General features: G+C 71.1%; 386 protein-coding genes, 3 rRNA genes, 9 pseudogenes and 3 riboswitches (2 of these 401 running past the window's edge). Of the genes and pseudogenes, 171 read left to right on the top strand and 227 right to left on the bottom strand.

The window, feature by feature from the left end; translation table 11 throughout:
* From OG622_RS42205 to OG622_RS42185, 5 genes are all read right to left on the bottom strand, one after another.
* On the bottom strand, nucleotides 1-14131 hold the 5' portion of the coding sequence (locus OG622_RS42205) for an amino acid adenylation domain-containing protein (RefSeq protein WP_371582083.1). 1892 nt of this gene lie to the left of the window's left edge; the window shows 14131 of its 16023 coding nt (coding positions 1-14131); it begins with the start codon at nucleotides 14129-14131; its stop codon lies beyond the left edge, outside the window.
* Nucleotides 14132-14133: 2 nt separating this feature from the next.
* Nucleotides 14134-14418 (bottom strand): acyl carrier protein, encoded by a 285-nt coding sequence (locus OG622_RS42200; protein WP_371582081.1) that lies wholly within the window; start codon nucleotides 14416-14418, stop codon nucleotides 14134-14136.
* 180 nt (nucleotides 14419-14598) lie between these two features.
* Complete coding sequence (locus OG622_RS42195; protein WP_371582080.1) at nucleotides 14599-16308, bottom strand: acyl-CoA dehydrogenase; 1710 nt, start codon at nucleotides 16306-16308, stop codon at nucleotides 14599-14601.
* Nucleotides 16305-18026 carry an acyl-CoA dehydrogenase gene (locus OG622_RS42190; RefSeq protein WP_371582079.1) on the bottom strand — a complete coding sequence of 574 codons (1722 nt, stop codon included), beginning with the start codon at nucleotides 18024-18026 and terminating at the stop codon, nucleotides 16305-16307. The genes OG622_RS42195 and OG622_RS42190 overlap by 4 nt, the downstream gene beginning before the upstream one ends.
* Nucleotides 18023-19777 carry a fatty acyl-AMP ligase gene (locus OG622_RS42185; RefSeq protein WP_371582077.1) on the bottom strand — a complete coding sequence of 585 codons (1755 nt, stop codon included), beginning with the start codon at nucleotides 19775-19777 and terminating at the stop codon, nucleotides 18023-18025. The genes OG622_RS42190 and OG622_RS42185 overlap by 4 nt, the downstream gene beginning before the upstream one ends.
* Nucleotides 19778-19917: 140 nt before the next feature.
* Here OG622_RS42185 and OG622_RS42180 point away from each other — a divergent pair, with 140 nt between their 5' ends.
* The 11 genes from OG622_RS42180 (at nucleotide 19918) to OG622_RS42130 (ending at nucleotide 32811) form a co-directional block, all read left to right on the top strand.
* Nucleotides 19918-20877: an ATP-binding cassette domain-containing protein gene (locus OG622_RS42180; protein WP_371582076.1), complete on the top strand. Its 960-nt coding sequence runs from the start codon at nucleotides 19918-19920 to the stop codon at nucleotides 20875-20877.
* Nucleotides 20877-21773, top strand: a complete 897-nt coding sequence (locus OG622_RS42175) for an ABC transporter permease (protein ID WP_371582075.1) — start codon at nucleotides 20877-20879, stop codon at nucleotides 21771-21773. The genes OG622_RS42180 and OG622_RS42175 overlap by 1 nt, the downstream gene beginning before the upstream one ends.
* A 140-nt stretch (nucleotides 21774-21913) precedes the next feature.
* Nucleotides 21914-23002: an LLM class F420-dependent oxidoreductase gene (locus OG622_RS42170; RefSeq protein WP_371582074.1), complete on the top strand. Its 1089-nt coding sequence runs from the start codon at nucleotides 21914-21916 to the stop codon at nucleotides 23000-23002.
* Nucleotides 23003-23099: 97 nt separating this feature from the next.
* Nucleotides 23100-23813 carry a thioesterase II family protein gene (locus OG622_RS42165; RefSeq protein ID WP_371582073.1) on the top strand — a complete coding sequence of 238 codons (714 nt, stop codon included), beginning with the start codon at nucleotides 23100-23102 and terminating at the stop codon, nucleotides 23811-23813.
* A 63-nt stretch (nucleotides 23814-23876) separates the two neighbouring features.
* Nucleotides 23877-24701, top strand: coding sequence for an SDR family oxidoreductase (locus OG622_RS42160; protein ID WP_371582072.1), 825 nt, complete (start codon nucleotides 23877-23879; stop codon nucleotides 24699-24701).
* A 69-nt stretch (nucleotides 24702-24770) separates the two neighbouring features.
* Nucleotides 24771-27413 (top strand): non-ribosomal peptide synthetase, encoded by a 2643-nt coding sequence (locus OG622_RS42155; protein WP_371582070.1) that lies wholly within the window; start codon nucleotides 24771-24773, stop codon nucleotides 27411-27413.
* Between the two features lie 384 nt (nucleotides 27414-27797).
* Complete coding sequence (locus OG622_RS42150) at nucleotides 27798-28223, top strand: MarR family winged helix-turn-helix transcriptional regulator (RefSeq protein ID WP_371582069.1); 426 nt, start codon at nucleotides 27798-27800, stop codon at nucleotides 28221-28223.
* A gap of 109 nt (nucleotides 28224-28332) precedes the next feature.
* Nucleotides 28333-28803, top strand: coding sequence for a MaoC/PaaZ C-terminal domain-containing protein (locus OG622_RS42145; RefSeq protein WP_371582068.1), 471 nt, complete (start codon nucleotides 28333-28335; stop codon nucleotides 28801-28803).
* Nucleotides 28804-29081: 278 nt separating this feature from the next.
* Entirely contained in the window at nucleotides 29082-29456 is a 375-nt protein-coding gene (locus tag OG622_RS42140; protein WP_371582066.1) for a hypothetical protein, read from the top strand.
* Between the two features lie 171 nt (nucleotides 29457-29627).
* Nucleotides 29628-31214 carry a zinc ribbon domain-containing protein gene (locus tag OG622_RS42135; protein ID WP_371582065.1) on the top strand — a complete coding sequence of 529 codons (1587 nt, stop codon included), beginning with the start codon at nucleotides 29628-29630 and terminating at the stop codon, nucleotides 31212-31214.
* A 256-nt stretch (nucleotides 31215-31470) separates the two neighbouring features.
* Nucleotides 31471-32811: a jacalin-like lectin gene (locus OG622_RS42130; RefSeq protein WP_371582064.1), complete on the top strand. Its 1341-nt coding sequence runs from the start codon at nucleotides 31471-31473 to the stop codon at nucleotides 32809-32811.
* Nucleotides 32812-33004: 193 nt separating this feature from the next.
* On the opposite strand, the gene OG622_RS42125 is transcribed toward OG622_RS42130, so the two are convergent.
* The 8 genes from OG622_RS42125 to OG622_RS42090 form a co-directional block, all read right to left on the bottom strand.
* A complete protein-coding gene (locus OG622_RS42125; protein WP_371582063.1) occupies nucleotides 33005-34756 on the bottom strand; it encodes a VanW family protein in 1752 nt (583 codons plus the stop codon).
* A 209-nt stretch (nucleotides 34757-34965) separates the two neighbouring features.
* Complete coding sequence (locus tag OG622_RS42120; protein WP_371582062.1) at nucleotides 34966-35379, bottom strand: cytidine deaminase; 414 nt, start codon at nucleotides 35377-35379, stop codon at nucleotides 34966-34968.
* Nucleotides 35380-35609: 230 nt separating this feature from the next.
* The gene (locus OG622_RS42115) at nucleotides 35610-38195 is read right to left on the bottom strand and encodes a tryptophanase (protein WP_371582060.1); all 2586 of its coding nucleotides are present in this window, start codon (nucleotides 38193-38195) and stop codon (nucleotides 35610-35612) included.
* Nucleotides 38196-38544: 349 nt separating this feature from the next.
* Nucleotides 38545-39885 (bottom strand): cytochrome P450, encoded by a 1341-nt coding sequence (locus OG622_RS42110; RefSeq protein WP_371582058.1) that lies wholly within the window; start codon nucleotides 39883-39885, stop codon nucleotides 38545-38547.
* Nucleotides 39886-39898: 13 nt separating this feature from the next.
* Nucleotides 39899-40492 (bottom strand): ATP/GTP-binding protein, encoded by a 594-nt coding sequence (locus OG622_RS42105; protein WP_013005331.1) that lies wholly within the window; start codon nucleotides 40490-40492, stop codon nucleotides 39899-39901.
* Nucleotides 40467-40844 carry a DUF742 domain-containing protein gene (locus tag OG622_RS42100; RefSeq protein WP_046707128.1) on the bottom strand — a complete coding sequence of 126 codons (378 nt, stop codon included), beginning with the start codon at nucleotides 40842-40844 and terminating at the stop codon, nucleotides 40467-40469. Before OG622_RS42100 ends, OG622_RS42105 begins: the two co-directional genes overlap by 26 nt.
* Entirely contained in the window at nucleotides 40841-41242 is a 402-nt protein-coding gene (locus tag OG622_RS42095) for a roadblock/LC7 domain-containing protein (protein WP_371582056.1), read from the bottom strand. The genes OG622_RS42100 and OG622_RS42095 overlap by 4 nt, the downstream gene beginning before the upstream one ends.
* Nucleotides 41239-42444, bottom strand: a complete 1206-nt coding sequence (locus OG622_RS42090; RefSeq protein ID WP_371582054.1) for a sensor histidine kinase — start codon at nucleotides 42442-42444, stop codon at nucleotides 41239-41241. Before OG622_RS42090 ends, OG622_RS42095 begins: the two co-directional genes overlap by 4 nt.
* A gap of 574 nt (nucleotides 42445-43018) precedes the next feature.
* Here OG622_RS42090 and OG622_RS42085 point away from each other — a divergent pair.
* Both OG622_RS42085 and OG622_RS42080 read left to right on the top strand, forming a co-directional pair.
* On the top strand, nucleotides 43019-44515 hold the full coding sequence (locus OG622_RS42085) for an FAD-binding protein (protein ID WP_371582053.1): 1497 nt from the start codon (nucleotides 43019-43021) through the stop codon (nucleotides 44513-44515).
* 339 nt (nucleotides 44516-44854) lie between these two features.
* On the top strand, nucleotides 44855-46084 hold the full coding sequence (locus OG622_RS42080) for a PP2C family protein-serine/threonine phosphatase (RefSeq protein ID WP_371582051.1): 1230 nt from the start codon (nucleotides 44855-44857) through the stop codon (nucleotides 46082-46084).
* 102 nt (nucleotides 46085-46186) lie between these two features.
* On the opposite strand, the gene OG622_RS42075 is transcribed toward OG622_RS42080, so the two are convergent.
* The 5 genes from OG622_RS42075 to OG622_RS42055 form a co-directional block, all read right to left on the bottom strand.
* Nucleotides 46187-47293 carry a substrate-binding domain-containing protein gene (locus tag OG622_RS42075; protein WP_371584392.1) on the bottom strand — a complete coding sequence of 369 codons (1107 nt, stop codon included), beginning with the start codon at nucleotides 47291-47293 and terminating at the stop codon, nucleotides 46187-46189.
* Between the two features lie 140 nt (nucleotides 47294-47433).
* Nucleotides 47434-48537, bottom strand: coding sequence for an ABC transporter permease (locus OG622_RS42070; protein WP_371582050.1), 1104 nt, complete (start codon nucleotides 48535-48537; stop codon nucleotides 47434-47436).
* Nucleotides 48534-50102, bottom strand: a complete 1569-nt coding sequence (locus tag OG622_RS42065) for a sugar ABC transporter ATP-binding protein (protein ID WP_371582048.1) — start codon at nucleotides 50100-50102, stop codon at nucleotides 48534-48536. The genes OG622_RS42070 and OG622_RS42065 overlap by 4 nt, the downstream gene beginning before the upstream one ends.
* A 115-nt stretch (nucleotides 50103-50217) precedes the next feature.
* On the bottom strand, nucleotides 50218-53142 hold the full coding sequence (locus OG622_RS42060; RefSeq protein WP_371582046.1) for a SpoIIE family protein phosphatase: 2925 nt from the start codon (nucleotides 53140-53142) through the stop codon (nucleotides 50218-50220).
* Nucleotides 53143-53445: 303 nt separating this feature from the next.
* A complete protein-coding gene (locus OG622_RS42055; protein WP_371582044.1) occupies nucleotides 53446-54417 on the bottom strand; it encodes a cyclase family protein in 972 nt (323 codons plus the stop codon).
* Between the two features lie 251 nt (nucleotides 54418-54668).
* On the opposite strand from OG622_RS42055, the gene OG622_RS42050 reads away from it, so the two are divergent.
* Nucleotides 54669-55424 (top strand): DUF4142 domain-containing protein, encoded by a 756-nt coding sequence (locus tag OG622_RS42050; RefSeq protein WP_371584391.1) that lies wholly within the window; start codon nucleotides 54669-54671, stop codon nucleotides 55422-55424.
* Nucleotides 55425-55469: 45 nt separating this feature from the next.
* On the opposite strand, the gene OG622_RS42045 is transcribed toward OG622_RS42050, so the two are convergent.
* The gene (locus OG622_RS42045) at nucleotides 55470-56003 is read right to left on the bottom strand and encodes a MarR family winged helix-turn-helix transcriptional regulator (RefSeq protein WP_371582042.1); all 534 of its coding nucleotides are present in this window, start codon (nucleotides 56001-56003) and stop codon (nucleotides 55470-55472) included.
* Between the two features lie 418 nt (nucleotides 56004-56421).
* Here OG622_RS42045 and OG622_RS42040 point away from each other — a divergent pair, with 418 nt between their 5' ends.
* Nucleotides 56422-59280 carry a Tat pathway signal protein gene (locus OG622_RS42040; protein ID WP_371582041.1) on the top strand — a complete coding sequence of 953 codons (2859 nt, stop codon included), beginning with the start codon at nucleotides 56422-56424 and terminating at the stop codon, nucleotides 59278-59280.
* Nucleotides 59281-59359: 79 nt separating this feature from the next.
* Here the strand turns inward: OG622_RS42040 and OG622_RS42035 are convergent, their stop codons facing one another.
* Nucleotides 59360-60331: a DUF6629 family protein gene (locus OG622_RS42035; protein WP_371584390.1), complete on the bottom strand. Its 972-nt coding sequence runs from the start codon at nucleotides 60329-60331 to the stop codon at nucleotides 59360-59362.
* 164 nt (nucleotides 60332-60495) lie between these two features.
* On the opposite strand from OG622_RS42035, the gene OG622_RS42030 reads away from it, so the two are divergent.
* Together OG622_RS42030 and OG622_RS42025 are read left to right on the top strand one after the other, a co-directional pair.
* Nucleotides 60496-61674, top strand: coding sequence for a phytanoyl-CoA dioxygenase family protein (locus OG622_RS42030; RefSeq protein ID WP_371582039.1), 1179 nt, complete (start codon nucleotides 60496-60498; stop codon nucleotides 61672-61674).
* A gap of 522 nt (nucleotides 61675-62196) precedes the next feature.
* Nucleotides 62197-63315 carry an SGNH/GDSL hydrolase family protein gene (locus OG622_RS42025; RefSeq protein WP_371582037.1) on the top strand — a complete coding sequence of 373 codons (1119 nt, stop codon included), beginning with the start codon at nucleotides 62197-62199 and terminating at the stop codon, nucleotides 63313-63315.
* Nucleotides 63316-63342: 27 nt separating this feature from the next.
* On the opposite strand, the gene OG622_RS42020 is transcribed toward OG622_RS42025, so the two are convergent.
* A complete protein-coding gene (locus tag OG622_RS42020) occupies nucleotides 63343-63864 on the bottom strand; it encodes a hypothetical protein (RefSeq protein ID WP_371582036.1) in 522 nt (173 codons plus the stop codon).
* Between the two features lie 229 nt (nucleotides 63865-64093).
* Between OG622_RS42020 and OG622_RS42015 the strand changes: the two genes are divergently transcribed.
* Complete coding sequence (locus tag OG622_RS42015; RefSeq protein ID WP_371582033.1) at nucleotides 64094-64657, top strand: hemerythrin domain-containing protein; 564 nt, start codon at nucleotides 64094-64096, stop codon at nucleotides 64655-64657.
* 120 nt (nucleotides 64658-64777) lie between these two features.
* Nucleotides 64778-65617: an NAD(P)-dependent oxidoreductase gene (locus OG622_RS42010; RefSeq protein WP_371582032.1), complete on the top strand. Its 840-nt coding sequence runs from the start codon at nucleotides 64778-64780 to the stop codon at nucleotides 65615-65617.
* A 20-nt stretch (nucleotides 65618-65637) separates the two neighbouring features.
* Here OG622_RS42010 and OG622_RS42005 read toward each other — a convergent pair whose 3' ends face one another.
* Nucleotides 65638-65940: a hypothetical protein gene (locus OG622_RS42005; RefSeq protein WP_371582031.1), complete on the bottom strand. Its 303-nt coding sequence runs from the start codon at nucleotides 65938-65940 to the stop codon at nucleotides 65638-65640.
* A 170-nt stretch (nucleotides 65941-66110) separates the two neighbouring features.
* Between OG622_RS42005 and OG622_RS42000 the strand changes: the two genes are divergently transcribed.
* The 6 genes from OG622_RS42000 (at nucleotide 66111) to OG622_RS41975 (ending at nucleotide 77388) form a co-directional block, all read left to right on the top strand.
* Nucleotides 66111-67661, top strand: a complete 1551-nt coding sequence (locus tag OG622_RS42000) for an acyl-CoA carboxylase subunit beta (RefSeq protein WP_371584389.1) — start codon at nucleotides 66111-66113, stop codon at nucleotides 67659-67661.
* 192 nt (nucleotides 67662-67853) lie between these two features.
* The gene (locus tag OG622_RS41995; RefSeq protein ID WP_371582029.1) at nucleotides 67854-69608 is read left to right on the top strand and encodes a fatty acyl-AMP ligase; all 1755 of its coding nucleotides are present in this window, start codon (nucleotides 67854-67856) and stop codon (nucleotides 69606-69608) included.
* Nucleotides 69605-74173 (top strand): acyltransferase domain-containing protein, encoded by a 4569-nt coding sequence (locus OG622_RS41990; protein ID WP_371582028.1) that lies wholly within the window; start codon nucleotides 69605-69607, stop codon nucleotides 74171-74173. The genes OG622_RS41995 and OG622_RS41990 overlap by 4 nt, the downstream gene beginning before the upstream one ends.
* A gap of 22 nt (nucleotides 74174-74195) precedes the next feature.
* A complete protein-coding gene (locus OG622_RS41985) occupies nucleotides 74196-75254 on the top strand; it encodes an alpha/beta hydrolase (RefSeq protein ID WP_371582026.1) in 1059 nt (352 codons plus the stop codon).
* Between the two features lie 122 nt (nucleotides 75255-75376).
* Entirely contained in the window at nucleotides 75377-76609 is a 1233-nt protein-coding gene (locus OG622_RS41980; protein WP_371582024.1) for a PucR family transcriptional regulator, read from the top strand.
* A 137-nt stretch (nucleotides 76610-76746) separates the two neighbouring features.
* A complete protein-coding gene (locus OG622_RS41975) occupies nucleotides 76747-77388 on the top strand; it encodes a cutinase family protein (RefSeq protein WP_371582022.1) in 642 nt (213 codons plus the stop codon).
* 71 nt (nucleotides 77389-77459) lie between these two features.
* Here OG622_RS41975 and OG622_RS41970 read toward each other — a convergent pair whose 3' ends face one another.
* The 3 genes from OG622_RS41970 to OG622_RS41960 form a co-directional block, all read right to left on the bottom strand.
* Nucleotides 77460-79190 (bottom strand): hypothetical protein, encoded by a 1731-nt coding sequence (locus OG622_RS41970; protein ID WP_371582021.1) that lies wholly within the window; start codon nucleotides 79188-79190, stop codon nucleotides 77460-77462.
* Nucleotides 79191-79300: 110 nt separating this feature from the next.
* Nucleotides 79301-79903 carry a hypothetical protein gene (locus OG622_RS41965; protein ID WP_371582019.1) on the bottom strand — a complete coding sequence of 201 codons (603 nt, stop codon included), beginning with the start codon at nucleotides 79901-79903 and terminating at the stop codon, nucleotides 79301-79303.
* A gap of 82 nt (nucleotides 79904-79985) precedes the next feature.
* Nucleotides 79986-80981, bottom strand: coding sequence for a polysaccharide lyase family 1 protein (locus tag OG622_RS41960; RefSeq protein ID WP_371582018.1), 996 nt, complete (start codon nucleotides 80979-80981; stop codon nucleotides 79986-79988).
* Nucleotides 80982-81213: 232 nt separating this feature from the next.
* Here OG622_RS41960 and OG622_RS41955 point away from each other — a divergent pair, with 232 nt between their 5' ends.
* Complete coding sequence (locus tag OG622_RS41955; protein ID WP_371584388.1) at nucleotides 81214-84384, top strand: glycoside hydrolase; 3171 nt, start codon at nucleotides 81214-81216, stop codon at nucleotides 84382-84384.
* 51 nt (nucleotides 84385-84435) lie between these two features.
* Here the strand turns inward: OG622_RS41955 and OG622_RS41950 are convergent, their stop codons facing one another.
* The 7 genes from OG622_RS41950 to OG622_RS41920 form a co-directional block, all read right to left on the bottom strand.
* Nucleotides 84436-86106: a cellulase family glycosylhydrolase gene (locus tag OG622_RS41950; RefSeq protein WP_371582017.1), complete on the bottom strand. Its 1671-nt coding sequence runs from the start codon at nucleotides 86104-86106 to the stop codon at nucleotides 84436-84438.
* Nucleotides 86107-86219: 113 nt separating this feature from the next.
* The gene (locus OG622_RS41945; RefSeq protein WP_371582016.1) at nucleotides 86220-88376 is read right to left on the bottom strand and encodes a glycoside hydrolase family 127 protein; all 2157 of its coding nucleotides are present in this window, start codon (nucleotides 88374-88376) and stop codon (nucleotides 86220-86222) included.
* Nucleotides 88377-88493: 117 nt separating this feature from the next.
* The gene (locus OG622_RS41940; RefSeq protein ID WP_371582015.1) at nucleotides 88494-92633 is read right to left on the bottom strand and encodes an Ig-like domain-containing protein; all 4140 of its coding nucleotides are present in this window, start codon (nucleotides 92631-92633) and stop codon (nucleotides 88494-88496) included.
* A 2-nt stretch (nucleotides 92634-92635) separates the two neighbouring features.
* Nucleotides 92636-94639 (bottom strand): glycoside hydrolase family 127 protein, encoded by a 2004-nt coding sequence (locus OG622_RS41935; protein ID WP_371582014.1) that lies wholly within the window; start codon nucleotides 94637-94639, stop codon nucleotides 92636-92638.
* Between the two features lie 108 nt (nucleotides 94640-94747).
* Entirely contained in the window at nucleotides 94748-95569 is an 822-nt protein-coding gene (locus OG622_RS41930) for a carbohydrate ABC transporter permease (protein WP_371582012.1), read from the bottom strand.
* Nucleotides 95570-95583: 14 nt separating this feature from the next.
* Nucleotides 95584-96534: a carbohydrate ABC transporter permease gene (locus tag OG622_RS41925; RefSeq protein WP_371582010.1), complete on the bottom strand. Its 951-nt coding sequence runs from the start codon at nucleotides 96532-96534 to the stop codon at nucleotides 95584-95586.
* 473 nt (nucleotides 96535-97007) lie between these two features.
* The gene (locus OG622_RS41920) at nucleotides 97008-98324 is read right to left on the bottom strand and encodes a sugar ABC transporter substrate-binding protein (protein ID WP_371582008.1); all 1317 of its coding nucleotides are present in this window, start codon (nucleotides 98322-98324) and stop codon (nucleotides 97008-97010) included.
* Nucleotides 98325-98684: 360 nt separating this feature from the next.
* On the opposite strand from OG622_RS41920, the gene OG622_RS41915 reads away from it, so the two are divergent.
* A complete protein-coding gene (locus OG622_RS41915) occupies nucleotides 98685-99713 on the top strand; it encodes a LacI family DNA-binding transcriptional regulator (RefSeq protein WP_371582006.1) in 1029 nt (342 codons plus the stop codon).
* 119 nt (nucleotides 99714-99832) lie between these two features.
* Here the strand turns inward: OG622_RS41915 and OG622_RS41910 are convergent, their stop codons facing one another.
* The gene (locus OG622_RS41910; RefSeq protein WP_371582005.1) at nucleotides 99833-100294 is read right to left on the bottom strand and encodes a MarR family winged helix-turn-helix transcriptional regulator; all 462 of its coding nucleotides are present in this window, start codon (nucleotides 100292-100294) and stop codon (nucleotides 99833-99835) included.
* 116 nt (nucleotides 100295-100410) lie between these two features.
* On the opposite strand from OG622_RS41910, the gene OG622_RS41905 reads away from it, so the two are divergent.
* From OG622_RS41905 to OG622_RS41885, 5 genes are all read left to right on the top strand, one after another.
* Nucleotides 100411-100803 carry an HGxxPAAW family protein gene (locus OG622_RS41905; protein ID WP_371582003.1) on the top strand — a complete coding sequence of 131 codons (393 nt, stop codon included), beginning with the start codon at nucleotides 100411-100413 and terminating at the stop codon, nucleotides 100801-100803.
* A 161-nt stretch (nucleotides 100804-100964) separates the two neighbouring features.
* A complete protein-coding gene (locus tag OG622_RS41900) occupies nucleotides 100965-102080 on the top strand; it encodes a LacI family DNA-binding transcriptional regulator (RefSeq protein ID WP_371582001.1) in 1116 nt (371 codons plus the stop codon).
* A 305-nt stretch (nucleotides 102081-102385) separates the two neighbouring features.
* Entirely contained in the window at nucleotides 102386-104404 is a 2019-nt protein-coding gene (locus OG622_RS41895) for a discoidin domain-containing protein (protein WP_371584387.1), read from the top strand.
* Nucleotides 104405-104431: 27 nt separating this feature from the next.
* Complete coding sequence (locus tag OG622_RS41890) at nucleotides 104432-105037, top strand: TetR/AcrR family transcriptional regulator (protein WP_371582000.1); 606 nt, start codon at nucleotides 104432-104434, stop codon at nucleotides 105035-105037.
* Between the two features lie 288 nt (nucleotides 105038-105325).
* Nucleotides 105326-106192 carry an alpha/beta fold hydrolase gene (locus OG622_RS41885; RefSeq protein WP_371581999.1) on the top strand — a complete coding sequence of 289 codons (867 nt, stop codon included), beginning with the start codon at nucleotides 105326-105328 and terminating at the stop codon, nucleotides 106190-106192.
* Nucleotides 106193-106308: 116 nt separating this feature from the next.
* Here OG622_RS41885 and OG622_RS41880 read toward each other — a convergent pair.
* Nucleotides 106309-106656, bottom strand: a pseudogene (locus tag OG622_RS41880) (zinc ribbon domain-containing protein); the annotation flags it as partial.
* A 539-nt stretch (nucleotides 106657-107195) separates the two neighbouring features.
* On the opposite strand from OG622_RS41880, the gene OG622_RS41875 reads away from it, so the two are divergent.
* Both OG622_RS41875 and OG622_RS41870 read left to right on the top strand, forming a co-directional pair.
* The gene (locus OG622_RS41875) at nucleotides 107196-108635 is read left to right on the top strand and encodes a DHA2 family efflux MFS transporter permease subunit (protein ID WP_371581997.1); all 1440 of its coding nucleotides are present in this window, start codon (nucleotides 107196-107198) and stop codon (nucleotides 108633-108635) included.
* A gap of 208 nt (nucleotides 108636-108843) precedes the next feature.
* Nucleotides 108844-109047: pseudogene (locus tag OG622_RS41870) on the top strand (helix-turn-helix domain-containing protein); the annotation flags it as partial.
* A 108-nt stretch (nucleotides 109048-109155) separates the two neighbouring features.
* Here OG622_RS41870 and OG622_RS41865 read toward each other — a convergent pair.
* The 5 genes from OG622_RS41865 to OG622_RS41845 form a co-directional block, all read right to left on the bottom strand.
* The gene (locus tag OG622_RS41865; RefSeq protein ID WP_371581996.1) at nucleotides 109156-109737 is read right to left on the bottom strand and encodes an ATP/GTP-binding protein; all 582 of its coding nucleotides are present in this window, start codon (nucleotides 109735-109737) and stop codon (nucleotides 109156-109158) included.
* The gene (locus OG622_RS41860) at nucleotides 109724-110080 is read right to left on the bottom strand and encodes a DUF742 domain-containing protein (RefSeq protein ID WP_371581995.1); all 357 of its coding nucleotides are present in this window, start codon (nucleotides 110078-110080) and stop codon (nucleotides 109724-109726) included. The genes OG622_RS41865 and OG622_RS41860 overlap by 14 nt, the downstream gene beginning before the upstream one ends.
* Nucleotide 110081: 1 nt before the next feature.
* Complete coding sequence (locus tag OG622_RS41855; RefSeq protein WP_020114533.1) at nucleotides 110082-110510, bottom strand: roadblock/LC7 domain-containing protein; 429 nt, start codon at nucleotides 110508-110510, stop codon at nucleotides 110082-110084.
* Nucleotides 110511-110556: 46 nt separating this feature from the next.
* The gene (locus tag OG622_RS41850; protein WP_371581993.1) at nucleotides 110557-112974 is read right to left on the bottom strand and encodes a nitrate- and nitrite sensing domain-containing protein; all 2418 of its coding nucleotides are present in this window, start codon (nucleotides 112972-112974) and stop codon (nucleotides 110557-110559) included.
* Nucleotides 112975-113275: 301 nt separating this feature from the next.
* The gene (locus OG622_RS41845) at nucleotides 113276-114286 is read right to left on the bottom strand and encodes a substrate-binding domain-containing protein (protein ID WP_371581991.1); all 1011 of its coding nucleotides are present in this window, start codon (nucleotides 114284-114286) and stop codon (nucleotides 113276-113278) included.
* A 410-nt stretch (nucleotides 114287-114696) separates the two neighbouring features.
* On the opposite strand from OG622_RS41845, the gene OG622_RS41840 reads away from it, so the two are divergent.
* The 4 genes from OG622_RS41840 (at nucleotide 114697) to OG622_RS41825 (ending at nucleotide 120111) form a co-directional block, all read left to right on the top strand.
* The gene (locus tag OG622_RS41840; RefSeq protein ID WP_371581990.1) at nucleotides 114697-116754 is read left to right on the top strand and encodes a pectinesterase family protein; all 2058 of its coding nucleotides are present in this window, start codon (nucleotides 114697-114699) and stop codon (nucleotides 116752-116754) included.
* 152 nt (nucleotides 116755-116906) lie between these two features.
* Nucleotides 116907-118394: an alginate lyase family protein gene (locus OG622_RS41835; protein WP_371581988.1), complete on the top strand. Its 1488-nt coding sequence runs from the start codon at nucleotides 116907-116909 to the stop codon at nucleotides 118392-118394.
* Nucleotides 118395-118452: 58 nt separating this feature from the next.
* Entirely contained in the window at nucleotides 118453-118827 is a 375-nt protein-coding gene (locus OG622_RS41830; protein WP_371581987.1) for a DUF779 domain-containing protein, read from the top strand.
* A gap of 114 nt (nucleotides 118828-118941) precedes the next feature.
* Entirely contained in the window at nucleotides 118942-120111 is a 1170-nt protein-coding gene (locus OG622_RS41825) for a phosphodiester glycosidase family protein (protein WP_371584386.1), read from the top strand.
* 98 nt (nucleotides 120112-120209) lie between these two features.
* On the opposite strand, the gene OG622_RS41820 is transcribed toward OG622_RS41825, so the two are convergent.
* The 4 genes from OG622_RS41820 to OG622_RS41805 all read right to left on the bottom strand — a co-directional run bounded on the left by OG622_RS41820 (nucleotide 120210) and on the right by OG622_RS41805 (nucleotide 124176).
* Nucleotides 120210-121310 carry an acyl-CoA dehydrogenase family protein gene (locus OG622_RS41820; RefSeq protein WP_371581986.1) on the bottom strand — a complete coding sequence of 367 codons (1101 nt, stop codon included), beginning with the start codon at nucleotides 121308-121310 and terminating at the stop codon, nucleotides 120210-120212.
* Nucleotides 121307-122491: an acyl-CoA dehydrogenase family protein gene (locus tag OG622_RS41815; protein WP_371581985.1), complete on the bottom strand. Its 1185-nt coding sequence runs from the start codon at nucleotides 122489-122491 to the stop codon at nucleotides 121307-121309. The genes OG622_RS41820 and OG622_RS41815 overlap by 4 nt, the downstream gene beginning before the upstream one ends.
* Nucleotides 122488-123465: an NADPH:quinone oxidoreductase family protein gene (locus OG622_RS41810; RefSeq protein WP_371581984.1), complete on the bottom strand. Its 978-nt coding sequence runs from the start codon at nucleotides 123463-123465 to the stop codon at nucleotides 122488-122490. The genes OG622_RS41815 and OG622_RS41810 overlap by 4 nt, the downstream gene beginning before the upstream one ends.
* Nucleotides 123466-123579: 114 nt before the next feature.
* Nucleotides 123580-124176, bottom strand: a complete 597-nt coding sequence (locus OG622_RS41805; RefSeq protein WP_371581983.1) for a helix-turn-helix domain-containing protein — start codon at nucleotides 124174-124176, stop codon at nucleotides 123580-123582.
* 77 nt (nucleotides 124177-124253) lie between these two features.
* Here OG622_RS41805 and OG622_RS41800 point away from each other — a divergent pair, with 77 nt between their 5' ends.
* From OG622_RS41800 to OG622_RS41780, 5 genes are all read left to right on the top strand, one after another.
* Nucleotides 124254-125192 carry an NAD(P)/FAD-dependent oxidoreductase gene (locus OG622_RS41800; RefSeq protein ID WP_371581981.1) on the top strand — a complete coding sequence of 313 codons (939 nt, stop codon included), beginning with the start codon at nucleotides 124254-124256 and terminating at the stop codon, nucleotides 125190-125192.
* Nucleotides 125193-125288: 96 nt separating this feature from the next.
* A complete protein-coding gene (locus OG622_RS41795) occupies nucleotides 125289-126827 on the top strand; it encodes an ATP-dependent DNA ligase (RefSeq protein WP_371581979.1) in 1539 nt (512 codons plus the stop codon).
* Complete coding sequence (locus OG622_RS41790) at nucleotides 126824-127291, top strand: NUDIX domain-containing protein (RefSeq protein ID WP_371581977.1); 468 nt, start codon at nucleotides 126824-126826, stop codon at nucleotides 127289-127291. The genes OG622_RS41795 and OG622_RS41790 overlap by 4 nt, the downstream gene beginning before the upstream one ends.
* Nucleotides 127292-127356: 65 nt before the next feature.
* On the top strand, nucleotides 127357-128742 hold the full coding sequence (locus tag OG622_RS41785) for an NADP-dependent succinic semialdehyde dehydrogenase (protein WP_371581975.1): 1386 nt from the start codon (nucleotides 127357-127359) through the stop codon (nucleotides 128740-128742).
* Nucleotides 128743-128767: 25 nt separating this feature from the next.
* Nucleotides 128768-129004, top strand: a complete 237-nt coding sequence (locus OG622_RS41780) for a DUF6213 family protein (protein ID WP_037704958.1) — start codon at nucleotides 128768-128770, stop codon at nucleotides 129002-129004.
* Nucleotides 129005-129082: 78 nt separating this feature from the next.
* Here the strand turns inward: OG622_RS41780 and OG622_RS41775 are convergent, their stop codons facing one another.
* Nucleotides 129083-129775, bottom strand: a complete 693-nt coding sequence (locus OG622_RS41775) for a transcriptional regulator (RefSeq protein WP_371581974.1) — start codon at nucleotides 129773-129775, stop codon at nucleotides 129083-129085.
* Between the two features lie 118 nt (nucleotides 129776-129893).
* On the bottom strand, nucleotides 129894-131120 hold the full coding sequence (locus tag OG622_RS41770) for an acyl-CoA dehydrogenase family protein (protein ID WP_371581972.1): 1227 nt from the start codon (nucleotides 131118-131120) through the stop codon (nucleotides 129894-129896).
* Nucleotides 131121-131292: 172 nt separating this feature from the next.
* Between OG622_RS41770 and OG622_RS41765 the strand changes: the two genes are divergently transcribed.
* The gene (locus tag OG622_RS41765; protein ID WP_371581971.1) at nucleotides 131293-131949 is read left to right on the top strand and encodes a TetR family transcriptional regulator; all 657 of its coding nucleotides are present in this window, start codon (nucleotides 131293-131295) and stop codon (nucleotides 131947-131949) included.
* Between the two features lie 25 nt (nucleotides 131950-131974).
* Here OG622_RS41765 and def read toward each other — a convergent pair whose 3' ends face one another.
* Nucleotides 131975-132514, bottom strand: coding sequence for a peptide deformylase (gene def, locus OG622_RS41760; protein WP_371581969.1), 540 nt, complete (start codon nucleotides 132512-132514; stop codon nucleotides 131975-131977).
* Nucleotides 132515-132678: 164 nt separating this feature from the next.
* On the opposite strand from def, the gene OG622_RS41755 reads away from it, so the two are divergent.
* The 7 genes from OG622_RS41755 to OG622_RS41725 all read left to right on the top strand — a co-directional run bounded on the left by OG622_RS41755 (nucleotide 132679) and on the right by OG622_RS41725 (nucleotide 140859).
* A complete protein-coding gene (locus OG622_RS41755; protein WP_371581967.1) occupies nucleotides 132679-133917 on the top strand; it encodes a MurT ligase domain-containing protein in 1239 nt (412 codons plus the stop codon).
* 46 nt (nucleotides 133918-133963) lie between these two features.
* Nucleotides 133964-134692, top strand: a complete 729-nt coding sequence (locus tag OG622_RS41750) for a type 1 glutamine amidotransferase (RefSeq protein WP_371581966.1) — start codon at nucleotides 133964-133966, stop codon at nucleotides 134690-134692.
* Nucleotides 134693-134936: 244 nt separating this feature from the next.
* A complete protein-coding gene (locus OG622_RS41745; RefSeq protein WP_371581965.1) occupies nucleotides 134937-135962 on the top strand; it encodes a 6-phosphofructokinase in 1026 nt (341 codons plus the stop codon).
* A gap of 156 nt (nucleotides 135963-136118) precedes the next feature.
* The gene (locus OG622_RS41740) at nucleotides 136119-137063 is read left to right on the top strand and encodes a cytochrome c oxidase assembly protein (RefSeq protein WP_371581964.1); all 945 of its coding nucleotides are present in this window, start codon (nucleotides 136119-136121) and stop codon (nucleotides 137061-137063) included.
* Between the two features lie 237 nt (nucleotides 137064-137300).
* Nucleotides 137301-138704 carry a DUF6777 domain-containing protein gene (locus OG622_RS41735; protein ID WP_371584385.1) on the top strand — a complete coding sequence of 468 codons (1404 nt, stop codon included), beginning with the start codon at nucleotides 137301-137303 and terminating at the stop codon, nucleotides 138702-138704.
* 17 nt (nucleotides 138705-138721) lie between these two features.
* Nucleotides 138722-140689, top strand: coding sequence for a protein kinase (locus OG622_RS41730; RefSeq protein WP_371581963.1), 1968 nt, complete (start codon nucleotides 138722-138724; stop codon nucleotides 140687-140689).
* 14 nt (nucleotides 140690-140703) lie between these two features.
* Nucleotides 140704-140859: a hypothetical protein gene (locus tag OG622_RS41725; RefSeq protein ID WP_351403796.1), complete on the top strand. Its 156-nt coding sequence runs from the start codon at nucleotides 140704-140706 to the stop codon at nucleotides 140857-140859.
* A 19-nt stretch (nucleotides 140860-140878) separates the two neighbouring features.
* Here OG622_RS41725 and OG622_RS41720 read toward each other — a convergent pair whose 3' ends face one another.
* From OG622_RS41720 to OG622_RS41705, 4 genes are all read right to left on the bottom strand, one after another.
* Nucleotides 140879-142087, bottom strand: coding sequence for a sensor histidine kinase (locus tag OG622_RS41720; protein WP_371584384.1), 1209 nt, complete (start codon nucleotides 142085-142087; stop codon nucleotides 140879-140881).
* Between the two features lie 103 nt (nucleotides 142088-142190).
* Nucleotides 142191-143936 (bottom strand): cation acetate symporter, encoded by a 1746-nt coding sequence (locus OG622_RS41715; RefSeq protein ID WP_371581961.1) that lies wholly within the window; start codon nucleotides 143934-143936, stop codon nucleotides 142191-142193.
* 47 nt (nucleotides 143937-143983) lie between these two features.
* Nucleotides 143984-144343 carry a hypothetical protein gene (locus OG622_RS41710; RefSeq protein WP_371581959.1) on the bottom strand — a complete coding sequence of 120 codons (360 nt, stop codon included), beginning with the start codon at nucleotides 144341-144343 and terminating at the stop codon, nucleotides 143984-143986.
* 9 nt (nucleotides 144344-144352) lie between these two features.
* Nucleotides 144353-145120 (bottom strand): LytR/AlgR family response regulator transcription factor, encoded by a 768-nt coding sequence (locus tag OG622_RS41705; RefSeq protein WP_371581957.1) that lies wholly within the window; start codon nucleotides 145118-145120, stop codon nucleotides 144353-144355.
* Nucleotides 145121-145211: 91 nt separating this feature from the next.
* Here OG622_RS41705 and OG622_RS41700 point away from each other — a divergent pair, with 91 nt between their 5' ends.
* The 7 genes from OG622_RS41700 (at nucleotide 145212) to OG622_RS41670 (ending at nucleotide 150003) form a co-directional block, all read left to right on the top strand.
* Nucleotides 145212-145703: an Lrp/AsnC family transcriptional regulator gene (locus OG622_RS41700; RefSeq protein WP_371581956.1), complete on the top strand. Its 492-nt coding sequence runs from the start codon at nucleotides 145212-145214 to the stop codon at nucleotides 145701-145703.
* 121 nt (nucleotides 145704-145824) lie between these two features.
* Entirely contained in the window at nucleotides 145825-146655 is an 831-nt protein-coding gene (gene ddaH, locus OG622_RS41695; RefSeq protein WP_371581955.1) for a dimethylargininase, read from the top strand.
* Between the two features lie 58 nt (nucleotides 146656-146713).
* On the top strand, nucleotides 146714-147940 hold the full coding sequence (rocD, locus tag OG622_RS41690) for an ornithine--oxo-acid transaminase (protein WP_371581954.1): 1227 nt from the start codon (nucleotides 146714-146716) through the stop codon (nucleotides 147938-147940).
* A 119-nt stretch (nucleotides 147941-148059) separates the two neighbouring features.
* Nucleotides 148060-148206, top strand: coding sequence for a hypothetical protein (locus tag OG622_RS41685; protein ID WP_371581953.1), 147 nt, complete (start codon nucleotides 148060-148062; stop codon nucleotides 148204-148206).
* Nucleotides 148207-148416: 210 nt separating this feature from the next.
* Nucleotides 148417-148785 carry a hypothetical protein gene (locus OG622_RS41680; protein ID WP_371581952.1) on the top strand — a complete coding sequence of 123 codons (369 nt, stop codon included), beginning with the start codon at nucleotides 148417-148419 and terminating at the stop codon, nucleotides 148783-148785.
* Nucleotides 148786-149035: 250 nt separating this feature from the next.
* Nucleotides 149036-149755 (top strand): lysophospholipid acyltransferase family protein, encoded by a 720-nt coding sequence (locus tag OG622_RS41675; RefSeq protein WP_371581951.1) that lies wholly within the window; start codon nucleotides 149036-149038, stop codon nucleotides 149753-149755.
* A gap of 56 nt (nucleotides 149756-149811) precedes the next feature.
* Nucleotides 149812-150003, top strand: a complete 192-nt coding sequence (locus OG622_RS41670) for a hypothetical protein (RefSeq protein ID WP_371581949.1) — start codon at nucleotides 149812-149814, stop codon at nucleotides 150001-150003.
* A 66-nt stretch (nucleotides 150004-150069) separates the two neighbouring features.
* Here OG622_RS41670 and OG622_RS41665 read toward each other — a convergent pair whose 3' ends face one another.
* From OG622_RS41665 to OG622_RS41625, 9 genes and pseudogenes are all read right to left on the bottom strand, one after another.
* Nucleotides 150070-151659, bottom strand: a complete 1590-nt coding sequence (locus tag OG622_RS41665; RefSeq protein WP_371584383.1) for an alpha/beta hydrolase — start codon at nucleotides 151657-151659, stop codon at nucleotides 150070-150072.
* A 184-nt stretch (nucleotides 151660-151843) separates the two neighbouring features.
* Nucleotides 151844-152644, bottom strand: coding sequence for an urease accessory protein UreD (locus OG622_RS41660; protein ID WP_371584382.1), 801 nt, complete (start codon nucleotides 152642-152644; stop codon nucleotides 151844-151846).
* The gene (gene ureG / locus OG622_RS41655; protein WP_371581948.1) at nucleotides 152641-153324 is read right to left on the bottom strand and encodes an urease accessory protein UreG; all 684 of its coding nucleotides are present in this window, start codon (nucleotides 153322-153324) and stop codon (nucleotides 152641-152643) included. The genes OG622_RS41660 and ureG overlap by 4 nt, the downstream gene beginning before the upstream one ends.
* A gap of 184 nt (nucleotides 153325-153508) precedes the next feature.
* Nucleotides 153509-154183, bottom strand: coding sequence for an urease accessory protein UreF (locus OG622_RS41650; protein ID WP_371581946.1), 675 nt, complete (start codon nucleotides 154181-154183; stop codon nucleotides 153509-153511).
* 78 nt (nucleotides 154184-154261) lie between these two features.
* Nucleotides 154262-155983: an urease subunit alpha gene (locus tag OG622_RS41645; protein ID WP_371581945.1), complete on the bottom strand. Its 1722-nt coding sequence runs from the start codon at nucleotides 155981-155983 to the stop codon at nucleotides 154262-154264.
* Nucleotides 155976-156287, bottom strand: coding sequence for an urease subunit beta (locus OG622_RS41640; protein WP_371581944.1), 312 nt, complete (start codon nucleotides 156285-156287; stop codon nucleotides 155976-155978). The genes OG622_RS41645 and OG622_RS41640 overlap by 8 nt, the downstream gene beginning before the upstream one ends.
* Nucleotides 156288-156296: 9 nt before the next feature.
* Nucleotides 156297-156599, bottom strand: a complete 303-nt coding sequence (locus OG622_RS41635; RefSeq protein ID WP_371584381.1) for an urease subunit gamma — start codon at nucleotides 156597-156599, stop codon at nucleotides 156297-156299.
* Nucleotides 156600-156827: 228 nt separating this feature from the next.
* Nucleotides 156828-157290 (bottom strand): annotated as a pseudogene (locus OG622_RS41630) (hypothetical protein); the annotation flags it as partial.
* Between the two features lie 205 nt (nucleotides 157291-157495).
* Entirely contained in the window at nucleotides 157496-157774 is a 279-nt protein-coding gene (locus OG622_RS41625; RefSeq protein WP_371581943.1) for a type II toxin-antitoxin system Phd/YefM family antitoxin, read from the bottom strand.
* Between the two features lie 308 nt (nucleotides 157775-158082).
* Here OG622_RS41625 and OG622_RS41620 point away from each other — a divergent pair, with 308 nt between their 5' ends.
* The 4 genes and pseudogenes from OG622_RS41620 to OG622_RS41605 form a co-directional block, all read left to right on the top strand.
* Nucleotides 158083-158739, top strand: a complete 657-nt coding sequence (locus OG622_RS41620) for an ATP-dependent Clp protease proteolytic subunit (RefSeq protein ID WP_371581942.1) — start codon at nucleotides 158083-158085, stop codon at nucleotides 158737-158739.
* Nucleotides 158740-158746: 7 nt separating this feature from the next.
* Nucleotides 158747-159064, top strand: a complete 318-nt coding sequence (locus OG622_RS41615; RefSeq protein ID WP_371581941.1) for a hypothetical protein — start codon at nucleotides 158747-158749, stop codon at nucleotides 159062-159064.
* 331 nt (nucleotides 159065-159395) lie between these two features.
* Nucleotides 159396-159606: riboswitch (cyclic di-AMP (ydaO/yuaA leader) on the top strand.
* Nucleotides 159607-159609: 3 nt separating this feature from the next.
* The gene (locus OG622_RS41610) at nucleotides 159610-160083 is read left to right on the top strand and encodes a C40 family peptidase (RefSeq protein WP_371581940.1); all 474 of its coding nucleotides are present in this window, start codon (nucleotides 159610-159612) and stop codon (nucleotides 160081-160083) included.
* A 77-nt stretch (nucleotides 160084-160160) separates the two neighbouring features.
* A pseudogene (locus OG622_RS41605) lies at nucleotides 160161-160641 on the top strand (DUF6328 family protein); the annotation flags it as partial.
* A 47-nt stretch (nucleotides 160642-160688) separates the two neighbouring features.
* Here the strand turns inward: OG622_RS41605 and OG622_RS41600 are convergent.
* Complete coding sequence (locus OG622_RS41600) at nucleotides 160689-161147, bottom strand: ATP-binding protein (RefSeq protein WP_371581939.1); 459 nt, start codon at nucleotides 161145-161147, stop codon at nucleotides 160689-160691.
* Nucleotides 161148-161395: 248 nt separating this feature from the next.
* Here OG622_RS41600 and OG622_RS41595 point away from each other — a divergent pair, with 248 nt between their 5' ends.
* On the top strand, nucleotides 161396-162256 hold the full coding sequence (locus tag OG622_RS41595) for a helix-turn-helix domain-containing protein (protein ID WP_371581937.1): 861 nt from the start codon (nucleotides 161396-161398) through the stop codon (nucleotides 162254-162256).
* 9 nt (nucleotides 162257-162265) lie between these two features.
* Complete coding sequence (locus OG622_RS41590) at nucleotides 162266-162490, top strand: DUF397 domain-containing protein (protein ID WP_371581936.1); 225 nt, start codon at nucleotides 162266-162268, stop codon at nucleotides 162488-162490.
* Between the two features lie 57 nt (nucleotides 162491-162547).
* Here the strand turns inward: OG622_RS41590 and OG622_RS41585 are convergent, their stop codons facing one another.
* Nucleotides 162548-163678, bottom strand: a complete 1131-nt coding sequence (locus tag OG622_RS41585; RefSeq protein ID WP_371581935.1) for an 8-amino-7-oxononanoate synthase — start codon at nucleotides 163676-163678, stop codon at nucleotides 162548-162550.
* Between the two features lie 199 nt (nucleotides 163679-163877).
* Between OG622_RS41585 and bioB the strand changes: the two genes are divergently transcribed.
* Genes bioB through bioD form a run of 3 tightly spaced genes read left to right on the top strand, consistent with a single transcriptional unit; the run spans nucleotide 163878 to nucleotide 167182 of the window.
* On the top strand, nucleotides 163878-165122 hold the full coding sequence (bioB, locus tag OG622_RS41580) for a biotin synthase BioB (protein WP_371581934.1): 1245 nt from the start codon (nucleotides 163878-163880) through the stop codon (nucleotides 165120-165122).
* Nucleotides 165115-166422 (top strand): adenosylmethionine--8-amino-7-oxononanoate transaminase, encoded by a 1308-nt coding sequence (locus tag OG622_RS41575; protein WP_371581932.1) that lies wholly within the window; start codon nucleotides 165115-165117, stop codon nucleotides 166420-166422. Before bioB ends, OG622_RS41575 begins: the two co-directional genes overlap by 8 nt.
* Before the next feature lie 40 nt (nucleotides 166423-166462).
* Complete coding sequence (gene bioD, locus OG622_RS41570) at nucleotides 166463-167182, top strand: dethiobiotin synthase (RefSeq protein WP_371581931.1); 720 nt, start codon at nucleotides 166463-166465, stop codon at nucleotides 167180-167182.
* 81 nt (nucleotides 167183-167263) lie between these two features.
* Here the strand turns inward: bioD and OG622_RS41565 are convergent, their stop codons facing one another.
* Complete coding sequence (locus OG622_RS41565; RefSeq protein WP_371581929.1) at nucleotides 167264-169417, bottom strand: LuxR C-terminal-related transcriptional regulator; 2154 nt, start codon at nucleotides 169415-169417, stop codon at nucleotides 167264-167266.
* Between the two features lie 169 nt (nucleotides 169418-169586).
* On the opposite strand from OG622_RS41565, the gene OG622_RS41560 reads away from it, so the two are divergent.
* Together OG622_RS41560 and OG622_RS41555 are read left to right on the top strand one after the other, a co-directional pair.
* Nucleotides 169587-170273, top strand: coding sequence for an esterase/lipase family protein (locus OG622_RS41560; protein WP_371581928.1), 687 nt, complete (start codon nucleotides 169587-169589; stop codon nucleotides 170271-170273).
* A 192-nt stretch (nucleotides 170274-170465) separates the two neighbouring features.
* Complete coding sequence (locus OG622_RS41555; protein ID WP_371581927.1) at nucleotides 170466-171152, top strand: class I SAM-dependent methyltransferase; 687 nt, start codon at nucleotides 170466-170468, stop codon at nucleotides 171150-171152.
* Here the strand turns inward: OG622_RS41555 and OG622_RS41550 are convergent.
* Both OG622_RS41550 and OG622_RS41545 read right to left on the bottom strand, forming a co-directional pair.
* Complete coding sequence (locus OG622_RS41550) at nucleotides 171121-171495, bottom strand: fic family toxin-antitoxin system, toxin component (protein WP_371581926.1); 375 nt, start codon at nucleotides 171493-171495, stop codon at nucleotides 171121-171123. The genes OG622_RS41555 and OG622_RS41550 overlap by 32 nt on opposite strands.
* 4 nt (nucleotides 171496-171499) lie before the next feature.
* Nucleotides 171500-171739, bottom strand: a complete 240-nt coding sequence (locus OG622_RS41545) for a toxin-antitoxin system HicB family antitoxin (RefSeq protein WP_326584321.1) — start codon at nucleotides 171737-171739, stop codon at nucleotides 171500-171502.
* Between the two features lie 250 nt (nucleotides 171740-171989).
* On the opposite strand from OG622_RS41545, the gene OG622_RS41540 reads away from it, so the two are divergent.
* The 22 genes from OG622_RS41540 (at nucleotide 171990) to mug (ending at nucleotide 196569) form a co-directional block, all read left to right on the top strand.
* Nucleotides 171990-172877: an ABC transporter ATP-binding protein gene (locus OG622_RS41540; protein WP_371581925.1), complete on the top strand. Its 888-nt coding sequence runs from the start codon at nucleotides 171990-171992 to the stop codon at nucleotides 172875-172877.
* A 3-nt stretch (nucleotides 172878-172880) separates the two neighbouring features.
* Complete coding sequence (locus tag OG622_RS41535; RefSeq protein WP_371581924.1) at nucleotides 172881-175451, top strand: FtsX-like permease family protein; 2571 nt, start codon at nucleotides 172881-172883, stop codon at nucleotides 175449-175451.
* Nucleotides 175452-175564: 113 nt separating this feature from the next.
* Nucleotides 175565-176446: an LLM class F420-dependent oxidoreductase gene (locus OG622_RS41530; RefSeq protein ID WP_371581923.1), complete on the top strand. Its 882-nt coding sequence runs from the start codon at nucleotides 175565-175567 to the stop codon at nucleotides 176444-176446.
* 110 nt (nucleotides 176447-176556) lie between these two features.
* The gene (locus OG622_RS41525) at nucleotides 176557-176982 is read left to right on the top strand and encodes a GNAT family N-acetyltransferase (protein WP_371581922.1); all 426 of its coding nucleotides are present in this window, start codon (nucleotides 176557-176559) and stop codon (nucleotides 176980-176982) included.
* A gap of 204 nt (nucleotides 176983-177186) precedes the next feature.
* Nucleotides 177187-178530: a hemolysin family protein gene (locus tag OG622_RS41520; RefSeq protein ID WP_371581920.1), complete on the top strand. Its 1344-nt coding sequence runs from the start codon at nucleotides 177187-177189 to the stop codon at nucleotides 178528-178530.
* Nucleotides 178527-179543 (top strand): hemolysin family protein, encoded by a 1017-nt coding sequence (locus OG622_RS41515; protein WP_371581919.1) that lies wholly within the window; start codon nucleotides 178527-178529, stop codon nucleotides 179541-179543. Before OG622_RS41520 ends, OG622_RS41515 begins: the two co-directional genes overlap by 4 nt.
* Nucleotides 179544-179638: 95 nt before the next feature.
* Nucleotides 179639-180478, top strand: coding sequence for an SGNH/GDSL hydrolase family protein (locus OG622_RS41510; RefSeq protein WP_371581918.1), 840 nt, complete (start codon nucleotides 179639-179641; stop codon nucleotides 180476-180478).
* A 1026-nt stretch (nucleotides 180479-181504) separates the two neighbouring features.
* Nucleotides 181505-182542 (top strand): LacI family DNA-binding transcriptional regulator, encoded by a 1038-nt coding sequence (locus OG622_RS41505; RefSeq protein WP_371581916.1) that lies wholly within the window; start codon nucleotides 181505-181507, stop codon nucleotides 182540-182542.
* 275 nt (nucleotides 182543-182817) lie between these two features.
* Nucleotides 182818-184167 (top strand): radical SAM protein, encoded by a 1350-nt coding sequence (locus OG622_RS41500; protein ID WP_371581914.1) that lies wholly within the window; start codon nucleotides 182818-182820, stop codon nucleotides 184165-184167.
* Nucleotides 184164-185180 (top strand): aminotransferase class I/II-fold pyridoxal phosphate-dependent enzyme, encoded by a 1017-nt coding sequence (locus OG622_RS41495; RefSeq protein ID WP_371581912.1) that lies wholly within the window; start codon nucleotides 184164-184166, stop codon nucleotides 185178-185180. Before OG622_RS41500 ends, OG622_RS41495 begins: the two co-directional genes overlap by 4 nt.
* Complete coding sequence (locus OG622_RS41490; protein WP_371581910.1) at nucleotides 185177-185986, top strand: class I SAM-dependent methyltransferase; 810 nt, start codon at nucleotides 185177-185179, stop codon at nucleotides 185984-185986. Before OG622_RS41495 ends, OG622_RS41490 begins: the two co-directional genes overlap by 4 nt.
* A 192-nt stretch (nucleotides 185987-186178) precedes the next feature.
* The gene (locus tag OG622_RS41485) at nucleotides 186179-186514 is read left to right on the top strand and encodes a DUF4326 domain-containing protein (RefSeq protein ID WP_371581909.1); all 336 of its coding nucleotides are present in this window, start codon (nucleotides 186179-186181) and stop codon (nucleotides 186512-186514) included.
* A 214-nt stretch (nucleotides 186515-186728) separates the two neighbouring features.
* Nucleotides 186729-187118: a response regulator transcription factor gene (locus tag OG622_RS41480; RefSeq protein WP_371581907.1), complete on the top strand. Its 390-nt coding sequence runs from the start codon at nucleotides 186729-186731 to the stop codon at nucleotides 187116-187118.
* Nucleotides 187115-187978 carry a RimK family alpha-L-glutamate ligase gene (locus tag OG622_RS41475; RefSeq protein ID WP_371581906.1) on the top strand — a complete coding sequence of 288 codons (864 nt, stop codon included), beginning with the start codon at nucleotides 187115-187117 and terminating at the stop codon, nucleotides 187976-187978. The genes OG622_RS41480 and OG622_RS41475 overlap by 4 nt, the downstream gene beginning before the upstream one ends.
* Complete coding sequence (locus OG622_RS41470) at nucleotides 187975-188766, top strand: RimK family alpha-L-glutamate ligase (RefSeq protein WP_371581905.1); 792 nt, start codon at nucleotides 187975-187977, stop codon at nucleotides 188764-188766. Before OG622_RS41475 ends, OG622_RS41470 begins: the two co-directional genes overlap by 4 nt.
* Before the next feature lie 12 nt (nucleotides 188767-188778).
* A complete protein-coding gene (locus OG622_RS41465) occupies nucleotides 188779-190047 on the top strand; it encodes a hypothetical protein (protein WP_371581904.1) in 1269 nt (422 codons plus the stop codon).
* A complete protein-coding gene (locus OG622_RS41460; RefSeq protein ID WP_371581902.1) occupies nucleotides 190044-190871 on the top strand; it encodes a RimK family alpha-L-glutamate ligase in 828 nt (275 codons plus the stop codon). Before OG622_RS41465 ends, OG622_RS41460 begins: the two co-directional genes overlap by 4 nt.
* Nucleotides 190859-192163, top strand: a complete 1305-nt coding sequence (locus tag OG622_RS41455; RefSeq protein WP_371581901.1) for an MFS transporter — start codon at nucleotides 190859-190861, stop codon at nucleotides 192161-192163. The genes OG622_RS41460 and OG622_RS41455 overlap by 13 nt, the downstream gene beginning before the upstream one ends.
* Before the next feature lie 50 nt (nucleotides 192164-192213).
* Nucleotides 192214-193692 carry a sensor histidine kinase gene (locus OG622_RS41450; RefSeq protein ID WP_371581900.1) on the top strand — a complete coding sequence of 493 codons (1479 nt, stop codon included), beginning with the start codon at nucleotides 192214-192216 and terminating at the stop codon, nucleotides 193690-193692.
* Complete coding sequence (locus tag OG622_RS41445) at nucleotides 193689-194450, top strand: response regulator transcription factor (RefSeq protein ID WP_371581898.1); 762 nt, start codon at nucleotides 193689-193691, stop codon at nucleotides 194448-194450. The genes OG622_RS41450 and OG622_RS41445 overlap by 4 nt, the downstream gene beginning before the upstream one ends.
* Before the next feature lie 134 nt (nucleotides 194451-194584).
* Nucleotides 194585-196027 carry an adenylosuccinate lyase gene (gene purB, locus OG622_RS41440; protein ID WP_371581896.1) on the top strand — a complete coding sequence of 481 codons (1443 nt, stop codon included), beginning with the start codon at nucleotides 194585-194587 and terminating at the stop codon, nucleotides 196025-196027.
* A 44-nt stretch (nucleotides 196028-196071) separates the two neighbouring features.
* Complete coding sequence (gene mug / locus OG622_RS41435) at nucleotides 196072-196569, top strand: G/U mismatch-specific DNA glycosylase (RefSeq protein ID WP_371581895.1); 498 nt, start codon at nucleotides 196072-196074, stop codon at nucleotides 196567-196569.
* A gap of 27 nt (nucleotides 196570-196596) precedes the next feature.
* On the opposite strand, the gene OG622_RS41430 is transcribed toward mug, so the two are convergent.
* From OG622_RS41430 to OG622_RS41420, 3 genes are read right to left on the bottom strand one after another with little or no spacing between them, the layout of a single operon-like run.
* Nucleotides 196597-197034, bottom strand: a complete 438-nt coding sequence (locus tag OG622_RS41430) for a hypothetical protein (RefSeq protein WP_371581893.1) — start codon at nucleotides 197032-197034, stop codon at nucleotides 196597-196599.
* 41 nt (nucleotides 197035-197075) lie between these two features.
* Entirely contained in the window at nucleotides 197076-197798 is a 723-nt protein-coding gene (locus OG622_RS41425; protein ID WP_371581891.1) for an ABC transporter permease, read from the bottom strand.
* Nucleotides 197799-197802: 4 nt separating this feature from the next.
* Nucleotides 197803-198750 (bottom strand): ABC transporter ATP-binding protein, encoded by a 948-nt coding sequence (locus OG622_RS41420; RefSeq protein ID WP_371581890.1) that lies wholly within the window; start codon nucleotides 198748-198750, stop codon nucleotides 197803-197805.
* A gap of 109 nt (nucleotides 198751-198859) precedes the next feature.
* Here OG622_RS41420 and OG622_RS41415 point away from each other — a divergent pair, with 109 nt between their 5' ends.
* The 3 genes from OG622_RS41415 to OG622_RS41405 all read left to right on the top strand — a co-directional run bounded on the left by OG622_RS41415 (nucleotide 198860) and on the right by OG622_RS41405 (nucleotide 202003).
* On the top strand, nucleotides 198860-200017 hold the full coding sequence (locus OG622_RS41415) for a sensor histidine kinase (RefSeq protein ID WP_371581888.1): 1158 nt from the start codon (nucleotides 198860-198862) through the stop codon (nucleotides 200015-200017).
* A 40-nt stretch (nucleotides 200018-200057) separates the two neighbouring features.
* Nucleotides 200058-200723, top strand: coding sequence for a response regulator (locus tag OG622_RS41410; protein WP_371581887.1), 666 nt, complete (start codon nucleotides 200058-200060; stop codon nucleotides 200721-200723).
* Nucleotides 200724-200845: 122 nt separating this feature from the next.
* Nucleotides 200846-202003 (top strand): ROK family transcriptional regulator, encoded by a 1158-nt coding sequence (locus OG622_RS41405; RefSeq protein ID WP_371581886.1) that lies wholly within the window; start codon nucleotides 200846-200848, stop codon nucleotides 202001-202003.
* Between the two features lie 220 nt (nucleotides 202004-202223).
* On the opposite strand, the gene OG622_RS41400 is transcribed toward OG622_RS41405, so the two are convergent.
* A complete protein-coding gene (locus OG622_RS41400; protein WP_371581885.1) occupies nucleotides 202224-202985 on the bottom strand; it encodes a GntR family transcriptional regulator in 762 nt (253 codons plus the stop codon).
* Nucleotides 202986-203210: 225 nt separating this feature from the next.
* Nucleotides 203211-204098 carry an RNA polymerase sigma-70 factor gene (locus tag OG622_RS41395; protein WP_371581883.1) on the bottom strand — a complete coding sequence of 296 codons (888 nt, stop codon included), beginning with the start codon at nucleotides 204096-204098 and terminating at the stop codon, nucleotides 203211-203213.
* A 159-nt stretch (nucleotides 204099-204257) separates the two neighbouring features.
* On the opposite strand from OG622_RS41395, the gene OG622_RS41390 reads away from it, so the two are divergent.
* Entirely contained in the window at nucleotides 204258-205091 is an 834-nt protein-coding gene (locus OG622_RS41390; protein ID WP_371581882.1) for an alpha/beta fold hydrolase, read from the top strand.
* 87 nt (nucleotides 205092-205178) lie between these two features.
* On the opposite strand, the pseudogene OG622_RS41385 reads toward OG622_RS41390, so the two are convergent.
* A pseudogene (locus OG622_RS41385) lies at nucleotides 205179-205967 on the bottom strand (EamA family transporter); the annotation flags it as partial.
* 47 nt (nucleotides 205968-206014) lie between these two features.
* Here OG622_RS41385 and OG622_RS41380 point away from each other — a divergent pair.
* The 3 genes from OG622_RS41380 (at nucleotide 206015) to OG622_RS41370 (ending at nucleotide 210873) form a co-directional block, all read left to right on the top strand.
* Entirely contained in the window at nucleotides 206015-207475 is a 1461-nt protein-coding gene (locus OG622_RS41380) for a PLP-dependent aminotransferase family protein (protein WP_371581880.1), read from the top strand.
* Between the two features lie 365 nt (nucleotides 207476-207840).
* Nucleotides 207841-209436: an alkaline phosphatase gene (locus OG622_RS41375; protein WP_371581879.1), complete on the top strand. Its 1596-nt coding sequence runs from the start codon at nucleotides 207841-207843 to the stop codon at nucleotides 209434-209436.
* Nucleotides 209437-209580: 144 nt separating this feature from the next.
* On the top strand, nucleotides 209581-210873 hold the full coding sequence (locus tag OG622_RS41370) for a GNAT family N-acetyltransferase (RefSeq protein WP_371581878.1): 1293 nt from the start codon (nucleotides 209581-209583) through the stop codon (nucleotides 210871-210873).
* A 219-nt stretch (nucleotides 210874-211092) separates the two neighbouring features.
* Here the strand turns inward: OG622_RS41370 and OG622_RS41365 are convergent, their stop codons facing one another.
* Entirely contained in the window at nucleotides 211093-212319 is a 1227-nt protein-coding gene (locus OG622_RS41365) for a PLP-dependent aspartate aminotransferase family protein (protein WP_371581876.1), read from the bottom strand.
* Between the two features lie 60 nt (nucleotides 212320-212379).
* Between OG622_RS41365 and OG622_RS41360 the strand changes: the two genes are divergently transcribed.
* On the top strand, nucleotides 212380-212871 hold the full coding sequence (locus OG622_RS41360) for an Lrp/AsnC family transcriptional regulator (RefSeq protein WP_371581874.1): 492 nt from the start codon (nucleotides 212380-212382) through the stop codon (nucleotides 212869-212871).
* 126 nt (nucleotides 212872-212997) lie between these two features.
* Complete coding sequence (locus OG622_RS41355; protein ID WP_371581872.1) at nucleotides 212998-214689, top strand: DUF885 domain-containing protein; 1692 nt, start codon at nucleotides 212998-213000, stop codon at nucleotides 214687-214689.
* A 126-nt stretch (nucleotides 214690-214815) separates the two neighbouring features.
* Here OG622_RS41355 and OG622_RS41350 read toward each other — a convergent pair whose 3' ends face one another.
* Both OG622_RS41350 and OG622_RS41345 read right to left on the bottom strand, forming a co-directional pair.
* Entirely contained in the window at nucleotides 214816-215343 is a 528-nt protein-coding gene (locus OG622_RS41350) for an immunity 21 family protein (protein ID WP_371581870.1), read from the bottom strand.
* Between the two features lie 65 nt (nucleotides 215344-215408).
* Nucleotides 215409-215612, bottom strand: a pseudogene (locus OG622_RS41345) (rhodanese-like domain-containing protein); the annotation flags it as partial.
* Here OG622_RS41345 and OG622_RS41340 point away from each other — a divergent pair.
* Nucleotides 215611-216060 carry an Lrp/AsnC family transcriptional regulator gene (locus OG622_RS41340; RefSeq protein WP_371581869.1) on the top strand — a complete coding sequence of 150 codons (450 nt, stop codon included), beginning with the start codon at nucleotides 215611-215613 and terminating at the stop codon, nucleotides 216058-216060. The pseudogene OG622_RS41345 and the gene OG622_RS41340 overlap by 2 nt on opposite strands.
* On the opposite strand, the gene OG622_RS41335 is transcribed toward OG622_RS41340, so the two are convergent.
* The 5 genes from OG622_RS41335 to OG622_RS41315 all read right to left on the bottom strand — a co-directional run bounded on the left by OG622_RS41335 (nucleotide 216054) and on the right by OG622_RS41315 (nucleotide 222522).
* A complete protein-coding gene (locus OG622_RS41335) occupies nucleotides 216054-219059 on the bottom strand; it encodes an AAA family ATPase (RefSeq protein ID WP_371581867.1) in 3006 nt (1001 codons plus the stop codon). The genes OG622_RS41340 and OG622_RS41335 overlap by 7 nt on opposite strands.
* 118 nt (nucleotides 219060-219177) lie before the next feature.
* Nucleotides 219178-220341, bottom strand: coding sequence for an exonuclease SbcCD subunit D (locus OG622_RS41330; RefSeq protein ID WP_371581866.1), 1164 nt, complete (start codon nucleotides 220339-220341; stop codon nucleotides 219178-219180).
* 179 nt (nucleotides 220342-220520) lie between these two features.
* On the bottom strand, nucleotides 220521-221147 hold the full coding sequence (locus tag OG622_RS41325; protein WP_371581865.1) for a YigZ family protein: 627 nt from the start codon (nucleotides 221145-221147) through the stop codon (nucleotides 220521-220523).
* 101 nt (nucleotides 221148-221248) lie between these two features.
* Nucleotides 221249-221794, bottom strand: a complete 546-nt coding sequence (locus tag OG622_RS41320) for a histidine phosphatase family protein (RefSeq protein ID WP_371581864.1) — start codon at nucleotides 221792-221794, stop codon at nucleotides 221249-221251.
* On the bottom strand, nucleotides 221791-222522 hold the full coding sequence (locus OG622_RS41315; protein ID WP_371581863.1) for a hypothetical protein: 732 nt from the start codon (nucleotides 222520-222522) through the stop codon (nucleotides 221791-221793). The genes OG622_RS41320 and OG622_RS41315 overlap by 4 nt, the downstream gene beginning before the upstream one ends.
* Nucleotides 222523-222813: 291 nt before the next feature.
* Here OG622_RS41315 and OG622_RS41310 point away from each other — a divergent pair, with 291 nt between their 5' ends.
* Nucleotides 222814-223230, top strand: a complete 417-nt coding sequence (locus tag OG622_RS41310; protein ID WP_371581861.1) for a CoA-binding protein — start codon at nucleotides 222814-222816, stop codon at nucleotides 223228-223230.
* Between the two features lie 37 nt (nucleotides 223231-223267).
* Here OG622_RS41310 and OG622_RS41305 read toward each other — a convergent pair whose 3' ends face one another.
* A complete protein-coding gene (locus OG622_RS41305) occupies nucleotides 223268-224230 on the bottom strand; it encodes a universal stress protein (protein ID WP_371581860.1) in 963 nt (320 codons plus the stop codon).
* 78 nt (nucleotides 224231-224308) lie between these two features.
* Between OG622_RS41305 and OG622_RS41300 the strand changes: the two genes are divergently transcribed.
* Nucleotides 224309-224677 carry a VOC family protein gene (locus OG622_RS41300; RefSeq protein WP_371581859.1) on the top strand — a complete coding sequence of 123 codons (369 nt, stop codon included), beginning with the start codon at nucleotides 224309-224311 and terminating at the stop codon, nucleotides 224675-224677.
* A gap of 28 nt (nucleotides 224678-224705) precedes the next feature.
* Here OG622_RS41300 and OG622_RS41295 read toward each other — a convergent pair whose 3' ends face one another.
* The 3 genes from OG622_RS41295 to OG622_RS41285 all read right to left on the bottom strand — a co-directional run bounded on the left by OG622_RS41295 (nucleotide 224706) and on the right by OG622_RS41285 (nucleotide 227920).
* Nucleotides 224706-226268: a VWA domain-containing protein gene (locus tag OG622_RS41295; RefSeq protein WP_371581857.1), complete on the bottom strand. Its 1563-nt coding sequence runs from the start codon at nucleotides 226266-226268 to the stop codon at nucleotides 224706-224708.
* The gene (locus tag OG622_RS41290) at nucleotides 226265-227164 is read right to left on the bottom strand and encodes an AAA family ATPase (protein ID WP_371581856.1); all 900 of its coding nucleotides are present in this window, start codon (nucleotides 227162-227164) and stop codon (nucleotides 226265-226267) included. Before OG622_RS41290 ends, OG622_RS41295 begins: the two co-directional genes overlap by 4 nt.
* 102 nt (nucleotides 227165-227266) lie before the next feature.
* Nucleotides 227267-227920: a TetR/AcrR family transcriptional regulator gene (locus tag OG622_RS41285; protein ID WP_371581854.1), complete on the bottom strand. Its 654-nt coding sequence runs from the start codon at nucleotides 227918-227920 to the stop codon at nucleotides 227267-227269.
* A gap of 122 nt (nucleotides 227921-228042) precedes the next feature.
* On the opposite strand from OG622_RS41285, the gene OG622_RS41280 reads away from it, so the two are divergent.
* Complete coding sequence (locus OG622_RS41280) at nucleotides 228043-228603, top strand: NAD(P)H-dependent oxidoreductase (protein ID WP_371581853.1); 561 nt, start codon at nucleotides 228043-228045, stop codon at nucleotides 228601-228603.
* 93 nt (nucleotides 228604-228696) lie between these two features.
* Here the strand turns inward: OG622_RS41280 and OG622_RS41275 are convergent, their stop codons facing one another.
* From OG622_RS41275 to OG622_RS41265, 3 genes are all read right to left on the bottom strand, one after another.
* Nucleotides 228697-229254: a YbaK/EbsC family protein gene (locus OG622_RS41275; RefSeq protein ID WP_371581852.1), complete on the bottom strand. Its 558-nt coding sequence runs from the start codon at nucleotides 229252-229254 to the stop codon at nucleotides 228697-228699.
* Nucleotides 229255-229298: 44 nt separating this feature from the next.
* Nucleotides 229299-229871, bottom strand: coding sequence for a helix-turn-helix domain-containing protein (locus OG622_RS41270; protein WP_371581851.1), 573 nt, complete (start codon nucleotides 229869-229871; stop codon nucleotides 229299-229301).
* Between the two features lie 190 nt (nucleotides 229872-230061).
* Nucleotides 230062-230811, bottom strand: coding sequence for an acyltransferase (locus OG622_RS41265; RefSeq protein ID WP_371581850.1), 750 nt, complete (start codon nucleotides 230809-230811; stop codon nucleotides 230062-230064).
* A 150-nt stretch (nucleotides 230812-230961) separates the two neighbouring features.
* Between OG622_RS41265 and OG622_RS41260 the strand changes: the two genes are divergently transcribed.
* Nucleotides 230962-231504: a gamma carbonic anhydrase family protein gene (locus OG622_RS41260; RefSeq protein ID WP_371584380.1), complete on the top strand. Its 543-nt coding sequence runs from the start codon at nucleotides 230962-230964 to the stop codon at nucleotides 231502-231504.
* An 84-nt stretch (nucleotides 231505-231588) separates the two neighbouring features.
* Here the strand turns inward: OG622_RS41260 and OG622_RS41255 are convergent, their stop codons facing one another.
* Nucleotides 231589-232239 (bottom strand): DedA family protein, encoded by a 651-nt coding sequence (locus tag OG622_RS41255; RefSeq protein WP_371581848.1) that lies wholly within the window; start codon nucleotides 232237-232239, stop codon nucleotides 231589-231591.
* Between the two features lie 298 nt (nucleotides 232240-232537).
* Nucleotides 232538-232975, bottom strand: coding sequence for a DUF4442 domain-containing protein (locus OG622_RS41250; RefSeq protein WP_371584379.1), 438 nt, complete (start codon nucleotides 232973-232975; stop codon nucleotides 232538-232540).
* A 368-nt stretch (nucleotides 232976-233343) separates the two neighbouring features.
* On the opposite strand from OG622_RS41250, the gene OG622_RS41245 reads away from it, so the two are divergent.
* The gene (locus OG622_RS41245) at nucleotides 233344-234402 is read left to right on the top strand and encodes a hypothetical protein (RefSeq protein ID WP_371581846.1); all 1059 of its coding nucleotides are present in this window, start codon (nucleotides 233344-233346) and stop codon (nucleotides 234400-234402) included.
* 208 nt (nucleotides 234403-234610) lie between these two features.
* A complete protein-coding gene (locus OG622_RS41240) occupies nucleotides 234611-236020 on the top strand; it encodes an MFS transporter (protein ID WP_371581844.1) in 1410 nt (469 codons plus the stop codon).
* On the opposite strand, the gene OG622_RS41235 is transcribed toward OG622_RS41240, so the two are convergent.
* On the bottom strand, nucleotides 235982-236827 hold the full coding sequence (locus OG622_RS41235; protein ID WP_371581842.1) for a spermidine synthase: 846 nt from the start codon (nucleotides 236825-236827) through the stop codon (nucleotides 235982-235984). The genes OG622_RS41240 and OG622_RS41235 overlap by 39 nt on opposite strands.
* A 122-nt stretch (nucleotides 236828-236949) precedes the next feature.
* Nucleotides 236950-238131 (bottom strand): elongation factor Tu, encoded by a 1182-nt coding sequence (gene tuf / locus OG622_RS41230; protein ID WP_371581840.1) that lies wholly within the window; start codon nucleotides 238129-238131, stop codon nucleotides 236950-236952.
* A gap of 512 nt (nucleotides 238132-238643) precedes the next feature.
* On the opposite strand from tuf, the gene OG622_RS41225 reads away from it, so the two are divergent.
* Nucleotides 238644-239429 carry a TVP38/TMEM64 family protein gene (locus OG622_RS41225; RefSeq protein WP_371581839.1) on the top strand — a complete coding sequence of 262 codons (786 nt, stop codon included), beginning with the start codon at nucleotides 238644-238646 and terminating at the stop codon, nucleotides 239427-239429.
* A 127-nt stretch (nucleotides 239430-239556) separates the two neighbouring features.
* Complete coding sequence (locus OG622_RS41220; protein ID WP_371581838.1) at nucleotides 239557-240027, top strand: winged helix-turn-helix transcriptional regulator; 471 nt, start codon at nucleotides 239557-239559, stop codon at nucleotides 240025-240027.
* 112 nt (nucleotides 240028-240139) lie between these two features.
* Here OG622_RS41220 and OG622_RS41215 read toward each other — a convergent pair whose 3' ends face one another.
* From OG622_RS41215 to OG622_RS41205, 3 genes are read right to left on the bottom strand one after another with little or no spacing between them, the layout of a single operon-like run.
* Nucleotides 240140-240853: a cupin domain-containing protein gene (locus OG622_RS41215; RefSeq protein ID WP_371581836.1), complete on the bottom strand. Its 714-nt coding sequence runs from the start codon at nucleotides 240851-240853 to the stop codon at nucleotides 240140-240142.
* A complete protein-coding gene (locus OG622_RS41210) occupies nucleotides 240847-241782 on the bottom strand; it encodes a PmoA family protein (protein WP_371581835.1) in 936 nt (311 codons plus the stop codon). Before OG622_RS41210 ends, OG622_RS41215 begins: the two co-directional genes overlap by 7 nt.
* Entirely contained in the window at nucleotides 241779-243011 is a 1233-nt protein-coding gene (locus tag OG622_RS41205; protein ID WP_371581834.1) for a Gfo/Idh/MocA family protein, read from the bottom strand. The genes OG622_RS41210 and OG622_RS41205 overlap by 4 nt, the downstream gene beginning before the upstream one ends.
* A gap of 356 nt (nucleotides 243012-243367) precedes the next feature.
* Between OG622_RS41205 and OG622_RS41200 the strand changes: the two genes are divergently transcribed.
* From OG622_RS41200 to OG622_RS41190, 3 genes are all read left to right on the top strand, one after another.
* Complete coding sequence (locus OG622_RS41200; RefSeq protein WP_371581833.1) at nucleotides 243368-244243, top strand: undecaprenyl-diphosphate phosphatase; 876 nt, start codon at nucleotides 243368-243370, stop codon at nucleotides 244241-244243.
* Between the two features lie 116 nt (nucleotides 244244-244359).
* Nucleotides 244360-244539, top strand: coding sequence for a hypothetical protein (locus tag OG622_RS41195; RefSeq protein WP_371581832.1), 180 nt, complete (start codon nucleotides 244360-244362; stop codon nucleotides 244537-244539).
* Nucleotides 244536-245141: a chloramphenicol phosphotransferase CPT family protein gene (locus OG622_RS41190; protein WP_371581830.1), complete on the top strand. Its 606-nt coding sequence runs from the start codon at nucleotides 244536-244538 to the stop codon at nucleotides 245139-245141. The genes OG622_RS41195 and OG622_RS41190 overlap by 4 nt, the downstream gene beginning before the upstream one ends.
* Nucleotides 245142-245225: 84 nt before the next feature.
* On the opposite strand, the gene OG622_RS41185 is transcribed toward OG622_RS41190, so the two are convergent.
* Nucleotides 245226-245966: an SDR family NAD(P)-dependent oxidoreductase gene (locus OG622_RS41185; RefSeq protein WP_371581828.1), complete on the bottom strand. Its 741-nt coding sequence runs from the start codon at nucleotides 245964-245966 to the stop codon at nucleotides 245226-245228.
* Between the two features lie 329 nt (nucleotides 245967-246295).
* Between OG622_RS41185 and OG622_RS41180 the strand changes: the two genes are divergently transcribed.
* Both OG622_RS41180 and OG622_RS41175 read left to right on the top strand, forming a co-directional pair.
* Nucleotides 246296-247264 carry an expansin EXLX1 family cellulose-binding protein gene (locus OG622_RS41180; RefSeq protein WP_371581827.1) on the top strand — a complete coding sequence of 323 codons (969 nt, stop codon included), beginning with the start codon at nucleotides 246296-246298 and terminating at the stop codon, nucleotides 247262-247264.
* A 132-nt stretch (nucleotides 247265-247396) separates the two neighbouring features.
* Nucleotides 247397-248662, top strand: a complete 1266-nt coding sequence (locus tag OG622_RS41175; RefSeq protein WP_371581825.1) for a serine hydrolase domain-containing protein — start codon at nucleotides 247397-247399, stop codon at nucleotides 248660-248662.
* A gap of 133 nt (nucleotides 248663-248795) precedes the next feature.
* Here the strand turns inward: OG622_RS41175 and OG622_RS41170 are convergent, their stop codons facing one another.
* Nucleotides 248796-249413, bottom strand: coding sequence for a DUF4291 domain-containing protein (locus OG622_RS41170; protein WP_371581824.1), 618 nt, complete (start codon nucleotides 249411-249413; stop codon nucleotides 248796-248798).
* Between the two features lie 170 nt (nucleotides 249414-249583).
* Between OG622_RS41170 and OG622_RS41165 the strand changes: the two genes are divergently transcribed.
* The gene (locus OG622_RS41165) at nucleotides 249584-250078 is read left to right on the top strand and encodes a nuclear transport factor 2 family protein (RefSeq protein ID WP_371581822.1); all 495 of its coding nucleotides are present in this window, start codon (nucleotides 249584-249586) and stop codon (nucleotides 250076-250078) included.
* 239 nt (nucleotides 250079-250317) lie between these two features.
* On the top strand, nucleotides 250318-251892 hold the full coding sequence (gene lnt / locus OG622_RS41160; RefSeq protein WP_371584480.1) for an apolipoprotein N-acyltransferase: 1575 nt from the start codon (nucleotides 250318-250320) through the stop codon (nucleotides 251890-251892).
* Here lnt and OG622_RS41155 read toward each other — a convergent pair.
* Nucleotides 251838-252746, bottom strand: coding sequence for a Gfo/Idh/MocA family protein (locus tag OG622_RS41155; RefSeq protein WP_371584378.1), 909 nt, complete (start codon nucleotides 252744-252746; stop codon nucleotides 251838-251840). The two genes, lnt and OG622_RS41155, sit on opposite strands and share 55 nt — an antisense overlap.
* A gap of 73 nt (nucleotides 252747-252819) precedes the next feature.
* Between OG622_RS41155 and OG622_RS41150 the strand changes: the two genes are divergently transcribed.
* Together OG622_RS41150 and OG622_RS41145 are read left to right on the top strand one after the other, a co-directional pair.
* Nucleotides 252820-253332: a DinB family protein gene (locus tag OG622_RS41150; RefSeq protein ID WP_371581821.1), complete on the top strand. Its 513-nt coding sequence runs from the start codon at nucleotides 252820-252822 to the stop codon at nucleotides 253330-253332.
* 404 nt (nucleotides 253333-253736) lie between these two features.
* Nucleotides 253737-254243: a hypothetical protein gene (locus OG622_RS41145; RefSeq protein WP_371581820.1), complete on the top strand. Its 507-nt coding sequence runs from the start codon at nucleotides 253737-253739 to the stop codon at nucleotides 254241-254243.
* Between the two features lie 74 nt (nucleotides 254244-254317).
* Here the strand turns inward: OG622_RS41145 and OG622_RS41140 are convergent, their stop codons facing one another.
* The 7 genes from OG622_RS41140 to OG622_RS41110 all read right to left on the bottom strand — a co-directional run bounded on the left by OG622_RS41140 (nucleotide 254318) and on the right by OG622_RS41110 (nucleotide 260570).
* Complete coding sequence (locus OG622_RS41140; protein ID WP_371581819.1) at nucleotides 254318-254851, bottom strand: hypothetical protein; 534 nt, start codon at nucleotides 254849-254851, stop codon at nucleotides 254318-254320.
* A 158-nt stretch (nucleotides 254852-255009) separates the two neighbouring features.
* The gene (locus OG622_RS41135) at nucleotides 255010-255693 is read right to left on the bottom strand and encodes a uracil-DNA glycosylase (RefSeq protein WP_371581817.1); all 684 of its coding nucleotides are present in this window, start codon (nucleotides 255691-255693) and stop codon (nucleotides 255010-255012) included.
* A 214-nt stretch (nucleotides 255694-255907) separates the two neighbouring features.
* Nucleotides 255908-257488, bottom strand: a complete 1581-nt coding sequence (locus tag OG622_RS41130; protein ID WP_371581816.1) for an ABC transporter substrate-binding protein — start codon at nucleotides 257486-257488, stop codon at nucleotides 255908-255910.
* Nucleotides 257489-257675: 187 nt separating this feature from the next.
* Nucleotides 257676-258443 carry an SDR family oxidoreductase gene (locus OG622_RS41125; protein WP_371581815.1) on the bottom strand — a complete coding sequence of 256 codons (768 nt, stop codon included), beginning with the start codon at nucleotides 258441-258443 and terminating at the stop codon, nucleotides 257676-257678.
* Between the two features lie 12 nt (nucleotides 258444-258455).
* Nucleotides 258456-259217, bottom strand: a complete 762-nt coding sequence (gene fabG, locus OG622_RS41120) for a 3-oxoacyl-ACP reductase FabG (protein ID WP_371581813.1) — start codon at nucleotides 259215-259217, stop codon at nucleotides 258456-258458.
* A gap of 190 nt (nucleotides 259218-259407) precedes the next feature.
* Nucleotides 259408-259818 carry a DUF3037 domain-containing protein gene (locus tag OG622_RS41115; protein ID WP_371581811.1) on the bottom strand — a complete coding sequence of 137 codons (411 nt, stop codon included), beginning with the start codon at nucleotides 259816-259818 and terminating at the stop codon, nucleotides 259408-259410.
* A complete protein-coding gene (locus OG622_RS41110; RefSeq protein WP_371581809.1) occupies nucleotides 259815-260570 on the bottom strand; it encodes a HipA family kinase in 756 nt (251 codons plus the stop codon). The genes OG622_RS41115 and OG622_RS41110 overlap by 4 nt, the downstream gene beginning before the upstream one ends.
* 200 nt (nucleotides 260571-260770) lie before the next feature.
* On the opposite strand from OG622_RS41110, the gene OG622_RS41105 reads away from it, so the two are divergent.
* Complete coding sequence (locus tag OG622_RS41105) at nucleotides 260771-261283, top strand: Rieske (2Fe-2S) protein (protein ID WP_371581808.1); 513 nt, start codon at nucleotides 260771-260773, stop codon at nucleotides 261281-261283.
* Here the strand turns inward: OG622_RS41105 and OG622_RS41100 are convergent.
* On the bottom strand, nucleotides 261270-261932 hold the full coding sequence (locus OG622_RS41100) for a cysteine hydrolase (RefSeq protein ID WP_371581807.1): 663 nt from the start codon (nucleotides 261930-261932) through the stop codon (nucleotides 261270-261272). The genes OG622_RS41105 and OG622_RS41100 overlap by 14 nt on opposite strands.
* A 108-nt stretch (nucleotides 261933-262040) precedes the next feature.
* Between OG622_RS41100 and OG622_RS41095 the strand changes: the two genes are divergently transcribed.
* Nucleotides 262041-262502, top strand: coding sequence for a pyridoxamine 5'-phosphate oxidase family protein (locus OG622_RS41095; RefSeq protein ID WP_371581806.1), 462 nt, complete (start codon nucleotides 262041-262043; stop codon nucleotides 262500-262502).
* Between the two features lie 75 nt (nucleotides 262503-262577).
* Here the strand turns inward: OG622_RS41095 and OG622_RS41090 are convergent, their stop codons facing one another.
* Nucleotides 262578-263483 carry a LysR family transcriptional regulator gene (locus OG622_RS41090; RefSeq protein WP_371581805.1) on the bottom strand — a complete coding sequence of 302 codons (906 nt, stop codon included), beginning with the start codon at nucleotides 263481-263483 and terminating at the stop codon, nucleotides 262578-262580.
* A 91-nt stretch (nucleotides 263484-263574) separates the two neighbouring features.
* Here OG622_RS41090 and OG622_RS41085 point away from each other — a divergent pair, with 91 nt between their 5' ends.
* A complete protein-coding gene (locus tag OG622_RS41085) occupies nucleotides 263575-264504 on the top strand; it encodes a DMT family transporter (protein WP_371581803.1) in 930 nt (309 codons plus the stop codon).
* 16 nt (nucleotides 264505-264520) lie between these two features.
* Here the strand turns inward: OG622_RS41085 and OG622_RS41080 are convergent, their stop codons facing one another.
* Nucleotides 264521-265852: an aminotransferase class I/II-fold pyridoxal phosphate-dependent enzyme gene (locus OG622_RS41080; protein WP_371581802.1), complete on the bottom strand. Its 1332-nt coding sequence runs from the start codon at nucleotides 265850-265852 to the stop codon at nucleotides 264521-264523.
* Nucleotides 265853-265887: 35 nt separating this feature from the next.
* Between OG622_RS41080 and OG622_RS41075 the strand changes: the two genes are divergently transcribed.
* Nucleotides 265888-266586 carry a pyridoxamine 5'-phosphate oxidase family protein gene (locus tag OG622_RS41075; RefSeq protein WP_371581801.1) on the top strand — a complete coding sequence of 233 codons (699 nt, stop codon included), beginning with the start codon at nucleotides 265888-265890 and terminating at the stop codon, nucleotides 266584-266586.
* Nucleotides 266587-266715: 129 nt separating this feature from the next.
* On the opposite strand, the gene OG622_RS41070 is transcribed toward OG622_RS41075, so the two are convergent.
* Nucleotides 266716-267723: a DMT family transporter gene (locus OG622_RS41070; protein ID WP_371581800.1), complete on the bottom strand. Its 1008-nt coding sequence runs from the start codon at nucleotides 267721-267723 to the stop codon at nucleotides 266716-266718.
* A gap of 94 nt (nucleotides 267724-267817) precedes the next feature.
* Nucleotides 267818-268357 (bottom strand): Clp protease N-terminal domain-containing protein, encoded by a 540-nt coding sequence (locus OG622_RS41065; RefSeq protein WP_371581799.1) that lies wholly within the window; start codon nucleotides 268355-268357, stop codon nucleotides 267818-267820.
* 314 nt (nucleotides 268358-268671) lie between these two features.
* Here OG622_RS41065 and OG622_RS41060 point away from each other — a divergent pair, with 314 nt between their 5' ends.
* Nucleotides 268672-269100 carry an SRPBCC family protein gene (locus OG622_RS41060; RefSeq protein ID WP_371581797.1) on the top strand — a complete coding sequence of 143 codons (429 nt, stop codon included), beginning with the start codon at nucleotides 268672-268674 and terminating at the stop codon, nucleotides 269098-269100.
* Nucleotides 269101-269229: 129 nt separating this feature from the next.
* Here OG622_RS41060 and OG622_RS41055 read toward each other — a convergent pair whose 3' ends face one another.
* The gene (locus OG622_RS41055) at nucleotides 269230-269868 is read right to left on the bottom strand and encodes a PadR family transcriptional regulator (RefSeq protein ID WP_371581795.1); all 639 of its coding nucleotides are present in this window, start codon (nucleotides 269866-269868) and stop codon (nucleotides 269230-269232) included.
* Nucleotides 269869-269977: 109 nt separating this feature from the next.
* On the opposite strand from OG622_RS41055, the gene OG622_RS41050 reads away from it, so the two are divergent.
* The 3 genes from OG622_RS41050 to OG622_RS41040 all read left to right on the top strand — a co-directional run bounded on the left by OG622_RS41050 (nucleotide 269978) and on the right by OG622_RS41040 (nucleotide 272471).
* A complete protein-coding gene (locus OG622_RS41050; RefSeq protein WP_371581794.1) occupies nucleotides 269978-270670 on the top strand; it encodes an HAD family hydrolase in 693 nt (230 codons plus the stop codon).
* A 44-nt stretch (nucleotides 270671-270714) separates the two neighbouring features.
* On the top strand, nucleotides 270715-271494 hold the full coding sequence (locus OG622_RS41045) for an SDR family NAD(P)-dependent oxidoreductase (protein WP_371581792.1): 780 nt from the start codon (nucleotides 270715-270717) through the stop codon (nucleotides 271492-271494).
* A 140-nt stretch (nucleotides 271495-271634) separates the two neighbouring features.
* Entirely contained in the window at nucleotides 271635-272471 is an 837-nt protein-coding gene (locus tag OG622_RS41040; RefSeq protein WP_371581790.1) for a PhzF family phenazine biosynthesis protein, read from the top strand.
* A gap of 29 nt (nucleotides 272472-272500) precedes the next feature.
* On the opposite strand, the gene OG622_RS41035 is transcribed toward OG622_RS41040, so the two are convergent.
* Nucleotides 272501-273301 (bottom strand): CPBP family intramembrane glutamic endopeptidase, encoded by an 801-nt coding sequence (locus tag OG622_RS41035; protein WP_371581788.1) that lies wholly within the window; start codon nucleotides 273299-273301, stop codon nucleotides 272501-272503.
* Nucleotides 273302-273391: 90 nt separating this feature from the next.
* On the bottom strand, nucleotides 273392-274906 hold the full coding sequence (locus OG622_RS41030; RefSeq protein ID WP_371581786.1) for a glutamate--cysteine ligase: 1515 nt from the start codon (nucleotides 274904-274906) through the stop codon (nucleotides 273392-273394).
* 571 nt (nucleotides 274907-275477) lie between these two features.
* Between OG622_RS41030 and OG622_RS41025 the strand changes: the two genes are divergently transcribed.
* A complete protein-coding gene (locus tag OG622_RS41025) occupies nucleotides 275478-276062 on the top strand; it encodes a hypothetical protein (protein ID WP_371581785.1) in 585 nt (194 codons plus the stop codon).
* A 401-nt stretch (nucleotides 276063-276463) separates the two neighbouring features.
* On the top strand, nucleotides 276464-276664 hold the full coding sequence (locus OG622_RS41020) for a DUF5999 family protein (protein ID WP_028796697.1): 201 nt from the start codon (nucleotides 276464-276466) through the stop codon (nucleotides 276662-276664).
* Between the two features lie 115 nt (nucleotides 276665-276779).
* Here the strand turns inward: OG622_RS41020 and gcvP are convergent, their stop codons facing one another.
* Entirely contained in the window at nucleotides 276780-279665 is a 2886-nt protein-coding gene (gene gcvP / locus OG622_RS41015) for an aminomethyl-transferring glycine dehydrogenase (protein ID WP_371581784.1), read from the bottom strand.
* A gap of 172 nt (nucleotides 279666-279837) precedes the next feature.
* A riboswitch (glycine riboswitch) is annotated at nucleotides 279838-279935 on the bottom strand.
* Between the two features lie 124 nt (nucleotides 279936-280059).
* Between gcvP and OG622_RS41010 the strand changes: the two genes are divergently transcribed.
* Nucleotides 280060-280428 carry a PRC-barrel domain-containing protein gene (locus OG622_RS41010; RefSeq protein WP_371581782.1) on the top strand — a complete coding sequence of 123 codons (369 nt, stop codon included), beginning with the start codon at nucleotides 280060-280062 and terminating at the stop codon, nucleotides 280426-280428.
* Between the two features lie 468 nt (nucleotides 280429-280896).
* Here OG622_RS41010 and OG622_RS41005 read toward each other — a convergent pair.
* The 14 genes and pseudogenes from OG622_RS41005 to OG622_RS40940 form a co-directional block, all read right to left on the bottom strand.
* Nucleotides 280897-281082, bottom strand: a pseudogene (locus OG622_RS41005) (DNA polymerase IV); the annotation flags it as partial.
* 153 nt (nucleotides 281083-281235) lie between these two features.
* A pseudogene (locus OG622_RS41000) lies at nucleotides 281236-282194 on the bottom strand (DNA polymerase IV); the annotation flags it as partial.
* 141 nt (nucleotides 282195-282335) lie between these two features.
* Nucleotides 282336-282863: a MerR family transcriptional regulator gene (locus tag OG622_RS40995; RefSeq protein ID WP_371584377.1), complete on the bottom strand. Its 528-nt coding sequence runs from the start codon at nucleotides 282861-282863 to the stop codon at nucleotides 282336-282338.
* Between the two features lie 485 nt (nucleotides 282864-283348).
* Nucleotides 283349-283822, bottom strand: coding sequence for a bifunctional nuclease family protein (locus tag OG622_RS40990; RefSeq protein WP_005475662.1), 474 nt, complete (start codon nucleotides 283820-283822; stop codon nucleotides 283349-283351).
* Nucleotides 283823-283906: 84 nt separating this feature from the next.
* Nucleotides 283907-284662, bottom strand: coding sequence for a MerR family transcriptional regulator (locus OG622_RS40985; protein WP_371581780.1), 756 nt, complete (start codon nucleotides 284660-284662; stop codon nucleotides 283907-283909).
* Nucleotides 284663-284701: 39 nt separating this feature from the next.
* The gene (locus OG622_RS40980; RefSeq protein WP_371581778.1) at nucleotides 284702-285673 is read right to left on the bottom strand and encodes an FHA domain-containing protein; all 972 of its coding nucleotides are present in this window, start codon (nucleotides 285671-285673) and stop codon (nucleotides 284702-284704) included.
* 61 nt (nucleotides 285674-285734) lie between these two features.
* Complete coding sequence (locus OG622_RS40975) at nucleotides 285735-286613, bottom strand: DUF881 domain-containing protein (RefSeq protein ID WP_371581777.1); 879 nt, start codon at nucleotides 286611-286613, stop codon at nucleotides 285735-285737.
* A 5-nt stretch (nucleotides 286614-286618) separates the two neighbouring features.
* Nucleotides 286619-286951 (bottom strand): small basic family protein, encoded by a 333-nt coding sequence (locus OG622_RS40970; protein ID WP_326584205.1) that lies wholly within the window; start codon nucleotides 286949-286951, stop codon nucleotides 286619-286621.
* On the bottom strand, nucleotides 286948-287853 hold the full coding sequence (locus OG622_RS40965) for a DUF881 domain-containing protein (protein WP_371581776.1): 906 nt from the start codon (nucleotides 287851-287853) through the stop codon (nucleotides 286948-286950). Before OG622_RS40965 ends, OG622_RS40970 begins: the two co-directional genes overlap by 4 nt.
* 98 nt (nucleotides 287854-287951) lie before the next feature.
* Nucleotides 287952-290447, bottom strand: a complete 2496-nt coding sequence (locus tag OG622_RS40960; protein WP_371581774.1) for a sugar phosphate nucleotidyltransferase — start codon at nucleotides 290445-290447, stop codon at nucleotides 287952-287954.
* A gap of 126 nt (nucleotides 290448-290573) precedes the next feature.
* The gene (locus OG622_RS40955) at nucleotides 290574-291182 is read right to left on the bottom strand and encodes a CDP-alcohol phosphatidyltransferase family protein (RefSeq protein WP_371581773.1); all 609 of its coding nucleotides are present in this window, start codon (nucleotides 291180-291182) and stop codon (nucleotides 290574-290576) included.
* A gap of 110 nt (nucleotides 291183-291292) precedes the next feature.
* Nucleotides 291293-291409, bottom strand: a 5S ribosomal RNA gene (rrf, locus tag OG622_RS40950).
* Between the two features lie 95 nt (nucleotides 291410-291504).
* Nucleotides 291505-294626, bottom strand: a 23S ribosomal RNA gene (locus OG622_RS40945).
* 313 nt (nucleotides 294627-294939) lie between these two features.
* Nucleotides 294940-296465, bottom strand: a 16S ribosomal RNA gene (locus tag OG622_RS40940).
* Together the 16S, 23S and 5S rRNA genes form the textbook arrangement of a ribosomal RNA operon.
* A gap of 564 nt (nucleotides 296466-297029) precedes the next feature.
* Between OG622_RS40940 and OG622_RS40935 the strand changes: the two genes are divergently transcribed.
* Complete coding sequence (locus tag OG622_RS40935; RefSeq protein ID WP_371581771.1) at nucleotides 297030-297479, top strand: PTS glucose transporter subunit IIA; 450 nt, start codon at nucleotides 297030-297032, stop codon at nucleotides 297477-297479.
* A gap of 80 nt (nucleotides 297480-297559) precedes the next feature.
* Nucleotides 297560-299230: a phosphoenolpyruvate--protein phosphotransferase gene (gene ptsP, locus OG622_RS40930; protein ID WP_371581769.1), complete on the top strand. Its 1671-nt coding sequence runs from the start codon at nucleotides 297560-297562 to the stop codon at nucleotides 299228-299230.
* A 62-nt stretch (nucleotides 299231-299292) separates the two neighbouring features.
* On the opposite strand, the gene OG622_RS40925 is transcribed toward ptsP, so the two are convergent.
* A complete protein-coding gene (locus tag OG622_RS40925; protein WP_371581768.1) occupies nucleotides 299293-300201 on the bottom strand; it encodes a hypothetical protein in 909 nt (302 codons plus the stop codon).
* Nucleotides 300202-300281: 80 nt separating this feature from the next.
* Nucleotides 300282-302249 carry an acetoacetate--CoA ligase gene (locus tag OG622_RS40920; protein WP_371581766.1) on the bottom strand — a complete coding sequence of 656 codons (1968 nt, stop codon included), beginning with the start codon at nucleotides 302247-302249 and terminating at the stop codon, nucleotides 300282-300284.
* A gap of 214 nt (nucleotides 302250-302463) precedes the next feature.
* On the opposite strand from OG622_RS40920, the gene OG622_RS40915 reads away from it, so the two are divergent.
* On the top strand, nucleotides 302464-304830 hold the full coding sequence (locus OG622_RS40915) for a glycoside hydrolase family 31 protein (RefSeq protein WP_371581765.1): 2367 nt from the start codon (nucleotides 302464-302466) through the stop codon (nucleotides 304828-304830).
* 28 nt (nucleotides 304831-304858) lie between these two features.
* On the opposite strand, the gene OG622_RS40910 is transcribed toward OG622_RS40915, so the two are convergent.
* Entirely contained in the window at nucleotides 304859-305395 is a 537-nt protein-coding gene (locus tag OG622_RS40910; protein ID WP_371581764.1) for an NUDIX domain-containing protein, read from the bottom strand.
* Between the two features lie 275 nt (nucleotides 305396-305670).
* On the opposite strand from OG622_RS40910, the gene OG622_RS40905 reads away from it, so the two are divergent.
* From OG622_RS40905 to glpK, 6 genes are all read left to right on the top strand, one after another.
* Nucleotides 305671-306096 carry a Zn-ribbon domain-containing OB-fold protein gene (locus OG622_RS40905; RefSeq protein ID WP_371584376.1) on the top strand — a complete coding sequence of 142 codons (426 nt, stop codon included), beginning with the start codon at nucleotides 305671-305673 and terminating at the stop codon, nucleotides 306094-306096.
* Nucleotides 306093-307283, top strand: coding sequence for a lipid-transfer protein (locus tag OG622_RS40900; protein WP_371581763.1), 1191 nt, complete (start codon nucleotides 306093-306095; stop codon nucleotides 307281-307283). Before OG622_RS40905 ends, OG622_RS40900 begins: the two co-directional genes overlap by 4 nt.
* Nucleotides 307284-307342: 59 nt before the next feature.
* Nucleotides 307343-307534, top strand: coding sequence for a hypothetical protein (locus OG622_RS40895; RefSeq protein ID WP_371581762.1), 192 nt, complete (start codon nucleotides 307343-307345; stop codon nucleotides 307532-307534).
* Nucleotides 307515-307844, top strand: coding sequence for a hypothetical protein (locus OG622_RS40890; RefSeq protein WP_371581760.1), 330 nt, complete (start codon nucleotides 307515-307517; stop codon nucleotides 307842-307844). The genes OG622_RS40895 and OG622_RS40890 overlap by 20 nt, the downstream gene beginning before the upstream one ends.
* Before the next feature lie 789 nt (nucleotides 307845-308633).
* Nucleotides 308634-309419 carry an MIP/aquaporin family protein gene (locus OG622_RS40885; RefSeq protein ID WP_371581758.1) on the top strand — a complete coding sequence of 262 codons (786 nt, stop codon included), beginning with the start codon at nucleotides 308634-308636 and terminating at the stop codon, nucleotides 309417-309419.
* A gap of 54 nt (nucleotides 309420-309473) precedes the next feature.
* Nucleotides 309474-310994 (top strand): glycerol kinase GlpK, encoded by a 1521-nt coding sequence (glpK, locus tag OG622_RS40880; protein WP_371581757.1) that lies wholly within the window; start codon nucleotides 309474-309476, stop codon nucleotides 310992-310994.
* 131 nt (nucleotides 310995-311125) lie between these two features.
* Here the strand turns inward: glpK and OG622_RS40875 are convergent, their stop codons facing one another.
* The 4 genes from OG622_RS40875 to OG622_RS40860 are packed head-to-tail and all read right to left on the bottom strand — an operon-like array spanning nucleotide 311126 to nucleotide 315501.
* A complete protein-coding gene (locus OG622_RS40875) occupies nucleotides 311126-311731 on the bottom strand; it encodes an ATP/GTP-binding protein (RefSeq protein WP_371581755.1) in 606 nt (201 codons plus the stop codon).
* Between the two features lie 57 nt (nucleotides 311732-311788).
* Nucleotides 311789-312184, bottom strand: coding sequence for a DUF742 domain-containing protein (locus tag OG622_RS40870; protein ID WP_371581754.1), 396 nt, complete (start codon nucleotides 312182-312184; stop codon nucleotides 311789-311791).
* 9 nt (nucleotides 312185-312193) lie between these two features.
* On the bottom strand, nucleotides 312194-312631 hold the full coding sequence (locus tag OG622_RS40865) for a roadblock/LC7 domain-containing protein (RefSeq protein ID WP_371581752.1): 438 nt from the start codon (nucleotides 312629-312631) through the stop codon (nucleotides 312194-312196).
* The gene (locus OG622_RS40860; RefSeq protein WP_371581751.1) at nucleotides 312628-315501 is read right to left on the bottom strand and encodes a nitrate- and nitrite sensing domain-containing protein; all 2874 of its coding nucleotides are present in this window, start codon (nucleotides 315499-315501) and stop codon (nucleotides 312628-312630) included. The genes OG622_RS40865 and OG622_RS40860 overlap by 4 nt, the downstream gene beginning before the upstream one ends.
* 418 nt (nucleotides 315502-315919) lie before the next feature.
* Between OG622_RS40860 and OG622_RS40855 the strand changes: the two genes are divergently transcribed.
* The 4 genes from OG622_RS40855 to OG622_RS40840 all read left to right on the top strand — a co-directional run bounded on the left by OG622_RS40855 (nucleotide 315920) and on the right by OG622_RS40840 (nucleotide 321746).
* The gene (locus OG622_RS40855; RefSeq protein ID WP_371581750.1) at nucleotides 315920-316471 is read left to right on the top strand and encodes a hypothetical protein; all 552 of its coding nucleotides are present in this window, start codon (nucleotides 315920-315922) and stop codon (nucleotides 316469-316471) included.
* A 468-nt stretch (nucleotides 316472-316939) separates the two neighbouring features.
* Nucleotides 316940-318406, top strand: coding sequence for an aldehyde dehydrogenase family protein (locus tag OG622_RS40850; RefSeq protein ID WP_371581748.1), 1467 nt, complete (start codon nucleotides 316940-316942; stop codon nucleotides 318404-318406).
* A 122-nt stretch (nucleotides 318407-318528) separates the two neighbouring features.
* The gene (locus tag OG622_RS40845; RefSeq protein ID WP_371581747.1) at nucleotides 318529-320121 is read left to right on the top strand and encodes an APC family permease; all 1593 of its coding nucleotides are present in this window, start codon (nucleotides 318529-318531) and stop codon (nucleotides 320119-320121) included.
* Nucleotides 320122-320195: 74 nt separating this feature from the next.
* Nucleotides 320196-321746 (top strand): GMC family oxidoreductase, encoded by a 1551-nt coding sequence (locus OG622_RS40840; RefSeq protein ID WP_371581746.1) that lies wholly within the window; start codon nucleotides 320196-320198, stop codon nucleotides 321744-321746.
* 71 nt (nucleotides 321747-321817) lie between these two features.
* Here the strand turns inward: OG622_RS40840 and OG622_RS40835 are convergent, their stop codons facing one another.
* The 4 genes from OG622_RS40835 to OG622_RS40820 form a co-directional block, all read right to left on the bottom strand.
* The gene (locus tag OG622_RS40835; RefSeq protein WP_371581744.1) at nucleotides 321818-326515 is read right to left on the bottom strand and encodes a hypothetical protein; all 4698 of its coding nucleotides are present in this window, start codon (nucleotides 326513-326515) and stop codon (nucleotides 321818-321820) included.
* Nucleotides 326516-326614: 99 nt separating this feature from the next.
* Nucleotides 326615-327493 carry a hypothetical protein gene (locus tag OG622_RS40830; RefSeq protein WP_371581743.1) on the bottom strand — a complete coding sequence of 293 codons (879 nt, stop codon included), beginning with the start codon at nucleotides 327491-327493 and terminating at the stop codon, nucleotides 326615-326617.
* 160 nt (nucleotides 327494-327653) lie between these two features.
* The gene (locus tag OG622_RS40825) at nucleotides 327654-329177 is read right to left on the bottom strand and encodes a hypothetical protein (RefSeq protein WP_371581741.1); all 1524 of its coding nucleotides are present in this window, start codon (nucleotides 329175-329177) and stop codon (nucleotides 327654-327656) included.
* A gap of 71 nt (nucleotides 329178-329248) precedes the next feature.
* On the bottom strand, nucleotides 329249-329944 hold the full coding sequence (locus OG622_RS40820; protein WP_371581740.1) for a GntR family transcriptional regulator: 696 nt from the start codon (nucleotides 329942-329944) through the stop codon (nucleotides 329249-329251).
* A 171-nt stretch (nucleotides 329945-330115) separates the two neighbouring features.
* Between OG622_RS40820 and OG622_RS40815 the strand changes: the two genes are divergently transcribed.
* The 5 genes from OG622_RS40815 (at nucleotide 330116) to OG622_RS40795 (ending at nucleotide 334576) form a co-directional block, all read left to right on the top strand.
* Complete coding sequence (locus OG622_RS40815) at nucleotides 330116-331435, top strand: MFS transporter (RefSeq protein WP_371581739.1); 1320 nt, start codon at nucleotides 330116-330118, stop codon at nucleotides 331433-331435.
* A gap of 83 nt (nucleotides 331436-331518) precedes the next feature.
* Nucleotides 331519-332316 (top strand): putative hydro-lyase, encoded by a 798-nt coding sequence (locus OG622_RS40810; RefSeq protein ID WP_371584375.1) that lies wholly within the window; start codon nucleotides 331519-331521, stop codon nucleotides 332314-332316.
* Between the two features lie 24 nt (nucleotides 332317-332340).
* Nucleotides 332341-333099 (top strand): LamB/YcsF family protein, encoded by a 759-nt coding sequence (locus OG622_RS40805; RefSeq protein ID WP_371581737.1) that lies wholly within the window; start codon nucleotides 332341-332343, stop codon nucleotides 333097-333099.
* Nucleotides 333096-333707: an allophanate hydrolase subunit 1 gene (locus OG622_RS40800; protein WP_371581736.1), complete on the top strand. Its 612-nt coding sequence runs from the start codon at nucleotides 333096-333098 to the stop codon at nucleotides 333705-333707. Before OG622_RS40805 ends, OG622_RS40800 begins: the two co-directional genes overlap by 4 nt.
* Nucleotides 333704-334576 (top strand): biotin-dependent carboxyltransferase family protein, encoded by an 873-nt coding sequence (locus OG622_RS40795; RefSeq protein WP_371581734.1) that lies wholly within the window; start codon nucleotides 333704-333706, stop codon nucleotides 334574-334576. Before OG622_RS40800 ends, OG622_RS40795 begins: the two co-directional genes overlap by 4 nt.
* Nucleotides 334577-334806: 230 nt before the next feature.
* Here the strand turns inward: OG622_RS40795 and OG622_RS40790 are convergent, their stop codons facing one another.
* From OG622_RS40790 to OG622_RS40775, 4 genes and pseudogenes are all read right to left on the bottom strand, one after another.
* Nucleotides 334807-335013: a hypothetical protein gene (locus tag OG622_RS40790; protein WP_371581733.1), complete on the bottom strand. Its 207-nt coding sequence runs from the start codon at nucleotides 335011-335013 to the stop codon at nucleotides 334807-334809.
* A 23-nt stretch (nucleotides 335014-335036) separates the two neighbouring features.
* Nucleotides 335037-335532: pseudogene (locus OG622_RS40785) on the bottom strand (glycosyltransferase); the annotation flags it as partial.
* A gap of 138 nt (nucleotides 335533-335670) precedes the next feature.
* Nucleotides 335671-337089, bottom strand: coding sequence for a HEAT repeat domain-containing protein (locus OG622_RS40780; protein WP_371581731.1), 1419 nt, complete (start codon nucleotides 337087-337089; stop codon nucleotides 335671-335673).
* 303 nt (nucleotides 337090-337392) lie between these two features.
* A complete protein-coding gene (locus OG622_RS40775; protein WP_371581730.1) occupies nucleotides 337393-337785 on the bottom strand; it encodes an ankyrin repeat domain-containing protein in 393 nt (130 codons plus the stop codon).
* A gap of 271 nt (nucleotides 337786-338056) precedes the next feature.
* On the opposite strand from OG622_RS40775, the gene OG622_RS40770 reads away from it, so the two are divergent.
* Both OG622_RS40770 and OG622_RS40765 read left to right on the top strand, forming a co-directional pair.
* The gene (locus OG622_RS40770) at nucleotides 338057-338251 is read left to right on the top strand and encodes a hypothetical protein (RefSeq protein ID WP_326584173.1); all 195 of its coding nucleotides are present in this window, start codon (nucleotides 338057-338059) and stop codon (nucleotides 338249-338251) included.
* 37 nt (nucleotides 338252-338288) lie between these two features.
* Nucleotides 338289-339839: a hypothetical protein gene (locus OG622_RS40765; protein WP_371581729.1), complete on the top strand. Its 1551-nt coding sequence runs from the start codon at nucleotides 338289-338291 to the stop codon at nucleotides 339837-339839.
* A 204-nt stretch (nucleotides 339840-340043) separates the two neighbouring features.
* Here OG622_RS40765 and OG622_RS40760 read toward each other — a convergent pair whose 3' ends face one another.
* A complete protein-coding gene (locus OG622_RS40760) occupies nucleotides 340044-341540 on the bottom strand; it encodes a PLP-dependent aminotransferase family protein (RefSeq protein ID WP_371581728.1) in 1497 nt (498 codons plus the stop codon).
* Nucleotides 341541-341705: 165 nt separating this feature from the next.
* Here OG622_RS40760 and OG622_RS40755 point away from each other — a divergent pair, with 165 nt between their 5' ends.
* From OG622_RS40755 to OG622_RS40740, 4 genes are all read left to right on the top strand, one after another.
* On the top strand, nucleotides 341706-342326 hold the full coding sequence (locus tag OG622_RS40755; RefSeq protein ID WP_371584374.1) for a YitT family protein: 621 nt from the start codon (nucleotides 341706-341708) through the stop codon (nucleotides 342324-342326).
* Nucleotides 342323-343090: a glycerophosphodiester phosphodiesterase gene (locus tag OG622_RS40750; protein ID WP_371581727.1), complete on the top strand. Its 768-nt coding sequence runs from the start codon at nucleotides 342323-342325 to the stop codon at nucleotides 343088-343090. The genes OG622_RS40755 and OG622_RS40750 overlap by 4 nt, the downstream gene beginning before the upstream one ends.
* Before the next feature lie 41 nt (nucleotides 343091-343131).
* On the top strand, nucleotides 343132-344496 hold the full coding sequence (locus OG622_RS40745) for an MFS transporter (RefSeq protein ID WP_371581726.1): 1365 nt from the start codon (nucleotides 343132-343134) through the stop codon (nucleotides 344494-344496).
* A gap of 266 nt (nucleotides 344497-344762) precedes the next feature.
* Nucleotides 344763-345137 carry an RNA polymerase-binding protein RbpA gene (locus OG622_RS40740; protein ID WP_003977404.1) on the top strand — a complete coding sequence of 125 codons (375 nt, stop codon included), beginning with the start codon at nucleotides 344763-344765 and terminating at the stop codon, nucleotides 345135-345137.
* A 231-nt stretch (nucleotides 345138-345368) separates the two neighbouring features.
* On the opposite strand, the gene fxsA is transcribed toward OG622_RS40740, so the two are convergent.
* From fxsA to OG622_RS40720, 4 genes are all read right to left on the bottom strand, one after another.
* Nucleotides 345369-345974 (bottom strand): FxsA family membrane protein, encoded by a 606-nt coding sequence (gene fxsA, locus OG622_RS40735; protein ID WP_371581724.1) that lies wholly within the window; start codon nucleotides 345972-345974, stop codon nucleotides 345369-345371.
* 114 nt (nucleotides 345975-346088) lie between these two features.
* Nucleotides 346089-346904 (bottom strand): polyprenol monophosphomannose synthase, encoded by an 816-nt coding sequence (locus tag OG622_RS40730; protein WP_371581722.1) that lies wholly within the window; start codon nucleotides 346902-346904, stop codon nucleotides 346089-346091.
* A gap of 612 nt (nucleotides 346905-347516) precedes the next feature.
* Nucleotides 347517-349121: an amidohydrolase gene (locus OG622_RS40725; protein ID WP_371581721.1), complete on the bottom strand. Its 1605-nt coding sequence runs from the start codon at nucleotides 349119-349121 to the stop codon at nucleotides 347517-347519.
* Between the two features lie 226 nt (nucleotides 349122-349347).
* Nucleotides 349348-349788, bottom strand: a complete 441-nt coding sequence (locus OG622_RS40720) for an Lrp/AsnC family transcriptional regulator (RefSeq protein ID WP_086753677.1) — start codon at nucleotides 349786-349788, stop codon at nucleotides 349348-349350.
* Nucleotides 349789-350057: 269 nt separating this feature from the next.
* Between OG622_RS40720 and OG622_RS40715 the strand changes: the two genes are divergently transcribed.
* Nucleotides 350058-350483 carry a hypothetical protein gene (locus OG622_RS40715; protein ID WP_371581720.1) on the top strand — a complete coding sequence of 142 codons (426 nt, stop codon included), beginning with the start codon at nucleotides 350058-350060 and terminating at the stop codon, nucleotides 350481-350483.
* Nucleotides 350484-350622: 139 nt separating this feature from the next.
* Nucleotides 350623-350922, top strand: coding sequence for a hypothetical protein (locus OG622_RS40710; protein ID WP_371581718.1), 300 nt, complete (start codon nucleotides 350623-350625; stop codon nucleotides 350920-350922).
* Here OG622_RS40710 and OG622_RS40705 read toward each other — a convergent pair.
* Nucleotides 350885-352093, bottom strand: coding sequence for an acyl-CoA dehydrogenase family protein (locus OG622_RS40705; protein ID WP_371581717.1), 1209 nt, complete (start codon nucleotides 352091-352093; stop codon nucleotides 350885-350887). The genes OG622_RS40710 and OG622_RS40705 overlap by 38 nt on opposite strands.
* Before the next feature lie 359 nt (nucleotides 352094-352452).
* On the opposite strand from OG622_RS40705, the gene OG622_RS40700 reads away from it, so the two are divergent.
* On the top strand, nucleotides 352453-353700 hold the full coding sequence (locus tag OG622_RS40700) for a glycoside hydrolase family 18 protein (protein WP_371584373.1): 1248 nt from the start codon (nucleotides 352453-352455) through the stop codon (nucleotides 353698-353700).
* Between the two features lie 87 nt (nucleotides 353701-353787).
* On the opposite strand, the gene OG622_RS40695 is transcribed toward OG622_RS40700, so the two are convergent.
* From OG622_RS40695 to OG622_RS40685, 3 genes are all read right to left on the bottom strand, one after another.
* Nucleotides 353788-354447 (bottom strand): TetR/AcrR family transcriptional regulator, encoded by a 660-nt coding sequence (locus tag OG622_RS40695; RefSeq protein ID WP_371581716.1) that lies wholly within the window; start codon nucleotides 354445-354447, stop codon nucleotides 353788-353790.
* A 103-nt stretch (nucleotides 354448-354550) separates the two neighbouring features.
* Nucleotides 354551-354697, bottom strand: a complete 147-nt coding sequence (locus tag OG622_RS40690) for an SCO1431 family membrane protein (RefSeq protein WP_371581714.1) — start codon at nucleotides 354695-354697, stop codon at nucleotides 354551-354553.
* A 149-nt stretch (nucleotides 354698-354846) separates the two neighbouring features.
* Nucleotides 354847-356229: a peptidase C39 family protein gene (locus OG622_RS40685; RefSeq protein ID WP_371581712.1), complete on the bottom strand. Its 1383-nt coding sequence runs from the start codon at nucleotides 356227-356229 to the stop codon at nucleotides 354847-354849.
* A gap of 173 nt (nucleotides 356230-356402) precedes the next feature.
* Between OG622_RS40685 and OG622_RS40680 the strand changes: the two genes are divergently transcribed.
* Both OG622_RS40680 and OG622_RS40675 read left to right on the top strand, forming a co-directional pair.
* On the top strand, nucleotides 356403-357011 hold the full coding sequence (locus OG622_RS40680) for a uridine kinase (protein WP_371581711.1): 609 nt from the start codon (nucleotides 356403-356405) through the stop codon (nucleotides 357009-357011).
* 470 nt (nucleotides 357012-357481) lie between these two features.
* Nucleotides 357482-359356: an AAA family ATPase gene (locus OG622_RS40675; RefSeq protein WP_371581709.1), complete on the top strand. Its 1875-nt coding sequence runs from the start codon at nucleotides 357482-357484 to the stop codon at nucleotides 359354-359356.
* A 182-nt stretch (nucleotides 359357-359538) separates the two neighbouring features.
* Here OG622_RS40675 and OG622_RS40670 read toward each other — a convergent pair whose 3' ends face one another.
* From OG622_RS40670 to OG622_RS40630, 9 genes are all read right to left on the bottom strand, one after another.
* Nucleotides 359539-360627 carry a hemolysin family protein gene (locus OG622_RS40670; protein WP_371581707.1) on the bottom strand — a complete coding sequence of 363 codons (1089 nt, stop codon included), beginning with the start codon at nucleotides 360625-360627 and terminating at the stop codon, nucleotides 359539-359541.
* Nucleotides 360624-361967, bottom strand: coding sequence for a hemolysin family protein (locus tag OG622_RS40665; RefSeq protein ID WP_371581706.1), 1344 nt, complete (start codon nucleotides 361965-361967; stop codon nucleotides 360624-360626). The genes OG622_RS40670 and OG622_RS40665 overlap by 4 nt, the downstream gene beginning before the upstream one ends.
* A 269-nt stretch (nucleotides 361968-362236) precedes the next feature.
* Nucleotides 362237-362701, bottom strand: a complete 465-nt coding sequence (locus OG622_RS40660) for a PH domain-containing protein (RefSeq protein WP_371581704.1) — start codon at nucleotides 362699-362701, stop codon at nucleotides 362237-362239.
* Between the two features lie 20 nt (nucleotides 362702-362721).
* The gene (gene hisG, locus OG622_RS40655; RefSeq protein WP_371581703.1) at nucleotides 362722-363579 is read right to left on the bottom strand and encodes an ATP phosphoribosyltransferase; all 858 of its coding nucleotides are present in this window, start codon (nucleotides 363577-363579) and stop codon (nucleotides 362722-362724) included.
* A gap of 76 nt (nucleotides 363580-363655) precedes the next feature.
* Nucleotides 363656-363928 carry a phosphoribosyl-ATP diphosphatase gene (locus tag OG622_RS40650; RefSeq protein WP_371581701.1) on the bottom strand — a complete coding sequence of 91 codons (273 nt, stop codon included), beginning with the start codon at nucleotides 363926-363928 and terminating at the stop codon, nucleotides 363656-363658.
* Between the two features lie 34 nt (nucleotides 363929-363962).
* Nucleotides 363963-364448, bottom strand: a complete 486-nt coding sequence (gene ribH / locus OG622_RS40645; RefSeq protein ID WP_371581700.1) for a 6,7-dimethyl-8-ribityllumazine synthase — start codon at nucleotides 364446-364448, stop codon at nucleotides 363963-363965.
* Between the two features lie 49 nt (nucleotides 364449-364497).
* Entirely contained in the window at nucleotides 364498-365787 is a 1290-nt protein-coding gene (locus OG622_RS40640; RefSeq protein ID WP_371581698.1) for a bifunctional 3,4-dihydroxy-2-butanone-4-phosphate synthase/GTP cyclohydrolase II, read from the bottom strand.
* Nucleotides 365784-366416 (bottom strand): nicotinamide riboside transporter PnuC, encoded by a 633-nt coding sequence (locus OG622_RS40635; RefSeq protein ID WP_371581696.1) that lies wholly within the window; start codon nucleotides 366414-366416, stop codon nucleotides 365784-365786. Before OG622_RS40635 ends, OG622_RS40640 begins: the two co-directional genes overlap by 4 nt.
* A complete protein-coding gene (locus OG622_RS40630) occupies nucleotides 366413-367045 on the bottom strand; it encodes a riboflavin synthase (RefSeq protein WP_371581695.1) in 633 nt (210 codons plus the stop codon). Before OG622_RS40630 ends, OG622_RS40635 begins: the two co-directional genes overlap by 4 nt.
* Nucleotides 367046-367202: 157 nt before the next feature.
* A riboswitch (FMN riboswitch) is annotated at nucleotides 367203-367333 on the bottom strand.
* A gap of 670 nt (nucleotides 367334-368003) precedes the next feature.
* Between OG622_RS40630 and OG622_RS40625 the strand changes: the two genes are divergently transcribed.
* Nucleotides 368004-368762, top strand: a complete 759-nt coding sequence (locus OG622_RS40625; protein WP_371581694.1) for an SDR family oxidoreductase — start codon at nucleotides 368004-368006, stop codon at nucleotides 368760-368762.
* A 206-nt stretch (nucleotides 368763-368968) separates the two neighbouring features.
* On the opposite strand, the gene OG622_RS40620 is transcribed toward OG622_RS40625, so the two are convergent.
* Nucleotides 368969-370612: an ROK family protein gene (locus tag OG622_RS40620; RefSeq protein WP_371581693.1), complete on the bottom strand. Its 1644-nt coding sequence runs from the start codon at nucleotides 370610-370612 to the stop codon at nucleotides 368969-368971.
* A gap of 413 nt (nucleotides 370613-371025) precedes the next feature.
* On the opposite strand from OG622_RS40620, the gene OG622_RS40615 reads away from it, so the two are divergent.
* Nucleotides 371026-372237, top strand: a complete 1212-nt coding sequence (locus tag OG622_RS40615; RefSeq protein ID WP_371581691.1) for an MFS transporter — start codon at nucleotides 371026-371028, stop codon at nucleotides 372235-372237.
* 67 nt (nucleotides 372238-372304) lie between these two features.
* On the opposite strand, the gene OG622_RS40610 is transcribed toward OG622_RS40615, so the two are convergent.
* Nucleotides 372305-373474 carry a glycoside hydrolase family 6 protein gene (locus OG622_RS40610; protein ID WP_371584372.1) on the bottom strand — a complete coding sequence of 390 codons (1170 nt, stop codon included), beginning with the start codon at nucleotides 373472-373474 and terminating at the stop codon, nucleotides 372305-372307.
* 228 nt (nucleotides 373475-373702) lie between these two features.
* Between OG622_RS40610 and OG622_RS40605 the strand changes: the two genes are divergently transcribed.
* Entirely contained in the window at nucleotides 373703-374386 is a 684-nt protein-coding gene (locus OG622_RS40605) for a DUF5995 family protein (protein ID WP_371581689.1), read from the top strand.
* Nucleotides 374387-374445: 59 nt separating this feature from the next.
* Here OG622_RS40605 and OG622_RS40600 read toward each other — a convergent pair whose 3' ends face one another.
* The 8 genes from OG622_RS40600 to OG622_RS40565 all read right to left on the bottom strand — a co-directional run bounded on the left by OG622_RS40600 (nucleotide 374446) and on the right by OG622_RS40565 (nucleotide 384142).
* Nucleotides 374446-376158 carry a flavin monoamine oxidase family protein gene (locus tag OG622_RS40600; RefSeq protein ID WP_371581688.1) on the bottom strand — a complete coding sequence of 571 codons (1713 nt, stop codon included), beginning with the start codon at nucleotides 376156-376158 and terminating at the stop codon, nucleotides 374446-374448.
* Nucleotides 376159-376231: 73 nt separating this feature from the next.
* Nucleotides 376232-377020: a carbon-nitrogen hydrolase family protein gene (locus OG622_RS40595; protein WP_371581686.1), complete on the bottom strand. Its 789-nt coding sequence runs from the start codon at nucleotides 377018-377020 to the stop codon at nucleotides 376232-376234.
* A gap of 281 nt (nucleotides 377021-377301) precedes the next feature.
* Entirely contained in the window at nucleotides 377302-378498 is a 1197-nt protein-coding gene (locus OG622_RS40590; RefSeq protein WP_371581685.1) for an MFS transporter, read from the bottom strand.
* 145 nt (nucleotides 378499-378643) lie between these two features.
* Nucleotides 378644-380113 (bottom strand): HAD-IA family hydrolase, encoded by a 1470-nt coding sequence (locus tag OG622_RS40585; RefSeq protein ID WP_371581684.1) that lies wholly within the window; start codon nucleotides 380111-380113, stop codon nucleotides 378644-378646.
* A gap of 65 nt (nucleotides 380114-380178) precedes the next feature.
* The gene (locus OG622_RS40580) at nucleotides 380179-381252 is read right to left on the bottom strand and encodes an ABC transporter ATP-binding protein (RefSeq protein WP_371581683.1); all 1074 of its coding nucleotides are present in this window, start codon (nucleotides 381250-381252) and stop codon (nucleotides 380179-380181) included.
* Between the two features lie 3 nt (nucleotides 381253-381255).
* Nucleotides 381256-382104 carry an ABC transporter permease gene (locus OG622_RS40575; RefSeq protein WP_371581682.1) on the bottom strand — a complete coding sequence of 283 codons (849 nt, stop codon included), beginning with the start codon at nucleotides 382102-382104 and terminating at the stop codon, nucleotides 381256-381258.
* Nucleotides 382092-382994, bottom strand: a complete 903-nt coding sequence (locus OG622_RS40570) for an ABC transporter permease (protein WP_371581681.1) — start codon at nucleotides 382992-382994, stop codon at nucleotides 382092-382094. The genes OG622_RS40575 and OG622_RS40570 overlap by 13 nt, the downstream gene beginning before the upstream one ends.
* The gene (locus OG622_RS40565) at nucleotides 382991-384142 is read right to left on the bottom strand and encodes an ABC transporter substrate-binding protein (protein ID WP_371581680.1); all 1152 of its coding nucleotides are present in this window, start codon (nucleotides 384140-384142) and stop codon (nucleotides 382991-382993) included. Before OG622_RS40565 ends, OG622_RS40570 begins: the two co-directional genes overlap by 4 nt.
* 227 nt (nucleotides 384143-384369) lie before the next feature.
* On the opposite strand from OG622_RS40565, the gene OG622_RS40560 reads away from it, so the two are divergent.
* Complete coding sequence (locus tag OG622_RS40560; RefSeq protein ID WP_371581678.1) at nucleotides 384370-385113, top strand: GntR family transcriptional regulator; 744 nt, start codon at nucleotides 384370-384372, stop codon at nucleotides 385111-385113.
* A 13-nt stretch (nucleotides 385114-385126) separates the two neighbouring features.
* On the opposite strand, the gene OG622_RS40555 is transcribed toward OG622_RS40560, so the two are convergent.
* The 4 genes from OG622_RS40555 to rpe form a co-directional block, all read right to left on the bottom strand.
* Entirely contained in the window at nucleotides 385127-385579 is a 453-nt protein-coding gene (locus OG622_RS40555) for an Lrp/AsnC family transcriptional regulator (protein ID WP_371581676.1), read from the bottom strand.
* Between the two features lie 358 nt (nucleotides 385580-385937).
* Nucleotides 385938-387380 carry a GuaB1 family IMP dehydrogenase-related protein gene (locus tag OG622_RS40550; RefSeq protein ID WP_371581674.1) on the bottom strand — a complete coding sequence of 481 codons (1443 nt, stop codon included), beginning with the start codon at nucleotides 387378-387380 and terminating at the stop codon, nucleotides 385938-385940.
* 390 nt (nucleotides 387381-387770) lie between these two features.
* The gene (locus tag OG622_RS40545) at nucleotides 387771-388814 is read right to left on the bottom strand and encodes a sugar-binding transcriptional regulator (protein ID WP_037701381.1); all 1044 of its coding nucleotides are present in this window, start codon (nucleotides 388812-388814) and stop codon (nucleotides 387771-387773) included.
* Between the two features lie 137 nt (nucleotides 388815-388951).
* Nucleotides 388952-389638, bottom strand: coding sequence for a ribulose-phosphate 3-epimerase (rpe, locus tag OG622_RS40540; RefSeq protein WP_371581672.1), 687 nt, complete (start codon nucleotides 389636-389638; stop codon nucleotides 388952-388954).
* A 161-nt stretch (nucleotides 389639-389799) separates the two neighbouring features.
* Between rpe and OG622_RS40535 the strand changes: the two genes are divergently transcribed.
* The gene (locus OG622_RS40535) at nucleotides 389800-391968 is read left to right on the top strand and encodes an MMPL family transporter (RefSeq protein ID WP_371581670.1); all 2169 of its coding nucleotides are present in this window, start codon (nucleotides 389800-389802) and stop codon (nucleotides 391966-391968) included.
* Between the two features lie 13 nt (nucleotides 391969-391981).
* Here OG622_RS40535 and OG622_RS40530 read toward each other — a convergent pair whose 3' ends face one another.
* Together OG622_RS40530 and fmt are read right to left on the bottom strand one after the other, a co-directional pair.
* The gene (locus tag OG622_RS40530; protein ID WP_371581669.1) at nucleotides 391982-393403 is read right to left on the bottom strand and encodes an RsmB/NOP family class I SAM-dependent RNA methyltransferase; all 1422 of its coding nucleotides are present in this window, start codon (nucleotides 393401-393403) and stop codon (nucleotides 391982-391984) included.
* 172 nt (nucleotides 393404-393575) lie between these two features.
* On the bottom strand, nucleotides 393576-394508 hold the full coding sequence (gene fmt / locus OG622_RS40525; RefSeq protein ID WP_371581667.1) for a methionyl-tRNA formyltransferase: 933 nt from the start codon (nucleotides 394506-394508) through the stop codon (nucleotides 393576-393578).
* 353 nt (nucleotides 394509-394861) lie between these two features.
* Between fmt and OG622_RS40520 the strand changes: the two genes are divergently transcribed.
* On the top strand, nucleotides 394862-395428 hold the full coding sequence (locus OG622_RS40520; protein WP_371581665.1) for a hypothetical protein: 567 nt from the start codon (nucleotides 394862-394864) through the stop codon (nucleotides 395426-395428).
* 89 nt (nucleotides 395429-395517) lie between these two features.
* Here OG622_RS40520 and OG622_RS40515 read toward each other — a convergent pair whose 3' ends face one another.
* The 14 genes from OG622_RS40515 to pyrR form a co-directional block, all read right to left on the bottom strand.
* The gene (locus OG622_RS40515; RefSeq protein WP_371581663.1) at nucleotides 395518-397719 is read right to left on the bottom strand and encodes a primosomal protein N'; all 2202 of its coding nucleotides are present in this window, start codon (nucleotides 397717-397719) and stop codon (nucleotides 395518-395520) included.
* Between the two features lie 131 nt (nucleotides 397720-397850).
* Nucleotides 397851-399074 carry a methionine adenosyltransferase gene (gene metK, locus OG622_RS40510; protein ID WP_371581661.1) on the bottom strand — a complete coding sequence of 408 codons (1224 nt, stop codon included), beginning with the start codon at nucleotides 399072-399074 and terminating at the stop codon, nucleotides 397851-397853.
* A 239-nt stretch (nucleotides 399075-399313) separates the two neighbouring features.
* A complete protein-coding gene (gene coaBC, locus OG622_RS40505) occupies nucleotides 399314-400516 on the bottom strand; it encodes a bifunctional phosphopantothenoylcysteine decarboxylase/phosphopantothenate--cysteine ligase CoaBC (RefSeq protein ID WP_371581660.1) in 1203 nt (400 codons plus the stop codon).
* Nucleotides 400517-400660: 144 nt separating this feature from the next.
* Nucleotides 400661-400930: a DNA-directed RNA polymerase subunit omega gene (gene rpoZ / locus OG622_RS40500; protein ID WP_005485492.1), complete on the bottom strand. Its 270-nt coding sequence runs from the start codon at nucleotides 400928-400930 to the stop codon at nucleotides 400661-400663.
* 64 nt (nucleotides 400931-400994) lie between these two features.
* The gene (gene gmk / locus OG622_RS40495) at nucleotides 400995-401552 is read right to left on the bottom strand and encodes a guanylate kinase (RefSeq protein ID WP_371581658.1); all 558 of its coding nucleotides are present in this window, start codon (nucleotides 401550-401552) and stop codon (nucleotides 400995-400997) included.
* 60 nt (nucleotides 401553-401612) lie between these two features.
* Nucleotides 401613-401936 carry an integration host factor gene (locus OG622_RS40490; RefSeq protein ID WP_147977088.1) on the bottom strand — a complete coding sequence of 108 codons (324 nt, stop codon included), beginning with the start codon at nucleotides 401934-401936 and terminating at the stop codon, nucleotides 401613-401615.
* A 266-nt stretch (nucleotides 401937-402202) separates the two neighbouring features.
* A complete protein-coding gene (gene pyrF, locus OG622_RS40485) occupies nucleotides 402203-403042 on the bottom strand; it encodes an orotidine-5'-phosphate decarboxylase (protein WP_371581656.1) in 840 nt (279 codons plus the stop codon).
* Entirely contained in the window at nucleotides 403039-404145 is a 1107-nt protein-coding gene (locus OG622_RS40480; RefSeq protein WP_371581654.1) for a quinone-dependent dihydroorotate dehydrogenase, read from the bottom strand. Before OG622_RS40480 ends, pyrF begins: the two co-directional genes overlap by 4 nt.
* 76 nt (nucleotides 404146-404221) lie before the next feature.
* Nucleotides 404222-407530, bottom strand: a complete 3309-nt coding sequence (carB, locus tag OG622_RS40475; RefSeq protein WP_371581652.1) for a carbamoyl-phosphate synthase large subunit — start codon at nucleotides 407528-407530, stop codon at nucleotides 404222-404224.
* Nucleotides 407523-408665 (bottom strand): glutamine-hydrolyzing carbamoyl-phosphate synthase small subunit, encoded by a 1143-nt coding sequence (gene carA, locus OG622_RS40470; RefSeq protein WP_371581650.1) that lies wholly within the window; start codon nucleotides 408663-408665, stop codon nucleotides 407523-407525. The genes carB and carA overlap by 8 nt, the downstream gene beginning before the upstream one ends.
* Entirely contained in the window at nucleotides 408662-409228 is a 567-nt protein-coding gene (locus OG622_RS40465) for a hypothetical protein (RefSeq protein ID WP_371581649.1), read from the bottom strand. The genes carA and OG622_RS40465 overlap by 4 nt, the downstream gene beginning before the upstream one ends.
* The gene (locus OG622_RS40460; protein WP_371581647.1) at nucleotides 409225-410511 is read right to left on the bottom strand and encodes a dihydroorotase; all 1287 of its coding nucleotides are present in this window, start codon (nucleotides 410509-410511) and stop codon (nucleotides 409225-409227) included. Before OG622_RS40460 ends, OG622_RS40465 begins: the two co-directional genes overlap by 4 nt.
* Nucleotides 410512-410515: 4 nt before the next feature.
* A complete protein-coding gene (locus tag OG622_RS40455) occupies nucleotides 410516-411496 on the bottom strand; it encodes an aspartate carbamoyltransferase catalytic subunit (protein ID WP_371581645.1) in 981 nt (326 codons plus the stop codon).
* A gap of 89 nt (nucleotides 411497-411585) precedes the next feature.
* Nucleotides 411586-412185, bottom strand: a complete 600-nt coding sequence (pyrR, locus tag OG622_RS40450; protein ID WP_371581643.1) for a bifunctional pyr operon transcriptional regulator/uracil phosphoribosyltransferase PyrR — start codon at nucleotides 412183-412185, stop codon at nucleotides 411586-411588.
* Between the two features lie 219 nt (nucleotides 412186-412404).
* On the opposite strand from pyrR, the gene bldD reads away from it, so the two are divergent.
* Nucleotides 412405-412905, top strand: a complete 501-nt coding sequence (gene bldD, locus OG622_RS40445; protein ID WP_069761463.1) for a transcriptional regulator BldD — start codon at nucleotides 412405-412407, stop codon at nucleotides 412903-412905.
* Between the two features lie 193 nt (nucleotides 412906-413098).
* Here the strand turns inward: bldD and nusB are convergent, their stop codons facing one another.
* The 19 genes from nusB to OG622_RS40350 all read right to left on the bottom strand — a co-directional run bounded on the left by nusB (nucleotide 413099) and on the right by OG622_RS40350 (nucleotide 431908).
* Entirely contained in the window at nucleotides 413099-413533 is a 435-nt protein-coding gene (gene nusB / locus OG622_RS40440) for a transcription antitermination factor NusB (protein WP_371581641.1), read from the bottom strand.
* 2 nt (nucleotides 413534-413535) lie between these two features.
* Nucleotides 413536-414102 carry an elongation factor P gene (gene efp / locus OG622_RS40435; protein WP_005485474.1) on the bottom strand — a complete coding sequence of 189 codons (567 nt, stop codon included), beginning with the start codon at nucleotides 414100-414102 and terminating at the stop codon, nucleotides 413536-413538.
* Between the two features lie 59 nt (nucleotides 414103-414161).
* On the bottom strand, nucleotides 414162-415268 hold the full coding sequence (locus OG622_RS40430) for an aminopeptidase P family protein (RefSeq protein WP_371581639.1): 1107 nt from the start codon (nucleotides 415266-415268) through the stop codon (nucleotides 414162-414164).
* Between the two features lie 200 nt (nucleotides 415269-415468).
* On the bottom strand, nucleotides 415469-416410 hold the full coding sequence (locus tag OG622_RS40425; protein ID WP_371581637.1) for an AAA family ATPase: 942 nt from the start codon (nucleotides 416408-416410) through the stop codon (nucleotides 415469-415471).
* Between the two features lie 177 nt (nucleotides 416411-416587).
* Nucleotides 416588-417679, bottom strand: a complete 1092-nt coding sequence (aroB, locus tag OG622_RS40420) for a 3-dehydroquinate synthase (RefSeq protein ID WP_046705318.1) — start codon at nucleotides 417677-417679, stop codon at nucleotides 416588-416590.
* Nucleotides 417676-418158 carry a shikimate kinase gene (locus tag OG622_RS40415; RefSeq protein WP_371584371.1) on the bottom strand — a complete coding sequence of 161 codons (483 nt, stop codon included), beginning with the start codon at nucleotides 418156-418158 and terminating at the stop codon, nucleotides 417676-417678. Before OG622_RS40415 ends, aroB begins: the two co-directional genes overlap by 4 nt.
* 32 nt (nucleotides 418159-418190) lie before the next feature.
* Nucleotides 418191-419375 (bottom strand): chorismate synthase, encoded by a 1185-nt coding sequence (aroC, locus tag OG622_RS40410; RefSeq protein ID WP_371581635.1) that lies wholly within the window; start codon nucleotides 419373-419375, stop codon nucleotides 418191-418193.
* Nucleotides 419376-419599: 224 nt separating this feature from the next.
* A complete protein-coding gene (locus OG622_RS40405) occupies nucleotides 419600-419821 on the bottom strand; it encodes a 2Fe-2S iron-sulfur cluster-binding protein (RefSeq protein ID WP_371581634.1) in 222 nt (73 codons plus the stop codon).
* A gap of 22 nt (nucleotides 419822-419843) precedes the next feature.
* Nucleotides 419844-420683 (bottom strand): shikimate dehydrogenase, encoded by an 840-nt coding sequence (locus tag OG622_RS40400; protein WP_371581632.1) that lies wholly within the window; start codon nucleotides 420681-420683, stop codon nucleotides 419844-419846.
* On the bottom strand, nucleotides 420684-422477 hold the full coding sequence (gene mltG, locus OG622_RS40395) for an endolytic transglycosylase MltG (RefSeq protein WP_371581631.1): 1794 nt from the start codon (nucleotides 422475-422477) through the stop codon (nucleotides 420684-420686).
* Nucleotides 422478-422601: 124 nt separating this feature from the next.
* Nucleotides 422602-423108: a Holliday junction resolvase RuvX gene (gene ruvX, locus OG622_RS40390; RefSeq protein ID WP_371581630.1), complete on the bottom strand. Its 507-nt coding sequence runs from the start codon at nucleotides 423106-423108 to the stop codon at nucleotides 422602-422604.
* The gene (gene alaS / locus OG622_RS40385; protein WP_371581629.1) at nucleotides 423105-425777 is read right to left on the bottom strand and encodes an alanine--tRNA ligase; all 2673 of its coding nucleotides are present in this window, start codon (nucleotides 425775-425777) and stop codon (nucleotides 423105-423107) included. Before alaS ends, ruvX begins: the two co-directional genes overlap by 4 nt.
* On the bottom strand, nucleotides 425777-426151 hold the full coding sequence (locus OG622_RS40380; protein ID WP_371581628.1) for a hypothetical protein: 375 nt from the start codon (nucleotides 426149-426151) through the stop codon (nucleotides 425777-425779). Before OG622_RS40380 ends, alaS begins: the two co-directional genes overlap by 1 nt.
* A 7-nt stretch (nucleotides 426152-426158) precedes the next feature.
* Entirely contained in the window at nucleotides 426159-426602 is a 444-nt protein-coding gene (locus OG622_RS40375) for a DUF948 domain-containing protein (protein ID WP_371584370.1), read from the bottom strand.
* 209 nt (nucleotides 426603-426811) lie between these two features.
* Nucleotides 426812-427426, bottom strand: coding sequence for a 30S ribosomal protein S4 (gene rpsD, locus OG622_RS40370; protein WP_046705307.1), 615 nt, complete (start codon nucleotides 427424-427426; stop codon nucleotides 426812-426814).
* Between the two features lie 301 nt (nucleotides 427427-427727).
* Nucleotides 427728-429083, bottom strand: a complete 1356-nt coding sequence (locus OG622_RS40365; RefSeq protein ID WP_371581626.1) for a replication-associated recombination protein A — start codon at nucleotides 429081-429083, stop codon at nucleotides 427728-427730.
* A 62-nt stretch (nucleotides 429084-429145) separates the two neighbouring features.
* On the bottom strand, nucleotides 429146-429784 hold the full coding sequence (locus tag OG622_RS40360; protein ID WP_371581624.1) for a vitamin K epoxide reductase family protein: 639 nt from the start codon (nucleotides 429782-429784) through the stop codon (nucleotides 429146-429148).
* 137 nt (nucleotides 429785-429921) lie between these two features.
* Nucleotides 429922-431184 (bottom strand): histidine--tRNA ligase, encoded by a 1263-nt coding sequence (gene hisS / locus OG622_RS40355; protein ID WP_371581622.1) that lies wholly within the window; start codon nucleotides 431182-431184, stop codon nucleotides 429922-429924.
* A gap of 13 nt (nucleotides 431185-431197) precedes the next feature.
* Nucleotides 431198-431908: an MBL fold metallo-hydrolase gene (locus OG622_RS40350; RefSeq protein WP_371581621.1), complete on the bottom strand. Its 711-nt coding sequence runs from the start codon at nucleotides 431906-431908 to the stop codon at nucleotides 431198-431200.
* Between the two features lie 169 nt (nucleotides 431909-432077).
* Here OG622_RS40350 and OG622_RS40345 point away from each other — a divergent pair, with 169 nt between their 5' ends.
* Nucleotides 432078-432920 (top strand): peptidylprolyl isomerase, encoded by an 843-nt coding sequence (locus OG622_RS40345; protein WP_371581620.1) that lies wholly within the window; start codon nucleotides 432078-432080, stop codon nucleotides 432918-432920.
* A 135-nt stretch (nucleotides 432921-433055) separates the two neighbouring features.
* Complete coding sequence (locus OG622_RS40340; protein WP_371581618.1) at nucleotides 433056-434285, top strand: DUF349 domain-containing protein; 1230 nt, start codon at nucleotides 433056-433058, stop codon at nucleotides 434283-434285.
* 97 nt (nucleotides 434286-434382) lie between these two features.
* Here OG622_RS40340 and OG622_RS40335 read toward each other — a convergent pair whose 3' ends face one another.
* The 16 genes from OG622_RS40335 to pgsA all read right to left on the bottom strand — a co-directional run bounded on the left by OG622_RS40335 (nucleotide 434383) and on the right by pgsA (nucleotide 450845).
* Nucleotides 434383-436926 carry a bifunctional (p)ppGpp synthetase/guanosine-3',5'-bis(diphosphate) 3'-pyrophosphohydrolase gene (locus OG622_RS40335; protein WP_371581616.1) on the bottom strand — a complete coding sequence of 848 codons (2544 nt, stop codon included), beginning with the start codon at nucleotides 436924-436926 and terminating at the stop codon, nucleotides 434383-434385.
* 236 nt (nucleotides 436927-437162) lie between these two features.
* The gene (locus tag OG622_RS40330; protein ID WP_371581615.1) at nucleotides 437163-437585 is read right to left on the bottom strand and encodes a hypothetical protein; all 423 of its coding nucleotides are present in this window, start codon (nucleotides 437583-437585) and stop codon (nucleotides 437163-437165) included.
* Between the two features lie 306 nt (nucleotides 437586-437891).
* Nucleotides 437892-438431 carry an adenine phosphoribosyltransferase gene (locus OG622_RS40325; RefSeq protein ID WP_371581614.1) on the bottom strand — a complete coding sequence of 180 codons (540 nt, stop codon included), beginning with the start codon at nucleotides 438429-438431 and terminating at the stop codon, nucleotides 437892-437894.
* Nucleotides 438428-439522, bottom strand: coding sequence for a protein translocase subunit SecF (gene secF / locus OG622_RS40320; protein WP_371581612.1), 1095 nt, complete (start codon nucleotides 439520-439522; stop codon nucleotides 438428-438430). Before secF ends, OG622_RS40325 begins: the two co-directional genes overlap by 4 nt.
* A 1-nt stretch (nucleotide 439523) precedes the next feature.
* A complete protein-coding gene (gene secD / locus OG622_RS40315) occupies nucleotides 439524-441299 on the bottom strand; it encodes a protein translocase subunit SecD (RefSeq protein ID WP_371581610.1) in 1776 nt (591 codons plus the stop codon).
* A gap of 133 nt (nucleotides 441300-441432) precedes the next feature.
* Nucleotides 441433-441963 (bottom strand): preprotein translocase subunit YajC, encoded by a 531-nt coding sequence (yajC, locus tag OG622_RS40310; protein WP_371581608.1) that lies wholly within the window; start codon nucleotides 441961-441963, stop codon nucleotides 441433-441435.
* A 174-nt stretch (nucleotides 441964-442137) separates the two neighbouring features.
* Nucleotides 442138-443208: a Holliday junction branch migration DNA helicase RuvB gene (gene ruvB, locus OG622_RS40305; protein WP_371581606.1), complete on the bottom strand. Its 1071-nt coding sequence runs from the start codon at nucleotides 443206-443208 to the stop codon at nucleotides 442138-442140.
* 47 nt (nucleotides 443209-443255) lie between these two features.
* A complete protein-coding gene (gene ruvA, locus OG622_RS40300) occupies nucleotides 443256-443861 on the bottom strand; it encodes a Holliday junction branch migration protein RuvA (RefSeq protein ID WP_371581605.1) in 606 nt (201 codons plus the stop codon).
* Complete coding sequence (gene ruvC / locus OG622_RS40295; RefSeq protein ID WP_371581604.1) at nucleotides 443858-444460, bottom strand: crossover junction endodeoxyribonuclease RuvC; 603 nt, start codon at nucleotides 444458-444460, stop codon at nucleotides 443858-443860. Before ruvC ends, ruvA begins: the two co-directional genes overlap by 4 nt.
* Before the next feature lie 155 nt (nucleotides 444461-444615).
* Entirely contained in the window at nucleotides 444616-445368 is a 753-nt protein-coding gene (locus OG622_RS40290) for a YebC/PmpR family DNA-binding transcriptional regulator (protein ID WP_371581602.1), read from the bottom strand.
* Nucleotides 445369-445416: 48 nt separating this feature from the next.
* A complete protein-coding gene (gene pdxT, locus OG622_RS40285) occupies nucleotides 445417-446025 on the bottom strand; it encodes a pyridoxal 5'-phosphate synthase glutaminase subunit PdxT (protein WP_371581601.1) in 609 nt (202 codons plus the stop codon).
* A gap of 6 nt (nucleotides 446026-446031) precedes the next feature.
* Nucleotides 446032-446949, bottom strand: a complete 918-nt coding sequence (gene pdxS / locus OG622_RS40280; protein WP_371581599.1) for a pyridoxal 5'-phosphate synthase lyase subunit PdxS — start codon at nucleotides 446947-446949, stop codon at nucleotides 446032-446034.
* 226 nt (nucleotides 446950-447175) lie between these two features.
* Entirely contained in the window at nucleotides 447176-447721 is a 546-nt protein-coding gene (locus tag OG622_RS40275; protein WP_086754586.1) for a hypothetical protein, read from the bottom strand.
* Nucleotides 447722-447913: 192 nt separating this feature from the next.
* Nucleotides 447914-449074, bottom strand: coding sequence for a glycosyltransferase family 4 protein (locus tag OG622_RS40270; protein ID WP_371581597.1), 1161 nt, complete (start codon nucleotides 449072-449074; stop codon nucleotides 447914-447916).
* Complete coding sequence (locus OG622_RS40265; RefSeq protein WP_371581596.1) at nucleotides 449071-450108, bottom strand: phosphatidylinositol mannoside acyltransferase; 1038 nt, start codon at nucleotides 450106-450108, stop codon at nucleotides 449071-449073. The genes OG622_RS40270 and OG622_RS40265 overlap by 4 nt, the downstream gene beginning before the upstream one ends.
* The gene (pgsA, locus tag OG622_RS40260) at nucleotides 450105-450845 is read right to left on the bottom strand and encodes a phosphatidylinositol phosphate synthase (protein ID WP_371581594.1); all 741 of its coding nucleotides are present in this window, start codon (nucleotides 450843-450845) and stop codon (nucleotides 450105-450107) included. Before pgsA ends, OG622_RS40265 begins: the two co-directional genes overlap by 4 nt.
* Before the next feature lie 276 nt (nucleotides 450846-451121).
* Between pgsA and OG622_RS40255 the strand changes: the two genes are divergently transcribed.
* Together OG622_RS40255 and OG622_RS40250 are read left to right on the top strand one after the other, a co-directional pair.
* Nucleotides 451122-453320, top strand: coding sequence for an elongation factor G-like protein EF-G2 (locus tag OG622_RS40255; RefSeq protein ID WP_371581593.1), 2199 nt, complete (start codon nucleotides 451122-451124; stop codon nucleotides 453318-453320).
* A 442-nt stretch (nucleotides 453321-453762) separates the two neighbouring features.
* Entirely contained in the window at nucleotides 453763-455433 is a 1671-nt protein-coding gene (locus OG622_RS40250; RefSeq protein WP_371581591.1) for a hypothetical protein, read from the top strand.
* A 183-nt stretch (nucleotides 455434-455616) separates the two neighbouring features.
* On the opposite strand, the gene OG622_RS40245 is transcribed toward OG622_RS40250, so the two are convergent.
* Nucleotides 455617-456177, bottom strand: coding sequence for an HIT domain-containing protein (locus OG622_RS40245; RefSeq protein ID WP_371581589.1), 561 nt, complete (start codon nucleotides 456175-456177; stop codon nucleotides 455617-455619).
* A 67-nt stretch (nucleotides 456178-456244) separates the two neighbouring features.
* Here OG622_RS40245 and OG622_RS40240 point away from each other — a divergent pair, with 67 nt between their 5' ends.
* Nucleotides 456245-456901 (top strand): potassium channel family protein, encoded by a 657-nt coding sequence (locus tag OG622_RS40240; RefSeq protein ID WP_371581588.1) that lies wholly within the window; start codon nucleotides 456245-456247, stop codon nucleotides 456899-456901.
* A gap of 91 nt (nucleotides 456902-456992) precedes the next feature.
* Here OG622_RS40240 and thrS read toward each other — a convergent pair whose 3' ends face one another.
* From thrS to OG622_RS40225, 3 genes are all read right to left on the bottom strand, one after another.
* The gene (gene thrS, locus OG622_RS40235; RefSeq protein WP_371581587.1) at nucleotides 456993-458969 is read right to left on the bottom strand and encodes a threonine--tRNA ligase; all 1977 of its coding nucleotides are present in this window, start codon (nucleotides 458967-458969) and stop codon (nucleotides 456993-456995) included.
* A 98-nt stretch (nucleotides 458970-459067) separates the two neighbouring features.
* A complete protein-coding gene (locus tag OG622_RS40230) occupies nucleotides 459068-460498 on the bottom strand; it encodes a hypothetical protein (RefSeq protein ID WP_371581585.1) in 1431 nt (476 codons plus the stop codon).
* Nucleotides 460495-461061 carry a DUF4365 domain-containing protein gene (locus tag OG622_RS40225; RefSeq protein ID WP_371581584.1) on the bottom strand — a complete coding sequence of 189 codons (567 nt, stop codon included), beginning with the start codon at nucleotides 461059-461061 and terminating at the stop codon, nucleotides 460495-460497. Before OG622_RS40225 ends, OG622_RS40230 begins: the two co-directional genes overlap by 4 nt.
* 168 nt (nucleotides 461062-461229) lie before the next feature.
* Here OG622_RS40225 and OG622_RS40220 point away from each other — a divergent pair, with 168 nt between their 5' ends.
* Nucleotides 461230-461373 carry the 5' end (the start) of a 3'-5' exonuclease gene (locus OG622_RS40220; RefSeq protein WP_371581582.1) on the top strand. Its footprint extends 582 nt past the window's final position, so the window shows 144 of its 726 coding nt (coding positions 1-144); its start codon is at nucleotides 461230-461232; the stop codon falls past the right edge of the window.

The following is a 461373-nucleotide window of genomic DNA, read 5'->3' as shown; positions in this document are numbered from 1 at the left end:
GGGAGGTGTGCACCAGGGACTCGCCGGACGCGGCCGGGTACATCGCCGCGGCCTCGTTGAGATAGGCGGCGAGCGACCCGTGGTCGACGACCACTCCCTTCGGGCGGCCGGTCGAGCCGGAGGTGTAGATCAGGTAGGCGGCCTGCCGCGGGTGGACCCTGACGCCCGGGGCGCCGTCCGCGCGGGTGTCCGGGGCCGCGGCGAGCGCGTCCTCGGTGAGCACGAGCGCGTCCTCGTCGAGGACGATCCCGGCGCCCGCGTCGGCGACCAGCGCGTCGATCCGCGCCTGCGGGTTGGCCGGGTCGACCGGCAGATAGGCCGCCCCGGTCTTCAGGACCGCGAGCAGCGCCACGACCACCTCCGGGCGGCGCGGCAGCACCACGGCGACGACGGTCTCCGCTCCGGCCCCGAGTGCGATCAGGTGCCGGGCGAGCCGGTCGGCGCGGCGGTTCAGCTCGTCGTACGTCAACTCCGTGCCGTCCGTGCCGTCCGTGCCGTCCTTACCGTCCGAGACGACGGCCACGGCGTGCGGAGTGCGCGCCACCTGTGCCTCGAACATCTCCGGCAGCGAGGCCTGCGGCAGCGGCCGGGCGGTGTCGTTGCGCCGGACGAGCACGTCCTCGCGTTCGGCGGGGGTGAGCACGGGCAGGGTGTGCAGGGGACGCGCGGGGTCGGCGGTCACCTCCTGAAGCAGGCACAGATAGCGGGCGGCGACGCTCTCGGCGGTGGCGCGGTCGAACAGGTCCGAGGCGTACTCGACCGATCCGGACCAGCCGCCCTCGCGGCCCTCGGTGAGCGTCAGCGACAGGTCGAACTTGGCGTGGTCGCCGTGCACGTCCCCGACGGTCACCTCGAGTCCGGGCAGCGTGGGTGCGACGGTCTCCTGGTTGACCGTCAACATGACCTGGAACAGGGGGTGCCGGGAACGTGAGCGCACCGGGTTGAGGACCTCGACCAGCTGCTCGAACGGCACGTCGGTGTGGTCGTACGCCGCCACGTCCGCCGCTCGCACCCGGTCGAGCAGTTCCTCGAACGTGGGGTCACCGGAGGTGTCGGCACGCAGCACCAGGGTGTTGGCGAACAGCCCCACGAGGCCTTCGAGCGCGGTGTCCGGGCGGCCTTCCACGGGCGTTCCGATCACGATGTCGTCACCGGCGCCCAGCCGGGTCAGCAGGGTGACGAGCGTGGCGTGCAGCACCATGAAGGCGCTGGCGCCCCGGCCACGGCCGAGCGCGTCGACACGGCCGCGCAGTCCGGCCGGCACGGTGAAGGGCACCGTGCCACCGCGCTGGGACGCGACGGCGGGCCGGGGCCGGTCCGCGGGTAGCTCGATCTGGTCGGGGATCCCGGCCAGCTCCCTGGTCCAGAAGTCGAGCCGGTCGGCTGGCAGTTCCCGCTCCCACAGCGCGTAGTCGGCGTACTGGAGGGGCAGGGGAGCCCAGTCGGGGGCGCGGCCGGCGAGGTGGGCGGCGTAGGCCGTGGAGAGGTCCTGGGCGAGGGGCCGCATGGACGCGCCGTCGCCCGCGATGTGGTGCAGAAGGAGCAGCAGGACGTGTTCACGCTCCCCGTCGGTGAGCAGCACTGCGCGGACGGGCAGTTGGTGGTCCAGGGAGAACGGCATCCGGGCGGCCTCCGCCACCCCCGCGTCGAAGTCGGCCGGGTCGAACGACCGGACCGCGAAGCGCGGCTCCGTGTCGACGACAACCTGGTGCGGCCCCTGAGGCCCCTCGGCGATCACCGTGCGCAGCACTTCGTGCCGCCGCACCAGGTCGCCGAAGGCCTCCCGCAGGGCGTCCCTGTCGAGGGTGCCGGTCATCCGCAGGACGACGGGGATGGTGTACGTCTGCGCCGGGCCGTCGAGCCGGTCGAGGAACCACATCCGCCGCTGCGCCGCCGACAGGGGCACCCGCTCGGGCCGTTCGCGCCGGACGAGCGGAGGCCGGGAGGCGTGCGTCGGCCGACCCGACAGCAGTTCCGCGAGGCCGGCGACGGTCGCGTGCTCGAAGACCTCTCGGATGGACAGCTCCGCTCCGAGGCCGGCGCGGATCCGGTTGACCAGGCGGGCGACGAGCAGGGAGTGGCCGCCGAGGCGGAAGAAGTCGTCGTCGGCGCCGACCTCGGGCACGCCGAGGACGGCGGCGAAGAGGTCCGCCACCCGCCGTTCCGTGCCCTCGGCGGGCGGCCTGCCCGTGCCCTCGGCGGTGAGGTCGGGAGCGGGCAGCGCCTTGCGGGCGATCTTGCCGTTGGCGGTGAGGGGCAGGGTCTCCAGGACGACGAACGCGGCCGGGACCATGTAGTCGGGCAGGGCCCGCGCCGCGGCGGCGCGCAGGGCGGCCAGGTCCGCCGGGTGACCCTGCTCCTGCACGACGTAGGCGACGAGGCGCTTGTCGCCGGGGGTGTCCTCGCGGACGACCACGGCGGCGGCGTCGATGCCCGGCCGGGCGGTGAGGACGGCCTCCACCTCGCCGAGTTCGATGCGGAAGCCGCGGATCTTGACCTGGTCGTCCACGCGGCTGACGAACTCCAGCCGCCCGGCGGTCGTCCAGCGGGCCAGGTCGCCCGTGCGGTACATACGGGACCCGGGCGGTCCGAACGGGCTGGCGACGAAACGCCCGGCGGTCAGGCCGGGGCGGCCGTGGTAGCCGCGGGTGACGAGGTCGCCCGCGACGTACAGTTCGCCGGCGGTGCCGACGGGTGCCGGGCGCAGCAGCGCGTCCAGCACGTACATCTGTGTGTTCCAGGCGGGGGTCCCGATGGTGATGACGCCGGGCGGGACGGGGTCCCCGGGTTCGATGCGGAACAGGCTGCAGCCGACGGTGGTCTCGGTCGGGCCGTACTCGTTGAGGACGGTCACCCCGGGGTGCCGGGCGCGCCACGCGTCCAGCACGTCGCCGAGGAGGGACTCGCCGCCGAGGACGAGCTGCCCGCCCGGCGAGTACTCCTCGGGCACCACGCCCAGCAGGTGCAGATGGCTGGGGGTGGCCTTGACGAAGTCGGGCCGGGTGACGTGGGCGTCCGGGTCGGGGCCGCTCGCGGTCCAGCGGACCAGTTCCACGGTGCCGCCGGAGATCAGTGGGCCGAACATGCCGGTCGCGGTGAGGTCGAAGGAGACCGGCGAGTGCACCAGGACGCGTCGGCGCAGGCTCTCGTACTCGTGTGTCGCCCAGGCCAGATAGGCGACCAGCGAGCGGTGTTCGACGACGACCGCCTTGGGCCGCCCGGTGGAGCCCGAGGTGAAGATGACGAACGCGGCGTGTTCGGGCCGCCGGACGACACCCGTGAGGGGGCTCTGCGGCTGGGCCGTGATGGCCGGATCGTCCGTCGGTACGACCGGCGCCTCCGTCAACGACCTTACGGTGTCGGCCAGTTCAGCCGTGGTGACGACCGCGACCGGCGCGATGTCCTCCAGCATGAAGGCGAGCCGGTCGGCCGGGTGGGCCGGGTCGAGCGGCAGGTAGCCGGCGCCGGTCTTCAGGGCCGCCAGCAGCGTCACCGGGATGTGCTCGGACACCGGCATCAGCACGGCGACGTAGCGCTCCGGACCGGCCCCCAGGTCGATCAGATGCCGGGCCAAACGGTTGGCATGAGCGTCGAGTTCGGCGTACGACAGCTCCGTGGTGCCGAAGAGGACGGCGGGGGCGTCCGGGGTGCGGGCGGTCTGGGCCTCGATCAGGTCGGTAAGGGTCCCTGACGGCACCTCGTGGCCGGTGGTGTTCCACTCGGTGAGCAGCAGCCGCCGCTCGTCGGCGGCCACGATGTCGAACTCCCCCACCGGGCGGCCGGGTTCGGCGGTGACGGCGGTGAGCAGTCGGGTGAAGCGCTCGGCGATGCGGGCGGCCGAGTCGCGGTCGAACAGGTCGGTGGCGAACTCCAGGAGCCCGCTCACCCCGCCCTCGGGCCGCTCGGTGAGGAAGAACGACAGGTCGAACTTGGCGGCGGGCGAGGCGACCGGCCGCACGCGCGCGGTGAGACCGGGCAGGTCGACGGCGAGGTCGAGGGCCGCCTGCTGGTCGGCGTTGTTGAAGTTCAGGCCGGTCTGGAACAGCGGGTGCCGGGCGGTGGAGCGTGCCGGGTTGACCACCTCCACGACCCGCTCGAACGGCACGTCCTGGTGGGCGTAGGCGGCCAGGTCGGCGGCCCGCACCCGCTGCAGCACCTCGGTGAAGCCGGGGTCGCCGGTCAGGTCGGTGCGCAGCACGAGGTTGTTGGCGAAGAAGCCGACCAGGGGTGTCAGGGCGTCGTCCGTGCGGTTCGCGACCGGTGAGCCGATCACGATGTCGTCGCCCGCGCCGAGCCGGTGCAGGAGCGTGGCCAAGGCGGCGTGCACCACCATGAAGACGGTCGTGTGGTGCTCGCGGGCGAGCCGGACCAGGGCCTCGTGGACCGTCGGCTCGACCGCGAAGGGCACCGTGTCGCCGCGGTGGGTGGGCACGGCGGGCCGGGGACGGTCGAAGGGCAGCTCCATCTGCTCGGGCAGCCCGGCGAGCGTCGTCCGCCAGTGGTCGAGCTGGCGGGTGAGGGCGCTGTCCGGGTCGTCGGCCTCGCCCAGCGCGCGCCGCTGCCACACCGCGAAGTCGGCGTACTGGACGGGGAGTCGATCCCAGTCGGGTTCCGCTCTCCGGGTCCGGGCCGCGTAGGCGGTGGCGAGGTCGCGGGCGAGCGGGGCCATGGAGGCGCCGTCGCCGGCGATGTGGTGCAGGACGAGGAGCAGCACGTGCTCGTCCGCACCGAGGTCGAACAGCGTGGCGCGCAACGGGGGTTGGGCGGTGAGGTCGAACGGGGTGCGGACGGCGTCGGCGATGCTCTCGTCGAGCGCCTCTTCGTCGGCGTGGACGACGGTCAGTGGCGGTACGGACGGCAGCACCACCTGGTGGGGGCCGTGCCCGTCCTCGGCGAAGACCGTACGCAGTGCCTCGTGCCGCCGCGCCAGGTCGTCCAGGGCGGCGGTGAGCGCGGCCACGTCGAGGTCACCGGTCAGCCGCAGCGCGACGGGCAGGTTGTACGTCGGGGACGGACCCTCGAAGCGGTGCAGGAACCACAGCCGTTCCTGGGCGTACGACAGCGGCAGGCGCCCGTCGCGCGGTTGTGCGGTGACGCCGCCCCGGCGCGGTCCGCTGCCGGCGAGCCGGGACGCGAGCTTCGCCACGGTCGTCGCCTCGAACAGCACCGACAGTTCGATGTCGACGTCCAGCGCGGCCCGGATGCGGCCGGCCAGCCGGGTCACCAGCAGGGAGTGGCCGCCGAGCGCGAAGAAGTCGTCGTCGATCGAGACCTCGGCCACCTGGAGCACCTCGGCGAACAGCCCGCACAGGATCTCCTCCTGCGGGGTGCGCGGCCCGCGCCCGGAGGCGTGGGTCTGCTCCGGCACGGGCAGTGCCTTGCGGTCGAGCTTGCCGTTCGGGGTGAGCGGCATGACGTCCAGCTCGACGATCTGGGCCGGGACCATGTACTCCGGCAGCCGTGCCGTGAGCCGGTCGCGCAGGTCATCCACATCGACAGGCGCTGCGGGAACCACATACCCGACGAGCCACTGCCCGTGCACGGCCGCGGCGGCCTGGGCGACGGCCGGGTGGTCGGCCAGCGCGTCCTCGATCTCGCCGAGTTCGACGCGGAAGCCGCGCAGCTTGACCTGGTTGTCGGCGCGCCCGAGGTACTCCAGCTCGCCGTCCGCCGTCCAGCGCGCCACGTCCCCGGTGCGGTACATACGGGCGCCGGGCGGCCCGTACGGGCTCGCGACGAACCGCTCGGCGGTCAGGGCGGGCCGGTCCAGGTAACCGCGGGCCAGTTGGACGCCCTCGACGTACAGCTCCCCGGGTGCCCCGGGGGCGACCGGCGCCAGCGTCGCGTCGAGCACGTAGGCGCGGGTGTTGGCGAGGGGCCCGCCGATCAGCACGGTCTCGGTGCCGGGCGGCGCGGCCCAGGCGGTGACGTCGACAGCCGCCTCGGTGGGGCCGTAGGCGTTGAGGAGCACGGCGCTGGAGTCGTCGTGGAAGCGGCGGACCAGTTCGGCGGGCAGGGCCTCGTCGCCGGAGACGACCAGGCGGACGGAGTCCGGCAGCCGGGTCTCGGCCAGATAGGCGCCGAGCATGGACGCGCTGAGGTGCACGACCGCGACGGACTCCTCGCGCATCACCTGCTCCAGGTGGAGCGGGTCGCGGTGGCCGTCGGGCCGGACCACGACAAGGGTGCCGCCGTACATGAGGGTCCAGAAGACCTCCCACACCGACACGTCGAAACTCACCGGAGTGGACTGCAGCACCCGTTCCCCGGGGGCGAGCCGGTGGTCGCGCTGCATCCACCACAGCCGGTTCGCCATGCCCGCGTACGTGTTGACCGTGCCCTTGGGGAGGCCGGTGGAGCCCGAGGTGTAGATGACGTACGCGGCGTTGTCGCCGTGGGCCGTCACCCCCGGGTTCTCCGTGGGCCCGGCGGCGCCGGGTGCGATCCGCTCGAAGCCGTCCACGTCCCGGTCGGAGATCAGCAGCCGGGCGCCGGAGTCGGCGAGGATGTACGCGATCCGGTCGACCGGATAGCCGGTGTCGATCGGCACATACGCGGCACCGGCCTTGAGCACCGCCCACAGGGCCACCATCAGGTCGACCGAGCGCGGCAGCATCACGGCGACCCGTGACTCGGGCCCGACACCCCGCTCGCGCAGGGTGTGGGCGAGCCGGTTCACCCGGGCGTTGAACTCGCCGTACGTGACCCGCTCGCCCTCGAAGCGGACCGCCTCGGCGTCGGGGTCGCGGGCGGCGTACGCCTCCAGGAGCTCGACCGCGGAGCCCTCGCCGTCGAACGCCACGGCGGTGTCGTTCCAGCCCGCGAGCACCAGGGCGCGTTCGTCGGCGCCGAGCACGTCGACCTCGGAGAGCCGCAGCGCCGGGTCGGCGGTGACGGTCTCCAGGACGCGGACGAAGCGGGCCGCGAAGCTCTCGGCCGTGCGCCGGTCGTACAGGTCGGTCGTGTACTCCAGGCGGCACAGCAGCCCGTCGCCCTCGACATGGCAGTCGAAGTGCACGTCGAACTTGGACGTACCGCTGGTCACCGGGCCGGGTTCGGCGTGCACGCCGGGCAGGTCGACGCGGGCCTCGGTGAGGTCCAGCCAGGCCAGCATCACCTGGAAGAAGGCGGCCCGGGACCGGGACCGCTCCGGGTTCAGCTCCTCCACCAGGCGTTCGAACGGCACCCCTTGGTGCGCGTAGGCGGCCAGGCCGGTCTCGCGGACGCGGTCCAGGAGATCCTCGAAGCGGGGGTCGCCGGAGGTGTCGACGCGGTAGACGAGGGTGTTGATGAACACGCCGACCACGTCGTCGAGCACCGAGTCGGGCCGGTCGGCGATGATGCCGCCGAGCGGGATGTCCTCGCCCGCGCCGAGCCGGGTCAGCAGCGTCGACACGGCCGCCTGGAGGATCATGTACGGGGTGGAGCGGGTGCGGCCCGCCAGGTCGAGGACCCGCTGATAGAGCTCCGGTGCGACGGAGAACTCCACGTGGTCGCCACGGTGTGTGGCCACCGCCGGGCGCGGCCGGTCTCCGGGGAAGGTGACCTCGGGCGGCAGGCCGTCCAGGTTCTGCTTCCAGTAGTCGATCTGCCGGGGCAGGTCCCCGGCCAGGGTGTCGCGCTGCCACACCGCGAAGTCCGCGTACTGGACGGACAGTTCGGGGAAGTCGGGCGCGCTGCCGCCGAGCCGGGCGCGGTAGGCGGCGGACAGGTCCTCGGTCAACGGGCGCAGCGAGGCGCCGTCGGTGGCGATGTGGTGCACCACGAAGAGCAGCACGTGGGTGTCCGGGCCGGTCGGGTAGAGCGTCGCCCGCATCGGCAGGTCACGGGCCAGGTCGAAGGGCCGGCCGGCGGAGACGACCAGGTCGGGGGTGGGGCCGGCGTCCCGTACGACCTCCATGGCGAAGGGCGTGTCCGGGGGCAGCACGACCTGGTGCGGGCCCTCGTCGTCCTCCCGGTAGAGCGTGCGCAGCGCCTCGTGACGGGCGACGAGGTCGGCGAGCGCGCCGCCGAGCGCGTCCGCGTCCAGGGGGCCGGTCAGCCGGATCTGGATGGGTACGTTGTAGGAGCCGGAGCCGCTCTGGAGCCGCTGCAGGAACCACATGCGCTCCTGCGCGAACGACAGCGGGACGCGGGCCGGCCGCTCGTCCGCCGTGATGCGCTTGGCCTGCGGGCCGATGTCCGACAGCCGTTCGGCGACCCCGGTGACAGTGGGGGCGGCGAACACGTCCCGCAGGGACAGGTCGACGCCGAACTCGTCGCGCACGCGGTGGACCAGCCGGATCATCAGGATCGACGTGCCTCCGAGCGCGAAGAACTCGTCGTCGACACCGACCTCCTCGACGCCGAGGACCTCGGCGACGATGCCGCACAGGATCTCCTCCTGCGGCGTGCGGGGAACCCCGGCCCGGTCCGGCCCGGTGGTCTCCCGGCCGTCGGGCTGGTCGGTGGCGCGGTCGCCCATGATCAGCAGCCGGTCCTCCTCGGACACGGCGGTCAACTCACCCACCGGTACGTCGAGTCCGGCCACCGCCTCGCCGAGCAGTTCGGTCAGGCGGTCCGCGAGCCGGGTCATGGCCTCCGGGCCGAGGACGCTGGTGCGGTAGCCCCACAGCAGCCGCAGCCGCTCGCCGGGGAAGACGTACAGGCTGACGGTGTAGTGGGTGCGCTCGGCGAGGTCGGCGTGGGCCAGGCGCAGTCCGCCGGCCTCGATGCCGTCGGTCGTCGGGTAGTTCTCGAAGAAGATGATGGTGTCGAACAGCGACTCGAAGCCGGTCGAGCGGGTGACCTTCGCCAGGGAGGCGTGCTGGTGCGGCCGCAGGGCCTGCTGCTCCCGCTGCACCCGGGCCAGCAGCGCCGCCAGCGGCTCGTCCGGGTCGATCCGGACCCGGGCCGGGAGGGTGTTGATGAACGGCCCGATCGTCGACTCCGCGCCGGGCAGCTCGGGCGGGCGGCCGGAGAGGGTCGCGCCGAACACGACGTCGTCCCGTCCGGTCAGCCCGCCCAGCAGCAGCGCCCACAGGCCCTGGAAGACGGTGTTGAGGGTGAGCCCGTGCGCGCGGCCCACGGAGGTCAGCGCGTCGGTCAAGGCGTCGGGCAGGACGACCTCGTGGGAGCCGTATCCCTCGGGGGTGTGCCCGGCGGGGGCGATCAGGGTGGGCGCGGCCAGGTCGGCGAGCCGCTCCCGCACCGCCTCGGCCGAGGCGTCCAGGTCCTGCTCGGCGAGCCAGGCCAGGTAGTCGCGGTAGGCGGGGGCCGGGGGCAGCTCGCCGCCGCCGTACAGCGTGAACAGCTCGCGTATCAGCAGCGGCAGCGACCAGCCGTCCACCAGCAGATGGTGGTGGGTGACGACGAGGCGGTCGCCGAGCGCGGTGAACCGGATCAGCGGCGGCCGCACGACGCTGAAGCCGCGCGCCCGGTCCCGGGCGAGGAACTCCTCCAGGCCGGTCCCCTCGCGCTCCTCCTTCCACGCCACCTTCACGTCGGCGGGAACGACCTGGACGGCGGCGCCCGTCGGGCGGGTGCGGAAGCCGGCGCGCAGGTTCGGGTGCCGGTGCAGCAGCGCCGCCGCGGCGGCCTTCATCCGGTCGCGGTCGAAACCGCCGTCGATGTCGAGGACGAGCTGGCCGACGTACGGGTCGTCCGGCTCGTACAGCGCGAGGAAGAGCAGGCCCTCCTGGAGCGGGGAGAGCGGCAGGACGTCCGTGGCGCCGCGGAACCTGTCCAGTTCCTCCTGGGTGATCCGGACGAGGGGTACGTCGGAGACGGTGAGGCCGCCGCGCGTGTGCGCGGCCAGTTCGGCCAGGGCTCCCGTCCACGCCTCGGCGAGGGCGCGTACGTCGGTCTCCGTGAGGACACCGGCGGGGTAGGTCCACTCGGCGGTCAGCTCGCCGTCACGGACGTGGGCGTCGATCTGGAGGGTGTGGGTGAGCGCCAGGCCGTCGTCGGCGAGGAGTTCCACGGCCGTCGCGCCGTCGGCGAGGTGCCAGCCGCCGAGGTCGTGGGCGTCCAGGCGGCCCAGGTAGTTGAAGGAGATCTGGGGCGCGGGCACTCCGGTGAGCCGGTCGCGCAGCAGGTCGTGGCCGCGGCCGCCGTACGGGATCGCGCGCAGCTCCTCCTTGGTGCGCTTGATCAGGTGGGCGCCGGTCTCGGTGCCGGGGCCCAGGCGCACCGGGTGGATACGGGTGAACCAGCCGACGGTGGTGGACAAGTCCATGCCGTCGGGCAGGTGGTCGCGGCCGTGGCCCTCCAGGTCGACCAGGACCGGTCCCTCACCCCGGTGGCGCTGGACGGCCGCCGACAGCGCGGCGAGCAAAATGTCGTCCGGGGTCGCCCGGTAGGCGGCCGGCAGGGTGGCCAGCAGGGTGGCGGTGAGGTCGGCCGGGACGGTGACGGTGACCGAGCGGGCCGTACCGTGGCAGTCCCTCGCCGGGTCGAGCGGGCGGGTGCCGAGGACGGGTTCCGGGGTGGACAACAGGTCGGTCCACAGCGGGAGTTCGTCGTCGGGGGCACTGAGGTGTCCGGCCCAGCGGCGGAGCGAGGTCCCGGGCGGGGACAGTTCGGCGCCAGTGAGCGCCTCGGTGAGGTCGCTCAGCAGGATGCGCCAGGACACGCCGTCGACGACCAGATGGTGGAGCACGAGCAGCAGCCGGCCCGACTCGAACCACACCGCCCGCACCATCACACCGTCGTCCGGCGACAGCGCGCGGCGCGCGGCCTCCTTCTGCCCGGCCACGTCCTCGTCCCGGGCCCGGGTCAGGCAGTCCTCGGCCCGTACGGCGCCCACGGGCCGGATGTGCCGGCCGCGCATCCGCAGGGCGTCGTGACGGTCGAGCACCTTCTGCAGGGCGGCGGACAGCCGGTCGTACGACAGTCCGGGCTCGGCGGCGAGGAGGAGGGACTGGGCGTACCCGGCGGTGGGGCCGCCGCGTTCGGCGAGGCGCCGGGCCATGGGCGTCTCGGCGAGGGCGCCGACCGGCTCGTCCTCGACGGGCGGGGGCGTCGGTGCCGTCGTGGCCACGGTGGCGAGCCGCGCGACCGTCGGGTGGTCGAAGACGTCCTGGGGGGTGAGGTGCAGGCCCTGGCGGCGGGCGCGGCTGACGAGCTGGATGGCGTGGATGCTGTCCGCGCCGAGGGCGAACAGGTCGTCGTCGACGCCCAGTTCGGGGCGGTCGAGGAGTGCGGCGGCGATGGTGTGCAGGATGTGCTCGGTGGCGGTCGCGGGGGCCCGTCCGCTCATCGGACGGGCCGGAGCGGGCAGGGCGCGGCGGTCGGTCTTGCCGTTGGGGGTCACCGGGATCGACGGCAGGACGAACACGCTCACCGGCACCATGTGGGCGGGCAGCCGTTGCGCGAGGTGGACCCGAGGGTCGGTGTCCGGGGTGCCGGTCACATAGCCGACGAGCTGCCGGGCGCCCGCGGCGGAGTCGTGGACGAGGACCACGGCCTGTTCGACGCCGGGCACCGACGCCAGGACGGCCTCGACCTCGGCGGGTTCGACCCGCTGCCCGTTGATCTTGACCTGGTCGTCGGCGCGTCCGGCGAACTGCAGGTCACCGTCGGCCCGGCGGCGTACCAGGTCGCCGGTGCGGTACATACGGGCGCCCGCCGGGCCGTGGGGGTCGGCGACGAACCGCTCGGCGGTCGGGCCGGGGCGGTCGAAGTAGCCACGGGCGAGCTGGACGCCCGCCAGGTACAGCTCGCCGGTCACACCGTCCGGCACCGGTCGCAGGGCCGGATCGAGCACGTAGGCGCGCGAGTTGTGGGTGGGCGTGCCGATCGTGACGGGCTCGCCGGGCACGCAGGCGTGGGAGGTGGCGGTCACCGAGAACTCGGTGGGCCCGTAGGAGTTGTGCAGCCGCGCGCCGCACTCGCGGTGGAAGCGGTCGGCGAGCCCTGCGGACAGTGCCTCGCCGCCGCAGCTGACCATGCGCAGCGCGTCCGTGGGCAGATACGCGTACTCGTCGAGGAACGGGCCGAGCATCGCGGGCACGAAGTGGATGACGGTGACGCGCTCGTCGCGGACCAGTCGGGCGAGGTAGGCCGGGTCGCGATGGCCGTCGGGGCGGGCGACCACGAGGGTCGCGCCGCGGGTGAGGGTCCAGAACACCTCCCACACCGCCACGTCGAACCCGGCGGGCGTCTTGTGCACGACCCGGTCCGCCGGGGTGAGCCGGTACTCGTCCTGCATCCAGGCGAGCATGTTGGTGACGCCGACGTGGGTGACGACGGTGCCCTTGGGGCGGCCGGTGGTGCCCGAGGTGTGGATGACGTACGCGGCGTTGTCCCCCCGCGGGGCGACGCCGGGGTTCGTGTCGGGCTCGCCGTCGCCGAGGGACCGCACGTTGTCCTCGTCGATCACCAACGCCACACGGGAGTCGGCGAGGACGTAGGCGATCCGGTCGGCCGGGTAGCCGGTCTCGACGGGCACGTACGCCGCACCGGTCTTCAGCACCGCCCACAGCGCGACGATCTGGTCGAGCGAGCGGGGCAACACCACCGCCACCCGCGACTCGGGTCCCACACCCTGCCCGCGCAGCGCGTGCGCGAGGCGGTTGGCTCGGGCGTTGAGTTCGCCGTACGTCAGCCGCTCGCCCTCGAGGACGACGGCCTCGGCCGCCGGGTCCTGGGTCTCGAACAGCTCCACCAGGGAGCGCGGGTCCGTCGCGTGGCCGGTGTCGTTGCGGGCGTGGAAGCGCTCCCGTTCCGCGTCGTCGAGCAGGTCGACGGCGCCGATGGGCAGGTCGGGCCGCTCGGTGACGGCGGTGAGCAGGCGCAGAAAGCGGTCGCGGTGGGCGGCGGCCGTCTCGGGGGTGAAGCGTCCCGGGTGGGCGTTGACGGTCAGTTCGATGCCGTCACCCGCCTCGGGGTCGCCGTAGGCGTGCAGGGCGAGGTCGCGTACCGGGCCGGAGGCGAGCTGGTGCGCCTCGGCCTCGGTGGGGCCGAACGGCAGGCGGGCGGCGGCGAAGGAGAGGACGTTCACGGACGGACCGCTCAGGGTGCCCGGGTGGGCCGCGGCGGAGAGGTCACGGCGCAGCTCGTCGTGGGGGTACCGCTGGTGGCGGGTCGCCCGGGCCAGGCGGGCGGCGACGCGGTCCAGCAGTTCGGCGAAGGTGGTGGAGCCGTCGACGGGGATCCGCAGCGGGACGTCGTTGACGAGCATGGCGGGCGTCGCCAGGGCGTGCGGGCTGAGCCGGGCGGCCATGAACACGCGGACGAGGACGTCGTGGGCGCCGGTGACGCGGTGGGTGTGGGCGGCCATGGCGGCGATCACCGGCAGGGACCAGCGGGACCCGGCGAGGCCGCGCACCCTGAGCGCGCCGTCCTCGGACAGGCGGCCGGTCGCGCCGGGCAGGCTGGGCGCGAGTCCGGTGGCGCCGGAGCCGAGTTCGGGCATGGCGGAGCGAGGGCCGGTGGGTTCGGAACCGAGTTCGGGCATGGCGGAGCGAAGGCCAGTGGGTTCGGAGCCGAGGCCAGTGAGGGCGGAGCCGAGTTCGGTGGACTCCGGCAGGTCGGCGAACTCGCTCCGCCAGTAGGCGCCGTCACGCTCCCGGCGGGTGGAGCCGAGGTAGGCGGTCTCCTCGGCCAGGACCTCGCGCAGGGTGCCGAAACCGCTCACGGGCGGCTGCTCGCCCGCGGCGAGTGCCGTGTGGACCTCCAGCAGGCGGCGGCAGTGCAGGACCTGTCCGTAGCCGTCGAGGAGGATGTGGTGGTAGCGGAAGTGGAACCAGTGCCGGTCGGGTCCGAGCCGCAGCAGGGTGTGCCGGAACAGCCGGTCGCCCGTGAGCGGGACGGGTCGGGCCTGGTCGGCGTCGATCCAGGCCCGGGCGGCCCCGGCCGGATCGGCCTCGCCGCTGAGGTCGAGGTACTCCAGCTCGCCGGTGACGGACGGGTCGACCGTCTGCCGGACCGTCTCCCCGTCGTCGTGGAAGCGGACCCGCAGCGCCTCGGTCTCGGCCACGGCCCGCTCCACGGCACGGGCGAGCAGGACGCGGTCCACCTGTGCGGGGGCGTCGTAGTAGATGCCGCAGGTGTACTGGGGGCTGTCGGGGGCGAGGCGCTGGGCGACCCACACGCCGTGCTGGGCCGCCGTGAGCGGCAGGCCCGGGTTCGTCGAGGCGTCGTCGTTCATGGTCAGGCCTGCTTCTCGCTCGTCCGTGCCGCCTCCGGCTGCCCGCCGACCAGCTCGGACAGGACCGCGCCCAGCGCGTCGACCGTGGGGTGGTCCCAGGTCAGCGCGTCGTCGACGGTCACCTCGAACTCGTCCTCGATGTCGGCGGTGATGGCCAGCGCCGTCAGCGAGTCCAGGCCGTAGTCGGCCAGCGGTACGGACGTGTCGATGTCCTCGGGCGAACGGCGCAGGTAGGTCGCCACGCGCTCCGTCAGCCAGGTGTGCACGTCTCGGTTGCCAGCGGTCATGAGGGGGGTTCTCTTTCTTGAGCGGGGGAAGAAAAGGAGGCCGGAGCGCGGGGCCGCGGGGTCGGGGGCGCGGCGGACGTACGTCGGACGGGCTCCGCTCGTCACGGGCGAGCGGTGGTCCGACGCCATACGGCTTTCGGATGGTGGGCGGCGGCCCTCAGGCGGCCGACGGCCCGGTTCTCACACGGCGAGCGGTCTCCCGGTCAGGCCGAAGGAGCGACCGGTGTCCCGGCGGTCCAGGAGTTCGGCGAAGAGCGTGTCCTCGACCTGGGCGGGCAGCGGGCCCGGCCGGTGCCGGCCCGGCGCCGAGCGGCACAGGGCCGCCCGCAGCCAGGCGGGGTCGGCCAGGAAGCTCTCCGGCCGGGCGTGCCGCCATACCCGCACACAGGCGGTGCGGGACAGGAGGCGCACGTACCGGGTGACCAGGTCGTAGTGTTCGGGGCGGGCGTCGATGCCGAGTTCCACCGGCGACAACCGCCCGCACACGGCCGCCAGTTCGGCCAGTTCGGCGTGGTCGTCGCGGAGCACCGCCCGTACGTCGTCGTGCTCGGGTGCCCAGGACGCGTCGACGAGGGCGTGGAGGGACCCCATGACAGGGTCGCGGCCCGCGGCGTGCAGGGCCAGCCGGTCGTACCGCAGGGGCGGCAGCGATTCCGCGAGCGCGAACACGTCGGCCGGCGCCTCGGTGCCGGGGCGGGCCCAGGTGCGGCGGGCCAGCAGGGGCAACTGGGGCAGCAGGCTCGTCTGGCAGGCGGCGCGCGCGATGTGCCCGAAACCGACGGGGGCGAGGTCGCGCAGCAGCTTCTGGAACAGCGCGGTCGGCCCTTCGCGCAGGTAGAAGTGGGCGCCGAGGAGCTCCGCGAGCCGGTCCATGGCCTCCAGCAGCAGCCGGGACACCTCGAACTTGACCGCGGAGGCGTACACGCTCGCCGCGCCGGGCACCAGGTGCAGCGCACGGGCGCCGACCGCGCCCAGCGCCTCGGCACGCAGCAGGTCGGCGAAGACGCCGGCCAGCACCGAGCGGACGTGCGGGAGGGCGGTGGCGGGGCCGCCGTACAGCCGACGCCGTGTCAGGTGGTCCACGGTGACGCGCAGTCCGGTGTCGAGGATCCCGGTGGCCATCGCGGGCAGGACCGTGCGGGTGATCTGGAGTGCCTTCAGCGCGGTCTCCAGGCCGGAGCCGACCGGCCCGAGGACCGCTGAGGCGGGCACGGGCAGTTCGTCGAAGCGCAGGCCGCCGAGCTGTACTCCCCGCATGCCGACGGTACGGAAGCGCGGCAGGTCGGTCAGGCGTGCGGGGTCGGTGCTCGCGCGGTCGACGAGGACCAGGGAGTGGCTGCGCGGACCGGGCCGGGGATCGGTGCGGGCGAGGACGACCATGGCGTCGGCGCGCCCGATGTTGGTGACGACCTCCTTGCGGCCGCTCAGGCGCAGGCCGTCGGGTGCGGCGGTGGCGGCGAACTCCGTGCCCGCCATGTCGTTGCCGTGGGCCAGTTCGTGGAAGGCGATGGCGATGCGCCGGCCGTCCAGGAGCAGACGGGCGGCGTGCTCGGTCTGCCGTGCGTCGCCGGCGGTCCACAGCGTGACTCCGGCGATGAGCGAGCCGGCGCCGTAGCCGAGGCCGAGCGCGGGGTCGCGGCGGTAGAGCGCGCGCATGACCTCGGCGAGGTGGTCGGCCCGCTCCAGACGGCCGCCCAGCCCGGGTGGTACGAACTCGGCGTTCAGCCCGTAGGAGTGCAGCAGCGACTCTCCGGCGACGAGCATCTCCGCGCGCTCGTCCGCGGCGAGAACGGCGGCGGTGCCGGTGGGGTTGGCCGGGTCGGAGAGGCTGCCGAGCAGCTGCTCCAGTTCGTCGGCGCGCTTGGGTGCGAGGCCGGTCACGGTGCTCATACCGCGCCTCCCCACAAGGTGAATTCCTGTGCGGGCGTGCCGAGTACGACGTCGGCCAGGGCGCCGAACACGTCGCTGTCGTCCTCGCCGAGGAGGGAGGTGCCGAGCAGGGAGGTCAGGCAGGCCCGCAGCCACAGGCCGTCCGTGCCGAGCCGTCCCGTGCGCAGCGGAGGGTTCTCCAGCCACAGCAGCAGGCAGGCGGCAGCGGCGTAGGCGCGTTCGTAGCGCTCGGCGAGGTCGAAGGCGGTGCTGGGCAGTCCACCCGCCGACGGCACGAAGTCCGCCGACTCCGCTTCCAGCCGGGCGAGTTCGGCGAGCAGCCGGGCGATGAGCGGGCCCGCCTCCGGTGGCCCCTGCTCCTCCATGCGCGCCGCCGTGTCCGGCAGCGTCTGCACGGCGCTGCATCCCGTGACGGACAGCAGCGTCAGCCGGTCGCGGTCGAACGGGGGCAGGGGAGCGGTGAGGTCGGCGGCGGCCCGCAGGCCTTCGACGTCGGCCCGGCGGCGGCCCAGCTGACGGGCCAGACGCGGCATCTGGTGGAGAACTGCGGCGCGGTTGACGACCGTGCTGCCGTCGAAGATCGCGCAGATGCGGTGGTCGCGTTCCAGTTTGGCGAAGCCGCCGCCGGGCGGCGAGGTGAGAAAGCCGCGTACGCCCAGGAGTTCGCCGAGCGAGCCGAGCGTCTCCTGGGTCAGCGTCGGGACGTACGCCTTGGTGATCGCCGAGATCGCGCTCAGTTCCCCGGGCAGGGTGTGCACCGAGCGGGCGGAGAGCGCGCTCACCGCCTCCGCGGTCAGTGCGGCGGCGGCCGCCCGGCCGAGGATGCGCCGTACGTGCGGGACGTCGGCGAGGCGGCGGCCGTACAGCTCGCGTCCGGTGACGAAGTCGCGGGCCAGCCGCAGGGCGTGGTCGGCGGCGCCGAGGGAGAGCGCCGTGCAGGCGATGCGGGTGAGCTGGAGCGTCTTGAGGACCACGGCGATTCCGTCGCCCTCTTCGCCGACGAGGGCGTCGGCGGGCACCGGGGCGCCGTCGAGGGCGAAGCCGCTGATGTCGGCGCCGCGGATGCCGTGCGTACGGATTTTCGGCAGGTTCCGCCAGGCGCCCTCGGGCAGCCGGTGCTTGTCCACGAGGAAGAGGCTGAAGCCGCGTCCGCCGCCCGCCGGGTCGGTGCGGGCCAGGACGCAGGCGAGGGTGGAGCGGGTGGCGTTGTTGATGAGCCACTTCTCGCCGGTCAGCCGCCAGCCGCCGGCTTCTGTGCCTGCCTCTGCCTCTGCCTCTGGGCCCGCGCCCGCCGCTGTTTCTGCGCCCGCGCCCGGCTCGGCCACCGCCGCGAACTCGCTCGCGAGCAGGTCGGCGCCGTGGTCACGCTCGGTCAGCCCCCAGCAGACGGCCTCGCCCCCGCGTACCCGCTCGGCGAGCCGGGCGGCCTGATCCGGGGTGCCGGCCACCCACACCGGGGCCGACCCCAGGAATGTCTTGCCGTGCGCGATGGCCACGGTCAGATCACGGCGGGCGACCGCGCGCAGCAGCCGTACCGTCTCGCTGAAGTCGCCGTCCGGGGACAGGACGTAGTGGGCGGGCATCCCCGCGTCGTCGAGAAGGCGGACCGCGCCGTCGGGGAACTCCTCACGGTCGTCGAGCTCGGCGAGCACGTCGGGCGAGAAGGCGTCGCTCTCGTGGGCGGCGAGCAGGGTCTCCAGACCGGCCGTGGTGGTCATCGTGCGGTCACCCGCCGGTGTTCGGCCAGGGCCGCGGTGAGCAACCGGTCCTCGCCGAGGTGCAGGGTGTCCAGTTCTCCGGCGAGGTAGAGGGCGCGCATCGCCGAGCGCTGCACCTTGCCGCTCGTGGTCCGCCGGACGCCGCCGGGCCGTACCAGGGCGACCGCCGCGACCGGCACACCGAACTCCCGCGCGATGGTCTGCTTCATGTCGACGCCGATCAGGCTCAGCCGTTCGGCGCCCCAGTGGGCACGGATCTCGTGCACGGCGACGATCGCGGGAGCGGTGTCCACGCCGTCGTCGTCCCCGACCATGAAGACGGCCCCGTGCAGACCCTCCAACTCCTCGTGCTGGGAACGCAGTTCGTACTCGATGTCGGCGGGGTGCAGATTGCGTCCGTGCAGGACGAGGACGTCCTTGCGGCGGCCGGTGATGTAGACGTCACCATCGAGCAGGCCGCCGAGATCGCCCGTGCGCAGGAACGGACCGTGTCCGTCGCCGGTGTACGCCCGGAACGTGGTGTCGGTGGCGCCCTCGTTCTCCCAGTAACCCGCGGTGACGCAGGGGCCGCTGAGCCAGATCTCGCCGACGCGGCCGTCGGGCAGTGCGTCCCCGGTGTCGGGATCGACGATCAGCACGTCGGAACCGGTCGGTGCCCCGCATCCGACGAGCACGCGGGACGGTTCCGTGCCGCCGACCGGCCGCAGCACACGGTTCTCCAGCGCCGAGGCGTCGACGGTGGTGCGCAGGGGCGGCCGCCCGATCGTGCCGGACGCCATCAGGGTCGCCTCCGCCAGGCCGTACACGGGGATGAGCGCGTCGGCCCGCAGTCCTGCGGCGGCAAACCTCTCGGTGAAAGCGGCGACCACGTCGGCTCGGACCGGTTCCGAGCCGTCGGCGGCCTTGACGCGGGACAGATCGAGCGTGGCGAGCTGCTCGTCGGTGACCCGCCGGACGCACAACTCGTAGCCGAAGTCGGGCGCGGCGGTGAATCCGACGTCGCAGGCGTCCAGCATCCGCAGCCAGTGGTACGGGCGGCGCAGGAAGGACATGGGGTCCATCTGGACGTATCCGCCGCCGGACAGGAGGCCGGGCAGCATCAGGCCGATCAGCCCCATGTCGTGGTACAGGGGGATCCAGCCGCCGTACGTGGTGTCGCTGTCGTTCCCGAACGCGGCCACCATCCGCTCAACGTTGGCGGCCAGGTTTCCGTGGGTGACGATGACGCCTTTGGGATCGCCGGTCGATCCCGACGTGTACTGGAGCAGCGCCGGCGTTTCGGGCGCCACCCGGGGAGCGGCCCAGGCATCCGGGTCGCCTTCACCGGTGTCGGTCGGGTGGCAGACCACCCCGACGACACCCTCCTCGGCCACCCACTTCTCCACGTCCGGCAGATCGCTCCGCTGGGTCAGGATGACGCTCACCCCCGCGTCGCGAGCGATGGCGGCGAGCCTGCGGCGCTCGTGCCGGTAGCGGCCCGGCAGCGGGGCGGGCACGGCGATGACGCCGGCGTAGACACAGGCCGAGAAGGCGGTGGTGAATTCGATTCCCGGGGAGTGGAGGAGCAGCGCTCGGTCCCCTGCGGAGAATCGCTCCTGGAGCCAGGAGGCAATGCGCCTGGAATGCAGATCCAGTTCCGCGCGGTCGCGCACCGTACATCTGATTTCACCGAATTCCGAGACGAAAGTCACGGCAGGCTGCTGCGGTTTACGCGCTGCCTGTTTCCTCAGCGTCGTGAATAATTCTCGCACGACAGGAACCGTACGTGATCATGGTTCTCGGTCCGGTAGTAAAAGGCTCAAGCAAGCTTCAAGTAACACCATCGAACGCACAAAGAACCTTTAGGATTCCGTGATCGACCGAGGGCGCCGCCCTGGCGTACAACGGATCTGTGCATACCCCCACGACGTCGGCCATCGTCCTACATGGCCTGCACAAGAACTTTCAGGAGAACCCCGCGTTAAGCGGCGTCGACCTGGAGGTGAACGCAGGTGAGGTCATGGGCCTCCTGGGCCCGAATGGAGCCGGTAAAACCACTCTGGTAAAGATTCTGACGACGCTCCTCAAGCCGGACTCCGGCCGCGCTTTCGTGAACGGCTGGGACGTGGCGGCTGAACCGGAAAAGGTACGCTCCACAATCGGAATGGCCGGTCAGTACTCGACGGTCGACAGCCTGCTGACCGGCTTCGAGAATCTTTATCTGATCGCTAAACTGCGTGGCCTGGGCCGCTCTGCGGCCCGCCGCGTCGCCGACGACCTGTTGTCCCGGTTCCGGCTCACCGACGTCGCGGGGCGCCCTGCCGGCACCTACTCGGGCGGTATGCGCCGACGGCTGGATCTGGCCGCCGCCCTCGTCAGCTCCCCTCCCCTGGTCCTCCTGGACGAGCCCACCACCGGCCTCGACCCCGAGAGCAGGTTCGACACCTGGGAGGCGGTCGGTGAACTGGTCGCCGGCGGCACCACGATCCTGCTGACGACCCAGTACCTGGAGGAGGCGGACCGTCTCGCCGACCGGATCACCGTGATCGACCGGGGCAGGGTGGTGGCGGAGGGCACCAGCGACGAACTGAAGGCAGCCGCGGGAAACCGGCTCGTCGTGTGTGTCGCCGAGGACCACCAGCTCGACGCGGCGGCGCGTGCCGCCGCGCGGGCCACCGGCGTGACACCGACGGTGGACCGCACCGCCCGGCGCGTGGAGGCCGCCGCCGCCGACGGCCGCGCCGCGCTGGGCCGCGCTCTCACCGCGCTGGAGGACGAGGAGGTCGACGTACTGGAGATCGGGCTCAGCCGCTGCACGCTCGACGACGTGTTCCTCGGCCTGACCGGCCGCGCCCGGCGAGAGGCCGCGTGATGACCGCGCCCACCGACGTCCGGAGGACCGGTTCCCCGCACCGGGGCGCGCCTGCCACCGGCCTCCCCTCGCCCGCGGTCCCGACCCGCGCCCGGCGCAATCCCGTACTCCGTGTCGTCGCGGAGAGCACGGACCTCGCCCTGCGCAACCTGCTGCACCTGCGGCGCACTCCGGGACTGCTCATCTCGTGCCTGGTCGAGCCGGTCGTGTACGCCATGCTCATCGGGTACATCTTCGGCAACAGCCTGGGCGGCACGGCCTACCGCTCGTACATGTTCGCCGGGCTGATCGCCCAGACCGTGGCCTTCACCACCACCTTCACCACGGTCGGGCTCTCCCGGGACCTGGATCAGGGCATGGTCGACCGCTTCCGTACGCTGCCGATCTCCCGCGTGGCGCTGCTGCTCGGCCGGACGACCTCCGACCTCACGACCTGCGTGGCCAGCCTCGCCGTCACCACCACCTGCGGTCTGCTGATGGGCTGGCGCACACACACCGGCCCCGTCCAGGTGGCCGCCGGCATCCTGCTGGTGCTGCTGTTCTCCTTCGCGATGTCGTGGATCGGCGTCTTCGTCGCCCTCGTCTCGCCGAACTCCCAGGTGGCCGGGAGCCTCGGGGTGATCTGGCTGTTCCCGGCGACGTTCATCTCCTCCGGATTCGTCTCCGGGGCGACCCTCCCGGGCCCGCTGTCCACCGTGGCCGCCTGGAACCCCATCACCTCGCTCGCGAACGCCCTGCGGCGGCTCTTCGGCAACCCGCCGCCACCGGGCTTTCCCGTACAGCACGGCTGGCCGGCCCACCACCCCGAGCTGTACACCGTGGGCTGCTCGGTCCTGCTCATCGCCGTCTTCACCACCCTCTCGACATGGCGTTACCGCACCCGCACGAGCCGCTGACCGCGGCCACGACCGGGCCCGGTGCCACGACCGGGCCGGGCTCAGACCGTCCCGCGCCGGCCCGGCCCGGCCCGGCCCTCGCGCCCTCGCGCCCTCGCGCCCTCGCGCCCTCGCGCCCTCGCGCCCTCACAGGAGTACCCATGACCGTCCCCACCCTGCGTCTCGGCCTCAACCTCGGCTACTGGGTCGGCGGCAACGACGCGTCCAACCTCTCGCTCGCCTCCCTGGCCGAGGATCTCTGCTACTCGGCGGTGTGGGTCTCGGAGGCCTACGGATCCGACGCCGTCACCGTGCTGTCCTGGATCGCCGCCCGCACCTCCCGCATCGACGTCGGCAGCGCGGTCCTGCAGATCCCCGCCCGCTCGCCCGCGATGACGGCGATGACCGCCGCCACCCTCGACACCCTGTCCGGCGGACGGCTCAGGCTCGGCCTCGGCGTGTCCGGTCCCCAGGTCTCGGAGGGCTGGCACGGTGTCAGATTCGGCTCGCCGCTGGGCCGTACCCGCGAATACGTCGACCTGGTACGCCGCGCCCTTCGCCGGGAACCCCTGGAGTACGAGGGCAGCCACTTCACGCTTCCGCTGCCGGGCGGCCCCGGCAAGGCGCTCACCCTGACCATCCGGCCGCCACGCGAACGGATCCCCGTCTACCTCGCCGCCCTGGGACCGAGGAACCTGGAACTGGCCGGAGAGATCGCCGACGGCTGGCTTCCGGTGTTCTTCTCCCCCGCCCACGCCCCCAAGCAGCTCGAACCCCTGCGGGCCGGCCTCACCAAGTCCGGGCGCACCCTCGACGGGTTCGACATCGCCCCCTGCGTGCCCCTGGTGACCGGCGCCGACTGGCGGGCCTGTGCCCGGCGGGTACGGGGGTACGCCGCGCTGTACCTCGGTGGCATGGGCGGCCGGGAGGACAACCACTACACCCGGCTGGCCGAGCGCATGGGCTTCGGCCCCCAGGCCCGCACCGTCCAGGACAGGTTCCTGGCCGGTGACTACCCGGGCGCCATGGCCGCCGTACCGCTCGACTTCCTCGACGCCACCTCGCTGCTCGGGCCGCGGGAGCGGATCGCCGAGCGGATGACGGCGTTCGCCGAGGCCGGCGCCACCACGCTCAACCTCATGCCGGTCGGCCCCGGGCTGCCCGGCCCGGACCGCGCCGCCGACGCGCTGCGCACCGCCGCCGAGGCCGCGGAACTCGCGGGCGTGCTCGCCTCCGGTCCCACCCCGTAAACCCCGCCCACGAGGCGCACACGGCCGGCAAGGCGTGCCCGCCCGCGAAACCCCCGCCCCCAGGGCGCACACGAGTCACAAGGAGACACCCGCACTCATGACCACCTCTGACACGACCAAGCTGATCTGCCTCCCGTACGCCGGAGCCGGCGCCTCGTTCTACCGCCCCTGGACGGCCCTCGCCGGGGACGCGCTGGAGGTCGTGGCTCTGCAACTGCCCGGCCGGGAACGGCTGATCGACGAGGAGCCGTACCGTGACGTGCACACGGCGGCGGACGGACTCCTGGTCCAGCTGCGGGAACGGCTCGGCGACGGCGACGACCACCGAGTCGTCCTGTTCGGGCACAGCCTCGGCGCCGTGCTCGCCTACGAACTCGCCCACCGGCTGGTCGGCGAACCCGACATCGAGCTCGTCCACCTGTTCGTCAGCGGATCTCCGGAACCCTCCCTCGGACGCGAACAGCACGCCACCGGCCTCTCCGACGAGGACTTCCTCTCCCGCGTCGGCGAGTTCGCGGGCTATCACCATCCCGCGCTCGACGACCCGGAGATGCGCGCCATGGTCCTTCCCACCCTGCGCGCGGACGTCGAGATGCACGAGGCCTACACGCCCAGCACCGACCTTCCGCTGGAGGCGCCGCTCACCGTCATCCGGGGCGAGGACGACGACTTGGTCGACTACGACGACGCCGAGGCCTGGAGCAAGGTGGCCGGCGAGGACTTCGAGCATGTCAAGGTCCCCGGCGGCCACATGTACCTGGCCGACTCCTCCCCCTCGCTGGTCCGCCTGATCGTCTCGTCGGTGCTGTAGCCCCGGGCCTCCCCTCCTCAGAACGACTCTCACGACTCTCACGACTGTCCCAAGGAGCATCCGATGCGTTTGCACGGCAAGTCGGTCCTCATCACCGGCGCCGCCCGCGGACTCGGCCGTGCCACCGCGGTCGCCTGCGCCGCCGAGGGCGCCGACCTCACGCTGCTGGACATCTGCGCCGACCTGCCCGGGGTGCCCTACCCGCTGGGCACCCCGGGCCAGTTGGAGCACACCGCCGCACTGTGCCGGGAGGCGGGCGCCGCCGTCCTCACCGCCGAGACCGACATCCGCGACCTGCTCGCCGTACGGGAGGCGGTGACCCGGGCCGAGGACCGGTTCGGCCGGATCGACGTCGCCGTCAACAGCGCGGGCATCGCGGCGCCCTCCGGCAAGCCGGTGCACGAGATCGACGAGGACGAGTGGTCCCTGATGATCGACGTGGATCTCTCCGGGGCCTGGCGGGTGATGCGCGAGGTCGGCAAGGCGATGAGCGCCCGGCGCGCCGGCAGCATCGTCAACGTCGCCTCCACCGCCGGGCTCGTCGGCTACCGGCACTTCGCCGGATACGTCGCCGCCAAGCACGCCGTCGTCGGCCTCACCAAGGCCGCCGCCCTCGACTACGCGCCGACCAAGGTCCGTGTGAACGCCGTCTGCCCGGGATCGGTGCGCGACGACGCGGGGGCCGAGGGCCGGATGCTCGCCGAGATCGCCCGCGCGCTGGAGGTACCCGTCGACGAGCACGAGAAGACCTTCGCCGAGGCCCAGCCCATGAACGCCCTGATCGAACCCGAGGACGTCGCCGCCGCGATCGTCTTCCTCGCCTCCGACGAATCCCGGCAGATCACCGGCACGGTCCTCACCGTGGACGGCGGCTTCAGCATCCGCTGAGCGGTGCGCACACCGTACCGGCCCCCTCCGGACAACCTGAACAACCCTGAACAACAAGGAGTACCCCTCGTGTCAGGCCCTCACCTCCCCGCGGCACGCTGCCATGCGGTACGCGTGCGCTTGGACCGTTCCCCGGACTCCGCGGCCCCTGCGGGGCTGTGGACGGAGGACGTACCCGTACCGGCGGCGGACGCGCTCGCCGAGCGGCGCCGCGCCGTCGAACTCGCCCGCCCCACCTCCGGACCGCGCAGGGTCCTGCTGCGCTACGCCGACGGCCTGTGCGACCTGATCGTGGTGGCCCCGCGCGACCAGTGGGACCGTACGGCCCTCGCACGTCTGACGACCGGCGAGTCCACCCGATCCGTCGAATCCGGCGCGGCGAACACCCGACGACCCGTCCCCGAGGGGCCCGCGCTCGCTGCCGCCCCCGCATGGGGACTCGGCCACGACGGCCCTACCGTCCCGCACCTCCTCTCCCTGCACGAAGGGGGCGACGAGGCGAGCTGGCTCGCGGCCCTCGCCGTCACCCTGCGCCGCTACGACCCCGAGGCCGAGCCGGTCATCGGCACGGACCACGGCTCCTTCACCGTGCGGGAGGCCCCCACGCTCGGTGAGCTGAAGCCCACCGGCGCGGACGGACCCGCGCTCGTCGGCCTGCTCTTCGACGAGGCGGAGCTGCCCGGCGCGTACGTGCCCTGCCTGGCACCGCCGTTCCCCCTCACCCTCTCGGTCTTCCGGGACTCCGGTGGTCCACGGCTGCGCTGCGACCATCTGGGCAGCCACTTCTCCCCGGAGATCGCCGCGCAGTTCGTACGACACCTCGCCCACGTGCACGGGCAGGTCCTGCGCTCCCCGCAGACGCCGGTCGACGACGTCGAGCTCCTCGACGAGGCCGAACGCGCCCGCACCGCGGCGCTCGGCCGGCCGACCCGCACCCTGGTGACCACTGAGGTGAGCATCCCCGAGGCGGTCGCCCGCGCGGCGGCGGCGACACCCGACGCCATCGCCGTGACCGACGGGGCGGCGGGCCTGACCTATCGCGAACTCGAGGAGCGGGCCGACCTGTTGGCCCGTGGCATGCGGGCCCATGGAGTCGTCGGCGGCGACCGTGTGGGCGTGTGCCTGGAGCGCTCCGCCGAACTCGTCGTCGCACTGCTCGCCGTGCTGAAGGCCGGCGCGACCTACGTCCCCGTCGACCCCACCTACCCGAAGGACCGGATCGCCCACACGGCGCAGGACGCCGAGCTGGGCGTGGTGGTCACCCGGCTGCCGGAGTTCCCGGCGGTGCCGGGCTGTATGGCACTGACCCCGGACGAGCTGCTGGACGCCGCGACGACGACCGGGACGGACGACACGCTCCTCCCGTTCCCCTCCCCCGACACCCCCGCCTACGTCATCTACACATCCGGTTCCACCGGCCGCCCCAAGGGTGTCGTCGTACCGCACAGCAACGTGATCGCCCTGATCGACGCGACCCGCGACGAGTACGGATTCTGCGCCTCGGACGTGTGGACCTGGTTCCACTCCAGCGCCTTCGACCTGTCGGTGTGGGAGATCTGGGGCTGCCTCGTGACGGGCGGGCGGCTGGTCCTGGTGCCGTACTTCGTCTCCCGCGAACCCGACCACTTCCGCGACCTGCTCGTCGCCGAGAAGGTCACCGTGCTCAGCCAGACCCCGTCGGCCTTCGCCCAGCTCCTGGGCGTCGACCACGGCGACGTGTCCGTCCGGCTCGTCGTCTTCGGCGGTGAGCCGCTCGACGCGCGCATGCTGCTGCCCTGGTTCGACCGGCACCCCGAGTCGGCCTGCCGCATGGTGAACATGTTCGGCATCACGGAAACCACCGTCCACGTCACCGAGCAGACCCTCACCCGGAAACTGGCCCTGGCCGCCACCCGCTCCGTCGGGCCCGCCCTGCCCGGCTGGCACCTGTACGTGACGGATCCGGCCGGACGCCTGCTGCCGCCCGGAGTGACCGGCGAGATCTGCGTCGGCGGCGCCGGAGTCGCGCTCGGCTACCTGGGCCGTCCGGACCTGACCGCGCGGCGGTTCGTACCGGACCCGTTCACCGGCGGCACCATGTACCGCAGCGGCGATCTGGGACGCCTGCGCCCGGACGGCTGTCTCGAACACCTCGGGCGCATGGACAACCAGGTGAAGATCCGTGGCTTCCGCATCGAGCTGGACGAGATCCGCTCGGTCCTGCTGGAGGACCCGGACGTGCTGACGGCGGCCGTCGTCGTGCGCCGCGTCGATCCGGCCGACGCCGCCACGGCCAGGATCGACGCGTACGTGGTCCTGTCGGCCGGGGGCGGCCCGGGCGCCGTCCGCAAGCGGGCCGCGGGCATCCTGCCCGATCACATGCTCCCCACCACGGTCACCTCCTTGGACGCGCTCCCGCTGACGGCCAACGGCAAGCTCGACGCGGCGCGGCTCCCCGCACCCGCGGCGCCTCGCTCGCCGGTCCGGGACACCGTGCCCGTCACGGGCGACGCCGACCTCACCGAGCGGCTGCGGGAGATCTGGAGCGAGGTGCTGGGTGTGCCGGTCAGCCTGGACGACGACTTCTTCGAACTGGGCGGCAACTCCCTGTTCGCCCTCCGCATAGGCGCCGCCCTGCGAGCGCAGGGCCTGCCGTTGCTGCGACTGAGGGAGCTGTACCGCCGCCCGACCATCCGGGAAACCGTCAGCGGCCTCGCGACCCCGGGCAGCTGACGCCCGCGCCGCCCGACACGGAGGCGGTGGTGCGCCCACCGCCTCCGACCGGGCCGAGCGGATGATCGCTCACGGTCGACGTCACCGGCCCACCGAGACGGCGACCGTGCGAGTGGGTCTGCGCCGGTCACCTCGGCAAAGGCGAACCATCGGCGCAGGTCATGACCGGCTCCGGCGTGACCGGTGACCGACACCGTCCGTGGAGGACGAGCAGCGCCAGGGCGCCGGTCGCTGCGGACCAGGTGAGGGAGAGCAGGCGCTCGGACTTGGCATCCCGCTTCCGCAACACCGGCCAGGCCGACCTCACCGTCAACGGTAGGACCCGGCGCCCGAGTTGTGCGATACAACCTTGACAGTTGTATCGCACAACTCCAGGATGGCGTCATGGCAGCCAGGGACGACCCCCTCGATGTGATCCATGAGTCGATCATCCTGTTCTCCCGCAATTCCAGGGTGCGGGCGAACAACATGTACGACGACCTCTCCTTCGTCGCCTACACGATGCTGTCCTACGTAGGCACCTTCCCCCAGCCGACCGCGTCCGATCTGGCGGAGCGGTACGGCCTGGAGAAGTCCACCGTCAGCCGTCAGCTGTCCCAGCTGGAGGAAGACGGCATGCTGCGCCGGGTGTCACATCCGTCGCGGCCCAGGACCAAGTTGCTGGAACTCACCGACACCGGTCGCGACCGCCTGGCCCGCGTCAGGCAGCACCAGCGCGAAGGGCTGGAGGAACGCCTCGACCGGTGGCCGGACGAAGACGTCGAGATGTTCGGCCGCCTGCTGAGGCGGTTCGTCACGGAACTCGACTGACCGCCATGACAGGACGAACGGAGACCCGAATGCGCCGCCCCGGCACGCATTTCCACCGGCTCACCCCCTTCCAGGGCCTGGCAGGGCCCGTGCGGACCACGGGCCGGCGGTGCGGACCGTGATCTACGCCGAGAACCTTCGGCCCGGGACCGTGTTCGAGCTGGGCAGCGCCAAGATCTCCAAGGAGGAGATCCTCGATTTCGGCCGCCGCTTCGACCCGCTGCCGATGCACACCGACGAGGACGCGGCGGCCGGCAGCCGCTTCGGGGGCCTCATCGCCAGCGGCTTCCACACCGCGGCGATCCTGCAACGTCTCGTGGTGGACGCGGTGTTCGCGCACGCCGCCGTCATCGCCGGCCGGGAGATCAGTTCCCTGCGCATGCGGGCGCCGGTCCGGCCCGGGGACGTACTGCACGGGGCGATGGAGATCGTGGAGATCCGCCCCCGCGACGACGGCACCGCCGTCGTCCTCAGCCGGGGCACCCTCACCAACGGCTCCGGCACCGTCGTCCTGGAGGTGCGGGGGGAGACGCTCTGGGAACACCGGCCGGCGGGCGGGAGTGCGGTCGGGGCGGCATGATGGACCGGTGTGCCGCGGTGAGCGGGAGGAGCCTGCCCCTCCCCCATGTCCTGTGCCCGTCGGCCCGCCGCCGCTGAGGCGGGCCGGCGTCGGCGGGGCCCCAGGCACCATGCCCGGGGAGGGTCTTCAACTGTTGGTGGTTTTGCTGCGGTTTCCTGCATGAATCGGGCGGTGTCGTAGGGGTGCGTGTCTTTGTGTGATGGTCGGTCGTTAGGCCGATCGGATACGGGGTGTGCCTGGTCGGAGCGGTGTAGGGGGTGGTGGGTGTGGGCCGGTTGATGGCGACGGCGCCGTGCACCGCCTTCCGAGGCGTGGTCGAGGGCAGTGGTGAGCGGGTCGGCGGGCGGCTGCTGTATCAGCGGGTGTCCTACCTGAGCGAGTTGTGCGCGGACCTCACCCGGCAACTGGTGGCCGCCCGGTGGGACGAGGACTCGCTGGATGTGCTGGCCGCCGGTGTGGACGGGCAGGGCGAGGCGTTGCCGTCGAAGGGGTGGATGGCGCTGCGGCGTCTGGGCTGGGCGCGGGCCGCCGCTCCGGCCGCGGGGGTGTATGTGTCGGACCGGGTGCGGCGGGCGGCGCAGGAGTACGCGGTGCGGATGCTGCGGCTGGCCGTGTACCGGCGCGCCTTGGTCGCGGCGGTCCTGGCGACGTGACCCGCCCAACCCCCTCGGCGCACCGGGGAAGAGTGGACGGCGCTGCGGGCCGCTCTGCCCGTGGGGGTGAGCGCCGCGGAGATCCGTAACCGCACCCGGCAGGTGAGTGGCTTTCTGCGTGAGCACGGGCGGCTGCCGGCGGGGTTGTGTGAGCTGGAGGATGCGCCGCGGGTGGCTGGGCTGGTGGTGCTGGCGGCGATGGACCGCCAACAGGTCACCCTGGTACGGGTGGACGAGGTCACGGCCCGGCTGCGGGTGAAACTCCCGCTGCGTGCGGCACCGGTATCGGGGCGGGACTGGGCCTGGCATGTGATCGACATCCGCCTGCCGGGCACCGTGCGGGCCGATGCGGTCCTGCACACCCCCACCCTGCGCCCGGCTGGTGGCGGGCGCATCGCGGTGGACCTGCCGCACTCCCGTCCCGCCCCGCCCACCACAGCCTCCGGGCACCGGGTAGCCATCGGGTTCGACTGGGGCGTCAACACCCTGCTCACCGGCACGGTGGGCCGCCTGTCCGGCCAGGGCGAGACGGCGCGGGTGGTCACCGACGACCGCCCCCTGATCTTCGACGCCACCGCGGTCAGTGCGAAACTGCACCGGCTGCGCGGCCACCGCGAACACCTCGCCGCCAAACGCGACCACTACCAGCACCTCGCCGACGGATACGGTTCCCCGCACCTGGCCCGGGCCGAACTCCTGGACAAGGCTGCGGTGCTTCAGGTGGAGCATCAGCGGGTGTGTGCCCGCATCCGCCACCTCAACCAGGCACTGGCCTGGTCGGCGGCCCGCTGGGCCATCGACCAGAGCACCGCACTCGGCGCCACCGTCATCTACCTGGAAGACCTCACTACCCTGGAAGCCCGCGGGCGCAGGCGCGGTAACGCCCGGTTGTCCGGGCAGGTCCGCGGCACCGTCGCCGACGCGATCCGGCACCTGGCCACCAAGGCGGGGATCGCGGTGGTCACCGTCCCGGCCCGCGGCACCTCCGCCCAATGCCCCGGATGCCTGCACCCACTCGGCCACCACCCCGCCCCCGACCGGCTCGAGGAGCGGGGCCGGAGCTGGGCCCACTGCGCCCGCTGTGGGCTGTCCATGGACCGTGACCATGCCGCAGCCCGGCGGATCGTCGCACGCGGCCTGCTCGCCCAGTCCCACACCGTCACCGAGCGCGCCACCGGCACCCGCACCATCCGCACCACCGTGGAAGGCACCGTCCGCCCGGTACGCCGACCGAAGAAGACCACCCGCCACCTGCGCCGCGCCCGCCGCAAACAGGCCGCACCACCCCGCCCGCGCGGGCCCAGAACCACCCCCGGCAAAGGCCACCCCACCCCCAGCAGACCCACCGGCCCACACCAGCGGCACATCCCACGCCCGGCCGGACAGCCAGCCACAGCCCCCGCCCCAGCAGTGGCTGTGGCTGTGGCTGTGGCTGTGAAGACTTCCCGCCGTATGCCCGATGTGCGTACGGTCCCCGCCACCACCCCTGCCGGGGTGGTTCAGCGTCCGGCGGGGCATGACACCAAGACACCAGCCCCTCCCGGACCGGTGCCAGGTCATGGAGTACCCGTCCCACCCCACCCGGAGGCTTCTCCGGCGTGGCGGGGGCGGCTCTCACGCGAAACCTGTCGACGGCGCACCCGCGCCGCCGAGCGGACCGGCTTCCACCACGTGCACGCCACCGAAGTCCACCACCTCACCCCGAGGTTCGGACCCCACCGTGACGCCACACGGCCACGCCGCGCCCGAAAAGCCTGAAACCCTCAGGCACACACAGAGTTTCCGAGACGCTGTATCACCGCCCCGGACAAGAGCCGTCGGCAGGGATCGGGGCCGGGACCGGCACTACGTGAGTGGTTTCCTGCCGTGAATCCTCGACGGCGCACGTCCGGATCATTTGTGTACGGTCGGCGGTTCCTTTGAATAGCGTCCAGCCTCTCGACAAGCCTGGGGTAACCAGCGGTAACTTCTGCGACGGCCCCCACAACCGCTTTCCCCCCAGGAGACGCTCCCCATGCGCAGACCCCTCGCCTGTCTGGTGGCGGCAGCCGCCGCCCTCGGCGGGCTCATCGCGGCCGCCCCCTCCGCGGCGGCCGCCGAGTCGGGCACCTTCAACGTCCTCAGCTACAACGTCGCCGGCCTGCCCGAAGCGATCTCCAGCGCAGCGACGCCCCGCGAGTCCAGCACCACGACGATCGGGCAGCGGACGGCGCCGTACGACATCGTCCACGTCCAGGAGGACTTCAACTACCACGCCTACCTCTACGCCGCCGACACCACGCACGCCCACCGCACCCCCACCAGCGGCGGCGCCGGCATCGGCAGCGGGCTCAACACCCTGTCGAAGATCTCCTACGACGAGGACGACTTCGAACGGGTGGGCTGGAACACCTGCACCTACGGCTCGGGCGACTGCCTGACCCCCAAAGGCTTCACCTTCATGCGGGAACGCCTCGCCGAGGGCGTCTACGTCGACTTCTACAACCTGCACACCAACGCCGGTGTCAACGACGACGACCTCGCCGCCCGAGCCGACAACCTCAGCCAGCTCACCGAGTTCATCAGCACCCACTCCGCGGGCAACGCCGTAGTCGTCATGGGCGACACCAACACCCGCTACACCCGCACCGGCGACACCATCGCCGAGTTCGCCGCCGCCAACGGTCTCACCGACCCCTGGGTCCAACTGATCCGCGGCGGCGTGGCTCCCGCCAAGGGGAGCGACGCCCTGGTCTGCGACCAGACGGGGACCACCGTCCCCAACGACTGCGAGGTCGTCGACAAGATCCTCTACCGCGGCAGCAAGCTCGTCTCGCTCAACGCCACGTCCTACAACAACGAGCACTCCGAGTTCCTCACCGACGACGGGCTCATGCTCTCCGACCACGATCCGCTCACCGTGGACTTCTCCTGGTCGCGGAATGCCGCCTTCCAGCTCAGCGACCAGTTCGGCGGCCCGCACGGCGACTACTACAACGACATCGGTGGCGTGCCCGCCGGCGCCCGCGCCACCACCGTCGCGCTGCGGGCCGGTTCCCGCATCGACCAGCTGAGCCTGACCCTGTCGAACGGCACCACGCTCACCCACGGAGGCTCCGGCGGCACCGCGTCCTCGCTGACACTCGGCAGCGGGGAGTACGTCTCGACGGCGCACCTGTGCCAAGGGCAGAAGGACGGTCACACGCGGATCTTCTATGCCCGGTTCACCACCAGCCTCGGCCGAACCCTGGCCGGCGGCACCACGACCTCCGACTGCGTGACACGCACCGCGCCGTCCGGCCGGCAGATCGCCGGGTTCCACGGCCGCTCCGACGACGAGGTCGACAAGGTCGGTTTCATCTACACCCAGCGCTGACCACCACCCGGCCGACAGCACATCCCTCGGCCCGGGCCGCGTGACGTCACACTGCCCGGGCCCATCCCGTTCCCCCAGGGGTACGCCCGTTCGACACGCAGGGAGGGCTCCGCACACTGCCTTCGCGTATCTGTGGGCCCCCTACCCCCTTGCGCGCCGTGGAGCCGTACCCGTGGGCGGCGCACAGCATGGCCTACCTGGCGTCGGGCCGACCGCTGTCGGGTTGCTGAGGGGCTTCGCAGGTGATCTCGTCACGCGGGGTGTAGTGGGTGCGGAACGGCTCCCGTCCTACTTCCTTGCCGTCGTTGTAGAAGACCCGCTCCACGGTGACGTCGAAGCCTTCGAGCGGGGTCTGCGGCACGCATTTCTTGTCGGCGCTCACCCTCTGTTCCGGCGGCTTCACGTTGCTCCGGGGTCCCTTCACCGACTTGATCTCGTCGTAGGGCCTGGTGCCGACGAAGGTGACGGTCACCGAGGTGTCGGTGGACTCGGCCTGGATGTATATGGCGTTGCCCGAGTCGTTGGTGAACCTGAGATCGAGGCTGCCCCAGGCGACCGTCGCCTCACGGCCCTCCGGGTAGCGCTCGATGTAGAAGGAGTGGGCGCCGTGCTCCACGGGCTTGACCCCGGCGAAGAACATCGCGTTGAACATGGTCGTGGCCACCGCGGAGACACCGCCGCCGGACGCCTTGGTGAACTGGTCGTCGAGGATCATGATGCCCTCGACGAAGCCGTTGGCCTCGGTGCGCTGCCCCACGGTCCGGTTGAAGCTCCAGGTCTCGTCGGGCATGACGACGGAGCCGTTGATGAGTTGCGCGGCGCGCCCGATGTTCTTCGTGCGGTACGCCGCCGGTTCGAAGTTGACGGTGAAGGAGGACATCTTCTCCGTCAGCCCCAGCCGCGCCGCGTTCTCGCGGGTCACCCGCGGCTGGATCCGTCGCGCGGCCACTTCCCCGGTACGGTCGGCGCCCGCTTTGGTGAGCAGCGGCAGCACGGCCTCGCTCAGTGCCTTGTCGGTGACCTGTACGCCGGTCCGGGCATCGCCGGCCACCACGACCTGGTCGCCGTCCAGCCGCAGTCGGGCGTTCTCGGCCGTGGCAGTGACGCCGGCCAGCGGGCGGGCCACCGCGGGGACGGAACGCAGGCCCTTGCCGTCCAGTTTCGGTATCAGTCTGCCGGAGTCGTCCGGCCGCATCCTCAGGTACTCGCCCACCACGGCCTGACTGATCGTGAACCGCCTGCCGCCCGTGGTGAGCGTGACGGGCGCCGACATCGCCGGCTGCGCGAAGTCGCGCACCGCCCGCCGTACCTCCTCCGCCGCCACCTGCGGCTGGGTCTCGCGGGTGGGCAGGGCCGTGACCGTGTCCGCCGCGCCGTGCAGGAAGGTGGTTCGCAGGGTGCGGACCGCCGCGTCCACGTCCAGCGCGTAACCACGGTGCGGAGCGACCTGCTCGACCCGGCCGTTCTCGAAGGTGACGGCCCCGTCGCGGACCTTCTGGTCGAGCGTCCGCGCCAGCTTCCCGAGAACGGTGCGGGCCTTGCCCTTGTCGAGGTGTACGACCGGCTCGATGTCGCCCCCCGAGCGGAAGAACCCGCCGATCACGCTGAACGGATCGGCGGCTGTGCGTGCAGCCCGGTCGACGGTCTGCTCGGCGTCGAAGATGAGTCCGGCCTGCCGCGGGTCGATGGATGCGCTGCGATCACCGATCTTCACGGCCAGCTCCCGCGAGCCGGCCACCGCCAGGTGATCGTCCAGCTCGCGGATGGCCTCCGCACGGCTGAGGCCCCCGATGTCCACTCCGACGTCCACTCCGCGCACCGTCGTACCCGCCTCGACCTCACCACCCGTGACGAGCAGCCCGGCCAGATACAGACCGCCGACTCCGACCATCAGCGCACCGCCCGTCAGGGCGAGGGGCGACACGGAGGTTATTCGAGGGCGCATGGGTCTCCCGGACAGGGGATCGGTAGGCGGTGCACTCGGCGACGCATCACCGCGGACGGGGCAATCACCCCAAGCTACCCATGACAGACAATAAGGGCGTATGGCCCATATCACGTCTGCTCCAGTCCGCTCCAGATCACCTGGGGAAATTCGCCGCGGACGGTGTGCGCAGGCTGCCGATCGCACCTCATGCGGCGTTGCGGGCCGGTCTACTCGGCGTCGAGCTGATGGTCGGCCCAGACGTAGCTTTCGGGCAGCAGGTCGGCGATGGGGACGGTTCGGGTGTGGGCGTCCTCACCGACGATGACCTTGAGGGCGGGAAAGTAGTCGAGAAGGACCTGTCGACATCGTCCGCAGGGCGGAACGACTCCCCGGTCGCGGTCGCCCACGGCGACGATGGTGTCCAGCTCGTAGGCGCCCTGGGCGGCGGCAGCGCCGATGAGGACCAGTTCGGCGCAGGGGCCTCCGGTGAAGTGGTAGGCGTTCACGGCCGTGAGGATCCGGCCGTCCCGGGCGCGGGCCGCGGCCGCCATGGTGTGGTTGTCGCCCCGGCATCGAGTGCGTGCGACGTCAGCCGCGGCCCGGATGAGTTCGTGATCGACGGGGTGGGGCTCGGTGGTCATCTTCTCCGCCTTCGTCAGGTGTCGGACGACGCTGACCCGAGTGCCGGAGGGCGTGCAAGCGAATATCGGCGGTGCGTGTTCCCCGGACGTCCCGTCGCCCCGCGTCGCGGACGGGAAGGCGACGCCCCGGCGGAGAGTGGGTCACTCCGGCGGGGCGTCGACGTCACGCGTCAGGGATGTCCAGGACATTCAGGAAGTTCGGGATGCCCCGGACACCCTGTGGAGCTGTTTCAGCTGGTCACCGGCTGCAGTTTGGCGCGGAAGTGCCGCAGGATCGGGGACTGTTCCACGATTCGGTAGCCGTGGACGGATTCCGCGTTCTTGGCGATCTGTTCCAGGGTCCGGCCGACGTGATCGTAGTGACTGCGGGTGTAGACACGGCGCGGGAGCGCCAGTCTGACCAGTTCGTACGGCGCGCTCTTGATGGGATTGCCGTCCTCGTCCTCCTCGCCGAGGTAGAGGGAGCCGAGTTCGGCCGAGCGGATGCCGCCTTCGAGGTAGAGGCGGCAGGCGAGGGCGTGGCCCGGGTAGTTGTGGGGCGGGATGTGCGGGAACAGGCGGCCCGCGTTGAGGTAGAGGGCGTGCAGGCCCGGGGGTTCGAGGATGTCGACGCCCGCCGAGCGGACGCGGTCGGCGAGGTGGGAGGCGACGTCGGCCCGTTCCGCGAGGTAGGCGGGTTCGGTCACCTCCAGGAGGCCGGTGGCCATCATGTCGAGGTCGCGGCCCGCGAGACCGCCGTAGGTGGCGAAGCCCTCGGTGGCGATGAGGAGCCGCTCGCACTTCTCGGCGAGTTCGGGGTCGTTGAGCCCGATGAAGCCGCCGATGTGGACGATGCCGTCCTTCTTGGCGCTCATGACACAGCCGTCGGCGAGGCGGAACGCTTCTTCGGCGACCTGGCGCGGGGTGTGGCCGCGGTATGCCTCCTCGTGGCGGATGACCAGCCAGGCGTTCTCGGCGAAGCGGGCGGCGTCGAGGATCATGGGGACGCCGTGGTGGCGGCAGATCTCGGCGGTCTGCTTCAGGTTCTCCATGGAGACGGGCTGGCCGCCGCCGCCGTTGTTGGTGATCGTCATGATCACCACGCGGACGCGGGAGCCGTCCGGTCCCTCCAGTGTGGTCCGGAGTCTGTCGAGGTCGATGTTGCCCTTGAAGGGCCGCTCGCTGTCGAGGTCGCGGGCCTCGACGCACGGGATGTCATGCGCCTGACATCCAGAGAGTTCCACGTTCGCCCGTGTGGTGTCGAAGTGGGTGTTGGCCAGGACGATGCCGCCGGGTTCGAGGAGCGTGTTGAACAGGATGCGTTCGGCGGCACGCCCCTGGTGGGCCGGCAGGATGTGCCGGTAGCCGGTCAGCTCGGTCACGGTCTCGTGGAAGCGGTAGAAGGAGCGCGAGCCCGCGTAGGACTCGTCGCCCTCCATGCCCGCGGCGAGCTGCGCGGCCGAGATGGCGCCGGTGCCCGAGTCGCTGAGCAGGTCGATGGTCACCTCCTCGGCGCGCAGGTCGAAGAGGTTGTAGTGCACCCGCTCCAGCGCCGCCTCGCGCTGTGGTCGAGTGGTGAGCGCGATGGGCTCGACGACTTTGATGCGGTAGGGCTCCATGCTGATCCTTGCTCCTGAGGTACTGCGGAATGCCTCGTCGTCGCTGTGTCGGAGGCCGTACTCATGCCGTCCGGACGACGGCGTGCCGTGGTCCGTCGACGGGGTGTTCGGTGGCCGGACCTCGTAGGCCTCCGACGAGATGTACGTGGTCACCCGGGGCGGCTGATCCAGCTCGTGGGCCAGCGCCACGTACGCGATGAGCCCGACACCGTCCCGCAGTGGCCGTGGGGTGACGGCGGCCAGTGGCCGGTCGAGCGCGTCGGTGGCCAGCCCGTGGCGGCCGAGGACCGTTCCGGCCCACCGGAGTGCCTCCCCGTCGTCCCTGGCGTAGTCCCTGACCGGGACGTGGAGGGTGAAGCCGGTGGGGCCGCCGGTCGTCCGGGTGAACGAGTGGCAGGTGAGGACGGGGCGGCGGTCGAACCGGGCCTCCGAGGCCAGTGGGTGTCCCGTTCCGTCGCCGAATCCGCCGCCCGTGCGGAGGAACTCCTCCAGCGTGTCGCTGTCGGGGCCGGATTCCATCCGGCACAGACCGCCGGTGCCGGTCACCGGCAGCCCGTGGTGAGTGGCGTAGATCTTCACTCGGGGCGCCGCCCAGTCGCCCAGGTCGAGTGCGAAGAACGGGTAGCCGTCGGCCGACGGCAGCGCGTCGAAGGCGTGCCGGTGGCCCAGCCGTTCCAGTGCTTCCCGAACCGTCTCGGCGGCCCTCGTCGCGCCGGCCGCCGCCGGGTTCAGGTACACCTTCATCTTGGGGACGCCGCCGGGGCACAGTTCCAGCGCGATCCACAGCGCCAGGGGGCCCTGGGGGTCGGGGGGCAGGAACAGGTCCTCCAGGGCGTCGAGTTGCTCGGTGGCGAAGCCCCAGCGCCGCGCCATCGACCGGACGACGCGCAGTCCGGTGCGGCCGTTCTCCCGGAGGCTGTCGGCGCCGCATCCCGGTTCCAGCAGCACCCGCACCCTCGTTGGCGCGTCCGGTGTGAAGGAGAGCGAGAACTCCACCGGCGTGGAGTCGTCCGACAGGAAGCTCCGGGAGGGGGGCGGCAGGTCCAGGGACCGTTCGGCCGTCGCTCCGAGGGAGTCGGTCAGTACGTGCGCGTATGTCTCGGCGTCGGATCGTCCGAGCCCCGACTCCTGACACAGCCGCAGCAGTTGGCCTGTCACGAGTTCGCCGAGCGTCCGGTCTCTCCGGGTCCTCCCGGCGCCGGACCCGCCGGCGCTCACCGGTGCTCCCGCCGTTGCTCGGAGTGCGGGGACGGGGCCTGGGGCGAGGGTTTTGCCCCGTGGGGGCCGAGAGGGCGGGAGGACACAGAAAGATACCCGCCGACCTCGGCGGGTATCTCGTGTCGCGGCGACAGGTGGCGGGTCTCGCCCCTCGTGGCCTCCGCGTGGGATAAGGCGGTGTGCCGTCGGGAGCGGCGGGAAATGTCCGGATGTCGAGCAGAAGCGGCGCCGGTGGATATGTGGTCCACGACACCTCCCTTTGTTCGTTGGTCACCACGAATTTCGCCGCGTTACTACCCCTTTGGTTGAATACTCATGCAGTGCCTTCTGACACAGGCTGTGGCGTGCGTCACCCCTTCAACCAGGAGAGGAAGGAGCCCCACACACCTCGCTCCGCCTTCCGGCCCGCCGGGGCGTTCTCGCCACGTGCGGATGTCTCCGTCGCGCGGGGCGGGTTCGGCCGCTGCATCACCTGCGGGGTGAAGCGGCAGGGCAGCGCGGCGAGCGCACGGTGGAAGGGGCCCGGACGCCAGGTCAGGCTGTCCTCGGGCACCGCGAGTTCGATGTCGTGCAGCCGGTTGAGCAGGTTCTCGATGGCCACCATGGTGACGAGCCGGGCGAGTTCCTTGGAGGGGCAGGCGTGCGGGCCGGCGCTCCAGGACAGGTGGGCCCGCCTGCCGCCCGTCCGACGGGCCGTCGCGAGCGCCGGGTCGGTGTTGGCGGCCGTCATGCTGACGAGGACCAGATCTCCGGCCCGCATCTTCGTCCCGCCGAACTCCAGGTCGGCCGCGGGGTAGTGCGGCGCGTAGTTCGCCATGGGCGGGTTCTCCCACAGCGTGTCGTCGATGGCCTCCTCGATGAGGCCGCCGTCGGCGTACCGGTCGTGGATGAGCAGCCGGTGCAGGGTGTTGCCGATGAGGTTGCGCAGCGGCTCGGCGCCCGCGCCCAGCAGCAGGATCAGCTGGTGGACCAGTTCCTCGTCAGTCAGCCGCGCCTCGTGCCGCATCAGGTACGAGGTGACGTCGTCGCCCGGCCGGGCCCGCTTGAGCGCGACCAGTTCGAACACGGCCTGACCCAGCACCTCGTTCGCCTTCTCGGCGTTGACGCCTTCGAAGACTCCGGAGATGCCGAAGACGACCCGGTCGCCGATGTCCGCCGGGCAGCCGAACAGCTCGTTGAACACGAGCAGCGGCAGCTGCTTGACGTAGTCGTTCATCAGGTCGATGGAACCGCGGGCGGAGACCTGGGCCAGGAGGTAGTCGGAGGCCCGCTTGGTCATGTCGCTGATGCGGCGGGAGTCGACCTTGGCCAGGCTGTCGGTGATGGCCTGGCGGAGCCGCGCGTGCTCGGCGCCGTCGGTGAACATGGCGTTGGGGCGGTACCCCAGCATCGGTACGACCGGGTTCTCCGGGCCGATCCTGCCTTCGGCGACGTCCCGCCAACGGCGCGCGTCCTTACGGAAGTTGCCGGAGTCCTGGAGCAGTCTCAGCGCGGTCGCGTGGTCGGTGACGAGGGTCGCCTCCACACCGGGCGCGATCTCGACGGGCGCGGTCGGCCCGTAGTGCCGCATGTGCGCGTAGTACGCCTGGGGGTCGGCCGCGTACTCCGGCCCGTACAGCGGAACCCGCAGTCCGCTGCCGTGGGCCGGACAGCCCGGCGGGGGTGCGGGAAAGGTGGAATCGGAGGTCATGTCTGCTCTGCTCCTAACGGGCACGGTCCATCAAGTAGCGGACGAGCGTGATCAGTGCTTCGGCCGACGACCGCTCGTCCCGTGCGTCGCACGTGACGATGGGGGTGTCGTCGAGCAGATCCAGCGCTTCACGCAGTGCCCTTGCGTCACGTATGGACGTGCCGTCGAAATGGTTGACCGCGATCGCGTAGTCGAGTCCGTACTGCTCGATCAGGTCGATCACGGCGAACGAGTCGGCCAGCCGCTCGGGGTCGACCAGCACCAGCGCCCCGAGGGCGCCGCGTGCCATGTCCTCCCACATCTGCACGAAGCGCTGCTGGCCGGGTGTGCCGAAGAGATACAGCACGACGCGGTCGCTGACGGTGAGCCGGCCGAAGTCCATGGCGACCGTGGTGGTGGTCTTGCCCTGGACGCCCTTGAGATCGTCGATCGCCTCGCCCGCCTGGGTCATCGTCTCCTCGGTGGAGAGCGGCGAGATCTCGGAGATCGACCCGATGAACGTGGTCTTCCCCACCGCGAAGTGCCCGACGACGAGGATCTTCACGGCGGTCTGCGTCTCTCCGCCCGGGACGTACGCCCGCTCATCCAAACTTGGACTGGAGACCATTGAGCACCTCCTCGAGAATCTTCAGGTTGGCGACGGGAGCACGCGTCACCGGCGGGCGGGTGACGAGGTAGCCGGCCTCGGAGAGGGCGGCCAGCAGAATCTTCACCACCCCCACCGGCAGGTGGAGGTGTCCTGAGATCTCGGCGACGGAGAGATAGCCGCCGACACACATCCGCAGCAGGTTCTGCTCCTCGGGCGAGAGGCGGGCAGGCCGCTGCTGCTGGTCGGTCACCGCTGTGACCAGTGTGATCAGCGAGAACTGGCTCTCGCCGGGAAGGCTGCGGCCGCCGGTGATGACGTACGACCGCACTAATTCGGTGGCCTCGAGCTCCTGCTTGTCGAAATCGTTCACGGCCCCACCACGCTGCTCTCCCGGGGCGGAGCGGTCATGACCTTGCCCAACTGGCCGACGAGCTGCTGCATCCGGAAGGTGATGTCCGCCATGTCGACGTCGGAGGAGGCCGACACGGCGAGGTAGGCGCCGTCACCGGCCGAGATCAGGAAGATCCAGCCGCCGTCGAACTCGACCAGGGTCTGCTGCCAGCGCAGATCCGACCGGGAGCAGAAGAACGCCAGCGATCGGCTGAGCGACTGCATGCCGCTCATCGCGGCGGCGGCCTTGTCCGCGTCGTCCTTGTCCACTCCCTTCGAACGGGCCCTCAGCAGCCCGTCGGAGGAGACCAGAACCGCGTGGATAGCTCCGGGGATCTCCAAGGCGCTGTCAAGCATCCAAGAAAGATCGTTGTTCATTGGACCTCGTGCCCTTCGCTGCTTGCGTCACGGGTACCGCCCGGCCGCTCCCCCGCCTCCGGATGTGTGGCGCGGCCGGCGTCCGTGCCCTGCTTGAAGGCGGCCATGATCGCTGCCGTCTCCTCGCTGCGGCGCTTCGGGGCGGCCGGGGCGGACGGGCTGGTCGAGACCAGGGCCATCGGCCGCTTGCGCCGCCGCTTGGGCAGACCGTCCTCGGTCGTGGCGACGGGCAGCGAGGGCTCGGGGGTGGGCTCGTACACCGAGGGACGTGTCTCGACGACCGACGGCTCCTCCCTCGGCGCCACCGAGTCCATCGACACCGTCGGCTGCTTCGGCTCCGGCATGCTGGTGAGCAGGTCGTCGGGCAGCAGCACGACCGCCCGCACCCCTCCGTAGGGGGAGGTGGAGTCCACCGACACCGTGAAGCCGAACCGCTCGCAGAGCACACCGATCACCGCGAAGCCGAACTGCGGCGGGTTGCCCAGGCCGGAGACGCCCGTGACCCGCTCGCTCGTCAGGAGCTTCTCGGCCCTGGCCTTCTCCTCCTCGTTCATGCCGACACCGGCGTCGTCGACGATGATGCAGACGCCCTTGGGCACGGACCGGACGTTGATCTCGACCACGGTGTCCGGGCTGGAGTAGCTGGTCGCGTTGTCGAGCAGCTCCGCGAGGGCCAGCGCCACCGGTTCGACGGCCCGGCTGGTGACGCCGAAGTCGACCTTCGACAGGATGTGCGCCCGCTGGAAATGGCGGATCCTGCCCTGGGCGCTGCGGACGACGTCGTAGACCGAGGCCACATCACGGTGCCGGCCGAGCCAGCCCTCGCACAGCACGGCGATGGACTGGGCCCGCCGGCCGAACTGTGCGTTCATGTGGTCGATCTCCAGGAGGTCCTGGAGCATGACGGAGTCGCCGTACTTGCGCTGCAGCCCGGAGATGATGCGCTGCTGCTCGGCGGCGAGACCCTGCAGTGTCCGCATGGCGGACTTCAGGGCTGTCCTCGTCTCCCCCTCGGCTTCCTGCTGGGCCGAGCGGACGGAATCCGAGTATTGGCTCTCCAACTCACCGTAGTGGTTTCTGAGCCCTGCGATCTCCTGCCGTAATTTCCGCGCCGCCCGTCGCTGACGAACGATGAGGGCGGCGGCGAAAAGGGTTACGACAAGGAGTGCCCAGAGCGCCGGATTTTGTATGTATTGCGTCATGAGACCCTCTTCAGGCGGCTGATAGCCAGCTACTGAATTCCTGTCAATTCACACGTACCGAAGGTCAGCCATTCCAGGGTTGCCACGAGGAATTCACCAAAGACGATGGATGCTCCTTTTGCACCCATCCGTCCGTTCGGTAAGTGCGGTGATCGTATCATCACTCCCGCTGATGACGAGGCGTCAACCTGGGCGGATGTCGCGACAGTTGAGTCCAACCGGAACGTCGTGAACACGGGCACAAGCCGCATTGCCGAAGTCGACTGCCCTGCCCGTGGGCGGCGTTGACTCGTGCGTTCGCTCACCGACCTTGCATCTCACCGCAGTTGATGATTCGGATCACCGCGCGGCGAGCCTCCTGGAAGCCATGATGGACGGTAAGCGGAACTTCAGGGGGAGATCGCTGTCGAAGGGAACCGCCTGCCCGGCCCCCGGGCTCGGGTCGGGGGCGCTCGTCGCGGAGCGCGGCCGTCGGGCCCGCACGTCTCGCCCAGCTGATTCCGCTCCAAGAAACAGAACGACACACACGAGCGGCGTGCCGACGATCCGCCGCGTCGACACCACGGAGGCTGTCATGTCACACAAAGAGCACGGTGCCGTCAACAGGCGTCAGTTCCTGTCCCGGTTCGGAGCCGGGACCATAGCGCTCGTGGCCGGATTCGACCTGGTCTCCCGGCAATGGGTCACGGAGGCCGCGGCTGCGGAGAACTCCGCTTTCGCCACCGCGCCCTCTCTCGACGGCACTCTCACGTTCGACGCGGAGTCCCTCGCGGCGAACGCGCACGACCAGGGCAACATCGTGTTCAGAAGACCGTGCGCGGTACTCCGGCCGGGTTCCGTCCAGGACATCCGGAAAATGGTCGGTTTCTGCGCCGACCACGGCATCGAGGTCGCACCGGCCGGCGCACACCACGCGATGTTCGGCCAACCGCTCGTCAGCGGTGGCCTGGTCATCGAGATGCGGTCGCTGAACACGATCCACTCGATCGGCACGGACGGCGCCGACGTCGACGCCGGAGTGCTGTGGCAGGACGTGATCGAGGCCGCGTACGAGCAGGGCCTCACACCGGCGTCGATCACCAGCTACATCAGGACGACGGTCGGCGGGACCCTGTCCATGGGCGGCATCGGAATGATGTCGGCCTACCGGGCCGGCGCACAGGTCGACCACGCCCGTCGGCTCCAGGTGGTCACGGGCGACGGTCGGCTGAAGTGGTGCTCCGGCACGCAGAACAGCGACCTGTTCGAGGCGGCCCTCGCCGGACTCGGGCAGTGCGGTGTGATCACGCGCGCGACCATCGACCTGGTTCCGGCCAAGCAGCTGGCCCGCACGTACCGGATCGGGTACACGGACATACCGACGTTCTTCCAGGACACCCGCACCCTGGCGAACCGGGGCGAGTTCGACTCGCTCGGCAGCATTCCCCAGCCGGGCACGGCACAGCCCCTGACGCTGTGGGCCACCGTCTTCCACAACCCGGGTGACGCGCCCGACGCGTCCCACCTGCTCCGCGGGCTCAGCCCCGCAGCGGCCACGGCGGCCTTCGAGGACTCCCCCTATCTCGACTACATCTCCCTCGTCACCAACATGTACGACTCCTTCGCGGCGAACCTGGACTGGGACGCGAAGGTCAAGCCCTGGTCGGATTTGTTCCTGCCGGACGGCGCCGTCGAGGAGTACGTCGAGTCGGTGTTCTCGTCGTTGACCGCCGAGGACCTGGGCCCGACAGGTTTCGGGCTGGTCTTCCCGATGCTGCGTTCCAGCTACGGCCGGCCGCTGCTGCGGCTTCCCAGCGGGGCGAGCGGGCCCTGGGTCTGGCTGGTCAGCGTGCTCACCGACGCGGCCGGGTCCGGCCCCGATCCCGAGTTCGCGGCACGGATGATGGACCGCAACTACCGCTTCTACCAGGAGGCGGCCGCCGTCGGCGGCGTGCGCTACCCACACGGCGCCTGCGCGTTCACCGAAGCCGACTGGCAGGCGCACTACGGCCCGATGTGGGCGCAGTTCACCTCGTGGAAGAACCAGTACGACCCGCGCGGCATCCTGACCCCGGGTCCGGGCATCTTCTGACCCCCGTCCGACCCAGGGCGCCCGGGGAACCCGCCCCGGTCCTGTGAACCGCGTTCCTCCTCGGCCGCGCCCACGGCGCGGCCGAGGAGGAACGATCGCGGGCACGTTCCGGGTCTCGCTGTTTCACTCTTTCGGTCCTCACCCCCGGCCCGGTGCGCACGGCCGGTCAGGGGCCGGACGGCGGCCTGTGCGCGGTGGGGACGGTGGGGGGCGCGGGACGTCCGAAGTGGCGGGCGGGGAGAAGCTCCGCACCGATGCTGCGGATCTGCCGGTTGTCGCGGCCCGTTCACCCCTATCGTGGAACGGCACACCGACGCTCGGCGCCAAGGCAGGCTGGACATGAGGGAACCGCATATCGACTATGCGGAGGTCTTCCGGGCACTGCCCGGCATGGTGGCGCTGCTCACGCCCGACCTCGTGTACGCCGACGCCAACGAGGACTTCCTGCGGCTTGCCGGGCGCTCCCGCGAGCAGCTCCTCGGCCGCTACATCTTCGACGTCTTCCCCGAGAACCCGAACGAACCGGCCGCGGCCGGCATGCGGGAGACCCGGGAGTCGATGCTGCGCACGGTGGCCACCGGCGAGCGCGACACGATGGCGCTGCTCCGCTACGACATCGAGGACCCGCGGCGCCCCGGCCTCTGGCAGGAGCACTACTGGAGCCCGGTCAACGCACCCGTCCTCGGCCCCGACGGGAAGGTGACGCTGATCGTCCACCGGGTCGAGGAGGTCACCGAACTCATCCGCGCCCGGGGCGGCCCGGGCGGCGACAGCCGGGCCCAGGTGCTGGAGGCCGAGCTGTACACCCGCGCCCGCGAGCTGCAGGAGGTCAACGAACGGCTGCGCACGGCGCATGCCCACGAACGCGAGGTCGCCCTGGCCCTGCAGGCGGCGATGCTGCCCCCGCCCGGCCCGACCGGGCAGCACGACGCGGCCGTACGGTACCGGCCGGCCATCGGCGCGCTGAACGTGTGCGGCGACTGGTACGACCTGGTCGGCCTGCCCGGCGAGGGCCTCGCGGTGGCCGTGGGCGACGTGGTCGGCCACGGCCTGGCGGCGGCCTGCGTCATGGGGCAGCTGCGCAGCGCCCTGAGCGGGGCCACCCGCGTCTGTGACGGTCCCGCCCAGGCCCTGGAGGCCCTCGACCTCTACGCCCGCTCCGTCGAGGGCGCCGAGTCGACCACCGTCGTGACGACCTTCATCGACTGGGACAGCCACACCATCACCTACAGCTGCGCGGGCCACCCGCCGCCCGCCCTGGTGCACCCCGACGGCACCGTCACGTTCCTCGACGGCGCCACCGACCCTCCGCTCGCCGCCCGGCCCACCCACGCCGCCCGCCCCCAGGCCCGCACACCGTTCGTCGAGGACTCCACCCTGGTCCTGTACACGGACGGACTGATCGAACGCCGTGCCGAGGGCATCGACACGGGTCTGCGGCGCCTCGCCGACTCCCTGGCCCATCACCGGAAGCACGACCCCGAGACCCTGGCCGACGCCCTCCTGGCCGATCTGCTTCCGCCCTCCGGCAACACCGACGACACCGCGCTGATCGTCCTGCGTCTGTGACCGGCGAGGCGTCCTGATCCGACGCGGGCCGTCCGACACGGGCCGTCCGCGTCGGGCCGCCGACCGGTGGCCGCGCGCGGTTCCCCGGGCCCGGCGGCGCGGTCACCTGCCCCAGATCTTCCGGTACCCCTCCCGGTAGCCCGACGGGTCCCAGCTCGTGGCGCCTTCGCTGTTGTCGGCCGTACTGATGTGGACGGGAGCCACATAGCCGCTGGCCGGGCGGCCGGAGAAGGCGCGGTTGAACTCGTCGATGATCTGCCAGCCCTGCTGGGTGAGCGGCTCGGGGACGGTGGCCGCCTGGTACTGGTCGCTGTTGACGCGCTGGAAGGCGGAAGGGTCGCCGTCTCCGGCACCGATGTTGAAGGGCGGGCCCGCGCCGTCCTTGCCGGCCGCGCGGAAGGCGGGCGCGGCGTCGGCGAAGTACAGGTCGTTGATGGCGGCGGAGTGGGTCCAGGTGTTCTGGAAGCGGGAGAGGAGCGAGGAGACCTCGCGGGGCGTGCGGCTGCTCGCGTCGGAGATCGGGATGTTCTGGTACGCCAGGAGTTTCACGCCCGCGCAGGTGGCGAGTTCCTTTCTGATCAGGTCGGACTTGTTCTTGGCGAAGGGGATCGAGGCGTCGGTGAAGATCACGACTCCGGCGTCGCCGCCGGAGGTCGAGATGATCCATTGCGCGCTGATCCTGGCCACGTCCTCGACCTGGGTGGTGACGTTGGTGAAGAGGGCGGGGCGCCGGCTGGGGCCGGGTGCGGCGACCGCGTGCCAGCCGATGAGGGGGATGCCCGCCTGCTCGGCGCGTGCGTTCTGCTGCGAGGTCGTGCCGGGGTCGAAGCCGCCGATGACGATGCCCGAGGGGCGGAGGGTCACTGCCTCGCTCATCGCCGCCTGGATGCCGGCGGGGGTGCCGCCGCCGTCGATCACCCGGACGTTCCAGCCGATGACCCGTGAGGCTTCGCGGACGCCCTCGGCGGCGCCCGCGACTCCGGGGTTGGTCATGGTCTGGGCGACGTACACGATGGTTCTGCCGGTCACGGCACTGGGGCCGGTGGTCGGGCCGTTCCAGGGGACGTCGGTCCGTTCCGCCCGGTCGACGGCGCTCCGGGCCTCCGCGTGGGCCTTCGGGCAGCCGCTCGGGCCCGAGGCGGACTCGTCCGGGTCACCGGACGAGCCGCGTTCGCATCCGGCGAGCAGGGCGGTCGTCACGGTCAGCAGGGCGGCCGTCGCGTACCGGGCTCTCGACGCGCCGGAGTCGGACTTGCGTTTGTGGTGCACGGAGGCTCCTCGCGGAGGGACGAGCGGGAGGGCGCGGCCGGGTCCCGACGGTGGTACGGCGGCGGTGCGCGCGGCCGAGGTCATGGGGCACCGCCCGGCGGCCGCGCTGTCACGGCGGGCGCGTCGCGGGCCGCGACGACGCCGGTGCGCGTCCGGCGACGGGCGGCGTATCCGGCGAGGCCGACGGCGAGGAGCAGGGTGCCGCCGTGGAACAGCGGCACGATCCAGAAGTCGGCGCCCATCTGGGCGATGCCGGTGAGGCCGACGGCCAGGACGGCGACGGCGACGAGGGTGCCCAGGGCGTTGGGGCGGCCTGGTTTGATCGCGGTGGAGCCGAGGAGGGCCCCGACGAAGGCGGGCAGCAGATAGTCCAGGCCGACGCTCGGGTTGCCGATCTGTTGCTGGGCCGCGAGCAGCACCCCGGCGAAGCCGACGATCAGGCCGGACGCGGCGAAGGCACAGACGGTGTACTTGCGGACGGGGATGCCGACCAGGTCGGCGGCGCGCGGGTTCGATCCGACGACGTACAGGTAGCGGCCGATGGGCAGCCGCTCCAGCACCAGCCAGAGGGCGACCGTGAGCGCGAGCACGTAGAAGGCGGGGACCGGGAGACCGAGGAACGTGGAGGTGTAGAGGTCGGTGAAGGCGGGCGGGAGGCCCTGGGGGCCGGGGACGATCCGGCCGCCGTCGGTGATCCAGCCGGTGACGGCGAACATCATGCTGCCGGTCCCGAGGGTGGCGATGAAGGAGTCGATCCGGCCGAACTCGACGACGACCCCGTTGAGGACGCCCACGACCGTCCCTCCGGCGATCACGGCGAGGCAGGCGAGCGGCCAGGGCCAGCCGGCGTCGACGACGAGGTACAGCACCATGACGTGCGCCAGGCCGAGTCCGTAGCCGATGGAGAGGTCGAACGCGCCGGTCACGATGGGGACCATGGCGGCGAGCGCGAGGACGGCCGGGATCGACTGGGTGGAGAGGATCGAGTCGACGGTGTCCAGGGTGGGGAAGGTCCGCGGCAGGGCCAGGGAGAAGACCAGGACGAGCAGGACGGTGAGGATGAGGAGGCCGTAGGCGCCGATGAAGTGTTCGCCGAGGCCTCCACGGGGGCCGAGCCGTTTCGGCGGGCGCGGTCGACGCGGGCGCGGCGCGGACGGCGAGGGTGGGGAGGGTGGGCTGGTCACGGGTTCGTCGCGGTTCCGGCGGAGGGCATGGCCGAGGCCGCCCGGGTCAGTCCCGCGACCGTGAGGGCCGGTCCGGTCAGCTCGGCCGTCACGGCTCCGCGGACGAAGACCAGGGCGCGCCCGCACACCCCCGCGACCTCCTCGAAGTCGGTGGAGATGAGGAGGACCGCGAGACCTCCGGCGAGCGCCTCGTCGAGCAGGCGGTGGATGGCCGCCTTGGCGCCGATGTCCACGCTCGCCGTCGGCTCCTCCAGGATCAGCAGGCGCAGCCCGGTCCGGAGCCAGCGGCCGATCATGACCTTCTGCTGGTTGCCGCCCGACAGGGTGGCGATGGGGGCCTCGCTGTCGCGGGGCCGCACCGAGAACCGTTCGATCAGGGCGGCGGCCTCGGCGCGTTCACGGCGGGGGCCGATCCAGCGCGGCGTCGGCCCGTCTCCGGCGCGGGGGTTGGCCAACAGGTTCTCCCGTACGGTCAGCTCGGCGAGGCAGCCCTCCCGCTGTCGGTCGCCGGGTACGAAGGCGACACCGTGTCCGACGGCGTCGGCGACCGTACGGGGGCGGTACGGGACGCCGTCGAGGAGGACCCGTCCCCCGAGGAGGGGGAGGGCACCGGCGAGGGCCCGGCCGAGGTCCATGTGCCCGGCGCCCGAGAGACCGACCAGGCCGAGGGCCTCCCCGGATCTCAGCTCCAGGTCGACCGCTCCCGCGCCGGAGGTCCGTACGCCGTGGAGGGCCAGCACGGCGGGGCCGCCCGCCGGGACCAGGGGGCCGCCGGCCGGTGCGGTGACGGGGCGGTGGCCGGCCGCTTCCTCGCCGGTGATGTCACGCACCAGGCGGACGGGGCTGTGGCCCGCGGTCGAGCCGTGGCTGACGAGGCGGCCGTCGCGCAGGACGGCGAAGGTGTCGGCGACCTCGTACACCTCGTCGAGGCGGTGGCTGACGTAGAGGATGCCGTGGCCGCGGTCGCGCAGGGTGTGCAGGACGCGGAAGAGGCGGGCGCAGTCCGCGGCGGGGAGGCGGGCGGTCGGTTCGTCGAGGACGATGACCTTCGCGTGGGTGGCCAGGGCGCGGGCGATGGCGACCAGGGACCGCTCGGCGGGGGCGAGGCGGGCGATGGGCGCGTCGGGGTCGAGGTGTCCGCCGACGAGCGTCAGGGCCTCGGTGCAGCGGTCCCGGGTGCGCCGCCAGGAGATGAGTCCGGCGCGGCGGGCGTACCCGGTGCTCAGGGCGATGTTCTCCGCGACCGTCATCCACTCCACGAGGCCGAGGTCCTGGTGGATGAAGGACATGTGGTGGGAGGCGGCGTGGCTGCCGAGTGGCTGCCCGTCCACGGTGATCCGCCCGGCGTCGGCGTGGTGGACGCCGGCGAGGATCTTGATGAGAGTGGACTTTCCGGCTCCGTTGGGGCCGAGGAGCGCGAGAACGCTGCCCGCGTGGACGTCGAGGTCGACCCCGGCCAGTGCGAGGGTGCCACCGAACCGTTTGATGAGGCCGCGGACACGGATCAGCGGTTCCGGCCCGCTGGGCGGGGCCGGCTGCGCAGAGGTGTCGTGAGCGTCGTGCACGGACAGCTCCGGGGGTCGGCCTGGCGAGTTCTTCCGACTTCGGCTTGCGCCAGCGATACTAATCTCCGATATCGCATTATTTACGGCATTTGGCCATCGTCTGGTGTCGGTCGCGTCAAGCGCCGTCGAGTCCGCATTCGGCCCAGATGACCTTGCCCTCCGGGGTGTAGCGCGTGCCCCAGCTCTGGGACAGCTGGGCGACGAGGAACAGGCCGCGGCCGCCCTCGTCGGTGGTGGCCGCCCGGCGCAGGTGCGGGGCGGTGCTGCTGGTGTCGGACACCTCGCAGATCAGGGAGCGGTCGCGGAGCAGCCGCACCCGGATGGGCCCGGCGGCGTGGCGGACGGCGTTGGTGACCAGCTCGCTGAGCATCAGTTCGGCGGCGAACGCGGCCTCGTCGAGCCCCCAGTCGGCCAGCTGCCGGAGGGCGGCGGCGCGGACCTCGCTGACGCGGGCCGGGTCGGCGGGCAGCTCCCAGGTGGCGATCCGCCGCGGATCGAAGGCGTGGGTGCGGGCGACGAGCAGGGCGATGTCGTCGCCCGGGTGGGCGGGCGCCACCGTGTCCAGGACGACCCGGCAGGTCTCCTCCGGGGCGCGCTCGGGGTCGGCCAGAGCCTCACGCAACTGGTCGAGGACCACGTCGACGTCACGGTTACGGTCCTCGATGAGCCCGTCGGTGTAGAGGACCAGCTGACTGCCCTCGGGCAGGTGGATGTCGACGGCTTCGAAGGGCAGCCCTCCGAGGCCGAGTGGAGGTCCGGCGGGCAGTTCGGGGAACGTCACGGTGCCGTCGGGGCCGACCAGTGCGGGCGGCGGGTGGCCGGCGCGGGCCAGGGTGCACTGCTGCGAGGTCGGGTCGTAGACGGCGTACAGGCAGGTCGCACCGATGATGCCGCCGCCGTCGGAGACGGGGTCCTCCCGGTCCAGTCGACCCACGAGGTTGTCGAGGTGGGTGAGGACCTCGTCGGGTGGGAAGTCGAGTTCGGCGAAGCTGCGGGCGGCCGTGCGGACGCGGCCCATGGTGGCGGCGGAGAGCATGCCGTGGCCGACGACGTCACCGACGAAGAGGCCGATACGGGTGCCGGAGAGGGGTATGACGTCGTACCAGTCGCCGCCGACGTCGGATTCGGCGGGCAGGTAGCGATGGGCGACCTCGACGGAGTCCTGGTCGGGGAGTCCCTGCGGGAGCAGGCTGCGCTGCAGGGCCAGGACCATGGTGCGTTCGCGGGTGTAGCGCCGGGCGTTGTCGATGGACAGGGCAGCGCGGGTGGCGAGTTCCTGGGCCAGCGAGCGGTCGTCGTCCCCGAAGGGGGCGGGGTCCTGTGCGCGGTAGAAGGCGGCGACTCCCAGCACGACGCCGCGGGCGACCAGGGGGACCGCGATGAGGGAGTGGACGTGGCTCAGCAGGCGGTCGGTGTGCTCGGGGTCCTGCGCGAGCCAGCCCACGGCCGTCTTCAGATCCGGCTCCAGCACCGCTTTCCCGCTGGTCAGAGAGCGCAGCTGCGCGATGGTCGGGCCGTAGTCGACCTGCTTGCCGACCGGGCTGAAGGGGAGGTCGTCGCGGATGCCGTGGACCACCGTGCGGCGCAGGTCGCCGCGCGGGTCAGCGGCCTCCTCGCCGCGCAGGACGGGCTCGGCGAGGTCGATGGTGACGTAGTCGGCGAGGCGCGGGACCGCCGTCTCGGCGAGTTCCTGGGCGGTGCGGCGCACGTCCAGGGTGGTTCCGATCCGGGCACTGGCCTCGGACAGCAGCTCCAGACGGCGGCGCGCGGCCAGCGCGTAGGTGCCGACATGAGGCTCCCCCACCATCAGGAGACCTCTCTCCGGGGCCGGGGAGCCGTCGGCGGTGACGCCGTCGGTCAGGACGCCGTCGGTGACTCCGTCGACGGCCGCGGTGATGCCGACGGATGGTGCGGCGTCGCGCAGATGACCGGGGGCCGGGACGGCGGCGAGCGGACCGGGCGCCACGGTGAGGGGGGTCCTCGGCAAGCGCCGGACGGCCGGGGTGTCGGCGGACACGACGGGCCGCACGGGTTCGGCGGGGAGGCTCAGCACCTGCCCGGCCAGGCGAGGGGCGAAGGGCTCGTGCCCTGCCGCACCGGGAAGCACGGCCTCGACGGCGATGCCCTCCACTCCGGAGGCACTGGTCATCGGGCGGCTCACGAGCGTCACCCGTCGGCCGTCCGTCAGGGGTACGTCGACGGCGGCCCGCTGTGCGCGGGAGATCAGCTCGGCGGCCTTCTCCAGGAGGGCCGCCCGGTCGGCGGGGCGCAGCCCGAGGACCAGTTCGTCGACGCCGACGCCGTGGCGCGGGCCCGCGCCGGCCTCGACCCCGGCGTCCAGGTACGCCCGCAGCAGGGAACGCGCACGCACGGAACTCTGCCTCAGCAGCCGCCGCTCGATGGCCGCCGCCGCCTTGCGGATCACGGCGTCCAGTGCCGGGTGCTCGAAGCCTCGCGGATATCCGAAGCACAGGACGCCCTCGATGAGGCCGCTGAGCGGGTCGCGCACGGGAAGCGCGCGGCAGGCGCTGGCCTGGGAGCGTTCGGCGAAGTGCTCGGCGCCGTAGACCCGGATCGGCCGCCGTTCCGCCAGGGCGAGACCGATGCCGTTGGTACCGGCGAACCGTTCGGCGAACACGAACCCGGGGACGGTCTGGATGTCCGGAAGCCCTCTGGCCAGCGACGCCTTGCCGAAGCGGCGCAGGAGAACGGTGCCGTTGGCGTCGGCGACGGAGATGTTCATGGCACTGCCGGCGAACCTGGACTCCAGCCGGTCGAGCACCGGTGCGGCCGCACGGGCGATCCGGTCGTCCCGGTCGAAGTCGTCCCGGAAGGGAAGGTCGGACCGGTCCGGCGACAGCCCCAGGGACCGGCACCGCTGCCAGGAGCTGAGGATCGACGTGCGTACGCCGGTCTCCAGCGACTCGCCCTGCAGAAAGCGCTCACGGAACAGGGTGGGGCCCGTGTCACGGAAAGGCGTGGGGCCCGTGCCGTCTGTCGCACGTCCCGTGAATATCGACTGGCCGTCGGACCGCACCACGCTGGCCTCACTCGCGCCCTGGACAATCCGCTTATCGGAAATATCCGGCATTGACGAGGATACGGGCATCAGCAATATGAGTCACCATTCGCCGGTTTCCTCACGCGCGGTGACCACGCGGGGCAGCCGCCGAGCGGTCGGCCGGGCGCGCGAGGGCCGAGCAGGCCTTGAAGGGTCGGGCAGGCGCCGGAAACAGCGGGCGGGTGCGGTGATGACGGGCGGGTGCCGGTGATGACGGGCGGGTGTCGAGCGGTCGGGGGGCGCCGGTGATGACGGGCGGGTGCCGAGCGGTCGGGGTCGGTGTCACAGGACCGCGACCGGGTTGACGGGCGAGCCCGTCCCGCCCGGGACGTTCAGCGGGGCCACGACGAGCAGGAACGCGTACCGCCCCGCCTCGGCGGTGGCGCCGGCGAGTGCTTCCAGGTCGAGGTTGTCCAGCAGCGGCACCCCCATCGCGGTCACCGCCAGGGCATGCACCGGCGAGTGCACGCCTTCCACGGGCGAGGGCCGCACATCGCTGTCGCCGTCCCCACCGATCAACGCGATCCCCCGTTCGGCCAGCAGGCGTACGGCGTCCACATGGAACCCCGCGCTCGCGGTGTCGGGGTCCCAGGCGCCGAGCTCCTCGCGACGGCGGACGTGTCCGGAGCGCAGCAGGACCGCGTCGCCCTCGCCGATCGTCACGCCGAGCGCCCGCTCCGCGGCGACGACGTCCCCGGCGCGCACCGCCCGCCCCGGCTCCAGCCAGGGGACACCGAGGACGGCGGGAAGGTCCAGGAGCACCCCCCTCGTGACGAGGGGACCGAGCGCGGAGACCGCACCGAACCGGGCACCCGCGGCACCCACGGCCTCACGGGCCGGGCGGCCGTCGTAGAGCAACCCCCGGTAGGCGATGTGGCTCAGGGCGTCGAGATGCGTGACGCCCTTGCCGTGGTAGTCGGCGGCGATGAAGTCCTTGTGGGTCGTGGGCTCCGGGCTCTCCACGTCCCCGAGATCGGTCATGTGATGCAGGGCGGGCTTCCGGTTGTCCGGGCCCGGCCGGGTGTTCCACGGCAGCGCCATCGGGACGACCACCCCGGTCCGCACGCCGCCCACGGCCCGTCGCACGTGATCCGCGGTCACACGGTTCCACGAGCCACGATCGGCCGGATCCCAGCGTCCCCACGTACGAACGGCCTCGAAGAGGGCGTCGAACTCCCGACGGGAGACAGGGGGGCCGTTCTCCGTACCGGCGGCCGGGACGGGTGGCGGGGCACCGGCGGGAGTCGAGTTCATCCGTACGCACCGTTCAGGGTCGACGCCACATCGAGAGGGCGGAGAGGAATGACGCCCAAAAGGCACTTTATGGAGTTTTGTGGCGTCCCTCGCGTCGACCGATTCGAGCACACTGCAAATTTTACTCAGCGCAATGATTCATTCGCCGACTCGGTCCGTACCTCTTGGCGACCAACTCCCCTGCCAGGAGGTGCCATCCCGTGCGTCGCACATGGAGCATCGGAACGATCTTCTTCAGCGGCGGTCTGCTGATGACCGTCGCCGCGCTCGCCTACCCCGCCATGGTGGGGGTCGAGAACACGGCCACCGCCCCGGACCGGATCATCGCCAACACCCGATACGGCCCCCTCACGGAGGCGGACCGGGACTTCGTCGTCAAGGTGCGTGCCGCCGGACTGTGGGAGTACCCGCTCGGCGAGATGGCCATGGAGCGCGGTACGACGCCGGAGATGAAGGAGGCCGGCAAGCATCTGGTCGTCGGACATGCGGGCCTCGACGAGTTGTGCCGCAAGATAGCGCCCGAACTGGGCATCACCCTCAACAACCAGGCCAGCCCGCAACAGCAGCAGTTCGTGGCGACCGCCGACGCGGCCACCGGCAAGGAGTTCGACTCCACCGCGGTCACCATCATGCGCGTCACGCACGGCCAGATCTTCCCGACCATCGCCAAGATCCGCGCCAGCACGAGGAACACCATGGTGCGGCAGCTGGCCGACCTGGCCAACGACACCGTGCTCGACCACATCACCGTGCTGGAGAAGACCGGCCTGGTCAACCACGACCAGGTCAACTACCAGCAGACCAACCCGCCGAAGCTCCCCGCGGATCAGGCCACCCCGCCCGTGCCCCAGCCGGGGGCCCCGATGGTCGTCCTGACCCCCCGCCCCGACCTGAACGTCAGGACGACCGCCCCGACGGCCACCCCGACGAACGGATCGGCGGACGGATCGGCGGCGGACTCCACGGGTGGATCGGCCGCGAACACCGGCGGATCCACGCCGGAGTGACCGCGCTGCCGTGGGGGGTGCGGCAAGGCCGCCCGGTCGGAGGCGTCAGGCGCCTCGGCCCACCCAGGTGTCGACCCAGCCGAGCGGGTACGTCTCCGTGTCGTCCGCCGCCGGGGCCGCGGGTTCGCCGCCCGCCGCGTTGAACGCGGTCAAGGCGTCGATGAGCGCCGCCCTCTGGTCCGAAGCGAGACGCTCGACGACCGTGGCGAGTTCGGTGCGCCGACGGGCCATGACGTCCTCGACGGCGCGCCGGCCCTCGTCGGTGAGCTGGAGCAGGGTCTCGCGGCGGTTGTCGGGGTTGGTCTGCCGGTCGGCGAGCCCGGCCGCGATCAGCCGGTCGACCATGCGCATCGCGGTGGACGGGGCGACCTGGAGCTGGTCGGCGAGTACGACGAGCTTCGTGGCGCCACGCATGGACAGCACCACCAGCATCCGGAACTGCGGCAGTGTCACCCGCTCCTCGACGGCGGCGAGCGACCGTGCGGAGATCGCGACCAACAGCCGCGACGCGGTGAGCACCGCTCGCGTCACCTCATCGACGTCGTCCACGCCACTTGCCAGACCATCGCGTTCAGTCATGGTCCCTTTCTATCCCGCCGCGTCATCCCGGCAGTCATCGGATCCGTACAGATTTTCCCTCCCCATGACCGAACGGGACCTCCGTCGTCGTCGCCGCGCTCGAACACTCCTTCGCCCGCAGGCAGCCACACCCGCCTGGCACCCGGACCTCGGTTGGCCCGCGCGCAGTACGTCACCCCTGCCGGCTCGACGGGACGGGCGGCCGGCGGGGTTCGCGGGACTTTCGATCCGAGCCGGCTCGCACCGGAATGGGTAAACGATTACTCAATCTGTTCCATGATCTACCCAGAACAGTCGCGCGGCAAGGCGTCCCGACTCCCTGAACGGCGAAGTTGAGCCGCTCACGACCATTGACCACCCACGAGCGCCCTCATTAGCGTGGAATACGTTTACTCCACTCGGAGAGGAACGTCCTGCCGTGGCCGAAGCCCTTCAGCGCAGATCCCTTCTCAAGATGGCCGCCGGCACCGCGGCGGCGGGTTGGCTGTGGCAGGGCGGCACCGCCCTGGCCGCCGACGCCACGACGACCGCGCCCGCCACCGCGGCGTCCGCCTCCCGCGCCCTCGACACGCTCGTCCTCGGGAACACCGCGTCGGAGAGCGCGCACGGTCTGACCGCCTCCCTCTCCGATGTCGTGGCAGGGGGTCTCGACCAGACAGCCCGGGTGCTCGCCGCCCCCGAGACCCCGGGCTTCTGGGGCGGCGCGCTCTCCGCGCGGATGGCCTGTCGGCCCAGGGGGGCCACCTATGTCACGGTCAAGCTGTGGGGCTCGGAGAGCGGCGCCGAACTCGGCCGGCTCCAGCTCTTCGTCGAGGGCAGGCAGGTCGGCCACTACCACCTGGGCGCCGTCGACCCGTTGGACATCGCGAGCGAGGACCCGCGCTCCCCGGAGCGGTTCTTCTTCCACACGCTGCCCCTGCCCCTCGACCTCACCGAGGGCAAGAGGTCGATCTCGTTGGAGATCCGGTCCATGGGCCGGATCGCGGGGTACGCGGCGACAGCAGACGCCTACTACAAGGCGATGGAAGGCCCGAGCCGCACCATCTACCGCCTCTACACCCACGACGCGCCCTGCTTCGACCCCACCGACGACGACCTCACCGGCACCGCGCCGGCCGCGGCCACCCGTACCTCCCCCGGCACCGCGATCATCGACACGATCAACGACCGCATCCTTGCCCGAGCCGCATCCGAGGCGTCCCGTACCGGCGCCCAACTCGACCTGTGGTACCTGGAGTTCCTGGCCCGAGCCCACGGCATGCCGGCGACGGCCGCGTACCGGAACATCGCCGTGCCACCACAGATCGCCCGGAGCCTGGACGGCGTCCACTGGAAACATCTCGCCGACCCCACCGTGCTGACCGGCTCCAGCCAGCAGTGGATGGGCCTGGGCCGGTCCGGCCTGGTCATGCTTGCGCTCGCGGACGTCCTGGAACCGCTGCTCGACGAGCCGGTCCTCGGTTCGCCGTACGGACTCACCAACCCGGGCTTCGAGTTCGGTATGACCGGCTGGAAGTCGTCCACCTGGTCCGGCAGCGGCACCGCCTCCCGCGACACCACCGTGTACCGCACCGGCCACGCCGCCGCGAAGGTGACGATCCCCGGCGCGGGCACCGTCGGCTACAGCACCTCGGCGAAGATCCCCGTCGACCGGGGGACCTACACGTACGGCGCCTGGATCAGGACCGACGGTGTCGGCACCGACAGCGCCTACCTGGACATCCTGTTCCACGACGCGAACGGCGCCCTGGTCGGGGCGGACAACAAGGTCCACGCCTCGGCCGGCACCCACGACTGGGAACAGGTGACGCTCTCCCTCGCCACACCCGCCACGGCCACCCAGGTCACGATCGGCGTCCGGTTGTCGGGCGCGGGCACCGCCTGGTTCGACGACCTGACCATGGTCGAGCCGGACGGCTCGTCGTACAGGCCCGTCGTACGCCGGGACGCCTGGGCGAAGATGCTCCTCGACAGCCGCGAGTACTGGCGGCAGCACATCCCGCAGTACACCAACCAGGCCATCATCTGCGCCATCGGCCTCTACCTCGCCGACCGGGGCCTGAGCCTGCTCGGCTCCGGCGAGGCCTGGGGCGAGGAGAGGGCCCGCGACCACATCTACCAGGCGGTCGGTCTGGTCCCCTGGCTCGGCCCGGAGGACGAGGACGGCACCCCGACCAGACCGCTCGGCGGCTCGTACCACCAGGTCACCAGGAAGGGCATCTCCAAGGAGCTGGGCTACGCGGGCAGTTACGGTGAGCTGCAGGAGTGGCTGTCGCTGGTGTACGACGCGGTGACGGGCATCGGCGGTGTCGAGGACGGCACGCTCCGCGACCACCTGGTCAAGATGGCCAAGGCGCGCATGGTCTTCCGCCACCCGTCCCTGGACCGCGACGGCTGCCGGGCGATGCGGCTGGAGACCATGGTCGGCTGGCGTGACACCGAGTACCCGGGCAAGGTCGCCTACGACGAGGACACCAAGTGGGACGGCCACGCCCTGAAGATGGCCGCGCTGATCAAGGACCCGGACCTCACGGCGTACGCGCGGCAGTCCATCGACGACGGCCAGGCGTTCCAGTCCCTGGCGGACTCCCACGCGATGACGGTCTCCGCCCGCACCAACCTCAACCTGGTGACCGCGGCCGACGACTACGCGTACATCAGCGCGGCGACGGGCAGCGGCGCGCGGCTCCCCATGACGCCCGGAGCGCCGGACTTCGTCTTCTCCGACGAGGAGAACGGTCTGCTCGCGGTCAAGCACGGCGACGAGATCCTCTACGCGTCCCTGTACTGGCGGGCCCGCTGGGGCGTCAACCGGCTCGCCCGCGTCCACCACATCGGAGCGGCGGGCGTGGAGCGTTCGGCCACGGTGTGGCAGGACGTGAAGTACGTCGCGGACGGGCGTGCCTTCACCGAACCCGACTGGGTCAACTGGGAGTTCGCGGTCGGTGACCTCGACATCCCGGACGGCGGTTTCGACCCGCCCGGTGACACCCTGCGCCAGGCGTTCGCGGGACAGGTGCTGCCTCTGGCCAAGGCCCCCGACGACATGCCGGAGCGCGCGGTGGGCGTCGAGACCCCGTACGCCGGACGCGCCTCGTTCTACCGGTGCGAGTACGGCCCGTACCTGATCGCCATGAACACCACCGACGACCGCCACTACACCCTCAGCACGAGTGGGTTCGGCGCGTCGATGAACCTGGTGACCGGCGCGAAGGTGGGCGGGAACGCGAAGCTGCGGGTGAAGCCCGGCACGACCGTGGTGCTGCGCAGGCGTTGAACGACCCGGCCGACGGCCTCGCCAGGGTGTAGCGGTTCACAGCCAGGCCCGAGATCTCCCGTTACACGCGCGTGCCTGGTCAATCACCTTTCGAGGGTCCCCGACGCTGCTGCGCGGCCGGGTGACGGGACGGCTGTGAGGAAGCCCTCGGTCGTGCGCGCACCCAGCCGAGCAGCACCACCGAGCAGACGGCGGCGAAGGCGCACCAGGTCGAGACGAACTCCAGCCGCCACAGGGTCCAGCAGATCGAGGCGCCGACGGCGGCCAGGATGCCGAGCACGGCGAGGTGCCGGTCGCCGGAGAGGAGGAGGGAGCCGACGGTGGCGAGGAGGTAGCCCGCGACGAGAGGTACCGGGTGGGCGAGATCGATCGTGTAGCCGACGGTGTGGCCGCGGATCTGGGCCGTCACCGGGCTGGTGGCGAGGCCGTGGGTGAGCAGCGCGGCGGTCGCGGCTCCGATGGCGAGGAGCACAGTGAGCCGGCTTCGGGCGGACGGCGGGGCGGCGCACCGCACGCCCGCCGGCACCCACACGGCCAGGAGCGGCAGTGCGATGAGGGCCCAGGCGACGGTGGCCGTTCCGCTTCCTCCGCCCGAGGACCAGACCACCGACTCCACGATCTGGTGGGCCCCGAGCAGCAGTGGCAGTGCGGCGAGCGGCAGATCCCGCCGGCTGCCCGCCGACGCCACACAGGCCACCCCGACGGCCGCGACACCGGAGCCCGCCACGAGATCGGCCGTCGCACTCCAGCACATCACGCCACCATGGGGTCGACCGGCATCAGCGCGGGCCACGCTACGTCGCTCCCGGCGGCCGTTCGCGAGGCGACACGGGCGACGGCGTTCCGGGACCTGCATCACGATGTCGATCATGAAGGTGCGGCCCCCGGTCCGGACCTGGCTCCGCCGGCGGTCCAGATCCCTGACGGCCTGCCGTGCCTCGCGGATCGTGCTCTCCCGCACATTGCCCCGGCTGTCGAGGACGCGGTCGACCGTGGCCGTGCTCAGCCCCGACTGACGGGCGATCTCCCTGATCGTGTACGGGGGCCGCATCGTGTACGGGGGCCGCATCGCTCTGCTCCCACCTGGCTTCCCAGGTTCCGTGATGTCTTCCGCGATGTCTTCCGTGATGTCTTTTTGATGGGCTTCCGCGCATTGAATGACGGGTTCGAGGTCCTCAGACTGGCAGAGACACAAGGGCTGCGAAAGGAGCCGCGATGTCTTCCATCGCTGCGATGTCACGGACCTGGCTGACCGAGGCGGACTGCGATCTCGACACGTTCCGCGCGCTCGTCGAGCAGAGCACCGACCCCGCCGCCCATCCCTCGGCCGAGCGGGTCGAGCTGAACGTGCCGCTCTACGACAGCGACCGGCTCCGATCCCTGACGGCCACCGAGGAGGGCCGCCGGACCGTACAGACGGAGCTGGTCCGCACCCTGATGGACGGCCCCGGGATCGTCGTGCTCAAGGGCGCGTTCACCGATCCTGCCGTCGTGGACCGGGCATCCGCCGCGTTCCGGGAGCTGATCGAGGAGGAGCGCACCGCCGGCACGGCACGGGGCGACCACTTCGCGAAGCCGGGCGCCAACGACCGCGTCTGGAACGCCCTGGACAAGATGGCCGTACGTGCGCCGGACGTCTTCGCCGACTACTACGCCAACGACATGCTGGCCCTGATCGCCGACGCCTGGCTCGGCCCCGCCTACCAGGTCACGTCACAGGTCAACGTGGTCAACCCGGGCGGTGCCGCTCAGAGCCCGCACCGCGACTACCACCTCGGGTTCCTCTCCCAGCGGCAGGCCGCCTCCTTCCCCGCGCACGTCCACCGCCTCTCCCCCGTCCTGACCCTCCAGGGCGCGGTCGCCCACTGCGACATGCCCGTCGAGTCCGGCCCCACGCTCTACCTGCCCCACTCGCAGAAGTACGAGCCCGGCTATCTCGCCTGGCGGCTCCCGGAGTTCGTCGGGTACTTCGACGCCCACCACGTCCAACTCCCCCTCGACAAGGGCGACGCGGCCTTCTTCAACCCCGCCCTCTTCCACGCCGCCGGGCACAACCGCTCGTCGCACATCCGGCGCATGGCCAATCTCCTGCAGATCTCCTCCGCCTTCGGCCGCGCCATGGAGACCGTGGACCGCGAGGCGATGGCCAACGCGCTCTTCCCGGTCCTGTCGCACCGCAAGTCCGAGGGGGCACCCGAGGACTGGCTGCGCCGCGTCGTCGCCGCCACCGCCGAGGGCTACGCCTTCCCCACCCATCTCGACCTCGACCCGCCCGTCGACGGCCTGGCCCCGCCCTCCCAGGCCGACCTGCTCTGGCAGGCCGTCAGCGAGGGCTGGGACACGGATCGGCTGCGCCGCGAACTGGAGGCGGGCGGCAGGCGCCGAGGGCGCTGAACCGGTCGGTGACGGCCCGCCTGCCGACCCCTGCCCTCGCGGCGCTGCGCGCCGGAGACGACGGACCTCGCCCGCCGGCTGGGAGTTGACCCTGCGGGCGGCGCACCGTTTCGTCGTCGGCGACGAAGACAGGGGCATCAGCCGGAAGTTCGTGGGGAACCCGTCGCTGGTCGAGTGTTCCCTGGTGACGCCGGCGACCCATCGCGGGCTGACGCTCGTCGTGGAGCAGTGCGCGACGCCACAGCCGGCCCCAGCCACCGGCTTCGGCCGGCTCGGCCGGTCGGCCGACCCCGACACCGCGCAGGACCGGAGAGCCCCAGGAGAAACGCCCCCACTGCCTCGGTGGACCACGTGAAACAGCGTGAAGCAGCCCTCATGACCGGCTGCCCGGGTCTCCATGCGTCGCGGGCGCGCGGTGCGGATGTCTTCGCGAGGGGTTGACGGCGCCGTGTGTGACGGCCACCTTCGATAGCGCGTGCACCTTGGGAGCGCTCCCACACCCCGTGTGTCGAAGGGACGGACATGCAGACGCCTCGCCAGTTATCCCGACGGACGGTGGTCGCGGCCACCGCCGCCGGCCTCGCCGCCGCCGTCGTGGCCCCCGCACGGGCCGTAGAAGCACGGGCGGCCCGGTTCCACACGGTCGGCCGGGTCAGGAAGGCCGCCGACGGGACCGTGCGGTACAGCTGGCCCGGGGTCTCCTTCGAGGGGAGGTTCCACGGGACCGGGGTCGGGGTGGTCCTCGACGACTCCGACAACGACTACGACGTCCAGGTCGACGGGACGACCCTCGCCACTCTCGTCACCCCGGGCCGGGCCGTCTCCTGGATCGACGGCCTCGCCGACGGCGGACACCGCGTGCGGGTCGTGAAGCGGACGGAGAGCCCGTGGGCGGCCGGCCGGTTCGGCGGTTTCGTCGCGGCTCCCGGTGGCGCGATTCTCGCGCGGCCCAGGGCGCGGAGCAGGCAGATCGAGTTCATCGGCGACTCGTACACGGCCGGTTACGGCAATGTCTCCGACACCCGGGACTGTTCCGGCAACGGCGGGGTCAACCGGAACAGCAACGCGGATCTCGCTTTCGGCGCGCTCACCGCCCGGAAGCTGGACGCCGACTTCCAGATCAACGCCTTTTCCGGCCGTGGAATGGTCCGCAATTACAACGGCGGCGATCCCGGAACCGACTTTCGCACGTACTACGACCGGGCCCTGCTGAACGTCGAGGGCGATGTCTGGCGGAAGCCGGACAGCTGGCGTCCGCGGGTCGTCGTCATCGGGCTCGGTATCAACGACTTCTCCACGCCCCTCAACCCCGGGGAGCGCTGGAGCACGACGGCCGAGCTGGTCGCCGCCTACGAGAGCGCCTATCACGGGTTCCTCGACAAGCTGCGCGCCCGGTACGGGCGCGGGACGTTCCTCGTGGTCGCCGCGGCCCGCCTCTGGAACACCACCGCGTTCGCGGAGGCCACCCTGCGGATCGTCGAGGAGCGGGGGCGACGGGGCGACGGCCGGGTCAGCCACTGGTACTACGACGACCCCGGCCTCGACTACCTGGGCTGTGACTGGCATCCCTCGCTCCACGACCACCGCATCGTCTCCGGGCTGCTCGACAGCCATCTCGCGGGGCTGCCGCTGCGCTGGTAGCGAGCTTCGACGGTGCACCGGGCCGGTTCAGGCCGTCAGGGCCTGCCCCGGCGTCAGCGTGTGGAGAAGGCCGGGGTGGTGCAGCGTCGCGACGGGGGCGAGGAGGTCGGGGTGGCGGAGGAGTGCGGCGGCCCGTCGGTCGAGTTCGTCCGGGGTGAGGAGGCGGCGGAACGCGGCGGGTGAACCGGCCGTGTGGGGAGAGTCGGTGAGGGCGGCCACGGCGGTGTGGGCCAGCTCCGGGTCGGCGAGCAGGCAGGCCGCCCAGCTGGCCACGACCTCGTCCACCCAGGTCCGCCAGGCGTACTCGTCGGGTGTCAGGTCGTCGTCGAAGCCGGTGATCCAGTCGAGCCCGGCGGTGCCGCCCGGTCCCGCCACGCCGACGAGCGCGGCGTCCATCGGCGTCGGATAGCGGAGCCAGGCGGCCACGGTGACGGCCTGCCGGGCCTGCGCCTCGGCGAGGGCGCCGTCCAGGGCGCCGCCGCCCGCCGGAAAGGCGCGCGTCAGCCATTGGGTGGTCGCCGCTATGAGCGGGGAGAGATCTGCGAGCACTGGGCCATCCGTGGGTATTGGGGAATGCTTTGCACAACGTAGTCGTGTGCTGTCCTGCCGGAAATGGCGCAGGCCACGGAATGGACGTGTCCTGAGCCACATGCCCCTGCCCGCACTGACTCACCGGGACGTCAATACGACGAATTCCGGACCGTGAGGGTTTCACTGACCTCCACAGAGGTCCGGACCGGTACGGGCGCCCGGGGCGCGCAGGTGAGGAGCGACGGAAATGGCACCTGACGGAGACGTCATCGAGGAACTGAAGACCGACCACCGGGAAGTGGAAGAACTCTTCGGCAAAATCGAGGAACTGCCTTCCGGTGACCCGCAGCGCAAGCAATACGCCGACCTCGTCACCATCGAGCTGGTACGGCATTCCGTCGCGGAGGAGGCCTGTCTCTACCCGGCGGTCCGCGAGCACCTGCGCAACGGTGACGCGGTCGCCGACCGGGAGCCGGCGGATCACACCACGGCCGAGCGCACCATGAAGGACCTGGAGCGGTGTGGCGCCGACGACCCGGAGTTCGACCGGCTGATCGACCGGTTGATGGCCGAGGTCCGGCACCACGTCCGGGACGAGGAGAGCGATCTCTTCCCTCAGATGGCGAAGTCGTGTTCCGCCGAGATGCTGAACGGCCTCGGTGACAAGGTCCGCCGGGCCAAGAAGCTGGCGCCGACCCGCCCCCACCCGGCTGCCCCCACCAAGCCCCCGGCCAACAGGATCCTCGCGCCTGGCCTCGGCCTCGTCGACCGGATGCGTGACGTGTTGAACGGCCGGGGCAAGGAATCCTGAGGAAGCCGAGAGCCACACCTCCCAGGCCGATACGGCGCGGGACCCTTCCAGCCAAACCCTTCCCGCCGGACCCTTCCCGCCGGACCGTTCGCCGCCCAGGAAGCCTCTACCGTTCCGACCATGAAGCTCCTGATCATCGGTGGCAGCGGGTTCCTGGGCGGCGAGTTGCTGCGCCGGGCCCCGGCGGCGGGATTCGCGGCGGCCGCGACCTACTCCACCCGGCCGCCGGAGGCCGCGGGGGACGTCGCCTGGCACCGGCTCGACGTCCGGGATCCCGCGCGGGTGACCGGGGTGCTGGACGAGGTGGCTCCTTCGGTGATCGTCAACACGTCCAGCGGCGGCGCCGATTGGGCGGTCACCGCCGAGGGCGCGGTCCGGGTGGCGATGGCCGCGTCCGCGCGGGGCTGCCGCCTGGTCCATGTGTCCAGCGACGCCGTGTTCTCGGGTGATCGGGGCCGCTACGACGAGACCTGCCTGCCCGATCCCGTCACGCCGTACGGTGCGGCCAAGGCAGCGGCGGAGACCGGGGTCCGGTTGTCGGCGCCGCACGCGGTCGTGGCACGGACCTCGCTGATCATCGGGGACGGGCACGCCCTGTCCGCGCATGAAAGGCATGTGCACGACCTCGTGGCCGGCACCCGCGACGGCGTGCTGTACACCGACGTCGTGCGCTGCCCGGTGCAGGTGGCCGATCTGGCCGCCGCGCTGCTGGAACTGGCCGCCTCCGACGAAGGAGGCGTCCGGCACATCGCCGGGCCGGACGCCCTCACCCGGCACGAACTGGGTGTCCTCGTCGCCCGCCGCGATGGCCTGGACGCGTCGCGGCTGCCGGCCGGAGGCCTGGGCGGCACCTCCCTCCGGGGAGCGCTCGACGTCCGGCTGGACAGCGGGATGACCCGGCGACGCCTGCGCACCCGGCTGCGCGGCGCCCGGGAGTTCCTCGCGGAGCGGCGGGGCTGAGGACGCGCCGGGCGGTGTGCTCAGGGCGCGTGGCTCGTGAGGGCGGCCATGGCCTCTACCGCGCGGTCGAGTTCGGCCTCGGTGTTGTAGTAGTGCGGGGAGAGCCGGACCAGGGGGTGGACGCCTCGATGCTCGGTGTCGAACTGGGTGTGTTCGGGGACGGTGGTGGTGACGGGGTCGCGGTGGTCGCGCACCTGGATGCCGCACCGCCGCTGCGTGGCCCCTCCCCGGAGGCCCTTGACGTGGATGTGGGCGCCGCGCTTTTGGGCGTTCCTGGTCGGTGTGGTCCCGAATGCCCCGGTCGCGCCCCCGGCCCTTGTCACCCACGGACGAACCCCGGGCCCTCGGGACTCATCTCCCGCACACAGAACGGTGATTGACCCGGCCCACCCCTCCACCGCTGCCATATTCGAAAGCCACTTCGGAGGTGGCTGTGACACTAGAGGTGACGACATCCCGGGCGAGGCAGTTGGCGGATCGGGCGGCCGGCCGTGTGCCCGACCCGCTCACTGAACGAACCGCCGACCGGACCGCCGACCGCATCGCCGACCTGGAGGCCCGCCGGGTCCGGGCGGTCGCGCCGGTCGGGCCCAGGAGACGCGGGGAGTACGGCGCCCGGGAGCGGATCGATCTGCTGCTGGACGCGGGCTCGTTCACGGAGACGGGCCTGTTCGTACGGGCCCGCCCCACCGGGGAAGCCGCCGGACGTCCGTACGGCGACGGGGTGGTCACCGGGCACGGCACGATCGACGGCCGGCCCGTCTGTGTCTTCGCCCAGGACGCCACGGTGTTCGGCGGCAGCATGGGCGAGGCCTTCGGCGAGAAGACCATCGCGTTGATGGACCTCGCCCTGAAGACGGGCTGTCCGGTCATCGGCCTCAACGACGGTGGCGGCGCCCGCATCCAGGAAGGTGTCACCTCGCTCGCCCTCTACGCCGAACTGGTACGCCGCAACGTGCAGGCGTCCGGTGTGATCCCGCAGATCTCGGTCGTCCTGGGCCCGTGCGCCGGCGGGGCCGCGTACTCGCCCGCCATCACCGACTTCACCGTGATGGTGGACGGCGCCTCGCACATGTTCGTCACCGGGCCCGACGTCATCGAGACGGTCACCGGCGAGCGCACCAGCGCCGAGGAACTGGGCGGCGCCCGTACCAGCAACACCGTCAACGGCAACGCCCACTTCCTCGCCGCCGACGAGGTGGACGCCCTCGACACCGTGCGCGACCTGCTGTCGTATCTGCCCGCCAACAACCTGGAGCGGCCCCCGCAGTACGCGCCGGGGGCCCCGCCCGCCGGGCCGGGTCTCGACACGGTCGTGCCGGACCGGCTCGGGGAGGCCTACGACATGCGGGACATCCTGCGCGCGGTCGTCGACGACGGCGAACTCCTGGAAGTGCACGAGTTGTTCGCGCCGAACATCATCTGCGCGTTCGCTCTGGTCGAGGGTGGCGCGGTCGGCGTCGTCGCCAACCAGCCGCTCCACGCGGCCGGGGTCCTCGACATCGACGCCTCCGAGAAGGCCGCGCGGTTCGTACGGTTCTGCGACGCGTTCAGCATCCCGCTGCTGACCTTCGCCGACGTCCCCGGCTATCTCTCCGGCGTCCGCCAGGAGCAGGCCGGCATCATCCGGCGCGGCGCGAAACTCCTGTACGCGTATGCCGAGGCGACCGTCCCCAAGGTCACGGTGGTGGTGCGCAAGGCGTACGGCGGCGGATACGCGGTGATGGGCTCCAAGCACCTGGGCGCCGACATCAATCTGGCCTGGCCCACCGCCCGGATCGCCGTCATGGGCGCCGAGGGCGCGGTGGGGGTCCTGCACCGGCGCGAACTCGCCGCCGCGGCCGACCCCGAGGCCCTGCGCGCCGGCCTCGTCACCGCGTACGAGAGCACGTACGGCACCCCGTACCTCGCCGCCGAGCGCGGCTATGTCGACGCCGTCATCGCCCCGAGCGACACCCGAGCCCACATCTGCCGCGCCCTGCGCGCCCTGCGCGGCAAGCGCGCCCCGATGCCGGCACGCCGCCACGGCAACATCCCGCTCTGACCGGCCACCGCGCCGCCGGGCCGCCGGGCCGCCACGACCGACACAACTGAACTGCCCGGCCGTGTGCGGCCGCTGCGGATCACCCCAAGCACCCGGAACCGCCCATAACAGCCCAGAACTTCCCCGAACCGCTCTGACCGCTCTGACCGCTCTGACCGCAAGCCGTTCCCCGCGCTGTGAGGAGCCTGCCCGATGGACAACCGCCGCCCCCCGCTCGCGCCCATGTTCCGCAGTCTGCCGGAGTATGTGCGGCACTGGGCCGAGACCACCCCCGACCGCCGGGCCTTCACCTTCGTCGACCATCCCTCGCCGCACTCACGGGGCGTCCACCGCACCCTGACCTGGCGCAGGCTCGACCTGCGGATGCGGGCCGTGGCCGCCCGGCTCGCGGCGAAGGCCGAGCCCGGGGCGCGGGTCGCGGTGCTGTGCCCGCAGGGGACGGAGTACGTCACCGCCTTCCTCGGGGCGCTCGCCGCCGGCCTGATCGCCGTACCGCTGTACCCGCCCGGTCTGCCGGGACAGGGCGACCGGCTGTCGGCGGTCCTGACGGACGCGTGCCCGGAGGTCGTCGTCACGACGGGCCACGCCCTCGCCGGGGTGCGGGAGTTGTGCGAGGGCCGGGCGGTCAAGGTCGTCGCCGTCGACCACGTGCCGGACGCCGCCGCCGACAACGACGACCCGTGGCCGTCCGCGCCCGACGACACCGCCGTCGCCTACCTCCAGTACACCTCCGGCTCGACCCGCACCCCGGCGGGCGTCGAGATCACCCACGCCAATGTCGTCGCCAACGCCCGCCAGGCGCTGTCGGCCTATGGCGCCGACGCGCATCCGGTGACCTTCGTGGGCTGGCTGCCGCTGTACCACGACATGGGGCTCGTGCTGAGTGTCGCGGCGCCGGTCGTGCGGGGGCTGCTGTCGGTGCTCATGGATCCGGTGGCCTTCCTGCACGAGCCCGTGCGCTGGCTGCGGCTGCTGGCCGCGCACCCGCGCGCGCTGAGCGCGGCGCCCAACTTCGCCTACGACTACTGCGCCTCGACGGTCACCGAGGCGCAGAAGGCCGGGCTGCGGCTGGACGACGTCGCCGCGCTGATCAACGGCAGTGAGCCGGTCCGCCCCGGCACGGCCGACCGTTTCCACGCCGCGTTCGCCGCGCAGGGTCTCGTCCCGCGGACACACTGTCCGTCGTACGGACTGGCCGAGGCGACCGTCTTCGTCAGTGCCGCCCGGCCCGGGGAGCCGTTGCGCGCGTTCGCGCTCGACCGTGACGCCCTGGCCACCGGGAAGGCCCTGCCCGCTCGGCCCGACGATCCGAGGGCGGTGCTGCTGGCCGGCTGCGGGGCGCCGGCCGGCCAGCGGGTGCGGATCGCCGACCCGGTGTCGCGGGCCGCCCTGTCCGAGGGCGAGGTCGGCGAGATCTGGGTGCAGGGCCCCAACGTGGGGCGGGGCTACCGGAACCAGGACCGGCCGACGCGGCGGGTCTTCGGCGCCGTACTCGCCGATGCGACGGCGGGGCCGGGCGAGTGGCTGCGGACCGGCGACCTGGGGACGGTCCTGGACGGGCAGTTGATCGTCACCGGGCGGCTGAAGGACCTCATCGTCGTCGACGGGCGCAACCACTACCCGCAGGACGTGGAGGCCACGGTCCAGGACGCGCATCCGGTCGTACGGCGGGACCGGCTGGCCGCGTTCGGTGTGCCGGGCGGCTCCGGGGAGCGGGTGGTCGTCGTCGCGGAGCACACGCGCACCGTGCCGCTCGCCGACATCGACGTACCCGCCTTCGTGCGGACCGTACGCGCGGCCGTCTCCGCCCGGCACGGGCTGCGGCTCTCCGACGTCGTCGTCGTCCCGCCGGGCACGGTGCCCCGTACGTCCAGCGGGAAGGTCTCACGGGCGCTGACCCGTGACCGCTATCTGGCGGGTGCGTATGCGGTGGGGGTCGTGGGATGAGGGTCGTGGCGGACGACGAGGGCGGGCCACGGCGGCCGGTCGGCGGCGGCGGCGGCGGCGGCGAGGAACGCCTGGTGCGGCGGCTGATCGCCGAGCAGGTGGCCGCCTGGAGCGGTGGGGCCGCCGGGGACGTACCGATGGACCGGCCGCTGGCGGATCTCGGGATGTCCTCACGGGACGCGGTCGTCCTCGCCGGGGAACTGTCCCGGGCGACGGGTCGTGAGCTGCCGGCGACGCTGTTGTGGGAGGCGTCCACGGGGGACGCGCTGGTGGCGCGGCTGTGCGGTGCGGAGACGGCCGTCGCCCCGGTGGCGGCCCCGCCCCGGGAGTCACCCACGCTCGGTGAGCCGGTCGCGGTCGTCGGGGTCGGCTGTCGGCTGCCCGGGGGTGTGCACGGCCCGGCGGAGTACTGGCGGTTGCTCCGCGAGGGTGCCGACGCGATCCGGCGGGTGCCGGAGGACCGGTGGCGGGACTTCACGGCCTACCCGCCCGCCGACGCGCTCCCGTACGGCGGCTACCTGGACGACATCGCCGGGTTCGACGCGGACTTCTTCCGCGTCACCCCGCGCGAGGCCGCCGTGATGGACCCGCAGCAGCGGATCCTCCTGGAGGTCGTCCAGGAGGCCCTCGACCACGCCGCCGTCCCGGCCGCGTCCCTCGCGGGCAGCGCCACCGGTGTCTTCGTCGGGGTCTCCGCGCCCGAGTACGGACAACTGACCGGCGCCGACCCGGCCGCCGTCGACCCCTGGGCGCCGGCCGGCGGCGCGCTGAGCGTGGCGGCGGGCCGGCTGGCGTACGTCCTGGACACTCGGGGGCCGAGCATGGCCGTCGACACCGCGTGTTCGTCGTCGCTGGTGGCCGTGCACCAGGCGTGCGTCAGCCTGCGCACGGGCGAGAGTGATCTCGCGATCGCCGCCGGGGTCAATCTGCTGCTCTCCCCGACGGTCACGGTCGCGTTCCGGCGGGCGGGCGCCCTCGCGCCGGACGGGCGGTGCAAGCCGTTCTCGGCGGCGGCCGACGGAATCGGCCGGGGTGAGGGCTGCGCGGCCGTGCTGCTGAAGCGGCTGTCCGACGCCGAGCGGGACGGCGACCGTGTCCTCGCCGTCGTCCGCGCCACCGCCGTCAACTCCGACGGCCGCTCCAACGGCCTGCTGGCCCCCAACCCGGCTGCCCAGCAGGCCCTGCTGAGCACCGCCTACGCGCGCGCCGGGCTCGACCCGACACACATCGACCACGTCGAGGCGCACGGCACCGGCACCCCGCTGGGCGACCCGATCGAGGCGGGCGCGCTCGGCGCGGTGCTCGGTACGGGCCGCGACCCCGACCAGCCGCTGCTCCTCGGCTCCGTCAAGGGCAACCTGGGCCACCTGGAGTCCGCAGCGGGCATCGCCGGCCTGGTGAAGACGGTGCTCGCACTCCACCACGATCTGATTCCGCCCTCGCTGCACTGCGCCGAGGGCAGCGCCTTGGAGGACGACGTACGGCTGCGGGTCGTGACGGAGGCCGAGCCGTGGCCCCGGTACGGCGGTACGGCCACCGCCGGGGTCTCCGGGTTCGGGTTCGGCGGCACCAACGCCCACGCGGTCCTGGAGGAGTGGCGGCCCGGCGCCCCGCTCCCACCCCAGGCCGGGGAACCCCCGGCCCGCCTCCACCTCCTCTCCGACATCGACACCGCCCGCGTCCGTGACACCGCCGCCCGGCTGGCGGACTGGCTCGGCACGGCCGAGGGGGACGCCGTGCGCCCCGCCGACGTGGCGCGCACACTCGCCGGGCGTGCGGGGCGGGGGCCGGTGCGCGCCGCGATCGTGGCCGGCGACCGTGCCGAACTGGTGGACGGGCTGGGCGCGTTGTCTCGGAAGAGCCCCCACGCGCGGGTCGTGGTGGGCGACCGGGATCTCGTCGGACGCGGCCCGGTGTGGGTCTTCTCCGGGTACGGCAGCCAGTGGTCCGGCATGGGTCGTCGGCTGCTCGCCGAGGAACCCGCCTTCGCCGCGGCCGTGGAGAAGCTGGACGCGCAACTGGCCCCCGAGTGCGGGCTCTCCCTCTACGACCACCTGGCCACGGGCGGTCGCCTCGACCGTCTGGAGGTCGCCCAACCCGTCCTCTTCGGCTTTCAGATGGCGCTGGCCGAGCTGTGGCGGGCGCACGGGGTCGAGCCCGTCGCCGTCATCGGCCACTCCCTGGGGGAGGTGGCGGCCGCGGTGTGCGCGGGCGCGCTGGAGGTGTCGGACGCGGCCCGCGTCGTCGCCGTACGGTCCCGGCTGCTCAGCGGGCTGCGGGGCGGGGCGATGGCCGTGGTGGACCTTGAGGACGGCGAACTCGACGCCCTGGAGCGGGACTTCCCGGGCGTGTATGTCGCCGTGCACTCCTCGCCCGGCCAGAAGGTGGTCACCGGGGAGGAGGAGGCGGTGGCCCGACTGGTGAACCGGCTGGAGGGGGAGGGTCGGGCCGCGCGGGCGATGCGGGTGGCCGGGGCGGGTCACTCCCCCCAGGTGGATCCGCTGCTCGACGAGTTGGCGGCAGAGCTGGCGGACATCCGGGGCGGGCTCCCCCGCGTCCCCGTCTACTCCACCGTGCTGGACGACCCGCGCGGTGACTGTGTGTTCGACGCCGCGCACTGGGCCGCGAACCTGCGGCGGCCCGTGCGTCTCGACCGGGCGGTCGCCGCTGCCGTCGCCGACGGCCACACCGCGTTCGTCGAACTCTCCCCCCACCCGGTCCTGACCCGCGCGATCACGGACACCGCCCCCGGAACCCTCGCCCTCGGCACCCTCCACCGCGACGCCGACACCTCCGCCGACTTCCTCACCCAGGTGGGCACCCTGCACACCGCCGGGTACCGGCTTCCCCTGCCGCCGGGCCGCGTCATCGACCTGCCCGGGCCGCGCTGGCGGCATGTGCGGCACTGGTGGACCGATGGGAGAGCGGGGGTCACGGCGCCGGAATCGTCAACCGCGTGGACAGAGGGGCGCCGCGAGCCCGGCAGGGACCCCGTGACGGCAGGGGACCGCATGGTGTCCGGACGGCACATGCCGGAAGCGGACCGCACGGCGGCAGGGAGCCACGCCGACGCAGAGGGCCACGCCGGAGAAGGAGGCCACGCCAGGGAAGCGAGCCCCGGGCCGGCGGACAGCCGTGGGCCGGAAGGGTGGAGCGCGGCGGACGACACCTCCGTCTCCGCCCGCCTCTGCCACCACATCGCCGCCGTCACCGGGCACCCGCCGACCCGCATCACCCCGGCCACCGCCTTCGCCGAGCTGGGCCTGGACTCCCTGATGGCCGTGCGCATCCGCACCGCTCTTGAACGCGAGTTCGACATCGAGCTCCCCCTGCGTGACCTGCTGGGCGCCGCCACGGTCGAGGACACGACGGCCCGCATCCAGCGGGCGCTGCCCGGCGAGACGGCGTCGGCGGGGAACGGTCGGCGGGCGGTGCCGACGAAGGCCACATCGGCCGAAGGCCTCCAGGCGCAGCCGACGCATCCGGCTCCGGCCGGAGCCACCCGAGTCCCACCGCCGGCGAGGTCCCAGGACGAGGCCTCGCCCTCGCCGGCTCAGCGGGCCGTGGACATGGATGCCCTGCCGCAGGCCCCCCTCGCGATCGGCGAGGACACACGGGCGCGGGCCGAGGAGACATCACGTGAGGACTCCCTGCCCCAGCCCCACCGGACCCCCGGCCCTCACTCCCCGCTCCGCCCCCTCCGCACCTCCGGCCCCCACCCCTGGCTCCGGCTCCTCGACACCCCCGGCCCTCGACCCTCGGACCAGCACTCGGACATGCCCGGCCCTCACCCCCCTCTCTTCCTCGTCCACGCCGCCGGCGGCACCACCGCCGTCTACCGGTCCCTTGTGGAACGGCTCGGCGGGGAGCAGCTCGTGTACGGGCTGGAGCGGGTCGAGGAGGCCCGGACGGTCGTCGAGAAGGCGCGTCGTTACGCGGAGGCCGTGGCCACTGTGCACCCCGACGGGCCCTGCCTGCTGGGTGGTTGGTCGTTCGGCGGCTTCGTCGCCCAGGAGGCGGCGCGGCAGCTGACGGCCGCCGGGCGGGACGTGCGGCTGGTGGTGCTCCTCGATTCCGTACGGCCGCTCCCCTGCCCCGAAGGCACGGCGGCCGAGCGGATCCGCGCCCACTTCACCGGTTTCGCCCGCCATGTCGCCCACACGTACGGAGTTGAACTCGCCCTGCCGTACGACGAGTTGGCTGCGACGGAAGACGACGGCGAGCGCGTCGACACCGTGCTGCGGGCCCTGCGGGAGGCGGCCGACGTGCCGCAGGCGGTCCTCGATCACCAGCGGGCCTCCTATCTGGACCTGCGGATCGGCGAGACACACCGGCCGGGCCGTCACGACGGGCGAGTGGTGCTGTACCGAGCCACCGAGCCCGCCCCGCACACCGTGCGCGACCCCGCGTACGAGCGGGACGACGAGGCGCTCGGCTGGGACGAGGTGTGCCCGCGCCTGGCCGTCGTCCCGGTCACGGGCCACCATCTGTCGCTGCTCGACCCGCCGTACGTGGACGAGATCGCCGCCCATCTGCGGCGAGAGCTCGCCGGGGAGACCCGCTGAACCTGATCCGAGGAGAGCCGCCATGCCCGACCACACCGACCGTACCGACCGCACCGACCGCAGCTCCGGATTGTCCCGACGCTCCGTCACCGGATTGGCGGCCACCACCGCCCTGACCGCCCTCTTCGGCGCCGCGACCACCGGCACGGCCGGGGCAGCCACCACCCGGCGGACCACCACCAGCCGCACCGACCACCGCCGGGCAGCCACCGCAGCCGCCTCGCCGGCCGCCTCCGGCGCTCCCTCCGTCATCCGCCTCGGCCCCCGCACCCTCGACGTCTCCCTCCCCTCCGCCGCCCTGGGACGGAACGCCCCGGTCCGGCTGATCCTCCCCTCCTCGTTCGACGCGCGGCCCGCCCGGACGTACCCCGTGCTGTATCTGCTCCACGGCGCCCACGACGACCACACGTCATGGACCCGGGAGACGGACATCGAGGCGTTCACGGCGGGCCGCGAGCTGATCGTGGCGATGCCGGACGCGGGGCCGACCGGCATTCCCACCGCCTGGCGGGGCGGCCCGGACTACGAGACGTTCCAGGTCGGCGAGGTCCCGGCGCTGCTCGCCCGCGACTACCGGGCGTCCGGGGTCCGGGTGGTCGCCGGGGTCTCCACCGGCGGCTACGGGGCGATGGCGCACGCGGCACGGCACCCGGGGACGTTCGCGGCGGCGGCCTCGTACAGCGGCATCCTCGACACGACGGCACCCGGGGTGCCGACCCTGATGGACGCCATCGTGGCCCGCGAGAACCTGGCGGCCCTGTCGCTGTGGGGCCACCCGATCCTGGACCTGCTCACCTGGCGAAACTTCAATCCGCGTTCCCGCGCGGCGGGGCTGCGCGGCACCGCCCTGTACGTGTCGAGCGGCAGCGGAGTGGCCGGCGGCATGGGCGACTGGCTCCCCGAGGCGCTGGAGAGCCTGCTGTGGCCGTCCGCCCACGCGTTCACGGACACGCTCGCGCTGCTGCGGGTCCCGGTGACCACCCACTTCTACGCGGGGGGTGGGCACAGTTGGGCCTACTGGAAGCGGGAGTTCACCGCGTCGTGGCCGATGCTCGCCGGTGCGCTGGGGGTGCCGGCGTGAGGCCGGTGCCGTCGGGGCACGGAACGGAGCGTAGGGGACTTACGTCCAACCCAGGACTTGTTCCCCGCCCCACGGGCACCGGCCCGCGGGTGAGCCGCTTCCGGGTGAAAGGAGGGTCCGCCTTGGCTGCTCCCACCCCGCCGCACGGCGTACCGGACGGTCCCGGCGCCGCCCCTGTGCCACCCGAACTGGCCAAACTGCTGCGCGACCAGTTGGAGGATGTTGCCGACCAGGTGGAGGAGGAGGTGTGCAGACAGGTCCCGGAATACGCCTCCCGGTCGGTTGACGGAGCGAGCCGCGCACTGCTCAGATCGGGGGTCGTGCAGGCGCTCACCCTGTTCGTCGACCACATCGCCGACCCGCGCGGCCGGGGAGACTCGATCACCGCGATCTACCACGAGCTGGGGCGTGGCGAGGCGCTGGAGGGCCACAGCCTCGAAACGCTGCAGTCCGCGCTGCGGGTCGGGGGGCTGCACGCCTGGCGGCTGCTGGGCCGCACGACGGAGGAACTCGGGTTGGACTCCTCGGTCATGGCCGGGCTGGGTGAACTGGCGTTCCGGACGGTGCACGAGGTGGCCGAGGCCGCGGCGGCGGGGTACGCGCAGGGGCAGCTGCGCAGCACGGACGAGCTGGAACGGCGCCGGGGGCGGCTGCTCGCCCTGTTGCTGGGCGGGAGGCCGGTGTTGCCGGAGGCGGTGCGTGACCTGGCGAACGGCGCCCAGTGGTCCGTGCCGACGCACGTCGCGGTCGTCGTCCTCGCGGCCTCGCCCGACCAGCGGGAGGAGCGGCCGTTGGCCGCCGCCGGGGCGCTGGTGGACATGGAGTCCCGGCCACCACGGATGCTCGTGCCCGACCCGGACGGCTCGGGCGGCTTCGGCGGCCGGGCGTTCACGCTCGCGCTGCGGGGGCGGCCGGCGGCGATCGGGCCTTCGGTTCCGCTCACGGAGGCCGCCAGTTCGCTGCGCTGGGCCACCCGTGCGCTCGGGTTGATGGGGCGTGGCATCCTGCCGCGGCAGGGCGTGGTGCGCTGCGCCGACCATCTGTCGACGCTGCTGCTGCACAGCGACGAACCGATGCTCGCCCAACTGCGGTCCCGGGTGCTGGCCCCGCTGGACTCGGTCGCGGAGGGGCCGCGCGGCCGGCTCGCCGAGACGCTCCTGGCGTGGCTGCTCGGCGGCAGCAACGTGCCCGATGTCGCCGCCCGTCTCCACATCCACCCGCAGACGGTCCGCTACCGCCTGCGCCAGCTGGAGAAGCTCTTCGGCGAGGCCCTGCACGACCCCGGCGCCCGCCTGGACCTCATCCTCGCGCTGCGCTCGGAGGCACCGCGGGACGACGACACGTTCACCGCATAAAAATATCGACTCACCTCGGCGCAAAAACAAAAGCGATTTCTGAATTCTCGTCCATAACACTCGGCCTGACACAGCGAATATCTTCGGGACGTCCTTTCCCACAGGCGCTCCACGCGCCCCACCCTCAAAGGATCCCCATGCGTATCCGCTTATGTCTCGCCGCGCTCTCGCTGGCCGGCGGGGCCGGACTGGCCACCGTCTCGGTACCCGCGGCCACGGCCGCGGCCTGCACGGACATCGACGTCGTCGCGGCTCGCGGCACGTTCGAGCCGGGCACGCTCGGCTTCATCGTCGGCGACCCCGTGTTTTCCGCACTGCAGAAGAAAATCACGGGCAAATCCCTCTCCAGCTACAAGGTGAACTACCCTGCGGACCTTTCTCTCACCTCGGCCGCGCAGGGCAACGCGGACCTGGTGAACCACGTCAGGAGTCAGGCATCCGCCTGTCCGAACCAGCGTTTCATTCTCGTCGGCTATTCGCAGGGCGCGAATGTCGTCGACAACTCCATCGGCATCAGCAGCGCCGGCGCGGTGGTCGGCAGCCCCATCGTGGCCACCATTCCCGCCGCGCTCGAACCCCGGGTCTCCGCGGTGCTGCTGTTCGGCAACCCGATCCGGGCCATCGGCAAGAGCGTCACCGGCACCTACCAGAGCCGCACCATCGACTTCTGTGCGGCCGGTGACCCGGTCTGCGAGAACGGTGGGGGCGACACGGGCGCGCACCTGAGCTACCGGGCGAACGCGGACGCGGCGGCGGCCTTCGCCGCGACCAAGGTCTGACCGACCCCACGCACAGAGGCGAAGGGCCCGGGAGGGGAACCTCCCGGGCCCTTCTTCCATGGGGGCGATGGCTACTCGGTGTCCCGCGCGAACTCCGTGAGGCTCGTGGAGACCGGTTCGGGACGGCCGTTGTTCTGGGTGGGCGCGGCGGTCAGCACGTCCAGGTGCTGGTAACCGTCGGCGACCACGGGGTCCAGGTCGGCCGGGACGCGGCCCGCCAACAGTCCGTCGCCGGCGAGCACGGTGAGGGTCGGGTTGGCGGTCAGCCCGCCCGGGTGGACGACGAGCCGCTTCACCTGGGGTGAGCCGGCCAGTTGGAGATCGGTGACCAGCTTCGTCGGGAAGTACTGCTCGGTGAAGTCCAGCGGCTGCTGGGCCATGCTGCGGGCCAGCTCCTGGATGTCGGTGACCTCCTTGCCCGCGTCGGTGAACGGGGTCCCGTCGGCCGACCGGTAACCGGGGTCGTCGGCGTCGCCCACCCGGTCGTAGTTCCGCCAGGTGTAGAGCGGGCCGCCCGGCCGGTCGGGGATGGCCTTGTACTCGCCGCCGAACAGCGCGGGTTGCTCCTCGCCGCCGTTGGCGACGGGGAAGTTCTTGTCGACGACCGGCCCGCCGTCGAAGAAGCCCACGCTGCTCTGCAGGAACGCCAGCGGTACGGAGTGGTCGTCCATCAGCGAGCCGAGGATCGCCTCGTTGGTGAGCCGGAAGTCCCTCACCGCCGGTGAGCCGGTGAGGAAGGTGGCGGTGTCCTCGGAGAACAGGAAGCGGTTGCTGACCTCGATGTTGGTGTTGCGGGGCAGGTAGCCCGGCAGGGTGGCCTCGCCGTCCGGGTCCTGCAGCGCGCCCACGCCCGCGATGGCCAGCAGCGTCATCATCTCCGGGTTGAGGAGCACCGGCGCGGACAGCGAGCGCGGCAGCAGTCCGCTGTCGAGCCCGGCCTGCACCGCGCCGTATCCGAGGCCCACGTCGGGCAGGTTGGTGTCGTCCGGGATGCTGCCGCTCAGGTCGGCGAGCGAGGTGGAGACGGTGGTGTCGAGGGCGAAGTACCCGGCGCACTGGTTGTGCCCCGCGTCCGCCGTGGTGGACCGGTCTCCGTCGAAGTCGGCGGTCGCGAAGTACCCGGTGATGACCCCGCCCAGGGAGTGCCCGCCGCACAGCACCTTCTCCTTGCGCACCCGCTGGTCGGGCAACTCGGCGGTGAGCAGGTCGTACTGGTCCCGGACGGTCCGCTCGACGCCGAGCTTCGCCATCCAGCCCAGCTCGCCGTCGCCGACGAACCCGTCGAAGGTGCGGCCCGCGACCTGCTTGTCCCGGTAGTAGTAGTCGACGGCCGTGCGCTGGTCGCCGGAGGCCACACCGGTGCGGTCCTCCAGGCAGTTGGAGCGCCGGTCCAGGGCCCAGAACTCGATGTGCCGGCCCTGTTCGGCGGCGCGTGCCACGGTGTTGCGGGCGACGCTGTCGAAGGCTCCGGCGCCTTCCAGGATGCCCGGCTGGGCGACGAGGATCCGGTCGGCTTCGGCCGAGGCCGCAGGCCCGTCGGCGGACCGGTAGCGCAGGTACGACAGCCAGTCGCACGCCGCCGGCCGCGCCCCGAAGGACGCCGGCAGCGGCGCCCGCACCCGGACCACCGTCTCGGTCACCCCGCCGACGGGACTCGTGGACGTCACGGCCGTCTCGGTCCGCGCCTCGTCGCCCCGGGCGTCCGGGGCGGCCCCGGTGAGCGCCCCGACGGTCAGCAGCACCGCCGGAGCGGCACCTCTCAGCGCCCTGAGGGTCTTTCCTCTGCTGCGACTCGTGTTCATGCTGGGACGGTAGGACCGCGACGACGGCCCCGCCGCCCCATGCTCACAACAACGCAGCCGGTGTCGGCACCTTTGTCACCAGGCACCAACTCCCTTGCTGACAGCTAGAGTTACAGCCCGTCACTCACCATCGCGGCGACGATCCGGACGTGCCGGTCGGCCGCCGTGCCCGAGTACTCGTTGTCGTAGTTCAGCCCGTACGGCCAGAAGTGGCCGCCGCCGGTGGAGATCTTCGCGCTCGACCCGTCGTACTGCCGGACGAGCGCCGTGGCCTGCGCCCCGGTCCATGTGCCGCTGCCGCCCAGCCGCGACCAGCCCGAGCTGGTGCCCACGCCTATGGTGTGCGCGATCTCGTGCAACGCGGTCCGCTCGTTCATATAGCTTCGGTTGCTGCCGAAGCGAATGGTCCCGTTGATGTTCCCGTCGGCGGTGGGCACACCTGGCTCGTAGCGGACGGTGATGTTCTTCCCCAGGTCGCTGAGGTTGTTGTACCGGGCGACCGCGGCGTTCATGGCCGACGTGATCAGGTTGTACGCCGACTGCTGGTCCTGCGTCGGGTTGCCCGCCCGTACGAGGGTCCACGTGAGGGTGGCCGCCGCGGCCTGCTCCCGGGGCACGGGCGCGGCCTGCGGTGCGGCCTGTGCGACACCTGGGCCGGCGAGCAACGCGGCCGCCAGCGCGGCCACGACCACCTTCTTGCGCGGTGAGTTCATCGGGGTCTCTCCTGTGCTTCGTGGGGGGATGCGTGGGGGGTGGGGGTGTGGGGATGTGAGGGGTGGGGATGTGGGGGGATGTTCAGGCACCGATCTTTCCGACGCCTGCCCCTGCCCGTACGAGCGCCGGGACGTCCGCGGCGGGGTCCAGCGTGTAGGCGTAGTAGGTGCGCGGCTCGGTGACCGTGCCGTTGGTCTCGCAGGTGCCGGACCCGGGGAAGAGGTTGTTCCGCTGGACCAGCCGGCCCGGCCCGGAGGCGTCGTAACCACTGGCGGAGTAGCAGGGCTTGGGGACGCCCTCGAAGTGGTTGCCCTCGACCACGACGCCCGCGTTCATGGTCGAGGCGACGCCGTAAATGGCGTTCCCCTTGTAGTAGTTGTTGTAGACGTGCACCGGCTCGCCGAACCGGACCCGTGGGTGCCGTTGCCGTGAGCCGTCGAAGAAGTTGTGGTGGATCGAGACCTTCAGCTTCCCCGCGTCCTGGCTGCCGTTGCCGTCGGAGTGCCCGAGCAGCATGCTCTTGTCGGTCTTGTTGAACCAGTTCCAGGACACGGTGACGTACTCGGCGCCGCGCACGACGTCGACGGCCCCGTCGAGGGGCGCCACGAACTCGTTGTGGTCGATCCAGATGTGGTGGGACTCCTGGCCGACGTTGACGGCGTCGTCCTCGGCGTTGGTGAACCTGATGTTCCGCACGATGACGTTGTACGAGCGGTAGAAGTCCAGGCCGCCGCCGTTGATGACGGCGGACGAACCGGCCCCGATGATGGTCTTGTTCGGGCGGACGCCCTGCTTGCTGGTGATGTCGACGGTGCCCTGCACCCGGATGACCAGCGGGCCCACCGTGTCGATGTACTCCAGGAACTGCTCGGTGGTGGTGGCGGTCACGGTGGCGCCACCCGCTCCGCCCGTGGTGCCGTTCTGGCCGAGCGCGTTGACGGCGGCGAAGCCGGTGGGGGACGTCTCCGCCAGGGGTGCCGCCTGCGCCTCCGTCCCGCCGGGTGCGATCGCGGCGAGCAGCAGGCCGAGCGTGAGAGCGGGAACGCCGCGTGCGACGCGTGACAATGACGACCTCATGTGGTTTCTCCCGGGACGAGTGGGGGACGTTCCTGGGCCGTGCTGATCGATCAGGCGGATCGGTCGTGCGAATCGGTCGTGTGAATTCATGCACACAAAGACTAGAAAGCGCTTTCAGTTTCCTGAATGCTAAGCACGTGTTTAGGGCATGTCAACGAATCGCGTTCGCCTCTGTGTTGTGGAAGGGAGTGTCGTGACCCCACGACCTCGCATCGTCCGGGCTTTGGCACCCATCGCCCCCTTGGTACTCGGCGCGGGCCTCATGGCCGCGCCGACGGCGAGCGCGGACGCGTCGGCCTCGGCGGCGCAGAACTCCGTCACCGTAAGGATCGACCCGTCGTACCAGCAGCAGGAGTTCGAGGGGTGGGGTACGAGCCTCGTCTGGTTCGCCAACGCCACGGGCAACTACCCGGAGCCCATCCGAAGACAGCTCGTCGACATGCTGTTCGGTGAGGACGGGCTCGGCCTCAACATCGCGCGCTACAACATCGGCGGCGGCAACGCCCCGGACGTCCGCAAGGACTACATGAAGGCCGGCGCGACCATGGACGGCTTCTGGAAGGCCCCCGAGGGCACCACCCGGCAGGACATGGAGTGGTGGGACCCCGACAACCCGGACCACTGGAACTGGGACGCCGACTCGGGCCAGCGCTGGTGGGTGGACCAGGTCAAGGACAAGGTCACCAAGTGGGAGGCGTTCAGCAACTCGCCGCCCTGGTTCCAGACCGTCAACGGCTATGTCTCCGGCGGCTTCGACGCGAACACCGACCAGATCCGCGCGGACCGCGTGGACGAGTTCGCCGCCTATCTGGTGCGGGTCACCGAGGAGATGGAGAAGCGGCACGGCATCGACTTCGACACCATCGCCCCGCTGAACGAGCCCAACACCAACTACTGGGGCACCCAGATCGGCGCGAACGGCCAGCCCACCGGCGGCCGTCAGGAGGGCGCGCACGCGGGCCCGGCCCTCCAGCAGAAGGTGGTCCTCGCGCTCGACAAGGCGCTCGACGGAGCGGCGACCGACGCCGAGATCTCGGCGATGGACGAGACCAACCCCACGATCTTCACCCAGAACTGGAACGCGTACGACGCCTCCGCGCGGGCGGCCCTCCCCCAGCTGAACGTGCACACCTACGGCACCGGCATGCGCACCAGCGCGCGTGACATCGCCAAGGGCGCGGACAAGAAGCTCTGGATGAGCGAGGTCGAGGGCACCTGGGGCACCGGCAGCGACTTCACGAGCATGGAACCGGGGCTCGGCATCGCCACCCGCATGGTCGACGACATGCGTGAACTGGAGCCCTCCGCCTGGGTGTTCTGGCAGCCCGTCGAGGACTCCGCTCCGCAGGCCGCGGCCGGCAAGAACTGGGGCAGCATCCACGTCCCGTTCAACTGCAAGGCCACGGACACCCTGGAGACCTGCCCGATCCGGGCCAACTCCAAGTTCCACACCATCCGGAACTTCACCCACCACATCCGCCCCGGCGACCACTTCGTGAAGGTCGACGACCCCTCCAGCGTCGCCGCCGTCAGGAAGTCCGGCCGTTCGGCCACCGTGGTCCATGTGAACAGCGGTACGACCACCCGTTCCGTCACCCTCGACCTCTCCCGCTTCCGCAAGATCTCCTCCGACGCCACCGTCACCCCCGTCGTGACGAGCTCCGGCGGCGCCCTCGTCAAGGGCACCCCGGTTCCGGTGACCGACGACTCGGCCACCCTCGACGTCCCCGCCAAGTCCGTCACCACGTTCCTGGTCGAGGGCGTCCGCGGTGTGGCGAAGGACGCCGCCCTCGTCCAGCCCGACCACGTCTACCGCCTCCAGGGCACGCAGAGCGGCAAGTCCCTCACCCCGTCGGAGGACGGCACCGGTGTCGTCCTCCGCACGAACGACGCCGCGAGCACCCGGCAGCTGTGGTCGGTGGAGCAGCTGACCCCCGGCACCGACAACCGCGAGCGCTACACCCTGACCAACGCCGGCACCGGCAAGCGGCTCGCCGTGCGCGACAACCAGGCCGTCGTCGAGGACCCGGCCGACGGCGAGGTCCCTGCGGCCGCGCAATGGGTCATGTCGACGACCGGCGACGGCAGTTGGACGTTCGTGAACGCCGCCACCGGCCGCCTCCTGGACGTCACCGGGCAGTCGTCGGCGGACGGCGCCAAGGTGTCGACGTACACCCCGACCTCGGCGAACAACCAGCTCTGGGCCGTGCGGGACGAGACCGTGCGGAGCACCAAGCCGGTCGAGGCGTTCACCGTCCCGGATCTGCGGCCGAAGCTGCCGGAGACGGTGACCCCGGTGTTCCCGGACGGCGCCCGGGGCTCCCTGCCCGTGGAATGGAACCTGCCGGTGGACCGCAAGTGGCGCAAGCCCGGCACCGTACGCGTCAAGGGTGAGGCGACCGACGTCCTCGGCCGGAAGATCCCCGCGGAGGCCCTCGTCACCGTCGACACGATCGCCTCGACCGTCCCCGGCCGCGCCAAGACCTATGTGGGCGGCGAACCGGAACTCCCGACGACGGTCGTCGGCGTCGGCCGGCACGGTGGCCGGATCACCCTCCCGGTGACCTGGGACACGGCACCCGCCGGGGCGTTCGACAGAACCGGCGTCGTGACCCTGTCCGGTGCGGCGGAGGTCGTCGACGGCTCCACGGTCGACGCGGCCGTACGCGTACAGGTCACCAAGGCCTCGGAGACCAACATCGCGCCCGACGCGGGCGTCTCCGTCGCCGCCACCTTCACCGAGAGCGGTTACTCCGCCGAGCGGCTGCGCAACGGCAACACCGCCGAGAAGGCCTGGTCCAACTGGAGGTCGGGCACCAAGAATCCGTCCGACACCGTCACCTTCGGCCTCCCGAAGGCCCGCGACCTCACCCGGATCGTCGCCCACTTCCACCGTGACGGGAGCAACGTCTCCTTCCCGCAGAGCCTGAAGGTCCAGGTCAGGGCGGCGACGGACGGCCCGTGGACCGATGCGGGCGGATCCGTCTCGGTCGGCACGGAGGGCACACCGGTGATCGACGTCCCGCTCGACGCGGGCCCCGTGACCGGAGTGCGCGTGGTCATGACCGCGCGTCAGGGCGGCTACATCACCATGGGCGAGATCGAGGTGTACGCCAAGACCCCCGGCGTCTCCTCGGACGCCGTGGCCTCCTCCATCGAGGTGGCCGGGAAGCCGATCGACTCCTTCGACCCGGACACCACCACCTACCGGGTCGTCACCGACGACCCGGGCCGGGCGGAGGTCACGGCGACGGCGCGCGACCCGTACGCGACCGTCACCGTGGACAGGACGGACGAGGCCGACGGGACCGACGGATCCGGCCCGGCCCCGGTCGTCGTCGCCGTGCGCGGCGAGGACGGTTCACAGACCCGGACGTACCGGATCGAGCTGGTACGACGCTGAACCGCAACCGGCGGGGGCCGGTGACGGCCCCCGCCGGTCGGGCGTGTCGGGTCAGGTGCTCGCGCAGGTCGCCCCGTTGAGCGTGAAGCTCGTCGGTGCGGTGTTCGTGGCACCCTTGGCGCCGATGAACCCGACCGTCACCGAGCCTGCGGCCGGGATGGCGGAGGTGTAGGAAACGGGCTTCACGCTCACCGAGCCACCGCTCTGCGTGGGAGTCCCGCCCCACATGTTGCTGATCGTCTGGCCGTTGGCGAAGGTGAAGGCCAGGGTCCAGCCGCTGACCGCGGTGGTGCCGGTGTTGCGGATGACGATCTCGCCCTGGAAGCCGCCCTGCCACTCGTTGGTGGCCCGGTACGCCACGGAGCAGTTCCCGGCGGGTGTACCGCCGCCCTCGTCCGTCGTGACGTTCACCGTGCCCGACCTGTTCGACCGGTTCCCGGCGGCGTCCCGGGCGTAGACGGCGAAGGTGTACGCCGTGTCGGCGGTGAGGCCGGTCAGGGTGACGGAGTGGGTGGTGGAGACGGCGAGCTTGGTCTCGGTGGAACCGCTCACCCGGACGATGTCGTAGCCGGTGACGCCGACGTTGTCGGTGGCGGCGGTCCAGGAGAGCGTGGCGGAGGTCGCCGTCACCGCGGAGGCGGCCGGGGTGCCGGGGGTGGTCGGTGCCTGGGTGTCGCCCGGGGTACCGCCGAAGATCGTGGCTTCCTTCGCCGTCTGCGCGATGCCGTTGGCGCCGTTGAAGATGCGCTGGCCCCAGGCGCTGAGCCGCGTGGGGTCGAAGTCGATCGACAGGTCCAGGATCGGGTCGGTGTTGCCGCTCCAGGACCAGGCCAGATAGCCGAGGTCCAGCTGCTCGGCGGTGGCCATCATGGTGTCCTCGTCCGGATCGCCCCACTGGTCGGCGGGTCCGCCGAACTCGCCGATGACAAGGGGCAGTCCGGCGTTCACGAAGGCGCCCAGGTAGTCGGTGATCTCCGCGGCGGTGTCGAAGACGCTGTACATGTGGATCGAGAAGATCAGGTTGCCGGTGGTGTCGGCGTCGTACACGGACTGGGCGTTGGCGCGCATGACGCCCTGCCAGTCCTGGCCCCAGTTGGGCGCGTCCACCATGATCGTGTGCTCGAAGCCGGCGGCCCGCAGCTTCTTCACGGCGGCGATGGTGGGGGCGGTCCAGCCCGCCGGGTCGGTGTTGCCCCAGGGCTCGTTGCCGATGTTGACGATGACGTAGTTCTCCTCGCCGGCGAGGACGTCCTTGAGGCTGATCCAGTAGTCGGCCGCGTGGTCGAGCGTGCCGGCCGCGGCCTCCTCGCCGTATCCGGTGGTGTCGTGCACCTCCAAGACGCAGATGAGCCGGTTGGCCTTGCACTGGGCGACGACGTTCGCCACGTCGGCGGGGCTGTTCTTGGCCCACCGGTGCCCGTCGGCGAGGACGACGCGGACGGTGTTGGCGCCCAGCGTCTTGATGTCGGCCAGCGACTGCGTCTCGCCCGGATACCAGGTGTGGGCGTGATTGACGCCGCGCATCACGAAATCGTTGCCGTTGCCCTCCAGCAGCCGGCCGTCACTGATGTGCAGGCCGGTGGCCCGCGCGTCCGGCGCCGACTGGGCCAGGGCCACGGCCGGGGCCAGGACGCCGAGGAGCGTGAGCCCGATCAGGCCCGCGAGGGCGGCCAGAAGGGTGCTCAGGGGATTTCCGCGCTGTGTGCTTCTTCCAGTTCTCATCGCGACTCCAGGTGGGGGTGGGCGCCGAGAAACTCAGGCATCAAGGGGTGGGGGTTATGGGAGCGCTCCCATGAACCCATCAAGCCGCGTACACGTCAACCCTTCAAACACGCTCAGCGCCGAAGACCCGCCCGGACAGCCGCTGCGACGACCGCGTCCCGCTCCGCACCGGTGAACCGTCCTTCGGACACCCAGTCACCGGCGAGGGCACGCACCGCCCGCACGAAGGCCTCGGACGTCGCGAAGGGCGCCTGTCCCCAGAACACGTCGAGGAAGGTCCGGCCGTCGCCACGCGTACGGTTCGGGACGCCCGAGTTCGCCGTGCCGAACACGACGACGGGCTCGGAGCGTCGGAAGTAGGCGTGGTAGCGGACGTCGTCGCCGGCGAAGAACGGCGCGAGGGTCAGCCCGTGCGTGGTGAAGTGCAGCGGCCTGCCCTCGGGACGGACCGCGTCCGCGAGATCGCCGCGCAGGGTGAAGTCCTTGTAGAAGGAGAAGGTCCGGAACCCGGCCTCCGGGCTCCGCGCGACCAGCAGCAGCGGACCGAAGAACACCGACTGGACGGTGGGGTCGTCCAGGGCCCGCTCCACCCGCAGCCGGTACGGCGCGGAGATCCCGACCCGGTCGCCGCGCCGCCAGTTCCGGCTCAGCGTGAGGTACGACCCGGGCACGGCGTCGACCTGTTGCCGGACCCCGTTGACCGTGACGGTGAACCCGCCCGTCGCCCAGGACGGTACCCGCAGCTTCAGATCGAGCGCACCCGCGCCCTCCCGGAACGTCAGGGTGCGGACCCCCTCGGCCGGGTAGGCGCTCGTCTGCTCGACGACGAGACCCCGCTCCGGCCACCGCAGGGTCGAGGCGAGATACAGGTTCACGTACAGCGCGTTGCCGTCGGCGGAGCGGAAGTACACCGAGTCCTGGTACTTGGTGTGGTTCTCCATGCCGGTGCCGCCGCAGCAGGTGCCGGTGTTGCCGTACTCGCGCACGACCCCCGGGCCCATCCCGACGAAGTAGGTGACCTCCGGGCTGCCCGTGCTCGCCACGTCCCGGCGGGAGGCGAGGATGTGGTTGGTCAGACCCCGCTCGTAGTAGTCCATACGGGCCGCGTCCGGCTCCCGGAAGAACAGCTGCCGGCTGAGCTTCAGCATGTTGTACGTCGCGCAGGTCTCGGCGTTCTTATCGTCCAGCGTGGCCGCGATGGCACCCCGCGCCTTGAACATCTCGCCCTGCCCCGTGCCGCCCAGGCTGTACGTCCGGGGTCCGGCGACCATGCCCCAGAAGTTCCGCGCGGCCTCGGCGTACCGCGCTTCCCCCGTCTCGTCGAACAGCCGCAGATAGCCGGTGAACTGCGGGATGTGCTGGTTGGCGTGCCGCCCGTCGAGGATGTCCCGGTCCTGGGCGCAGGCGTCGAGCAACGTGGTGTTGTCGAAGCAGCGGGCGGCGGCGAGGTGTTCCGCCCTGCCGGTGAGGGCGTGGAGGTCGGCCATCACCTCGTTCATGCCGCCGTACTCGCCGGCGATGTAGATGGACCACATGCGCTCCAACTGGGCCTTGGGCAGCCCGCCGAGCCTGCTGTGCACCCAGTCCCCCATCTTCGAGGCGATGGTCAGGGCCTGTGCGTTCCCGGCCAGGGTGTGCGCGTCGAGGAGGCCCCGCATGATCTTGTGGCAGGTGTAGTACGGCGCCCAGATGGTCGGGTACGTCGTGTAGCTCTCCAGCAGGACGAACTGCGTCTCCGGGTAGGCCGCCAGAAAGCCGGGATGACTCGGCCGGGGCGTTCCGCGCTCCGCCAGCGCCGCCTGGCACTCCCCCAGCGCGCCCACGAGATAGTCCAGCTTGGTCTTGAGGGCGGCCTCCCGGGTGTCCGCGTACGCCTGGGCGATGAGCGTGAGGAAGTGGCCGCCGTAGTGGCCGCGCAGATTGCCGTCGGAGGTCTCCCAGCCGCCGGGCGGGCGGGCACCACGGGTGTCGAGACCGGCGTTGGCGCGGAAGACGGCCAGGACGCGGTCGGCCGGGTAGGACCGGGCGTAGCCCAGCATCAGGTCGCGCTTGGCCCTGAACACCCCTTCGCCGAGGGTGACCTGGTCCAAGGAGAAGGGGCGCACCGACCAGGTGGAGGGGACGGGGAGCGGGGCCGCGGGGGCCTGGGCGGCGGCCGTGTGCGCGGCCGGGGCGGCGTGCGCGAGCGAGGTCGCCTGTACGAGCGGGGTGGCGGCCGCCGCTCCGGCCGCCAGGGTCAGCAGCCTTCGGCGGGTGGGGGGTTGGGACATGCTCTCGACTCCGATCGTCGGACGTTCGGCGGGTGTGGGGGCTGGACGGGTGACCGCCGCCTCGACGAGGCAGGCGGTCACCCAGCGGTCATGAAGGGGCCCGTCACGTGGGGCCCGTCATGGAGAACCCGTCACGGTGACGGTGGCCGTGGCTCGGTAGGGGGTGCCCGCCACGGTTCCCTTCACCTCGAAGGTGCCGGGCTCGGCGTACCGCCCCGGCTCGACCGGGTCCCAGGTGACGCCGGCCCGGCTGTCCCTGGAGCCGTCGTTGTAGGTGGCGACGACGGTCGCCGGCAGGGTAGGCGCCCGGCCCGCGCGGGTGGTGACGTGCTCCTCGCCGACGCTGGTGATCTCGACGGCGTCGGTCTGCCGTACCCACACGGTCGCGGTGACGGGCCGCGCGGCCCGGTCGGCGATGCCGGTGATCCGTACGCTCGTGCCGCCCTCGGCGACCTGCTCCTCGGTGAGGGCGGGCCAGGCGACGGGCGAGCGGGCCGTGCTGCCGTCCCCGTACACCAAGGTCACCTCACCGGGCAGTTCCGGGATCGTGCCGCGCGGGGTGGGGACATGGACCTCGCGTACGGACTCCGGCGTCTCGGCGTACACCTTCCACTCCTGGACGCCGAGGGCCAGGTTCGGGTGCCCGGTGAGCCGGGCGCGCAGGGCCGTCGTCGTGACGGGGGTGAAGGTGGTTCTGTTGTAGCCGTCCTCGGCGGTGCCGTAGCCGCTGGGCAAGGCGACCTCGCGCCAGGTGTCGCCGTCCCGGTACTCGACGACCCAGGACTCCGGGACGCCGACCCCGTCGCCCGCGCCGGGCTGCGCGTCACGGAAGAAGTACAGGTCGGAGCCGTCCACACGGACCGGGTCCTCCCAGGTGTACTGGACCCACTGGGTGCCCTTCTCCGGCCAGCTGCCCCAGCGCGGGGCGTCGGAGGACGAGGCGGGTTCGCGGCCGTCGTTGATCGCGGTCACGGACTCCCAGCCGGAGGTGTGGGAGGCGGTCGGTGTCGCGAGGGGCGCCACGTTCACCTGCCCGTCGGACAGCCCCTCCGCCTTGACCACGACCTTCTTCGACGTCGCCAGGGACCCGTCGGTGGCGGTGAGTTCGAGGGTGTAGGTGCCGGCCTCGGTGAAGCGGGCGACGGTCGTCGAGGCACCCGCGTCGTCGAAGATGACCGTTCCCCCGTCCGGGCCGTCCGTCGCCTTCCACCCGGCGGAGAGCTTGCGCTCCGGGAGGCCGTCGTCCTCGACGATGCCCGTGAGCCGGACCTGCCCGGGACGGCTGTACGTGGTGTCCCGCCATGCCTCGACGTAGGGGGCCCGATTGCGGGCGGCCGGGGGCCGGACGCCGGTGTGGAAGGCCTGGACCTCCTTCAGGCCGCTGGTGTGCCCGTCCCGGTGACGCATCAGCACCCGCAGCTTCCGGGTCGTCACCTGCTTGAAGCGCACCTGGTTGAGGTTGGCCCGCGGATTGACGGGCGTCTTGGCGGGGCGGGCCACATCCCGCCACCGGCCGTCACCGTCCTGGTACCGCACGGTGTAGAGGGCCGGTTCGGCGTATCCGCCCGGCCGTTTGTCGCTGTAGAAGTACAGCCGCACATCATCGACATCCCGTGCGCGCCCGAAGTCGATCTCGTACCAGTCCTCGGCGTTGCCCGAGCCGCGCGCGCCCCAGTGGGGCTCGTTGACGGTGAAGCCGTCGACGGCCCCGTCCACGCCCCGCCCCTGGGCCTCGTGGGAGGCGCGGGCCGTGGCGCCGGCGGCGAGGTTGTCCGTCGCCGTGCCGGTCAGGTCCCGCCCGGCCTTGGCGAACAGGTCGGTGACCCGGTCCTCGCGGCCGTACTCGACGTCCTTCGGTGCCGCGACGACCGTACGCAGCCCGGTGGTCCTGGCCTTGGCGCCACCGCCGTCCGGGAAGGTCACCTTACGGGTGACGGGGTCGTAGACGAGGCGAGTGAGGCGGTCGGCCGTGAGGGCGAGCCTGCCGTCGAGGTAGAGGGAGTAGCCCTCGGGAACCTGCCGTCCGTACGGCCGCTTGCCGTCACCCGGCTCGTCCCACACCACCGCCACGTCGGTGCCCCGGTAGTTGATGTCCGTGACGGCGAAGTGCGGCCAGTCGACGTCGATCGGCGACAGCTCGATCTTCCGGTCGTCGCGCGGCCGGAAGCCCATCGCGTCCTCGATCACGGTCCAGTTGGTGGTGCCGAGGATGGTGTGGTGGATCCACGAGCGGTAGCCGATCTTCTGCGGATCGGCGCCGCCGTCGGCCCAGAACTCGTTCTGGTCGGGCCACCGGTTGTCGCCGTCGACGTACTGGGCCCAGGCGTTCCAGGAGAGCAGCTTCTTGTACCAGGTGCGGTCGATGTACTGGTTGGGGTACTTCCGCAGCACGGAGGAGAGGAAGCGGAAGGTGACCGTGGAGTTGATGACGGAGAAGTTGTTGCTCCCCGGGTGCCCCTGCTCGGCCGCCTCCGCCTTGTCGGCCTGGTTGGCCGTGAAGAACGGGAAGACCGGGTACTGCTCCGCGTCCGCCCACAGCCGCAGGGCTTCGAGGTACTGGGGGTCCTCGTCCGGTGTGGGCATCAGGCCCACGCTGTACGGGTAGTAGTTGTTGATCTCCTTCCAGGGCACCAGGCTGTCGCTGGCCACGTGCCGGTGCTTCAGCAGCTTGTCGCCGGGGTCCCAGAGGTGTGCGAGGACCGCGTCCTTCACCCGCTTCGCGATGCCGCGCATCTCCTCGGCCTTGGTGTCCTCGCCCAGCAGGTCGTACGCGCGGGCGGAGGCCGTGGCGTTGCTGTACGCGTACGCCGACTCGGCCCGGTCCAGGTTCCCCGGCTTCCAGTCGAACGACACCGCGTCGGCGTCGTTGCCGGTCATCGCGCCCCAGTCGTACTCGATCAGCCCGTTGCCGTCGTGGTCGTAGGCCGCGAGCTGGCCCTTGACGTCCTTCTCCGCGTACCGGGCGAGGTTGCGCGGGATGCCGTCGGGCCCGCCGTGCACCTGGTAGGAGCGCCAGGCGGCCTCGGAGATGTACTGGGTGTAGCTGTTGGACCAGTTCTCCGGGTCGCCGGGGTTGTCGGTGTACTTGCCGTTCTTCGACACTTCCCCGGCCGACACCCAAGGGCCGTACGAGTAGCTCGGGTCCCGTAGGTACTTGAGGTCGTCCACGAACATGCCGACGGTCAGCGCGATGGCGTTGTTGTAGCCGAGGACGCCCTCCATGGAGGTGGGGAACTGGTAGTCGTTGCCCGGGATGTCGGCGTCGAGGTAGTTGTAACGCAGTAGCCACCAGCGGTAGTAGAGCGTCTTCTCGATGTTGTCGTCCGGGAGGTCCATGAACGGCAGGTTCTCGGCCCACCAGCGGTTGTACGCCTGCGCATGCGCACGGAAGGCGGCGGCCGGAGCGGCCCGGCGCACAGAGTCGTAGGCCGGCCGGGACGCGGCGATCTCCTCGGTGACGAAACCGAGTTGGACCTTGGTGGTGAGGGTGCGGCCCGCCGGGACGGTGAGGGTGCGCGTCAGGGCCTCGCCCTCGGGCGCGAAGCCGTCACCGCTCAGCCGGGGGAACACCGTGGTGAGGTTGTTCTTCGCGGCCACCGTGCCGGTGAGTTCACGGCCTTGCGGAGTGCCGGTGTACGGGGACGAGGCGCGCAGGGTGATCGCGCGGCTCCCGGAACCCGTGTTGGTGAGGGCCAGGTTCGTCACGGCGACATTGGCGTCGGTGATGAACTTGGTCTGTGCGACCGTCAGCCCGGTCGCCTCGTGCGTGAACTCGCTGCGCCAGTGACTGGGCGTCTGGACACGGGAGTCGACGTTCTCGCGGAGGGTGAGCTTCTCGCCGTCCACGGCCAGGTCGACCGTGTACGCGGACCGGTTGTCGATGCTCTCCCAGTACGCGACCTTGCCACCGAAGCCGAGCCGCGCGGGATCGTGCTCCTTCATGAACACCGCCCGGCCCCGGGTGAACAGCCAGTCCCCCGCCGGGTCGTCGCCCTTGCGGGCCAGCATCCGGTCCATCCAGAAATCGGTGCCGTTCCCGGCTCGCCGGTCGGCGTCGTACTGCGCGCGCATCGTGCCGCGGACCGTGAAGCCGGCGGGTAACTCCGGTACGGGCTCCGCCGATCCGGAGTACACGGGGTAGCCGATCGCCGAGTTGTCCGCCTCGGCCGGAGCGGCGGCGGCGAACGGGGCGAGCAGCCCGACCGCCAGTGCCGCGGCCAGGGTTCTGCGCCGGTGCCGTCTTCGTGTTCCTCGCACGATTACCGCCCCCGCTCGGGGCCGCTGCCGCTGTCCGGACTCTCGGACCGGCCCTCTTCGGTCGTCGCCGGCAGCCACACCCGCATCGTCGAGGGGCCCCTGTTGGCCCAGGAGTGGTAGGGCACGAGGACGATGCCGGTGGGGCCGGCGGTTTCGGTGGGGCGCCCCAGCGGCTCGTACGGCCACGCCGCCTCGCTCCGCCCCGCGCGGACGACGACCTCCCCGGCGACCACGACCGTGCCGCCCATGCCCTCCGTGCCCTCCGTCCCGCCATCGCCCGGTCCGTCCTCGGGGTCGGCGGACGTGTCCACCAGGATCGCGTCGACCTCGTGGCCGTCCGGGAGGTCGACGGACTCGGCGCAGTACACCAGCGGGCCGCGCTGGACGGCCACGGTGCCGCGTACGGCGTCGATGCGGGGGTCGGCGTGGATCCAGCGCGGGGCGACGGGGAGTTCGAGCCGTAGCTCGTCGCCGGGCCGGAAGACACGGGTGACGGTCGCCGTGCCCGGGGCGACCGGGCGGCGTACGCCGTCCGGGTCGGCCAGCCACACGGGGCCGCCCACCGCCCACTCGGGCACCCGCAGCGACAGGGTCCAGGAGTCGGCCGGTGAGCGGTCGATCCGCACGGTCACGGTCCCGCCGGACGGGTAGTCGGTGCGGACCCGCAGGGCGACGCCCCGGCCTCCGGTGAGGGAGGTGGCGATGTCGGCGTCGGCGTACTGGTGCAGCTGCACCCCCTCGTCGTCCGCCGTCGCCAGGTAGGCCGGCAGCTGTGCCAGGGTCCGCGCCACGTTGGTCGGGCAGCACGACACCGCGAACCAGGGGGCGCGCAGCCCCGAGTCGGCGCGGGGGCTGTCGACGTCCGCCGGCGACGCGACGCCCCGGTGCCGCCGGTGCAGGGTGTTGGCGTAGAAGAAGGACCGGCCGTCCTCGGACGGGGAGGTGGCGACGACGTTGAACAGGGTCCGTTCGACGAGGTCGGCGAAGCGGGGTTCGCCGGTGGCGAGCAGCAGCCGCCAGGCGAGCATCACGGAGGCGACGCCCGCGCAGGTCTCCGAGTAGGCGCGGTCCGGGGGCAGGACGAAGTCGGTGCCGAAGGACTCGTCGCGGTGGTGCGAGCCCATGCCGCCGGTGACGTAGGTGCGGCGGGCGACCGTGGCCTCCCACTGGCGTACGACGGCGGCCAGCAGTTCCTCGTCGCCGGTCTCCACGGCCACGTCGACGGCTCCGGCGGCGAGGTAGAGGGCACGGACGGCGTGACCGCGCAGCACGGTGGCCCGGCGGACCGGGACGTCGTCCTGGAAGTAGGCGGGGCCGAACTCGCCCTCGGTGAGGGTGCCGTGGCCGCGTCGTGCGACGAACAGGGCGGCCTGGTCGAGGTAGCGCTGCCGGCCCGTGAGCCGGGCCAGTTCGACGAGGGCCGACTCGATCTGCGGATGACCGCAGACGGCCTCGGTGCCGCCCGGCCCGAAGGTGGCGCAGACGTGGTCGGCGGCCCGCTGGGCGATCTTCGCGAGTTCGCCCTCGCCCCGGGCGCGGGCCTGGGCCACACCGGCCTGCACCAAGTGCCCCTGGCAGTACAGTTCGTGGCCCTCTTCGAGGTCGCTGTACCGGGCGGGCTGTCCCGGGCGGCCGAAGGCCGTGCTCAGATAGCCGTCCGGGTCCTGGGCGGGGGCGACGAGGTCGGTGAGGGCGGTGATCTCGGCGTCCAGCTTGCCGCCGTCGCCGTTCGCGGCCTCCCAGGCCATGGCTTCGAGCAGCTTGTAGACCTCGGAGTCGGCGAACTCCCGGCCGCGCCGGTCCCGCCCGATCCTGCCCTCGACGGCTGCCCGGAAGTTGCCGGTCCAGCCGACGCGGTCCATCCAGTCGCGGCAGTGGTCGAGCGTGGCGGTCGTGTTGGTGTGCCGTCGCCGGGCCCAGAACCCCCCGGTGATCCTGACCTCGTCGAGGCCGAGCGGCCGCAGCCGGCCACGGGTCGGCGCCACGGGCAGGACGGTCGACGTCACCGCGTTCTCCCTCACCTGTTCATGCCTTCGGTTCGTCCCTTCGGTCGTCGGTGGGCGGTCCACGTCGGCGTGTCGCGCGGATGGGCCGGCGGCGTGCGCGTGAACGCGTCAGCCCTTGAGCGCGCCGGACATGAAGCCCCGGATGTAGTGCCGTTGCAGCAGCAGGAAGAGGAGCAGGCAGGGCACGGCGAGGACCACCACGCCCGCCTCGGTCGCGCCGTAGTCGACGGCGCCCATGCTCTGCTGCCGCAGATTGGCGACGGCCAGCGGCAGGGGCGCCTTCTCGCTGTCGGAGATGAGGATCAGGGGCGCGATGAAGTCGTTCCACGCGGCGAGGAACGCGAACAGTCCCACGGTGATCAGCCCCGGCCGAACCGCCGGGAGGAGCACCCGGCGCAGCGCGCCCGCCGTGCCGCAGCCGTCGACGAGCGCCGACTCCTCCAGTTCGCGCGGCACCGCCTCGAAGGAGATCCGCATCATGAAGGTGGCGAACGGCAGCTGGAACATGGCCAGGACGAGACTCAGCCCGACCAGCGAGTTCTGCAGGTGCAGCCTGCCGAGCAGCACGTAGAGCGGGATGAGGAGGGTGGCGTACGGGACCATGAGGATGGCCAGGGTCAGCAGGAACAGCAGGTTCTTGCCGGGGAAGTCGAAGCGGGCGAAGGCGTAGCCGCCGAGCAGGGAGACGCCGAGGGTCAGGGCCACGGTCAACGCCGAGACGACCGTGCTGTTCCACAGGTACCGCCACAGACCGGCGTCGTACTCCAGCAGCGTCCGGTAGTTGCCGAGGCCGTGGCCCGAGTCCTGGGCGGTGCCGGGCTGAGGGCTGACCGACGCCCAGGTGTTCCACAGCAGCGGGAAGAGGAAGATGACGGCCAGACCTCCGGCGACGACGTAGTACGGCGTACGGCCGAGGGTGCGGGCAAGCACGTTCGGCTCCCCTCTCATGACTCGTCGGCGCGGCGCAGGCCGCGGAACTGAAGGGCGTTGAGCAGGAGCAGCACGGCCAGCACGATGATCGACAGGGCCGCCGCGGTGCCGAGGTCCAGCCGTTGGAAGGCCTCTCGGTAGATCAACTGGACGACGGTGACCGTGCTGTTGTCGGGGCCGCCCTTGGTGAGGATGAAGAACTGGTCGAAGGCGAGCAGCGATCCGGTGACGCACAGCAGCAGGGTCAGGGCGAGGGACGGGCGCAGCAGGGGCAGCGTGATGGAGCGGAAGATCTGGGCGCGGCTCGCGCCGTCCATCCGTGCCGCCTCGTAGACCTCGTGCGGGATACGTTGCAGGCCCACGAGCAGGATCAGCATGTAGAAACCGGCGAACTTCCAGACGATGAGGAAGACCGTCGACAGCAGGGCGGCCGTCGGTGTGCCGAGGAAGGACACCTCCTCGTCGACGAGGCCGAGCCCTTGCAGGATGTCGCTGAGCGGGCCGGTGTTCGGGCTGTAGAGCCCCCAGAAGAGCAGGGACGCGGAGGCCAGGCCGAGGGCGCCGGGCAGGAAGTAGACCGTGCGGAAGAAGCCGGCTCCCGGGCGGGACTCCTGGACGAGCAGGGCGAGGAGAAGCGCGAGGCCCAGCAGTACGACGGTGACGACCCCGGTGTAGAGGAGGGTGAAGCGGACGGCGGGCCAGAACAGCGGCGCGTCGGTGATGTCGGTGTAGTTCTCCGGGGCGTTGACGCCCCGGTCCCCGAGGAGCAGTGGCCAGTCGCTGAGGGACATCTGGCCGACGAGCAGGAGGGGCAGCAGGAAGAACACGGCGACGAACACGGCCGTGGGGGCCGCGTAGGCGAGCCCCTGGGCCTTGCGGGACCGCCGGCGGGGCGTCGACGCGCGCGGCGGACGGCCCCGGAGGTCCGGCCGGGGCCGGTGCGCGGTCGGCACGGACTCGGCCACCTTCACCGGCTTCCTCCGGCGATGGCCGCCGCCGAGGCCGCGTTCCCGGCCTGGCGCGACACGACGCCGGCCGAGCGCCGGAGGGCCCTGCTGATGTCCCGGCCCTCAGTCAGGATCGGACTTATGCGGAGCAGGGCCGGGAACGGGGTTTCGCCCTCGGGGCGAACGACCGTCCACCGGATCGGGCGGGCTGCAGTCCGTGCGTTGCGAGAACCGAGCGCGCACACCGTGCTGAGCGGGAGCCGAGCCGGCACCTGCACCTCCAAGCTGTGCCGTGCCGAACCGGGCTGGTTCCAGCCCGGCCGGTGTTGATCGTGCGAGACCTGTCGGGCCACTGGTGCGTGGGCGACGTGAGCCAGGAATCCCCCTGCCTCGACCGGGGGAGGGTTCAACCGCATGCCTCTCCTCTGCTGACAGGCCACGGGGACCGGGCGGGGTGGCGCCGGATACGTCGCCCGGTCATGGCGCCTGTGTCAGTCGGACAGTGACGCGCTGACCGCCTCGTTGTCCTTGTCCACGGCCGCCCCGTCGCCGAAGACGGCGTCGCGCATCAGGGTCAGCCAGGGGCCGTTGGGGTCGTTGAAGGTCTGGCCGAAGTTCAGCGCGTACGGGGTCTGCCCGTCGGAGACGAGTTCGTTGATGGCGACGAGTCGGGGATCGGCGTCGGAGTGCTTGTTGGAGGCCAGATCGGTGCGGGCCACGACGTCCTTGTGCGCGGCCACGACGTCGACCTGTGCCTCGTCGCCGAGGCTCCAGGCGAGGAAGTTCCAGGCCTGGTCGGTCTTCTCGCTGGTCGCGGCGATACCGATGGCGTCACCGCCGATAAACGTGGACCTGCCGCCGTCGGGCCCGGGGATGGGGGCCACCCCGAGGTCCAGGTTCTTGGGCATCAGCCCGAGCGTGGTCGACGGCATAGGCATGACCCCGACCTTGCCCTTCGGGAAGATCCCGGTCCAGGTCGTGCCCGTCTCGTCCTTCGCGCCGGGCGCCACGATGTCGTCGTCCACCCAGCCCCGGTAGGTGTCGTAGACCTTCTTGGCGGTGTCGGAGGCGAGCAACGCCTCGGTGCCGTCCTCGTTCAGCACATCCTCGCCTCCGGCCCAGATGGACGGCCACCACGTGAAGACGCCGCACCCACCGCAGTTGCCGCCGAAGAAGGTCCCGTTGACGTCTCCGCCGAGGGCGTCCACCGCGCGCGCCTGCTCGTCCCACTCCTTCAGGGTCGTGGGCGGCTTCTCGGGGTCGAGCTTCGCCTCCCGGTAGAGGTCCTTGTTGTAGAAGAGCACCGAGAGATCGAGGGTGTGCGGCACCACGTACTTCTTGTCCTCGTACGTGCCTGCCTTGATGTGCGACTGTGCCAGTTTCTCGGCGAAGGGCAGGGCGTCGACGCGTTCGGTGAGGTCGGCGAAGAGACCGCTGGAGGTGTAGTTCGGGACGAAGACCACGTCGGAGGCGAACAGGTCGGGCAGATCCCGGGACCCGGCTGCGGCACCGACCTTGGCCTGGTAGTCGTCGGTGGGGACGACGGTCAGCTCGACCTTGTTCTTGTGGCTCGCGTTGTACGCCTTGACCAGGGCCTCGCTCTGCGGCTTGGTCGCCGCCCGCGTCCACATCGTCAGCGTGGCGCCGTCGTCGACGCCCCCGGCCTTCGCCGGCCCGCCCCCTCCGTCGCCGTCCGAGCCGCCGCCCCCCGCCCCGCAGGCCGTGACCAAGGTCGCGGCGGCGAGCAGTGCGACGGCGTTGGTGACGAGGCGGCTCGCGCGACCACGTGGTCCGACCGTGCTCCCCATGTTCGATCCCCCTTGTTTCGCGACGGGCCGTGCGGGACCCGCCGGTCGGGACGATGGCTGTGGTGGCACTGAACCGAGTGGTGGATGACGGACGAACGGATGCCGGACGAATGGCGGGCACGTGGCGAACGGATGCCGGACGAGTGGCGGAACGAGAGGCGGAAACGAAATGAACCGAAAAGGCTTTCTGAGACGCTAGGCCGCGCCCGAATACTCGTCAATCCCCTTGCAGCGAGCGGTTGTCGATGGCTCACAGAAACCCATGGCAGCATCCTGACCGAAACGTTTCCCGTACGCTTCCGTGTGCGGCGTGTCATCCTCGGCGAGGTCGGCACGCGTGGCGAGAACAGGAGATCACCCATGGCACAGGCCACCGGCCCCTCTCGTTCGCAGCCCGCCACGCTCGGCGACGTCGCACGGTTGGCGGGCGTGTCGATCGCCACGGCCTCCAAGGCCCTCAACGGCCGCAGCCAGGTCCGGGCGGAGACCAGGCAGCGGGTCGTCGAGGCCGCCGAGCGGCTGTCGTTCCGCCCCAACCAGGTGGCCCGCGGCCTGCTCGCCGGGCGCACCGGCACCGTCGGCCTGCTCACCAGCGACCTGGAGGGCAGATTCGGCATACCGATCCTGATGGGCGCCGAGGACGCCTTCGGCGCGGGCGAGGTCGCGGTCTTCCTGTGCGACGCGCGCGGCGACGCGATCCGCGAACAACACCATCTGCGCGCCCTGCTGGGCCGGCGCGTCGACGGCCTCATCGTGGTCGGCAGCCGCACCGACCCCCGGCCCTCCCTGGGCCGCGAACTGCCCGTCCCGGTCGTCTACGCCTACGCCCCCTCCGACGACCCGGAGGACTTCTCCGTCGTCCCGGACAGCGTCGGCGCCGGCCGGATCGCCGTGGACCATCTCCTCGCCTGCGGCCGCACCCGGATCGCCCACATCACCGGCGACCCCGGCTACCACGCCGCGCAGGACCGGGCCGCGGGGGCGCGGGCCGCGCTCGCCGACGCCGGCCTCGCCCTGATCGGCGAACCACGGTTCGGGGCCTGGTCGGAGGGCTGGGGGCGGGCCGCCACCGTGATGCTCCTCGACCGCCACCCCGACATCGACGCCGTCCTCTGTGGCAGCGACCAGATCGCCCGGGGCGTCATGGACGTCCTCCGCGAGCGCGGCCACCGCGTCCCCGAGGACATCGCCGTCATGGGCTTCGACAACTGGCAGATCATGACCGCCGGTTCCCGACCACCCCTGACCAGCGTCGACATGAACCTCGAACAGGTCGGCCGAGTGGCCGCCCACGCCCTCTTCGCAGCGATCGCCGGCACCCCGTCCACCGGGATCGACACCCTCCCCTGCAAGGTGGTGATCAGGGGCTCGACGGCACCACTGTCCTGAGGGGGCCGCGGTCGGGGCCCGAGGGGGCGACCGCGAGGTCGTACCGCCGGGGGTGCGCCCGCCGGCGTACCGCCGTCTCCGGAGGGCCCGCCCCCGTGGGAGTCGTCCTGGCAGCCGCGCTAACGGGACTCGTCCAGATATCCGCGCGCCAGCTCCCCCGCGCGCGTGAACCAGTCCGTGAGCAGGGCCAGTTCGTCGGCCGAGTACTGGGCGAAGAGTTCGGCGAGGCGGGCGTAGAACGGGCCGTAGACGGCCACCACCCGCTCGACGACGTCCGGGACCGCGACCACGCGGACGCGGCGACGATCGGCGGGGTCCGGCTGCCGGGTCACGAACCCGCCGCGCTCCAGACGGTTGAGGATGCCGGTCACCGCCCCCGTGGTGACATGCGCGCGCACGGCCAGATCACCGGCGGTGACCGGCGAGTCCCCGGCCTCCATGACGTACGCGAAGCAGACGAGATCCGTGACGCTCAGCCCGAGGTTCCGGGCGAACTCCTGCTGGCCGACGATCATCGTCGCGATCAGGCCGTCCATGGCACTGATCGCGTCCGGGACAGTGGGGCGCCGTTCGGCCTCCATTGAAGTCGCCTCCGAGGCAGGCTAGATTCCTTACTTACTAAGACATCATAGTCCGGCGCCGTGGGCGTGGCCGCGGCGTGCCGTGGTGCGGCACGGCACGCGAGGGGAGCAGACACGTGAGTCTTCACGACGACGGCCACACCGTCGCCGGCTGGACCGGCACCGCCATCGGCACCCTGGGGTCGGCCGCGCTCGGTCTGGCCGTCTGCGGCTGGACCCCGGGGTTCGCCCTGGGCATCACCATCTCGGTGCTGGCCCTCCTGGTCACCTGGGCCCTGCACCTCGCCGGCTGGGGCAAGCCGCCGGGCCCGCGCCCCAGGGACCAGTGGAGCCCCCGGGTACGCGACCGTTCCGCCCGCGGCGGCCATGTCGACTGCCTCGGCTGCCGCCTGGCCGGCCGCCGCCGCGCCCCGTCCCCACTCCCGGCCGTACCCGGGCCCGCCGTCGGCCCCGAGGGCACCGGCACCGCCGCGACCGCCACGGTCCCGGCGGGCGACTCGTTCTCCTGATCCGTCGCGGCGGCCGAGCAGCGGCGAAGGAGCAGCGATGCGGCGAAGCGCGGCGGGGAGCGCGGCAGTGGGCCAACGACAGTAAACGCTTACCGTCATCCAGGGTCTCGGTTCGCGGCACCGCAGCCCGCGACCCCCCTCCCATGCAGTAACGTCGAACCGTGACGGTCAATGAAAACGCTCGCCGGAGCAGCCCCGAACCCAGCGGGGCCAGGCGTCGGCGGAGCAGCGCCTCGGGCGGCGAGCGGCCCAGCACGATTCGGGACGTCGCCGCACAGGCCGGGGTGTCCGTAGCAACCGTTTCCCGCACGCTCGCCGGCAACTACCCGGTGTCCACGGAGACCAGGGCCCGGGTCATGGCGGCGGTCGAGTCGCTGCACTACGTGGTGAACGTGCACGCCAAGGCGCTCTCCGGCCGGGTCGCGGGCCCCGTCGCCCTGGTCATCAAGGACATCACCGGCCCCTCTCTCGCCCATGTCGCGGCGGGGGTGGAGCAGGCGGCCGCCGACCGGGGCCGGCTGAGCCTGGTGTGCGCCACGCACGACGACGCGGCCCGCGAGGACGACCTGGTCCAGCTGATGCGCGAGCAGCACGCGGCCGCGGTCCTCCTCGTCGGCGGGGCCCAGCAGGACGAGGCGTACCGGCGCCGGATGGCCGAGTACGCGACGGCGCTGGACGCCGCCGGCTCCCGGCTGGTGCTGGTGGGCCGCCCACCGCTGCCCGGTGATCTGCCGGTGACGGTGGTGCAGTACGACAACCGGGGCGGCGCCTTCCAGGCCGCCGACCATCTACTGAGCGCCGGGCACCGGCGTGTTCTCTTCCTGGGCGGGGTTCCGGGGCTCAGCACCGCCGACCAGCGCCGGGACGGCTTCCTGCACGCGCTGCGCGCGCACGGGGTGGCGCACGTCGAGGCGCTGGAGCTGCCCGGCCCGTACACCCGCGTCTCGGGCTATCAACGCACCCGCGAGGCGCTGGCGGCCGGCCTGGGGTTCACGGCGGTCTTCGCGGGCACCGACGTGGTCGCCACGGGGGCGCTGGCCGCGCTGCGCGAGGCCGGTCTCGACGTCCCGGGCGACATCTCCCTGGTCGGCTTCGACGACGTCCCGTTCGCCGCCGACCTCTCCCCCGCGCTGACCACGGTGCGGGTGCCGTACGAGGATCTGGGGCGCACGGCGGTCCGGTTGGCGCTGGACCGCGAGGAAGGCCTCGGCGGCGACGACCACGTGGTGCTGAGCACGCAGCTGGTCATCCGCCAGTCGGTACGCACGCTGTCGTGAACGTACGCCCCGGTCGGTGAAGGAGACGGCCGGGGCAACATTCGTACGTTCACGAGAATGTGACGAAGCGTTTTCCCGCCCTACGTCCATGAGTGGCATCAGGTCAACCGTCCCGGACTATTGACTCGGATCACCACAGTAGCGATTCTCGTCACATCGCTTGTGCCAGCCATGACAATCGGACTATGGCGTCGTGGGTGTTCAACGCGTCCCGGAACGGTCTGGCCGATCGACCGTGCATCCCCCGACCGAGGACGTGAGTGATGACCAGGACTGCCCGCGCCCAACTCAGGCGCAGACCCCTCATGGTGCTGGCGCTGTTTCTCACCACGATGGGCATGCTGCTGAGCCCGTCGTCCAGTGCGGCCGCCGCGGGCGACTGGTGGCTGCCCACCTCGCGGCCGTCGCCCGACTCCCAGATCAACGTGACGGGCGAGCCGTTCAAGGGCACCACCTCGGGCGGCGACGTGCGCGGGTTCGTCGACGCGCACAACCACCTGTTCTCCAACGAGGCGTTCGGCGGCCGGCTCATCTGCGGCAAGGTGTTCTCGACGTCGGGCATCGCCGACGCGCTGAAGGACTGTCCGGAGCACTACCCGGACGGCAGCCTCGCACTGTTCGACTACATCACCCACGGCGGTGACGGCAAGCACGACCCGGTCGGCTACCCGACGTTCAAGGACTGGCCGGCGTACGACTCGATGACGCACCAGGCCAACTACTACGCCTGGATCGAGCGCGCCTGGCGCGGCGGTCAGCGGGTGCTGGTCAACGACCTGGTCACCAACGGGATGATCTGCTCGATCTACCCGTTCAAGGACCGCAGCTGCGACGAGATGACCTCGATCCGGCTGCAGGCGAAGCTGTCGTACGCCCTTCAGGACTACATCGACGCGCAGTACGGCGGCACCGGCAAGGGCTGGTTCCGGATCGTCACCGACAGCGCGCAGGCCCGTACCGTCATCGCGCAGGGCAAGCTCGCCGTGGTGCTGGGCGTGGAGACGTCCGAGCCGTTCGGCTGCAAGCAGATCCTCGACATCGCGCAGTGCAGCAAGGCGGACATCGACAAGGGGCTCGACGAGCTGTACGGCCTGGGCGTGCGCAGCATGTTCCTGTGCCACAAGTTCGACAACGCGCTGTGCGGCGTCCGCTTCGACGAGCACGGCCTCGGTACGGCCATCAACGTCGGCCAGTTCCTGTCGACCGGCACCTTCTGGCAGACGGAGAAGTGCAAGGGCCCGCAGAAGGACAACCCGATCGGTGAGGCGTCCACGGAGGCCGAAGCGGACCTGCCGGCGGGCACCGAGGTGCCGGATTACGACGAGAACGCGCAGTGCAACGTCCGGGGGCTCACCGATCTCGGTGAGTACGCCGTGCAGGGCATGATGAAGCGCAAGATGATGCTCGAGATCGACCACATGAGTGTCAAGGCCACCGGCCAGGCCCTGGACATGTTCGAGGCCGCGTCCTACCCGGGCGTCCTGTCCTCGCACAGCTGGATGGACCTGAACTGGACCGAGCGGGTCTACTCCCTCGGCGGTTTCGTCGCCCAGTACATGCACGGCTCCGAGGAGTTCAGCACGGAGGCCAAGCGCACCGACGCGCTGCGGACCAAGTACAACGTGGGCTACGGCTACGGCACCGACTTCAACGGCATCGGCGACCACCCCGCCCCGCGCGGCGCCGCCACCTCCAACCCGGTGACGTACCCCTTCAAGAGCGTCGACGGCGGCTCCACCATCGACAAGCAGACCACCGGTACGCGCACCTTCAACTACAACACCGACGGTGCCGCCCATGTCGGCATGATCCCGGACTGGATCGAGGACATCCGGCTCGTCGGCGGCCAGGGCGTCGTGGACGACCTCTTCAAGGGCGCCGAGTCCTACCTCGACACCTGGGGCTCCTCCGAAAGCCACCAGGCGGGCGTGAACCTCGCCAAGGGTGTGACGGCGACGGCCAGTTCGTCCGAGTCGAACCCCGTCACCAGCTACCAGCCCGGCCGGGCGGTGGACGGCGACAGCGGCACCCGCTGGGCGAGCGACTGGAGCGACAGCCAGTGGCTGAAGCTGGACCTCGGCTCCTCACGCGTGATCAAGAAGGTCACGCTGGACTGGGAGCGGGCCTACGGCAAGGCCTACCAGATCGACGTCTCCACCGACGGCTCGACCTGGAAGACCGTGTGGTCCACGACCTCGGGTGACGGCGGTCTGGACACGGCCACGTTCTCCGGTGTGACGGCCAGATATGTTCGGATGCTGGGGACCGACCGCGGTACGGACTGGGGCTACTCCCTCTACGAGGTCGGCGTCTTCAGCGGCTGACCGCACACGACGGGGGAAGGTATCCACATGGCACGCTTGCCGTCGGCCGAGCGACGCAGACAGCTCACCGAGGCCGCGATCCGCGCGATGACCCGGGACGGCGTCCCCAGGACGACGACCCGGTCCATCGCCACCGAGGCGGGCGTGTCACTGAGCGTCTTCCACTACTGCTTCGAGTCGAAGCAGGAGCTGATCGAGTCCGTCATCACCACCATCACCGGGCACTACGTGACGCTGGTGCGGGACGCGATCCGGCCCCGGGAGACGCTCAGGGAGACCGTCCGGGCCGGTTTCCAGGCGTACTGGGACCATGTGTCCGCCCACCCGGGCGAGCACATGCTCACCTACGAGCTGACCCAGTACGCCCTGCGGGAGCCCGGGTTCGAGCATCTGGCGCGGCGGCAGTACGAGATGTACTGCGACACCTACGCCGACCTGATCGCGCAGCTGCGGCTGTCCATGGGGTTCGAACTGACGGTGCCCGTCCCCGTGCTGGCCCGCTACCTGGCCGCCATGACGGACGGCCTCACCCTGAACTTCCTGGTACTCGGCGACGACACGACCTGGACGGACATCCTCGACACCATCACCGACCACGTGGCCGGCCTGGTGCGCGAGGAGGTCCGTCCCTAGCCTCGGCGTTTCGGTCGGGACGAGGCCGGACGCGGGGCGAAAAACCTGAAAGTGCCTTCTGAGCTTGGACGATGAACCTTGTCGAGAGGTTCTGTCGGTCCAGACGGAAGGCACTTTCTGCGTGCGGGGTATCGGTTCTCGTCCTTCGGTCGGGATCTGCATCTCGTTCGGTCGGCGGGCTTGCGGGTTCATAGAATTACGGCCATACTTTAATAGTCGAGGGGACGCCGCACTCCAAGAGGAGGGGACGGCGCCCTCGCAGAAACCCTCACCCCGAAGGGCACGACCGTGAACGACTCACAGGAAGTACGAGGCGACGCCGTGACGTCGTACGAGAACGCGCCGACCCGCACCATCACCGCCGGCGGAGTGACCTTCGCCTACCGCGAGCTCGGCCCCCGGTCCGGCGTCCCGGTGGTCTTCCTCAACCATCTCTACGGAGTCCTCGACAACTGGGACCCCCGGGTCGTCGACGGCATCGCCGCAAAGCACCACGTCATCACCTTCGACAACAGAGGTGTCGGCGCCTCCACCGGTTCGACGCCGCGCACCATCCAGGAGATGGCGAAGGACGCCGTCACCTTCATCCGGGCGCTCGGACTGGAGCACGTCGACATCCACGGCTTCTCGATGGGCGGCATGATCGCCCAGGTGATCGTGCAGACCGACCCGCAGCTCGTCCGCAAGCTGATCCTCAGCGGCACCGGCCCCGCGGGCGGCGAGGGCATCAAGAACGTGACGGTGCTGTCCCATCTCGACACCGTCCGATCCCTGCTCACCTTCCAGGACGTGAAGCAGTTCCTCTTCTTCACCCGCACCGCGGGCGGGCGTCGGGCCGGCAAGGAGTTCGTGGCCCGTTTGAAGGAGCGCACCGCCGACCGGGACAAGGCGATGTCCCTCATCGCGTACAGCAACCAGCTCAAGGCCATTCACCGCTGGGGCCTGGAGAAGCCCCACGATCTCTCGGTCATCCAGCAGCCCGTACTCGTCGCCAATGGCGAGCACGACAGGATGGTGCCGACGAAGAACTCGTACGACCTGGCCCAGCGACTGCCGAACAGCGAGCTGGTGGTCTATCCCGACGCCGGCCATGGCGGCATCTTCCAGTTCCACCGGCAGTTCGTGGAGACGGCTCTCGAGTTCCTCGCACGTTGACGTCCTCTCCCCCTGAAGGGGGAGATTCCCTCCCTGGCGTCCGCTGACAGCGGCTCGCCTTGAGTCGGGTTCCTGTTTCATCGGGCGATGCCCTCCACTTGCGCGGAGGGTCTTGCTCACCCTCGGCAGGCGTTTTGCGTCTCCGCACGTCCTCCGGCGACGTTCTTGCGTCCTTCGGTCCTGATGTTGAGTGCGGCGTTGATGTCGCGGTCGTGGACGTTTTTGCAGTTGGCGCACGTCCACTCGCGGACGGCGAGGGGCATCGGGCCGTCCTTCACACCGCACGCCGAGCAGAGTTGCGAGGAAGGGAAGAACCGCGGCACGCGGGCGAAGGTGCGCCCGTACCGGGCCGCCTCGTACTCCAGCATCGTCACGAACGCGGACCATCCGGCGTCGGGCACCGACTTGGCCGGCCGGGTCATGCCGAGACCGTTCACCGCGAGGTCTTCCACGTACACCGCTTGGACCTTGTAGCCGGGCCACCAAAGGCCCTGCTGTGGACCGCAGGGTGCGTCCGTGTTCGTGCGGAAGACCCGGCCGGAGTCTGCTCGTCGGGAGGGTCCTCGCTCTCCAGCCGTGTCACCTCCCGCCCGGCCTCGGCCACAGTGCGGTGATGGTTTTGCAGCCACACCGTGCGGGACCCGCAGCGCCGGGAACTCGCGCAGCCAGGCCGGCGCGTCATGGGCGTGCACGGCCCCGGCGCGCGACGGGTAAGAACTGCCAACAAGCCGCTCATGGGGCACCGTGAGCTCAGCGCGGCAAACGCAGCTCGTTCTCGAAGTCGATGCGCGCGGCGTCGGCGCGCGATGACCGGTGTCCGCGACCGCCGTGCCATACCCGGCATTCAGCAACCCATGACAGATGCGGTGACGGATCCGCTTCCGGCCCTCCGCCCGTAGCGTCGGGCGTGATCACTGCGCGCGCCCCACCGCAGGAGGGACGACATGGCGACGGCCATGCCCTCTGTTGGCCTGTCACTCGTTCCGTCTGACATAGGAATGTCATGTCACAGCAGCAACACCAGCAGCCCGCCCGGAGCGGCTCCGCCTTCTGGGCCGTGGTCATCACCAGCGCGGCGGGATTCATCACCGCGCTCGACAACCTGATCGTCACCACCGCCCTGCCCTCGATCCGTGAGGACCTCGGCGGCGCACTTGAGGACCTCGAATGGACGGTGAGCGCCTACACCCTCACCTTCGCGGTCCTGCTGATGTTCGGCGCCTCGCTGGGTGACCGGTTCGGGCGGCGACGGCTGTTCGTCCTCGGGCTCGGCATCTTCACCGCCGCCTCCGCCGCGGCCGCGCTCGCACCGGGGATGAACGAACTCATCGCCGCCCGCGCCGCGCAGGGTGTCGGAGCCGCGATCGTGACGCCCCTGACACTCACCCTGCTCTCGGCCGCCGTTCCGCCCGAGCGACGCGGCGCGGCCTTCGGTGTCTGGGGCGCGGCCAGCGGCGTCGCCGTCGCCACCGGACCTCTGATCGGCGGCACGCTCACCGAGCACATCTCCTGGCAGTGGATCTTCTGGGTGAACGTCCCGCTCGGGCTGATCCTGATGCCGCTCGCCCTGCTGCGGCTCAAGGAGAGCCACGGCCCCGCCCCGAGCCTCGACCTCGTCGGCACGGTCCTGGCCAGCGGCGGTCTGTTCGGCATCGTCTACGCCCTGATCCGCGGCAACGTCGACGGCTGGACCAGCGCCCCGGTGCTGGGCGGTTTCATCGCGGGCACTGCCCTGCTCGTCGGCTTCGTCCTGTGGGAACAGCGCGTCGAGCACCCGATGCTGCCGATGCGCCTCTTCCGCCACCGCTCCTTCAGCGCCATCAACGCGGCCAGCCTGCTGATGCTCCTCGGCATGTTCGGGTCGATCTTCCTCCTCAGCCAGTACCTGCAGACCGTCGGCGGCTACTCGCCGATGGAAGCAGGCGTGCGCATGCTGCCCTGGACCGCCATGCCCATGATCGCCGGGCCGATCGCAGGCGCGATCTCCGACCGCATCGGCGGCCAACCGGTCGTCGCGGTGGGGATGGCCCTCAACGCCGTGGGCCTGGGGCTCTGGGCACTGGCTGTCGAACCTGACGTGTCGTACACCTCCCTGCTGCCGGCCCTGATCGTCTGCGGAGTCGGCATGGGAATGTTCTTCGCCCCGTCCGCGAACCTCGTCATGAGCACCGTCCGCCCCGAGGAAGAAGGCATCGCCTCCGGTGCCAACAACGCCATCCGTGAGGTCGGCGGCGCCATCGGCGTCGCCACCCTGGCCGCCGTATTCTCCGCCCAGGGCGGCTACGAGTCCGCTACGCGATTCGTCGACGGTCTGATCCCTGCTCTGTGGGTCGGAGCCGGTGCGGTCGCCCTGGCCGCGGCACTCGCGTTCCTGATGCCCCGCCAGTCCAAGGCCGACGGCCCGGCTGCCGACCTCTCGACCGCCGCCCCGGCCGCCTTCTGAACCCGTACACCCCTGATTTGAGGGTGACATAGCCGAAAAGCTGTACGAGCTGATGGACCGGGTCGATGGCGACCCCGATGTCCGGGCCATCGTCTCAACGCGGGCGCATCCCGATCGGTTCGTCAGCTACGCCGACGTCCAGTGGCTGCATGAAGGAGGCGCCGCCGGCCCTACGGTCGGCAGGCGCGGCGCCTCCGTCGTGATCAGCGTGGCCGGGACGGCGGACAACGCAGCGGTCGGCGTCACCGCCGAGAGATCGGATGCCGCCCGCAACCGTGCCCGGTTGCTGGAGGCGGCGGCGCTGCCGGCCGTCGAGCGGGGACCCGAGCAGGTGACCATGCGGGAGGTCGCCGAAGCGGCCGGCGTGGGAAAGGGCACGCTCTTTCGGCGGTTCGGCGACCGCGACGGCCTCTTCGGCCGACAGCCACGGCCATGACGACCAGTCCGGCTCAGCCGGCCCAACCGGAACGCCGAGGCCAGGCAATCCGGCGCCGGCCCCGACGGCTCCGCCGCCCGGCCCTCAGCGGGCCGAGGCGGCGATCAGCCGGTCCAGGAGGGCTATCAGGACGTCGCGGCACGAGGTGCGTTCGCGGGCGTCGAAGAGGAGCACCGGGGTGTTCTCGGGCAGGGCCAGGGACTCGCGGATGTCGTCGGGCTCGTAGGGGTGCTCGCCGTGGAAGCCGTTGACACCGATGACGAAGGGGATCTTGCGGCGTTCGAAGAAGTCGATGGCGGCGAAGCTGGACTCGGGGCGGCGCACGTCGACGAGGACGACGGCGCCGAGGGCGCCGATCGCGAGGTCGTTCCACATGAACCAGAACCGCTGCTGTCCGGGCGTGCCGAACAGATAGAGCACGAGGTCCTGGCCGATGCTGATCCGGCCGAAGTCGAGGGCCACCGTGGTGGCGTGCTTCTCGGGGATGCCGTGGAGATCGTCGACGCCGAGACCGGCCGTGGTGAGGGGTTCCTCGGTGCGCAGCGGGACGATCTCGCTGACCGACCCGACCATGGTCGTCTTTCCGACGCCGAATCCGCCGGCGACGAGGATCTTCACCGTGTCGGGAGCCGAAATCCCCTGGAGGGTGGGGTCAGAGCCGGCCAAGGCCGTCCCTCACTTTCTTCAGCAGGTCCAGGTCGGGGGCGCGGGAGATCAGCCGTGGCTGGCGCACGCTGATCCGGCCCGCTTCCAGCAGGTCGCAGAGCATGATGGCGACCACGCTCACCGGGAGGTCGAGCTTGCTGGCCAGCTCCGCCACGACGATCGGCTTCGCGCACAGTCTGAGGATCCGGGCCTGCTCCGGCTGCGGCCGGGTGCCCCCGGCCGGCTGCGGGTCCACGGCCGTCACCATGGTGATGAGGGTGAAGTCGCCACGGGCGGGCCGGGTCCGGCCGCCCGTCAGGGTGAACGGGCGAACCAGCCGGCCCGCCGCGTCGCCTCCGTTCACCTCACTCGCCGCTGTCGGCCGCGACGACACCGGCGCGTGGGGCCGCGCTGAGGTGCTCGCCGATCTTCTTCACCAGCATGTTCATCTGGTACGCCACCACGCCGACGTCCGCGCCCTGCCGGGTCAGCACGGCGAGGTTGGCGCCGGGTCCGGCGTTGGTGAGGATCAGGAAGGCGTTGCCCATCTCGATGAGCAACTGGCGTACGGGGCCGCCGCGGAAGTCCATGCTGACGCCCTTGCTGAGGCTCATCAGCCCGGACGCGGTCGCCGCCAGCCGCTCGGCGTCGTCGCGCAGGAACGCGGTGGATTTACTGACGACCAGTCCGTCCTCGGAGAGCACGACGGCGTGGTCGACCTCGGCGACCCGGTCCACCAGTCCGGTGAGCAGCTGGTCGAGCTGGCTGTGCGTGGCGGGGATGGGGCGTGTCATCTCTGTGTCCTTCAATGAGCGGTCTGCTTGGGGAGTCGATGGGACGTCAGGTGCCGGAGGCGGATATCCGGTCTCCTGGGTCGTCGGATGCGGATGCCTCCCCTGATGCGTACTCGGGTTCCTCGTCGTCGTCACGTGCCTGGAGGGTTCCGCGCTGGAAGCAGGCGAGTGAGGAGGCCGCGCGCTCGGCCGTGAATTCGTCGGCGTCGCCCTCGGGGCAGGGGCCCGACTCCTCCATCAGCTCGGCGGCGAGGCTGGTCTGCGGGATCCGGCGGGGCAACGGCGTCAGGCCGCCGTTCTTCCCGGCCGGGGACTTCCGCGCGGCGGCCGGCCGTGTCCCGTTCGCGTCCTTGACGGGGTCGGCGGCCTTCCCGTTCATGACGGGCTGTTCCTCGGGCGCGCGGTCCGCTTCCTGCCGTACGGGTTCGGGCTCCGGGTCCGGCTCCGCGGCGGCCGGGGCGACCCGGGCGGCCAAGAGCGAGGCGCGTACGGGCTGTTCGGCAGCGTCGGTGCCGTCCTCGTCGGGGGCGGGGGCCTCGCGGACCACGGTCTCGTCCGGGATCAGCACGATCGCGGTGGTGCCGCCGTACGGCGAGGCGCGCAGGGTGACGGTGATGCCGTGCCGGGTGGCGAGCCGGGCGATGACGAACATGCCGAGCCTGAGGTCGTCGGCGAGCGCGACCACGTCGAACTGCGGGGGCACCGCCAGTTGGGCGTTGAACGCGGCGTAGTCCTCCCCGGACATGCCGAGTCCCCGGTCCTCCACTTCGAGGGCGAGCCCCTTGGCGACGATCGCGGCGCGGACGCTGACCGGGCTGGGGGCGGGCGAGTACGTGGTCGCGTTGTCGATGAGCTCGGCGAGGAGGTGGATCACGTCGGCCACGGCGGGCGGGGCGATCCACACCTCGTCGTCGGCGTGCACCTCCACCCGCTGGTACTCGGCGACCTCGCCGACGGCGCTGCGCAGGATGTCGATCAGCGCGACCGGGTCGGTCCAGCTGCGGCCGGGCCGCTCGCCGCTGATGATGACCAGGTTCTCCTCGTAGCGGCGCAGCTGGCTCGCGGTGGAGTCCAGCTCGTACAGGCCCTTCAGGATCTCCGGGTCCTGGTGCTGGCGCTCCAGCTTGTCGAGCTTGGTGAGCTGGAGGTTGACGAGGTTCTGGCTCTGCCGGGCGATGCCGAGGATGACGCGCTGGAAGCCGCGCCGGGTGTCGGCCAGTTCCACGGCGGTGTGCACGGCGGTGCGCTGGGCGGCGTTGAACGCCTTGGCGACCTGGCCGAGTTCGTCGGTGCCGTAGTCCAACGGGGCCGCGGCGGCGTCCACGTCGACCTTCTCGCCCCGGTCGAGGCGGGCGACGACGTCGGGCAGCCGCTCCTCGGCGAGGCTGAGGGTGGCCGTCCTGAGGCCGGCGAGCCGACGGGACAGGGAACGGGTGATGCGCCAGGACATCACGACGCACACCAGCAGCGCGGCGAGTCCGCCGGCGCTCAGCGAGCCGGCCGTGATCAGCAGACCGCGCGCCTCCTCTCCACTGCGGTCCAACAGGCCCTGGGTCTGCGCCCGGATCAGCTGCTCGTACTGGACGGACAGCTTCGTCATCGCGGCGTCCCAGCGTGCCTGGGAGTGCGGCAGCCTGGTCCTGCGGGACTCCCCGGTGCCCGTCGTGTGGGCCGAGAGGACCTGGTCCTCCACGGCCTGCAGCGCCTGCCAGTCCTTGCCCTGGATGATCCGTTCGATCTCGGTCTTCACCTCGCCCTCCACCGTGTGGATGAGCTGGTCGTCGACGAGCCAGCGCCGGGCGTTGACCACCTGGGCGAAGTGGTTCCGGCTCGCCTCGTCGAGCTCTCCCGAGGGCCAGTTGAGGGTGAGGATCGCGTCGGCCTGGGAGACCAGCTCCGCGGCTTGTTCGAGGGTGATGAGCGGGCCGGCCTGCGAGGTGAGGTCACCGTCGTCGACCTGGGAGAGCGCCTGGAAGGCGTGGATCTGGCCGTCGATGATCTCGGTGTACTGGCCGAGGATCTGCTCGGGGGTGATGTCGGTGGGGCTGTCCACCTGGCCCCGGTAGTACTCCAGGCTGCCGGAGCCGGCCATCACCGAGTACAGCCGGTCACCTATGCGCTCGGGGACCTCCTCCATGGCGCCCGAATGTGCGACGAGCTTCGCGACCGCCTTGTCGGTCTGCCGGCGCTGCTGCTCCAGGGCAGCCATGGAGCTGCCGGGGGTGGCCATGTAGGCGGCCGACAGGGCGCGTTCGCGCTGCAGGGCGAGGGTCGCCTCGGTTCCCATGGCGCCGGTGGACTTGCTCAGTCCGGTCTGCGTCCGCAGCCGCAGTCCCTCCGAGAACATCTGGGTCGTCGTCACACCCCAACTCACGGCCAGCGTGACGCTGGGGATCAGAGCCAGGAGGATCAGCGAGAGACGTATGGAGCCGAGACGGCGACGGGCGCCGGTCCGTGAGGGCATCGTCGTCCTTGGGGCGGTTGGCGAAGAGCGGAAGGGATCGGGGGGTGGGGCGACAGGGGTCCGGAATCGGCGGGTGGACACCTGTCAGTAGGGCGCACAGGGGATGCGCAGGATGTTATCCGCACAAGTGAGCGCACGTCGCAGGGGTGGTCGGAAGTTTGGCGTCGCCGTTACACGACCGTTCCGGATGCTTGGGTTCCGTGGTGCGGTTATGCCCGAACGGAAGGTTCCGTTTGCCCGGGCGCGGCGGCCCCGGGACCGCCGACGGCCGGAGGTCTCGCCGAGCTCCGGGCGCCGCACGTCAACGGGTCCCGTTCGCCGCGAACCCGGCGATTCCGGCGATGTTCTTCCTGGTCACGAACGCGGGGCCGGTGAGCACGGGCTCGACGCCCCCACCACTGGTGTTGCCGTTGGTCTTGTAGAGCCACAGCCCGTCGACGGCGAGGTAGCCCTGCAGGTACGGCTGTTGATCCACCGCGAACTGGATGTCGCCGCTCTTCACGGCCTTGACCAGGTCCTTGTTGAGGTCGAACGTGGCGACCTGGGCCTCGCTGTTCGCGTCGTCCACGGAGTCCACGGCGGCGAGCGCGAACTGCGCCCCGAGCGTGACGACCTCGTCGATGGTCGGGTCCTGGCGCAGCTTCGCGGCGATCGAGTCGGTCACCGCGTCCATGTCGGTGCCGTCCACGTAGAGGTTGTCCGTCTGGCCGCCGAAGGACTTCCGCACGCCGGCGCAGCGGGCCTCGATGGCGACGTTGCCCCGCTCGTGGATGACGCACAGGGCGTGCTTGGCGGCGCGGGCGTCGAGTTCGTTGCCGAGCGCCCGTCCGGCGACGCTCTCGTCCTGCCCGAAGAAGCCCAGCAGACCCTGTGCCTGCCAGGCGTCGATGCCGGAGTTGAGACCCACCACGGGTATGCCCGCCGCGCGGGCCTCTGCGACCGCGCCCCGCATCGCCTGCGGCTTGGCGAGGGTCACCGCGATGCCGTCGACCTTGTCGGCGATCGCGTCCCGTACCAGTTTCGCCTGCCCCGCGGGGTCGGGGTCGCTGACGAAGGTCAGCTCGATGCCGTCCTTCGCGGCCGCGGCCTCCGCTCCCTTGCGGACCAGGTCCCAGAAGGCGTCGCCCTCGGCGCTGTGCGTGATCAGCGCGACCTTCATCCCGCCACCCGGGGCACCCGACCCGTCCGCGTCCGAATCGGCCTCCGAGCCGCCGAACACCGAGCAGCCGGCGACGGTGAGACAGACGGCGGCGGCGAGCGCCGCGGCACGGAAGGCTGTGAAGATCCTGTGGGACGCGGGCGGTGGGTTCATGGGAGCGCGGCACCTCGCTGTGCGACCGGGGTGGGAGGTCTGGGAGAGCGAAATACCCGTCATCACCGCGATGACGTGCGGCTACTGGCTGACTTTCGCTGGGCGGAGCCAATCGCGTGTGACGCCCGGTAGTCAAGTGAACAACGGAATCGATGTGTTGCTGTAACGGCCCGGTTCTGACCTGCGTGCACGTGTCAACGGCCGCCGCGGACCCGGCCCCAGGGACATGGACCGTTCCACCCCGTGATCGGGGGTCGATTCTCGGCCATCTCCGGCCCCGACCCGAACTTCCGTTCCCCTGTCTGGAATTCGCACCGGAAGTGCTCGTACCGGAAGTCACGGCAACCTCTTCGCATCCGGCGGCGACTGCTCGGCTGACGACCCTCCCCCGCACGGATCGGAAGCGACGCGTGAGCGAGAACAACGGCAAGGCCCGCCACCGCAGAAGGAAGACCGCCCTCGTGGCCGGTGTCCCCCTGGCCCTGGCCGCCGCCGGGACCATGGCCTACGGCACGGTCTTCGGCGTGTTCGGCGAGGACGCCCAGCCCCGGGCGGCGGCGGCCACCACCGGCTGGGCCACCGAGACGGCCGACGGCTTCGCCTCGGTGAACGCGCTGGGCCAGAACGGGACCTACGGCGGCCGGGACGGAAAGACGGTCACCGTGAAGACCCTGGCCGACCTGGAGAAGTACGCGACCGCCGCCGAGCCGTACGTCATCGTGGTGGCCGCGACGATCGACATGAACCCGGTGGGCAAGGAGATCAAGGTCGCCTCCGACAAGACGATCGTCGGCTCCGGCACCTCTGGCCAGATCGTGGGCGGCGGCTTCTTCCTCGGCTCCGGCGTCCACAACGTCATCATCCGCAACCTGACGATCCGTGACTCCTACCAGGGCACCTGGAACGACAAGGACCACGACTTCGACGCGATCCAGATGGACGGCGCCCACCACGTCTGGATCGACCACAACGATCTGCGGCACATGGCGGACGGCCTCATCGACAGCCGCAAGGACACCACGTACGTCACGGTGTCCTGGAACAGACTGAGCCAGAACAACAAGACCTTCGGCATCGGCTGGACCACGAACACCACCGCCGACCTGACGATCCATCACAACTGGTTCCGCGAGACCGAGCAGCGCAACCCCTCCACCGACAACGTGGCCCACGCGCACCTGTACAACAACTTCCTGGAGGACGTGTCCGGCACGGACATCACCTCGTCGTACGGCAACTACGCGCGCGGCAACACGAGGATGGTCCTGGAGAACAGCTACTTCCAGGGCATGCGGAACCCGGTCACCAAGGACGCGACGGCCGCCCTGGTCCAGCGCGGCAACGTCTTCTCCGGCACCTCCGGCCGCAATGAGAGCGGCGGTACGGCCTTCGACCCGAAGACGTACTACGCCTACACCCTCGACAAGGCGGCCGACGTGCCCGCCCTCCTCAAGTCCGGTGCGGGACCGCGTGCTTCGATCGGTACGACGGCGACGGCCAAGGCCGCCGCGGCCACCACGCTCACCGTCGCCAAGGACGGCAGCGGCCAGTACACCAGCGTGCAGAAGGCCGTCGACGCGGTGCCCGCGAACAACGCCTCGCGTGTGGTGATCTCGGTCGCGCCGGGCACGTACCGGGAGGTCGTCAAGGTCCCCTCCAACAAGCCGCACGTCACCATCCAGGGCTCGGGCGGCAGCCGCAAGGACACGACGATCGTGTACGGCAACGCGGCTGGGACGCCGAAGCCGGACGGCTCGGGCGGCTACGGCACACCGGGCAGCGCCACCATGTCCATCCAGTCCGACGACTCCCAGGTGCGCAACCTGACCGTCACCAACGACTTCGACGAGGCCGCGAACCAGTCCGTCATCGGCCACCAGGCGGTGGCACTGCTGACGCAGGCCGACCGGATCGTCCTCGACGGGGTCATCGTCAACGGCGACCAGGACACACTGGAACTGGAGACGGCCGCCAGTGACAAGCTCGGCCGGGTCTACATCGCCAACTCCTACGTCACGGGCAACGTCGACTTCATCTTCGGCCGGGCCACGGTGGTCGTCGACAGGTCGGTCATCACCCTGAAGAAGCGCTGGGACGGCACCTCCGGCGGATACATCACCGCGCCGAGCACGCCCGCGAACCGCAAGGGCATCCTGATCAACCGCTCCACCGTCAACGGCGACGTGTCCGCCGCCAGCTTCTCCCTCGGCCGCAACTGGCACCCCGGCGGCTCCACGACCGTTGACCCGCAGGCCACGGTCCGCAACAGCACGCTCAGCGCCGCGATCAGGCCCAAGCCCTGGTCCGACATGGGCGGTTTCTCCTGGAAGGACGACCGCTTCGCCGAGTACAAGAACACCGGCGCGGGCTCGGGCAGCGCGAGCGCCGACCGCCCGCAGCTGACGGACGCCCAGGCCGCCGACCAGGAGGTGGCGGACTGGCTGGGCGGCTGGACGCCGGGCGCCTGACACCACCGCGCACCACGGGAACACCACGACGGACGCACCGCCCCGGATTTCTGTTATCCGCCCGGGGCCGGTGCGTCTCCTGTTCGTAGTCACCCGCGCGGGCCGACGCGGGCACGAGCCACGACCCGTACCCGAGACCCGAGGACCCCCACGTGACAGCAGAGATCAGCCGCCGGAGCACGCTGAAGATCGCCGGTATCGCCGCGGGCACGGCGGGTCTGGGAATCGGCACGGGCCTGGCGGCGGCGCCCGCCTCCGCGGCGGGCGGCGCCTTCGCGCACCCCGGTCTGCTCCACACCGGGGCGGACCTGGCCCGGATGGCGGCCAAGGTGAAGGCGGGCGCCCAGCCCCACACGGCGGGGTTCGCCAGGCTGACCGCCAACCGGCACGCGCGGAGCGGCTGGAAGGCCAACCCGCAGGCGACCGTGGTCCGGGGCGGCACCGGCCAGAACTACGTGATCCTTTACAACGACATCCACGCCGCCTACCAGAACGGCCTGCGCCACCACATCACCGGCGAGTCCGCGTACGCCGACACCGCCGTGGCGATCCTCAACGACTGGTCGGCGAAGCTCACTTCCCTGGCGGGCAACGCCGACCGCTTCCTGGCCGCCGGGCTGTACGGCTACCAGATCGCCAACGCCGCCGAACTCGTCCGCGACCACCCCGACTTCGCACTCGACCGCTTCCAGGAGATGCTGAGCGGTGTCTTCGCCCCGCTCAGCGACGACTTCCTGGTCAGGCACAACGGCGCCGTCGTCACGAACTACTGGCCCAACTGGGACCTCGCCAACATGGCGTGCGTCCTGGCCACCGGCGTCTTCTGCGACGACAGGGCCCAGGTCGCCCGCGCCGTCGACTACTTCAAGAACGGTGAGGGTCTCGGCGCGGTCAAGAAGGCCATCCCCGTCGTCCACGACGACGGCCTCGCCGAATGGCTGGAGGCCGGCCGCGACCAGGGCCACGCGCTGCTGGGCGTCGGCCTGATGGGCACCTTCTGCGAGATGGCCTGGAACCAGGGCATCGACCTGTACGGCTACGACGACAACCGCTTCCTCAAGGGCGCCCAGTACGTCGCCAGGTGGAGCCTGGGCGGCGAGGTGGCCTACACCGCCAACACCCGTGCGAAGGGCGCGATCAACGGCTGGTCCGGCAGGGAGACCGCGTCCGACACGGCCGGCGTCGACCCGAACATGACGCGCCCCATCTGGGCCATGATCGCCAACCACTACACCGGGCGCCGGGGCCTCGACGCCTCCTACCTCACCCGCATCGCGGCCAAGGCCGCCCCCGAGGGCGGGGGCGGCGACTACGGCCCCAACAGTGGCGGCTACGACCAGCTGGGCTTCGGCACCCTGGCGTTCACCCGGGACAGGGCCACGGCCGCCGAGGCGAGCGCGCCACCGTCGGCTTCCACGGCCGCGTCCGGCTCGGGGTCCGGCGCCACCTCGAAGAAGGGCGCGCCGTCCGTCTCCCCGTCCCCCACCGCGAGCGCCCAGGGCGGCCGGGGCGAGGACCTGGCCGCGACCGGCACCACCGACTTCCCCGCCTGGACCGCCGCGGGCGGAGTCGCGGCCCTGGCGGGCGGCCTGCTCCTGCTGCGCCGCCGCAACCGTGCCGGCGGCCGGCCGGAGAGCTGACCGCTCGTCCCGGGGCACGCAACGTCCTCGCAACCTGGCGTGCCGTTCACTGCCGTCCATGGATGCTGTCCCGCGTGTAGAGCTGACACCCGCGGCCGCCGATCTCCTACGGCGGCTGCGGGCGGCCCACGGCCCGTTGATGTTCCACCAGTCGGGCGGCTGCTGCGACGGCAGCGCCCCCATGTGCTACCCGGACGGCGAGTTCCGTACGGGAAACTCGGACGTCCTCCTCGCGGAGCTGACCGTCGACGGGATCGACGAGGCGATCGGGTTCTGGATGTCCCGCGGCCAGTACGAGGCATGGAGCCACACCCGGCTGATCGTCGACGTCGTACCGGGGCGGGGCAGCGGTTTCTCCCTGGAAGCACCCGAAGGGGTGCGTTTCCTCATCCGTTCGCGCGTCGTCGGGGCCGAGCCGCCGCCCGGCCGGTAGTCGTCTGGTGCACTCCCCCTGGGTCCTGGAACAGTTGACGAGACATCAGGGGGCGCCGTGACGCGTCGTGCTCGACGGTCAAGAGCGGTACTGACGGTTCTGTCGGCGTGGAGTGTGCTGGCCGGCGCGGCCCTCATGGGCGCCGCACCGGCCAGTGGCGCGCCCAGGGCCGTCGCCGTCGCGCCGGGCATCGAGTACACCCACTTCGACATCCGGGCCGCCAAGGGCGTGACGCACGCCCATGTGCTCAGCGTCGACCTGCGCAACCGCCAGGTGGGCGTCGGGCTGCTGTACCCGGGGAAGGTGGCCGCACGGGCGACCGTGTCCCGGCTGGCCACCTCGGCGGGTGCCGTGGCCGGGATCAACGGCGACTTCTTCAACAACACCGAGACCCAGCACCCCGGTGTCGCTGCCACCGGGGCTCCGGTCGGGCCGGCGATCGCCGGCGGGCACGCGCTCAAGGCCGCCGTGCCGAAGGGCCAGCGCTTCGGCCCGGCCCTGCCGCCCGGCACGAGCACCCTGGACGTGCTGGGCGTCACCACCGACGGCACGGCCCGCCTCGACAGGGTCGCCCTCGACGGTTCCGTCACCACCGCCGGGGGCGTTCTCCCGCTCCGGGGCCTCAACCAGTACGCCCTGCCCGTCGGTTCCGTAGGGGCGTTCACCACGGACTGGGGCAGCGTCTCCCGGCTGCGCGCCGTCTGCGGCACGGACACCGACCGGGCGGCGCCGTGCAGCACCGACACCCACGAGGTGCTGGTCGAAAACGGCCGCGTGGTCGGCTCGGCCGGCACCCCCGGCAGCGGCGCCATCGCGGCCGGCGCCACCGTCCTCGTCGGGCGCGAGGCGGGCGCCCAGCAGCTGCGCAAGCTCTCCCCCGGCGACGCGGTGGAGGTACGGCACCTCCTCGTCGCCTCCACCGGGATCCCGTACGCCTTCGCGCTCGGCGGCTACCCGGTCCTACGGGGCGGCCTGCCGCTCCCGGGCCTCGACAACACGACCTCGGCGGTACGCACCGCCGCGGGCATCGCCGACGACGGGCACCGCCTCCTGCTCCTCGCCCTGGACGGCGCCGCCGCCTACCGCACCGGGCTCACCATCGCCGAGGTCGCCGCCGCCATGCGGGACTCGGGTGCCACCGACGCGTTCAGCCTGGACGGCGGCGGCTCCTCCACGCTGGTCGCCCGCGCCCCCGGCACCAGCACCGTCACCGTACGAAACCACCCGAGCGACGGCACGGAACGAGCCGTACCGAACGGCATCGGCCTGTTCACAAAACCGTGAGCGGCGCCTTCGGCCGCACGGGGCGCAGCCCCTGCACATGGGAAAGCCCGCCCCGGGGGCGGGCTTTCCGGCGCTTCTCCGGGTGTACGTGAGGTACGTCAGGGGGCCTGGAGGTCGACCAGTTCGGCCAGTGCCGCGCGGTGGGCGCCCGCCGTGCCGTACGCGATGGAGTCGGCCTTCGCCCGCTTCAGGTACAGGTGGACGGGGTGCTCCCAGGTCATGCCGATCCCGCCGTGGAGTTGCAGCGCCTCCTCGGCCGTGTGGACGGCCACGGGCGCGGCGAACGCCTGGGCGACGGCCACCGCGAGGTCGGCGTCGTCGCTGCCGGTGGCGAGCCGGTCGGCCGCGTTCCGGGCGGCCGCCCGCAGATTGACGACCTCCAGCCACAGCTGCGCGAGGCGGTGCTTGAGTGCCTGGAAGCCGCCGACGGGCCGGTTGAACTGCTTGCGCTCCTTGAGGTAGCGGACCGTCTCGGTCAACGTCCACTCCGCGAGGCCGAGTTGCTCGGACGCCAGCAGCCCGGCCCCGGAACGCAGGGCCCGGCGTACGGCGGGTTCGGCGTCGCCGAGGAGCCGGCCCGGCGCCCCGTCGAGGACCACCTTCGCCAGCGGCCGGGTCAGGTCCAGGGACACCTGCGGGGTGACGGTCACGGCGGAGGCGTCGACCGCGTACAGGCCCCCGTCGTCGGCGGGCACCAGCAGCACATCGGCGACGGCCGCGTCCGCGATACCGGTCAACTCCCCGTGCAGGGCGCCGCCTTCGTACCGTACGACCTTGTAGGCGCTGCCTGCGGTAACGCTCAGCGAGACCGCCAGGGCGCCGATCGTCGTCGCGGACGCGAGCTGGGAGAGGAGGTCGTCGGCCCCGCACTCCAGCAGAGCCTCGGTGGCGACGACCGCGCTGGTCAGATAGGGGACCGGTGCGACCGCACGCCCCAACTCCTCCAGCACTACGGCCACTTCGCGATGGGTGGCACCCTGACCGTCCAGCTCCTCAGGAACGAGCAGGCCCGCGAGGCCCATTCCTCCCGCGAGGGCCTTCCACGTCACGATGTCGTGCGGGGCGTCCGACTCGACGCGTGCGATCACGCTCACGCCCGCCGCGTCACAGTGGTCGGCCAGCAGGTCGCGGACGGCCGCGCGGAGGGCTTCTTCCTCCTCCGAGTACAACAGGTCGGGCTGCGTGCGCTGTGTCGTCATCGGGACAGGTCCTTCCACGCGACGTCCTTGTCGGTGCGCGGTTCGCTGGGCAGGCCCAGGACGCGCTCGGCGACGATGTTCAGCAGAACCTCGGTGGTCCCGCCCTCGATGCTGTTGCCCTTGGAGCGGAGGTAGCGGTAGCCGGCGTCACGGCCGACGAAGTCGACCAGCTCGGGGCGCCGCATCGTCCAGTCGTCGTACAGCAGCCCTTCCTCACCCCGGAGTTCGACCTCCAGGCCGCTGATCTCCTGGTTGAGGCGGGCGAAGGCGAGCTTCATGCCGGCGCCCTCGGGGCCGGGCTGCCCGGCGACGAGCTGCTGGCGCAGCCGCTCGGCGGTGAGCCGGGCGGCCTCGGCCTCGACCCACAGCTTCAGCAGTCGCTGGTGCAGGTCGTGGGTGCGCAGTTCGGGACGCTCGCGCCAGGTCCTGGAGACCGGGCCGATCATGCCGCCCTCGCGGGGCAGCCGCATACCGCCGATGGCGACGCGTTCGTTGTTGAGCGTGGTCTGCGCGACCTTCCAGCCGTCGCCGATCCCGCCGAGGCGGCGGGAGTCCGGGAGGCGGACGTCGGTGATGAACACCTCGTTGAACTCGGCCTCGCCGGTGACCTGGCGCAGCGGCCGGACGTCGACGCCCGGGTCGGTCATGTCGCAGATGAAGTACGTGATGCCCCGGTGCTTGGGCACGTCCGGGTCGGTGCGGGCGATGAGGATGGCCCAGCGGGCGACGTGCGCGCTGGACGTCCACACCTTCTGCCCGTTGACCACCCAGTCTCCCCCACTCTCCCGGACGGCCCGGGTGCCGAGCGCGGCGAGGTCGGAGCCGGCGCCGGGCTCGCTGAAGAGCTGGCACCAGACCTCCTCACCCGTCCACAGCGGCCGCAGGTACCGGCGCTTCTGCTCCTCCGTGCCGTAGGCGAGGATCGTCGGCGCGGCCATGCCCAGACCGATGCCGATGCGGCGCGGATCGTTGTCGGGGGCGCCCTCCGCCTCCAGGTCCGCGTCCACCACGACCTGCAGGGAGCGCGGGGCGCCGAGTCCGCCGAGGCCCTCGGGGTAGTGCACCCAGGCGAGCCCGGCGTCGAAGCGGGCGCGCAGGAAGTCCAGTCGGTCGGTGGTGGCGGGCGGGTAGGCGGCCAGCAACTCGGCCGTGCGGCGCCTGAGGTCGGCTGCGTCGGTCATGCGGCGGCTCCGTTCTCCAGCGAGGGCACGACGACGACCCGGCCGGTGGTGAGGCCGTCCGCGACGCGCTGCACGGCGGCCGCGGCCCCGCCGAGCGGTGCGCGCTCGCTCACCAGCGGCTTGACGACGCCCCGGGCCGCCAGCTCGGTGAGCTGCTCGTGGCAGTGCTGGACCAGCTTCGGGTTCTTGGTGTTGTACAGGCCCCAGTGCAGGCCGAGGATCGAGTAGTTCTTGACGAGGGCGTGGTTGAGGCCGGGGCTGGGGATCGTCCCGCTGGCGAAGCCGACGACCACGATGCGTCCCTCGAAGGCGACGACCTTGGTCGACTGCGTGTAGGCCTCGCCGCCCACGGGGTCGTAGATCACGTCCGCGCCCCGGCCTCCGGTGGCCGCCTTCACGGCGGAGACGACGTCCTCGCTCCGCCGGTCGACCACCACGTCACAGCCCAGCTCCCGGGCCACGGCCGCCTTGTCGGCGCCGCCGACGACGCCGATGACCGTCGCCCCGGCCGCCTTGCCGAGCTGTACGGCCGCACTGCCGACCCCTCCGGCGGCAGCGTGGACGAGCAGGGTCTCCCCGGCTTCGAGGCGGGCCCGGCGGTGGAGACCGAACCAGCCCGTCTGATAACCGATGTGCAGGGCCGCCGCCTCGGCGTCGTCCAGCGCCTCGGGCGCGGGCAGCAGCGCGGCGGCGTCCGCGACCGCGTACTCGGCGAGGCCGCCGTAGGGCAGCGCCGGATTGGCGATGACCCGGCGCCCGTCCTCGGTCTCACCGCAGATCTCCACGCCCGGGGTGAACGGGAGTGGCGGCCTGACCTGGTAGTGCCCCCGGCACATCAGGGCATCGGGGAAGTTGATGTTCGCGGCGCGCACCTTCAGCAGGACCTGGCCGTCACCGGGCGTGGGCCGCTCCACGTCCTGGAGCCGCATCACCTCGCCCGGCTCGCCGTTCTCGTGCACTTGCCATGCCTGCATGCGGTGCCTCCACGGGACTTCTTCGTCGGACCGGGGTCGACTGTTCGCATGCATACTAAGCGGTCGCTTGCCCTTGGGGGAACATCCCGGAACCACCGGGCCCAGTAGCGTGCGTCACGACCGCGCGGGCCTGGCCCGTACGTGCATCCGCTCCCCCTGCGGCCCGAACAGGCTGAGGAACTCCACCGGCCCCTCCCCCGTCGAGCCGAACCAGTGCGGGACGCGGGTGTCGAACTCGGCGGCCTCCCCGGCGACCATCACCACATCATGCTCGCCGAGCACGACCCGCAGTTTCCCGGACATCACGTACAGCCACTCGTAGCCCTCGTGGGCGCGCGGCTCCGGTTCCTGCCGCGACCGGGGCACCAGGACCTTGAAGGCCTGCAGGCCGCCCGGCTGCCGGGTGAGCGGCCAGTACGTCCGGCCGTGCCGCTGGATCGGCTTCGAGCGCACCCGCGGGTCGCCGACCGGCGGCTCCCCGATCAGCTCGTCCAACGGCACCTGGTGGGCCCGCGCGATCGGCAGCAGCAGCTCCAGGCTGGGCTTGCGCAGCCCCGACTCCAGCCGCGACAGCGTGCTCACCGAGATACCGGTCGCCTCCGACAGCCCGGCGAGCGTCGCCTCCCGCTCCTTCCGGATCCGCCGCAACCGCGGCCCGACTCCGGCGAGGACCTCGTCCGTACCGCCCGCACCCTCACCCGTGTCACTCATCCCGCTATTGCAGTTTCGGCAAAGACATTTGTCAATGCGGCAGTGCTCGGGCGACTGTCGTCGTGGAGGTGGTCACCATGACCGAGCACTACGAAGTGATCGTCATCGGCGGTGGCGCGGCGGGACTCTCCGCCGCCCTGGTCCTCGGCCGGGCCCGGCGGCGCACGCTGGTCGTCGACGCGGGCGAACCCCGCAACGCGCCCGCCGCGCACATGCAGGGCTTTCTGTCACGGGACGGGATGGCGCCGGCGGAGTTCCTGGCCGTGGGCCGGGAGGAGATCGCCCGTTACGGTGTCGAGCTGGTCCGGGGCCGGGCGGTGGACCTGACCCGGGATGACGACGGGCGCGGCTTCACCGTGACGCTCGCCGGCGGCCGGGCCGTGCGCGCCCGACGTCTGGTCGTCGCCACCGGCCTGGAGGACGAACTCCCTGCCGTCCCCGGCGTCGCCGAGCGCTTCGGCCGGGATGTCCTCCACTGCCCCTACTGCCACGGCTGGGAGGTCCGCGACCAGCCCTTCGGTGTCCTCGCCACGACCCCGATGAGCGTCCACCAGGCCCTGATGGTCTCCCAGTGGTCCAAGGACGTGACCCTCTTCCTCCACGAAGTCCCCGAGACCGCCCTCTGCGACGACGACCTGCGCCGCCTGGCGGCCGCCGGGGTCCAGGTGGTCCCCGGCGAGGTCGAGAGCCTGGTCCTCACCGACGACCGCCTCACCGGCATCCGGCTCACCGACGGCACGACACACGCCCGCTCGGTGCTCTTCACGGCCCCCCGCCCGATCCCGCGGACCGGCCTGCTGGAGCAGTTGGGCGCCGACCTGGACGAGACCCCGTTCGGCGCGTACCCCAGGGTCGACCCGACCGGCCTGACCAGCGTCCCCGGCGTCTGGGCCGTCGGCAACGCGATGGGTTTCTCCGAACAGGTCATCAACGCGGCCTCCTCCGGCTACCGAGCGGGAGCGACGATCAACGGAGACCTCCTGATGACCGACCTGGACGCGGCGACGCCGGCGTAGAGAACCGCACGACGAGCCACGACGCCCCCGCACTCGCCGAAGCACGGTTCCCCGCTCCCATAGGCGCCCGGTGATCCCTCGTAGGACCATGGCCCCATGCTCTTCGCCCGGCTCGCCCGCGTGTCGCAAGAGATCGCCGCCACCTCGGCCCGGTCCCGAAAGACCACCCTGCTCGCCGAACTGTTCCGCGACGCCGACGCGGACGACGTACCGATCGTCATCCCGTATCTCGCGGGCCGACTGCCACAAGGCCGTCTGGGAGTCGGCTGGAAGGTCCTGAACCAGCGGATCCCACCGGCCGCCGCCCCCACTCTCACCGTCCGCGAGGTGGACGCCCGGCTGACCGCGATCGGTGGGGTCACCGGAGCCGGTTCGCAGGCCGAACGCAGGAGCCTGGTCGGCGAGTTGCTGGCGGCGGCCACCGACGACGAGCAGCGGTACCTGTTCGGGCTCCTCACCGGTGAGGTCCGGCAGGGCGCGCTGGACGCGGTGGCCGTGGAGGGGCTGGCCGGGGCCACCGGGGCGCCCGCCGCCGACGTACGCCGGGCGGTGATGCTCGCCGGCTCGCTCCAGGCGGTGGCGCAGGCGCTGCTGGCGGAGGGGCCGTCCGCTCTCGAAGGGTTCCGCCTCACCGTCGGGCGGCCCGTCCTGCCGATGCTGGCGCACAGCGCGTCCTCCGTCGCGGAGGCCGTGGCGAAGCTGGGCGTGTGCGCGGTCGAGGAGAAGCTGGACGGCATCCGCGTCCAGGTCCACCGCGACGGCGGCGACGTACGGCTGTACACCCGCACCCTGGACGACATCACCGACCGGCTGCCCGAACTCACCTCCGCCGCGCTGGAGTTGTGGGGTGAGCGGTTCATCCTGGACGGGGAGGTGATCGCGTTCGACGAGGACGGCCGGCCGCGTTCCTTCCAGGAGACGGCGGGGCGGGTCGGGTCGCGGCTGGACGTGGCGACGGCGACCCGGCAGGTGCCCGTCTCGCCGGTCTTCTTCGACGCGCTGTCCGTGGACGGCCAGGACCTCCTCGACCTGCCCTTCACCGACCGCCACGCCGTCCTGGCCCGGCTCGTCCCGGAGCCCATGCGGGTCCGGCGCACCCTCGTGGCCGGTCCCGACGACCTGCCCGAGGCGGAGCTCTTCCTCGCCGACACCCTGGAACGCGGCCACGAAGGTGTCGTGCTGAAGGCCCTCGACGCCCCCTACAGCGCGGGCCGACGAGGGGCGTCCTGGCTGAAGGTCAAGCCGGTGCACACCCTCGATCTGGTGGTCCTGGCCGCCGAGTGGGGCCACGGCCGCCGCACGGGCAGGCTCTCCAACCTCCACCTCGGCGCCCGCACGGCCAACGGCTCCTTCGCCATGCTCGGCAAGACCTTCAAGGGCATGACCGACGCCCTGCTGGCCTGGCAGACCGCACGGCTGACGGGGCTGGCCGTGGAGGAGCACGGCTGGGGCGTGACCGTACGCCCCGAACTCGTCGTGGAGATCGCCTACGACGGTCTCCAGCGCTCCACCCGCTACCCGGCCGGCGTCACCCTCCGTTTCGCCCGTGTGATCCGCTATCGCGAGGACAAGACCCCGGCAGAAGCCGATACGGTCGAGACCCTGCTCGCCGCACACCCCGAGGTGACCCGTTGACCACACCCAAGCGCAGTGCCGGCCTGTTGCTGCACCGCCGCACCGAGCACGGCGTCGAGGTCCTGCTCGGCCACATGGGCGGCCCGCTCTTCGCGCACAAGGACGCGGGGGCCTGGAGCGTGCCCAAGGGTGAGTACGAGCCGGACGAGCCCGCCTGGGACGCGGCCCGCCGGGAGTTCCAGGAGGAGCTGGGGCTGGCGCCGCCCGACGGGGAGGCCGTACCGCTGGGCGAGGTGCGGCAGCGGAACGGCAAGATCGTCACGGCCTGGGCGATCGAGGCGGACCTCGACCCGGCCACCGTCGTGCCGGGCACCTTCCGCATGGAGTGGCCGCCGAGGTCGGGGCGTATCCAGGAGTTCCCGGAGCTGGACCGCGTGGAGTGGCTCACCGTCGAACGGGCCCGGGCCGTGCTCGTCCCGGCACAGGCGGAGTTTCTCGACCGTCTCCTGGAGCACTCGGGCTGAGTCCGCGTTGCGGCGTGCGCCGTGGCGCGGGAAGGTCGAAGGACAGCCCACGCAGGAGGCCACCCATGCCCATCGCCACGGTCAACCCGGCGAACGGCGAGACACTCAAGACCTACGACGCCCTGGGCGAGGAGGAGATCGAGCGCCGCCTCGCCACCGCCGACACCACGTTCCGCACCTACCGGACCACGTCCTTCGCGGAACGCGCCCGGCTGATGCACCGGGCCGCCGAGCTCCTCGACGAGGACACCGAGGACGTCGCCCGGGTGATGACCACGGAGATGGGCAAGCCGGTCAAGCAGGCCCGCGCCGAGGCCGGAAAGTGCGCGAAGGCGATGCGCTGGTACGCCGACCACGCCGAGGTGCTGCTCACCGACGTGGAGCCGTCCGACGCGGACGTGAAGGACTCGGGCGCGTCCCACGTCCTGGTCCGTTACCGCCCGCTCGGCCCGGTGCTCGCCGTGATGCCGTGGAACTTCCCGCTCTGGCAGGTGATCCGCTTCGCCGCGCCCGCCCTGATGGCCGGCAACGTGGGCCTGCTCAAGCACGCCTCCAACGTCCCGCAGACCGCGCTCTACCTGGAGGACCTCTTCCGCCGGGCGGGCTTCCCCGAGGGCTGCTTCCAGACCCTGCTCGTCGGCTCAGGCGCCGTCGAGGACATCCTGCGCGACCCGCGTGTGAAGGCCGCCACCCTCACCGGCAGCGAGCCCGCCGGCCGGGCCGTCGCAACGGTCGCCGGGGACGAGGTCAAGAAGACGGTCCTGGAGCTGGGCGGCAGCGACCCGTACGTCGTACTGCCGTCCGCCGACGTCGACCGGGCCGCCGGGATCGCCGTCACCGCCCGGGTGCAGAACACCGGGCAGTCGTGCATCGCCGCCAAGCGGTTCATCGTGCACGCCGACGTGTACGACGCCTTCACCGAGCGGTTCGTCGAGGCCATGAAGGCGCTGAAGGTCGGCGACCCGCTCGACGAGGACACCGACGTCGGCCCGCTCGCCGGCGAGCGGGGCCGCGAGGACCTGGAGAAGCTGGTCGACGAGGCCGTGGAGAGCGGCGCCACCGTCCTGTGCGGCGCCGAACGCCCCGACGGGCCGGGCTGGTTCTACCCGCCGACCGTCCTCGCCGACATCACCCCCCAGATGCGCGTCCACCAGGAGGAGACCTTCGGCCCGGTCGCCACCCTGTACCGGGTCGCCGACCTGGACGAAGCGATCGCGATCGCCAACGACACGCCCTTCGGGCTCAGCTCCAACGTGTGGACACGGGACGCCGCCGAGGTCGAACGCCTCGTGCGGGACCTCGACGCCGGCGCTGTCTACGTCAACGGGATGACCGCCTCCCATCCGGCGTTCCCCTTCGGCGGGGTCAAGCGGTCCGGATACGGGCGTGAGCTGTCCGGACACGGAATCCGGGAGTTCTGCAACATCACCACCGTGTGGCACGGGGCGTGAGCGTTCCGCGGCTAACATCCCCATTGTGAACCGCGAAGTGACTCTGCCTCTGATCGTCGACGACCGCGGGACCTTGCAGGTGTCCGCGGCCGATGTGAGCAAGCTGCTGCGGACGGTGGGCGGGCGATGGCTGCACCTGGTGGAGGCGGGTGAGGAACTCGACGAGGACACGGTGGCGGCACTGACGATCGAGCTGGCGAAACTGGCGGACCGGATCGACGTGGCGTGCATCGCGCACAGCAGCGGGGCCGCGTCGGGTTGAGAGTCGCGGGTTTGTTGTGGGGTGCTTGTTCGTCGGCGAGTGCGGCTGCGTCGTGCTCGTCGCGCGGTTCCCCCCGCCCTAAAGGGACGCGCTGCCGACCGCCCCCGTATCCAGGGCGCCCAGTGTGGTCCAGAACATCGACTCGTACCTCTGCAGCAGTCGGCCATGGCCGTATGCCAGGTTCTCGTTGATCCGCTCGGCGTCCAGTCCCGCCTGTACCGCCGTCCTCGCCGTCTCCTCCAGCTCGGGTGACGGCTCGGCGAAGAAGTCGAAGAAGGCACGGGCTTCGTCGGTGAAGGCGTAGTGATGGCGCAGGGCTTTCGCGATCGTCGCGCAATAGCCGCCCCATGAGGCGAAGTTGGCGCTCAGGGCGAGTACCGCATCGGCCGGGGACGCGGTCAGGGCGAGACGGGCGACGTAGGACGGGTAAGCCTGGCAGCCGGGTAGGGGCTCGTACGTACGGGCCCGATCCGCGTCCGCACCGCATGCCTCGGCGTACGCCTCCAGCCGCTCCGCCGCCACCGCCTCCCCTTCCGCGAGCATCTCGAAGAAGGGGGCGCTCGCCGGTTCTTCGGCCGCCGACCGTTCGGCCAGATGGCGGAAGGAGCGGAGATCGGCGGCGATGACCAGACGCTGTTCCATGGCGAGCGTGGCGAGGGTGTGGAGGCCGGCCGTACCGGAGGCGATCAAGGGCAGCAGGGGGTTGGCGTCGGGGGCGGGGGCGAGTTTCGCGGTGGTGCTCTCCAGCAGTCGTACGGCCGTGCGCGTCATCGAGGGCTCCCGTCGGTTCACTGGTGTCGCCGCCGGCCGGCGCCCCGTCAGGGGCGCGGGGAACTGCGCGAGCAACCATGACGCTCCCGCAGCCCGAATCGCACGACACCCCACGGCGCTACCGAATGGGCATCCCCGACAGGGTCCGGGCGATCACCAGCCGCTGCACCTCACTCGTACCCTCAAAAATGGTGTAAATGGCAGCGTCACGGTGCATCCGCTCGACCGGGTACTCCCGGGTGTACCCGTTGCCGCCCAGGATCTGGATGGCCTGCGCGGTCACCTTCTTCGCCGTCTCGCTCGCGAACAGCTTCGACTGGGACCCCTCGGCCGCCGTGAACGGCCTGCCGTTGATCGCCATCCAGGACGCCCGCCACACCAACAGCCGCGCCGCGTCGACGGACGTCCGCATGTCCGCGATCTGGAAGGCGACGCCCTGGTTGTCGATGATGGGCCGGCCGAACTGCTCCCGGGTCTTGGCGTAGTCGAGGGCGACCTCGTACGCGGCACGGGCGGTGCCCACCGCCATGGCGCCCACGGCCGGGCGGGACGCCTCGAACGTGGCCATCGCCGCGTTCTTCACCCGCTCACCGCCGGTCTTCGCGCGCTCGCGGGCCCGCGCCAGTCGCTCGTCGAGCTTCTCCTTGCCGCCGAGGAGGCAGGAGCCCGGGATGCGCACGTCCTCCAGGACGACCTCGGCGGTGTGGGAGGCGCGGATGCCGTGCTTCTTGAACTTCTGGCCCTGGGACAGGCCGGGCGTCTTCGGCGGGACGATGAAGGACGCGTGGCCCTTGGAGCCCAGTTCGGGGTCGACCACGGCGACGACGACGTGGACGTTGGCGATGCCGCCGTTGGTCGCCCAGGTCTTGGTGCCGTTGAGGACCCACTCGTCCTTGGCCTCGTCGTACACGGCACGGGTGCGCATGGACGCCACGTCGGAACCGGCGTCGGGCTCGGAGGAGCAGAACGCGGCGACCTTCACGTCGTTGGCGTCGCCGTACATCTGGGGGATCCAGGTGCCGATCTGCTCCTCGGTGCCGTTGGCGAGGACGCCCACGGCGGCGAGGCCGGTGCCGACGATGGAGAGGGCGATGCCCGCGTCGCCCCAGAACAGCTCCTCCATGGCCATGGGGATGCCGAGGCCGGTGGGGTCGAAGTACTGCTGGGCGTAGAAGTCGAGGGAGTAGATGCCGACCTTGGCGGCCTCCTGGATCACCGGCCAGGGGGTCTCCTCGCGCTCGTCCCACTCGGCGGCCGCGGGGCGGATCACATCGGCGGCGAATCCGTGGAGCCAGTCGCGAACCTCTCGCTGTTCCTCGTTGAGTTCCATGGTGAACTCGGCCATGACGCGCCTCCAGCACTGCACTAAGATGTTACCTGCGGTAACTGGAGTCTGTTACCGGTCGGTAGGAAAAGTCAACTCCCGCGGCGGGCTCGGTAGCCCGTTCGATCGGGCCGTACCAATCAGTGTTAGTTTGCGCAGGCGTCACCGTCATCAGCATTTGGGGGAGAGACTCATGGACACCACGCAGCGGAGCGACCAGGAGCGGTCCGCCGACCGCCGTCGGCGCGAGCTGCTGGAGGCCGCGGACAAGGTGGTGCTCCGCGACGGCCCCGGAGCGTCGATGAACGCCATCGCCGCCGAAGCCGGCATCACGAAGCCGATTCTCTACCGCCACTTCGGCGACAAGAGCGGACTCTACGCCGCTCTCGCCCAGCGCCACACCGACGCCCTCCTCGACGCCCTGCGGGCCGCGCTGGACGCCCCGGCGGCACGCCGCGAACGCGTCGAGGCGACCCTCGACACCTATCTGGCGGCCATCGAGGCCCGCCCCCAGGTGTACCGCTTCCTCATGCACCCCGCCGAGGTCGGCCAGCCCGGCGAACAGCCCCGCGACCAGAGCTTCGATGTCGGCAAGCACTCCGCCCCCCTGCTGCGTCGCATGGGCGAGGAACTCGGCAAGGTCATAGAGGACCGCCTCGACCTCGGCCCCGACAGCCACCGGCTCGCCCGCGTCTGGGGCCACGGCATCGTAGGCATGATGCACGCGGCGGGAGACTGGTGGCTCGGCGAACGCCCCTGCACCAGGCAGGAGTTGGTCCGCTGCCTCGCAGACCTGCTCTGGGGCCGCCTGGCAGCGGCGGGCGACAAGGTCGGCGGCCCGGGTTTCTGAGGGTTTCTTTCCGGCCGAGCCGGGGTCACCGCCCCCACGACGCCTTCGCGGCCTTCCGCATCACCCGAGAACGACGCCACCCCGAAAGCCGGTCCACGTACACCTGGCCCTCAAGGTGGTCACACTCGTGCTGAAGGCACCGGGCGAAGAACCCGCTCCCCCACACCCGCACCCGGTCCCCGTCGACGGTGAACCCCTCCACCACGGCCTCGTCGTACCGCTCCACCCCCGCCTCCAGCCCGGGCAGCGAGAGACATCCCTCGGGCCCGCGCAGTATGATCCCCTCCGCCGAGACGAGCCGGGGATTCACCACGTGGCCGAGATGCCGCACGTCCTCGTCGTCCGGGCAGTCGTACACGAACACCCGAAGCGCCCGGCCCACCTGGTTCGCGGCGAGCCCCACCCCCCGTGCCTCGTACATCGTCGCGAACATGTCCTCCACAAGCCGCGCCAGTTCGGGCCCGAACTCCGTCACCTCTTCACAGGGTGCCCGCAATACGGGGTCCCCGAGCAGTGTCATGGGGAGAACGCGCCCTCGGGCGCCGGGAATCGAGCCGCTTCGCATGGCCGCAAGAGTACGTTCAGACCCGATATCGCCGGTCCCGCCAGGACGATGTCTCGCACATCGGCCCGGCCGAGATTCGGGCGCGTGAGTGGATCTCGATAGGCTTTGGTCCACACGTTGCCGAGACAGGGCGCGGCGCTGTACGCAAGGAGGATCGAGAACTGATGGCAGGCAACTCGGACCCGCTCACGCCGCGGGCCAAGCTGGCCGTGACGGCGGGCAAGGCGGTCGCGGCGGCATCGCGTGCCGCGGGGCGCGGTAGCGGATCTGTGATCGGCGGCCGGGTGGCACTCAAACTCGACCCCGACCTCCTCGCCCGGCTCGCGCAGAGCCTGGACGTCATCCTGGTCTCCGCCACCAACGGCAAGACCACCACGACGCGGCTGATCGCCGAGGCACTGCGGGCCGCGGGCCCCGTCGTCTCGAACGCGCTCGGCGCCAACATGCCCGCGGGCATCACCTCGGCGCTCGCCGGGAACTCGGACTCCAAGTTCGCGGTCATCGAGGTCGACGAGAAGTACCTCGCCGGTGTCGCGCGGGACACCGACCCCAAGTGCATCGCGCTGCTCAACCTCTCCCGCGACCAGCTCGACCGCGCCGCCGAGACCCGCATGATGGCGGAGGCGTGGCGGGAGGGCCTGGCCGGCACCAAGGCCGTCGTCGTGGCCAACTGCGACGACCCGCTGATCGTGTGGGCGGCCTCGTCCTCCCCGAATGTGATCTGGGTCGCGGTCGGCCAGATGTGGAAGGACGACGCCTGGTCCTGCCCGTCCTGCGGCGGTGTGATGCAGCGGCCCGGCGACGACTGGTTCTGCGGTGAGTGCGGTTTCCGCCGCCCCACGCCGAGCTGGGCGCTCTCCGGCGACCACGTCCTCGACCCGCACGGCTCGGCCTGGCCGATCCACCTGCAGCTGCCGGGCCGTGCCAACAAGGCCAACGCCGCCTCGTCGGCCGCCACCGCCGCCGTCTTCGGTGTGCCCCCGCAGGTCGCCCTGGAACGCATGTACCAGGTGCAGGCGGTGGCCGGACGGTACGACGTGGTGCAGTTCATGCAGCGCGATCTGCGGCTGCTGCTCGCCAAGAACCCGGCGGGCTGGCTGGAGACGTTCTCGCTGATCGACCCGCCGCCGGCACCGGTGATCCTCTCGGTGAACGCGCGGGGCGCCGACGGCACCGACACCTCCTGGCTGTGGGACGTCGACTACACACGGCTGACCGGCCACCCGATCTTCGTGCTCGGCGACCGCAAGCTCGACCTCGCGGTGCGGCTGGAGGTCGCGGGCCAGCACTTCCAGGTCTGTGACACCCTCGACCAGGCGGTGCAGATGTGCCCGCCGGGCCGGATCGAGGTCATCGCGAACTACACCGCGTTCCAGGACCTGCGCCGCCGCGTGGGCAACTGAGCACGCTACAACGAACGACTCCAACGACTCTGAGGGGCACTGACTCATGAGCGACAACAGCCTGCGGATCGTCTGGGTCTACCCGGACCTGCTCAGCACCTACGGCGACCAGGGCAACGTGCTCGTCGTGGAGCGCCGGGCGCGGCAGCGCCGCCTGGACGTGGCCCGGCTGGACGTGCGCAGCGACCAGCCGATCCCGACCTCCGGCGACATCTACCTGATCGGTGGCGGCGAGGACCGGCCGCAGCGGCTCGCCGCCGAGCGGCTGCGCCGCGACCGGCACCTGTACCAGGCTGTGAACAACGGCGCGATCGTCTTCGCGGTCTGCGCCGGGTACCAGATCCTCGGCCACGAGTTCGTCAACGACCTCGGGCAGCGCGAGCCGGGCCTCGGCCTGCTCGATGTGACCACGACCCGGGGCGAGGGCGAGCGGTGCGTCGGCGACGTCCTCGCGGACATCGACCCGCGTCTCGGGCTGCCCCAGCTGACCGGGTTCGAGAACCACCAGGGCATCACCCACCTCGGCCCCACCGCCCGCCCGCTGGCGCAGGTGCGGCTCGGCAAGGGCAACGGCACGGGAGACGGCACGGAGGGCGCGTACAACGACACCGTGTTCGGCACGTACATGCACGGGCCGGTGCTGGCGCGGAACCCGCAGATCGCGGACCTGCTGCTGAAGCTGGCACTGGACGTGAACGCGCTGCCGCCGACCGACGACCGCTGGTTCGAGGCGCTGCGCGACGAGCGCATCTCCTCGGCCCAGCAGCCCGCGTAGGACGTCCGGCGGGAACCCGGGGCGCCTCAGAAACGGTTCCTCAGTGCGCGGACGAAAGCCCGTCCGATACCGCCCCCGCTCATGTGTGAAAGCCCGTCTGACCAGGGCCCCGCTCACCTGTGCGGGGGCGTCCAGCAGGCGGACGCCCGCTACGGTCCCGCCCCCTCCCGCCGGTAGGGTGGCGGGGATTCCAGCCGGACAGCGTGGTCCGGTCCCCGGCCCACGTCGAGAAGGTATTCGGGCTATGCGCATTGGTGTCCTCACGTCCGGCGGCGACTGCCCCGGACTGAACGCCGTCATCCGGTCCGTCGTGCACCGCGCCGTCGTCGACCACGGCGACGAGGTCATCGGCTTCCGGGACGGCTGGAAAGGTCTCCTGGACTGCGACTACCTCAAGCTCGACCTGGACGCGGTGGCCGGCATCCTGGCCCGCGGCGGCACGATCCTCGGCTCCTCCCGGGTCCAGCCCTCGCATCTGCGGGACGGTGTGGCGCGGGCGAAGGGCCATCTCGAGGATCTCGGTCTCGACGCGATCATCCCCATCGGCGGTGAGGGCACGCTCAAGGCGGCCCGGCTGATGTCGGACAACGGTCTGCCGGTCGTGGGTGTCCCGAAGACCATCGACAACGACATCGCGGTCACGGACGTCACCTTCGGCTTCGACACGGCCGTGGGGGTCGCCACCGAGGCCCTGGACCGGCTGAAGACCACCGCCGAGTCCCACCAGCGTGTCCTGGTCGTGGAGGTCATGGGCCGCCACACCGGCTGGATCGCGCTCCACTCCGGCATGGCGGCCGGCGCGCACGCCATCGTCGTACCGGAACGGCCCTTCGACATCGAGGAGTTGGCCACGAAGGTCGCCGCTCGGTTCTCGGCGGGCAAGCGGTTCGCGATCGTCGTCGCGGCGGAGGGGGCCAAGCCGAAGGCCGGGTCCATGGAGTTCGACGAGGGCGGCAAGGACATCTACGGGCACGAGCGGTTCGCCGGGATCGCCCGGCAGCTGTCCGTCGAGCTGGAGCAGCGTCTCGGCAAGGAGGCGCGGCCGGTGATCCTCGGGCATGTGCAGCGGGGTGGTACGCCGACCGCGTACGACCGGGTGCTGGCCACGCGGTTCGGGTGGCACGCGGTGGAGGCGGTGCACCGGGGGGAGTTCGGGAACATGACGGCGCTTCGGGGGACGGACATCGTGATGGTGCCGCTGGCCGAGGCGGTGGAGACGTTGAAGACGGTTCCTGAGGAGCGGTACGCCGAAGCGGAGTGCGTGCTTTAGCGATTCGGTCGAGTACGGGTGGTTCGTGGCTGGTCGCACGGTTCCCCGCGTCCCTCGGGTCGGCCGCTCCGCCCCCGGTCATGATCGTGACCGGGGGCGGTTCTACTCTGGGGGCGGACGTACAGCGCTCAACCCCCACGAATCAGGAGCCGGCGGATGGATCACAGCGGGCACGGCACGGGTCTTCCGCCCTTCACCCTGGGGCGGGGACTCGTGTGGTCGGCGGACCCGTTCTTCCTGATCGCCTGCCTGGTGGCCCTCGCCCTGTACGGCTGGGGCGTCGTGCGGCTCGTGCGGCGCGGGGACAAGTGGCCGGTGGGGCGGACGGTCACGTTCGTCGTGGGTGTGCTGCTCGTGATGCTGGTGACGTGCACCGGGCTGAACGACTACGGCATGGTCATGTTCAGCGTGCACATGGTCCAGCACATGGTGATGAGCATGCTGGCGCCGATCGTGCTGCTGCTGGGGGCGCCGGTCACCCTGGCGTTGCGGGCGTTGCCGGTGGCGGGGAGGGGACGGAAGGGGCCGCGTGAGCTGCTGCTGATGTTCCTGCACAGCTGGTACATGAAGATCGTCACGCATCCGGCGTTCACGATCCCGATGTTCATCGCGAGCCTGTACGCGCTGTACTTCACGCCGATGTTCGACTTCCTGATGGGGTCGACGCCGGGGCACATCGTGATGATGACGCACTTCCTGATGGTCGGGCTGTTCTTCTTCTGGCCGATCATGGGCGTGGACCCGGGCCCGCACCGGCCGGGTTATCTGCTGCGGATGCTGGAGTTGTTCGCGGGCATGCCGTTCCACGCGTTCTTCGGCATCGCGTTGATGATGGCGTCCGCACCGATGGTGAAGACGTACGAGAACCCGCCCGCTTCCCTCGGCATCGACGCGCTCGCCGACCAGAACGCGGCCGGCGGCATCGCCTGGGCGTTCAGCGAGATCCCCTCGGTGCTCGTGCTGCTGGCGCTGCTCTTCCAGTGGTACGGCTCCGAGCAGCGGCAGGCCCGGCGCACGGACCGCGCGGCCGACCGGGACGGCGACAAGGAACTCGAGGCGTACAACGCCTATCTGGCCTCACTCGACGCACGTAGTCGCTGAGCCACATTTCTTCGCCGTGCCCCAATTCCGCCGTCCGGCCACGCGACCGCACTTCTCTCTTTTTCTCCGACCCGAAGGGCTTTGCCCTTCAGTAGCATGATGCGTGAGCCCCGCATCCGCTCTGCGGGGTGACGGGGGAAACCGTTGGGGGGAGCGGTCATGACAATTCACGCATGCTTGCGAACGTGTTTACGAAAGGCAGGGAAAGCGGCTGCCCGGAGGATCGCCGTCCTGTTGGTGGGCGCGGTGGTCCTCAGCGGTTGCGGTGACTCGGCCCCGTCGTTGCTCGCGGTGAAGGCGGTGGCCGCGGGGGTGGCGTCCCTCGCACCCTTCTTCGACGAGGGCGAACAGCTGGGCCGGGACGAGCCCGGCCTCACGCCCCTGGAGCCGCACAGCGGTCTGCAGCAGGGCAACACCCCCGGCCTGTACGGGGGCACGCAGAAGCCGAAGGTCTGCGACGTGCGCAAGCTGGAGAAATTCCTCACCGCTCCCGAGAACAAGAAAAAGGCTCAGGAATGGGCCCGGATCACCGGTGTCGAAGTCGATGGCATCGGACGTTATCTCGACGAACTCACACCTGTTCTCCTGCGCCACGACACCCTCGTGAAGAACCACGACTACAAGAAGGGCAAAGCCGTCCCCTTCGACGCGCTGCTGGAAGCCGGTATCGCGGTATTGGTCGACGATCAGGGTTTGCCCGCGGTGAAGTGCAGTTGTGGAAATCCGCTGCGCGCGTTCGAGGAGGACCCCGAACGCATCGAGGTGAAGTTCCCGGGCGCCAAGGCGTGGAAGGGCTACGACCGGTCCGCCGTGGTCGTCGTCAAACCCGCCCCCGAGCGGCTGAAGGAGTTCAAGCTCGTCGACGTCGAGGACGCGGACCGGGGCATCAGCCGGGACGTCGGCACCACGGGCGAGTCCGACACGACGTTCGACACGCGGGCGCGGCAGGCCGTGCCGAGGGTGCGGGGGATGACCTTCGGCGAGGCGAGCGCGGTCATGGCGGACAAGGGTCTGGCGGTGACGGTCGCCGGGGACGGGATGCCTCCGGGTGACGCGCCGGTGACCGGGTCGAGCCCCGGGCCGGGCACCGAGCTGGAGTTCGGCGCCGCGGTGGCGCTGCGGGTGGACCGGCCGGGCAGGACCTCCGAAGAGAGCGCCGACGACTCGGAGCCCGGGTCGCCGCCGGGGAGCGACTCGACGCCGACGGACCGGAACACGACACCTTCGGGCGGGGGTTCGGGTTCCTCCCCGACGGATGGCGGGTCGTCGCCCACGGAGTCGACCGCTCCCCCGTCGGCGGGCGGCACGTCACTGACGCCGTCGCCGTCCGGGTCCTCCGAGAAGCCGTCACCGGAACCCGAGCCCACGCCCACCCCGTCCGTTCCCCCGACGGCGCCCGGCCCGTCCCGGTCCAGCAGGGCGCCGACGACTCCCGAGCCCGATCCCACCGCGCCGCAGGACAGCGGCCCGCCCACCGACAGGCAGACGACGAGCGCTCCGGAACCGACCGGTGGCCCGCCGTCCGACATCCCGGGAGATCCGGGAGATCCGGAAACCTCAGGGGATCCGAGCGATTCGGGGGGTCCCGGAGAACCGGGCGGCACCCCCGTCGAGGACCCGGCCCAGCCCGTATGGATCTGAACCCTGGGGAGCGACCGATGCAGTCAGGAGCACCGCAGTCGGGGGTCGGCCGGGTCATCGCCGACCGTTATCACCTGCTGAACCGACTGGGCAGCGGCGGCATGGGGCATGTCTGGCTGGCGCACGACCGTCAGCTGGACTGCGAGGTAGCGCTCAAGGAGATCGTGTTCCGCGATCCGGGCGAGGCCGAGCGCGAGCGCACGGCCCGGGTGGCCCGCGCCCGTGCCGAGGCCCGGCACGCCGCCGGGCTGCGCGCCCACCCGAACGTGGTCACCGTGCACGACGTCCTGGAACACGACGAACTGCCGTGGATCGTCATGGAGTACGTGCCGGGTGCCCTCGACCTGAAGGCCCTCGTCGCCGCGCGCGGCGGCCTCGCCCCCGCCGAGTGCGCCCGGATCGGGCTCGCGGTACTGGACGCCCTGACCGCCGGGCACGAGCGCGGCATCATGCACCGGGACGTCAAGCCGGCCAACATCCTGCTCGCCCCGGACCGCACCGGATCGCCGTACGCGCGTGTCCTGCTCACCGACTACGGCATCTCCGTCCAGCCGGACACCCAGGAGACCCGGTACACCCGGACGCACGTCCTGGTGGGGACCGCCGGATATCTCGCCCCCGAGCGGGCCCAGGGCGGGCCGCCGACCGCCGCGTCCGACCTGTTCTCGCTGGGCTGCACGCTGTATCACGCCGTCGAGGGGTACGGGCCCTTCGACCGTGACGCGGAGATCGCGGCGCTGACCGCGGTCGTCCTGGAGGAGCCGCGTCCGATGCTGCGGGCCGGCGCGCTGGAGCCGGTGCTGGGCGCCATGCTCGTCAAGGACCCCGTGCGCCGGATCACCGCCGCCGAGACCGAGGCGGCGCTGTCCGCGATCGTCACGCCCCAGGCCCACCCCCGTACCGAGCCCGACCTGGGTTCGCAGCCGCAGTGGGCGAGCGCGCCCACTCACACGGCGGAGCCGGAGGTCGCCGTCGTCGTCCCCCGGGTCGCGCGGCGGACGCCGTGGTACGCGCCGTCGGGCGGACAGGACGTCCGGCCCCCGGCCGAACACCGGTCGTCGGGCGGCCAGGGCTTCGGCCCCTCGCCACGGACCACCGGCACCGGCCCCGGCCTGGGCGCCGGAGCCGGCGGGCGTCCCCGTCGGCGCCGCGGCACGGCCCTCCTCGCGGGCATGGCCACCACCCTCGGTCTTACCCTGCTGGCCGGCGGGACCTGGTACGCCCTGCAGGACCTGCCTGGCGGGCTGGGCGGCAGTGGTGACACCCGGAGCGCGGAGCTGCCGTACGGGAGGGCCGTGGGGCTGCTGAAGCCTCTGAAGGACGGCGACTGCGTGGACGTCACGTGGACCGACGCTCCGTTCACCGACTCCGCCCGGCTGCGGATCGTGCCCGGGTGCACGGGGCGCGCGATGGACGGCCAGGTGATGGCCTCCTACGAGGCGTCGTCCGCCGAGGACGCCAGGGCGGACGGGACCGCCCGGTGCGAGCAGCTCACGGTGGATGCACGCGAGAAGCTCGCGGACGTCCGGACCTACGCCGTCCTCCCGACCGGCGACGGCTTCGACGCCGCCGGGCATCGGGTCGCCTGTCTGCTGCTGGGCGAGCGCAGGCCGGTGTACGGGCCGATCGGCGAGTACCGGGCGGTGGGCGACACGGTGCTCGTCGACGTGGCCACCCTGCAGAAGCAGGACTGCCTCGATCCGATCTCCGACAACAGGATCCGGCTGGTCTCCTGCCGGGACCGCCACCGGCAGAAGGTGCTCGGCTTCTACGAGATGAGCCGAGGGACCACGTACGAGGACGCGCAGGACCAGGCGCTCGATGCCTGCCGGACGAACCTGCCGCCGAAGCAGTACGGCCATGAGCCCGGCGTCACCGGTTCCGGTTTCTGGATCAGCGAGGACGGCTGGAAAAAGGGCGCACATTACGTCGTCTGCACTGTCATTTCCGGTAGTGGGGGCACCATGGGGGGAGAAGAAGCCTGAGAAAGGGTGTTGCGATGCCCGGTTCGACGAAGACCATGGGGGTGCTCACCGTCGGTGGGCTGGTCGCGGTGACGGCCTACTCGGTGGCGCTCGGCAGCAATGGCTGGCTGTGGTTCGGATGGGTCGTCCTGGGTTTGCTGACGCTGGGGATGGTGGCGTCGCGCACCTGAGGCTCACGCCCTGTGATCCTCAGTCCCGGGGGATTCCCCCGTCCGGGTGTACGCCCGGCTGGTATTTGGGCAGCCGGGCGGTGATCTTCATGCCCGCGCCGACCGCGGTCTCGATGACGAGGCCGTGGTCGTCGCCGTACACCTGGCGCAGCCGCTCGTCGACATTGCTGAGGCCGATGCCGCCCGAGGGGCTGCTCTCGCCCGCGAGGATGCGGCGGAGCACGTCGGGGTCCATGCCGACGCCGTCGTCCTCGATGACGACGAGTGCCTCGGCGCCCGCGTCCTGGGCGGTGATGCTGATGTGACTCTTGTCGGTCCTGCCTTCGAGGCCGTGCTTCACCGCGTTCTCGACGAGGGGCTGGAGGCAGAGGAAGGGCAGGGTGACCGGCAGGACCTCGGGGGCGATCTGGAGCGTGACCGAGAGCCGGTCGCCGAAGCGGGCCCGGACCAGCGCCAGGTAGTGGTCGATGGCGTGGAGTTCGTCGGCGAGGGTGGTGAAGTCGCCGTGTCTGCGGAACGAGTAGCGGGTGAAGTCGGCGAACTCCAGGAGGAGTTCACGGGCACGCTCGGGGTCGGTGCGGACGAACGAGGCGATCACCGCGAGCGAGTTGAAGATGAAGTGCGGGGAGATCTGGGCGCGCAGGGCCTTGATCTCGGCCTCTATCAGGCGGGTGCGGGACTGGTCGAGATCGGCCAGTTCGAGTTGGACGGAGACCCAGCGGGCGACCTCGCCGGCCGCTCGTACGAGGACGGCGGACTCGCGGGGCGCGCAGGCGACGAGCGCGCCGTGGACGCGGTCGTCGACCGTGAGGGGGGCCACGACCGCCCAGCGCACCGGGCAGTCGATGATGTCGCAGGTCAGCCGGAAGGCCTCCCCTCGGCCCGTTTCCAGGGGGCCCGCCAGCCGTCCCATGATCTCGGCGCGGTGGTGCTCCGCCACGCCCTCCCAGGCGAGGACCGACTCGTGGTCGGTGAGGCACAGCGCGTCCGTGCCGAGCAGGGTGCGCAGCCGCTTGGCGGATCTTCGGGCGGTCTCCTCGGTGAGGCCGGCGCGCAGCGGGGGCGCGGCGAGGGTGGCGGTGTGCAGGGTCTGGAAGGTGGCGTGCTCGACGGGTGTGCCGAGTCCGCCGAGGCTGTTGCGCGGCCGGGCCGTACGGCGGCCGAGCCAGAACCCGACCGCGAGCAGCGGGAGCACGGCCACGCAGAACCCCGCCAGGAACCCTGTCACTTCACCGCTCATCGCTCACCTCCTGCAATGGGTACACCGCTCACCGCTCGTGGGTTCCCTTCCGCCGTGCCGCACGCGGCCCTGGTCCGAATCGGCCCCGTCCTCAGCGCCGCCACAGTTCGATCTCCTTGGTCGCCGCGCGGGTCCGGCCGCCGACCAGTTCCTCCGGGAGGTGGAAGCGGGCCAGGATCGCCGGGGTCTCTGCCGGGATCCTGCCGGGGGTGGCCAGGGACACCAGGACCATCGTGAGGAAGCCGAGCGGTACGGACCAGAGGGCGGGCCAGGCCAGCAGGGCGTGGAGGGTGCCGGTGCCGGGGTATCCGGCCATGGTCGCGGCGACCGCGAGGAGGGCCGCGCCGCCGCCGACGAGCATGCCCGCGGCGGCGCCCGGCGGGGTCAGGCGCCGCCACCAGATGCCGAGGACGAGCAGCGGGCAGAAGGAGGAGGCGGACACGGCGAAGGCGAGGCCGACCGCGTCGGCGACGGGCAGCCCGCCGACCAGGCCGCTCGCCGCGAGCGGCACGGCCATGGCGAGGACCGTGCCGAGCCGGAAGTGCTGTACGCCGCGTGCGGGCAGGACGTCCTGGGTGAGCACCCCGGCCACCGCCATGGTCAGGCCCGAGGCGGTGGACAGGAACGCGGCGAAGGCGCCGCCCGCGACCAGCGCGCCGAGCAGGTCGCCGCCGAGGCCGCCGATCATGCGGTCCGGGAGGAGGAGGACGGCCGCGTCGGCGTCGCCGGTGAGGGTGAGGTCGGGGGCGTAGAGCCTGCCGAGCGCCCCGTAGAGCGGCGGCAGGAGGTAGAAGAAGCCGATCATGCCGAGAACGACGACCGTGGTGCGGCGGGCGGCGACGCCGTGCGGGCTGGTGTAGAAGCGGACGACGACGTGGGGCAGGCCCATGGTGCCGAGGAAGGTGGCGAGGATCAGCCCGTAGGTGGCGTACAGGGGGCGTTCCTCGCGGCCTGCGGCGAGGGAGGTGGACATGCCGCCGTTGGTGCCGCGGTCGGCGACGGGGACGGTGTCGCCCTTGGTGAAGGTCAGGCGGGTGCCCCGGTCGATGCGGTGGGTGCCGGCGGGCAGGTCGACGCGCCGGTCGTCGTGGCGGCGGCCGTCGATCGTGCCGGAGGCGGTGACCGTCAGCGGGTCGGTGAGCTTCAGGTCGAGGGTCTCCTCGACGCGGACGACGCGTTGTTCGCGGAACTCGGCGGGCTCGTCGAAGGCGTGGCTCGGGGCGCCGTCGCCCTGCCAGGCGAGGACGAGGAAGAGCGCGGGGACGAGGAGGGCGGTGAGTTTGAGCCAGTACTGGAAGGCCTGGACGAAGGTGATGCTGCGCATGCCGCCGGCGGCGACCGTGGCGGAGACGACGACGGCGACGATGACGCCGCCGAGCCACTCGGGCGCGTCGGTGAGCACGTTCAACGTCAGTCCGGCGCCCTGGAGTTGGGGCAGCAGATAGAGCCAGCCGACGCCGACGACGAAGGCCCCCGCGAGCCGTCGTACGGTCTTGGAGGCGAGCCGGGCCTCGGCGAAGTCCGGCAGCGTGTACGCGCCGGAGCGGCGTAGCGGGGCGGCGACGAACAGCAGGAGGACGAGGTATCCGGCGGTGTAGCCGACCGGGTACCAGAGCATGTCGGGGCCCTGGACGAGGACGAGGCCGGCGATGCCGAGGAAGGAGGCGGCGGAGAGGTATTCGCCGCTGATCGCGGCCGCGTTGAGGCGGGGGCCGACGGTACGGGAGGCGACGTAGAAGTCGGAGGTCGTCCGGGAGATACGCAGGCCGAAGGCGCCGACGAAGACGGTCGCCACGACGACGAGGGCGACCGCGGGGACGGCGTAGTTCTCGTTCATGCCTTGTTTCCGGTCTCCTCGTTCACGGGTTCGCGGCTGCCGTCGCCTCAGCGGTCCTCGACGAGCCGGACGAGGTCCTGCTCGTTGCGTTCGGCGCGGCGTACGTGCCAGTGGGCGAGCAGGACCAGGGGTGGATAGATGGCGAAGCCGAGGACGGCCCACTCCAGGCCGGCACCGTCCGGCATCGCGGCGAAGACCAGGGGCAGTGGGGCGACCAGCAGCACAAGGACCGCGAACACGGCCAGGGCGGCACGGAGTTGGCTGCGCATGAGGGAGCTGACATAGGTGTGGCCGAGGGTGGTCTGTTCGTCGATCTCGGTGCGGGGGCGGTGGTGGCCGGGGCCGCGGCGGGTGCGGCGGGGCACTCCGGTGACGACGACGCGGCGTTCGGTGGGGTCGTTCGGCATGGCGGCTCCTCAGCCCGTGGTCCGGCGCATCAGCAGATCGCGCAGCTCGCGTGCGTGGCGGCGGCTGACCTGGAGTTCCACCGGGCCGACGAGGACGCTGACGGTGCCCGCGTCCAGGCGGAGTTCGCCGACGTGCCGCAGGGCGACGAGGTGGCGGCGGTGGATGCGGACGAACCCGCGTGCGCGCCAGCGCTCTTCGAGGGTGGAGAGGGGGATGCGGACGAGGTGGCTGCCCTGGGGGGTGTGGAGTCGGGCGTAGTCGCCCTGGGCCTCGACGTGGGTGATGTCGTCGACGGCGACGAAGCGGGTGACACCGCCGAGTTCGACGGGTATCTGGTCGGGGTCGGGTTCGTGGACCGGGATCGGCGGGGCCGTGGCCGTCGCCGTGTCACGGAGCTGGGCGGCCCGGCGTATCGCCTCGGCGAGGCGTTCGCGGCGCACGGGCTTGAGGACGTAGTCGACGGCCTTGAGGTCGAAGGCCTGGACGGCGAAGCCCTCGTGCGCGGTGACGAAGACGACGAGCGGGGGCCGGGCGAAGCCGGTGAGGAGGCGGGCGAGGTCGAGACCGTCGAGTCCGGCCATGTGGATGTCGAGGAAGACGACGTCGATCGCCTCGGGCCCGTCGGGTCCGGACTCCAGGGCTCGGTTGATCCTCCGCAGCGCCTCGGTGGCGTCGCCCGCGCCCTCGGCGCTGCCGACCCGTGGATCCGCTTTCAGCAGGTACAGCAGTTCCTCCAGGGAGGGTTTCTCGTCATCGACGGCGAGCGCGCGCAGCATGAACGTGGAGTGTAGGAGTAATTCGTACGACTGCACACGGCCGCGCGCCGCACGGCGGTCGCGCGGGGGCGCCGCTGGATACAGTGCCCGCATGAACAGCAAGTCCGCGGCGTTCGACGACCTCGACCGCAAGATCATCACGGCGCTGATGGCGAACGCGAGGACCAGCTTCGCCGAGATCGGCTCGGCCGTCGGTCTTTCGGCCACCGCGGTGAAGCGGCGCGTGGACCGACTGCGCGAGACCGAGGTGATCACCGGGTTCACGGCGACGGTGCAGCCGGCGGCGCTCGGCTGGCGCACGGAGGCGTACGTGGAGGTCTACTGCGAGGGCGCGGCGCCGCCCCGGCGGCTGGCGGAGGTCGTGCGCAACCATCCGGAGATCACCGCGGCGATGACGGTGACCGGTGGCGCGGACGCGCTGCTGCATGTACGGGCCGTCGACGTGGAGCACTTCGAGGAGGTGCTGGAGCGGATCCGCGCGGAGCCGTTCATCCGGAAGACGATCAGCTACATGGTGCTGTCCCATCTGCTGCCGGAGGCTCCGGAGGCCGGCGCCACCCAGGACGCAGCGAACCTGCGCTGAAGCCGCTGAACACGCAGCATTACTGCGTGGACACGCAACGCTTCTTCCTTGTCGTGCGCCCGTCCCGCTTTCTACCGTTGTGTCATCCCAGCCGACACCGCAGGAAGCGGAGAAACCCTCTGTGCCCGACAGCCGTGTGCCGCGCCTTCGGCGCTTTCTCGTCTGTGAACCCAGACACTTCGCCGTGCAGTACTCGATCAATCCCTGGATGCATCCGGACACCCCCGTGGACGTCGACCTCGCCCAGGATCAGTGGCGGGAGCTGATCGCCGCCTACCGGACCCTCGGCCACACCGTGGACACCGTGGAGCCGGTGGCGGCGCTGCCCGACATGGTGTTCGCGGCCAACTGCGCGCTCGTCCTCGGCGGCCGTGTCCTCGGCTCGCTGTTCCACGCGCCCGAGCGGCGTCCCGAGTCCACCGCGTACGACGCCTGGTTCAAGAGCGCCGGGTACGACGTGCTGCGCTCCGAGGCGGTGTGCGAGGGCGAGGGCGACCTGGTGCCGGCCGGCCGCCATCTGCTCGCCGGGACCGGCTTCCGCACCACTCCTGAGGCCCATCGCCAGGCGCAGGAGTTCTTCGGCGTCCCCGTGATCAGCCTCCAGCTCGTGGACCCGCGCTTCTACCATCTGGACACCGCGCTGTTCGTCCTCGACGACGGGAGCGACGGCTCCGCGGGCAACATCGCGTACTACCCGGAGGCGTTCTCCCCCGGCAGCCGCGCGGTTCTCGCCCGGCTCTACCCGGACGCGGTGGTCGCGACCCGCGAGGACGCCATGGCCTTCGGCCTGAACTCGGTGTCCGACGGCCGCCATGTGTTCATCTCGCCCCGCGCCAAGGAGCTCGCCGACCAGCTCACCCGGCAGGGCTACGTCCCCGTCCCCGTCGACCTGTCGGAGTTCCAGAAGGCCGGCGGCGGCATCAAGTGCGTCACTCAGGAGATCCGCCCGTGACTCAGGAGACCCGCCGCCCGTTTCCAGCGATCCGCCCCGTGACTCCGGAGGTCCGCTCATGACCGCCCCCGCCCACACGCGTTCGTCGGCCGACCTCATCCGCGCCGAGGAGCCCGTCCTCGCGCACAACTACCACCCGCTGCCCGTGGTCGTCGCCCGGGCCGAGGGCACCTGGGTCGAGGACGTCGAGGGCCGCCGATATCTCGACATGCTGGCCGGCTACTCCGCCCTCAACTTCGGTCACCGCCACCCGGCGCTGATCGAGGCCGCGCACCGCCAGCTCGACACGCTCACCCTCACCTCAAGGGCCTTCCACAACGACCGGCTCGCCGAGTTCGCCGAGTCCCTGGCCGAGCTGACCGGCCTGGACATGGTGCTGCCGATGAACACGGGCGCCGAGGCGGTGGAGAGCGCGATCAAGGTGGCCCGCAAATGGGCGTACGAGGTGAAGGGCGTCCCCGCCGACCGGGCCACGATCATGGTCGCCGCCGACAACTTCCACGGCCGTACGACGACGATCGTCAGCTTCTCCACGGACCCGGTGGCCCGCGACGGATTCGGCCCCTTCACGCCCGGCTTCCGCGTGGTCCCGTACAACGACCTCGCCGCGCTGGAGGCGGCGATCGACGAGACGACGGCCGCGGTGCTCATCGAGCCCATCCAGGGCGAGGCGGGCGTGCTCATCCCGGACGACGGCTATCTGCGCGGGGTCCGCGAGCTGACCCGCCGCACCGGCTGTCTCTTCATCGCGGACGAGATCCAGTCGGGCCTCGGCCGCACCGGCCGCACGCTCGCCGTGGAGCACGAGGACGTCCTGCCCGACGCCGTACTGCTCGGCAAGGCGCTCGGCGGCGGCATCGTGCCGGTGTCGGCGGTGGTGGCCCGACGTGAGGTGCTGTCGGTCCTGCGTCCCGGCGAGCACGGCTCGACCTTCGGCGGCAACCCCCTCGCGGCGGCGGTCGGCTCGGCGGTGGTCGAGCTGCTGCGCACCGGGGAGTTCCAGCTCAGGGCCACCGAACTGGGCGGACTCCTGCGGGACGGGCTCACGGAACTGGTCGGCCGGGGCGTGGTCGGTTTCCGGGCGCGCGGGCTGTGGGCGGGCGTCGACATCGAGCCCGCGATCGGCACGGGCCGCGAGATCAGCCACCGCCTCATGGCGGCGGGAATCCTGGTCAAGGACACCCACGGCTCGACCATCCGCCTGGCACCACCCCTGACGATCACGGCAACGGAACTCCGCTCCGCGCTGGGAACGTTGGGGGAGATCCTGAAGGAGGGCTCCTAGAAAGCCGGAGACCCACGCCCGCACCCACGCCCCGAAAGGGCCGCGGGCCCTCCGCGACGGGTCGTACACGGGTGAACCGCCCGCGACGGGTTTCGTCGGGCTCGTTCACACCAGCAGCGGTGGCGCCCGACTTCCCGTACTGCCTCGCGGCCCTCGGGATCTCCGCGACCAGCTCCGACGACCGGTACGAGCCCTTCCTCAACCCGAGGAACACCCACTCGCTCGGCTGGGGCCCGGGCGTGGACCTGTGCTTCGCCTCTGCCTGATCGCCGCCCTCCGACTGCCGCGCGGGCCGATCACCGCACCGCTGCTCCCCGCCGGTCTCGGCCTGCCGCGACCCGAACCCACGCCCGGTGTGCGGGCAGGGGTCCGGGTCGCGCTCCGGCTGCCGCTGTCGGCCCTCATCGGGATCGTCTCCCACCTGGCCGGGACGGCGTCACCCACGACGACGGGTTCCTGGTCGGGCAGGTGGCGCTGTGGCGCGACCCGGTCCCGGAGGCCTGACGGTGGCCGGGCTGTCGCAGCATGCGAGCCCCGGCGGCGGCCCGGCACTCGTCGGCGGGCGACGCTGTCGCCGCCGCGACCGGTTGCGCGGCCAGGGTGACCTCGGCGCCCGGCTGCGCCCCGCACCGAGGTGGAGCGTGGTCGCCACCCTGATCGCCGCCCGCGTGCCGGGCGGAGCCGCGCAGGCCCCGTGGGGCGCCTTCGTCGAGGACGTGCTGACCGGGGCCGCCAGGAGCGCGGGCATCTCGTTCGCCGTCGCCCTCCCGCTGTTCGACACCGCCAGGCCGCACCCGAGGCCTCCTGCTGCCCGCGCGGTTCGGCCGGAAGACCGCTCAAGGTGAGGCCGACGGGTCGGGGTGCTCCCGGTGACATGGCGCGGCGGGCTACGATCAATATTCGACACGCGGGACGAGGCTCACCAGCGCTCATGCGCCTGACGCAACGTCAGCAAAGTCATCAAGGAGTCAGCGTGAGTCCGATCAGACCCGGCCGCAGACGGCCACACCCGCAAACGGATGGCGAGCGCACATGTCTGCTGTGACCTGGCGGAACACGTCCATAGAGCCGAACCGGTAGCACGAGGGAGACGCCGTGTTCTATTACCTGCTCAAATACGTGCTTCTGGGTCCGCTGCTGAGACTGGTCTTCCGGCCTCGCATCGAAGGCCTCGAACACGTGCCGCCGTCGGGCGCGGCCATCGTCGCGGGCAATCACCTGTCCTTCGCGGACCATTTCCTGATGCCCGCGATCCTCAAGCGCCGCATCACGTTCCTGGCGAAGGCGGAGTACTTCACCGGCCCGGGTCTCAAGGGACGGCTGACGGCGTTCTTCTTCCACAGCGCCGGTCAGATCCCGGTCGACCGTTCCGGCAAGGAAGCGGGGCAGGCCGCCATCCGCGAGGGGCTCGGCGTGCTGAGCAAGGACGAACTCCTCGGCATCTACCCGGAGGGCACCCGCTCGCACGACGGCCGCCTCTACAAGGGCAAGGTCGGCGTGGCGGTCATGGCGCTCAGGGCCCGCGTGCCCGTCGTCCCCTGCGCCATGATCGGCACCTTCGAGGCGCAGCCTCCGGGGAAGGTCATCCCCAACATCCACCCCGTCGTCATCCGCTTCGGCAAGCCCCTCGACTTCTCCCGCTACGAGGGCATGGAGGGCGAGAAGGCCGTCCTGCGCGCGATCACCGACGAGATCATGTACGCGATCCTCTCGCTCTCGGAGCAGGAGTACGTCGACCAGTACGCGGCTGTGGCGAAGGCGGAGGAGGCCGCGGCGGCGAAGGAGCGCAAGTTCCCGCGCATGCCGCTGAGCTGAGCGAGTCAGTCCCGGCTCCGGCCGGTCGCACCGGGGCGCGTACGTTCCCCGCTGCCGTGGGCGCGCCGGAACGGGACGACCGGGCGGTGACCGGCCCGCGGGACGGCTGGGCGGTGAGCGCCGTCTCGCGGGGCGGCGGCGGCAGGGACACCGGCCGGCCCGAGGACGTACGGGCCGTACCGGCCGAGCATGGTGCCGACGTGGCGCCGGCGGTCGCGTGGACCTGGCCGGCAAGGCGCCCGGTGTGACCGCGTGCGCACATGGGGAAGGGGGCGACCGGGTTTCCCGGCCGCCCCCTTCCGCCTCTCATGGACCTACGGCGTCGGCGTGGCGTGCGGGGCGCACGTCACGTCGGCCCCACCCACCTCACCGGTGAGCAGGTAGGTGTCCACTCGCTCGTTCACGCACGGGTTGACGAGGCCGGTGACTCCGTGGGAGCCGGCGTTCTTCTCCGTGATCAGACGGGAGCCCTTGAACCGCTTGTGCAGTTCGACGGCACCCTCGTACGGCGTGGCCGCGTCACGCTCGGCCTGGACGATCAGGACGGGCGGCAGGCCCTCCTTCGTCTTCACGGTCAACGGGGTGTACTGCTTGGACTGCCAGGTGGCGCACGGCAGGTTCATCCAGGCGTTGGCCCAGGTCATGAACGGGTAGTTCTTGTGCAGCTTCGTGTTGTCGCGGTCCCACTTCTTCCAGCTGCTGGGCCACTTGGCGTCGGTGCACTCGACCGCCGTGTAGACGGCGTTGCCGTTCTCCGAGGCGGCGTTGCCCGCGGTGTCGGTGAGGTCCGGGGCGGCCGCGTCGACCAGCGCCTGGGTGTCACCGGCGGCGTACTTGCTCCACACCCGGGCGGTGGGCGCCCACGCGGAGTCGTAGTACGGGGCGCTCTGGAAGAAGGAGATCAGCTCGGCCGGGCCGACGAGCCCGCCGAGGGGGTTCTTCTTCGCGGTGGCGCGCAGCTCCAGCCACTTCGCCTGCACGGCGGCCTGGGTGTCACCGAGGTGGTACGTCGCGTCGTTCTGCGCGACCCACTTCGTCCAGTCCTTCCAGCGGCCCTCGAAAGCGATGTCCTGGTCCAGGTTGGCCTGGTACCAGATCTTCTCGCGGGAGGGGTTCACCACGCTGTCGACGACCATGCGGCGCACGTGGTTCGGGAAGAGGGTGCCGTAGACGGCGCCGATGTACGTGCCGTACGAGACACCGAGGAAGTTGAGCTTCTTCTCCCCCAGCGCGGCCCGGATGACGTCCAGGTCACGCGCGGTGTTCGGCGTCGTCATGTGCGGCAGCATCTCGCCGCTGCGCTTCTCGCAGCCGTCCGCGTACGCGGCCGCGAGCTCGCGCTGCTTCCGCTTGTCGGCCTCGGAGTCCGGCACCGGGTCCATCTTGGGCGCCTTCACGAACTCCTGCGGGTCGACGCAGGAGATGGGCGCCGACTTGCCGACGCCTCGCGGGTCGAAGCCCACGAAGTCGTACGCCTTGGACGTCTTGGCCCACAGCGGGGCCTTGGTCGTGACCCGGCGCGGGAAGCGCAGGCCCGAGCCGCCCGGTCCGCCCGGGTTGTAGACGAGCGCGCCCTGGCGCTCCTCCTTCGTACCGGTGCTGCCGATACGGTCCACGGCGAGCTCGATCTGCTTGCCGTTCGGCTTGGCGTAGTCCAGCGGCACGGAGACCCAGCCGCATGTGATCGGCTTCTCCAGGCCCCAGCTCTCGGGGCAGTCCTGCCAGTTGACGCCCTTCTTCGCCGCCTTCGCCGCGGCGACGGCGACGCCCTTGGCCTCGCGGTTCTGCGCACTCGCGCTCTCCGCGGCACTGGCCACGGGGGCGGCGACGGCACCGGCTATCAGGGTCGCCGTGACGAGCAGTCCGGCGGAGCCGAACGCTGCCGCCCTGCTGGTCGGCCTCATACCTCTCAAGAGGAAACTCCCCGTACATCGTTCGAAGAATCAAATGGTCACGGGGATCCTCGTACCTGTGAGGCATCCAGGAACAGGGGGTGAACCGTTCTTTACCAATCCGATAACCGGTACGGAAAGTCCCGTTCAGCGGATGCCCGGTTCAGGCACTCTTCAACTGGTCTTCAACTGCTCCTCAACCATCCAGCTCGGCAAGGGCTTCGTCGAGCACGCGCCGTAGCCGCAGCGCGTCGGGTGCGAGGGCGCTGACCAGTACGGCGGGTCCGGCGAGCGGTGTGAGCGCGGCACTCTCCCCCAACACCCTCGGCTCGGGCACCCGATCGGCGAACTCGGGCCGTACGACGACGAGTTGCCCCAGGGCCCGGAACCCGCCCAGCACGGCGGGCCCGTCCCAGCCGCCGGGAGCCCCCGGCCCGCACCCCACCTGCTGATCGAGCAACGGCCGCCCGCCCGACCACACACTGAGCCGGCTGGTGAGCCGCCCGGACTCCTCCCCCGCACGTCCGAGCACCTGCTCCTCCCGGAACACCAGCCGCGCCCCGACAGCGAGTTCCACCCGCGTCGACACCCGCAGATCACTGCCCTTGACGGAGATCAACTGCTCGGGCAGCCAGCGCAGTTCGCCTCCGGCGGCGACATCGATCCGCACACCGTACTGTGCCTCGCCCTTGGCCTGCCCCGGCAACGCGATCGTCGCGGCGGCCGACCCGACGCGCAGCCGGGCCCCCTCGCCGACCTCCACCTCGACGGCGAACCGATCCCCGCCGAGCGGCCCGCTCATGGCCCCGACCAGCATGACCCGCGCCTCGTCGCCGCTGCCCCGGGTGCGGCGCAGCGCCAGGGGCCCGTCGCTCTCCAGCACGGGCAGCGCCGTACCACCGCGCCCATCGACGCGGGCCGCGATCCGTGCGGTGGCCCTGACACCGGTGGTCCCCCCACCCCCGTTCACCGTCACCTCTCCGGCCGCCGCCGTCATGCCGTCCACTCCGCGAACCTCTCCCGCACCCACGCGGCGACGTCGCCGACCCCGGCCTCACTCCGCAACGACTGGAACACCACCGGCAGCTCCGCCCGCTGCGCCTTCGCGTCCGCGGCCATCCGGGCCAGGTCGGACCCGACGTACGGCGCGAGGTCGGTCTTGTTGACGACGAGCAGGTCGGCGGTGGTGACGCCGGGCCCGCCCTTCCGCGGAATGTCGTCCCCGCCGGCCACGTCGATGACGAAGATCTGCGCGTCGACGAGCCCCTTGGAGAAGGTGGCGGTGAGGTTGTCACCCCCGGACTCGACGAGAACGAGATCGAGCGGCCCGACCTCGTCCTCCAGATCCTCCACCGCTTCGAGGTTCGCGGAGATGTCGTCCCTGATCGCGGTGTGCGGGCACGCCCCCGTCTCCACCGCCGTGATCCGCTCCGGCGGCAACACGGCCTCCCGGAGCAGGAACTCGGCGTCCTCGCGCGTGTAGATGTCGTTCGTCACGACCGCCAGCGTCAACTCGTCCCGCAGCGCCCGGCAGAGCGCGGCGACGGTGGCGGTCTTACCGGACCCGACGGGCCCACCGAGCCCGATACGCAGAGCCCGGCGAGTGCCGTCGGGACGCCGCGCGTCAGCACCGACAGCTGCGGGGCCGTCGTGGGAGTGGGTGTGGTCGAGATGCATGAGTGGGCTCCTGGATGGGCTGTGATGAGTGGGTTCTGGTCGCGCGGTTCCCCGCGCCCCTGAGGGGCCGCAGGCCCTCAGGGGCGCGGGGAACGCGCGAGTAACCACGACGGACGCGCAGGTGGGGGTCCAAGGGGCGCAGCCCCTTGAGGATGGGACGGGTAGGGGCGGCGGGGGCGAGAACTCAGGACGCGAACAACCGCACAGGCCAAGCCGCATGCACCTCCGCATGGATCTCCAACAAGGGCGCGGAAGCGGCAGGCAGACTCCCCACCCCGGCAACAGCCACCTCCCGCGCCGCATCGACCGCCGCCCCCACCACCACATCCATCTCGGGAGCCAACCGCGCCAACACCCCGGTCGCATCGAACGGATCAAGACTCAGCAACCGCACCGTCGCACTCGCCGCCCCGCTCACACTCTCGTACACGGAGCAGTACGCCGCGTCGTCCGGCCCCAACCCGGCCGCCCGGGCCACCACCCCCAGCACGACCGGCTGATGCGCCCCCTTGGGGAACTCCCGTGCCAGCGCGTCCAGTTCCCGCGACGGCCAGGTCGCCCGCCCCGCCCGCATCAACTGCCGCCCGAGCCTGCGCGAAGCGACCCGCAGGGCGACCGACGGTGTCCGCGCATCGGCGGCGGCGTCCAGGGCCGACGGATCCACCCCGGACGCGGCAGCGGCGGCCAGCGCCGCCGACACCAGCCCGGCCGTGTGCAACCTCCCCCGGCAGAACGCCTCCAGCCCCTCCGCCCCGGTGATCAGCCCGGCCTTGACGGCCGCCTCGGCCCCGCCGGAGTGCGCATGCCCTCCGGCGGGAAACCGGCCGTCGGCCAGGACGAGAAGCGCCGCCCTAGACAACTGGGACCCCGGGCATCAGGCGTCGCGTCCCGGACATCACGCGTCCCACCTCGGACATCACCCATCCCACCTCGGCCATCAGAAGAGGAAGTACCGCTGCGCCATGGGCAGTTCGGCGGCCGGTGTCGCCTCCACCAACTCCCCGTCGATGTGCACGGCGAAGCTGTCGGGGTCGACGCGCACCTCGGGCCGCGCGTCGTTCTCGCGCATGTCGGCCTTGGTGACCCCACGGGTCGACTCGATGGCGACGAACCGTTTGCCCAGCGAGAGTCGCTCCGCCAGCCCGTCCTCGATGGCGAGCGGCGCCACGAAGTTGAACGAGTTCGAGGCGGGCGCCCGCCCGATGGCCCCGAACATGGGACGCGGGAGGATCGGCTGCGGGGTGGGGATGGAGGCGTTCGCGTCACCCATCTGCGCGTACGCGATCTGCCCGCCCTTGATCACGAGTTGCGGCTTGACGCCGAAGAACGCGGGCTCCCAGACGACGAGGTCCGCCAGCTTGCCCGTCTCGACGGAGCCGATCTCACGGGCGAGCCCCTGCGCGAGGGCGGGGTTGATCGTGTACTTGGCGACATATCGACGTACTCGGCGATTGTCCGCCCGGCCGTCACCCGGCAACGCACCCCGCCGTCGCTTCATCACGTGCGCGGTCTGCCAGGTGCGCAGGATGACCTCGCCGACCCGCCCCATGGCCTGCGCGTCCGAGGAGATGATCGAGATGGCGCCCAGGTCGTGGAGTATGTCCTCGGCGCCGATGGTGGACGGCCGGATGCGGGACTCGGCGAACGCGAGGTCCTCCGGCACGGCCGCGTTCAGGTGGTGGCAGACCATCAGCATGTCGAGGTGTTCCTCGGCGGTGTTGACGGTGTAGGGCCGGGTCGGGTTGGTGGAGCTGGGCAGGACGTGCGGCTCGGACACCACGGTCATGATGTCGGGCGCGTGCCCGCCGCCGGCACCTTCGGTGTGGTACGCGTGGATGCCGCGTCCGGCGATCGCGGCGAGTGTGTCACCGACGAACCCGGCCTCGTTCAGCGTGTCCGTGTGGATGGCGACCTGGATGCCCGTCCGCTCGGCGACGGTCAGGGACGCGTCGATGACGGCCGGGGTCGACCCCCAGTCCTCGTGCAGCTTCAGACCGAGCGCCCCGCCCCGGATCTGGGACAGCATCGCCTCGTGCGAGACCGTGTTGCCCTTGCCGAGGAAGCCGATGTTCAGCGGGTACTGCTCCATCGCCTCCAGCATCCGGGCGAGGTGCCAGGGGCCGGGGGTGACGGTCGTGGCCTTCGAGCCCTCAGCCGGTCCCGTACCGCCGCCGACCAGGGTCGTGACACCGGACGACAGCGCCTCGTCGGCGATCTGCGGGCAGATGAAGTGGACGTGGGCGTCGATGGCGCCGGCGGTGACGATCCGCCCGTTGCCCGCGATGATCTCCGTCTCGGGGCCGATGACCAGGTCGGGATGGATCCCGTCCATGGTGTCGGGGTTGCCTGCCTTGCCGATGCCGGTGATCCGGCCGTCGCGGATGCCGATGTCGGCCTTGACGATGCCCCAGTGGTCGATGATCACCGCACCGGTGATGACCGTGTCCGGGGTGCCCTCTGCGCGCGTAGCGCGCGCCTGGCCCATGGATTCGCGGATGACCTTGCCACCGCCGAACACGGCCTCGTCACCGGCGAGTCCGGGCCCACCGGAACGGTCCTCCTCGATCTCGACGAGCAGATCGGTGTCGGCGAGCCGGATGCGGTCACCGGTGGTGGGGCCGAACAGGTCCGCGTACGCGGCACGTGAGATCTCAGGCATCGAGGGCACCTCCGGTCTCCCCGCGCAGTCCGGGCACGACTCGGGCGCCGGCGAGCGGGACGAGTTCCACGTCGACGGGGATCCCGGGCTCGAAGCGCACGGCGGTGCCGGCGGCGACGTTCAGCCGCTTGCCACGCGCGGCGGCACGGTCGAACTCCAGGCCGGGGTTGGCCTCGGCGAAGTGGTAGTGGGAGCCGACCTGGACGGGCCGGTCGGCGGCGTTGAGGACGGTGAGCCGGGTGATCTCACGGCCCTCGTTGTACACGATCGGGTCCTCGGCGAAGAGGATCTCTCCGGGAATCATCGAGGCCCCTCAGACGATCGGGTCGTGGACGGTGACGAGCTTGGTGCCGTCCGGGAAGGTCGCCTCGACCTGGACGTCGTGGATCATCTCGGGGATGCCCTCCATGACATCGTCCCGGGTGAGCAACTGCCGCCCGGACACCATGAGTTCGGCGACCGTACGGCCGTCCCGCGCGCCTTCGAGGAGGTGCGCGGTGATGAGCGCGACGGCCTCGGGGTGGTTCAGCTTCAGCCCGCGGGCCCGGCGCTTCTCCGCCACGTCGGCCGCCACATGGATCAGCAGCCTCTCCTGCTCGTGCGGGGTCAGTTGCACGGCGTCCACCTCACATCCTCGCTCCGGACCGTGCGGGGTCCGGTTGCCTCGCCACCGGGCAAATTCGCTGGTGGCGTGGCCGCAGGCTAATTGGGTGGCGTTTCGGCGACGTTAACCGGACCGTGATCGGCCGCGTGTCGATCCCCGTCCACACGGGACGCTCCACGTACCGATTCGGGTCGTTCCGCTCACTTCCGGGCGCCCGGTCCCCCATGCTCATCAGCGCCTTCACGCCCGGTTCGACCACCTGGATCCGCACGTCGCCGAAGAGCGTGTACCGGGCCGCGAAGCCCTGAGTGAGTCCAGTTGCCAGGACCCGTGCTCAGCCGCGCGCCCCGAACGGTGCTGGGCACGCCGGTCACCCGCTTTCGCTCCACAGTCCGGCGGCGCGCAATCCGGTGCGCGGTCCGGCGGCGCGCATCCGGTGCGCGGTCCGGGCAGGTGGGGCGGGTTTCCTCACGACGCCGGGCCTCTGGTCCGGCCTGGACGGTCCGATGGCCACCACGATCACTCCGGTCGGGATGGGACGGTGCCGTCCGCCGCCGGGTCGGGAGCCGAGAGCGCGTCGCCCGACTGCCATGCTCGCCGCATCGTGCCGGGAAATGTTGCGGGTGGAGATGATCAGTGCTTTCTGCCAGTGCTGGGCACCCCACCGGCTGGTGCGGGCCGGGTCCACCGCAACGATGGCGATGTATGTTCGGCGGCAACGATGGCGACGCCTGTTCGGCGGCCATGAGCGGCTTCCGCCGGAGGCGAGTGCGTCGCCGCTCCGCTCGGTGCCGTTCTTCGGTAGCGCCGCCGCCCTCACCCTGACCTGATGGGCCGCGCTCGGCCCTGAGAGTGATTCCCCTGGACAACATGTCAAGCAGGGTGCGGGCTCTTACGGGCCTGCCACCCTACGAGGCGCCCGTCCCCCGATGCTCCGCCGTGATCCCGAACCGCTGCTGTTCCCGCGGTGCCGACGCGACCTCGCGGACGGCGGCGACCGCGTGGATCACCGGCTCCTCGGCGGGTTCCTGGAGCGCTTCGAGCTGCTCCAGGTCGGCGGCGGAGACCAGGGCGACGAGGGGCTTTCCGTGCCGCGTGACGACGACGCGCTCACCGCCGTAGACCACGCGGTTGATCAGTTCGGCGAGCTCAGCCCTGGCTTGCGTCACCGGAATCTCGTAGGCCATGGAGTCCAGCTTAGACCGGGTGCCGCGCACCGCCCTGAGTGGAAGATCCGATTCCGGCCCACGGCTATCACTCGGTTCGCACGATCGGGGTCGACCTCCCGCAGGAGGTGCCCATGACAACCGAACGGAGGGGGAGAACCATTTGAAGATCGGCTTCACGATGGAGATCTCCGGAGTGACCGGCGACGGAAACTCCACGGCGCCTCGGACCATCTCGGTCCGGGGCGCCGTCTTTCTTCCGATCCCCTCCCCGCCACCTCGTACGCCCTGTACATTCTGTACAGAAGTCAATCAGAGGAGGCGCGCCCATGCCCGCGAACCGACCGGCGGCCCGTCAACCGGCGGCCCGTCATGTGCTGCCCCAGTTCACCGAGCGCACCAGCGCGGGTCACCGAACGACGGACCCGTACTCGAAGCTGCTGGAAGAACGGATCGTGTTCCTCGGGACGCAGATCGACGACACGTCGGCGAACGATGTGATGGCGCAGTTCATGTACCTCGAATACCAGTCGCCGGACCGCGACATCGCGCTGTACATCAACTCGCCCGGCGGCTCGTTCAGCGCGATGACGGCGCTCTACGACACGATCCGGTACGTCACCTGTGATGTGGAGACCATCTGCCTGGGGCAGGCGGGGTCGGCCGCCGCGGTGCTGCTGGCGGCGGGCACGCCGGGCAAGCGGTTCATGCTGCCGGGGGCGCGCGTGCTGATCCACCAGCCGGCGCTGGCAGAGCGGATCGAAGGGCAGGCGAGCGATCTGGCGATCCAGGCCGAGGAGCTGACGCGCGACCGCCGGAAGCTGGAGGAGATGCTCGTCCGGCACACGGGACAGAGCCCAAAGCGGATCAGTGCCGACATCGAGCGGGACAAGTTCCTCGACGCCGAGGCGGCGGTGGAGTACGGCCTCGCCGACCGGGTGGTCCGGAGCCGCAAGACCTCGCACACCCTCCCTGGCGCGGAGTGAGGCGCGGATGCTCCCACCCGAACTGCCACCGCTGCCGGCACTCACGCGGGCCGAGGCGGAGCTGATCGACTGTTATCTCGACGTGGTCGATCTGCTCGGCCGGATCAATCCGGCCCGCCCGGGCGACACGTACCGCGGGTTGCGGGCGGCGCAGGCACTCGTCGCCAAGGCGACCGCTCTGCGCGACGCGCTCGAACAGATGCACAGACGCGGAGAGAACGAGGTGCACGCCCCGACGCTCGCGCGCGCCCTGCGGGTCCTCGACGGCGAGCGAAGGGCCGGCCGGGTGGCGCTGCCGCCGGAGCCGGAGGACTCGCCCGCCTGAACCGATCCCGGGTCGCTCGCCGTACTACTGACGGAGCGTCCGGTCCGGCCTTCGCAACCTCCGGACGGTCTACCACGATCGACCCATCGGCCCATACGTCGTGAGGACCTGTGAAGTTGCGCAACACGCCTGGTACATGGCCGGAACACCTCATTCCCGTGCTGGTGCGGACCTCCTCGACCACTGGGACACAACAGCCGAAAACATCCTGTCCACCCGAACGGGTGAGTGGTGAGTAAGACCACAAATCCCCGGTTCCGTTGGGATTTTCGGACTTCAGTGCGCCAAGATCCCTTCCTGACGACAAGCCCCCGCCGCAGCGGCGGGGCGATCCGGGTGGACGCCGAGTCCTGCCGCCGCCCGGATGACCGGTCGACAGAAGTGCATCGGCAGGAGTGGAGGACCCAGCACGACGGGTCGCCGGAACGGTCGGACCATGACCGCGCCGAGCAGCCCTTGGGGTGAAGCCGCGTCAGCGGCCGGGCAACTTTGTCAGCCCGAATCCGACAGGTCATCCTTCACAGGCGGCTGACGAAGGGTTGCGCATGTCTGCGCTGAATCGTGTCCCGTCGCTGTTGACCCGGGCCGGTACGGCCTCGGCTCTCACCATCGCCGCAGTGAGCGGCAGCATCGTGGTACCGGGCGTCGCATCCGACGCCGAGGCCGCCACCTTGGCGTCGAAGGCACTCAAGGTCGCGGCTTCCAAGAAGGGCTCCCCTTACAAGTACGGCGCCACGGGCCCGGGCAGGTTCGACTGCTCAGGGCTGACGCTCTACTCGTTCAAGAAGGCGGGCAAGAAGCTGCCCCGTACTGCTCAGCAGCAGTACAACAAGACGAAGCACATCTCCGCGAGCAGCCGCAAACTCGGAGACCTCGTCTTCTTCCACTCCGGATCGAGCGTCTACCACGTCGGTATCTACGCGGGGAAGGGAAAGATCTGGCACTCGCCGAAGACGGGTGACGTCGTCCGGCTGCAGAAGCTCTGGACGAACAGCGTCTGGTACGGCCGGGTCCGCTGACTCACCGTCGGGGGCGGCGGAGCTCTCCGCCGCCCCCGACGGGCGTGTCACGGCCGGATGTGGTCACTCGTTCGACCATGACCGACGGACGCACCTACCCGGCACGCAACGAGACACCCCTCGAACGCGCCGACCGTAATTTCTCCGAGCTGCTCCAGGAGTTGCGGGTCACCCGGACGGGGGTGCAGATCCTCTTCGCGTTCCTGCTGACGCCGGCCTTCACACCGCGCTTCCCGGACCTGGACTCCGTGCGGCGCGCCACCTACGTGGTGACCCTTCTGCCGGCGGTCCTCGCTGCGACGCTCTTCACCGCCCCGGCCGCCCTGCACCGCTCGCTCTTCCAGCAGAACGCCAAGCCCGCCATCGTGCGGGTCTCCTCCAGGCTGGCCACCGCGGGCCTGATCGTGCTGATGCCGGCCTTCACCGGCTCCGTCCTGCTCGTCGTGGACGTGACGCTCGGCCGGAAGGCCGGGATCGCCGCCGGGGCCGGCACGCTCCTCGCGTGCCTGATCCTGTGGGCCGTGCTCCCGAAGCTGGTGGGACGCGCCTCCGACCGCGCCGGCACGCCGGCGTCGACGCTCTCCTCGGCCGCGGAGGAGGCCCCCTCAGGACTCCTGCGGACCGCCTGCCGTGACCGGCTGTACGGGTGCGGTCCACGGAAGTTCGATCGCCACCGTCTTGCCGCCCTCCCCTGTGGGTCTGACGCTCAGCCGGCCGCCGCACTCCGCGGTCAGCCAGCGGATGATGACCATGCCCCGGCCGTTGTCCTGCTGGACGGCGGCGGGCAGACGTTTCGGAAAGCGTGGATGGCTGTCGGTGACGCCGATGCGCAGTTGCTCGTCCCGGTCGAGCGCGATGTCCACGGTGAAGGTCGGCGACTGACCCAACGTGTGCTGGACGGCGTTGGTGGCGAGTTCGGACACGATCAGGCGCACGGTGTCCGCGATGTCCGTGTCACCCGGCAGGCCCCATTCGGCGAGCACGTCGGCGACGTAGTTCCGGGCTGCGGACACCGAGGCGGGATCGCTCGGCAGAGTGACGGATGCTTCCAGGTGATCTGCCATGGCGAGGCGTCCCTTTCCCACGGGACCGGTGTCCGACAGGGAGCGGATGGTTCGAGTACGGTCCCGGACTGGTGCTTCGCGCCAGACTGCCACTACCTGGGGTGTCACGGGTGTCGATCCACCAAGATATGCATATATCTGTCGCTCGAAGCGGTGAACTATCCGACGGCCGAACGTATTCGGGTGGGGTCTTCGTCCATCCTCTGTCGTCACCCCCGACTTCGCGCGCCGGGCGGAAGGAGAGACCCATGCAATACGGTCCGGCGGTGCGCCGCCGCAAGCTCGGTGCGGAGTTGCGCGTCCTGCGCACCCGTTCCGCGCTCACCAGCATCGAGGCGGCCCTTCGCGTGGGCTGGCACCAGTCCAAGGTGAGCCGGATCGAGACGGGCGCCAGCGGCGTGCGGCCCGCGGACGTACGCAAGCTGCTGGACGCCTACGGGGTCGACGACACCGAGTTACGGGAGCTGCTCCTGGCGTTGGCGGGTTCCGAGGACGGCGGCGGGCGGCACAACTGGTGGCATGCGTACCGGGGCGTACTGCCCCCGACGTATCGCGACTTCATCAGCCTGGAGTCGCAGGCCGGGGGGATGCGGACGCTGGAGACCTCGGTGGTGCCGGGTCTGCTGCAGATCCCGGAGTACGCGCGGGCGGTGACGCGGGCCGCGGTGGAGGGGCTGGAAGACGACAAAATCGACGCGCTCGTGGAAGTGCGGCTCGCGCGGCAGGAGGTGCTGCGCGGGAATCCGCCGATGAAGCTGAGCGCCGTGCTCGACGAGGGCGTTCTCCGGCGTCAGGTGGGCGGTCCCGAGATCATGACCCGGCAGCTGGTCCGTCTGGTGGAGGCGGCGCGGCTTCCTCAAGTGCGACTGCAGGTGCTCCCGTTCACTGCCGGGGCGCATATCGGCGTCACGGGCCCTTTCGTAATTTTCTCATTTCGGAGCACATCTGATCTGGATGTGGTTGTTCTCGACCACTTGACGAGTAGCCTCTACCTCGAACGGAAAGAAGACCTCAAGGCTTATGTCGAGGCCTTCAACTCCCTTCAGATCCACGCCCTTTCGCCCGAGGACTCGTTGGATTACCTCGCCGGGCTAGCCGCCGGCGCGTAAGGAGGCACCATGTCCGCACTGCCTCGGAACATACCCACCAGTACCGAACTGCGCGGAGTGCGATGGCTGCGGAGCAGCCGCAGTACAGGGATGAACAACTGTGTGGAGACGGCCCGTCCAGGGTCCGGCCGCTGGGCCGGTCTGGTGGCCGTACGCGACTCGAAGAACACGGCGGGGCCCGCCCTGCTGTTCGACCTCGATGCCTGGGAGGGATTCGTCACCACGCTGCGGTGACCACCACCGACAGCGTTCGTACTTCCGCTTGCGGCGACGCTCGGCCTTGACGCCGACTCACGGTCGCGTATCGCCGATGATCCCCACGGCTCGGTCGATCTGCCCCTGCGTGAGATCCGCGCGGGCGGTCAGCCGCAGCCGCGAGACGCCGTCGGGCACGGACGGTGGGCGGAAACAGCCGACGGCGAGACCCGCCGCCCGGCAGTCCGCCGCCCATCGCAGCGCCTGATCCGGCGACGGCGCGCGTACGGACACCACGGCGGCGTCGGGCCGCACCGCTTCATGGCCCGACGCCGTCAGCCGTGTGTGCAGCTCCCTCGCCACCTCGCGGGCCCGCGCGGCGCGCTCCGGCTCGCGGCGCAGCAGCCGGAGCGCGGCGAGGGCGGCGCCGGTCGCGGCCGGGGCGAGTCCCGTGTCGAAGATGAACGTACGGGCCGCGTTGACCAGGTGGTCGATGACGTGCGCCGGGCCGAGGACGGCACCGCCCTGGCTGCCCAGCGACTTCGACAGGGTGACCGTCACGACGACGTCGGGGGCGCCCGCGAGCCCAGCGGCGTGCGGCGCGCCCCGGCCCCTGTCGCCCAGGACACCGAGCCCGTGGGCGTCGTCGACGACGAGCCCGGCGCCGTACTCCCGGCAGGCCGCGGCGAGTCCGGCCAGCGGGGCGGCGTCGCCGTCCACGGAGAAGACCGTGTCGGAGACGGCTACGGCTGTCCCCCGACCGGCCGTGCCGAGCGCCTTGCGGACGGCGTCGGGGTCGGCGTGGGCGACGACCTGGGTGGTGGCGCGGGCCAGCCGGCAGCCGTCGATGAGCGAGGCGTGGTTGCCCGCGTCCGAGACGATCAGGGAGCCGTGCGGAGCGAGCGCGGTCACGGCGGCGAGGTTGGCGGCGTAGCCGGAGGAGAAGACGAGGGCCGCCTCGAAGCCGCAGAAGTCGGCCAGTTCCCGTTCCAGTTCGGTGTGCAGCTCGGTGGTGCCGGTGACGAGCCGGGAGCCGGTGGCCCCGCCGCCCCAGCGACGCGCGGCCTCGGCGGCACCCTCGGTGATCTCGGGGTGCCGGGCGAGACCGAGGTAATCGTTGCTCGCGAGGTCGAGGAGCGGCGAGTCGGCCGGACGGGGGCGCAGGGTGCGTACGAGCCCGGCCCGGCGGCGTGCCGACGCCTGCTCGTCGATCCAGCCGAACGCCATGGGTCCTCCGGGGGTGGTGTGGCAGCCCGCGCGCGCCGGGGCCGGCGTGGACGGCGCGGCGGAAGCTTTTGTAGGCAGTGCACAGACACTAATGGCACGGCCGGGCGCCCACGATGTGGCAATACCCACACGTCGAACCCACTCTGTTGTCCGAACTCTCCTTGGCCGGGAGCGGTCCCGTACGACAGGATCGGCTCTCATGGACCTGCTGAACACGCTGGTGGACAAGGGGCTCCGGCGCGAGCCGCTGAGCCGTGCCGAGGCGCTCGCCGTTCTCGGCACCTCCGACGACGAGCTGTTGGACGTGGTGGCCGCGGCCGGGAAGGTACGCCGGCACTGGTACGGGCGCCGGGTGAAACTGAACTATCTGGTCAACCTCAAGTCCGGCCTCTGCCCCGAGGACTGCTCCTACTGCTCCCAGCGGCTCGGCTCCACCGCCGGCATCCTCAAGTACAGCTGGCTCAAGCCCGACGAGGCCTCCAAGGCCGCCGCGGCCGGGCTCGCCGGTGGCGCCAAGCGGGTCTGTCTGGTGGCGTCCGGGCGCGGTCCGAGCGACCGGGACGTGGACCGGGTCTCCGACACCATCAAGACGATCAAGGACCAGAACGAGGGCGTCGAGGTGTGTGCCTGTCTCGGTCTGCTCTCCGACGGCCAGGCCGAACGCCTGCGCGAGGCGGGCGCGGACGCCTACAACCACAACCTGAACACGTCCGAGGCGACGTACGGCGGGATCACGACGACGCACACGTACGCCGACCGCGTCGACACCGTCCAGAAGGCGCACGCGGCGGGCCTGTCGGCCTGCTCCGGCCTGATCGCGGGCATGGGCGAGAGCGACGAGGACCTGGTCGACGTGGTCTTCGCCCTGCGCGAACTGGACCCCGACTCGGTGCCGGTGAACTTCCTGATCCCGTTCGAGGGCACCCCGCTCGCCAAGGAGTGGAACCTCACCCCGCAGCGCTGTCTGCGGATCCTGGCGATGGTGCGGTTCGTCTGCCCGGACAGCGAGGTGCGGATCGCCGGTGGCCGCGAGGTCCATCTCCGTACGATGCAGCCGCTCGCCCTGCACCTGGCCAACTCGATCTTCCTCGGCGACTACCTCACCAGTGAGGGTCAGGCGGGCAGGGCCGACCTGGAGATGATCGCGGACGCCGGCTTCGAGGTGGAGGGCGCCGATCAGGTGACTCTGCCGGAGCACCGGGCGACCGTCGCCGCCGACGGGGGCTGCGGGTCCCGTGAGAACGCCGGGTGCGGGTCGCACGAGGGGGGCGGCTGCGGGTCGCACGAGAGCTCGGGCGCGGGCTGTGGGTCGCACGCGGGGGGCGGTGTGTGCGGTTCCGCCGCCGGGACCCCGGCCGTCGAGAGCTCGGCGGGAGAGGTTCGTACGGACCTCGTGGCCGTACGCCGTCGGGGCGCCGGGACCGACCTCGCGCCCAATGCCTGACCTGCCCCGTCCGCCCGGCCCGGGGGTGTCCGAGCTGCTGGAGCTGGACCGGCGGCATGTGTGGCATCCGTACGGGCCCATGCCGGGCCGGCAGGAACCGCTCGTCGTGGAGTCGGCGAGCGGGGTCCGGCTGAAGCTCGCGGACGGGTCGGGCGAGCTGGTGGACGGCATGTCGTCGTGGTGGTCGGCCATCCACGGCTACAGCCACCCGGCGCTCGACGAGGCGGCGCGCGAGCAACTCGGCCGGATGAGCCACGTCATGTTCGGCGGGCTCACCCATGAGCCCGCCGTGCGGCTGGCGAAGCACCTTGTCGACATGTCGCCCGAGGGCCTGGAGCATGTCTTCCTCGCCGACTCGGGGTCGGTCTCCGTCGAGGTCGCGGTCAAGATGTGCCTGCAGTACTGGCGCTCGCTCGGCCGCCCCGGCAAGCAGCGCCTGCTGACCTGGCGCGGCGGCTACCACGGCGACACCTGGCAGCCGATGTCCGTGTGCGACCCCGAGGGCGGGATGCACGAGCTGTGGCAGGGCGTCCTGCCCCGCCAGGTGTTCGTGGACGCGCCGCCGGTCGAGTACGAGGAGTCGTACGCGGAGCTGCTGCGCTCGGCGATCGAGCGGCACGCCGGTGAACTGGCCGCCGTGATCGTGGAGCCCGTGGTGCAGGGGGCGGGTGGGATGCGGTTCCACTCCCCCGCGTATCTGCGGGTGCTGCGCGAGGCGTGCGACGCGCATGACGTGCTGCTGGTGTTCGACGAGATCGCGACCGGGTTCGGCCGTACGGGCGCGCTGTTCGCGGCGGACCACGCGGCGGTGACGCCGGACGTGATGTGCGTCGGCAAGGCGCTGACCGGAGGTTATCTGACCATGGCGGCGGCGCTGTGCACCGCCCGGGTGGCCGACGGGATCTCGCGGGGCGAGGTGCCGGTGCTGGCCCACGGCCCCACCTTCATGGGCAACCCGCTGGCGGCGGCCGTCGCCTGTGCCTCGATCGAGCTGCTGCTCGGTCAGGACTGGCTCGCCGAGGTCAAGCGGATCGAGACCGGGCTGCGGGAAGGGCTGGCGCCGGTGCGCGAGGTGCCGGGGGTGAAGGACGTACGCGTCCTCGGCGCGATCGGGGTCGTGCAGCTCGACCACGCGGTGGACATGCGGGCCGCCACGGCGGCCGCGGTGGGCGAGGGCGTATGGCTGCGACCGTTCCGTGATCTCGTCTACACGATGCCGCCGTACGTCACGGGCGACGAGGACGTGGCGCGGATCGCGCGCGCGGTGTGCGCGGCGACGGCGACGGCGACGGCGGGATGACGGAAGAGGACGACGGGAGAGGACGACGGGAGAGGATGACATGACGGTCCTGGTGATCACGGGGACGGGCACGGAGGTCGGCAAGACGGTCACCACGGCGGCCGTCGCGGCGGTGGCCGTGGCGTCCGGCCGGTCCGTGGCCGTCCTCAAGCCCGCACAGACCGGTGTACGGCCGGACGAGCACGGCGACGCGGCCGAGGTGGCCCGGCTCGCCGGCACCGTGACCGTCCGCGAACTCGCCCGTTACCCCGAGCCGTTGGCTCCCGCGACCGCCGCCCGGCGCTCCGGCCTCCCTCCGGTGCACCCCGAGGACGTCGCCGAGGCCGCGGCCAAACTGGCCGTCGACCACGACCTGGTGCTGGTCGAGGGCGCCGGTGGCCTCCTCGTCCGCTTCGACGAGGCGGGCGGCACACTGGCGGACACGGCCCGACTGCTCTGCGCGCCCGTGCTGCTGGTCGCCTCGGCCGGCCTCGGCACCCTCAACACGACCGAACTGACGTCCCGCGAACTCGCCGTGCGCGAGGTGGAGTTGGCGGGCGTCGTCATCGGCAGCTGGCCCAAGTCCCCCGACCTGGCGTCCCGCTGCAACCTGGCGGACCTGCCGGTGGTGGCGAACGCTCCGCTGCTGGGGGCGGTGCCTGCGGGGTCGGGGGCGTTGGCGCCCCACGATTTCCGGGCGAGGGCGGGGGGTTGGCTGGCGCCGGCGCTGGGTGGGGTGTGGAATGCCGTTTCCTTCGGTACCACGGAAGTTGCGCCGTAGGGGTCCTGCGACTGGCTGACTGCGGGTGCGTCGTGGCTGATCGCGCAGTTCCCCGCGCCCCTGAAGGGGCGCGCCCCGGCCTCAGGCTTCCCCCTCCCCCAGCAGCCTCACCAACTCGATCCTCGACCTGATCCCCAGCCGGGAGAACACGCCTCTCAGATGGTGGTCGATCGTGCGCGGGCTCAAGAGCAGCCTCGCGGCGATCTCCCGGTTGGTCGCGCCGTCCGCGGCCATGCGGGCGATCATGAGCTGCTGGGCCGTCAACCGGGTCGCGAGGGCCTCCGCGGCGGGGGCGGCGGTGGCACGCTCACCGAGGGCGCGGAGTTCGGCGCGGGCCTGGGCCGCGCAGTGCGGGGAGCCGAAGAGGTCGAAGGCCTCCAGGGCGCTGTGGAGCCGGTCGCGGGCCTCGGTGCGGTTGCGGAGCCGCCGCAGGGCGCTGCCGAAGAGCAGTTCCGTACGGGCGCGTTCGAAGTCGCGGGTGCCGGCGGCGTGCAGGTCGAGCGCCGCGCGGTAGTGCTCGACGGCCTCCTCCCCGGTGGCGAGCAGTGCGCGGCAGCGGGCGCTGAGGGCGAGGTCGTCGGCGCTGCGGACGGTGCGGGCCCAGCGGTCGTAGTCGGCGTGCGCGGCGCGGGCCACCCGGGTGGCGCCCGTGCGGACGGCGGCCTCGACATAGTGCGGGGTGGCGATGTGCCGGATGGCCCGGTGTCCGTGGCCGGGGCCGAAGCCGGCGAGCGCGCGGAGGCGGGCGGCCGAGGCGGCGTACCGTCCGGTGCTCAGGTCGAGGAAGGCCAGGGCGAACATGGCGAGCGCGGCGGGCAGTCCGAGGCCACGTTCCAGGGCGTACGAACGGGCGGCCTCGGCGCGCTCCCGGCACACCTGTTCGTCGCCGGTGACGGCCGCGAACATCGCGAGGGCGGCCTGGAGATGGCAGGCCCCGTTGTCCTGCCCGGTGGCGTACGCCTGGCGCAGGGCGTCCACGGTGGCGGCCTCGGCGGCCTTGGGGCGCCCGGTCCAGAACTCCGCGTAGGCCCGGAACTCCATGGCCTGCGGCACGGTGACCGTCTCGCCCCTGGCTCGTGCGGAGGCGGCGGCGCGGGCGGTGGCGGTGAAGGCGCGGGTGTGGTCGCCGAGGAGGAGGGCGGCGATCCCGGCGTGGATCAGCTGGGTGGGGTCGCCACCGGGACCGCAGCGGCCGGCGGCGGCTTCGAGGACGTCCCGTGCGTCGTCGTAGCGTCCCTCGAAAGCGGCGGCGAGCGCGCCGAGGGTGCTGGGCGGCAGGATGCCGAGCCCGTCGGCGACGGCGGCGGCCTCCCGGCAGCGGCGGAGGTCTCCCGTGTAGATGGCGGCCTCGGTGGCTCGTGCCAACAGGTGGGCAGCCCTGTCCGGGGTGTGGTCGCCGACGTGCCGGACGGCGGCCGTGAGGAGGGCGTCGAAGGCCTCGGCCGCGTTTCCGGCGCGCAGGGCCAAAAGGCCGCCGAGGGCGTCGTCGTCGGTGGCGGCGACGAGTCGGCGGGCCCGGTCGCCGTCGCCCGACTGCCAGGCCTCGGCGGCGGCCTGGGCGAGCAGGGGCATGCGTTCGGCAGGTTCGGGGGTGAGCGTGGCGGCGCGTTCGGCGAGGGCGGAGGCGAGGGTGGGGTCGCCGATGGCACGTGCCACCCGTGCCGCGAGGCGGAGTTCGGCGGCGAGGCGGCGGCTGGGTCCGAGGGCGGCGGCGGCCCGGTGCCAGGACCGGACGGGTCGCTCGCCCTCGCCGCTGAGGACCGCGGCGAGGAGGCGGTGGGCCTCACGCCGGTCGCCCATGGACGCGGACTCGTATACGGCGATCCGGGTCCAGGCGTCCCGGAAGACGATGCCCTGGGTCGTGGCGTGCGCGAGGCCGGCCGTCTCCGCCGTGTCGAGGGGGCGGGTGTCGAGCCGGGCTGCGGTGACGGCCCGCGCGTAGGCGTGCGTCGGGATCGGGTACTGGTCGGCGGCGGCGAGGAGCAGCAGGAAGCGGGTGTCGTCGGGCAGCGCCCGTACGTCCCGACGATGGCTTCGCAGCAGGGCGGGGGCCAGCGCCAGGGGCTCGGCGGGGAGCGGGTCGAGGCCCGTGAGCTGGCGTCGGGTCAGAGCGGCGGCGAGTTCCGCGGCGGCCCGCGGATCGCCGTGGGCGGCGTGCAGCAGGCGTACGCGCACGCCTTCGGACAGCGTGGGCACGGCGGCCGACGCTGCGTTCGGGCTCGTCCACCTGTTCATGGGGGGCGGTGGCGAGCGATGCGGAAGTTGTGGGGGGTTCACCGGAGTCACCACGCCCACCACGTTACTTGCGAGTTAACCGGCCAGTAAAGACCGGCGATTTCACCGATGCGGCGCGCGTAGACCCCCCTGACACTCCAGACGAACCCCACCCGTTTCAGGAGGCCCCATGCAGCGCCGCATGCGCCGTATCGCCACGGCCCTCACGACCGTGACCACCACGCTTCTTCTGTCGCTCTCCTTCTCCACGACCTCCGCCCAGGCCGCGACCCACAACCCCGTGGTCTTCGTACACGGTCTGAGCAGTTCGTCCAGCAGCTGGGACGACTGGATCGCGTACTTCAAGGCCGACGGCTACACGTCCTCGGAGCTGTACTCCTGGTCCTACGACTGGGGTCAGTCCAACGCCACGACCGCCGCACAGCTCAAGACCAAGATCCAGAGCGTGCTCGCCTCGACGGGTGCCTCCAAAGTCGACGTGGTGGTCCATTCGATGGGCGCGCTCAGCTCCCGCTACTACCTCAAGAACCTCGGGGGGACGGCGTACGTGGACGACTTCGTGTCCACGGCCGGTGTGAACCACGGGACGACCGTCGCCGGCTGGTGTCGGTGGCTCTACACGTCCTGTGGCGAGATGTACACCGGCAGTTCGTTCCTGACCTCGCTCAACTCGGGTGACGAGACGCCGGGCAGCGTGTCGTACGCCAGCTACTGGTCGAACTGCGACGACGCGCTCACCCCGGACACCTCCGCGATCCTCAGCGGCGCGACGAACGTCGAGGTCGGGTGCGTCTCGCACGACGACATGAACAACAACAAGGGCGTCTACGACCAGGTCCGGGCCTTCATCGCCTGACCCTCCCGGCGGTCGGTACTTCGTACACCCCGTGCCCGTCGCGTGGCCTCCTCCCCAGGGACACGCGGCGGGTGAGTCGTTTCTCCGCCCCCGCTCCACGAGGGGCGGGCCGTCCCTTCTCCGGGCGTGACGGGTGAGCCGGTGCTTCCCGGGGGACAATCGCAGTATCTGCCGTCCTCCTCGGGAGGCCCCATGGCCCGCGCCCGCGCCACGAAGGACGCCGTGCACCACCCCTTCTTCGCCCGGTTCTACGCCAGACTGAGCGTGTCGGCGGAGCCGAGGATCGGCCCGCTGCGGGACGAGCTGCTCGCGGGGCTGTCGGGGCGGGTCATCGAGATCGGCGCCGGAAACGGTCTGAACTTCGCGCGGTATCCGGGCGCGGTCTCGGAGGTGGTGGCGATCGAACCGGAGCACTCCCTGCGGCGGTTGGCCCTGGAGTCCGCCCTGCGCGCCGAGGTGCCGGTGGACGTGGTGCCGGGCGCGGCGGAGGCGCTGCCGGTCAAGAGCGAGGCGTTCGACGCGGCCGTCGTGTCGTTGGTGCTGTGCAGTGTGCGGGACGTTCGGCGCTCGCTGAGCGAGGTGCTGCGGGTGCTGCGTCCCGGCGGTGAGCTGCGGTTCTTCGAGCACGGCCGGGGCGGCGGACGGGCGATGCGGACGGCTCAGCGGGGGCTGGACGGCACGGTGTGGCCGTTGCTGTTCGGCGGCTGCCACGTGTCCCGCGACCCGGTCGGCGAGATCCGGGCCGCCGGGTTCGAGGTCGGGACGGTCCGGGAGGTCCTGGTGCCCGAGCAGGGGCCTCGGCTGCCCAGCTCCTACTGCGTGGTGGGCCGGGCCCGGCGGCCCGGCGTCACAGACTCCACTGGAGCAGCTCCTGCGTGATGTCGTGCACGGTGGCCTCGCCGTTCTTGACCAGTCTGGCCAGTTCGCGCACCTGCTCGGCGGAGGTGACGACCTTGACGCCGCTGGCCACGAGGTAGCCGTAGGCGACGGCGGAGGCGAAGAGCGCGTTGGAGCGCTCCAACGCCGGGACGTGCATGAGGAGTTGGAGGAGGGCGGCGGCTCGGGCGTGCGGGGTGTCGTAGACGGGGACGTCGAAGATCTCGGCCTCGTGCCGGGCGACGGCCGCGACGAGGGCACCCCAGTCGGTGACCTGGGGATCTCCGGGCGTCTTCCGTTCGGCGACCATCAGAAGCCAGGCGAGGTCGATTCTGAGCTGACTCAAGGGATCAGTGACGTCCCTCGCGCCGGCCTTCGAGCTCGGCGCCGAACTCCTCGACGAAGACCGCCTCGTACTGCTTCATGAAGTCGGCGGCGGACTCGACGAAGGTGTGGCCCGCTTCGCCGGCGTCCTGCCGGACCAACTCCTCGATGTACCGGTTCACACTCATCCCGCGCTCCAGGGCTCGTTCACGGGCGGCTCGGGCCGTGTCCTCGTCCACCCGAACATTCAGCTGGGTCTTGGCCATGACTCGACGCTAGCGCCGGAGTGCTAGCAGAGGCAAGGGCGCCTTTGCCGCACGCCGCCCCCGAAGGCCGGCCCGGGCTCCCCCTCGCGAGCTACGGACTCATTCCCGGTGTCCCTTACATCGATATCGGAGACCCGACCTGCGGCGGAGACGGCCTCGCACTTCGGGGGGATTCCTGCTGTGCCCCACATCACACTAGGCTCAACCGAGAACGCCCGGAATTCGAACTGGTTCGAGCCTGGAGGCCGTTTTGTCCACTGCTGCCGCTGAGCACCCCCTCGGCCGCGCGGAAGCCGACGGCATCGCCGCGCGCGCCCGGAGCCTGACGAAGGCGTACGGCTCGGGCGAGACGACGGTGCTCGCCCTCGACTCGGTCGACGTGGACATCGCGCGTGGCCGCTTCACCGCGGTCATGGGCCCCTCGGGCTCGGGGAAGTCCACCCTGATGCACTGCCTGGCGGGGCTCGACACCGTGTCCGCCGGACAGGTGTGGCTCGGGAGCAGCGAGATCACCGGCCTCAAGGACCGCGAGCTGACGCGGCTGCGCCGGGACCGGATCGGCTTCATGTTCCAGTCCTTCAATCTGATCCCCACGCTGAACGCGGCCGAGAACATCACCCTGCCGATGGACATCGCGGGCAAGAAGCCCGACGAGAAGTGGCTGGACCAGGTCATCGACACGCTCGGGCTGCGCGACCGGCTCAAGCACCGGCCCTCCCAGCTCTCCGGCGGCCAGCAGCAGCGCGTCGCCTGCGCCCGCGCGCTCGCCTCCCGGCCCGAGCTGATCTTCGCGGACGAGCCGACCGGCAACCTCGACTCCCGTGCCGGGCTCGAAGTGCTCGGCTTCCTGCGCGAGGCGGTCGACCAGCTGGGCCAGACGGTCGTCATGGTCACCCACGACCCGGGCGCCGCCGCCCACTCCGACCTGGTGCTCTTCCTCGCGGACGGGCGGATCGTGGACCGGATGGAACGCCCCACGGCCGAAGCGGTCCTGGAACGCATGCGCCTCTTCTCCGGGGGAAACCCCCAGGCTCCCGGGCCCGACACGGTCCGGGCGGCCTCCGACGGCGAAAGCGCCCCCACCGGTGGGTCCGCGGGCGGGCCCACCAACGAGCCCATCGACCTCGACAAGGACTGAGCCGTGCTGAAGGCGACCCTGCGGAGTTTCCTCGCGCACAAGGGACGGCTGCTGCTCTCGGCGCTGGCGGTCGTCCTGTCCGTGGCGTTCGTCGCGGGCAGCCTGATCTTCTCGGACACGGTCACCCGTACCTTCGACCGGCTCTTCGCCTCCACCTCGGCCGATGTGACCGTGGGCCCGAAGGACGACGACCTGAAGGGGCAGCTGCCGACCGGGGCCGTCGAGACCGTGCCCGCCTCGCTCGCGCGGCGGGTCGCGGGCATCGACGGCGTCGCCGACGCCCATGTCGACGCGGCTGTCGAGAACGTCACGGTCGTCGACAGCGAGAACAAGTCGGTGGGGCCGACGACGGGCGCGCCCACCGTCGCCACCAACTGGTACCTCACCGACCGCAGCCCGGTGAAGCTGACCGACGGACACGCCCCGGAGGGCCCCGGCCAGGCACTGCTCGACGCGGACACCGCGGAGAACAAGGACGTACGGATCGGTGACACCCTGACGGTGCTCGCCCGGCCGGGCTCCTTCAAGGTGAAGGTCGTCGGCATCGCCACCTTCACCACCACCAACCCCGGTGCCGCGCTGGTCTACCTCGACACCCGGGCCGCGCAGACCGAGCTGCTGGGCGATCCCGACGCCGCCACCAGCATCTCCGTGACCGCCGAGCCCGGAGTGAGTGACGACCGGCTCAAGCGGCGGATCGCCGACGAGCTGGGGCCGACGGCGTACGAGTACCAGACCGCCGACGAGCAGGCCGAGTCGGCCGCCGCCTCGCTCGGCGGATTCCTCGACGTCATCAAGTACGTGATGCTCGGCTTCGCCGGGATCGCGACGCTCGTCGGGATCTTCCTCATCGTCAACACCTTCTCCATGCTCATCGCCCAGCGCACCCGTGAACTGGGCCTGTTGCGCGCGCTGGGCGCCGACCGGCGCCAGGTACGGCGGTCGGTGCTGGCCGAGGCGGCCCTCCTCGGCCTGGTCGGGTCGACGCTCGGCCTGGCCGCGGGAATCGGGCTGGCCTTCGGGCTGATCGAGCTCATGGGCGCCTTCGGCATGAACCTGAAGTCGACCGAGATGGTGATCGGCCCGGGGACGCCGATCGCGGCGTACACCGTCGGGCTCGGCGTCACCTTCGTGGCGGCCTATCTGCCGGCGCGGCGGGCGTCGACCGTGTCGCCCATGGCGGCCCTCTCCGACGCCGAGATCGCCGGGGTGGGGCGGCCCCTGAAGGTCCGCGCGGTGGTCGGCGGCCTCGTCGGGGCGGCCGGTGCCGCCGCGCTCGTGGGATGCGCGATGTCGACGGACACGGGCTCGGCGGCCGCCCTGCTCGGCCTCGGCGTGGTCCTCACGCTCATCGCGACCGTCATCGCGGGACCCCTGCTCGTACGGCCGGTGATCCGGGTCCTCGGCGGCGCCTTCCCCGCGCTGTTCGGCTCCGTCGGCCGGATGAGCCAGCGCAACGCCCTGCGCAACCCGCGCCGCACCGGGGCCACCGCCGCCGCGCTGATGGTGGGGATCGCGCTGGTCGGCGGGATGTCCGTGGCGAGCGCGTCGATGACCAAGTCCTTCGACGACGAGATCGACAACACCCTGGGCGCCGACTTCGTCATCCAGAACCAGAACTTCATGCCGTTCCCGCAGGAGGTCACCGACAAGGTCCGCGCCACGGACGGCGCCGGTCTCGTCGTACGCCAGCGGTTCACCCCGGTCGCGGTACGGCTGCCGGACGGCGAGCGGATCGAGACGACCGCCGCGGCCTACGACACGCAGCTGGACAAGGTCGCGAACGTCACCTACGCCGAGGGCGACAGCGCCGCCGCTCTGGCGGACGGCTCCATCGCCATGGACGCCGAGTTCGCGCGCGACCACGACGTGACGGTGGGCAGCACGATCCCCGTCCGGTTCCCGGCCGGGAAGAACGCCGAGCTGAGGGTGGCCGCGCTCACCGACCAGGACACCGCCGACGGGTTCGGCGTGGAGGGCGGGCTGTACTTCGGGATGGGCACCATCGAGAAGTACGTGCCCGAGGGGCAGGACTCGGCGCTGTACGTGAACGCCGGCTCCGGCGTGGGCGCCGACGAGCTGCGCACGAACCTGGAGCGGACGCTGGACGCGTACCCGCAGGTCCAGGTCCGCGACCAGGCCGACTACAAGGAGCTGATCCGCAACCAGATCGCCGTACTCCTCTACCTGGTGTACGCGTTGCTCGGCCTGGCGATCGTCATCGCGGTGCTCGGGGTGGTCAACACCCTCGCCCTGTCGGTGGTCGAGCGCACCCGGGAGATCGGGCTGCTGCGCGCGATCGGGCTGGCGCGGCGGCAGTTGCGGCGGATGATCCGGCTGGAGTCGGTGGTGATCGCCGTGTTCGGGGCGGTCCTCGGGCTCGCACTGGGCCTGGTCTGGGGTGTGTGCGTGCAACAGGTGCTGGCGCTGCAGGGCATGAAGGCGCTGGCGATCCCATGGGGCACGGTCGTCGCGGTGGTGGTCGGCTCGGCGGTGGTAGGCGTCGTGGCGGCCCTGCTGCCCGCGCTGCGCGCGTCCCGGATGAACGTGCTGGCGGCGATCGCACACGAGTGAGAGTGCGCGCGGAGAGTCGTGGCGGGCGGGCGCGCATGTGCTGGCGGCATCGGCACACCAGTGATGTACTCACCGCCATGTCCGCTCAAGTCCCTTTGAAGTGAGGAGAGTTCATGCCGCGCCCGTTCCGCTTCGGAGTCAACTTACTCAGCCCCACGTCGGCCGGGGAGTGGCGTGCGAAGTGCCGCCGCGCCGAACAGCTCGGTTACGACGTGATCCTGGTCCCCGACCATCTGGGCATGCCTGCCCCGTTCCCGTCCCTCGTCTCCGCCGCGGAGGCGACCGAACGGCCACGGCTCGGCACGTTCGTGCTGAACGCGGGTTTCTGGAACCCGACCCTGCTGGCGCGCGAGGTCGCCACCACGGACGCGCTGACCGGCGGGCGCCTGGAGCTGGGGCTCGGCACCGGGTACGTACCGGGCGAGCACGAGCAGGCCGGTCTGCCCTGGGGTACGCCCGGCGAGCGCGTCGACCATCTGCTGCGCACCGTCGAGGAGTTGGACCGGCTCCTCGGCTCCGAGGAGCACGAACCACGTCCGGCGCAGCGGCCCCGGGTGCCGCTGCTCATCGGCGCCAACGGCGACCGGATGCTGCGGATCACCGCCGAGCACGCGGACATCGCGGCCTTCACGGGCGCGCGGACGGTGGCGGGCGGCAAACTGGAACCGCTGACCGCCGAGGAACTCGACGAACGGGTCGGCCGGTACCAGGAGTTCGCCGCCGGGCGGAAGGAACCCGCCGAGCTGAACCTGCTGATCCAGATCGTCGAGCTCACCGAAGACCGTGGCGCCGCCGTACAGCCGTGGCTCGGCCATCTCCCGAACCTGAGCGAGGAGCAGGCACTGCGGCTGCCGCTGATCCTGGTCGGGACGCTGGGGGAGATCGTCGACCAGGTGCTGGCGCAGCGGGAGCGGTACGGCTTCTCGTATCTGACCGTCCTGGAGCCGAACATGGAGGTCTTCGCGAAGGTCGTCGAGGCGCTGCACGGCAGGTGACGTGAGCGGGGTCGGTGCGGGACCGGTCCGGTCCGGTGCGCGATCGCGCGGCCATTGTCCGGATCCTGGAATTCCAGGTTGCCGTCAGCTCCCCGTGATGGGATCGCGCCATGACCGACCTGCGCATACGGGCCGCGACGCCCGACGACCTCGACGCCGTTCTCGCCTTCTGGAAGGTGGCCGCCGAGGGCACCAGCATCAGCGACGACCGCGAAGGCGTCGAGCGGCTGGTGGCCCGTGACCCCGAGGCGCTGATCCTCGCCGAACTGGACGGCGAACCGGTGGGCACGGTCATCGCCGGCTTCGACGGCTGGCGGTGCCATCTGTACCGGCTCGCGGTGCATCCGGAGCGGCGGCGCAGGGGCATCGGCTCGGCGCTGCTCACGGCGGCCGAGGAGCGGTTCGTCCGGCTCGGCGGGCGGCGCGGCGACGCGATGGTGCTGGTACGCAACGAGACGGCCCAGCATGCGTGGCGGGCGGCCGGGTACGCCCCCGAGGAGAAGTGGCGGCGCTGGGTGAAGCCGCTCGGGGGCTGAGCGTCGGCGGAACACCGAGGCGGCGGGAGACACTTTGCCGGTCCTTTACCATGGGTGAATCAGTCAACCTCTACGGAAAGGTTGTGAGCGTCCGCCCATGGGCGAGCCTCCCAGTCCCCGCTCGGGTACATCTCGTACCCGAGCCGGCGCACGACATCGCGCGATCCTCCCGCCCCTGCCCGATCATGGGACGGAGGTGACCCGATGATCGAAGTGCTCCTCCTTCTGGTGGCGGTGCTGCTCTCGCTGATCTGTGGTGCCTTCGTCGCCGCCGAGTTCTCGCTGACCACGGTCGACCGCGGCCGGCTGGAGCGGGCCGTGGAGCGCGGCGAACGGGGGGCCGCCGGCGCCCTCAAGGCCGTACGGAACCTGACGTTCCAGCTCTCCGGCGCCCAGCTCGGCATCACCGTCACCAACCTGGTGGTCGGCATGCTCGCCGAGTCGTCCATCGCCAAGCTGATCGCGGGCCCGCTGGAGGCCCTCGGCGTACCGAGCTCCGCTTCGAGTTCGGTGGCGCTGGTGATCGGGACGGCCCTGTCGACCGTCGTGCTGATGGTCGTCGGTGAGCTGGTGCCCAAGAACTGGGCGATCTCCGCGCCGCTGCCGGTGGCGAAGAAGGTCGCGAATCCGCAGCGCTGGTTCAGCGCCGCGTTCCGCCCCTTCATCACCCACCTCAACAACACCGCCAACCGGCTCGTACGCCTCTTCGGCATCGAGCCCGCCGAGGAGCTGGCCTCCGCCCGCGGCCCCCAGGAGCTGGCGGCCCTCGCCCGGCACTCGGCCAGGGAGGGCGCCCTGGAGGCGGACACCGCCGAGCTGTTCGTACGCACGCTGAACCTCGCCGATCTGACCGCGGAGAACGTGATGACCCCGCGCGTCCAGGTCATCGCCCTCGACGTGCAGGCGACCTGCGAGGACGTGGCGAACGCGACCCGGGCCACCGGCCTGTCCCGCTTCCCCGTCTACCGCGGCGGCCTGGACTCGGTCGTCGGCACCGTGCACATCAAGGACGTCCTCGCCGTCCCCGCCGAGCGCCGGCTGCGCACCTCCATAGCGGAACTGCTGCGCGAGCCGCTGCTCGTCCCCGAGTCACTGACCGTCGACCGGGTGCTGGACCGGCTCTCGGGCAAGCGCACGATGGCCGTCGTCATCGACGAGTACGGCGGCACCGCCGGCGTCGTGACCCTGGAGGACATCGTCGAGGAGGTCGTCGGCGAGGTGCGGGACGAGCACGACCCGCACGAGACGCCCGACCTGGCCCCCGTCGGCACCGACGAGCACGACCGCGAGCTCTACTCGGCCGACGGCTCGGCCCGCACCGACCAGCTGGCCCGGGTGGGCCTGCGCGCGCCGGACGGACCGTACGAGACGCTCGCGGGCCTCGTCGCCACCGAGCTGGGCCGTATTCCGGCCGTCGGTGACACCGTCGAGGTCGTCGGCTGGCGGCTCGACGTGGTGGACGCCGCCGGGCACCGGGCCGCGCGGGTGCTGCTGCACGCACCGGTCCCGTCCGACGAGGAGCACGAGCACGAGGAGAAGACGCGATGACCGCCGTCCAGCTACTGATCGGTTTCGCGACGCTGGTCGTCAACGCCTTCTTCGTGGGCGCCGAGTTCGCCCTGATCTCCGTGCGCCGCAGCCAGATCGAACCGTACGCCGAACAGGGCGACCGGCGGGCCATCAGCGTGCTGTGGGGCCTGCAGCACGTGTCCGCGCTGATGGCGGCCGCACAGCTCGGCATCACGCTGTGCACCCTGGTCCTCGGTGTGGTCGCGGAACCCGCGATCGAACATCTGCTGGAACCGCTGTTCCACGCAGTGGGCGTACCGGAGGGCGCGGGCCACGTGGTGTCCTTCGTGATCGCGTTGGCACTCGCCACCTACCTCCACATGCTGCTCGGCGAGATGGTGCCGAAGAACATCGCCCTCGCCGAGCCGGTGCGCAGCGCCCTGCTGCTCGGCCCGCCGCTCGTGACGCTCTCCCGGGCCCTGCGCCCGGTGATCTTCACGGTCAACGCCTTCGCCAACGCTCTGCTGAAGCTGATGCGGATCGAGACGAAGGACGAGGTCACGGCGACCTTCTCGGACACCGAACTCGCCCGTCTCGTCCGTGACTCCAGCGAGGCCGGACTCATCGACGACCGCGCGCAGGAGCGGCTGCGCGACGCGCTGGAGCTGGGCCGCCGGCCCGTGCGCGACGTCGTGCTCCCGCTGGAGCGGGTCGTCTACGCGGGCATGGGTGTCACCCCGGAGGAGCTGGAGCGGCTGTCGTCCGAGTCCGGGTTCTCCCGCTTCCCCGTGGTCGACGAGGGGCGCCGGATCGTGGGCTATCTCCATGTGAAGGACGCGCTCGACGCGACCCCGCGCGACGTGCCGTTCTCCGTCCGGGACATGCGGTCCATCGCCCGGGTCCGGGAGACCACACCGCTGGACGACGTGCTCACCGCGATGCGGCGCAGCCGGACGCACCTGGCGGCTGTCCAGGGCGAGGACGGGCGGCTCGCCGGCATGGTGACCATGGAGGACGTGCTGCGGGAGCTGTTCGGGCAGCCGGCCGCCTGAGGGTCGGCCGTGTGAGGGTCGGCCGTGTGGCGGTCGGCCGTGTGAGGGAGTCGACCGACCGCCGGGTATGTGCACGGGATACCATCTCTGTCGCCATGCAGACGAATCCCACGTACTCCAGCCTTGTCACGGTCGGCGACTCCTTCACCGAGGGCATGTCCGACCTCCTTCCCGACGGTTCGTACCGGGGCTGGGCAGATCTCCTCGCGGGCCGTATGGCCGCGCGGACGCCCGGTTTCCGGTACGCCAACCTCGCGGTGCGCGGAAAGCTGATCGGACAGATCGTCGCCGAGCAGGTGGAGGTCGCGGCCGCGATGGAGGCGGACGTGATCACACTGGTCGGCGGCCTGAACGACACGCTCCGGCCCAAGTGCGACATGGGCCGGGTGCGTGGGCTTCTGGAAGAGGCCGTGGAGCGCCTCGCGCCCTCCTGCAAGCAGCTCGTCCTGATGCGCAGCCCCGGCCGCCGGGGCCCCGTCCTGGAGCGGTTCAGGCCGCGCATGGAAGAGCTGTTCGTCTGCGTCGACGAGCTGGCCGCCCGGCACGGCGCCCTCGTCGTCGACCTGTACGGCGCGCCTTCGCTGGGCGATCCCCGCATGTGGGACGTGGACCGGCTGCACCTGACGGCCGACGGGCACCGCCGGGTCGCCGAGGCGGTCTGGCAGACGCTCGGCCACCAGGCGGAGGACCCGGAGTGGCGGACACCCATACCCCTGACGCCGCCGCCCGGATGGACCGCCCGCCAGGTGGCCCACGCACGGTTCGCCCGGCAGTACCTGCTGCCGTGGATCGCCCGCCGCCTCACCGGCCGCTCCTCGGGCGACGGCCGGACAGGCGCCCAGTTCAGCGCTGAGCTGGGCAAAGCCTTCTGGGTCACCCCTGTGGACCACACAAACCCCGGCCCTGTGACGGACTGGCAACAGGTAGGGCCCTGACCCGGAGCCCGCCCGGCCGCCGTGCGCGATTGCAGTAAGTCACGGGCGGGCTCGCGCCGACGGCGCGGGATGCGGAGCACTGGCAGCCGCTGGGGCCAGAACCCAAGATCTTCATCAGCCTTCTGGTGCGCTTCTGGCGGCTACTGAAGCCGTCCCCTACCCGAAACGGAGGCGCCTGGCGAGGCAACCGTCGCCTCACGAGGCGCCCCGCGCCAAGCCAATCGGTGAACCGGCAGCAGGCCAAGAGCCGTCAGAGGCGCCCGAGTACTCCAGCCGCATCCCGCCGGTCACGGCACCTTTCTGCCATCGGGGCGTCAGATCCCCCGAATCCCCCGAATGGCCAGGGGCAGATCCGAAGCCCTGCCGGCGCACAATCCGGCGAGGCTTCTGTGCCGTTTGACGGCAACACTGACAGCAACGTCAGCGATCGGCTGCCGGTGCGGGCGGACCGTCGGGCCCGTCTTCGGGCGTCCCGGATCAGGCGTCGGTCGGGGCGGGGGCGCTTCACTCCTCTCCGCGAGCCTTATCCGGTGGCCACTGCGTCAGCTCCGACCGTCCCCACTGGGAGCAGGACAGGCCCGGGGACGCGCCGTGGACCGACTGAGCGACGATCCACCGCTGCTCGGCTTCTGCCGCCGAACTCTCAGATGACGCCACCAAGGCTGCGGATCATCCGGCTCCACAGGTGCGTCCGGCAGCGCCGAAAAGACGTCGGCCTTTGCATGCCAGCCACGGAACACGCCACGGAACATCGGGTGGGGCTCGTGCGGTAGAGGGCCCTTCAAAGAAGCCACTGTGTTCTCCTTCGCTCGTTCCGTTATCGCTAACGTGACCGTTCACGTTACCGTTAACGGGATTCTTGCTCAGGTGAGCGGATTCCGTCAACGCCCTCCGACGAACGGCTCACGATCCGCCGGTGGCGTTCTGGCGCTGCCTTGCTCTCGTGGCAGTGCCTGGCTGGTGATGGGGCGACAGGCCGGTGAACCTGATTGACTTGGACACAGGGCGGCACAGGAACAGAAGTGAGTGGGCAGCGTGGCCGGACAGCGGGAAACGGAAGACCAGCGGGCGCGGGGTGTGAGAACCGTCAAGCGCGTCACGCTCCGCGACGTTGCTCAGGCGGCAGGCGTGTCCCATCAGACCGTCTCCCGGGCGATCAACGGCAAGGGGGAGATCGACCCGGCGACTCAGCAACGCGTGCTCGACGTCGCAAAGCAGTTGCGGTACCGGCCCAGCCGGTTCGGCCGGGGGCTGGTCCGCCCGGACGTCGTATCCGTCGGGCTCATCGTCCCCGACGTGGTCAACCCCTTCTTCCCGGAGTTCGTGGCAGGAGTGATTGCGGCCGCGGACGAACGCGACTGGCAGGTGCTCGTGGCCAGCACCGAGAACGATCGGTCCCGGGAGCTGGCCATGGTCCGCTCACTCGGCCAACAGGTTGACGCTCTTGTCGGCTACATCAGCCATCCCGATGCGCAGCTCGAGCCGTACGTGGGCACCGTGCCGCTGGTTGTGGTCGATCGCGGGCTGGACTCGTCGACCCACGCGTTGGTCCACATCGACACCGCGGCCGGAATCCGGGCCGGGATGCAGCACCTCATCGACCGGGGTCACCGCCGGATCGGCATGATCGACTGCGAGTGCGTGAGCGCCCCGTTGGTCCGGCGCCGCACCTTCCTCGAAGTCGTCGGCGAACAAGCGCTGCCCGTCGACGAGGGCTGGGTTGTCATGGGTGAGCAGTCCCCGGCCGGGGGCGCCGCCGCGTTCGAGGCGCTGTACGCCGCGCGCCCGGACCTCACCGCCGTGGTCGCCTTCAACGACCTGGTCGCGATCGGCGCGCTCCGGGCCGCCCGCCGGCTCGGCGTCCGGATACCGGACGACTGCGCACTGGTCGGCTACGACGGGCTGAGCGTCGTCGATCTGGTCGACCCGCCACTGACCACCCTCCACCTCGACAAGCGACGGCTGGGCGAACTGGCCATCCACCAAGTCGACCAACTCCTCGCAGGCGAACTGCCACCCCCTATCGTCCTGACACCGAGCTTGCATGTCCGCGGCACGACGTGACCCACCTTGACCTCGCTCCGTCAGCGGGGTTCGGTCGCTGAGCGGCTCGGTGGTTCGCCCGTAATGCCCCCTGACGTCCGAGGTGGGCCGCGTGACGCTGCGGCTGCGTCCGGTTGCACGGGCCCGGGGTGGTCCGGGTCTCCGGGTCACCGGTGGCCGTGTCGTGGACCGCGACAGGGCGGGGCGTGTCGTTGACGACGGATCGGATCAGGACACCGCGTTGCGCCTGCAGTTCGGCCCATGTCCTCTGGGGCCCGTTCCTGCATGATGACGGGATGAACCAACACCACCATGGCGACCAGCGCTTCCACGTCATCGTGCTGTCGAACTTCGCGAAGGGCTTCGACAAGTACGCGTTCACTTACGGTAAGGCGGGGATTCCGGAGAGTACCTATCCCGACCGGTTCCACCTGCTGACCCGTGCGGAGTTGGGAATCGGCATCGGCAAGGCGCGACGTCTGCTGGACCGTCTGGCCATTCCGGGTGACCGGCTGCTGGTGCTGGAAACCATGGTGGACCCCGACAAGCTGGTGCCCAACGAGTCGACCGGCCTCGGCATGGAACTGCGCGAGGCTCGCATCCGGTTGTCAGCAGTCCACGAACTCGACCAAGCGGGCGACGAGTTCACTCTTCGCCCGACAACCGTCGAGGATGCGATGGCGTCCTCCCTGCACCTGCACGGTTCGGCACTGCGTCGCTACGCCGACACGCGACCGCGCTCGGTGTCGCTTCTGCCGGTCGCCTCCGCCTGCCAAGCCCGGTGTTCGTTCTGCTTCTCCGCGGCTTCGATCTCCAGCGACCAGGCACCGGCACGGGTCCCGTGGGACGCGGTCGCCCACTGGCTGGAGCGCGCCCGTGCGGCAGGTGCCGAGCGTGCGGTGATCACCGGCGGCGGGGAGCCCACGCTCATACCGTTCGAACAGCAACTGCGACTGGTGTCCGTCTGCTCGGCGGCCTTCCCGAAGGTCGTCCTGATCACCAACGCGCACACCCTGGCGAAAGGCCGGCACGCCGATCGGGCCGACCGCCTCGCAGCCCTGAGCGCCGCGGGCCTGAGCGTGCTGGCCGTCTCCCGGCACCATCAGGACGACGCCGTCAACGAACGGCTGATGATGCTGCGCACGCCGGTGAGCTCTGTCATCGACACCTGGCGCGTGGAACGTGACCGCTGGCCGGGGCTGCGGATGAGGTTGATCTGTGTACTCCAGCACGGCGGCGTCGCCGACGCGGCCGAGGTCGCCGACTACCTTTCGTGGGCCGCGGCTCTGGGTGTCGAGGAAGTCTGCTTCAAGGAGCTCTACGTATCCACCAGCACTGAGTCGCTCTACTTCGACCGCGCCGCCAACGTCTGGAGCCGAGAGCACCAGGTGTCGCTGTCCATCGTCACCGGGTTCGCCGAGCAGCACGGTTTCGAACTGGCGAGCCGCCTTCCCTGGGGCGCGCCGGTCTACCACGGCAGCTGGGACGGACGGCCGATGCGGATCGCCGCTTACACCGAGCCCAGCCTGCTCTGGGAACGCACCAGCGGGATCGCACGCAGCTGGAACGTCATGGCCGACGGACGCTGCTACGCCTCCCTGGAAGACCGGGCCAGCGAGATCGTGCCGGAAGGCGCGGCGGCATGAGGTTCGAGCAGTTCCAGGAATTCCGGCAGCGGCAGCTCAGTGCTTCCTCGTCGCTTCTGGACGCCGCCGAGACCAACGTGTACCGGGCGCTTGCTCCGGTGCGGCCGGAACCGCCGACCGACATGAGTACGGCGCACCGGTGCGATCTCGCCCGAGCCTGGCTGCGGCGCTTCGAGCTGCCGGAAGAGTGGTCCGGCCACGCCATGGTCTGTCGAGGGGTCCGGCACGGGCTCGGTGTGGTGTTCCACTGGCTGCGCGCCGTGCACGCGCGGTTGTGGCTGCCCAGCGACGTGTACCCGGTCTACTTCGAACTGGCCCGCGCCGCGGGCCTCGAGCCCATGTCCTACCCGACGCTGCCGGCGCCGGCCCTGCCGAGGTCGCCGGGGGACCACCGGCCCGAATACCTGCTGCTCGCCAACCCCAGCAAGCCGCTCGGCCGTTACCTGTCCGATGCCGAGTGCGCCGCGGTGATTTCGTGGTTGCGGGAATCACCACGCCGCCGCCTGCTGATCGACAGCGTCTACGACCTGGGAGCCCCGTTCGCCGCCGGCACACGGCGATTGCTGGACACCGGTTGTGCGGTCCTGCTGCATTCGGTCACCAAGGGATGGCTGTGGCCACGCACGTTCGGCGTGGTCCTGCTGGGCCCGGCGCACGCCGAATTGGCCGGCGCGTTCCGGGCGGATCCGCCGACGCCGGCACAGCTGAGGCTCGCCGACCGTCTGCTGACCGAGCACAGCGACGTGCCCCGGCAGGTCGTCGACGAACTGGCCGCACGGGCTGAGCGGTTGTTCGAACGGTTGCCGGACGAGGTGCTCGGGGCGATTCCCACGACGAGCCGGACGTGTTCCGGCAACTATTTCTTCCCGGTTGAAATCCCGGCGGAGACGCTCCAGCGTGAGTGCGGCGTGCTCGCCATGCCGGTCAGCGTGTTCGGGGAGAGCAGTTGGTCCGGCTCCATCCTGACCAGCCTTGCTGACGCTTTCGCCCCGACGCCGACGGCGGCGCGATGAAGCCGCTGGAGGACCTGGCCGTTTACGACGATGCGGACTTCTACGATCAGGAGTTCACCGCGCGCACCCACGACATCCCGTTCTTCCTCGGCCAAGCGGTCCGGGCGGGCGGTCCGGTCCTGGAGGTGGCCTGCGGAACCGGGCGCATCACCCTGCCGATCGCGCGGGCGGGTGTCGAGGTCACAGGGCTTGACATCATGCCCTCGATGCTTGCGCGTGCCCGTCAACGGGCCGAGGACGAGGGACTGCCGGTCGAGTTGCTGGAACAGGACTGCCGAGACATCCGCTCCGACAGGCGCTTCGCCCTGGTGTTCTCGGCAACCAACGCGATGCAGCACCTGCACGACCTGGATTCCGTGGTCGCGTTCCTCACCTCGGCGCGAAACGTGCTGCGACCGGGCGGGACCCTGATCCTGGACGTCTTCAACCCCGACATGGCCAAGCTGTGCCGGCTCCCCGAGTCGCCCTACCACCACAAGTCGGTCGCGGACCGGGACGGGGCGAGGCTCGACGTGCGAGCGACGACCAGCTACGACGCCGCCGCCCAAGTGCTGCGCTTCACCCTGGACTACCTACGCGACGGCGTGTGCGTACGCACCAAGAAAGTCAGCATGCGCTGCTTCTTTCCCGAGGAACTCCTGGCGCTCTGCCGGCTGGCCGGTCTCGACGTCGCGCAACGCTACGGGGACTACGATCAGTCCCTGTTCACGAGCACCTCGCCGAAGCAGCTCCTGTTCTGCCACTCCCGAACCGCCAACGGCCAGATCGGCGATCCGCCGTCGGTACCGGTCAGGCATCCGAGCTGAGCCGGCACCGCGTTCCGGGCGACATGCCTGTTCGGAGGCCGCACGAGCGGTGATCCTCGCTGTCGCCCCCGCGTTCCGGACTGTCCACCCCATGGGTACGCCGTCCGGCGACGGCATGCCGGCCCAAGCGGCCCGAGTTGCCGCCGTACGAAGGCCCACTAGCGTAGGGAGCCGCCGTACCGGGAGGCGCGTGTGACCACGACCGTGATCAACCTCAAGGGCCGCATCCGCGACTTCGGCCCCCGGCTGGAGTTCGCCCCCGGTGACCTGGTGTACATCGGCCGCCGCTGGACCATGGGCCACTGGGACCTGCCACAGCATCCGCTGTTCAACCCGTTCCAGTACGACACCGAGAAGAAGAAGCGCGACGGGACGCGGGCCGAGGTGATGGCCAAGTACCGGGAGTACCTGACGGCCGACCCCGAGCTGCTGGACCTCGTACCGGAACTGCGCGGCAAGACGCTGGCCTGCTGGTGCGCGCCGGAACCGTGCCACGGGGACATCCTGGCGGAGCTGGCGGACGCCTGAGCCCCCAAGCCCAGGCCCGCCACGCCCCCACGCCCCGCCACGCCTCCAAGCCCTCGAGTCCCCACGGGCCCCGGCGGACGCGCATCGCCGCACGTCACCGGCATGAGAAGTCACTCATCCCCCTCTCACCCCGGACTCACCGGCGCGGCACAAGCTGAAGGGAACCTGAAGCGAGGACACCTTCGCTTCACCCTGCGTTCACCAGGAGGACACCATGTCGCGCATCCTGGTCGTGGAGGACGAGCCGCACATAGCGACTCTCGTGGCGAAGGCGTTGCGCCGGGACGGACACGAGGTCGTGCTCTCCGAGGACGGGGAGGTAGGGCTGTTCATCGCCGAGGCGGACGGCGTCGACTGTGTCGTTCTTGATCTCGGCCTGCCCGGACTGCCGGGCGCGGTGATGCTCGGGGTGCTGCGCGAGGACCACCAGGAGCTGCCGGTCGTGGTGCTGACCGGGTACGACGATCCGGAGCACCGGGCAGAGTGTCTGGCTGCCGGGGCCAACGCGTTCCTGACCAAGCCGTTCACCGTCACCGCACTGTGCGGCGCGGTCCGCCGGCAGCTCGCCGTGGCGGGCGCCGCAGCACCGAGGGGCGGCCTGTGAACCGCGTGGTGATCCTCACCGACTCCCGGTATCTCGGCCAGCGTATGCCGGGCGCCCTGGTCGACGCGCTGCGCGGACGGGACGCGCACGCCGTGCTGGCCCCGGCGGACCGGCTTGTCGCCGAGGTCGGGACGGAGGAGGGTGCGGCGTCGGAGCCGGTGCAAGGGACGACGCGACGGGCGCTGCCCGCGCTCAGGCCGGGTGACCTGGTGGTGCCCCGGACCCGGAACGCTTTCGCCCTGTCGCTGCTGTTCCAGGCGCAGCTGAGGGGTGTGCGCACGGTCAACCGCTGGGAGGCGATCCAGGCCGTGCGGGACAAGCCGTACGCCGTGCAGCTACTGGCCCGTGCCGGGGTGCCCACCCCGACCACGTACCTCACCGACCGGCCGGGCTCGCTGGCCGATCTGCCGAAGGCGGCATGGCCGCTGCTGCTGAAGCCCCCGTACGGCGACAACGGCCTCGGGATCGTGCGGGTGGAGTCCCCGGACGAACTGGAGCGGCTGCCCTGGTCCGAGGGCATGGTGGTGGCCCAGCACTACGTCGATGTGGCGGGGATCGACGTGAAGCTGTACGGGGCGGGCGACGAGGTGTGGGCGGTGCGGCGGCCCTCGCCGCTGCTCGCGCCGGCGGAGCCGAGCGGGCCGGTTCTCCTGCCGGTCACCAGGGAGCTGCGGACGCTCGCGCTCGCCTGCCGGGACGCCTTCGGCCTGGAGCTGTACGGCGTGGATGTCCTGCCGTCTCCCGACGGGCCGCTGGTGGTCGATGTGAACGACTTCCCGAACTACACGGGCATAGCCGAGGCCCCCGACGCGGTCGCCGATCTCGTCGAGTGCCGACTCACGGAGGTGATCGCACCATGACCGCGACCATAGCCGGAAGGCGCGTCGTCCTGGTCCACGGCAAGAAACCGACGCCCCATTCCATCGTCTGGGCCGTGCTGGCGGGGCTGCGTGCCCGGGGCGCCCGCATCGTGACCTGGCAGGACGCCCCGGACCTGTCCCGGTCCGTCTTCACCGGCGCCGACCTTGTCATCCTGCGCTCCGTCCACCCGGCCACGGCGGAGTTGGCGAGGGCCGGCGCCCCACCGGAGGCCGCCTGGTGCAATCCACCGGAGGCCACGGCGGTGGTCGCCGACCGGGTGGAGACCTGGCGGCGGCTCCGGGCGGTCGGTCTCCCGGTGCCGTCGGCGCGGGTCGTGCGCGATCCGCGGGTGGTGACCGCCATCGCCGCGGACGGACCGGTGGTGGTGAAGACCCCGCTGGGCAGCCGCGGGGAGGGGGTGACGGTTCTGGAGCGGGGTGACGGCCGTCCGGTCGGCGGCCGGGGTCCCTGGCTGGTCCAGGACCGGGTGCCGGGCGACGGCTGGGACCGCAAGCTGTTCGTGATCGGACCGCACGTCCACGGCACGCTGCGCCGCTGGCCGGCCCTGTCGCTGACGGACAAACTGGGCCGCCCGCTGCGCATGGACAGCCGACTGGCCGCACTGGCGCTCGCGGCGGGCGACGTGTTCGGGCTGTGTGCCTACGGCGTGGACGTGATCGACGGACCGGACGGACCGGTGATCGTCGACGTGAACGCCTTCCCCGGATTCAAGGGAGTGCCCGGTGCCACCCGGCTCCTCTTCGACCACCTGCTGGGCCACCTGTAAGGGGATGCAGTCATGCGCGTAGTCATCGTCGGTGCCGGAAAGCTGGGGTGCGGCTACCTGGTGCCCCTGTTCCTGGAGGCGGGTCACCAGGTGGTGCTCGGCTGCCGCACCCGTGACACCGCGGACCGCATCCGGTCCGTCGGCGGCTGGCGGATACGGGTCACCGGAGGGCGGCCCGAGGAGGTCCACGGCGTCGCCACCGCGGCGGTGGGCAGGGGCCTGGACGAGGCCGTGGCGGCCGCGGACCTGGTCGTGCTCAGCGTCGGCGTCGCCAACGCCGCCGGAGCCGCACGGCATCTGGTGCCCGGGCTCGCCGCACGCCGGGGGCGCCCGGTGGACGTGTGGGTGGTGGAGAACGCCGAATGCGCCCACCTGGTGACCGAGGCGCTCGTCGAGACCGCAGCGGCCCGCGAACTACTACTCCCCCCGGTCGGGGTCGCCGGGGCCGTCGCCCGGGTGGCCGTGGGCCACGGCAGCTGGCAGGCATCGGGGGTGCCCGAGTTCCTCAGCGACACCACACGGCAGCTGGCCGTCGACGCCCGTCCCCTGCGCCTGGCGCCGCCCGATCTGCCCGGCGTGCGCGCCACCGGCCAGTACCGTGCCCGGCTGCACGAGAAGCTGTTCGTCTACAACGCCGGGCACGCGCTCGCCGCGTACCTGGGCTGGCTGCGCGGCCACCGCACCATCGACGCGGCGATCGGCGACCCGTTCGTCCGTCCGGTGGTGGCCGGGGCCATGCTGGAGGGGCGGCGCGCGATCCTCGCCACGTATCCGGGTCTGCTGCTGGGACCGGGTGTGGACCACAACAGCGACGTGCACGGGCCGGTGGCCGACGCGCTCGCCCGCTACGACAACACCGAACTCGCGGACCCGGTCACCCGGGTCGCCCGCGAACCGCTCCGCAAGCTCGCCCCGGGCGACCGCCTGCTGGGCCCGGTCGCCCTGCTGCGCGATACCGCCCACCGCGTCCCGGCCCACTTCGCCCTGGGCATCGCCGCGGCACTGCTGTACGGGTACGGCGACGAGGCGGTGCCGACGACCGACGCGTCGGCGCGGCGACTGCGCCGGCAACTGGACGAGCGGGGGGTGTTCTCCGTCCTGGCCGGTGTGTGCGGCCTGGCAGCCGACGACCCGTTCGCCGCCGCGGTCGCCGCCCGCTACCACGGCTTCGTGTTCACCGACGACGGCGTGCGCTTCCCGCCGACGGCCCCGCTCCCCGGTGTCGGCACCGGCGCCGTGCCCTCCCGGAGGGAACGGCTTTCCGGTCAGGTGGCCCTGTGAGCCGCCCGCGGGTCTGCGTCCTGATCGAGGCGGGCTCGGACGCGGGCCGCAACCCGTTGCTGAAGCCGCTCGGCGCGGCGCTGGCCGCCCGCGGCGCGGAATGCACGGCCTTCGACGCCACCGCGCCGTGGAGCCCCGCGCACCTGCCGACGGCCGACGTGTTCCTGATCAAAGGCGGCGACCCGGCGGTGCTCTGCGCCGCCGGGGCCGTGGCCGACGCGGGGGGCACCTGTCTCAACGGTCTCGACACGACGCTGCGGGTCATCGACAAGGCCCGGGTGCTGGCGCTGCTCGGCCGTGCGGGGCTGCCGGTCCCGGCGACGACCGTGGCGGCCGACGCCGACGCGGTGGCGGGGCTGCTGCGTACGGCCGGGGCGCCCCGGTTCGTGAAACCGCTGAGTGGACGGCTGGGCCGGGGAGCGGGCGTACTGTCCCCGGGTGAGCGTCCGACGGGCGCCGGCCCCTGGCTCGTACAGGAGGTCGTCGACGGGCCCGGCTACGACTACAAGGTGTGCGGTGTGGGCGGCCGGGCCGCGGTGCTGCGGGTCCACGTCGAGCCCGGCCGTCTCGACGTGCCGCGCGTGCCCGTGCCCCACCCGGACCCGGGTCTGATGCTGCTCGGGCTGCGTACGGCCGAGGTGTGCGGGCTGGTCTGCTGGGGCGTGGACGTCGTCACCGGCGCGGACGGTCCGGTCGTCGTCGACGTCAACACGTTCCCCGGCTACCGGGGCGTGCCGGACGCGGCCGGCTGGATCGCCGACGCGGCCCTCGACACCGCGGGCGTGCGCGTGGACGGTGACAGGAGGCCGGTATGGGCGTATTGAGAAGCCTGCACCAGGCCGGGGTCCTCGGCCCCCATCCGGTGCGGGCCGTCGTCGTGGAGGGCTTCACCACCCGGCTGGCGTTCGGCGTGGTGATCTTCGCGATGCCGCTGTACGCCCGGCAGTTGGGCATGTCCCTGACGGAGATCGGTGCGCTCGTCGCGATGAAGGCGCTGGTCGAGCCTGCCGTGAAACCCTTCATGGGCCGGGCGGTGGACCGGTGGGGTGCCCGGCGCGGCTATCTGACCGCGGTGACGGTACGCCTCATCGCGTCGGTGCTGCTGTTCACCGCCACGACACCCGCCTCGCTCTACGCGACGCGCCTGGTCCAGGGCGCGGCGTCGGCGGCGCGCGATCCGGCGTCGATCAGCGTGGTGGCCGACTCCAACGAGCAGAAACTCGGGCGGGCCTTCTCCCTGTCCTTCGGCGCGAAGGATCTGGGCGCCGTGTCCGCGGGGGCGCTCGGCGGGCTCCTGCTGTCCGGGAGCGGCAACGACTTCCGGCTGTTGTGGGCCTTCGTCGCCGCCATCTCCTTCGTACCGGTCGTCGTGGTCTGGCTCTGGGTGCCGCGTCCCGCACCGCGGCGGAAGGACGCGGCGGCGACCGCCGCCCTCGCCACCACCGACCCGGCCACCGGCGAGTCGACGGCCGGCGAGTCGACGGGTGAGCACCCGCTGAAGGCCCGGAGCCCCGCCGGAACACGGTTGTTCGCCGACCCTCGGTTGCGGCTGCTGTGCGCGCTGGGGCTGTTCGCCGGCATGACCGCTCACATGACCCACGGCCTGTTCCCCATACTGGCCTCCGAGGTCGCGGGCCTCACGCCCGGGCAGATCGGTGCCATCTACTCCGCCTCGGTGATCGTGCTGCTCGTTGTCGGGCCTCTGGCGGGCCTGGCCGCCGACCGGTACGGCGCGGCGCCGCTCACCGGGGCGCGGGGGATCGCCAACACACTGTCCTCCCTGCTGTACCTGGCCTTCCCGACGGCCGCCGGCATGCTGAGCGGCCGACTGGTCGACGACGCGGGGAAGGCCGCCTTCCGGCCACCGTGGGGAAGCCTGCTGGCCCAGGCGGCGCGCGGCGCCGGGCCCCGGGGAGGCCGGGTCGCCGCGGGCCTCGACACCGCGCTGTCGGTCGGCGAGGCCGCCGGGCCGGTCATCGCCGCACTGCTGTGGGACGTGTGGGGCCTGGCGGCGTTCCTGCTGGTCCGCGCCGGTCTGGGCATCGCCACCGAGGTCCTCGTCACCCGGCGCCTGGTCCATACCGCACCCGCGCGGGCGGAGCAGCTCAGACCCTGACGGGCGAACCGAGAGTGCCGTGGGCGGCAACGCGGCCCACGATGAGTGCGATGAAGAGGACTGGGCAGAACCGGGTGCGCACCCTCACCGTGGTGCGGTCGGTCCGCGTGCGTGTGCTTGCCTCGATCCTGCTGCTCACCGCACTGGGGATGACGCTCACGGGCGTCGCGGTCTATCTGGTGCAGAACTCCCGGATCGACCACCGGGTGCGGCTGCACGTGGACCGGGAGGCGACGGAGTTCGAGAGGTTCCACGCGACGGCTGTCGATCCGGAGACCGGCAAGCCGTTCGCGTCCCTGGAACGGCTCCTGTTGACCGCCACCGAGCGCAACGTTCCCGACGAGCACGAGGCGCTCCTCTCCTTGATCGACGGCGTGGTGCGCTATTCCTCTCCCGGGTCCAAGGCCGGACCCCTCAGCGCCGACCGGACCTTCCTGCGCACGGTGCACACGGTGGTCGACGGCCGACGACCGGCGCTCAGGTCCGTCGAAACGGCGACGGGACGCGTCCAGCTGGCCGTGCGTCCCGTGACCCGCCAGGGGCGCACCGGGGCCTGGGTCGTCGCGCACTGGACCGAGAGGGAGGAAGCCGAGTTCGCCGACGTCATGCGGGCCTACGTCCTCACGGCGCTCGTGGTCCTGCTGCTGGTGGCGCTCGCCGGCTGGTTCGTGACCGGTCGGCTGCTCGCGCCCATCAGGATCATGCAGCGCACGGCCCTGCGGATCACCGACACCGACCTCACCCAGCGGATCAGGGTCAGCGGGCACGACGACCTGTCCGAACTGGGACGCACCTTCAACGTGATGCTCGGCCGCCTGGAGAAGGCGTTCACCGACCAGCGGCAGTTCCTGGACGACGTCGGGCACGAGCTGCGCACCCCGATCACCGTCGTGCGCGGCCATCTCGAACTCCTCGACAGCTTCGAACCGACCGAGGTGGACGAGGTCAGGGCGCTGGCGATCGACGAGCTGAACCGCATGGCGCGCATGGTCGACGACCTGCTGCTGCTGGCGCGGGCGGAGCGACCGGATTTCCTGCGCCTCGCGGAGGTCGACGTCGGCAGCCTGATCGACGAGGTCCGCGAGAAGGCGCGCGCGCTCGGCGACCGCCACTGGCAGCTGGACGCGCGGGCGGAGACCAAACTGTACGGCGATCACCAGCGACTCACCCAGGCCCTCCTGGAACTCGCCCACAACGCCGTCACGCTGACCGGGGAGAACGACACGGTCGCGCTGGGCTCCGCGGTCGACGAGGCGGACGGGTCCGTGCGGCTGTGGGTCCGCGACACCGGCCCGGGAGTGGCACCCGACGACGCGGCCTGCATCTTCGACCGCTACCGGCGCGGCGCCGCGGGCCGCCGTGGCGGGTCGGGGCTGGGCCTGGCCATCGTCCGGGCCATCATCGAGGCGCACGGCGGCCGCGTCGTGCTCGACTCCCACCCCTGGCGCGGAGCCACGTTCACCCTAGTCATCCCGCGGGTGCGCGACGACCGGCCCGCCCGCGTCCTGACCCGGGCGCCGGCGCGATGAGCCGAATCCTGATCGCCGACGACGAACCGCGCATCGCCGCGTTCGTCGAGAAGGGCCTGCGGGCCGAGGGGTTCGTCACCACCGTGGTCGGCGACGGAGCCGCCGCGCTCGACCGCGCCACGAGCGGAGAGTTCGACCTGCTCCTCCTCGATCTCGGGCTTCCCCTGATGGACGGGTTCACCGTGCTGCGACGGCTGCGCCAGGCGCACGTGGAGCTGCCCGTCGTCATCCTCACGTCGCGCGACTCGACCGACGACACGGTCGCCGGCCTCGAAGGCGGCGCCGACGACTACATGGTCAAGCCGTTCATGTTCGCGGAGCTGCTGGCCCGTATCCGGCTGCAGCTCCGGGCGAACCGTACGGCGGAGCCGACCGTGCTGCGGCACGGCGGCCTCTCGCTGGACCTGCGCACCCGGCGGATCTGCGTCGACGGACGCGTCGTGGACCTCACGGCCAGGGAGTTCGTCCTGGCGGAGTGCTTCCTGCGCAACGCCGGCCAGGTGCTCTCGCGCGAGCAGTTGCTGTCCCACGTCTGGCGGTACGACTTCCATCCGGGCTCGAACATCGTGGACGTCTACGTCCGCTATCTGAGGAACAAGCTGGGCCGCGACCACATCGAGACCGTACGGGGCATGGGCTACCGCCTGGCCGATCCGCCCGCGCGCCCCGACGGCGAGGCAGGGGGCGATCCCGATGACAGCCCCCGGGACGATCCCCGGGGTGCCGACCGTCCGGAGCACCCCGCACAGGACGCGTGACCCGTCGGCGGGCGCGAGCACGCCCGCAGCCCGACCATGCGGCGGGTTCTGCGGCGCGCCGCCTCTGACCTTGGGAATTGCGCACATCATGGGCGTTCACGGCCCGCTCCGGGCGCCGGGTAAACTCCGTCCACGTGACTTCCGCGCCAGCCAAGCCCCGCATCCCGAACGTCCTCGCCGGACGCTACGCCTCCACCGAGCTCGCCACGCTCTGGTCGCCCGAGCAGAAGGTGAGGCTCGAGCGGCAGCTCTGGCTGGCCGTGCTGCGGGCCCAGAAGGACCTCGGCATCGAGGTGCCGGACGAGGCGCTCTCCGACTACGAGCGGGTCCTCGACACCGTCGACCTGGCCTCCATCGCCGAGCGTGAGAAGGTCACGCGGCACGACGTGAAGGCGCGGATCGAGGAGTTCAACGACCTCGCCGGGCACGAGCACGTACACAAGGGCATGACGTCCCGCGACCTCACCGAGAACGTCGAGCAGCTCCAGATCCGGCTCTCCCTGGAGCTGGTGCGCGACCGTACGGTGGCGGTGCTGGCGCGCCTCGGCAGGCTGGCCGGTGAGTACGGCGAGCTGGTCATGGCCGGCCGCTCGCACAACGTGGCCGCGCAGGCCACCACCCTCGGCAAGCGGTTCGCGACCGCCGCCGACGAGCTGCTCGTGGCGTACGGCCGGGTCGAGGAGCTGCTCGGCCGCTATCCGCTGCGCGGTATCAAGGGCCCGGTGGGCACGGCCCAGGACATGCTGGACCTGCTGGGCGGGGACGCCGCCAAGCTGGCGGAGCTGGAGGACCGGATCGCCGGGCACCTCGGCTTCGCGCAGGCGTTCACCTCGGTCGGCCAGGTCTACCCGCGCTCGCTGGACTACGACGTGGTCACCGCCCTGGTGCAGTTGGCCGCGGCGCCGTCGTCGCTGGCGAAGACGATCCGGCTGATGGCCGGGCACGAGCTGGTGACCGAGGGCTTCAAGCCGGGTCAGGTCGGTTCGTCCGCCATGCCGCACAAGATGAACACCCGTTCCTGTGAGCGCGTCAACGGCCTCATGGTCATCCTGCGCGGCTACGCCTCGATGACGGGCGAGCTGGCCGGCGACCAGTGGAACGAGGGCGACGTGTCCTGCTCGGTGGTGCGCCGGGTCGCGCTGCCGGACGCCTTCTTCGCGCTGGACGGCCTGCTGGAGACCTTCCTGACGGTTCTCGACGAGTTCGGCGCCTTCCCTGCCGTCGTCGCCCGTGAGCTGGACCGCTATCTGCCGTTCCTCGCCACGACCAAGGTGCTGATGGGCGCGGTGCGCGCGGGCGTCGGCCGTGAGGTCGCGCACGAGGCCATCAAGGAGAACGCCGTCGCCTCTGCGCTCGCCATGCGTGAGCAGGGCGCCGAGCGCAACGAACTCCTCGACAAGCTGGCCGCCGACGACCGCATCCCGCTGGACCGCGTCCAGCTGGACGCGCTGATGGCCGACAAGCTCTCCTTCACGGGCGCGGCGGCCGCCCAGGTCGCCGTCGTCGTCGGCCGTATCGAGGAGATCGCGAAGCAGCGCCCGGAGGCCGCCGGCTACACGCCGGGGGCGATCCTCTGACCCGCTACACCCAGGCCGAACTGGAGGCCGCCCGCGACCGGCTGGTGCCGGATGTCACCGCGGACGGCCTCCGGGTCCTTTTCTGCGGCATCAATCCCGGGCTGATGACGGCCGCGTCCGGGCACCACTTCGCCCGTCCCGGCAACCGCTTCTGGCCCGTCCTGCACCTGTCCGGCTTCACGCCCCGTCTCCTCAAGCCTTCCGAGCAGGGCGAGCTGCCGTCGTACGGGCTCGGCATCACGAACGTCGTCGCGCGGGCCACTGCGCGGGCCGACGAGCTGACGGCGGAGGAGTACGTCGAGGGCGGGCGTCTGCTGACCACCAAGGTGGAGGAGCTCCGGCCGCGCTGGCTCGCGGTGGTCGGCGTGACCGCGTACCGGGCGGCCTTCGGCGATCGCAAGGCCGCCGTCGGGCCGCAGGACCGGACGATCGGGGCCTCGCGCGTATGGGTGCTGCCCAATCCCAGCGGGTTGAACGCGCACTGGACGGCGGCGACGATGGCGGAGGAGTTCGGGCGGCTGCGGGTGGCGGCGGAGGGCTGATCACCGGGCCCCCTGGGCTTCAGCGGGTCACTGAGGGTCTATCTCCGTTATCAGCGCGACGAGTTGGAACGGCAGCTCCTTGTCCCACTGGGAGACGCCGAGGGCGACCCAGCGTCCGTCGGCCTGCCAGAGGTGCACGTCCGGGACGTGGGAGCTGAGCGTCGCCCAGGGCTCGGGTATGTCCTCGCCCTCCGTGGACCGGTCGAGGACACTCCACAGGCTGAACACGTCCGGGGCGCCCCAGCGTTCGGTCAGCCGCTCCGACAGAGCGTCCCGGTCCGCCTCGTACTGCTCCTCCGTCTCCTCCCGCCGCGTGCCGTCGTCCTCCCAGAAGTCGGCGCTCGTCCGTAACTCGGCGACGTGCCGGCCCGGTCCGGCCGCACCGACGTCCGACCGGCCGGGCTCCGCCGGAAAATCCGCGGAGCACAGCCGGTCGATGACGGCGAGGTGCTGCGTGATGCTCATGGGGTCCAGTAAAGCGGGCACCACTGACAATTGGCGTGGCGTCAGGCATCCCGCCGTCGCACACCCCACGCGCCCGCCGCCAGCGCCGCCGCCGTCCACAGCGCCGTCACCCCCAGGCCGGTCCAGGGGCCGAGCGCGCCGTCGGACGTCTCGTGGAGGACCACCTGGCCCGCCTTGTCGGGCAGGAAGTCCGCGATGCCGCCGGAGACTCCCCCGACGACGAAGGACACGATGAGCAGGAACGGGATGAGGATGCTCAGAGTGGCCACGCCGCTGCGCAGGAGGGCGGTCAGGCCGGCCGCGAGCAGGGCCATCAGCGCGAGGTAGACGCCGCAGCCGACGACGCCGCGCAGGCCCTCGGCGGGCGAGAGCCCGCTCGCTCTGTCGCCCAGGACAGCCTGGCCGACGGCGAGGCTCACCAATCCGGCGAGCAGGCCGACGGCGAGGGCCGGTACGCCGATGGCGACCGCCTTGGCCGCGAACCACCTGCCCCGGTGGGGTACGGCGGCCAGCGTGAGTCTGAGCGCACCGCCCTTGAACTCGGACGAGACGACCGTCGTACCGAAGGCGACCGCCGCGGCCTGGCCGAAGGTGACGCCGAAGAACGCGGCGAACAGCGGGTCGGAGTCGGTGCCGTCGGAGTCGAGTCCGGCGAGCGCGGAGAAGGCCGCGGTGGCGAGGACGACCGCGAGGAGGGCCCACAGCGTCGACCGCAGGGTACGGATCTTGATCCACTCTGAGTGGAGGACGGGTGCGAACGTCATGGTTTCAGGCCTCCTGGGGGTGTGCGGGGGTGACAGCGGCGCCGGGAGCGGCGGTGAACTCGGCCTCCGTGGCCGTCAGATCGAGGTAGGCCTGTTCCAAGGTGCCCTCCTCTGCGGCGAGTTCGAGGATCGTCAGGCCCGCGCCGGAGGCGAGGCGGCCGATGTCGTCCACGCGCGCGTCGAACACCGTCCGGCCTCCGTGCTCGCCCTCCGCCGTCCGGTGGCCGTGCCGTGCCAGGAGGTCGGTGAGGGCGTCGGTTTCCGTGGCGCGCACCCGGACGCGGGGCCGTACGCGCGCGTGGATGAACTCCCGCATGGGGGTGTCGGCCAGAAGGCGGCCGCGGCCGAGGACGATCAGGTGGTCGGCGAACGAGGCGGTCTCGTTCATGAGATGGCTGGAGACAAGAACGGTCCGGCCCTCGCGGGCGAGGCGGCGCAGCAACTCGCGTATCCAGATGATCCCTTCGGGATCGAGCCCGTTGGACGGTTCGTCGAGCAGGACGACGGGCGGGTCGCCGAGCAGGGCCGCCGCGATACCGAGACGCTGACGCATCCCCAGGGAATAGGTCTTCACCCGGCGCCGCGCGACCTTCGCCAGGCCCGTCTCCTCCAGCACCTCGTCCACGCGGGCGGGCGAGATGCGGTTGCTTGCCGCGAGCGCGCGCAGATGGTCGCGGGCGGTGCGGGATCCGTGCGCGGCCCGCGCGTCGAGGAGGGCGCCCACGTGGCACAGGGGCTCGTCGAGGGCGGCGTAGGCCCGGCCGCCGACGGTGGCGGTGCCTGAGGTCGGCCGGGCCAGGCCGAGGACGAGCCGCATGGTGGTGGACTTCCCGGCGCCGTTGGGGCCGAGGAAGCCGGTGACACGGCCGGGTTCCACACGGAAAGTGAGGTGGTCCACGGCGCGGACGGTGCCGTACTCCTTGGTGAGGTTCCGTACGTCGATGCTGGTCATGGGCCCCAGCCTGGCCGTCGGCGGGGTGGCGGGGCCTCCCCCGCGGGTGGGGAGCCTCTCCCCCGCCCGGGGGAGGCCCGTTGTCAGTGGCGGCTGGCACGATGACCGAATGGCCCGCTTCCTGCGCCCGTTGCTCCGGGGGACGACATACACACGCCTGCTTCATCTGTGGGTGCCGATGCTGATCGTGAGCCTGTGGATGTTCATCATGCCCACGCACCCGTGGGTCCCGGCGCTGTTCCTGATCCCCATAGGTCTGATCCCCTCCGTGCGCCGGGGCGAGGGGGTGCAGGCGCGACTGCTTCTGACGCCCGGCGACGATGAGGAATCAGGGATCTCCGTGGGGCCGTCGGCCACGTGGCGGGACCGGTTGCGCACGGTGCTGTGGCTGGAGGTGCGGATGGTTCTCGGGGCGCTCGCTCTGGCGGCCACCGCCTGGCTGCCTATCCTCGCCTACGACCTGGTGCGGGTCGCGTTCGGTCACATGGCGATGGACAACCCGGTGCTGCGTCATGTTCAGCCGCACTGGGCGTACGGCCTCCTGGCGCCCCTCGCGCTCGTCCTGGTGTTCGCCGCCGTCATCGGCCTCGGCGAGCTGATCACCGCCGTGGCCTGTCTGCTCCTGGGGCCCTCGGCCGCCGAGCGGCTGGCCACTTTGGAGGAGCGGACCGAACAACTGCTGGAACGCAACCGGATCGCCCGGGAGTTGCACGACTCCATAGGACACGCGCTGACGGTTGCGGTGGTACAGGCGGGCGCGGCGCGGGCGACCGGTGATCCGGCGTTCACCGCGCGGGCGCTGACCACCATCGAGGACACCGGCCGGGCCGCGCTGGAGGACCTGGAGCGGGTGCTGGGCGTCCTGCGGGAGGCCGGTAGACCCGTCCACGACAGACCCACGCTGACCGAGGCCGACCGGCTGCTGGAGTCCGCGCGCGCCTCCGGCGCGAGGGTGGACGCCGAGGTGTCGGGGCCGCTGAGGACGGTGCCGGGTCCGGTGTCCCGCGAGGGGTACCGCATTCTCCAGGAGTCGCTGACCAATGTGCTCCGGCACGCGGGCGACGTGCCGGTCCGGGTGCGGATCGCGGTCGTGGAGAACAGCCTCGACCTGGAGGTCCGCAATCCGCTGACGGCGGAGATACCGGGGCCCGGCCGGGGCAGCGGCCTGCGTGGCATACGCGAGCGGGCGGCGCTGCTCGGCGGCCGGGCGCTCACCGGCCCCGACCGGGGTGACTGGCAGGTCCGCGTCGAACTGCCCCTGAGCTGAACGGCCGTTCGACCCCCAGGAGCTGATCTACGCTGGCAGGATGCCGCCGATCACCGTTCTGCTCGTCGACGACGAACCCCTCGTACGCGCCGGCCTGCGGGCCGTTCTGGAGGCGCAGCCGGACATCGAGGTCGTCGGGGAGGCGGCGGACGGTGCCGCGGTGATTCCGCTGGTACGGCAGTTGCGGCCGAGCGTCGTCGCCATGGATGTGCGGATGCCTCTGCTGGACGGCATCGAGGCCACGCGGGCGGTGCTGCGGACCGTGCCGGAGCCGCCGAAGATCCTCGTGGTGACGACCTTCGAGAACGACGAGTACGTGTACGAGGCGCTGCGCGCGGGCGCGGACGGCTTCCTGCTGAAGCGTGCCCGGCCGGCCGAGATCGTGCACGCGGTACGGCTGGTCGCCGAGGGCGAGTCCCTGCTGTTCCCGGCCTCGGTACGGCAGTTGGCCGCCGAGTACGGCGACGGGGTGGGCAACCGGGCGGCGCGGGCGGTCATGCAGCGGGCCGCGCTGACCGAGCGCGAGGCGGAGGTGCTGCGTCTGATGGCCCGGGGCCTGTCGAACGCGGAGATCGCGGCCCGGCTGATCGTCGGCACCGAGACGGTGAAGTCGCACGTCAGCGCCGTACTGGCGAAGCTCGGGGCGCGAGACCGTACGCAGGCGGTGATCGCGGCGTACGAGTCGGGGTTCGTGGCGCCCGGCTGAGCCGGGGCCGGACGCCCGGCCGGGGCCGCCCCGTCGGAAGGTCGGGCGCGGCAGGCACTCGCCGGGGCCCATCCCGGCGAGTACGATCCGGCAAACACGGGCGCGAGCTGGGAGGACGGACGTTGGGGCGACTGACCGGCGGGGATCCTTCTCTGCTCCGAAGAATCAACTCGGCCGTGGTGCTGCACGCGCTGCGGGCCACGGACCACGCGACGCTCACCGAGATCACCAGCGTCACCGGGCTGTCCCGGCCCACGGTCGAGGGCGTCGTCGAGGGCCTGGTCGAGGCCGGGCTGGTGGTCGAGCGGGCTGCCGAGGAGGGCGCCGCCCGGCGGCAGGGGCGCCCGGCACGGCACTACCGGTTCCGGGCCGAGGCGGGCCATCTGCTGGGCCTGGACGTGGGCTCGCACCACGTGACCGCGTTGCTCGCGGACCTCGACGGGAGGGTGCTGGGCTCGCTGTCCAGGGACGTCTCCGAGTCGGCGTCGGCGGACGACCGACTGGAGCGGCTGCGCTCGATCGTCGCCGAGCTGCTCCGCAGGTCCGGTGTCCCGCGCGGTTCGCTGCGCGCGGTCGGCGTGGGCAGTCCGGGCATCATCGAGGCCGACGGCGCCGTACGCCTGTGCTCGGCCCTGCCGGAGTGGACGGGCCTGAACCTGGGCGAGCGGCTGAGCCGGTCCTTCAAGTGCTCCGTGCTGGTCGAGAACGACGCCAACGCGGCGGCGGTCGCCGAGCACTGGAAGGGCACGGCCGTCGACTCCGACGACGTGGTGTTCGTGCTGGCGGGGCTGAGCCCGGGTGCCGGTTCGCTGATCGGCGGGCGGCTGCACCGGGGTTACGGCGGCGCCGCCGGGGAGATCGGCGCGCTGCACCTGCTGGGCCGGGAGGCCACCCCGGAGGCGCTGCTGTCGACCACGGGCGAGCCCCTGCATCCGCTCGACGAGCAGGCGGTCGCCGAGGTCTTCAAGCACGCGCGCGAGGGCGACGAGCGGGCCCGCGAGGCCGTCGACCGCTTCATACAGCGGCTCGTCCACGACGTGACGGCCCTGGTCCTCGCCCTGGACCCGGAACTCGTCGTCGTCGGCGGCTGGGCGACCGGCATCGACGACGTGCTCGACCCCCTCCGCCACGAGCTGGCCCGCTACTGCCTGCGCCCGCCCCGCGTCGCCCTCTCCCGACTGGGCGAGACGGCCGTCGCCATGGGCGCGCTCCGGCTGGCCCTGGACCACGTCGAGGAACAGCTGTTCGCGGTGGAGAGCACGGTGACCGCACGGCGCTGAGCCGGTTCCGCGGCCAGGACGCACCGATTCCCGGAAGCACACGGCTGAGCCGACTCTGCGGCACCGAGCTGTGCCGTTCTTCCGGCACAGGGCCGAGTACCGGTTCAGGCACACGGCTGAGGCGGCGCTCCGACGGCTGAGGCGGCGCTCCCGCGCGAGAACGCCGTGCCCCGGACGTCCGGGGCACGGCGGGTGCGGCTCGACGGGGCTGCCGGCGTCGTCAGGACGCGCGGCGCTCCGGGCCGTGGTGGATCTCGACGCCGCCCGAGTCGCCGAAGGTCAGACGGCAGGTGTCGGCACGGTAGGTGGCCACGGAGACGGCCGCCGTGCGCCCCTCGGCGTAGAAGCGGGTGGTGACGACGAGGACGGGCGCGCCGGGCAGCCGGTCGAGTTCCTTGGCGTCGTCCGCGCGGGCGGAACCCAGCTCCACCGAGCGGTCCTGCCCCTCCAGGTCCAGGCGCTGCAGCTCCCGCAGCACGGCACGCGCGCGTGCGGTGCCGGAGGGTGTGTCTATGGCGGAGAGGGCGGGCACCGAGTCCGCCGGGATGTAGAGCAGTTCGGCGGCGACGGGCTGACCGTGCGACACGCGGGAGCGGCGCACGACGTGCACCTGCTCGCCGTGGACGCTCTCCAGGATGTCGGCGACCGCGGCGGGCGGTGCCGAGGACGCGCAGTCCACGGCCTGCCAGGTGTCGTCGGCGGTGCCCGGCCACGCGTGCTGTTCGGTGCCGACCGCTACGCCCACGCGTGGGGGCGCCACGGTGGTGCCGACGCCGCGACGGCGCTGCAGCCGGCCCTCCAGTTCGAGCTGCTCCAGCGCCTGGCGGAGGGTGGCTCGGGCCACGCCGAAGCGGGCCGCGAGATCACGTTCGTTGGGCAGGATCTCTCCTACCGAGAACTCGGAGTCCAATGCCTCACTGAGCACGGTCTTCAGATGCCAGTACTTCGGTTCCGGCACCGATTCCAGCTGCTGGGTCCCCACCCTGTCCTCCGCTGCTTCGCCGTGGCCCGGCGACGTTTTTGGCGCCCTTGTTTATTAAAGGTTGTTGCACTTTCTTGCGACCATAGGCCTGCCCCCACCCTTGGTCAAGACCAATCATCGAACGCTCGGGCATCCTGCGGGCCGGACGCCCGACAGGGTTCACCGAGGCTTCACGGCCGTGAAGTGAACGGGCGTCGGCACGGGGCCGGAACGAGGGCGGACGGATTACTGGTCCACCGTCAGGGAGAGCAGCTTCTGCGGGTTGCGCACGACGTAGATGCACTGGATACGCCCGTCGGCGACATCGAGTTGGAACACGCTGTCGACCTTGCCGCCGGACAGGAGGACCGCCGCGAAACCGCCGTTGATCTCCATGAAGCGGAACGAGACGTCCTGGACGCCCTTGCCGGCCGCGCCGTGCAGGAACCGTCCCACCCTGTCGGCGGTTTCGAGGACGCGCACCGGGGCCTTGCCCAGGCCGCCGCCGTCACCCACGAGACGGACGTCGGGGGCCAGCAGCGACATCAGGCCGTCCAGGTCGCCGCCGGCCGCGGCGACGAGGAACCGCTCGGTCAGCTCACGGCGTTCGGCCGGGTCGACCTCGTAGCGCGGGCGCCGCTCGTCGACGTGTCTGCGGGCGCGTCCGGCGAGCTGGCGGACGGCGGGCTCGGCGCGGTCGATCATGGCCGCGATCTCGACGTACGGATAGCCGAAGGCCTCCCGGAGCACGAACACCGCGCGTTCCAGGGGCGAGAGGGACTCCATGACGACGAGGACGGCGAGCGAGACGGTGTCGGTGAGGACGGCCCGCTCCACGGTGTCCGGGACGGTGGCCCCGTAGTCGGTGACGTACGGCTCGGGCAGCCACGGACCGGGATACGCCTCGTTGCGCGACTGCACCTGACGCAGCCGGTCGATGGCGAGCCGGGTCGTGACACGGACCAGGTAGCCGCGCGGCTCGCGGACGTCCGACCGGTCGGCGCCGGACCAGCGCAGCCAGGCCTCCTGGACCACGTCCTCCGCGTCGGCGACCCGGCCGAGCATGCGGTAGGCGACTCCCATGAGGACGGGGCGGTGCTCTTCGAAGACGTCGGTCGCGGTGTCGGTGGTCACCGTTCCATCCCATCCCGAGGGACGCGGCCGTGTCCAGGCGATTCCGAGGACGCGCACGCTTGTTACCCACAGGGACTACCCGCCAGTAGCAGTTGCTGACAAGCTGTCTATGAACGTCGTACGTCAGCGCGCCCACCCTCCCCGACGAGGAGCTGCACCATGTCCGCCGCCACGGTCACCTTCCAGGTCCCCTCTCCGCTCGGCCCGCGGCCCGTGACGGTCTCCTACACGCGTGAGGGCACCGGCGAGCCGCTGCTCCTGCTGCACGGCATCGGCCACCACCGGCAGGCCTGGGACCCGGTGACACACATCCTGGCGGCCGAACGCGAGGTCATCACCGTGGACCTCCCCGGCTTCGGCGAGTCCCCCGCACTGCCGGACGGCCTCTCCTACGACCTGCCCACGACGACCGCCGTCTTCGGCGCCTTCTGCGAGGCCCTGGACCTCGACCGCCCCCATGTGGCGGGCAACTCCCTCGGCGGTCTGCTCGCCCTGGAGCTGGGCCGCGAGAAGCTCGTACGATCCGTCACGGCCCTGTCCCCGGCCGGGTTCTGGAACGAGGCCGAGCGGCGCTACGCGTTCGGCATCCTGCTCACCATGCGGCACATCTCACGGCGGCTGCCGCTGCCGCTGGTCGAGCGGCTGTCCCGTTCGGCGGCCGGCCGCACCGCCCTGACGAGCACCATCTACGCCCGCCCGAGCCGCCGTTCACCCGAGGCCGTGGTCGCCGAGACGCTCGCGCTGGCGGGCGCCACCGGGTTCGACCAGACCCTCCGGGCCGGCGGCAGCATCCTGTTCACCGACGACATCCCCGGGCTCCCGATCACCGTGGCCTGGGGCACGCGGGACTGGCTGCTCGTCCGCCGTCAGGGCCTGCGCGCCAAGCGGGTCATCCCCGGCGCCCGGCTGGTGCGGCTGCCCGGCTGCGGCCACTGCCCCATGAACGACGACCCCGCCCTCGTCGCACGCGTCATCCTCGACGGCAGCCGCTGACCGGCGGCGGGCCGAGACCCCCGATCCCAGGGCGACTCCGGCACCGACCAGCGCGCTGCCCACGGCCTGTGCGGCACCGTACGAGCCCGTGCCGACAAGGGGCGCCGTGCAGGCGGCGGCCACCGGGATGAGACCGGAGAAGAGGGTGGCGCGCTCGGCACCGATGCGCTGCACGCCCATGTACCAGCACACGAACCCGACGACCGTGACGACCGCCGCCTGCCACAGCAGCGCGGCGGTCTCCGTGCCGTCGGGACGGCGCAGCCACTCGCCGCCGTCGACGACCGGGCCGACGACCGCAGACTCGATCGCGGCGACCGCGCACACGGTCGCCGACAGGAGCCTCGGGCCGAGCGGTCGCAGCACCGGCACGGCCAGCACCGCGAAGCCGACCTCGCCGACCAGCGCGCACACCGAGAAGGCGATGCCCGCACCGTCCGTACGCCCCCACCCCTGGACGGTGGACGCGCCGACCGCGACCAGCGACGCCCCGTAGAGGACCGGCCGTTGTGGACGCCGGCCCTCCGTCAGCGGTACGAGGACGGCCACGACCACCGGGGCGCAGCCCACGAAGACCCCCGGCACCGCCGGTTCCGCCGTGCGCTCGGCGGCGAGCACGGCGACGTTGAAGCCGACCATGCCGACCGCCGCGAGCAGACCCAGTCGCGCCCACTGGCGTGCGGTGAGGCGACGCAGCGGTGCCGTGCCGCCCCGGCCGAGCAGCGGGAGCAGGAGGAGGCAGGCGAGACCGTAACGGAGGAACTGGCCGCCCGCGTACGGAAAGTCGCCCAGGACGCTGTTGGCGGTGAAGGAGCCGCCGACGAGAGTGCAGGCGAGGGCGGCGAGGAGGGCTCCGCGGGTGGTGGCGTTCGTCATGGTCGTGACGCTAGGGACGCGGACGGTCCGGTTTAAGGTCCACTTTCATGATGTCATCGGGGACCAGTCCGCAGGACGGTACGGGTGCTTCGGAGGAGGGTGCGCCCCCGGGGTCCGCTCCACGGTCCGGCGCCTGGCAGTTGCTGCTGCCGGTCGCCGACGCGCCCGCACGCGCGCGTGGACGTACGTTGCAGGCGGCGCTGCGGGAGTCGATCCGGTCGGGACGGCTCACGCGGGGGACGCGGCTGCCGTCGAGCCGGGAGCTGGCCGTCGATCTCGGGGTGTCGCGCGGGCTGGTGACGGAGGCGTACGAGCAGCTGGTCGCGGAGGGCTATCTGCGCAGCGGCCGGGGTGCCGGGACCTGGGTGGGCGCCGCCGTGCGGGCCGCCCCTCCACACGCGCGTGACCTCGCCCCGCGTTCCCCCGGCGCCCGGGCCGACTTCGTGCCCGGGACGCCGGACCTGTCACTGTTCCCGCGCGCCGCGTGGGCGGCGGCCCAGCGTGGGGTGCTCGCGGAACTGCCGCACCAGGCGCTGGGCTACCCCGATCCGCGCGGACTGCCCCGGCTGCGTACCGTGCTCGCCGAACTGCTCGTACGGCGCCGGGGGGTGGTCGCGGACCCGGAGCGCATCCTCGTCGTCTCGGGGGTGGCACAGGCCGCGACCCTGCTCGGCTTCGTGCTCCACGCGCGCGGGATACGCGTCGTCGGCGTCGAGGACCCGGGCAGCCCCGAGCACGGGACGCTGTACGCCGCCGCCGGGCTGGGCACCGTGCCGCTGCCGCTGGACGAGGAGGGGCCGTCCGTCGGGCCGCTGCGGGAGTCCGGGGTACGGGCGATGGTGACGACGCCGGCTCATCAGTTCCCGTCGGGGATCGCGTACTCCGCGCGGCGGCGGGCCGAACTCCTCGACTGGGCGCGGGCGGTGGACGGGCTGATCGTCGAGGACGACTACGACGGGGACTTCCGCTACGACCGCGCGCCCGTGGGCGCCCTGCAGGGACTCGACCCCGAGCGGGTCGCGTACACGGGGTCCGTCAGCAAGTCCCTCGCGCCCGGGTTGCGGCTGGGCTGGCTCCTCGTGCCGGCGTCGCTGGCGGAGGAGGTCGTCGAGCGCAAACGGACCATGGACCTCGGCCATCCCGTCATCGACCAGGCGCTCTTCGCCCGGTTCGTGGAGCGGGGCGACTACGACCGGCAGTTGCGGCGGTGCCAGCGGGCCTATCGGGAGCGGCGTGACGCGCTGGTCTCCGCGCTCGCCGAGCACTTTCCCGGGGCGGAGGTGTCCGGGATCGCGGCGGGGCTGCATGTCATCGTCGCGCTGCCCGATCGGTACGGGCCGCTCGACCGGTTCCTGGAGCGGGCAGGGGCCGCCGGGGTCGCGATCCGGGGGCTGGCGCAGTACGGGCGGGTGCCGGACGAAGGGATGCGGTTGGTGATGGGGTACGCGCATCTGTCTCCCGCGCGGATTCGGGAGGGGGTGGGGGTGCTGGCGTCGGCGGTCGGCTGACGCACGGGTCTTCTCGCCCCCGCCGCCCCTACCCGTCCCATCGCCAGGGGCTGCCGCCCCCGCGACCCCGCTCAGGTGCGTTCTTTGGCTGCGGGGCGGGTGGGGCTGGTCGCGCAGTTCCCCGCGCCCCTGAGAAGCAGGGGCTGCGCCCCGTGCTTTTCGTCCTCCAAGGGCGCGGGGAACTGCGCGAGCACCCCCCACCCACTCCGCGGCCGCCAACGCACCGAGCTCCCCGAGCTCTCCCGCGGCGTCGGTGCTTCCCTCGTCGCCCGGTCAGTTGTTCACTTGTCGTTTCCGTGTGCGCTGCGGCGTACCAGTAGTTGTGGTTGTGCACATTGGCCGGATCCGTCGCTGGAGGCGCATTCATGTCACACCGTCCGCCGAGTCCCCTGCCCGGTCGTCGCAGCGTGCTGCGCGGCTCGCTCGCCGCGTCGGCGGCGCTGGCGCTGCCCGGTTCCGTCGCGCTCGGGTCGGTGCCGGCGCTGGCCCTGTCGGGACGGCCGAAGGCCGGCTGGGGTGTGCAGGCCGGAGACGTGACCGCGCACTCCGGGCTGGTGTGGGTGCGGTCGGACCGTCCGGCGCGCATGATCGTCGAGACGTCCGCCACCGAGTCGTTCCGCGACCCGCGCAGATGGCACGGCCCGCTGCTCGGCGCCGGCACGGACTTCACCGGCACGACGCGGCTGCGGGGTCTGCCGTCGGGCGAGCAGATCCACTACCGGGTGCTGCTCGCCGACCCGGACGACCCCCGCCGCACCGGCGAGCCGGTCACCGGCACGTTCCGTACGACGTCGCTGAAGCGGCGCTCCGGGGCGCGGTTCGTGTGGTCGGGCGACCTGGCCGGGCAGGGCTGGGGCATCAACCCCGACCGGGGCGGCTACCGCGTCTTCGACGCGATGGGCGCGCTGGACCCGGACTTCTTCCTGTTCAGCGGCGACACGATCTACGCCGACGGCCCGATCAGGGCGACGGCCACGCTCCCCGACGGCAGCACCTGGCGGAACGTCACCACCGAGGAGAAGTCCAAGGTCGCGGAGACGCTCGCCGAGTTCCGGGGCAACTTCCGCTACAACCTGCTGGACGAGAACCTGAAGCGGTTCAACGCCCAGGTCCCGGCGATCGTGCAGTGGGACGACCACGAGGTCACCAACAACTGGTACCCGGGCGAGATCCTCACCGACACCCGGTACACCGAGAAGAGTGTGGACGTGCTGGCGGCGCGGGCGCGTCGGGCCTTGAGCGAGTACTTCCCGATCTCCACACTGCGGCCGGGCTCCCGGGAGGGCCGGGTGTACCGCGTACTGCGCCACGGCCCCCTGCTTGACGTGTTCGTGCTTGACATGCGGATGTACCGCAACGCCAACTCTCCCGGCACGCAGTCCACCGACGCGGTGGGCATTCTCGGCGCCGAGCAGTTGCGGTGGCTCAAGCGGGAGCTGTCGCGGTCGCGCGCGGTGTGGAAGGTGATCGCCTCCGACATGCCGCTCGGACTGGTCGTGCCGGACACCGGGGACGGCAAACCGAACATCGAGGCCGTGGCGCAGGGCGACCCGGGCGCGCCGCTCGGGCGGGAGCTGCAGATCGCCGAGCTGCTGCGGTTCGTCAAACACCGGAAGATCACCGGCACGGTGTGGCTGACGGCCGACGTGCACTACACCTCGGCGCAGCACTACCAGCCGTCGCGGGCCGCCTTCACCGACTTCGAGCCGTTCTGGGAGTTCGTCTCCGGCCCGCTCAACGCCGGTGCCTTCCCGGCGAACGCGCTGGACAGCACCTTCGGCCCCGAGCGGGTGTTCGTGAAGGCGCCGACCACGGCGAACGTGTCACCGGCGGGCGGCTACCAGTTCTTCGGCGAGGTCGACATCGACGGCCACAGCGGGGAGTTGACGGTACGGCTGCGGGAGCAGGACGGGACCGTGCTGTACACGAAGGTGCTCCAGCCGGGTCTGGTCGGGCAGTGACCCGGTCACCGTTGGCACCGGCTCCGACAGCATCAGTCATACAAAAAGCAACAAAAGGCACGGAACGATGCTTTTACCGGTCAGTCACAAAGCGTTCGTGATCACGCAACACCGTTCGTTCACAGTGGCCTCATGACTCCAGACATGTCCGATGCGCCGCGGGCGCAAAACAGCCGCCCTCTGCACCACCGCTTGCTGTCGGCCACGGCCGCGTTCCGTAGCCGGTGGGAACGGCGCCACGGTCACGCGCCGCCGACGAGCGATACCGACCCCGGGCCGCCGCTCGCCGGAGGGCGGCAGTCCGGGCCGTCCCAGGCGGTCGCCCCGGCGGCCACCGGGGCGACCCTGTTGTGGCGGATGCGGACGACAGTCAAGGACGAGCCGGGTTCGCTGGCCGCGCTGTGCACGGCGCTGGCGGGGCACAGGGTCGACATCCTGAGCCTGCAGACGCATCCGCTGGCCGAGGGCACGGTGGACGAGTTCCTGCTCCGGGCGCCCGAGGAACTGTCGGCCACCGAGCTCGGCCGGGCCGTGTCGGAGGCGGGCGGCACCGGGACCTGGATCGAGCGCGGTGACGCCCATGACCTGGTGGACGCGCCGACCCGGATTCTCGGCCTGGCCACGCGTACGGCGCTGGACGCGGCGGAACTCCCGCTCGCGCTGCGGCAGTTGCTGGGCCGCTGCACCATCCGCTCGACGCCCGCCACCGCTCCCGGCTCGGGCCGGGCGCAGGAGAGCGCCCCGGTCGAAGGAGCCCTGGAGGACACGGTGATGCGGCTGCGGGCCCCTGAGGGCGGGGTGATCACGGTGGAGCGGCCGTATCTGCCGTTCACGCCGACGGAGTTCGCGCGGGCTCGGGCCCTGGTGGAACTGGACGCGCGGCTGGGGCCGCGGATCCCGCGCAGCCAGGACGTCCTGACGCTGCCCGAGGGCAACGACATCATGGTGCGGCGCGCCGACGTCGGGGACCTGCGGGCGGCGAAGGCGATGCACGAGCGGTGCTCCGCGCGCACGCTGAGCATGCGGTACCACGGGCCGGTGGGCGACGCCGACCGGTATCTGAGGCATCTGCTCAGTCCCCGTTTCGGGCGGACGCTCGCCGCGCAGACGGCGTCGGGACGCCTCGTCGGCCTCGGTCATCTGCTGTGGGACGGCGACGAGACGGAGATCGCGCTCCTCGTCGAGGACGACTGGCAGCGGCGCGGGGTCGGCGGAGAACTGCTCCGCAGGCTGATGGACATGGCGGCCGGGACGGGCTGCGCGAACGTGTACGTGGTGACGCAGTCGTCCAACACGGGGATGGTCGCGGCGATGCGGGGGCTTGAGCTGCCGCTCGACTATCAGATCGAGGAGGGGACGCTCGTGATCACCGCGCGGCTGGATGAGCCGGCGGTCGCCGCGCGGTCGCGTGAACGGTCGGTCGACATGACCGAGTAGCGCGGGCGGGACATTCGGGTCGTTGTCGAGTGCGGGCGTGCGGGGGCCGATCGCGCAGGTCCCCGCGCCCCTGAAGGGGCGCGGTCGCGGGAGCCCTGTCAACAGTGCCCCGCACTCCCGGGCCCGGACCGGCCCCACCGACCGCGCCGGCCCACCGGTGGCCCGCGCGCCCGGCGCCCGGCGCTCCGTGGGCACACGGCCTCGGAGCGCCTCCGGCGCTCAGCCCCGCCCGGCCGACATCACGGGTCGGTGACCAGGGGCATCCGCTTCCAGCCGCCCCTCGGCCCTGTCCCCCAACGCCCCGTCCAGGTCCGCCCACAGGTCCTCCACGTCCTCCAGCCCCACCGACATCCGCAGCAGCCGGTCGCTCACCCCCGCGCCCCGCCGGTCCGTCTCCTCCACGATGCGGTGGCTGATGGAGGCCGGGTGCTGGATGAGGCTGTCGACGCTGCCGAGGCTGACGGCGGGGGTGATCAGTCGGACGGCGGCGATGACCTCGTGGGGGTCGCCGTGGACCTCGAAGGCGATCATGGCGCCGCCGATGCGCGGGTAGTGGACGCGGGCGACGCGCGGGTCGGCGGCGAGGCGGCGGACGAGTTCCGCGGCGGTCGCGGAGGCCGCGCGGACGCGTACGGGGAGGGTCGACAGGCCGCGCAGGAGGAGGTAGCCGGCGAGCGGGTGGAGGACGCCGCCGGTGGCGAAGCGGACCTGGCGCAGTCGCCCGGCGAACTCCTCGTCGCAGGCCACGACCCCGGCCATCACGTCACCATGGCCGCCGAGGTACTTGGTGGCACTGTGCAGGACGAGCCGGGCACCCTGTTCGACCGGGCGTTGCAGGACGGGCGTGGCGAAGGTGTTGTCCGCGAGCAGCGGGACCGAGCCGCAGGCGTGGGCGAGGGCCCGCAGGTCGAGTTCGGCGAGGGTCGGGTTGGCCGGGGACTCGACCAGGACCAGGCCCGTGTCGGGGCGCAGCGCGTCCGCGACGCCGGCCGGGTCGACCCAGGTGACCTCGGTGCCGAGCAGCCCGGCGGTGAGGAGATGATCGCTGCAGCCGTACAGGGGGCGTACGGCGACGACGTGGCGCAGGCCCATCGAGGCGCGGACGAGGAGCACGGCGCTCAGCGCGGCCATGCCGCTGGCGAAGGCGACCGCGCTCTCGGTGCCTTCGAGGCGGGCGAGGGCGGTCTCGAAGCGGGCGACGGTGGGGTTGCCGAGCCGTCCGTAGACGGGCGGACCCTCCGGCTCGGCGCCGTCCGTGGCGAAGGCGTCGATGCGGGCGGCCTCGCCGCGGCTGTCGTACGAGGGGTAGGTGGTCGACAGGTCGATCGGCGGGGCGTGCAGGCCCAGGCGCGCGAGGTCGTCGCGGCCGGCGTGCACGGCCTCGGTGGCCAGTGCTCTCGGCGTGGTGCGTGCGTGGTCGTACGCGTGCGTGCTCGCTGAGTTCATGGACGCCAGAATGAACATCGGCCGGGTCCTGAGGATCGAGGCCCGTGTTACGTTCGAACAATGGCCGAATCCGTCGTACTCGATCCGGTGGATCTCCATCTCCTGCGGCTGTTGCAGAACGACGCCCGGACGACGTACCGGGATCTCGCCGCACAGGTCGGGGTCGCGCCGTCGACCTGTCTGGACCGGGTGACGCGGCTGCGCCGCGCGGGCGTGATCCTCGGCCATCAGCTGCGCCTGGATCCGGCCAAGCTGGGGCGTGGCCTGGAGGCTCTGTTGTCGGTGCAGGTCAGGCCGCACCGGCGGGAGTTGGTGGGGCCGTTCGTGGAACGGATCCGGGCGCTGCCGGAATCCCGGACCGTCTACCACCTCACCGGGCCGGACGACTATCTCGTGCATGTCGCGGTCGCGGACATGGCGGATCTGCAGCGGCTGGTCATCGACGAGTTCACCTCACGGCGCGAGGTGGCGCGGGTGGAGACCCGGTTGATCTTCCAGCAGTGGGAGTGCGGACCCCTGCTGCCGCCGGACGCCGAACGGCCCGCGCCCTGACTCGCCGGACCACGCCCGCGACTCCCTCGATGTGGATCACGCTGTGGGCGGAATCCGGCCGACGTAAGGCTCAAGTGCCCGTTAAGCGGCTGACGCCGCCCCCGCCTCCGTACCAAGATTGTCGGCATGGCTGACACCAAGAGTCCCCTCCCCCGCGAGGTCGCCGACGCGTATGTCGACGATCTCATCGCCCTCGACCCCGTGACCGGCACGTACCTGGGTGTGAAGGAGAGTTCCAGCAGGTTGCCGGACACCTCGCCGGCGGGTCAGGAGGCCCGTGCGGAGCTGATCCGGGCGACGCTCGCGCGGCTCGACGCGGCGGAGCGCCGGCCGGGCGCGGACAGTGACGCCGAGCGCCGGTGCGCGCGCCTGCTGCGCGAGCGGCTGACGGCGGAGCTGGCCGTGCACGAGGCCGACGAGGGTCTGCGCGCGGTCGGCAACATGGTCACGCCGCCGCACGAGGTGCGCGAGGTCTTCACCATCACGCCGGCCGAGACCGAGGAGGACTGGGCGGCGATCGCGGAGCGGCTGCGCGCGGTGCCGACGGCGTACGCCGGATACCGCGAGTCCCTCGCGCTCGGACTGGAGCGCAAGCTGTACGCGGGCCCCCGCCCGACCGCGACCTTCGTCGGCCAGCTCAGCGAGTGGGCGGACACGGACGGTTCCGGGCGCGGCTGGTTCGAGGACTTCGCCGCCGCGGGCCCCGACTCGCTGCGCCCCGAACTCGACGAGGCCGCCCGCGCCGCGACCCGGGCCGTGGTGGAGCTGCGCGACTGGATGCGGGACGTGTACGCCCCGGCCGTCGAGGACGCGCCGAACACGGTCGGCCGGGAGCGCTACGGCAAGCTGGTCCGCTACTTCACCGGTTCGGACCTGGACCTCGACGAGGCGTACGCGTACGGCTGGGCCGAGTTCCACCGACTGCTCGGCGAGATGAGGAAGGAGGCGGCGAAGATCCTGCCCGGCGCCGGGACGCCGTGGGTGGCACTCGCGCATCTGGACGAGCACGGCCGGCACATCGAGGGCGTCGACGAGGTCCGCGACTGGCTGCAGTCCCTGATGGACGAGGCGATCGAGGCGCTGGACGGCACGCACTTCGACCTCGCCGAGCCGGTCCGCAAGGTCGAGTCGTGCATCGCCCCGCCCGGCGGCGCGGCGGCCCCGTACTACTCGGCCCCGACCGAGGACTTCTCCCGTCCGGGCCGCACCTGGCTGCCGACGATGGGGGCGACCCGCTTCCCGGTGTACGACCTGGTCTCGACCTGGTACCACGAGGGCGTCCCCGGTCATCACCTCCAACTGGCGCAGTGGGTGTACGTCAAGGACGACCTGTCCCGCTACCAGGCCACGATCGGCGGGGTGAGCGCCAACGCCGAGGGCTGGGCACTGTACGCGGAGCGGCTCATGGACGAACTGGGCTTCCTCAAGGACGCGGAGGAGCGGCTCGGGTACCTGGACGCGCAGATGATGCGTGCGACCCGGGTCATCGTCGACATCGGCATGCACCTGGAGCTGGAGATCCCGGCGGACTCCCCCTTCCACCCGGGCGAGCGCTGGACGGTCGATCTGGCCCAGGAGTTCTTCGGGGCCCACAGCAGCCGTCCCGCGGACTTCGTGGAGAGCGAGCTGACCCGCTATCTGACGATGCCGGGCCAGGCCATCGGCTACAAGCTCGGCGAACGCGCCTGGCTGCTGGGCCGTGAGAACGCGAAGCGGCGCCACGGTGACGCCTTCGACGCCAAGGCCTGGCACATGGCCGCGTTGTCCCAGGGGTCCCTGGGCCTGGACGACCTGGTGGACGAGCTGTCCCAGCTGTGATCCGGTCCGGCCGGGCCCACCAGCACCCGCGACCGGGCCCGGCCGCCGCACCGGTTCAGTCCGTCGACGTTCAGTCCGTCGCCGTTCAGTCCGTCGCCGTTCAGTCCCTGTTCAGCACATCCCTGTTCAGGCTGCCAGAGGTCTCACCTGGACGAGGCCGAGCCAGGTGTCCGGGCTCGTCACGACACGGGCCGCGCGAACCCCGTAGCGGCCCGGGGCCAACTCCACCCGTACATGATCCGTGTCCTGGAAGGCGTCCCCGGGCCCGACGGCGTCGAACAGGACCACCGGTCCCGGCACCCGCCACCGCACCTCCGGCCCCCAGGCGGCCATGTCGAGCGCCGCCGGGACATCCGCGAGGAGTTCGGCCTCGGAGTCGGCCGCGTACCAGCGTACGAAGGTGCCGTGCTCGGGCAGATACGCGGTGGAGGCGGGTTCGTGGCCGAGGACCAGGGCGCGGGTGTCGCCGACCGGCAGCAGGCCGATGTGTCCGTCGATGTCACAGGCCCGGTCGTAGTCGGACGACGTCTCGTCGCCGTCGGCACCCGCCCAGAACGGCAGTACCGCTTCCGGCAGCGCTATGAGCGGTCCGCCGCTCGACTGCACCCACCGCACCACCTCGGGAACCACCACCGCGTCCGCGTATCCACCCATGCCCAGAAGCTACACGGCGCCCGCGCGACCGAACTCGGCACCCCCACAGACTTATTGACAGTCTGTCAGCAGCCGCAGTCGTCGGCGTCCACCGGAGCGGTCAGCGGGTCGGCCGCGCGCCGTGCCGCGCCCTCCCAGGTCTCGTACGCGAAGCCCTCGCGCGCCCAGTACTCGAAGCCGCCGAGCATCTCCTTGACCTGGAAGCCGAGTTCGGCGAGGGCGAGGGCGGCGCGGGTCGCCCCGTTGCAGCCGGGGCCCCAGCAGTAGGTGAATCCCCCGTGCAGTCCCGACGACACCGACTGGCGCATTCTGGAGGTCCTCCAGCGTGAGGGCCGGGCCGGTTTCGCCGAGCTGGCCCGTGCCGTGTCCATGTCGGCGAGCGCCGTGACCGAGCGGGTGCGGCGGCTGGAGGAGGCCGGCGTGATCCAGGGGTACGCGGCCGTCGTGGACCCCGAACGGCTGGGGCTGCCGATCCTGGCGTTCGTCCGCCTGCGCTACCCCAACGGCAACTACAAGCCGTTCCACGACCTGGTGGCCGTCACGCCCGAGATCCTGGAGGCGCATCACGTCACGGGCGACGACTGCTTCGTCATCAAGGTCACCGCCCGTTCGATGCGTCACCTGGAAGAGGTGTCGGGCAAGATCGGCGCACTCGGCTCGGTCACGACGAGCGTCGTCTACTCCTCACCGCTCCCCCGGCGGCCCCTGGGTCACTGACCTCGCTGCCGCACGACCGACCCGGTCCGCTCCTTCACGACCTCCAGCTGCGCGTGGACGCGGCGCCGCAGATCGGCGACATGGCTGACGATGCCGACGCTGCGGTCGCGTTCCCGGAGCGCGTCGAGGACGTCGAGGACCTCGTCGAGGGTCTGGTCGTCGAGACTGCCGAACCCCTCGTCGATGAAGAGGGTGTCGAGACGTACCCCGCCCGCCTCGTCGGTGACGACGTCGGCCAGGCCGAGTGCGAGCGCGAGGGAGGCGAAGAACGTCTCGCCGCCGGAGAGCGTGGCCGTGTCCCGCTCCCGCCCGGTCCAGGCGTCGACGACGTGCAGCCCCAGCCCGCTGCGGCCACGCCCGGCCCGGTCGTCGGAGTGGACGAGGGTGTAGCGGCCGGAGGACATGCGCTGGAGCCGTACCGTCGCGGCGGCGGCGACCTGTTCCAGGCGGGCGGCGAGGACGTACGCCTCCAGACGCATCTTGCGCTCGTTGTCGGCGGAGGTACCGGCCGCCAGCCCCGCCATCCGGGCGACCCGGTCGTACTCCTCCCGCAGCGGTGCCAGCCGGCGGACGGAGGCGGTGGCCCGCGTGGACAGCCGGTCCAGTTCGGCGCGGCGCCGCTCGGCGTCGTCCCACGCGGAGACGGCGTCCTGGAGCCGCCGGGCGGCGGCCGTGGCGTCCCGCTCGGCCGCCGTGGGGTCGGCGGGCGGCCGCTGGGCGGCGGCCGCCGTGTCGGCCTCGGCGAGCACGGCCCGTACGGCGGCCTCCTCCGACTGCCGGGCGTCGAGGCGGTGCTGGAGATCCCGGTGGGCGACGTCGTCGAGGACGGCGGCGGCCGCGGCCTGCGGGGTGTCGAACCCGGCGCGGAACGCCGCGTCGGCGAGGCGCGCGTCGGCGTCCATGAGGCGCTGCGCGGTGTCGTCGGCCGTCCGCACCGCTTCGGCGGCCTCGGTGAGAAGCGCGGCCCGTCGCTCCAGTTGCTCAGCTCGCGCGGCCACGCTCTCGGCGTCACCCCTGGCCTGCGCCAACTCCCCCTCCAGGACGTCGCGTTCCCGCTCCAGCGCGTCCCTTCGCGTGTTGCGGGAAGCGGCCCGCACCGCCGCCTCCTGCTGGGCGGCGATCCGCCGGTCCCGCTCCCGTTCGGCGTGCAGCAGGGCCTCCCGCGCGGGATGCAGTCCGGAGGCACCGGCCCGCGCCTGCGCGTAGCTCTCCGCCAACTCGTCGACCAGCGCGGAGAGGTGATCCATGGGCGCGTCACCGGCCTCGGCGCTCGCGGCGGCGTACTCCTGCCGTACGACTCCCAGTCGCCGTTCCACCTCGGCCCGCTCCTCGTCGGCCCGCTGGAACGCGCCGAGCGCCCGCTCCTCCGTCTCCCGGTCCACGTGCCCGGCGACCTTCCGGGCCGGCTCGGGGTGTTCCGTGCCACCGCAGACGGCGCACGGCCGCCCCTCGACGAGTTCGGCGGCGAGCTCCGCCGCGATGCCCGACAGCCGCTGTTCCTTGAGGTCCAGCCAGTGGGTGCGCGCCTCGACCGCCCGCTCGGCCAGCCGGAGCACCCGCGCCTGGGCGTCCTGCGTGTCGCGCCCGAGCCGGTCCCGCCGGCGGGCGGCCCCGAGCCGCTTCTCGGCGGGTTCCCGCCGCACGGCGAGTTGTTCGGCGCGGGTGGCGTCCTCCTGGGCGGACTCGATGCGGCTCCGCAGCCGCGTCCGGGTCGTCTCCCACTCGGCCAGCCAGCCCTCGGCGTCCTGGAGGACGTTCTCGTCGGCCCGCTCCTCGCCGTCCAACTCGGCCTGCTCGGTGAGGAGTACGGCCAGCCGCCGCTCCGCACGGCCGGCCGACTCCAGACCGCCCAGCTCCTCCGACGCCTTGCGTGCGGCGGTGGCGAGTCCGGCGGCGCCCGCGTCGGCGTACGTCCCCGACAGCCGAGCACGCACGTCTTCCTCGCCCTCTCTCGCCCACCGGTGCTCGCGCTCGGCCTGGTCCCGCAGCTCCAGCGCGGGGGCCACGGCCTCCGCCTTGCGGCCCCGCTCCATCCGCGCCCGGTCCTCCCGGTGGGCCTCGGCCCGCTCCTCCAGCCGCTCGGCACGCTCCCGCGCCTCCGCGAACCGCCGTTGCAGCCGCGCCACTTCACGGACGTCGTCCAGGGTGCGGTCGACGGCGGCCCGCGCGGACTCGGCCGCCGCCCGCGCGCAGTGGGCGATGGTGAGCCGTTCTCGGGCGGTGCTGCGGGCGACGGCGGCCCAGCCCAGCACCGCGTCGGCGAGACCCGGGTCACCGGGTGCCGGCTCGGGCGGCTGCGTGGCGTCCCCCGCCGCCTGCTGCATCCGGTGGGCGTCGGCGAGCAGTTCCGCGTCGCCCTCGCGCACCCGCGCCTCGGTCGCCCGGCGCCGGTCGGCGAGCCGCTTCTCGACGGCGGCGAAGTGGTGGGTGTCGAAGAGGCGGCCGAGCAGTCTGCCCCGCGCCTCGGCGTCGGCGCGCAGGAACCGCGCGAAGTCGCCCTGCGGCAACAGCACGACCTGGCAGAACTGCTCCCGGCTCATCCCCAGGAGCTGGGTGATCTCCTCGCCGATCTCCTGGTGGGAGCGGCTGAGGTCCTTCCAGGAGGCGGCGACCACGTCGTACTCGCGCAGCCAACTCTGCGCCTTGTCGACCGTGGTCCCCGCCCGGTTCCCCTTCTTGGGGCGCTCCCAGGGCGGCTGCCGGGTGATCTCCAGCCGGCGTCCGGCGACGGTGAGTTCGAGGCGGACCTCGGTACGCGTCGAGGGGGCCGCGTGGTGGCTGCGCAGCGAGATGCCCTGGGCGGCGCCCTGGCCGCTCTGCCGGGCGCCCGGCACCGCGCCGTACAGCGCGTAGCAGACGGCGTCCAGGACCGAGGTCTTGCCGGCGCCGGTCGGGCCGTGCAGCAGGAAGAGGCCGGCGGCCGAGAGGTCGTCGAAGTCGACGCACTGGGCGCCGCCGAAGGGCCCGAAGGCCGTGATGTCGAGCCGGTGCAGTCTCAACGGGACCCTCCCGGACGGGTCCGCCCCAGCCGGTGCGAGCGGCTCGTCGGACGGCTCACCGGACGGTCCATGGGAAGGCTCCAGGGCTGGCGCGGGGGAGGGCTCATCGGGCGACGGCTCACCGGGCGATCTCCCGGACCGTCTCGTCGGCCCGTACGGCGTCGAACGCGTCCCTGAGGACGGTTCGTTCGTGCTCGTCGGGGCCCGTGCCGCGGACATGGGCCACGAAGTCCTCGGCGATCTCCTGGTCGTCGCGTCCGGCGAGGCGCCGGGCGTAGGAGACGTCCGGGTGGCCCGGGGCTCGTTCGGGGTCGAAGACAAGGCTGAGCGTGTGCGGGAATCGCTCGCACAGCCGGGCCATGGGCTCGGCGGGCCGGACCGGGTCGGTGAGGGTGGCCTCGACCCACGCCTCCTCGTGCCGGGCGAGCGCCGGGTCGGCGAGCAGATCGTCCAGCCGCCCCCGGATCCGGGCGAGCGGGCGCGGCACGGGACAGTCGATCCGCTCGGCGCCGACCGAGCCGTCGGCCCCGAGGTCCACCAGCCACATGCTCTTGCGGTGGCCGGCCTCGGAGAAGGAGTACGGCAGCGGGGAACCCGAATAGCGGACACGGTCGGTAAGGGTCTGGCTGCCGTGCAGATGGCCCAGTGCCACGTAGTCGACGCCGTCGAAGACACCGGCGGGCACGGAGGAGACCCCGCCGACGGAGATGTCGCGCTCGCTGTCGCTGGGTGCGCCGCCGGTGACGAAGGCATGGGCCAGGACGACGGAACGGGTGCCCGCCGGGCGGGTGGCCAGGTCGGTCCGGACCCGGTCCATGGCGGCGGCGAGCACCGCCTCGTGGCTCGCCTTCTCCACGCCGAACTCGTCCTTCACCAGGGCGGGTTCGAGATAGGGCAGCCCGTAGAAGGCGACGTCGCCGTGGGTGTCCGGCAGGATCACCGGCGTACCGGCCGCCGAGGCCGTCGTCCGCAGATGGACGCCCGCCCGGCCGATGAGGCCCGCGCCGACGCCGAGCCGCCGCGCCGAGTCGTGGTTCCCGGAGATCATCACTGTGGGCACGTCCAGGTCCGCCAGGCGGTGCAGGGCGTCGTCGAACAGCTCGACCGCGGCCAGCGCGGGCACCGCCCGGTCGTACACGTCCCCCGCCACGACCACCGCGTCCACGTCGCGCTCCCGCGCGGTCGTGACCAGATGACCGATGAACTCGGCCTGCGCGCCGAGCATGTTCACCCGGTGGAACGCCCGACCGAGATGCCAGTCGGAAGTGTGCAGCAGCCTCATGATCCCCGAACCTAACAGGCGGGTCGGACATCACGGGCTGCTACCGGCGATCCGACCCGCGTACACCGCCCGCCTCCGCACTCCACGCGCGCGTGCCCCGGATACCCGGTATCTCCGCGCGCGTGCCCTCTCACAACTCGGTACCGCGCGCGTGCCCCGCGAACCCGGTGAGATCCCGGTCACGCGTCCCCGTAGGCCTCGCCCCCGAGTTCGAACCCGGCCGTGCCCGCGGTGGTGTCGGCGAGCCAGGCACGGAAGGCGTCCACGTCGGCGTCGGGCAGACCGATCTCGATGGTGACTGCCTCCGCGTAGCGCACGTCGCGGACCTCGCGCCCGGTGGACCGCAGGTCGTTCTGCACCTTGCCTGCGCGCTGGTGGTCGACGGTCACCGTGGCCAGCCGGAAGCGCCGGCGCGTGATGCCGCCGAGCGTGTCCAGGGCTTCGCCCACGGCACCGCCGTAGGCCCTGATGAGGCCGCCCGCGCCCAGTTTGACCCCGCCGTAGTACCGGGTGACGACGGCGACGACGTACCGCATGTCCCGGCGCAGCAGCATCTGCAGCATGGGGACGCCGGCGGTGCCGCCGGGTTCCCCGTCGTCGCTCGCCCGCTGGACGGCCGCGTCGGCGCCGATGACGTACGCGAAGCAGTTGTGCGTGGCGTCGGCGTGTTCCTTGCGGACGGCCGCGACGAAGTCCTGGGCCTCCTGCTCGGTGGCCGCCGGGGCGAGCGCGCACAGGAACCGGGAGCGGTTGACCTCGGTCTCGTGCACGCCGGCGCGGGCGACGGTGCGGTACTCGTCCTGCATCCGGCCAGCCTATGCGCAGGCCGGCGCACGACCGCGCGGGGCATCGACCGGGGGCAGGTCGCCGGGATCCGGGGGCCGGGGCCGGGTCGCCCGATGCCCGGTCAGGCCTTCTTGCTCCCCCTGGCCACGATCATGTCCGTCAGCAGTGCCGTGCCCGGGGCGAGCGCGGCCCATGCCCCGCCGTACCAGGAGAGGAAGGCGATCGCCGAGGTGGGGAACTTGGTCCGTACGTCGTCCAGCGTGTCGTCGAGGGCATCGCCGGCCAGGTCCAGCACCAGCTCCTCCAGCCCCGGGTTGTGGCCGACGAGCAGCAGCGTTCTCACATGGTCGGGTGCTTCTCGCACCACGCCGAGCAGCTGCGGCACATCGGCCGCGTACACCCGTCCGTCGTACCGTACGGGCGGCGGCGTGCCCCACTGCGCGGAGGCCAGCTCCCAGGTCCGGCGTGCCCGTACGGCCGTGGAGCACACGGCGAGGTCGGGCAGGCAGTCCGCCTCGGCGAGGGCCCGCCCGACGGCGGGGGCGTCGCGGTGGCCGCGTGGTGCCAGGGGCCGTTCGTGGTCGGGTACGCCCACGGGCCAGGCCGACTTGGCGTGCCGCAGGACGACGAGTCTGCGCAGCGGGCCCGCTCCGGCGCGCGCGATCATGCCGTCGCTCCGATCTCACGGGTGAGTTCCAGACCGAGGAGCCGGTCCGCGTAGGCGTACGCCTCGAACCGCGCGCCGTCCGGTACGTCACGCGCCCCCTCCACGTCCCGCAGCACGTCGAGCACCGCGCGCACGTCGAGATCGTCCTCCCAGGCGTCCTTCAGGGCCTGGCGTACGGGCTCGGGAACCGGCCTCGACGGCCGCGTCGCCCAGGCCGCCACCGCCTTGCGCCAGTGGTCGAGCGTGTGGGCGGCCTCGGCCAGGGCGGTGGCGTCGAGGACCACGGGGGTCCGGCGGGAGTGACCGAGGAGAGCGAGCCGAAGGGCGGTGCCCGTCGCGGCCGACCCCCCGGTTCCCGTCACGGGGGCGACCTCGACCGTGACCTCGGTGCCGGAGCGGACGACACCGCTGCCGTCGCCCTCACCGTGATCGCCGACCGTCGACCCGTCCGGACCGAGTACGTGCAGCACCCGCTGCCCTCCCCTCGTCCCGGAGGCCTCGGTCGGCCGGATGCCGAGGTCGTCGGCCCGCTCCCGCAGCGCGGCGGGCGGGTCGCCGACGAGGAGGACCGGGCTCCCGCCCATCTCCAGGGCACGGGCGAGGACGTCGGCGACCAGCAGGACGCGCAGCGCCGAGGGGTCGTCCCCCGGCACATGGGCATGGACCCGGATGAGCGCCCTCTGGATCTCGGCGGGCTCGCCGGTCCGGGCGTCGGTGATACGCAGCACGGGGTGAGCGTAGGCGCGGGAACGCCCGAACGCAGTGCGGAGGACGGCATTCCGGACAACGAGCCGGAACCCGACCCCACGAAGCGGCCCGTCGGACATCCGGCGCGCCGCTCCTTCGGCGTCCGTCGAGCTGGACGACAAGCCGGACGAGACGGACGAGGAGACCGACGACGAGCCGCGTCGATCGCACACGGATCAAGGTTCCGGGTCCCGGGAATCGCCGAGCACCACTCGCTGTTGCCGCAGGCAGCCCCCGCGACCGGGCGCTCCCCCACGGACAGAGGAGACAGCATGTACGGCGACCCCGCCACGATCCGCAGGGTTCTGACGGAACTCGGCGACACCTGGGCCGTGGTCGGCCTGTCCAACAACCGCGACCGCGCGGCCCACGGCGTCGCGGAGATCCTGCAGCGCTACGGCAAACGCGTCGTCCCGGTGCACCCCAGGGCCGAGACGGTCCACGGCGAACAGGGCTACGCCTCCCTCTCCGACATCCCCTTCCCCGTGGATGTCGTCGACGTCTTCGTCAACAGCGACCTCGCGGGCCCCGTAGCCGACGAGGCCACCCGGATCGGCGCCAAGGCCGTCTGGTTCCAACTGGGCGTACTCGACGAGGAGGCGTATCACCGAACCCGCGACGCCGGCCTGGACATGGTCATGGACCGCTGCCCGGCGATAGAGATCCCCCGCCTGGCCCCCGGCCTCTGAGAAACAGAGGCTGCGTACCGCGCTTCACCCCGGAACCTCAGTCGTGCGAGACGACCACGACGGGTGCCTCCGCATGATGAAGCACCGCGTGCACGACCGGACCGATGTGCGCTCCCACCGGCGAATGCCGGACCCGCCGTCCGACGACAAGCAGGGACGCGTCCCGAGACGCCTCCAGCAGATGCTCCGCCGCCTTTCCCCGCCGTGACTCCTCCACCACCTCGACCCCCGGAAACTCCCGCCGCCATGGGACCAGCAGCTCAGTCAGCGTGCCGGCCTCCACCTGCCCCACATCGGCGTCGAGGTCGGCCTCCAGACCGGGCCGCTCCCGCAGACCGGAGTGCGGCGGCGGAGTCCAGTCATGCAGAATCCGCAACGAGGCCCCCCGCGCCACCGCCGCCTCGAACGCGAACCGGATCAGCGTGTGGTCCGGCTGCACGGTGTCCAGACCGAGCACGACGGGCCGGAACGGCGTGACGGCGGACGGCGCCCCCGTCGAGCCCGGCGCATGCTCGTCCGCGGCCTGCTCCTCCGCCCGCACGAGCACGACCGGGCGCTCGGTGTGTGCGACGACATGCAGCCCGACGGACCCGAGGAGGAAGCCGGCGATCCCGCCCAGCCCACGGGAACCCAGGACCAGCAGTTCTCCAGCGTGCGCCGCCCGCACCAGTTCCTCGCTCGCCCGGCCCGTCAACTGCTCGGCACTCACGTCGACGCCGGGATGCCGCAGCCGGATCCCGTCGGCCGCCTCGCCCAGCACCCTCCCGACACCCGTCTCCCCCGACGCGCTCGGCCCCGCTCGCCCGCCCGGTCCGTCCGGTCCGTCCGGCCCCGTCCGCGTACCCAGCACCGGCGCCCGTCCCATCGGCTCGGGAACCGGCTCCCAGACGTTGACCAGCCGCAACGGCAGCGCGCGGAGCCGCGCCTCCCGGGCCGCCCACTCGGCGGCGGCCAGGCTCTCGCGCGAACCGTCGATGCCCACGGTGACGGTGCGGAACATGGGGCGCACCTCCTGAGGTCGAGGTCTGTTTCCAGCATCGCCGCAGAGCAGCCGATCCGCAGAGGCGAGAATCGGACCATGTTGAGAATCGGATCCGTGGTGCTGGGCGCGTCCGACGTACGGCGGGCCGCCGTGTTCTGGACGGAGGCCCTCGGGTACGTCCCGCGCGAGGAACCGGAGGACGATTGGGTCGTGCTGGTGCACCCGCAGGGCACCGGCGCCCAGATCTCCCTCGGCCGCAGCGAGACCCCGTCGCAGGAGCGGCCCCGGGTGCATCTGGACCTCTACGCGGGGGACGCGGAGGACCAGGCGGCGGAGGTCGAACGGCTGCTGGGCCTGGGAGCACGCCGTGTCGACTGGGACGACTACCCGGAGGACGCCGACTTCGTCGTACTCGCCGACACGGAGGGCAACCGCTTCTGCGTGATCGACACCGGCCGGCAGTGAGACCTGCGCACCACCGGCACCCTACGCGTCACACCGGCAGCAGCCGGGTCACCAGTTCCCCCAGCCGCCGTGCGTTCCGGCAGGCGTGCATGTCGACGATCTCGGCATAGACATGGGCGGCTGAGTCGCCCGTCCCCCACTGGTCCGGGGACTCGGGGTTCAGCCAGTGGACGCGGCGGGCGCGGGCCACGACGCGCCGCAGGGCCGCCGCGTTGGGATCGAACCCGTTGGTGCGGGCGTCGCCGAGCACGATCACCGACGTCCGCGGGCCCACCGCGTCGAGGTGGCGCTCGGCGAACTCGCCCAGCGCGGCCCCGTAGTCGCTGCTGCCGTGCCAACCGGCGACCGCGGCCTCGGTGGAGATCCGGCGGCCGAGTTCGGCGGGATCGGCCTCACCGTTGGTGACGAGGCGGGTGACCTCGTCGACGCGGTTGACGAAGGCGTAGACCCGCACCTTGCTGAACTGGTCCCGCATCGCCTGCACCAGCAGCATCGTGAAGTTCGCGAACCCGGCGACCGACCCGGACACATCGCACAGCAGCACGATCTCCGGACGGGCGGGCCGGTGCCGCCGATAGGCGGGGCGCAGCGGCACACCTCCCGTGGACAGCGAACGCCGCAACGTGCGCCGAATGTCGATCCGACCGCGCGCGGCCCTGCGTCTCCGGGCGGCGAGCCGGGTCGCGAGCTTGCGGGCCAACGGCTGGACGGTCCGGCGTAGTTCGACGAGTTGCTCACGGCTCGCGATGAGGAAGTCGACCTGGTCGGCGCTGGGCGCGATGCCCCGCTCGGCGATCATCTCCGCTCCCCGGCGCTCGGCGACCCGCCGCCGCGCCTCGGTACGCACCCGGTTCCGGAAGTCCTCGATACGGCGCCGGATCTCGTCGGCGTCCAGCCGATCGGTGAACCCACCCGAACCGAGACCCGAACCGTCACCGGAGCGGAGACCGGAACCGGAGTCCGACTCCGAGCCCGCACCCGCACCCGCACCCGCACCGAATGTGAAACCGCCACCGAACCCCATACGGAACCCACCACCGGGTCCACCACCGGCCCCCGCACCGGAGAAGCCGGCGTCGGCATCGCCGCCCGCCCCCCGCGAGGCCGCGAGGATCCGTGCCAACAGCGTCTGCGGCCGCAGGCGGTCCAGCGTCTGGTGGGCCGACCAGCCGTCCGAGCCGGGCGAGCCGTAGCGGCCGAGCAGGTCCACGGCCTCAGCCGCCAGCCGGTTGAGCGCGGCCGTGTCGTTCGCGGCCAGTGCCTCGGCGAGCCGGTCGCGCAACTCGTCCCGGTCCCCGGCCGACGCACCCCGCGCCCCCGTCAACTCCCCCACGCCGAGCGGGAAGTACAGCTCGAAGGCAGCGTCGAACACGGCACGCTGCCGGTCGGCGCGCAGCAGCGCCGCCGCCAGCCCCTCCCGGATCCGCTCCCGGTCGGTGAGGCCCAGCACCTCCAGCACGGCAGCCGCGTCCACGGTCTCGCCGGGCCCGATCCGTATCCCGTGGCCACGCAACGCCCGGACGAACGCGGTCAGCCGATCGGCCAGCGCGGAGCCCGGAGCCGTGTCCGTACCACGGGCCCCGGCGCTCATACCAGCGTCAGCTTCCGCGCGGCCTTCTCGATGTCGTCCTGGTGCTTGAGGATCACGCCCAGGCTGTCCCGTACGACGGTCTCGTCGAGGGTGTCGGCGCCGAGGGCCAGCAGCGTGCGTGCCCAGTCGATGGTCTCGGCCACGGAGGGGGCCTTGCGCAGCTCCATCTCGCGCAGCGCGCCGACCACCCGGACCAGTGAGTCGGCGAGCGTGTCGTCCAGGCCCGGGACCCTGAGCCGTACGATCCGCCGCTCCAACTCGGCGTCGGGGAACCCGAGATGGAGGAAGAGGCAGCGGCGGCGCAGGGCTTCGGAGAGCTCCCGGGTGGCGTTCGAGGTGAGGACCGTGAAGGGGCGCCGGGTGGCGGTGATCGTGCCCAGCTCCGGGACGGTGACCTGGAAGTCGCTGAGCACCTCCAGCAGCAGCCCCTCGACCTCGACGTCCGCCTTGTCGGTCTCGTCGATGAGGAGCACGGTCGGCTCGTCGCCCCGGATGGCGGTCAGCAGGGGACGGGTGAGCAGGAACTCGTCGCTGAAGATGTCGGTACGGGTCTCGTCCCAGCCCTCGTCGCGCCCGGCGGTGATGCGCAGCAACTGCTTGGCGTGGTTCCACTCGTACAGCGCGCGGGACTCGTCGATGCCCTCGTAGCACTGGAGCCGGACCAGGCGGGCGGCGCCGACCCGGGCGACGGCCTTGGCCAGCTCGGTCTTGCCGACGCCCGCCGGGCCTTCCACCAGCAGGGGCTTGCCGAGCCGGTCGGCCAGGAAGACGGTGGTGGCGACGGCGGTCGAGGCCAGGTACCCCGCTTCGGCGAGCCGCGCGAGGACGTCGTCCACGGAGGAGAAGAAGCCGGTACCGGCGATGTCCGGCCCGTTCTCACCGTTCTCGTCGGTCATGTGACCCCTCATCCTCACGCGGTGTGCGAGGCCGCTCCCCGACACGTGCGCTCCAAGTTACCAAGCGGTCGCTTTGGCTGTCTCGGTCCCGCGCTCCTGTATTTACGCCACGACCAGCCGCTCGATCAGGTCCTCCCACCCCAGCTGCAGACGGTCCATCGACATCCCCCGCCGCCCCACCAGATGGTCGACGAGGTTGATGTCCAGATAGCCCAGCAGAGTCTGCGCCAGCAGTTCGATGTCGCCCCGCGCCCCGGCTCGGCGCAGCAGCATGCACAGGTGGCCGAGGCGGAGCTGGTTGGCCGGGCCGGTGTGTCGGCGGGAGACGTCCGTGTGGGCGGCGAGGTAGAGGTCGCGGTGGGCGTACTCGTGCCGGATGACGGCGGCCCCGAAGGCCCGGAGCCGCTCGACGGGCGGCGCGTCGGGGCCGAGGGGTGGCGGACCGGTCAGGAACGCGGCCTGGAGCTCCCGCTCGTGATGGTCGAGAAGCGCGAACATGAGCCCTGTCCGGTCGCCGAACCGCCGGAACACGGTGCCCTTGCCCACCTCGGCGGCGGTCGCCACGGCCTCCATGGTCAGGTTGGCGGCCCCACAGTCCGCCGCGAGCCGGGCGGCCACCTCCAGCAGCCGGGTGCGGTTGCGGGCCGCGTCCGCGCGCAGACGGCGCTGACCGGAGGCGGTCGGGGCGAGGTCCAGCAGCCCGTCGAGCGGGTCGGTTTCCCGAGGCGCCGGCAAGGGCGGCAGCGACTCTTTCATGAAGGGAGCGTAACGCTCACCACAGACAAGTGGACCCCGGTCCGGATAGGTGCTACAAATTTCAACGGACCCCGGTCCGCTTAGCCTTTCCTCACGTGCACATCCTTGCTAGGAGTCAGCTCATGTCCGTACGCATCCTCGCGCTCGTCGGCAGCCTTCGCGCCGGTTCGCACAACCGCCAGCTCGCCGAGGCCGCCGTGAAGCACGCCCCTGAGGGCGTCGCGATCGAGCTGTACGAGGGTCTGGCCGACGTCCCGTTCTACAACGAGGACCTCGACAACGAGGCCGCCCTCCCGGCCACCGCCGCGGCCCTGCGCGAGGCCGCCGGCCAGGTCGACGGCTTGCTGCTCTTCTCCCCCGAGTACAACGGCACCATCCCGGCCGTCCTGAAGAACGCCATCGACTGGCTGTCCCGCCCGTACGGCGCCGGCGCCCTCACCGGCAAGCCGGTCGCCGTGGTCGGCACCGCGTTCGGCCAGTTCGGCGGCGTGTGGGCGCAGGACGAGACCCGCAAGGCCCTCGGCATCGCCGGTGCCACGGTCCTGGAGGACGCCAAGCTCTCCATCCCCGGCTCCGTCGTCCGCTTCGCCGAGACGCACCCGGCCGACGACGCCGAGGTCGTCACCGGTCTCACCGATGTCCTGAACCAGCTCGGCGCCCAGGCGGGCACCGTCGCCGCCTGATCCGGCCCCGTGCCGTATGCCGCCGGGTTCCGGGCCATGTGCCCGGGGCCCGGCGTCGGCGTTCCGGCACCGGGATCGAGGGCGGTCGGCCGGTCAGGCCACCCCCAGCCCCTCCAGCACCACCGCGTTCGGCAGTTCCGCGAACACCTTGCCCGGCACCAGCAGCTTGCCGCGCCGCCGCCCGCTGCCGACCAGGACATACGGCAGGTCGACCACGGCCGAGTCCACCAGGACCGGCCAGGCCGCAGGCAGCCCGACGGGCGTGATGCCGCCGTACTCCATCCCGGTCTCCCCGGTGGCGGTGTCCATCGACGCGAACGAGGCCTTGCGGGCGCCGAGCCGGCGGCGGACCACACCGTTGACGTCGACACGGGTGGTGGAGAGCACGACACACGCGGCCAGACTCGACTCGCCGCCGCGCTTGCCCGCGACGACCACGCAGTTCGCGGACTGTTCGAGCAGGGCCTGCCCGTAGTGCTGGACGAACACCGCGGTGTCGGCCCACTCCGGGTCCGTCTCGACGTACAGGATCTGGTCGGCGGGCACGCTGCCGGGCCAGTCGCGTACGGCGTCGGCGACCGGACCGACGAGGTCGTCGAGGCAGTCGGGGGCGGGGGTGGCGTGGTCGAAGTCTCCGATGGGTGCGCGCATGGGCCGCACGGTAACAAAGGCCGGCGGACTGCCCGGCAGACACCTCAGGGCACGGCCGGCACCGACACCGTCAGCACCATCTCCGTCGGCACCTCCCCCTGATTCGCGTACTCGTGCGCCGCGTTGGCCTCGAAGGTGACGCTCGCACCGGCCGGAACGCGGTAGTCCGTGCCCTCGACGGTGAGGGTCAGCTCGCCCGCCGTGACGTGTGCGATCTCGACCGTGCCCACGGGGTGCGGGTCCGACCGGCTGCCCTCCCCCGGCATCAGCAGCCAGTCCCACATCTCCAGCGGGCCGGGCGCCTCCGTACCGGCCAACAGCTTGCTGTAACTGCCCGCTTCCGTGTGCCACAGCCGGACCACCTGCTCGGCCGGGACGATCCGGACCTTGGGCCCCTGCTCGTAGTCGAGCAGTGTGGTGATGCTGACACCGAGGGCGTCACCGATCTTGACCACGGTGCCGAGGCTGGGGTTGGTGCGGGACTGCTCGATCTGGATGAGCATCCCGCGACTGACTCCGGCACGGGCGGCCAGAGCGTCCAGGGTGAACCCCCGCTCGGTGCGCCAGCGCTTGACGTTCCGCGCCAGGGACTGGGTCAGCAGATCGAGATCCGACACATTCCGTCCAATATTCTCAAGGGGCAGAGTTCAATGCGGTGCCCCAAGAGGAGGCCCGGCGTTCAACGAACTGTACTGCGAGGGTCGCGCCCGTTCAGGGGCTCGGGGCCGGCGATGTGCGGCTCCACCGGCGGGCGCGACCTGCCGCGCACCACGCGCATCCGCCGACGCACCCCAGCCCCTCGACCCCTCAGGCGGACTCCCCGGTCGCCCCCTCCGCATCCCACTCGGCCAGCGCCAGCAACTGCTCCGGCGTGACCCCGTCGGGTATCGGCACGGGGGCAGGCGTCCGGATCGGCGGCTGCCACCCCTCGACCGGGTCCCAGCGCCGCACGACCCGAGCGGGCGCCCCCGCCACCACCGAGTGGTCCGGCACCACCCCCCGCACCACCGCCCCGGCGGCGACGACCACGTTCCGCCCGACCCGCGCCCCCGGAAGGATCACCGCACCCGTACCGATCCAGCACCCCGACCCGATCGACACCGGGTCCATCCGCGGCCACTGCTTGCCGATCGGCTCGTGCGGGTCGTCGTAGGAGTGGTTCGTGGACGTCACGTAGACATACGGCCCGAAGTAGCAGTCGCTGCCGATGGTGACGGTGGTGTCGGCGATCACATGGCTGCCCCGGCCCAGGACGACACCGTCACCGATGCGCAGGATCGGTTCCGCGCCGAGGTCCAGGTCGGGCATCAGCCCGGCGGTCAGGGTGACCTGCTCGCCGATGATGCAGTGGGAGCCCAGATGGATCCACGGCTCGCCGAAGACCGTGCCGAGCGGGAAGGCCAGTCTGGTGTTCGGTCCCATCGCGCCGAAGCGGAAGCGTCCGGGCCGCTCGGCCGTCACCGACCCCGTGCGCTGGAGCCACGCCCAGCCCGCATGGACGGCGCGCTGCACGAGGGGGCCCCGCCAGGACGAGAACGTGTTCTTGCTCTTCGGCACCCGCTCACCGTACTCACCGGTCGCACACCCAAGACGTCGTATGGCTGTGATCTTCACCCCACGCGATGCCCGCCCCATGGCTTACGGTGCGGGTGAGGACCGATCACCATGGCCAGCCAGGGCCACCACGGTCACCACCAGGAGGCGGCGATGAACCGGCAGCGGGCCCTGATCACGAAGTTCGGCGGCAACAAGCCGGACGTGGAGGAGGCCGCGTTCGTCTCCCCCACGTCGGTGGTGATCGGCGACGTGACGCTGCGGCCCGGGTCGAGCGTCTGGTACGGGGCCGTGCTGCGGGCCGAGTTCGAGCCGATCGTCATCGGCGCGGACGCCAACGTCCAGGACAACTGCACGCTGCACGTCGACCCCGGGTTCCCGGTCTCGATCGGCGAGCGGGTCTCGATCGGGCACAACGCGGTGGTGCACGGCGCGACCGTCGAGGACGACTGTCTGATCGGGATGGGTGCGACGGTGCTGAACGGCGCGGTGATCGGGGCGGGGTCGCTGGTGGCCGCGCAGGCTCTGGTGCCGCAGGGGATGCGGGTGCCGCCCGGGTCGCTGGTGGCGGGGGTGCCGGCGAAGGTGAAGCGACCGCTCACCGATGAGGAGCGGGAGATGGTGACGCTGAACGGGACGCACTACACGGAGCTGGCCACGGCGCATCGGGAAGCGCAGCATGAGTACGGCGCGTAGGACGTCCGCCGGCCGGATGTGGCTGGTCCCGCCCACGCGACGGGGCCACACATCGAAACGGCCCCGCGCCTTGTCCGGCCTGCCTCACTCGGCGGCGGTGACCAGCTCCCCCTCGGTCTTCTCCGCCGCTTCCGCCGCCTTCTTCGCCTTGCGCTTGATCACCAGCATCGAGGTGACGCCGATCAGGACGGCCAGGACCAGGCCCAGCCAGGAGAAGCGCTTGAGCCAGGCCTCGGCGACGACACCGACGTAGTAGATGACGGCGGTCGTGCCACCGGCCCAGAGGATGCCGCCGAGGACGTTGGCGACCAGGAAGCGCCAGTAGGGCATCTGCAGGACGCCGGCGAGAGGGCCGGCGAAGATGCGGAGGAGGGCGATGAAGCGGCCGAAGAAGACGGCCCACATGCCCCACCGGTCGAAGGAGCGCTCGGCGACGGCGATGTTGCTCTCGCTGAAGTGCTTGGGGAACCTTCGGTTGAGCTTGTCCAGCAGCGGACGGCCGCCCTTGCGGCCGATGGCGTAGCCGATGGAGTCGCCGATGATCGCGCCGGCGGTGGCACAGGCGCCGAGGACGAACGGGTCGATCTCACCGTGCTGGGAGGCGAGCAGCGCGGAGGAGACCAGGATGATCTCGCCCGGCAGCGGAATGCCCAGGCTCTCCAGGCCGATGACCAGCCCCACCAGCAGGTAGATGCTGAGCGGAGGCACTGTTTCGAGCCACTCCTGCACGTGCAAAGCCGGTTCCTCCCGTGTAGTGGATCAAGGACCCCCGGCGTGCGCCCACGACGGAGCGCGCGCCGGGGCAGCCTACCCGGTTACTCGGACGGCCCGGAGTCCTGGAGGAACGGATCGAGGAACCGAGAGGGGAGCTGAGGGAGGAACTGGGGGAGGAACCGCGAAAGAAACCGAGAAACACCGGGACACGGATTCCGACCGCCCTGGGCGGCGGTGTACGGCCGGCCGACGCCCGGCCCGCCCTCGGGATCGGGTGTTGGGGGGCGGCCGGGACGCGCGGGCTGAGCGCGCCCCGGGGTCAGGTGTTGGGGCGCAGTGTCCAGACGACGGTCATCTCGCCGGTCACAGCGCCGTCGGCACGTTGGATGGCGACGGTGACGGGGAACTCGGGGCGCTGTCCGGCGTCGAGTTCGGCGACAACCTCGGCGGCGGGGCGGCCCAGTGTGGCGGTGGCCGTGACGGGCCCCATCGCGAGTTTCCTGTACGCGATCTCGGCGCTGACTGCGAGCGGCACGGCACGGGAGAGCTGGTCCCCGAACGCGGCGAGCACGATCGCCCCGCTCGCCGACTCACCCAGCGTGAACATCGCGCCTGCGTGCGGACCGCCGACGTGGTTGTGGAACTCGCTCCGGTCCGGCAGTGCCACCACGGCCTTCTCCGGCGTGGTCTCCAGGAACTCCAGGTTCAAGGTCCTGGCCATCGGCACCGTGGCGGCGAGCATCTCGCCGATCGACATCTGGTCTGCGCTCATATCCCGATGTTACCCACGAGTAGCAAGCCTGACCAGGGGCGCCCCTGTGATCGCCACTTCGTCGCCGGCCACTGGACAAACCCCGACGTCGACATGCGGGCCCCTCCTGGAGGGGGAGAAGAGCCGGACGGACGGCAGGTCGACGGTGTTCGCGTTCAAGAACGCCGAAGGGGCCTTCGCGGCCTGGTCGCCCGTCGGACTCATGGGGGATCCGGCCACCTCCCGACAGCCCCGGGGGCATCGAGTCAAAAGTCCTCGACCCAGGGCGTTTTGGAGCCGTTCGTCCCAAGTGCAAAGGCGCTTCCTGGACTCCCGTGGCACCCCGCCCCCCGGCGCATCTATGGTTACGAGCCATGTGGCCAGGACAGCAGCAGCCGCCCGGGGGCGAGCACCAACCGCAGCAGCCGAACCCGTACCAGCAGCAGGGGTACGACCAGTCGGGACAGCCGGGACAGTCGGGATACCAACAGCCGGGGTACCAGCAACCCAACCCCTACCAGCAGCCCGGATACCAGTCGACGGGCCAGCAGCCCCCGTACGGGCAGCAACCGCAGTGGGGCGCGCAAGGACCCGCGGGCCCGCCGGCGCCGCCGGGCGGAGGCGGCGGCAACCGGACGAAGCTCATCGCGATCATCGCGGCCACGGCGGTCGTCGTGGCCGCCGGTGTGACGGGCTTCCTGGTCCTCGGTGGCGACGGCGACAAGGACAAGTCGAAGACCGAGTCCGCTCCTTCGGCCTCCCCGTCGCCGACCGTGTCCGAGAGCACCGAGGACAACCCGCGCGGCGATGACGCCGGGGCGAAGCCGACCGTCGCGGGCTGGAAGGTCGTCGTCAACCCCAAGTGGGGTACGGCCTTCGACGTGCCCGCCGAGTGGGCCGTCCAGTCGGCCGACACCTTCATCGGCTTCGAGGACGACGAGAAGGGCGACGGTTCGGTCCTCATCGGCATGTCGGCACCTGCCGTCCTCAAGGAGAAGTGGTGCACGTCCGACGACGACAAGGACGGCAACGAGGAGACGAGTTCGCTGGCCGCCGTGGGCACCAAGGGCCAGCAGGGCGCCAAGGGCACCGAGGACATCGCCCGTAACGACTCGGCGTGGTGGGTCTTCGGCGGTTACACCGACCAGAAGGACACCTCCAAGAAGAAGATGACCATCGGCAAGGCCAAGGCGTACACCACCACGTCGGGCGTCGAGGGCAGCGTCGCGACCACGTACTCGAAGGGCGTCGCCAAGAAGGGCAAGTGCGACACCGACGGCAAGGCGACCACGTTCGCCTTCAAGAACTCGGCCGGTGACTACGTCTCCTGGACGTTCCACGGTGCCAAGGACGTCGACGACGAGGTCCCGGACGCGACGGTGCAGAAGATCCTCAGCACGGTACGGCTGTACGGCGAACCGACGGGCGGCTGAACCGACTGCCTTGCCCTGTCCGGGGACAGGGCAAGGGACAAGGCAGGGGCAGGGGCAGGCGGGATCGTCGGCGTCACGCGGCGGCCGCACGCGGGGCGCACAGCCCCGGTGCCGGCGGCCTTGCCCTCCGGCCCGATGCAGCCCGATCCGGCCGCATCCTGTGCGGAAACGGTTTGGCAGAAGGCGGCGGGGCGGCGATAGTCGGCAGGTGACCCCTCCCGTCGCCTTCCGCCGTCGCCCCGCCTGGGCAGGCCGCAACTACACCCTGCTGACGACGGCCGCGGTCGTCACCAACCTCGGCAGCAACGGCGCCCTGATCGCGGCCGCGTTCGCGGTCCTGGAGGCGGGCGGCGACGGCGGTGACGTAGGGCTGGTCGCGGCGGCGCGGACCCTGCCGCTGGTGCTGTTCCTGCTGATCGGCGGCGCGGTCGCGGACCGGCTGCCCCGGCACCGGGTGATGGTCGCGGCGAACACCCTCAGCTGTCTCTCCCAGGCCGTCTTCGCCGTGCTCGTGCTCAGCGGCGAGGCACACCTCTGGCAGATGATGCTGCTCTCCGCGCTCGGCGGCACCGGCCATGCGTTCTTCGGCCCGGCCGCGGAGGGCATGCTGCTCTCCTCGGTCACCGCCGAGCAGGCGGGCCGGGCCTTCGCGCTGTTCCGGTTCGCGTCGCAGGGCGCGACCATGACGGGCGCGGCACTCGGCGGCGCCCTGGTCGCGGTGATCGGCCCCGGCTGGGTGCTCGCGGTGGACGCCGTCGCGTTCGCGTTCGCCGGCGCCCTGCGCGCCTTCCTCGACGTGAGCCACATACCGGCACGCGAACCGGGCCACGGGATGCTCGCCGATCTCCGGGACGGCTGGCATGAGTTCACCGGCCGCACCTGGCTGTGGGCGATCGTCGTCCAGTTCTCCCTGGTGAACGCGGTCATGGTCGCCGCCGACGCGGTCTACGGCCCCCAGGTCGCCAACGACAGCCTCGGCGGACCCGGCCCCTGGGGACTGGCGCTGGCCCTGTTCGGGGCCGGCAACGCCGTCGGGGCGCTGCTCATGACCCGCTGGAAACCGCGCCGCCTCCTCCTCGTGGGCGTCCTGTGCGTCTTCCCGTTCGCCCTGCCGTCCGCCGCGCTCGCCGTCCCGACGCCGATCGCCGTGCTGTGCCTCGCCATGTTCGTCAGCGGTCTGTCGATCGAGGTGTTCGGTGTCTCCTGGATGACCGCGCTGCACCAGGAGATCCCCGAGGACAAGCTGTCCCGTGTCTCGGCCTACGACTGGTTCGGCTCGGTGGCGATGGTGCCGCTGGCCGCCGCGTTGGCGGGCCCGGCGGAGAGCGCCTTCGGGCGTACGGCGGCCCTGTGGGGCTGCGCCGCGCTGTGCGTGGCGGCCACGGCGGCGGTGCTGTGCGTACGGGACGTGCGGAACCTGACCCGGCGCAGTGTGCCGGTGGTGCTGGCCAAGCCCGACACCGAGCCCGCCGCCGAACCCGAGGCGGAGTCCGATGCCAAGCCCGACACCGAGCCCGACGCCCAGCCCGAGGCGGAGTCCGACGCCGAACCCGACGCCGAGCCCCGTGCCCTGCCCGGCTCAGCCGATACCGAAGGCTCCGTCGGGCGGCTCGGGTGACGGCACGGCGTCCTCCTCGCGCACGGGTGCGGCACCGCCGATGAAGTCGCGCAGCGCGGGGCCGTGCTCGACCCGTGCCGGGAAGGCGTCGGCGGCGGTCCGCCGGGCAAGGGCGGCGATGTCGGGCGGCTGATGGGCGGCGACCAGCACGGCGTTCCCGAACCGCCGGCCGCGCAGCACGCCCGGCTCGGCGATCAGCACCAGTTCCTCGAACACCGTGGCGAGCGTGGCCAGTTGGGACCGCAGGAACGCGAAGGGCGCGCCGTCGGCCAGGTTCGCGAGGTACAGCCCGTCCGCGCGCAGCACCCGCTCGGCGGCCCGCGCGTACGCCACGGTCGTCAGGTGCGCCGGGATCCGCGAGCCCCCGAACACATCCCCCACGACCACGTCGGCGGAGTCCGCGGGGGCCGCTTCCAGCCATTCCCCGGCGTCCGCGCCGTGCAGCGCGATCCCCGCGTCACCGGGCAGGGGCAGCTGCTCGACGACCAGGTCCAGCAGCCCCCGGTCGAACTCGACGACCTCCTGACGGGACCCGGGCCGGGTGGCGGCCACATACCTGGGCAGTGTGAACGCGCCCCCACCCAGGTGCAGCACATCGAGCGCCCGCCCCGGCTCCGCCACCGTGTCCAGCACATGCCCGAGCCGTCGCACGTACTCGAACTCCAGATGCGTCGGCTCATCCAGGTCCACGTACGACTGCGGCGCCCCGTCCACGGTCAGCAGCCAGGCCCGCTCCCGGTCGACGTCGGGCATGAGCTTGGCGGTCCCCTGATCAATGGCACGGGAGACGGGTATGGCTTCGTTCACGGCCCCATTGTGCCGGGCGCGCCCTTGCCCGAAGAGCCACCGCGGCGTCCCCGCAAACAGCGCGGGGGACCGCGCGACCGGCCAGGACCCGGCCCGCAGTCCCCCGCACACCGCGGCGGCACCTACTGAACGGCCGTCACGGTCCCCGCCCCCACGGTCCGGCCGCCCTCACGAATCGCGAACCCGAGCCCCGGCTCCAACGGAACCTCCCGGCCCAGCTCCACACTCATCGTGACCCGGTCCCCGGGCCGCGCGACGGCGATCCCACCGAGGTCGACGTCCCCGACCACATCCGCCGTACGGATGTAGAACTGGGGCCGGTACCCGGTGGAAACCGGAGTCGTACGCCCGCCCTCACTCGCCGACAGCACATACACCTGCGCGGTGAAGTTCCGCCTGGGTACGACGCTGCCGGGCGCGGCCACCACATGCCCGCGGCGGACGGCGTCCCGTCCCACCCCGCGCAGCAGCAGCGCGACGTTGTCCCCGGCCTGCGCCTCGGACATCGGCTTGCCGAAGGTCTCCAGGCCGGTGACCACCGTCTCCACCTCGGCACCGAGCACCTCGACCCGGTCCCCCACGTGGATCGTGCCCCGCTCGACGGCACCGGTGACGACGGTCCCCCGGCCCGTGATCGTGAGGACGTTCTCCACGGACAGCAGGAACGGCGCGTCCAGATACCGCTCGGGCATCGGGACGTACGTGTCCACCGCGTCCAGCAGCGCGTCGATGGACGCCGTCCACCGCGGGTCCCCTTCGAGCGCCTTGAGCCCGGAGACCCGTACGACGGGTACGGAGTCGCCGCCGTACCCGTGCGCGGTGAGCAGTTCGCGGACCTCCAGTTCGACGAGGTCGATCAGTACGGTGTCTTCGCCGTCGTCGACGGCGTCGGCCTTGTTCAGCGCGACGACCACATGGTTCACACCCACCTGCCGGGCGAGCAGCACGTGCTCGGCGGTCTGCGGCATGATCCCGTCGAGCGCGGAGACGACGAGGATCGCCCCGTCGAGCTGGGCGGCCCCGGTGACCATGTTCTTGACGTAGTCGGCGTGGCCGGGCATGTCGACGTGCGCGTAGTGCCGGGTGTCGGTCTCGTACTCGACGTGCGCGATGTTGATGGTGATGCCGCGCGCCGCCTCCTCCGGGGCGCGGTCGATGCGGTCGAACGGTACGAAGGTGCCGGCCCCGCGCTCGGCGAGGACCTTGGTGATGGCGGCGGTCAGGGTGGTCTTGCCGTGGTCGACATGGCCCATGGTGCCGATGTTGAGATGCGGTTTCGTGCGGACGTAGGCCGTCTTGGACATGGCTGTACCTCGAAGTCTCTTCAGCGGTACCGAGTGAGGCCCCGGCGCGACTACGGGCGCTGCCGGGACGGGGACCCCGAGGTCCTGCCGACCCTCCCCCTGCGGGGTCCGCCGGAATCTCCGGGAAGGGTCAGCTTCGGGCGCCGTCTGCGGCGGCCACGACGATCAGAAGGGCAGCCTTCGGGGCATCCGCGCCTGTGGCGGATGCGGCGAGAGCGAAGGCGTGCCGGAACATGAGGCCGATCATCGTCGACAAGTCGGCCCGCGTCGAATGGTTTTCGGTACGCGCGGGTTCCCAGGGGGAGCCGAAGAGAGATGCTTCACAAGAGGCTGTCCGGGATGAACGGTGCCCAGGTCGGGACCGTGTTCCGGAACGTGCAGGCAGCATGGTGCACCGTGCTTGTCGGGGCCCTGAGCACACCGTGGCGGGCGAGCCCGTTGTTCCGCTCGCTGTGACGCCCGTGAGACGTTCCGTACGGCATACACGTACATGGGTCGGTTACCGTCGACGAATGCTCGATGCCACCGCCCGCTCCGGGGGCACCGCCACGGTCCTTCCCCGGACCGCCGCCACGGAGCTCGCCATCGCCACACCCTCCGCCACCGTTCCAGCCGTGGCGCTGAGGCGCACCGCCCGCTGGGGCAGACTGCTGTTCTCGCCGTGGGCCCGGTTCTCCCTGCTCGTGGCGCTGCTCGTGGGCGCCGTGTCGACCGTCCTGCTGTTCGAGCCGCAGCGGCTGCTGGCCGACGGCTGGCCGCCACAGCTGAGCGGCGCCGCGGCGGTCGTCATGTTCGCGGTGGCGTACGGGCTGTGCACGGTCGCCTTCGTGCCCCGGCCGATCCTCAACATCGCGGCAGGTGCCCTCTTCGGCTCCCAGCTGGGTCTGGCCTCGGCGCTGGCGGGCACCGTCCTCGGGGCCGGTATCGCCTTCGGCCTGGGCCGGATACTGGGGCAGGACGCTCTGCGCCCCCTTCTCCGCCACCGCTGGCTGAAGTCGGCGGACGGCCAGCTCAGCCGCCACGGCTTCCGCTCGATGCTGGCGGCCCGGCTGTTCCCGGGAGTGCCCTTCTGGGCGGCCAACTACTGCGCGTCCGTCTCCCGCATGGGCTACCTCCCTTTTCTCCTCGCCACCGCCCTAGGCTCCATCCCGAACACCGCCGCGTACGCGGTGGCCGGCGCCCGAGCCTCGTCCCCGACCTCCCCTGCCTTCCTGATCGCCATGGCCTGCATCGCGATCCCGGCCCTGGTCGGCGCGGTCCTGGCCTGGCGCAAACGCCATCACTTGCGAGCCCGCTGACGGCGACGGCCGCGAGCCGCCCTTGAGCCGATGGACAGGGGAGAGATCGACCATCAGTGAGTAGGCATTCCGGACTCATCGCAGCTCAGCGCGTTGGGAAAACAAACCCTCCCCCTAGACTGGGCGCATGCCCGCCTCCGGAGATCCCCGCCCCTGCTCCATCGCCGACACCCTGGCACTCGTCGGTGAGAAGTACTCCCTGCTGGTCCTGCGCGAGGTCTGCCTCGGCAACGGCCGCTTCGACCAGTTGGTCCGCAACATCGGGGCCCCGCGTGACGTACTGGCGACCCGCCTCAGGCGCCTGGTGGACGCGGGCATCCTGCACAAGCACGTCTACCACGAGCGCCCGCAGCGCTTCGAGTACCGGCCCACACCGCCGGGTCTCGAACTGGAACCGATCCTGATGACGCTCATGGCGTGGGGCGACCGCCATCTCCGGAAGGACGACGATCGCCCCATGGTGATCGAGCACATCTGCGGCAACGAACTGATCCCCGTGGTCACCTGCACGGCCTGCGACGGCGAGGTGCGTCACGAGGACCTCACGGCACACCCGCAGTCCCCGGGCTGGTCGGTGACCGGGCCGACGGTGAGGTAGGAGGCAGGCTCACACCAGCGCCCCGAAGGGGCGCGGGGAACTGCGCGACAAGCCACCCACAACCCGCTGCCGCCACACCACGGCCCTCCCCGAGCTCGAAGGCGCCCGGCGCTCAATCCCCCTTGTAGACGTCCAACCGCCCACACATCCCGAACTTCCCGTACGCGGAGGGCTCCTCGGCCCGTACGGCAGCGTCGGCCAGGTGTGACAAGTCCCCCCGCTCCAGCCGGTCCAACTGCTCCCCGGTCACGGCGGCAGCCGAACGCGCACCCTTTTCCCAGCGCGCCCGCCACTCCGCCAGCCGGGGCCGTACGAGCGCCGCGGCGGCCCGGTGGAACGCGGCGAGCGGCTCGGGGCCGGAGGCGTCGCGCAGCGCGCGGTAGCCCTTCAGGGCGAGGTCGCGCCGGTTCCGGGCGACGCGCTCCTGCTCCTCCTCCGGCGCGTCCACCGGGATGCGGGTGGCGGCGGCGTACGTCTCCGGGTCGGTCAGATACTCCGGGGGCAGGGTGAGGACGGCGTCGCCCGCCTCCGGCAGCCCGTTGTTCTGCATGAGGACGGTGATCCGCAGGTCGTCCTCGTTGACCAGCCGGTGGATCGTGCCGGGCGTGAACCAGGCGACCGTCCCGGGCGCCAGTGGCGTGACCTCGTACCCGGAGGTCGTCAGCGTCTGCACCGCGCCGCGCCCGCCGGTGACGACGTACGCCTCGGAACAGGTGAGATGCAGATGGGGAGTTCCCCCGCAGACCCCGTCGGCGGCGGGCCAGTCGTAGACGGCAAGGTGCGAGACGGCGACCCCGCCCGGCAGCCCCTCGTATCCGCTCACCACGGGTGCGCCTCCAGGTACTTGGCGATCTCCTCCCGCTCCCAGGCCCCGTCCGCCACGACGACCCGGTAGCGACGGGTGAGCGTCTCGCCGGGAGCCAGCTCCAGTTCCTCGAAGAAGGCCCAGGACGGGGCGACGGCGGCGAAGGGCTCGTTGCGGACGAACCAGTGGGCGGGATGCGCGCCCCGGTCTCCGGTGTGGTCGTTCTCGGGCGCGTGCGCGAAGACGAGCGTGGCGTGTCCGTCGGTGCCGTCGTGTTCGCCCGAGTAGGCCAGCCAGGGCGCCTGCTCGCCCATCAGCCCGGTCCCCTCGGAGTCGGGGCCGATGATCCGCCCGTCCCGGAAGGCACGCGGGCCGCGCCAGAACAGGCCTGTGTAACCGGCCATCTCACGTCCGGCGGTGGTGGGGCTGCCGAACAGCAGCGGCTCGTCGCGGCGGTTGGTGATCGCGCTCGTCCAGGTCAGCGCCCACGAACCCGACTCGGTGTCGACGTCGTGGATCTCGATCCGGCGCTCCTCGTCCGCCCACAGCTCCCCGGTGTGCGGGTGCCAGGTCAGCCGCTCGGCGATCACGACCCGCTCGCCGTCCGACTCGACGACGTCGAATCCGACGTGCGCCATCGAACCGACCCGCTCCGGGATCGGCAGATAACCCTCGCCGTGCACATACGAGTTGCCGCCCCACAGGTTCTGCCCCGACAGGTGCGAGGCCGTCAGCTGCAGGCCCTTGTGCCAGCGGTGGTCGTTGGGCCGGAAGTCGGTGACGACGTCCCCGGCCAGCGTCCGGATCGGGTGCAGATACGGCTTCGGCGCCTCCCAGTCCGCCTCCGCCCGGTAGACGTAGCTCAACAGCTCGACACCGGTGGCGGGTTCGGTGACCGTGATCCGGTCGCCGTGTGCGTGGACCACGCGCAGCCCGTCGTGGAAGGTCATGCGGTGATCTCCTCACTCGTGCCGACGGAGCTCGCGTCGGCGGACACCTGGGCCGTTCCGGGCGCCCACCCGGGGGCGCCTCCGTGCATGGCCGTGTAGTACGGGTCCCCGGGCCCGATCTCCCCACGCCGTACGGTCACGTCCGTGAACGCCGACTTGTACAGGGCCGCGATCAGCTCCAGGCTCGTCCGCCCGTCGGCGCCGCTGCTGCGGGGCCGCTCGCCGGCTCGCATGCTGGCGACGAGCTCGCGCAGCTGGGCCAGGTGCGAGCTGGGGACGTCCTCACCGAAGTCACGCCAGGCCGCCGCGTCCGCGTCCGGGGTGCCCGGGGCGGGGACGACGGACCAGTTGGTGTTGGAGTGGCCGTACAGATGGGTCAGTTCGACGGTGGCGCGCTCGCAGTCGATGCGGATGCGGCTGACCTCGTCGGGGCTGAGGACGCTGTTGACGACGGTGGCCAGGGCGCCGCTCTCGAAGCGGACGAGGGCCGTCGAGACGTCCTCGGTCTCCACGTCGTGGACCAGCCGCCCGGCCATCGCCCGGACCTCGCTCCACGGCCCGAGCAGATCCAGCAGCAGGTCCATCTGGTGGATGCCGTGCCCCATGGCGGGCCCGCCGCCCTCCGTGGCCCAGCGTCCGCGCCAGGGAACGGCGTAGTAGGCGGTGTCCCGGTACCAGGTGGTCTGGCAGTGCGCGACGAGCGGGCGCCCGAGGCTCTGCTCGGCGAGCAGCTTCCGTACATGCCGCGAACCCGACCCGAAGCGGTGCTGGAAGACGATCGAGGCGTACGGCCCTCCGGTCTCCGTACCCTCCTGCGCCTCGACGGCGTCGAAGTCGGCGAGCGTCGGCACCGGCGGCTTCTCGCACCACACCCAGGCGCCGGCCCGCAGCGCGGCGATCGTCTGGTCGCGGTGCAGGGTCGGCGGGGTGCAGATGCTGACCAGGTCGGGCCGCTGTTCCGCCAGCATGCGGTCAAGATCGGTGTAGCCGTGCGGGATACCGTGCTCCGCGCAGAACTTCGCCACCGCGTCGGCATCGATGTCGACGGCCGCCACGACCTCGGTCTCGCCCTCCTCGGCGAGCCGCGCGAGCGCGGGCAGGTGCGAGCCGCCGCCGATGGCGCCGACGCCGATGATCGCGGCGCGGACACGGCGGCCGGCGAGCGGCGCCGGGAGGCGGTTCGGCAGCCGGTCCGGAGTCGGGCTCGGGTCGTTGCTGGGTGTGGGCATGGACGTGATCAGCACTCCATCGAACGGGACATCGGACGTTGGCCAACGCCTGGTGGCGGGGGCTCCGGCAGTGCGGTGACCCCTCCAACGGCAAGCGCTTTCCCCGGCAGCAACGTATGTGCGGACATAGTGACTGGTCAACACCACGGATCCAGCCGTTCCACGCCTGGGAACGCGCACGCTCCACCCGTCCCGCGCACACCCTCCGCCCGTCCACCGGCCCCCCTGCGAAACCCCTGTGACAGCCCTGTCCCCTTGGGGCGCTAGGCTGCCCCCAGCACCTGTGATCACCTGCCCCGCGGCGCGGCACGTCCTCCGTCGGCCCTCCACGATCAGCGCTTGGACCACGTAACTTCATGTCTTGGTTTGAATCCATCATCCTCGGACTCGTCCAGGGGCTGACCGAATTCCTCCCCGTCTCCTCCAGTGCGCACCTGCGCCTGACGGCGGCGTTCTCCGGCTGGGAGGACCCGGGAGCGGCCTTCACGGCGATCACCCAGATCGGCACCGAGGCCGCGGTGCTGATCTACTTCCGCAAGGACATCGCCAACATCATCTCGGCGTGGTCGCGCTCGCTGTTCAACAAGGAGATGCGCGGCGACCACGACGCCCAGATGGGCTGGCTGGTGATCGTCGGCTCCATCCCGATCGGTGTCCTCGGCGTGACCCTCAAGGACCAGATCGAGGGCCCCTTCCGTGATCTGCGCCTCACGGCGACCATGCTGATCGTCATGGGCATCGTCCTGGGCGTGGCGGACCGCCTGGCCGCGCGGGACGAGACCGGCGGCAAGCACCGCGCCGCCAAGGAGCGCAAGGGCCTCGATCAGCTCAGCGTCAAGGACGGTCTGATCTTCGGCCTCTGCCAGGCCATGGCCCTCATCCCCGGTGTCTCCCGCTCCGGCGCCACCATCAGCGGTGGCCTCCTCATGGGTTACAAGCGCGAGGCCGCGGCCCGGTACTCCTTCCTCCTCGCCATCCCGGCCGTGATCGCCTCGGGAGGCTACGAACTCAAGGACGCGATGGAGGGCGGCCACGTCACCTGGGGACCGACGATTCTCGCCACGGTCATCGCCTTCTTCGTCGGCTACGCGGTCATCGCGTGGTTCATGAAGTTCATCTCCACCAAGAGCTTCATGCCGTTCGTCTGGTACCGCATCGCGCTCGGCATCGTCATCGTCGTCCTGGTGTCCCTGGGCGTACTGAGCCCGCACGCGGGCGAGTCGGCGGGCTGAGCCGGACCCGGCCCGAACGGCCCGTTCCTCCCCAACTCCCCTCAGTGACCAACCACATACGGCATCCGTAGCCGACCGGTAGCGCACCGTCAGTGATGGCGCCTACTCTTGTCCGCATGTCCCCCGATCCCTTGGCCCGTGGTTCCGTGCGGTCCGCCGCCGACTTGAACGACCGGATCCGAGCGCTGTGGCGGCACGCGGGCGGATCGCTGTCGGCGCAGGAGCGGGCCGAGTACGAGCTGTTGGTCGCCGAGTGGGCCGCGGCGATGCGCGAAGACATCATCGAGGCCGCGTGACCCCTGGGGGGCGACACACCGACGGGCCGGCCCGCCGCGGCGGCCTGATCATCTTCCTCAACGGCACGTCCAGTTCGGGCAAGTCGAGCATCGCGGTGGAACTGCTCCGCATCCTCGACGAGCCGTCGTTCCACATGCCGGTCGACGCGTTCCACGCCATGCGAACCCGTCAGGAGCTGCCTCCCGAACGGCTCGCCACCGTGCTGCACAACACCTGGCGGGGCTACCACCGCGCGATCGCCGGCATGGCCTCCGCGGGCAACAACGTCGTCATGGACCACGTCCTGAGCGCGGAATGGCGGCTACGGGACTGCCTCGACCTCTTCGTGCCGCAGAACGTCGTGTTCGTCGGCGTGCACTGCGCCCGCGCCGAGCTCGAACGACGCGAGCGGGAGCGGGGCGACAGGCCGACGGGGCTGGCCGCCCGGCAGCTGGAGCAGGTGCACGCACACGGTCTCTACGACATCGAGTGCGACACGGGCCGGGCTGATCCGCTCCGATGCGCCGCGCGCATCAAGGAGTTCATCGCCGACCGCCCCACACCGACCGCGTTCCAGCAGCTGATCGACAAGCGGCGGGGCCTCAGGCCACCGGCCGACTGAACGCGCCCCGAAGGGGCATAGGGAACCGCGCGAACAACCACACACGACCGGCGGCCCGCCGACAACCCAGCCGCCCACGGCGCTTCACCGGCCCCCCGACACCCGCAGCACCGCTCCTGTCGTGTACGACGCCTCCGGGGACATGAGCCAGGCGATGGCCGAGGCGATCTCGTCGGCACGGCCGGGCCGGCGCAGGGGGACGGACGCGGCGATGCGTTCGGGGCGTTCCGCATCGCCCATCCGCGCGTGAATCTCCGTGTCGATCACCCCGGGCGCCACCGCGTTGACACGGATGCCGTCCGGGCCGAGTTCCTTCGCCAGCCCCGTCGTCAGCGCGTCGACCGCGGCCTTGGTCGCCGCGTAGTGCACGTACTCGCCGGGGCTGCCCAGCGTGGCCGCCGCCGAGGACACGTTCACGATGACGCCGCTCCCCCGGGCCGCCATCACCTCGGCCGCCCGGCGCGAACACAGCAGCACACCGAGGAGGTTGACCTCCACCACCCGGCGCAGCACGTCCGTGCCGGTGTCCGCCAGCCTCCCGAACGGGCCCGTCACTCCGGCGTTGTTGACCAGGCCCGTCACCGGCCCGAGCCGGTCCGCCGCCGTCTCGAACAGCCGGTCCACGTCGGCCTCCACCGAGGTGTCCGCCCTGACCGTGACACAGCGCGCCCCGTTCGCCCGCACCCCCGTCGCGATCCACTCGGCGGCCGCCCCGTCGCTCACGTACCCCACGACCACGTCGTGCCCGTCCGCCGCGAGCCGCAGGGAGGTCGCGGCACCGATCCCCCGGCTCCCACCCGTGACCACCGTGACCGGACGTGACATCCCGACCTCCCTGACAGCGAACATGACGCACGCGGTGTGCGGCCCCGACGAACTCGGCGACCGATCATCCTACGTTCGCAGCCCGGCAGGCGTATCACGTCGGGGGCAACCATTCCGGCCCCGGCGGCAACTCATGAGTGGGAAGCTCCTTCCACACGAGCCCCACACGAATCACGCCTTCTCCCAAACCAGTCGTTCTCCCAAACCAGGCGTTCTCCCGCATCAGCCGTTCCCCGCATCAGTCGTTCTCCCGATCCGCTCTTTCCGGAAGCACGCTTTCCGGAAGCGCTCTTCCTCCCGAACCTCGCATGAATCCGAAGGACTTGAACGTGGCAGCCCGTTCCCACCGCTCCTCCCCCCGGCCCAAGCGGCGCACCGCCCTCATATCCGTCGCCACCGTGGCGGCCGTAGGGCTCGCCGCGTCGCTCGTCATCGCCTTCGGCCCCGACCGCGAGAGCGGCACCGAAGCCGCCGGCAAGGTCGGTGCGGCCCCCGCCGCGACCACCCCCCGGGCGACCGGTCCGTCCTCCGATGCGCCGGAGCGTAAGCCCTCCGCCACACCGTCGAAGTCCCCGTCCCCGTCGGCCTCGAAGAACACCCCGTCGGCGACCCCGACCACCGAGTCCACCCGGCCGTCGCCCGCCGTCACCCGGCAGGCCGGGTCCGCCTCGGCGCAGCTGGCGGGGCGGATCCGCCCCGGGGTCGACTACGAGGGGGTCGCCACCTTCTACGACGCCGGTACGGGCGAGGGCGGCGCCTGTTCGTACGGCCCGAGCGACGACCTCATGACCGCGGCGATGAACACCACCGACTACGAGGTCTCCAAGGCCTGCGGGGCATACGTGCGCGTCCGCGCGGCGGGCGGCGCAGCCGTCACGGTCCGGATCACCAACGAGTGCCCTGCGCCCTGCGCGCCCGGCCAACTCGACCTCAGTGCGGAGGCCTTCGCCAAGCTCGCCGCACCCTCACGCGGCCAGATCCCGATCACCTGGAGTCTGCTGAGCCCCGGCACGTCCGACCCGCTCTCGATCCGCTACAAGACCGGGTCCAGCCAGTACTGGTGCGGCATCCAGGTGATCGGTCACCGGAATCCGGTGGCGCGGCTGGAGGTCCGCGACGGCGGCGGCTGGGCCCGGCTGCCGCGTACCGAGTACAACTACTTCCTCTCCGAGCAGGGCGGCGGGTGCGGAGGCGCGCTCAGGATCACCGACATCTACGGGGAGCGGCTGACCGTCGACGGGATCGCGGTACGGCCGGACGTCGTACAGCCGACCGGAGTGCAGTTCACCGCGCGCTGACCGCGCGGCGCGTCCGCCCCGCCGAGGACGGGTCGCGAAGCCGATCAGTCGGATAGACCACGCTCACGCGCGCGTGAGCGTGGTCCGGCCAATGCTGAGAGGGCCCTGCCCGCCGACTTTCCCGGGACCCTCATGCCACTCACGCCCGCTTCCCGCCCGCACACCCGTACCCGTTCCCGCACCCGCACCCGCACAGATCCTCGTACCCGCCTCCGTCTCCGCCTGTCCGTCGTCGCCCTGCTCGGCGCTTCCTGTCTGGGTGGCCTGCTCCTCGCCCCGGCGACGGGCGCCGCCGACGGCGGCTCCGGCTCCGGCTCCGGCTCCGGCGGGAGGAGCGAGCGCACCCTGCAACAGCAGCTCGAAGACCTGGTCGCCACTCCTGGAGGACCGCCGGGTGTGATCGTCGTACTGCAACGGGACCGCACGTCACGTGTTCTTCGCGCCGGGGTCGCCGACCTGGAGACCGGCCGTCCGATCGAGCCCACCGACCACATGCGGATCGCCAGTACGGCGAAGGCGTTCAGCGGCGCCGTGGCGCTGCGTCTGGTGCAGCAGGGTGCGCTCGGTCTCGACAGCACCATCGGCCGCACCCTGCCCCAACTGCCCCGCGCCTGGCGGTCGGTCACCCTGCGCCAGTTGCTGAACCACACCAGCGGGCTGCCCGACTACACCGAGGACCCGGAGTTCCTGGAACTGCTCCTGGCGGACCCTCGCCGCACCTTCGACCCGCGCCGGCTGCTGGACTTCGTCGCGGACGAACCGCTGCGCTTCCGCCCCGGCACCCAGTACCGGTACTCCAACTCCGACAACATCGCCGTCGCGCTGATGGCGGAGACGGCGACCCACAGGCCGTACGAGGAGCTCCTGAGCCAGATCGTCTACCGGCCACTCGGCCTGCGCGACACCAGCCTCCCTCTGGGCTACGAGATGCCGGAGCCGTACATGCACGGCTACGCCGTCGAGCCGCCCGCGCCGCCGGAGGACGTCAGCGAAGCGCTGAGCGCGTCCGGTGTGTGGGCCTCGGGCGGGATCGTCTCCACTCCGCGTGACATGACGCGGTTCATCCGCGGCTACGCCGCCGGGAGACTGACGTCGAGATCCGTTCTGCGCGAGCAGCGCCGCTGGATCGAGGGGGCTTCGGAACCGGCCGGCCCCGGCCGCAACAAGGCGGGGCTCGCCATCTTCCGCTACGACACCCGCTGCGGGGTGGTGCTGGGGCACACCGGGAACTTCCCCGGCTACACGCAGCTGATCGCCGCGACCCCCGACGGCCGGAAGTCCCTCACCTTCTCGCTCACCACCCAGGTGAACCAGACGATCAACCCCGACCTGGTGGAGAGGCTCCGCACGATCGAGGAGAACGCGGTCTGCACACTGCTCGGCCGGCAAGGCGGCTGACCGGTCACGAAAGCGCCGAGACGGGCCTGACCGGGCGATCCCGTCTGTCAGGCTTGTAGTGCTCTCACCAGTCAGGCCTGTGGTGCTCTCACCAGTCAGGTCTGTCACGCCCGCCGATCACCCCGTTCCGGGTTCACCGGCGCAGATGGGCGAGCACCTCGTCCGCGACAGGGTACGGCCGTTCCTCGGGCAGCAGCGCGGTGGCCGCGTCCAGCTCTCCCGCCCGTACGCGGCCATGGACCTCCCTGGCGAGCGGCGTCACGTCCTCGATGCCGACGATCCACTCGTCCGCGTACCGGGCCGCCGCCGCCCCCGACAACCCGAGCTGCAGCGAGCGGTACGGCAGCGGGGTGAGCCGCAGGTCACGCTCGGGGTCCCACTGCACCCGCGCGGGCGACTGCCTCAACTCCCGCTGCCAGGCGGCCTGGCTCTCGTGCACCTCGGGCACGTAGTGCGAGAGGCAGGAGTTTCGCAGCGCCCACTCGAAGCCGTCGCGGCCGATCTCGACGGCCAGTACCGTCTCCTGCCCCTCCTTCAGACCCCAGCCGCAGCGGTACATCATCCACAGGAAGGACGGCTTGATCCAGGTCATCCGGTCCCGCTTCCAGGCGGCCGGAAAACGACCGTGGCGCGCGGCCTGACCGCCGATCTCCGGGCGGTACGCCTGATAGACGGTGACCGTGTCGGCGGTGTGGCGGGCACGGACACGGAACTTGGGCTCGGTCTCTGAGGGACGTTCACTTTCGGTCACGGGGACCAGATTCGATCACGGCCGCACCCCGAGGCCACCGAATATCCACGGCCGGGAGCCGCGGCCCACCGCCCCGGACCCTTCGACCTCCCGTTCCCGATCCCTGAAATATCCCCCATCTGCTCGCACGCCCCTTGGCGTGGCGCGTCTCCTGCCCCAACACTGAGCCGATGACGCAGCGCGTGGAACTCGCGATCGTGATGGACCGGCTCGCCGTCGACGGCCTGATCACCGAGTACGCGGTGGCGGTGGACGACGGCGACTGGACGGCGTACCGGGACCTGTTCGCACCGGAGGGCCGCGCGGACTACCGCTCGGCCGGCGGCATCGAGGGCGACGCCGTGCAGGTCGCCGGGTGGCTGGCCCGGAGCATGGAACTCTTCCCGATGCGCCAGCACCTGATCGTCAACCGACGGGTGCGCTTCGGATACCTGGAGCAGGACACCGGCGACACCGCCCAGGTCCAGGCGGACTACATCAACCCGATGCGGTTCGCCGGACACGACGGCGGATCCACCGCCCCCGACTTCGTCTGCGGCGGCCGCTACACCTTCACCCTGACCCGCACCCGCGACGGCTGGCGCCTGCGCGAGGTCATCGTCCAGGAAAAATGGCGCCGCACCACGGAGAACCTCGCCTCCGCCCAGCGCCCTTCCCCGGCCTGAGCACCCTCCGCCCCGGACCCGGACCGAACCCGTAGGACCCGACCACCCTTCCTGCCCCCTCCTGCCCCCTCCTGCCCTCTCCTGCCTCCCCGGCCCAGCCCGTCCGCCCCGGCCACCCATCTGTCCCGCCGGTACCGGCCCCGCCCCGCTCACCACCCCCACCCCGCCCACGCCCCCTGTCGTAGATCGTCCCCGGCGCGCACACTGGAGGGACGTACCAGTGGGGACGGAGGCTCTGTATGAGGACGCCGGACCGGATCACCTCCCCGTGGAGGCGGTGGTCAGCCGTCGTCGTGGCCGGGGCCCTGCCCGTGCTCGCGTTCCCGGCGCCGGGACTGTGGTGGTGGGCGTACGCGTCGCTGGTGCCGTGGATGCTGCTGATCCGGACGGCCCCGACCGGCCGCCGGGCGGCGTACGACGGCTGGCTCGGCGGATTCGCGTTCATGCTGGCCATGCACCACTGGCTGCTGCCGAACCTCCATGTGTTCACCTTCCTCATCGCCGGCCTGCTGGGCGCGCTGTGGGCGCCATGGGCATGGCTGGTGCGCCGGTTCCTGGCCGGTACCCCCTCGCCCGGACGGGTCGCCGCCACGCTGCTGGTCGTGCCGTCGGGCTGGCTGGCGATCGAACTCGTCCGCTCCTGGCAGGGCCTCGGCGGACCCTGGGGCCTGCTGGGGTCCAGCCAGTGGCAGGTGGAGCCGACGCTGCGGCTGGCCTCGGTCGGCGGGGTCTGGCTGCTCAGCTTCCTGGTGGTGGCCGTCAACATCGCGGTCACCGTGCTGGTTTCGGTCCACCGGTCCCGGACGCCGGCGCTCGCCGGTCTCGTCGCGGCGGCCACCGCGACCTCGGCGGTGTGGCTGTGGTCGCCGCGGCCCGAGGTCCGGGGCGACGTGCGGATCGCGGTCGTACAGCCCGGTGTGACCGACGGCCCCGACAACCGGTTCGTCCGCGAGGAAGCGCTCACCCGACGGCTCGCGGGACAGGACCTGGACCTGATCGTGTGGGGCGAGAGCAGCGTCGGCCACGATCTGGCCGACCGGCCCGATCTGGCCGACCGGATCGCCGCGCTGGCCCGTGAGACGGACACGAACATCCTCGTGAACGTCGACGCCCGCCGCTCCGACCGCCCCGGCATCTACAAGAGTTCGGTTCTCGTCGGCCCCGACGGCCCCACCGGCGACCGGTACGACAAGATGCGCCTCGTCCCGTTCGGCGAGTACATCCCGATGCGCTCCCTGCTCGGCTGGGCCACCTCGGTCGGCGAGGCGGCCGGCGAGGACCGCCGACGCGGCACCGAACAGGTCGTCTTCGACTCCGGGAAGGGGCTGCGGATCGGCCCCATGGTCTGCTTCGAGTCCGCGTTCCCGGACATGAGTCGTCATCTCGCCCGGGACGGCGCCGAGTTGCTGCTGGCGCAGTCGGCGACCTCGACGTTCCAGCAGAGCTGGGCGCCGGAGCAGCACGCCTCACTGGCCGCGCTGCGGGCCGCCGAGACCGGCCGCCCGATGGTCCACGCGACGCTCACCGGTGTCTCGGCGGTGTACGGTCCGGACGGCGAGCGCGTCGGCTCCTGGCTGGGCACGGACGAGAGCACGACGGCGGTGTACGACGTGCCGCTGGCGAACGGAACGACGCCGTACGTCCGCTTCGGCGACTGGCCGGTGCACGCGGCACTGCTGGTACTGGTCGTGTGGGGCGCCTTCGAGGGCGTACGGGCCGTACGGCTGAGGCGCCGGACGGGCTCTGCGCCGCCCGCGGCTCAGACGGCGGACCGGTCCTCGACCGCGCGCACCACCCGCTCGCACAGCTCATGAGTCGCGAGCGCGTCCCGCGCGCTGAGCACCTTGCCCACGCGCACGGCGTCGAGGAAGACGAGGACGGCCTGCTCGATGCCCCGCTGCCGGGCCACCGGCACCCAGTCGCCACGCCGCCGCACGGACGGCTGCCCCTTGTGGTCGATGACCTCGGCGAGGTTCACCACCTGCCGCTTGGTGTCCTGCCCGGAGACCTCCAGGATCTCCTCCGCCGAGCCGCTGAGCCGGTTCATGACGCCGAGCGCGGTGAACCCGGTCCCGGAGAGCTGCAGTACGACATGGTGCAGCAGCCCGCCCTCGGTCCGGGCGCGCACGGTCACGTCCTCGACCTCCCCCGGCACCAGGAACCGCAGGGTGTCCACGACATGGATGAAGTCGTCCAGGATCATCGTGCGCGGCAGTTCGGGCAGGCCGATGCGGTTCTTCTGCATGAGGATCAGCTCACGCGGATGGTCGGCGCACTGCGCGTACCCGGGCGCGTACCGCCGGTTGAAGCCCACGGCGAGCCCGACGTTCCGCTCCTCCGCCAGCCGTACGAGCCGTTCCGAGTCGGCGAGTTCGTACGCGAGCGGCTTGTCGACGTACGTCGGCACGCCCGCGTCGATCAGCCGCTCCACGATCTCGGGGTGAGCCCCGGTGGGCGCGTGCACGAAGGCCGCGTCGAGGTTCTGGGCGAGCAGCGCGTCGAGACTGGCGTGCCGTCGTCCCGGCGGGAGGTGGAGGCTGTCGGCGACGCGGGTGAGCGTGGCGGGCGTCCGTGTCTGCAGATGGAGTTCCAGCCCCGGTTGGGTGCCGAGCACCGGCAGATACGCCTTCCGCGCGATGTCGCCGAGCCCGATGCAGCCGACCTTCACAGAGGTCTCCCGTCCACGGTGTGTTGTCGAAATGCCTCGTCGGCAGCATACGGGGGCTGCGAGGATGGTTGGCATGACCATCCAGCGCACCGAACCCTCCGTCACCGCCGGCGAACGGACCATGCTCGAAGGCTGGCTCGACTACCACCGTGAGACGCTCGCGTTCAAGTGCGAGGGCCTGGACGACGCCCGGCTGAGGACCGCTCCGGTACCGCCCTCGGAACTGTCCCTGCTGGGGCTCGTTCGGCACATGGCGGAGGTCGAGCGCATCTGGTTCCGCAAGGTGCTCGTGGACGACGACCCGGGGCCGATCTACTTCAGCAAGGAGGACCCCGACGGGGAGTTCCACCTGACGGAGGCGGACACCCGGGAGGAGGCCTTCGGCACCTGGCAGGAGGAGATCGCGGTCGCCCGGCGCAACGCCGAGGGCTTCGCCCTGGACGACGTCGGCAAGGCGGTGCACCGGCGTGCGGGCAAGCCGCCGAGCCTGCGCTGGATCTACACCCACATGATCGAGGAGTACGCCCGGCACAACGGGCACGCCGACCTGATCCGGGAGCGGATCGACGGAACCACCGGGTACTGATCGGAGCCGAGCGCCCGACGTGAAACGACGGCGCGCCGGAGCCGGTGTGACGGGCACGCGGCCTGGCGCACGTGCGCCGGAGCCGGTCGGACGGCCACGCGACCTGGTGTGCGTGGCCCAGAGAGCCGGTCGGACGACCACGCGGGCCTACCGCGCGTACACCAGAGCCGGTCGGACAACCACGCGGCCTAGCGCACGTGGACCAGAGCTGGCCGGACGACCACGCGGCCTGGGCGCGCGTGCGCCGGAAGGCGTCGGGCGGAGCGCGTGGCGTCGCCGACGCGTGCTGAGGGGCGGCCTGCGGGGGCTCGTGGCGTCGCCCGCCGTCCCCGGCGTCACCCGTGTGGGGGCATCCTCCGCCCGATCCCTCCCCAAAGCGGCCCGGACACAGCAGAGTTGCGCGGGTGCATCGACCGACCACCACCGCAACGCTCCTGGTCACCGTGGCCGTTTCGGCCCTCACCGGCTGCGTGACCGCGCAACACCCGCCCCCGCCCCAGGCGTCACCCGTCCCGTCCCGGCCGTCCGAACCCCGCCCGGACGGCACCACCGAGACACAGATCGTGCAGGCCCCGGTGCGGGAGGCGCTGGAGCTGATCGGCCCGCCCCGGAAGTCCACGCCGAGCACGTCCACCGCGCCGAAGCCCGCCGTGTCGGCTCCGACCGCCACCACCCCCACGCCCACCCCACCTGTGCCACCGCCGCCCCAGGAGGAGCGCCGGGGTGCCCCCGAGCGCCACGGACCGCCGCCACCCGAGTCCCGGCCTCGTATCGAGGTCCCGCCCCTGCCCAGGAACATCCCGACGGAACCACCCAAGAAGTCCGACGTGTGCGCACTGGGCCACAAGTACGGGGGCTGGGGCAAGGACACCCCACAGGCGTCCATCTGCAAGGACGTGTACGGCCGTTGAACCACCCGACGCCGCACGGCGGACGCAGGGCTCCGGCGCGGGCGCGCAGGCAGACGTGGGCGCCCGCACTGTCGCTAGGGCCGCTGTCTCGGCGGCCCCGGCGTCTCTCCCGCACCGGGGCCCGCCTCGTCGAGCCGGGCCTCCAGCCGCGCCAGGGCCACGCGGACGCCGTCGCCGTGCCCGTCGTCCCCCAGCGTGGCCAGCGCGCCCCGGGCCAGCCGCAGATGGCTGCGGGCCGCGTCGTGGCGCCCGAGCTTGGCGTAGTCGGCGGCGAGGTTGAGGTGGAGCGAGGGGTAGAAGGCGCGCACCGCGAGATCGTCGTGGCGCTCCGTCGGGTGCCCCGGCGCCCCGCCGTCGGACAGTTCGTCGGCGGCCGACAACGCCCGGAGGTCCCAGGCCAGTTCGGTGTCCGGATCGTCCTGGGTGTCGGCCATGTAGTGCGCCAGCGTGCAGCGGTGGAGCGGGGTGCCGTCCTCGCCGATCTCCGTCCAGAGCTTCAGGAGTCGGTGCCGGGCCTCCTCGCGGTCACCCCCATGGTGCAGCATGACCGCCTGCCCGATCCGGGTCATCATGGCGTCCGGTGCCATCTGCTCCTGCCGCTCCACCACCGCGTCCTCCGCACTCGTCGCCCCTGTCCCGCCTGTCTCCCCCGACGCTAACGGCAGGCACCGGCAATCCCGGTCAGGCCGCTCCGTACGGCCGCGGGGGCGCCCCGGCGACCGTACGGCGGGCAGCAGGACGGGCGGGTGAGGGGGCCGAGCGGCCGTCAGCCGAGGTTGGGGATCGTCCAGTCGATCGGCTCGTGGCCCTGCCGGGCGACGGCCTCGTTGATCTGCGTGAACGGCCGGGAGCCGAAGAACTTCTTCGCCGACAGCGGCGAGGGGTGCGCACCCTTCACCACGACATGGCGCTCCTCGTCGATCAGCGGGAGCTTCTTCTGCGCGTAGTTGCCCCACAGGACGAAGACCACCGGGTCGGGCCGGTCGGCGACCGCGCGGATCACGGCGTCGGTGAACTTCTCCCAGCCCTTGCCCTTGTGCGAGTTGGCCTCACCGGAGCGGACCGTGAGGACCGCGTTGAGAAGCAGCACGCCCTGCTGGGCCCACGGCAGCAGATAGCCGTTGTCCGGGATGGGGGTGCCCAGCTCGGCCTGCATCTCCTTGTAGATGTTCCGCAGGGAGGGCGGGGTCTTCACACCCGGCCGCACGGAGAAGCACAGACCGTGGCCCTGGCCCTCGCCGTGGTACGGGTCCTGGCCGAGGACGAGGACCTTCACGCTCTCGTACGGCGTGGCGTCGAGGGCGGCCAAGACCTGCTCACGGGGAGGGTGGACGGGACCCTTGGCGCGCTCCTCCTCGACGAACTCGGTGAGTTCCTTGGAGTAGGGCTGCTGCAGCTCGTCCCCCAGGACCCCGCGCCAGGACTCGGGCAGCATGGCGATGTCGGTCACGTCAACTTCCTCCGGTGTGCGCTCACTTCATGGCCGCGGAACACGCGGCCATGGGCAGCCGCGCGAAGCGCGGCCGCCGTCAGAGCACAGAACCTACAGGCGTCCACTGACAACGGGGTCCGGCACCCGGGACGAGGGGCCTGTCCCTCTCGGATCGTGCCGGGCCGCGATCAGGCGCCGTGTCCCGAAGCCGGCCCGATCCGAGGGGCGGGTTCTACCAGCTGGTCTTCCATGACAGCTGCCACATGCTCATCATCGTCGCGGGGTCGATGACGTTCTCGAGACCGGCGATCTCCTCGTTCGCGGCCGTGTACGCCTTGCCCTGCCAGAGGGGGATCAGGCGGGCGTCGTCCACAAGGATCTGCTGAGCCTTCTCGAACTCCTCGGAGACGGCCCCGCGGTCGCTCTCGGCGCGGGACTCCGGGAGCAGCTTGTCCGTGATCTCGGGGGACTTGTACGGCGTGCCGAGCGCGTTCTGCTCGCCCACGAACGGGGCGATGAAGTTGTCGGCGTCGTTGAAGTCGGGGTTCCAGCCACGCCCGAAGACCGGGTACTCGCCCTTCTGGTAGCCCTCCGAGTAGGTCTTCCAGGGACGGCTCTTCAGCGTGACCGAGAACAGACCGGACTCCTCCAGCTGCCGCTTCAGCTCCTCGAAGGCCGGCTTGGTCTGCGAGCCGTAGCGGTCCGTGGTGTACCAGAGCGTGAGAGGAACCGTTTCGGTGATGCCGCCGTCGGCGAGGATGGCCTTCGCCTTGCTCGCGTCAGGGGCGCCGTAGTCGTCGAAGAAGCCCGTCGTGTGGCCCACCAGACCCCTGGGGATCATGGAGTACAGCGGCTCGACGGTGTCCTTGTAGATGTTGTGGGCGAGCGCCGGGCGGTCGAGGATCTGGGCGACGGCCTTGCGGACCGCGGGGTTCTTGGCCCACGGGTCCTTGGGATTGAACACCAGGTAGCTGATCTCGGTGGTGGGGCTCTCCACGATCTGGAGCCCCTCCTCGTCGTGGTTGGCCTGGATGTCCACGATGTCCGCGGCGCCGAGACCTCGGTAGATGACCGAGATCTCCTTGTCCTTGAGTGCCTTGACCATCTCGTCCGACTGCTGGAAGTACTCGATGGTGACGGCGGAGTTCTTGCGGTCCGCGAGGCCCTTGTAGTTCTCGTTGCTGACCAGCTCGGCCTTCTTGCCCTCGTCGTAGGACGCGAGGTCGTAGGGGCCGGAGCCGTGGATCTCCCCGCCCTCGCGGAGCTTGTCCGCGGGATACTCCTCGGGGTCCACGATCGACATGGCGGGCGTGGTGAGCACGAGCGGGAAGGTCGCGTCGGGCTGGCTGAGGTGGAAGACGACCTCGCGGTCGCCCTTCGTCTGCACCCGGGACAGGGTCGTCAGCAGGCCCGCGGGACCGCCGTTGACGTTGATCTTCTTGATCCGGTCGAATGAGTACTTGACAGCCTTCGCGTCCAGCGTGTGCCCGTCCGAGAACTTCAGGCCCTCGCGGAGTGTGCAGCTGTACACCGTGCTGGAGCTGTCCGTGAACTCGCAGCTCTCGGCGGCGTCCGGCTCGGGCTCGGACCCGCCGGGCGCGTAGCCGAGCAGGGGCTGGAAGACGTTGCGCATCAGCTCCCAGGAGCTGTCCCAGGCCGCGGCCGGGTCCAGGGTGCTCGGTGTGCTGGTGGTCCCCACCACGATGGGGTCAGCGTCGTCCGAGGCATCCGAGGAGAACACACCACACCCGGTCACCATGGATATGGACGCGATCACCGCGAGTGGCGGCAAGTATCGGTTCCGGTTGAACACGCGCATGCTCCTCGAAATGCCGTACCAAGAGTGGCGAACGATACCGCAGGCCCCGCGAGCGGCCCTCGCTCGGCTGGCAAAGGCCTTGATCAGTCCGCTTGTGACGGCGTTGTCGAGCCCTTGTGAGGGTCGCGGACGGGCGCCGGAGATGTTCGGTGAACCTCGCACCGACGCCCGTCGTACTCTGTCAGCCCACCCCGGCGTTGAGGAAGATGCCGCCGTCGACCACGAGGGTCTGGCCGGTGATCCAGTCGGACTGCTCGGAGGTGAGGAACGCGGCGGCGCCGCCGATGTCGGAGGGCACGCCGAGCCGGCCGAGCGGGTAGGACGCCGCGGCCTCGGCCTCCCGGCCCTCGTACAGGGCCTGGGCGAACTTGGTCTTCACCACGGCGGGCGCGATCGCGTTGGCCCGCACCTTGGGCGCGTACTCGTGCGCCAGCTGCAGGGTCAGGTTGATCATGGCGGCCTTGCTGATGCCGTACGCGCCGATGAAGGGAGAGGCGGAGACGCCGGCGACGGAGGCGATGTTGACGATCGCGCCGCCGTTGTCCTTCTGCCAGGCGTGCCATGTCCGCTGGGCGAAGCCGAGGGCCGAGACGACGTTGGTCTCGAACACCTTGCGGGCCACGTTCAGGTCGAGGTCGGCGATCGGGCCGAAGACCGGGTTCGTCCCCGCGTTGTTGACCAGGAAGTCGACGCGGCCGAAGGTCTCCATCGTGCGCTCGACGGCGAACGCCTGGTGGGCCTCGTCGTGGGCCTTGCCCGCGACGCCGATGACGCGGTCGGCGCCGAGCCGCTCGACGGCCTCCTTGAGCGCGTCCTCGTTGCGGCCCGTGACGCAGACCCGGTCGCCGCGCGCGACGAGGGCCTCGGCGATGCCGTAGCCGATGCCGCGGCTGGCGCCGGTGATGAGGGCGACCTTGCCCGAAAGCTCGGGGAGTTCCACCGAAGTCATGTTCCCGATCCCCTAGTTGAGCGGTCCGCCGGCGACGTACAGCACCTGGCCGGAGACGAATCCGGCGTCCTCGCCCGTGAAGTAGGCGATGGCGCCGGCGATGTCCTCGGGCCGGCCCACGCGCTGCACGGGGATCTGGGTGGCGGCCGCGGCCTGGAACTCCTCGAAGCCCATGCCCACGCGCGCGGCGGTGGCGGCGGTCATGTCCGTGACGATGAAACCGGGCGCGACGGCGTTGGCGGTGACGCCGAACTTGCCGAGCTCGATGGCGAGGGTCTTGGTGAAGCCCTGCAGACCGGCCTTGGCGGCGGAGTAGTTGGCCTGGCCCCGGTTGCCGAGCGCGGACGACGAGGACAGGTTGACGATCCGGCCGAACTTGGCCTCCACCATGTACTTCTGGACGGCCTTGGCCATCAGGAAGGCGCCGCGCAGGTGCACGTTCATGACCGTGTCCCAGTCGGACACGCCCATCTTGAACAGCAGGTTGTCGCGGAGCACGCCCGCGTTGTTCACCAGGATCGTCGGGGCGCCCAGCTCCTCGGCGATCCGGGTGACGGCCGCCTCGACCTGGGCCTCGTCGGAGACGTCGCAGCCGACCGCGAGCGCCCTGCCGCCGGCGGCGGTGATCTTCTCCACGGTGTCCTTGCACGCGGCCTCGTCGAGGTCGATCACCGCGACGGCACGGCCCTCGGCGGCCAGTCGTACGGCGGTCGCGGCACCGATGCCGCGCGCGCCACCGGTGACCACGGCGACACGCTGCTCAGTGGTGGACATTGCTGGTTCTCCTCGCCTTTGGGATGCGGCTCCTACGGCGCCCCCCGCTGGGTGAGCGACCGCTTAGTACCTTCAGCACACGTGACGCTAGAAGTCCTGGCACCCGGTGTCAACGTTCCACCAGGTGTGATCCCTTACGTCGTCCCCCGACCGGGGGCCGCCATACACCAGGCCGTCACACACCGGGCCGTCACTTCACCAGCAGAGCGAGCAGCCGTTCGGCCTCCGCCGCCGGATCCGCGGTGAGCCCAGTGTGCACGGGTCCCGCCTGGACGACCGTGGAACGCGGCGCGACAAGCCACCGGAACCGCCGTCCGGCGTCGTCCCGGGCGGCCTGCCCGGCCGCCTCTCCCCCGGCGCACACGCCCTCCACGGCACGCAGCGCGGCGCGTACGCCCCCCACGTCCGCCCCGGGGTCGAGGGCGAGCAGCTTGGCCTCGTCTAGATGCGTCCGGGCCGCCACGAGGGCGCGGGAGCGGCTGTACACGAGGACACCCGCGTTGAAACACTCACCGCGCTCCATCCGGGGCACGACCCGCAGCAGCGCGTACTCGTAGACGTCCTGCCCACTCGCTCCGGTCCCCAGGAAGCGGTCGCTCACGTGATCCCCTCGATGCGTTCGTGAATGTCGGCGGAACGGCCGAGCAGCGGCTCCGCGTACGCCCGTCGCAGCGCGTCCGGCGTCTCGAAGCCCGGCTCGTCGGCCAGCCAGACATCGGGGATCTCGGCGGTCACCTCGGCGAGCAGTTCCTCGGTGACCAGGGGCGCGAGGTCGGCGGCGGCCGCGGCGACATCGGGGCCGAAGCGTGCCAGGGCGTGGTCGGCGGCGTTGTAGGGCTTGGCGGCGGAGGTGCGGGCGCCAGGCCAGTGGTGGTGCCAGATCATGGTGGCGCCGTGGTCGATGAGCCACAGCTCGCCGTGCCACATCAGCAGGTTCGGGTTGCGCCAGGAGCGGTCGACGTTGTTGATCAGCGCGTCGAACCAGACGATCCGCCCGGCCTCCTCGGGGCTCACCTCGAAGGCGAGCGGGTCGAAGCCGATGGCGCGGGTCAGGAAGTCCATGCCCAAATTGGTGCCGCCGCTGGACTTGATCAGCTCCTGCACCTGCTCGTCGGGCTCGCCGAGCCCCAGGACGGGGTCGAGGCCGACGGTGACGAGGCCGGGCACTCGCAGTCCGAGCCGCCGGGCCAGCTCACCGCAGACGACCTCGGCGACGAGCGTCTTGCGGCCCTGACCTGCTCCGGTGAACTTCAGGACGTACGTTCCGCGGTCGTCGGCCTCGACGAGCCCCGGCAACGAACCGCCTTCCCGCAACGGCGCGATGTACCGGGTCACGCTGACTTCCTTGAGCATCGCCCCAGGTTACCGGCGGGCCGGACGCCCCCGGAGGCGACCCGTCCGCCGTGGCCGCAGACCGACAGCTTTAAGACAGCTGCTTTTGACGCTGCCGTGATCCCGGACAGGTCAAGATGTGCACCCTGTCTGAACGTTCAAGCACGGGCCCGCCGTATTCATGGGCGAAAGTGCAAAGCCATCTGGGAGGAACCGTCAGCATGACCAGCGAAACGATCAAACCCGCTTCGATTCCGGGCCGTCGCACCGTCATGGCTGCGGCCGGCATGGCGGGACTCGCCGTCGCGCTGACCGCGTGCGGGTCGGAGGACGACTCCTCGACCTCGACCTCAACCTCGTCCGGTGCCGGGGCCGGCGGCGACGCGAGCAGCGACTCGACCGCCGAGGCCGGCAGTGGCAGCGCGAGCGGCGGCGACAGCGCGGGCGGTAAGGAGATCGCCAAGACCTCGGACATCCCCGAGGGCGGCGGCAAGATCTTCGAGAGCGAGGGCGTCGTCATCACCCAGCCGGAGGCGGGCACCTACAAGGCGTTCTCCTCCGTGTGCACCCACCAGGGGTGTGCGGTGAAGTCGATCTCCGACGGCGTGATCAACTGCCCCTGTCACAACAGCAACTTCTCGATCACCGACGGCAGCGTGAAGAGCGGCCCGGCCACGAAGCCGCTGCCTGCCAAGGAAGTCAGCGTCTCGGATGAGTCGATCACGCTGGCCTGACCTTCGTCAGGCACGCCAGCACCTCGTCCGTGGTCGCGACCGTGGCGACCAGCGCGAGGGTGTGGCGGATCATCGCGGGGGTGTAGTCGGCAGGCACCCCCGCGATGGCGTCCCCGGGCACGACGACGGCGTAGCCGAGGTTCACGGCGTCGAACACGGCGTTCGGCACGGCCACGTTGGCCGAGACACCGGTGACGATCAGGGTGCGGCACCCCAGATTGCGCAGCAGCGCGTCCACGTCGGTGCCCGCCAGCGGTGACAGCCCGTGCAGCCGCCGTACGATCAGATCCTCCTCGGCGACCTCGATGGGCGGCGCGATCCGTACGGCCGCGGTGCCCGTCAACTGCCGTACGGGCAGCTGTTCCACCGCGCGGAACAGGCGGGCGTTGTGGTTGGCACCCCGCCCGTCGGGCCGTCGCTCGGCGACGGCGTGCATGACCTGCACCCCACTCCCGTGGGCCGCGGTGACCAGCCGGGCCACATTGTCGAGCACCCCCGACGACCGGGCCTCGCGGGCCAGTTCGGGCAGTGCGCCGTCCGGTCCGACGACACCCCGCTGGCACTCGACGGTGAGCAGGACGGTGGTGGCGGGATCGAGAAGCCCGACCAGCTCCCGCTGTCTCTTCGACTCACTCGCGTACGACGGCATGACGTTCCCCTTGTCGCCGACGATCGGGCGGGCGAGCGTAACGCCCCTTGCACATGGACGGAAGACGGCCGATGCTCTTCTGACGCCACGTCAGCGGAGGGGATCGACATGACCGTCACGCAGCGCCGGGGCCGGAAGATCATGATGGAGCCGGCCGCACTGGACGAGTTCCTCAGTGCGCAGCGGACCTGCCGGGTCGCGACGGTCTCGGCCGACGGGACCCCGCACATCAGCCCGCTCTGGTTCGTCTGGGACGGCACCTCGCTCTGGCTCTACTCGATCACCCGCAGCAGACGCTGGTCCGCGCTGCGCCGCGATCCGCGCGTCGCCGTCGTGGTCGACGCGGGCGAGGAGTACGGCGATCTGCGCGGCGTCGAGCTGTCCGGCACCGTCGAGTTCGTCGGCGAGGCCCCGCGCACGGGCGAGCCGGTTCCCGAACTCGTCGACGTGGAGCGGCTCTTCGCCCGCAAGAACTTCGGCATCGACGAGATGCCCCACGACGGCAGGCACGCCTGGCTGCGGCTGACACCGGACGCGATCGCGTCCTGGGACTTCCGCAAGCTGGGGTAGGTGTGGCTCAGCGTGTTCCGCGAGCCGGGACGACCGTGGGCTCGGCCGATCCGCGAGCGTGGGAGCAGCCGTGACTCAGCCCGCCCCGCACGCGGCCCCCGCCCGCAGTGCCTCGACGGCCGCCCTGATCGACGGCCTCCGGTCGGCGTCCGCGCGCCACACCGCGTAGACGCTGCGGTGGACCCGGGGGCGCACCGGCACGGTCCGCATCCCGGCCGGCATCGGGTCGCGGCCGAGCCGGGGCGCGATACAGACGCCCAACCCGGCCGCGACCAGCGCGAGTTGGGTGTGGTGCTCACCGGCCCGGTGGGCGATCTGGGGCTCGATGCCATTGGCGCGCAGCGTGTAGAGCAGCCATTCGTGGCAGAACTCGCCCTCGGGCCAGGCGACCCACGGCTCCTCCGCCAGCTCCCGCAGGTCGATCTCGTCCCGCCCGGCGAGCGGGTGGTCCTCGGGCAGCGCCACGTCCACCGGGTCGTCGAGGATCGCGGCCCGGGCGAGCCCCTCGGGCACGGGCAGCGGCTTGTTGTACCAGTCGAGGACGACGGCCAGGTCGACGTCGCCCCGGATCACCGCGTTGATCGCGAGTTCGGGTTCCAGCTCCCGTGAGCGCACGCGCAGCGCCGGATGGTCGTCCCGCAGGGCGCTGAAGACGGCGGGAAACAGTCCTCGGACGGCCGTGGGGAACGCGGCCAGCCGCAGTTCACCGACGACCTGACCCCGCTGCGCCTCCAGGTCCGACTGCGCCAGCTCGACCTGCGACAGGATGCGCGCGGCGTGGTCGGCGAGCAGCCGCCCCGCGTCGGTGAGGCGCACGCCCCGCCCGTTCTTGGCGAGGAGCCGCTGCCCGACCTCCCGCTCCAGTTTGGCCATCTGCTGCGACACGGCGGAGGTCGTCACATGCAGCCCCTCGGCCGCCCCGCTGACCGAGCCGTGCCGGGCGAGGGCGTCGAGGGTCCGCAGGCGCTCCAGGTTCAACATATAAGCGATGCTACATGTAAGCGATTCTACGAGAATCAGCTCATCAATTCTCGCTTGTGCTACAAGATCGAGGGGCGCCATCGTTGTCGGCATGACCACCGCCACGACCACCCGAGCTGCCGCCGCCACCCCCGAACGCAGGCGCGCCACCATCGACTGGCGCCTGCGTTTCGCCTTCCTGTCCCTCGTCTGGGGCTTCAGCTTCCTCCTGATCAAGGTGGGCACTCAGGCCTACGCGCCCTTCCAGGTCACCTTCGGGCGGCTGCTGTTCGGGACGCTGGTCCTCGCGGCGGCGATGGCGGTGAAGCGTGAGCGGCTGCCGCGGGGCGCTCGTGTCTGGGGCCACCTCACGGTGGCGGCCTTTCTCCTCAACGCACTGCCGTTCTCCCTCTTCGCCCATGCGGAGCTGACCATCCCGTCGACGCTGGCGGGCATCTGCAACGCGACCTCACCCTTGTGGGGCATGGCCCTCTCCCTGGTCGCGCTCTCGGAGGACCGCCCGACGCGGGTGCGGGTCGCCGGTCTCGGCCTCGGTTTCCTCGGCGTGCTCACCGTGCTCGGCGCCTGGCAGGGCTTCAGCGGCCTGGACGCGAGGGGCACCACGATGGCCCTGCTGGCCTCCCTCAGCTATCCGATCGGCTGGATCTACGTCCGTCGCACCTTGGCCGGCACCACCGTGTCGCACCTCTCCCTCACCGGCGCCCAACTCCTGCTGGCCACCGTCCAACTGGCTTTCGTCACCCCGCTGTTCACGACCCTGCCGGGCAGCTTCCCGGTCCTGCCCCTGCTGGCGGTCGTCGCGCTGGGCGCTCTCGGCACGGGTGTGGCCATGCTCGTCCAGTACGGCCTCGTCTCCGAGGTCGGCCCGACGACCGCCCAGATGGTCACCTACTTCATCCCGGTGATCGCCACGGCGGCCGGCGTCGCGCTCCTCGGCGAGTCCCTGGCCTGGTCGACCCCGGTGGGCGCGGCGATCATCCTGGCGGGAGCGGCCCTGACGCAGGCGGGGCCGCGCACCTGAGCCGGCGCGGGTGACATCACACGTACCCTCCGCCGGCCCCCGGCCCGACCGCCGAGGCCACCGCGTCCGCCACCCTCCCGATCTCCTCCTCGGTGAGGGTGGAGACCGTGATCCGGATCCCCTGCGGAGCGCTCTTCCGGAAGCGGGCGCCGGGCGCGACGGCCCAGCCGGCGTGCAGCAGCCGGGCGACCGCGCCGGTCTCGTCCGGGACCCGGATCCACACGTTCATCCCACTGACCCCGTGTGCCTCGACCCCGCGCCGCGCGAGGGCGCCGATCAGCGCGTCCCGCCGCCACCCGTACGCCGCCGCCACGGCCGCGGCGTCCACCGCACCGCCGGACCACAGCCGCAGGACGGCCCGCTGCACCAGCCGGCTCACCCAGCCGGGCCCCAGCCGCTGCCGTCCTCGCACCCGGTCGACGGTGACGGCGTCCCCGGTGAGCACCGCGAGCCGCAGGTCGGGGCCGTACGCCTTGGCGACCGACCGCACGAAGGCCCAGGTGCGGGTGGTCCCGGCCAGCGGGTGCAAGGGCTGGGCGACGATCCGGTAGCCGTGGTCGTCCTCGATGAGCACGGTCTCGGGATGCTTTTCCAGCACGGACCGCAGGGCGCCCGCGCGTGCGGCGCTCACGGCCGCGCCGGTCGGGTTCTGCGCCCGGTCGGTGACGATCAGGGCCCGCGCCCCGGCCTCCAGCGCCTTTCGTACGTCGTCGGCGAGCGGCCCTTCGTCGTCGACGCCGACCGGGACGATCCGCAGCCCGAGCGCCGGGACGAGGTCGAGCACGCTGCCCCAGCCGGGGTCCTCGACGGCGACGGCGTCCCCGGGTTTGAGGTGGGCGGCCAGAACCCGTTCGACGGCGTCCAGCGACCCGGAGGTGACGGTGACCGGCCCGTCCGGCACTCCGTCGGCGTCCAGATCGGCCCGCGCGATCCGCGCCAACTCGGGCTCCACGGCCCCCGATCCGTAAAGCACCGGCTCACGGTCACCCTGCTCGGCGGCCGCCGCGAACACCTCCGCGAGGCGCGGCAGCAACGTCGTGTCGGGATTGCCGTCGGCGAGGTCGCGCACCCCCTCCGGCACCTCGACCCGGATGTATTCGCGCCCCGTGGTCGCCGGCCGGGGCCGCACGCGGCTCCCCCGGCGCCCGGCGGTCTCGATGACCCCGCGCTCGCGCAGTGTGCGATAGGCGGCCGCGACGGTATTCGGATTCACCCCCAGCCGCTCCGCCAACTCCCGCATGGGAGGCAGCAGTTGCCCGGGTTCCAGTTCACCCGCGCCCACCGCCCGCTCGACGCTCGCCGCAATCTCCGCTGCGCGCCGCCCGGTGACCCTGTATTCTCCTAGCACAAAGCAGATTATGCACTAGTGCAATGGGGAACGCAATGACGGGGACCGAGCAGTCGACGACACCGCAGCCGGCGACGCCACCCGCCGCCTACACCCCCACCGACCGCACCGTCCCCGCCCGGGGCGCACAGAAGGCCTCGTACGACAGGGAACTGGTGCACTCGATACTCGACCAGGGGTACGTCTGCCATCTCGGCTTCGTCCGCGACGGCGCCCCGGTGGTGCTGCCCACGTTGTACGGCCGGGTCGGCGAGACGCTCTACGTGCACGGTTCGACCGGCTCGCGCCCGCTGCGGATGACGGGCCGGGCGGACCCGGGCCTGGCGGTGTGCCTGACGGTGACACACGTGGACGCGCTGATCCTGGCCCGCTCCGCCTTCCACCACTCGATCAACTACCGGTCGGTCGTGGTGCACGGCACCGCCCACGAGGTCACCGACCCGCAGGAGCGGCGGGTCGCCCTGGACGCCCTCGTCGACCACGTCGTGCCGGGCCGCTCGGAGGACTCCCGGCCGGCCAACGCCAAGGAGTTCGCGGCCACCGCCGTGATCCGCCTCGACCTGCACGAGGTCTCCGCCAAGATCCGCACCGGCGGCGTCAACGACGAGCCCGAGGACCTCGCCCTGCACCACTGGGCCGGCGTCGTCCCCCTCCGCAAGGGCTACGACACCCCCATCCCGGACCCCGACCTGGCCCCCGCCACCGAACTGCCGGACTACCTCAAGACCCTGTGACTCCCGGCTTCCCCGCGCCCCTGATAAGAGGCGCGGGGAACCGCGCGGGCAACCACACACGACCCGCGGTCCGCAGACCGCGAAGCCCTCACGGCGTCGTCGGCCACGCCCCACCGACTCCCGAAGGCGTCATCGACCACGCCCCACCGACAGCTCAGGTTCAACACCTTCCCCACCGGACGCCACCGGCCGCGGCGAACCCTTCCCCGGCGCGGAGCGCTGGGCGACGAACGCCCCGGCCAGCACCACCACCCCGCCCACGATCTGCGGCGCCGACAGATGCTCACCCAACAGCACCCACGCGAGCACGGTCGCGACCACCGCCTCCAGACACCCCACGACCCCCGCCACCTGCGGCGACAACCGCCGCACAGCCACCACCCCGGTGACGTACGCGAGCACCGTGGCGATCAGCACCACCCACCCGAGCAGCAGCCAGGCCGGAACAGCCGTACCGTCCATCCGCGCGGCGCCCCCGAGCACCGCCCAGTCCATCCCCCACGGCCGGGCCACCACCGTGAGCACCACCGCGCCCACCAGCAACCCGTAGGCGATGACCCCGAGCGGATCCGGCGCCTCCGCCCCCGCGTCGCTCCCCTGGTCGGACAGCACGAAGTACCCGGCCTGACAGCAGGCGGCCCCGAGCGCGAACAGCAGCCCGAGCGGGTCGAAGCTCAGCCCCGACCAGATCTCCACGACGCAGGCCAGGCCACCGACCGCGAGGACGACCCCGGCCGCCGCGGCCCGCGTCACCGGCCGCCGCTGCACGAACCGCACCCAGCCGAGGACGATGGCCGGTCCGAGGTACTCCACGAGGAGGGCGACACCGACCGGTATGCGGGAGATCGAGGCGAAGTAGAAGGCCTGCACACCGGCCACGGCGAACAGCCCGAACCCGACGAGCAGCGCGGGCCGCCGACGCACCAGATCCCGGTGCCGCACGGCCAGCGGCAGCATCACCAGAGCGGCCCCCACGACCCGCAGCCACACCACATGCAGCGGGTCGAGTCCCGCCTCGATGAGCGGCTTGGCCGCGGTGCCCGATCCACCGAAGGCGACCGCGGACCCGAGCGCGAGCACCAGCCCGGCACCGCGCCCGCGTTGCCCCTGACTCCCCTGAGACGTATGCACCGGCACATGATGACAGCCGGCGACAGGAGCGTCACCCTCGATGACACCTGTCTCACCGGCTGGACCGCGGACAGTCGCGCCTCAACGCCCCCGCCCCCGGTCACCACCCGCCCCCGACCCGGCCCTCACCCGTCCCCGGGATCCGCCGCGCCACCACTCCCCCGTCGACACCCACCTTGCCCAGCACCTCCACGGCCCGCGATCCGGTGGCCGCGACGAGCACCGCCAGCAGATCGACACCTTGGGCCGACCGCTCACCCCGCCGCACGGCACGGTCGTCCGCCTGCGTCATCACCCGAGCCGCCACGGGCGACCAGCCGGGCATGCCCGGCACCCCGGGGACGGCACCGGCGTCCTCGACACCGATCTGCCAGCGCAGCCCGTAACCGATGCTGCGCTGCACCAGATAGCCGAGCAGCCGGGCGACCTGCGGGCCGTCGAAGACGGCACGGACCTCGGGGTCGGACTCCACGAGCGAGTGCAGCAGATGGGCGGTGTCGATCTGGCGGTCCCCGTCGCGGAGCGCCCGTCTGCGCGCACCGGCGACCACCGAGGCCAGCTCGTCAGTGAGCCTGCCTTCGATCTCCACGTGGTCCGGACCATGGTCTACGGCCGACTGCCGGGGGATACGGGATAGCACGCCCTCCACCCCATCAGTCGCACCGCCCCCGGGTCATCCGCGAAAGGAAGCATCTTCGTGTCCGACACAGGTTGCGTAGGGAGGGGCCGCTCCTCCTCCCTACGGATGAGATCCGGCCGTCCGGCATAAGGGGCGCGCGCCTCCTTGCCCCGCGCCTCGCACGCAACCGCATCACACCGGCGCTCGCCCCCGACCGCACGGCGAGCGGGCCGGCCGACCCCGAGGCCGGTTCCTGACGGTTCATCAGTATTGAATGTTCCGGGCGTCGGGGCTACGTTCCGCGACACCAGCGTCCGAGACGAAGGGGTTGTCGCATGGCCGATGTCAGCGCGGAGGCACGCATCGAGGCACCCGCCGAGCAGGTCTGGGCCCGGCTCGTCGACTGGTCCGCGTACGGCGAGTGGAACACGACCCACACCGGCTTCCCCAAGGGCGGCCCGGAGACCTTCGCGGTGGGCGGCACCTTCCAGGAGAACCTGAAGCTCATGGGCTTCCCGGCGGAGGTCGAGTGGACCATCGCCGAACTGGAACCCGCCCGCACCCTGGCCATCCGGGGCAAGGGCCCCATGGCCGTGGACCTCGTCACCCGCTACACCCTCACCCCCGACGGCGACGCCACCACGGTCCGTATCGACGGCCGGTTCACCGGCGCCGCCGTCTCCCTGATGGCGGGCAGGCTCAGGGACTCGGCCACGGCCGCGCTCGACGAGTCCCTGCGCAAGCTGGGCGGCCTCGTGGCCTGACCCCGCGCCGGGCCCACACCCCGCGCGCTCCCCGCACACACCGGAGCGCCCCGCGGAAATCTCCGCGGGGCGCTCTCACGCACGTGTCACGCACACACGCGTCACGCTCGTGTCACCCACGCACTGCCGTCAGCCCTCGTCGGCGAGGATCAGGTACAGCTTCTTGCGGGCTTCGTTGATCACCGTCAGCGCCTTGTCGCGCTGGTCCTTGTCGCCGGTCTTCCAGACCTGGCCGAACGCCTCCATCAGACCGAAGCCGGCCTGCCGGATCTCGCTCAGCGCCTCCCAGTCGACCCCGCGCGAGGCCTCTTCCCAGGGAGCCTCGGGCCCCTCGTCGGCCGCGGTGCGACCGGCCTCGGTGAGCGAGAACAGCTTCTTGCCGCCCTCGGACGCGCTGGCGATCAGCCCCTCGTCCTCCAGCAACTGGAGGGTGGGGTACACCGAGCCGGGGCTGGGCTTCCATGCCCCGCCACTGCGCTCGGCGATCTCCTGGATCATCTCGTAGCCGTGCATGGGCCTGTCCTTGAGGAGGGCCAGGATCGACGCGCGTACGTCGCCCCGCCGCGCCCTTCCCCTGGGTCCGCCTCGGCCGCGCCCACCCCAGGGGCCCCCACCGAAAGGCCCGAACGGCCCGGGACCACCCTGGCCCGGCCCGAAGGGCCCGAAGGCGGCGCGCAGCCCCTCGGCGCCACCTCGGCCGTGGGGGTGCTCCCCGCCACGGCCTCCATGTCCACGCTCGAATCCGAAGTCCTGCCCACGGGAACGCATCGCAATCACTCCATTCCATCGTTGATCTGTCGCGATGCCTCAACGATATATCGGGACCTGTCGTCTGGCAACCCCCGACTCGGAACACCCTCGTGGTCTACTGCCGCGCATGCCCTTGTTGCTGCTCGACCTGGACAACACCCTCATCGACCGCGACGCAGCCTTCCGCGACGCCACGGCCGCCTTCCTCTCCGCGCAAGGCCTGCCCGACACCGACCTGGCATGGGTGACGACCGTCGACGCGGGCGGCCGCACCCCTCGCCACGAGGTCTCCGCAGCCCTGATCCACCGCTACGGAAGCGCCGTACCGCACTCCGCCGTCCGCGCCCTGCTCGACACCGGCGCCGCCGACCGCGTGGTCCTCGCGCCCACCACCCGCGAGGCGCTGGACAGGGCGCGGACCGGCGGCTGGACCTGCGTGATCGTCACCAACGGCCGGACCGTCCAGCAGGAGGCGAAGATCCGCAACACCGGGCTCGACCGGCTCGTCCAGGGCTGGGTCGTCTCCGAAGCCGTCGGCAGCGCGAAACCGGAACCGGGGATCTTCCACGCCGCGGCCGCCACCGTCGCCCTCCCCCTGCCCGGCGCCTGGGTCGTCGGCGACTCACCGCCGGCCGATATCGCGGGCGCCGACGCACTCGGCCTGCGCAGCGTGTGGGTGGCGAACGGCCGCGCCTGGCATGAGGCCTCCTACCGGCCCACCCACATCGCAGCCGACATCACTCTCGCGATCGACCACGTCATGAGCGCCACGAACCGAGCGGTTCAGCCGGGCGGCACGGCCGGGACGGAAATCCGGTGATCCCCACGCACCGCCGCCGTCGCCGCACCCTCTAGGGTGCGGAAATGATCTCCGACAGCTACCTCTCCGAACTGTTCTCGCTGGACGGCCGGGTCGCCGTGGTGACGGGCGGCAGCTCCGGCATCGGCAAGGCCATCACCACGGCTCTCGCACGGGCGGGGGCGAGCGTGGTGATCGTCGCGCGCAGGGAGACGGAGCTGACGGCCACGGTCGACGAACTGACGGCGGACGGCTGCCGGGCGGCCTGGGTGAGCGGCGACCTGGGCACCCGAGCCGGCGTCCGCGCGGCGGCCGAGCAGGCTGCCGAGGCGTTCGGCGAGCCCGACATCCTCGTCAACAGCGCCGGCATCAACCTGCGTCCGCCGATGAGCGAGCTGGGCGAGGACGTGTGGGACACCACTATGGCCGTGAACCTGGACGCGCCCTTCCTGCTGGGCCGGCGCTTCGGCCCCGGCATGGCCGAGCGGGGCTACGGACGCATCATCCACCTCACCTCCCAGCAGGCGCACCGGGCGTTCGTCCGAAGCGGCGCGTACGGCGTCTCCAAGGGCGCGCTGGAGTCGCTGGCCCGCTCGCAGGCCGAGGAGTGGTCGCCGCACGGCGTCACCTGCAACACCCTGGTCCCCGGCTTCGTCATGACCCCGCTCAACACGCGGCTGTCGTCCGACCCGGAGAAGGTGGCCGCCCTCGCCGCGCGCACCATGGTCGGACGCAACGGCCTGGCCGACGACTTCGCCGGGGCCGCGGTGTTCCTGGCAGGCCGCTCCGCCGGCTACATCACCGGACAGTCGATCTTCGTCGACGGCGGCTTCTCCGTGCACTAGCCCGCCGCCGCCCGGCTGCCGTCCCGGGGCCGACCAACACCCTCCGCCCACGAGCGGCGCCCGAACGGCCCCCAAAAGCCGGTCCACCGTCCCGGAATTGGCCTTGGCCCGCCGCTTCACCGACCGCCTAGCGTCGTCCCATGCGCATTCGTATCGTCGACGCCTTCACCGACCGCCCCTTCTCCGGCAACCCCGCCGGAGTCCTCCTCCTCGACGCCTTCCCGGACGACGCCTGGCTGCAGAACGTGGCCAAAGAGGTCAACCACGCCGAGACCGCGTTCGCCCACCCCCTCCCCGAGGGCGGCGAGGCCGACTGGGCGCTGCGCTGGTTCACGCCGGTCGCCGAAGTGGCGATGTGCGGCCACGCCACACTGGCCACCGCACACATCCTGAGCAGCACGAACAACCACAAGGGCCCGGTGCGGTTCGCGACGCGCAGCGGTGTCCTCATCGCCACGCCCCAGCCGGACGGCTCCCTCACCCTCGACTTCCCGACCGCGCCCCTGACTCCGGTCTCCGTCCCTGACGGCATCGCCGAGGCCCTGGGCGCCGAGCCGCTGGGCGCCGTCGACACCGGCCCGAACGTCGGCGACCTGCTGATCGAGCTCGCCGACGAGAAGACGGTCCTGGGCCTCGCCCCCGATGTCCGGGTCCTCGGCCGCTACTCCGAGCGCGGCATCATCGCCACCGCCCGAGCCGCGGACCCCGCCGCCGGCCACGACTACGTCTCACGCTGCTTCTTCCCCAACCTCGGCATCGACGAGGACCCGGTCACGGGCAGCGCCCACACAGCCCTCGCCCCCTACTGGTCCGAACGCCTGGGCAGCCCGCACCTCACCGGCCTCCAGGCCTCCCCCCGCTCCGGCCTCGTCCGCACCGAACTCCGCGGCGACCGCACCCTGCTCTCCGGCCGCGCGGTCACGGTCATCGACGGCGAACTCCTCGCCCGGCCCCACGACCCCGACGTCATGCCCTGACGGCGCGGCCCTGCCCGTACGGCCGTCTCTCACGGGGTGGGCAGCCAGCCCACCTTCCCCGCCAGCAGCGCGTACCCCACGAACGCCCCGATGTCGAGCAGCGAGTGGGCCACCACGAGCGGGCCCACTCGCCCCCACCGCCGGTACAGGTAGACGAACACCACGCCCATCACCATGTTGCCGATGAAGCCGCCGATGCCCTGGTAGAGGTGGTACGACCCGCGCAGCACCGAGCTGGCGGCCAGCGCGCTCCCCGGTGACCAGCCCAGCTGCTGAAGCCGGCGCAGCAGATACGCGACCACGATGACCTCTTCGAGAACCGCGTTCTGGATCGCGGAGAGGATGAGCACGGGGTACTTCCACCACACCTCGGGCAGCGCCTCCGGGACCACCGTGAGGTTGAAGCCGAGGCCGCGGGCCGCCAGATAGAAAGCAATGCCCGTGCTGCCGATCACCGCGGCGATCGCCGCGCCCCGGCCGAGGTCGAACCACGGCTTCGTACGGTCGAACCCGAGGGTGCGCAGCCCCGCGCCCTCGCGCAGCAGGAAGTGTGCGACCAGGGCGACGGGCACCAGGGCGGCCGTGATCCCGAAGAGCTGCCACGCGAGGTCGAGCCACGGTCGGCCGGGCGCGGCCGAGGCGTTCATGGTGGCCGCCTGGTCCTTCAGCCCGCCCGGCTTGGTGACCGATCCGACGAAGCTGATCAGCGCGGACACCCCGCTGGCGCCGAGCGAGAGCCCGAGCACGAGCAGTGTCTCGTCCCTCAGAATCCGTCGGCCGGGCCGCTCCCGCGGCACCGCACCCTCCACCGACTCCGCCTGCCCCTGCACCCACGCCTCCAGCTGTCCGGCCCCGCCGAGGGTCCATCATCACCCGCGGCGGTCCGGAACATTCCGGCGGCTACCCTCACAGGCGGCCCCTCAGCCCAGCGGCACCGGCTCCGGCAGCCCGACCGGCCAGCTGTGGACCGGCTCCCCGGAGTGCATCAGCTCGCAGTACCGCCGCGTGGTGGCGGCCAGCGCCGCGTCCCGGCCGAGGCCCTTCGCCAGAGCCTGATGGAACGTTTCCACCTGCCAGGACGCCCCGTTGACCCGTCGCCGACAGCGCTCTTCGATCACGCCGAGGTAGAAGTCCCGGTCGACCGGCTCGACGCCCCACGCGTCCAGCCCCACCTCGGCGAGCGGCAACAGCTCGTCCCGTACCAGGTTCACCGCGTCCACCGGCCCCATGCCGCCGTAGCGCCCGCGCGGCCACTGCAACCGCGCGTCGATGCCGTGCCGGCACGCCTCGTCGAAGTTGGCGGCGGCCGCCTCGAACGGCAGCCGCGTCCAGACGGGCCGCGACTCCTCGGCGAGAGCGCGTACGACCCCGTAGTAGAAGGCCGCGTTGGCGATCACGTCCGTGATGGTCGGCCCGGCGGGCAGCACCCGGTTCTCGACGCGCAGATGCGGGACCCCCTCGGCGATGCCGTAGACGGGACGGTTCCAGCGGTAGATCGTGCCGTTGTGCAGGGTGAGTTCGGCGAGTGAGGGAATGCCGCCCGCGTCGAGGACGCCGATCGGATCCTCGTCGTCGCAGATGGGCAGCAGGGCCGGGAAGAAACGCAGGTTCTCCTCGAAGAGGTCGTACGCCGAGGAGATCCACCGCTCCCCGAACCAGGTGCGGGGCCGCACCCCCTGGGCCTGGAGTTCGGGCGGCCGGGTGTCGGTGGACTGCTGGAACAGCGGCGGCCGCGACTCCCGCCACAGCTCGTGCCCGAACAGGAACGGCGAGTTGGCGCCGATGGCGACCTGCGCGGCGGCGACCGCCTGGGCGGCGTTCCACACGTCGGCGAACCGGCCCGGGGTGACCTGGAGATGCAACTGCACGGAGGTGCAGGCGGCTTCCGGCGCGATGGACTTCGAGGTGCAGACGAGCCGCTCCACCCCGTCGATGTCCAGGGTGAAGTCCTCGCCGCGGGCGGCGACGATCTGGTCGTTCAGCAGGGTGTAGCGGTCGCCCTCGGAGAGATTCGAGGAGACCAGGTCATCACGGCCCAGCGTGGGCAGGATGCCGATCATCACGATGCCCGCGCCCACCTCGATCGCTTTGCGGTCCGCGTACGCGAGGGAGGTGCGCAGCTCCTCGGAAAGCTGGTCGAATACCCGACCGTCCAGCCGATGTGGAGCTATGTTGACTTCCAGATTGAACATGGCGAGTTCTGTTTGGAAATCTCGGCTCGCAATCCGTTCAAGTACTTGCGCATTCATCATTCTCGGCAGACCTTCACCGTCGACGAGATTCAGCTCGATCTCCACACCCATGAGGTTCCTGGGGCGGTCGAACCGCTTCTCCTCCAGCAGCCGCGCCAGCCCCGTCAGGCACTGCCGGAGCTTGTCACGGTACTGCTGGCGATCGGAGAGGCCGAACGGCCCCGCCACGACCTTTTCCCCCATCGAAGTGTCCCTCCTCGGATGGGCAGGCCGACGACTCGGCCACTGCTGTCCCGGGTCCACGGTTGATGATGCCCAGACAGAGCCGCTGATAACGTCCCACGTACGACCTGCACACGCTAGACTGAACGCGGTCACCTCCGACCTTATTCACTCCGCGTGCTTCTGGCACATTCAGCGGGCATGAATGAGCACGCGCTTTCTGTCCGGGGGGCTTTCGTGAAAAGTGCCGACGAGAACCGGCCGTCCGCTGCGCGACGGTAATCCGAGGTCACCGACGCACCCCCACAGAAAATCGGGGGCGATACCTATGCTCCGGCGACCGGATACCGCCTTGCCCTTCATATTCGGAACGGCTAGCCGAAACATCGTGTGAACACGTGTCGTATAAACTCCGCAAACGAGGCTGAGAGTCGGCCCTCGCGGTCCTCGGTCCTGCCGTCAGGCCACGCACGGCGGACCCTACCCACGCACCGGACCCCGGGCATCCGTCTCTCCGATCCCCGAGAGCTGACAGCGCCGTCCGCCCCCGCCCTCGCGCCACCGTGCCTGTCGAATTGAGAGGCGACCCACCATGCCGCTGCATGTTCCCCCGGCTCCCGCGCCCGCCCTGCGCACCGTCCTCACGGCACTCGGTTCTCCCACCGCCGTCCACGAGGCGCGAACCCCCTCCCTGAAGAAGGCCCAGGGCCCCGCCACACCCGAACTCCCGCTGCCCGTCCACGTACTCGACCGGATCTCCCCGGACGGCACGGGCACCGCCCGGCTCACCGGATGGCGGTTCCTGATCCGCTGCGGCGACCGCGCCGTGGCCGCCGCCGAAACCCGGCTGACCCCGGACGGCTGGGCGTTCTCGCACTTCTTCGAGGGCCCGTACATCACCTCCACCGAGCGCGCCCTGCGCCAGGCCGAGGTCATGCAGCAGCCCTACCAGCCACGCCTGCTGTCGGTGCCCGAGCTCTACATGCTCATGCTCTGGCTGCACGCCGACCCCACCGCCGACGGCGCCACCGGCCACCCGGCACCGACCGACCTGCTGGTCCCGCTGGCACCCGCACCGCCCGGCATAGCGGCCCACCGACCACACCGGGTCGCCGATCTCCTCCCGGTGCTGACCACCCGACTGACACCCGCCCCGCTACTGGGATCACCCGCCTGAAAACCCGGCCCGCCCCGTCATTCGTACCGCTAGTGCCCCGCTGCCGATTTCCCGGCAGCGGGGCACTTGTTTCCCCGACCGGAAATCCCCGCTCTTTCGGGCGCCAATACGCTCGTACGAGCCATTCGCAGGTCTTCCCCGCCGCCGGACTAGCCCCATCCGACCATGGCGAACCACCCGAAGGGACAGTGCGACGAAGATGAACCATCCGGACCGGCGTTGCGTCATCAACCTGTGAAGAAGTCGTGCTGCGAAATGCCTGCGGATTGGCGTCCATGGGGCAACACTGGGACCGGACCGATTTATCACAACGGGGGGCGGCCATGAACGGGGCATCAAGCCGCGGGACAGACAAAACAGCCATCTCAGACCACACGACAAACCGAAAGATCCCAACAACCATGTGCCAGCACCAGCCACTGTGCCCGACTGCCGAATCCGCCGACCGGGAGGGTGCCCGACTCGTGGCGCACCACCCGGAGCAGGGATGGAGCCTGCTCTGCAACGGCGTTCTGCTCTTCGAGGACACCGGTGAGCTCCTGCCGGACGGCCAGATCATCGCGCCGCACCGCCCGATGGGCACAGTGATGACAGCCGCCTGAGCCGCACTCACGTGCGCGCAGGGCGAGCGTCCTCGCACAGGACGCCCGCCCGACAGAAGAGGGGCCGGCCGGAGAAGCACTCTCCGAACCGGCCCCGACGCGTATCCGCGCCCGACTACGCTTCGTAAGCGTCCAGCGGCGGGCAGGAACAGACCAGGTTCCGGTCACCGAAGGCCTGGTCGATCCGGCGCACCGGCGGCCAGTACTTGTCGGCGCGCGAGACCCCGGCAGGGAAGACCGCCTCCTCGCGCGTGTAGGCGTGCTTCCACTCCCCGCCGAGCGCGCCCGCGGTGTGCGGCGCGTTCCGCAGCGGGTTGTCGTCCGCGGGCCACTCGCCCGAGCCGACCTTCTCGATCTCCGCGCGGATCGCGATCATCGCCTCGCAGAACCGGTCCAGCTCAGCGAGGTCCTCCGACTCGGTCGGCTCGATCATCAGCGTCCCGGCCACCGGGAACGACATCGTCGGCGCGTGGAAGCCGTAGTCGATGAGCCGCTTGGCGATGTCGTCGACGCTCACCCCGGTCGACTTGGCCAGCGGCCGCAGGTCGATGATGCACTCGTGTGCCACGAGCCCGTCCGGACCGGTGTACAGCACCGGGTAGTGCGGCTCCAGCCGCTTGGCGACGTAGTTGGCGCTGAGCACCGCCACCTGCGTGGCCCGCTTCAGCCCTTCACCGCCCATGAGCCGGACGTACGCCCACGAGATCGGCAGAATGCCCGCCGAGCCCCACGGCGCCGCCGAGACCGGCCCCACACCCGTCTCCGGACCGGCCGCGGGCTGCAGCGGGTGGTTCGGCAGGTACGGCGCGAGGTGCTCGCGCACCGCCACCGGACCGACACCCGGCCCACCGCCGCCGTGCGGGATGCAGAACGTCTTGTGCAGGTTCAGGTGTGAGACGTCGCCACCGAAGTGCCCCGGCTTGGCGAGACCCACCAGCGCGTTGAGGTTGGCGCCGTCGACGTACACCTGGCCGCCCGCGTCGTGCACCTGCGCGCAGATGTCGGCCACGTGCTCCTCGAACACCCCGTGCGTCGACGGATACGTGATCATCAGCACGGACAGCTCGTCGCGGTACTGCTCGATCTTCGCCCGCAGGTCGTCGACGTCGATCTCGCCGTCGTCGGCGGTCTTCACGACGACGACCTTCATGCCGGCCATGACGGCGCTCGCCGCGTTGGTGCCGTGCGCGGAGGACGGGATGAGGCACACGGTCCGCTGCTCGTCGCCGCCCGCCCGGTGGTACCCGCGTACGGCGAGCAGTCCGGCCAGCTCACCCTGCGAGCCCGCGTTCGGCTGCAGCGACACCTTGTCGTACCCGGTGGCCTCCGCCAGCCACTCCTCCAGCTCACGGATGAGCGTGAGATACCCCTGCGCCTGCGCGGCGGGCGCGAACGGGTGCACCTGCCCGAACTCGGGCCATGTCACCGGCTCCATCTCGGTGGTCGCGTTGAGCTTCATCGTGCAGGAACCCAGCGGGATCATGCCCCGGTCCAGCGCGTAGTCCCGGTCGGCGAGCCGGCGCAGATAGCGCAACATCGCGGTCTCGGAGCGGTGGTCGTGGAACACCGGGTGCGTGAGGTAGTCGTCCGACCGCAGCAGCACCTGAGGCAGCGTGTCCGCGGCAGCGGCATCGAGGGCCTCGACGTCCCCCTCCACCCCGAACGCGGTCCATACGGCACCCAGCTGCGCCCGCGTCGTGGTCTCGTCGCAGGAGATCGACACCAGGTCGGCGTCCACGAGGTGCAGGTTCACGCCATGTTCCCGAGCGGCTGCCACGACCTCACCGGCCCGCCCCGGCACCCGCACGGTGAGCGTGTCGAAGTACGCGCCGTGCACGACCTCGATCCCACCGGCCGCGAGCCCCGCGGCGAGCACGGTGGCGTACCGGTGGGTACGGCGGGCGATGGTCCGCAGCCCCTCCGGCCCGTGGTACACGGCGTACATACCGGCCATCACGGCGAGCAGTACCTGCGCCGTGCAGATGTTGCTGGTCGCCTTCTCCCGGCGGATGTGCTGCTCCCGCGTCTGCAGGGCGAGCCGGTACGCCTTGTGCCCGTCCGCGTCCACGGAGACCCCGACGAGACGTCCGGGCAGGCTGCGCGCGAACTTCTCCCGCACGGCCATGTAACCCGCGTGCGGCCCGCCGAAGGCCATCGGCACACCGAACCGCTGAGTCGTCCCGACCGCGATGTCCGCACCCAGCTCACCGGGCGGGGAGAGAAGCGTCAGCGCCAGCAGATCGGCGGCGACGGTGACGAGCGCGCCGAGCGCGTGCGCCTGCTCGATGACCGGCTTCAGATCCCGTACGACACCGGAGGCACCCGGGTACTGCAGCAGCACCCCGTTGATCTCCCGCCCGGCGATGTCGGCCGGGATTCCCGCACCGAGGTCGGCGACGACGACCTCGACGCCGGCCGGCTCGGCGCGGGTCTCGATCACGGCGATCGTCTGCGGCAGCACGTCCGCGTCGACGAGGAAGAGCCCCTTCTTGTTCTTGCCCATACGCCGGGACAACGCCATGGCCTCGGCGGCGGCGGTGCCCTCGTCGAGCAGGGACGCCCCGGAGGTGGGCAGACCGGTCAGCTCGGCCACCATGGTCTGGAAATTGAGAAGAGCCTCGAGCCGCCCCTGGGAGATCTCGGGCTGATACGGCGTGTAGGCGGTGTACCAGGCCGGGTTCTCCATCACATTCCGCAGAATCACTGGCGGCGTGAACGTCCCGTAGTACCCGAGCCCGATCATCGAGCCGAGCACCTGATTGCGGTCCGCGAGCGAACGCAGCTCGGCGAGCACCTCGGCCTCGGTACGCGCGCCGGGAAGGTCCAGCGCCTCGGTGTTCTTGATCACGTCCGGGACCGCGGCCGCCGTCAGCTCGTCGAGCGAGCCGTACCCGACGTGCGCGAGCATCTTGGCCCGGGCCTCGACGTCCGGGCCGATGTGGCGCCGCTCGAAGGGGATGCCCTGTTCGAGCTCGGAGAGTGGAATGCGGTGGGCGGTCATTGCGGAGGCCTCCTGGTCAGACACGACCTTCGAGGGGCACCACGGCACGGGCGCCCCGACGGCCTCCCCCTCTGTCATCTCAACCTGAGAGCTTCACCGGTCCAGGTACGAACCGGCTTTCACCGTCGGTGAGAGCGGGAGCCGTGGCACCCGCCCTGCTTTCCAGAGTGACCTCGTCCGTGCGGTACGTGTGCCTGAGAGATTCCGGGGAGGATTTGCTCCTTCGGCGCCTTCCGGATGGTGTCCGGAGGACTCTCCCGCACGGGGTCAGCAGCCGCTGCCAGGGTATCAGCGGGGCCGACGCGCGAGTCTTCGAGTGGCCACCTTCCCTGATGTGCCTTTTCGTAGTGGGGAGGGATGATTCGCGCCCCCTCTGCGACCACCTGGAGGGCCCGTGCAGACCGACATCGACCCACGCAACCTGATCGGCCGCAAGGCGTTCGACCGCAAGGGCAGCAAGATCGGCACCGTGGACGAGGTCTATCTGGACGACGCCACCGGCACCCCCGAGTGGGCCGCGATACGCATGGGCTTCTTCGGCCGCGACGCCTTCGTCCCCCTGGAGCCCAGCGAACTGATCGAAGGCACACTCCGCGTCCCCTTCGACCGCACCCTCATCAAAGACGCCCCCGACTTCGGCGTAGGCCGCCACCTCTCCCCCGAACAAGAACTCCAGCTCTACCACCACTACGGCCTCGACATAGCCCCGCCCCCACCCATGAACCACAACTTCGGAAACGTGACGGGCCAGGAAGACGCCTGACAAAGGGCCCAGGGGCCTTCCTGGCCGCAGAGGCACCCACCGCAAGCCCTCAACCGCCCAGCAGGGCCGACCCGGAACCACCTCGGCAGCCCCTAACTACATGCACTCCGCCTGCCTGACGTCTCCTACCTGCCCTTCTTCGGCCCTACGATCCTTCCTACCTTCCTTCCGTCCCCGGCTCACTCCGCCCCCGCCCCTCCTGCCGCCCCGCACCCCTCTCCACCCTCCCCAACTTCTCCGCACCTTCGCGCCCCGCCCTTCCGGCCTCCCCCGCACCTCGCTTCACCCTCCCCCCGTCTTTCTCCCCGACCCACGTTTCCCCGTCCGGCCTGGCTTCCCCCTGCCTCGCCCGGCCCCTCCACCATCCCCGTTCCTCACGCCGGCCCCCTTGATCCCGCCGCAACGGCGCTCCACCACAACGACGCGGACCGGCGGTCCCCGCCGGCCTCAGCCCGGCACCGCACCCGGCACCAGCGGCAACGGCTCCGCCGGCTCCAGCCCCGGATCGTCGGTTCTGAAGGTCCGCACCCGCCCTGGCCCCACGTCATGCGGCGTCTCGAAGCGCACAGTCACCCGCCCGAGCCCGCTCCCCTGTACCCACCCATGCCCGTACTCGACATGCCGCACGTCATGCCCGGCCCTCCACTGCCGCTCCCCACCCGCACCCTCCTCCACCACAGGCACCTCCGCGGCGGCCCCGGCCTCCTCCTCGGCAAGCTCCGGCTCCCCCGCCGCCTGCGCGAACAGGTCCTCCTGCGTGTAATCGGCGAGCCCGCTCACCCCCACCCCCAGCAACCGCACCCCACCCGTCGTGTCCACGGCCTCCAGCAACCGAGCCGCGGCTTCCCGTACCACCGCGGGGTCGTCAGTAGGCCCCCGCAACGTCTCGGACCGGGTCAACGTCGAAAAGTCGTACCGCCGCACCTTCAACACGATCGTCCGCCCCGACAGCCCGGCCCCCGCAACCTCCGCACACACCGGTCCGCGAGCAGCTGCACCTCCATCCGGACCCGCACCCGGTCGTGGATGTCCACGTCATACGTGTCCTCCACCGACACCGACTTCGTGTCCCGCTCGGCCACCACCGCCCGGTCGTCCCGCGCCAGCGCCATCGCGTACAGCCCGTGCCCGTGGGCCTTCCCCAACAGCCGTACGACCTCGTCCTCCCCCGCCTCCACGATCTCCTCGACCGTGGTGATCCCGGCCCGCCGCAGATGGTCCCCGGTCGCCGGCCCCACTCCCGGCAGAATCCGCACGGACATCGGCCCCAACATCGCCCGCTCCGTCCCGGGCTCGATCAACACCAGCCCGTCCGGCTTGGCCTGCTCGGAACCGATCTTCGCGAGCATCTTGGAGGCCGCGAGCCCGACGGATCCCGTGAGCGCGGTCACCGCCCGTATGTCCGCTCGCAGCCGCGCCCCCACCAGCCGCGCCGACGCCTCGTCCCAGGCGGCGTCCCCGGCCTCCAGATCCACGAACGCCTCATCCAGGCTCAACGGCTCCACCAGCGGCGACAGATCACGCAACAGCCCCATGACCTGGTCGCTGATCGCCCGGTAGAACGTGAAACGCGGCGTTAGATACGCGGCGTTCGGAACGAGCCGACGTGCCTGCGCCGTCGGCATCGCCGAGTGCACCCCGAAGACCCGCGCTTCGTACGAGGCGGTCGCGACCACCCCGCGCGGTCCGAGCCCGCCCACGACAACGGCTTTCCCACGCAGACTCGGTTTGGACGCCTGCTCCGCCGAGGCGTAGAAGGCATCCATGTCGAGATGCAGGATCGTGGGCGCGGTTCTCACATCTCCGATGCTGCCCTACGCCACTGACAATGCCCCTACGACCTGCTCCGCAGGCCACACCTACGCCACGAACCGCCTCGCCGCGGGGTGAGCACGCCGCGACGCCCCTCAGACCGCCCGGTTCCGCCGCCGCGCGAGCTCATCCGCCGGATTGTGGCCCACGAGCGTCTCCCCCGTGTCGACCCGCTCCCCGTGCAACTGCGAGAGAGCGCTTTCCACGTCACGCCAGACCACCCCTACGGCGATCCCGAAGACCCCCTGGCCGCCCTGGAGCAGGGCGTGGACCTCGTCGGGCGATGTGCACTCGTAGACCGTCGCGCCATCGCTCATCAGCGTCATCCGCTCCAGATCGCTGAAACCCCGCTCCCGCAGGTGCTGGACGGCGGTGCGGATGTTCTGCAGCGACACTCCCGTGTCGAGGAACCGTTTCACGATCTTCAGGACGACGACGTCCCGGAAGCTGTAGAGGCGCTGCGTACCCGAGCCCTGGGCGGACCGCACGCTCGGCTCCACGAGACCGGTGCGGGCCCAGTAGTCGAGCTGCCGATAGGTGATGCCGGCGGCCGCGCACGCGGTGGGACCGCGGTAGCCGACGCTTTCGTGCGGCTCGGGAGCCGCCTCCGCGCTGTCCTGCACAGCCGTGGGCCGCTGCGGGACGTGACCGGCCGCGCTGCCGTGAAGCTGGTACGGGCCGCCGTCCCCCAGCCTGCGTCCGGGGGCACCTCCAGCCGTACCGTCGCCGCTGCTTCTCACGCCGACCTCCGTCCTTGACCTGCCTCATCGACGGTAGGCAGCCACCCGGGATGCGTCAACGACCACCGCACTCGCCACGCCGAGTGATAATCACCCTGAGAGTGGTTTCCCGTGCCCTTTCACGGGGAAAGGCTAGCCGAATGCGCTCCGGCCGAGCTGCCTGACAACGCACTGCCCCTGGGCAGTACCGCCCAGGGTGGACACCCCACCGACCGGGCCCGCGCCCCCGGCGCCCTCGACCCGGTATCTCCGACCTGCCACGCCGGACGCGTCTCAGCACGCCCTTCGCGGCGCCCTCCGGCGCGGCTGCCACCGATGACGACCGGCGGTATCAAGGCCTGTCAGCTCGCACGACCGACTGCCCGGCCTCACTGACTGTTCGTTCCGAAGTCCTCGGGCGAGATCTGGTCGAGGAACTCGCGGAACTTCTCCACCTCGTCCTCCTGCTCGTCCGGGATCGCGATGCCCGCGTCGTCGAGCACCCCGTCACTGCCGAAGATCGGCGTACCGGTACGCAGCGCCAGCGCTATGGCGTCGGAGGGCCGGGCACTCACCTCAACGCCACTGGCGAACACCAGCTCCGCGTAGAAGACGCCCTCACGCAGGTCGGTGATGCGCACTTCCGTGAGCTCCTGGCCGACGGCCTCCAGCACGTCCTTGAACAGGTCGTGGGTCAGCGGTCGTGCGGGGGCCATGCCCTGCTGGGCGAAAGCGATCGCCGTCGCCTCCCCCGGCCCGATCCAGATGGGGAGGTAACGGTCGCCTCCCACTTCGCGCAGGAGCACGATCGGTTGGTTGGAGGGCATTTCGACCCGGACACCTACGACATCGAGCTCGTTCACACAGCAACCCTAGGCCGTGCTCGGGATGTTTGGGTAGTCGGGCTCGGATCGGCCGACCGATCCGCCACAGGCGAACACCGCGCGTCAGCGGAGCCGTACACCCAGCGCGCTCTGCACGAGAGCGGCGTGCAGCTTGACCGTGAGCCCCGCCAGCTCCCTCGTACGGTCCTCCGCATGTGCCCTGGTCTGCGGATTACGGTGGCGGCGCAGAGGCGCCACGACCTGATCGATGAGCCCCGCCTCACGGTCCGCGGCGGCGCGCATCATTCTCAGATGCCGGGGCTCGATACCGAACCGCCCCAGTTCCACCACAAGCGTGGCGACGGTGAGAACCTCGGCGTCGTACGACCCGTCCGGCAGCGGGGCCACCAGCCCGTACGACTCCCACTCGGCCAGCTGCTCCGCGTCGATCCCGGCGCCCGCGACGAGCTCACCGCGCCCGATCCGGGCGGCCGTCGGCTCCTCGGGCTCCCCGAAGAGCTCGCTCAGGCGCTCCCCGTCACTGAGGTCACGCTGCCGCCCCACGGACGGCAGCCGGACCTCCTCGCCGCGCTCCAGGGCCTCCAGATACTCACGGATCACCTTGAGCGGCAGATAGTGGTCCCGCTGCATCCTGAGGACGTGTCCCAGCCGCTCGACGTCCTCGGCGCTGAACTTGCGATACCCCGAGGGGGTTCGCTGCGGCTCGATGAGCCCCTCCGACTCCAGGAAACGGATCTTGGAGATGGTTACCTCGGGGAACTCCTCGCGCAGTGTGTTGAGCACCGTGCCGATGCTCATCAGGCCACTGTCCGCGGCGGTGGTGCCGTGGTCGGCACCACCGCTCGTTGTTCGAAGCATGGACCTTCCCTGGGGTTCCCCGGACGCGGTCCGGGAGGGTCAGTAGCCCCGCTGGCTCGCGTAGAAGACCAGCCGGTACTTGCCGATCTGCACCTCGTCGCCGTTGTGCAGGGCGACCTGGTCGATCCGCTCACGGTTGACGTACGTGCCGTTCAGGCTGCCGACGTCGGCGACCGTGAACGAGCCGTCCTGACCCCGGCGGAACTCCACGTGGCGACGCGACACGGTCACGTCGTCCAGGAAGATGTCACTCTGCGGGTGCCGGCCCGCCGTGGTCAGATCGCCGTCCAGCAGAAAGCGGCTGCCCGCGTTCGGACCGCGGCGCACGACCAGGAGCGCCGAGCCGAGCGGCAGCGCGTCGACGGCGGCCTGGGCCTCGGGGGAGAGCGCCGGCAGCTGGGTCTGGCCGGTGACCTCGGAGTCGTAGGCCTCGAGGCCGGAGATGGAGATGGTGGAGGTCGTCTCGGACGGACGCTCGGCGGTCGCGCCGGCCCGCAGCGGAGCACCGCAGTTCGAGCAGAAGCGGCTGTTCTCCGCGTTGCGGTTACCGCACCTCGTACACACCAGGGCCGACATCGACGGATCCTCCTGCCGCGGCTGCCCCGCCGGGGCATTGGACGCATACGGGTCTGAGGTAAACCCTCCACCCGTACCTGAGGTTGACGGTTCCCCGAAACCTATGCGGCCCGACTGGGCAGGGTCAACAGACGGCGCGCCCTGACCTCCCGAAATGTCACCTCCCGGACCAGTGACCTGGTCCCGGAACAGCGGGCGCTCACCGCCCTGCCCCTCCGCTTCCGAAGGCTGCGCGCGATGGCGGGCGGTCGCGTTGTCGCTGCCCTCTCGCGCGCTCTTGCCGAACAACTTCGCAAACAACTTCACGGGCGATTCCCCTTGACCGAAACAGACCCGCCCGTGGGGCAGGACGAACCCTGACTGAACACACCGGCCGACCCGGACAACCTCACAACGTCCGTATCCACCAGACAGTTTCCACCACGCACCACCCATTCGGTGCGCCGACCCCCCGCAACCTCATGCCCCCGCCGGACGGGCCCCATGCACCTGCGGTTCACTGGGAGGACGACCGAGCGTAGTCAGGCCGCTTCGCCGCTCGCAAGGCGTCCACGACGATCTTGCCCGCCCGCCGCACGGTCACGGTGGCCTGCTCCTTCTCCAGTGTCTGCACCACTCCTCCGGGGATGTTCAGTGCGGGCTCGAGGTCCTGCGGGTTACCGATGACCTTGAAACGAAAAGGCTGGGTGATCTTGTTCCCGTCGACACTGATTCCCTCACCGGAATCGGTCAGAAAAGTGCTGGCCACGACGCGTACCCCGTTCACCTGAATCGCCTCCGCCCCGGCCGCGCGCAACTCCTGGATCGCGTCGAGCAGCATGTCCGCCTCGACCGTCCCCTTCGTGTCGTTGATCGTCAGTGTGATGCCGGGTCCCTGCGCTGCCACCGTGCCCGCCAGAATGCCGAGTTGCCGCTCCTTCTCGACCGTCTGCTTGCGTGCCTCCTCGGCCTGGTCCGAGCTGTTCTCCAGCTCGGTGCGCTGATCCTCGAGACCCTGCTTCTCCTCCTCCAGACGCTGAGTACGGTCATCCAGTTCATCGAGGATGCGTACGAGGTCTTCCTGACGTGCTCCGCGCAGCGCGCTGTCGTCGTTGTTGGAGGCCACCTGGATCGCCAGTCCGAAGCCGAGGCCGAACAGCAGGAGAGCCACGATGAGTTGGGCGCGGGTGAAGCGCGGCGGCCACAGCCCCTGAGCCAGCCGCTGCCGCCCGGTCAGCTTGTTCTTCTCGTCCCGAGGCGCCTCACCGGGCTCCCGGGCGGCCGTGGCGGGCACTTCCTGGGGGAGTTCCCGGCGCAGCTGGGTGGTCGGTGTGTCGTCGTCTCCTCCGCCCGGAGTCGGCTTCTTCGGCCTCGGCGTCTCGTCCCGCTCGTTCATCGGCCTCACGCCCGGAAGACGTGCCGGCGGATCGCCGCGGCGTTGGAGAAGATACGGATACCGAGGACGACCACGACGCCCGTGGACAGCTGGGCGCCGACGCCCAGCTTGTCGCCGAGGAAGACGATCAGCGCGGCCACGACCACGTTCGACAGGAACGACACCACAAAGACCTTGTCGTCGAAGATCCCGTCCAGCATCGAGCGCAGACCGCCGAAGACGGCGTCGAGCGCCGCGACCACGGCGATGGGGAGATACGGCTCGACGACCACCGGTACCTCGGGCCGGACCAACAGTCCGGCCACGACTCCGAGGACGAGGCCCAGTACGGCGATCACGATGTGCCCTTCTCTGTGCTCGGTTCTGCTGTTCGTACGATCACGCTCGGCGCGGCCGGCACCTTGATGTCGTCCTCGACGGAGATGCTCGTGCGAATGTCGAAGTTCTCATGGAGGGCGTGCAGATACAGCCCGTCGGGGCTGTTCTGGAACCTGGTGCTCAACCGTTGTCCGTCCCCCACCGCGAGCACGGTGTAGGGCGGCGCCAGTGGCTTGTTGTCGACCAGTATCGCGTCGCCGGCGGCCCTGATCGCCGACAGCGCGGTGAGCCGCTGCCCGTTGATCGAGACGGCCTCGGCCCCCGACTCCCACAGCCCGTTGACGACCCGCTGCATGTCCCGGTCGCGCACCCGGCCGGTGTCCGAGAACCCGGACGTCTCGCGCGGGTCGCCGTCACCGCCCTGGTCGGCGCTCTTGGAGTCGTTCACGACCAGCCGCACCCCGGGGCCGTGCACCTCGACAGCGCCCGACAGGATGCCGACCAGGTCGTCGCTGTCGCTGCCGCCTTCGTCCTTGAGCGCCTTGCGCTGCCGTGCGCTCACGTCGTCACGGAGCTCGTCCACGGAGTCCTCGAGCTTGTCCGCGGCCGCGGTCTCCTTCTGGATGCGGTCGATGAGCTCCTCGCGCTCCTTGGCGACCACGGGAGCGCTTATCCGCGCCTGCGCCGCCCCCACCGTCACCACCAAGGCGGCGAGCACCAGGCCGACCGCGAGCCCCAGCTTGGCCCGCACGGTTTTCGGCATGCCCTCGTTGCCCGCGGCCTTCCTGCGGGCGGCCGCCTCGGCGTATCCGTCGTCGAGGCTGTGATCCATGACGTTGTTGAGCAGCGACATGGAGGCGTCCGGACGCGACGGGCGCGTGGGTGTGCTCCGAACGGGGGGCTGCTGCGGCATGCCGCACATCGTCGCACGTCGCGACCACTACCTCCGAATGGCCCCACCGGCATGCCGGACAGGCCCCGTTGAGGGCACTTGTCCGGCACGCGCGCGTGCGAGGCGGTTCAGCGGCCCGCGCTGTCCACGACCGCCGACCACTCGTCGAGCAGGGCCTGTGCGGAGGCGTCGTCGGGCCCTTCGGCCCACAGGTGTGTGACGGCCTCGGCCGGGTCCGGCAGAACCATCACCCACCGACCGTCCGTCTCCACGACCCGTACACCGTCGGTCGTGTCGACGAAGCGATCCCCGGCCTCCTCCACGACGCGGCGCATCACCAGGCCCTTGACGGCCCACGGGGTGGCGAGATCCCGCTTCAGGACATGCGCCTTCGGAATCCGCGCGTCGATCTGGCTGAGCGTGAGCTGTGTCCGCGCCACCAGCCCGATGAGCCGTACGAAGGCCGCCGTCCCGTCGAAGACGCTGCTGAACTCCGGCACGATGAACCCACCGCGACCGTCGCCACCGAAGATGGTGGTCTCGTCACCGCCGACCCGCGTGAGGTCGTCCGGCGAGGTGGTCGTCCACTCGACCTGCGTGCCGTGGTAAGCCGCGACCTGCTCACCGATCCTCGTGGTGGTCACCGGCAGCGCCACCCGGCCGCTGCGCCGCTCCGCGGCCACCAGGTCGAGCATGACCAGCAGAGCCCGGTCGTCCTCGACGATCCGCCCCTTCTCGTCGACGAGCGACAGCCGTTCACCGACGGGATCGAACCGCACACCGAATGCGGCCCGTGAGGACGCCACGATCTCGCCCAGCCGCACCAGACCCGACCGCCGCATGTCGCCCGTCTCCGTCGGCCTCGACTCGTCGAGGCCGGGGTTGATCGTCAACGAGTCGACACCCAGCTTGCCGAGCAGACTCGGCAGCACGAGACCGGCACTGCCGTTGGACGCGTCCACGACGACCTTGAGTCCCGACTCGGCGATCCCGGTCGTGTCGACGTTCCGCAGCAACGACCCGGTGTAGGAGTCGAAAACACTGGCAGGGAAGTACAGATCCCCGATCTCCCCAGGGAACGCGCGCCGGTACTCCTGCCGCGCGAACACCCGGTCCAGCTTCCGCTGACTGGCCTGCGAGAGGTCGGCTCCCCGCCCGTCGAAGAACATGATGTCGACCGAGTCCGGAACCCCCGGCGTCGTGCGAATCATGATCCCGCCGGCACTGCCCCGCGCGGTCTGCTGCCGCGCCACCGGCAGCGGTACGTTCTCCAGGTCCCGTACGTCGATGGCGCTGGCCTGCAGCGCCGAGATGACCGCTCGCTTCAGCGCACGTGCGCCTCGGGAGTGGTCTCGGGCGGTGGTGACCGTGGAGCCCTTCTTGAGCGTCGTGGCGTACGCTCCGGCGAGTCTCACGGCCAGCTCGGGTGTGATCTCCACATTCAGGATGCCGGAGACACCACGTGCGCCGAACAGGTGCGCCTGTCCCCGGGACTCCCAGATCACCGAGGTGTTGACGAAAGCACCGGCCTCGATCGTCTTGAACGGGTAGACGCGGACGTTCCCCTGGATGATCGATTCTTCGCCGACGAGGCACTCGTCGCCGATCACCGCACCGTCCTCGATCCGCGCGGCCCGCATGATGTCGGTGTTCTTGCCGACCACGCATCCACGCAGATTGCTGTGCTGCCCGATGTAGACGTTGTCGTGGACCACGGCCTTGTGCAGAAAGGCCCCGCTCTTCACGACGACATTCGAGCCCACGACGGTGTGCTCACGGATTTCGACGCCCGCCTCGACCTTGGCGTAGTCCCCGACGTACAACGGCCCGCGCAGCACGGCGTCGGGGTGCACCTCGGCGCCTTCGGCGATCCACACTCCGGGCGAGAGCTCGAACCCGTCGATCTCGACGTCGACCTTGCCCTCCAGCACATCGGCCTGAGCCTTCACATAGCTCTCGTGCGTACCGACGTCCTCCCAGTATCCCTCGGCGACATAGCCGTAGACCGGCTTGCCCTCTTTCATCAGCTGCGGGAAGACATCGCCGGACCAGTCGACGGGAACATCGGCCTCGACGTAGTCGAAGACTTCGGGCTCCATCACATAGATGCCCGTGTTCACGGTGTCCGAGAAGACCTGACCCCAGGTCGGCTTCTCCAGGAACCGCTCGACCTTGCCTTCCTCATCCACGATCGTGATACCGAATTCCAACGGATTCGGCACCCGTGTCAGACAGACGGTGACCAGCGCACCCTTTTCCTTGTGGAAATTGATGAGCTCGGTGAGGTCGAAGTCCGTGAGGGCATCGCCGGAGATGACGAGGAACGCATCGTCCTTCAGCGCCTCCTCGGCGTTCTTGACGCTCCCGGCGGTACCGAGTGGCTTCTCCTCATTGGCATAGGTGAGCTCCATCCCGAGCTCTTCGCCGTCACCGAAGTAGTTCTTGACGAGTGACGCCAGGAACTGGACTGTAACGACGGTCTCGTTGAGCCCATGCCTTTTGAGCAGCCTCAGCACATGCTCCATGATCGGGCGGTTCACCACGGGCAGGAGCGGCTTGGGCATGCTCGAGGTCATGGGGCGAAGGCGTGTGCCTTCACCTCCGGCCATCACGACGGCCTTCATGTCGGAAGCGTCCTCCTTGAAGAGACGGTCTAGCCGACTTCACCCGTCCAGATTGTCCCGCACTTTTTCAAAGCGGGCCATCGAGCCACTACGGCCGCCCATCGGGGCGGGCTCAATCGGGCGGGCTCAATCGGCCATGGCGTCCGCACTGACGAGTCGGCGGACCTGAACCACGTAGAGGATCCCTGCCCACCAGTACAGGGTTGTACCCCATCCGGCGAACGCCCATCCGAAAATAGCAGCGAGTGACGGGATCCATCCATTCCCGTCACTGAGCAGCAGCAACGGGAAGGCGCACATCAGGTTGAAGGTAGCCGCCTTCCCGAGGAAGTTCACCTGCGGCGGCGGATAGCCGTGCCGCCGGAGGATGCCCACCATCACCAACAGAACCAGCTCCCGCAAGAGCAGTGCAGCGGTCAACCAGAATGGCAGAATCTCGCGCCAGGTGAGTCCCACCAGAGTTGACAGAATGTACAACCTGTCAGCCGCGGGATCGAGGAGCCGGCCAAGGCTGCTGATCTGGTTCCAGCGCCGCGCCAGCATGCCGTCCAGATAGTCACTGACGCCGCTGAGGGCGATCACCAGGAACGCCCAGCCGTCGACCTTGGGGCCGCCGAACTCGGGCCAGAGAACCAACCACAGGAAGACGGGCACGCCAAGGAGCCGCGCCATGCTGAGAATGTTCGGGATGGTGAGGACCCGGTCCGTCTGGACCCGGGTCTCCTGTACCTCCACCCGGGGGACCTCCTGTGGGAAATGAGCCAACGATGCCCCCTGACCCTACCTCAACGCAAAAAAGCTCTGGCTCTTGGGCAGTGTGCCCAAGAGCCAGAGCTCTAAAAGGAGTTCGGCGGCGTCCTACTCTCCCACAGGGTCCCCCCTGCAGTACCATCGGCGCTGTAAGGCTTAGCTTCCGGGTTCGGAATGTAACCGGGCGTTTCCCTCACGCTATGACCACCGAAACACTATGAAACACTCAACCGCACCATCCCCCGTGACCAAACAGGGAATGGGGTTGTTCGTGGTTTCAGAACCAACACAGTGGACGCGAGCAACTGAGGACAAGCCCTCGGCCTATTAGTACCAGTCAACTCCACCCGTTACCAGGCTTCCATATCTGGCCTATCAACCCAGTCGTCTACTGGGAGCCTTACCCCATCAAGTGGGTGGGAATACTCATCTCGAAGCAGGCTTCCCGCTTAGATGCTTTCAGCGGTTATCCCTCCCGAACGTAGCCAACCAGCCATGCCCTTGGCAGGACAACTGGCACACCAGAGGTTCGTCCGTCCCGGTCCTCTCGTACTAGGGACAGCCCTTCTCAATATTCCTGCGCGCGCAGCGGATAGGGACCGAACTGTCTCACGACGTTCTAAACCCAGCTCGCGTACCGCTTTAATGGGCGAACAGCCCAACCCTTGGGACCGACTCCAGCCCCAGGATGCGACGAGCCGACATCGAGGTGCCAAACCATCCCGTCGATATGGACTCTTGGGGAAGATCAGCCTGTTATCCCCGGGGTACCTTTTATCCGTTGAGCGACGGCGCTTCCACAAGCCACCGCCGGATCACTAGTCCCGACTTTCGTCCCTGCTCGACCCGTCGGTCTCACAGTCAAGCTCCCTTGTGCACTTACACTCAACACCTGATTGCCAACCAGGCTGAGGGAACCTTTGGGCGCCTCCGTTACTCTTTAGGAGGCAACCGCCCCAGTTAAACTACCCATCAGACACTGTCCCTGATCCGGATCACGGACCCAGGTTAGACATCCAGCACGACCAGACTGGTATTTCAACGACGACTCCACCCGAACTGGCGTCCGAGCTTCAAAGTCTCCCAGCTATCCTACACAAGCCGAACCGAACACCAATATCAAACTGTAGTAAAGGTCCCGGGGTCTTTCCGTCCTGCTGCGCGAAACGAGCATCTTTACTCGTAGTGCAATTTCACCGGGCCTATGGTTGAGACAGTCGAGAAGTCGTTACGCCATTCGTGCAGGTCGGAACTTACCCGACAAGGAATTTCGCTACCTTAGGATGGTTATAGTTACCACCGCCGTTTACTGGCGCTTAAGTTCTCAGCTTCGCCACCCCGAAGAGTGACTAACCGGTCCCCTTAACGTTCCAGCACCGGGCAGGCGTCAGTCCGTATACATCGCCTTACGGCTTCGCACGGACCTGTGTTTTTAGTAAACAGTCGCTTCTCGCTGGTCTCTGCGGCCACCCCCAGCTCACCGAGTAAATCGGATCACCAGTGATGGCCCCCTTCTCCCGAAGTTACGGGGGCATTTTGCCGAGTTCCTTAACCATAGTTCACCCGAACGCCTCGGTATTCTCTACCTGACCACCTGAGTCGGTTTAGGGTACGGGCCGCCATGAAACTCGCTAGAGGCTTTTCTCGACAGCATAGGATCATCCACTTCACCACAATCGGCTCGGCATCAGGTCTCAGACTATTGCCAGGCGGATTTACCTACCTGACGTCCTACACCCTTACCCCGGGACAACCACCGCCCGGGATGGACTACCTTCCTGCGTCACCCCATCACTCACCTACTGCAAGTCTGGTCCGTCGGCTCCACCACTTTCCATTCCCCGAAGGGTCCGGAACGGCTTCACGGACTTAGCATCGCCTGGTTCAATGTTTGACGCTTCACAGCGGGTACCGGAATATCAACCGGTTATCCATCGACTACGCCTGTCGGCCTCGCCTTAGGTCCCGACTTACCCTGGGCAGATCAGCTTGACCCAGGAACCCTTGGTCAATCGGCGCACACGTTTCTCACGTGTGTATCGCTACTCATGCCTGCATTCTCACTCGTGAACCGTCCACAACTCGCTTCCGCGGCTGCTTCACCCGGCACACGACGCTCCCCTACCCATCCCAGCAGGCGTTGGCCCTATATGCTGAAATGACACGACTTCGGCGGTACGCTTGAGCCCCGCTACATTGTCGGCGCGGAATCACTAGACCAGTGAGCTATTACGCACTCTTTCAAGGGTGGCTGCTTCTAAGCCAACCTCCTGGTTGTCTCTGCGACTCCACATCCTTTCCCACTTAGCGTACGCTTAGGGGCCTTAGTCGATGCTCTGGGCTGTTTCCCTCTCGACCATGGAGCTTATCCCCCACAGTCTCACTGCCGCGCTCTCACTTACCGGCATTCGGAGTTTGGCTAAGGTCAGTAACCCGGTAGGGCCCATCGCCTATCCAGTGCTCTACCTCCGGCAAGAAACACACGACGCTGCACCTAAATGCATTTCGGGGAGAACCAGCTATCACGGAGTTTGATTGGCCTTTCACCCCTAACCACAGGTCATCCCCCAGGTTTTCAACCCTGGTGGGTTCGGTCCTCCACGAAGTCTTACCTCCGCTTCAACCTGCCCATGGCTAGATCACTCCGCTTCGGGTCTTGAGCGTGCTACTGAAGCGCCCTGTTCGGACTCGCTTTCGCTACGGCTACCCCACTCGGGTTAACCTCGCAACACACCGCAAACTCGCAGGCTCATTCTTCAAAAGGCACGCAGTCACGACGCACCGAGTAAACTCGATGCGCGACGCTCCCACGGCTTGTAGGCACACGGTTTCAGGTACTATTTCACTCCGCTCCCGCGGTACTTTTCACCATTCCCTCACGGTACTATCCGCTATCGGTCACCAGGGAATATTTAGGCTTAGCGGGTGGTCCCGCCAGATTCACACGGGATTTCTCGGGCCCCGTGCTACTTGGGTGTCTCTCAAACGAGCCGTTAATGTTTCAGCTACGGGGGTCTTACCCTCTACGCCGGACCTTTCGCATGTCCTTCGCCTACATCAACGGTTTCTGACTCGCCGACCAGCCGGCAGACTGATCAAGAGAGATCCCACAACCCCGTATACGCAACCCCTGCCGGGTCTCACACGCATACGGTTTGGCCTCATCCGGTTTCGCTCGCCACTACTCCCGGAATCACGGTTGTTTTCTCTTCCTGCGGGTACTGAGATGTTTCACTTCCCCGCGTTCCCTCCACTTGCCCTATGTGTTCAGGCAAGGGTGACAGCCCATGACGACTGCCGGGTTTCCCCATTCGGACACCCCCGGATCAAAGCCTGGTTGACGACTCCCCGGGGCCTATCGTGGCCTCCCACGTCCTTCATCGGTTCCTGGTGCCAAGGCATCCACCGTGCGCCCTTAAAAACTTGGCCACAGATGCTCGCGTCCACTGTGCAGTTCTCAAACAACGACCAACCACCCATCACCCCCGGTAACCACCGGAGTTCACTGGGGCCGGCACTGAAGGCAGCCATACGGCCATACCCTCAGACACCCAACAGCGTGCCCGACCGGATCCCGTCCGAAGATCATGTTTTCCACGCCCTTGCGAGCAGTACTAACAGTCTCCGACCCGGAAACCAGCCGAATAATCAACGTTCCACCCTTGAGCAACCACCGCAGAACATTCGCCTGCGTCATGGCCCTGGACCACCGGGCAAGCCCGGCAGCCTAGATGCTCCTTAGAAAGGAGGTGATCCAGCCGCACCTTCCGGTACGGCTACCTTGTTACGACTTCGTCCCAATCGCCAGTCCCACCTTCGACAGCTCCCTCCCTTACGGGTTGGGCCACCGGCTTCGGGTGTTACCGACTTTCGTGACGTGACGGGCGGTGTGTACAAGGCCCGGGAACGTATTCACCGCAGCAATGCTGATCTGCGATTACTAGCAACTCCGACTTCATGGGGTCGAGTTGCAGACCCCAATCCGAACTGAGACAGGCTTTTTGAGATTCGCTCCGCCTCACGGCTTCGCAGCTCATTGTACCTGCCATTGTAGCACGTGTGCAGCCCAAGACATAAGGGGCATGATGACTTGACGTCGTCCCCACCTTCCTCCGAGTTGACCCCGGCAGTCTCCTGTGAGTCCCCATCACCCCGAAGGGCATGCTGGCAACACAGAACAAGGGTTGCGCTCGTTGCGGGACTTAACCCAACATCTCACGACACGAGCTGACGACAGCCATGCACCACCTGTCACCCGACCACAAGGGGGGCACCATCTCTGATGCTTTCCGGGCGATGTCAAGCCTTGGTAAGGTTCTTCGCGTTGCGTCGAATTAAGCCACATGCTCCGCTGCTTGTGCGGGCCCCCGTCAATTCCTTTGAGTTTTAGCCTTGCGGCCGTACTCCCCAGGCGGGGAACTTAATGCGTTAGCTGCGGCACCGACGACGTGGAATGTCGCCAACACCTAGTTCCCACCGTTTACGGCGTGGACTACCAGGGTATCTAATCCTGTTCGCTCCCCACGCTTTCGCTCCTCAGCGTCAGTAATGGCCCAGAGATCCGCCTTCGCCACCGGTGTTCCTCCTGATATCTGCGCATTTCACCGCTACACCAGGAATTCCGATCTCCCCTACCACACTCTAGTCTGCCCGTATCGAATGCAGACCCGGGGTTAAGCCCCGGGCTTTCACATCCGACGCGACAGACCGCCTACGAGCTCTTTACGCCCAATAATTCCGGACAACGCTCGCGCCCTACGTATTACCGCGGCTGCTGGCACGTAGTTAGCCGGCGCTTCTTCTGCAGGTACCGTCACTTTCGCTTCTTCCCTGCTGAAAGAGGTTTACAACCCGAAGGCCGTCATCCCTCACGCGGCGTCGCTGCATCAGGCTTTCGCCCATTGTGCAATATTCCCCACTGCTGCCTCCCGTAGGAGTCTGGGCCGTGTCTCAGTCCCAGTGTGGCCGGTCGCCCTCTCAGGCCGGCTACCCGTCGTCGCCTTGGTGAGCCGTTACCTCACCAACAAGCTGATAGGCCGCGGGCTCATCCTTCACCGCCGGAGCTTTCCACACTCATCGGATGCCCGAGAGTGTTGTATCCGGTATTAGACCCCGTTTCCAGGGCTTGTCCCAGAGTGAAGGGCAGATTGCCCACGTGTTACTCACCCGTTCGCCACTAATCCCCACCGAAGCGGTTCATCGTTCGACTTGCATGTGTTAAGCACGCCGCCAGCGTTCGTCCTGAGCCAGGATCAAACTCTCCGTGAATGTTTACCCGTAATCGGGTCGACACCACGAGAGCGGAACAGTCAGGCGGAATAAGCCCGACCGTTCACAACGTCCTCGCTGTGTTTTACTTCAAAGGAACCTCGACCACCGGAAAAGATTCCGGCGGACGGGGTATCAACATATCTGGCGTTGATTTTTGGCACGCTGTTGAGTTCTCAAGGAACGGACGCTTCCTTTGTACTCACCCAAGCTACTCTCGGGCTTTCCTCCGGGCGCTTCCCTTCGGTGTTCCAAACTCTATCAGCGTTTTTCCGGCCCCCTGACCACCATCCTGCAGACATGCAGAAGATGACCCCGGGATAGGATCTGATCGAGTTTGGTACTGCCGGGTACGGACACGAAGTGTCTGTCACCCCCAGGCAGGAGTACGACTCTACATGGGGCCACAGAGCAGGTGCAAATCACTTGGAGGGGTGGTCTAGACCTCTAGTGCGCAGCTATCGTGCGGAGCGGGTACTCATCCGACCTACCCTGCCGATCAGCCCGCCGTCCAGTACAAGCAGTGACGGTGTCCCTATAGATCTCCACCCTGGGAGGCTTCCCATGACCACCGTGACGTCCCCGCTTGCAGGACGCGCCATCGGACTGGCCGCGGTACCGGACCCCGTCTTCTCGGGAGCGATGGTCGGCCCCGGCACGGCGATCGACCCCGTGCGCGAGGCAGGGGCGGCTGTCGCCCCCGTGGACGGAGTCATCGTCTCGCTGCACCCGCATGCGTTCGTCGTGGTCGACAGTGAGGGCCACGGGGTGCTGACGCACCTCGGTATCGACACCGTGCAGCTGAACGGTCAGGGCTTCGAGCTGCTCGTCAACAAGGGCGACACCGTGCAGCGGGGTCAGGCCGTGGTGCGCTGGAACCCTGCCGCAGTCGAGGCCGCGGGCAAGTCCCCGATCTGCCCCGTCGTGGCCCTGGAGGCCACGACCGACTCCCTCTCCGAGCTCCGCGAGGACGGCGACGTGAAGGCAGGCGGCACGCTCTTCGGCTGGCAGTGACGTCAGCGCCGTACCGGACCGCAAGTTCCACAACCACGGCGGCGGGGGCGCTCGCCGCCGCACTATCGGAGACAGGTGAGATGGAGACAACGCTGCGAGGCGTCGGTGTGAGCCACGGTGTGGCTATCGGCGAGGTTCGGCACATGGGAACGGCGGTGCTGGAACCGCCCGCCAAACAGATCCCTACGGAGGAGGCGGAGCGCGAGCAGGGGCGCGCCCGTAAGGCCGTGGACGCGGTGGCCGCCGATCTGATCGCGCGCGGCAACCTGGCCGGGGGTGAGGCCCAGGCCGTGCTGGAGGCCCAGGCTCTGATGGCGCAGGATCCCGAGCTGATGGCGGATGTGGAGCGACGTATCGCCGTGGGGAGCACGGCGGAGCGCGCTGTCTATGACGCCTTCGCCGCGTACCGCGCCCTGCTGGCGGGAGCCGGCGAGTACTTCGCTGGGCGCGTGGCCGACCTCGACGATGTGCGGAATCGTATCGTCGCCCGGCTGCTCGGGGTTCCCATGCCGGGTGTGCCGGACAGCGACGAGCCGTATGTCCTCATCGCCCGTGATCTGGCTCCCGCGGACACCGCGCTGCTCGACCCGACGCTCGTTCTCGGTTTCGTCACCGAGGAGGGCGGGCCGACCAGTCACAGCGCGATTCTGGCGCGTGCGCTTGGGGTACCGGCCGTGGTTGCCCTGCCGGGGGCCGGGGAGCTTGCCGAGGGCACGGTGATCGCCGTGGACGGCAGCACCGGTGAGATCTTCGTGAACCCGAGTGTGGAGAAGAAGGCCGAGCTGGAAGCCGCCGCGGCGGCTCGGAAGGCCGCGCTGGCGGCGTCGAGCGGGCCGGGTGCGACCTCCGACGGGCACAGGGTTCCGCTCCTGGCCAATGTGGGCGGCCCCGCCGACGTGCCGGCGGCCGTGGAGGCCGGAGCCGAGGGTGTCGGGCTGTTCCGTACGGAGTTCCTCTTCCTGGACGACAGCAGGACGGCGCCGTCCGAGGACAAGCAGGTCGAGGCGTACCGGCAGGTGCTGGAAGCCTTCCCCGAGGGGCGGGTGGTCGTACGGGTGCTCGATGCCGGCGCCGACAAACCGTTGGAGTTCCTGACCCCGGCCGATGAGCCGAACCCGGCACTCGGTGTGCGCGGGCTGCGGACGCTGCTCGACCACCCCGAGGTGCTGCGGACGCAGCTGACGGCCCTCGCGAAGGCAGCCGAGGGTCTGCCGGTCCACCTCGAGGTCATGGCGCCGATGGTCGCGGACCGCACGGACGCCAGGGCGTTCGCCGACGCTTGTCGTGAGGCGGGACTGCGGGCCAAGTTCGGTGCCATGGTGGAGATTCCGTCGGCGGCGCTGCGCGCGAGGTCGATCCTGCAGGAGGTCGAGTTCCTTTCGCTGGGGACCAACGATCTGGCGCAGTACACGTTCGCGGCCGACCGGCAGGTGGGCGCGGTGTCCCGGCTGCAGGACCCGTGGCAGCCCGCGCTGCTCGACCTGGTCGCGCTGTCCGCCGAGGCGGCGAAGGCCGAGAGCAGGAGCTGTGGGGTCTGCGGCGAGGCGGCTTCGGATCCGCTGCTCGCGTGTGTGCTGACCGGTCTGGGTGTCACCTCCCTCTCCATGGGTGCGGCGTCGATTCCGTATGTGCGGGGGACGTTGGCGAAGTACACGCTGGCGCAGTGCGAGCGGGCCGCGGCTGCCGCGCGGGCGGCGGACACGGCCGAGGATGCTCGCAGTGCGGCGCAGGCGGTGCTGTCGGGCGAGTAGCTCGCGGCGAACGGTCGGTGTCGAGGGGCGCTCCACCTGTGGGTGGGGCGCCCCTCGCCCGTTCAGTGGGTGTGTCCGTCCGCGGCCGGGCCTCGCCTGCCGAGGTCGTCCCCGAGGTCGGGTGGGGTGCAGTAGTCGACGCCGGACTCCGGGGAGACGAGATCTCCGGACTCCATGTCGGTGCAGTAGGCGTCGAAGACCTCCCCCGCGGTGAGGGGTTCGAGGCCTTCGCCGCGCAGGCGCCAGCCGTAGACGCGGTCGGTCGCGTCCGAGGTGGTGGTGCGCATGACGAGTCCGCCGGGGCTTCGGGTGGCGATGCCGAGGGCCAGGACCGTGGCGAACTCCAGGGCTTCGGACTCGTCGAGGTGGGTGACTCCTTCGGCGTTCCGGTCGGCGTGGAGGACGGCGGCGAGTGCCTGGGGTTTGGCCGACACGCTGCACACAAGGTGGCGTTCGCCAGGTTCGGCGGTGTCGAGGATGCGCTTGAGCAGCTGCATGGCACGGGCGAACGCGGCGCGGCCGATGTCCTCGCCGCAGGAGGCGCAGTCGCCGATCTGGGCGAGGAGAGTGGTGGCGTACTCCCAGGTGGCGAGGCGGACGGCTTCGTCGATCAGGTCGGGTACGAGCTCGGCCAGGGGCTGGCCTTCGTAGGGGACGGCGGCGCCAGTGGCCGCGAGTTCGGCGGTGAAGCGGGTGCGGCTGGACGGGGTGTCCGGTTCGAGGCCGGTGTCGGCGCAGAACTCGGCGTACTCCTCCGGGTCGAAGAGGGCGACCGTGGTGTGGTTGCCCTGCGCGGCGAATGTCCTGAGCAGGGCTTCCACTTGGCGGAGATAGGTCGTGTGGTCGTCGAAGGTGAAGCTGGCGTAGCGCCGCATCGCGGTGAAGTCGTGCTCGTCGGCCAGCAGGCCGATGGTGCCCGCGATCTCGCGGCGCAGGACCCTTCGCATGCTCTGGTGGCTGGTGTGTGTCATGCCTTCCCCCTGTACGAGCAGTCGATCAATGCTCACTCACAGTAACCGGGGGCACTGACAACGCGGTCCCGTGAGGGTGTTCAGGCTCGTTGGCGGGCCAGGTCCTCGTAGAAACGCAGGAGGTCGAGGTTGTCGATGGAGCCGGGGTTGACCGCCTTTTCCAAGGGGGTGCCCTGGAGGAGCCGTTTGACGGGGACCTCGATGCGTTTGCCGGTGAGGGTGTGTGGGACTCCGGGGACCTCGATGACCTCGTCGGGGACGTGGCGGGGTGAAAGCTGTTCGCGGATGGTCCGTTTGATGCGTTCGAGGAGGGCCTCGTCGAGGGTCGCGCCCGGGGCCAGTTGGACGAAGAGGGGCATCCAGTAGCCGCCGTCAGGCTGTTCGATGCCGATGACGAGGGATTCCTTGATCTCCGGAAGTCGTTCGACGGCTTCGTAGATGTCGGCCGAGCCCATGCGGACGCCTTGGCGGTTGAGGGTGGAGTCGGAGCGGCCGTGGATCACGACGGAGCCTCGGGGGGTGAGGGTGATCCAGTCTCCGTGGCGCCAGACGCCGGGGTAGGTGTCGAAGTAGCTGTCGTGGTAGCGGGTGCCGCCGGGGTCGTTCCAGAAGTGGATCGGCATGGACGGCATGGGGTTGGTGACGACGAGTTCGCCGACCTCGTCGATGAGGGGTTTGCCACTGGGGTCCCAGGACTGAAGGTCGGTGCCGAGGCCGGGGGCCTGGAGTTCGCCGATGTGGACCGGGAGCGTGGGGACGGCGCCCGCGAAGCAGGAGCACACGTCGGTGCCGCCGCTGACGGAGGCGATCCAGAGGTCCTCGCGGACCTCGTCGTGGAGCCAGCGGAAGCCGTCGGGCGGGAGCGGGGAGCCTGTGGTGCCCACGCACTGGACGCGGGAGAGGTCGTAGTCGCGGCCCGGGTGGATGTCGGCCTTGCGGCAGGCCATGACGTAGGCGGCGGAGGTACCGAAGAGGGTGGCGCCGGTGCGTTCGGCGACGCGCCACTGGGCGCCGGTGTCGGGGTAACCGGGGCTGCCGTCGTACAGGACGACGGTGGTGCCGGTGAGGAGGCCGGAGACGAGGAAGTTCCACATCATCCAGCCGGTGGAGGTGTACCAGAAGAAACGGTCCTCGGGGCCGAGGTCACAGTGCAGGCCGAGCTGTTTGAGGTGCTCGACCAGAATGCCGCCCTGGGACTGGACGATGGCCTTGGGGAGGCCGGTGGTGCCGGAGGAGTAGAGCACCCACAGCGGGTGGTCGAACGGGACCTGTTCGAAGGTCGGTGGCACGTCCGCGGAGGTCAGGGCGGACCATTCCAGGGCGCCGTCGGGAGCCTCGGTGCCGAGGACGGGGATGTGGACGACGGCACGCAGGGTGGGCAGTTCGCGGCGGAGTTCGGCGACGGTCTCGCGACGGTCGTGTTCCTTTCCGCCGTAGCGGTAGCCGTCGACGGTGAACAGGACGACGGGCTCGACCTGTTGGAATCGGTCGAGGACGCTGCGGGCGCCGAAGTCGGGGGCGCAGGAGGTCCAGACGCCGCCGACGGCGGCCGTGGCGAGGAGGGCGACGACGGCCTGCGGGATGTTCGGGAGGTAGCCGCTGACGCGGTCTCCGGGACGTACGCCGAGAGTGCGGAGTTCGGCGGTGAGGGAGCCGACCTGGCGCCGCAGTTCGGACCAGGTCACGGGGCGCGGTTCGTGGGTCTCGTCGACGTGGAGCAGGGCCGGTTCGTCGGCGCGGGCGTCGGCCGCGCGGAGGGCGTGTTCGGCGTAGTTGAGGGTGGCGCCGGGGAACCATTCGGCGCCGGGCATGGCGCGATCGCCGAGCACGCGCGCGTAGGGGGTGGAGAACCGCACGTCGAACCACTCGGTGACGGCCTTCCAGAACGTCTCGAGTTCGTCGACGGACCAGCGGTGCAGGGCCGGGTATCCGCCGTCGGCGGGGGCCGCGTGGTGTGCGGCCGCCCAGGACTGGAACGCGGTGATCCTGGCCCGGGCGATGCGTGCTGCGTCGGGCTGCCAGAGCGGCGAGGGGTTCGCTGAGGTCATGGGGCGGCTCCCGGGACGGTGCGCGTGGTGTGCGGCGGGCGCGCACGGGCAGGGGTGTGCGCGTGACGCGGCTGACACGGACGATGCCATGTGATCGACTTCCGCACCAGGGTGAGCCGCAGATGGGCGGCGACGTGAACATGTGCCGCCACTACGGGTGAACGGAAGTTGAACGGCTCACACGATCGGGCCGGGCAGTGGCAGGGTGAGCGGCATGGACGGTCGTGACCTGGTGCGTTCGGTGAAGGCGATCGGTTCGGCGGGGGTGGCTCAGGGGCTGCGCACCGTACGGGCCGCATGGCGCAGGAGGCGTGCCGACGCCGCCGGGTTGCCGGCGCGGGGCGCCGAGCGGGCTCGGGTGCCCGGGCCGGTGGTGGATGTGGAGCCGGGTCCCGGCGGCGGGATCGTCCGGTTCGGCCGGTCCGCGCTGCGGGTCACCGTCGATGTGAACGGGGCGGTCTTCTGGGGCTGGGACGGGGCCGGGCCGGAGCCGTCGTACGCGCTCGCGGGGCGGTGCCCCGAGCCGGATCCGCGGGCCGTTCTGGAGCCGGACAAGGACGGCGGCTGGCGGGTGGTGGCGGAGCGGGTGACGGTCATGGTGTCGCGGCACGGGGCCGTCGAGGTGCGTACGCCCGGTGGTGTGACCCTGCGGCGTGATCTGCCGCCCCGGTGGTGGGAGCCGGTCGGTGGGGGCGAGGCGCGGTGGGTGCAGCGCTCCGAGGTGGCTGCCGACGCGCGGTTCTTCGGTCTGGGCGGCCGGGCGGCCGGCCCCCGGCTGCGTGGCGGAACATATCGGCTGTGGAACACGGACCCCGGTCACCCGTTCGCGCCCGGCGACGATCCGCTGTACCTCACGATGCCGGTGCAGATGGTGGTGGCCGACGCGGCCACGCATCTGGTGTTCCACGACACCACGTGGGACGGCACGGTGACGCTGCGCGAGGGCCAGGAAGGCGCCGGGTCGGGGCACGACCGGGCCGGGACGTCGGAGCTGCGGATGGACGGGGGGCCGCTGCGCTGTTGGGTGATCGTGGGCACCCCCGCGCGCGTGCTGCATGCCTGGGCCGCCCTCACAGGGGCTCCGGCGCTGCCGCCCGCTTGGGCGTTGGGGCATCATCACGCGCGGTGGGGCTTCGGGAGCGAGCGGGAGGTGCGGCGGATCGTCGCGGGCTACCGGGACCACGGTCTGCCACTGACCGCGATCCACCTGGACATCGACCACTACGACGCCCATCAGGTGTTCACGGTGGACGAGGCGAACTTCCCGAAGCTGCCGGATCTCGCGGACGAGTTGCGGCGCGAAGGGATACGGCTGGTGTCCATCGTCGACGCGGCGGTCAAGGCGCTGCCGGGCAACGCGGTGTACGACAGCGGGACGGCCGAGGACGCGTTCGTGCGGGACGCCGCCGGGCAGGTCGTGGGGGGCCTGGTGTGGCCCGGGGAGTCGGTCTTCCCGGACTTCACGCGTGCGCGTACCCGTGCGTGGTGGGGCGGTCTCTACGAGGAGCGTCTGGCGCAGGGCTTCGCCGGGTTCTGGCACGACATGAACGAGCCGACGTCGTTCACGGCGTTCGGCGAGAACACGCTGCCCCGTTCGGTCCGGCACGATCTGGAGGGCCGGGGCGGCGATCATCGCGAGGCGCACAACGTGTACGCCCTGTGCATGGCCCGCGCCGGGTACGAGGGGCTGCGCGAGCTGGTGCCCGAGGAGCGGCCGTTCGTCTTCTCGCGCTCCGGGTGGGCGGGCGTTCAGCGCTACGGAGGGGCGTGGTCCGGGGACGTGGCGACGGGCTGGCCCGGGCTGCGGGCGTCCCTCTCGCTGGTGCTGGGGCTGGGTCTGTGCGGGGTGCCGTACTCGGGCCCGGACGTGGGCGGATTCGACGGCAGCCCGTCACCGGAACTGTATCTGCGATGGTTCCAGCTCGGCGCGTATCTGCCGCTGTTCCGTACGCACGCGAGCCTGCGGGCGGGGCGCCGCGAGCCGTGGGAGTTCGGGGAGGAGATCGTCGGGCACGCGCGCGTGGCGCTCGTCGAGCGACGGCGGCTGCTGCCGTACTTCATGACGCTGGCCCACCTGGCGCGCCGGACGGGGGCACCCTATGTGCGCCCGCTGTGGTGGGGTGCGCCCGAGGACCGGGCGCTGCGCGACTGTGAGGACGCGTTTCTGCTGGGTGACTGTCTGCTGGTGGCGCCGGTGCTGGATCCGGGTGCGGTCCGGCGTGCGGTGCAGCTGCCGCGGGGGCGCTGGTACGACACGGTGACCGGACAGGCGTACGAAGGGCCGGGGCAGGTGGTGCTGGACGCGCCTCTGTCGCGGATACCGGTACTCGCACGCGCGGGTGCCGTGCTGCCGGTCCGGGGCGCCGACGGCGGCCTGGAGCTGGAGGTGTGGGCACCCGCGCGAGGGTGGACGGGGGGCGGGCTCGTGGTGCCGGACGCGGGCGACGGCTGGGACGAGCCCGAGATCGAGCGGTACACGGCCCGCTGGGAGGGGCCGCGTGTCGTCGTGGAGCGGGACGGGGACGAGGGTCCGGCCGAGCCTTCGTATCCCGTGCGGGTACGCGGGCTCGACCGGGGGTGAGCCGGGTTCGGCTCGGCGTGGGTTCGGCTCAGATGTAGCGGCCGCCGAAGAACCCCTGGACGGCCAGGGTGTGCAGGGGGAAGGCGAGCTCGGTGGGTCTGCGCAGCAGGTGCCAGCCCTCCGTCTCGTCCGTGGCGACGGGCGGCGGCAGGGTGGCGACCGGGCGCTCCGGGAGGAGCCCGAAGAGCAGCAGATGACCGTCGGGGGAGCTCATGGCGTCGGCGAGGCGCACCTCGCGGTCGGCCACGCAGATGCCCGTCTCCTCCTTGAGCTCACGGACGACGGCATGCCGCCAGTCCTCCCGGTGGTCGATGAAGCCGCCGGGCAGGGCGGTGCCCCCGCGCGCGGGGGCGATGGTCCGTGTGATCACGACCAGGGCTGTGCCCTTGGTGTCGTACACGGGCTGGAGGGCCACCGCGACGGGGAGCGGATTGCGGTAGGCCACTGTGCGGCAGGCCTCGCAAGTGCGGGGCCAGCTGGACACGCCCTCTCCGTAGGGCGCTCCGCATCTCGAACAATGCGAGTCCGGTGCGGAGTTGGCGGGTGGGTGTTGATTCGGGGACACGCGGCGGACTGTATCCGATCATCTGCTCGTCGTCTTACCGGGGCGGCTCAATGCGCCACACCGCCACATCCGCGGGTATGCGGGAGGGCCGGCCGGAACCACCCCCGTGGGCCCCGGCCGACCCTCCCGATACTGCGACGCCGGGGGGCGCTCGTTGGTTCTCCCGCGACCTGCCCAATTCGAGATGACCGTGGGAGAATTCTGACGATCCGTCAGATCAATGGTCCATCAGATCAGCTCTCCGGGGAGGGACTTTGTCGCGAAGTCGCACGCCTGTGGTCGCCGGATGGTTCACCGGTGAGGGTGAGGGGTTCCGGCTGCTCGGCACGCGCTGTTCGGCGTGTGCCTCGGTGTTCTTCCCCCGCGAGGACGCCCTGTGCCGCAACCCGGGCTGTCCGGGTGGTGACCTGTGTGAGGTCCCGCTGTCGCGCCGGGGCCGTGTGTGGTCGTACACCGACGGCCGGTACCGGCCTCCGTCACCCTACGTGTCCGATCCGGAACTTCCGTGGGAACCGTACGCGTTGATCGCTGTGGAACTGGCCGAAGAACGCCTCGTGGTGCTGGGACAGGCGGTTCCCGGGGTCACCGTCGCCGAACTGGCGGTGGGCATGGAGGTGGAGGTCGTCGCCGGTGTGCTGAACGAGGACGCAGAGACGACCTGGACGACATGGCACTGGAGGCCGACGGGGGTGAGGGCATGACAGGGGAGGTGGCGGTGCTGGGCGCGGGCATGCACCCGTGGGGCAAGTGGGGACGGAGTTTCGTCGAGTACGGAACGGCGGCGGCGCGTGCGGCGCTGGCCGACGCGGGGGTCGACTGGCGGGACGTCGGCTCGATCGTCGGCGCGGACACGGTGCGGGGCGGCTATCCGGGCTATGTGGCGGGGGCGACCTTCGCGAAGGCGCTGGGCTGGCAGGGCGCCCGGGTCACCAGCGTGTACGCGGCCTGCGCCTCGGGGGCTCAGGCGATCGGCACCGCGCGGGCCCAGATCCTCGCGGGCCTCGCGGACGTGGTGCTCGTCGTCGGCGCGGACTCGGCTCCGAAGGGATTCTTCCGGCCGGCCGGAGGGGACCGGGCGGACGATCCGGACTGGTTGCGGTTCAGGGTCCTCGGAGCCACCAATCCGACGTACTTCGGGCTGTACGCGCGGCGGCGGATGGCGGTGCACGGGGACACGCCGGAGGACTTCGCGCGGGTCAAGGTGAAGAACTCCGCGCTGGGGGCGCTCAACCCGTACGCGCGCTACCGCAAGCGGGTCACCGCCGAAGAGGTCGCGGCCTCCGCGGTCGTCGCCGATCCGCTGCGGCTGCTGGACATCTGCGCGACCTCGGACGGGGGTGCGGCGCTGGTGCTGTCCAGCATGGAGTTCGCGCGGCGGCACGGCGTGGCCGAACCCGTGCGGATACGGGCGGTGTCCACGGTGACGCCCCGCTATCCCAACCCGGTGCTGGATCTCCCGGACATCGCCACGGACTCGGCGCTCGCGGTGTCGCCGCCGGAGGAGACGTTCCGGGCGTCGATCGCGCGGGCGGCGTACGAGGAGGCGGGCGTCGGGCCCGAGGATCTCTCGTTCGCCGAGGTCTACGACCTGTCCACGGCGCTGGAGTTGCAGTGGTACGAGGATCTGGGGCTGTGCGGCGAGGGCGAGGCCGCGAAACTGCTGTGGGACGGGGGGACGGCGCTGGGCGGGCGCATACCGGTGAACGTCAGCGGGGGGCTGGCCTCCTTCGGAGAGGCGGTACCGGCGCAGGCGATCGCCCAGGTGTGCGAGCTGGTGTGGCAGTTGCGGGGCGAGGCGACCGACCGGCAGGTCGAGGGGGCGCGGGTGGGCGTCAGCGCCAACCAGGGCCTGTTCGGGCACGGGTCGGCGGTGATCGCCGTTCGATGATCCTCGGACAGGTGTGCGACACGCGCTGTGTCAGCCCGGGAAACCTGCGTGAGCGGCGCGTGAATCGCGTCCCGGGCCGCGTCGGCGGTGCCGTCATGCTCTCGTGCACTCCTGGGTGGGACACGCTGCGCCTCGCCTTCCAGCCGATCCACGATCTGACGACCGGAGGGGTCGCGGCGCTGGAGATACCCGCGCAGGCGCCGCAGCACGCCGCGTCGGGTGCGGGTCCGGGTGGGGCACAGCGGCGGTGAGTACTTCCTGCTCCCCGCCGAATCGGACGGGGTCGATCCGCCGGCCGAGACGATGCTCGACACGCCCTGGTCCGTCGCCGGGCGTGCCGTGTCGCTGTCGTTGTCGCTGGCCATGCTCGTGGGCGTGCCGGGCAGCGTCACCGACCACCGGCAGCCCGACGCGTGCCTGGCGCCGCCGCAGAAGGCAGCCAGGGCACTGGGCGAGGCCAGTTGGATACTGGGGCAGGCCGGGATGCCGAGGCGCGAGATTCGGCGGGGGGCCGAGGCCGGGATGACGGGGTGGGCAGGACCTGGAACGAAGCCGTGGTGACGGGCTGGGCCAGAGGGCCGAGGCCGTGGTGACGGGTGAGGCGGGACCGGGAGCGAACCTGTGGTGACGGGCTGGGCCAGAGGGCCCGAGGCCGTGGTGACAGGTGAGGCGGGACCGGGAGCGAACCTGTGGTGACGGGCTGGGCCAGAGGGCCCGAGGCCGTGGTGACAGGTGAGGCGGGACCGGGAGCGAACCTGTGGTGACGGGCTGGGCCAGAGGGCCGAGGCCGTGGTGACAGGTGAGGCGGGACCGGGAGCGAACCTGTGGTGACGGGCTGGGCCAGAGGGCCGAGGCCGTGGTGACAGGTGAGGCGGGACCGGGAGCGAACCTGTGGTGACGGGCTGGGCCAGAGGGCCGAGGCCGTGGTGACGGGGGTACGGCGGGGAAGTCTGGGCCGTGGCGGTGAGGTGGGGCGAGGCTCGGCCGAGGGTTCCTCGCTCCGGCCGGTTCGGTGTCCGTCGGCCTCGGTTCGGTCCCGCGCGGGTGGGTGCGCCCCGTAGCCGCCCGCAACCGTTGCCGTCCGTGTTCTTGACGCCCCCTGGGTGCCGGTGAACACTTCCCGTGTCGGTCGGCATCGCCGCATTCGGGCGTCTTTGTGCACCGCGCCGCTCGGGCTCCCAGCCCGCGCAACGGGCCATCCTCCGTGGGCGATTCGGCAGCGACGGCACGCTCGTCACGGACGCCGGGCGGGGCGCGGGACCTCCCTGCCTTCGGCTGAAGTAGCCATGGAACGCACCCTGCACGGAAGGTCCGGGGTCGATCACTCCGGGCCGTGGCCAAGGAGCCGCCATGAGCAACGGAGACATATTCGTCGGTGAGGTCATCGGTACGGCGATCCTGATTCTCTTCGGCGCCGGTGTGTGCGCCGCCGTCACCCTCAGGTTCTCGAAGGCGAGGGCGTCGGGCTGGATCGTCATCGCGTTCGGCTGGGGCTTCGCCGTACTGGCGGGCGCCTACACCGCCGCTCCCCTGTCGGGCGGGCACCTCAACCCGGCGGTGACGACAGCGATCGCGATCGACACGGGGAGCTGGGACAAGGTCTGGGTGTATCTGCTCGGCCAACTGGTCGGCGCGATGCTCGGCGCGGTCCTCGCCTACCTCGTCTATCTCGCGCAGTTCCGGGCGAACGTCCGCAAGGAGGGCACCACCGAGGGCACGGCGCACGAACCGACGCCGACCCTCGGGATCTTCTCCACCATCCCGGAGATCCGGAACCCGGTCGCCAACCTGATCACGGAGATCATCGCGACGATCGCTCTGGTTCTGCCGATCCTCGCCTTCGGCCGGAACACGGGCATCGGCATCGGCCAGATCCCCGGCGAAGAGGCCGGAATCTACGGCTCCGGCATCTCGGTCCTGCTGGTGTCCTTCCTGGTCGTCGGTATCGGTCTCTCCCTCGGCGGGCCCACCGGCTACGCGATCAACCCGGCCCGTGACCTCGGCCCGCGCATCGTGCACACCTTCCTGCCGATCCCGAACAAGGGCACCTCGGACTGGGGTTACGCCTGGATCCCGGTCGTCGGCCCCCTGGTCGGCGGTGCCTTCGCGGGCCTCATCTACCACGCAGCCTTCTGACGCGACCGACGACCGACGCAAGACGTGAATCGACGCAAGACGTGAGGGGATGTCATGCCGGACAACGCCCAGAGGTACGTCGCCGCCATCGACCAGGGCACCACTTCGAGCCGCTGCATCATCTTCGACCACGGCGGCGCCGTCGTCGCCGTCGACCAGCGTGAGCACCGCCAGATCTTCCCCAAGCCGGGGTGGGTGGAGCACGACGCCACCGAGATCTGGTCGAAGGTGCAGGCGGTGGTGGCCGGGGCGATCGCCAGGGCGGGCCTGCGCGCCGAACAGATCAGCGCGCTCGGCATCACCAACCAGCGCGAGACGACGGTCCTGTGGGACCGCGTGACGGGCAAGCCCGTGCACAACGCGATCGTCTGGCAGGACACCCGTACCTCGGCGCTCTGCAACGAACTCGGCGGCACTGACGGGCAGGACCGTTTCCGTGAGCAGACCGGTCTGCCGCTGGCCAGCTACTTCTCGGGGCCGAAAGCCACCTGGCTGCTCGACAACGTGCCCGGTCTCCGGGCCCGTGCCGAGCGCGGCGAGATCGCGTTCGGCACGATCGACTCCTGGCTGATCTGGAACCTGACCGGCGGCACTGACGGCGGCCGGCACGTCACCGACGTCACCAACGCCGGGCGCACCATGCTGATGAATCTGGAGACCCTGCAGTGGGACGCCTCGATCCTCTCCGCGATGAACGTCCCGGAGGCGGTCCTGCCGGAGATCAGGTCCTCCGCCGAGGTGTACGGCACCGCGGTGGGCCCGCTCGCCGGCGTACCCGTCGCGTCGGCGCTCGGGGACCAGCAGGCGGCGGTGTTCGGGCAGGCCTGCTACGACGTGGGCACGGCGAAGAACACGTACGGCACGGGCAGCTTTCTGCTGCTCAACACCGGGAACCGGCCCGTGCCGTCGAAGAGTGGTCTGCTCACGACCATGGGGTACAAGATCGGCGACGAGGCGCCGGTGTACTGCCTGGAGGGGTCGATCGCGATCACGGGGGCTCTGGTGCAGTGGTTCCGCGACCAGCTCGGCATCATCCGTACCGCCGACGAGATCGAGCCCCTTGCGGCAAGCGTCGACGACAACGGCGGGGCGTACATCGTGCCCGCGTTCTCGGGCCTGTTCGCCCCCTACTGGCGCTCGGACGCGCGCGGGGTCATCACCGGGTTGACGCGGTACGTCACGAAGGCGCATCTCGCGCGGGCGGTGCTGGAGGCGACGAGCTGGCAGACGCGGGAGGTCGTCGACGCCATGTTCCAGGACTCCGGGGTGCGCATCACGACCCTCAAGGTCGACGGCGGCATGACCAGGAACAACCTGCTGATGCAGCACCAGGCGGACGTCCTGGACGTGCCGGTGATCCGGCCGCGGGTCTCGGAGACGACCTGCCTGGGCGCCGCGTACGCGGCCGGGCTCGCGACCGGGGTGTGGAACGACCTCGACGAGCTGAAGTCGCACTGGCGCAAGGACGTCGAGTGGACGCCGTCCATGGAGGCGTCCGTCCGTGACCGCGAGTACCACAACTGGCGCAAGGCGGTGGAGAAGAGCCTCGGCTGGCACGAGGACGACGTGCGCTGAGGAGGAGGTGAACCGACATCGAGGCCCACGCGCGCGTGCGCGTCCGGCTGCGTGATGCGTAGAACGGGCCCACGCGCGCGTGTCACGGAGCCACGGCCCGTACCCCTGTCGGCGGGGGTACGGGCCGTGCTTCAGGTGGTGGCGGGCTGGCGGTGCTCCGTGGCGTGCGCCATCGCGTGCCGGACGACGGAGACCAGGACGTCCTTGACCGAGTCCCGCCGGCGGGCGTCGCACAGCACGATCGGCACCTGGGGGTCGAGGTCGAGGGCCTGCCGGACGGTCTCGGCGGGGTAACGTGCGGCGTCCTCGAAGCAGTTGACACCGATCACGAAGGGTATGGAGCGCCGCTCGAAGTAGTCGACGGCGGCGAAGCAGTCCTCCAGACGACGTGTGTCCACCAGCACGACCGCGCCCAGGGCACCGGAGGCCAGTTCGTCCCAGAGGAACCAGAAGCGGTCCTGGCCCGGGGTACCGAACAGGTACAGGACCAGGTCCTCTCGGAGGGTGATGCGCCCGAAGTCCATGGCGACGGTGGTGGTCGTCTTGTTCTCCACACCGCTGGTGTCGTCGACCGGGCGGCCCGCCTCGGTGAGCACCTCCTCGGTGCGCAGCGGCTTGATCTCGCTGACCGCGGCGACGCAGGTCGTCTTGCCCACGCCGAAGCCACCGGCCACGAGGATCTTGAGCGTGACGGGCTCGACCGGAGGTGTGCCGCGCTCAGTGCGCCCGAGGATCATCGGTCTTTCTCCTGCTGGATGGTTGGCTGTCACGTATCCACTCCGCTTCCGCGCTGCTCAGAGCGCCCGGAGGCCGTTGATCACGTCGCGCAGAATACTTTCGTCCACCAGCTCGGCCGGCGGGACGGGACGGGTCACGTGGACGAGTTCCTCGTCCACGAGGTCTCCGACGAGGACGCGGACGACTCCGACGGGGAGGTCCAGGTCGGCGGCCAGTTCGGCCACCGACTGGGGGGTGTCACGGCAGAGCTCGACGATACGGACGTGCTCAGGGGAGAGGGAGTGGTCCTCCTCCGGGTCGTCGACGTGCTGTTCCGTGACGACCACGGCGATCAGGTCGAGACGGTGCTGGATCGCGTGGTTGGTCCGGCCGCGTGTCATCGCGTACGGACGCACCACTGGCCCGGCCTCGTCGTCGAACCAGTGGCTTCTTCCCTGACCGTCTCGGCTCATGCCATCCCACTACCCGCCCTGGGGCACATCGGCGCGCGGGGCGGAGCCCAGATGCACGCCGACCCGCTTGACCAGAAGGGTCATCTCGTAGGCGACCTGACCGATGTCGGCGTCGGCGTCGGCGAGGACCGCGAGGCAGCTGCCGTCACCGGCGGCCGTGACGAAGAGAAAGGCCTCGTCGAGTTCGACGACGGTCTGCCGGACACTGCCCGCCTCGAAGTGGCGGCCGACGCCCTTGGCGAGGCTGTGGAACCCGGAGGAGACCGCGGCCAGGTGCTCGCTGTCCTCTCGGGTGAGGTCCTCGGAGACACCCGTGGGCAGTCCGTCGCTGGAGAGCACCAGCGCCTTGCGAATGCTGGCGACGCGCTGGACCAGGTCGTCCAGGAGCCAGTTCAGCTCCCCGGTCGTACCGGTCGCGGTGTGCCCTTCGGCCTTCGGTGCGGTCATCGACCGTCTCCCTTAGTCGTTCCTCTTGGTGCTGAGACGTCTTGGGCGTCCTCGCCCTCGGCGTTCTCCTCGCGGCCGCGCCGCCAACCCCCTTGGAGCGAGGCCATACGGCTGCGTACCTCGTCGGCGTCGCGTTCGGACGGGTCCTGGCGCCGCTCGGGACGGGACCTCTCGCGTTCGGCACGCCGGTCGGGACCGTCCTTCAACTGCGGTGCCAGGCTGGCCTGTCGGACGCGACGGGGCAGCGGGCCCGGAGCTGATTCTGCCTGGTCGGCCGTGGTGTCCGCACGCGGGGTCGGCTCGCCCACACCGTACTGCGAGGTCGTCGGGGCCGCGCCGCCCCCGGGGGTCGTACGGCGGCGCTGGGGCAGAGCGGGGCCCTCGTGACCGCTTGGGGGGAGGGCGCCGGCGCGGTGTGCCCCGGGGACAGCGGGTCCGGGGCGGTCGATCCCGGGCTGGGCCGGCGGTTCGGCGCGCTCGCCGCGCAGGGCGGTGAGCGGCCGCGTGTCGGCGATCCCCTCGGGGCCAGCCGTACGGCCCTGCTGGAGCTCGTCCTCCGCGTGGCTCGCCCTGGCCCCGGTCACCGAACGGCCGTGCGAGCTGACGAGATGGGGGGTCCGGCGCTGCGGCAGCGGTACGGGGCCGAGCGTCGGGTCGGGGTCGGTGAGGGGCGCCTGCTGCCCTTCGCCGTCGCGTGTCGGCTGCTGTTGTTCGTCGGTGACGCCGGTGAGGGAGCGGCGGGGCCGGAACAGCCCGCCCCGCCCGGCCTCCTCGTCGCCGAGGGCACCCGGGAAGCCGCCCAGGGGCTCCAGGTCGACCGGTGCCTCCAGCTCGACCGGGCCGTCCAGGATGGCGGCGGAGAGCCCCGGAAGCCGGATCGGGACCTGGGAGAGCGCCGCGTTGCGCTCGTCCACCAGCTCGGCCTCCCGGGTGGGGTGGGCGCGGTCGAGGCGGAAGCCGATGCCGTTGGTGTCGGGGACGTCGTCGGTGAGCAGGGCGTCGGGGATGAACAGCACGGCCGTGGTGCCGCCGTACGGGGAGGGCTGGAGGGAGACGCGGACCTTCTGCCGCTGCGCGAGCCGGCTGACCACGAAGAGACCGAGCCGGTCGGTGTCGGAGAGTTCGAAGTCGGGGGTCTCGGCGAGCTTGAGATTGGCGTCGAGGAGCGCTTCGGCGGACATGCCGAGGCCCCGGTCGTGGATCTCCAGGGTGAAGCCGTTGGCGACGCGCTCGCCGAGCACCTGCACGGCGGTGTGCGGGGGCGAGAACACCGTGGCGTTCTCCAGGAGTTCGGCCACGAGGTGGGTGAGGTCGGCGACCGCGGGGCCGGTCACGGCGACCCGGGGCAGCCGGCGGACCTCGATCCGCTCGTAGTCCTCGACCTCGGCGACGGCCGCGCGGACGACGTCCATGAGCTGGATGGGCTTGCGCCACTGCCTGGACGGGGCGGCGCCGGAGAGGATGACCAGGCCCTCGGCGTGCCGGCGCATACGGGTCGTCAGGTGGTCCAGGCGGAACAGGTCGGCGAGTTCGTCGGTGTCCTCGGTCCGGCGTTCCATGGTGTCGAGGAGGGTGAGCTGTTTGTGCAGCAGGACCTGGCTGCGGCGGGCGAGGTTGACGAAGACCTCGGAGATGCCACTGCGGAGTTCGGACTGCTTGACGGCCGCCTCGACGGCCGCCCTCTGCAGGGTGTTGAGGGCCTGGCTGACCTCACCGATCTCGTTCTTGTCGTACTCCAGGTGCGGCACCTCGGTCTCCACGTCGACCTGTTCGCCCGCGGCGAGCCGGCGCATCACGCTGGGCAGCCGCACCCCGGCTGTCTCGTGTGCCTCCTGGCGGAGCCGGCGCAGGTCGCGGATGAGGACGCGGCCGATACGGACGGACATGAAGAGCGAGACGAGCAGGGCGAAGAGGCCGAGGACACCGGCGACGGCGGCCTTCAGGATGACGTTGGTGGCCAGCGGGCGGACGCGGTCCTGGTAACGGTCGCCCGCCTCGACGCTGAGGTCGCGGAGGTCCGCGAGCACGGGCTCGACCGCGGTGTCCCAGCTCTTCGCGGTGACACCGCGGGGCTTGCCGGGGTCGGAGCCGATGACGGCCTGTTCGACCGAGCGCAGGGGCGCGGTGCTCGCGTTCTTCCAGTAGCCGCCGATGCGGGCGCGCTCGGAGGAGGGCAGCTGCGACAGGCTGATGTCGTACATCAGGGTGCGCTGGGCCACTAGGTCGGAGAAGTCCCGGATCTCGTCCTTCGCGATCCGGCCCGTGACGAGCACGGAGCTGATGAGCGCGTCCTCGCGGGAGAGGAGCTCACGGGCGCGGCCGACGTTGACCAGCGCGCGCCCCTGCTTGTCCATCTCCACGTTGTCGAGGGCCGGGAGATTGGACAACAACGTGAAGCACGGATCCACGAGGCTGTTGTAGTAGTCGAGGGCCTTGGGGATGGTGACGGTGCCGCTCTCGACGGTCGTGCGCAGGGACGGCAGACCGTCGAGGGCGTCCAGGATCGCCGTGAGCCGCAGCGAGGTCGCCTCGCCCATCTCGTCCCGCAGCTCGGAGTTCTGGGCGTGCTCGCGGAACTTCTTGACGGCCGTGTCCGTGGCGGACCGGCTGCGGTCGAGTGCCGTGAGCGCGTCGGAGGCCCGGGGGTCGGCGAGGTAGACGAGGGTCTGGCGGCGTTCCTGCTGGAGGACACGGATGGTGTCCTCGGTGGGGAAGCCGACCTCCTGAACGATGTCCGCCACCCTGAAGAGATCGCTCGCCTCACGGCCCGTCAGCACCGTGGCGAACGTCCAGACACCCGTCAGCGCCACCAGGGGCACGAGCAGCAGCGCCACGATCTTCCGGCGGATCGATTTCCCGCGAAAGCGCATGGCCTCCCCCAGCTCGACCCCCGCCAGGCCCGGGGGCACACATGTGCGTCAACAAACGGCGTGAGCCTACTACCGACTCACACCTATCTCGAAGAGCCGGTCGGGCGTACTCGGCACCCGAGGCGAACCAGACATGGGGAGTTGTCCGTTCATTGGGGGAGATTGCTCCCCCCTGTCCAGCACTTGAACCCATGGCATCCCGTCGGGGAAGTTGGCCGATTGGCCGGATTTTTGCGTTCCGTGGGAATCTTCGGCGTACGTCGATCGTCTTTCTGTACGGGAATTGGGGGCGGAATGGGCCACAGGCCCCGCATGCCGCTCCCAGGCGGCGTAAAACAGAGGAAGTCGGGCACCAGTGGGGGGCCGGGTCCAGGGATCCGGATCTGTTGGTCCACCGGCGGTGGGGAGTGACAAGTTGATGGGCACGGCGGAGCGGCGCGCAGCGCCCGGGGACGGAGTGGTGACGCCCGAGGTGGCGGCACGAAGCGCTCAGGAACCGGCGCTCGGTCTCCTGACGGGGGAGAGCGTCGCGGTGGAAGTACGGAGGCTCTCCGCCCGTGGTGACGAAGAGCGGGTGCATTACCGGCCGTTGTGGATCGAGGAACCGGCGCGCAAGCGGCGGCTGCCCGACCCCGTGCGGACGGCGGCGGTGCGTGCGGTCATCATCATCGCGGTGACACTGATGCAGGCGATGGTGGCGTTCCTGTGCACCCTGGCGGGTTCCTGGCTGGCGTTCCCCATGATGCTGAGCAGTGTGGCGAGCACGATCGCGGCGACGTGGGGCGTGCTGGACGTCTGGGTGACCCGCCAGGTGTGGAGCCAGCGCAACGGCGTGATCTCGGCCCCCAGCAGCACGGCGCGCTCGTTGCGCCGTGAGCGGCGGCGGACCCGCCGCGAGGCACGGGCCATGGAGCGCGCGCAGGAGCGGATACGCCGACGGGGTGGCGCCGGGCAGCTTTCGCACCCGTAGGGCCACCGGGGGTGGGCCCGTGGGACCCATGGGCCCACCCTCCGAACGGCCGTCAACTCCATGCGAGTCCCTGCTCGTCGGCCACGCGGGTCGGTTCAGTCCCGGTTCGGACGGTGGCGGGGTCGGCCGGAAGAGAGCCCTTCGGGGCGCGATTCGGCAAGCTCGTACCGGCGCGCGGCCTCGCGCGCGTGATCTCTCGTTTCGAAACCTGTGAACGTACGCATCCGGCCATGGCGTCGCGGGGGCGCCCCAAGGGTGGTGTGCTTGGCGTCACCGGCGCCACCCCGGGACCTTTCGGACGTGGTTGCCGGAGAACGTGAGGGCGGCTCCCTCGGATGCCCAGGTTTCTGACCAGACGTGTCGACCGTCACATTCGGCCTCCTTTTTGGCATAGAACGCGGTCCTCCGGTTAGGTGCCCAGCCGCGAGGGCGCCTGCCGTACGGCGCTGACCAGGAGGAACGAGAGACATGCCCGAACTTTTCATCGGCGGAGCATGGCAGTCCGCGCTCGACGGGCGGACGCGTGAGATCCGCTGTCCCGCCGACGGCAGCCTGGTCGCGGTCGTCGACGAGGCCGGCGGCAAGGACACCGCGGAGGCGATCACTGCCGCCCGTCGCGCCTTCGACGAGGGCCCCTGGCCCACCACCTCGCCCGCCGACCGCGGCGACCTGCTGCTTCGGGTGGCCGACCTCCTCGTACGCGACAAGGACGCGCTCGCCCGCGCCGAGTCCCTCGACACCGGCAAGAGGCTGGTGGAGAGCGAGTACGACATCGACGACATCGCGAACTGCTTCCGCTACTTCGGACGGGCGGCCACCGCCGAGACGGGCCGGGTCGTCGACACCGGCCAGGCGGGCGTCGACAGCCGGGTCGTGTACGAGCCGGTCGGGGTGTGCGCGCTGATCACGCCCTGGAACTACCCCCTCCTCCAGACGGCCTGGAAGGTCGCCCCGGCGCTCGCGGCAGGCAACACCTTCGTACTCAAGCCGAGCGAGCTGACCCCGCACACCGCTATCCATCTGATGCGTCTCCTGGAGGAGGCCGGGGTGCCGGCGGGCGTTGCCAACCTGGTCCTGGGCGCGGGCCCCGAGGCGGGGGCCCCGCTCTCCGACCACCCGGACGTGGACCTGGTCTCCTTCACCGGCGGTCTGCACACCGGGCGCCGGCTCATGGCCAACGCCGCCGCGAGCGTGAAGAAGGTCGCTCTGGAGCTCGGCGGCAAGAACCCGAACATCGTCTTCGCCGACGCCGACTTCGACACGGCGGTCGACATGGCCCTGACCGCGGTCTTCCTGCACTCGGGGCAGGTGTGCTCGGCGGGCGCCCGCCTGTTGGTGGAGGACTCGCTGCACGACCGATTCGTCGACGAGGTCGTCCGCCGGGCGCGGGAGATCCGGCTCGGCGGCCCCTTCGACGAGCGGGCGCAGACCGGCCCGCTGATCTCGGCGGCACATCGCGCGAAGGTCGAGGAGTACGTCGCTCAGGGCGTAGCCGAGGGCGCCGTGCTGCGCTGCGGTGGCGAGCGGCCGAGCGGAGCCGCGTACGACGGGGGCTTCTACTATCTGCCGACCGTCCTGGACGAGTGCACGAGCACGATGTCGGTGGTGCAGGACGAGTCGTTCGGTCCGGTACTGACGGTGGAACGGTTCAGCACCGAGGACGAGGCGGTATGGCTGGCCAACGACACGATCTACGGTCTGGCCGGTGCCGTATGGACGACGGACGAGGCCAGGGCCCAGCGCGTCGCGGCCCGGCTGCGGATCGGCACGGTGTGGATCAACGACTACCACCCGTATGTACCGCAGGCCGAATGGGGCGGTGTCAAGCAGTCCGGCTTCGGCCGCGAGCTCGGGCCCGCGGGGCTCGCCGAGTACCGCGAGGCGAAGCACATCTGGCGCAACACTGACCCTTCACCGCAGGGTTGGTTCGCCTAGCTTTTCCCTCCCCACGCACCGCTCTCCCTCACGGCCCCGCCCCCCGCACCGTTCTCCTGCGCCGTTCTCGGCACCCCGCAAGAGCCCTCCCCTCCTCTCCAAGGCCCACCAGGAGTCCGCTCATGACGACCATCGAGCAACCCACCGGACCGAAGAACACATCCGACGACGCCGAGCTGACCGAGTTCGGCTACAGACCCGAACTCAAGCGCACCCTCGGCAACTTCCACACCTTCGCCGCCGGGATCAGCTACATCTCGATCCTGACCGGCACCTTCCAGCTGTTCTACTTCGGCTTCGCCAGCGGCGGCCCCGCCTACTGGTGGTCGTGGCCGATGGTGTTCGTCGGCCAGTTCATGGTCGCGCTCTGTTTCGCCGAGCTGGCGGCCCGCTACCCGGTGGCGGGCTCGGTCTACAACTGGTCGAAGAAGATAGGCAATCCGCATCTGGGCTGGCTCGCCGGCTGGATGATGCTGATCGCCTCCATCGTGTCGATCGCGGCGGTCGCACTGGCCTACCAGCTGACGCTGCCCCAGATCTCCGACGTGTTCCAGTTCGTCGGGGACGGCACCGGTCAGTACGACGTGGCCACCAACGCGGTCATCCTGGCCGCGGTGTTGATCCTCTTCACCACCGTGGTGAACGCCTTCGGCGTCAAGCTGATGGCCAGGATCAACACGGCGGGCGTGTTCATCGAGCTGATCGCCACCGTCGTACTGATCGTGCTGTTCGCCGTACACATCACGCGTGGCCCGCAGGTGGTCCTGGACACGAACGGCACCGGAGCCAGTTACGGCAACGGGTACCTGGGCGCGTTCCTCGTGGCCTCGCTGGCGTCCGCGTACGTCATGTACGGCTTCGACACGGCCGCCTCGCTCGGTGAGGAGTCGCTGGACCCGACCCGGAACGCGCCGCGCGCGATCATCCGGGCGATCGTCGCCTCGTTCGTTCTCGGCGGACTGATCCTGCTGCTGGCGCTGATGAGCGTGTCCAGTCTGAAGGGTGAGCAGCTGTCCACGGACGGTCTGCAGTACGTCGTGCTCAACGTGCTCGGCCCGACGGCCGGCAAGGCGATGCTGTGGTGCGTTCTCATCGCGGTCACCGTGTGCGCCCTGGCCGTCCACACCGCCGCGGTCCGGCTGGCGTTCGCGATGGCCCGCGACAACAACCTGCCCGCGTCCTCGAAGCTGGCCAAGTGCCACCCGCGGTTCCAGACACCGGTACTGCCGACCGTGATCATCGGGGTCCTGGCCCTGGGGATCCTCGTGGTCAACATCCGTCAGCCGCAGATCTTCACCGTGGTGACCAGCATCGGCATCATCATGATCTACCTGGCCTATCTGGGCGTCACCGTGCCGATGCTGGTGGCGCGGCTGCGCGGCAAGTGGCAGCCCGCCGGGGACGGCCGGTTCTCACTGGGCCGCTGGGGCATCCCCGTCAACATCCTCGCCGTGCTCTGGGGCGGAGGCATGACCCTCAATCTGATCTGGCCGCGGGCCGCGGTCTACAACGCGGCCGCCCCGTTCCACTGGTACCTGCAGTGGGGCGCGGTCCTCTTCGTCGGGATCATCGCCGGCGGCGGCTTCGCCTACTACTGGTTCATCCAGCGGCACAGGACGGGCGTGCTCGCCGAGCACCGTGTGGTCACGGACGCCGGGACCACGCCGCCGCCCGCGCCGCCCGCCGCCCCCGTCGCCTCCCCGGCGGCCGACTGAGGGCCCGATCCCCCCGTCCGACACAGCACAGCACAACAGCACGGCAGCACAGCAACGCAGGAGGTCAACTCCCCATGAAGGCAGACGAATTCGATTACGTCGTGGTCGGTGGCGGCACCGCGGGAAACGTCGTCGCGGCCAGACTCTCCGAGGATCCGTCGGTCACGGTGTGCGTACTGGAGGCGGGCCCCAGTGACGTCGGCGACGACGACGTCCTGAAACTGGAACGCTGGATGGGCCTGCTGGAGTCCGGCTACGACTGGGACTACCCGGTCGAGCCGCAGGCCAGCGGCAACAGTTTCATGCGGCACGCGAGAGCGAAGGTCCTCGGCGGCTGTTCGTCGCACAACTCCTGCATCGCCTTCTGGGCACCGGCGGAAGACCTCGACGACTGGGCGGCCGCGGGCTGTACGGGCTGGTCCGCCGCCGACCTCTTCCCGCTCTACCGGCGCCTGGAGACCAACGACGCGCCAGGCGACCACCACGGCCGCGGCGGCCCGGTGAAGCTCCGCACCATCAAGAGCGAGGACCCGTGCGGCAACGCCCTGCTGGAGGCGTGCGTCCAGGCGGGTATCCCGACGACGCCCTTCAACACGGGTACGACGGTGGTCCGGGGCGCCAACTGGTTCCAGATCAACTCCGACGAGAACAACATCCGGCAGTCCTCCTCGGTGGCGTACCTCCACCCGGTCATGGGCAGGCGCCCGAACCTGGAGGTACGCACCGGGGTCCGCGCGAAAAAGCTGGTGCTGGAGGGGCGGCGCTGTGTCGGCGCCGAGTATCTGGACCCGGATCTCGTCCACACCCGGTCGGTACGCGCCCGGCGTGAGGTCATCGTCTCCTGCGGCGCCATCGACACCCCGAAGCTCCTGATGCTCTCGGGCATCGGTCCCGCCGAACAGCTGCGCGAGGTCGGCGTGGACGTGGTCGTGGACTCGGCGGGTGTGGGCGAGAACCTGCAGGACCACCCCGAGGGCGTCATCATGTGGGAGGCCGCCCAGCCGATGCCCACCGAGTCCAACCAGTGGTGGGAGGCGGGCATCTTCTACGACACCGAACCGGGCCTGGACCGGCCCGACCTCATGTTCCACTACGGTTCCGTGCCGTTCGACATGAACACCGCCCGGCACGGCTACCCCACCTCCGAGAACGCGTTCTGCCTGACGCCGAACGTGACGCGGGCGAAGTCCCGGGGCACCGTGCGGTTGCGCACCCGGGACTACCGGGACAAGCCGAAGGTCGACCCGCGCTACTTCACGCACGAGCACGACGCGCGCGTGATGACATACGGCCTCCGTCTCGCCCGGCGGATCGCGGCACAGCCCGCGCTGAGCGGCTGGGCCGGGGCCGAGCTGGCGCCCGGTCCGGACGTCCGGACCGACGACGAGCTGCTCGACTACATCCACAGGACCCACAACACCGTCTACCACCCGGCCTGCACCGTGAAGATGGGCGCGGACGACGACGCCTCGGCCCCGCTGGACGCGCGACTGCGGGTGAAGGGGGTCGAGGGGCTGCGGGTGGCGGACGGGTCGGTGATGCCGGATCTGGTGACCGTGAATCCGTGCATCACGACGATGATGATCGGCGAGAAGTGCGCGGATCTCTTGAGGGCCGACGCCTAAGGTTTGGGTGCCTTGGGTCGTGGGGCGGCTGCGGGTCCGTAAGGGCTAGTCGCGCGGTTCCCCGCGCCCCTTCAGGGCGCGGCTGTGGTGGGCCTCTTGTACATGCGGGTCGCGGTGATCTCCGTGTGTACCGTCTCCCCCGCCCGGGGCTGCTGTGGCAGTCCCGGGCGGAGGTGTTCCTCCACGCTGATGTACTTCAGGCCCGCTCGTAGGTCGGCGTCGTTGCGCAGGCGGATGACCAGCGGGAACTCGGCCAGGGCGGTCGTGTCGAACAGGCCGGTGGTGTAGAGGAGCTGGACGCCCAGCGCGTCCGAGACCGCCCGCTGGAGTTCCAGCAGGTAGGTCGCGTTGGCGCGGCCGATGGGGTTGTCCAGGAACAGCGTGCCGGCGTGGCGGTGCTTGTCCCGGCCCCGGTCGTTGCTGCGGAGCGCGGCCATCGTGCAGTAGAGGGCGATGGCGGCAGTGAGCAGCTGGCCGCCCGAGAAGACGTCGCCCATCTGTCCGACGGGGACGCGCTCGGCCCTCAGCACGGCGTCCGGCTTGAGGATCTCCACGGCGATGCCCTTGGGCTGGAGCGCGGCGCCGACGCCCCGGAGCAGCAGGGACATGCCGTCGCGGCGCATGTCGGAGTTCTTCTTCACGGCCGCGCGGGTCGCCTCGTCGACGACCTCGCCGAGTCGTTCGGTGAGGGTGGCCTGGTCGGGCTCCTCGAAGCGGATGCGCAGGAACTCCTGGCCGGACCACTCCCCCAGGCCCTCGGGAAGCCTGGACAGCCGCTGGGCGGAGCGGAGGGTCGCGAGGGACGATTCCACGAGGCCCCGCAGCCGGTCGACGATCGAGTCCCGGTTGCGTTCCAGCTGGGCCAGCTCGTCCGTGAGGACCCGGAGCCGGGGCGCGAACGCGTCGGCCCACTTCTGGGCGTGTTCGGGAAGCGAGGCGGCGGGCAGCTCGCGGATCTGCTGGCGGGCGGGTGTGCGGACCTGCTCGTAGCGCGTGGAGTTCGCGTGGCGTACGAGGATGTCACTGGCCTCCCGTACGGAGCTTTCGGCGGCGGAGAGGTCGGCGGCGCAGCCGCGCAGGGAGCGGCGGGCCTCTGCGGCGGCCCTGCGGGCCTCTTCGGGGCCGCCGGGATAGGGCTCGGGCTCCTCCTGGTCGTCGTCCGTGGAGTGGTCGCGGAGGAGGTCCCGGAGCAGGGCGGCGGTCTCGTCGAAGCCGCCGGCCGCGTCCTCGGCGGCGCGGTGGGACTCCAGCAGCTCGGCGTGGGCCTCCCGGGCCTGGGTCAACGCCTCGGTGCGGGAGACGAGTTCGGCGGTGGCGGTGCGCAGCAGGGCCTGGGCGTGCTCGGCGTCGCGCGGGAGCAGTTCCTCGGGCAGCCCGGTGTGCGCCTCGCCGTCCTCGGGCGCGTGCCTCTCGGCCTCACCACGCAGTCGGCCGAGCTGCTCGCTCGACGTGGACACCCTGGTTTCGAGGAGCTGTACGAGTTCGTCGGCGCGGGCGGCCGCGGCCTGCCGGGAGGGCGCGTCGGAGCCGTCGGGCGATTGCAGGAGCTGCTCGGCACGGTTACGGACCTTGTTGGTCAACCGGCCGAGCTCGGCGATCGCGGAGCTCTCGTCGCTCTCGGCCCGCGCCTGCTCGGCGCGCAGATCGGCGCCCACGCCGACCTTCTCGTACAGCTGGGAGGCGGCGCGGTAGGCCTCACGGAGGGCCGCGAGGGGATGCCTGGGCGCGTCGGAGTCCGTCTCCGGTACGTCGTCGGGGGCGCCCGCGATCTCCGCGCGCTCGGCGCGCAGCGCACGCGCCGTGCGGCGGGCGTCGTCGGCACCGCGCTGGGTGGCGCGGCGGTCCTCGTCGGCGGCGCGGGCCCGCTCCAGGCAGGACTGGGCTCGGGCCTCGGACTCGGTGGCCTCGTCGGCGAGTTCACGGACCTTGACCTGCCAGCCGGCGCGCTCACGCAGCCGGAAGGCGAGTCCGGCGAGGGCGTCCGCGGCACGGCGGGCCTTCTGCGCGGCCTCCTGCCGCTCGTCGCGCACCTGGGCCGCCTCGGCCGCCTCCTCCTCGGCCTCGGCCCGCACGGTCCGCGCCTCCGAAAGCTCCGCCTCGGACTCCTCGGCGAACGCGCGCGTCTCCCGCGCGGCACCGGCCAGCTCGGTGAGTCTCCCCGCCGGGCACCCCGTGCGCCACGAGGAGAGCCGGGCCGCCAGTTCCCGGTCCTTGCCGAGGCGGGCCGCCAGCTCCCGGATCTCCTCGTCCCGCTCGGTCGCTCGCACGCGCAGCGCCTGCCGCTCCTCGTCGGCGGCGTGCTCGTCGTGCATGGCCGGGTTGGGGGGCACGAGGAACACGTCGGAGGAGGACCCGTCGTCCGAGTCCACGGGCGGCGTCGGTGCCAGCAGGGCCGCCGCCGTGCCGACGGCCACGGCCGACCTCGGGAGCAGTGCCGCTTCGCTCAGCGCCTCGCGGGCCCTGGCGTGCGAGGCCGGGTCGGTGATGATCACGCCGTCGACCAGCTCCGGGCGTGCGGCCAGCACGCGCGCGTGGTCGACGGGGTCCACGGCCTGGGCGAGGTAGCGCCAGCCGGGCAGGGCCGGGATGCCGTGCTCGCCGAGGAACTCGACCGTCGCCAGGACGTCCGGGCCCGGTGGCAGCAGCCCGCCGTCGCCGAGGGCGCCCAGTATGCGGGCGTCGTCGGCCGCGGCGGTACGCAGTTCGAAGAGGTGACGCTCGGCGGACGCCACGGTCTCGTCGAGCAGTTCACGCAGCTCGTCGGCGAAGCGGTCCAGCTCCTCAGGGGTGAGGGGGCCGTCGGTGGAGGCACGCTCGGCCGTCGTACGGGAGCCGTCGGCCACTGCGGTGTCGTTCGCCGCGCGGCCGTCGGGTGTATCCCCCTTTCGGGGCACCGGCACCCCGGCCCGCGCCCGGCCGGAGACGCCCGGCAGGCTCAGCAGCTCCGCCAGCCGCTCCTCCCCCGCCAGGGCCTGCGCCGTGCGCCGCTCCCCGTCGTAGGCGCGCTCGGCGGCGGTCGCCGCGTCCGCCGCGCGGGCGGCCGTCAGCTCCGCGCGGGACTCGGTGGAGGCCGCCTCCCGGGCGTGCTCGGAGGCGCGGCGCGAGGCCTCGCGTGCGGTGTCCCAGGCGGCGACGGCCGACTTCTCGGCGTCGCTGGCGGCGAGGGCGGCACGGGCCGGATCGGCGTCGGGCGCGGTGTCGTCGAGCCAGCCCGCGCGGACGGCCTCGGCGGTCTCCTGCTCGACCTCGCCGAGCCGCTGCCTGAGGTGCCCGACCTCGCTTCGGGCACGCTGCGCCTCGGTGGCGGCGGCGGTCGAGTCCCGGTGGGCCGCCTCGCCGACCTCCTGCAGGACGGCCGACTTCTCCTCGCCCTCGTTCGCCAGGTTCTCGGCGCTCTCCGCGGCGGCGTGCAGGGCGCGTACGAGGTCGACGGCGGCTTTGGCGCGGGCGGCGAGCGCCGGGGCGGCGTCCCGTTCTGCCTCCTGGATGGCGGCGGCCACCCGGGCGGCACGGTCGGCGGCGGCCCGTTGCCTGAGCACGACCTCGGCCGCCTGCCAGGCCGAGTGCAGGGTGCGTGCGTCGGCCAGCTCCCGTTTCTGCGCTGCGGCCGACTTCTCCACGGCGGCCAGCGCCAACGAGGCGTGCCGGTAGGCGAGTTCGGCCGCGATCAGCGCGCTGCGGTCGCGGGCGGACTCGGAATGTGTGACCGCGTACGCGGCGGCGGTGACCCGCTGGGCGAGATCGGTGCCCCGCAGCCGCTCCCGGGCGGCCCGCGCCGAGAGACGTCGTGCCAGGGTGCGGGTGCGCCGCTCGGCGCCCGCGTGGATGTCCCGTGCCCGTGACCGTCCCTCGGCGGCCTCGACGATCCGGCCCAGCAGATCCACGGACCCGGCCGTGAAGTCCCGCTCGGCGATCAGCTCGGCGCGCCGCCCGAGTTTGTTGCCGAACCCGCCGACCAGGTCGGCGAGTCCGTCCGTGTCCCGTGTGTCGGTGACGGCCCGCAGCAGCAGGTCGGTGAAGTCGGAGTCCTTCTTCACCGCGAAGAGTCCGGCGGCCTCACCCTCGTCGGCGTTCATCTCCCGCTGGTAGCGGAAGAGTTCCGGGTCGAGGCCGAGGTCCGTCAGATGCTCGTTCCAGCGGTCGTGGATCTCCTCCCAGTGCACTTCGAGGTGCGGATACGCCTTGCCCGCCTCGGTGATGGCGTCCCGGAAGCCCTTCAAGGTCCGCCGCCGCCCCTGCGCGCCGGACGCGCCCTCGACGGGCCGCCGTACGGCGGTGGACTCGGCCACGGGCAGGTTGTCGAGGCTCAGCCCCGGGCCGGGCCGGAAGGAGTACCAGGCCTCGGCGAACTTCCTCGGGTCGTTGGAGACCTGCCGCCCCCGCCACTCGCTCACCTTGCCCACGACGACGCACTCACCGGTCAGCGTGTGCTGCCACTCCAGCGCGACGTGCCCGCAGTCGTCGGCCAGCAGGAACTTCCGCAGCACACCCGAGCTGGCACCGCCCAGGGTGTTCCGGTGGCCCGGCAGCATCACCGAGAAGATCAGCTTGAGCAGGACGGACTTGCCGCCGCCGTTCTCCAGGAAGAGGACACCGGCCGGTGCCGGCCGGCGCGGCGGCCCGGTCGGCTCCTCCTCGAAGAACTCCGCCTGCTGCGGCGCGGGGTCGGGCACGTACTCGCCCACACCCCGCAGGTCCAGCACGGTGTCGGCGTAGCGCGCACCGGCCGGCCCGATGGAGTAGAGGCGGACCCGGGACAGCTCGTACATGGCGGCGGACTTTCGCGGTCGTAAGGGTGGTTCGTGCGGTGCGGTCGTGACGGCGGGCCGTCGGATGCGGTCGTAGGGGCGTGCGGGCGGTCGTGGTGATCAGGAGTGGAAGGGCAGGCCGGCGCCGGCCACCAGCTCCAGATCGTCGGTGTCCTCGGCGGGCAGCAGCGTGGCCGAGCCGTCGGTGACCGGCACGATGCCCAGCTCCAGCAGTTCGGCCATCGCGGCGCTGCCCGCCATGTCCCGCACCTGGAGCTGATAACGCGCGGTCGTGCGATACGTACCGCCGTTGTCGTCCCCGGTGCGCTGCAGGAACCCCGAGTCGGTCAGGAAGCCCACCGCCTTGCCGATGATGCCGGTCGTGGACCCGGCCAGCCGGCGCGCGTCCTTGGTGGCCCCGGTGGAGCTGCGTCTCGCCCAGATCCGCCAGGCCGATTCCAGCCCTGGCGCGTCGGTCGCCGGGTCGGTGTTCTCCCCCTGCTCCTCGGCCCGCTCCTCCAGCCGCCGGCAGGCCTGTCGTACGAAGGCGTCGACCCCGTTGACCGACACCCGCCCGATGTATCCGTCGTCCGCGAGGTCCTCCGGCCGGGGAAACGCCATCGCGGCCACCGCGAGATGCGCCAGACCGTGCAGGAACCGGTCCACCGAGTCCGCGGCGGTCCGCCGCGCGTAGTCCCCCATCCGCACGGCGAACACCGAGTCCTCGGCCGCCGTCACCGCCATCCCCGCCCGCGGCGACACCTCCAGTACGACCAGCCCCAGGCCGGCGGCCACGGCATCGGCGAGCCGGGCGAACGCCGGATCCTCCCGATACCGCCGCAGCAACTCCCCGTACTCCTGGTCCCGGGCGGGCTGCAACTTGGGCTGCAGCCCGAAGGCCACGAGCCGAGCGGCATCGGCGGCGTCGGCGGGTGTGAGGGCGACAGCCACCGGAGCAGCGGCAGTCTCCGGCTCACTCCACTCGACGTGCTCACTCACGACAAGAACTCCTCGATCTCATAACCAGGGGCACCATCCGCCGCCCCTTCAAGGGCGCGAGGCTGTGACACTTGCGGCTCTGCCGCGTGGGCGCGACCATCCACGAACCACCCGCGCCCGACGCACAACCGGTGGTTTCGCGGCTCTCCCGGCGGAGCGTTCACGCTGCCTCCCGATCCGCTGCCATCCCCGCCGCGTCCAACAGGGCCATCCCCACGATCAGATCGGCCCCGCCGAACTCGGGATCGTCCAGCTCCGTCCCGTCGTCCACGGCGAACAGCAGCTTCTTCTCTCCCTGCCGGTAAGCCGTACCCACCGGCGGACTCGCCGCGTGCACGGCCAGCAGGGCGACCAGATAAGGCAGCTCGGGATCCAGCAGCCGCGCTTCGGCCAACAGCCCTGACAACCGCCGAGGCGCGTCCGCCGGCAGCTCCAACAGCTCCTTCGCCGCCGTCAACTGCTCCTCACTGAAACGGCTGTCGTCGGGCGTGGCGATCAGATCCGGCTCCGGCATCTCCGCCCCGAGGTGCTCCCGCTCCACCGGCGGCGTGAACAGCAGATCGACGAGGTCCCCCACCCGCACGGACCCCGGTGTACGCAGCCCCGTCCCGCGCGCGAAGAACGCGTCGGTCACGCGCCGGGCCTGCTCCACGGGCAGCGGGAGCAGAGGCGCGAGGAGATGCCCGTAGAGATCCGTCCCCGAGGTGGTCATCGGCGTGGCGAAGGCCTGCCGGTCCTGTTCCGCGCGGAACAGCGGACCGGCCTCCAGCAGCCGGGACTGCAGCTGCGTATGGCGCCGGATGCAGTCCTTGACGATGTCGACGAGCTCGGCGGCACGCCGTTTCTGCTCGGGCTCCTCGGACTCGTCGCGGGCCTTGCGGATGTTGGTGAGGATCGCGTTCTCGTGGCGGTAGCGGTCGGCGACGTGGTCGAGCGCCTCGGCGATCATGTCGGGCACGGCCTGGAGCCAGTCGACCGCGCGGACGTTGCGCCGGGTGGCGTCCAGCGCCTTGCGCAGCGTCTCGGAGTACTGCACGGTCCGGTAGCGCGCCTGCTCGGCGGCGAGCTGGGCGTCGGCGAGCCTGCCCCGGCTGATCAGTATCTCCAGCTTGACCTCGGCGGCGACCTGGGCGCTGGTGACATCGGTGTCGAGGGCACCCACGAGGACGTTGACGGCCTCGTCGGTCGTCCGGAGGCAGACACCGCCTCCGTAGCCGGGGACCTCCTCGATCAGCTTGAAGTCGTAGTCGCGGCGGACATAGGTGCCGTCGGGCGCGAAGGTCCCGTACACGGCCCGGAAGCCGCGGTCGACACTGCCGACGTTGATCAGGTTCTCCAGGACCCAGCGGGCCACCCGCTCGTGCTCCTCGACGGGCCGTCGCGGGGCCTGGGCGGCGATGCGCGGGATGAGGCGGGCGACGATCTGGTCGTGGTCCGCGCCCGTGTCGAAGTCCATGTTCAGTGTGACGAGGTCGATGGCGGCGAGGGCGACCTCCGCCATGCCGTACACCGAGTACTCACCGGCGAGGTTCGCCTTGCGCGCGTCCAGGTCGTGCAGCGGCGCCGTGCAGGCGAGCGCGCGCAGCCGCCGCGCCAGTCCCTCGTCGGCGGCCGGGCCCGGCGCGGGGCGCGGCCCCGCGCTGAGCTGGGGCGGAACGCTGTCCGTCGATGCGGGTGGAGTCACGGTGCACAGACTAGGTCCTGGGTCTGACAACGACCCAAATCGTTCCGCCGGGCGGGGCCGGGCACTCAGCCTCAGGGGACGTCGGCGACCCGTCGCCCGTACACGTCCACCAGGTTCTTCAGTGAGTCGTCGAGATACGCCGCCAGCATCCGCTCGGCCTCGTCCCGGTCTCCCTGCTGCAGCGTCCGCAGGATGAGGAGATTTCGCGCCAGATACGGCTCGTACAACTTGCGCGGATTGTCCACCACGTGGAACGCGAGCCGCAGTTCGGCGAAGACACTGCGCATCAGCTCGTCGGTGCGGGCGCTGCCGGCGAGGGTGACCAGTTCGCGGTGGAAGTGGATGTTGGCGGTGGAGACACCTTTCCAGTCACCTTCGTGCGCCTCCCGCTGTCCTTCCGCGACGGCTTCGGCGAGCCCGTCGAGGCCGTACGGCGGGGCCCCGAGGCCGCGTACGACGGCGCATTCGACGAGGCGGCGGGTGCGGTAGATGTCCTCGACGTCCTCGACGGTCAGCACGCGCACGAAGACACCGCGGTTGAGCTCGTGGACGAGGAGCCGTTCATGGGTGAGCAGGCGGAACGCCTCGCGGAGGGTGTTGCGGGAGACGCCCAGGGCGCCACCGATGCTGTCCTCGGACAGCCGTGTCCCGGGCGGGAAGAAACCCTCGGCGATGCGGCTCCGGAGGATGTCCGAAACCCGCTCGGCGGTGCTGGTGCGCCCCAGGAGGGCGCGGTCGTCGGCAAGTCCGGTCAGTTCGGCGGCCATGCCCGGAATTCAACCGCAGAGACAAGAACGAGACAACATGGGTATTGAAGGATCGTTCAACGATCCTCTACCTTGCTGGACAGACGCCGCGCCGCTCGGCCCCGGCGCCACCCGCTCCCGCACGACACGGCTCAGATCTCACGCACCCTCATCCCTCACCGCGAGGTGCCCATGAGTACGACCCCTCCCTCCCAGGCCCCGACCTCCACGGACCTGCCCGACACGGGCGGACCGGCCTCCGACGACGGCGCGTTCGGCTGGCTGCGCGCCCTCGGTCCGCGTGGCCGCCGCGCCTTCGGCGGCGCGTTCGGCGGCTACGCGCTCGACTCGTACGACTACTTCACGCTGCCGCTGAGCATGGTCGCGCTCACGGCCTACTTCGGCCTGGACAACGGCCAGACCGGGCTGTTCACCACGGTCACGCTGGTCGTCTCGGCGATCGGCGGCGCCGCCGCGGGCGTGCTCGCGGACCGGATCGGCCGGGTCAAGGCGCTGATGACCACCGTGGTGACCTACGCGGTGTTCACCGTGGCCTGCGGCTTCGCGCCCAACTACGAGACCCTGCTGATCTTCCGCGCCCTGCAGGGGCTGGGCTTCGGCGGTGAGTGGGCCGTCGGCGCGATCCTGGTCGCCGAGTACGCCAGCGCCAAGCACCGGGGGCGCACGCTCGGCGCGATCCAGAGCTCCTGGGCCGTGGGCTGGGGACTGGCCGTGATCGTCTACACGACGGTCTTCACCTTCCTCGACGACGACCTGGCCTGGCGCGTGATGTTCTGGACCGGCGCGCTGCCCGCGCTGCTCGTCATCTGGGTGCGCCGCTCGGTCGAGGACGCCCCGCAGGCCGCGGCCGCACGCGAGAAGAGCGCGGAGAAGGGCTCGTTCGCCGCGATCTTCCGACCGGGCACGGCCACCACACCGGGCCTGCTGCGCACCACGGTCTTCGCGGTGCTGCTCTCCACCGGTGTCCAGGGCGGCTACTACACGCTCGCGACCTGGGTTCCCACGTATCTGAAGACGGAGCGGGGCCTGTCGGTCGTCGGCACCGGCGGCTACCTCACCTTCCTGATCTCCGGGGCCTTCATCGGCTATCTCACCGGCGGCTATCTCACCGACCGGTTGGGCCGCCGGCGGAACATCTGGCTCTTCGCCGTGCTCTCGGCGCTGTGCATCCTGGCCTACGCGAACATCCCGAGCGGCGCCGACACACTTCTCCTCGTGCTCGGTTTCCCGCTGGGGTTCTGCATGTCGGCGATCTTCAGCGGCTTCGGCTCGTTCCTCAGCGAGCTGTACCCGTCGGCCGTCCGGGGCACCGGGCAGGGCTTCACCTACAACACCGGCCGCGCGGTCGGCGCCGTCTTCCCCACCACGGTCGGCTTCCTGGCCGACAGCTGGGGCGTGGGCGGCGCGCTGATCTTCGGCGCGATCGGCTACGGCCTGGCGGCGGTGGCCCTGTTCGGCCTCCCGGAAACCCGTGGAAAGGAACTCGTGTGAAACACGTGACGACCCAGGACCGTCTCTCAACCCGCACCCTCCAGGACCGTCCCCCGGCCTCCACCACCCCGCAGGACCGACCCCTGACCTTCGTCGACCCGCACGCGCACGCGTGGACCCCCGAAATGGCGCGCGCCCGGTTCCGTTCGGGCGTGTCCGGCCCCACCGCCGGGGTCGCCGCCGGGCACACCCAGGCGAACCTGATCTCGGTACCCGCCGACTGGGCGTACGACATGCTGCTGTTCTGCCAGCGCAACCCCAAGCCCTGCCCCGTGCTCGACGTCACGGACGCCGGGGCGTGGACGACCCCGCTCGCGCGGGGCGCGGACCTGCGCACCGACCTGCCGCGCTACCGGGTGTGGGAGCACGGCGAGTTGGTGGCCGAGCCGACCGACGTGGTCGACGTCTGGCGGGAGGACCTGGTGTCGTTCCTGATCGGATGCAGCTTCACCTTCGAGTGGGCGCTGACCGAGGCGGGCGTTCCGATGCGCCACATCGAGCAGGGCCGCAACGTCTCCATGTACGTCACCGGCCGCGAGTGCCGGCCCGCCGGGCGGGTGCGTGGCCCGATGGTGGTCTCGATGCGTCCGGTGCCGCCCGAGCATCTGGCGGCGGCGATCCGGGAGAGCAGCCTGCTCCCGGCCGTGCACGGCGGCCCGGTGCACTGCGGCGACGCGGCGGGCCTCGGCATCGCGGACCTGACCCGCCCGGACTTCGGCGACCCGGTGGACGCGGAGCCGGACGACATCCCGGTGTTCTGGGCCTGCGGGGTGACACCCCAGGCCGCGGTGATGGCCTCGCGCCCGCCGTTCGCGATCACCCACGCACCGGGCCAGATGTTCCTGACCGACGCCCGCGACGAGCAGTACCGCGTCCTCTGACGAACAAGCAGGAGAATGGATCTCATGAGCTCCATCGATCTCAACGCCGACCTGGGCGAGGGTTTCGGCCGCTGGACGCTGACCGACGACGAGCAGTTGCTGTCCGTCGTCACCAGCGCCAACGTGGCCTGCGGCTTCCACGCCGGGGACGCGGCCACCATGCGGCGGGTCTGTGCGCTGGCGGCCGAGCGCGGCGTACGGATCGGGGCCCAGGTCTCGTACCGCGACCTGGCGGGTTTCGGGCGGCGCGCGATGGACGTGCCGCCCGCCGAGCTGGCGGCCGAGGTGGCGTACCAGATCGGCGCCCTGGAGGTCTTCGCCCGCGCGGCGGGCACGCGCGTGTCGTACGTGAAGCCGCACGGCGCGCTCTACAACCGGGTCGTGCACGACGAGGAGCAGGCGGCGGCGGTGGTCGACGGAGTGCTCCTCGCCGACGCCACGCTGCCCGTCCTCGGCCTCCCCGGCTCGCGTTTCCTCAAGAGGGCCGAGGGGGCGGGGCTGCCCGCCGTCACCGAGGCGTTCGCGGACCGCGCGTACACGGACCAGGGCACCCTGGTGCCGCGCGGTCAGGACGGCGCCGTGATCACGGACGCCGACGCGGTGGTGGCACGGTCGCTGAGCCTCGCCGGCGAAGGCCTGGTCACAGCCCACTCCGGCGCACGCATCGCCGTTCGGGCCCGCTCCCTCTGCCTGCACGGCGACACGCCGGGCGCGGTGGAGCTGGCTCGTCGGGTGCGGGCCGGGCTGGTGGCGACGGGCGTGCGTGTGGAGGCGTTCGCATGAGGGCGCTCCCGGTCGGGGACCGCGCGCTGCTCATCGAGGTGGGCACGGGCGAGGAGGCCGAGGCGCTCCACGCCGAGCTGCTGCGCCGCCGCGCGACGGGGGACCTGTCGGCGGCCGAGATCGTCCCCGCCGCCCGTACGGTCCTCCTGGACGGCCTCGACGACCCGTCCCGCCTCGCCGGGCGCCTGGCCTCCTGGGACATTCCACCCGTCCCTGCGCGCGCGCAGGAGGTCGTCGAGATCTCCGTACGGTACGACGGCCCCGATCTGCCGGACGTCGCCGCCCACTGGGGTGTCGACGTGGCCGAGGTGGCCCGTATCCACGCGGCGGCCGATTACCGCGTGGCGTTCTGCGGCTTCGCCCCCGGCTTCGGCTACCTCACGGGACTGCCCCGCGAGGTCCCGCGCCGGGTGACTCCACGTACGGCCGTCCCCGCGGGGTCGGTCGCCCTGGCCGGCCCCTACACCGGCGTGTACCCGCGCTCCTCCCCGGGCGGCTGGCAGCTGATCGGTACGACGGACGCCGTTCTGTGGGACACCGCGCGCGTGCCGGCCGCTCTGCTCGCGCCGGGCACCCGGGTTCGCTTCACAGCCGAGGGGGCACCATGACGGACCGTGCCCTCGTGGTGGTCCGCGCCGGTGCTCTGACCACCGTCCAGGACCGGGGCCGCCCCGGCCTCGCCCACCTCGGCGTACCACGCTCGGGAGCGCTGGACGCGCCCGCGGCCGAGTTGGCCAAACGTTTGGTAGGCAACCCTCCAGAGGCCGCCGTCCTGGAAACCACCCTCAACGGCTGCTCGGTACGGCCGCGCTCGACAGTCACCATGGCGGTCGGGGGCGCCCCCTGCCCGGTCACCGTGGATGGCCGCCCGGCCCCGTGGGGAGCTCCGGTACGGGTTCCCGGCGGGGCACTCCTCGACATCGGGGCGGCCCGCTCCGGCGTACGCAGCTATCTCGCCGTCTCCGGCGGAGTGGCCGTGGAGCCGGTCCTCGGCAGCCGCTCCACGGACCTGCTGTCGGGTCTCGGCCCGCCGCCGCTGACGGACGGCACGGTGCTCCCGCTGGGCCGCCCGAGCCTGCTCCCCGCGCGCGTGGACGTCGTTCCGCACCCGGCGCCGCCCTCCGAGCTCGTGCTGCGCGTGACCCTGGGCCCGCGCGACGACTGGTTCACGGACGCGGCGCTCCGCGCCTTCACCAGGCTCCCCTACGCCGTCTCCTCGGCGAGCAACCGCATCGGGCTGCGCACGGAGGGGCCCGCCCTGGACCGCTCCCGGGCGGGTGAACTCCCCAGCGAGGGCATGGTGCTGGGCGCCGTCCAGGTGCCGCCGGACGGCCGCCCGGTCGTCTTCCTCGCCGACCACCCGACCACCGGGGGCTACCCGGTGATCGCGGTGGTCCACCCGGCGGACCTGTCCGGCGCGGCCCAGGCCACGCCGGGCACACCGGTGCGGTTCGTCGCCGTACGACACCGCCGCTGACCGGCCCGCTGTCGACCGGCCCGCCGGGGGCTGCTCACGCCACCTCCGGCCGCTGATCGGACACGCTCAACGCGGCCAGGGCCGACGCCACTGCGTGGGGCGGCGGACAGGTCCGGCCGGGAGCCGGTGCCGCGGGCCCTGTGCCGTACCTCGGCGGCGGCGAGGGTGAGGAGCTGCGGCAGCAGGTCGGCGCAGCGCCGGGCGACCCGGCCCGTCCCCGCCGTCGCCGGTCACCGGAGGCCGGAGCCGCGGATGGGCGCCGGGAACTCGGGCTCGGCGGACGGGGCGGGGCCCGCGGCGATCCCCGCGTCCGTGAGCAGGGCGTGGAAGCGGACGGCGAGCTGCCGGTGCCCCCGCTCGCCGGGATGCGACCGGTCCACGCTCCACATCGCGCGGTCCGTCAGCCAGGCGCCCTCCGAGGCGTGCAGATGGACCACCCCGTGGCATTGGGCCAGGGCGGGTGTGCCTTCAGGTCGTGCAGGGCCGCGCTGGACGGGTGAGGGTGCGGTCGGCGGCGGCGTGCACGCAGCGGATGCGCCGCCAGGCCGCCGTCTCGCCGGCGTGGACATAGGTGCGGGCGTATCCGGCGAGGTCGCTCTGGTGGATGGCGACGGCGGGGACACCGAGGCGGGCGGCGGCCGCCATGCCGCGCACGCCTAGGACTAAGGGGCCGGCCAGGTGGACGATATCGGCCCGGTGCTCGACGATCGCCGCGGCGACCCGGCGGCTGGGCAGGGCGACTCGGACCTGGGGACAGCCCGGGAGCGGAAGGGAAGGGACGCGGACGACGGGGCACAACGCCCGAAGGTCGGCTCCGGCTCCGGTTCCCTGCGCGGTGGCCGGGGCCACGACGCGGGGCGGCCCCCACGCGACGAGGTGGCGCGCGGTCTGCAGGGCGCAGTGGGCCACGCCGTTCACATCGGGGGAAAGGACTCGGTCACCATGGCGACACGCATACCCGTGTTGTCGTCGTGCTGGACGTGGCCGCGTCAACGTGGATCTTTCCGGGCGGGGAACGTCCCATGAGCGTTGCGTGCGCACATGTCCAGGTCAGGCCGCGTCCATGCCCTCCTGGCGTCCGAGCCACCCGAGGTTCACATTGCGGGCATGTCGGGACCGATTCGGCTGCGTACGGCTGTCTGGACCTCGGCTTCCTCGGCCGGGTCGGCGGCGAGCCGGCGGAGTTGGTCGACGACTCGCGTGTCACCGGTCTCGGCGTGCCGGGCGGCGATCTCGCGGGTGGTCTCCTCGCAGTCCCAGAGGCACTCGACGGCGAAGCCGGCCGGGAAGGAGGGGTCGGTGGCGGCGAGCGCGCGGGCGGCGCGGCCGCGGAGGTGGGAGGAGGCGGTCTCGCGGTAGATGTGGCGCAGGACGGGTGCGGCGCAGGCGATGCCCAGGCGGCCGGTGCCGTCGACGAGCGTCCACAGGGTCGGCGCGTCGGGCCCTTCGCCGCGTACGGCCTCCCGCAGCGCGCCCAGCACCAGGTCGCTGTCCTTGGCGCCGCCGAGGCAGGCGAGCATGCGTCCGGCGGCGGCGCCCAGCGGGTCGGGCCGGTGCACCCAGCCGCGCGCCCGGTCGACGGCGGCCATGCTGCGCATCCGTTCGAAGGCGTCGACGGCGGCCTCCACGACCATCGTCGTTCCGTCGCTCACGGCGCCCTCGATCAGTTCGAGGGCGTCGGGATCGTTGCCGTCGGCGAGGTAGCGCAAGGCGGTGCAGCGGGCGCCGTCGTCCCCGGACCGGGCGGCCGTGAGGATCTCGGGCCGGTCCTCGGGGCCGGCGACGGCCGTGAGACACCGGGCGGCCGGCACATGGAGCACGGCTCCGCGTTCGATGCCCTGCTGGGCCCACTCGAACACGGCCTGGACGCTCCACCCGGGCCGAGGGCCGGTCGGGCGCATCTGCCGCTGCCAGCGGTCGAAGCAGCCGGTCTCCTGGGCGGCACGCACGCGGGTGGCGATCGCGTCGCGGGGATCGTCGGCCCACAGCCGCCAGGGCCGGGGTTCGAAGGCGTCGCGGACGGCGGCGGCCAGTTCGGCCTCGCCCTCCGGATCGGTGGTGAAGCGGGCCAGGACGGGTTCGGCGAGGGCGCGCAGCCCTTCGTCGTCGTCCCTGAGGGCCAGCTCGTCGAGGGCCCAGGCCCAGCTCGTGCCCACGGCGGCATAACCGCGCAGCAGTTCGAGCGCGTCCCGCCTGCCGTACGAGGCGAGGTGCCCGAGGACCGCGAGGGCCAGCCCGGTGCGTGACTCGTCGGTGTCCAGCACGTCCTCGGCGTCGAAGAGGTGCCGCTCGATCTCGTCGAGCTCGCCGCTCAGGTCGAGGTAGAGACGGGCGTAGTACAGAGAGCGGTTCTCCACCTGCCAGTCGTGGCGGGGGTCGCTCAGTACGCAGTGGTTCAGTGCCGCGAGCGCCTCGGCCCGCGGGGCGGTGAGCGCGTGCAGGGTGCCGTCGCCGCGGCCCCGCTGCAGCAGGCCGAGCAGCGTACCGCTGGGCGCTATGACCGGTTCGAACATGGGAAACAGCCTCACATCAAGCGTCGACGCAACCGGGGATCTTGCTTTACCTGGCCGCGTGACAACACGTCGGGGCGCCCGCCGTCTCTTGCTTGCTGTAGACCATCTTCCTCTGCCTCTCGTCGGTGGGCCCATGCGGACCGCGTCACGGCCCACGCGGTGCGGCAACACCTGCCCAGCCATCATGTCCGTGAATCACGACGTCATGATGACCCGGCGGTTCTTCCTGCCGCGACCGAAATATCCGGCGGCCCCGTACCGCCTCCCCCGTCTTTCGTGTTTTTCCTGGTCAGAACATGTGGATCAGTGTGCCGCGAACAGGTCGAGCAGTTCGGTCCTACCGAACATCCGGGCGGTGTCGACCGCGTTCGGGGTGCCCGCGACCGGGTCGGCCCCGCCGTCCAGAAGGACCCGGACAACACTCTCCCCGCCCTTGAAAACCGCCCCGGCGAGGGGAGTCTGACCCCGGTCGTTGACGCGGTCGGCCGCACCGCCACGGGCCAGGAGGGCCCGGACCGCGTCGGCGTGACCGTGGTACGCGGCGAGCATCACGAGCGAGTCGCCGCGGTCATTGGTGAGGTCGGCCGGAACCCCCGCGTCGACGTACGCCACGAGCGCCTCGGTCTCGCCCCGCCGGGCCAGATCGAAGATCCTGGTCGCCAGCTCCACGACCTCCGGGTCGGGGGCTTCACTCATCGCCGGGACCACCTCTCACATACGCGATTCGAGCCGAACGGGTGAATCGCCAGGGTACTGGCTCCCCGCACACATCAGCGGACAGAGCCGAGGCAAAGATCACACCGAGTCCCGTCGCGCGCAACAGCCCAGCCCGGACGGCCCAACGAGGATTCGGCCACTCAGGCGAAATCTGCCGAATTTCACTCATTTGCACCTTTTATCGTATGGATACATGCTGTGACCCTGGAAGAACTCATGGTGACTGTCCCCATCAACCAGGAGAACCCAAATGGTCTTGAACATCTCAGGCGTCGTCCTGCTCGGCGTCATCGTCTTCCTGTTCTTCCGCAAGGACGGCCTGAAGGCCTCGCACTGCATCGTCGTCACGCTCTTCGGCTTCTACCTCGCCAGCACGGGCATGGCCTCGAGCATCACGGCAGGCGGCGAGAGCCTCGCGAGCCTCCTCGGCGGGATCAAGTTCTGACCCCGTCCCCATCCGCACGCACCCCCAGGAGACAGCCGTGGCCAGGGTCCCCCTCCCCCGCATTCTGAGCAGCGGCGGCGCGCACCTCGCCAGGAGCCGGGAGCTGGCCCGGACGGCCGCCGACGGCGCCGCCGACGTCCTACACCCGTTGATCACGATCACGCGTGGACTGCGTCGGCTGGTCGCCGCCGGGCGGCACAGATGGGCCGAGACCCCGAAGGACCACCGCGGGTCCCTGCTCTTCCTGGCGGCCTCGGTCGTCCTGGTCGTGATCCTGGTGCCGTACGGCCCGCTGCTCGCCGTCATCGTCCTGATGGCGGCGGCAGCCTGGGCGGGCCGCGCCGGCGCCTGCGCGGAACCCGCCGGCCCCGACGAGTCCCAGACCCAGCGTCTACGGTCCCTCTACGAGGCCCTGGTCCCTCACTTCTCGGCCGCCGAGGACCCCGAGCCCCTCTACGCGCACGGTGGCGCCTGGGACAAGGCCTTCCCCACGTACGCGTTCGACGGCACGGGCCGCGTCTGCCATCTGCTGATCCGCTACCCCGCGTACTTCACCGACGGCGAGCCGGAGGCCCGCGCACGCATCGAGCAGCTGCTGCACGCCAAGGCGGGCCGCGGCCGTGAGTACCGCTTCACCTGGGACGAGGAGGGCAACGAACTCACCGTCGCCGTCCTCTCCCCGCTCGCCACCGACATCGCCGCCCAGCGCTTCGTGACGGCCCCGGGCGAGACGGTCCTCGGCTTCACCGACGCCGTCCACGTCCAGCGCACCCTCCCTCTCTCCTCCGGAGAGGAGCAGCGCGACGTGCCGCCGGTCGTCTGGCGAACCGGGATCCGTTCCACCGAACCGCATCTGTTGGCCGTCGGTGAACCGGGCAGCGGTGCGACGACCCTCCTCCGCTCGATCGCCCTCCAGGCCCTCCAGCACGGCGACGTCGTCGTCGTCGAGGGCGGCGGCAGCGGCGAATACGCCTGCCTCACCGGCCGCGACGGGGTCCTCGCCGTGGAGTGCGGCCTCTCCGGAGCCCTGGCGAGCCTGGAATGGGCCTCCCAGGAGACGGAGCGGCGGCTGATCGCCACGAACCGCGCCCGGCAAGCCGGCCGTCCCGCGCCGGACGACATCCGCCGGCCCCTCTGGCTCCTCCTCGACCGCCCGAGCGTGCTGACCCACCTCGCCACGTCCGACGGCCGGCCCGACCCGCAGTCCCTGCTCCAGGTCCCTCTCCGCCACGGCCACGCGGTCAACGTCACCGTCGTGATCACCGAACAGTTCGACCACCTGGACACCCTCACGGACGCGGTACGCCGGCACACCCGCGCGCGCGTGGTCCTGGGCCCCGCCTCCCCCGAACAGGTGGCAGCGGTCCTGGGCGCGGCACCGCCCACCACCCCCACCCCGGACGTCCCTCCGGGCCGCGGCTACGCCCGCCTGGGCGCCGCCCCCACCCTCCGCCTCCAGGTCCCCACCACGCCGGACCCCTACGACGAGAACACCCCCGAATCCCACCGCGAGGCAGTCCTGGCCCTCCTGCCACCCCACACGACCCCACCGGACTCCCTCACGAAAGCCGCGGTGGCCGAGACCTGAGAAGTCGGCCGCCGTAGCCGCGGGCGATCGTGCCGCTGGGGCGATGGGGGCACCTCCCGCTCGAGCGAAGCCGAGAGTGGGGGAGGGTGGGCGCGGCGGCACCCGGCAAGCGCCGGTGAGCGGAACTCCCCTGCCGAGCCGGAACAGCCGCGCACCCACCGAGCAGACCCTCACGCCACGAACGTCCGCGCACCCGGCGAAGCCTCACGCCACGAACGTCCGCGGCCCCTCGCTCCCGCCCGACGCCCCGTCCCGCACCAACCGCGCAGCCGCGGCCAACCGTGCGGCCGCCTCCTCGGCAACCGCTCCGCCCACGGTGAACGGCAGCCGCACATAACCCTCGAACGCCCCGTCGACCCCGAACCGGGGCCCGGACGGCACCCGAACGCCCACCCGCTCCCCCACCTCCGCGAGCCGCGACCCCGACAGACCCCCGGTACGCACCCACAGGGTCAGCCCACCCCTAGGCTCCGAGAACTCCCAGTCCGGCAGCTCCCGACGCACCGCGGCCACCAACGCGTCCCGGTTCCCCCGTGCCTGCTCCCGCCGAATCCCCACGGCCTGCGCCCAACCCCCCGTACTCATCAGCCAGTTCACGGCCAGCTGCTCCAGCACGGGCGTCCCCAGATCCGCATAGGCCCGCGCCGCGACGAGACTCCGGATCACATCCGGCGCCGCCCGCACCCACCCGATCCGCATCCCGGCCCAGAACGCCTTGCTGGCCGACCCGACCGTGATGACCGTGGACCCCGCCGGATCGAACGCGCACACGGGCCGCGGCATCTCCACATCGTCGAGCCACAGCTCACTCATGGTCTCGTCGGCGACGAGCACCGTCCCCGCCCCCCGCGCCGCGTCGACGAGCCCCCGCCGACGGTCCTCGTCGGCGAGCGCACCGGTCGGGTTGTGGAAGTCGGCGACGACGTAGGCGAGCCGGGGCGCCGCGTCCCGCAGGACCTGCCGCCAGCGGTCCATGTCCCACCCGGCGAGCCCGTCGGCCATGGCGACCGGCACCAGCCGCGCCCCCGCCTCCCGCATCAGCTGCAGGATGTTGGCGTACGACGGCGACTCCACCGCGATCCGCTCCCCGCGCCCCGCGAAGAGGTGACAGATCGCGTCCATGGCGCCCATCGCCCCCGTCGTCACCATGATCTGCTCGGGCATGGTCGGGATGCCGCGCGCGGTGTAGCGGTCGGCGAGCATGGAGCGGAACGCCGGCAGTCCGGCCGGGTAGTCGCCGTGCGTGTGGGCGTAGGGCGGCAGTTCCTCCAGCGCGCCCTGCACGGCCCGGGTGAGCCAGGGCTCGGGGGCGGGCAGGGCCGCGCAGCCCAGGTCGATCATCGAGCCGAGCGCCTCGGGCGGCAGCGGTTCCAGTCCGCGCGCGGGAAGTGGCTTCCCGGCCGGCACGGCGGTCCAGCTGCCCGCTCCCCGCCGGGACTCCAGGAACCCTTCCGTGCGCAGCGCCTCGTAGGCCGCCGCGACGGTCGTACGGCTGACCGAGAGGGACAGGGCCAACTCGCGCTCGGCGGGCAGCCGGGCGGCCACGGGCACCCGGCCCTCCAGCACCAGGAGCCGGATTCCGTCGGCGAGCGCACGGTACGCCGGCGGGCGGCGTGTGCCGGGGCCGGCGGGGCGCTCCTGCTGCGAGGTGAGCAGCCGTGCGAGCTGAGCCGCTCCGACCGCCGAAGTCCACTGCGCCATGATTTCCAGTCCACCTTCCCCGAATTGGCCATGGATGCCATGTCTCTCCAAGCCACAGAGTGTCATGTGTCAGGCCACCGGCACCACCAGGGGGAAGCCTTGTCCGCACAGCACGAGCCGCAGCAGGACCCGCAGGACCATCCACAGCGCCGTCTGGGCCGACGGCTGACCCAGCTCTACACCGGCCTCGCGCTGTACGGGGCCAGCTCCGCGCTCCTCGTGGAGGCGGGCTTCGGTCTGGAGCCGTGGAACGTGCTGCACCAGGGCCTGGCGGAGCTGACCGGTCTGACCATCGGCGTGGTGTCGATCATCGTGGGCGCGATGGTGCTGCTCCTGTGGATCCCGCTCCGCCAGCGTCCGGGCCTCGGCACGGTCTCCAACGTCTTCGTCGTCGGCATCGCGATGGACGCCACGCTGGCCCTGGCGCCCGAGGCGCACACCATGGCCGTACGGATTCCCCTCCTCGTCGGCGGGATCGTGCTCAACGGCGCGGCGACCGGCCTCTACATCGCGGCCCGGTTCGGACCGGGCCCGCGCGACGGCCTGATGACGGGACTGCACCGCCGTACCGGGCGCTCGGTCCGGCTGATGCGGACGGCCGTGGAAGTGGCGGTCCTGGCGACCGGCTTCGCCCTCGGCGGCACGGTCGGCGTGGGCACTCTCCTCTACGCCCTCACCATCGGCCCGCTCGCCCAGCTCTTCCTGCGGCTGTTCGCCGTCCCCTCGAAATCCGGCAGCAAGGTCGTTGCCACCGGTCCATCGGAGCGGGCCATACTGCCCGGGTGACCGCCCTCATACGCCACCCCTATCTCGACCATCCGGGCCCGATCGCCTTCGCCCACCGGGGCGGGGCGGCCGACGGTCTGGAGAACACCATGGCCCAGTTCCGGCGGGCGGTGGAGTCGGGTTACCGCTACATCGAGACCGATGTCCACGCCACGCTCGACGGCAAACTGGTCGCCTTCCACGACTCGACCCTGGACCGGATGACCGACAGGGCGGGCCGGATAGCGGACCTGCCGTGGAAGGAGATCGGGCACGCGCGCGTGGCGGGCGTCGAGCCGGTCCCCCTCTTCGAGGATCTCCTCGAAGCGTTCCCCGAGGTCCGCTGGAACGTCGACCTCAAGGCGGAGCCCGCACTCCACCCCCTCCTCAACCTGATCGCCCGCACCGAGTCCTGGAACCGCGTCTGCGTGGGTTCCTTCTCCGAGTCCCGGGTCGCCCGCGCCCAGCGCCTCGCCGGGCCACGCCTGGCCACCTCGTACGGCATCAGCGGCGTCCTGGGGATGCGGCTGCGGTCCTGGGGCGTCCCGGCCTCGGTGCGCCGCTCGGCGGTCGCCGCACAGGTGCCGGAGTCCCAGTCCGGGGTGCCCGTGGTCGACCAGCGGTTCGTGCGTGCCGCCCACGCGCGCGGGCTGCACGTCCATGTCTGGACCGTGAACGAACCGCAACGTATGCACCGGCTCCTGGACCTGGGCGTCGATGGCATCATGACCGATCACATCGACACGCTGCGCAAGGTGCTTGAGGACCGGGGGACTTGGGTCTGACGCCTTCACGCGGCCCGTTCACTGGGAAGCGAGGGGCACGGGTGGGCACCGACACCGTGCGGACGGACGAGGCCGACGAGGCCGCGGACAGGCGGCGCGAGCAGCGCGGCTGGTACTTCTACGACTGGGCCTGCTCCGTCTACTCGACCAGCGTCCTGACCGTGTTCCTCGGCCCCTATCTGACCGAGGTCGCCAAGTCCGCCGCCGACCCGGACGGTTATGTACACCCTCTGGGCATACCGGTCCGCGCCGGCTCGTTCTTCGCGTACTCGGTGTCCCTGTCGGTGATCCTCGCCGTGGTGATCATGCCTCTGGTGGGCGCGGCGGCCGACCGCACGGGCCGCAAGAAGCCCCTTCTGGGCGCGGCCGCCTATGTCGGTGCCGCCGCGACCGCCGGCATGTTCTTCCTGGACGGCGACCGCTACCTGCTCGGCGGCCTCCTGCTGATCGTCGCGAACGCGGCACAGTCCGTGGCGATGATGCTCTACAACTCCTATCTCCCTCAGATCGCGCCCCCCGAGGAACGCGACGCCGTCTCCTCACGGGGCTGGGCGTTCGGCTACGCGGCCGGCTCACTGGTCCTCGTCGGCAACCTGATCCTCTTCACCGCCCACGACAGCTTCGGCATCTCGGAGGGCATGGCGGTCCGCATCTGTCTGGCCTCGGCAGGCCTGTGGTGGGGGGCCTTCACCCTCATCCCGCTCCGCCGCCTGCGCGACCGCCGCCGCCCGGCGGGAGAGTCCGAAGGGACCGCGGAGGCGACGGCGCCCGGTCTGCGCCAGCTCGCGGCGACCGTCCGCGACATGCGCCGCCACCCGCTGACCCTGAGCTTCCTCCTCGCCTACCTCGTCTACAACGACGGCATCCAGACGGTGATCTCCCAGGCCTCGGTGTACGGCTCCGAGGAACTCGGTCTGGAGCAGTCCACGCTCATCGTGGCGGTGCTGCTCGTCCAGGTCCTGGCGGTGTGCGGCGCCCTCGGCATGGGCCGGCTCTCCCGCCGCTACGGCGCCAAGCGCACGATCCTCGGCTCCCTGGTCGCCTGGACTCTGATCCTCGCCGCCGGCTACTTCCTCCCGGCGGGCGCCCCCGTCTGGTTCTTCGTCCTCGCCTCGGGCATCGGTCTCGTCCTCGGCGGCAGCCAGGCCCTCTCCCGCTCCCTCTTCTCCCACCTCGTACCGCCCGGCAAGGAGGCCGAGTACTTCTCCGCGTACGAGATGAGCGACCGCGGCATGAGCTGGCTGGGCCCGCTGCTGTTCGGTGTGACGTACCAGCTGACCGGAAGTTATCGGGACGCGATCATCTCCCTGGTGGCCTTCTTCGTCCTGGGATTCGCCCTGCTCGCGAGGGTTCCCGTGCGCCGGGCGATCAGCGACGCGGGCAACCCCGTACCGGACAGGATTTAGCGCCAGGAGCGAAAGGGCTGTAGTGTACGCGTTTGGCCTGCCAGGCGTACCGTTACTGCGCGTCAATGATGCCGAAACGCTGCGTGACATCTGCTGTCAGATGTGACAAACCGGGCGCGGGTGGGTACAACAAGGGCGGCTACGACGGCGACGCGTGACCCGGAACGGGATACGCAACGGGAATCTTTACCGCCGACCGGACGTTGACCGGATGACGACGACAGCGACACCTGTCCTGTGGGCGACAAGCCCGGGAGGCACGATTCATGAGTGAGCGAGCTCTTCGCGGCACGCGCCTCGTGGTGACCAGCTACGAGACGGACCGCGGCATCGACTTGGCTCCGCGCCAGGCCGTGGAGTACGCATGCGAGAAGGGGCACCGCTTTGAGATGCCCTTCTCGGTCGAGGCGGAGATTCCGCCGGAGTGGGAGTGCAAGGTCTGCGGGGCCCAAGCACTCCTCGTGGACGGCGACGGCCCTGAGGAAAAGAAGGCCAAGCCCGCGCGTACGCATTGGGACATGCTGATGGAGCGGCGCACCCGTGAGGAACTCGAAGAGGTCCTTGAGGAGCGTCTTGCGGTTCTCCGCTCCGGCGCGATGAACATCGCGGTACATCCGCGAGACAGCCGCAAGTCCGCGTAGCCCCTCCGGGGGCCGGGCGGACAACACAGCGCAACAGATGACCGCGGGCGCCGTACGAACCTGTACGGCGCCCGCGGTCTTTTTCGCGCCCTGCGCGCCCTCCGAAGGCGCGGGAAACTGCGCGAGAACCCCCACTCGGCCGCGGCCGAAGAGGAGCCCGCCCAAGCAGGGCCGAAGGGGCGGCAGCCCCCGGAGGCGGGACGGGCAGGCGCGGCGGGGCGAGAAAACGGCTCAGCGGCTCAGCGGCGGGCGCGGCCCCTGGGACGGCGCACCCCCGGAAGGCTCATCGTCCCGAATCACTTCCCCCTGCACCACCTTGCCGTCGGGCCGGTGCATACGGGCCTGCTGAAAGGCATCCCCGAGGGACCCGGAACCCGCCTCCCGGATCTTCCGCTCGAAGGCCCGCTCCGTATAACGCCCCAATGCCTTCTGCACCGGCGGAATCAGCAGCACCAGCCCCGCCGCGTCGGAGACCAACCCCGGCAGCATCAGCAGCAGGCCACCCAGCATCAGGAACCCGTTGCCCTCGCTCTTGCCCGATTCGCGCCCGGCGCCGGGCGCACCCGCACCGTCCTGCTGCTGTTGCTGTTGCTGTTGCAGCGTCTCGCTCAGCACCCGGAACGCCCGCCGCCCGGCCCGCTTGACCACCGCGGAGCCGACAAGGAATCCGGCGACGAGAAGCACGAAGACCGTGAAGCCACCGGCCGCGCCCGCGACCACCGTGAGCAGCCAGATCTCCAGCACCAGCCACGCGGCGACACCCAACGGCAGAAACGTGCGCAGCCGGGAGCGCCGAGGCCGGGCGGGATACGTCGGGGTCGGAGCGCCAGTCGTCATGCTCCCAGTGTGCCTGGCCCCGGCTCAGCACGGGATAAGGGGATGATCAGGCACGGCTGTTGGCACACCACGGGCCCACAGAGCCCACAGGGCCCGCCGGAACGCCCCTACGTCTCAGCCCTGTTTGCCTTCCGCGGATCCTCTGTCGTCCCGCCTCAGCACCTTGCCGACCCGCTCCCGCACACCCCACGCCGTGACCCGCCACAGCGCCTCGATGAGGATGTCCCGGCTCATCTTGGAGTCGCCCAGCTCGCGCTCGACGAAGGTGATGGGCACCTCGACGACGTGGTAGCCCGCCTTGACCGCGCGACGGGCGAGGTCGACCTGGAAGCAGTAGCCCTGGGAGGCGACCTCGTCGAGGCCGAGCCCTTCGAGGGTCTCGCTGCGGAAGGCCCGGTAACCGCCGGTGACGTCACGGACGGGGACGTCGAGCAGGACACGGGAGTAGAGGCTGCCGCCGCGGGAGATGAACTCGCGGGACCTGGGCCAGTTCACCACGCGTCCGCCCGGCACCCAGCGGGAGCCGAGGACGAGGTCGGCGCCCTTGAGCGCGGTCAGCAGCCGGGGCAGTTCCTCGGGCTGGTGGGAGCCGTCGGCGTCCATCTCGATGAGGACGCCGTAGCCGTGCTCCATGCCCCAGCGGAAACCCGCCAGATAGGCGGCGCCCAGCCCTTCCTTGCCCTTGCGGTGCAGCACCTGGACGCGGTCGTCCTTGGCGGCCAGCTCGTCGGCGAGCTTGCCGGTGCCGTCGGGGCTGTTGTCGTCGGCCACCAGGACGTGCGCGTCGGGAACGGCCTTCCGCACCCGGCCGACGATCCCTTTGATGTTCTCCGCCTCGTTGTAGGTCGGGATGATCACCAAGGCCGTGCCGAGCGGGCCGAACCGCCTCTCCTGGCCTTTCGCCGCGAGGGTCCCGTCGCCGTCGTTCACTGCTGCCCCTTCAAGTCCTCCGTGCGCAAGGAACCACCATAGTGGCCACGGCCTGCGATGGAGTGTCGGCCGGTGTCCAGAGAGGTGTCGATTCGACAGGAGGCGTGCGGAAGCGCGCTCTGAGCAGCCTGTGCACTGCCGCAGGACACATGACGCCGCAGAACACATCTCGTGGCCACGCGGGACGGGACGGGGTACGGATGCCGTCCACTGCGGATGGGGGCCCGACGCCCTTCGGGCCGACCTGGGGCCCGCTGGCTGCGGGTCGACCGAAAGCCGTTGTCTACTGAGCGTCCGGGCCCCACCCGGGTCACACCTACCCGACCGGGCCAGAACGTTCCCTCGCCGGAGCGCGAACCTGTGCCTGGCTCCCAGTGGCGGTGCGCCGGTGCGGCATACCATCCCTGACCCAGTGGCGCTCCGACGACCGCGCGGAAGTTCCCGGTCGGACGTCCGGTGGTGGACCCGGCAGAACCTACCCGCCTCCTGCGGCCAACTGTCAACTGCCTCCTGACCTGCGGCGTTACCAACAAAGGCCTGGTCGGAGGGGAGGAGCCACAGGTCGCGCGGCGCGCCGTGGAGCCGTGTTCGGCTCCGCGCCCGGGTGGGAGATCACTCACCCGGCCGTACGAAAACCGTTCGCCCGGCCACCACGGTCCGCAGACAGACGGGCAGGTCGGCACCGGGGCTCAGGTCGGGCAGACCGGGGGTGCCGGAACGGGGGTCGGTGGACCAGCGGGCGACGCGGTCGTCGGGGGCCTGGACGACGAGTTCGCCGGTACGCCACACGGCGTAGTCCGCGGGCGCGCCCGGTACGAGGACGCCCGCGTCGTCCCGTCCGATCGCCCGCCAGCCGCCCCGCGTGTGCGCCGTGAACGCGGCGCGCACGGACACCCGGTGCTCCGGCGTGCGGTGGAAGGCCGCCGCGCGAACGGTGCCCCACGGATCGAGGGGAGTGACCGGGCTGTCGGAGCCGAAGGCCAGGGGCACGCCGGCGCGCAGCAGGGCCGCGAACGGGTTGAGGGCGCGGGCGCGCTGCACGCCCAGCCGCTGGGCGTACATGCCCTCCTCACCGCCCCACAGCGCGTCGAAGGCGGGCTGGACGGAGGCGGTGAGGCCGAGTTCGGCGAAGGCGGCGACGGTCTCGGGGGTGAGCATCTCGGCGTGCTCGACGCGGTGCCGGGCGGCCCTCACTCGGGGCAGGCCGACCTTCTCGGCGGCCGCGCGCACTCCCTCGACGACGGAGCTCACCGCGGCGTCCCCGATGGCGTGGAAGCCCGCCTGAAGGCCCGCCTCGGTGCAGGCGACCACATGGGCGGCGACGGCCGCCGCGTCCAGGTACGCCGTGCCGGTGTGCGCGGCGTCGGCGTACGGCTCGTGCAGACAGGCGGTGTGCGAGCCGAGGGCTCCGTCGACGAAGAGGTCGCCAGCAGCTCCGAGGGCCCCGAGGGCACGCGCCCTCTCGACGTCGCGCTCCGCCCAGTAGCCGACCACGCGCGGGCCGGGCTCCTCGGCGGCGAGCCGCAGCAACCCCGTGAAATCGTCCTCGGAGGAGATCTCGGGGCCCCCGCACTCGTGGACCGAGCCGATGCCGAGCGACACGGCGTGGGCGAGGGCGGCCCGCTGGGCCTCGGTGCGCTGGGCGGCGGTGACGGCACCGAGGGCGGTGGCACGTACGGCGTGGTGCGCGTCCCTGGTGAGGGGGCCGTCCTCGAAGGCGGCGGCGCCCGGGACCAGGTCGAGCAGGGCCGTGCTGACGACCGCCGAGTGGACGTCGATCCGGCTCAGGTAGAGCGGGCGGCCACCGGTGGCCTCGTCGAGTTCGGCGCGGGTCGGTGGGCGGCCGCCGGGCCAGCGGGCGGCGTCCCAGCCGTGGCCGAGGAGGACGCGGTCGGCCGGGCGGGCTGCCGCGAATTCCCGTACGAGAACGAGGGCGGCGTCCAGGGTGGGGGCGGCGGAGAGGTCGAGGCCGGTGAGTGCGAGGCCGGTGGCCGTGGTGTGCACGTGGGCGTCGGTGAACGCAGGGGTGACCAGGGCGCCTTCGAGGTCGATCACCTCGTCGACGCCGGCACCGAAGGCGTCGGCGGCGCCCTCGGAGCCGACCCAGGCGATCTGGCCGTGTTCCACGACCATCGCGGTGGCGAACGGGTCGGCGGGGCTGTGGACTTCTCCACCGCGGAGCAACACGGTTTTCGACGGGGCGGTGCGATCACTCATGGGGACAGTTTCGCGTGTACCGGGCGGTGCGCCGCACCTGGGCCGCGCTTCCAAGACACCCGGCGCTGTCGGCCACACCCGCCCGTTCCGCCCTGCGCAACAACGACTGTCCACAGCCGTGGCCGGCGGACCGGAATGCGGTCGATCGGCCGACGCCGGCGCGTAGGGCGCGCACGAACGACTCCGCGCCCCCTGTACGCGGCGTGCCGGCGGCCGACCGTACCGGTCAGATTCTCGGCGGCCTCGCCTCGTACGGCGTGGACAGGACCACCGTCGTGCGCGTCGACACCCCCGCCAGGGACCGGAGTCGGGCCAGGAGTTCCTCCAGTTCGTGCGGGGTCGCCACGCGAACCTTGAGGATGTAGTTCTCCTCGCCGGCCACGCTGTGGCAGGCCTCGATCTCCGGGACGCCGGCAAGGCGTTCGGCGATGTCGTCGGGGGCGCTGGGGTCGAAGGGTTTGACCGAGATGAACGCGGTCATGGGCAGCCCGACGGCCTCCGGGTCGACGACCGCGGCATAGCCCCGGATGACGCCACGCTGCTCAAGTCGGCGCACACGCTGATGCACCGCCGACGTGGACAGGCCCGTGGCCTTGCCCAGGTCGGTGTAGCTCATCCGCCCGTCCGCGACGAGCAGCTGCACGATCTGTCGGTCCAGCTCCTCCATGGCGCAAGAACCTACAGGGCGGTTGATCGCCTCCGGTACCCGAGCGGCGCTGGTCATGCCCGGTTCGTGATGTGACCGAGGGCCGTCTGTACGCCATACGGGTGACAGCGTCGCCGCGCCGGGCATCTGCGGGCGGCATGTGACGAAGACCACAGCACCCGAACAGGCTCTGTGATGATCTCGCGATTACCGTCGGGACGGGGCGGGAAGTGCTTGCTGTGGTCGGAGGCCGCAGCGCCTTCACGACCCAGCCCGAGGGGGAGAATTCCATGCAGAGTCTTAAGCGCCCTGGTCGTACCGCACCCAAGCGACTCCAGGCGGTCGTCGATCTTGAGCCGGAGGGCGTCGAACCGGACGACGAGTTCGACGCGTACGACACCTTCGACATGTACCGGGTGTTCTGCCCGGACTGCGCCCAGCCCATCGCCCTGCTGTCCGACGAGGACAACCTGCCCGAGCACGCGCTGGTCGTGTCGCCGTGGAACCCGTTCGGGCTCACGGTCTGCGCCGGCACGGGCCGTTCGGCCGGCGACGCCCGGCCCGCGGACGAGTCCGTCGAGCCGCAGGTGCAGGAGACCGCCCTTCTATTGACGCTCCCCCAGGGCCTCGACTGGCGCACACAGCCTTTCTCGCACGTCGGCGGCCCGGGCTCGCGCCCGATGCCTGTGCCGGTGATGCGGAGCCAAGCAGCCTGATTCCAGGGCCTGTCCGGCGCGAGCCGTCCGCGTGCCCGGCGGGCAGGACCCGTCGTCCTGCCCCGTTCGGTCGCGTCGCGAACTCAGGCACGATTCCCGGGAGTGGTGACCGGCCCACCCGCACGCGCGTTGGCCCGGTATGACCCCAACATTTTCGGTGCCCGGGCGTCGGCGTCACATTTTCGTGCCGGCTTCGGCAGAATCGCTTCCTCAGGGGCCGGCCCAGCCGCAGGACCCGCCGATCTACCGGGCCCTGCTGCGGACTTGGGCCGACCGAGGTCGCACCCTGCCGGGGCGTCACGATCCGGAGTGGGTGCGACTGGCGACGCCGCCGAGCGGCCTCGACCAGTTCGACACCACCAGGGATCCCTTCGCCGTGCCCGACTTCTTCCGCGGCTCGTTCAGCGTGACTCGGGCCCCGCGAGGTGACGGGCGATGACCATGCGCTGGATCTGATTGGTGCCCTCGACGATCTGGAGCACCTTGGCCTCGCGCATGTACCGCTCGGCGGGGAAGTCCGCCGTGTAGCCGTATCCGCCGAGGATCTGCACGGCGTCGGTGGTGACCTTCATCGCCGCATCGGTGCACAGCAGCTTCGCCATGGCCGCCTGCTTGGAGAAGGGCCGGCCCGCGTCGCGCAGCCGGGCGGCGGAGAGATAGAGCGCCCGGCCCGCCTCTATCTGCGTCGCCATGTCCGCGAGCATGAAGCGCAGCCCCTGGAAGTCGGCGATCGGCCGCCCGAACTGCCGCCGTCCGGTGGCGTATTCGACCGCCTCGTCCAGCGCCGCCTGGGCCACGCCGATCGCGCAGGCCGCGATGCCGAGCCGCCCGGAGTCGAGCGCGGACAGGGCGATCGCGAAGCCCTGGCCCTCCTCGCCGAGGCGCCGGCTGTCGGCGACGCGCACCCCGTCGTAGTGGAGCTGCGCGGTGGGTGAGCCCTTCATGCCCATCTTCTTCTCGGGCGCCGCGGCGCTCAGCCCCTCGGCGTCGCCGGGCACCAGGAAGGCAGTGATGCCCCGGGAGCCCTCGCCGCCCGTGCGGGCCATGACCGTGTAGAAGTCGGCGATGCCGCCGTGGGTGATCCAGGCCTTGGTGCCGGTGATCACCCAGTCTCCCCCGCTCTCGGCTCCGCCCGTGCGGGAGGGGCCCCCGCCCTCCCGCACGGCCTTCGTCCGCAGCGACGCGGCGTCCGATCCGGACGCGGGCTCGGAGAGGCAGTACGCGCCGAGCAGACGGCCGCCGAGCATCGCCGGCAGATGCTCGGCCTGCTGCTCCTTGGTGCCGTAGTTGGCGAGGGCGTGGCACGCGAGGGTGTGGACACTCACACCGAGGCCCACGGTGAGGCGGGCCATGGCGAGCTCTTCCAGGACCTGGAGATAGACCTCGTACGGCTGGTCACCGCCGCCGTGTTCCGAGTCGTACGGCAGGCCGAGCAGTCCCGACTCCGAGAGCAGGCCGAAGAGTTCGCGCGGGAAGCGGCCGGCGTCCTCCTCCTCGGCCGCGTGCGGGGCGATCTCCCGCTGCGCGATCTCCCGGACGAGCGAGATCAGATCCCGGGCCTCTTCCGTGGGCAGTTGACGATCCACCGGCTGCGGGGCGCGGTCGGACATGGCGACGCTCTCCTCCCTGTCGGGCACTACGGCGGACACGCACAGGGGATGAAGTGGCGCCACCGGGTCTCACGTGCCACAGCCGATGGTCCTCCTCCGGATCACGGAAGCCGCTGATCAGCGGCGGTGGCGCTTGGAGTATGCCCGATCCGGAGCAGCGAGTCACCAGTTAACGAGCGTTCATTGGGACACATTGGACGGCCCGCCCGCACCCCGCCGCGATTGGTCCGAACCATTGACCCCAGTGGTCTAGTCCACTACGGTCTCCCCCACAACGCGCCACCGTGTTCATGCCATCGGCACAGCAGGTCCAGGCAGCACCCATCCTCCCCGCCATGCTCCCCTCCCCCGGAGTCACGATGCTCAGACCGCACAGCTCCCGCGTCCCCGTCAGAACGCTTGTCGCCGCCACGTGTTGCGCCGCCCTCGGCGCCGGGCTCCTCGCCGGAGCGGGAACCGCGACCGCCACCGCCGCGAAGTCCGGCACCCGGCCGCACGCGCCCGGCGCGCCCCACTCGAAGGTCGTCGGCTACTTCATCGACTGGGGCATCTACGGCCGCCAGTACTACGTCAAGAACATCGAGACGTCCGGCTCGGCGAAGAAGCTCACGCACATCAACTACGCGTTCGGCAACGTCGTCGACGGCAAGTGCGCGATCGGCGACCCCTGGGCGGACACCGACAAGCCCTTCACGGCCGAGGAGTCCGTGGACGGTGTCGCCGACACCGCGGACCAGCCGCTGAGCGGCAGCTTCAACCAGCTGCGCAAGCTGAAGAAGCTGCACCCGAACCTCAAGATCATCTGGTCCTTCGGCGGCTGGACCTGGTCCGGCGGCTTCGGCGAGGCGGCGAAGGACCCCGAGGCCTTCGCGAACTCCTGCTACGACCTCGTCGAGAACTCCAGGTGGAGGGACGTCTTCGACGGCATCGACATCGACTGGGAGTACCCGAACGCCTGCGGCCTCACCTGCGACACAAGTGGCAGCGAAGCCTTCGAGGACGTGATGGCGGCACTGCGTAAACGATTCGGCAAGAAGGAGCTGGTCACCGCGGCGATCACTGCCGACGCCAGGAGCGGCGGAAAGATCGACGCGGCGGACTACGCGGGCGCCGCGAAGTACGTCGACTGGTACAACCCGATGACGTACGACTACTTCGGCTCGTGGGACGCGACCACCGCCCCGCACTCCCCGCTGTACCCGTACCCCGGCATCGCCGACAAGGCGTTCAACACCGCTGCCACCATCAAGAAGCTGAGGAGCCTCGGCGTCCCGCCGTCCAAGCTGCTGCTCGGCATCGGCTTCTACGGACGCGGCTGGACCGGTGTGACCCGGTCGGCGCCCGGCGGCACCGCGACCGGTCCGGCGGCGGGGACGTACGAGGCGGGCTACGAGGACTACAAGGTCCTGAAGGCGACGTGCCCGGCCAACGGAATCGTCGGCGGCACCGCGTACGCCAAGTGCGGTGACGACTGGTGGAGTTACGACACCCCGCAGACCATCAAGGGAAAGATGGCCTACAAGAACGCACAGGGTCTGGGCGGCACGTTCTTCTGGGAGCTCAGCGGGGACACGGCGAACGGTGAGCTGATCAAGGCGATCAAGTAGCCGCCGCTACGGGGGCTTGGGGTGGGAGTCGCTCACCGGACCCCCACCCCGAGTGCGTTCGCCGGGTGTCGCCGGCTCCGGCGCCGCTCAGGTGTCGCGGCGGGCGGGTTCCGGTGCGAGGTAGGCCGGGGCCAGCTCCTCGATGGCCCGCAGCGAGCCGCCCAGCATCTTGACGAACAGATCGCGCATGGTGTCGCGGGGCAGCTCCGGGCGGCCGATCCAGTCGAGGGTGGCGCCCTCGACCGCGCACACCCAGCCGAACAGGCCCATGCGGGCCACCGGTTCGATGTCGCTCCTGCCGTACGCGCCCTCGGCGATGGTGGCGACGATGGCCTCGCGGACGCCGTCCCGGATGGCGTGCACCTGGGCGTCGAAGCCGACGCCGCCGGTGACGATCGTGCGATACGCGGCCTGGTTGTCCTCCGCGTAGCGCAGATAGCTTTCCATGGTCCGGTGCACCCGCTCCACGGGCGGCAGTTGGAGGCCGCTCGCCGCGAAGGTGATCAGATCGGCGACCGAGTCCTCGACGATCGCGAGGTAGTAGCCGCGCTTGGACTTGAAGTAGTAGTAGATCAGTCCCTTGGCCACGTGCGCCTGCCGCGCGATGTCGTCCATCGACAGCGTGTCGTACGACGTGTCGGCGAACAACTTGCGCCCGATGGAGATGAGTTCGGCGCGGCGCGCCAGCGAACGGTCGGTCCCGCGGGCCCGCGGCGGTTCGACACCACGCTGTTGACTACTATTCAATTTCGGTCCTGGTCTCCAACTGCCAGCGGAACAACCGCAGTATGGCAGACCCTTACCACCTGCTTGTTCGACTCTGATCGACAGAATCGAGCGGCGGATCAGGTCACAGCAGACCCAACTGCGTCACCAGCATCGCGACGACCACCACCAGGGTCCAGCCCATGATGTGCTCGACGATCTTCGGGCCGTCGTCCTTGGGGCCGCCCGTACGGCTCTGGACACGGTTGGCGGTGGCGGAGGTCGCGGTCATGGCAGCTCGCTGGTGTGATCGGCGTGCGGTGGGCTCCCCCACCGTTCCGTCCACCTTGCCACCGCGTGGGCGGTTCGCGGCCGAGACCTTGGTCACACGTCGGAGGGGCCCCCGGTCTCCCGGGGGCCCCTCCGACTCGGCGCACCGCCTCAGCAGACGCCCACCGCCGTGAGCGCCGCGCGCTGGCGGGTTGTGGGCCGCGCGGGGAAGTACAGGTAGCAGATGCCTCCGGTGCCGGAGACGACCTTGCCGGCGGCGCTGTACCGCTTGGTACGCAGCCAGATGTTCTCCCACTCGCGCCGCCGGTAGATCCGGCGCACCGCCTCGTTGGTGGGCGAGTTCGGGTCGTTGGCGACGACGTCGCCGTCGGCGGTGAAGCCGATCACCGTCATGAGATGCCCGGCCGTGCCGTAGCCCGCGCCCGTCAGTTCCGCCGCGAGGAACGACTGGGAGGTGATCGCCGGAATACCCGCCGCGATCAGCGTCTCCAGCTCGGTGAGCGAGCCCAGCCGGGTCACCACGCCCTGCAGGTCCTCGTAGGTGGCCGCGTACGCGGCGTTGAAGGGCCAGTTGCCGCAGCCCTCGTACTGGTAGTCGAAGGTGAACCGCGCCGCGTGGCACACCTGCGGGTCCGCGTACGCCGGGTCGACCCACGCCAGGTCCGCGGCGCTGGGCTTCCGGCCCCAGAACTCTATGATCATCTGCGAGGAGGTGGGGCTGCACCAGGCCTCGCCCCCGTTGTCGTACTCGGGGTACTGACCCTTGTGGGTCTCCTGGGAGTAGCGCGGGACGTTCAGCTCCCGCGCGAGCCCGGGAGCGGAGGCCGGGACGGTGAAGCGGTCGGGCACGTCGGAGCCCATCGCGCCGAGCCGCCACACCGTGGGGGTGAGCCGGGTGCCGGGCGTGCGGTACAGGGTCAGGCGCAGCCGGTACGAGGCGAGACGCAGTCCCGTGGCCGGGTCGTCGATCGCGAAGGTGTCGGTCCAGACACTGCTCCTGCCGTCCTTCTGGCCGTCGACGGAGGTCCGTCTGATGTCCTGGTCGCCGGCCGCCCACCGGCCCAGCACGTACCAGGGAGTGTCCGTGCCGTCGGAGTACGTGCCCCTGAGCTCGATCTGGACCCAGGTACCGGCCGGAGTGTGCGCGTTCCAGGAGGCGACGACCTCGGTGGCGGGCACGGTGAGCGGGTGCACCGGGGAGGTCCAGGTCGCGTACTCCCAGGCGGCCGTCCGCCCGGTGTGCGGGTCGGTGTAGTCGGTGGTGCCGAGCGGCGCGTCGATCACCAGTCCCGGCCGCTCCCCCGCCTTCGCCCGGGTGCCCTCGGCGCTGCCGGCACGCCAGTCGGTGTACGTGGTCCAGGCGTGGTAATCCGCGAGGCGTTCCGGTACCTGCGCGAGGTGGGCGGGGGCTGCGCCCCGGCCGCTCGTGGTGTCGGCGACCGCCTGACCCGCCGGTCCTCCGGCCGCAGCGGCGGCGGTGGCGACGGCTGCGGTCAGGACGGTCCTGCGGGACGGCTCGGAAAGGCTCGTCATCTGTGGGAGACCCCCAGTGATCCGGACGGAACGGTTCAGACGCACGGCTGTTCGCCCACTATGGACGCCGGGGAAGGGCTTCTGCCAGCACCTCGTGTCTCGCCACGCCCGCCAATATTGGTCGACACCACTGGCAGGCCCGGGGGCACCGCGCCACGGTGTTCAATCCACGTATGCACGCCTCCCCCGCCCCCACGGATCCCGCCGTCGTCGCTCTGGCCGACAGGCTGCGGCGGCTGCCGCCCTCCTGCGGGCCGGTCCGGCTGGTGGGCGTCGACGGGCACGCCGGCTCCGGAAAGAGCACCTTCGCCGGGCGGCTGGCCGACGCGCTCGGCGGCGCCCCGGTGCTCCACCTCGACGACATCGCCACGCACGAGGAACTGTTCGCGTGGACCGGACGCCTGCTGGACCAGGTGATCGGGCCGCTGCGGCACGGCCGGAGCGCGCGCTACGCCCCGTACGACTGGTGTGAGCGCAGTTTCGGACCGGCGCGCGTCCTGCCGTCCGCGCCCGTGATCGTCGTCGAGGGGGTGGGCGCGGGACGGCGCGCGCTGCGTCCGTCTCTGGCGCGGCTGGTGTGGATGGAGTTTCCGGAGGAGGAGGCCTGGGCGCGTGGGCGGGCGCGGGACGGGGCGGAACAGAGTGAGTTCTGGGCCGGCTGGGTCCGGGCGGAGCGTCGGCATTTCGCCGAGGATCCTTCTCGGCCGTTCGCCGATCTGCTGATTCGGCCGGGAAACACGGGGTACGAGGTGTCCCCGGGACCTGCGACAACTCCTGAATAGAGGCCTCCTCTCACTCAGAGTGACGGACCATCCGCAATGTGCTGAACTCGTGAAGACGGCTGTCCGAGAAGTTCGCCGACTGCCCCAACTCGGCTTGACCGGGGGGCCGTACTGGTCTTACGTTCTGAATGTGCGGTCATTCGTCACCGCCCAGAGACGCGAAGCCCCCGGTTGTTCCCCCGTGATCGGGGGCTTCGTTCTGCCCTCTTCCGGCTTTCCGGAACTCCTGAGGCACGTTTCCTTCACCCTCGGTCACCGTCCGCGACGGGCCCCGTCCGCTCCCACCTCGTAAGACGAGGGCTGCGGCACCCTTCGAAGGGCGACCGACCCGCAGGTACGATGCGCAGGGTGCAACCTTCGGACGGCTGCGGCAACGCAACTCCCGTCCGCGGCACAGCGGTTCGACGAAGGCTGCCGACGGGCACCGGCCCGTTCGGTTTCCAACGGGGGCACGGTTTGTGGGGGACGTGATGGACTTCGGCTCGCGGGGCCCCGAGGCGCCGGCCGACCTCGCCTGGCTGCGAGGCGTGGACGCCTACACGATGGGCGCCTATCCGCAGGCGGAGGAGGAGTTCCGCTCCGCGGTGCGCATGGATCCCGGGATGGCCGACGGCTGGCTCGGGCTGCACGCACTGCGGGTGGACACGACGACCGCGCTGCTGCGGATGTTCCGGCACCGGGAGCGCTTCGGGGAGCAGCGCACCCGGCACCGGCGCACCCTCAACTCCTGGTACTGGCTGGGCTGGTGGGTGCAGCCGGTACTGGAGAGCCCGCGTGATCTGCTCCTGGCGCACGCCTCGCACTGGCTGGACGGGCGCCATGTGCCCGAGCTGGACCGGGCGCTCGCGGGACTCCCGCCGGTCGACGCGGACCACCAGGTGCGCTTCCTGCACGCCTGCCGCGCCTACCTCGTCAAGGACTGGGAGCAGCTGGTCCGGCACACCGATCCGCTGCTCGACGATCCCCTGCTGGGGATCGAGGCGGGCCTGTTCGGCGGGATGGCCCGGGTCCGGCTGGAGACGTACGGGCAGGCCGAGCCGCTGCTCTCCGCCGCGCTGATGCGATGTCGCAGCGAGCAGCCGCAGCGCAAGGAGCTGCGGTACTGGCTGGCGCGCGCCCACGAGGGCACGGGGCGCAGCGCCGCCGCGCTGCCGCTGTACCGGGCCGTGCACCGCGTCGACCCCGCCTTCATGGACACCTCCGCGCGGCTCGCGGCGATCGCCGTGGGGGACGGGTACGACGACGACGCGAGCGACTTCGCGGCGATCGCGCTCGCCGGGATCGGACAGGACGTCCTCGACAGCGACGGGGTGGAGCCGTTCTTCGACCCCGAGGGACGGGATGTGAAGGTCTCCGATCCCGGACTTCCGCCGCCGGGTGGGCTGCCGCCCGAGGCCGGCGACACCTTCGTACGGGAGAAGTCCGTGGTGCCGGTGGAGCCGCTGTCCCTGCCGGCCGGGCCGACGGATCCGGAGCTGCTGGAGGAGGCGCTCGCGGAGCTGGAGCGGATGGTCGGGCTTGAGCCGGTGAAGCGGCAGGTCAAGGCGTTGTCCGCGCAGCTGAACATGGCGCGGCTGCGGGCCGGGCAGGGGTTGCCGGTCCAGCCGCCGAAGCGGCACTTCGTCTTCTCCGGGCCCTCCGGGACCGGGAAGACGACCGTGGCGCGAATACTGGGCCGGGTCTTCTACGCGCTCGGGCTGCTGGGCGGCGATCATCTCGTCGAGGCGCAGCGCGCGGACCTCGTGGGCGAGTACCTCGGGCAGACCGCGGTGAAGGCCAACGAGCTGATCGACTCGGCGATCGGTGGCGTGCTGTTCGTCGACGAGGCGTACTCCCTGTCCAACTCCGGCTACGGGAAGGGCGACGCGTACGGCGACGAGGCGTTGCAGGTACTGCTGAAGCGGGCCGAGGACAACCGGGATCATCTGGTCGTGATCCTCGCGGGCTATCCGGAGGGCATGGACCGGCTGCTGGCAGCGAACCCCGGCCTCTCCTCCCGCTTCACGACCCGCGTCGACTTCCCCTCCTACCGGCCCCTGGAACTGACGTCCATCGGCGAGGTGCTCGCCGACGAGAACGGGGACGTCTGGGACGAGGAGGCCCTGGACGAGCTGCGCTCCATCTCCGGGCACGTCGTCGACCAGGGGTGGATCGACGAGCTCGGCAACGGGCGGTTCCTGCGGACGCTGTACGAGAAGAGCTGCGCGTACCGGGACCTGCGGCTGTCGGGGTATCCGTCGATTCCGACGCGGGACGATCTGTCGACGCTGCGGCTGCCGGATCTGATGCAGGCGTACGGAGAGGTGCTGTCGGGGCGGGGGCCGGGGGAACCCTCGGCGATGTGAGTTTCTCGCCCCCGCCGCCCCTACCCGCCCCTCCCCCACTCTCGGCTTCGCTCGAGCGGGAGGTGCCCCCATCCCGGGGCTCCGCCCCGGACCCCGTTCGCGCAGTTCCCCGCGCCCCTGAAAATGGGGCGCGGGGAACTGCGGAGAAGCCCCACCCACCGGCAGGGGCGGCAGGGGCGAAATCAGCTCGCCAGTGCCTCCTCCGGGGCTTCGCTGCCCCGCGGTTCCGTGACGCGGACCTGCGCCGGCTCACGGTGGGCCGGATCCCTCACCTCGCCGACCAGCAGTTCCAGAACGTCCTCCAGGGCGACCAGGCCCAGCACCTTGCCGGAGGCGTCCGCCACCTGGGCCAGGTGGGTGGCCGCGCGGCGCATGACCGTCAGCGCGTCGTCCAGCGGCAGTTCCGCGCGGAGGGTGGTCATGGGGCGCCAGATCTGCTGGGGGACGGCACGGTCGGAGTCCTCCAGGTCGAGGACGTCCTTGACGTGTAGGTAGCGGCCCATGAAGGCGCCGTTCTCCGCGACCACCGGGAAGCGGGAGTAGCCCGTGCGGGCGGTCAGCGCCACGACCTGGGCGGGGGACACCGAGGGGACCACCGTCACCAGGGAGTCGCGCTTCAGCAGGACGTCCGTCACCGGGCGGGAGCCCAGCTCCAGCGCGTCCTCCAGGCGCTCCTGCTCCTCGGGGTCGAGCAGCCCGGCCTGACCGGAGTCCTCGACCAGCCGGACCAGCTGGACGCTGGTGAAGACCGCCTCGATCTCGTCCTTGGGCTCGACGTGGAAGAGCTTCAGGATGACGCGGGCACAGGCACCGAGGCCGATCGTGACGGGCTTGCACAGCCTCGCGAACGCCACCAGTGCCGGGCTCAGCCACAGCGCGGTCTTCTCCGGCGCCGCCATGGCCAGGTTCTTCGGCAGCATCTCGCCGATGACGAGGTGCAGGAAGACGACGAGGGCGAGGGCGATCACATACCCCAGGGGGTGGATCACGCCGTGCGGCAGATGGATCGCCTCGAAGACCGGCTCCAGCAGCTTCGCCACCGTCGGCTCGGCCACCGCGCCCAGCGTCAGGGAGCAGACGGTGATGCCGAACTGGGCCGCCGCCATCATCTGGGGCAGGTTCTCCAGGCCGTAGAGGACCTGCCGGGCCCGCGCGGTCCCCAGCGGTTCGATCTGGCTGCGGCGGACGGAGACCAGGGCGAACTCGGCGCCGACGAAGAAGCCGTTGGCGAGTACGAGAAGCAGGGCGAACAGGAGTTGGAGGACGGTCATCGGGCCGCCTCCACCATGGTGAGGGAGTCCGTGGCCGGAGTGGTCCGCACGAGGCGTACGCGCTCAGCCCGGTAGTGCCCGACCTGGCGTACCGCCAGCCTCCAGCCGGGCAGTTCCGCCTTGTCCCCCGGCGCGGGGATACGGCCGAGGAGGTCGGCGACGAGGCCGGCGACCGTCTCGTACGGGCCCTCCGGAACGTCGAGGCCGATGCGCTGGAGCACGTCGACCCGGCAGCTGCCGTCGACGTCCCAGGCGGGGCGGCCGTCCTCGGGCGGGGCGGCGGCGAGTTCCGGCAGGTCGTGCCCGTCGTGCTCGTCGCGGACCTCGCCGACCAGTTCCTCGACGATGTCCTCCAGAGTCACCACCCCGGCCGTCCCGCCGTACTCGTCGACGACGACCGCGATGGGCTGCTCGCTGCGCAGCCGGGCCAGGAGCGGCTGCACGGGCAGCGACTCCGGGACCAGCAGCGGGGCCTTGGCGATACGGCCGACCGGGGTGTGCAGCCGGTCGTGGGCCGGGATCGCCAGGGCGTCCTTGAGGTGGACCATGCCGACGATCTCGTCGATCCGCTCCCGGTAGACGGGGAAGCGGGACAGGCCGGTGGCCCGGGTCAGGTTGACCACGTCCTCGGCGGTGGCCGTCGACTGCAGGGCGCTGACCTTCACACGCGGCGTCATCACGTTCTCCGCGGTCAGCTCGCCCAGGGAGAGGGTGCGGACGAAGAGGTCGGCCGTGTCCTGTTCGAGGGTGCCGGCCTGGGCCGAGTGACGGGCGAGGGAGACAAGTTCACCGGGGGTGCGGGCGGAGGCCAGCTCATCGGTGGGCTCGACGCCGAAGGCGCGGACCAGGCGGTTGGCGACCGCGTTGAGAGCTGCGATGACCGGGCGGAAGAGGCGGGAGAAGACATGCTGGGGGCCCGCGACGAAGCGGGCGACCTGCATCGGCTTCGACACAGCCCAGTTCTTGGGCACCAGTTCGCCGATCACCATCTGCACGGCGGAGGCCAGCAGCATGCCGACGACCACGGCGACACCGGACACGGCTCCTTCGGGTATGCCGATGGCGGAGAAGGGGCCGTGGAGGATCTCCGCGAGCGCCGGTTCGGCGAGCATGCCGACGACGAGGGAGGTGATGGTGATGCCGAGCTGGGTGCCGGAGAGCTGGAACGACAGCTCCTTGAGCGCGCCCACCACCTTGTGGGCCCGGCGGTCACCTTCGGCCGCGGCCTTCTCGGCCTCCGGCCGCTCGACCGTCACAAGGCCGAACTCGGCCGCCACGAAGAAGCCGTTGGCGAGGATCAGCAGGAACGCGGCTCCGAGGAGCAGCAGAGGGATGGTCATGCCGCCGCCTCGATAGGTCGGGAGGGGGCGGCGCAGATACTACAGGACGATCCGTCCATCGCTGGAGGGAGTCACTCCTCGAATAGCAGGGAGCCTCCGCCGTCCCGGGGGGTGGAGCGGCGGAAGCGGAGGCGTGAAGAAAACGCCTCCGCCAACAGATTAATCAAGACATGGGCCGGTGTGGCAGGGGTGACGGCCCTGAGTCGGCCCTGATCTTGCTCGGGGCCGTTCCCGGCGCGAAGCCCCGCCGGCCCGGAAGCGGAGCCGGGTCAGCCCTGAGGCTGCTCGGGCTCGGAGACCGACCGGGCCTCCACCAGCGCCCGGAGGGTCCGGGCGTCCTCGATGGCGCGTTGCTTGGCGATGCCCGGCTGGATGCCGAGCGCGGGCAGGCTGGTGCCGTCGGTGAGGTCGAGGAAGACCCAGGGGTCGCCGACCCGCAGGTTCACCTGCACGATCTCCGCCCAGCCCAGGTGCCGCCTCCCGGCGATGTTGACGACGGTCACACCGGAGTCGTCGGCGACCACCCGGGGCCGGGAGAGCACGCCCAGCACCCCGGCGAGCATGGCCGCCGTGAAGACGAAGCTGAGCCGCTCCCCCGGACCGAGCGTCGGCAGCAGCAGTGCGACCACCGTGATGACCACGAAGATCGCGCCCGCGGCGGTCAGCAGCACGGCCCGGGTGCGGCCCGGCCGGAAAGTGACCGGCAGGGCGGGGAGAGAGAGCTGGTCCGGCATGGCGTACGACTCCCCGGCCGTCAGAGGCGGCAGGCGTGGATGGCGGTGGTCAGGATAGCCCGGGCACCGATGTCGTACAGGTCGTCCATGATCCGCTGGGCCTCCTTGGCCGGGACCATGGCGCGCACGGCGACCCAGCCCTCGTTGTGCAGCGGCGAGACGGTCGGGGACTCCAGGCCCGGCGTGAGCGCGACGGCCTTCTCCAGCTGCTCGACGCGGCAGTCGTAGTCCATCATCACGTACGTCCGGGCCACGAGGACGCCCTGGAGGCGGCGCAGGAACTGCTGCACCTTGGGCTCGTTCTCCGAGGACGTGTCGGCGCCGACGCGGCGGATGACGATGGCCTCGGACTTCATGATCGGGTCGCCGAAGACCTCAAGGCCCGCGTTCCGCAGGGAGGTGCCGGTCTCGACGACGTCGGCGATGACCTCGGCGACACCCAGCTCGATCGCGGTCTCCACGGCGCCGTCGAGGTGGACGACGGAGGCGTCGGTGCCGTGGTCGGCGAGGTGCTTGGCGACGATCCCCTCGTAGGAGGTGGCGACCGTCATGCCCTTCAGGTCCGCGACGCCGTTCGCCGTGCCGGGCTTGGCGGCGAACTGGAAGGTGGAGCGGGCGAAGCCGAGCGGCAGGATCTCCTCCGCCTTGGCGCCCGAGTCGATCAGGAGGTCGCGGCCGGTGATGCCGATGTCGAGGCGGCCGGAGGAGACGTAGATCGCGATGTCGCGAGGGCGGAGGTAGAAGAACTCCACCTCGTTGACCGGGTCGACGATCCGCAGTTCCTTGGACTCCCGGCGCTGCTGGTAGCCGGCCTCATGCAGCATCTCCCCCGCAGGTCCGGACAGGGAACCCTTGTTGGGGACGGCGATGCGCAGCATGAGGCGAGCTTCCTTCGTTCGTGTTCGTGCGGATGGAGTTGCGTAGGGAATGGCGTGCGGCCCACGGCGTCATGGCTCAGAGATGGGCGTACACGTCGTCCAGGGTGATGCCGCGGGCGACCATCATCACCTGGACGTGGTAAAGCAGCTGCGAGATCTCCTCGGCGGCCGCTTCCTTGCCCTCGTACTCGGCGGCCATCCAGACCTCGGCGGCCTCTTCGACGACCTTCTTGCCGATGGCATGGACGCCCTTCTCGACCAGCTCTGCGGTGCGGGAAGTGGCGGGGTCGCCGGTGGCGGCCTTGTGCTGGAGCTCGGTGAAGAGCTCCTCGAACGTCTTCTTGGACATGGTGAGGTTCAGCCTACGCGCAACCGCCCGTGTCTCAGCGCCAGGGTTCAGATACTGAGCGGAGGGTGGCCGCGGTCGCCACGGCCGCCGTCACCGCCTCGTGGCCCTTGTCCTCGTTCGAGCCCTCGATGCCCGCGCGGTCCAGGGCCTGTTCCTCGGTGTCGCAGGTCAGTACGCCGAAGCCGATGGGGACGCCGGTGTCGACGGAGACCTGGGTGAGGCCCTGGGTGACACCGTGGCACACGTACTCGAAGTGGGGGGTGCCGCCGCGGACGACGACGCCGAGGGCGACGATCGCGTCGTAGCCGCGGCCCGCGAGGACCTTGGCGACGACGGGGAGTTCCCAGCTGCCGGGGACCCGCAGGAGGGTCGGCTCGTCGATGCCCAGGTCGCGCAGGGCGCGCAGGGCTCCTTCGACGAGGCCGTCCATCACCTTCTCGTGCCACTGGGCCGCGATGACCGCGACGCGCAGGTCGCCGCAGTTGCGTACGGACAGTTCGGGTGCGCCCTTGCCGCTCACGTTGCTCCTTGGTTCCTGGAACTCTTACTCGCTGATCTTGCCGCTGGTGTTACTGGTTGCCGCAGGTGGACGCGGTGGTCGCGTCCAGCCAGGGCAGGTCGTGGCCCATCCGGTCGCGCTTGGTGCGCAGGTAGCGGAGGTTGTGCTCGCCCGCGCGGACCGGCATCGGTTCGCGGTCGATGACGTCGAGGCCGTGCCGGACCAGGGCCTCGGTCTTCTCGGGGTTGTTGGTCATCAGGCGCAGGCTGCGGACGCCCAGGTCCTGGAGGATCTGCGCGCCGGCGCCGTAGTCCCGGGCGTCGGCGGGCAGGCCCAGTTCCAGGTTGGCGTCGAGGGTGTCGCGGCCGCGCTCCTGGAGTTCGTACGCGCGCAGCTTGGACAGCAGTCCGATGCCGCGGCCCTCGTGGCCGCGCAGGTAGACGACTACGCCCCGGCCCTCGGTGGCGATGCGTTCGAGGGAGGTTTGCAGCTGGGGGCCGCAGTCGCAGCGCAGCGAGTGGAAGATGTCGCCGGTGAGGCATTCGGAGTGGACGCGGACGAGGACGTCCTCGCCGTCGCCGATCTCGCCCTGGACGAGGGCGACGTGCTCGACGCCGTCGACGGTGGAGCGGTAGCCGTACGCGGTGAAGTCACCGAAGGACGTGGGGAGTTGGGTCTTCGCCTCGCGCTTGACGGTGGGTTCGGCGGAGCGGCGGTAGGCGATGAGGTCCTCGATGGAGATGATCGTCAGGCCGTGCTTGCGGGCGAACGGGATCAGTTCGGGAAGGCGCAGCATGCGGCCGTCCTCGCCGGCGATCTCGACGATCGCGCCGGCCGGGCGCAGGCCCGCGAGGCGGGCGAGGTCGACGGCGGCCTCGGTGTGGCCGTCGCGCACGAGCACTCCGCCGGTTCGTGCGCGCAGCGGGAAGATGTGACCGGGGCGGACGAAGTCGCCCGGCTCGGCCGTGCCGCTCGCCAGGAGCTGGAGGGTGGTGGCGCGGTCGGAGGCGGAGATGCCGGTGGTGACGCCGTGCCCCGGCGCCGCGTCGACCGTGACGGTGAAGGCGGTGCGCATGGACTCGGTGTTCTGCTGCACCATCTGCGGCAGTTCGAGCCGGTCCAGTTCGTCGCCCTCCATCGGGGCGCAGATCATGCCCCGGCACTCGCTCATCATGAAGGCGATGATCTCGGGGGTGGCCTTCTCGGCGGCGATGACGAGGTCGCCCTCGTTCTCGCGGTCCTCGTCGTCGACGACCACGACCGGGCGGCCCGCCGCGATGTCGGCGATGGCCTGCTCGACGGGGTCGAGTCCGAAGTTCTCGATGTCGGCGGTGCTGTACAGGATCGGCGCCGTGGTCATGCCGGGGCTCCTTCCAGAGCGGGCTTGCGGGAGCGCAGCCACCAGTCGCGCATGCCCCACAGGACGAGCGCGCCGTAGATGATGTAGACGAATCCGGAGAAGGCGTAGCCGTTGGCGAAGTTGAGCGGTACGCCGACCAGGTCGACGAGCAGCCAGGCGAACCAGAACTCGATCATGCCGCGCGCCTGGGCGTACATGGCGACGATGGTGCCGGTGAAGATGTACGCGTCCGGCCAGGGGTCCCAGGACAGGGTGGGGAACGCGGTGAAGAGGCCGGCGACGGCCAGGGTGCCGAGCACGGCACCGGCGATGAGGTACCCGCGCTCGCGCCAGGTGGCGAAGCGCGGGGTGATGGCGCCGTCCGCGGACTGCCCCTTCGTACGGTTCCACTGCCACCAGCCGTACCCGGCGACGGCCATGACGATGACCTGCTTGCCTGCGCTGCCGGTCAGGTGGCCGGCGAAGGCGCCGAAGAGGACGAGGCCGGAGAGAAACTGCACGGGCCAGTTCCAGATGGAGCGGATCGCGCCGAGGGCGAGGGCGATCAGGCCGAGGACGTTGCCGATCATGTCCGACCAGAGGATCTGCTGGCCGAAGGCGGTGAAGGCGACGGTGTTCAGCGAGTTCACTGCGACGCCCCCGGAATACCGATCCCCTGGGTGTCCGCTCCCCGTGCGCCCAGCAGCCGCTCGACGTACTTGGCGATGACGTCGACCTCGAGGTTGACCGGGTCGCCGGGCTGCTTGCGGCCGAGCGTGGTCAGGTCGAGGGTGGTCGGGATGAGGCTCACGGTGAAGTAGTCGGGGCCGGCCTCGACGACGGTCAGGCTGATGCCGTCGACGGTGATGGAGCCCTTCTCGACGACGTACCGCGTGAGGTCCGCCGGGAGCGAGATCCTGACGATCTCCCAGTTCTCGGACGGCTTGCGCTCGATGACTTCGCCCGTGCCGTCGACGTGCCCCTGCACGATGTGCCCGCCGAGGCGGTCGCCGACGGCCATGGGGCGTTCGAGGTTGACGCGGGAGCCGGCGGTGAGGGCGCCGAGGCTGGAGCGATCCAGGCTCTCCGCCATGACGTCGGCGGTGAACCAGTCGTCCTCGTGCTCCACGACCGTGAGACAGACGCCGTTGACGGCGATGGAGTCGCCGTGGCGCGCGCCCTGTGTGACAACGGGGCCGCGCAGACGGAAGCGGGAGGAGTCGCCGAGCTTCTCGACGGCGGTGACCTCACCCAGCTCTTCGACGATTCCGGTGAACACTTCCCGGGTCCTCCCTGCCTCGTATGGGCACGGACTCCGGGGCTGTCGAAGAGACAGACTTGAGCGGACAGCGGCACAGGGAGCGACGCCGCGTAGAAGACCCACCCCTGGCGGGGCAAGCCAAAAACAGACGGCGGCGCGCACGAATGCCCGCCCGCCGCGCACTGCCTCCCATCCGGACTTTAACCGTCGGTCCAGGAATTTCACCTGGTCAACCGGCCGCTGGAAGCGACCGGGTCGCGGACTGTAACCGCCGGTTCGGACTTTCACCGACCCCGGAGTGCGCTGCTTCTGGTACATGGCCAGTGTGCCACGCCCGGTCGACACCCATGCGGGTGAGCACTGTGGGGTGGCTCACAGGCCGTGTCACTGGACTTCTCAGCGGGGGCCGACGGATTTCGGCTATCACTGACCATGGGTCAACTTCCGCGACCGCGACTCCACTCGAAGGGGTTGGACCCATTGACCGGCTTGGTCTAGTCCTTTTAAAGTCTGCGGTCGCGGTTACCCGCCTCGAACGGCCCGGCGGCGGTGACGACGGCCCTTGCCCCGTCGCCGGGTCCCCCTCATGCGGAACGATTGGCGGGCGGCTCGGACTTCGCCGTGGCCGAGGTCAGCGGCTCCCCGCACTGCTCACCGGGGCCGGGGACGCGCTTGTGGGCACCGAGTCCTTCGCGCTCCGGGGCGGTGCCGTGTCGGACGTGCGGGTCGTGGTGAACCCGGACAAGCTGGAGTTCGTGGGACGGCAGCCGACCGGGACGTGATCGCGCGATCCGACTTGGCGGATGACCGCGCGCCCGATCGGGTCGCCTTCCGTCGCACCGGGACGAGTCGCCCCGGGACCCTCCTCGGGACCACCGAGTCGCCTCGGTGGTCACATCCGCGGGGGCTGTCCCGTCGTAGCTGCCGTAGGACGTTTCCAGCCTGGAGCGTCCGGCGTACGAAGGGAATGGACAGCATGACCACGATCCTGGTGACCGGCGGCACGGGTGTCCTCGGCCGGCCCGTCACGGAGCGGCTGCGGGCGGACGGGCACGAGGTGCGGGTGCTCAGCCGGCACGCGCAGCCGTACGCCGTCGATCTCGTCGCGGGCGGGAGCGGGCTGGACGCGGCCGTGGCGGGGGTGGACACGATCGTGCACTGCGCGACGTCGCCGCGCGGGGGCGACGAGAAGGCGGCGGAGAACCTGATCGCGGCGGCGCGGCGGGCCGGGGTGCGGCACCTGGTCTACATCTCGATCGTCGGCGTGGACCGGGTGCCGTTCGGCTACTACCGGTCCAAGCTGGCCGTCGAGCGGCTGGTCGAGGGGTCGGGGCTGGGCTGGACGACCCTGCGCGCGACCCAGTTCCATGACCTGCTGGTGATGCTCTTCCAGGGCCTTTCCAAGCCGCCGGTCATGATGCTCCCCGCCGGGGTGAGCGACCAGCCCGTCGCCGTCGCCGAGGTCGCCGAACGCCTGGCGGCCCTGGCCGTGGGCGCCCCCGCCGGACGCGTCGACGACCTGGGAGGCCCCGAGATCCTGACCTTCCCCCACCTGGCCCGCGCCTACCTGGCGGCCACCGGCCGTCGCCGCCCCCTGCTGAACGTCCCGCTGTTCGGCAAGGCCTACCGGGCCTTTCGCGCCGGCGGCCATCTCACGCCGGGGCGGGCCGTGGGCAAGGGGACGTTCGGGGAGCACTTGGCGGACCGGTTCGGTGGGAGCCGGGGGAAGGGATGAAAAGAGGGACGCGACGCCACCCAAGGGGGCGGCGGCGCCACCGCTGAAGACAGCGGTGGCGGTCGCGGCGACGACGGGGTCGGGGAACGGCAGGGGTGACCTCGATCGGCCGAGGCGTGTCGGCAGGGCCGCGACCGGGCGGAGCGACCGGCGGTGAAAGGTGCCGCAGGGCCGGACTCGGAGCACGCGGCCCGACGCACCGCCCGCTATCGCGCGGGCGGTGCGAACAACTCGTCCTGAGCCGCCTCCCGGGCCATAAGCAACGCGCCGCGCAGCACGGCGGCCCCGCCGAGGCCACTGGGCCGCACCTCGGTCGGCAACGGCGACATGGCCGCCAGCCGCTCCCCCACCCTGACGGCAAGCTCCTGCCCACCGGCCTGCCCGACCTCACCACCGAGCACCACACACCCGGGGTCGAGCACAGCGACGACGGAGGCTACGCCGAGAGCAAGGCGGTCGGCGAGGGCGCCGAGAAAACGGGCGCGGGGGTCGGCCGAAGAGTCGGGGGCCGCCGGGGGGCGGAGGCCGGGCGGCGAAGGGGGTGCCTGGTCCGCCGAGGTGCCCTGCGTCGTGGACGAGGGGGGCACACCAACCACCGGCGCGACCGCCGGACGGCGGAGGTCGTCGGACGGGAAGGTGGTGGCCTCGCCCGAAGGGGGTTCGGCCTCCACAGACGGGTTCCCGGCACCCGCTGGACCGCCCCTGCTCTCCGCCGACAGGCTCGCGGTTCCAGCGGGCCACCCCTCGGCCTCCACCGCCGGCCCCGCAGGCCCGACCGAACGTCCTTCGCCCCCGACCGACGGGCTCGCGGTACCCGCGGAACGCCCCCGAGCCGCCACCACCAGACTCGTCGCCCCCACCACCGAACCGCTCGCGCCCGCCTCCCCCGAACGGCCGGGTACTCGCGCCGGAAGGCCAGGGGTGATCGACGACGCGACCGTGTCGCTCGCCGGGAGTCCGGCGACCGCCGCCCGTACCAACGTCGCCGCGTACGGCTCGTTCGGCGCCGCCGCGGCCTTGACGCCGTGTGCGGTGGCCAGTGCCGCCACCGCCGCCGCGCCGCCCAGGGAGTGGAAGCCGCCCTCGCAGTCGGTGGCCGAGGGGATGGTGGTCGTGCCGGGTACCGGGAGGAAGCCGATCTCGCCCGTGCCGCCGGAGGCGCCCCGGCGGAGGTGGCCGTCGAGGACGACGGCGGCGCCGGTGCCGAGGCCGAGCCAGAGGAGGACGAAGGTGTCGCGGTCGCGGGCGGCGCCGTCCCGCTGTTCGGCGAGGGCGGCGAGGTTGGTCTCGTTCTCGACGAGGACGCGGGCGGGAAGCCGTTCACCGAGGGCGGCGACCAGGCGGCGGTGCCACTCGGGGAGGCCGCTGGAGTCGCGGAGTTCGCCCGTGGCCGGGTCGATCAGACCGGGGGCGCCGATCACCACCGTGTGCAGCCGGTCGGCGCCCGCCTCCTTCGCGGCACGCTCCACCAGGGTGACCGCCTGCTCCACCGCGGGCCCCGTGCCGGCGTCGTCCGCGATCGGGACGGACGCCCGCGCCAGTTCCGTACCGACCAGGTCGGCGATGACGACCGTGACGCCCTCGGTGCGCACATCGAGCGCGGCGAGATGCGCACGGTCCGCCACGATGCCGTAGAGACGGGCGTTGGGCCCGCGCCGCTGCTCCCCCGACTCCCCCGCGATCTCGATCAGCCCGGCGGCGGTGAGGCGCTCCACGAGGTCGGCGACCGTGGGCCGGGACAGACCGGTGAGCTGCTTCAACTGCCCTGCCGTCAGCGGCCCTTCCTGCTGCAGCAGCCGCAGGGCGAGCCGGTCGTTGATGGCTCGGGCGGTGCTGGGTGATGCGGGCATGCCGGGATCCTCCCAGATCTGCGGCGCCGTACGGCCGGTGGCCCTCGGACGACCGCTCCCTATCTATCAGGCAGGGTTCCTGATAGTTTACGCAGCGCGACGGAGCCCGGGTAGGCCAAGGCGATCGGGGAACCGGAAGCGCGAGAACTTCGAGGATCGAGGGCTTCAAGGAATCCGGGGAATCCGAGGAATCGACAGCTCCGAGGAATCGACAGCCCGAGGACCCGAAGGCTCTGGGACTTCGGGCGAGTCGGCGTCCGGAAGACCGAAGCCCCGGGTCCTGCCAGGCTACGAGAAGAACGGCAGCCTGGATGGTCCGGCGGCACCCGGAGCGCCGGAGAACCCATAGGCAGCGACGGGCGACGGACGGGAGCGCCGACCTCGCGGCGCACCGAAATTCAGGGAGGCGGAGAATGAGCGTGGTGGTCTACGAGCAGCGCGAGGTGAGGCGGGCGCGGTACGCCGTGGCGGCCGTGTTCGCGGTGCACGGCGCCGTCACCGGCTCGTTCGCGACCCGCGTGCCGTGGATCCAGGACCACGCGGGGGTCAGCGCGGGCCAACTGGGCCTCGCACTCGCCTTCCCCGCGATCGGCGCGTCCTTGGCGATGCCGCTCGCGGGCCGGATCAGCCACCGCTTCGGCGCCCGCACCGCCCTGCGCGGGCTGCTCTCCCTGTGGACGCTCGCGCTGATCCTGCCGTCCCTCTCGCCGAACCTCTGGACGCTCTGCTTCGCGCTGTTCGTGTACGGCGCGTCGGCGGGCATGGCGGACGTCGCGATGAACGCGCTCGGCGTCGAGGTCGAGAGCCGCCTCGGAAAGTCGATCATGTCGGGTCTGCACGGCATGTGGAGCGCGGGCGCCCTCGTCGGCTCGGCGGCCGGCACTCTCGCCGCCCACCTGGGCTCGGACGCCCGACTGCACCACGCGCTCGCGGCGGTCACGCTCACCGCCCTCGGTCTGGTCGCCTGCCAGTGGGTACTGGATCTCAGGGCCACCGAGGACGAGGAGCCGCCGCCCCGGTTCGCGTTGCCGCCGAAGTCGGCGCTGCTGATCGGCGCGGTCGGGTTCTGCGCGGTGTTCGCGGAGGGGGCGGCGCTGGACTGGTCGGCGGTCTATCTGCGGGACCAGTTGGAGACTTCGGCCGGGCTCGCGGCGGCGTGCACCACCGGTTTCATGCTGACCATGGCGGTGGCCCGGCTTGCGGGCGACGGGGTGGTCAACCGTTTCGGCGCGGTCCGTACCGTGCGGGCGAGCGGTGTCCTGGCCGCGCTCGGCGGGGTCCTGATCGTCGTCGCGAACCAGCCGGCGGTCGCGATGGGCGGCTTCGCGCTGATGGGCCTGGGCATCGCGGTCGTCGTCCCGCTCTGCTTCGCCGCCGCCGGCCGCAGCGGGCCGAACCCCAGCCAGGCCATCGCGGGCGTCGCGACCATCACGTACACCTCCGGGCTGGTCGCGCCGAGCGCGATCGGCGGTCTGGCGCAACTGACCAGTCTGGTCGTGTCGTTCGGCCTGGTCACCGTGCTGGCGTGTGGCCTGGTCGCCTTCGCGGGCGTGCTGCGCACCAGCGATCGGGACCGCCCGCGGCTCACCCGCACGGACGTGGCGGTTCCCGACCCGAAGCCCTGACTCGGCCATGCCGTGCGAGGGCGTGCGGTGCCGTGCCGTGACCGTCCGTCTCCCGCCCCGGTGTCCCTCACCCCCGCGCCAACTCGTACGCGTATCCCGGCGAGAACGCCCCCGCGCTTCCCCGGCAACCGTCGGACTCGCCCGGCAGTTTCACCCACAGGTAGGCGTCGATGCGGGGCTCGCCGGTGGTGAGGGTCGGTGATCGGCCGAGGCCTCGGCCTGCGGGGTCGCACCACTCGCCGCCGGCCGGGGCGCCGTTGCCGTTACGGCTGGTGTCGATGACGGCGCCGAGGCCCGCGGGGCCACCGAGGGCGTCGAGAACACGGCGGTCGTAGGCGGCCTCGGCTTCCGTGCGGTTGAAGTTGGACACGTTGCTGAAGACGCCGTCCGAACCGTCGGGCGAGGCGGCGCCCGCCTGGCGGAGGAGCGCGGCCTGCTTGCCCGGCACGTTCCACTCCGAATGCCCGGCGTCGTAGTAGACGCGGGCGTCGGGGTTGGCCGCCTTCAGGACGCGTCCGGCGCGGGCGAGCGAGGCGAAGCGGTCGGCACGGGTGCCGGCGGAGAGGCAGTCGGACTGGGCGATCGCGTCCGGCTCCAGGATCACGATGACCTCGTCCGAGCCCAGCCCGGCGGCGAACGCGTCGATCCAGGCGTCGTACGCGTCCAGGCTCGACGCCCCGCCCTGCGAGGCCCCTCCGCAGTCGCGGTCGGGGATCGCGTACGCCACGAGGACCGGCACCTGCCCCCGCGCGGCGCCCGCGGAGGCGACCGCCGCGACCCGGGACATGGTGGCGGCCGGGGCGGGGTCCGTGAACCAGACGGCGGCCGGACGGTCGGCGATGCCGGTCTCGATGGCGGTGCTGCGCGGGTCGTCCGGGTTGTCCCGGATCCAGTCCCGGACCTGGGAGTCGGGGTGGCGGTAGAGCGCGCCGGGGCCGGGCACGGATCGCGTCCGCCGTTCGACCCGCTCCGCCGGGGGCCGCACACCGGCCTTCTCGGACGGTTCGGGCGACTTCGAGCGCGAGGGCGTGGGCGAGGTGCGTGACGGGTGGGGCGGGCCCTGAGTCGGCTCGGTCCGTTCAGTCCGTTCGGTCTGTTCGGCCGCATCGGGCAGGAGGCCCGGTGAGCGGCTGGTCAGCGGCCGGGCCTCGTCCGCGGCGCCTCTGTCGCCGCCCAGGACGGCCACCATCCCGGTGACGGTCGCGACGACGGACACGGCCGCCACCGCTGCCACCATGACGCTGCGCCTCGCCGCCCGCCTGCGCTCGGCTCGGCGTGCGGCCAGACGCTGGGCGCGCAAGCCTGACACGTGGTGCTCCCCCCTGCTCCCCGGACCGCGCTCCGTCGGCTTCCCGGCTGTTCCCGCAGCGCCCGCGATCTCCCACAGCGCCCGCGTTACCCCGTTCCGGGGACGCGCCGGGCACGGCGGCGCCGGTGGCAGCCTAGGCCTGGGACCCTGCCCCCTATGGCGCAGTTGGAGCAATTCACCAATTCCATGGACTCAGTGGACACAGTCGTCTCCCGTATGCACGCCCTCGACGCGGTCCTCCCCGAGCGGGACGGGATCGCCGTCTTCAACCGCGTCTACCTCACCGTCACGGAGGCCATCGGCCGACGGCTGGACTCCGGCCACTTCCCGGACACCGAGGCCGCGATCACGTTGGACGTGCTCTTCGCCGAGCGGTATCTGAGGGTCGCCGAGGGCGGCTGTGCGCCCGCCTGCTGGCGACCGCTGCTGCAGTTCCGGCGCCATCCCGGCGTACGACCGCTGCAGTTCGCCCTCTGCGGCATCAATGCGCACATCGGTCACGATCTCGCGCTGGCCGTCGTGGACACCTGTCGTACGCTCGGCTGCGAACCCGCCGACCTGGAGGACGAGTTCGAGCGTGTGGGCGATGTCCTCGTGTCGCTGGAGGAGCACATCCGCGAGGAGTTGATGCCAGGGCCGGATCTCCTCCAGATCGCCGATCCGCTCACCCATCTGCTCGGCGCGTGGAGCCTGGAACGCGCCCGTGAGGCCACCTGGTCGGCCGCCCGGGCCCTGTGGGCGCTGCGCGGACTCCCCGGTCTCGCCGAGGAGTCCGCCCTCCGCCTGGACGCGGCGGTGGGCCTGACGGGCCGCATGCTGCTGACCCCGCTGCCGGACTGATCCGCGCCCACGGGACGGACGGCCGGGGCGCGCGGGCGCGCTGGCGCCATCAACAGGCCCTAGTCCTCCGGCAGTTCCACCGGCGCGATCTCGTCGTAGACGTCCCCGGGCCCGGGGTTGGCCGCGTCGGTGGCGCCCCCGAAGTGGTGCATGACGCCCCAGACCGCGTTGAGGGCCGTCTGGATCGCGCCCTCGGCCCAGCCGGCCGTCCAGGAGACGTCGTCGCCGGCGAGGAAGACACCCCGCTTGTCCTCGGGCAGCCGGTCCTGCATGAAGTGCGTGAACAGGCGCCGCTGGTAACGGTAGTGACCGGGCAGGTTGGCCTTGAACGCACCCATGAAGTAGGGCTCGTTCTCCCAGGAGACGGTCACCGGGTTGCCGATGACGTGGCTGCGGATGTCGACCGTCGGGTAGATCTCGCCGAGCGACTTCAGCATGACCTCCATCCGCTCGCTCGCGGACAGCGGCAGCCACTTCAGGCTGTCGTCGCACCACGTGTAGGAGAGGCAGATGACGGCGGGACGGTCCGGACCGTCGTCGAGGAGGTAGGTCCCGCGCGTCATCCGGTCGGTGAGCGTCATCGACATGACGTCGCGGCCGGTCGGGTTTCCCCTGTCGTCGACGGCCTTGTCCAGCCAGAAGGGCCGGTCGACCGGGACGAACAGCTTCGAGCTCTCCATGTAGTGGGTCCGCTCGATGGCGGTCCAGTGGTCGATCGGGAAGAGCGAGTCGTCGCAGGCGATCTTCGACAGCAGCATCCAGGACTGGGCGGTGAAGATCGCCGCCCGGTACGTACGGATGTCGCCGTTCGCGTCCGTCACGGTGATCCGGTCGCCGGCGGTCCGGTGCAGCCGGGTCACGGCGGGCCGCGGCTCACCGTCGATGTGCAGGGACTTCAGGGACGTCCCGTACGGCCAGTGCACGATCTTCTCCGGCTCGCGCTCCCAGAGCCGCAGCGGGAGTTGCTGGCTGCCGCCGACGATGCCGCGGTGGTGGTCGTCGGCCTCGGTGTAGACGACCCGCAGGATCTCCAGGATGGAGTTCGGGAAGTCGGTGTCCCAGCCGCCCGTGCCGAAGCCGACCTGGCCGAAGATCTCGCGGTGCCGGAAGGACCTGAAGGCCTCGGAGTCGCAGAGGAAGCCGTAGAAGGTCTGGTTGTCGAGCCGCTCGACGAGCTTCGCCCAGATCTCCCGGATGCGCGGCACATCGCGCTCGCGCAGCGCCCGGTTCATGTCGGAGAAGTCGGCGCCTTCTTCGAGGCAGGCGTTCCAGGCCGCGGCGACGTCCCGGTACACCTGCGGCAAATCGTGGATCGTCTCGGCGTAGTGCGACTCGCCCTTGAGGTCGACGACGGTCGAAGGCGTGGCCTCCGCAAGGGGGTTGGGGAAGGGACGGGTCTGCAGACCGGCCAGGTCGATGTAGTGCTGGAGCGCGGTGGAGGACGGCGGGAAGCGCATCGCCCCCATCTCGGCCGTGAGCGACGGGTCGCACCCGTCGAAGCCGACCGTTCGCAGCCGCCCGCCGATTCGGTCGGCCTCGTACACGACCGGCTTGAGCCCCATCTTCATCAGCTCGTACGCCGCCACGATGCCGGACAGCCCGCCGCCGATGACCGCGACCTCGGTGCCGTGCTCGGTGGCCGGTATCTGGCCCAGGCCGGCCGGGTGGGCCAGGAAGTCGTCGTACGCGTACGGGAAGTCCGGGCCGAACATGGTGATCGGCGGCTGGTGCTCGTCTGCGTGCTCGATGGCGTTGGGCACGGTGGACGTCATGGGGTACGGACTCCTTGCGGAAGGACGAGAAAGAGGAGAGAGAAGGGTCGAGACAGGTACGGGGTGGCGGGTCTCAGACGAGGGACTCGTACAGCCCGGGGCGACGGTCCTGGAGATACGGGTTCGTCTCGCGCGAGGCCGCGAGGAAGACGGGGTCGACATCGGCCAGGACGAAATCGTTCTCGCGCCCGGCGCGGGTCCGCGCGACCCCGTCGGGTCCGGCCAGAGTGGAGAGCCCGACGAACTCGAACTCCCCTTCGCGGCCGGCCCGGTTGACGTACGCGACGTACATCTGGTTCTCGAAGGCCCGCACCGGGATCATCGACTCGGCGACGAACTGGAACGGATGCATCTGGGCCGTCGGCACCACGAGCAGGTCGGTGCCGGCGAGGGCGTGGGCGCGGACGTTCTCCGGGAACTCCACGTCGTAGCAGATCAGGATCCCGACGCGGAGCCCGTCCAGCTCGGCCTGTACGACGGACTGCTCGCCCGGCGTGAAGTGATCACGCTCGAAGCAGCCGAAGAGGTGGGTCTTGCGGTAGTTCGCCAGCCGGACGCCCTCGGCGGAGACCAGCTGCGCCGCATTGAAGACGGCCTCACCGGCGCGCTCCGGGTACCCGTACACGATCGCGACCCCGTGCCGCCCCGCGATCTCGGCGACCGCGTCGGCCGAGTCACCGTCGGCCTCCTCGGCGAGCCGCGCGATGTCGTCGCCGATCGCATAGCCCGTGAGGAACATCTCCGGCACCACCATCAGCCCCGCCCCGGCCTCGGCGGCCCGCCCCGCGGCCTCGTCGAGCACCTTCAGGTTCCCGACGACCGAGCCGGGTCGACCGGAGCTCTGGAGCAGGGCGGTACGCATGCGTGTTCCTCACCTGGACAAGGGGGTTCGGGGTCATCTAGACGGTACGGTCGGCGCGCATGGCCGGACAAGCAGGAGCCATTGCGCGCCGATGCGCGATTCGTTGCGTACGGGCCGGCACGGACGACGATTCGTTGCGTCTCCCGTTCCGGGGCACAGCCCCGCTCCCCCAGGGGCGCGGGGCGGTGCCGAATATGCGGGTCCGCCGCGCGGGCGCGATCAACCACGACGACCGCGCGGGGACCCCGCGGCCGCGCGCGGTCCCCCACACCCCGCCCCCCTCAGGCATCCCTCCGCACCAGCACGATGGCGGTCACCAGATACGGCACCGCGAACACCGCGAACGCGACCCCGTGCGCATGGGACGCACCGATCAAGGCATACGCGGCGAAGACAGCGACCGTCGCCATCTCCGTCCCCATGCTCGCCACGGACGTCAGCGTCGCCCGGCGCTCCCCCGCGATCCGATCCTGCAACCGCGCGTCGACCAGCACATTGACCAACTGGAAGCCACCGAAGGCGACGGCCACCAGCCCGATCCCGGCCGGTGTCCCCATCAGCGCACCCACGGCCAGCGCGAACGCCGAGCCCGCCAGCACCACCCCCAGCCCGGCCGTACTCATCCGCTCCCCCACCCCGGTCAGCAGGCTGCCGAGCGTCGGCCCCACCCAGATCACCAGCAGCAGGTACGGGACCGTCTGTTCGGCCACCCCGGTGTCCCGGACCAGCAGCGGCGTGTACTCGTCGAGGGCACCCCACACCGCGCCGACGGCAGGCACGAGCAGCAGTGCCCCGCGTACGGACCGGTCCCGGCGGACCTCCGCGATTCCGGTCCGCAGGGTCGTGAGGGTGGAGACCCGGTCACCTTCGCCCGCCGCGGCCGGCCGGTGCTCCGGGAGCCGCGTGGCCACCACCGAGGTCAGCACACAGCCCAGCACGCTCGCCGCGCCCACGGCCTGATAGCCGCCGAGGTCGAGGACCGGCCCCGCCAGTCCCATCGCCGCCATCACGGCGACCATGCCGACGGCCTGGGCCCGGCCGATGACCCGCGCGTACCGGTCGGCCGCGCCGAGGCGGTCCAGTTCGTCGTAGACCAGCGCTTCCAGCGCACCGGAGCCGAGCGCGCCGCGCACCCCCCACAGGACGAAGCCGAGGGCGAACGCCCAGTACGACGGGACGATCACCCACAGGGCGAAGCCGGCGGCGGTGAGCAGCGGGCCCAGCCACAGCAGCAGACGTCGGGAGACGGCGTCGGCCCAGGCACCGGAGGGGACCTCCAGGAGGATGCCGGTGACCGACCACAGGGCGAACAGTGAGGAGATCTGCCAGATCGACAGTCCGGTGTCGCTGAACAGCAGCGCGTACACCGGGTAGAGCAGCACGAAGTCGTCGAGGAACGCGTATCCGTACAGCGTGGCCGTCAGTCGCCGGACACCACTGGTTCCGGCACCGGGCACACGTGCGGGTGAGAGAGTCATGAGGCCTTCCCGAAGGAGCGATTCGGACGTCGGTGGTACGGCGTCCGAGGCGGTCCTCGGGAGGCACGGCTGGTGGATCAATGTCGCCAGGTCATGGCACCGATGCTAGTCCGGCCGACCCGTCCGGCACAGTGGATATCGGGGTTCACTCCCCGACGGCCGTGACCGGCGCGAACGTGGTGATCACCGCCGCGTGGTCCGACGGCCAGTCGTTGTCCTCGACATCCGGCCAGGGGCGGGGCGTGCCGCTGACACAGGTCCGGGAGTCGAGCACCTCGAGGCCCCGGTGCAGGACGAAGTCGATCCGGTCCTGCGGCTCCGGCCGACCACTGCCGTCCTCGTGTTCGGCGTGGACCGGCGACCAGGTGTGGCCCGGCTCCCGTACGGGGTCGGGGTGGGCCTCGCGGTAGGAGTCGCGCAGGCCGGCGGTCTCGGCGGCCCTGGTGACCGGCCAGTCGACGTCCGGCCGGTCGATGTGGGACGGGCTGTTGAGGTCGCCGACCAGGACGACCGGCACAGTGCCGTCGATCCGGCTCAGACAGTCCCGCAGCCGGCCGAGCCGCACCTCCTCGTGGGCGATCAGCTCGGCGGCGCCCAGCCCGTCGAAGGCGGCCTCGTAGGGCCCGTACGGCTCGCAGTCCAGGTGGACCGTCCAGATGTCCACCTCGCTTCCGGAGCCGGTCCTGATCCGGACGCCCGCCGCCCCGTAGAAACCGACGTCGGGGTCGCCGAAGCGGGCGGTGATCGGGTGGCGGCTGATGATGCCGAGGTTGTCGCCGGCCCGGTGGTGGTGCCAGCCGAGGGCTTCGGCGAGTTCCTGTGCGGCGGTGCCGTACGTCTCCTGGAGGCCGACCACGTCGACGTCCGTCTCGGTGATGACCTTGAGCTGCTTGGCCCGGTGGTCGCGGACCTGGGTGCCGCCGTGCCAGAGATTCCAGGTCATCACACGCAGGACGGGCCCGTCGGGGGCGACCAGCCGGCGCAGACTCGCCGGGGTCACCGATTCCAGGCTCTCCCGTACGGTCCGCCCCGGGGCCTCCGCGATCGGCGCGAGCGAGGGCACGGCGAGGACCACACAGCCGGCAGCCTCGGCCGAGGCGACACCGGTTTCGGTGTCCTCGACGGCCACACAGGCGGCGGGGTCGACGCCGAGGGCGTGGCAGGCGGCGAGGTAGGGGTCGGGGGCCGGCTTGGTGTGCTCGGTGTCGTCGGCGGTGACGGAGACGGCGAACAGGTCGCGGCCGAGGGCGTCGAGGACGGTGTCGGCGACGGCTCGCGGGGACGCGGTGACCAGGGCGGTGGGGACGCCCTCGCGGGCCAGGGCCCTCAAGAGCTCCAGCGCGCCCGGGCGGGGCACGGTCCCGGTGCGGACCCGGTCGGCGAACTCCCGGTGCAGGTCGGCGGCCACCCCGCCCCCCGGCGCGCCCGTGATCCCGGCGAGCCAGGCGGCCGTGTACTCGACCGGACGGCCCAGTACGTCCGGCTGGTCGGCCTCGGTCAGCGTGCGCCCGAGGCCGGCGGCCACCTCCTCCACCGCATCCCACCAGAGCCGCTCGGTGTCGACGAGCGTGCCGTCCATGTCGAACAGGGCGGCCTGGAGCGACAGTCGGGACACGGGCTTCTCTTTCTGTGGGGGTGCGTCGGGGCGCTGCCCGGCAGTGGGGGCCGGGCAGCGGGTGTTCAGCGGGTGGCGCGGGCGGCGACCAGGACCGGCCGTTCGGGGAGGCTCACGGTCACGGCCGCTCCGGCGCCGAGGGTCGCCGCCTCGTGCGTGGGCAGGTCGGCCTTGACCTCGGTGCCGTCGGCGAGCCGTACGGTGAGGCGGGTTGCGGCGCCGAGGAACGCGGTGGCGACCACCCGGGCGTCGCCGGTGTCGTCCGCCCGTACCCCGACCGCCTCCGGCCGCAGGAGTACGTCCACCTCCGAGGTGGTCGGCGCCGCGCCGTCCACGGGCAGCCGCCGGCCCAGCACCTCGACCGTCGTGCCGGCCAGCCGGCCCGGGATCCGGCTCATCGTGCCGACGAACTCGGCGACGAAGGCGGTGGCCGGACGCCCGTACAACTCGACGGGGGTTGCGCACTGTTCGAGCCGCCCGGCGTGCATCACGGCGACCCGGTCGGCCATCGACAGCGCCTCCTCCTGGTCGTGCGTCACGAACAGGGTGGTGATGCCCAGCTCCTGCTGGAGCCGGCGGATCTCCTCGCGGAGCGTGAGCCGCACCTTGGCGTCGAGGGCGGAGAGCGGTTCGTCGAGCAGCAGCACACGGGGCCGCAGGGCGAGCGCCCGGGCGAGGGCGACGCGCTGCTGCTGGCCGCCGGAGAGCTGGTGGGGGTACTGGGCGCCCTTGTCGGCGAGGCCCACGAGGTCGAGCAACTCGGCGGCACGGGAGCGTCGTTCGGCCGTGCGCACCTTGCGCATGCGCAGCCCGAAGTCCACGTTGTCGAGGGCGCTGAGGTGGGGGAAGAGGCTGTACGACTGGAAGACCATCCCGGCGTCGCGCCGGTGGGCCGGGACGCGGGTGACGTCCTCCCCGTCGACCAGCACCTCGCCGGAGTCGGGGTGTTCGAAGCCGGCGAGCATCCGCAGCGCGGTGGTCTTGCCGCAGCCGGACGGGCCGAGCAGCGCGAGCAGTTCACCGGGGCGGACGGTCAGGTCGAGTCCGTCGAGGGCGACGGTCGTCCCGAACTCCCGCCGCAAGCCTCGGAATTCGACGGTGGCGGCGGTGGTGGTCGCTGTTTTCTCAAGCACGGTCATGGTTCATCCCCGGGAGGCGGAAGCGGTTGGGGTACGTCCGCCGAACGAGGCGAGCGCGAGGAGCATGGCCCAGGTGACGAGCAGGCTGAGGACCGAGACGGCGACGGAGAGCTGGGCCTGCGAGCCGCTGACGTTGACGATCCACACGGCGAACGGCCTGAAGCCCAGGAGCTGGGCGACGGTGAACTCGCCGAGCACGAGCGCCAGGGTGAGGAAGGCGGAGTTGAGCAGCGCCCCGCGCAGATTGGGCAGCACGGCCCGCACCAGCGCCTGCGGCCAGCTCGCCCCGCAGCTGCGGGCGGCCTCGACGAGGGTGGGTACGTCCATGGCGCGCAGCCCCGCGTCCAGCGCCCGGTACACGAAGGGCAGCGCCATCACGACGTAGGCGAGGACCAGCACCACGGGGAAGTCGGGGTTCTGGATCGCGACGAAGGTCTGGAACAGCGGGGTCCGGGAGAGGTGTTCGGGCCCCCACTTGAGCACGGTTCCGAGCCCGGCGACGAACGCGATCGGCGGCACCACCAGCGGCAGGGAGCACACCACCTCCACGACGGGCCGCAGCCTGGGCGCGCCGAGCCGCAGCGCGACCATGGCGGGCACCATCAGCAGCAGCACGACGGCGATCGTCACGGCGGCCAGCTCCAGCGAGAGCAGCAGGCTGGTCACGAAGCCCTCGGTGCCGAGGATCTGGCCGTACGCGTCGAAGGTGATCCCCTCGCCCGGCACATCGACCGTGAAGATCACGGAGGCGGCGAGCGGGACGAGGAAGTACAGCCCGGCGCAGGCGAGGACGAGCGGGCGCCACAGGGCGGGGCGCCGCGGTGCCGGGCGCCCGGGGTTCAGGCCAGCCATCGCGCGCTCCGTCGTTGCAGGGGCAGGTACACGGCCATGACCAGCCCGGCGATCAGGACCATGTCGAGGCTCAGCGCGAGCGCCACGTTCTCCTGGCCGACCAGGACGTTGCCGGAGATGGCGTCGGCGATCTGCAGGGTGACCAGCGGGATCGAGCTGCCCACCATGGCCGCGGCGGTGGCGTACGCGGCGAAGGCGCTGCCGAAGAGCAGCACGAGCCCGCCGAGCAGCGAGGGCGCGAGCACGGGGAGGGCGACGTGCAGCCAGTACTGGAGGCCGGTGGCGCCGTTGTTCTGCGCGGCCTCCCGCCACTGGACGCGCAGTCCGTCGAGGGCGGGGGTGATGGTGAGGACCATCAGCGGGATCAGGAAGTACAGGTAGACGATGACCAGTCCCCAGAAGCTGTAGAGGTCCCAGCCCTTGTCCGTCAGGCCCAGCTGCCTGGTCAGCACACCGGCGTTGCCGAGGGTGGCGACGAACGCGAAGGCGAGCGGGACGCCGCCGAAGTTGGCGAGCACCCCGGAGGCGGTGAGCACGGCCTCGCGCAGCGCCGGGAAGCGGGAGGTCACCACGGCCTGGGCGAGCGGCAGCCCCAGTACGGCCGCGAGCCCGGCCGAGACGGCGGACAGCTTCACGCTGCCGAGCATGGCCGTGAGGTAGGCCCCCTGCACGGAGGCCGTCATGTTCGCCGTGGTGTACGAAGTGGCGCCCGTGGCCTGGTCCTTGACCGTGAACGCGCCGTTCAGCATGGCGACTGCGGGCAGCCCGAAGGCGACCGCGACGAAGACCAGCAGCGGGAGCACGGCGAGCCATCCGCCGGGGCGGGGCCGCCGCTTCACGGAAGCGGCGGCCACCAGCGCTGTGTCGGCCTCGGTGACGACGGCGGTCACCCGGAGACCGCCTTGGCCCAGCCCTGTCCGAGCACGTCCTTGGCCTTGGTCTGCTGGTCCTCGGTCGGGAACTCGGGTGTGCCGGACACCTCGGGCAGCTTGGCCGCGGCGGTCTCGTCCAGCGTGCCCGCCTTCTCCATGGCGGTCATCAGGGCCGGTCGGGCGTACCCGGCGAGCCACAGGTTCTGGCCCTCGGCGCTGTAGACGTACTCCTGCCAGAGCCGGGCGGCGGCCGGGTGGGGGGCGTCCTTGTTGATGGCCTGGGAGTAGTACTGGGAGAACTTGCCGTCCTCAGGGACGACGACCTTCCAGTCGACGCCCTTGGACTTGAACTCGTCGGCGTACCCGGCGTTCAGGTAGTCCCAGTCGATGCTGATCGGCGTCTCGCCCTTCTCGACGGTGGCCGGCGTCGACTCGACGGGCGTGTAGTTGCCGTTCTTCTTCAGCTTGGCGAAGAAGTCGAGTCCGGGCTGCATGTCGTCGAACGAGCCGCCGCTCGCCAGCGACGCCGCCCACACCCCGCCGAAGGCGGACCCGGACTTGGTGGGGTTGCCGTTGAGCGCGACCTGCCCCTTGTACTGCGGCTTCAGCAGGTCGGCGAAGGTTTCCGGGCACGCCTTCACGCGCTTCGCGTCGCAGCCGATGGATATGTAGCCGCCGTAGTCGTTGTACCACTGGCCCTTCGGGTCCTTCTGGCCCTCGGGGATGTCGGCGAACGCGGCCACCTTGTACGGCGCGAGCAGCCCCTGCTGGGCGGCGCTCAGCGCGAAGGAGCTGCCGAGGTCGAGCACGTCCGGCGCCCGGTCCTGGCCCTTGCGCGAGGTGACGGCGTTGATCTCGTCCTGGCTGGCCCCGTCCGGGTTCTCGACCTCGATCTTGATGCCGTACTTCTTCTCGAACCCGTCGATCAGCGCGCCGTAGTTGGCCCAGTCACGGGGCAGGGCGATCGCGTTGAGCGTGCCCTCCTTCTTGGCCGCCTTGATCAGCGCGTCCAGGCCGCCGAACTCCTTCGCGGAGGTCGCGGTGGCCGCGTTCTTGCCGTCGGTGGTGGTCCTGGTCTCGGGGGCCGCGCCACAGGCGCTGAGGGTGAGAACGGCGGCGGCGAGGGCGCCGCCGATGACGGCGGTTCTCGGCGGGAAGAGGGTCACGGGCTCTCCAGGGGTACGCGCAGGGACGATCTGGGTGGAGCACTTGTCTGAACAAGTTGGCCTCATTAGGTCCGCGCTTCATATCACGCACGTAAACTCCGGCGAAATACTCGTGCACGTTTTCCCGCACAATCGCTGGTCGATCCCATGGTTCGGTAGTTTCTTCCCCACCTCGTTAGGCTGGTCGCGCTGTGCACAGCGGGCGGGCGGGACAAGCGGAGGGAACCATGGCGGCGCGACACGAGGAGATCGCCGAGGCACTGCGGGGGGCGATCGACCGTGAGGACTACACGGTGGGGAGTCTGCTGCCCCCGGAGACCGAACTCGCGGCCCGCTACGGCGTCTCGCGCGGCACCGTCCGTCAGGCGGTGGCGACCCTGACCGCCGAGGGTCTCATCGGCTCGCGGCAGGGCGCCCGCCGGGTGGTCCTGGCCGGCCGCCGCAGCCAGAGTTTCGCCGAGCTGCGCAGCTTCGCCCAGTGGGCGCGCTCGATGGGCCGGGACGCGACGGGCCGGGTCGTCGCCCAGGAGTACCGGACCGCCACCGCCGAGGACCGCGTACGCCTCCAGCTGACCCCGGGCGCCCGCGTCCTGCACGTGCTGCGCCTGCGCGGTCTCGACGGCCGGCCCGTCCTGCTGGAGCGCACGGTCTACGCCGACTGGATCTCCCCCGCCGTCGAGCCCATCGAGACGGACTGCCCCTCGGTCACCCAGCGCCTGCTCGACGACACGGGCCTGGTCTTCGCCTACGGCGAGCACGTCATCGACGCCGTGGCCGCCGGCGCCCAGGACGCCGAGTTCCTGGCCGTGCGCCGTACGAGCCCCCTCCTCCGCGTCCGGCGCGTCACCACCACCCGCGAGGGCCGCCCGGTGGAGTGGTCCGACGACCGCTACCGCCCGGACGCGGTGAGCTTCAGCGTGCACAACTCGATAGGAAACAACGCGCTGGCGAGGAAGACCGCGGCTCCCTGAGGGGCACGCCCGCTCAGGCGGGCGACCCGGAGGAGAACCGCCGCAGCAGCGGCGACAGCACCAGCACGGACTTGGTCCGCTCGACGAACGGCTCCCCGGCGATCCGCTCCAGCACCCGCTCGAAGTGCCGCATGTCCGAGGCGAAGACCTGCACCATGGCATCGGCCTCCCCGGTGACGGTCGACGCCGCGACGACCTCCTGATACCGCTCCAGCCCCCGCTGGATCGTCTCCGGCGAGGTGTTCCGCCGGCAGTAGATCTCGACGAACCCCTCGGTCTCCCAGCCGAGCGCGGCGGGGTCCACCCGAACCGTGAATCCGGTGATCGCCCCGGTCGCCCGGAGGCGGTCCACCCGGCGTTTGACCGCGGGCGCGGACAGCCCGACGAGTTGGCCGATGTCGGAGTAGGAACGGCGGGCGTCCTCGGCGAGGGCGTGCACGATGCGTTCGTCGAGATCGTTCAGCACTGCGGGTGGATCACTTCTCTGGAGTCGACAGAGCCGACGGAGCTGATGGAGACGAGGGAGTCACAGGGATCGAGGGGGTGAAGAGTCGCGAGCGGCGACAGCCGTGACTGAAGTAGAACACGAGCCCGACGGCTCCCCTCATCCGGACGCAGAACCCGAATCCCGGCGCGGGCGGCACCGGAGACAACGGCCTGCTCGGCGGAGTCGAGTGTGGGCGAACGCGTGTGCTCGTGTTCGCCGGTGGGCTTGGGAACGGCAGCATGCCCAGGGGCGCGGGGCTGCATCGATGTGCGGCTCCGCCACGTGGGCGCGACAAGCCACAACGAGCCCGCACCCGCCGACGCAGCCCGAAGGCGCCTCAGCTCCAGCTGGCGTGCAACGGCTTGCCCTCCGCATACCCCGCCGCACTCTGAACCCCGACCACGGCCCGCTCCGCGAACTCCTCCAAGGACCCGGCCCCCGCATACGTGCACGAGGACCGCACCCCCGCGATGACCGAGTCGATCAGATCCTCGACCCCCGGCCGCGCCGGATCCAGGAACATCCGCGACGTCGAGATGCCCTCCTCGAACAACGCCTTGCGCGCCCGGTCGTAGGCCGACTCCTCGCTCGTACGGTTGCGCACGGCCCGAGCCGACGCCATCCCGAACGACTCCTTGTACAACCGCCCGCTCGCGTCCTGCTGAAGGTCGCCCGGCGACTCGTACGTCCCCGCGAACCACGACCCGACCATCACGTTCGACGCGCCCGCCGCCAGCGCCATGGCGACATCACGGGGGTGCCGCACGCCACCGTCGGCCCACACGTGCTTGCCGTACTTCTTCGCCTCGGCCGCGCACTCGAGAACCGCGGAGAACTGCGGCCGCCCGACGCCGGTCATCATCCGCGTCGTGCACATCGCACCGGGTCCGACACCGACCTTGACGATGTCCGCGCCCGCCTCGATCAGATCCCGCACTCCCTCGGCGGCGACGATGTTGCCGGCCACGATCGGCACCCGGGGGTCGAGGTCGCGCACCAGCTTGATCGCATTGATCATCGACTCCTGGTGGCCGTGCGCCGTGTCGATGACGAGCGTGTCGACGCCCGCGTCGAGCAGTTGCTTGGCCTTGCCCACGAAGTCGCCGTTGACCCCGACGGCGGCGGCGACGCGGAGCTTGCCGTGCGCGTCGACGGCGGGGGTGTACAGCGTGGCGCGGAGGGCGCCCTTGCGGGTGAGGATGCCGGCGAGGCGGCCGTCCTTGTCGACGGCGGGAGCGTAGCGGCGGTTGGCCGCGTCGAGCCGGTTGAAGGCCTCGCGCGGGTCGATGTCGGCGTCCAGGAGCAGCAGGTCGCGGGACATGACGACTTCGAGCTGGGTGAACCGGTCGACGCCGGTCAGATCCGCGTCGGTGACGACACCGACGGGACGGAGCGCCTCGTCGACGACGACGCCCGCGTTGTGCGCCCGCTTCGGCAGCAGGGCCAGCGCGTCGGCGACCGTCTGGTGCGGGTTCAGCACGATGGGGGTGTCGAGGACGAGGTGGCGGCTCTTCACCCAGGAGATGACGTCGGTGACGACCTCGTTCGGGATGTCCTGCGGGACGACCACCAGGCCACCGCGGCGGGCGACCGTCTCGGCCATCCGGCGGCCGGCGATGGCGGTCATGTTGGCGACGACGAGCGGGATGGTGGTGCCCGTGCCGTCCGGGGAGGCCAGGTCCACGCCCTGCCGCGATCCGACGGCGCTGCGGCTCGGGACCATGAAGACGTCGTCGTACGTCAGGTCGTACGGGGGCTGGATGTCATTGAGGAAACGCACGTGCCGCACATCCCGGTCGATCAGAGGTGACCCCCTGACAGGACCGCCAAGGGGAAGAGCACGTACCTCATTGTCCCATGTCGGCGGCTATGAGCGGCCCCGACGGATCGTCCAGAGGGCGCTGGGCGGCCTAGGAGGATCATCCGAGAGCGAGAGCGAGGGCGAGAGCGAGAGCGATCGCAGCTCGGTGCCGGTGCCGTTCCAGTGGTCGGCGGCGTCGGCGGACCCCTCCTGTGCGATGTTCCGGTTGTTCGGCTTCGGTACCGTCCGGCCGAATCGTAGTGATCACGGGTGCGGCGCTGCACGCCGTGCCGGTCCTCCGGGCCGGGGCGCGCCCCGAAGGGGCGCGGGGCCGCATTCCACAATGCGGGCCCCGCGCGGAGCGCCTCGTCAGGGCCCGTCCGGGTCCGCCCGGTTGAGTGCCGGCCGGGGTGTCTGACCGGCCGTCAGCAGATAGTCCGCCGCGGAGGTGTCGGTGACGAGGCTGGTCACCAGCCCCGACCGCAGCACCGCGTCGATGGCGGCCGCCTTGCGCTGCCCGCCCGCGATCGCCACGACCTCGGGGATACGGCGGAGCTGGTCGGCCTTGACCGTGATGCACCGCTCGCCCAGGTCGCGCCCGACGCGGCGCCCCTCGGCGTCGAAGAGGTGCGCGGACATCTCGGCGGCTACACCGAGGGAGGCGTAGTGGCCACGCTCCTCGTCGCTGAGCATGTCGTGCACCGTGGAGATGCCCGCCTCCCACGAGCCGATGGAGACACAGGCGACCGTGACCTTGTCGAAGTACTCGAAGGCCCGCGCGATGCCGGTCTGGTGGCGCAGCGCGATCGCGGTCGCCGCGTCCGGCAGCAGCATCGGCGCGTAGATGGGGTGGGCGTCGCCGCCCGACACCTGCGCGGCCCGCCGGACCGCCTCGACGGAGCCGCGCTCGGCGGTCCCGGCGTCGTACACCCCCGTCAGCTGCACCACCGTGCAGGGCGGCAGCCGGTCGAGGGCGGCCGCCATGTGAATGGTGGAGCGTCCCCAGGCGAGGCCCAGGATGTCGCCCTCGTTGACCAGTTCGCCCAGCAGGTCGGCCGCGACCTCGCCGAGGTTCTCCGGGTCGGTCGTCTCCTCGGCCTCCGCCGGGGACTCGACGACCACGGCGTGCCGAAGACCGTAGCGGGCGCGCAGCGCGTCGGAGCGCTCGGCGTCCAGTTCCGCGGGGACTCGGATCTCGATGCGTACGAGATCCCGTTCGAGGGCGGTCTCCAGGACCCGGGCCACCTTGAAGCGGCTCACGCCGAACTCCTCGGCGATCTGGATCTTGGACTTGCCCTCGAGGTAGAAACGGCGGGCCATTGCCGCCGCCTGAACCAGCTCAGCGGGTCCCATCCGCATGGCTGACCGGCCCGCCGACATACCCGACACGGTCATCTCCTCACTGCTCTTCACACATGGATACGCCGTTCATCCTTGCAGATCCGACGTTTTCGATCAGCCCGAAGGAACGTCGTTCACGTTCCCTTGGCTCTCTGGACGTACGACGTGCCACGCTCACCTCGGTGTTCGCACAGCCGTACCCCTTTGATTCAGTGGCCGCAGGCCCACCCGGCGGCTGCCGTCGTGGCCTCCGCCCGGGCCCGCAGCGCGCGCACCGCCTCGGCCGGGTCGTCCGCCCCGTACACCGCGGAACCGGCGACGAAGACGTCGGCGCCCGCCTCGGCGCAGCGCTCGATGGTGGACGCGGCGACACCACCGTCGACCTGCAGCCACAGGTCGAGGCCGTGCTTGCTGATCAACTCGCGGGTCCGGCGAATCTTGGGGAGCATGATGTCGAGAAAGGCCTGGCCACCGAAGCCCGGTTCGACCGTCATGATCAGCACCATGTCGAGCTCGGGCAGCAGGTCCTCGAACGGCTCGATCGGCGTCGCCGGCCTGAGCGCCATGGAGGCTCTGGCTCCCTTGGCCCGGATCTCGCGGGCGAGCCGCACCGGTGCGGCGGCAGCCTCGACATGGAAGGTGACGGAGCCGGCACCCGCTTCCACGTACTGGGGCGCCCACCGATCGGGGGCCTCGATCATCAGATGGCAGTCCAGCGGCGTCGCCGTCGCACGGGCCAGGGACTCCACGACCGGCACACCGAGCGTGAGGTTCGGGACGAAATGGTTGTCCATCACGTCTACATGGAGCCAGTCTGCGCCTTCGACCGCCTTCGCCTCGTCGGCGAGACGGGCGAAGTCGGCGGACAGGATGCTTGGGTTGATCTGCGCGGCCATGGGCCAAGCCTGCCACGTCCGCCGGGGGTTGCGGGCATCGGTCTCGGGTGGGGACGGTGGTATCTCGGCCGCGGACCGTCCGTCGTCACTCGCGTCCACCCGGCGGAGCCGCACATGTCACAGTCCCGCACCCCTGAAGCGGCACGGTTGTGGAGGTGGCCATGACAGGCAACCGGGGCATCGGGCATCTCGTCTGCGGGCGGCGTGCCAAGTGGGTCGTGCTGGTGCTGTGGCTGGTGGCGCTCTTCGTGACGGCGCCGTTCGCGACGAAGCTCACCGACGCCCAGGACAACGACGCCGCCTCCTGGCTGCCGGGCTCGGCCGAGTCCACCCAGGTCCTGGAGATCTCCGAGGAGTTCCGGCCCGAGCAGATCCCGGCCGTGGTCGTGTACGCCCGCGAGAGCGGCCTCACGGCCGAGGACCGGACGCGCATCGAGGCGGACGTACGGGAACTCAGGCAGCTGACCGCCCACGGGATCATCGGCGACCGGACCCGAGGCCCCGTCTACGACCGCGCGGTCGACCCGAGGGCGGCCCAGGTCTATGTCCCGATCACGATGGACGAGAAGGGCTGGGAACGGATCGCGCCCGCGGTCGACTCGATCCGGGAGTCCGTCGGGGAGGGCGGCGGGAAAAACGGGGCGGAGGGCGGCGGGCTCGCCGTGCACATCACGGGCCCGGGCGGTACGTCCGCCGACTTCTCCGAGGCCTTCGAGGGCATCGACTCCACGCTGCTGATGTCGGCGATGACCGTCGTCATCGTGATGCTCCTGCTCACCTACCGCAGTCCGACCCTCATCCTGGTCCCCCTGATCGGGGTCATCGCCGCCCTGTTCACGGCCCAGGCCCTGATCTATCTGCTGGCGGAACACACCGGATTGACCGTGAACGGCCAGAGCGCGGGCATCCTCACCGTCCTCGTCTTCGGTGCGGGCACCGACTACGCCCTGCTGCTCGTGGCCCGCTACCGCGAGGAGCTGCGCCGCCACGAGGACCGCCACGAGGCGATGGCCCTCGCCCTGCACCGGGCGGGCCCGGCGGTGCTGGCGTCCGGCGCGACGGTCGTCCTGAGCATGCTGGTCCTGCTGGCCGCCGAGATGAACTCGACGAGCGGTCTGGGCCCGGTGGCGGCCATCGGTGTCGCGGTCGCCCTCCTCGCGATGATGACGCTGTTCCCCGCCCTGTTGGTGATCTTCGGCCGCTGGATCTTCTGGCCGGTGATCCCGCACCTCGGCAGCGCCGACCCGACCGAACACGGCATGTGGGCCCGCATGGGCCGCCGTTTCTCCCGCCGCCCCCGCGTGGTCTGGGTCGCCACGGCGGCCGCCCTGGCCGTGTGCTCGCTGGGCCTGATCCAGCTGCGCGCCGAGGGCATCGGCAACGCGGACGCCTTCACCGGGAAACCGGACTCGATCGTCGGCCAGGAGGTCTCGGCACGCTACTTCCCGGCGGGCAGCGGCGACCCCCTCGTGATCATCAGCAACCAGGCGCAGGCCCGGGAGGTGGGCCGCGTGGTCGCCGACACGGAAGGCGTCGTGGCGGACTCGCTCGGCCTTCCACCCGGCACGAAACCCGCCCACGAGGGCCAGGTCCTCTTCGAGGCCACCATGTCCGACCCCGCCGACAGCGAGGCGGCGAAGGAGACCGTCGAACGGGTCCGGGACGCGGTGCACGACGTGCCGGACGCCGACGCCCAGGTGGGCGGCGGTACGGCGGCCCTGCTGGACATGGACGAGGCGACGACCCACGACAACATCCTGATCATCCCGATGGTGCTGGTCGTGGTCATGCTGATCCTCTGTGCCCTGCTCCGCGCCCTGATCGCCCCACTCCTGCTGATCGGGACGGTGATCCTGTCCTTCGCCGCCGCGCTGGGCATCAGCGCGCTCGCCTTCAGACACCTCTTCGACTACGCGGGCGAGTCGACCGACTTCCCGCTGTTCGTCTTCGTGTTCCTGGTCGCCCTGGGCATCGACTACAACATCTTCCTGACCACCCGTATCCGCGAGGAGGCCGCCCACCAGGGCACCCGCAAGGCCGTGGTGACCGGCCTCGCGACGACGGGCGCGGTGATCACCTCGGCCGGCCTGGTCCTCGCCGGCACCTTCGCCGCCCTCGGCACGCTCCCCATGGTCGCCTTCGCCGAGATCGGCTTCGCGGTGGCCCTGGGCGTCCTCCTGGACACCCTCATCGTGCGGTCCGTGCTGGTCACGTCCCTGTTCCTGGACGTCGGACCGAAGGTGTGGTGGCCCCACCGGCTGGCCCACGAGGACGGCGGCGCGGCACCGCCGAAGGAACCGGCGGGCAGCGCCGCGGGTCCGGGCGGCTGACAAGTGAGAGGTGTTACGCGACCCGGCGGATCAGGGCCAGATACATGGCATCCGTCCCGTGCAGATGCGGCCACAGCTGTACGTCGGGGCCCTCGCCCAGCGCCGGTACACCCTCCAGCAGGGGCCGCGCGTCGATGAGGTCGGCCGCGCCGCCGTAGTGCTTGAGCACGTCGTCGACGACCGCGCGGGTCTCGGCGAGGTGGGGCGAACAGGTCGCATAGCCGACGACCCCGCCGACCCGTACGGACTCCAGCGCGGTCCGCAGCAGCGCGCGCTGGAGCGGGGCGAACCCCTCCAGGTCCTCGGGCCGTCGCCGCCAACGGGCCTCGGGCCGCCGCCGCAGGGCCCCCAGCCCCGTACAGGGCACGTCCATCAGCACCCGGTCGAACGCGCCGGGCCGCCAGGGCGGACGGGTCCCGTCGGCGGCGATCACCTGGTACGGCCCGGGATTGCCGTGCAGCGCCTTCGCGACGAGCCCCGCCCGGTGCGGCTGCTTCTCGGAGGCGAGCAGCACGGCCCCGCGCTCGGCGGCGAGGGCGGCGAGCAGCGCGGCCTTGCCGCCGGGCCCGGCACACCCGTCGAGCCACGCCTTGTCGGACCCCTCCACCGGGGCGTTGGCGAGGGCGAGCGCCACGAGCTGGCTGCCCTCGTCCTGCACACCCGCACGGCCTTCCCGTACGGCGTCCACGGCACCCGGCTCCCCGCCCTCGGAGAGCCGCACGGCGTACGGCGACCAGCGCCCCGCCACCGCGGCCTCCTCCCGGAGCAGTTCCTCGGTGGTGGACCGGCCGGGCCGGGCGACGAGGGTGACCTCGGGCCGCTCGTTGTCGGCCTCCAACAGGTCCTCGATCCCGGCGCGTCCGCCGCCGAGGGAGTCCCAGAGCGCGGAGACGACCCAGCGCGGGTGCGAGTGCACGACGGCGAGGTGATCCTCCGGATCGTCGTCGTAGGGCGGCGCGACCCGCTCCAGCCACCCGTCGAGATCGTGCTGCGCGATCTTGCGCAGCACGGCGTTCACGAACTTGGCCCGCCCGTCCCCGAGCACGACCCGCGCGAGATCGACGGAGGCGGACACGGCGGCATGGGTGGGGATCCGCGTCCCCAGCAGCTGATGCGCACCGAGGCTCAGCACATCGAGCACCGGCGGGTCGACCTCGCGCAACGGCCGGTCCACGCACTCGGCGATGATCGCGTCGTAGGTCCCCTGCCGCCGCAGTGTCCCGTACACCAGCTCGGTCGCGAGGGCCGCGTCCCGTCCGTCGAACTTGTCGGGGCCCTCCTTCTCCCGCGCCCTGCGCAGCAGCGGCGGCATGACGAGGTTCGCGTACGCGTCCCTCTCGTCCACGGCCCTGAGCGCCTCGAAGGCGAGCATGCGGACAGGATCCTTCTGGGGACGGCGGTACGGCTTACGCGGACGCCGGGACTGCTCACTCACGAAAAAGGTGCTCCGGATACGGGTCGAGATGCCACGCCCAGGGTACGCCGCGGGGACGAACCGCCGGGTGTCGGCCGCGTGGGCCTGCGGGCACGGTGGCGATGGGCTCTGCCGGGCGCTGGTCCCGGCCGGTCTCCGACGGGTCGCTCCCTGTCGGTCGCTCTGCGACGCTTCAGTCGCCGACGGACTCGCCGGACTCGATCCGCACCCCGCGCGCCCAGTCGGCGGCCCGCATCGGCTTCTTGCCCTGCGCCTGCACCCAGAGCAGTTCCACGGCGTACGAGCCGGTCCCGACGTACACGTTGTTCTTGCCGACGTCGAGCGCGCCCGGGGCCAGACCGGTCCGCTCGAGAACGGGCACGACCTGGATGAGCTTCAGACGCTCACCGCGGAACGTCGTCCAGGCGCCCGGCGCGGGCGTGCAGCCACGCACGACCCGGTCGACGCGCAGCGCGGGCGTGGCCCAGTCGACCCGGGCGTCCTCCACGGTGATCTTGGGCGCGAGGGTGATCCCGTCGGCGGGCTGGGGCACGGCCTTCAGGGTCCCGTCCTCGATCCCGTCCATGGTGGCGGCGAGCAGCCCGGACCCGGCGAAGGCGAGCCGGGTCAGCAGATCACCGCTCGTGTCCGTCGGCCGGATCTCCTCGGTGACCGTCCCGTACACGGGCCCGGAGTCGAGCCCCTCCTCGATCAGGAAGGTGGACGCCCCGGTGATCTCGTCCCCCGCCATGATCGAGTGCTGCACGGGAGCGGCGCCCCGCCAGGCGGGCAGCAGGGAGAAGTGCAGGTTGACCCACCCCTGGGCGGGCACATCGAGGGCGACCCGGGGCAGCAGGGCCCCGTAGGCGACGACAGGACAGCAGTCGGGGGCGATCTCCCTGAGCCGTGCGAGGAACGCCTCGTCCCGGGGCCGGTGCGGCTTCAGCACCTCGATGCCCGCCTCCTCCGCCCGCTGCGCCACCGGGCTCGCGACCAGCCGCCGCCCCCGCCCCGCAGGCGCGTCCGGCCGCGTCACGACCGCGGCCACCTCATGCCTCCCCGACGCGATCAACGCGTCCAACGCGGGAACAGCGACCTCTGGGGTACCAGCGAAGACAAGCTTCATGGATGACTGACGGCCTCTCGCACGGAAGTTCGTACGCCCCACGCGCGACGACGCGGGACAACACACCAGTCTATGCCGCGACGCACCGACCGCCCGCAGCCGCCAACGGCCTTCGGCCCCACGGGAAACCGCACTTCTTCGGGGAGAACAACGGGCGACGCACGGGTGGGAGACGCCGGTCGGAGCCCAGCGACGGCAGGGGCGCACCCCCACCCACGCGCCCCGCGCATATGCCCCCACGCCCCCACCCCGTTACCAGCGGAGCGAATTCGCGTTGGTCAAGAAAGAGTTGACCACTACGGGCCGCAATCGCGGCACTTCCCCTTTTCAACGCCGGTTCGAGAGGCTTGTTCATGGCCGACCACGCAACCCACGACGCCCAGGCTCGGGCCAGCCTGCACTTGCTGGTGCGGGACATCGAGCGGGTCCGCCGGCAGGTGGACGCACTGCGCACCCTCACCGCCCAGTTGGGCAACGTCTACCGCCCGCGCCGCTCCGGTCCCTCCACGGGCTTCGTCGTCTACGGACGCGCGCCCGCCCCGACCGTCCGCCTCGCCCAGGAGCTGCGGGACAGTGTCGAGACCCTGGTCACGGCCGCCGTGGACTTCGACCGCTCACTCGGTTTCTCGTGGGACGCGGTGGGCTCGGCCCTCGGGGTCACCAAGCAGGCCGTACACCGCCGTTACGGTGCCCGCCGCGCAGCCGCCCAGGCCGCCGCGGAGGCTGAGCGTACGGGAGATCCCCAGAGCTCCCGCACCGTCAACGTCGGCTCCGGCATCCCCGCGGTCCCCACGGTCCCCGCGGCCCGCTCGATGCCGGCCCCGATGCCCGCGCACATGCCGACCCAGCCGACAGCGGGCAGCCCCACCCTCCGCGACGACGTCAGGCCCACGGCCTTCCCCGGCCCGCGCAACGGCTGACCGACCCCTGTCTGCCTCCCGGTCCCCCACCGGGAGGCAGTCGCACGCCCGCACGCCCGGCCATCAGCCGGCACGCGCCGGTGGGCCACTCACCCGATGTCCGGCGGATCCACCCGAATCCGCACCCGCTCGCTCTCACTCACCCCACGCGCCATCCGCGCCGCCTGCGCACTCTTCAACGCGGCGGCCAGCGCCGCCCCGCTCCCCGGCGGCACCCGGATCAACGCCCGCTCCCCCTGCTCCCCCGCCGACGGCGCCCCCGCCCGCCGTGCCCTCCCCGCATCCGCAGCGGAACCGGCGCCGGACCGGGCGCCGGATCCGGAGGCCGGCCCGGCCATGGGTACAGGCCCCAACACCTCGGCGTCCGAGGGCAGTTCGAGGGCCCCCAGAAAATCGACCACGGCCTGAGCGGTCCCGGACACGGCGGCCATCCGTGACACCGGCGGAAACCCCAGCTCGGCCCGCTCGGCGAGTTCCCGCACCGCGTGCCCCACCGGATCCCACCGCACAAGCGCCTGCACGGGCCGCAGGGTCGGCTCGGCGACCACGACGACCCTGCCGCCCACCCCCTGGTCCCGTACCAGCGCCGCGGCGCCGATCCACCGCCGCAGCGCGTCCTCCCCGGCCCGCAGATCGGGCCGGCCGAGCATGGCCCACCCGTCGAGCAGCAGGGCAGCCGCGTACCCGCCCTCGGCGACCGGCTCGGCTCCCGGCGTGCTCACGACCAGCGCGGGCGTCCCCGGCACGGTGTCCAGCACATGTTCCCGCCCGGAGGTCCGCACGGGCACGGCGGGGAAGGCCCGCCCCAGTTCCTCCGCGGTCCGCCGCGCTCCCACGACCTGCGCCCGGAGCCGGTAGCCCCCGCACTCGGGGCAGTGCCAGCCGGCCTCCTCGCGCCCGCACCACCCGCAGAGCAGGGCCCCGGCGGCGTCCCGCGCCTGCAACGGACCCGCACAGTGCACGCACCGCGCGGGCTCCCGGCACCGCGCGCAGGCCATCCTCGGCACATAGCCCCGCCGAGGCACCTGCACGAGCACGGGCCCGTCCCGGAGGCCGTCCCGCGCGACCTGCCAGGCAAGGCTGGGCAGCCGAGCCGCCCGAGCCGCCTCGTCCCGCGCGAGGTCCCCGTCCCCCACGGTCCGCACCAGCGGCGCGGCAGCCCGCACCTGCTCCCGCCCGGCCACGATCGGCGCGGCCCACCCACTCTCGACGAGCTGGGCGGCCTCGACCGTACAACTCCAACTCCCCAGCAGGAAGGCGCACTTGTCCCGAGAGGCCCGCAGCTCCAGCACTTCCCGCACATGCGGGAAGGGAGCGTTGTCATCACTGTGGCCGGCGTCCCCGTCGTCCCAGACGACGACCAGCCCCGGATCCCGCACCGGCGCGAACATGGCCGCCCGGGTCCCGACCACAGCCCGTACAGCCCCCCGCCGCACGGCCAGCCACTCCCGGTACCGCCGCTCCTGCCCGGCGTCGGCGGTCAGCAGCGCGTGCCGCCCCTCCCCCAGCAGCTCCCCGAGCGCCTCGTCGACCCGGGCCGCCGGTCGCCCGGCCGGTACGACGACAAGGGCCCCCCGCCCGGAGGCCAGCGTCGCCTGCACGGCCCGCGCGATCTCCTCGGCCCACTCCGGCCCCGGCAGCGCGGTCCACACGGCCCGGGGCGCACCCCCACCGGCCAGCGCCCGCAGGAACCCTTCACCGCGCTCGTACCTCAGCCACGACCCCGGCTCGGGCACGACCGGAGGCTGCGCCGGCCCGCTCATCTCCACGGCCTCCGCCCGGGCGTGCCGGGGCGGAACGGCCAGCTGCAGCACGTCCGCGAGGCTCCCCGCATACCGATCCGCCACGGCCCGTGCCAGCTCCAGCAGCTCTGGGCCCAGCACCGGCTCCGGCGAGACGACCTGCGCGAGCGCGGCCAGGGCTCCGGGATAGTCCGATTCAGCGACCCGCTCGACGAGGAACCCGTCGATCAGCGAGCCCCCTTCACGCCGCCCTTCCCTGACATTGCGCCCCCCGGCCCCGAACCGCACCCGGACCCGGACCCCGGGCTGGGCGACGGCGTCCAACTCCTCCGGCACCGCGTAGTCGAAGTACCGGTCGAGATGCAGCACACCTTTGTCGACCAGCACCCGGGCGACCGGCAGCTCCTTCGCCAGCGCCGCCCCCCGCCAGGTCCGCGGCTTGGCCCGCGGCACCTTGGCCTTCCGCACCGCCTCCCGGACGAGCGCGAGCTGCTCCGGCACCGCGTCCCCCGCCGCGCCGCCGCCCCGCGTCCCATCCTCGCTGCTCACGCTTGCATTCTTCCAAACGCCACTGACAACCGACGCCGCCCGCGATCCCGGAACCGCCGATCACAGAACGACGAGGCCCGGCGTCCCCGAGGGACACCGGGCCTCGTCGGAGAACCGAGGAGCCGCAGGCCTTACAGCCCCGCGGCCTTGCGCAGTGCCTCGACCCGGTCCGTGCGCTCCCAGGTGAAGTCGGGGAGTTCACGGCCGAAGTGACCGTACGCGGCGGTCTGGCCGTAGATGGGACGGAGAAGGTCGAGGTCGCGGATGATCGCGGCCGGGCGGAGGTCGAAGACCTCGTCGATCGCCTTCTCGATCCGGTCGGTCTCGACCTTGGCCGTGCCGAAGGTCTCGACGAAGAGGCCGACGGGCTCGGCCTTGCCGATGGCGTACGCCACCTGAACCTCGCAGCGCGAGGCGAGGCCCGCCGCGACGACGTTCTTGGCGACCCAGCGCATCGCGTACGCGGCGGAACGGTCGACCTTGGACGGGTCCTTGCCGGAGAAGGCACCGCCACCGTGGCGGGCCATACCGCCGTAGGTGTCGATGATGATCTTGCGGCCGGTGAGGCCGGCGTCGCCCATCGGGCCGCCGATCTCGAAGCGGCCGGTCGGGTTGACCAGCAGGCGGTAGCCCTCGGTGTCCAGCTTGATGCCGTCGTCCAGGAGGGCCTTCAGCTCCGGCTCCACCACGAACTCGCGGATGTCGGGGGCGAGGAGGGACTCCAGGTCGATGTCGCTCGCGTGCTGCGAGGAGACGACGACCGTGTCCAGGCGGACCGCCTTGTCACCGTCGTACTCGATGGTGACCTGGGTCTTTCCGTCGGGACGGAGGTAGGGGATCGTGCCGTTCTTGCGGACCTCGGACAGGCGCTTCGACAGACGGTGCGCCAGGAAGATCGGCAGCGGCATCAGGGTCGGCGTCTCGTCCGACGCGTACCCGAACATCAGGCCCTGGTCGCCGGCGCCCTGCTTGTCCAGCTCGTCCGATTCTCCACCTGCGGCGGCACCCTCGACCCGGGACTCGTACGCCGTGTCCACACCCTGCGCGATGTCCGGGGACTGCGCGCCGATCGACACCGACACACCGCAGGAGGCTCCGTCGAAGCCCTTCTTCGACGAGTCGTAGCCGATGTTCAGGATGGTGTCGCGCACCAGCTGGGCGATCGGCGCGTATGCCTTGGTCGTGACCTCGCCGGCCACGTGCACCAGGCCGGTCGTGATGAGCGTCTCCACTGCGACACGGGACTGGGGGTCCTCGCGCAGGAGCGCATCGAGAATGGCATCGCTGATCTGGTCAGCGATCTTGTCAGGGTGACCCTCGGTCACAGACTCCGAGGTGAACAGACGACGGGACACAACGCTCCCTGGGGTTGCAGCGGCTGCTGGCTGATCATTGGCGGACGTGCTCGGGGGCTGCGCCCGGCGTCGTCCGAGAACAGTTTATCGGTCGGGCTCGGCCACCGGCCCACCTGTCTCGCCTCTCGGGAGCTCTGTGACCTGCGGCACGTGCATTCTGCCCAATGGCCGTCGCTGTCCGCCAGGGTCGCCACGCCTCAATGTGCGAGGTCGGGGGAGACGTGACGCGAATGGCACTGTCAGTCGAGCCGGCTCGCGACCAGGTCCCACACCGTTTCGGCCAGGGCCTCCTTCGGGCCGTACGGCACCGGTGCCTCGCTCCCGTCGGCTGCCAGCACCACAGCCTCGTTCTCCTCCGAACCGAAGGCCTTGCGCTCCCCCACCTCGTTCACCACCAGCAGGTCGCACCCCTTGCGCGCCAGCTTGGCGCGCCCGTTGGCGAGGACGTCGTCGGTCTCCGCGGCGAAGCCGACGACCACCTGTCCGGGGCGGGGGCGGTCCGCCGAGATCTCCGCGAGGATGTCCGGATTACGCACCAGGACGATGGGCGCGGGCTCCTGACCGTCCTTCTTCTTGATCTTCCCGGCGGCGTACGTGTCGGGGCGGAAGTCGGCCACCGCCGCCGCCATCACCACGACGTCCGCGTCCGGCGCCGCCTTGAGCACCGCCTCGCGCAGCTGGACCGCCGTGCCGATCCGTACGACGTCCACGCCCGCGGGGTCCGGCAGCCCGGTGTTGGCCTCGATCAGCGTGACGCGGGCACCCCGGGCGGCGGCCGTACGGGCGAGGGCGTAGCCCTGTTTGCCGGAGGAACGGTTGCCGAGGAAGCGGACCGGGTCGAGGGGCTCACGGGTGCCGCCGGCGGTGACGACGACGTGGCGGCCGACGAGGTCCGGCTCGGTGACGCCCCGGGCCAGCACCCGGCGGCAGACCTCGAAGATCTCCGCGGGGTCCGGCAGCCGTCCCTTGCCGGTGTCGACGCCGGTCAGCCGGCCCACGGCGGGATCGATGACGAGGGCGCCCCGTCGGCGCAGCGTCGCCACGTTCTCCTGGGTGGCCGGGTGTTCCCACATCTCGGTGTGCATGGCAGGAGCGAAGACGACGGGACAGCGGGCGGTGAGGAGGGTGTTGGTGAGGAGGTCGTCGGCGAGGCCGTGGGCGGCCTTGGCCAGCAGGTCGGCGGTCGCCGGGGCCACGACCACCAGGTCGGCCTCCTGCCCGATACGGACGTGCGGCACCTCGTGGACGCTCTCCCAGACCTCGGTGGAGACCGGGTTGCCGGAGAGCGCGGACCAGGTGGCGGCGCCGACGAAGTGCAGCGCGGAGTCGGTCGGCACGACCCGGACGTCATGCCCGGACTCGGTCAGCCGGCGCAGCAGTTCGCACGCCTTGTAGGCGGCGATCCCACCGCTGACCCCCAGAACGACCTTCGGCTTGCCCACCGCGCCTCCCCGCACTCGGAAAACTCAACGACTCCATGCTGCATCACAGCCGGGGGAGGACCCCCGCGCCCCCGAGCACACCACAGGCCCGGCAGTAGCGCTGCCGGGCCTGTGGAAAAACCTACCGCGATCCGCTGATAAGACTTACGCGGGGCCCTCGACGGCCTCGGACGTCAGCAGACCCGCGTTGATCTCGCGCAGGGCGATCGAGAGCGGCTTCTCGTGGACGTGGGTGTCGACGAGAGGACCGACGTACTCGAGGAGCCCCTCACCCAGCTGCGAGTAGTACGCGTTGATCTGGCGAGCACGCTTGGCCGCGTAGATCACGAGGCTGTACTTCGAGTCAGTGGCCTCGAGGAGCTCGTCGATCGGCGGGTTGATGATGCCCTCGGGCGCGGAGATGGAAGAGGACACGCTCTACCTTCCGATGGATGGGAAAAGATCGGTCGTGATCACAGAAAAACGACAGAACCCGTGATCACACAACATCCATCAAGGCTAGCAGCTCGCGGGCCACGTCCTCGACGGAGGTGTTGACCAGGGTCACGTCGAACTCGGGCTCGGCCGCCAGCTCGATCTTGGCCGCCTCCAGGCGGCGCTCGATCACCTCGGGCGGTTCGGTGCCCCGCCCGGTGAGTCTGCGCACCAGCTCCTCCCAGGAGGGAGGAGCCAGGAACACCAGCTGGGCGTCCGACATGGTCTCGCGGACCTGCCGTGCGCCCTGGAGGTCGATCTCCAGCAGGACCGGCTCGCCCCGCTCCAGTCGTTCGAGCACGGCGGCTCGGGGAGTGCCGTAGCGGTTGCCGGCGAACTCGGCCCACTCCAGCAGCTCACCGTTGGCGATCAGCTTGTCCATCTCCTCGTCGGTGACGAAGAAGTAGTGGACTCCCTGCCGCTCACCAGGGCGCGGCCTACGGGTTGTCGCCGACACCGAGAGCCAGACCTCGGGGTGTGCCTTGCGCATATGGGCGACGACCGTGCTCTTGCCGACCCCGGAGGGGCCGGAGAGCACGGTCAGCCGCGGACGTTCACTCATGCAGCGATTATTCCAGCAATCCCGGAGTGCCCGGGACTGCCTTCCCGGCAGTACCCGGGATCAGGAACCGGTGCTGCCGAACTCACGCTCCAGGGAGGCGATCTGGTTGGAACCGAGGCCGCGTACACGACGGCTCTCGGAAATTCCCAGTCGCTCCATGAGCTGCTTGGCGCGGACCTTGCCCACGCCCGGCAGGGACTCAAGCAGGGCGGAGACCTTCATCTTGCCGATGACGTCGTTCTCCTGTCCCTGCTTGATGACCTCATGCAGGGAGGCGCCGGAGTGCTTGAGTCGATTCTTGACCTCGGCCCGCTCCCGGCGAGCCGCGGCGGCCTTTTCGAGCGCGGCTGCGCGCTGTTCAGGGGTAAGGGGCGGAAGAGCCACGCCTACGTCACCTCGGATGTCGAACTGTCGGATACGGACCGGTGAGGAACCTAATCGCCCCACACCTGGGGTGCCACGAGCAACACGCTTGCCCGTTCACCCTGCTCGGAGACTAGCGGCCAACTCCGCCGGAGTCAGCGAGAACAGCGGAAAAGTCCTGGTCAGCCTCCATGGAGTCGGACATAAGCCGCATAATGCCCCGGATTTGAGAATGTATTCAGACTCAAGCCGTCCGGGAAGCGCCCCTAGGGCACTCATCGGAGGTCTCAGGCGGTCGCCGTCGCGGTTCGGATCTCGTCCGCGAAACGATCCGACGCGTCACGCAGCGCGACAGCGCCGGGACCGTGACGAAGAACACCTCGGCTGACATTCGGGACCACATGGCGCACAGCCGCCCCGAAGACCGCCGGAAGGTCGGCCGGCGTGGCTCCCTGGGCACCGATCCCGGGCGCGAGGAGAGGTCCGTTGATGTCCAGGTCGTAGAACGACAGGTCACCCAGCGTGGCACCGACGACGGCACCGAAGGACCCCAGGGGCGCCTCCCCCGCGTTCTCGGCCGCCAGGTGCGCCAGCATGGTCGCGCCGACGTCGCGTCCGTCGCCGCGTACCGCGTGCTGGACCTCGCCGCCCTCCGGGTTGGAGGTGAGCGCCAGCACGAACAGTCCGGACCCGCTCTCGCGCGCCAGGTCCACGGCGGGCTTGAGGGAGCCGTAGCCCAGGTAGGGCGAGACCGTCAGCGCGTCCGAGAAGAGAGGCGCGTCCTTGTGCAGGAAGGTCTCGGCGTACGCGGCCATGGTGGAGCCGATGTCGCCGCGCTTGGCGTCCATGACGACCAGCGCGCCGGCCGCCCGCGCCTCCTGGACCGACTTCTCCAGGACGGCGATCCCACGCGACCCGAAGCGCTCGAAGAACGCGCTCTGCGGCTTGAGAACGGCCACCCGGTCGGCGAGCGCGTCCACGACCGTGCGGCTGAAGCGCTCCAGGCCCGCGAGGTCGTCGTTCAGGCCCCAGGCGGCGAGCAGGGAGGTGTGCGGGTCGATGCCCACGCAGAGCGGTCCGCGCTCGTCCATGGCACGGCGCAGCCGCGCGCCGAAGGGCTCGGTCATACCGTCTTCCTCACATCGGCGCCGACCGCGTCGGCGAGGGTGGCGTACGGGCTCGTGCGGAGGCGGGCGGCGAGACCCTTGTGGACGGCGCGTGCCCAGAACGGGCCCTCGTAGACGAAGGCGCTGTAGCCCTGGACCAGCGTGGCGCCCGCCAGGATGCGCTGCCAGGCGTCCTCGGCGTTCCCGATGCCGCCGACGCCCACCAGGGTGATCCGGCCGCCAACGCGCGCGTAGAGGCGGCGCAGGACCGCCAGGGAGCGGTCCTTGACCGGGGCGCCGGAGAGACCGCCGGTCTCCTTCACCAGCGAGGGTTCGGATTTCAGACCGAGGCCCTCGCGCGCGATGGTGGTGTTCGTGGCGATGATCCCGTCCAGGCCGAGTTCCACGGCGAGGTCGGCGACGGCGTCGACGTCCTCGTCGGCGAGGTCCGGCGCGATCTTCACCAGCAGCGGCACCCGGCGCGTGCGGACCGTGCGGTCGGCGGCCTCGCGCACGGCGGTGAGCAGCGGCCGCAGAGCCTCCGTGGCCTGGAGGTTGCGCAGACCTGGCGTGTTGGGCGAGGAGACGTTGACGACCAGGTAGTCGGCGTACGGCGCGAGGCGCTCGGTGGACTTCACGTAGTCCCCGGCGGCCTCGTCCTCCGGGACGACCTTGGTCTTGCCGATGTTGACGCCCACGACCGTCCTGAAGACGGGCGTACGGGAGGCCAGCCGCGCGGCGACTGCCAGCGAGCCCTCGTTGTTGAAGCCCATGCGGTTGATCAGCGCGCGGTCGGCGACCAGGCGGAACAGCCGTGTCTTGGGGTTGCCGGGCTGGGCCTCGCCCGTCACCGTGCCGATCTCGACATGGTCGAAGCCGAGCATCGACATCCCGTCGATCGCGACGGCGTTCTTGTCGAAGCCGGCGGCCAGCCCGAACGGGCCGTGCATGCGCAGCCCGAACGCCTCGGTGCGCAGTTCCTCGTGGCGGGGTGCCAGGGCGGCCGCGACGAAGGTGCGCAGGACGGGGACGCGGGCGGCGAGGCGGATCCAGCGGAAGGCCAGGTAGTGGGCCTCCTCCGGGTCCATCCGGGTGAAAACCAGACGGAAGAAAAACTTGTACATGAGTCAGTGTCCTCTTGAAGCCTCGGTGAGCCTCATGCAGAGGGGGACACCGTTTCCGGTGTCCCCCTCTGGGCTGCTAGTCGCGGGCCGCGGTCAGGTGTTCGGCGTGTTCCTGGAGAGAGCGCACGCCCACGTCGCCGTGGTTGAGCGCGTCGATGCCCTGGACGGCCGCGGCGAGCGCCTGGACCGTCGTCAGGCACGGCACGGACCGGGCCACGGCCGCCGTACGGATGTCGTAGCCGTCGAGGCGGCCGCCGGTGCCGTACGGGGTGTTGACGATGAGGTCGACCTCACCGTCGTGGATGAGCTGGACGATGGTCTTCTCGCCGTTCGGGCCGGTGCCCTCGGACTGCTTGCGGACGACGCGGGCGTTGATGCCGTTGCGCCTGAGCACCTCGGCCGTGCCGGACGTGGCGAGCAGTTCGAAGCCGTGGGCGACCAGCTCACGCGCCGGGAAGATCATCGAACGCTTGTCGCGGTTGGCGACCGAGATGAACGCACGCCCCTTGGTGGGCAGCGGCCCGTACGCGCCGGCCTGCGACTTGGCGTACGCCGTGCCGAAGACCGAGTCGATGCCCATGACCTCGCCGGTGGAGCGCATCTCCGGGCCGAGGATCGTGTCGACTCCGCGCCCGTGGATGTCGCGGAAGCGCGACCACGGCATGACGGCCTCCTTGACGGAGATCGGCGCGTCGAGCGGCAGCTCACCGCCGTCGCCGCTGGCCGGAAGCAGACCCTCCGCCCGCAGTTCGGCGATGGTCGCGCCCAGCGAGATCCGGGCTGCGGCCTTGGCCAGCGGCACGGCGGTCGCCTTCGAGGTGAAGGGGACCGTGCGGGAGGCGCGCGGGTTGGCTTCGAGGACGTAGAGGATGTCCCCGGCCATCGCGAACTGGATGTTGATCAGACCGCGTACGCCGACGCCCTTGGCGATGGCTTCGGTGGAGGCCCGCAGGCGCTTGATGTCGAAGCCGCCGAGGGTGATCGGGGGCAGGGCGCACGCCGAGTCGCCGGAGTGGATGCCGGCCTCCTCGATGTGCTCCATCACGCCGCCGAGGTACAGCTCCTGGCCGTCGTACAGCGCGTCGACGTCGATCTCGATCGCGTCGTCGAGGAAGCGGTCGACGAGGACCGGCCGGGAGGGGCTGATCTCGGTCGACTCGGCGATGTACGACTCCAGGCGGGCCTCGTCGTACACGATCTCCATGCCGCGCCCGCCGAGCACGTACGACGGACGGACGAGGACCGGGTAGCCGATCTCGTCGGCGATGGCCTTGGCTCCGGTGAAGGTGGTCGCGGTGCCGTGCTTCGGCGCCGGGAGACCGGCCTCCGCGAGGACCTGGCCGAAGGCGCCGCGGTCCTCGGCGGCGTGGATGGCCTCCGGGGGGGTGCCCACGATCGGTACGCCGTTGTCCTTGAGCGCCTGCGCGAGGCCCAGCGGGGTCTGGCCGCCGAGCTGGACGATGACACCCGCGATCGGGCCGGCCAGCGACTCTGCGTGGACGATCTCCAGTACGTCTTCGAGGGTCAGCGGCTCGAAGTACAGGCGGTCGGAGGTGTCGTAGTCCGTGGAGACGGTCTCCGGGTTGCAGTTGACCATCACGGTCTCGTAGCCCGCGGCGCTCAGAGCGAAGGAGGCGTGGACGCAGGAGTAGTCGAACTCGATGCCCTGGCCGATGCGGTTCGGGCCGGAGCCGAGGATGATCACGGCGGGCTTCTCGCGGGAGGCCACCTCGGTCTCCTCGTCGTACGAGGAGTAGAAGTACGGCGTCTTCGCGGCGAACTCGGCGGCGCAGGTGTCGACCGTCTTGTACACCGGGCGCACGCCCAGCGCGTGCCGGACCTCGCGCACGACGTCCTCGCGCAGCCCGCGGATCTCGGCGATCTGCTGGTCGGAGAAGCCGTGCCGCTTGGCCTCGGCGAGCAGGGCGGGGTCCAGGCGCTCGGCGGCGGCCAGCTCGTCCGCGATCTCCTTGATCAGGAAGAGCTGGTCGACGAACCACGGGTCGATCTTCGTGGCCTCGAAGACCTCCTCGGGCGTGGCGCCCGCCCGGATCGCCTGCATGACGGTGTTGATACGGCCGTCGGTCGGCCGGACGGCCTCTTCGAGGAGGACGGCCCTGTCGCCGGGCTCGCCGACGAACGTGAACTGGCTGCCCTTCTTCTCCAGCGACCGCAGCGCCTTCTGCAGCGCCTCGGTGAAGTTGCGGCCGATCGCCATGGCCTCGCCGACCGACTTCATGGTCGTGGTCAGGGAGGAGTCGGCGGACGGGAACTTCTCGAAGGCGAAGCGAGGGGCCTTCACGACGACGTAGTCGAGCGTCGGTTCGAAGGAGGCCGGGGTCTGCTCGGTGATGTCGTTGGGGATCTCGTCGAGCGTGTAGCCGACGGCGAGCTTGGCGGCGATCTTGGCGATCGGGAAACCGGTCGCCTTGGAGGCTAGCGCCGAGGACCGCGACACACGCGGGTTCATCTCGATGACGATCACCCGGCCGTCCTCGGGATTCACCGCGAACTGGATGTTGCAGCCGCCGGTGTCGACGCCGACCTCGCGGATGACGGCGATGCCGATGTCCCGCAGGATCTGGTACTCGCGGTCGGTCAGGGTCATCGAGGGCGCGACCGTGATCGAGTCACCGGTGTGAACGCCCATGGGGTCGAAGTTCTCGATGGAGCAGACGACCACGACATTGTCGTTCTTGTCGCGCATCAGCTCCAGCTCGTACTCCTTCCAGCCGAGGATGGACTCCTCCAGGAGCACCTCGGTGGTCGGCGACAGGGTGAGGCCCTGGCCGGCGATGCGGCGCAGCTCCTCCTCGTCGTGGGCGAAGCCGGAGCCGGCGCCGCCCATGGTGAAGGAGGGGCGGACGACGACGGGGTAGCCGCCGAGCGTCTCGACGCCTCCCAGCACGTCGTCCATGGAGTGACAGATGACCGAGCGGGCGGACTCGCCGTGCCCGATCTTGGCGCGGACCGCCTCGACGACGCCCTTGAAGAGGTCGCGGTCCTCGCCCTTGTTGATGGCCTCGACGTTGGCGCCGATCAGCTCGACGCCGTACTTCTCCAGCGTCCCGGCCTCGTGCAGCGAGATGGCCGTGTTGAGGGCCGTCTGACCGCCGAGGGTCGGCAGGAGGGTGTCCGGGCGCTCCTTGGCGATGATCTTCTCGACGAACTCCGGGGTGATCGGCTCGACGTACGTGGCGTCGGCGATCTCCGGGTCGGTCATGATCGTCGCCGGGTTGGAGTTCACGAGGATCACCCGCAGGCCCTCGGCCCGCAGGATGCGGCACGCCTGGGTGCCGGAGTAGTCGAACTCGGCGGCCTGGCCGATGACGATCGGGCCGGAGCCGATGACCAGGACGGACTGGATATCGGTGCGCTTAGGCACGCTGGCCCTCCATCAGGGATACGAAGCGGTCGAACAGGTAGGCGGCGTCGTGCGGGCCCGCTGCCGCTTCGGGGTGGTACTGGACGCTGAAGGCGGGGCGGTCGAGGAGCTGGAGCCCCTCCACCACGTTGTCGTTGAGGCACACGTGGGAGACCTCGGCACGGCCGTAGGGGGTCTCGGAGACCTGATCGAGCGGGGCGTCGACGGCGAAGCCGTGGTTGTGCGCCGTGACCTCGACCTTGCCGGTCGTACGGTCCTGCACCGGCTGGTTGATGCCCCGGTGGCCGTACTTGAGCTTGTAGGTGCCGAAGCCGAGCGCGCGGCCCAGGATCTGGTTGCCGAAGCAGATGCCGAAGAGCGGGGTGCGGCGCTCCAGGACGGCCCGCATGACGGCGACGGGGTGGTCGGCGGTGGCCGGGTCGCCCGGCCCGTTGGAGAAGAACACGCCGTCGGGGTTCACGGCGTACACGTCCTCGGCCGTCGCCGTGGCCGGGAGCACGTGCACCTCGATGCCGCGTTCGGCCATCCGGTGCGGGGTCATGCCCTTGATGCCGAGGTCGACGGCGGCGACGGTGAACTTCTTCGTGCCGATCGCCGGGACGACGTACGTCTCCTTGGTGGCGACCTCGGCGGAGAGGTTCGCGCCCTTCATCTCGGGGGCCTGACGGACCTCGGTGAGCATGGTGCCGTCGTCGGGCAGCGCGTTGCCGGAGAAGATGCCGACGCGCATGGCGCCGCGCTCGCGCAGATGGCGGGTGAGGGCCCGGGTGTCGATGCCGCTGATGCCGACGACGCCCTGCTGCGCCAGCTCCTCGTCCAGCGAGCGCCGGGAGCGCCAGTTGGAGGGCACGCGCGCGGGGTCGCGTACGACGTATCCGGATACCCAGATCTTCCTGGACTCGGGGTCCTCGTCGTTGACGCCGGTGTTGCCGATGTGCGGGGCGGTCATGACGACGACCTGGCGGTGGTACGACGGGTCGGTGAGGGTCTCCTGGTAGCCGGTCATCCCGGTGGAGAACACGGCTTCGCCGAAGGTCACCCCCACGGCCCCGTAGGCACGGCCGCGGAAGATCCGGCCGTCCTCCAGGACGAGTACGGCGGGAACCCTGGTGGCTCCCCGGGTGGAGGTCGTCATCGTGCGCCTTCCGTTTCCGTCTTGTTGATCATCTGGTTCAGGGTCGCGACCCACTCGTTGTGCTCGGCCGCGCGGCCGGAGCGGAATCCGGAGTCCAGCAGCTTGCCGCCGTGCTCCCAGGTGACGACCAGCAGCCCGCCCTCGGTGAGGACCTTGCCCGCGATGCCCTTGTCGAGGCGGGCCTCGCGCAGGGCCTCGACGGGGACGAAGAAGTCCGTCGCTCCCGGGCGTACGACGTCCAGGCCCGCGTCCGTCAGCGTCAGCTCGACCCTGCTGCGGGTGCCCAGGCCGTGCGCCACGATCCGGTCGAGCCACTGCCCGGCGGTGGTGGAGCCGTGGTAGCGGCCGCTCATGCCCAGTTTCGCCGTACCGGGCTCGTCCGGCGCGCCGAGGAGGGCGGGCAGGTCGCTCTGGAGCGTGCCCCGCCACTTCCAGCCCTCGCGCATCAGCCAGTAGACCAGCGCGACGAAGAGGCCTAGTCCGACGACCCAGCCGATGCGCGCGGCCCAGTCGGTGACCTCGGCCGATTCCTTCTGCGCGGCCAGCAGAATTACAGGTGTCACGTGAGCTTCCCGTCGACGAGCGTGGCCTTGCCCCGCAGCCACGTGTGCGTGACACGGCCCGGCAGCTCGCGGCCCTCGTAGGGGGTGTTGCGGCTGCGCGAGGCGAAGCCCGCGGGATCCACCGACCCACGGTATGCCGTGTCGACGAGCGTGAGGTTGGCGGGCTCACCTGCCGAGACGGGACGTCCGTGTCCGGCCGCCCGCCCGATCTTCGCCGGCTTGAAGGACATGCGGTCCGCGACGCCCGCCCAGTCGAGCAGACCGGTCTCGACCATCGTCTCCTGGACCACCGACAGCGCGGTCTCCAGGCCGACCATGCCCATGGCGGCCGCGCCCCACTCGCAGTCCTTGTCCTCGTGCGGGTGCGGGGCGTGGTCGGTGGCGACGATGTCGATCGTGCCGTCGGCGAGCGCCTCGCGCAGGGCCAGCACGTCGCGCTCCGTGCGCAGCGGCGGATTGACCTTGTAGACCGGGTTGTAGGAGCGCACCAGCTCGTCGGTGAGGAGGAGGTGGTGCGGGGTGACCTCGGCGGTGACGTCGATGCCGCGGGACTTGGCCCAGCGGACGATCTCGACGGACCCGGCGGTGGAGAGGTGGCAGATGTGGACCCGGGAGCCGACGTGCTCGGCGAGCAGGACGTCCCGGGCGATGATCGACTCCTCGGCCACCGCCGGCCAGCCCCCGAGGCCCAGCTCGGCGGAGACGACGCCCTCGTTCATCTGGGCGCCCTCGGTCAGCCGGGGCTCCTGCGCGTGCTGGGCGACGACCCCGCCGAACGCCTTCACGTACTCCAGGGCCCGGCGCATCATCACGGCGTCGTCGACGCACTTGCCGTCGTCCGAGAAGACGGTGACCCCGGCGGCCGACTCGTGCATCGCGCCCAGCTCGGCGAGCTTCCTGCCCTCCAGACCGACGGTGACGGCGCCGATGGGCTGCACGTCGCAGTAGCCGTGCTCCTGGCCGAGCCGGTAGACCTGCTCGACCACACCGGCGGTGTCGGCGACCGGGAAGGTGTTGGCCATGGCGAAGACGGCCGTGAAGCCGCCGGAGGCCGCCGCGCGCGTGCCGGTCAGCACGGTCTCGGAGTCCTCACGGCCGGGCTCCCGCAGGTGGGTGTGCAGGTCGACCAGGCCCGGCAGGAGGACCTTGCCGGCGGCCTCGACGACCTCGGCGCCCTCGGCGGACAGGCCGGCACCCACCTCGGCGATGGTCCCGCCGTCGATCAGGACGTCCTGCGGCTCGCCGCCCAGCACCTTCGCACCACGGATAAGGATCTTGCTCATGGTCTTACTTCTCCTCGGTGGTGCGGGTGTGGGTGACGGCGGGCTCGTTGCCGCCGAGCAGCAGGTACAGCACGGCCATCCGGATGGAGACGCCGTTGGCGACCTGCTCGACGACGGTGCAGCGGTCGGAGTCGGCGACCTCGGCGGTGATCTCCATGCCGCGGACCATCGGGCCGGGGTGCATCACGATGGCGTGCTCGGGCATCCGTGCCATGCGGTCACCGTCGAGGCCGTAGCGCCGCGAGTACTCGCGCTCGGTGGGGAAGAACGCGGCGTTCATCCGCTCCCGCTGCACGCGCAGCATCATCACGGCGTCGGACTTGGCGAGCGTGCTGTCGAGGTCGTAGGAGACCTCGCAGGGCCAGGAGCCGACGCCGACCGGGACCAGGGTGGGCGGGGCGACGAGGGTGACCTGGGCGCCGAGGGTGTGCAGCAGGTCCACGTTGGAGCGGGCGACGCGGCTGTGCAGGACGTCGCCGACGATCGTGATGCGCTTGCCGGACAGGTCCTGGCCGAGTCCGGTGTCCCGGCCGACGAGGCGGCGGCGCATGGTGAAGGCGTCCAGCAGGGCCTGGGTGGGGTGCTGGTGGGTGCCGTCGCCCGCGTTGATCACGGCGGCGTCGATCCAGCCGGAGGTCGCCAGCCGGTACGGGGCCCCGGAGGCGCCGTGGCGGATGACGACGGCGTCCACACCCATGGCTTCGAGGGTCTGGGCGGTGTCCTTGAGGGACTCGCCCTTCGACACGCTCGATCCCTTGGCGGAGAAGTTGATGACGTCGGCGGAGAGGCGCTTCTCGGCGGCCTCGAAGGAGATCCGGGTCCGTGTCGAGTCCTCGAAGAAGAGGTTGACGACGGTACGGCCGCGCAGGGTCGGCAGTTTCTTGATCGGCCGGTCCGCGACCCGGGCCATCTCCTCGGCGGTGTCGAGGATCAGGACGGCGTCGTCGCGGGTGAGGTCGGCGGCCGAGATGAGATGACGCTGCATCTTTCAGGCTCCGTAAGGCAGTTCAGGAGATTCCGGGCAGGCAGGGGCATCGCGAAGGGGCGTACGGCGCGGGGCCGTACGCGCGCGTGCTACTGCTGGGCGGTCCGCTTCGCACCGAGCAGGACGGTGTCCCGACCGTCTTCCTCGGCGAGCTGGACCTTGACCGTCTCCCGCAGCGACGTGGGGAGGTTCTTGCCGACGTAGTCGGCGCGGATGGGCAGTTCGCGGTGGCCCCGGTCGACGAGGACCGCGAGCTGGACGGCGCGCGGGCGGCCGATGTCGTTCAGCGCGTCGAGCGCCGCGCGGATCGTCCGGCCGGAGAAGAGCACGTCGTCGACGAGGACGACCAGACGGCCGTCGATGCCGTCACCGGGGATCTCGGTCCGGGCCAGCGCACGCGGCGGGTGCATGCGCAGGTCGTCGCGGTACATGGTGATGTCCAGCGAGCCGACCGGGATCTTGCGGTCGGTGATCTCTTCGAGCTTGGCGGCGAGCCGCTGGGCGAGGAAGACGCCCCGGGTCGGAATGCCGAGGAGCACCACGTCGTCGGCGCCCCTGGCGCGTTCGACGATCTCGTGGGCGATGCGGGTCAGTACGCGCGCGATGTCGGGGCCTTCGAGCACCGGCCGGGCATCGGACGACGGAGGATCCTGTTGCGGGTCCTCGTGCGGAAATTCTTGCGAGTCCATATAAAACGGACCTCCTTCTCCGCCTCACGGGACGGACCTTAAAGGACGTCGGAATTGCGCCGTCAACGTTAGCAGGCCCCAGGAACATCCCTGATCACCCCCCTGGCGCAACGGATCAGGGTTGCCACGGAAGAGTCGGTCCGGACCATTCGGCTTGACGGGGCAGAGTCACGCTGCGTAACCTCACAGTGAGTCACCAGCCTTCGTCCGGGGAGCTATATGTCCAGCGAATACGCCAAACAGCTCGGGGCCAAGCTCCGGGCCATCCGCACCCAGCAGGGCCTTTCCCTCCACGGAGTCGAGGAGAAGTCCCAGGGACGCTGGAAGGCGGTCGTGGTCGGTTCGTACGAGCGCGGCGACCGCGCCGTCACCGTGCAGCGCCTCGCGGAGCTGGCGGACTTCTACGGGGTCCCCGTGCAGGAACTGCTTCCTGGTACGACCCCTGGTGGCGCCGCCGAGCCCCCGCCGAAGCTCGTCCTGGACCTTGAGCGCCTTGCCCACGTTCCGGCCGAGAAGGCGGGCCCGCTGCAGCGCTACGCGGCGACGATCCAGTCCCAGCGCGGTGACTACAACGGCAAGGTGCTCTCGATCCGCCAGGACGACCTGCGCACACTCGCCGTCATCTACGACCAGTCCCCCTCGGTCCTCACCGAGCAGCTGATCAGCTGGGGCGTCCTGGACGCCGACGCGCGCCGCGCGGTCTCCCACGAGGACGGCTGACGCACCGGGCAGCGCCCAGCAGAAACGTGCCGCCGGGGTGGCCCGAACCGATTGGTTCGGACCACCCCGGCGGTTTTTTGCTCTTGAGGGGCGGGGAACTGCGCGATCGGCCACAGTCGACTCGTGGCCGGACTCACACAGCTCCCCGACGGCGCTTCCCCGCTCGTGTCGGCTGGTCGGCTTCTCGTGTCGGCTAGTCGGCTTCCCTGCGGAGCGAAGGCTTCAGGTCCTTCAGACGGCCCAGCAGGCCGTTCACGAAGGACGGCGAGTCGTCCGTGGAGAACTCCTTCGCCAGCTGCACCATCTCGTCCAGTACGACCGCGTCCGGAGTCGCGTCGACCCAGATCAGCTCGTATGCCCCGAGCCGCAGGATGTTGCGGTCCACGACCGGCATCCGGTCGAGGGTCCACCCCACCGAGTACTGCGCGATCAACTCGTCGATCCGCCTGGCGTACTCCGAGTACCCCTCGACCAGCTGCATGGTGTATTCGCTGACCGGGGGCTGCCGGGTGTCGTTGTGAGCGTGCCGGATCCAGTCCGCGAGGACGGTCAGGACGTCGGCGCCGCGCTGGTCGCCCTCGAAGAGGATCTGGAAGGCGCGCTTGCGGGCCGTGTTGCGGGCAGCCACGGTTAGCTGTTCACCCGGCCGAGGTAGTCGCTCGTGCGGGTGTCGACCTTGATCTTCTCTCCGGTGGTGATGAAGAGCGGCACCTGGATCTGGTGGCCGGTCTCCAGGGTGGCGGGCTTGGTGCCACCGGTGGAGCGGTCGCCCTGGACACCCGGCTCGGTCTCCTGGATCACGAGCTCGACGGCGGCCGGCAGCTCGACGAAGAGCACCTCGCCCTCGTGCTGCGCGACGGTGGCGGTGAAGCCCTCGATCAGGAAGTTGGCAGCGTCGCCGACAGCCTTGCGGTCGACCATGAGCTGGTCGTAGGTCTCCATGTCCATGAAGACGAAGTACTCGCCGTCCATGTAGGAGAACTGCATGTCGCGCTTGTCGACAGTGGCCGTCTCGACCTTGACGCCGGCGTTGAACGTCTTGTCGACGACCTTGCCGGAGAGCACGTTCTTGAGCTTGGTGCGCACGAAGGCCGGGCCCTTGCCGGGCTTGACGTGCTGGAACTCGACGACGGACCAGAGCTGGCCCCCGTCGAGCTTGAGCACCAGGCCGTTCTTGAGGTCGTTCGTGGAAGCCACGGTTGCGGAATCTCCTGGACTGACGTGGACGACCCCGGGCCACGCGCGCAGCCGATGAGCTAGAGCGCGAGCAGCTCCTTGGTCGTGATGGTGAGTAGCTCGGGTCCGCCGTCCGCCTCGGGGCGTACGACGAGCGTGTCATCGATCCGGACGCCGCCCCGGCCCGGGAGGTGAACCCCCGGTTCGACGGTGACCGGCACGCAAGCGTCCAGTTTACCCATGGCCGCGGGGGCCAACTGCGGGTCCTCGTCGATTTCGAGTCCGACCCCGTGCCCCATCAGTCCCGAGAGGCCGTCACCGTACCCCGCGGAGTCCAGGATCTGGCGGGCCGCGCGGTCCACGGCACGGAAGGCCGCACCGGGTACCAGGGCCTCCCGTCCGGCGCGCTGGGCTGCGAAGACCAGGTCGTACAGCTCGATCTGCCAGTCGGCCGGCGAGGTGCCGATCACGAATGTACGGCCGATCTCACAGCGGTAGCCGCGGTAGGTCGCGCCGAGGCAGACGGACAGGAAGTCGCCCTCCTCGACCCGGCGGTCGGTGGGGATGTGGCCGGGGCGGCCGGAGTTCGGGCCGGCGGCGACGGAGGTGGTGAAGGCCGGGCCGTCGGCGCCGTGGTCGACGAGGCGGCGTTCCAGTTCCAGGGCGAGGTGACGCTCGGTGCGGCCCACGAGGATCGATTCGAGCAGTTCACCCAGTGCCTGGTCGGCGATCTCCGCGCCGATGCGCAGACAGGAGATCTCCTCCTCGTCCTTGATCACTCGCAGCTGCTCGACCGCGCCGCCGAGGTCGGCGAGGCGCAGCCGGGGCGCGACCGAGCGGATCGCGCGGTGCCGGCCGACGGTGAGGTGGTGTTCCTCCACCCCGAGCGACTCGGCGCCCAGGGCCGTGGCCAGGTCGGCGGCCGCGACCGCCGCGTCACCGCCGGGTCCCGGCAGCACCTGGACGCGTACGGCGTCGTCGGGTCGGCCCTCGCCGAGCTCGCCGCTCGGCGGTGTGCCGCAGAGCAGGACGTCCTCGCTCCTCCCGAGCAGCAGCACCGCGCCCCGCGGTGCCGCGCCCGCGAGATAGCGCACGTTGGCCGGGCGGGTGACGAGTGCGGTGGCGCTGCCGCTGGAGTGGCAGCGTTCTCTCAGTCGAGTGCGGCGGGCCGCGTACACCTCTGACATGTGCCGAGCGTATGAGCTTCGCCGGTGGGCCGCCGGTTGAGCGCAGCCGAGCGGGGGGCGTTCTGCGGGAAACGGGGTGCGCGGCTGAGGTCGGATGCCGGGTGCGGCCCGACGGGGGTTGTTCGCGCGGTTCCCCGCGCCCCTTGGCTGGGGATCGGCTCAGGCCACGGTGTTCACCGGTACCGTCGCCTACTGCGCGGCTACCACTTGGGCGGGCTGGCGATCGACCTTGCCAAGAACTCGTCCAGGACCCTCGCCGTGGCCGGGACATCCAGCTGGGAGTTGTCGATGATCGGCAGGCCCGAGCCGTACCAGCCCGCCATCCGGCCGTGGATGCGGGCGACCTCTTCGTCGGTGAGGCGGCGATTTCCCGAGCGCTTGGCGTTGCGTTCGAGGACAATCTCCAGGCCCGGCAGGAGGACGACGGGCAGCAGGCCGGGGCCGACGTGCCGCTTCCAGCCGCCGAGGCCGACGACCGGGCGGTCGGGGAAGACGGCGTCGTCGAGGATGCAGGAGATGCCGTTGGCCAGGAAGTTACGGGCGGAGAAGCCGCAGGTGCGGCGGGCGAGACGATACTGCGCCTCGGAATTGTCGTTCCACCCGGACTGCGGGTCCGCGAAGCCGGAGCGCACCCACTCGCGTACGTCGTCCAGGCTGATGTGCGCGGTGGGCACCCGGCGGTGGTCCGCCCAGTACTTGGCGACGCTGGTCTTGCCGGCTCCGGCGGGCCCGATGAGCAGGACCGCGAGCGTGGTGGCCGTGACGTCGGGTGCGCCGGTGGCGGGCGGCGGCATGGTGACGGGGCCGCCCGGCGGCAGTTGCACGTGTCCGGTGGTGTCCCGCGGGACCCCGGTCCGCTGTGGGGCCGAGGTGGGTGGATGCCCGGGATTTCCGGCGAAGCCCGGCGCGGGAGGGGGCACCGACCCCGGAGGTGCGGGTGGGGGCGGCGGCACGGGGCCCGGGTGTGTGCCCGGGGGTACGGGGTGGCTCGCGCCCGGGTGTCCCGGAGGGTGCGTTCCCGGCGCTCCCGGGTGAGGGGGGGCTGGGTGTCCCGGGTGGTTCGCGGTCGGCGGCCACGGGGCCGCCGGGTCCTGCCCCGGCCGATGGGGCGGCGGCAGCGGGCCTCCCACTGCGTGCTGCATCCGGTGCCACTCCGTCTCGTACAGTCACATCGACACTGGCGGGCGGGGCCTTTCGACCCCGCCCTTACCGAACGGTACCGTCCCCGGCCGTCGTTTGGTGAACGGCCGGGGGCAGCCCGAAGTGCCCAAGTGGCCAGGGACACAAGGCGAATCGGGCAAGAGCTGCCCGAGCGGGCGTTACTGGCCCACTTCGCCGTAGGCGGCCAGCAGGATCGCCGGGTCGGGCCCTTCCAGGACGGTGGGCTTGGCCAGGCCGTCCAGGACGATGAAGCGCAGCAGGTCGCCCCGCGACTTCTTGTCGACCTTCATCGTCTCCAGCAGCTTGGGCCACTGGTCGTAGCGGTAGTGCAGCGGCAGCCCGACCGCTTCGAGGACCGTGCGGTGACGGTCGGCGGTCGCGTCGTCCAACCGGCCCGCCAGACGGCCCAGTTCGGCCGCGAAGTGCATGCCCACGGAGACGGCCGCACCGTGGCGCCACTGGTAGCGCTCGTTCTTCTCGATCGCGTGCGCCAGCGTGTGCCCGTAGTTGAGGATCTCGCGGCGCCCGGACTCCTTCAGGTCACCGGAGACGACCTCGGCCTTGACGCGGATCGACCGCTCGATCAGCTCCGACGTGTGCGGCCCGGCCGGCGTACGGGCCGCCTGCGGGTCGGCCTCGACCAGGTCCAGGATCACCGGGTCCGCGATGAACCCGGCCTTGATGATCTCGGCGAGCCCGGAGACGTAGTCGTTGACCGGCAGCGAGTCCAGTGCCGCCAGATCGCACAGCACCCCGGCCGGCGGGTGGAACGAGCCCACCAGGTTCTTGCCCTCGGCCGTGTTGATCCCGGTCTTGCCGCCGACAGCCGCGTCGACCATGGCCAGCACGGTGGTGGGGATGGCGATCCAGCGCACCCCGCGCAGCCAGGTCGCCGCCACGAACCCGGCGAGGTCCGTGGTGGACCCGCCGCCGACACCGACGATCACATCGGTGCGGGTGAACCCGGACTGGCCGAGCGCCTTCCAGCAGTACGCGGCCACCTCGGCGGTCTTGGCCTCCTCCGCGTTCGGCACCTGGATCGCGACCGCCTCGAAACCCTGCCCGGCCAGATCGGCCCGCAGCGCCTCAGCGGTGTCGTCCAGCGCCTCGGGATGGATCACCGCGACCCGCTTGACCCGGTTGCCGATCAACCCGCCCAGTTCGCCGAGGAGCTGACGCCCCACCAGGACCTCGTACGGCTCGGTACCCGCCGTACCGCCGACCTGGATACGGGTCACTGTCTCGCTCATACTTCCTTCAACTCCAGTGCGTCCAGGGCCGCTCGGGTGACTTCCTCGGGCGTACGGCCGTCGGTGGCGACGACAGCCGTGGCGACCTCCTCGTACAGGTTCCGCCGGGCCTCCATCAACTCCCGCCACTGCTTGCGGGGATTGACGGCCAGCAGCGGGCGGGCGGCGTTGAGGCCGGTGCGCTTGACCGCCTCCTCGACGTCCATCGAGAGGTAGACGACGCGCTGCCCGGCCAGCAGGGCGCGCGTGTCGGCGTCGAGGATCGCGCCGCCGCCGAGGGCGAGGACGCCGTCGTGTCCGGCCAGTGCCGTGCGCACGGCCCGCTTCTCGATGGCGCGGAAGGCGGACTCGCCCTCGTCGACGAAGATCTCCGCGATCGCGCGGCCCTGCTCGGCCACGATGTCGTCGTCGGTGTCGCGGTAGGCGACGCCGAGCCGCTCGGCGAGCAGCTGTCCGACGGTGGACTTGCCGACTCCCATGGGGCCGACGAGTACGACCAGAGGCACCGGGGTCACCGGATCGCGAGGTGGTCGAGGTAGGAGCGGACGTTGCGGGCCGTCTCGGTGACGCTGTCGCCGCCGAACTTCTCCGCCACCGCGTCCGCCAGCACCAGGGCCACCATCGCCTCGGCGACGATGCCCGCGGCGGGCACGGCGGAGACGTCGGAGCGCTGGTGGTGGGCCTGGGTGGCCTCACCGGTGGTCACGTCCACGGTCCGCAGGGCGCGCGGCACGGTCGCGATCGGCTTCATCGCCGCCCGCACCCGCAGCAGCTCACCCGTGGTCAGACCGCCTTCGGTGCCACCGGAGCGGCCGGAGACCCGCCGGATGCCCTCGGGGGTGTTCACGATCTCGTCGTGCGCCTGGGAGCCCGGCACCCGCGCCAGCTCGAAGCCGTCACCGATCTCGACGCCCTTGATCGCCTGGATGCCCATCAGCGCGCCGGCGAGGCGGGCGTCCAGCTTGCGGTCCCAGTGGACGTGCGAGCCGAGGCCCACCGGCACGCCGTACGCCAGGATCTCCACGACACCACCGAGGGTGTCGCCGTCCTTGTGGGCCTGGTCGATCTCCGCGACCATCGCCTTCGACGCGTCCGCGTCCAGGCAGCGCACCGGGTCCGCGTCCAGCTTCTCCACGTCGGCCGGCGTCGGGTACACGCCCTGCGGGGCCCTAGCCGCCGCCAGTTCCACCACGTGGCTGACGATCTCGATCCCGGCCGTCTCCTTCAGGTACGACCGGGCCACGGCGCCGAGGGCGACCCGGGCCGCGGTCTCCCGGGCGGAAGCCCGCTCCAGGATGGGCCGGGCCTCGTCGAAGCCGTACTTCTGCATGCCCGCCAGGTCGGCGTGGCCCGGCCGGGGGCGCGTCAGCGGGGCGTTGCGGGCCAGACCGGCGAGGATCTCCGGGTCGACCGGGTCCGCCGACATGACCTGCTCCCACTTCGGCCACTCGGTGTTGCCCACCATGATCGCCACCGGCGAGCCCATGGTCAGACCGTGCCGCACACCGCCGAGGAAGGTGACCTCGTCGCGCTCGAACTTCATCCGCGCACCGCGTCCATACCCCAGGCGCCGGCGGGCCAGGTGGTCCCCCACCATCTCCGTGGTGATCGGCACGCCGGCGGGAAGACCCTCCAGCGTCGCGACAAGTGCGGGACCGTGGGACTCCCCCGCGGTCAGCCAGCGCAACCTGCTCAACGGTGCTCCTCAGTGCTCGCGCCCGGTACTGCGTCCTGCCTGCGTGTACGCGCGTCCTCGCGTACGGCGACGGCCAACCGGGTGCGCGGCCCCGGCCCGCCACCTCCGATCCTCCCACGTCCGGGGCGCGACCCGGTCACGGGTCCATCAGACGGACGGCCGTACGGGGAGCATCGCCGCGCCCTCTGTCGGACGGACGGCCCGCACTCGGAACACGCGCCGCGTCACCCCGTCCTCGCCGCCGCGCTCTTGATCGTGCCGCAGCGGCAGGGGTTCGCGATCTCGTCGGCGTCGGCGGAATTCTTCGTCCGCTTGAGCAGGGCGACTGCGGCCATGATCGGTCCGGGTCGGCAGTAGCCGCACGGGGCGACGTCCTGCTCCAGCAAGGACCCCTGGACGGGGTGCGGCTCGTCGCCGCCGGCCAGCCCATGGTTCTTGCGGTTCACGGGATCAGCACACCCAGGACACTCAGCCGCGTTCGGCCAGCGCCCGCTCCCCCGCCTGCCTCATCGCGCCCACGGGAGCCGTCTTGCATCCGGTCATCTGCTCAACCTGCAACACAGCCTGATGCACCAGCAGATCGAGCCCGCTGACCACGGCACCGCCGTACGCGGACCACCGCGCGGCCAGCTCCGTGGGCCACGGGTGGTACAGCACGTCGAACAACGTCGTCGGCCGCTCCGGCACCGCGCCGGACAGAGCGTCCGTCGCCCCCGCCGGCGTAGTGGCGATGACGAGGGGAGCGCCCAGCCCCCGCGCGGACTGCGCCCAGTCCTCCGTGCGCACCTCGACATCCAGCCGTTCGCCCCACTGCCGCATCTCGGCGGCCCGGGCCTCGCTGCGTACGTACGCCACGACCTCACCGGTGCAGATCCGGGCGAGCGCGGCCAGCGCGGAGGAGGCGGTGGCTCCCGCCCCGAGAATGGCCGCCGACTCCACCTGCTCGATGCCCCGCTCCCGCAGGGCGGCGACGATCCCGGGAATGTCGGTGTTGTCGCCGACCCGTCGCCCGTCCTCCGTGAACACCAGGGTGTTGACAGCCTCGACGGAGGTCGCCGTCTCGCTGATCTCGTCCAGCAGTGGAATGACCGCCCGCTTGAGCGGCATAGTGAGCGACAGCCCGGCCCACTCCGGTCCGAGCTTCTCGACGAACCCCGGCAGTGACTCCTCGTCGACCTCGAAACGGTCGTACGACCAGTCGGCGAGCCCGAGTTCGGCGTACGCGGCCCGGTGCAGCACCGGGGAGAGCGAGTGAGCGATCGGCGAACCGAGCACGGCTGCCCGGTTCTTGCTGTCGGTGCGGCTCATCTATCCGTTCTGCTCTTTCTCGTACTTCGCGCGGTTCCGGTTGTGCTCTTCGTTGGTCACGGCGAAAAGCGTCTCGTCCGGGTTGATCGACACGAAGTAGTACCAGTCACCCTTGGCCGGCTTGAGCGCCGCCTTTATGGCCACCTCACCCGGATTGCCGATCGGTCCGGGCGGCAGCCCCTTGATCTTGTACGTGTTGTACGGGTCTTCGATCTGCCGGAGCGAGTTCACCGAGCCCGTGGCCAGTTTGGATTCACCGCGCAGGTAATTCACCGTGGAATCGAAGTCGAGCAGTCCGTAGGTCTCGGTGTTTTTCTTGTCGAGCCGGTTGTAGACGACCCGGGCGACCTTCAGGAAGTCCCTCTTGTACTTCCCCTCGGCCTGGACCAGGCTCGCCACCGTGAGCACCTGGAGCGGACTCTCCAGCTTCAGATCCTCGGCCTTGTCCTCCAGGTCCAGTTCCTCGTACTTCGCCTTGGCGAGGTCGACCATTTCCTTCAGGACGGCCTCGGGCTTCATGCCCTTGGCGACCGGATAGGTGGACGGGTAGAGGAATCCTTCCAGCGGATCCTTGATGTCGTCGTTGTCGTTCGCCCAGTCGGGAAGGCCGAGGGACGCCCACTTCTTCTCGGCGACCTCCTTGGTCGTGCCCTTGTCGAGCCCCAACTCCTTGTCGATCTTGGCGTAGACGTCGTTGTTCCGAAGACCTTCCCTGATAGTGAAGTTACTCTGACTCTTCGGGTCGAGCATCAGAGCGATAGCGCTTTTAGCGGACATCTCCTTCTTGAGGAGATAAACGCCCGCCTGAATCGACTGATCGGGATTCTGCGCCAGTGCGGCCGTAAAGGCGTCAACGCTCTTGATGACTCCGGACGCCTTCAGCTTCTGCCCGATCGCCGACCCGAATTCACCCTTGTCGACTTGGATCGTGACGGTCTCGTTCGTACCGTTTCCCGCATAGTCGGGGTTCTCGGCGAAACGGCTCTGATAGAACTGGTACCCGTAATAGCTGACACCGGCCAAGCCGCCGCCGAAAACCATGACGACCACCAGGCAGGCACAACCGCTGCGGCGCTTCTTGCCGCCCTTGCTCGGCTTCTTGGCCTTGCCGCCGCGGCCCTTCCGGTCGCCCCGGCCGGCGCGTTCCTCGGCCTCGTCGTCATCGGCGCCACCGGCGAAGAACGCGTGCTCGCCCTGGTCCGGCCCGGGATCCCAGTCGGTGCGCTCGGCGACCGGCTGCTTCTCGGCCTCGGGCTCCGGAGTGGGTGCGGGGGTGGGCGTGGCTTCCGCGCGACGGCGCGAGGGCGGCTCCGGCGGCGGATACGCGTCGGGCGTGCCGTAGAAGTCCTGCTGGCCGCCGCCGTAGGTCATCGCCTGCTGCTGCCCCCCGTAGGGGTCGGCCGGGTCGGCGACGTAAGGACCCTGCGTGTGCTGGTGTGTTCCGTTGTTCCAGCCGCCGTTGACCTGGTCGTACTGCTGTTGGTCAGGACCGGGGTAATGCTGCTGGTGCTGGTTCTGGCCGGGGTACTGCTGCCCGGGGTCGCCGTACTCCTGCTGGTACTGCTGCTGGGCGTAGGCGTCCTGATGGCCGTTGTTCCAGGCGCCGTTGCCGCTGCCGTTGTCGTAGTGCTGCTGGTACTGCTGCTGCTCCGGGTACTGCTGCTGCTGCGGCTGGCCGCCGTATGGGGACTGCTGGCCCGCCTGGGCCTGCTGTCCGTCCCATCCGCCGTCCCCGTACAACGGGTCGTCCGGATGCCACGGTTCGGAGCCCGGGCCCCGGCCATACTCAGTCATCGATCCCCTAGAGCCGCGAGGCGGCGGTCACGCGGGGCTTGTGGCTCGGCTATCGTCCCCGCCTCTTTTTGTGCGGTGGCTGTTCGAAAGCCACCGCATCGCGCGGAACGTTACCGTATCGCGATCAGGTGACCACTTCGACGCCCTCGCCCGGAGCTTTACCAGACGCCCGTTCGGATTCCAGCGCCTGTTGCAGGATGATCACGGCTGCTGCCTGGTCAATGACCGACCTGCCCTTCTTGGATTTCACACCCGCGGCACGCAGTCCTTGACTCGCCGTGACTGTGGTCATCCTCTCGTCGACGAGTCTGACCGGAACGGGCGCGATCATTCGAGCCAACTCCTGGGCGAAACCCCGCACCTTGACGGCGGCCGGGCCCTCCCCTCCCTTGAGGGAACGCGGAAGTCCGACGATTACCTCTATGGGTACGTACTCGTCGATCAGTTGTCTCAATCGTCGCTGAGCTGCGGGGACATCACGCCCGGGGACGGTCTCGACCGGGGTGGCGAGGATGCCGTCGGGATCGCAGGAGGCGACTCCGATGCGGGCATCCCCCACGTCGAGCGCGAGCCGACGGCCGCGGCGCAGGGCCGGGCCGTCGTCTTCGCTCGTGTGATCCGTCGTGCTCACTTGGCCGTCTCGGCGACCAGGCGTTCGACCGCGTCCACGGCCTCGCCGATGGCGGCCGGGTTCTGGCCACCGCCCTGGGCGACGTCCGGCTTGCCGCCACCGCCGCCGCCGAGGGTCTTGGCGGCCGTACGGACCAGGTCGCCGGCCTTCAGACCGCGTTCGCGGGCGGCCTCGTTGGTGGCGATGACCGTCAGCGGCTTGCCGTTCACGGCCGTGAAGAGGGCGACCACGACGGCCCGGCCGCCCTGGATGCGTCCGCGCACGTCGAGCACCAGCTTGCGGAGGTCGTCGGCGGCGGTGCCGTCCGGGACCTGACCGGTCACCACGGCAACGCCGGAAACGTCCTTGGCGGACTCGGCGAGACCGGCGGCGGCCTGCAGCACCTTCTCGGCGCGGAACTTCTCGATCTCCTTCTCGGCGTCCTTCAGCTTGCCGAGCATGGCCGAAACCTTCTCCGGAAGCTCCTCCGGACGGCCCTTGATCAGCTCCTGGAGCTGGGCGACGACCGTGTGCTCACGGGCGAGGAAGTTGTAGGCGTCGACGCCGACCAGAGCCTCGATACGGCGTACGCCGGAGCCGATGGACGACTCGCCGAGCAGCTTGACCAGGCCGAGCTGCGAGGTGTTGTGGACGTGCGTGCCGCCGCACAGCTCCTTGGAGAAGTCGCCGATGGTGACGACACGGACGCGCTCGCCGTACTTCTCGCCGAACTCGGCGATGGCGCCCTGCTTCTTGGCCTCGTCGAGGCTCAGGATCTCCGCGTGCACGTCCAGGTCGCGGGCGAGCACCTCGTTGATCTTCTGCTCGACGTCGGTCATCACGGCCGTCGGAACGGCGGACGGGGATCCGAAGTCGAAGCGGAAGCGGCCGGGCTGGTTCTCGGAACCGGCCTGGGCGGCCGTCGGGCCGAGGGCGTCACGCAGGGCCTGGTGGGTGAGGTGCGTGGCCGAGTGGGCGCGGGCGATGGCCGTGCGGCGACGGCCGTCGATCGAGGCCTGGGCCTTGGCGCCGACGGTCACTTCGCCGACCTGGACGACGCCCTTGTGGACGTACACGCCCGGGACCGGCTTCTGGCAGTCGCGGATCTCGATCACGGCACCGGAGTCGACCTTGATCCGGCCGGTGTCACCGATCTGGCCGCCGCCCTCGGCGTAGAACGGGGTGCGGTCGAGGACGATCTCGACCTCGTCGCCCTCGGTGGCGGCGGGCGAGGACAGACCGTCGACGAGGATGCCGACGACCGTCGACTCGCCCTCGGTGTCCGAGTAGCCGATGAACTCGGTCTCCCCGGCGGCGTCGGCGATCTCGCGGTAGGCGCCGAGGTCGGCGTGGCCGGTCTTCTTGGCGCGGGCGTCGGCCTTGGCGCGGTCCCGCTGCTCCTTCATCAGGCGGCGGAAGCCGTCCTCGTCCACGGAGAGGCCCTGTTCGGCGGCCATCTCCAGGGTGAGGTCGATCGGGAAGCCCCAGGTGTCGTGGAGCAGGAACGCCTTGTCACCGGCGAGGATCTGACCGCCTGAGGCCTTGGTGTCCGTCACGGCGGTGTCGAGGATGTTGGTGCCGGCCTTCAGCGTCTTGAGGAAGGCGTTCTCCTCGGCGACGGCGACCTTCTCGATGCGCTCGCGGTCGGTGATCAGCTCGGAGTACTGCTGGCCCATCATGGCGATGACGACGTCGATGAGGTCCTGGACGACCGGGCCGGTGGCACCGAGCAGCCGCATGTTGCGGATGGCGCGGCGCATGATGCGGCGCAGGACATAGCCCCGGCCCTCGTTGCCCGGGCTGACGCCGTCACCGATGAGCATCACGGCGGTGCGGATGTGGTCGGTGACCACGCGCAGGGAGACGTCGGACTCGTGGGCGTCGCCGTAGCGGACACCGGTGATCTCGGTGGCCTTGTCGATGACGGCCATGGAGGTGTCGATCTCGTACAGATTCTGCACGCCCTGCAGAATCATGGCGAGGCGCTCCATGCCGAGGCCCGTGTCGATGTTCTTGCTGGGTAGATCGCCGAGGATCTCGAAGTCCTCCTTCGAGGTGCCCTCGCCGCGCTCGTACTGCATGAAGACCAGGTTCCAGATCTCCACGTACCGCTCGTCGTTGACGGCCGGGCCGCCCTCGACGCCGAACTCCGGGCCGCGGTCGTAGTTGATCTCGGAACACGGGCCGCACGGGCCGGGGACGCCCATGGACCAGTAGTTGTCCTTCTTGCCGAGGCGCTGGATGCGCTCCTTGGGCACGCCGATCTGCTCGTGCCAGATGCGCTCGGCCTCGTCGTCGTCCTTGTAGACGGTGATCCAGAGCTTCTCCGGCTCCAGGCCGTAACCACCCTTGTCCTGGGAGCTGGTGAGCAGCTCCCAGGCGTGCTCGATGGCGCCTTCCTTGAAGTAGTCGCCGAAGGAGAAGTTGCCGCACATCTGGAAGAACGTGCCGTGCCGGGTGGTCTTGCCCACCTCTTCGATGTCCGGCGTACGGACGCACTTCTGCACGCTGGTGGCACGGTCGAAGGAGGGCTTGACCTCACCGAGGAAGTACGGCTTGAACGGGACCATGCCCGCGTTGACCAGGAGCAGAGTCGGGTCGTCCGCGATGAGCGACGCCGAAGGGACGACGGTGTGACCGCGCTCCTCGAAGAAGCTCAACCAGCGGCGGCGGATTTCAGCCGACTCCATCAGTGGTCCTCATTCCGGTTGTACGGGTACGACGAGCTGTCGACGCACCTCGGATTCCTGCTGTGCTTCGGGGTGTTGCTGTTCTCGATGGCGACGACGTGCCTCGGGGCCGGAAGCTCCGGGTACTGGTCGGGGTTGGCCTCGATGCCGAGTGCCTCGCCCAGTTCGGCCTCCCGCTGGGCCATGTTGTCGCGGACGTCGAGGGCGAACCCGACCGCCCGGTCCTTGAGCTTGTGGCCCGCCTCGACCGCCTTGTGCGCCGCCTGGGTGGCGAGGTGCTCGGGGGTGAGCTGCTTCAGCTTGCGGTTGACCTTGGTGGTGGCCCACACTCCGGCGGCGACCCCTGTGGTGAACCAGAACGTACGGCGGAACATCGCTCGGTCAGTCCTTCTTTCCACGGGAGTCGCGCTTGCTCCAGCGCGCGCCCTGCACGGTGCGCCCGACGATCACGGCGCGCCGCTCATCGGCGGGCTCGCCCTCCCGGCGGCCGCCCATGGCCCGGCGTACGCCGTAGCCGAAGGCGGCGACCTTGACGAGGGGGCCGCCGAAGGTGGAGGCGACGGTCGTGGAGAGCGCCGAGGCGTTCGACGTGACCTCCTGGACGTCGGACGCGATGGCGTCGACCCGTTCGATCTGGGTCTGCGCGGAGCGGACGGCGGTGGACGCGTCGGCGAGGAGGGGGACGGCCTGGTCGGTCACGTCCGCCACGAGCTTGGTGGTCGCCTTGAGCGTCTGGGCCAGCCTCGCCAGCGCGACGGCGAGGAAGGAGACCAGGATCGCCCAGAAGACGGCCACCAGGATCCCGGCCACCTCTCCACCGGACACTGTCTGCACCCGCTCCCTGGAACATGCCTTGAACGTCGAAAAGTCGTGTCCCGAGCCTATCGCGCCGGAGCGATCGCCCAGTACCGCATTAATGCCTATCGCGGTGCCTACCGCAGTACGGCGAGAGCCCGCCGCCTCGCCCGCCGGGAAGGGCGGGGAGACGACGGGCTGACGCTCGGTGCGTGTGTACTACGACCGTCGAAAGAGGATCAACGGGCGTAGTACTCGACGACGAGCTGCTCGTCGCAGATGACCGGAACTTCCTTGCGGTTCGGCTCGCGGTCCAGGCGGAACGCCAGGGCCTTGAGGTTCACCTGCAGGTAGCGGGGGGTCTCACCGTCCGCGGCGAAGCCACCCTCGCGGGCGACCTCGAACAGCGGCTTCTGACGGCTGCGCTCACGGACCATGACGACGTCGTCCGGCTTGACGCGGAAGGACGGCTTGTCGACCTTGCCGCCGTTGACCTCGATGTGGCCGTGGACGACCATCTGGCGGGCCTGGTAGATCGTGCGGGCGATGCCCGAACGCAGGACCAGCGCGTCGAGACGGCGCTCGAGCTCGATGATCAGGGCCTCACCGGTCTTGCCCTGGACCTTGGAGGCACGCTCGTAGGCGCGGACGAGCTGACGCTCGGACACGTCGTACTGCGCACGCAGACGCTGCTTCTCGAGCAGACGGACCTTGTAGTCCGAGTTCTGCTTGCGGCCACGGCCGTGCTCGCCCGGCGGGTAGGGGCGGGCCTCGAAGTACTTGACGGCCTTCGGGGTCAGCGCGATGCCGAGGGCACGCGACTTCTTGACCTTGGGGCGGGGCTGGTTCGCCACTTCTTTTCCTTTTCCTCTTCGGCTGCCTCAGGGTTACGGGAGGTCGCATCCGCAGCCGGGGAATCCCGTCAGGCCCGCGAGGGACTTGTCGGGTAGCCGCTCCCCTGGTCTGGGCACATACGTGCAGCACACGAACGGCCCACCGACCGGTCCCGGAACTCCGAGTGGTGGTGGGCTGCCCGCGACACCTACAACGGTGCGCGACGCTCCTGGATCATGAAGATCCGGCTGGATGTCCCGCCTGAGGCGCCGACCGGAGCCGGACACGGGACGCAGCACTGAGGAGGAGTCTACAGGGGGTTCAGGACTGCTTCCGACCGAGGTTCTTCCTGGTCCATTCCACCGCGTCGGCGTACCGGGCCTCGGCACCGTGCCTGGTCGGGGTGTAGTACTGCCGCTCCTTGATCTCGTCCGGCGCGTACTGCTGGGCGGCGATCCCCTCGGGCAGATCGTGCGGGTACACATACCCCTGGGCATGTCCGAGCTTGGCCGCGCCCTTGTAGTGCCCGTCCCGCAGATGCGGGGGCACGGGACCGGCCAGCCCCTTCCGTACGTCCTCCATCGCGGCGCCGATGGCCATGGTCGCGGCGTTCGACTTGGGCGCCAGGGCGAGGGCGATCGTGGCGTGGCTGAGGGTGAGCGCGGCCTCGGGGAAGCCGATCATGGCGACGGCCTGGGCGGCCGCGACGGCTGTCGGCAGCGCGTTCGGGTCGGCGAGGCCGATGTCCTCGCTGGCGGAGATCATCAGACGGCGGGCGATGAACCGGGGGTCCTCACCGGCCTCGATCATCCGGGCCAGATAGTGCAGCGCGGCGTCGACGTCGGAGCCGCGGATGGACTTGATGAGGGCGCTGGCCACGTCGTAGTGCTGGTCGCCGTCGCGGTCGTACGTCACGGCGGCGCGGTCGACGGTCTCCTCCAGTGTCTGGAGCGCGATCTCCTCGGCCCCCTTGTCGAGGGCGGCGCCGGCTGCGGCCTCCAGGGCGGTCAGGGCGCGGCGGGCGTCGCCGCCGGCGATCCGCAGGAGGTGGGCCTCGGTGTCCTCGGGGAGGGCGAGGGCGCCCTTGAGGCCACGCTCGTCGGTCAGCGCGCGCCGGAGGAGGCCGCGCAGATCGTCGTCGGTGAGCGGTTCGAGGGTGAGGAGGAGGGAGCGGGACAGGAGGGGGGAGATCACCGAGAAGTACGGGTTCTCCGTGGTCGCCGCGATCAGGGTGACCCAGCGGTTCTCGACGGCCGGGAGAAGGGAGTCCTGCTGGGCCTTGCTGAAACGGTGGATCTCGTCGAGGAAGAGGACGGTCTCCTTGCCGTACCCGCCGGTGGCGCGGCGGGCACCCTCGATGACCGCGCGGACCTCCTTGACCCCGGCGGTGATCGCGGAGAGCTCCACGAAACGCTTGTCGGTGGCCTTGGAGACGACGTACGCCAGGGTCGTCTTGCCGGTGCCGGGCGGGCCCCAGAGGATCACCGAGGAAGGGCCGGCCGGTCCGCCGCCGGACTCGCCGACCAGTCTGCGCAGGGGCGAGCCGGGCTTCAGCAGGTGCTGCTGGCCCACGACCTCGTCGAGGGTGCGCGGACGCATCCGGACGGCCAGAGGGCTGGCGGCCGGGTCCTTCTCCTGGCGTTCTTCCGCGGCGGCGGTGAACAGATCGGGCTCCACGCTGAAAACCCTATGTCACCGCACTGACAATCCGGTCGGGCCGTCAGCGGGCCCATGGATGGTCAGCTGGTCCAGAACTCCCACCAGCGGGTCAGGATCAGCATGCCGATGACGCCGATGTGCATCACGGGCAGGACCCAGGTGAACTCGCCGAAGAAGTTCTTCAGCCAGCCGGGCGCGGGCAGAAGGCCGTTGCGGATGTTGGAGGACGTCACGTACCAGAACATCAGGATCGTGGCGACCCAGGCGAGGCAGCACCACAGGCAGAGCGAGTTGATGTTGTACAGCGACTGGTACTGCAGCCAGGTCACGAAGCCGACGCCGAAGGCGGTGCCCGCGTTGAGGGTCAGCCAGTACCAGCGCGGGTAGGTCGCACGCGCGAGCAGGCTGATGCCGACGCAGATGACGATGCCGTACGCGACGAGGCCGAGCATCGGGTTGGGGAACCCGAAGACGGAGGCCTGGTCGCTCTTCATGATGTTGCCGCAGGAGACGACCGGGTTGAGGCTGCAGCCCGGTGTGAAGTTCGGGTCCTCCAGCAACTTGAACTTGTCGATCGTGATGACCCAGGACGCGAGCAGGCCGGCCGCGCCGGTGATCAGCAGCAGGATCGCGAAGGCACGACTGCCGCCCACCGTGCGTGGAACCTCGGTGTGTTCCCGCTCGGAGGCGGAGACGCCCTTGACTGTCGTCTTGCTCATCACGTCGATTCCATAGCTTCGAAGGGGCCGCTGGGGCACAGTCATTGTGCCGTACACCCTCGCGCGCGCACCGTTCACTGGACGTAAAAGTCGCCCCTGCCACCCGCAAAGGGCGGCAGGGGCGACAAGGGTTCGATTCAGCCGAGCCGGGCCTCCAGCTCGGCCACGATCTCGTTCACGCCGACGGCGACCTGCTCGCCGGACTCCATGTCCTTGAGCTGGACGACGCCTTCGGCGAGGTCGCGTTCCCCGGCCACGACGGTGTAGCGCGCGCCGCTCCGGTTCGCGTTCTTCATCGCGCCCTTCAGACCCTTCCCTCCGTACGAGAAGTCGGCCGCAATGCCCACCTTGCGCAACTCCGTGACCTTGGCGAACAGCAGGCGGCGGGCCTCCTCGCCGAGCGGGACGGCGAACACGCTGGTGGCGGCGGGGAGTTCGAGCTCGACGCCCTCCGCCTCCAGGGCCAGGACGGTGCGGTCGACACCGAGGGCCCAGCCGACCGACGGCAGCGCGGGGCCGCCGATCATCTCGGAGAGACCGTCGTAGCGGCCACCGCCGCCCACCGCGGACTGGGAGCCGAGACCGTCGTGGACGAACTCGAAGGTCGTACGGGTGTAGTAGTCCAGGCCGCGCACCAGCCTGGGGTCGTCCTCGTAGGAGACGCCCGCCACCGTGATCAGCTCGCGCACCTCCTCGTGGTACGCCTTGCAGGCGTCGCAGAGGTAGTCGCGCAGCAGGGGGGCGTCGGTCAGCTGCTTCTGGACGTCCCCGCGCTTGTCGTCGAGGACCCGCAGCGGGTTGATCTCCGCACGGCGGAGCGTGTCCTCGTCCAGGTCCAGGCCGCGCAGGAACTCCTGCAGCGCGGCCCGGTAGACGGGACGGCACTCCTTGTCGCCCAGGCTGTTGAGCAGGATGCGGAAGTCGCGCAGTCCCAGCGAGCGGTACGCCTGGTCCGCCAGGATGATCAACTCGGCGTCCAGGGCCGGGTCCTCGGCGCCGATGGCCTCGGCGCCGACCTGGGAGAAGTGGCGGTAGCGGCCCTTCTGGGGGCGTTCGTAGCGGTAGTACGAGCCGGAGTACCAGAGCTTGACCGGGAGGTTGCCCGCCTTGTGCAGGTTGCCCTCCAGGGCGGCGCGCAGGACGGAGGCGGTGCCTTCGGGGCGCAGGGCCAGCCTGTCGCCGCCCTTGGTCTCGAAGGCGTACATCTCCTTGGTCACGATGTCGGTGGACTCGCCGACGCCGCGTGCGAACAGCTCGACGCTCTCGAAACCGGGCGTCTCGATGTAGCCGTAGCCGGAGTTGCGCAGCGGCTCGGCGATGGCCTCACGGACGGCCAAATACTTGGCACTGTCCGGGGGCAGCAGGTCGTACGTGCCCTTGGGGGCCTGAAAGGTGCTCACGGAAGGTCTCTCGTCACATTCCTCGTCGGGGAGCCGAGGGGGCTCCCTGGCCGCCGGCGGCCACCTGCCGCAGATAGGGGTTGGTGGCGCGCTCCTGGCCGATGGTCGTCTGGGGGCCGTGGCCGGACAGCACCACGGTCGAGTCGTCGAGCGGCAGGCACACGCGGGCCAGCGAGTCGAGCATCTCGGCCATGTCACCGCCGGGCAGATCGGTGCGTCCGATGGAGCCGGCGAAGAGCAGATCCCCGGAGAAGAACACGGGGGGAATCTCCGTGTTCTCGGGCATCCTGAAGGTCACCGACCCCTTGGTATGGCCGGGCGCGTGCGCGACGGACAGCTCCAGACCGGCCAGCTCCAGCCTGGCGCCGTCGGTCAGCTCCTTGACGTCACCCGGCTCCCCCACGGTCAGCTCGCCCATGAGCGGCATGCCGATGGAGCGGCCGAGCGCCTTCTCGGGGTCGCTCATCATGTACCGGTCCTCGGGGTGGATCCACGCCGGTACGTCGTGCGCGCCGCACACCGGGACGACCGAGGCCACATGGTCGATGTGGCCGTGGGTGAGGACGACGGCGACGGGCTTGAGCCGATGCTTCTTCAGCGTCTCCTCGACACCCTGGGTGGCCTGGTGGCCCGGGTCGATGATCACGCACTCCTCACCCGCGGCGGGGGCGACCAGATAACAGTTGGTCCCCCAGGCCCCGGCGGGGAACCCGGCAATGAGCACGATCGTCCTTCTTGTGTCGTACGAGGATGGTGGGTTGCTGTGGATCAGAGCCTACCGGCGCTGCCGTTTCCTCAGCGAACCCATATACGGTACGGGTCACACGTAAACAGTCGACTCAACGGACGCGCGACGCACCTGTCGACGTACAGACTCATGAGGAGAGAACCCCGTGGTCAGCCAGGATCAGCGGCGGCGACAGCTCGCCCGGGAGAAGTTCTTGCGGCAGCAGCAGCGGCGCACGTCCGCACGGCGCAAGGCCCATGTCCGCAACGCCGTGATCGCCTCGGTGCTCGGAGTGATCCTGGTGGGCAGTGTGGCGCTGTACACCACCGACGTGCTCAAGGGCGACGACAAGAAGGACAACGCGAGCGCGGAGGTGTCCCCGAGTGCCTCGCCCAGCGCCAGCAAGGCGCCGGACCCGTGCGAGAAGGCGGCCGCGGGCAAGGTGGAGAAGCTCACCTACAAGAAGGAACCCGCGCTCACCATCGACAAGACCGCGAAGTACACGATGGATCTGCGGACGACCTGCGGTTCCATCCCCATAACGATGGACGCGGCGAAGGCCCCGCACACGGTCAACTCGTTCGACTTCCTGGTGAACAAGGGCTACTTGGACCACACCAAGTGCCACCGCCTCACCACGCAGGGCATCTACGTGCTGCAGTGCGGTGACCCGCAGGGCACCGGCATGGGCGGGCCCGGCTACACGATCCCGGACGAGAACCTCAAGGACTCGCGTCTGAAGGGCGATGTGTACCCGGCGGGCACGGTCGCGATGGCGAACCAGTTCAACGGGCAGACGGGCGAGGGCAAGAACAGCGGCGGCAGCCAGTTCTTCCTCGTCTTCCAGGACAGTCCGCTGCCGGCCAACTACACACCGTTCGGCACGATCTCCGAGGCCGGCATGAAGGTTCTGACGAAGATCGCCAAGGCCGGTGAGAACACCGGGATGGGTGATGGGACGCCCAATGCGACCGTTGTGATCAACAAGGCGACCGTCAAGAAGTCCTGACCACCAACAGTGAAATTTCGGTCGCGCGGGATGCGGACAGGCAACCCGCCGGTCGCCTATGTTGGCCGTGACGAAACTGTGGACGATGCTCGGGGGCGCTGAGGCCCCTTGCAGGCATCATGTGGAGGAGGCGCTGTGAGCAGCGACCCGTGGGGCCGCGTCGACGAGACGGGGACCGTGTACGTGCGTACGGCCGACGGCGAGCAGGTCGTCGGTTCCTGGCAGGCCGGCTCCCCTGAGGAAGCGCTGGCCTACTTCGAGCGCAAGTACGAGGGTTTGGTCGTCGAAATCGGCCTCCTCGAGAAGCGGGTGAAGACCACCGATCTGTCGGCCAAGGATGCTCAGGTCGCGATCGACCACATTCGCGAGCAGGTGGACGCGCATCACGCCGTCGGTGACCTGGCCGCGCTCAAGGTGCGGCTGGACAAGCTCGTCGAGACGGTCGAGGCGCGCCGCGAGGAGCGCAAGCAGCAGCGGGCGAAGCAGTCCGACGAGGCCCGGCACTCCAAGGAGGCCCTGGTCACCGAGGCGGAGGAGCTGGCCCAGTCCGACCAGTGGCGGTCCGCCGGTGAGCGGCTGCGGGCGCTGGTGGACACCTGGAAGGGTCTGCCGCGGCTGGACCGCAAGTCCGACGACGAGCTCTGGCACCGCTTCTCGCACGCCCGCTCGGCGTTCTCCAAGCGTCGCAAGGCCCACTTCGCGCAGCTCGACGCGCAGCGCGAGGACGCCCGCAAGATCAAGGAGAAGCTGGTCGCGGAGGCCGAGGCGCTGTCGAACTCGGCCGACTGGGGTCCCACGGCGGCGCGTTACCGCGAGCTGATGGCCGACTGGAAGGCCGCCGGCCGCGCCCAGCGCGAGCACGAGGACGATCTGTGGAACCGCTTCCGCGGCGCCCAGGACGTCTTCTTCGCCGCCCGCAGTTCCGTGTTCGCCGAGCGCGACGCGGAGCAGTCGGAGAACCTCAAGCTCAAGGAGGAGCTGGCCGGGGAGGCGGAGAGGATCCTGCCGGTGACGGATCTGAAGACGGCGCGTGCCGCCTTCCGCTCGGTCAACGAGCGGTGGGAGGCCATCGGCCACGTCCCGCGTGACTCCCGCCCGAAGGTCGAGGGCCGGTTGCACGCGGTCGAGCGGGCCATCCAGGAGGCCGAGGAAACGGAGTGGCGCCGCACCAACCCGGAGGCCCGCGCCCGCGCCGCCGGTCTCACCGGCCAGCTCCAGGCCGCCGTGGACAAGCTGGGCAGCCAGATCGAGGCGGCCCGTGCCCAGGGCAACAACGCCAGGGCCGACAAGCTGCAGCGGGAGCTCGACGGCCGCCAGGCCCTGCTGGACCAGGCGCTGAAGGGTCTGCAGGAGTTCGGCGGCTGACGTCGGCAGGCGGATACGAGTGAGGGGCTCCCGTACGAACCGTACGGGAGCCCCTCACTCGTGTCGTCGGCCTTCTGCCGGCTGCTTCACCGGTCCGTCACGGCCTCCGCGCCGACGTCACCCGGTACACGTCGTAGACGCCTTCCACACCGCGTACGGCCTTCAGGACGTGGCCCAGGTGCTTCGGGTCGCCCATCTCGAAGGTGAAGCGGGAGGTGGCGACGCGGTCGCGGGAGGTCTGGACGGCGGCGGAGAGGATGTTGACGTGCTGGTCGGACAGGACGCGGGTGACGTCCGACAACAGACGGCTGCGGTCCAGGGCCTCGACCTGTATGGCGACGAGGAAGACCGAGGACTGGGTGGGCGCCCACTCGACCTCGAGGATCCGCTCGGGCTCACGTGAGAGCGACTCGATGTTGACGCAGTCGTTGCGGTGAACCGATACGCCACTGCCGCGGGTGACGAAGCCGATGATGGGGTCGCCGGGGACGGGCGTACAACAGCGGGCGAGCTTGACCCAGACGTCCTCGACGCCCTTGACCACGACTCCGGGGTCGTTGCTGCCGCGCCGCTTGCGGCTGCGGGTGGACGGTACGGACTCGTCGATCTCCTCGGTCGCGGCCTCCTCGCCGCCGAGGGCCTGGACGAGCTTCTGCACCACGCTCTGCGCGGAGACATGGCTTTCGCCTATGGCCGCGTAGAGGGCGGAGATGTCCGGGTAGCGCATCTCGTGGGCGAGGGTGACGAGCGAGTCGCCGGTGAGGATGCGCTGGATCGGCAGGTTCTGCTTGCGCATCGCTCGGACGATGGCGTCCTTGCCCTGCTCGATGGCCTCGTCGCGGCGCTCCTTGGAGAACCAGGCCCGGATCTTGTTGCGGGCGCGCGGCGACTTCACGAAGTTCAGCCAGTCCCGGGACGGTCCGGCCCCCGCCGCCTTGGAGGTGAAGACCTCCACCAGGTCGCCGTTGTCCAGGGTCGATTCCAGCGGGACGAGGCGTCCGTTGACGCGGGCTCCTATGGTGCGGTGGCCCACCTCGGTGTGCACCGCGTACGAGAAGTCCACGGGCGTGGCACCGGCCGGCAGCGCTATCACGTCGCCCTTCGGCGTGAAGACGAAGACCTCGTTGCGGGACAGGTCGAAGCGCAGGGACTCCAGGAACTCGCCGGGGTCCTCGGTCTCCTTCTGCCAGTCCAGCAGCTGACGCAGCCAGGCCATGTCGTTGAGGTGGTCGTCCTTGCCGGTGGTCCGCGGCTGGTCCGAGCGCACCTTGGAGGCACCGGCGACGGCCTCCTGCTTGTACTTCCAGTGCGCGGCGATGCCGTACTCGGCGCGGCGGTGCATGTCGAACGTGCGGATCTGGAGTTCGACGGGCTTGCCGTTGGGCCCGATGACCGTCGTGTGCAGCGACTGGTACATGTTGAACTTGGGCATCGCGATGTAGTCCTTGAACCGCCCCGGAACCGGGTTCCAGCGGGCGTGAACGGTGCCCAGGGCCGCGTAGCAGTCGCGGACGGTGTCCACCAGGACGCGGATGCCGACCAGGTCGTAGATCTCCGCGAAGTCGCGACCGCGGACGATCATCTTCTGGTACACGCTGTAGTAGTGCTTCGGGCGGCCGGTGACGGTCGCCTTGATGCGGGCGGCCCTCAGGTCCTGTTGGACCTCGTCGGTCACTATGGCCAGATACTCGTCACGCTTCGGTGCCCGCTCGGCCACCAGCCGGACGATCTCGTCGTACATCTTGGGGTAGAGGATCGCGAAGGCGAGGTCCTCCAGTTCCCACTTGATGGTGTTCATGCCCAGGCGGTGGGCGAGCGGCGCGTAGATCTCCAGGGTCTCGCGCGCCTTCTTCTCCTGCTTCTCCCGCTTGAGGTAGCGCATGGTGCGCATGTTGTGCAGGCGGTCGGCGAGCTTGATGACCAGGACGCGGGGGTCCTTGGCCATGGCGACGACCATCTTGCGCACGGTCTCGGCCTGGGCGGCCTCGCCGAACTTGACCTTGTCCAGCTTGGTGACGCCGTCGACGAGGAGGGCGACGGAGTCGCCGAAGTCGCGGCGGAGCTGGTCGAGGCCGTACTCGGTGTCCTCGACCGTGTCGTGCAGGAGCCCGGCCATCAGGGTGGCCGGATCCATACCCAGCTCGGCGAGGATGGTGGTGACGGCGAGGGGGTGCGTGATGTACGGGTCGCCGCTCTTGCGCTTCTGGCCGCGGTGCCAGCGCTCGGCGACCTGGTAGGCCTTCTCGATCTGGCGGAGTGTCGCCGTCTCGATCTTCGGGTCCTGGCCGCGCACGGTGCGCAGCAGCGGCTCCAGGACCGGGTTGTACGGGTTGGAGCGCTGCACGCCGAGGCGGGCGAGGCGGGCGCGTACGCGGTTGGAGGAGCCGGAGCGCGCCGGCTGGCCCGTGGGGGCGGGCCGGGCCGGGGGCGCCGCAGTGGGCGCGGGCGCGGGGTCCTCGGCCGAGGCCGACTGGGGGCGCGACGGGCCGGCGGCCTTGTCGGTTGGCGCGGACTGGGCGTGCTCGACCGGGCCCTGCGCGGACCCCGTCGCGGGGTTCGTCGCGTTCTGCGCGGGCTTGGCCGCGGGGCCCGAGGCGGACTCGGGCTTGGCGGCGGTCAGGTGCTGGGCCTCGTCTGCCAAGAGGGCTCCTCGTGCGCGTTCCGGGTCCCCCGGTCAGGCTCCGGAACACCCATGGTAGCGATCCCGCGTCCCAGGATCGCGTTCAGGCCGATGTGAGAGCCGTCTACCGGTGAAACACCGGAGGCGGGCGCCGGATTCCTCCGGGCCCGCCTCGGTGTTGCGCTCGGTCACCGCTCGTCAGGTCTCGACGTCACCCGGACATCGCGAAGCCCGGGGTACCCGTCGGACGAGAAGCGTCAGGCGACGGTGTCACCCGTCCTGCAGTTCCGCGGCGTCTGCCCGGCCTTGGTGTGACAGACCTTGAGGGTCACCTTGGTGTTCTCCCTGAGGTCTCCCGTCTTCCAGGGGCTGCAGTAGTCCGAGGCGTGACCGCTGGTCGTGGCGGAGCGGTCCCAGGTTCCGTCGCGGTTGACGTCCAGCCAGGCGGTGACTCCCCAGGTGTCCCCCGTGAAGTCACAGGCCCGGATGGCGTCCCCGGGCACATCCTGGCTCTCGCCGGGGTGGTCGACCGGGTCCTGGTTGAAGTTGCCCCAGTCGTCGGAGCCGGTGGGGTGCACCCCGAGGAGCAGGCCCGTGCCCGCCTGTGCGGGGCTCGCCGCGAGCCCGAGGAAGGTGGCGGCGGCAACCGCGGTGACGACTGGCAAAGTTCGCAGACGCATAGAAAATCCCCCTAGATCATTTACCACAAGCCCGTCGGGGGATGACGAAGAGGACGCCATACGGCGTCGGCATACACCTGTTCACTCATTCCCCCTGCGCCTGGACCAGTGGTCATGTGGTCGATGTGGCGCACGATCATCAAATATCACTGGCCCGAACATGTCAATCACGTTCACGAGCGCTCGCGACCAGGCACTGAGCATGCTTCGCGGAGGAACACGAAGGGGGCGAAAAGACCTGTGCTTCCGCAACGCGCCGATATCAGCGCACCGCGGAAGCACAGGTCATGGGCCGTCAGAATCCGTTCAGACCAGGATCAGGGACTCCAGCGGAGCGCCGTCCAATACGGACTCCAGCCGTTCCCGGCCGGCCAGGAAGCCCAGTTCCATGAGGACCGCCACGCCCGCGACCTCGGCTCCCGCCCGCCGGATGAGCCGCAGCGACGCCTCGGCCGTGCCGCCGGTCGCGAGGACATCGTCGATGACCATCACGCGGTCGCCCGCGATCAGGTCCTCGGCGTGCACCTCGATCTCGGCGGAGCCGTACTCCAGGTCGTATGCCTGGCTGAGCGTGGCTCCGGGGAGCTTGCCCGCCTTGCGCACGGGGATGAAGCCGACGCCCGCGCGGACGGCGGCCGGGGCGCCCAGGATGAAGCCCCGGGCCTCCAGGCCGACGATCTTCGTGGCGCCGTGCCGCACGGTCAGTTCCGCCAGCGCGTCGGTCAGCGCGGTGAACGCCGCCGGGTCGGCCAGCAGCGGAGTGATGTCCTTGAACATCACTCCCGGCTGCGGGTAGTCCGCGACGTCGCGGATGCGGCTGAGCAGCAGTTCCTTGACGTCCGTCATCGACGCTTACCGCCCCGGCCGCGGCTGCGGCTCCCGGGCTGGACGCGCGGGCCGACCACCGCAGGGGTGGCGTCCGCCGACTCGTCGTCGTACGGACCGTCGGCCTCCGGCTGCTCGTCGTGCTCGGCCTGGGCCCGCTTGGCGAGCACACGCTTCTTGAGGGCCTTCAGCTGCGGCTCGCGCTCCTTGAGGTCGGCGACGAGCGGCGTGGCGATGAAGATCGACGAGTACGCACCGGCCGCGAGGCCGACGAACAGCGACAGCGAGATGTCGTTGAGCATGCCCGCGCCGAGGACACCGCCACCGATGAACAGCAGACCGGCGACCGGCAGCAGCGCGACCACCGTGGTGTTGATCGACCGCACCAGGGTGCTGTTGATCGAGCGGTTGGCGATCTCGGCGTACGTCCAGCGGTTCTGCTTGGTGATGTCCTTCGTCTGCTCCTTGAGGCTGTCGAAGACGACGACCGTGTCGTAGAGCGAATAACCGAGGATCGTGAGCAGACCGATCACCGTGCCCGGCGTCACCTCGAAGCCGACGAGGGCGTAGATGCCGATGGTGATGGTGATGTCGTGGATCAGGGCGACGAACGCGGCGAGGGCCATGCGCAACTCGAACGCGATCGCCAGATAGATCACCACGAGGACCAGGAAGATCACGAGGCCCTGCCAGGCCTTGCTGGCGACCTGTTCACCCCAGCTGGGGCCGACCAGCTCACCGGCGACGTCCTGCTGCCGCATGTCCAGGTCGTCGGCCAGCTGCGCGGAGACCTTGTCGGCCTGGTCCGTCTCGATGCCCGCGATCTGGATACGGAGGCTGCCGTTGCCGAGCTTCTGGACGATCGCGTCGTGACCGGACGCCTCCTCCGCGTACTCCTCGGCCTGGGCGACCGAGACGCTGCTCTTCGGCGTGGTGAAGACGGCACCGCCCTGGAACTCGATGCCCATCGTCAGGCCGCGCACCGCCAGGCCGACGATGGCCGTGATGGTGATCAGGATGGATACGCCGTACCAGATCTTGCGATTGCCGACGAAGTCGTAACCGACCTCGCCGCGGTGGAGTCGGGCTCCGAGGTCCCCGAGCTTCGACATCTCAGGCCTCCTTCGGGTCGGCGGGGACGGCGGGACGGCGGGTGCGGCGCAGCGGCGGCTGGGCACCCAGTCGCTTCGGGTCGAGACCGGACCACTTGTGGCCGCCGCCGAAGAACTTCGTACGGGCCAGCAGCGTCAGCAGCGGCTTCGTGAAGAAGAAGACCACGACGACGTCGAGCACGGTGGTCAGGCCGAGCGTGAACGCGAAGCCCTGGACCTTGCCGACGGTGACGATGAAGAGCACCGCGGCGGAGAGGAACGACACGAAGTCGGAGACCAGGATGGTGCGCCGGGCGCGCGGCCAGGCCCTCTCGACGGCGGGGCGCAGCGTGCGGCCCTCGCGGATCTCGTCCCGCACGCGTTCGAAGTACACGATGAACGAGTCCGCCGTGATACCGATCGCGACGATCGCACCGCAGACCGCCGGGAGGTTCAGCGCGAAGCCGATGGCCGGACCGAGCAGCGCCATGAGCACGTAGGTCAGGGCCGCCGAGACGAGCAGCGAGGCGATGGCGATCAGCGACAGGCCGCGGTAGTAGACGATCAGGTAGATCATGACCAGGGCCAGACCGATCGCACCGGCGATCAGGCCGGCCTGCAGCTGGTCGGTGCCGAGCGCGGGGCTGACGGTGGTGACACTCGCCGTCTTGAAGGTGAGCGGGAGAGCGCCGTACGACAGCATGTTGGAGAGGCTCTGGGCCTCTTCCTGGGTGAAGCTGCCGGAGATCTCCGCCTTGCCGCCGGTGATCGCGCTGGTCACCTGGGGATGCGAGACGACGTCGTCGTCGAGGACGATCGCGAACTGGTTCAACGGCGGCGTCTGGGCCGCCAGCGCCTTCGTGACCTCGGTGAACTTCTTGCCGCCGGCGTCGTTGAAGTCCATGACGACCTTCCAGCCGCCACCGTTCTGGGTGTCGAGGAGCGCCTGCGCCTTGGTGACGTCCGTGCCGTCGACGCCGACCGGGCCCAGGATGAACTTGCTCCAGCCGCCGTTCTCCTGACCACAGGCGATGATCGTGTCCGTGGTCTTGCCTTTGCCGAGCTTGGCGCGCTGCTTGGGGTCGGCGCAGTTGAGGGCGTTGTACTGGTCGAGGAGAGCCTGCGTCTCCTTGTCGGCGGTCGGGGCCGGCGAGGCACCGCCGGTGGCCTGGGCGGACTCCGATGCCTTGGCCGACTCCGAGGCGCTGGAGGACGGCGTGGGGTCGGCCTTCAGGGCGTCGGTCACCGCGCGGCCCTGCGATGTGGCGGTGGCCGTCGGGGAGGAGGACTCGGGCGAGGTCGCCTTGTCCGGGTTCTCGGCGGCCTTGTCACCGGAGGAGCTGGGCGAGGCACTGCCGCTGGCGGACTCGCTCGGTGCGGCGCTCGGCGTCGGCGTGCCGCTGGCGGTCTGCAGCAGCGGACGGAAGTACAGCTTGGCGGTGGTGCCGACCTGCTCCCGGGCCTCCTCGGAGTTCGTGCCCTTGGGGATGTTGACGATGATGTTGCGATCGCCCTGGGTCTGGACCTCGGCCTCGGAGACACCCAGACCATTGACACGGCGGTTCATGATCTCGACCGCGGTGTCCATGTTGGTCTTGTTGATCGCCGATTCCTGGCCGCTCCTCGCCTCGAGCGTGATGCTCGTACCACCGGCGAGGTCGATGCCGAGACGCGGAGTGGTGTGTCCGGAGGCGAACATTCCCCCAGTGAGCGCCACAAGGGCGATCAGGATGAGGGCCAGCGCGCGCCCAGGCTTGCTCTGGGCGCTCGCGCTCCGGCCCTTCTTCGGTGCTGCCACCTTCTCGTACTCCCTCTCGGGCCGCCGTGCGCGAGGTCAGCGCGGGGACGGCCATGACTGGTGTCGGGAATCCGGGCGAAAACGGCACGTGCCCGGGGCGCGGGCGGTTCTCACTCGCACTCCCGGGACGTGACTACTTCGCGTCGGACTCGCCGTCGGTCTTCTTCGGCTCTGCTTCGACGGCCTTGTCGGCGGCCTTGTCGGCGGCCTTGTCGTCGTCCTTCGACTCGGCGGTCTCGTCGGTCGCGTCGTCGGACGCGTCCTTCTTGCCGAGGTCGATGGGCTTGTCGTCGGAAGCGGCGGAAGCGTCGTCGGAGGGCTCGTCGGTCTCGGTGAGGGAGGAGGCGTCGTCCGGGACGACGTCGGACTTCAGGTCGTGCTCGATGCCGTGGACGATGCGGTTGTACTCCTCGTCGCTGAGGACGGCACCGATGGCGTTCTTCGCGAACAGCAGCTCGACACCCGGCCCGGCATCGAGGAGGAGCGTGTCCTCGCTGACCTCCTTGACGGTCGCGTACATGCCCCCGATCGTGCGGACGCCGGAACCGGGCTGCAATTGGTTCCGCATGTCAGCGGCCTGCTGTTGCTTCTTCTTGGCCGATCGGGTCATCAGGATCATGGCCCCGATGAGCACGATGAACGGGAGGAGGGTCACGAGACTCACGGGTCGGAACTTCCTTCACATGACCGCGATGGCGAGCGGCCTGATGGATGGGGGTATGTGTGCTGCCGACAAGGGCGGCATCGGCGGAGTCTAAGCGAGTCCACCGTGATGGAACAACGCACAGCATGTCACCGGGGTTCCATGGCGGGCGAGTACCTCGCCGTCACGAGACGGTCACGCCCCGAACAGGTCCCGTTGTCCGTTTCCGCCGGTCGTACCGCGTGGCGGGGTGAGTCCGAGGTGGGCCCACGCGGCGGGCGTCGCCACCCGGCCGCGAGGGGTTCGGGCGAGCAGTCCCTCGCGGACGAGGAAGGGCTCGGCGACCTCCTCGACGGTCTCCCGCTCCTCCCCCACGGCGACGGCGAGCGTGGACAGACCGACCGGTCCGCCGCCGAAGAGCTTGAGCAGGGCTTCGAGGACGCCCCGGTCGAGGCGGTCGAGGCCGCGGGCGTCCACCTCGTACACGGCGAGGGCGGCCTCGGCGATGTCGCGGGTGATGAAGCCGTCCGCCTTGACCTGCGCGTAGTCCCGTACGCGGCGCAGCAGACGGTTGGCGATACGGGGCGTGCCGCGCGAGCGGCCCGCGATCTCGGCCGCGCCGTCCGCGTCGATCTCGACGTCGAGGAGGTTCGCCGAGCGGTGGATGACCCGCTCCAGCTCGGGGGGCTCGTAGAACTCCATGTGGGCGGTGAAGCCGAAGCGGTCGCGCAGCGGCGGCGGCAGCAGTCCCGCGCGCGTGGTGGCGCCGACCAGGGTGAAGGGCGGCAGTTCGAGGGGGATCGCCGTGGCGCCGGGGCCCTTGCCGACGATCACGTCGACGCGGAAGTCCTCCATCGCCATGTACAGCATCTCCTCGGCGGGCCGGGACATGCGATGGATCTCGTCGAGGAAGAAGACCTCGCCCTCCTGGAGGGAGGAGAGGATCGCGGCCAGGTCGCCGGCGTGCTGGATGGCCGGGCCCGAGGTGATGCGGATGGGGGCGCCCATCTCGGCCGCGATGATCATAGAGAGGGTGGTCTTGCCGAGGCCCGGGGCGCCGGAGAGCAGGACGTGGTCGGCGGTGGCCCCACGCGCGCGTGCCGCCCGCAGGACCAGGTCGAGCTGTTCGCGGACCTTCTCCTGACCGATGAACTCGCCGAGGTCCTTGGGGCGCAGGGCGGCCTCGACGGCCTGGTCCTCACGGTCGGCGACAGAGCCCACCAGCCGCTCGGCGGCGGTGTCGTCGGTCGTGTCGTCCCAGTTCATTGCATGCCTCGTGGTCGCGGTCGGATGGCGGAGCTTCGATGCGTGGGTCAGCGGGCCCTGTTGAGCGTCTGGAGGGCGGCCTTCAGCAACTGGCCCACCTGGGGCGTGCCTTCGGCGGCCTCGGCCTGGGGGGTTACGGCCGACACGGCCTCGTCGGCCTCGCGGGTGGCGTACCCGAGGCCGATCAGGGCGGCGTGCAACTGGTCGCGCCAGCCCTGGCTGACCGGGGCACCGATCGCGGGGGCGCCGATCGGCTCACCGAGGCGGTCCTTCAGTTCGAGCAGCAGCTTCTGGGCGCCCCGCTTGCCGATGCCGGGGACGGCGATCAGCGCCTTCTCGTCACCGGTGGCCACCGCCCGGCGCAGGGCGTCAGGGGTGTGCACGGCGAGCATCGCCTGGGCGAGGCGCGGGCCGACGCCGCTCGCGGTCTGCAGCAGCACGAAGATCTGGCGTTCGTCGTCGTCCATGAATCCGTACAGCGTCAGCGAGTCCTCCCGTACGACGAGGGAGGTGGCGAGCTTGGCCGGCTGGCCGAGCCGCAGCGTGGACAGCGTGTTCGGCGTGCACTGCAGGGCCATGCCGACCCCGCCCACCTCGACCACCGCTGTGTCGGGAGCGAGTGCGGCGACCGTGCCGCTGACGAAGGCGATCATGCCGTACGGCCTTTCAGTGCGTTCGACGCGTTCGACGCGCGCGATCTGTCCGATGTGTTGGATGCGTTGGATGCGTTCGCCGCTCTGGTCGCGTGCAGAGCGACTGCCTGCTGCAGGCGGTTCTGTGCGGGGGCCCGCCAGATGTGGCAGATGGCGAGGGCGAGCGCGTCGGCGGCGTCCGCCGGTTTGGGGGGTGCGTCGAGCCGGAGGAGCCGGGTGACCATGGCGCCGACCTGGGCCTTGTCGGCGCGGCCGCTTCCGGTGACGGCGGCCTTGACCTCGCTCGGAGTGTGCAGGGCGACGGGGATACCACGGCGGGCGGCGCACAGCATGGCGACGGCGCTGGCCTGGGCGGTGCCCATGACCGTCCGTACGTTGTGCTGGCTGAACACCCGTTCCACAGCGACGAATTCGGGGCGGTGTTCGTCGAGCCACTGCTCGATGCCCTGCTCGATCGCGACGAGACGAAGCCCCAACTCCGCGTCCGCGGGCGTACGGACGACACCGACGCCGAGCATGGTGAGCGGCCGTCCGGCGACGCCTTCCACGACCCCGACACCGCAACGGGTCAGCCCCGGGTCCACCCCCAGTACACGCAACGCGCCCCTCCCATCGCTCACCTGTTTGTGCAGGCTATCGGGTGCCACTGACAAGCGCCGACAACGCGACGGGCCGACGGGGTGTGTCCCGTCGGCCCGTTGAAGCCCATCGCGAAGGAGCCCGTTCGACTCGGCTCGGCTCGGCTCGCGGAGCGTTACGCGTCGACCTTGGCCATGACGTCGTCGCTCACGTCGAAGTTGGCGAACACGTTCTGGACGTCGTCGCTGTCCTCGAGGGCGTCGATCAGCTTGAAGATCTTCCTGGCGCCCTCCTCGTCCAGCTCGACCTGCATGGTCGGGACGAAGTTGGCCTCGGCCGAGTCGTAGTCGATCCCGGCCTCCTGGAGGGAGGTGCGGACCCCGACCATGTCGGTTGCCTCGCTGAGCACCTCGAAGGCCTCGCCCAGGTCGTTGACCTCCTCGGCGCCCGCGTCGAGCACGACCTCCAGGACGTCGTCCTCGGACAGCTCGCCCTTGGGGACGATCACGACGCCCTTGCGGTTGAAGAGGTACGAGACGGAGCCCGGGTCGGCCATCGAGCCGCCGTTGCGGGTCATGGCCACGCGGACGTCGGAGGCGGCTCGGTTGCGGTTGTCGGTGAGGCACTCGATGAGCACCGCCACACCGTTCGGACCGTAACCCTCGTACATGATCGTCTCGTATTCGGCGCCACCGGCCTCGAGACCGCCACCGCGCTTGACCGCGGAGTCGATGTTCTTGTTCGGGACCGACTGCTTCTTCGCCTTCTGGATGGCGTCGTAGAGAGTCGGGTTGCCCTCGATGTCGATCCCGCCCATGCGCGCGGCGACCTCAATGTTCTTGATCAGCTTCGCGAAGAGCTTGCCGCGCTTGGCGTCGATCACGGCCTTCTTGTGCTTCGTCGTAGCCCATTTAGAGTGGCCGGACATCTGCCTGTCTCCTTCACGTAACCCAACTCCGTACGAACCCGAGAGATCCTACAAGGACTCCGCCGCCCGGTTCGCGCGCACCATCTCGACGAAGAGGGCGTGCAGCCGGTGGTCTCCGGTCAGCTCCGGGTGGAACGACGTGGCAAGGGCGTTGCCCTGGCGTACGGCGACGATGTGACCCTCGTGCTCGGCGAGCACCTCGGTCCGCGCGCCCACGGATTCGACCCAGGGGGCACGGATGAAGACGCCCTCCACGGGGTCGCCCTCGACGCCCCGCACATCGACCGCCGCTTCGAAGGACTCGTTCTGCCGGCCGAAGGCGTTGCGGCGCACGATCATGTCGATGCCGCCGATGGTCTCCTGGCCCGAACGGGGGTCGAGGATCTTGTCGGCCAGCATGATCAGTCCGGCGCAGGTGCCGTAGACGGGCATGCCTTCACGCACGCGCGCGCGCAGGGGTTCCATCACGCCGAAGAGGACGGCCAGTTTGGAGATGGTGGTGGACTCGCCGCCGGGGATGACGAGGCCGTCCACCTCGGCGAGTTCCTCGGGGCGCCGCACCGCCCTGGCCACGGCGTCGGCCGTGGCCAGGGCGACGAGGTGCTCCCGTACGTCGCCCTGAAGAGCCAGGACGCCTACGACGGGGGTGTCGCTCATCAGTGCTTACCAGCCCCGGTTCGCGTAGCGCTCGGCCTCGGGGAGGGTGTCGCAGTTGATGCCGACCATGGCCTCGCCCAGGTTGCGGGAGGCGTCCGCGATGATCTTCGGGTCGTCGTAGAAGGTGGTGGCCTTCACGATGGCGGCGGCGCGCTTGGCCGGGTCGCCGGACTTGAAGATGCCGGAGCCGACGAAGACGCCCTCGGCGCCGAGCTGGCGCATCAGCGCTGCGTCGGCGGGGGTGGCCACACCGCCGGCGGAGAACAGGACGACCGGGAGCTTGCCGAGCTCGGCGACCTCCTTGACGATCTCGTACGGGGCGCGGAGCTCCTTGGCGGCGGCGTACAGCTCGTTGTTGTCGAAGCCGCGCAGCTTGGCGATCTCGTTCTTGATCTGGCGCAGGTGACGGACGGCCTCGACGACGTTGCCGGTGCCGGCCTCGCCCTTGGAGCGGATCATGGCGGCGCCCTCGGCTATGCGGCGCAGGGCCTCGCCGAGGTTGGTGGCACCGCAGACGAAGGGGGTCGTGAAGGCCCACTTGTCGGCGTGGTTGACCTCGTCGGCCGGGGTGAGGACCTCGGACTCGTCGATGTAGTCGACACCGAGGGACTGCAGGACCTGGGCCTCGACGAAGTGGCCGATACGGGACTTGGCCATGACCGGGATGGAGACGGCCTCGATGATGCCCTCGATCATGTCCGGGTCGGACATCCGGGCCACGCCGCCGTCCTTGCGGATGTCGGCGGGGACCCGCTCCAGGGCCATGACCGCGACGGCGCCCGCGTCCTCGGCGATCTTCGCCTGCTCGGCGTTGACGACATCCATGATCACACCGCCCTTGAGCTGCTCGGCCATGCCGCGCTTCACGCGGGCGGTGCCGGTCTCGGGGGTCTGGGCGGTGGGGCTGGAGAGCGTGCTGGACACGGGATTGACCTCGCTCGGGGAAGAGGGTTTCTACAGTCACCGAGGAAACGCGAGGGAACAGGCCACTGCAAGGGCCAATGGGGAGGCGGTGGCTCGTTTTCGGGCACGGTCGTGGCTGAGCAGGGCTTTTTCGCCCCCGCCGCCCTTACCCGTTTCCCGTCACGTTCCCGTCTCCCAGGGGTGAGGGCTTGTCGCGCGGTTCCTCGCGCCCCAAGGGCGCCGGGGGTTACGTGGTCGGTCTTTCCGCCACGGCCGCCGGGGGCTCGTCGTCCATCTCGAAGGCCATCGGGAAGGGCGCGTGGCCGGCCAGCCGGAACCAGCGGACCGTGCGGTGGCGGCGGAGGGCGCGGGCCGCGCGTACGGCGTCGTTGTGGAAGCGGCGGGCCATGGGGACCCGGCGGACGGCCTGGGCCAGCTCGTTCGCGGCGTCCTCACCACCGGGCGCCTCGCGCACCACCTCCACCTGCTGCGCGTCCGCGAACACGGCCCGCAGCGCCTGGCTCAGCTCGCTCTCGGCGACCTCGCGCTGTTCCTCCTCGGCCTGCCGTGCCGCGTGCGCCGCCTCGTAGAGGACGATCGAGGCGGCCGGGTCCAGCACCCCGGAGGTGGCCAGTTCCTGGGCGACCGACGCACGGCGCAGCAGCTGCGCGTCGAGCGCGGCGCGGGCGGCGTCGATGCGCGCGTGCAGTCGGTCGAGGCGTCCCGCGGTCCAGCTCAGGTAGAGACCGATCGCGAAGAGGACAACCGCGATCCAGATGAGTGTCGAAGTCACGGGCGGCAGGCTACTACCGGTGCCCACCACCGCCACGTACGAGTTCAGCGCCCCGAAAGGGGCGCGGGGGAACGGCGCGACCAGCCCCCGCCCACCCTCGGCCGGAGAACTCTTGGCGGCGGGGCACGGGAGCGCAGCCCCCAGGGAAGGGACAGTCAGGGGCGGCGGGGGCGAAACACAACGCCCCCGCACTCAGTCCCGGGCCAGCCCCAACCGCGCCCGTAGTCCCGTCCGTTCGTCCGCCGCCACCGAGGCCGCGCCCTCCGTGACCGTTTCGTAGACGCCGAGGATGTCGGCGCCGACGGTCGACCAGTCGAAGCGGCGGACGTGGGCGCTGCCGCGTTCGCGGAGTTCGGCGCGGCGGGCCGGGTCGCCGAGCAGACGCACGGCGGCTGTCGCGAGGGCGTCCGCGTCCTCGTTGGCGAAGAGCTCGCCCGCGCTGCCCCGGTCGAGGACCTGGGCGAAGGCGTCGAGGTCGGAGGCGAGGACGGGGGCACCGGCGGACAGGGCCTCGACGAGGATGATGCCGAAGCTCTCGCCACCGGTGTTGGGGGCGACGTAGACGTCGACGCTGCGCAGGAAGCGGGCCTTGTCCTCGTCGCTGACCATGCCGAGGAACTCGACGCGGGAGCGCAGCTCCTTGGGCAGCGTCTCGACCGCCTCCTCCTCGTCCCCGCGCCCGGCGACGAGCAACCGGGCCTGGGGGCGTTCCGCGAGGATCTTCGGGAGGGCCTTCATCAGCACCGGCAGGCCCTTGCGGGGTTCGTCGATGCGGCCGACGAAGCCGAGGGTGTCGCCCTGCCAGTCGGGGTTGGGCTTGGCGCGGGCGAAGAAGTCGACGTCCACGCCGTTCGGGATGACGACCGCGTCGCCGCCCAGGTGTTCGACGAGGGTGCGGCGGGCGTACTCGCTCACCGCGATCCGCGCGCTGATCTTCTCCAGCGCGGGCTGGAGGATCGGGTACGCCGCGATCATCGCCCGGGAGCGCGGGTTGGAGGTGTGGAAGGTTGCGACGATCGGACCCTGCGCGGCCCAGCAGGCCAGCAGGCCCAGCGACGGGGAGGCCGGCTCGTGGATGTGGATCACGTCGAACGTGCCGTCGTGCAGCCAGCGCCGTACCCGGGCCGCCGACAGGAAGCCGAAGTTCAGGCGCGCCACCGAGCCGTTGTAGGGCACCGGGACAGCGCGGCCCGCGGAGACGACGTACGGCGGCAGCGGGGTGTCGTCGTCGGCGGGGGCGAGCACCGACACCTCGTGACCGAGACGGATGAGGTGGTCGGCCAGGTCACGGATGTGGAACTGGACTCCCCCGGGCACGTCCCAGGAGTACGGGCAGACGATCCCGATCTTCACGGCCGCCCCTTCTCGAAGCCGCTCCCGGGATCCGGCGCGTCCCCCTTCGCGAAGCCGCTCCCGGCGTCCGGCGCAGCCCCTTGCCCGGGACCCTGCGTGGAGTCCGTCGCAGGCTTCCCGGGGCCGTCGGGACCCTTCGCGGGGTCCAGGTCCGCGAGCCACAAGCGCTGGAGCATGTGCCAGTCCTCCGGGTGGTCGGCGATGCCGGTGGCGAAGACGTCTGCCAGCGCCTGTGTCATGACAGACGTCTTCTCGGCGCGGGTGCCTGTCTCGGGTACCTCGATCGGGGCGTGCAGGCGTCCCCGCATGACGGGAGAGTCGTCGTACCAGAGCGTCACCGGCAGCAGCAGCGCGCCGGTCTGCTGGGCGAGGAGGGCCGGACCGGCGGGCATCCGGGTCGGCTCACCGAAGAACTCGACCTCGACGCCGGACGCGGACAGGTCGCGGTCGGCGACCAGGCAGACCAGGCCGCCGTCGCGCAGCCGCCGGGCGAGGGTGCCGAAGACGGAACCGCCGTTGTGCGGCAGGACCTCCATGCCGAGGCCCTCGCGGTAGGCGACGAAGCGGTCGTAGAGCGTCTCGGGCTTGAGTCGTTCGGCGACCGTGGTGAACGGGGTCTTCAGCTCGGTGGTGACCCAGGCGCCGGCGAGGTCCCAGTTGGCGAGGTGCGGCAGCGCGAGTACGACGCCACGGCCGGAGGCGAGGCCGTCGGTGAGGTGGTGCAGGTCCCGGGCGGTGAAGCCGGTCCTGACACGTTCCTCGCTCCACGCGGGGAGGCGGAAGGACTCCATCCAGTAGCGCAGGTAGGAGCGCATGCCCGCGCGGGACAGCTCGGCGAGGCGCTCGGGGCTCGCGCCCGGCACTACGCGCGCGTAGTTGGCCTCCAGGCGGCGGACGAGGGGGCCGCGCCGCTTCCAGGTGGCGTCGGCGATCGTCCGGCCGAGGCGTACGGCGACGGGCTCCGGGAGCTTCTTGACGGCGCCCCAGCCCAGGCCGTACAGCCCGTCTGTCAATCGCTCCCGCAGAGCGCTCACGGGGTCGCCTCGCTGTTCCGGGCGGTGTCCGGCGATTCCTGGGCGGCTGCGGCGGCCGCCTCCGCCTCGGCCTCGGCGGACTCGCGACGCACGGTGACGACCCGCTGGATCAGCGTGACGAGGCTGCCGACGGCGACGATCCACAGGGCGACGGGCAGCAGGACCTCGATGCCGGGCACGCCGAACGCGTGCAGGCCCGAGAGGCCGGCCGCGACCAGCGAGATCACCAGGCGCTCGGCACGCTCCACGAGTCCGTTGACCGCCACGGGCAGACCGATCGACTCGCCGCGCGCCTTGGTGTACGACACCACCTGGCCGCTCGCCAGACAGAAGATCGAGACGGCGCACAGCGCGAGGTCGTCGCCCTTGCCCGCGTACCAGAGGGCGAAGCCGCCGAAGATCGCGCTGTCGGCGACCCGGTCGAGAGTGGAGTCGAGGAAGGCGCCCCAGCGGCTGGAGCGGCCCATCTGACGGGCCATGTTGCCGTCGACGAGGTCCGAGAACACGAAGAGGGTGATGACGATCGTGCCCCAGAAGAACTCGCCCCGGGGGTAGAAGACCAGCGCGCCCGCGATCACTCCGGCGGTTCCGAGGAGCGTGACCGTGTCGGGGCTGACGCCCCTGCGGATCAGAAACGCGGCGAACGGTGTGAGGACACGCGTGAAGAATGCACGCGCGTACTTGTTCAGCATGGCCTTCCCGAGGGTCGGTGTCGCCGCGTGGCCCCTGTTGGCCATCCGGCTGGCCCATCGTAGCCACGCGCGCGCGTGTGCGACCGTCGGGCACCAGCCCGCCGTCGTCCTGTCCTGATCGCACCGCTGTCACAGGGCGATCACGGAACGTCCCCACCGGGCCCGACCTGGGCCGTGGGGAGCGATCACGTCCCTCGTATGGACGCGCGGTGACGCGAGTGCCAAGCTCGAAGCCACCGCGGGCGTCATCGGAGCCGCCACCGCACGCGGATCCGTATGTCCGCGCCCACAGTGACCTCACCGTGCACGGGAGGCAGGACCATGGGCGACAAGGCGAACGCACACCCCGGAGCCGCCGGCAGAGCTACGGCGGCCGACCACCCCGCGTCCGTACGGAATGTGGTGCTGGTCGGCCACTCCGGATCGGGCAAGACGACGCTGGTGGAGGCTCTCGCGCTGACGGCGGGAGCGGTGAACCGGGCGGGCCGGGTGGAGGACGGCGGCACCGTCTCCGACTACGACGAGATCGAACACCGGCAGCAACGCTCGGTGCAGCTCTCCCTAGTCCCCGTCGAATGGGGCGGGTACAAGATCAATCTTCTGGACACACCCGGATACGCCGACTTCGTCGGGGAGCTCAGGGCCGGTCTGCGAGCGGCGGACGCGGCCCTTTTCGTCGTCTCGGCGTCGGACGGTGTCGACGGCTCGACCCGCATGGTGTGGGAGGAGTGCGCGGCGGTCGGCATGCCCCGGGCGATCGTGGTCACCCACCTGGAGGCCGCGCGGGCTGACTTCGACGAGATGACCAGAGTCTGCGCGGAGACGTTCGGCGGGGACGACCCCGACGCCGTGCTGCCGCTCTATCTGCCGCTGCACGGCCCACAGGGCCCGGACGGCCACGCCCCCGTGACGGGGCTGACCGGACTGCTGACGCAGAAGCTGTTCGACTACTCCTCCGGGGAGCGCAAGGAGTCCGAGCCGGGCCCCGAGCAGCTGCCGGCGATCGAGGAGGCCCGCAACCGGCTCATCGAGGGGATCATCGCCGAGAGCGAGGACGAGACCCTCATGGACCGCTATCTCGGCGGCGAGGAGATCGACGTCACGACCCTCGTCGACGACCTGGAACGGGCCGTCGCCCGCGGGGTCTTCCACCCCGTGCTGGCCGCCGCCCCCGCGGCCGACGGCGCCAGGCAGGGTCTGGGCACGGTCGAACTCCTCGAACTGGTCACCGGCGGCTTCCCCACCCCTCTGGAGCGCGAGACGCCCGCGGTCACCACCCCCGAAGGCAGGCCCCGCGAGATCAAGGCGGCCTGCGACCCGGACGGACCGCTGGTCGCCGAGGTCGTGAAGACCGCCAGCGATCCCTATGTGGGCCGTATCTCGCTGGTACGGGTCTTCTCCGGGACGCTGCACCCCGACGAGACGGTGCATGTCTCCGGGCACGGGCTGGCCGACCGGGGGCACGAGGACCACGACGTCGACGAGCGGATCGGCGCCCTGTCCACACCGTTCGGCAAGCAACAGCGGACGCTCACGCACTGCATCGCGGGCGACCTGGCGTGTGTGGCGAAGCTGAACCGCGCGGAGACCGGGGACACGCTCTCGGCCAAGGACGACCCGCTGCTCATGGAGCCGTGGGAGATGCCCGACCCGTTGCTGCCGCTCGCGATCCAGGCGCACAGCAAGGCCGACGAGGACAAGCTCTCCCAGGGGCTCGCCCGACTCGTCGCCGAGGATCCGACCATGCGGCTCGAACAGAACCAGGACACCCACCAGGTGGTCCTGTGGTGCCTGGGCGAGGCGCACGCCGACGTGGCGCTGGAACGGCTGCGCAGCCGGTACGGCGTCCAGGTCGACGTCGTACCGCACAGGGTCTCCCTGCGGGAGACGTTCGCCGACAGGTCGGCCGGGCGCGGCCGGCATGTGAAGCAGTCCGGCGGACACGGGCAGTACGCGATCTGCGAGATCGACGTGGAGCCGCTGCCCGGCGGCTCGGGCATCGAGTTCGTCGACAAGGTCGTCGGCGGCGCGGTGCCGAGGCAGTTCATCCCGTCCGTGGAGAAGGGGGTGCGGGCGCAGGCGGCCAAGGGGGTCGCGGCCGGCTATCCGCTCATCGACGTACGGATCACGCTGCGGGACGGCAAGGCGCACTCTGTGGACTCCTCGGACGCCGCGTTCCAGACGGCGGGCGCGCTGGCGCTGCGCGAGGCCGCGGTGGACGCGAAGATCCACCTGCTGGAGCCGGTGGCCGAGGTGTCGGTCCTGGTCGGCGACTCGTACGTGGGGCCCGTGATGAGCGACCTGTCCGGGCGGCGCGGCCGGGTCGTCGGCACCGAGCAGGCGGGTGGGGGGCGCACCCTCGTCCGGGCCGAGGTACCGGAGATCGAGATCGACCGGTACGCCGTCGATCTGCGCTCCCTGTCCCACGGCACCGCGCGCTTCGGCCGCCGGTACACGCGGCACGAGCCGATGCCCTCCCATGTGGCCGAGAAGGTCCGCGAACAGACGAAGGAGCACTGACCCGACGGCGAACCGACGGTCCGGGACAGCCGGTCCGGGACCGGCTGTCAGGAACCGACGGTCCAGGACCGGCCGTCAGGAACCAAGAGTCCGGAACCTGCCGTCGGAACCGACCGTCCGGGACCGGCCGTTGGAACCGACCGGCCGGAAACCACCGTACGGAAACCACCGTTCGAGACCGACGGAAGACAGCGGCGACCTGTCGGCGGGCGGCCTCGGCCGTCCGCCGAGGGCCGTGGGGTGGGACGAGGCCGGTTCTCGGCCGCGTGCGGTGGGTTCCGTGAATGTCCGTTCTTCGCACCGCGCGATGTCCGGGGCTGCGGATACGCTGATCACCTGATCGACAAGTATGGCTCGATCAGGTCCGGATCAGGTTATGACCTGATCAACAGGTGTGCGGAGCACGGAAGTCGGGAAGAGCCGCAGGAGCGAGTATGCGGCGATGGGGGCGGCGGCGGTGGCGGACAATTTCGATTTCACTCCCGGGGCACAGGTGCCGCTGATGGGCACCGCGGGACAGACCGCGGCGACGTACGCCCTGGCGTCCGCGGCCTACCGGGACAACGAGATCGCGGAGATCCTCAAGGCCAACAACGACTGGCACAAGTCCACGGTCAAACCGGGCCGCAAGTGGGCGACCATCTTCCGGCCGAACCTCGGGGAGGCGTTCTCCCTCGCGGTGCGGGACCGGATGGTCGGCGCGGGCCGCAAACCGCTCATCCAGTCCTTCGGCATGGAGCCTCAGGTCGTCGTCGAGCACTGCCTCGCGGCGAACAACATCCGCCGCGAGCGCGACAACTGGCTCTCGGCGGTGATGGTCCTGTGCGGCCTGCTCTTCCTGCCCGGGCTGCTCCTGTGGCTGTTGGTCTTCCAGATCCGCACGACGGTCGCCAAGCGTGACAAGCGCGCCGGTGCACTCGGCACCACGCTGCTGGTGGCCGTGGGGGGCCTCGCAGTGATCTTCCTGCTCAAGATGCCGTTCGACGGTATCTGGGCCTGGTACGCGCGTGCGTGCGTCGTGCTGCCCGTGGTCGGCTGGTTCTGGGCCAAGCAGATCTGCGAGCGGGCCGCCGCGGATCTGCGGGACCGCTGGTCCGGCCTGCTGGCCGGCGGGGGCGTCGGCGCCAAGATCCCTGAGGCCGTGCCCGGCAGCCCCAACGAGACCAAGGCCGAGCAGCTGCGCAAGGAGCTGGCCCGGCTCAGCGCCGAACAGCGCTCCAACCTCGTCTTCTACGCGGGCCCCAAGGGCATCCTCGGCATGGGCACCCGCTGGGGCGCCTGGCAGCTGGCCGAGGACCTCGTGCCGGCCGACTCCGGCAAGGAGATCCACCCGTTCCGCAGCTGGGACGTCATACGCGCCATCCACGACCAGCTCCGCATGCTGGAGCGCACCCCCCTCAACACCGGTGGTTTCACGGCGCCCTCCATCAAGCACTGGGTCGTCAGCCCCATCGGCGAGGGCGCCGGCGCGGTGGCCCGGCCCGACAGCACCGACGTGGACGCCTACCAGTACAAGAACCACGCGATACAGGAGATCTGCAACAAGCAGCACTTCGGCAGCGGCAACCGGCACTACCTGGGTGTCCAGTGGACGCTCTGGGACGGTCAGTTGATCATCACCATGATGGTCACGGTCACCGTGCTGCACCAGACCCTGCGCATCGAGGTGACCGGGCACGCCCTGGGCCCCGTGCACGGACTGTTCACGACCGGGCCGGCGGCCAAGGAGAAGGAAGTCCAGAAGTCGCTGAGGTTCTGGGAGACCCGCAAGGTGAAGCTCCCCCTCGTCGACGCGGACGAGGTCGTACGGCTCGCCGCGCGCGCCCCGCTGACCTGGTACCCGCCGCTGCTCAACTGGCTCGGCGGGTCCATGGGCCTGCCCGAGCCGTTCGGTCTGCGGCACGCCTGGGCCGACCAGCCGTGGCGGCACCGCTTCATGGCCGACGACGCGCTGCGCGCCGCCACGCCCGTGCTCCGCGTGGTGCACAACGCCGCGATCAAGGTCCTCAAGGACAACGGCGTGGACACCGAGAAGTTCGGCTCGCGGGCCGGGTTCCTCAGCGGGGCGGTGCAGGACCCGACGCCGCGGAAGGCGGACCTCTACGACGCGTGAGCGCTGCGCTCGCTCGGCCGGACGGGGGGCGTGAGGTTGGGGTTCGCTGGCGAGTGCGGGTCCGGTGGGGGCTGGTCGCGCAGTTCCCCGCGCCCCTGAAAAGCAGGGGCTGCGCCCCGTGCTTTTCAGCCTGCGCGACCAACCCCCGCCCACCCCCAGCCGAACAGCCACCCGCCCCGGCGGTCACACCGTCGGCCAGGCCTCCGCGAGCATCTTCCTCGTGTCGGCCAGGAGCTGCGGCAGGATCCGCGTGTGGCCGACGACCGGCATGAAGTTGGTGTCGCCGCCCCAGCGGGGGACGATGTGCTGGTGGAGGTGGGCCGCGATACCGGCTCCCGCGACCGTGCCCTGGTTCATGCCGATGTTGAAGCCGTGGGCGCCGGAGGCGGTGCGCAGGGCGGTCATGGACTGCTTGGTCAGCTCGGCCAGCTCGGTGGTCTCCGACCCGGTGAGATCCGTGTAGTCGGCGACGTGCCGGTAGGGCACGACCATGAGGTGGCCGCCGTTGTACGGGTAGAGGTTGAGCACCGCGTACACGTGCTCCCCGCGCCTGATGATCAGGCCGTCCTCATCCGATTTCGCCGGAATCGAGCAGAACGGACAGCCGTCTTCGGCGCCGGGGCCGGTCGGCTTGTTCTCACCCTGGATGTACGCCATCCGGTGGGGCGTCCACAGGCGCTGGAACGCGTCCTGCGTTCCCACTCCGATCTGCTGCTCCGGCTCACTCGTCATGCAGTGCAGCATATGACTTCGCCCGTTCGCGGCGTGTCGCCGGGTACCGGGGCGGGACGGGCGGGGCCAAGCTGAGGCGATGGACCTCGACAGCCGCGCGCTCCGCTGGGAACAGCGCACCGGACGCGTCCTCGCCGGGGCGTCGGCCCTCTTCCTCGCCTCCTACACGGTACGGGTGCTCGCCCACGGCCTCCCCCAGGGCTGGCTCGACCTCTGTCTCGCGGTGACCCTGCTGACCTGGGCGGTGTTCGCCGTCGACTACGCGGTGCGCTGGCGGCTGAGCGGGCTGGGCCCGAGCTTCGTCCGCGTGCGCTGGCTCGACACCCTCGTGCTGGTACTGCCACTGCTGCGGCCCCTGCGCGTGGTGCAGATCCACGACAACGTACAGCGACACCACGACCGGCCCCGGCTCTCCCTGCACGCGCGCGTGGCCGTCTACGCGGGCCTGTCGGTGACCCTGCTCGGCTTCACCGGCGCCCTCGCCGTCTACCAGCAGGAACACACGGCGCCCGACGCGACGATCCTGACCTTCGGGGACTCCCTGTGGTGGACCTGCTCCACGCTCGCGACGGTGGGGTACGGGGACGTCACACCCGTGACCCCGCAGGGGCGGCTGATCGCCGTGTTCCTGATGGCCTGCGGTCTCGCGCTGCTCGGGGCGGTGACGGGGTCGTTCTCGTCGTGGCTGCTGCAGGTGTTCGCACGGGAGGACGAGCGGAGGCCCCCGGGGAGCTGAACCCCAGGGGCCTTTCGATCACGCGCTCACCCGCGCCGCGTCACCCGCGTGCTTCCGCACGCCGCACCACGCCGCCGGTGCGCCGTACGCCTCAGATCTGGACGCGGTCCTCCACGACCTTCGCGATCTTCGCGATGGCCTCCTCGACGGGGATGCCGTTCTCCTGGGAGCCGTCGCGGTAGCGGAAGGAGACCGCGCCGGCCGCCATGTCCTCGTCGCCCGCGATGACCATGAAGGGCACCTTGGCCTTCTGGGCGTTGCGGATCTTCTTCTGCATACGGTCGGAGGAGGCGTCGACGTCGACGCGCAGCCCCTTCTTCTTCGCCTCGGCGGCGAACTTCCGCAGGTACTCCACGTGCGCGTCGCCGATCGGGATGCCGACCGCCTGGACGGGAGCCAGCCAGGCCGGGAACGCGCCCGCGTAGTGCTCGAGGAGTACCGCGAAGAACCGCTCGATCGAGCCGAACAGCGCGCGGTGGATCATGACCGGGCGCTGCTTGGAGCCGTCCGGGCCGGTGTACTCGAGGTCGAAGCGCTCGGGCAGGTTGAAGTCGAGCTGGACCGTGGACATCTGCCAGGTCCGGCCGATCGCGTCCTTCGCCTGGACGGAGATCTTCGGACCGTAGAACGCGGCGCCGCCCGGGTCCGGGACCAACGGCAGGCCCTGCTTCTCGGCGACCTGGCGGAGGGTCTCGGTCGCCTCTTCCCACGCCTCGTCCGAGCCGACGAACTTCTCCGGGTCCTTGGTGGACAGCTCCAGGTAGAAGTCCGTGAGGCCGTAGTCGCGCAGCAGGTTCAGGACGAAGGTGAGCGTCTTGTCGAGCTCGTCGGCCATCTGCTCGCGGGTGCAGTAGATGTGCGCGTCGTCCTGGGTGAAGCCGCGGGCACGGGTCAGACCGTGCACGACTCCGGACTTCTCGTACCGGTACACGGTCCCGAACTCGAAGAGGCGCAGCGGCAGTTCACGGTACGAGCGACCGCGCGCGTCGAAGATCAGGTTGTGCATCGGGCAGTTCATGGGCTTGAGGTAGTAGTCCACGCCCTCGTCGAGCTGCATGGGCGGGTACATGCCGTCGGCGTACCAGTCCAGGTGGCCCGAGAGCTCGAAGAGCTTCCCCTTCGTGGCGTGCGGGGTGTAGACGAACTCGTATCCCTCCTCCTCGTGGCGGCGGCGCGAGTAGTCCTCCATGACCCGGCGGATGATGCCGCCCCTGGGGTGGAAGACGGCGAGGCCGGAGCCGATCTCGTCCGGGATGGAGAACAGGTCGAGTTCGTTGCCCAGCTTGCGGTGGTCGCGCTTCTCGGCCTCGGCGAGGAAGTCCAGGTGTGCCTTCAGCTCCTCCTTGGAGGGCCAGGCGGTGCCGTAGATGCGCTGGAGCATCGGATTCTTCTCGCTGCCGCGCCAGTACGCGGCGGCGTTGCGCATCAGCTTGAACGCCGGGATGTTGCGGGTGGTGGGCAGGTGCGGACCCCGGCAGAGGTCCTTCCAGCACAGGTCTCCGGTCTTGGCGTCCAGGTTGTCGTAGATCGTCAGCTCGCCGGCGCCGACCTCGACGTCCGCGCCGTCGTCGGAGGAGGCCGAGCCCTTGAGGCCGATCAGCTCCAGCTTGTACGGCTCGTGTCCCAGCTCCTCGCGGGCGGCCTCGTCGGTGACGACGCGGCGCGAGAAGCGCTGGCCGCGCTTCTGGATCTCCTGCATCTTCTTCTCGACGGCCTTGAGATCCTCGGGCGTGAAGGGCTTCTCGACGTCGAAGTCGTAGTAGAACCCGTCCCGGACCGGCGGGCCGATGCCCAGCTTCGCGTCGGGGAACAGCTCCTGCACGGCCTGGGCCATGACATGCGCGGTGGAGTGGCGCAGGATGTTCAGGCCGTCCTCGGAGGAGATCTCCACGGCCTCGACGGTCTCGCCGTCCCGCACCTCGTACGCGAGGTCCTTCAGCTCACCGGCCACGCGGGCGGCGACGACGGTGCGCTCACCGGCGAAGAGGTCGGCGGCCGTAGTGCCCGTCGTCACCACGCGCTCGTCCCGCTCGGAATCGCGTTGGATGATCACACGGACGTCGGACACCGGTTTCTCCTACCTGAAGGGGCGGCCCGGCCGTCTGCGGCCTGGGCCATCGGTAGGGATCGTACCGAGCCCGGGGTGCTCCTCGCGAAACAGATACCTCAGTCCCCTCCGCAGGCCTCCTCGAAGAAGGCCGTGATCTCCGCGGTCTCCTGGAGCGACTTCATCAGCCGGTCCCGCTCCGCCTCGTCGACCTGCACGGGTGCGATCCCGTCGGCGTTCGTGAGCCGGCGGAACCCGCCCCGGCTCTCCAGCCTCCCGTGCACCCGGACCGGCAGTCCCACGAGATGGGCCTGCCCCGCGATCCGGTACGACTCCTCGTCCAGGGTCATGCGGACGTGCGGGACCTCTGCGCCGGCGAGGACCCGCAGCCGTACCGTGCCCTCGCCGCGCGCCGCCGACCTGCGCATCCGCACCACGGCACCGGTGATCCGCACCGGCATCGAGGGCTCCTCGCGCAGATAGCGGGCCCCGGCCTCGCGGAGCACGGGCAGGTCGCCCGGTGAGAACTCGACGGGCTCGGCCGGTGTCGCGCCGCCCTCGGGGACCCCGGCGGCGGGCGCCCAGTCGACGGCGACGCGGGCGCCCTCGGTGCCTCGGACGAGGGCGACGAGTGCCTCGGTCAGCTCGTGGCTGACCCCGGCCTCGACGGCGCCGTCGAAGGCGTCCATGCCGCCGGTGGCGCGCTGGTAGTCGATGGCCTCGCGGGCGGCGTACAGGGCCTGGTGGAGGCGTAAGGCGAGGGGGCGGCCGGTGGCCACGGGGACGAAGGCGGTGAGGCGGCGGCCACCGGGGGCGGCGCCGACGAGGACGCCGTCGAGGGAGGCTGCGGCGGGCAGGCGGTGCCGGGCGCCGTAGTAGCCGGCACGCGCGCGGGTGGCCAGCGCCGCCGCGAGGAGCATCTGGCGGGCGGCCGAGCGCAGTTGGTCCTCGACGACCCAGGAGGCGGTGCCCAGCGGACCGGTCGGCACGTCCCGCCACCAGTGGATCTCGTCGCTGGGCACGGCGAGCGCGGTCAGCACGTCCCGCGCGGCGGGCGAGCCGCTCCGGGACAGGGCCGTGAGGGCTTCGCCGAGCAGGTCGTCGCTGTCGGGGAAGGCCCGGTTCTCGGGCACGAGCAGGCTCATGCCCCGCCCGGCCGGCCCCGGTGGGGTCCAGCGGCCGTAGCGTCCGGCGGCTCCGCCCCGCCGCTGCCAGCCGTGCCGGTGCAGCAGGGTGCCGAGGACCGCGGGGTCGACCTGGGCGGGGTCGGGCGGCCGGGTCCAGGTGGGCTCGACGGGGTGGGGCGGCACGGAACGCACGGGCTCCCCGATGGGACGGCGTACGGGCACGTCCTCCTCGTACGGACGGATCGTCCGTCCGCCCTCGCCATGGGGACGGCTCACCGGCCTGTCCTCGGCGTAGGGGCGTCGGCCGGGCGTCTCCTCACGGTGCGGGCGTCGGCCGGACGCGTCGTCGTAGGGCTGTCGGCCGGGTCCCTCGCCGTGAGGGAGTGGGCCGGGGCCGTCGTCGTCGATGGGGCCGTGGGTCACGGTCTGCCTCCCGTTCCGACGCGCGTCATGATCTCGCAGAGCGCTCGGTCGTCGAAGATGCGCGAGGTCGGTATACGCACGGTGGTGCGGTGCCGACCGGTGATCGGGTGTCCGGCGAGGTTGATCCAGTAGCAGCAGTGCCGCAGGTCGAGCCGGTCGTGGCCGGCCCGCAGCCACTGCTCCTGCGATCTGGGGACGATCATCACGACCAGGATCTTGTGCACCGAGACGGGTGTGCGGGCGAGCTTCGTCAGGTGCTGGTTGTCGAGGGTGAAGGAGAAGAACCGGCCCGTCGGGTTCGGCGCGAGCTGGTAGGTGGCCTTGAGCTGCACCTTGATGGTGACTTCGTCGTCGACGGTGTGACCGGGTGAGCCGTGGCTGACGTGCCAGTCGATGCCGTTGTCCGGAAAGGGCTGGGAGAGCGAGCAGCCGGCCGCGGCGGCCACCGCGTGCAGGTAGCCCACCTGCAGGGTCTCCATGCAGGCGGTGGTGGCGAGGGAGCCGCGGTGCGATGCCTCGTGCTCGGGCAGCAGCCCGCCCCGCTCGGGCTGCGCTATGGCCATGACCAACAGCCTTCCCATGCAGGTGTTTCGCCGTGCCGAGCCCCTGAACTGCACGGACCCGTACTTCTGTTGTCTCCTTCCGGCGTACGGCGCAAACAGCCCGGGTATCACCAAACTGGCAGAAGACGGAACGTCAGCTGCCGTGGGTGAAGGAGGAGTTGTGTACATATGACGTGTTGGTACGAGGGGCCCTTGGCGGCGTTCGACACGGAGACCACGGGTGTGGACGTCGAGACCGACCGGATCGTGTCGGCCGCCGTCGTCGTCCAGGACGCGCCCGGCGCCCGTCCTCGGGTGACGCGGTGGCTGGTG

This window comes from Streptomyces sp. NBC_01314 (assembly GCF_041435215.1).
Taxonomy (GTDB): domain Bacteria; phylum Actinomycetota; class Actinomycetes; order Streptomycetales; family Streptomycetaceae; genus Streptomyces.
Note: the sequence above shows the minus strand (reverse complement) of the source record. Positions and strands in the feature narration are given on the sequence as shown.

Bases quoted from the DNA above. Each gene is read 5' to 3' on its own strand.
- OG622_RS42200 (WP_371582081.1), bottom strand. From the start codon at position 14,418: ATGACCGCTGGCAACCGAGACGTGCACACCTGGCTGACGGAGCGCGTG.
- OG622_RS42195 (WP_371582080.1), bottom strand. From the start codon at position 16,308: ATGAGCACCGTGACCGGCCTCGCACCCAAGCGCGCCGACGAACTGGAG.
- OG622_RS42190 (WP_371582079.1), bottom strand. From the start codon at position 18,026: ATGACCACCACGGCCGGTCTGGAGACCCTGCTCGCCGCCCACGAGAGC.
- OG622_RS42175 (WP_371582075.1), top strand. From the start codon at position 20,877: ATGACCGCGCCCACCGACGTCCGGAGGACCGGTTCCCCGCACCGGGGC.
- OG622_RS42170 (WP_371582074.1), top strand. From the start codon at position 21,914: ATGACCGTCCCCACCCTGCGTCTCGGCCTCAACCTCGGCTACTGGGTC.
- OG622_RS42165 (WP_371582073.1), top strand. From the start codon at position 23,100: ATGACCACCTCTGACACGACCAAGCTGATCTGCCTCCCGTACGCCGGA.
- OG622_RS42160 (WP_371582072.1), top strand. From the start codon at position 23,877: ATGCGTTTGCACGGCAAGTCGGTCCTCATCACCGGCGCCGCCCGCGGA.
- OG622_RS42150 (WP_371582069.1), top strand. From the start codon at position 27,798: ATGGCAGCCAGGGACGACCCCCTCGATGTGATCCATGAGTCGATCATC.
- OG622_RS42140 (WP_371582066.1), top strand. From the start codon at position 29,082: ATGGCGACGGCGCCGTGCACCGCCTTCCGAGGCGTGGTCGAGGGCAGT.
- OG622_RS42130 (WP_371582064.1), top strand. From the start codon at position 31,471: ATGCGCAGACCCCTCGCCTGTCTGGTGGCGGCAGCCGCCGCCCTCGGC.
- OG622_RS42125 (WP_371582063.1), bottom strand. From the start codon at position 34,756: ATGCGCCCTCGAATAACCTCCGTGTCGCCCCTCGCCCTGACGGGCGGT.
- OG622_RS42120 (WP_371582062.1), bottom strand. From the start codon at position 35,379: ATGACCACCGAGCCCCACCCCGTCGATCACGAACTCATCCGGGCCGCG.
- OG622_RS42110 (WP_371582058.1), bottom strand. From the start codon at position 39,885: ATGACCTCCGATTCCACCTTTCCCGCACCCCCGCCGGGCTGTCCGGCC.
- OG622_RS42105 (WP_013005331.1), bottom strand. From the start codon at position 40,492: ATGGTCTCCAGTCCAAGTTTGGATGAGCGGGCGTACGTCCCGGGCGGA.
- OG622_RS42095 (WP_371582056.1), bottom strand. From the start codon at position 41,242: ATGAACAACGATCTTTCTTGGATGCTTGACAGCGCCTTGGAGATCCCC.
- OG622_RS42090 (WP_371582054.1), bottom strand. From the start codon at position 42,444: ATGACGCAATACATACAAAATCCGGCGCTCTGGGCACTCCTTGTCGTA.
- OG622_RS42085 (WP_371582053.1), top strand. From the start codon at position 43,019: ATGTCACACAAAGAGCACGGTGCCGTCAACAGGCGTCAGTTCCTGTCC.
- OG622_RS42080 (WP_371582051.1), top strand. From the start codon at position 44,855: ATGAGGGAACCGCATATCGACTATGCGGAGGTCTTCCGGGCACTGCCC.
- OG622_RS42055 (WP_371582044.1), bottom strand. From the start codon at position 54,417: ATGAACTCGACTCCCGCCGGTGCCCCGCCACCCGTCCCGGCCGCCGGT.
- OG622_RS42050 (WP_371584391.1), top strand. From the start codon at position 54,669: ATGACCGTCGCCGCGCTCGCCTACCCCGCCATGGTGGGGGTCGAGAAC.
- OG622_RS42045 (WP_371582042.1), bottom strand. From the start codon at position 56,003: ATGACTGAACGCGATGGTCTGGCAAGTGGCGTGGACGACGTCGATGAG.
- OG622_RS42035 (WP_371584390.1), bottom strand. From the start codon at position 60,331: ATGCGGCCCCCGTACACGATCAGGGAGATCGCCCGTCAGTCGGGGCTG.
- OG622_RS42030 (WP_371582039.1), top strand. From the start codon at position 60,496: ATGTCTTCCATCGCTGCGATGTCACGGACCTGGCTGACCGAGGCGGAC.
- OG622_RS42025 (WP_371582037.1), top strand. From the start codon at position 62,197: ATGCAGACGCCTCGCCAGTTATCCCGACGGACGGTGGTCGCGGCCACC.
- OG622_RS42015 (WP_371582033.1), top strand. From the start codon at position 64,094: ATGGCACCTGACGGAGACGTCATCGAGGAACTGAAGACCGACCACCGG.
- OG622_RS42010 (WP_371582032.1), top strand. From the start codon at position 64,778: ATGAAGCTCCTGATCATCGGTGGCAGCGGGTTCCTGGGCGGCGAGTTG.
- OG622_RS41995 (WP_371582029.1), top strand. From the start codon at position 67,854: ATGGACAACCGCCGCCCCCCGCTCGCGCCCATGTTCCGCAGTCTGCCG.
- OG622_RS41990 (WP_371582028.1), top strand. From the start codon at position 69,605: ATGAGGGTCGTGGCGGACGACGAGGGCGGGCCACGGCGGCCGGTCGGC.
- OG622_RS41985 (WP_371582026.1), top strand. From the start codon at position 74,196: ATGCCCGACCACACCGACCGTACCGACCGCACCGACCGCAGCTCCGGA.
- OG622_RS41975 (WP_371582022.1), top strand. From the start codon at position 76,747: ATGCGTATCCGCTTATGTCTCGCCGCGCTCTCGCTGGCCGGCGGGGCC.
- OG622_RS41970 (WP_371582021.1), bottom strand. From the start codon at position 79,190: ATGAACACGAGTCGCAGCAGAGGAAAGACCCTCAGGGCGCTGAGAGGT.
- OG622_RS41965 (WP_371582019.1), bottom strand. From the start codon at position 79,903: ATGAACTCACCGCGCAAGAAGGTGGTCGTGGCCGCGCTGGCGGCCGCG.
- OG622_RS41960 (WP_371582018.1), bottom strand. From the start codon at position 80,981: ATGAGGTCGTCATTGTCACGCGTCGCACGCGGCGTTCCCGCTCTCACG.
- OG622_RS41950 (WP_371582017.1), bottom strand. From the start codon at position 86,106: ATGAGAACTGGAAGAAGCACACAGCGCGGAAATCCCCTGAGCACCCTT.
- OG622_RS41945 (WP_371582016.1), bottom strand. From the start codon at position 88,376: ATGTCCCAACCCCCCACCCGCCGAAGGCTGCTGACCCTGGCGGCCGGA.
- OG622_RS41920 (WP_371582008.1), bottom strand. From the start codon at position 98,324: ATGGGGAGCACGGTCGGACCACGTGGTCGCGCGAGCCGCCTCGTCACC.
- OG622_RS41915 (WP_371582006.1), top strand. From the start codon at position 98,685: ATGGCACAGGCCACCGGCCCCTCTCGTTCGCAGCCCGCCACGCTCGGC.
- OG622_RS41910 (WP_371582005.1), bottom strand. From the start codon at position 100,294: ATGGAGGCCGAACGGCGCCCCACTGTCCCGGACGCGATCAGTGCCATG.
- OG622_RS41895 (WP_371584387.1), top strand. From the start codon at position 102,386: ATGGTGCTGGCGCTGTTTCTCACCACGATGGGCATGCTGCTGAGCCCG.
- OG622_RS41890 (WP_371582000.1), top strand. From the start codon at position 104,432: ATGGCACGCTTGCCGTCGGCCGAGCGACGCAGACAGCTCACCGAGGCC.
- OG622_RS41875 (WP_371581997.1), top strand. From the start codon at position 107,196: ATGTCACAGCAGCAACACCAGCAGCCCGCCCGGAGCGGCTCCGCCTTC.
- OG622_RS41855 (WP_020114533.1), bottom strand. From the start codon at position 110,510: ATGACACGCCCCATCCCCGCCACGCACAGCCAGCTCGACCAGCTGCTC.
- OG622_RS41850 (WP_371581993.1), bottom strand. From the start codon at position 112,974: ATGCCCTCACGGACCGGCGCCCGTCGCCGTCTCGGCTCCATACGTCTC.
- OG622_RS41845 (WP_371581991.1), bottom strand. From the start codon at position 114,286: ATGAACCCACCGCCCGCGTCCCACAGGATCTTCACAGCCTTCCGTGCC.
- OG622_RS41830 (WP_371581987.1), top strand. From the start codon at position 118,453: ATGGATGCTGTCCCGCGTGTAGAGCTGACACCCGCGGCCGCCGATCTC.
- OG622_RS41820 (WP_371581986.1), bottom strand. From the start codon at position 121,310: ATGACGACACAGCGCACGCAGCCCGACCTGTTGTACTCGGAGGAGGAA.
- OG622_RS41815 (WP_371581985.1), bottom strand. From the start codon at position 122,491: ATGACCGACGCAGCCGACCTCAGGCGCCGCACGGCCGAGTTGCTGGCC.
- OG622_RS41810 (WP_371581984.1), bottom strand. From the start codon at position 123,465: ATGCAGGCATGGCAAGTGCACGAGAACGGCGAGCCGGGCGAGGTGATG.
- OG622_RS41805 (WP_371581983.1), bottom strand. From the start codon at position 124,176: ATGAGTGACACGGGTGAGGGTGCGGGCGGTACGGACGAGGTCCTCGCC.
- OG622_RS41800 (WP_371581981.1), top strand. From the start codon at position 124,254: ATGACCGAGCACTACGAAGTGATCGTCATCGGCGGTGGCGCGGCGGGA.
- OG622_RS41795 (WP_371581979.1), top strand. From the start codon at position 125,289: ATGCTCTTCGCCCGGCTCGCCCGCGTGTCGCAAGAGATCGCCGCCACC.
- OG622_RS41785 (WP_371581975.1), top strand. From the start codon at position 127,357: ATGCCCATCGCCACGGTCAACCCGGCGAACGGCGAGACACTCAAGACC.
- OG622_RS41775 (WP_371581974.1), bottom strand. From the start codon at position 129,775: ATGACGCGCACGGCCGTACGACTGCTGGAGAGCACCACCGCGAAACTC.
- OG622_RS41770 (WP_371581972.1), bottom strand. From the start codon at position 131,120: ATGGCCGAGTTCACCATGGAACTCAACGAGGAACAGCGAGAGGTTCGC.
- OG622_RS41765 (WP_371581971.1), top strand. From the start codon at position 131,293: ATGGACACCACGCAGCGGAGCGACCAGGAGCGGTCCGCCGACCGCCGT.
- def (WP_371581969.1), bottom strand. From the start codon at position 132,514: ATGCGAAGCGGCTCGATTCCCGGCGCCCGAGGGCGCGTTCTCCCCATG.
- OG622_RS41755 (WP_371581967.1), top strand. From the start codon at position 132,679: ATGGCAGGCAACTCGGACCCGCTCACGCCGCGGGCCAAGCTGGCCGTG.
- OG622_RS41750 (WP_371581966.1), top strand. From the start codon at position 133,964: ATGAGCGACAACAGCCTGCGGATCGTCTGGGTCTACCCGGACCTGCTC.
- OG622_RS41745 (WP_371581965.1), top strand. From the start codon at position 134,937: ATGCGCATTGGTGTCCTCACGTCCGGCGGCGACTGCCCCGGACTGAAC.
- OG622_RS41740 (WP_371581964.1), top strand. From the start codon at position 136,119: ATGGATCACAGCGGGCACGGCACGGGTCTTCCGCCCTTCACCCTGGGG.
- OG622_RS41730 (WP_371581963.1), top strand. From the start codon at position 138,722: ATGCAGTCAGGAGCACCGCAGTCGGGGGTCGGCCGGGTCATCGCCGAC.
- OG622_RS41725 (WP_351403796.1), top strand. From the start codon at position 140,704: ATGCCCGGTTCGACGAAGACCATGGGGGTGCTCACCGTCGGTGGGCTG.
- OG622_RS41715 (WP_371581961.1), bottom strand. From the start codon at position 143,936: ATGAACGAGAACTACGCCGTCCCCGCGGTCGCCCTCGTCGTCGTGGCG.
- OG622_RS41710 (WP_371581959.1), bottom strand. From the start codon at position 144,343: ATGCCGAACGACCCCACCGAACGCCGCGTCGTCGTCACCGGAGTGCCC.
- OG622_RS41705 (WP_371581957.1), bottom strand. From the start codon at position 145,120: ATGCTGCGCGCGCTCGCCGTCGATGACGAGAAACCCTCCCTGGAGGAA.
- OG622_RS41700 (WP_371581956.1), top strand. From the start codon at position 145,212: ATGAACAGCAAGTCCGCGGCGTTCGACGACCTCGACCGCAAGATCATC.
- rocD (WP_371581954.1), top strand. From the start codon at position 146,714: ATGACCGCCCCCGCCCACACGCGTTCGTCGGCCGACCTCATCCGCGCC.
- OG622_RS41665 (WP_371584383.1), bottom strand. From the start codon at position 151,659: ATGAGGCCGACCAGCAGGGCGGCAGCGTTCGGCTCCGCCGGACTGCTC.
- OG622_RS41660 (WP_371584382.1), bottom strand. From the start codon at position 152,644: ATGACGGCGGCGGCCGGAGAGGTGACGGTGAACGGGGGTGGGGGGACC.
- ureG (WP_371581948.1), bottom strand. From the start codon at position 153,324: ATGCATCTCGACCACACCCACTCCCACGACGGCCCCGCAGCTGTCGGT.
- OG622_RS41645 (WP_371581945.1), bottom strand. From the start codon at position 155,983: ATGCCTGAGATCTCACGTGCCGCGTACGCGGACCTGTTCGGCCCCACC.
- OG622_RS41640 (WP_371581944.1), bottom strand. From the start codon at position 156,287: ATGATTCCCGGAGAGATCCTCTTCGCCGAGGACCCGATCGTGTACAAC.
- OG622_RS41625 (WP_371581943.1), bottom strand. From the start codon at position 157,774: ATGGCCTACGAGATTCCGGTGACGCAAGCCAGGGCTGAGCTCGCCGAA.
- OG622_RS41620 (WP_371581942.1), top strand. From the start codon at position 158,083: ATGCCCGCGAACCGACCGGCGGCCCGTCAACCGGCGGCCCGTCATGTG.
- OG622_RS41615 (WP_371581941.1), top strand. From the start codon at position 158,747: ATGCTCCCACCCGAACTGCCACCGCTGCCGGCACTCACGCGGGCCGAG.
- OG622_RS41610 (WP_371581940.1), top strand. From the start codon at position 159,610: ATGTCTGCGCTGAATCGTGTCCCGTCGCTGTTGACCCGGGCCGGTACG.
- OG622_RS41600 (WP_371581939.1), bottom strand. From the start codon at position 161,147: ATGGCAGATCACCTGGAAGCATCCGTCACTCTGCCGAGCGATCCCGCC.
- OG622_RS41595 (WP_371581937.1), top strand. From the start codon at position 161,396: ATGCAATACGGTCCGGCGGTGCGCCGCCGCAAGCTCGGTGCGGAGTTG.
- OG622_RS41590 (WP_371581936.1), top strand. From the start codon at position 162,266: ATGTCCGCACTGCCTCGGAACATACCCACCAGTACCGAACTGCGCGGA.
- OG622_RS41585 (WP_371581935.1), bottom strand. From the start codon at position 163,678: ATGGCGTTCGGCTGGATCGACGAGCAGGCGTCGGCACGCCGCCGGGCC.
- bioB (WP_371581934.1), top strand. From the start codon at position 163,878: ATGGACCTGCTGAACACGCTGGTGGACAAGGGGCTCCGGCGCGAGCCG.
- OG622_RS41575 (WP_371581932.1), top strand. From the start codon at position 165,115: ATGCCTGACCTGCCCCGTCCGCCCGGCCCGGGGGTGTCCGAGCTGCTG.
- bioD (WP_371581931.1), top strand. From the start codon at position 166,463: ATGACGGTCCTGGTGATCACGGGGACGGGCACGGAGGTCGGCAAGACG.
- OG622_RS41565 (WP_371581929.1), bottom strand. From the start codon at position 169,417: ATGAACAGGTGGACGAGCCCGAACGCAGCGTCGGCCGCCGTGCCCACG.
- OG622_RS41560 (WP_371581928.1), top strand. From the start codon at position 169,587: ATGCAGCGCCGCATGCGCCGTATCGCCACGGCCCTCACGACCGTGACC.
- OG622_RS41555 (WP_371581927.1), top strand. From the start codon at position 170,466: ATGGCCCGCGCCCGCGCCACGAAGGACGCCGTGCACCACCCCTTCTTC.
- OG622_RS41545 (WP_326584321.1), bottom strand. From the start codon at position 171,739: ATGGCCAAGACCCAGCTGAATGTTCGGGTGGACGAGGACACGGCCCGA.
- OG622_RS41530 (WP_371581923.1), top strand. From the start codon at position 175,565: ATGCCGCGCCCGTTCCGCTTCGGAGTCAACTTACTCAGCCCCACGTCG.
- OG622_RS41525 (WP_371581922.1), top strand. From the start codon at position 176,557: ATGACCGACCTGCGCATACGGGCCGCGACGCCCGACGACCTCGACGCC.
- OG622_RS41520 (WP_371581920.1), top strand. From the start codon at position 177,187: ATGATCGAAGTGCTCCTCCTTCTGGTGGCGGTGCTGCTCTCGCTGATC.
- OG622_RS41515 (WP_371581919.1), top strand. From the start codon at position 178,527: ATGACCGCCGTCCAGCTACTGATCGGTTTCGCGACGCTGGTCGTCAAC.
- OG622_RS41510 (WP_371581918.1), top strand. From the start codon at position 179,639: ATGCAGACGAATCCCACGTACTCCAGCCTTGTCACGGTCGGCGACTCC.
- OG622_RS41500 (WP_371581914.1), top strand. From the start codon at position 182,818: ATGAACCAACACCACCATGGCGACCAGCGCTTCCACGTCATCGTGCTG.
- OG622_RS41495 (WP_371581912.1), top strand. From the start codon at position 184,164: ATGAGGTTCGAGCAGTTCCAGGAATTCCGGCAGCGGCAGCTCAGTGCT.
- OG622_RS41490 (WP_371581910.1), top strand. From the start codon at position 185,177: ATGAAGCCGCTGGAGGACCTGGCCGTTTACGACGATGCGGACTTCTAC.
- OG622_RS41480 (WP_371581907.1), top strand. From the start codon at position 186,729: ATGTCGCGCATCCTGGTCGTGGAGGACGAGCCGCACATAGCGACTCTC.
- OG622_RS41470 (WP_371581905.1), top strand. From the start codon at position 187,975: ATGACCGCGACCATAGCCGGAAGGCGCGTCGTCCTGGTCCACGGCAAG.
- OG622_RS41465 (WP_371581904.1), top strand. From the start codon at position 188,779: ATGCGCGTAGTCATCGTCGGTGCCGGAAAGCTGGGGTGCGGCTACCTG.
- OG622_RS41455 (WP_371581901.1), top strand. From the start codon at position 190,859: ATGGGCGTATTGAGAAGCCTGCACCAGGCCGGGGTCCTCGGCCCCCAT.
- OG622_RS41450 (WP_371581900.1), top strand. From the start codon at position 192,214: ATGAAGAGGACTGGGCAGAACCGGGTGCGCACCCTCACCGTGGTGCGG.
- OG622_RS41445 (WP_371581898.1), top strand. From the start codon at position 193,689: ATGAGCCGAATCCTGATCGCCGACGACGAACCGCGCATCGCCGCGTTC.
- OG622_RS41430 (WP_371581893.1), bottom strand. From the start codon at position 197,034: ATGAGCATCACGCAGCACCTCGCCGTCATCGACCGGCTGTGCTCCGCG.
- OG622_RS41425 (WP_371581891.1), bottom strand. From the start codon at position 197,798: ATGACGTTCGCACCCGTCCTCCACTCAGAGTGGATCAAGATCCGTACC.
- OG622_RS41420 (WP_371581890.1), bottom strand. From the start codon at position 198,750: ATGACCAGCATCGACGTACGGAACCTCACCAAGGAGTACGGCACCGTC.
- OG622_RS41415 (WP_371581888.1), top strand. From the start codon at position 198,860: ATGGCCCGCTTCCTGCGCCCGTTGCTCCGGGGGACGACATACACACGC.
- OG622_RS41410 (WP_371581887.1), top strand. From the start codon at position 200,058: ATGCCGCCGATCACCGTTCTGCTCGTCGACGACGAACCCCTCGTACGC.
- OG622_RS41390 (WP_371581882.1), top strand. From the start codon at position 204,258: ATGTCCGCCGCCACGGTCACCTTCCAGGTCCCCTCTCCGCTCGGCCCG.
- OG622_RS41380 (WP_371581880.1), top strand. From the start codon at position 206,015: ATGATGTCATCGGGGACCAGTCCGCAGGACGGTACGGGTGCTTCGGAG.
- OG622_RS41375 (WP_371581879.1), top strand. From the start codon at position 207,841: ATGTCACACCGTCCGCCGAGTCCCCTGCCCGGTCGTCGCAGCGTGCTG.
- OG622_RS41370 (WP_371581878.1), top strand. From the start codon at position 209,581: ATGTCCGATGCGCCGCGGGCGCAAAACAGCCGCCCTCTGCACCACCGC.
- OG622_RS41365 (WP_371581876.1), bottom strand. From the start codon at position 212,319: ATGAACTCAGCGAGCACGCACGCGTACGACCACGCACGCACCACGCCG.
- OG622_RS41360 (WP_371581874.1), top strand. From the start codon at position 212,380: ATGGCCGAATCCGTCGTACTCGATCCGGTGGATCTCCATCTCCTGCGG.
- OG622_RS41355 (WP_371581872.1), top strand. From the start codon at position 212,998: ATGGCTGACACCAAGAGTCCCCTCCCCCGCGAGGTCGCCGACGCGTAT.
- OG622_RS41350 (WP_371581870.1), bottom strand. From the start codon at position 215,343: ATGGGTGGATACGCGGACGCGGTGGTGGTTCCCGAGGTGGTGCGGTGG.
- OG622_RS41330 (WP_371581866.1), bottom strand. From the start codon at position 220,341: ATGAGGCTGCTGCACACTTCCGACTGGCATCTCGGTCGGGCGTTCCAC.
- OG622_RS41325 (WP_371581865.1), bottom strand. From the start codon at position 221,147: ATGCAGGACGAGTACCGCACCGTCGCCCGCGCCGGCGTGCACGAGACC.
- OG622_RS41320 (WP_371581864.1), bottom strand. From the start codon at position 221,794: ATGATCGCGCGCGCCGGAGCGGGCCCGCTGCGCAGACTCGTCGTCCTG.
- OG622_RS41310 (WP_371581861.1), top strand. From the start codon at position 222,814: ATGTACGGCGACCCCGCCACGATCCGCAGGGTTCTGACGGAACTCGGC.
- OG622_RS41305 (WP_371581860.1), bottom strand. From the start codon at position 224,230: ATGTTCCGCACCGTCACCGTGGGCATCGACGGTTCGCGCGAGAGCCTG.
- OG622_RS41300 (WP_371581859.1), top strand. From the start codon at position 224,309: ATGTTGAGAATCGGATCCGTGGTGCTGGGCGCGTCCGACGTACGGCGG.
- OG622_RS41295 (WP_371581857.1), bottom strand. From the start codon at position 226,268: ATGAGCGCCGGGGCCCGTGGTACGGACACGGCTCCGGGCTCCGCGCTG.
- OG622_RS41290 (WP_371581856.1), bottom strand. From the start codon at position 227,164: ATGACCGACGAGAACGGTGAGAACGGGCCGGACATCGCCGGTACCGGC.
- OG622_RS41285 (WP_371581854.1), bottom strand. From the start codon at position 227,920: ATGAAAGAGTCGCTGCCGCCCTTGCCGGCGCCTCGGGAAACCGACCCG.
- OG622_RS41280 (WP_371581853.1), top strand. From the start codon at position 228,043: ATGTCCGTACGCATCCTCGCGCTCGTCGGCAGCCTTCGCGCCGGTTCG.
- OG622_RS41275 (WP_371581852.1), bottom strand. From the start codon at position 229,254: ATGCGCGCACCCATCGGAGACTTCGACCACGCCACCCCCGCCCCCGAC.
- OG622_RS41260 (WP_371584380.1), top strand. From the start codon at position 230,962: ATGAACCGGCAGCGGGCCCTGATCACGAAGTTCGGCGGCAACAAGCCG.
- OG622_RS41250 (WP_371584379.1), bottom strand. From the start codon at position 232,975: ATGTCGATCGGCGAGATGCTCGCCGCCACGGTGCCGATGGCCAGGACC.
- OG622_RS41245 (WP_371581846.1), top strand. From the start codon at position 233,344: ATGTGGCCAGGACAGCAGCAGCCGCCCGGGGGCGAGCACCAACCGCAG.
- tuf (WP_371581840.1), bottom strand. From the start codon at position 238,131: ATGTCCAAGACGGCCTACGTCCGCACGAAACCGCATCTCAACATCGGC.
- OG622_RS41225 (WP_371581839.1), top strand. From the start codon at position 238,644: ATGCTCGATGCCACCGCCCGCTCCGGGGGCACCGCCACGGTCCTTCCC.
- OG622_RS41220 (WP_371581838.1), top strand. From the start codon at position 239,557: ATGCCCGCCTCCGGAGATCCCCGCCCCTGCTCCATCGCCGACACCCTG.
- OG622_RS41210 (WP_371581835.1), bottom strand. From the start codon at position 241,782: ATGACCTTCCACGACGGGCTGCGCGTGGTCCACGCACACGGCGACCGG.
- OG622_RS41205 (WP_371581834.1), bottom strand. From the start codon at position 243,011: ATGCCCACACCCAGCAACGACCCGAGCCCGACTCCGGACCGGCTGCCG.
- OG622_RS41200 (WP_371581833.1), top strand. From the start codon at position 243,368: ATGTCTTGGTTTGAATCCATCATCCTCGGACTCGTCCAGGGGCTGACC.
- OG622_RS41195 (WP_371581832.1), top strand. From the start codon at position 244,360: ATGTCCCCCGATCCCTTGGCCCGTGGTTCCGTGCGGTCCGCCGCCGAC.
- OG622_RS41185 (WP_371581828.1), bottom strand. From the start codon at position 245,966: ATGTCACGTCCGGTCACGGTGGTCACGGGTGGGAGCCGGGGGATCGGT.
- OG622_RS41175 (WP_371581825.1), top strand. From the start codon at position 247,397: ATGCCACTCACGCCCGCTTCCCGCCCGCACACCCGTACCCGTTCCCGC.
- OG622_RS41165 (WP_371581822.1), top strand. From the start codon at position 249,584: ATGACGCAGCGCGTGGAACTCGCGATCGTGATGGACCGGCTCGCCGTC.
- lnt (WP_371584480.1), top strand. From the start codon at position 250,318: ATGAGGACGCCGGACCGGATCACCTCCCCGTGGAGGCGGTGGTCAGCC.
- OG622_RS41150 (WP_371581821.1), top strand. From the start codon at position 252,820: ATGACCATCCAGCGCACCGAACCCTCCGTCACCGCCGGCGAACGGACC.
- OG622_RS41125 (WP_371581815.1), bottom strand. From the start codon at position 258,443: ATGACTTCGGTGGAACTCCCCGAGCTTTCGGGCAAGGTCGCCCTCATC.
- fabG (WP_371581813.1), bottom strand. From the start codon at position 259,217: ATGTCCACCACTGAGCAGCGTGTCGCCGTGGTCACCGGTGGCGCGCGC.
- OG622_RS41110 (WP_371581809.1), bottom strand. From the start codon at position 260,570: ATGCTCAAGGAAGTCAGCGTGACCCGGTACATCGCGCCGTTGCGGGAA.
- OG622_RS41105 (WP_371581808.1), top strand. From the start codon at position 260,771: ATGACCAGCGAAACGATCAAACCCGCTTCGATTCCGGGCCGTCGCACC.
- OG622_RS41100 (WP_371581807.1), bottom strand. From the start codon at position 261,932: ATGCCGTCGTACGCGAGTGAGTCGAAGAGACAGCGGGAGCTGGTCGGG.
- OG622_RS41095 (WP_371581806.1), top strand. From the start codon at position 262,041: ATGACCGTCACGCAGCGCCGGGGCCGGAAGATCATGATGGAGCCGGCC.
- OG622_RS41090 (WP_371581805.1), bottom strand. From the start codon at position 263,483: ATGTTGAACCTGGAGCGCCTGCGGACCCTCGACGCCCTCGCCCGGCAC.
- OG622_RS41085 (WP_371581803.1), top strand. From the start codon at position 263,575: ATGACCACCGCCACGACCACCCGAGCTGCCGCCGCCACCCCCGAACGC.
- OG622_RS41075 (WP_371581801.1), top strand. From the start codon at position 265,888: ATGACGGGGACCGAGCAGTCGACGACACCGCAGCCGGCGACGCCACCC.
- OG622_RS41060 (WP_371581797.1), top strand. From the start codon at position 268,672: ATGGCCGATGTCAGCGCGGAGGCACGCATCGAGGCACCCGCCGAGCAG.
- OG622_RS41055 (WP_371581795.1), bottom strand. From the start codon at position 269,868: ATGCGTTCCCGTGGGCAGGACTTCGGATTCGAGCGTGGACATGGAGGC.
- OG622_RS41050 (WP_371581794.1), top strand. From the start codon at position 269,978: ATGCCCTTGTTGCTGCTCGACCTGGACAACACCCTCATCGACCGCGAC.
- OG622_RS41045 (WP_371581792.1), top strand. From the start codon at position 270,715: ATGATCTCCGACAGCTACCTCTCCGAACTGTTCTCGCTGGACGGCCGG.
- OG622_RS41040 (WP_371581790.1), top strand. From the start codon at position 271,635: ATGCGCATTCGTATCGTCGACGCCTTCACCGACCGCCCCTTCTCCGGC.
- OG622_RS41030 (WP_371581786.1), bottom strand. From the start codon at position 274,906: ATGGGGGAAAAGGTCGTGGCGGGGCCGTTCGGCCTCTCCGATCGCCAG.
- OG622_RS41025 (WP_371581785.1), top strand. From the start codon at position 275,478: ATGCCGCTGCATGTTCCCCCGGCTCCCGCGCCCGCCCTGCGCACCGTC.
- OG622_RS41020 (WP_028796697.1), top strand. From the start codon at position 276,464: ATGTGCCAGCACCAGCCACTGTGCCCGACTGCCGAATCCGCCGACCGG.
- gcvP (WP_371581784.1), bottom strand. From the start codon at position 279,665: ATGACCGCCCACCGCATTCCACTCTCCGAGCTCGAACAGGGCATCCCC.
- OG622_RS40985 (WP_371581780.1), bottom strand. From the start codon at position 284,662: ATGCTTCGAACAACGAGCGGTGGTGCCGACCACGGCACCACCGCCGCG.
- OG622_RS40980 (WP_371581778.1), bottom strand. From the start codon at position 285,673: ATGGGTGGTGCGTGGTGGAAACTGTCTGGTGGATACGGACGTTGTGAG.
- OG622_RS40975 (WP_371581777.1), bottom strand. From the start codon at position 286,613: ATGAACGAGCGGGACGAGACGCCGAGGCCGAAGAAGCCGACTCCGGGC.
- OG622_RS40965 (WP_371581776.1), bottom strand. From the start codon at position 287,853: ATGTGCGGCATGCCGCAGCAGCCCCCCGTTCGGAGCACACCCACGCGC.
- OG622_RS40960 (WP_371581774.1), bottom strand. From the start codon at position 290,447: ATGAAGGCCGTCGTGATGGCCGGAGGTGAAGGCACACGCCTTCGCCCC.
- OG622_RS40935 (WP_371581771.1), top strand. From the start codon at position 297,030: ATGACCACCGTGACGTCCCCGCTTGCAGGACGCGCCATCGGACTGGCC.
- ptsP (WP_371581769.1), top strand. From the start codon at position 297,560: ATGGAGACAACGCTGCGAGGCGTCGGTGTGAGCCACGGTGTGGCTATC.
- OG622_RS40925 (WP_371581768.1), bottom strand. From the start codon at position 300,201: ATGACACACACCAGCCACCAGAGCATGCGAAGGGTCCTGCGCCGCGAG.
- OG622_RS40920 (WP_371581766.1), bottom strand. From the start codon at position 302,249: ATGACCTCAGCGAACCCCTCGCCGCTCTGGCAGCCCGACGCAGCACGC.
- OG622_RS40915 (WP_371581765.1), top strand. From the start codon at position 302,464: ATGGACGGTCGTGACCTGGTGCGTTCGGTGAAGGCGATCGGTTCGGCG.
- OG622_RS40900 (WP_371581763.1), top strand. From the start codon at position 306,093: ATGACAGGGGAGGTGGCGGTGCTGGGCGCGGGCATGCACCCGTGGGGC.
- OG622_RS40885 (WP_371581758.1), top strand. From the start codon at position 308,634: ATGAGCAACGGAGACATATTCGTCGGTGAGGTCATCGGTACGGCGATC.
- glpK (WP_371581757.1), top strand. From the start codon at position 309,474: ATGCCGGACAACGCCCAGAGGTACGTCGCCGCCATCGACCAGGGCACC.
- OG622_RS40875 (WP_371581755.1), bottom strand. From the start codon at position 311,731: ATGATCCTCGGGCGCACTGAGCGCGGCACACCTCCGGTCGAGCCCGTC.
- OG622_RS40870 (WP_371581754.1), bottom strand. From the start codon at position 312,184: ATGAGCCGAGACGGTCAGGGAAGAAGCCACTGGTTCGACGACGAGGCC.
- OG622_RS40865 (WP_371581752.1), bottom strand. From the start codon at position 312,631: ATGACCGCACCGAAGGCCGAAGGGCACACCGCGACCGGTACGACCGGG.
- OG622_RS40860 (WP_371581751.1), bottom strand. From the start codon at position 315,501: ATGCGCTTTCGCGGGAAATCGATCCGCCGGAAGATCGTGGCGCTGCTG.
- OG622_RS40855 (WP_371581750.1), top strand. From the start codon at position 315,920: ATGGGCACGGCGGAGCGGCGCGCAGCGCCCGGGGACGGAGTGGTGACG.
- OG622_RS40850 (WP_371581748.1), top strand. From the start codon at position 316,940: ATGCCCGAACTTTTCATCGGCGGAGCATGGCAGTCCGCGCTCGACGGG.
- OG622_RS40845 (WP_371581747.1), top strand. From the start codon at position 318,529: ATGACGACCATCGAGCAACCCACCGGACCGAAGAACACATCCGACGAC.
- OG622_RS40840 (WP_371581746.1), top strand. From the start codon at position 320,196: ATGAAGGCAGACGAATTCGATTACGTCGTGGTCGGTGGCGGCACCGCG.
- OG622_RS40835 (WP_371581744.1), bottom strand. From the start codon at position 326,515: ATGTACGAGCTGTCCCGGGTCCGCCTCTACTCCATCGGGCCGGCCGGT.
- OG622_RS40820 (WP_371581740.1), bottom strand. From the start codon at position 329,944: ATGGCCGCCGAACTGACCGGACTTGCCGACGACCGCGCCCTCCTGGGG.
- OG622_RS40815 (WP_371581739.1), top strand. From the start codon at position 330,116: ATGAGTACGACCCCTCCCTCCCAGGCCCCGACCTCCACGGACCTGCCC.
- OG622_RS40805 (WP_371581737.1), top strand. From the start codon at position 332,341: ATGAGCTCCATCGATCTCAACGCCGACCTGGGCGAGGGTTTCGGCCGC.
- OG622_RS40800 (WP_371581736.1), top strand. From the start codon at position 333,096: ATGAGGGCGCTCCCGGTCGGGGACCGCGCGCTGCTCATCGAGGTGGGC.
- OG622_RS40795 (WP_371581734.1), top strand. From the start codon at position 333,704: ATGACGGACCGTGCCCTCGTGGTGGTCCGCGCCGGTGCTCTGACCACC.
- OG622_RS40780 (WP_371581731.1), bottom strand. From the start codon at position 337,089: ATGTTCGAACCGGTCATAGCGCCCAGCGGTACGCTGCTCGGCCTGCTG.
- OG622_RS40775 (WP_371581730.1), bottom strand. From the start codon at position 337,785: ATGAGTGAAGCCCCCGACCCGGAGGTCGTGGAGCTGGCGACCAGGATC.
- OG622_RS40770 (WP_326584173.1), top strand. From the start codon at position 338,057: ATGGTCTTGAACATCTCAGGCGTCGTCCTGCTCGGCGTCATCGTCTTC.
- OG622_RS40760 (WP_371581728.1), bottom strand. From the start codon at position 341,540: ATGGCGCAGTGGACTTCGGCGGTCGGAGCGGCTCAGCTCGCACGGCTG.
- OG622_RS40740 (WP_003977404.1), top strand. From the start codon at position 344,763: ATGAGTGAGCGAGCTCTTCGCGGCACGCGCCTCGTGGTGACCAGCTAC.
- fxsA (WP_371581724.1), bottom strand. From the start codon at position 345,974: ATGACGACTGGCGCTCCGACCCCGACGTATCCCGCCCGGCCTCGGCGC.
- OG622_RS40725 (WP_371581721.1), bottom strand. From the start codon at position 349,121: ATGAGTGATCGCACCGCCCCGTCGAAAACCGTGTTGCTCCGCGGTGGA.
- OG622_RS40720 (WP_086753677.1), bottom strand. From the start codon at position 349,788: ATGGAGGAGCTGGACCGACAGATCGTGCAGCTGCTCGTCGCGGACGGG.
- OG622_RS40715 (WP_371581720.1), top strand. From the start codon at position 350,058: ATGCAGAGTCTTAAGCGCCCTGGTCGTACCGCACCCAAGCGACTCCAG.
- OG622_RS40710 (WP_371581718.1), top strand. From the start codon at position 350,623: ATGACCCCAACATTTTCGGTGCCCGGGCGTCGGCGTCACATTTTCGTG.
- OG622_RS40705 (WP_371581717.1), bottom strand. From the start codon at position 352,093: ATGTCCGACCGCGCCCCGCAGCCGGTGGATCGTCAACTGCCCACGGAA.
- OG622_RS40700 (WP_371584373.1), top strand. From the start codon at position 352,453: ATGCTCAGACCGCACAGCTCCCGCGTCCCCGTCAGAACGCTTGTCGCC.
- OG622_RS40690 (WP_371581714.1), bottom strand. From the start codon at position 354,697: ATGACCGCGACCTCCGCCACCGCCAACCGTGTCCAGAGCCGTACGGGC.
- OG622_RS40685 (WP_371581712.1), bottom strand. From the start codon at position 356,229: ATGACGAGCCTTTCCGAGCCGTCCCGCAGGACCGTCCTGACCGCAGCC.
- OG622_RS40680 (WP_371581711.1), top strand. From the start codon at position 356,403: ATGCACGCCTCCCCCGCCCCCACGGATCCCGCCGTCGTCGCTCTGGCC.
- OG622_RS40675 (WP_371581709.1), top strand. From the start codon at position 357,482: ATGGACTTCGGCTCGCGGGGCCCCGAGGCGCCGGCCGACCTCGCCTGG.
- OG622_RS40670 (WP_371581707.1), bottom strand. From the start codon at position 360,627: ATGACCGTCCTCCAACTCCTGTTCGCCCTGCTTCTCGTACTCGCCAAC.
- OG622_RS40665 (WP_371581706.1), bottom strand. From the start codon at position 361,967: ATGACCATCCCTCTGCTGCTCCTCGGAGCCGCGTTCCTGCTGATCCTC.
- OG622_RS40660 (WP_371581704.1), bottom strand. From the start codon at position 362,701: ATGCCGGACCAGCTCTCTCTCCCCGCCCTGCCGGTCACTTTCCGGCCG.
- hisG (WP_371581703.1), bottom strand. From the start codon at position 363,579: ATGCTGCGCATCGCCGTCCCCAACAAGGGTTCCCTGTCCGGACCTGCG.
- OG622_RS40650 (WP_371581701.1), bottom strand. From the start codon at position 363,928: ATGTCCAAGAAGACGTTCGAGGAGCTCTTCACCGAGCTCCAGCACAAG.
- OG622_RS40640 (WP_371581698.1), bottom strand. From the start codon at position 365,787: ATGACCACGGCGCCGATCCTGTACAGCACCGCCGACATCGAGAACTTC.
- OG622_RS40625 (WP_371581694.1), top strand. From the start codon at position 368,004: ATGACCACGATCCTGGTGACCGGCGGCACGGGTGTCCTCGGCCGGCCC.
- OG622_RS40620 (WP_371581693.1), bottom strand. From the start codon at position 370,612: ATGCCCGCATCACCCAGCACCGCCCGAGCCATCAACGACCGGCTCGCC.
- OG622_RS40615 (WP_371581691.1), top strand. From the start codon at position 371,026: ATGAGCGTGGTGGTCTACGAGCAGCGCGAGGTGAGGCGGGCGCGGTAC.
- OG622_RS40610 (WP_371584372.1), bottom strand. From the start codon at position 373,474: ATGGTGGCAGCGGTGGCGGCCGTGTCCGTCGTCGCGACCGTCACCGGG.
- OG622_RS40605 (WP_371581689.1), top strand. From the start codon at position 373,703: ATGGCGCAGTTGGAGCAATTCACCAATTCCATGGACTCAGTGGACACA.
- OG622_RS40600 (WP_371581688.1), bottom strand. From the start codon at position 376,158: ATGACGTCCACCGTGCCCAACGCCATCGAGCACGCAGACGAGCACCAG.
- OG622_RS40595 (WP_371581686.1), bottom strand. From the start codon at position 377,020: ATGCGTACCGCCCTGCTCCAGAGCTCCGGTCGACCCGGCTCGGTCGTC.
- OG622_RS40590 (WP_371581685.1), bottom strand. From the start codon at position 378,498: ATGACTCTCTCACCCGCACGTGTGCCCGGTGCCGGAACCAGTGGTGTC.
- OG622_RS40580 (WP_371581683.1), bottom strand. From the start codon at position 381,252: ATGACCGTGCTTGAGAAAACAGCGACCACCACCGCCGCCACCGTCGAA.
- OG622_RS40575 (WP_371581682.1), bottom strand. From the start codon at position 382,104: ATGGCTGGCCTGAACCCCGGGCGCCCGGCACCGCGGCGCCCCGCCCTG.
- OG622_RS40560 (WP_371581678.1), top strand. From the start codon at position 384,370: ATGGCGGCGCGACACGAGGAGATCGCCGAGGCACTGCGGGGGGCGATC.
- rpe (WP_371581672.1), bottom strand. From the start codon at position 389,638: ATGGCCGCGCAGATCAACCCAAGCATCCTGTCCGCCGACTTCGCCCGT.
- OG622_RS40535 (WP_371581670.1), top strand. From the start codon at position 389,800: ATGACAGGCAACCGGGGCATCGGGCATCTCGTCTGCGGGCGGCGTGCC.
- fmt (WP_371581667.1), bottom strand. From the start codon at position 394,508: ATGAAGCTTGTCTTCGCTGGTACCCCAGAGGTCGCTGTTCCCGCGTTG.
- OG622_RS40520 (WP_371581665.1), top strand. From the start codon at position 394,862: ATGGCCGACCACGCAACCCACGACGCCCAGGCTCGGGCCAGCCTGCAC.
- gmk (WP_371581658.1), bottom strand. From the start codon at position 401,552: ATGAGTGAACGTCCGCGGCTGACCGTGCTCTCCGGCCCCTCCGGGGTC.
- pyrF (WP_371581656.1), bottom strand. From the start codon at position 403,042: ATGACCGAGCCCTTCGGCGCGCGGCTGCGCCGTGCCATGGACGAGCGC.
- OG622_RS40480 (WP_371581654.1), bottom strand. From the start codon at position 404,145: ATGTACAAGTTTTTCTTCCGTCTGGTTTTCACCCGGATGGACCCGGAG.
- carA (WP_371581650.1), bottom strand. From the start codon at position 408,665: ATGACGACCTCCACCCGGGGAGCCACCAGGGTTCCCGCCGTACTCGTC.
- OG622_RS40460 (WP_371581647.1), bottom strand. From the start codon at position 410,511: ATGAGCAAGATCCTTATCCGTGGTGCGAAGGTGCTGGGCGGCGAGCCG.
- OG622_RS40455 (WP_371581645.1), bottom strand. From the start codon at position 411,496: ATGCAGCGTCATCTCATCTCGGCCGCCGACCTCACCCGCGACGACGCC.
- pyrR (WP_371581643.1), bottom strand. From the start codon at position 412,185: ATGGACTCGCAAGAATTTCCGCACGAGGACCCGCAACAGGATCCTCCG.
- bldD (WP_069761463.1), top strand. From the start codon at position 412,405: ATGTCCAGCGAATACGCCAAACAGCTCGGGGCCAAGCTCCGGGCCATC.
- OG622_RS40430 (WP_371581639.1), bottom strand. From the start codon at position 415,268: ATGTCAGAGGTGTACGCGGCCCGCCGCACTCGACTGAGAGAACGCTGC.
- OG622_RS40425 (WP_371581637.1), bottom strand. From the start codon at position 416,410: ATGCAGCACGCAGTGGGAGGCCCGCTGCCGCCGCCCCATCGGCCGGGG.
- aroB (WP_046705318.1), bottom strand. From the start codon at position 417,679: ATGAGCGAGACAGTGACCCGTATCCAGGTCGGCGGTACGGCGGGTACC.
- OG622_RS40415 (WP_371584371.1), bottom strand. From the start codon at position 418,158: ATGGGAGTCGGCAAGTCCACCGTCGGACAGCTGCTCGCCGAGCGGCTC.
- OG622_RS40400 (WP_371581632.1), bottom strand. From the start codon at position 420,683: ATGAGCCGCACCGACAGCAAGAACCGGGCAGCCGTGCTCGGTTCGCCG.
- mltG (WP_371581631.1), bottom strand. From the start codon at position 422,477: ATGACTGAGTATGGCCGGGGCCCGGGCTCCGAACCGTGGCATCCGGAC.
- alaS (WP_371581629.1), bottom strand. From the start codon at position 425,777: ATGGAGTCGGCTGAAATCCGCCGCCGCTGGTTGAGCTTCTTCGAGGAG.
- OG622_RS40380 (WP_371581628.1), bottom strand. From the start codon at position 426,151: ATGTTCCGCCGTACGTTCTGGTTCACCACAGGGGTCGCCGCCGGAGTG.
- OG622_RS40360 (WP_371581624.1), bottom strand. From the start codon at position 429,784: ATGAGCAAGACGACAGTCAAGGGCGTCTCCGCCTCCGAGCGGGAACAC.
- OG622_RS40330 (WP_371581615.1), bottom strand. From the start codon at position 437,585: ATGCGTCTGCGAACTTTGCCAGTCGTCACCGCGGTTGCCGCCGCCACC.
- OG622_RS40325 (WP_371581614.1), bottom strand. From the start codon at position 438,431: ATGACGGACGTCAAGGAACTGCTGCTCAGCCGCATCCGCGACGTCGCG.
- secF (WP_371581612.1), bottom strand. From the start codon at position 439,522: ATGTCGAAGCTCGGGGACCTCGGAGCCCGACTCCACCGCGGCGAGGTC.
- ruvB (WP_371581606.1), bottom strand. From the start codon at position 443,208: ATGAACTGGGACGACACGACCGACGACACCGCCGCCGAGCGGCTGGTG.
- ruvA (WP_371581605.1), bottom strand. From the start codon at position 443,861: ATGATCGCCTTCGTCAGCGGCACGGTCGCCGCACTCGCTCCCGACACA.
- OG622_RS40290 (WP_371581602.1), bottom strand. From the start codon at position 445,368: ATGTCCGGCCACTCTAAATGGGCTACGACGAAGCACAAGAAGGCCGTG.
- pdxT (WP_371581601.1), bottom strand. From the start codon at position 446,025: ATGAGCGACACCCCCGTCGTAGGCGTCCTGGCTCTTCAGGGCGACGTA.
- pgsA (WP_371581594.1), bottom strand. From the start codon at position 450,845: ATGGCCAACAGGGGCCACGCGGCGACACCGACCCTCGGGAAGGCCATG.
- OG622_RS40255 (WP_371581593.1), top strand. From the start codon at position 451,122: ATGGGCGACAAGGCGAACGCACACCCCGGAGCCGCCGGCAGAGCTACG.
- OG622_RS40250 (WP_371581591.1), top strand. From the start codon at position 453,763: ATGGGGGCGGCGGCGGTGGCGGACAATTTCGATTTCACTCCCGGGGCA.
- OG622_RS40245 (WP_371581589.1), bottom strand. From the start codon at position 456,177: ATGCTGCACTGCATGACGAGTGAGCCGGAGCAGCAGATCGGAGTGGGA.
- OG622_RS40240 (WP_371581588.1), top strand. From the start codon at position 456,245: ATGGACCTCGACAGCCGCGCGCTCCGCTGGGAACAGCGCACCGGACGC.
- OG622_RS40225 (WP_371581584.1), bottom strand. From the start codon at position 461,061: ATGGCCATAGCGCAGCCCGAGCGGGGCGGGCTGCTGCCCGAGCACGAG.